Below are 461373 nucleotides of genomic sequence, written 5' to 3' on the forward strand. Positions count from 1 at the left end.
GGTATATTAAACAGTCGGCAGGTTACTGGACTCACTCCGAATACGAGTTATTCTTTTGCTGTACGTGCCAAAAACTCAAGTGGTTCCTTCACGGGGTACTCCAGTCCATCCACCAAATATACATTGGCCAATCCACCCGCTGCTGCGGCTGTGACACAATCAGGCAACTGTGTTACAGCTAGTTGGAATAATAATAGCAATCCTGCGGGCACCCAATACAAAACGGAAATACGCAGTCCAGGTGGGCAAGTCCTCGCAACGGGAACAACAACTTCCACACGTACAGCGTTTGCCCTGACTGGACTCGCGGACGGAAAATATGAAGTATTTGTGGCGGCACTGAATGGTGAAGGGATACAGACCCCGTTTATATCCGCTGGAGAGATGATTAAGGATACAACGGGTCCAACTGCTCCTTCCGTTACAGTCACTCCATCCACTTGGACCAAGGAAGATGTTCTGGTCACGGTTGAAGAAGGCAAGGATGCTTTGAGCGGAACTCAGAAGACTGAAGTTAAAGTCGGTCCGGCAGGAGAATGGCGTGAATATAGCGATCCGTTTACCGTAAACAGTGAAGGCAACACAACTGTTATGGCACGCAGTATTGATGCGTTTGGTAATACAGGACAGGAAACGGCTGTGACAGCCAGAGTAGATCGGACGGCACCAACGCCTCCCGTCATCTCGCTGAATCCGCCCGATTGGACAAAAGCGGCGGTAATCGTGACATTAACGGAGGGTACGGACGAAGCAAGTGGCATTGGTCTGACACAATATAAGCTGGGAAGTGAGGGAGAATGGATCGACTATAAGGCTCCTCTTACACTAAGTGAAGAAGGGATAACCGAGATTTACGCACGAAGTGTTGATCGGGCCGCCAATGTCAGTGCTTCCACTTCGGCAACAGCCAGAATCGACAAGACTGGGCCTGAGCAACCAACGATTACGTTAAGTGAAGAGGATTGGACGAATCAGGATGTAACTTTTGCAATAAACAGTGGTGAAGATGCAGGCAGTGGGCTTGCCAAGAGTCAATATCGACTTAACAAAGAAGGTCCCTGGATCGATTACACGGGCGAAGTGACGGTTACCGATGAGGGAGAAACGATCCTATATGCACGCTCACTTGACCGTGTAGGCAATATAAGCACATCCGCTCAGGCTACGGTTCGAATCGACACGACAGCTCCAACCGAGCCGGTGATTAGTATAAGTCCTTCTGGATGGAGTAAAGAACATGTAAAATTCACTATCGCTGGAAGTGTGGATGAACAAGCGATATCCTATGAATACAGCATGAATGATGCCCCGTATATGACAGGAAGTAGCGGTACAGTTAGTACAAACGGCGCTACCACCATTCGGGCCCGAGCAAGAGATACCGTTGGTAATGTGAGCAAGGAAGTGAGTCGAATCGCCTATGTGGATCAGATGGCTCCAACGATAACATTTGCCCCGAACGGACATGGCTGGACGGACATGGATATATCCACTACCATTCAGTATGCCGACGCCCACTCAGGCATTCAGGAACTGGAACGATTCTATCAAGTTACGAACAGTGCAGAATCACCGGAGCATTGGCTTGAAGCTCGCTCTGACCAGCATAAAATATCCATCGAATCGGAAGGTATATGGTACATCCATGCGAAAACCATGGACAGAGCAGGGAATACATATGAGACAACATCATCACCTTACCTTATTCAACGCAAGCCCCAGCAACCGACTCATGTGAAAACGACACAGATCGCTGAGACTTCAGCTGAACTTACAGTGGATTTGCCAACTGGGGAAAGGTATACCGATGGATATCAGTATGAGATAACGAACAAAACTACAGGGCAGTCATGGACACTCGATTTTCCTAACCACAGTATAATCGATCACTCCCTAAGCGGTGGTCAGGTCTATGAATATGAAGTTAGAGTGAGAAACCATACCGGAGTAAGTGATGCAGTAAGTGTTCAAGTATTAACTACCCCGGCAGCTCCCGGAACGTTGCACGTTCGAAAAGTAGATTCACAGCCCAATTTGGCCGAAATTCAATTTGATCCAGTACGAGGAGCAGATGCTTACCGCATTATTGCGACTACTTCAGACGGTGCAATCGTATTTGATCAGGCGGTATCTGATCCTGGCAGCCTTCCCTATGTCAGCAACCTCGTTCCAGGAACCATTCATAACATCTCGGTAACCGCAATGAATGAAACTGGCGCAGGTGGTAGCAATAGGACCGGATTTCTCACACTGCCGGCAATGCCCGGTGAGTTTATGGCCGTTCAAATTCAGGAGCATGATATTTCATTAACGTGGGAGACAGTAACTTCTGCAACGTATTATGGGCTTTCACGCGATGGAACAGCCATATATGAAGGAGAGCAGACGGAGTATATGGACTCGGGTCTGGATAGCGGAACGGAGTACAGCTATACGTTAATAGCCGGAAATGAGACAGGAACAGGACCGTTGGCAGGATTACCTTTGCTCAAGACTTTACCTGGGCAGGTGTCCGGCTTACAGGTATCAGATGCTTCCACAGGGAGCCTTCGTCTGAATTGGGAAGCAGTACGAGGAGCCGATCGTTATGAGTTATGGTTGAATGGAGAGAAGTCGGGAACGGTTCCTGCTGGAAACCAAGAATGGGTCTTTGCGGGACTGAGTTCAGGAACATCTTATCAACTGGATGTACAAGCAGTGAACGGAAGTGGTCAGGGGATGCGAAGTTCGGTATCAGGAACAACGTTACCAGAGAGCCCGTCGGGACTTCACGTTGTTCAAGTAACTGAACAGGGAGCAATCTTGAGCTGGGAACCTGTAGCTGGGGCAACGAAATATCGGGTGGTCATCGATGGACATAGCCATGAGATATCAGATACACAACTCGCAGTTCACCACCTGTCAAGCAGTCGTGAGTATACTTATGAAGTACAGGCGGGCAATGCTGCCGGGTACGGTGTATCCACCAGTAGTACAATTCTTACGCTACCTAGCAGGCCGGAAGGACTTAATGTCACATCGACTGGTGAGACAAGTATGGGACTTGCTTGGCAAGCTGTAGATACGGCGAATCTCTATATTGTGAAAATCAATGGAACAGAAATGGGTAGAACATCAGAACTGGCCTACATGCTTGAGGGATTGTTGCCAGGTACAGAGTACGCTTTGGAAGTTCAGGCTGTGAATGCTTCTGGATCAGGTGAAACAGCTCAGCTCATCCGATTGTCCAAACCTGTGTCGCCTGCCGAAGTACTTGTTGATTCAGGAGTACATCATGCAAAAGTTTCCTGGTCTGTCGTGAAAGGTGCCGCTGAATACGTGATTGAGCAGAATGGTAAGGAGATCTATAGAGGAATGGAGAATGAAGCAACGATTACAGGACTCAAGGATGGAACGTGGCATCGCTATCAACTATGGGCGGTCAACAGACAGGGAACTCGTTCTGAAGCGACGGATGTATCTCTGCTGACTTTGCCTGAGAAACCCGTTAAGATTGCGGTATATGATGTGGCAAAAAACAGCCTGGGTCTGGATTTCAGTAACACTGGTGTCCAAGGGGCAGATCATTATGTCATTGAAAGGGATGGAAGAGAGATCACTCAGATGGATTCAAGTGAAACCCATTTCGTAGACAAGGATCTGTTGCCAGGAACGAAATACACTTATGTGATTCGGGCAGTCAATACGAGTGGAACGAGTGCGCCGCTTACTTTCAGTGTAATGACTCAAACGTTGCCATTGGTTGCAGAAAGTATAACAGTGAAAGCCGGAACACATGTGGTGGATCTGGCTTGGGATGTTGTTCAGGGAGCAGCAGCATATGAGATTCGTAATCGGGTAACGGGAGATGTGCAGAGCGTGTCTGAACCGTCTGTACATCTCAATAGTATGCTGGATGGCACAGCGTATGAATTCGAACTTGTTGCGATTAATGAAGATGGGCATCGGTCAGAGTCTATTCAGATTCAAGTTTTAACGAAACCCATATCACCTCAGACGGCAGGCATAACACACATCACAGATAAGACTGCGGTATTGGACCTGACTGGAAGCTCAACACGGGGAGCAGAGCAATTCATCATTATGCGGGATGGTGTTGAAGTCGCTAAGGTTCCAGCAGATCAAGCTTCATTTGAAGATCTTGGACTGACACCAGGAGAGCATTACACGTATACCATCAAAACATCCAATGCAACGGGAGAGAGTGATTCCGGTTTCGAAGTTCACTTGCGAACGTTGCCTGCGATCATTCATGAACCTTTACATGCAAGCAAGATTGGGGAAAAAGAGGGATTGATCTCTTGGCCAAAGGTACAAGGTGCGGAGGGATATACCATACGTATCGGAGATCAGATGTTCACCACGATTGAAGAAGGGGATATCACAGAGGTGAGATTAACTCATCTGGAGAGTGCAACCCGATATGATCAGATACAGATTATTCCTTATAATACGGCTGGTTCAGGAAGTCCAATGATCGTGACTCCTTTTTACACCTTGCCTCATGTGGATTCACTGGAAATGAAGATATACCCCGAGACAGATCATGCGAAACTGGAATGGGACTTCCCTTATGGGAACGAAACTTTCGTTATATTACTGGATGGTACAGAAGTATACCGAGGCAAACAAAAAGAGTTTATTGTTGATCAACTGGATGCAGGCAAACAGTACTCGATTGAAATCTACACAGAGAATGATCAGGGAGATGCATCGGAGAAGCTGGCGTATTCCGTTCTGACCAAACCAGTAGCTCCTGTCAAAGTAGAGTTTAATTCAGCGAAGGATCACATTCGTCTTCTATTGGAACAGAGCCGGGTCGAAGGTGCCGAGTTGTTTATCATTGAGCGTGATGGTGTGGAGGTTGCTCGTGTTCCTGCAGACGAACTGTTCTATGACGACAAGGAACTCGAACCGGGCGTGAACTATATCTATATAGTGAAGACCATGAATGCCTCGGGCAGTAGTGATGGTGGTTATTACCTTCATGCCATGACTTTGCCCGGTAGTGCTGCTTCACTTCCTGTAGTAGAGGGGCGTTCCATGTATGGTGCAGACATCGCATGGGAACTGATTCCTGGTGCTGCGGGTTATCGAATCTATCGAAATGAAGAGCTTGTGGGAACAACAACGGAGACATCAATACATGTGTCTGAATTAATCAGTGCAGAGCGTTATACTGACTTTGCAATTGTTCCATTTAATGAGGCAGGGGAGGGTGAGGCGCTCCTGGTTCCGGAATTCGAGACGTTGCCTTCCGAGGATCTGACAGTTGCAGCCGTAGCGCAAGGCACAAGTACGATTAAGCTAACTTGGGAACTGGATTCAATGAATGAGGTGATTGTGATCACCCATAAAGATCGTGAGATCTACCGTGGCACGCAGCGCAGTCATGTATGGACAGGACTGAATGCCGAGCAGCATTATGAGGTGGAAGTATGGACGGAGAATTCAGCAGGTGAAAAAAGTGAAAGAAAACGGGCAGCAGCCATGACTTTTCCGTATCCACCATCCGCCTGGAGCGGTGGCGGTGCAACCCCGAGTCCAAACGGTACATCGGAACAAGCCGATGAGGTGAGTTCACAACCAGAACCGTCTGAGCAGCCTGATGTACCTGTGAAAAAAATTATCAAATTTATTGATATCAGCCAAACATTCAATAAAGATCAGATCACCTGGCTGGCGGAACAAAATATCATTCAAGGTGTAAGTGAAACTCGCTTCGAGCCACGCCGTCCGATCACGCGTGCAGAATTTACCGCATTAATCGTGCGTCTGATGGGTGTGGACACAACGGTTAATGAACAACATGGATTTCAGGATGTGAACGATGAGGATTGGTTTGCTCCTGAGATTAAGGCAGCCGTTCACCATGAGATGGTTCAAGGCATGGGGAATAGGAAATTCGCTCCACATGCGCTGGTGACACGGGAACAGGCATCCAAGATTATAGCTAATGTTGTCCGTAAAATCAGACCGGAACCGCTGACTTCCCCAAAAGCGTTTACCGACCAGACTGATGTATCTAATTGGGCCAAAGAAGAAGTGCAGGAACTTGCAGGTTTGTACATGATTACAGGATATGAAGACGGCAGCTTCCGTCCCATGCAGCACTTAAGTAGATCCGAAGCTGCAGCGCTGATCTTCCGTTTAAATAAGCTAATTCAAGTCATGGATGAGAAGCGTACAGATCAAGTGGAGAAAGCGTCAGCGTTCGATCGTCATATCTAGATTGAATTGATTCTTACATGTGTTACTGCAATCATCGGCAGTAACGACATTACCGCTTGATTGGTTTTTAATGTTATAATAGTTGCCAATATGATAAAAAAGGGTAATGAACAATGGTGATGAATAATGAATAATAAATTTATCCGGATATATGAAGATATTGCAGATCGTATTCGGACCGGAGAGATTGAGGCAGGGACGTTACTTCAATCGGAACTGGATCTATCGGAAAGTTATCAAACGTCTCGAGAGACTATTCGCAAAGCATTGAAAATGTTGTACGAAGAAGGTTACATTCAGAAGATTCAAGGCAAGGGCTCGATTGTACTGGACATACGCAAGATCGATTTTCCCATCTCAGGTCTGGTTAGTTTCAAGGAATTAGCCAAAAAAATGGGACATCGTGCTCAAACGTATGTGAAGGTTTTTGAGGAGCAACAGGTCGATCAGGCGTTGCACAAGAAGATTAACTTTGGTCTGAATGAACAGGTCTGGGAGATCAGACGTGTGCGCAAAGTGGATGGAGAGCAGGTCATACTGGACAAAGATTACATTAGCCAGCGGCTTGTTCCTGGGCTCAGCAAAGAGATCTGTAATGATTCCATCTATCAGTACATTGAGCAAGAGCTGGGGCTTTCGATTTCGTTTGCCAAAAAAGAGATTTTGGTGGAAGAACCCACCGCAGAGGACAGGGAACTACTTGACCTTGAAGGTTTCCACAATGTAGTTGTGGTGAGGAGCCAAGTCTACCTAGAGGATGCCAGTCAATTTCAGTATACGGAGTCGAGGCACCGACCGGACAAGTTCAGATTTGTGGATTTTGCACGTCGCAGATAAGTTAATCAAGATTGATCAGAGAGTACCTTTCACTGCATTATTCAGTGGATAGGTGCTCTCTTTGGTTATGGGGGAATCCGAAGATCGTCCATCAAGAACCGCTTAATGTCAATGTTCTTCCTGCATGTCGGAGCGTATGATCACAATATATACGAGGCCGAGGAGTGAGGGAATTGAATCACGTAACAGCGAAATCAAATGTTCGCATATGGGAAGAAACCAGAGATATTCCAACCTATGGTACAGGTAAACCGGACAAAAATCCGATGTTTCTTGAAAAGAGAATCTACCAGGGGAGTTCGGGTAAGGTGTACCCGCATCCCGTGATCGACAGCATTGAAGATGAGGCCAAAATGAAGTCGTATCGATTAGTTATTCTCGAAAATGAATATGTACGTATCGAGATGATGCCCGAACTGGGTGGACGGATCTATCGTGCGCTGGATCGGACCAACAACTACGATTTTGTATATTATAACCGGGTGATTAAACCTGCGCTCGTGGGTCTGGCAGGGCCATGGATTTCCGGAGGAATTGAATTCAACTGGCCACAGCATCATCGGCCCAACACGTTTGGTCCAGTCGATTATACATTTGGCAGTAATCAAGATGGAAGCGCTACCGTGTGGGTGGGTGAGATTGACCGCATGTATGGTACCAAAATGACCGCTGGCTTCACATTGCATCCCGGCAAAGCCTATCTTGAAATCCATGCCGAGGTATACAATCGCACCAGCGCACCTCAAACTTTTCTATGGTGGGCCAACCCGGCTGTAGCTGTCAACGATCATACGCAATCCGTGTTTCCACCTGATGTAACGGCTGTGCTGGACCATGGAAAACGGGACGTATCCCGCTTTCCCATCGCAACCGGCACCTATTACAAGATGGACTATTCCGAAGGTGTGGATATCTCGCGATACAAAAACATACCGGTTCCAACATCCTATATGGCGTATAAGTCGGATTATAATTTTGTAGGGGGTTATGACCATGGGATTCAGGCAGGTTTGTTGCATGTAGCCAATCATCATATTTCTCCGGGCAAGAAGCAATGGACCTGGGGGAACGGGGAATTCGGGCAAGCCTGGGATCGTCAGTTAACGGACGAGGATGGACCTTATATTGAATTAATGACCGGGATCTATACCGATAATCAACCTGATTTTACGTGGTTACAGCCCTATGAAGCGAAATCATTCTCGCAGTATTTTATGCCGTATAAAGGAATTGGTATGGTCAAAAATGCAACGATTGATGCAGCGGTTAATCTGGAAATGGACGAAACGACCGGAATGGTAACCGTGATGGTATATGCGACGTCGGTTTTTGAACAAGTGACCGTTGAAGTGATAGGACCAACCATGGTATATCTCCACGAGAGATGTAATATCTCACCTACGGAACTATATAAATCTTCATTCCCGTGGAGCGGACAAGATGAATGGCATCAGGTGAAGTTAAGTGTTCGAACTGCGGAAGGAAAAGTACTTGTAGCCTATCAACCTGAACGTTCTGAGATTCAGGAAGTTCCAGATCCGGCCACACCACTTCCGCTACCATCCGAGATTCGTACGAATGAACAACTATATCTGGCGGGTCTTCATTTGGAACAATATCGGCATGCCACGTATGAACCGGAACCTTATTATCTGGAAGGTTTGAAGCGTGATGCAACGGATATTCGTCTAAACATAGCGTATGGCACATTGCTGCTGCGTAGAGGGCTGTTTCAAGATGCAGAGAAGCATTTCAGACAGGCAGTACAATCGCTGACATGGAAAAATACGAATCCATATGATAGTGAAGCATTTTACCAACTCGGTCTAAGTTTGAAATTACAAGGGAAACAGGAAGAAGCCTACGCAGCCCTGTATAAAGCCGTATGGTCTGCACAGTATCAGGATACAGGTTATTACATGCTTGCTCAGATCGATACGGGGCAACATCGGTACATCGAAGCTTTGGATCACATCGAACGTTCGCTGATTCGTAACACCAGAAATTATAAGGCTCGACATCTGAAGGTGGCTTTGCTGCGTAGATTGGGTCAGCATGAAAGGGCCATCCAATATGCGTATGAAACGTTGGAACTGGACCCGGTTGAATTTGGAGCCGCACATGAATTAGTCCTGATTTACAGCGGAGCAACTGCACCTTCAGAGAGAGAACAAGCGGGGCAAACACGTGAGCATTTCCATCGTCTGATGCGAGAAGACGTTTATAATTATCTGAATCTAGCCGCAGATTACGCGGATTGTGAATTGTGGGAAGAAGCATTGACGGTACTCTCTTATGTTGAATCCGAAAATTCACAGCCGTATCCTATGGTTGGTTATGCTCAGGCCTACTTGTATCGTCAGCTGGGGGATGTGGAGCAGGCCCGGGAATGTCAAAAGCAGGGGAAAGCTGCTCCAACGGATTATTGTTTTCCCAATACGCTATTTGAATTCATGGTGCTTCAGGATGCATTGGCAGTGGATTCGAATGATGCGCGTGCTCACTATTACCTGGGAAATTGGTTATATGATCATAAACGCTACGAGGAAGCAATTACCCATTGGGAAACTTCACGCGAGGTGGATGCTGCATATTCGACTGTACATCGGAATCTGGGACTGGCTTATTATAACAAGCTGAATCGCCCCGATCTTGCACTGGCATCATTAGAGGAAGCTTTCCGGTTGGATTCACAGGATGCCCGAATCTTCTACGAGTTGGATCAATTGCACAAGAAGATAGGGTATTCCTGCGAGAATCGAGTCAAATTGCTGGAACAACATATGGAGTTGGTTCACCACCGTGATGATCTTTATATCGAGTGGGTGACGTTATTGAATATGCAAGGTAGTCATCAAGAAGCATGGAATGCCCTTCAGACCCGGCGGTTTCATCCATGGGAGGGTGGAGAAGGTAAGGTAACAGGACAATATGTTACGGCACTGACGGAACTGGCGAAGCGAAATCTGGAGAAACAACAACCTGAACTAGCAATGGAATTGTTGAAGAAGGCTTTGGTTTACCCGGAGAACTTAGGTGAAGGTAAATTGGAGGGAGCCGGAGACAACCCAGTTTACTTTTATCTTGGCTGTGCCTACCAGCAACTGAAGAGTAATCAGTCGGCAGAGGAAAGTTTCCACAAAGCATCCATCGGTTTGAATGAACCGGCAAGCGCGATGTTTTATAATGATCAACCGCCGGAATCCATCTATTATCAGGGTCTGGCCTGGCAGAAACTTGGCAATGTGAAGGAAGCAAACCGACGCTTTAACAAACTCATAGACTATGCGGAAAGACATATGCATGATCACATCCGAATGGATTATTTTGCGGTATCTCTGCCCGATTTCCTAGTGTTTGACGACGATCTCAATCAGCGAAATGAAGAACATTGCAGGTATATGCGGGCATTGGGTCTTCTGGGGCTGGGGCGGACAAGTGAAGCCAAACTTGAGTTGGAGCGGATATTGGAGAAAAACCCGAATCATCAAGGGGCAATCATCCATCGATAATTGATAATCGTTTCAACACATCCCATTTATATCGAAGGAGTTATATAATCCATGAATGATACTATAGCAGGTAGCCAGATTCGTTTCATATTGGATGCGGAAGATAAAGAGATTCGTACGGGTCGCATGACTGGCAGTGGCGGCGAAAGCCCACGAGGGGAATCGTATGATTTTACCAACTATTATATGACTCGTAATGCTAAACCCCATATTCCGGTGGTAGGTGAGTTTCATTTCTCCAGATTTGCTTACTTGCAGTGGGCAGAAGAATTATTGAAGATGAAGGCAGGCGGGGTGAGCATTGTCGCTTCCTATGTTTTCTGGAATTTTCACGAGGAGCAGGAAGGCGAATTTAATTGGTCAGGAAATCTGAATTTGCGGCACTTTGTGGATCTGTGTGGCAAACATGAGCTGCCTCTGATCGTACGAATTGGTCCATTCTGTCATGGGGAAGTGCGTAATGGTGGAATGCCGGATTGGTTATTCAGTTATCCATTCGAAGTCAGGTCGAACGATGAAGGATATCTGTATTACGCCAAGCGATTATACCGGGAGATTGCTCGTCAGCTCAACGGCTGCTTTTATCAGGAGGGTGGCCCTGTTATCGGGGTACAGTTGGAAAATGAGTATATGCACGCTGGCGCACCCATGGATGCATGGGGGTATACCCGCGAAAAATACATTACCTCCGGCCGGGATGGACGAGAACATCTGAAGATGCTTCGCCATATTGCCGAAGAAGTCGGTATGAAGCCGATGTTCTATACTGCCACGGCCTGGGGCAATGCTGCCGTGCCTGAAGAAGGAACGTTGCCGATGCTCGCGGGGTATGCGTACACACCATGGATTCCCAATCAGCCTCCAAGCCGGGAGTATTTGTTCCGGGATCTGCATATGAATCCTGTGGAAGAAGTGGATTATGACAGTCTGGAGTACCCCGCTGCGTACTGCGAGCTTGCTGGTGGCATGCAGGTCAGTTATCACGCTCGGCCGGTTGTTGATGCGGACAGTGTCGAGGCGATGACCATTGTGAAGCTGGCGAATGGCAGTAATCTAGTCGGATATTATATGTATCACGGGGGGACCAATCCGATAGGCAAAAATTCATATATGAACGAGCAGGCATTGCCGAAAATGACGTATGATTACCAATCGCCACTCGGGGAATTTGGACGTGTTGGTGAATCGTATGACCGCATTCGTACCTTGTCCATGTTCCTGGAAGCATACGGTGAGTTACTTGCACCAATGGGCTGTGTTGTACCGGATGGTCAACATGCGATAACACCGGAGAACACGATGGATATGCGTTGGTCTGTTCGCCAACAAGATGGCTCGGGATTCCTGTTCATGAATAATTATCAGGATCATGTGGCGATGCCTGATCGTGATATACAATTGGAGCTTCATACCAGCAAAGGGACTGTTTTATACCCAAGAGAAGGAACGATGCAGCTGAAATCCGGCATGGCAGCCATTCTGCCTTTCCATATGAATCTGAATGGAATGAAGATCATTAGTGCTACCGTTCAGCCACTGACCCGATTTATGGTAAATCAGGAGCTTACGGCTGTCTTTTATGCCCATGAAGGCATGATGCCTGAGTATGTTATTGATGCATCATCTGTTACAAATGTGGAGATGCCCGAAGGTACAATATCAGAGCAGGGGAATGAAGTTGTGATACATCCGATTGCCGGCAAGGACCATCATCTGGGGATTACAACATCGGACGGTACAGCCATACGTATCATTACATTAACCCGTGAAGAGGCATTACATGCCTACCGTTTCCGTGTGGGCGGAGAAGAAAGGCTTGTAATTAGCAGCAGTCATCTGTATGTACAGAATGAGATGCTCCTATGTACATCTGTGGAGCAACCAGAGATGGAAGTATCCTTTTATCCGGCTCCAGAGCATGTTTCAGCTTCGAAATATGCTGTGTCATCCCAGTCGAAGCAGGGAATATTCGGTACGTATACATTCCAAGTTCCGCCTTACGAGCCTGCTGTAGAGGTTGATTATCCGAAAGAGTATGTAGCAACACTGAGATTGGACACAGCGTGGCCGGAACAAGTAGATGACGTGTGGATTGAGATTGATTATGAAGGAGACGTTGCAACAGCACATATTCATCATCAGATGTTAACGGATCATATTCACTATGGACACAGCTGGATGCTTGGTTTGAAGCAATCCCGTCATTTGTTGGCTGATCACGCGCTTCGTCTGTCTATAACCCCAATTCGAAAAGGGACGACTGAGAGTTATGTGAATCAGGCTTATGTGGAGCGGTTTGAGGGCGTGGAGATTGGAAAGTTTAATGAAATTCGGGTGAGACCACAGTATCGGGTTGGTTTGGTATTGGCGGGTTTTAGGGAAGACGCTTAGTCAAATCAGGAGTTAAACAAGAGTTAACTTTCGTTAATAATACAGAGGGTTCTTTCTCCGAACGATTGTGAGGGGAAAGAGCCTTTTTTGCTGTGTTATTTAAAACAAAATGATTCCTAATCATGGAAAAAGATCTTGACTGGTAAGCGTTTTCAATTTATTATAACTTCATAACCTTAACGATAAAGTTTATTTAAACTAAATAATGTAACTATAGTAAAGTTACTGGTTGTTTATTTACTAACCAAAAAACTTCTATTACCAACGATTTTAGTTAACTTCTTGCCTAGAGCAGGGTTAATTGAAATAAAAAAACAAATACAGGAGGTTCCAAACAAATGGTTAATCTGAAAAAGTGTACAATCTTCACGGTTATTGCTGCTCTCATGTTCATGGTATTAGGGAGTGCAGCACCCAAAGCATCTGCTGCTACAGGATTTTATGTAAGCGGTAACAAGTTATACGATTCCACAGGCAAGGCTTTTGTCATGAGAGGTGTTAATCACGGACATTCCTGGTTCAAAAATGATTTGAATACCGCTATCCCTGCAATCGCCAAAACAGGTGCCAATACGGTACGCATTGTTCTTTCGAATGGTAGCCTGTACACCAAAGATGATCTGAACGCTGTTAAAAATATTATTAATGTGGTTAACCAAAATAAAATGATAGCTGTACTCGAGGTGCATGACGCCACAGGGAAAGATGACTATAATTCGTTGGATGCGGCAGTGAACTACTGGATTAGCATTAAGGAAGCTTTGATTGGCAAAGAAGATCGGGTCATCGTCAATATCGCCAATGAATGGTATGGAACGTGGAATGGAAGTGCGTGGGCTGATGGTTACAAAAAAGCCATTCCGAAACTCCGAAATGCGGGAATTAAAAATACGCTAATTGTGGATGCAGCCGGATGGGGACAGTTCCCTCAATCCATCGTTGATTATGGACAAAGTGTATTTGCAGCCGATTCTCAGAAAAATACCGTCTTCTCCATTCATATGTATGAGTATGCTGGCAAAGATGCTGCAACGGTCAAAGCCAATATGGAGAATGTGCTGAACAAAGGATTGGCTCTGATCATTGGTGAATTCGGGGGATATCACACAAACGGTGATGTGGACGAGTATGCCATCATGAGATATGGTCAGGAAAAAGGGGTAGGCTGGCTTGCCTGGTCTTGGTACGGAAACAGCTCCGGTCTGAACTATCTGGACATGGCCACAGGTCCGAACGGAAGCTTAACGAGCTTTGGCAACACCGTAGTTAATGATACCTATGGTATTAAAAACACTTCTCAAAAAGCGGGGATTTTCTAATCCGCCGTTGAAACAGGAACACTCTGACGGTTACGTCAGGGTGTTTTTTTAATAAAATAGTTCAATCTATAATGACTTTTGAATATTTCCGTTTGGTTTTAAAATATTTTGTTTTCAAAATAAAACAAAGATGTTAAACTCGGATTAGGAATAAAACAAACATTATCGGAGGGAAACAAATGGTACAGAGTTTATGGAATGCATCGCAGGCATCTGAGAAAACAACAGGACTTGAGCAGTTGGTTTACCGATCCAATCTGATTGGAACTGATCGCAGTGTATGTAACATCTACGGTGGCAATACATCTACCAAAACGACAGTGAAGGATTTTCGTGGTCGTGATGTAGAAGTAATGTATGTGAAGGGAAGCGGCTCTGATCTGGGTTCCATGGAAGCGAAACATTTTACCGGACTTGGGCTCGAAGACATTCGACCATTAATTGAACGTGAATCCATGTCGGATGAAGAGATGGTTGAATATCTGGGACATTGCATGATTGATGCCAAGCACCCACGTGCCTCTATCGAGACTCTGCTGCATGCGTTCCTTCCATATAAACATGTGGATCATACGCACCCGGATGCCATTATCAGCTTGTGCTGTGCGCATAACGGCAAGGAATTGGCGAGAGAGATCTACGGTGATCGATTTGTATGGGTGCCTTATGTACGTCCAGGATTTACGTTATCTAAAATGATTGCTGAAAGCGTATTCTCGAATCCCAATGCCGAACTCGTACTAATGGAAAAACACGGACTTGTCACTTGGGGAGAAACATCCGAGGAATGTTACGCTCAAACGATCAAGATTATCAATGAAGCGGAAGCATTCATCGAAGCACGGGTGAACGAAGAAAGTTTGTTTGGTGGTGTGAAACACCTGGCACTCGCCGCTGATGTTCGTCGTCAGATCGTATCTCGTGTAATGCCAACGATTCGTGGAGCGGTATCGGATAGCAAAAAAATGATCTTGTCCTTTGATGATCAAGAGGACGTACTTGCTTTTGTGGGCGGAGCAGATTCCCCGGAATTGTCTCAGGTGGGTGCAGCTTGCCCGGATCATCTGGTACATACCAAAGTGGTACCTTTGTTCATCGATTGGACACCGGATGCGGAAGATATTGAAGGTTTAAAAGCCAAGTTGGTAGAAGGTGTGGCTGCCTACAAAGAGCAGTATCAACAGTATTTTGAGAGCAACAAAAACGAAGGTGATGTCATGTTCGAAGCGGCACCACGCGTTATCCTCATTCCAGGTGTGGGCATGATCAATACTGGCAAGAGCTGGGCGCTTTCCCAAGTAAGCGGAGCGTTGTATCACAGAGCGATTGCCGTTATGCGTGGGGCTACTAGCTTGGGCCAATTCGTATCACTTAGTGCAAACGAGTCTTACAATGTGGAGTACTGGCCGCTGGAATTGTACAAATTGTCTTTGGCTCCAGCAGAAACCGAATTCTCCCGTAAAGTGGCGTTTATTACAGGCGGCGCAGGCGGGATCGGAAGTGAAACAGCACGCAGATTGGTATCTGAAGGCGCACATGTGGTGCTTGCTGATCTCAACCTGGAGGGCGCACAGAAGGTAGCACAGGAAATCAATGATCAGTACGGTGAGAATCGTGCTTATGCGCTGAAAATGGACGTCACCGATGAGGAAGCCGTTCAATCTGCTTATGCTGATGTTGCGGTGCAGTATGGCGGAGTGGATATCATCGTGAACAATGCCGGATTGGCGACATCCAGCCCATTTGACGAAACGTCCCTGAAAGAATGGAACCTGAATATGAATGTTCTGGGTACAGGGTATTTCCTCGTGGCTCGTGAAGCGTTCAAGCTGATGAAACAGCAGGGTATTGGGGGAAGCATGGTATTTATCGGGTCCAAGAACTCGGTGTATGCAGGTAAGAGTGCTTCTGCTTACAGTTCAGCGAAAGCGCTGGAAGCGCATCTGGCACGTTGTATTGCAGCAGAAGGTGGAGAGTATGGCATTCGTGTCAACACGATTCTTCCAGATGCCATTCTACAGGGTTCAGCGATCTGGAACGGTTCCTGGAGAAACGAACGTGCAGCGGCATATGGAATTGAACCGGATCAATTGGAAGAGTATTATCGTAAACGGACGACTTTGCTCGTGAATATCTATCCAAGAGATATTGCGGAAGGAATTGCATTCTTTGCTTCTTCGAAATCCGAAAAAACAACCGGTTGTATGATGACCATTGATGGCGGTGTACCGGCAGCATTTACACGTTAAAATAGGAGGGTTTTTGCGGATGGATAACCAAGTCAAGCAAGCGTATGAAGCAGCCAAGGCATTGTATGCCCAGCACGGAATTGATACGGACGAGGTACTGAACAAACTCGCGGAGATCAAAGTATCCGTACACTGCTGGCAAGGCGACGATGTCAAAGGTTTTCTGAACAAAGATGGAGAGCTAACAGGTGGCATTTCCGTTACAGGTCAGTATCTGGGGGCTGCGACAACCCCTGCAGAACTTCGTAACGATCTGGAGCAAGCTTTTGCTCTGATTCCTGGCAAACATAAGGTCAATCTACACGCGATCTACACGGATACAGACGAGCAGGTTGAACTGGATCAGATTGAGCCAAAGCATTATGAGAACTGGGTGAAATGGGCCAAAGAACAAGGACTTGGTCTGGATTTCAACCCAACATGTTTTTCCCATGAAAAATCAAGTGACGGGTTCACGCTCAGTCATCCAGACCCTGAAATTCGCAAGTTCTGGATTGATCACTGCAAGGCGTCCCGCCGGATTGGTGCTTATTTCGGGGAACAGCTTGGTCAGACTTGTGTAACCAATGTATGGGTACCGGACGGATTCAAGGATAATCCGGTTGATCGGTTGACACCACGCAAACGTCTCAAAGAATCGCTGGATGAAGTATTCGGCGAACCACTTAACCCGAAGCACAACCTGGACGCGGTAGAGAGTAAGCTGTTTGGTCTCGGTTCGGAAGCATATGTGGTGGGTTCTCATGAATTCTATATGGGTTACGGTTTGCAAAATGATACGTTAATCTGCCTGGATGCGGGTCATTTCCATCCAACAGAGGTTATTTCTAATAAACTGTCGTCCTTGTCTTTGTTTACAAGTGGCATTCTGCTTCACGTAAGCCGCCCGATGCGTTGGGATAGTGACCATGTGGTAATCATGGACGATGAGTTGCTGGAAATTGCCCGTGAACTGGTTCGACATGATCTGCTTGCGACCACACATATTGGACTGGATTTCTTTGATGCAAGCATTAACCGTGTAGCTGCATGGGTTGTGGGGACTCGCAACACCATCAAAGCTCTTCTGCGTGCGATGCTCGAACCAATGGATGCCTTGAAACAAGCCGAATTGGAAGGGGATTACACGTTGCGTCTTGCCTTAACGGAAGAGTTCAAATCCTATCCGTTTGGCGCGATCTGGGACTACTATTGTGCTCAGCAAGGCGTTCCAGTTCGTGAAAAGTGGATCACCGATATCAAAACCTATGAACAAGACGTATTACTACAGCGTGATAAATCATTGGTGTAACCGCATTTATTTTACGTATAAACCACTATGGAATGAAAATTCCATGGTGGTTTTTTGGCATAATCACGCTGAAATGCATAACTGAGGCGATTGCTTCCATACTAGGAATATAGATCCGTATCGTATACGATTGCCACGCAGAGGAGGAATAACAGAGTTGAATCTAGCCCACAACAAACTTTATATCGCTGCACTTGGCGGCGTGAATGAAATAGGAAAGAATATGTATTTTATCCAGTACCATCAGGACATCATCGTGATTGACTGTGGTTCGAAGTTTCCCGATGAGACATTGCCTGGTATTGATCTGATCATTCCGGATGTAACGTATCTGCTGGAGAACCTGGATAAAGTAAGGGGTCTTGTGGTTACTCACGGACATGAAGATCACATTGGTGGCATTCCCTATTTGTTGAAACAAATGAACATCCCGGTGTATGCATCCAGGCTCACTCGTGGGCTGATCGAACTTAAACTGAAAGAGCATGGGCTGATGCGCAAGGCCGACTTGCATACGATCGATGCTCATTCCAGCATTACGCTGGGAGGGATCGAGGTTTCCTTTTTTGCAACCAGTCATAGTATACCGGATTGTCTTGGTATCTTTTTTCAGACCCCAGCAGGCAATGTTGTGCATACCGGAGATTTCAAGTTTGATATGTCGCCTGTACATGGACCTTTCCCTGATCTGCACCGTATGGCCGAGATTGGCAAACAGGGTGTCCATATTTTGCTCTCCGAGAGTACCAATGCAGAAAGACCCGGATTTACACCTTCCGAGCGTGTTGTGGGAGACCACATTCTGGATGCCTTTATCCGTGCAAAACAAAAAGTATTCATCTCGACCTTTGCGTCGAATGTCAGCAGGGTACAGCAGATTGTGAATGCAGCATTCGAGACGGGCCGCAAACTGGCACTGTTGGGCAGAAGTATGGTGAATGTGGTATCGGTGGCCAGTGAATTGGGGTATTTGCAAGTTCCTGACGGATTGCTGATTGAAGCTATCGATTCGGATCAGTTTCCACCTGAACAAGTTGTTGTATTATGCACCGGTAGCCAGGGTGAAGCGATGGCAGCATTGTCACGTTTGGCATCCGGTAAACATCCTCACGTAAGAATTAACGCCGGGGACACGGTCATTATTGCTGCCGGAGCCATTCCGGGCAATGAACGAAATCTTGCACATGTAATTGATAACCTGTATGTTCTCGGAGCACGTGTGATATATGGTTCAAGTGGTGCTGCTGGGATGCATGTGTCCGGACACGGCAGTCAGGAAGAACTCAAATTGATGCTTACCCTGATGAAACCGGATTATCTGATTCCGATCCACGGTGAGTTTCGCATGTTGTATCAACACAGACTGCTTGCTGAATCCGTAGGTATAGAGCGTGATCATGTGTTTATAGTGAATAATGGGGATATGGTCCAGTACAAAGACGGCATTGCTTCGCTGGGTCCCAAAATTGCATCGGGAAATAGTCTCGTAGACGGTCTGATCATGGGTGATGTCGGCAATATTGTACTGCGTGATCGCAGGCAACTATCCTCCGATGGCATGCTGGTGATTGTGACTACACTGAGCAAAACGGAAAAACAGATGGTCACGTCACCCGAAATTATCTCCCGAGGGTTTGTATTTGTTAAGGATTCGGAAGAATTCATGCATGAGATCCATGAGCTGGTTCTAAACCGGATGGATGAGTTGACCGGGGCTGGGGTGAATCAGTGGAATGTGATCAAAAGAAAGCTGAAAGATGAGATTGGTCACTATATTTACGCTCAAACGAAGCGAAGACCTATGATCTTGCCAATTATTATTGAGGTCTGAGTCAGCAGGGATAGGGATTATCCTTGCCCTAATGATCTGTGCAAATGTCTATATGGAAGTTTAACAGCCTGATGAATGTCGGATCATACTTCGGTATGAACGTCACATTGCCATCGGGCTTTTGTTGTTTATTCGGAGTTGTACAACGTGATGTGTATTAAATGGAGTTGAATCAAATTCGCCATGGATTTGCGATTCGAAGTATAATAAAAGGTAAACTAGCTAATAGAAATAAGAGGAGTCTTTATGAATAAAACGATTTCTGATATCGCTCAGATGGCAGGTGTGGCAAAAAGCACGGTCTCTCGCTTCCTGAATGGCGGATCCGTTAGTGAGGATACACGCCAGAAGATTGAGCGTATTATCAAACAATACAACTATGTTCCCAATACATTTGCACAGAGTCTGAAGGCTAAGAAGACCAGTATCATAGGTACGGTTGTGCCACGTCTTGATTCGTTTGCAACATCACAGACATTGATCGGAATTGATGAAGAACTGCGGAGTAATCAGTATCAGATGCTTATCGCAAATACGAGTCAGGACATGCAACGGGAGATTGATGCCATCTATGATTTTGCACGACAGAAGGTATCGGGTATTATTCTACTGGCTGCTGAAGTGACCGAAGCACATCTGAAGGCCGTTGAGGATATACGGATTCCGGTGTTATTGGTAGGGCAGCAGCATGAGCAACTGCACAGTCTGGTTCACAATGATGATCAGGCAGGTTATGAGATGGGCAGATATGTCGTCGAACAGGGTCACCGCAAGATCGTATATATGGGGGTTAGCGAGAAGGATCGGGCGGTAGGAATCTATCGTAAACAAGGGTTCCAGCGAGCAATCGCCGAGTGTGGTGGATGTGAAGTGAAGTATTATGAGACAAGCTTTAAGATGTCTGAAGCCATCGTTACCGCTGAAGCCATACTGAAAGAGACCACACCAACGATCATCGTGGGGGCCACGGATAATATCGCACTGGGTGTGATGAAGATTGCATTCTCCAATAAAATCCGCATACCGCAAGATTTGTCTGTTACGGGATTTGGCGGATATGATATTACGGAGATGATTCATCCCACGCTGACGACGGTGAAATACCATTATTTACAGGCAGGGAAAGTAGCGGCGAATCACATTATTCGAATGGTCAAAGGCGAGTCGGTGGAGGAACGAACAACACTGGACGTAGAACTAATTCCTCGAGAAAGCGTTGACAAATTATAAAAACATCCTTTATGATAATTCCATCGAACCGGTTCCATTATGAATATCCAATACGGATATGCGAATACGGGCAGGCATTAGTGCCATATGGAATTATTTTTTTGCGTCGAATGGAACCGGTTCCTATATTTTGAATGGAGAACAGCTATGAAAATGACTAGAGAGCAACGCTACAGACGAATTGAGCAAGCAGAGCATGGAGAGATTGCGAAGCTTGAAGCACAGATATCCGTATGTCCTTGGAGACAAAGTTATCACATTCAGCCGATAACAGGTCTACTTAATGATCCTAACGGCTTTGCATATTATCAAGGCTATTATCATCTGTTCTATCAGTGGTTTCCACTTGGGACAGAACATGGCATGAAATACTGGTATCATACCCGCTCGAAGAATCTGGTGAACTGGGAAAATGTCGGGATTGGAATCGAACCGGGTGGCAGGTATGACTCACACGGAGCTTATTCCGGTAGCGCAATTGAAAAAGACGGCAAGCTGCACTTGCTATACACGGGCAATACCAGAGATGAGGATTGGGTCAGACATCCGTATCAATGCTTGGCAGTTATGGATGAAAGCGGTTCAGTAACCAAACTGAATGATCCCGTGATCTCGTCTGTGCCAGCCGGATACACGGAACACTTCAGAGATCCCAAGGTGTGGAAACAAGGAGACACGTATTATTGTGTAATTGGTGCGCAGAGAACAGATGAGACGGGATGTACAGTGCTGTATCGCTCCATTGATCTGAACAACTGGGAGTTTCTTGGTGAAATTCGCACGCAGTTAACCTCCTTTGGTTACATGTGGGAATGCCCGGATTATATGGAGATAGACGGGAAAGGTGTACTTGTCTTTTCCCCACAAGGCTTAGACGCTGCGGGAGATCATTATCAGAATATTTTTCAGTCCGGTTATCTGATCGGTGAGCCGCTCAATCTCCAGTCGAGAGAGTTCAATCATGGTGAATTTCAGGAGTTGGATCGTGGATTCGACTACTATGCTCCGCAGACGATGCAGGCTCCGGATGGAAGACGTATTCTGGTTGGATGGATGGGACTTCCCGATCTGGAATATCCAACAGACGATAGTGGCTGGGCTCATTGCCTGACTATTCCTCGGCAATTGTCACTGAGAGACGGCAAGTTAATTCAACAACCGGTTGCAGAGACGGTCCAATTACGTCAGCAGGATAAAGGTACACATATTCGCGCAACAATTGACAATGAGAGTCGATCTTTCACTGGTTTTAATGGGATTGCCTATGAACTGATATGTGAGATAGGCCATATAGAAGCAGAGGTTGTAGGCATCGAATTCCGGGCAAATGGAACTGAAAAAACGGTTCTTCTGTATGATCGGATTCAGCAGAAAGTTGTCTTGGATCGGACCATGTCTGGTACCGAGCTGGCAGAGCAGAATGGCGTTGTACGGCAGTGCACACTTACTGCGGAAGTGATTAAGTTCCATCTGTTCGTAGATTCGTCCTCGGTCGAGATCTTTGTGAACGATGGGGAAGAGGTCTTTACCAGCCGCATTTTCCCAAGCCGGGACAGCGTGGACATTCGTTTCTTTGCACGCGGAGGCAAAGCTGATTTTGAAGCAACTCAATGGAATTATTAAGTATTACGTGAGAGGAATGAGATAACATGTCGGAGAATCAACGGATTGCCCAAGAAGTCATTCATGCCATCGGGGGCAAAGAGAATATCGCATCATTTGCACATTGTGCAACTCGTCTTCGCATCATGGTGAAAGATAAAGAAAAGATTGATCAGAAAACGGTCGAGAATATTGAGAAGGTGAAAGGCGCCTTTTTCAACTCAGGTCAATATCAGATTATCTTTGGTACGGGAACAGTGAATCGAATCTTTGAAGAGGTTGAGAAGCTGGGCATCGAAGGAACGTCCAAGGAAGATGTGAAGAGTCAGGGGAAAAAAGAAGGAAATGCTTTTCAACGGGCTATCCGCACGTTTGGTGACGTATTTGTACCCATCATTCCCGTACTGGTAGCTACAGGACTGTTCATGGGATTGCGCGGATTACTTACCCAGAATGAAATTCTGGCGTTATTCGGTGCAACACCGGATGATATCTCGGCCAATTTCCTGTTGTTCACTCAAATCCTGACGGATACCGCATTTGCATTTCTACCTGCACTTGTAGCGTGGTCCGCATTCCGCGTATTTGGCGGAAGTCCAGTACTTGGTATCGTACTGGGGCTAATGCTGGTCAATCCCGCATTACCCAATGCTTACGCGGTGGCAGATGGATCAGCACAGCCGCTGCATATGTTCGGTTTTATACCTGTCGTGGGTTATCAAGGATCGGTTCTGCCAGCGTTCTTTGTAGGTTTGATTGGAGCCAAGTTTGAGAAGGTACTAAGAAGACGGGTGCCTGAGGCACTGGATTTAATTCTGACTCCTTTTATTACGTTAACGGTTATGATCACACTTGGACTATTCGCGATTGGTCCCGTATTCCATTCCCTAGAAGAGTGGGTGCTGCATGGAACAACTGCCGTATTGGATCTTCCGTTTGGCATCGCAGGTATTATCATTGGATTCTTCCATCAGATTATTGTTGTTACCGGTGTACATCACATCTTTAATTTCCTGGAGATTCAGCTACTGGAGAAAACGGGATTCAATCCGTTCAACGCCATCATTACCTGTGCCATGGCAGCACAAGGAGCGGCTTGTCTCGCAGTCGGTCTGAAGACCAAAAATATGAAACTCAAAGCACTCGCATTACCTTCTTCCTTGTCCGCATTTCTGGGCATTACGGAGCCAGCGATCTTCGGAGTTAACTTGCGTTATATGAAACCATTTATTATGGGACTTGTTGGTGGTGGTGTAGGTGGTTTCATCGCTTCCTTGTTCCATCTGCAGGGTACAGGCATGGCTGTAACGGTTATTCCTGGTACACTGCTCTATCTGAACAGCCAACTGCCGTTGTATATCTTGTCCAACGTAGTTGCCATGGCGATTGCATTTGCACTTACCTGGTTCTTCGGATATAAGGATCAACCGGTCGCAGAAGAATCGGTGAGCCATGAGAACAGTGGAGTAACATCAACTGAAGTTAAAGCAGAGGACTCTAATCCGCGTATTAATTCAGTTACCGATGCCGTTACAAGCAATCGTCCTAAGGTAGATTTTCTCGAAATCGCTTCGCCAATGAACGGTACCGTCGTTGCTCTGGAGCAGGTTCCTGACCCGGCGTTCTCGGAAAAACACATGGGTGAGGGCATTGCCATTGAGCCATCAGAAGGAAAAGTGTATGCACCGTTTGATGGTTTCATCGCACATGTCATGAACAAGAGTAAACATGCGGTGATTCTGGAGCATGAGACGGGTGTACAGATGCTGGTTCATATCGGAATTAATACGGTTGGACTAAAAGGGAACGGTTTTACCGCGCATGTGAATAGCGGAGATCGTGTAACTGCAGGTCAATTGTTGATTGAATTTGACATGGATGTCATTCAGTCTGCGGGTCTGCCTTTGATTACACCTGTGTTGGTCCCAAGTGGAAACGAAACGATAGCAACTGTTACAGCAACCTCAACAGGTCATGTTCAAGCCAATGGGGAAGCGGTGCTGGTAGTGAAATTTACTGAGCCACAATAGTGGCACGTTATAAGGGGAATGGGAGAGATGTATCTCTCCCATTCCCCTTTTTTGTGTACAATCGTATGAAATTAAAGAAACGGATCATCAATATTCTAATTAAACAAAGTGTTCTAGCACACAAGGTAACACCAGTGTACGATTATCCAATCGACGCCCTATGAAAAGCAAACGTTAATCGTGATCCTACAGGCCAGCGTGACGCTTCAGTCGCTCTGCAATCTGCATTAGATCTTCCGCGGATATCCCTGGCGCAAATTCTTCCGGCAGATCAGGTAGCTCAGGTACTGGCCCTCCATACCCCGGTAAGCCTGCAAAAGCCTCCAGTTTACCCCCATCGGTTGGGTGCGTCCCTTTCCAGATCTGAGCAATCCCCTGATAATCTTTGTCACTAAACGTGTACAGCCTGCGATGTTCTCCCTTCGCTTCCCACTTACGTGTCGTTTCAAAAGCTTTATTATCCAGTCGCGGAATAGGGAACATCTTCGTTACATCAACTCCCGTTGCAATTTCCAGTGCCTTGGCATACGCAAGAACATGCACACCGCCGCGAACAAGCAGATAACCTGTCATTTCTCGGGCTGTTTTGTTGTCCGTCATTTCGTAGACTCTCATTTTGTGGGTCCTGGCTCCGCATTCAAGAAAGAAATTATGCAACAGGTCAAAGATCAGATTGCCACTGCTCACGACATATGAACCATTCCAGGGTCTTCCCATGGAGTCATACGGGAGCGCTGTCTGAGCCGATTCGATGAAATGTGAAGTCATCCGTGCGTCTTTGCCTAAACGTAGCGGGGTAGAGTCCGGGGCGCCTGGTGAAGTGGAACCTTCAAGCATCAGGTTAATCGTATTGGCGACAAGTTCGACATGGCCGAATTCCTCCGCGGTAATACTTGCAACAATGTCATAAAAAGGACGCAGCTTGGATCTGCCTCTGAAATTAAATGACTGAAACATATAGTTATTTAATGTTGACATCTCCCCGAACTTTCCACCAAGCAACTCCTGAACTGCACTAGCTCCATTAGGATCCGGATTATTGGATATGGGTAGTTCGATGGCAAGACGGTCTACACGTTTAAACATGACATTTCCCCCTCAGTCCTAGTTACTGTAAAAGTATGAAGGGTTACTTGTACGTTATTCGGTCGTTGGTGAAACAAAAAAACGTTCTGCCAGAGCTTAAAGCTCTGAACAGAACGTTAGATGAGTTCTTATTTGGAAGTTACGCCAACAACGCTTGTTCCATTTTTCGTGATTTTGTACGTCAGCACATCTCCGTTCCAGAAATGGAACTTAAGCGTGACTTCGCCATCATTCGTTTCATTGAAGAAGTTAGGTTTCAGCTCAATCACATTACGTTCGTAATCTGGGCTAAATGTGTAGGAGAATTCTTTGAATGAAGTCCAGTTCTGTGGACCAGCGTTCTCTCCGTTTGCATATGTTGCTTCCATTGTTGCCAGTTGGTTCCCGTTAAACGTAGTCGGAATGACAAATGCACTGGTTGTACCTGTTGCATCGTTCAACTTAGGTGTGTCATATTTAATGATATTGAAGTTCCAGTCAGCACCTTCATTGAATCCAGCCGTGAGTGTGGCATTTACGCCCAAATCACCAGAGGTTGTCAATTTGGTTAACAGATTGGATTTTAACGTAAGTACATCTTTTTTGATCGTATAGTCTTTACCTCTGACAAGAGGGGTAGTGCCATTTTTCAACGAATTGAATTTGTTCCCATTCAGATTGAGTTTTACCTTCTTATCTTGAATGGCTTCATTTTGTTTAAGATATACGAGATCCGTTTCGGCTGTGGATGAGCGACCTGTCCAGCTGGCTTTCATGGTATCAAATAATTCCTGATCAGACCAAGTAAAGCTTGTGCGACCGAAGTGTTGACCGTTATCCCACAACATCGTTGTCATCTGTTTTTGACGCAGATATTGTCCAACAAATTCGAAGAATTTCAGTTTTTCGCCTTGCTCAATGACACCTGTGTGTTGATCAAAACCAAGCAAGCCATACTCACCGACGATAACCGGAATGCCTTTCGCTGTAAAAGCATTGTATACCCGATCAAATGTGTCGGTAACGTCCTTCTGTACTTCCTCGTTATACTTGGTGTAACCTGCGATGTTCACACTGAATGGCCAGAACCCGTAGTAGTGAACGGTTGCAATAATATTGGTGTCATTCAATTTCTGAATGGTCTTATTCAGTTCATCCAGATCAGGTTGAGCGGAAGAGGTATGCATCGTTGGAAGCACAAGTGGACGTGTCTCGTTGTTTCCACCCGAAGTTCTTACGATCTTGTGAAAAGAAGTATTCAATTCGTCCAGCATGCGATATCCAATCGCTGCATCTGTTGTGCCGCCTTCAGAGAAACGTGGTTCGTTAACACTTTCGAACATGAGTTTATCGGATGCATCTTTGAATTTGTCCGCAATCTGAGTCCAAGCAGAGTTATAACGTGCAAGCACGTTGTCATGGTCTTTCTCCATGTAACTGATCCAGCGCCAGGAATCATGGTGAAGATTGATCATGACGTAGAGATCCGCATCAAGGGCCCAGTTTACCACTTCTTGAACCCGATTCATGTAAGCGGAATCAATTGTGTAGTCGGGTGCGTCACCGATATGGGCTTCCCAGGTTACAGGAATACGGATACTGTTGTAGCCCTCATCTGCGATCGACTGAATTAGTTCCTTCGTAATGCGCGGGTTGCCCCAGGCAGTTTCATCTTCACCAACGGCGTCCAGAGAGTTACCCAGATTCCAGCCAGGCTCCATGGCGTTTACATAGGTCTGCATTTTGCTTGGAGCGGGTGATGCATTGGCCTGTTCGCTGTTGTCAGTTGCAGCTGAAGCCATAGCCGAGGAGAATAGAGATAGAATCATGGCAGTCACAAGCGTAAGAGAAAGGACTGATTTGCGGTTTTTTTTCATTAATATAGTCTCCTTCGAATAGAGAATGGTTAAACGTGAATAGCGGTTAAGCAGGGTGGAAATAGAGCTCAACGCAAACAAAAATTCACTTGTTTAATACTAGAATCACCACCGATTTATGTACTGAAAGCGTTTTCGTAATTTACTATATCATGATTTGATATTGGACAATACCTTCACAATTGGAATAAAAATCATGTAAAAATCAGTGATTTTGTCATATGAATAGATTGTGTAGTGAGCGTTTATTTCATTGGAAATGAAAATCATATGGTTGCTTTTGAATGATAATTAGATTTAAATACCCTGGGAGGGATCTAATATGAAGATGGATGCACATCAACATTTTTGGGAATACAACGTCGCCGAGTACGGATGGATTGGAGAAGAGATGAAAGTCATTCGTCAATCTTTTCTTCCAAAAGATCTTGAACCTTTATTGATCCAATCCGGACTGGATGGATGTATTGCGGTACAAGCCAGACAATCACTGACAGAAACCGAGTGGCTTCTGCAGCTGGCAGAACGGCATGAATGTATCAAAGGTGTTGTCGGATGGGTGGACCTTTGTTCGGATGAAGTTCGGAATCAGCTTGAACTGTTCGCGTCCAATCCGTATCTGAAGGGCGTACGTCATGTCATACAGGATGAACCTGATCTGAAGTATGTATTGAGAGAAGACTTTCAGCGCGGAATTTCATTGCTAAAGGAGTATGATTTGGCCTATGATCTGTTGGTATCCAAGGAGCAACTGCCTTATGCCGTTGAACTGGTTAAGGCGTTTCCTGAACAGCGATTTGTACTTGATCATCTAGCCAAACCCGACATAAAATCAGGTATACTCTCACCGTGGAAAGAAGCGCTTGAGTCATTGGCCGCACAACCTAATGCGTACTGTAAACTTTCAGGGATGGTGACGGAAGCAGACTGGGCAAATTGGACTCCAAAGGATTTTACAGCCTATCTGAATATCGCCATAGAAGCCTTTGGTGCGCAAAGGTTAATGTTCGGGTCGGACTGGCCCGTGAGCAACGTATCAGCTACGTATTCTGAAGTATACGGTCTTATTAATTCTCACATTAATGCCTTACCTATACTAGATCAACAGATGATTCTTGGCGGCACATGTGCTGCGTTCTATCAAATATCATAGCGGGCAATCCGAATCTAAACCGGTTTCAAGAAGTTGACAACTGTTCTGATTCTTGCTAAAGTTTTATCCAATCCGCATAATCATGATCTGGGAATGTTACCGATATGGGCATAACCTGAGCTGGCTTGTTTACACGTAATCGTGTACCCAGGCTGGTTCGGGTTTTTTCTATTTTGTCTTTTTAATGTTTCTTACGATTGGAGCGGGTAGCTGAATTACATATTTGGAAGGAGAATGATGATGACGAATTTTAAATTTCCTAAAGATTTTCTGTGGGGTGGAGCCATTGCTGCCAATCAGGCGGAGGGCGCGTATCTGGAAGATGGCAAAGGGCTGAGTATCGTTGACTTGCTGCCGACTGGAGAGAACCGTAGAAGTATTATGAAAGGTAATGTTCCGGCCTTTACGCCACTGGCTACCGAGTTCTATCCTTCGCACGAAGCAATCGATTTCTATCACCGTTACCATGAAGACATTGCTCTATTTGCAGAAATGGGATTCAAAGCACTGCGTGTCTCCATTGCCTGGGCACGGATTTTCCCGACAGGAGAAGATGCACAGCCAAATGAAGCCGGATTACAATTTTACGATAACCTGTTTGATGAATTGTTGAAAAACGGCATTGAACCTGTAGTTACATTAGCTCACTTCGATGTGCCTGTGCATCTGATCGAGAAGTACGGCAGCTGGAGAAGTCGTGAACTGGTAACTCTTTTCGAGACTTACGCTACAACGGTATTCACTCGGTACAAAGACAAGGTGAAATACTGGATGACATTTAATGAGATCAACATGCTGTTACATCTTCCGTTCCTTGGAGCGGGACTGGCGTTTAATGAAGGGGATAACATCAAGGAAATTCAATATCAGGCTGCTCACCACCAACTGGTTGCAAGTGCACTGGCAGTCAAGGCATGTCATGAGATTATTCCTGGTGCCATGATAGGGTGTATGCTCGCCGCAGGAAGCTTCTATCCGTATACCTGTAATCCGGAAGATGTGTTCCAGGGCATGGAAAAAGATAGAGAGTCCTATTTCTTCATCGATGTGCAGTCACGTGGGGAATATCCGGGTTACGCCAAACGTTTCTTCAAAGATCACGAGTTGAACATTGTTATGCAGCCGGGTGATGCGGAAATCTTGAAGAATCATACCGTAGATTATATCGGATTCAGCTATTATTCAAGTCGTACAACCAGCACCGATCCGGAAGTTATCAAAAATATGACCAGTGGTAATGTATTTGGCTCGGTAGCCAATCCATATCTGGCGAAGTCCGAGTGGGGCTGGACGATTGATCCTAAAGGATTCCGTATTACCGCCAATCAACTACATGATCGTTATCAGAAGCCGCTGTTTGTTGTTGAGAATGGATTTGGTGCCAATGACGAGGTTACACCGGAAGGTGAAGTGGATGATGCGTACCGGATTGACTACTTGAAACGACATGTAGCTGAAATGGGTGAGGCCATTCAGGATGGCGTTAACATCATTGGTTACACCAGCTGGGGACCTATTGATATTGTAAGTGCCTCCTCAGGTGAGATGAGAAAACGTTATGGCTACATTTACGTGGATCGTAATAATGAAGGTCAAGGTGAGCTGACACGACTGAAGAAGAAGAGTTTTGAGTGGTACAAAAATGTGATCGAATCTAACGGAACAAACCTGGGTGACGCGTAGTTTATATTTTTCTGAATTAAAATGGTCTTGTACGGCAATAAAACATCGGAAGTTTCATCTATATACATTGAACTAAACATTTACACAAAACGGAGAGGACAGAAAATAAGGGGATAACAGCGATCGGAAGGTTGTTCTGTCATCGGAGTAGCTAGTGTAAATATTATCTAGTTCAATTTATATAACCATGGGACTTCCGATTGTTCCTGCATTGAAAGCGTTGACATATAGTCAGGTTCGCGCTATACTTGACGCAATTATATCGTTTCTGGGATTGTTACTACTCGAAGTAGGCAAAACCTAAGCACCAAAAAAAGCAGACCACCATGTCTTGTTTATTTTGTGATGCTTCAGGTTTTTTTTGTATGCCCAAAAGACGATGTATAACTGCCAAGAGAGTGGAACGTGACGGGGGGATTGAAGTGAAAATAGCAAAGGTTATCAACAATAACGTCATTAGCATCTATCAGGCGGATGGAGCAGAGCTTGTGGTGATGGGACGTGGGATTGCCTTTAAGAAAAAGCCGGGGGATAAAGTAGACGAGACCCGCATCCAGAAAGTATTTGCATTGAAAAACAAACAAACTTCCGATAATTTCAAAATGCTACTGCGGGAAGTTCCGATGGAACTGATTGAAATTGTGGAAGAGATTATCACGTATGCGCGTGAGAATCTGGGCCGAAAGTTGAATGAGAACATCTATGTATCTCTTACGGATCATATTAACTTCGCCATCGAACGTTATCGGGAAGGCGTGGAGATCAAGAACGCATTAATGTGGGAGATCAAACAGTTGTACAAGTCCGAATTCGAACTGGGATTGAGGACGCTGGAACAGATCAACACCCGAATGAATATTGAGCTTCCACCCGATGAAGCCGCTTTTATTGCCCTTCATATTGTCAACGCAGAGATGAACGAAGAAGTTATTACAACGATGAATATTACGAAGTTTATCCAGCAGATTATTAATATAGCGAAATATCATTTCAAAATGGAATTTGATGAGGACTCTCTCAGTTATTTTCGCTTTATCACACATCTGAAGTTCTTCTCCCAGCGTGTGCTCAGTGGTACGCATTACGACAACAACTATGATCATTTCTATGACATGATTAAGGAGAAACATCCGGATGCCGCAGCGTGCACGGAGAAAATTGAGTTGTTTGTCAAAAAAGAGTACAACCATGAGCTGACCAATGAAGAAAAGTTGTATCTGACGGTTCATATCGAACGAGTGGTTAATCGATAATATTTAAATGTTGACAAAAATGGTTTTATTATAATAATATGTGATTAACAGGAATTGAATACGATTTAACTGGGATTGTTACTGGTTATGCAGGCAAAACCTAAGTCATGAGAAGGACAGGACCATTGTGTCCCCTTGCTCAAGGCTTAGGTTTTTTGCGTGCAAAAAAATCGGTAAAGGGCCTGTTTGAGAAAAAGTGGGGGTGCAGATCATGAGTCAAGAGAAACTGGCCAAAGAGATTGTAGAACTGGTTGGCGGTGAGAAAAATGTGGAATCGCTGGTTCATTGTGCAACACGATTACGGTTTGTATTGAAGGACGATGCCAAGGCAGACAAAGCCAAACTGGAGAAAACAGAAGGTATCATCGCAGTCAAAGAAAATGGAGGACAGTTCCAGGTGGTTGTTGGTAACAAGGTGCCTGAAGTCTATAGTGCCATTGGACAGATCAGTAACATTCTGGACGATTCGTCAGATAAAGAAAAACCTCGCAAAGCAGCCAAAGGGCTCGGGGGGATTATCGATATCATATCCAGCATCTTTGCACCACTTCTGGGTGTTATGGCGGGAGCCGGTATTCTAAAAGGGTTATTGTTGATTGCAAGCAATATTGGATGGCTGGAAACGACAGAAACAACATATACGATCCTGTATGCAGCAGCAGATAGTCTCTTCTATTTCCTGCCTCTCTTGTTAGCGGTTACAACAGCACGTAAATTCCAGGGGAATATGTTTGTTGCGATGACGATTGCAGGAGCACTGATCTATCCGTCCATCGTCACGTTGAAATCAGAGGGAACACCAACGGATTTCTTCGGTATCCCTGTCATTTTGATGAACTATTCATCTACAGTTATCCCTATCATTTTAGCTGTCATTGTCATGAGCAAGTTGGAGAAGTTCTTTAATAAAACACTTCACGATAGTGTGAAAAACTTTGTTACGCCATTGTTTTTGCTAGTGATTATGGTACCTCTGACATTGCTTGTATTTGGACCATTTGGCGTATACGTTGGTAATGGAATTGCAGCTGGACTGGTTGCCGCATTTGGATTCAGTCCATTGCTCGCAGGAGCCGTTATGGGTGCAAGCTGGCAGCTGCTCGTTATCTTCGGAATACACTGGGGTCTGATTCCGGTATTTATCAACAACGTTGCAGTGTATGGACAGGATGGTGTTAAACCCGCTGCGACAGCTTCGATCTTTGCTCAAACGGGTGCTGCTTTTGGGGTTATGCTGAAAACCAAGAACAAAAAACTGAAAACGCTGGCTGGATCATCCACGTTGACGGCTCTGTTCGGTATTACGGAACCGGCCATCTATGGGGTAACATTACCACTGAAACGTCCATTCATTGCAGGAGTAATCGGTGGTGCAGTTGGTGGAGCTATCATTGGTCAAGCAGGTACATTGGCATTTGCATCTGGCGCACCGGGACTACTGACTTTGCCAATCTTCTACGGACCAGGCGGACAAGGTTTTCCAGGATTGATTCTGGGTATCGTAGTATCGTTTGTTGTTTCGGCTGTACTGACGTACATCATGGGCTTCAAAGATCCGGTTGAAGAAGAAATAAAAACCGAATCTACGACATCCGCTCAGCAATCTGTTCGTGCAACGAATGCTTCGGACGAAAATGTATTTAGCCCAATCGAAGGAACGATTGTTGAATTGTCGGAAGTTCCAGATCCGGCCTTTGCATCGGGAGCAATGGGTAAAGGGATTGCGATTGAGCCAACTGTGGGGAGAGTTGTAGCGCCTTTTGATGGTACAGTTACCGTAGCATTCAAGAAAAAACATGCCTTGGCTGTAGTATCAGACACCGGTGCTGAGATATTAGTTCACGTGGGAGTTGATACCGTTAAATTGGACGGGCAGCATTTTGTCTCCCATATCAAGGAAGGCGATCGGGTCCAAGCGGGAGATCTGTTGCTTGAGTTCGATATTGCACAGATTAAGGCTGCTGGTTATCATACGGTAACGCCAATTATAGTAACCAACTCAGCCAACTACGAAGAAGTGATTCCACAGGCTACAGGTCAGGTTCATAGCCAGGAACTTCTATTGAAATTAAGTAGCGGAAATGACCAGGAACAAAAGTAGATTGATGTACTAATCCGAGGGTGTAGTGTTTTCATGGTTCCGTTGACATGGTGGAATTGGAAAATTATAATTAGATTTGTACATCTATTACATGATAATGAAAGGTGGATTATTGAACATGACACATGCGATGAGACTGCGCTTCCTTCCTTTGAATCGGTAATTGAATACGTTCAAAGGCTCTGACTATTGGTTCAGGGTAAACGGGATCAGTCTGTCATTTTCAATCATCTGACCTAAAAATAAGTGTTATACTCGCTTTCCCGTTTACGTTGAATCACAGGCCGTGGCCTGTGATTCTTTGTTTTTTCTTCTGATTATCTTAATCAGGTAAATAATTAGGTACAGGCGCTCAATACAGACTACTGGGGGGAACCGCTATGATGACGTTACTGTTCTATTGATACGAGCTGGCACGATAAGCTCGTATCGATAGAAGCGTGCTTCGCTATCGATACGAAATAAATCTTATTTCGGAGGTAGCGAATATGGAAAAGATATGTTTTGAATTAGAACAGGTTGAGATGACCTATATGGATAAAGTAATACTGAACATTGAGCGACTGGCTGTGCATCAACTGGATCGCATTGGTGTAGTGGGTGGTAATGGTCAGGGTAAAAGTACATTGTTGAAACTCATTGCGGGACAAATCCAGCCAACAGTCGGAAAGGTAAAACGTTTTGCAGAGTTTGGTTATTTGGAACAAGTGGAACCGCCCCAGTCTAACGAAAGTATCGAAGTTGACGGGGCTTTACTCAGTAAATTAGCGATACCTCAACACGATCAGCCATGGAGTGGTGGAGAACAGACCCGTCTAAAACTGGCTCAAATGTTCACTCATTATCATGAAGTACTGTTACTGGATGAACCAACGACACACCTGGATCAAGAGGGCATTACATTTTTGCTGGATGAATTGCGTTATTATTATGGGGCGCTTGTGCTGATCAGTCATGATCGTGCGGTTCTGGATGAACTGGTGACCACGATCTGGGAAATCCATCAAGGTGAGGTTCGCGTATATTCCGGCAACTATAGTGATTATCAGGCACAGAAGAGGCTGGAGCGTGAACAACAAAACCAGGCCCATGAGCAGTTTTCCAAGGAGAAAAGACGATTGGAGCTGGCCGCCCGTGAAAAAATGAAGAAAGCCGAGAAAATAACGCAGGCCGGAAGCATGTCCAAAAAAGAATCCAAGGCAAAAACAAACCGTATGGTTGAAACCAAATCCAAAGGCACCAGTCAAAAAGCGGTGCACCGCGCAGCCAAAGCGATTGAACAGCGGATGCAACAACTTCACGAGGTAAAAGCGGTGCAAGAGGATCGGCCTATGATCTTCCGTCAGCCAAAGACACTGGAGCTGCACAATCGATTTCCGATTATGGCAGATCGCCTTACACTTGAGGTGGATGGAAACATATTGTTGGAGGATGTAAGTTTTCAAATTCCATTAAAACAAAAAATAGCGATAACCGGAGCCAATGGCAGTGGGAAAAGCACATTGCTTAACCATGTTTTCCATGTGGGAGATCAGATCACAATGTCTCCAAAAGCAAAGCTCGGTTATTTTCAGCAAATGAGCTATCGTTTCACGACAAAAGAGACCGTATTACAATTCCTGAAAAATCGTTCGGAATATGAGGAATCAGAGCTCAGAAGTGCGTTGCATGCGATGCAGTTTACAGGTAATGACTTGCTGAAGAATGTTGGGACATTAAGCGGAGGAGAAGCGATTCGTCTTCAATTATGTCACTTGTTTCTTGGACAATATAACATTCTATTGTTGGATGAGCCGACGAATTTTCTTGATATGCATGCATTGGAAGCTTTGGAGCGTTTTATCAAGGCCTATGAAGGGACGATTCTGTATGTATCTCATGATCAGAGGTTTATTGAAAATACAGCGGATCAACAATTTCAGATTACGGAGCGTCAATTAATTCAGGTGAATATATAAGTTGAACTAAAGAATATTTACACTGGACACTCTTATAACAGAACAACCTTCGAGGAAGAGAAGTAACGAAAACCGCCAAAGTGATTTTGGCGGTTTCGTCGTTTTCAAAGATAGGCAGATCAGTTACCTTATGTAGCTTCTATTAAGAATCCGCCTTTATAACCGTGGAATGCATGTTACCTGTGAGACGTTGAGGTGGGAAAACCATTCGCACTGGCGCAATGATGATGGCAGCAAATACAGCTTTGATCAGATCCCCAATTATGTAAGGATAGAACCCTTGAATCATGGCCTCAGGTATGTCCATTTTGTAAGCATAGGCAAGCCAAGGGACCCCCGAGACATACACGAGCAGAGAACCAAATAGTTCAAATACAACAAAAGCGAGTATGATTCCTGTTACACCTTTGATGTTGATTCGTGCAAGCAACAATCCAATCAATAATGCGGAGAACGGCCACATCATCACATATCCTCCGGTAGGTCCAAGAAGTACTGCAAGTCCTCCGGTCCCGTGTAGCAAGGGAAATCCAAGAGCGGTGAGCAGAACAACCATCGTGACACTTAGAAAACCATAGAGTGGACCAAGTAATCCTCCGGCCAGCATGACAGCCAAAGTTTGTAATGTTATCGGTACTGGGGAGAAGCCAATGGGAATGCTTATGTAACCAAAAAGTACTAAAATTGCGGCCATAAGTGCGCTGAATACAATGCCTCGCAAAGATAATTTCATGTTTGAACAATCCTCTCCATTTTGGTAATATGATTGTTAACCAATTATATAAATGTGGTTGACGATTAGGATCGTACCACATAACAATAGAAAGGGAAAGGACTAATTTACGATGCAAGGCAACCTGCCTATAATTACATTAGAAGATGTTCGAGTGCATTATGCTTCCGAAGGTAGTCAGGTGAGAAAAGCACTGGATGGGGTCTCACTTACGCTACACCAAGGAGAATGGATTAGTATTGTGGGGGCGAATGGAAGTGGAAAAAGCACACTTGCTGGACTACTGATTGGATTCATTCCACTATCTGGAGGGGTACGGGATATCTCGGATGAACTTACCGTTCGGGGTGTACTGCAGCAACCGGATGCACAGGTACTAGGCGATACGATTGAAGAGGAGTTTCATTTTGCGCTGTCACCATTGATGGATTCTGTAGAAGAGCAATTGGAGCGCAGGCAGGATGCATTACATACTGTAGGACTTCAATATCCTTCGGAGAAGGCTGTCTCACAATTATCCGGTGGACAAAAACAACTGCTTAATATTGCTGTAGCGCTCGCAGCCAAACCGGATATATTGATTCTGGATGAGCCAACAGCCATGCTTGATCCAGGAGCAAGAGACCGTATCGAGGCCATCGTTCAGAAGATTACCCAGCGGGGGACAACGGTGATCTGGATTACACACCATCTGGAGGAAGCAACCCTGTGTGATCGAATCATTGCTATGGAGAGGGGACGTTGTGTGTACAGCGGGGAGCCGGAGTCCTTTTACTATGAAAAAGAGACGAATGAGAAGGCTATTCGGGAAAATGTACAGCTATCTCCCTGTGAACGGTTAGGGTTAGACCCTCCTTTTACTGTAAAAACTGCGTTATTGCTCAAGCAAAAAGGTATGATGCCAGAAGCCATGCCACTGCGACCTGAGCAACTGGCCAAGGAGGTCGCACGTTGGAGATCAAGCTAACCAATATACGTATAGAAGCATCGGAATCGGGCAAACGTGCACTGCTTGAAGATGTGAGTGTACAGTTGAACAGTGGGGAAATCACCTTGCTGCTGGGCTGCACCGGTTCAGGAAAAACGACTTTATTACAGACGTTGGCTGGTCTGAGACCGCCCGATGCAGGAAGTATCACATTGGATGGCACACCTTTCTGGAAAGAAGGAAAAGTGCCGCAGTCGATTTTATTGCAAATGGGACTATTGTTTCAATTTCCGGAACAACAACTGTTTGCCCGAAGTATTCAGCGTGAATTCTCATATTCTCTGCGTCCCTATCGTCTTTCAGAGAAACAGCAACAAGAGCAGATCACAAAAGCACTGAACCAATGGGACCCGCCAGTGTCCTCGGAGTTGGACCGGCGTTTTCATCTTGACAGGTCGCCATTTGCTCTAAGTGGGGGAGAGAAGCGCAGGCTTGGACTTGCTCTCGGAAGTGTGACCAACCCACACTGGCTTCTGCTGGATGAGCCAAGCGCCGGGTTGGAAGCGCAAAGTGTCGGGCTTTTGCTGGATGTACTGGAGCAACATCGTCTGGCAGGTGGTGGGGGTGTGGTAGCAACCCATGATCTGGATACATTTTTGCCTTGTGCGGATCGAGTATTGTTGTTGCAGGAAGGCCGCCTAATCGCTGATCTTACGCCGAGAGAACTTCACAAAAGACCTGAACTGCTGGAGCAAACAGGGATTGGACTGCCACCATCGATGAGACTGGCACAGCAGTTAAGAGAAGCGGGTCTTGAGCTGTCTTTGACCGCGATGACGCCAGAGGAGATGGCTGAAAGTATTGTTCAGTCCACGTCAGTTGAGGTGGGGATTCAGAACGGATCGAAAGAAGCATCAGGGACGGTAACGATGGAAGTCAAGAGCGATGTAATGAAGTATGAAAAAAAAGCACTGAAGCTGTCGTCCGTTGAAACTGAAGATGATCCAAAGCTTCTTCCGAACACCTTGACTCATTCAGGCGGATTATATGGCGTTATGGACCCGCGTCTGAAATGGATTTTGTATATTTTGCTGGTCACCGCAGCTATGCTTCAACAGCGATGGCTGGGATTGACTTTAACACTGGTGCCGGTAGTAGCAGCACTTGCCGTGCTCCCGCGTCAGACTTTGGCTGGATGTATGAAGTTAATGAAGCCATTATTATTCTTTTTCATCATCTCAACGGCGTTATCTGGGACAACCCTTTCAACAGAGGGAGGCGGTCTGCACTTTGGCTTTTCCCTGATGCAGGCGGAGGGCACTTTGCTGAATGTGTATCGTTTGTTTATCGTCACATTGGCAAGCCTTTGGTTTTCGTTGACGACACCTTATGGGCGAATGGTAGAAGGGCTTAACTGGGTACTCGGTATCGGTAAAAAGATCAGGTTGCCCGTAGCTTCGTTTGCTCTTGCTGTATCGTTAATCTTTCGGTTTATCCCGATGATCTGGAGTGAGTGGCAGCGATTCTCACTGATCGTGCGGGCACGTGGAAAGGCGGCTTTAAGACCAAATACCGTTCGAATTCGTGACCTGGGTCCGATGGTGATTCCCTTGTTAATGGCACTGTTCCAACGTGCAGAGGATATGACCATTGCGATGGAAATGCGTAAAGTTAGAGAGCACTCTACGCTCGAAGGACGTTCATCATTATTGGTATGGTCCAAACGTGATACCTGGATTAGCATGGCTGGCCTCATTGTTTTTGTACTTTTAATATGGATTCGCTAATTGTGATGGCGATGATTAACGTGATTAATCCGGTGATGAATAAGACGATGGATTAGAACCTTAAACGCAGTGTTTTCCAAAGATCATGCATAAATGCGTTTGTCCTCGCTCACAATAAGTGGACGTTGATCATCTGAAGTGGATCAGGAGGGATAAACGATGAAAGATAAGTTTTTGCGAGAAGAACGGCAAGAATATACCGATGTGTCTACGGTGGAGTCGCAGCGAAACGATATCACACTCGAAGAATTCCCGGAGGGCCCTTACGGTTCATCTTTACTATCCGAGTCTCTTGGGAAAAGTTCTCCGTGGCGGGTGGACCAGCGGTCTGCACATCGTTTTGATTATGAAAATCATGAGCTTCACGAGGGAGACGTAAGGGATTATCCAGGTCAGGATGTTTTTGACGAAACGGTTCCGGATAACGTGTCCAAGCCTCAATATACGGAAGAATCGTAAAGGGATTTTGATATAAATTAGAGCGTAGCCTCCGACAGGTTTTATCCTGTTCGGGGGTTATTTTCGTTCTGTTTAATGAAAACAAATCTCCTCTAATTCCACATTATGGGTTATTATATTCTATATAAAACAAGCTAAGGAGACGGTCCATGGAGCAAGACTATATTAAGTATGTGAGGTCATTTGTTGGTAATTCCAAAGTGATCATGGTGGTTTCAGGAGCAATCGTGTTCGATAAGGCTGGAAGAATTCTATTGCAGAAACGGTCGGATAATGGATTCTGGGGATTTCCCGGTGGTTTTATGGAGATGGGAGAAAGTGTCCAGGAGACAGCCAAGAGAGAAGTCTACGAAGAAACTGGTCTAATACTGAACTCCATGGATTTATTCTCGATATATTCTGGGCCCCAGTACGAAGAGGTTTATGGTAATGGAGATGAAGTTGCATTAGTGCAAGTGATGTTTAAAAGCAAAGATTTTTCTGGAGCTATAATAGAAAGTGAAGAATCCATAGAAACAAGATTTTTTGATATACATTCTATACCAGAACATTTCTTGTCTACGCATAAGCAAATTATAGAAGATCTGAAAAGCCATAAAGATGGATCTTAAAGTTGGAGATAAAATAATCTAGGGGGCGGCGAATTGAGAGATCGATTATAGTCAATATTTCTGGCAGGATGACAAGGTTAGATTGCGTGCTTTGCGTGAGAAAGATTGGGAAGATCATTATTATAACCTCTTTGATACACCCGCCCGTCGGTTATTAGAGTGTGCAGTAGAGTTGCCGCCAACCCATGTTGAAGCGAAGAGTTTCACGGAAAACTTCTCTGATTTTTCTTTAGCCAAAGGACGGATCATGTTTACAATTGTAAATATGGATGGTGAAAATGTCGGAGGTGTGAATCTGAACAGCATTGATGAAAGGAACGGTACCTTTAGCATTGGCATTCAAATTGACAGGGATCATCGAGGAAAAGGATACGGGACCAGAGCCGTACGAATCTTACTGAAGTATGCCTTCTTCGAGCGTAGGCTCAACAAATTCAATGATTCTGTACTCGAAGGAAATGAACCTTCTGCAGCCATGATGAGAAAACTTGGATGTATTCAGGAAGGTGTGCGTCGCCAGGTGATCTACACCGATGGAAAATACCAGGATATGATCCTCTTTGGATTAACCAAAGATGAGTTTATGGAAAAAGAGGGTCTTGTATGATTCTAGTATAAATAAGATCGCCAGAGAGCTCGAAATCTGCCAATGTTAGTTGGATAAATGATAATGTACTTTAAGCGGAAGGCGAGAGAGTATTCTAATGATATCAAATCTGAGGTGATCGTGTGGATAGAGCAATACCCGATCCGACATGGAAAAGGTTAGGTTTTGCTGAACAACCTGATTTTCATACTTCTGGTCTGGGTGTGGGGATTGTAATTATCGATTCAATTAAACAACATCATCTCGTAAATCACTTAAATACACGAATCAAATGTGTTGCCGTACATGAAAATATGACTGTCTCTGTGCGAGACATTTCATCTATAAACAGGGAGGAGGATAATCGGAAAGGTGAACATGGCCTTATGAGTGCACTGGCTTTAGCCCATGAACCTATTCTGTTAGAGGAACAAATTCACGTCGGGATTGCACCAGCAGCAACATTTATAGTTTTAGATCATGGCGCATTTACAACTGGAGAAGGAGAACGTCTGAAAAAAGGAATGGAATGGATTCTTGAACATGGGGTCGAATGGAATATTAAGATTATTTTAAGTACTGGTTGGCAGGCATTAGATCATGAAGTTTATCTTAAAAATACGAGTGAAAACTCAACGGTTAAAGCATTGGCGACAGCTGTGCAACAGGGCATTTTGGTTATTTGTTCGAATGGAAATACACGTTTAAATAACATCATGCCTCCAATACAATATCTAGCAGTAGGAGGCTACGTTGATCGTGGAAAGGCCGATCGTTCATTACACGTTCCTTTCCCTGATGAACCATATGGTAGAAATGGAGATGGCCACTTTAGGCCAGATATATTAGCGCCCAGACTACACCTTACAATCCCCTCTTATGAAACTGAAGATTCTGGTCAGCGCGTATCTTTTTATGGGGGCACCTCTGGATCGGCTACGCTTGTGGCTGGTGTTGCGGCCCATTTGTTCTCCCAATTTCCGAGTCTAAGTGCGGAGATGCTAAGACACTTGTTAGTCGAGCATGGAGAACCACTTGAGGGTAATGATAACCTGGCTCCTCGAATTAATGTTGAGAATACAATTCGTTATATGAACAGGGCAGATAAGCCAAGGTACATAACAAAAACTTTACCCATGATAAGTATAAAAAATCAAAATCTCTATAGCGCAATTCATTCAATCGATGATACCGAAAGAGCGCTCTCTTTAACAGTTTTAGTTGAGAGGGACGAATTATCACGTGAAGAGTTATGGAGTTTCACGAAAGATTCATCCGCTATTGTTCGTAAAATTGCAGTATCGACCCTCGGGGAACCGATGAACGAACAAGAGCGAAAGTTGTATTGGGTGCATTTAATGCATGAAACAGAAGGAGGAGTGCGTGGATGGTACATGCATGGATTATTGCAAAATGCTCCAAAGGAGGAAATACACAATTGGATAAAATGGTCAACAGATATTAACTGGTCGGTTCGATGGTGTGTTAGCGAATATTTAGCTCAATATCCAGAGTATTTTCCCCAACTTGAAAAAACCCAAGACCCTGACGCTATACATATCAAGGCATTGCCTTTAAGGGAATGGTACACGGCTCTATAATGATGTAATGTAAATTAAAATGTGGAGGCAACCTTATGAACCAACCCATACAAACTGATGAATTAATCATCGATTGCAAGGATATTTATTTACGTGAGTATCGACTCGAGGATTTGAAGAAACTGCAAGAAATTACGTGGCAACCTGAGGTGTATGAATTCTTACCGGGATGGAAGGCTACGATTGAAGATAGGAGCCTGTGGCTCACCGAATATGAAATTCCTGAGAATCAGCGTTTTAAACAAGCTGTGGTGGCGGGAGGAGACATCGGAGATTTATACTTACGTATGGCTATCGTACTCAAAGAAAATGATGAGTTTATAGGATGGTGTTGCTCAGGGATTAAGGACGAACTGCCAGCACCCAATCGGGAGATTATGTACGGTATTTCGAAACACTTCAGAAATCGTGGTTACACCACGCAGGCGCTCAAAGGAATGACGGAGTATTTGTTTGAACATACAAACGTGGAAGTGTTAAATGCCATCGCTTTGACTACCAATCCAGCATCTAATAAGGTGATACAGAAATGTAATTTTGAACGGGTCAGCTCGATCGAGATCGAGAATGAAAAGTATAACCATTACCACCTGCGTAAGCAACAAGGCCAATTTTAATAGAACGTAGTCCCATAGTGAAGGGCTATAAAATGAAAGTTTCGGATCAGGTTGGACAGTTATTGCTCTGGCTGTCTGATCTTTTTTGTATTTATTTTAAGAAGCTACTGAGGAAACCTTGTTAGGATACGTGCTCCCTTACATAAATGCAAAAGGTTAATTTATAGCATAAGGCTTATATTAATAATTTTCTCCTCGATAATAGCGCTCCAGTTTGTTATCCAAATGAACAAGCTGCGCTTTTTTCTGCTCTATATCATTCAGCAACTTTTGCTTTTGATCCTCAATCAGCTTGGTTCTTTCCTTCAGCGTGGAGGTTCCTTCGTTGACCTGATCATAATATTTTTTGATGTCTTCCACACTCATCCCGGTTTCGCGAAGGCATTTGATAAAAACCAGCCAGTTCAGATCATCCTCCAAATAAAGACGGTTATTCTGCTCATTTCGTGCAGCAGGTTTCAGCAGTCCCTTTCTTTCATAAAAGCGGATCGCTCCAATGGAGATCTCAACTTTTTTTGCTACTTCTCCAATCGTTAACATGTTAATCCCCCTTTTTATAAAAATAATTTGACCTACACTAAGTGTAGCATAGTAACTTATACATTGTTAAATATAAATCAAATTATGGAAAGAAGGATTCGCATGAAAAAGACTGTCTTTGTAACCGGAGCAAATAAAGGAATTGGATATGAAATCGTAAAGCAGTTGGGTGAAGCAGGTTGGAAAGTTATCCTCGGCGCACGTAGTGTTGAACGGGGTGAAAGAGCTGTTTCAGAATTAACTTCCAAGGGGTTAGATGTAGAATTTGTACAGATCGACATGTGCGACTTGAAGAGCATTGAGCAGGCAGCCGATACGATTCACAAGAGTTATCCTGCAATAAATCTTCTGATCAATAACGCGGGTATGCCGGGTGCTTTCTCTCATTCCTTTACGGATACAAAAGAGGAAGATCTACGGAACGCCTTTGAAGTGAACTTTTTCGGCACCTTCCGTTTGAATCAGCGATTGTTCCCGTTAATCAAAAATAATGAAGGCACAATCATTAATGTATCAACTGACATGGCTTCTCTGGACCATATGCAAAATGCGGAATTTACTTTAAATGCCTTCGACTATAATTCATCCAAAACGGCCAACAGTGCCATGACACTTTCGATGGCTTATGAAGTGAAAAACAGCAGGGCGCAAGTCTTTGCAGTAACGCCCGGATTCACATCAACAGATCTTAATGGCAATGCCGAAGGCGGTAAATCAAAAGAAGCCGGCGCTGCGATTATCGTGCACTATGCGACGGATGGTAAACGCCATAACGGGGAGTTCCTAGATGAAAATGGCGTGTACCCTTGGTAATCCAACGTTGCCAAAAGCAACGATAGAACGGGATGAATTTTAGCGTGTATCTTCAAACTCAAACTCATATTCAAATTTAGGCAAGCTATACGATGATGGATACCAAGGTCTCAAAAGTCTTGAGGTCCAAGATGGCTGATCCTGACGATTGGGTAGACAATTTTCTAACGAACCCAGGACGTCTTATTCGGCCTTTAGGTACGTTTCTTAAATTGTAAAGAACATCAGACACGCTATTTCCCGAAATCCCCTTAGAAAAACGCAGTAAACGGTTGTTTATTCTAATATAACGTGGCTCAGGTTCATTAGATCTCTGCGAACGCTCCAAATGCTTGAATAAGACGCCTCAGATTCGTTAGCCTGAAAGCCTGAACCCAATTGAGCTACTACTTTACACTCTATCAATCAGATACAAAAAGAATCCCCCATTCATTTCTTAACCGAAATGAGTGGGGGATTTCGTCATGCAATGAAAAGCCGGAATTAAAATGGAAGATGAGCATCGTTTGGAGAGCCTGCCTAGAGCTTGCGTAATGATCAAGTAGATCTTACGTATAGCCTACTTGCAGCCGACGCTCAGCCTAGACATCAGCCTTATACAACGGCATTAATATCATAAATTCAGTTCCCACGCCTACCTGACTTTGTACGGTAATATTCCCACCATGCGACTCCACAATCGAGCGGGTAATGGCGAGACCGAGACCTGCGCCACCTTGTTTGCGCGAACGAGAACTGCTTGTGCGGTAAAATCGCTCAAAGATATGGGGCAGATGTTCAGGTTCAATGCCTGTGCCGTTATCTTTCACTGATAATTCAGCCTTATGATACGTGGCATATAACGTTATGGAGATGGCTCCATGCTCAGGATCGGTATGCTGCACCGCGTTATGGAACAGATTCAGCACAACCTGCTTCACCTTGTAAGCGTCAGCCAGTACATATACTTCAGCCGTCAGATCAAGATGAATGGATCTTTGCTGAGCCATCATGGCGAGTTGTGGTTGCATTTCGAGCAACAGACTGTCTAGCTGAATGACCTCCCGCTCCTGCTTTGGAGCCTGATCCAGCTTGGTTAGTAACAGCAAATCTTCAACCAGCTTGTTAATTCGTACCGATTCGCCGTGCATGCTGTCCAGCGCTTTATACAATTGATCTTGATTGGTCGCTGCACCCCGCTGTAGAACTTCAATGAAGCCGTGAATGGAGGTGAGGGGGGTACGAAGCTCATGAGAAGCATCAGACAAGAAACGCTGCATCTGCTCTTTCGATTCCCGCTCCGCTTCAAACGAGTTCTCCAGCCTTTCAAGCATGCCATTGAAGGAAACTGCGAGCTGATCCACTTCCTCTTGTCCCTGAACGACGGGAAGTCGTTCTGCGAGGCTACCTGCATCGATCTGCTGTACTTTATTCACCATGTTGGACAGGGGAACCAGCGTCCGGCGTAATACCTTAGTGTATAGAATAAGACCGGCTACCATGGCCAACAGCGATAACATGAGGAAGATCAGAAGCTGTTTAATAATCAAATCTCTCAGTGGCTTCGTAGCTGTGCCCATCTGGACCATCGGTAAACCACGATTGCGTGGACCGGGTGAAGCAAATACAATCAATTGCTCATTCCCTTGGCTATCCGTGACGATCCGATAGGGAATGTGTTTTTGTTCTTTCAACTCATCTGTAATGTCCTGATATTCAACGGTTGCTAGTTGAGGGGCTTTCAGACCGTCTTCTCCAAAAATATCCTCGAACGTACCTTGGTTATCAAACAGGGCCAGTGAACGGTCAGGAATAAACAACACCCGATTACCAGACCCGTTTCCTGCCTGTCCACCGAAAGGATTGTTGGAAGAGCCGCTACGTGACTGGATTCCGAGCCAAACCGGAGGCATGGACATGAGCTGTTCTTCCATGGTTTTTGCCTGATTCCGGTAGAGAAAGCTTTCCATGATCCAGAATTGCAGGATACCGATTAACAATAACAGCCCGGCAAGCACGAACAGAGAACGTGAGAGCAATTGAGAACGTAATGAACGAGGCCATATCCAGTGGTGGAGACGTCTTATACGAAGTTTATTTTTCTTAGGCAGCGAGTTCATCAGAGATCCACCCTGTACCCGACACCCCGAAGCGTACGAATGAGTTTATGCTCTTTATCCCCGAGTTTGTCGCGCAAGGAACGAACGTAAACCTCCACAATATTTTCTTCCCCGCCAAAATCATACCCCCAAACCCGACTCAGAATGGTCGCTTTGCTAAGTACAATTCCATGATTAAGAACAATAAATTTTAACAGTTCGTATTCGGTAGGAGATAACTCCAAGACCTGATTCTGATAGGTTATTTCTTTACGCTGATCATCAATTCGGAAGGGACCGTGGGTGACGGCTCCTATTAATAAAGGAAATTGATTACGAAGTCTGGCCTGAATCCGGGCGAGCAGCTCGTCAAAGGCAAAGGGTTTGATCATGTAATCGTCAGCACCTAGCCAAAGGCCCTTAACCCGATTCTCGACTTCGTCCTTCGCTGTTAGCATAATTACGCCAACCTCGGCACCGGTCTTACGAAGACGCTCGACCACTTCGAATCCATCCATCTCTGGCATCATGACATCCAGAATAGCCATATGTGGCTTGAATTCAAGCGCCAACTCAAGCGCAGCCGCTCCATCGGGTGCGGTGCGCACATCAAAGCCCTCATTGCTTAATCCAAGCTCTAGAAATTGTAAAATATGTGGTTCATCATCAGCCAATAGTATTTTAATTCCGCTGCTAAGCTTCATAATTTGCCTTCTCTCCTTGCCCGTTTCATCTAGACTTCTCCCTCACTTCGGAGGGACTGTATGTAGTATTATCGCTTGCCAAACTGAAATTTAGCTGAAAGGATTGTGAATTATCCTCAGACAACATTCAGCGGGCACTCATCCCAGTTTTATTTTGGCATGTCACAATACTAGACATGAAGAACTTTGAAGGAGTGATCAACATTGAATAACACCAAAAGAAGGATGGATCTTGTCCTTCTGTCGATTGTATTACTGGCGGCATTTTTGAATGGGTACGGTATCTGGAATGATCAATATGCCAATTCCTATTATACGACTGCCGTTGGGAGTATGCTCAGCAACTTCCACAACTTTTTCTATGCTTCACTCGACTCGGCAGGCTCGGTCACTGTAGATAAACCACCCGTTGTCTTCTGGATTCAGACGGCCTTTGCCTATGTCTTTGGACTGCATGGATGGAGCGTTATTTTGCCTCAAGTATTAGCGGGAATCGGTTCGGTGCTCCTGATCTATTTCATGGTGAAACCTACATATGGTCTTGCAGCAGCACGAATTTCGGCACTTACATTGGCAACTGTGCCTGTCGTGGCGGCAGTCAGCCGGACCAACAATATTGACAGCATGTTGGTGTTTACACTACTGCTGGGTTCATGGTTTTTGTTCAAAGGCAGCAAACAAGGAAGTACTTGGCGCATTCTGGTTGCTTTTGGGTTAATAGGCGTAGCATTTAATATGAAAATGCTTCAAGCCTACATGATTCTCCCGGCATTTTACTTGTTTTATCTGCTTGCATTTCAGGCGAAATGGAGAAGGAAGATCATCCTGCTGATCGGCAGCACAGCGGTTCTGGCGGTGGTTTCCTTATCCTGGGCGGTCACTGTGGATTCTATACCCGAAGACGAGCGGCCTTATATCGGTAGCAGTGAAACAAACTCGGTCATGGAACTCGCCTTTGGATACAATGGTCTGGCTCGCCTAACGGGTCAGCAGAATACTGCAGGTAACGCAGGTATGCCAAATGGTATGGGACAGGGAGATAATCGTGGCAATCGAGGAGACTCGTCTTCAGGTCCTAATCAGACAGGCAGTGGTGTTCCTGGCGCTGGGCAAGATGTCAATGCACCGGATAACGATAACATGAATGGTTCGAATGGCAATTTCCCGAACAGGCAGATGCCAAATGATATGGAAATGCCAAACGGAAGAGATTTCGGCGGAGGCATGGGCGGAATGTTTGGTACGGGGGAGAAAGGTCCTCTACGTCTGTTCCAGACTGAACTGTCAGGCCAAGCTAGCTGGCTTCTGCCAGTTGTGCTGCTTGGATGCATTGCCATATTTGCAGGATTAAGACGGAGAAATATAACCAACAAGCACAAGGAAGCCTTGTTCTGGCTGACCTGGCTGCTTCCCGTTGCTGCCTTTTTCAGTGTAGCAGGTTTCTTCCATCAGTATTATCTGATTATGCTTGCACCTCCAATTGCGGCGCTGACTGGCGCAGGATTTGTAGCGATGTGGAAGTCATATCGTGATCGCAATGGCAGGCAGGCATGGTTGCTTCCGGTGTCCGTGTTGCTGACGACTCTGTTCGCCTGGTATATCATGCAGGTGTATAACGATACGATTGGTGCAGGCTGGTCCATTAGTGAATTGATCGCAGGCATTCTGGTCACGGTCATCCTAATCGTTATGCTTCATCGCACACATCAATGGAAACAGGGCTTCATTATCGCGGGATTCATGGTGATGCTGATTGGTCCAATCTACTGGGCATTCACCCCAATAACTTATGGTGGCAACAGCATGATTCCGGCAGCAGGACCTACTGGTTCCAATGGTATGTTTGGTGGAGCAGGAATGGGCATGCCGATGGGTAACGGTGCAGGAGACACAGAAATGCCTACAATGGGTGGCCGTGGCGGAATGGGCAACCGTAACGAAGAAGTGGATACAGCTACACTGAATTATCTGAAGGAGCACAATACAGGCGAAACGTATCTCTTCGCTACTACGGACTATAATCAGGCAGCACCTTATATCATCGATGAAAGAGCAGCGGTCATTACGCTTGGAGGTTTCTCCGGGTCAGACCCGGTGTACACAACGGAGGAACTGGAGCAACTCGTCAAGAGCGGGCAAGTGAAATACTTCATGGTTGGTGGCATGGGTGGCCGCGGAGGAAACTCAGATATTAGCGATTGGATTAAAGAGCACGGAACCGAGATTCCAACGTCAGAGTGGAAGACAGGTACGGACAGCGGAACTATGGATAACGGAGACACGGAGAATGAAGCTGGACTTGGATTTGGATTCGGATTTGGCGGACAGACGACTTTGTATGAAGTGAAATTGTAGACGAAATAAAAATCTCGAACGAAGTCCATTGGAAAAGGGAGGGGACAAACATGGCTCACGCGTACCGATACAGCATTATTATTCCCATGTATAACGAAGAAGCGGTGATCGAGGAGACTTATCGGCGTCTGAAGAAGGTCATGGGCAGCACAGGAGAGAGTTATGAACTGTTGTTTGTTAATGATGGCAGCGTGGATCGAAGTGCACAGATGATCCGTGATTACGCCCGTTGGGACGAGAGTGTGAAGCTGATAGATTTTGCCCGTAACTTCGGACATCAAATTGCGATAACAGCTGGTATGGATTATGCAGTGGGGGATGCGGTGGTTATTATTGATGCGGATCTGCAGGACCCTCCCGAACTGATACTGGATATGATCGCCAAATGGAAAGAGGGCTATGAAGTCATATATGCCCGTCGCACCAGACGAAGTGGGGAAACTCGCTTTAAGAAATGGTCGGCGAGTCTGTTCTATCGTGTACTTCGTGCTTCAACGGATACGGATATCCCGGTAGACACCGGAGATTTTCGCCTGATTGACCGCAAAGTATGTGATGAGATGAAACGTCTTCCGGAGAAAAACCGATTTGTGCGGGGGTTGGTCAGTTGGGTCGGATTTCGTCAGACTGCGATTGAATATGAACGTGATGAACGTCTGGCAGGTGAAACAAAATATCCGCTGAAACGCATGTTGAAACTAAGCCTGGACGGCATTACTTCATTTTCGTATAAACCGCTCAAGCTCGCAGGTTATGTAGGTGCGATCCTGTCGGTTGGTGGATTCATCTATATGTTAACGGTTATTATTTCGGCCATCTTTACGGATTCAACGATTAAGGGATGGCCATCCATTGTGAGTATCATGCTGATCTTTAACGGATTCATCCTGATCATGCTGGGCATTCTGGGCGAGTACGTGGGCCGCATCTATGATGAGACCAAGGCGCGTCCGCTATACATTGTGAGAGATGTGGTGCAGGCCGAGGGCCAGCAAGCAAAATCCCAATTGACAGTCCGAGTTGCTCATCATGACTAAGCGTCTGGTGACACTCTTCAAGTTCGGTATTGTGGGTGTTGCAAATACGACAGTGGATGCGGTGGTGTTTGCTTTACTTGCGGTGGTCGGTGTACCGGTTCTGATGGCTCAAGTAATCTCGTACAGCTGCGGTGTTGCGAACAGTTATTGGCTGAACGGCAGGTGGACTTTTCGAGATACGGCACGAGGAGGTGGCGATAGAGCGAAACTTATTCGTTTTCTAATCACTAATCTTATCGTTCTCGCGTTATCCGCTCTCATACTGATGACTTTGCAAGATATGCTGGGTTGGAGTCTCGTGATGAGTAAAATCCTGGCGACCTTGATGGGGATGGTTCTGAACTATATGGCCAGCAGATATTGGGTGTTTCGTATCGCTACTTAGCTGCCCACAGCGTGCAATATTGGTTATAAGAAGCAAATGAAAGGAGTCTATGATGATATGCGAATCAAAAAAGCAGTTATTCCGGCAGCGGGTCTCGGAACCCGTTTCCTGCCAGCGACCAAAGCACAGCCCAAAGAAATGTTACCGATTGTAGACAAACCGGCCATCCAATACATTGTTGAAGAAGCAGTGCAATCAGGAATTGAGAATATCCTCATTGTGACTGGACGCAACAAAAAATCCATAGAGGACCATTTTGATAAATCGGTTGAACTTGAACACTCTTTATATGCCAAGGGCAAACAGTCTTTACTGGAAGAGGTGCAGGCCATCAGCGAGATGGCAAATATTCATTTTATTCGTCAAAAGGAACCACTGGGTCTGGGGCATGCCATTGGGTGTGCACGGCAATTTGTAGGGGATGATGCCTTCGCTGTACTGCTGGGAGATGACATAATGGTGTCTGATCCGCCTGCACTTGCACAGATGGTTCATCTCTACGAAAAGACAGGCAACCAGATCATTGGTGTTCGTCAGGTAGACGCGGCAAATGTGAGCAAATATGGCATCATTGATTCGAATGGTGCAGAGGACCGGGTTCACCGGGTCACCAATCTGGTCGAAAAACCTTCCCTTGCAGAAGCGCCATCCCGAACAGCTGTAATGGGACGATACATTCTGAAACCTTCCATCTTTCCAATCCTGGATCAGATCGAGAGAGGGGCTGGAGGGGAATATCAGTTAACGGATGCCTTGAAAGAAGTAAGTCAGGTGGAGGAACTGTTGGCCCTTGAACTGGAGGGGCGTCGCTACGATATAGGCGATCAATTCGGATATATTCAGGCGATCTTGGAGATCGGACTGTTGCGCAAGGAATTACAGCCCATGCTGACACCCTATCTTCAGAAGCTTGCAACTCAGTGGGCATAGGAATTGATATGCAGCAGAGGTTTAGATCTGCTGTAGGACGGGTTCTCCTCCGTACCGTGGTTCTGTCATAGGCTCTAGTGTTGTACAATTATTCCAGTAACGCTACAATTAGCAAGAAGTTCAAGTTGCTCTTTGAGGAGTGAGGAATCATGAATGAATCTATCATCAGGGACCTTATTAAGTATATGGACGTGGAGGACAACGCCGCCATTCAGTACATTCAGACCGAGCATCGGATGAAACTGGGACTCTTTTGGGGAATACAGGAAGGCAGCCGGGTTCTGGAAATCGGTTGTGGTCAGGGAGATACAACGGCCGTGCTTGCACATCTGGTGGGGGAGCACGGGTACGTTCATGGTGTAGATATTGCACCAGAGGATTATGGTGCACCGCTGACCGTAGGCGAAGCGGCAGCCAAGCTGCGGAGATCTCCACTGGGTGATCGAATTCGAATGGATTATGATTTCGACATTCTAAGTGATCAGGCTCAATTCGCCGAGAATGAGTTTGATGTTATCGTACTTTCCCATTGTTCTTGGTACTTGAAATCGTTTGCCGAACTCGCTGAGATTCTTAGCAAGGTTAGGACGTGGGGACATCAGTTATGTTTTGCAGAATGGGATGCCCGAGTTACAGATGTGAGCCAGCTCTCACATTGGTTATCCGTTCTGATTCAGTCCCAGGTCGAATGTTACAAGGAGAACAGCTTCTCCAATGTGCGCACGCTCTTTACACCGGAGGACATCCAAGAGCTTGTCTCTGCGGCAGGCTGGACGATTAAGGAAGAGAATTCGATCCATTCTCCCGAGCTGCAGGACGGTCGTTGGGAAACCGAAATGACACTGGCAGAAGCGCCTGTGGAACTGAAACTGCTTCCGATCCCGGACAAAGTAAAGACACTTCTTCTTTCCGAACTGAAATTACTTAGGACACATCATGCCACGAGGCCTGGGAGCCCACTGGGAACGTATGCGATGGTTGCCAAAAAGCAGTAAAGAAATAGCTATTTGTAGTATGTTATAATAAAAATGTCTATCGACGTACTTTTCACAGAAGACAGACCGTTTAGCTGAAGTTTTTCTTGCGATAATTGAATAGTTCAGCTCCGCTGGAAACATATAAATTCCATGATCTAAAAAAATGTGTTTACTTCATCACAGTAATTTTGATATTATAATCGCAATATCAAATGCGACGAAGAGACGAGTAGATAAAAATCATTCTTTCAAAGAGAGCTCCGGCAGCTGAAAAGGAGTAAAGAACTTTTTATTGAATAAAGACTCAGAGCAGCACATCGGAACTTAGCATTTAAGGGATGGTGTGACAGGAGCTCCTGTTACAGAGCTAGAGTATGAACGGTCTACAGCTGGCAAGGTGGTTGTAAACCTTTACTTGAAGAGGCGGATATGGTGACATATTGGCGAATCTGGGTGGTACCACGAGAGTTCAATCTCGTCCCTGAGACTATTGTCTTGGGGATGGGATTTTTTGGTTTTTCCGGGGTGTGACTACACGCTTTGGAATTGTCTGAATAGTGTTAATTAGGAAGTCAATTTCATAATACGTTTTTAGTGAGTAAGGAAATTGATTTGAAGAGAAGAATCACTTAAACCGAAAGGAAATGATGATTGAATGTCAGCAAAATTGAAAGTTGGTATCGTCGGAGGAACAGGAATGGTGGGTCAGCGTTTTGTGGACCTGCTTGATCAACATCCATGGTTTGAAGTAACAGCTATTTCTGCAAGCGCCAATTCGGCAGGTAAAACATATGAAGAATCCGTACAAGGTAGATGGAAACTCGCAGTTCCTATTCCGGAAGCTGTGAAGAAAATCGTTGTTCAGGATGCTTCCCAGGTTGAGGCTTTTGCCAGCCAGGTTGATTTTATTTTCTGCGCGGTTGATATGAAAAAGAATGAAATTCAAGCGCTCGAAGAGGCTTACGCTAGAACAGGCACACCTGTCGTGTCCAACAACTCCGCTCACCGCTGGACAGCAGATGTACCAATGGTAATCCCTGAGATTAACCCGGGACATCTGGACGTGATTGAAGCTCAACGCAAACGTCTGGGCACAAAAACCGGATTCATTGCTGTAAAACCAAACTGCTCGATTCAGAGCTATGTGCCTGCACTGCACGCCTTGCGTGAGTTCAACCCGACTCAGGTTGTTGCTTCCACGTATCAAGCAATCTCCGGAGCAGGTAAAAACTTTACGGACTGGCCAGATATGCTTGATAATGTCATTCCATACATCGGTGGCGAAGAAGAGAAGAGTGAGCAGGAACCACTACGAATCTGGGGTAGCATCGAAAATAATGAGATCGTCAAAGCATCGGCTCCATTAATTACAACACAATGTATTCGTGTTCCAGTAACGGATGGACATCTGGCTACTGTGTTTGTAAACTTCGAGAAAAAACCAAGTAAAGATGAAATTTTGGAGCGTTGGTTGCAGTTCAAAGGTCGTCCGCAGGAACTGGCTCTGCCAAGTGCACCAAAACAGTTCATTACGTATTTTGAAGAAGAGAACAGACCACAGACAAAACTGGATCGTGACATCGAACGCGGAATGGGTGTCTCCACAGGCCGACTGCGCGAAGATTCACTCTATGATTACAAATTCGTTGGATTGTCCCACAACACGCTCCGCGGAGCGGCAGGTGGTGCGGTTCTGATCGCAGAACTGCTTAAAGCCGAAGGATATATTCAACCGAAATAAGCATAAAGGCATCATGAGCAACAGATTTCTGAACAGGATATTTCATGAAAAACCATCACTTGTTGATGGTTTTTTTGTATTGTGAACAGGGACCAGAAAATGGGCAGGAATAGATTAAAGAGATCCCAGCAGAGGGTTGTAGTGGCGAAAAACGCTGACAATGTTGTCGGCGTTTTTTACTCAGGCTCATTTAGATATACATAATGTAAGAAATAGCCTATATGTTTTGAACATACGTGAGCTATATCATGTGAAGTTTAAGATACTATGCTAGTTTGCTGCTTCATAGCAGCTGCTGGGCACTGAGCCGAAACCTCGGCTTCAGGAAGACTGCGACTTTTTAAACGGGATGCAGGACAACTCCCTTCTTCGTCACGCTTGGTTTCCCAATTGACCGGGTTGGTCATATCCGGGATGCGTTGCTCCAAAATGGCCTGATATTGACGTGCTTTCTCTTCCAAATGGGCTACGCGGCTCTTAGCCTCTTCAAGCTGAATCAGCGCCGCTTCCTTATACTCCATCATAAGTGCGAATCGCTGCGAAACGGTTGAATCACCTTCGAGGCAGAGATCGACGTATGTTTTAATATTTTCAATCGGTAAACCTGTCTGCTTGAGGCATTTGACGCCATGTAGCCAATTGATGGATTCTTCATCAAACACCCGAATATTATTTTTATTGCGTTGAATGCTCGGAACCAAGCCTTTATCCGTGTAAAAGCGAACAGCGTGCTCTGTGAGTCCCGTAAGCTGGGCAGCATCCTGGACAGTATACATATGTACTCCTCCTTCTAAAAAAATATTGGAGACCGCTTGACTTCGTGTAAGACGAAGGAGCTAGGGTTATTGTAACGCAAGTCGGCCGGAAGTGGAATCCTCGCTTTGTTGCTGAATTTCAGGAATACGTGACCACTTGCGATTCACAATTGAACCATAGGAGGAATTGAATATGCAAACGGTAACCTTGAACAATGGAGTGAAAATGCCGATTATTGGCTTTGGTGTCTACCAGGTTCCCGATGCTGATGAATGTGAGAACACGGTATATGAGGCGCTGAAGGCCGGTTACCGCCTAATTGATACCGCTGCCGGTTACCTAAACGAAGAAGCGGTTGGACGTGCAATTAAACGCAGTGGCATAGCGCGGGAAGAACTTTTCATCACGACAAAGCTTTGGATTCAGGATGCAGGATACGAAAGTGCCAAGCGGGGGTTTGCCAAATCGTTAAGTAAGCTGCAGCTCGATTATCTGGATATGTACCTTATTCACATGCCGTTTGGTGATTACTACGGCGCATGGCGTGCGATGGAAGAACTATACCGTGAGGGCAAGATCAGGGCTATCGGTGTCAGTAACTTCCTACCTGACCGCCTGATGGACCTCATCGTCCACAACGAAGTTGTGCCTGTCATCAATCAGATCGAAACGCATCCGTTTCAACAGCAGGTCAACAGCGCTGTTTTCATGAAAGAACAGGGGATACAGCACCAGTCATGGTCCCCGTTCGCCGAAGGTCGCAACAATTTGTTCAGCAACGAAGTCTTGGTTTCCATTGCCGAGAAACATAACAAATCCGTCGCCCAGGTTGTACTGCGCTGGCTTGTGCAGCGGGATGTTGTTGTTATTCCAAAATCAGTACGCAAAGAGCGGCTTATCGAGAACTTCGATATTTTCGACTTTGTACTAAGCCCGGAAGAGATTGCAACCATTTCCACACTGAATACCAAGGAAAGTCTATTCATGAAGATTGATAATCCTGAAGTTGCCAAGATGCTGGGCAATATGAAAGTGGATTTGTAGCCAAGAACTGATTGCTAGGTTTACGAAACGTAGCATTATCGTAGCACTTGAAGTAATAAAAGCAATCCAATGCAAAACGCCGACAATCATGTCGGCGTTTTTTTCATCCAATATTTTGTTAGGCCGCGGATGTCTTATCCGACTTATGCAGAAGCTGAGAGCGACGACCGAGCAGATAACCTGTCAGGGAAGCGAGCATCTGTTGGAATACCATGCCAAGCACGACCGGGACAGCAACAGGTGGCGGAAAATAAGAAACAGCCAGTACTGCACCTGCGCTGATATTACGCATCCCTCCATTAAACACCAGAGCGACCTGATCGGCCTCGTTCCAGCCCAGCAATCGAGCGATGAAGTAACTTAGCGCATAACCGAATGATGCCAGGAAAATGATGATGACCGCAAGACCAGCCAACTTCCAGTTGAAATCAGCCAAGTAGGGCGCAACGACAGATCCGTTAATCGCAACAACTGATGCCATGAACAATTTGGACAACGGATTCAACCTTGGTCCCCAGACCGGGACAATGGCGCCTTTGGTCCACTCATTCAGCAGCATACCGAGCAGGGATGGTACAACAATCATCCAGAACAGACTGCTCATCATGGCTGCTGTGTCCAGTGTGACACTGGTTCCGATTAACAGGGATAACACCCCGGGCACTACAAAAGGAGCAAGCATGGTATCAATCAGGATGATGGATAGCGTAAGTGCGATATTGCCCCGATAGATACTGACCCAGATGAAGCTGCTTATTCCTGTCGGAATCACGGCTGCCAGAACAAGGCCCGTTATGGTGTACGCATCTGTAGGGAAAACCAGATGACCCATACCAAGAGCAATTAGAGGCATCGCCAAATGCAAAATAAACAGACATACAAACAGGGGGAACGGCTTTTTCAGCACGTTCACAAAATCCCGTATCCCAAGACTGATACTTCCAGCGAACGTCATGAACGCAAAAAGCCAAGGGGATAAAAAGGTATAAGAAGAAAGAAAACTCCCGCATAACACGCCAATAATAATGCTGATTGGGGTAATCAGTGGCATGATGCGGTTCAAGCGTTGGTTCAAGGCTTGAAGCATAATCATGACATCCCTTTACCGTGTGATTTTACCATTATACATCTTAATAACGTTGGCTGCAGACCCATTTGCAAAGAAGCAGTCTGAACAGGTATCATGGACTTGGAACAAGGATTCCGATTAGGAGAAGGGGAGATGATCATGTTCATAAGAAAAAGAAAGCACACATTAATGATGACAGGCCTTATTGCATCAAGTATTCTGCTGATTTCGGCCTGTTCTGTCGTGGAACAAGCTAATCAAAGTTTAAATTATGTGAGTGGGGCTACTGATTATATAGAACAGGTATCAAACGCCGGAGCTGATCTGCAAGAGCTTGCATCGGGTGCGGTGAATAATCCGGAGATAACAACGCAGATTCAGGAGAAAATCGATCTGATCCAAGCAGAGGCAAGTGAATTTTCTCAGTTGACTGCTCCTGCAATAGGAGAGAGTATTCATGAAAATCTGGTCAGTTACAATACTCAATTAACAGAAGTTGTAGACAATTTCGAGAATACAATTGCAGAGCAAGGTTTTACGGCAGAGAATTGGGAGAAGACAGGCATTCCTGAACTGATCACCAATATCAATAATTTGAAAGATCCGCTTAGCGGACTTCAGGGTGAATAAAATTAATTTTCAATATGGAAGACAACACAGTTTGAAATTCTCATATTTTATAAGGGCGAGATATCGGAATGATTGAATTACCGTTATGCTCGCTTTTTTATTTTCCCAAAACTCATGCATATTTAATATCACAGGAGCTAGACTATATCATGTAAATAGGAGATGTATATGACATTTATCTCTTATTTATGTGAAGATGATCTATGGTTTGACAAGGTTGGGACAGAGGCGTATGATAAGTATATAAGTTAATAAAATATAGTTACTTACTATAAGTTTAGAACTACACCTAAAACTATTTTGCCAAAGGAGAGCTGAGTCATGACTCAACACAATGGAAAAGTAATCATTATTACAGGTGGAGCAAGTGGTATTGGTAAAGAGACAGCACTTCAACTTTCGGATCAAGGAGCGACTATTGTTGTCGCTGACTATAATGAAGACGGAGCGAAGAAGCTTGCGGCAGAGATTGAAGCAGCAGGAGGAACAGCGGGCGCATACAAAGTGGATGTATCCAAAGGGGACGAGATCAAGGCCCTGATCGACTGGACCGTAGAGCAATATGGTACGTTAAGCGGTATTTTCAATAACGCAGGTATTGGACTTGTGAAGCCATTTCTGGAGATGGACCCGGAATCCTATCACAGAGTCATTGATGTAGATCAGCACAGTGTATACTACGGTATGTATTATGGCGCGAAAAAAATGGTTGAATTGAACGTACAGGGTACCATTGTAAATACAGCTTCGATCTATGGAAGTGTTGCTGCAGTAGGCAGCTTCAACTACAACGCAGCCAAGGCTGCGGTTGTTATGATGTCCAAATCCGGTGCATTGGAACTAGCTGAGCATGGAATTCGTGTAGTTGGTGTAGCACCTGGCTTTATCGAAACACCGATTCTGGGTGATGACCAAGCCATGAAGGATGCGCTTGCTACTCAACATATGCGTGGAGAGCTCATTCAACCCGAGAAAGTAGCCAGTGTGGTTACATTCCTGTTCAGTGATGCAGCCAGTGCAGTTAATGGTACAACCGTAGCCGTAGATGATGGATTCCTCAGCTTCAAAACTAAATAAGTACCCTTTTATAATTAAGAGAACTCATCTCAAAAAACAGAAAAAAACGGTGCAGAACGATTTATTCGTTTTGCACCGTTTTTGTATTTTGTATTTTCATTATAAAGTAATCATGGCATATGAGATGGAAATAAGTTTGTCGAATCATCCCGAAATTTCAGAGATCGTGATACAATTAGCAAGGTTGTATCTTTTTATCATTTTGTGGTGTGTCATATACAATTCGAACTCCGAGAGAGCCATAACTCTCTTCTTTGTAATGACATTGAGAACAGGTTTTGGTCGAGCATAACGCATCGTTATGAACTTGTAATTTTTCGTTGCACTGTGGACATTTATTTTCAAAAAGAGTCTTCAACACGTTAAACATGCTTAATCACTCATTTCGGATTAATTTACTTGGTTTTTATTATAACGGATAATTTTCGCTGTGTATAGCACTTTTGAGTGATATCGAAATGAGATTTATATAGCACGAAAGGAAGCGCATAACCGATGGATCTTCTGCTTTTTGTCATCATGTTTATACTGGGTCTGGTCGGTTCATTCTTCTCCGGTTTGTTGGGTATTGGTGGGGCCATTATCAATTATCCGCTACTGTTATATGTTCCATCCTGGGTGGGATTGGAGCCGTTCTCAGCACATCAGGTATCGTCGATTAGTATGTTTCAAGTGTTTTTCGCTTCACTTGCTGGTGTGATTGCATTCCGCAGAAAAGTAAAAACGGGTAGAAGCGGTGGGGCGATCGTTCACCGAGGTTTGGTGCTATACATGGGCTCCAGCATTCTTGCTGGCAGTCTGATCGGCGGGTTCATATCCGGTCATCTGGACGGAAGGGTTATTAATCTGATCTATGGCATTCTGGCGATCATGGCGATTGTGCTTATGCTGATTCCCGGAAAGGGAAAGCTTGATACCTCAGCTCCACTGGTGTTTAACCGATGGATTGCAGCAGGCACTGCTTTTGCAGTAGGTATTGTATCAGGAATTGTTGGTGCGGGTGGTGCCTTTATCCTTATTCCGATCATGCTGACGATTCTCAACATCCCCGTACGAACAACGATTGCTTCTTCACTGGCGATTGTATTTATCTCCGCAATCGGCGGCGTTATAGGTAAAATTACGGGTGGAGACATTCCGATGGAACCCATTATCTATACGGTGATCGGCAGTCTGCTCGGGGCATCCCTTGGTTCACGGATTAGTTCAATGATCAATGTGAGGGTACTTCGATATGCATTAATCGTACTTATCGCCATCACAGCGGTCAAAGTCTGGTCTTCCATTCTGTAAAATCACGTATGTAGAAATGAACAATGACGATTTCGTAACCAAACGGTTGGATCGCCGTATAAAGATTATGAACATGAGCTGAAGCGTTGGATACACGATCAAATGAGTTCAGTTTTCGTCCATGGAGCACCTCATCTCCTTTCATGGATACATGTTTAACATTAATAGAATTTGAGGTATCCACCCTATGAATAACGTACTTACAGAACAGGCTGATGCAGGATATCGGCTAGCTGAGCAGAAAGCATCTCAGTATTTTACTTCTCTTAGGCAGCAACTTATGGATAATACGTATACGACAGCACTTACCCAAGATATTCATGTATGGCAAAAGAAACATATTCATCGTTTTGCCTGGCTTTCTCTTTTATCACCTAGCAAAAGAAAACCGGATCCTCGGGATGTTCATAGATATATCCACTGGCTGAATACGACAGGAAAGCTGGATGATTACCTGGATCGGAGTATCTCCTATATTTATATGCGAGATCTGGGGCAAGCCCTTGATTCTCCGGGTACGCAGGCCCGAATTCAGAACGTTGTCCAGAATACTAAAAAATACTTTATGGGCTCAGCTACTGGGCGAAAAGGACAGCCTGATTATATCAGTCTGGCTGCGTTGTACCGTTGGGGACAGAAGGAGCACATTGAAACAGCTGTCATCTGGGTGATGAACAAATTAAAGAATGTAGCATCCAACATCCCGAAGGAGCTGGATGCAGAGCAGGCGCAGCGGAAGCTCATCAAGATCATTCTTGGCGTGGTCCTTCATGTGGACGATGAGATGAATGAGCAGACGCTACCTGAAGAACGCGCCCGGAGATTTGATGCGGCGATCCGACTTGGTTATTCGTACGGTTTGACATATCCATTTGTGGATGATCTGCTGGATTCTCAAGCTTTGACAGTTCATGAAAAAGAACAATATTCCCTGATGATACGCGATGCACTTCTTACCGGGGTCGTCCCTGATCTGGGGGATTGGAAAGGCAGCAACCTTGAAGTAATTGAATATGTACATTCCGAGCTTCGGGAAGCATTTGAGTACATCAAGAACTACCAGCATCCAGAGAAACAGCGCACGTTTTTAGAACAATCCTATGTATTCTTTCAGTCTCAGGAGATCGATCGCAACAAGAAATTAGCCAATGCGAATTATAGCAATGAAGAATTGTACATTCCGATTATTATCAAATCCTCTTCTTCCCGATTAATCGTCCGGTCTGTTCTCAGTGCGCCAGTGGATGAAGGATTTGATCTACGGACGTTCTATTACGGAATATATAATCAGTTGGCTGATGATTTTGCCGATATGTTTGACGATATGGAAGAAGGGGCAGTAACTCCGTATACCTACTATTTGAAGTATCGAGATTTGCGTCCCGACTTGATTAATCCATATGAATTGTATTGGGCAGTCATCTCTCATCTAATCCATGATGTATATAACTCGGACGCCAAGACCCGCGAGGTCATACTGGATCGTGCCATTAACGGTCTGAAGCGTTGTAAAGAACGGTTGGGGCAACAAAAATATGATGAAGTGATGACGATCTTTGCCTCTGGGCAGCCTGAATTCAATCAACTGGTTCAACAGATGGTGCGAAAAGCAGATGACGTTGATTTCCTTGATAAATTGTTACGGGATCAGGTTGTGCTTCAATTGAAAAATGACAAACAGGAGAAAGAGGAGTTCAAACAGACCATTCGAACGGTTCGCGAACAGATTAATGTGGAGTTGCAGATTGCGAAGCCCGGTGGCCTTCATGAGATGAAAGAAACGCTGATCGATGCGGCCAATTACAGCTTGCAGGGAGACGGAAAAAGGCTACGTCCGATATTAACTTGGGTTATGGGCGTGCGCGAGTATGGTCTTCATGAATCATCCATCGTTCCGCTGCTAAGATCATTGGAGTACATGCATACCGCTTCCCTGATCTTTGATGATCTTCCTACGCAGGATAATGCTTCGACAAGACGTGGACGTTCCACGCTGCACCATGTACACAATAGTGCCACAGCAGAGCTTACGGGTCTGTTTCTCATTCAGAAGGCGATTGGAGAGCAATCCTCATTGGATCGTTTTGATGCGGCGACCGTGCTCAGACTCATTCAGTATTCGGCTGAAAAAGCAGAGGATATGTGTATGGGGCAGGCCATGGATCTGAACTCCAAAGGCAAGGCATTGACGCTGGAGCAGTTGAACATGATCTGTTTTTACAAAACAGGCATTGCCTTCGAAGCTGCCCTGGTCATGCCAGCGATACTTGCTCAAGTGAAGGAACCGGAGATGGCTGCGCTGAAAAAGTTCGCTTATCATGCAGGGATCGCCTTCCAGATCAAGGACGACTTGCTGGATTTCGAGGGAAATCACCTCATTCTTGGGAAACCTGCAGGTCAGGATGTGCGGAACAACAATTCAACCTTTGTGTCTATTCTGGGTGATGAAGGCGCGAAGAAAGCGATGTGGGAGCATTATTGTCTTGCTACAGATGCATTGAACGAGATGCCGAAACCTATTCCATTTTTGAGACATTTATTGGATTATCTTATTGGTCGCGAGCGCTAACCCATTTTTCTAATGATTCCGTGTTGCATATGACTCATAATGATATATAATGACAAAGTTCGGGATTCCATGTGGATGGATTCCGGGCCTTGTTTGGTTTAAAGACACAAATCTCTTAAAAAGATTTGTTTCAACGGTTGAAATTCTGGGTATTAAGCAGGTACTGTTGTTTTAAAACTGACTAATTTTTATAGAACATCTTATATCAGTAAAAATTTTAGATTTCGACAAAATTTACATGGAGTCTATGCCAAAAGGAGAACTTACAATGCAGGTTCAAAAGGTCGATCATCATGAATTGTTCGAGCAGATCTATAACCAAGCACCTATTGGGATTGCACTCGTTGCTCCAACAGGGCAATGGATGAAAGTGAACCCTGTTTTTTGCTGTATGCTAGGTTATACAAGTGATGAATTAATGGATCTCACGTATCAGGATATTACACATCCGGATGATTTCTCACAAGATATGATCTGTAGTTATGAGCTATTTGAAGGTAGATTAAAAGAAAATCAATACGAAAAACGTTACATTAATAAAAATGGTGACATCTTATGGTGTTCAATACATGTTTCCTTGGTTCGAAACGAAATTACGGATGAACCTCTTTACTTCATTTGCCATATTGTTGATATCACTGACCGCAAAATGTCTGAGCAAAAACTTCTGCATAGTGAAGAGATGTTTAAACTTATTACAGATCATGCTCAGGAGATCATCTATATTGCTGATCAGGAGGGCGTTTGTCGATTCTGCTCTCCCTCAGTCCAACATTTATTGGGTTATTCGCCAGAAGAAGTTATTGGTCAAAATAATGATGCATATTTCCACCCACAAGATCTGGAACAGATCTCACAGATGGACTTAACTAAAGGAAATCTGTTGAATATCAGGGTTCGTCATAAAGAGGGACATTATCTGTGGTTCGAGACCACATACAAGGTCTTTGGTGATGCTGAGCATGGACAGCAGATTCTTTCGATAGGACGAGATGTATCCGAACGAAAAAAACAAAAGGATATCAGTGCAGAGGCTGAACGTATTGCCTTAATTGGTAGTTGGGAATGGGATATGGTCTTAGACCGTATTACATTTTCAGATCAGATCTCTGAGATTTTTGAACTTGAACGCACCTGCAAACCATATCGTATAAGTGATGTTTTTGATGTTATGGATGCCGAAGATATAACCTCTTTACAAAAACATATTGCAGGGGTAAAGCAGGGTGAACCGCTCGATTTTGAATACAAACACATCAGCTCTGATGGAAATGAGAAGTATCTTCACTTACGTGGATTAATTACGCTTGATGAGCATGGTCAGCCAGTTCAGCTGAACGGAACACTACAGGATATCACTGAACGCAAACGCATCGAATTTAAATTGCAGGAATCAGTGGAGCGATACACTTCGCTTAAGAAATACAATCATGACGCCATTATCTCGTTTAACATGGATGGTAATATTATGAATGCGAATCCAGTGGCGGTGAAAATGACGGGCTGTCCTGTGGTTGAAATGATGGGTACAAGCATAAGCAGATTTATCGGAGCCAGTAATCTGGGTCTGATTCTGGGCAGTAACTATGAGATGGCTGAAAAGGAGATCAACGCTGTTCGGCACACGAATGGATCTGAGACAGAAGTCTTGGCTACGCTTGCTCCAATCATTATTAATACATCCAATGTCGGGTTTTACCTGATTGCGAAGGATATTACGGAGCAGAAAAAACTGCTGGTAGCCAAAGAGACAGCGGAGAGAATGAATAAGGCCAAAAGTGAATTTTTGGCGATGATGAGTCATGAAATCCGCACACCTATGAACGGTGTAATTGGGATGACGGATTTGCTTTTAGATACTCCTGGACTTAGTGGGGAACAAAAGGAATACATCGAAATCATCCAGAAGAGTGGAGATTCCTTGCTGGCCATCATTAATGATATTCTTGATTTTTCCAAAATCGAATCAGGCAAAACCGATCTGGTAGAAGATCCTTTTGATCTCGTAGAGATCGTGACCGAGACGGTGCAAATCGTAAAACCACTGGCTCGTGAAAAGAAGCTGGATGTTCGTATGTGCGTAGAAGATGTTATTCCAACTCCGGTGTATGGTGATGCTTATCGTCTTAAACAGGTACTTACCAATATCATCGGCAACGCGGTCAAATTCACTTCAGAAGGCGGCGTAGAAGTTAAAGTGGGAGTTAAGGAGCAGTGCGACAATAACGTGCAGCTTTATTTTCAGGTAAAAGATTCGGGCATTGGCATTCCGGCTGAGAGAAAACAACAGTTATTTGAACCTTTCTACCAACTGGAGAATTTTATGACCCGCAAACCTCAAGGTACCGGTCTTGGCCTTGCCATTAGCAAGAAACTGGTGGAGCTTATGCAGGGTGAGATCTGGATCGAGGAATCGGATGAACCGGGTACAATATTTATATTCACCGCCCAATTTAAATTAAATAACGGTGAAGAGAGCAACAGGTTGGATCAACAGCAGAAGAAGAGCAGAACATCAGCCTTACGGATTTTAATTGCAGAAGACAATGAGGTGAATCAACTCGTCCTTAGCAGAATCGTTGAGAAAAAAGGGCATTTCGTGGATCATGTGGCGGACGGTGTTGAGGCAGTCGAGGCGGTCAAACACACTTCATATGATATTGTCTTCATGGATGTGCATATGCCAAGGCTTAATGGATTCGAAGCGACAAAAGCGATTAAAAATGCTTTGCATCCCGAGAGTTGCCCATTCATTATTGCGGTAACTGCAAATGCCGTAAGAGGAGACATGGAAAACTGCTTGAAGGCAGGCATGGATGCGTATGTCAGCAAACCGATCAAAATTGAGTCCATTATGCAAGCATTGGAGAGCTATTACATCAAAAATAATCTCTGAGTATCCTAGAAATGGATTCATGAGCAAAAAAAGCTGCTAGCTTAAAATAGGCTAGCAGCTTTTTTTTGTTGTTCCATGATTTTGTCCTCCATCCTGCATCCCACAGATGCGACTAAGGACAAATCTCTAAGGATTTTTGATCCACAATTTGGAGATGTCCAGATAACCGAATTCTGCTACCTGCATGCCGAAGATGCTCTGATCCAGTTCAGCCTGCTTGTTCATGTGACAGCCATGCAAGATCCAGCAGTGATCACGTAACAAGGCTTCAGCTTCATCCAGGAGCGCAGTACGGTCTTCCCGATGGAACTTTGCGAAATGATCCAGTTTGTCATCCAGTAGAGACTGGTATGCAGGAGACATACACATATGAAAATGGTTGGACAGGTTTTTGAAAAAATGAATCATGCCGTACTGCCAATCTTCCTCCAGTATCTCTTCAGCGAGGATCAATTGCGCGTTCGTGGTCTCCTCTGAGTTGAAGTAATTCACAACGGCCTGCAAGCTGATGTTCAGACCGATGGACGCTGCACGACGTTGGAACCACTCCGCAACGTCTGCATCCTTATTATGCTTATACGATAATGTTACCGTCTCACCCTGGTACCCACAGTTATGCAGTAATTCACGAGCATGTTCAAGAGAAGCAACGGTCCAGTCTTGGGCTGCACTTCTCCAGGGAAGGAAGCTGCTGGCTGGTGTAATCCGATTCCCGCCCAGATCTCTGACAAGTGCGACCGAATCATAAACTATACGCAGGGCTTGCCGAAATAGGGGATGATGATGAATACCTTCTTTGTGAAAATTGAACAGCATATACTGACAACCCAGCGCCGGATAATTGATACTGTTCGTCTGATCACATCCTGTTGCCAGACTTAATCGATCTGTACCCGGTAGCTCATAATAGCGATCATTCGGACTCAGGTCAGGCACAAACCAGAAATGGACTTGATCCAGATGTGGCCGGATGCCGTAGTACGCATCAAAAGCGGTAAGCTCCAGCACATCTTCATTCAGCTCAGAGATCTGAAAAGGACCGGTACCTACCAATGTATTGGCTACATTGTAATCGTTGGGCAGGATTGTCATCCGAATACAACTGAACAGATGCAAGAAAAATCGATTAGGACGATGTAGAACAAACTTGATGCAGTAATCGCCAGCTACTTCCGCACGTTCAATATCCCGATATAACCAGATGGACGGACTTTGCACATCAATCAAGCGTTGCAACGTCGCTTGGACATCCCGGGACGTCATGACACGACCATTGTGGAAACGTACACCTTTTCGGAGATAAAAGGTCCATAAGCAATGGTCTTCGCTGCATTCCCACATGTGAGCCAGTGCTGGCAGGAATGATTCCGTCTTGGCATCATAAGTGATCAACGTATTACAGACCTGGCTTAATAGGTAGGTTTCAAATGCAGTATAAACAAAGGCTGGGTCCAAATCACCTAACTGGCGTGACCTCATGATGCGCAGGATATCCTGACCAGAGGCAGTTTCATCGTGGCCGTGAAATCCCATCTGTTGATGAAGGGAGAGCATGAGCTGTTCTCGCAATGTATCATCCATCTGAACGGTTCCGATGAGTTCAATGGCATCTTTCATTTTGCCTTTACCCAAAAGTTCGGTAAAACTCGCTTCCAACGCTTCATTCATGCTACGCAGCATTGTTAACTCCGAATGATGTCCACGACCACGCCCAGGCTGCCAATGGATAAAGCCTTGTTCCTCCAATTTTCTGAGAATGAATTTCACATTACGAGGGGTGCAGCACAAGGCAGCGGACAGGCTATCAATCGTTACCGCTACAGGTTCATGAAGTTTGAATGAAAGTTGTTCGGCCCCAGCAAGCCTTATAAAGTGTGTATGCAGGGTATCCATGGTCATGACTCCTCTATTAAAGGTGAAAAGTGTGATCATATGTTTACACTTTTCTTTCCCCCTTTTATCCTTACAATTACACATTAGTAGAGGTTGTTCAAAAAGTCCGCTTTTGAAGCATCTAGAAAGAATAGGAGAAGTTCGCATGAAGCAATATTTAAGGCAGATTCACCCCTTGGCATGGACGATCATTATCGGAACCATGTTTGGACGTCTTGTGACGTCCATGAGTATCCCGTTTCTATCCATCTATCTGACACGTGTGTTAGATGCTACACCGACCCAGACCGGTATTACTGTGGCCGTTAGCTCGCTGGCAGGTGTCATGGTCAGCTTTTATGGAGGTTATATTTCGGACCGGATCGGTCGCAAAATCGTGATGTTAATCTCGGTATTTAGCTGGGCAGGTGTGTTTTTTATCTTTTCAGCAGCAGAGCATCTATGGGTGTTCTTTGTTGCCAATACGTTAAACGGATTATGCCGCGCAGTATTTGAGCCCACCTCCAGAGCGCTGTTATCGGATATTACTTCTCCGGAGAACAAATTGCTGGTGTTCAACCTCAGATATGCTGCAGTTAATCTCGGTGTAGTCTTTGGGCCAATTATCGGATTTCAGCTGGGATCATCTGAATCAACGTTCCCATTTGTGATTTCCGGCTTGATATACATAGCCTATGGACTTGTATTATTTCTTCAATTCAAGCTACAGCATGCCAATCTGCCAGAGCGTCATCAGGCAACCGCACCACGTTTGCGTGAAGCACTCATAACCACCGGTCGCGACCGGGTGTTTCTGCCAGTATTAATCGGTACCACATTTTGTGTTCTGGGTTACGGGCACTTTAGTTCTACGTTGGCACAGTACTTGGCGAGGAGCCCGATCTTTGAAAATGGAAGTCAGATGTTCTCGTACATGCTTTCCCTGAATGCCGTGACGGTACTGATTATTCAGTATCCGCTTGTGCGAACCTTCCGAAACTTTCCACCGCTTGTTCCTCTGATTGTGGGTAACCTGCTGGTTGCAACCAGTCTGATGATGGTTGGAATCGCTGAAGGTGTACTCATGATGATGATGAGTGTCATACTATTTACTATTGGGGAAGTATTGTTGTTCACGATGATGGATATGCTCATCGACCGGATTGCAAAGCCGGAATGGAAAGGGACGTATTTCGGTACCATCGGCTTCAATAATATCGGTAGTGTCATTGCTCCTGTCATGGGAGGGTTGTTGCTAAGTCAATTTGGAGCGGAGAATGGGCTGGCCGTTTTTGTACCTATTGCGCTGACAACTGCACTGGGAGTACCTTTTCTTCTGATCGCACATAGACGTCTTGTTGTTAGAGAGAAGCAAGCCGAATCCACATCATTAAGTATGTAGCGGAAGTTGAAAATATTAATGATATGAATTAAATAACAATTCAGTTAAAATTATCTTGACGAATGTTAGTCCAGCGAATACAATAAACAACAAATATGTGAAACGGGTGGGATGATGATTATGTTTATGCCTATACAGATTTCGAATCGATAACTGAATACGCATGAGCATAGTGACATTAATCCAATTTTTTTGCAATGATCGCGTTGGGACAGTCATGTTTGTGCACCTCTGTCGTGGACGCTCATCATTATTGCGATGCAGAGGAGATACGGGAAATGCTTTGCATTTCATTCGATCTCTTTTGGCTACAAGCTGTAGATGAACATTAGTTCATCTATGGCTTTTTTGCATGCATTTCACCCAATTTGTTCACATGGGAAGGAGCGTTTGGAGCGTTATTTTATAAAAAACTAACTTGTTAAAAAGGAGAATGTACAATGGTCAACATATTTTCTACATATCAATTATGGGCGGGAAATCCCGATTTTAATGTCATTATGTATGACTCATCCTAGTGATCGCAAATTTGCTGTCGTTAAGATCATCAACAAATATGAATAGGCAAGAACAATTAAATAAACCGATAAAGAGGTGGGACCTGTGCCCAAAACAGAGAAACGCTCCATGTCATGGCTGCTGCGTTATCTAAAACCAGTCAAAGGACGGCTGGCCTTACTTTTAATCATGTTACTCACATCAACGGGGCTTCAGCTTTTGAATCCACAGATTATTAAACGATTTATTGATACAGCAGCAAGTGGTGGAGTCCTCACCAATCTTGTTCAGCTCGCAGGAATATTTCTGGTTGTTGCCGTGTTTAATCAACTCATCACGGTAGCGGTCAGTTATTTGGGGAACGACGTGGCCTGGCGGGCCACGAATCAACTGCGCGGAGATTTGCTGAAGCACTGTCTGCGTCTTGATATGCGTTTTCATAATGTGAAAACACCTGGAGAGATGATTGAACGTGTGGATGGTGACGTAACGAGTATCTCCAATTTTTTCGCAATGTTCATTGTGCAAGTGATCGGGAGTTTTGTGCTGCTGGCCGGAATTCTCGGATTCATGTTCAGTGTTAATGTGCCCATTGCTTTGGTGATGACCGTGTTCACATTATTATCGATCCTTTTCATGGTCTTTATCCGAAATCTAGGCGTGGACTCTTCCAAAAATGAACGTGCGGCAAGTGCCTCTCTGTTCGGATTAATTGAAGAACGCATTGCCGGGATTGAAGATGTGCAAGCAAATGGTCATGTGCCTTATGTGATGAACCGCTTTTACCGCACGATGCGCACGGTATTCCGTAAGGGGAGAAAAGCCTGGCTGCTACGGGTTATTCCGTGGAATACCACAGTAGTTCTGTTCGCACTGGCGGTCACTGCGGTGCTTTTGCTGGGTGTGCATTATTATATGGAAGGTCTAATTAGTATCGGAACATTATTTCTGATCTACCAATATACGCAGATGCTGAATGATCCGATTGAGATGCTTGGAGATCAGGTGCAGGAGTTCCAAAAAGCAAAATCAGGCATGCTGCGCTCCAGAGAGCTATTGTCCATGCATAGTGTGATTGAAGAGGGTACAGAGGAGCAATTGCCGGAAGGACCTCTTGGTCTGGAATTCAGTCAGGTACATTTCAGTTATAACCAGGATAAACCGGTATTGCAGGACATTACTTTTGCCATTAAACCTGGAGAACGTCTAGGAATCATCGGTCGCACAGGTAGCGGTAAATCGAGTCTTAGTCGTGTTCTTCTCCGGCTGTATAATCTGGATCGGGGTACGATTCGTGTAGGTGGAACGGATATCACAAAGCTTTCGTTACAAGCACTCTATCGCCGGGTGGGTATGGTGACACAGGATGTACAGTTGTTTGATGGCACGCTGCGTGACAATCTGACCCTGTTCAATGGGGATGTATCGGATCAGATGATCAAGGAAACGACGGATCGCCTTGGACTTAGCCAATGGATTAATTCACAACCAGAAGGACTTAATACGTATCTGGCTGCAGGTGGAGCTTCATTGTCGGCAGGGGAAGCGCAGTTATTTGCCTTAACCCGCGTATTCCTGACCGAACCGAGTCTGGTTATTCTGGATGAGCCGTCGTCACGTCTGGATGCTGCGACCGAAGGTATGCTGCAATCTGCAATTGACCAGTTAATGAAACAATCCACCGGAGTCATCATTGCTCACCGACTGGCTACACTGGAGAAAGTGGACCGGATTATGGTGCTAGGTGATGGGAAGGTACTGGAATTTGGAGCGAGAGAAGAACTTGCCAGTAACCCGGCATCTCACTATGCCAGACTGCTCATTACAGGCCGAGAGGAGGAATTGGCATGACTGTAGCAGGATTTATAGGCCGTTTGTTTCGATTCAGGCCTTTGCTGTTTATAATCAACGGATTGTTATGGTGTATATTTCACTCCTTACCGCTAGCCATTGGTATTGGAATGCAATGGTTTTTTGATCGCACAACAGCGGGTTCTACTGACTACATGTGGCTTGCTGTGCCGCTAATCTTTATTGCTTTGGTCCGAATGGCACGGGTGGGCACATTTTTTGTAGCCTTCTATGCATGGGTTACGTATCTATATCATGTTCAGGCGATTTTGCGAACCAACATGCTCGCAGCAATCATGCGCTGGCCGGGACGTAATCTTCCGGCTTCACCAGGGGAAGCGATGAGTCGCTTTCGGGATGATGTGGATGAAGTCGTCGAGTATGTGGAATCATGGGTAGACTTCTGGGGACGTCTTGTATTTGCTGTTGTGTCTATCGTCATTATGGCGAACATTAATTGGCAGATCACATTGGTTGCCGTGCTGCCGTTGGTGGTCGTTACCTTACTTAACAACCTGTCCGGAAATCGGGCTCGGAAATATGCACAGGTTAATCGAGAATCGACTGGGCGAATTACCAGTTTTATTGCGGAAACGTTTGGAGCAGTGCAAGCCCTGAAACTGGGTCAGGCCGAAGAGAATGTCTCTACACGTTTCAACCAGTTGAATGAAGATCGTCGCCAGGCTGCACTTCGAGACAATCTGTTCAAGCAGTGGATGAGATCGATGAATCAGCATGTTCTAAGTATCTGTACCGGATTGATTCTACTGATGTGTGCAGCTGAGATGAAAGCAGGGAACTTTACCGTAGGTGATTTTGCCTTATTCACCAGTTATTTGGCCAATATCGGATTTAGTATTTCACTGTTTGGTTATATGGTGTTTCAGCACAAAAGGCTCAAGGTATCCTATGATCGTATGCGTAAGCTATTCCGCCCAGGGGAAGAAGACCAGATCATGGATTCGAGGGAAATCTATCTGTATGAAGATCCGCCGGAACTTGTAAGTGAACAGAGGGACCCTAAGGAGAAGTTGCAATCTCTTGAGGTGAAAAAGCTGACATATCGATATCCGAATTCTGCAAATGGCATAGAAGAGATCAGTTTCCGTCTGAAACGCGGACAATTTCTTGTGATTACGGGACGGATTGGATCAGGTAAATCAACACTTGTACGCACACTTCTGGGATTGTTACCCAAACAAAAAGGGGACATTCACTGGAATGGAGCAGCTGTTGATCCAGCCACGTTCCTGATGCCGCCTAGAGCTGCGTATACCCCTCAAGTGCCAAGATTGTTCAGTGATACGTTGAAAGAAAATATCGTCCAGGGCAAACAGGGTAACACCGAGCAAGCCCTTGAAAAAGCCATTCGTCTGGCTGTGATGGAGAAGGATATCAAACATCTGGATCAGGGGCTTGAGACCCCGGTTGGTCCAAGAGGAGTCATGCTTTCAGGCGGGCAAATTCAGCGCGCGGCCACAGGACGCATGTTAATGACGGAGGCGGACCTGTTTATCTTTGATGACCTGTCGAGTGCACTGGATGTGGAGACAGAACAACAAGTATGGGAAGGGCTGTTCCAAGAGCCGGATGTCACCTGCATTGCAGTTTCTCACCGCAGGGCAGCACTTTCCAAAGCAGATCACATTATCGTGATGAAAGATGGACGCATTGAAGCCGAGGGAAGTTTGGTCGAATTGCTTGCCACCAATGAAGAGATGCAGCTGCTGTGGCAAGGGGAACAAACCCCCGCCAAAGTTGGATAGCTTTGAAAATTTAGAAAAGATAATAAAAAAACAAAAAAGCCTTACAGACGACTCCTTGAAAGAGGACAGTCTGTAAGGCTTTTTATCGTTATAACGAGTGGAAAGATGGAATATTTTTATCTCATCATCTGAGCAATCAAGGAATACGCAATGATGACCAGGAAGATAATAGTGATATGGTTAATGGAGAAGATAAACATCCGTTTGGACCATTTCTCTGTTTCTTTCTTGTCAAAGGTAGCCACACTGAGAATGAGCCAAGCCAAGCTAACCAGAAATGCCACAATAGCGACAAATGGACTCATCGGCCAGAATAAAAAGCTGGAGATCAGTAACAGTACCAGATACACATTTGTCTGAATGTATGTCCGTCTGATGCCTTTAACAACGGGTAGCATGGGAACACCAGCAGCTTTGTATTCGTCAAAACGACGAATCGCAATCCCGTAGAAGTGAGGCATTTGCCATAAGAGCATCGTAACGACCAATGCCCAGATCTCGAAATGACCCAGTTCCGGTGAAATGGCTGCCCAACCGATGAGTGGAGGCACAGCACCCGAAAGACTTCCCACTTCCGTGTTGTAGATCGTTGTACGTTTGGTCCACATCGTGTAAGGGAACACGTACAGCAACAGACCCAAAATACCAAATACAGCAGCGGATGGGGAAGCGATATACAACATGATGCCCCCGATGATCGTGATTGCAATACCGAGAATTAGACCCGACTTGGTATCTACGCGTCCCGTAACGGTAGGACGTTTCTTCGTACGTTCCATGATCGCATCAATATCACGATCATACAAGTTGTTAAACACCCCTGCAGCTCCAATAATGAGAGAAGATCCAATAAAGGAAAGGATGATTGGTACAATATTAGCTAAGATTGAAGCATCAAATACATATAAAGCCAAACTTAAACCCGCAAACATGGCGATCAGGTTGGACTTGATGATTCCGATTTTGATCGTATCGAAGAATACTTTCGGAATCGAGCTATACTCCAGGCTGATATTGGTCTGTGAACCATTGTTCAATGTTTTCAAGAACTCACTTCCTATATCTATACTTGTATATTATGTCGCTATTATACCATTCAATACACTATGTGATTTAATTAACGTTTTAGTATTTAAAATAATGTCATTTGATTGTGAACAATTTAAAAACAAGGTTGTTTTTAATTGTTAAATAATTATTTCTGTGTTACAGGAGAGAATCCAAAAATCCGGGTATAACAGTGATTAAAGTTTGTTCTGTCATTGTAGTGTAAGTGTAAATAATCTTTTATTCAACTCACACAGATTGGATTGAAGAACGTAGTTAAAGATATATGTTGCAAAATGGTTAGGTTTTGTTTATTGTAGATATAAGATATCTTTAATAGTCTTGTTTAAAATTTGTTCTTGTAAATCTCCGATATTACTTTCTTAAGAGAAAGCGGAGGTTATTTTTAAAACTTAATTAGAGATATTAAATGTCTGGAAAGGGTGTATAGTATGAGTAATATGAATCAACTCTTGGATGTACTTATTATTGGTGGAGGACCAGCGGGGCTTAATGCAGCCCTAGTACTTGGCAGGGCCCGCAAGAACGTTGTGGTCATTGATGATGAGACACCGCGTAACTGGGTTACAAGGGAGACTCATGGGTTTGTGACAAGAGATGGGGCAAGTCCACGTGAATTCCGGAAAGCTGCCAAAGAACAGATTGCAGCGTATCCCTCAGTTCAATTTGCATCCGATACGGCAACTGCGATAACAGGTAGCGATGGTGATTTTGTAGTTAAGACTACTCAGGGGGCAAGTTATCGCACGAAAAAGATTTTGTTTGCGGTAGGCAAGAAGGACCTTCCCTTGGAAATTAACGGATTAACAGAAGTTTACGGTAAAAGTGCGTTTGTGTGTCCATATTGTGATGGATGGGAGTTAAGAGACCAAGCGCTAGTCATCATCGTTAGTGGAGATAAGGCATTACATATGGCAAAAGTCATATCCGGCTGGACAGAACGTTATACGATCTGTACGAATGGATCAGATTCATTAACCGATGAGCAGCGTGAAGAACTGAAGCAGCATCATGTTACTGTATTCGATGCACCGATTCAATCCATTAACTCTGAAGAAGGAATGGTACATCAAGTTGTACTAAATGACGGTACAGCGATTCCATGCACAGGAGTTTTCTTCCAACCGAAACTGTTTACCGGATCAGAACTGCCAAAGGCCATCGGTTGTGAAATTACAGAATCAGGAACGGTTATCGTTGATGCTTCCGGCAAAACATCTGTAGCGGGTGTATACAGTGCTGGTGATGCAGCATCCGAGATGTATCAGGCAATCACGGCTGCGTCTCTGGGGGCATTGTCTGCGGTGAGCATTAATAATGAATTGAATTTCGAGAAGTGGGATGAGCCAAGTCATCATTAGAATACATTAAAAAGCGTCATAAAATCATAGCGTCATTGGTTCATACAGTAGGGGATTGCATATGCAATCCTCTATTTGTTGTTATTCAATTTAAACGTTGAACGGTTCAATTAAAAGTAATTCAGCCGGAAGAAAATTTGATATTAAATCAATTTTGATTTATTATATTATCAAATGATACAAAAAACTATCATTTATAAAATCATCAAAGGAGAGATCACTTATGAATGAAAGCGGAACAGCCATCACATGGCTAACGAATACCTTGCTCCACGGTGTACAGTTAAGAGGTGATCATCATGAGTGATGCAACTTATGTTCCACAGCCCAAAATGTATGGGCCACTTGGCAATCTGCCTTTGATAGATAAAGAGAAACCAACGCTGTCGCTAGGTGTCCTGGCTGAACAGCATGGACCAATATATCGACTTACGGTTCCCGGTTATTCCGGTTTAATCGTATCTGGACCAGATCTTGTCGCTGAGTTGTGCGATGTGTCCCGTTTTGACAAATATGTATACAATGAACTCGATAATGTACGTGCCTTTGGAGGCGATGGTTTATTTACAAGCAGAACATCGGAGCCCAATTGGAAAAAGGCCCATAACATTCTGCTTCCCACCTTCAGCAAACAGGCCATGAAAGGTTATCATCCGATGATGGTTGATATTGCCGAACAGTTGATCAATAAGTGGGCACGCCTCAATTCCAACGATACGATTGATGTTGCGGATGATATGACACGCCTTACGTTGGATACCATTGGACTATGTGGATTCAATTATCGGTTTAACAGTTTTTACAGACAGGACCACAGTCCTTTTATTGAAAGCATGGTTCGGGCATTAAATGAAGCTATGCAGAAGAGTTCCCGTTTGAAAATTCAGAATCTGCTTATGGTGAAAACCAAACGACAGTTCCAAGCGGATATTCAGACGATGTTCTCTCTGGTAGATCAGATTATAGAGGAACGTAAAGCGAGTTCAGCACCCGAAGAGGTCGACTTGCTCGCACGTATGTTGAATGGCAAAGATCCGGAGACTGGCGAAATGCTGGATGATGAGAACATCCGGTATCAGATTATTACGTTTCTCATTGCCGGACATGAAACCACGAGTGGTTTGTTATCTTTTGCTCTTTACTTTCTACTCAAAAATCCGGAATCGCTTCAAAAGGCGTATGACGAGGTGGATCAGATATTGGTCAGTGACTCACCACAGTACGAAGAAATTCTTCAGCTTTCTTATATTCGCATGATTCTTAGTGAATCGCTTCGTCTCTGGCCAACAGCCCCGGGATTTGATGTATATGCCAAAGAAGACACCGTCATAGGTGGCAAATATCCCTTGAAGAAAGGGGAAAGTTGCAGTATTCTCCTGCCCCAGCTACACCGTGACAGAGAGGCATGGGGAGAGGATGCAGAGCTTTTCCGTCCAGAGCGATTTGAAGATACGGCGAAAGTGCCTCATCATGCGTATAAACCTTTTGGTAATGGGGAGAGAGCATGTATCGGCATGCAGTTTGCTTTATATGAAGCAACACTTGTGCTTGGCATGGTCCTTAAACATTTTGAGTTGATCGATTATAGCAACTATGAGTTGGATGTTAAACAGACGCTGACATTGAAGCCGGGAGACTTCCGGATCCAGGTGAAAGCGCGTGAAGTGTCACAAAAGATGAATAAGTCTACCAGATCTGTGGAAGAGAAACCTGCTCCTGTTGTTCATAAAAATATAGCAATTGACAGCCAGAGGGGAGAAATCCTGGCCGTTGAAGCAGATGGTAAGCCTTCGCTCCTGGTGTTATATGGTTCCAATCTGGGAACGGCAGAAGGCATTGCCCGAGAGCTTGTGGAAAAAGGGCGTTCGTATGGAATCCCAAGTGAAGCAGCCACTCTGAATGAGTGTGTTGGCCGCATTCCCCGCCAAGGTGTCGTTCTTATCGTCACAGCTTCGTATAACGGTAAACCTCCGCAAAATGCTACGGCATTTGTAGACTGGTTAAAGGGAACAGAGTCAGAGAAAGCACGGGATGTAAACTATGCCGTTCTGGGCTGTGGAGATCGGAGTTGGTCCGGGACGTACCAGAGCATTCCTCGATTAATAGATGAGAGGCTTGAAGAATGGGGAGGTAAAAGACTGTTATCCCGCGGTGAAGCCGATGCCGGAGGTGACATGGAGAAACAAGTCGAGACGTGGCAGCATATGTTGTGGCCTCAGGTGTTGAGTGTCTTGGGGATTAGCGAGGAAGCAATCAAATCCTCGAAGCCAAGCGCCAGCAGACTTCAAATGGAGTTTGTCCGCGAGAAAACGGATATGCCTCTTGCACGAACTTATGATGCCAGCTATGCCACGGTTGTAGTCAATAAAGAGCTTCAGGCGCTGGGAAGTGGAAGAAGCACACGTCACATCGAAGTGTTACTGCCTGAAGGCATGAATTATAGAGAAGGCGACCATCTCGGCGTGTTGCCTAGCAATCCGAAGCAGAATGTGGATCGGATACTCAGTCGGTTCGGACTACGTGGGGATACTCCGATCCAATTAACTTCGGACGTCAGCCATCTTACACACCTACCACTGAACAGACCCGTCAAGATTCATGAGTTGCTCGCTTATTGTGTGGAATTGCAGACACCAGTCTCCAGAACACAGTTGCAGGAGTTGGCTAATCATACGATATGTCCACCTCATAAGCGTGAACTGGAAGGCATGTTGGATGAAAACAGCTACAGGGATGATATTCTTGCCAATCGAATCACCATGTTGGACCTGCTAGAAAGGTATGAGGCGTGTGAGTTGCCTTTCGAAAGGTTCCTTGAACTATTGCCTCCGCTTAAGCCCAGATATTATTCAATATCCAGCTCGCCAAGTCTGAATTCCGAGCAAGCAAGCATAACCGTATCGGTAGTAAGAGAGCCTGCATGGAGTGGCAAAGGCGAATACCAGGGAGTTGCTTCATCGTACCTCGCTGGTTGTTCATCCGGAGAAGATATTCTCATGTTTGTACGTACATCTGAATCCGAATTTCATCTGTCGGAAGAGGCTGATGTTCCGATGATCATGGTGGGACCAGGCACGGGGGTAGCACCATTCAGAGGTTTCCTCCAGGCGAGAGCTGTTATGAAACAGAGAGGTTTGTCTCTGAGTGAGGCGCATCTGTTCTTTGGGTGCAGGAATGATTCAGATTTCATATATCGTCAAGAGCTTGAACAATACGAAAGGCAAGGGATTGTTAAGCTGCACACTGCTTTTTCTCGTGCGGAGGGCAAGCCCAAAACGTATGTACAGCATCTAATGAAAGAGAATTCCGAACAGTTAATTCACATGCTGATGAACAAAGGAAAACTCTACGTATGCGGGGATGGAAGCCAGATGGCTCCTGCGGTAGAAGAGACTTTACAGCAAGCATATCAGGATGTGCAGGGAGCAACGGTGCAGCAAGCGAAGGACTGGCTCATTCAGCTTCAGGCCGAAGGACGCTACGTGCAAGACGTGTGGGCAGGTAATAAACGAACAGGTGAAACTCCTAAAGCTGTGCATGAGGAGGTACATTAAGACGGAGATGACTCCAATATCTACTAATATACAGTCCTTAATATACTCAAGCTAACAAACAGCCGCTTAATCTGGAGCTTTGTCTCCAAATTAGCGGCTGTTATCATGATCTGACCATGAGCCGTCGCTCGGTTCATTTTCTCACTCCTAAACTGTTAGCGTTTACATTAAAATTTGAAATAAAAATGATTGACAGTCCTTATCTGAACGAGTTTAATTATATAGACCGATTGTTATAATTATTTGAAGGAAGTGGCTTTCGTTGAGTGAAAAGTCTAATGCTAGAGAGTCTATTGTCAGCACAGCAGCGAGACTGTTTTTTTCACAAGGATATCATGCGACCGGTCTGAATCAGATCATCAAAGAGAGTAGTACGCCGAAAGGGTCGTTGTATCATTATTTCCCGCAAGGCAAGGAAGAGCTCGCGCACGAGTGTATTCAAAAAGCCAATGAACATATCTTGCAGACATTTGAGAAAACATTTGCAGCCCACGACAATACGGGGGATGCCATTCAGAGATTTATTCATGATTTGGCTCATGAAACAGAAGCAGCCGGGTTTACCGGATTTCTGCCATTCAGCTTCTGGGCAGCTGTGGAGACATCGTGTATTAGTCAGCAGTTGCGTATTGCTTGTCAGGGTGTATTTGCAGATTGGCAGGATGTCATTAAGAAACATCTGATTCTGGATGGCGTTGGTGAAGAGAAGGCGCGGGAGACGGCACTTCTGATCATTTCTTTGATGGAGGGAGCACTGATTATCAGCCTGACGAATCAGGATAAACAGCCTCTGCTGACGGCTGCTGAGTATTTGTCGGTTGTGACGAAGAACGCCAAACAGATTCAATAATTTATACCAAGAGACAGAGAAAAAGAAAGTTCGATACGTTTGAGGAGGATGGGATCGTGGAGGTTTCCATGAAGGCTGATTCTGCACAGAATCAACAAGAAACAAAGCAATACAAGGTATTTCCGATTTTGTTCGCGATGCTGCTGAGCGGCTTTATTGGTCTGTTTGGAGAAACGGCATTAAACGTGGCATTGACGCCACTTATGGCTCTACTGGAAGTAGGTCCTACAACGATTCAATGGTTAACTACAGGTTACTTGCTTGTGTTGGGAATCCTGGTACCGGTATCCGGTATGCTGTTGCAGTGGTTTACCACAAGACAGTTGTTTACAACATCTTTGATTTTCTCGATTGCAGGAACATTTGTTGCTGCACTTGCACCTAGCTTCGAAATTCTGTTGGTGGCACGGGTACTGCAGGCGATAGGTACAGCGCTATTGTTGCCACTGATGTTTAACACCATATTGGTTATTTTCCCGATTGAAAAACGTGGTGCTGCCATGGGATTGATTGGTTTGGTTATCATGTTTGCACCAGCAAGTGGTCCGAGTATCTCCGGTCTGATTCTGGCTAATCTGAGCTGGCATTGGATTTTCTGGATCTCCTTGCCGTTCTTCATTATCTCACTGGTATGCGGCTTGTTGTTCTTGCCGAATATTTCGAAATTGACCAAGCCCAAAATTGACGTACTGTCCATTATCCTTTCTACCCTTGGTTTTGGTGGTATCGTATACGGCTTCAGTAGTGCAGGGGGACATGGAGAAACTGGCGGAGGCTGGACGAGTCCGGTCGTTGTTGCCACTCTCGTTATTGGTGTGTTGTCCTTGCTGTTATTCAGTATCCGTCAGTTGAGAATGAAACAGCCAATGATGGATTTGCGAGCGTTCAAATATCCGATGTTTACGATTGGCTTGATCCTGATATTCATCTGTATGATGATGATGCTGTCATCCATGCTGATCCTGCCAATGTATCTGCAACAAGGTATGGCCGTTACAGCGTTAACTGCCGGACTGGTTCTATTGCCGGGTAGTCTGCTGAATGGTTTACTGTCTCCGGTCATGGGCCGACTGTTTGACAAGTTTGGTCCGAAGTGGCTTGTGATTATTGGTCTGGCTGTCGTAACGGTTGTACTCTTCATGTACACTGGAATTACACCTACAACAACACTGGCAAAAATCATTACGCTGCATGTGTTCATGATGGTCGGAATCTCCATGATTATGATGCCTGCACAAACGAATGGTCTGAACCAATTGCCACGTGAGTATTATCCTCACGGTACTGCCATCATGAATACGTTGCAACAGGTATCCGGAGCGATCGGTACGGCTGTTGCGGTAAGTATACTGAGCGCAGGACAATCCCGCTTTTTGAGCGGAGTAGCGAACCCGGAAAGTCCAGAAAATCAACTGGCAGGTTTCACGTCAGGTGTACAGAATGCGTTTGTATTCGCATTAGTTCTGTCGATTATCGGTCTGATTACTTCACTCTTTGTGAAACGGGTCAAAGTAGGATCAACGCCAGGACAACAAGGTCCTATGCATTAATCCATTAACTAACAATAATAATTAGATATTGTATAAGAGCGATGTATCCTTAACTTTAGGGAAGCATCGCTTTTTTACGTATTTATTCTATCTTTTTTGAAGTTGACGTGAAACGGGTTACAGCCTTTAGAGTAAAAATGTAGCCGGAATACGGTGGTTCAAAGAATGAATTTCAGAGCAAATACTTCATGTTCCGGCAAAATTGTATATGTTCATACTAATATAAAAGGGTAATATAGAATGTAATAGTACAATTTTTAACCAATTCGAAAACGGTTTATATTTTATTTTTAATCAAGGAGACTTCATTATGATCATCATCAATCCCATTGGTAATAACATTGAAAAGATGCTGTTGAACTACGAAAAAAACGGCCATCTCACTCTACAGGCTTCGCTTATCAGTAATCGCTCGGTTGTATATAGATTGCAAGACTATTGTCTTAAGGTATATGCTTCACGTGCAAGATTGGATGGGGAGATGGAAAGTGAGGCACTTAGGGCATTGCAGAGTAATCCTTATGCACCAAAATTGTATGCGTATTCACCAGGTGAGTACACCCTGACAGAGTGGATTGAAGCATTCAAACTGAAAGAGTACCGTGTAACCTATGGACACATTCCTCCCAACTTGATATACGATATGTTTACGACGGAACTTCAGCAGATTCATGCTGGATATTGGGACTGGGATGTCATCCGTTATGAGAATCTGCTCTGGACCAAGACAGGTGATGTGAAAAGAACGAACTTATGGTTGTGTGAGCCTGTGAACGCCAGACGTGAGAGCTTATATAACCAGGTCATTCGGAAAATTGATAACATCTACAATGGAGATCGTACCGAAATGGAGGGGATGGAACAGTACTTTTATCGTCACCAGTTGACTTCATTAGAGATCGAACAAGCTTTCAGCGATTTCAGGTCCCAACGGCCAAGACTGGCGATAGCACAATAAATCTCATACTTAAAACCCCAAAGATATTAGAGAATCTTTGGGGTTTCTTTTATGATATAACATAGCCTTACTTTAGCAGGGTGTACGTTACTTCTTCACCAGGGCCAATATCTCATCCGCAACGAGGTCAGGGCGATATTGATGGATGTAATGATCGGTATCTTTAATAGTTACCTGTTTAGGTTCATCTGACCAGGATTTGAATTCTACTTGTGATTTATCCCATTCGGGTTCACTTGCACCAAGGTAATCAGCCGTCAGTATGGTGAGTGGAAACGGTAAGGTTTGTTTGTGATCTACAACCACTTTGGCATTGGCAGCTATTTCACGTAATTCATCCAACGTGTTCACATTACCATAGTTGTGCAACAGCGCAGTTGTATCCAATTTTTTCAGATCATCGGGTACAAGTTTCAGTTCATTACGATTGGCATTGGAAGTTTCGACAACCATGTCAGATTGCATGGAGAGGCGGAATAGTCCGGTTTGGATACGTAATTTATTCGCAAAACCACCAATTGTGTCTGCCAAAGAGTCATCGTCATTCGAATAATATTCGGGGCTTCCGCCATCAATCATAACGATACCCTTGACGAGATCAGGGTATTTTTGTGCGAAACGGATGGTTTCCAGCGAGCCGAGTGAATGTCCAACCAATACATAAGGTGGCTTCTGTCCAGATACCTGCAACAACTCGTGTAATTCTTCAGCTACGGTATCGACATCACGTTTCTTATCGGTCTGATCGCTATATCCATAGCCAAATCGGTCATATACAGCGAATTTTGTGTTGGGAGCAAGCTTTTCATATAATGGATAATAATCTACATAGGGATTAGCGGTCCCCCAGCCAGAGGCGAGTACGACTGTTACATCGCCTTCTCCACCAGTATATAGATGCATATTGTCTCCATGGACTTCGTACAGCTTACCAGGGGGGACGAGTGTTTTGGCATCCTGCCTTAAACCCACTTGTTGGTAGATCACGCCAGTACCCAGAAGCAACAGAACTATCGCCAGGTCAAATATCAAAAACTTAACTAATCTTTTACGCCATTTCTTCATGTTCTCTCACATACTCTCCATGTATTTTCTCTATCATATATGCCCAATCTTATAGGAGAGAAAACAGAGTCTTAATTCTATCTTAATTGAGTTTCTTCGGTCATGGGGAATGGGCGTATTCTAGTGAAAATTGTATATCAACGGCCAATCAATTAATATATAGCTACGATATGAATAGTTCTCTTCCAAATATTGAACCTAGATTGATTATATAGAACAGAAGGTATGTATAATGACAAAATACGAAAATCAGCTCCCGACATCGGCAGGCATGAACTTCAAATCCCTGATCAGTATATTGAGAGATTCAATGCGTGGCAATGTAGAGCGGAGGCCAGCGGGCGTAATGCCTATGGAGATATGTGAACCCGCTGAAACCTTCAGTGCATCCGATAATCCACAGGTTACATGGTTCGGACATTCAGCTTTTTTGCTTGAAATTGAAGGGCACAGACTGCTCTTTGATCCGATGCTGGGCAATCGCCCATCCCCCGTGTCTTGGGTGGGTACCAAACGTTACAGCACCAATCTACCAATTCAACCGGAAGATTTTCCAGCGCTAGATGCAATCATTATATCGCATGACCATTATGATCATCTGGATTATAACTCCATCCGCAGATTGAAGGATAAAACCAAGCGATTTATCGTACCGCTTGGGGTACGTCGTCGTCTGATTCAACTGGGTGTGCCTTCGGAACAGATTACCGAGCATAACTGGTGGGATGAGTTATCATTCAAAGGTTTAACATTGGCTTGTACGCCAGCAAGACATTTCTCGGGCAGAGGATTATTCGACCGTAATTCTACCTTATGGTGTTCGTGGGTTATCGCTGGACAACATACGAAGGTGTTCTTTAGTGGGGATAGCGGATATGGTCCTCATTTTAAGGAGATTGGCAGTAAATATGGTCCATTTGACCTGACGTTGATGGAATGCGGGCAATATGACGAGCGTTGGTCCAATATTCACATGATGCCGGAAGAAACGGTGCAAGCGCATTTGGATGTAGGAGGTAAGTTGCTTATCCCGATTCATTGGGCCGCATTTACGCTGGCCTATCATGCCTGGAATGAACCGGTTGAACGAATCACGAAGGCTGCACATGCTTTGAACGTTAAGATTGCAACTCCCAAAATCGGCGAGAAGGTTGTGCTTCATACGGAGGATTATCCTACACATCCATGGTGGAGACCGGAATCAGGATAAAAAAATAAAAGCGTTCAGCTCATTGAATGAGTGGACGCTTTTTCTATTACACTTTACATCAGGATTGATAGTGCACTGTAAATTAACAACATACCCATGACGATATTAACAGGACGCTCGTATCTTAATAAAAAGCTCTGGAATAACATGCCACCAAACGCCCAGGTCATATTGGCACTAATACCAATGAAGGTGAGCAGCAAGGAAAATACAATTAATTGTACATGGGACTGCCCAAGAGGCAGAACAAAAACGGATATGGCAGTAAGTCCATACAGAATGACTTTGGGATTGATGAATTGCAGGGTGAACCCAAATAGAAATGAATAATGATTGACCTTGTTTTCTTGCGCATCTGCAGGTTTACTTCGCATGATTTTGAGCGCCAGATAGAGCATGTACACACATCCTAACACGTTTAAGACGGGTTTGATCCTAGGAATATATTGATGAAGAATAAGGTTGAAATAACTGGACAGAAACATAATTAGCAGGCAGCCGGCTGCGACTCCACTAATAAACGGAAGGGTCTTGCGGAACCCCTGATTTCTGGCATGCGTCATGGAAATGATGTTGTTGGGTCCGGGTGTAAATGAAGCGATGATTGCATAGGTCACTAAAGGTATAATGTTCATGGTTCCTCCACGTCTTCTTAGTTGTGTGATATAATGACCTCAAATGTACGTTATAGCGTACGGTCTTTATCATTGTACAATATGTACGTTATATAGCACAACAAAATTATGAAATGAGGAGGATGGATTTTTGAAAAACATTAATAGTATTCTTGCTCAGAACCTGAAACAGCTTAGGGAACAAAGAAAACTCAGTCTGGACAAGGTCGCCGAAATGTCTGGTATTAGCAAGACCATGCTTGGTCAGATTGAACGTGGTGAATCCAATCCATCCATTGCAACCGTATGGAAGATTGCTAATGGCCTGAAAACTTCCTTTACTGCTTTGATTCACGAGCCGAAGTCAGATACAACCGTTGTAACGGGGGATGATATTCAAGTATTGATGGAGGATGAGGGAAGGGTTCGGATTTATCCGCATTTTCCTTTTGAAGAAGGACGCCGCTTTGAAATGTACATGATGGAAATGGACCCTAAGTCTGAGTTGAATGCTGAACCGCATATCGAAGGTACGGAAGAATTTATTACGGTCTTTGAAGGGGAAGTTACGATTCGGGTAGGGACGGAGGAATATGCAGTGAACCAAGGGGAGTCAATCCGTTTCCGAGCAGACAGGCCCCATGCCTATATTAATCATGGAGCTTCGGCTATCAAGTTAAGCATGGTCATACATTATTCGAAGTGAAAATAAAGCAGCCTGATGTAACAAACTGCAACACCGCTGTTAGTCGTCTCTAACAGATGGGTGCAGTTTATTACGTTGGCTGCTTTATAGGTTTGTTCGCTATGGAGTCCAACGCCTATGATAGGACTCTAACTTATGGTTTTTCTTTGGCCTGACGCTGTATTTCCTTGGCTGTTAATGCTTTATCATACACTTTTACATTATCCAAGCTGCCTTTGTAGAACGGATCAGACGTATAACGACTCTTGCCTACATAAGCTTCCGTTACCTGCAGATCTTTCGGGTTAAAAGTAATCTCAGAGCTGCTTGCAACCGATGTACCATTCACATATAGAGTGCCCACATCACCCTGAAGGGTTACAGCGACATGAACCCACTCTTTGGAAGGCAGTGGTTTTGCTGCAATCAGGCTCTGATCCCGTCCCTCATTATGAATGGTAAATTGTAATGCCCCATTATGTTGGGAGGGAGTAAGGAACATATGTCTAGTCAAGCCATTTCCAAAGTCGAAAATACGCTGCCAGGACCCGCCACCGTCCCAATTGACCCAGGCGCTAAATGTGAAATCCGTTGTATCTGTAATGAGTCCAGGTAACTGAATGTAACTGTCTACCCCATTGAATGTAGCAGCCTGATTTTTGCCACTTGCAGCAGAACTGACCACGTTAAAGGCTTGTCCGTGATATCCATTTTTACTGGAATCCTGTGCGACTTTGGCAAGTTTTTTGTGTTCAAAAGTATACTCCCCGAGCAACGGGCTTACCGCTTGCTGTGGAATGATAACGTTAAACGTTTTGGAGTTTACCGCAGTTCCTTTACGAATCGTTGCGGTTAATTTCACTTTGGCATCACCCTTACCAGCGCGTGGTCGCTGCACTACACCTGTAGAGGATAGAGCCGAAGTGTTGGAGCTTTTCCACGTAATGTCTGCATCACTTGTTCCCTTGGTAGGCAGAGACAGATTGAAGAACACGTGATCCGTATTGCTAATGCTCAGGTCCTTTTTCACCGCATCTACAATGTCCTGATCACTCCGTTCAACACCTTGACTTCCCCAGATGGCAATTCCGGAGGATGAGAGCGCGCTAAAGGTCAGAACCGTACTTTGAGATTCCGAATTCCATTCATGTGTGAAAACGCCTTTGTACACAACGTTATTCGATGTGATCTGAACCTTGTTGTCTGCGCCAAGACTCCATGTTCCTGTCACGGCACCATGAATCTGCCCATCTGCCGTGAACTGAACGGTCTGGGATGGCTTGATGTCCGCCGTGATGTCCTTACCATGATTCACCCATTGGTACTGACCAGCGATCTCCTGAGTTGTCAGTTGCGTTGTATCTTCTCCCAAGGCCGCATAGCGATACGGAGAAACAACGGGCCAACCATCTGCATTCATATGCATCTCGTGTACGCGAACTTCATGTTCTTCGCCACGCTCTGGAAAGCGGGTATGGAAGATGAGAGATTGTTTGCCAGTCTCGGGATCAACATAAGCAGAGTTATGCCCTGGCGATACATAGCCGCTACCTAGGCCTGTGCCCGGATCACCGATCTGTCTCTCGAACAGGAAGTTCCCCATTAATTTGACTCCAAAAGGCTCAATAGAACGATCATCAAACAACGGTTTATCCTTGTCCGCTTTAACGTTGATCATATCGTTTCCTTCCGCATCGAGGAAAGGTCCATCCGGTGTTTGGGAGCGAGCAACACGAATGTTGTATCCTCCATCAGAACCTAGTCCACCGTAAGACAGGTACAGATAATAATAATCGGTTTCTGGACTGTAGAGCATATAAGGGGCTTCAATACGACTATGATTGCCTCCGGTCAGCTTTTTGCCATAACCTTGATTTGGCAGCGGTTTGCCTGTCGTTGCATCCATCTCCAAAATGAAAATCCCCCCTGAATACGAGCCATACACCATCCATAACTTGCCGTTTTTATCATAAAAGACATCTGGATCGACCACATTGGGATGAATCGTTGCATCGTAAATGGTACCATCCTCACTAATCTGATCCCACATGCCGGATTTCAACAGAATGCCTTGATCCTTATAAGGGCCTTCGATATTGTCTGCGACAGCAATGCCGAGCGCTGATCGCGGAGAGTCCCCTTTACAAGCATTGTAGTACATATAAAATTTGCCGTCCGCCAATTGAATGACATCTGCTGCCCATAACGTATCTGTCTGCGCCCATTCCAGCGCTTCAGCGAATTCCTTGGTTACATTGGGGACAACAGGATTGTTATCTGTAACGCCGGAGGCGACCAGATTCCAGTTCAAAAAGTCTTTGGACTTAGCTACTTGCAGGTGCGAACCAAAAATATAAAACGTATCATTCACCTTAATGACAGAAGGGTCATGAACAGAAACATTTTTAAATGTTGGAGCAGGATTAGCGATAGGTGTGGTGGAACTCTGCGAGTTACCCACGGTTGCCCCTGAACCATTTGCGAACACCGAGACCGGTGCCAAAGTTGTTGCAGTAAGTAAAGTGGTGCTTAGTACAGAAATGTTAAGTACGCGAACCCAATAACGTTTCATACGTTTCCCCTTTCCTATTTCCCGGAATGAAAAATCAACCGATACTTGGCAACACACGATAAAAGGTTCCGCAGACCTCCTTTGAGTATTTCATTATATCAAGCGCTTTCATTTGTTATATTATCAATTGATTTATATGTTTGTAAACCATAAATGTAATGTTTATAAGACTAAAATGAATAAATAAAGAGAGACGGGAAGAGCCAATAAAGGTCATTACATTCAAATAAACCAGTTGTCTTTCTCAAATTTAGGATTGAAATGGGGAGCGATGATGCGATATTATTACGTTTAAGAAATGTATTTAAATATTTATCAATCATTTTATATTAATACGAATCAAAAGCGTGAACCGACAATTCCCAACTACATAGGAGGTAAGAAGAACATGAGCACATATCGAAATCAATTAATTGCACAATACTCGTTTGAAGATACCGTTAAGATCGGGAAGGATAGCTCCGGTAAGGGACATGATGGTATAGCCAAAGGCGAGATCCCGCCTGTGATATCCGAGTTGAAAGGCAGAACGGCGGTGACTTTCAACGGGGGAGCGAATGGAACTTCTTATCTGCAATTACCCTCGAATCTGCTTCGTGATGTAAGCGATAACACGGGAATCACGATTGCCACATGGGTGTTTCTGGGCAAGGGGGCTAATGTGTGGGAACGCATTTTTGACTTTGGTAAAGGGGAGAAGGGGCCGTATTTGTTTCTGACACGTCAGCTCTTGGGAACGTTATATGCCGGCGATAATCTGGTTGTCCACCCAAGTGGAGGAGTTGCAAGTGGAGAATGGCTGCATATTGCGCTCTCCGTGGCAGGTAGCCAAGGGGGAACGTTGAGCAGTGCGGGTCCAATTGTGTATGTGAACGGGGAGAAGGCCGCAGACGGCTCGATCAGTCAGACGTCGAGCGGCAATTATGCCAAATTGCGCGAATGGTTTGATTCGTTCACCGATCCTGAGAATTATAGTCAGAATTATATTGGACGTTCCCAGTATGCAGCGGATGTGGACTTTGCAGGTTCGTTATCCGACTTTCGGATCTATGGGGCAGCGCTCACCATGGATGAAGTCATTGAAGTGATGTGTGAATCACTGACAGATGAAGCGATTGTGAAGCTTGCGGCGGACAAGTACTTGTCCTTCCCCAACCGAATCATCACCAAGAATGTATCATTACCCGCAGACTTGCTGGGTGGTAAAGTGTCTGTTGAATGGAGCTCCAGTGCTCCAGAAGTTCTGTCTGAGAACGGAGAGGTTCAGGTGATCACATCAGCACAAGAGGTTACGCTCCGTGCGCTTCTGAACAGAGGTGATCGTAAGCTGAGCCAAAGCTTTGACGTGTCTGTTGTGCCAGCCCATCTCCCGCCTTATACGGTCACCATCCATGGAGATCAGAAGGTGGCTGACATCAGTGAAGTCATGTATGGGCTTTTCTATGAGGATATTAACAACGCGGCAGATGGCGGAATCTATGCAGAGCTTGTTCAGAATCGATCATTTGAGTCTTTTGCATTTGATACATACTCGCATGACTCTGGAGAATGTGGCTGTTCGACAGGACGAAATCGTGAACCTTTGTTTGCCTGGTCAGGCGACACCGAGAAAATGCGCGTACAGCATACGGATGGACTAAACGTTCACTTTAACGTGGAAGACCCTGAAGTAAATGCTTATTATGTAACGGTTCAGGATGGGGCTACGATTCGGAATCGTGGATTCTCAGACTCCAACCAGCATTGTGCCATGTCCATCAAGCAGGGTGAATCATATGATTTTACCGTATGGGCAAAAGCAGAATCGGCAGGAACGATCACTGTTCAATTGCAGGATGGAAGTGACACTTCCATCAGTGATTCGGTAACGCTGCATGTTGAAGGCGGGAACACATGGAAGAAATACGGTTTGTCTCTGATCGGAACGGAGACTGTACTTGGTCAACTGGCACTTATGTTTGCAGGTGACATCTCCATCGATATGGTGTCCCTAGTCCCTCAGAATGTATGGGGAGCTGATCCGACAGAAGAGGGAATATCGGCTACGGCACATGCTAACTACACAGGTAACCCGAACTATCGATTGAGAAAAGATCTAATCCAGGCACTCGCAGATCTGCATCCGAAGTTCCTGCGTTTTCCGGGAGGATGTATCTCGGAGGGATCTTTTATCTGGGATAACGTATATGACTGGAAGGATTCTGTGGGTCCGGTTGAGCTCCGCAAAGAAAATTACAATGTCTGGGGTTACATGATGACGATGGGCCTCGGTTATATGGAGTACTTCCAACTGGCGGAAGATCTGAATGCCGCTCCGGTTCCAGTCATGGCTTGCGGTGTGTTGTGTCAGGCACGCTCGGATTATGCTCACCCTGCGGGTGGCGCTTTAAGGGATTATTATATCCGCAACTTTACAGATCTGATTGACTTTGCGCTCAGTACAGACTTTGAACACAACGAATGGGCGGCTGTACGAAGCCAGATGGGCCATCCTGAACCGTTTGATCTTCGTTATCTGGGCGTAGGCAATGAGAACTGGGGCACTGAATTTTTTGCCAACTTTGAAGTATTCAAACGTTCGATAGATGACTACATGAAACAGAACTATCCTGATCATGAGCTGCACATTATCTCGACGGTTGGTGCTCAGGCGGATGATGATGCGTACCAGGAAGGATGGAAATTCCTTAGTGGGAACCTCACCGGGTCAGCTCAGGTTGCTTTTGCAGATGGTGCTGAGGTGATTGAGGAGACCGTAACCTGGTATGAGAATCAGGACAATTACATGGACACCATTGCAGATGAGCACTACTACCGCTCCAATGAATATTTGCTGAATAACGCGGATCGGTACAACTACTATGACCGGGCCTATCTTGAAGACGGAAGTATCGATTGGAAAGAAACATCCAAAGTATTTGTGGGAGAATATGCTTCCACGGACAAAAACACGCTGGCAGGAGCGGTTGCAGAAGCTGCGATCATGACTGGATTTGAAAATAATGCAGACGTTGTTCGTTTGGCTGCCTATGCGCCATTGTTCAACAAAGTACTAACGGATGGTACTTACCGCTGGACGCCAGACTGCATCTGGTTTGATGATGAAACAGTATGGTATACACCGAATTATTATGTACAGCAGCTTTTTGCAAAATATGTAGGGGATCAGGTTCTTGAGACTTCATTCTCCACCTATAGCAAAGGCAAACCGTTGTATCTCATTCCTCGTGGCGGTATCGAAATTGCAACAGGTCATGCAGACATCGTGGTGAAACGAGTCACGGTGACGTCCAATGTGGATGGAACGATACTGCTAGATGAAGATTTCAGGGAACGTACAGAGCCTAGTGACGCATGGAGACAGATTCCTGGATCGGAAGGATATACGTTAACCGAAGGGAAAGGACTCATTTTGAAGGCACAATCAAGTGGATTGAATGGATTGTATCTGCTGAATGACGAATGGACCAACTACCAAGTTCACGTTGAGGCTGAAAGAATTTCAGGTGAAGATGGTTTTTACATCGGCGTGGGACTGACGGATATCTCGCCCGAGAACAAGGATGTCATTGAGTACGCAATCAGTTACGGGGGGAACGCAACAGGCGTAAAGGTGTACAAACAAGGGATTGAGGGTTATACACTGGGAGACTATTCATCCAGTTCGGCAGCAGGTAACCTGAGAGCGACCAACTATGAACCACTCGAGAATGGAACCGATTATACAATCACGGTTAACTATGGTGGGGATACAGGAAAAAATCTGGTTTGCTCCTATACAGACGGACGTAATACCAGCAAGGTTCTGGATTACAAGCTGGAAGCTTACAACCGGGAAGTATTCCACTCCGTTACGAAGGATGCACGGCATGTGTATGTGAAGCTGGTCAATGCAGATGGTGTGGATAAATCAACCCGGATTTGCCTTCAGGATCTGAAAGTTAATGCTTCAGCCAGACTGATCACGCTTACTGGAGAAGATCATTTGGTGCATATTCCGAATGTGAATCAGAAGCATGATGAGAAAGTGGCTCCCCAAGAACAGGAGATCACACTGTCCGATACATCGGTGGTGGTTAACTTAACGGCTCATTCAGTGAATGTATTAGTTATGGATATTCTAAATTAAATTCATATCGTGAACAAGAGACCGCGGATATCGCGGTTTTTTGGCGTTCCAGGGGAGAGGGTCAACAAAAGATACCCAAAGTAAATAGCCCACACTATTGCGGTGATCTGGCTGCTCCTATAATAAACGTTGAAGGAGGAGTCAGCTTATGCGTTCCAACTACAAACAATTTATCCGAAACGTTCCGCTTCATCTCATGATTCTGCCTGGACTGCTCATTATTATTGTATTCGGTTACATTCCGATGGCGGGGCTGTCTATTGCCTTTCAGAATTTCTCTCCCATTGCCGGATTCAAAAACATGAATTGGGTGGGTTTGGACAATTTCAGGTACCTGTTCGATCTGCCGGGGTTCTCGCAGGTTGTATGGAATACGGTATTTATATCAACGATGAAAATTGTGTCCGGCTTGGTGATTCCGGTACTTGTAGCCTTATTGCTCAACGAGGTTCGCAAGACAGGATTTAAACGAACAATTCAGACCGTGATCTATATGCCTCACTTTTTCTCCTGGGTTATTCTGGCGGGAATCATCGTAGATGTGTTATCTCCAAGCACCGGGATCGTTAATATGTTGTTGAAAGCCGTGGGCATTGACCCGATTCAATTCCTGGCCAGTAACGAGTGGTTCCCTTACATACTTGTCATTACAGACCAATGGAAAGAATTCGGATTCGGAACCATTATCTATCTGGCTGCCCTCACGAATATTGATAAATCTCTGTATGAGGCCTCTGTTATGGATGGTGCGGGAAGATGGAAACAGACATGGCATATCACACTTCCAGGCATTCGCCCGATCGTGATTTTGATGGTAACGCTTAGTCTGGGAAATGTACTTAACGGTGGCTTTGACCAAGTGTTCAACCTCTATAATCCATTGGTATATGAATCAGGAGATATCTTGGATACGATGATCTACCGGATCGGATTGCAGGATGCACAGTATTCCGTATCGACAGCACTGGGTCTGATCAAATCTGTCGTGTCTTTCATTTTTATCGGACTTGGTTATTTCTTGGCCTATCGGTTCGCGAATTATCGGATATTCTAGAAAGGAGGCAGAATCATGCACCACGCTTCAAGAGCCTATCGGTGGTTCCTAGGGTTTAACTACGTCATCCTGACGATTCTTGCCTTGTTATGCCTGTTCCCGATTGTGAATATATTAGCGATTTCATTTAGTTCGAGTGATGCGGTCAAAGCGGGCAGTGTCACATTCTGGCCTGTGGATTTCACATTGTCCTCCTATCAATACATTCTGGAAAATCAGCAATTCCTGAACTCATTCGGCACCAGCCTTCTTCGTGTAGTACTGGGGGTTACAACCAATCTGATCTTCACCATTCTCGTAGCTTATCCGCTCTCCAAAGAGGCTGCCAAATTCCGTTCAAGAACGTTCTATGCCTGGATATTCGTATTCACCATGTTATTCAGTGGAGGATTGATCCCTGGTTATCTGGTGGTTAAGGAAGCGGGGTTGCTGGATTCCATCTGGGCTCTGATTCTGCCGGGTGCCGTTCCGATCTTCAATGTACTTTTAATGCTTAATTTCTTCCGGGGATTACCGAAGGAACTTGAAGAAGCTTCCTGGATGGATGGGGCGGGACATTTTCGCACCCTATGCAGCATTTATCTTCCGATCTCTCTGCCAAGTATCGCGACCATTACGCTGTTCGCCATGGTGGGACACTGGAACGCCTGGTTTGATGGCATGATCTATATGAAGAGTCCGGAAGGTTATCCGCTGGCTACATATCTTCAGTCCATGTTACAGCATGTGACGATGATTCAGAGTGAGATGATGACGCTGGAGGATGCAACGCTCTTAAGTCAGGTATCGGATAGAACAACCCAAGCTTCCCAGATCTTTTTGTCCGTTATTCCGATCCTGCTTGTGTATCCGTTCCTGCAGCGGTATTTCGTTCATGGTCTTGTCGTTGGAAGTGTAAAGGGATAAGATCGATAGGAGGAAAACCGATCGATGGAAGGAGCCGATTTCGGGCTCCTTTTTTGCTATTGAGGAGAGAGCGTGAGGAGAGGAGGAGGGGAATATTGCGATTCATCCGGGGGAGATGGAGAGAGTCATCCATTGTTGTCAAACTGATGATTGCTTTTGTACTGGTCATTCTACCCTTGTATGGGATAAGCATTATGATTACGCAACTTAGCTCCAAACAAATGCAGACGGAGGTGGAGAAGGCACATGAGTCCAAATTGTACTTCTACCATAATCATCTGCAATTCGAATTGGAACGAATGAGTGCGCTGGTTACCGAATTTTCATTTGATGAAACCATGTCCACACTAAGTACACGAGCCGCGATTATGAGCAGGTATGAAGTCACGTCCAGTCTGAACAATATCCACAATAAGCTGGGTCAGATCATGGTGACAAGTCCCTACATTAGTGATGTGGTGTACTATGTTCCTGCTCTGCACAAACGGGTCAGTGCTGCGGACGGGATTCGGGACGTAGAGGATAACGAGTGGCAGAATCTGCTCGCCACGATGGGGAATCTAAATGGCGAATTATCACATTCCAATAACGATCTCTATTTTCTGAAAAGTAATCCATATAACATGAACCATGAGGAACCACCCAATTTCATATTAGGGATACGCTTGTCTGCTGAAGAACTGAAACATCGTTTGCAGCAGCTATCGGAAACGGGCGAAAGTGAGATTACACTGAGTTTTGGTGAACAGCAACATGTGGTGATTTCCTCATCCGAGCAGTCTGCACCGATGGAATCAATCCGATCCGTATTGCCTGAACCGTCCGAGTCCATGCAAGTTACGAAGTTTCAATCCGATCCATATCTCTATTATTCATTACATGATAAGGATCACTCGTTCACGCTGACAGCCACTATACCGCAAGATGTGCTGAGGGCACCGCTGGAACAATACAACGTATGGTTATGGATGGTCACCTTCATGTCGGTTGTGATTATTATTGTCTTCTCGTTTTCGATCTACAGATCGATTCACCAACCGTTAGCGGTACTCATTCGAGGATTCAGGATGGCAGAGCAGGGCCAGACAAGCGTACATATTCCTTCATCCAGAAGGGATGAATTCGGCTATTTGTACTCCCGGTTCAACCATATGATAGAGCGCTTACATATTTTGATCGATGAGAATTATGTTGCACGGATTCGAACAAGTGAAGCGGAACTTAAACATCTACAATCCCAGATTCAACCTCACTTTTTATACAACAGTCTGTTCAGCATCAAGCAGATGGCTGAGGTGGAGAATGTGGAGCTCATTCAGGAATTCACCGACTATCTGGGTCAATATTTCAAGTACATGTCTCGGGATTCTCATACAGAGGTATCGTTGGGGGCTGAAATTGACCATGCGCTTGTCTATGCATCCATTCAGAAAATCCGGTTTGGTTCGAGGATTCAGTTGGAATTGGAGGATCTGGATGCGAGGTACAAAATGATTTCGATTCCCAGAGTTATTATCCAGCCGATCGTGGAAAATGTGTTTGAGCATGCACTAGCCAAACGTAGCCAGGGAGGCATTCTACAACTTTCATACCAACAGGAGCAGGGTTACTTGTCCATTCGTATTGAGGATGATGGGGATCAGTTATCAGACAAAACCTTAAATTACCTGCAATTTGCCTTCGAGGAAACAGAACGGAAACATGGAAACGAAGAGATAACCGGGCTCATGAATGTGAATCAGCGATTAAGAATCAAATTCGGGGCTGCCTATGGTCTTACAGCGCAGCGAAGTGAGCTCGGTGGGTTGTGCATTATAGTGAAGATTCCATGGAAAGGGGAGTAGCGTTATGCAACGGATGCTTATTGTAGATGATGAACCCGTTATTTTGGATGGACTGTATGCTTTCTTTCAAAAGGCGAACTTTCAGGATATGGAGATTATTAAAGCATACTCTGCCTATGAAGCCATCGATTGGCTGAACTCGGTCAAGATTGATATTGTACTCAGTGATATCTGTATGCCTGGCATGGATGGCATGCAGTTGATTGAGCAGATTATGGACCGGTGGCCACGATGCAAAGTTCTCTTGCTGACAGGTCATAACGAATTCGATTATGCACATCAAGCCATTCGAAATCCGTGTGTTGTTGATTACCTGTTAAAGACAGAGGGCATGAATCATATTCGGGTTGCAGTAGAACGGGCATTAACACAGATCTCGGAAGAGAATGATTTTCGCTACCAAGCTGCCTGGTTTCGCAGTAAATTACCTAGAGCGCTGCCCCAGTTACAGCGTCAATTGCTGCTGGATGTGCTTAAGCGAACGGATAGACATGATATTGTTTCACTTCAAGAAGAGCTGGATGCTGTGCAGTTACCTTTCGAATCCGATCAACTCGTTATTCCTGTGATCATCCGGGTAGAGGAGTGGAACAACTATCAATCTCAGGCGGATCGCAGTCTCATCCGCTATGCCGTTGCCAATGTTGCGGAGGAGCTGCTGCAAGACAAGGCTAAGGTGAGGGCGATTGATCTGGACACTCAGGTCATCGCGTGTTTTATTCAATCGCAAGAGACATATCCGTCACACGTATCTGATACACAAGGGGAACGAGGGAGTCAGCTGGATAACTGCCTTCGTTTTGTCTATGGCACTTTGGAGTCTGTGCAGCAATCCTGTGCGGACTGCTTGAACCTGTCTGTATCCATCATGGTCAGCGAGCAGGCGGTAGAGTGGAGCAGGGTTAATCAGGCAATCGGGCAGTTACGCCTGTCGATTCATGAGAGTCCGGGGCTTGGGATGGAGAAGCTGCTGCGTGTAAATATCCAGGATGAATTGCCTTACACCCCTAGCATTATGAACCAACAGGGTGTTGTAACACTGCATCTGGATCAGATCAAACAGCGAATAACCGCTGGTGATCGGGAATGGATAGACTCCTTCCATAAATGGACCGAGGCGGCGAAGGAGGGACTTCCAGATCCATTCTTTCGCATGAAAACATATACGGGTGCAGCGAGTGTACTCATTGAAGTCCTGCATGAACTGGGGTTATATGAATCGGCAATGGAAGAAATATCGCTGTCTCGAATGTTACATTTTGATATTCATACCGCATGGACCGATCTGGTCATCTTTTATCAATCGGCATACGAATGGATGATTTCCAAACGAAGCGATGCCCGCATGAACGACCAATCACAGATTCTGATCACGATCCATCATTATATCAAGCACCATCTGGAGGATGACCTTTCACTCACACGGATCGCACAGGAAGTCTCGCTTAACCCTTCTTATCTGTCGCGTTGGTATAAACGGATTACCGGCAAAGGCATATCCGACTACATCCATGACCGCAGAGTGGAGCGAAGCAAAGAGTTGCTTCTGGGTTCTTCCTGCAAGATGCATGAAATATCGGCGAAAGTTGGATTTAGTGATCAGCATTATTTTTATCGTTTCTTCAAAAAAGCGACAGGCTGCACCCCTCAAGAGTATCGGGATCAGAAAAGTTAGATGATATCTCAAATGGTAAATCAAAGATACCAGATGTCAACGGGATACACTCGAAGTGATAGCGCTTTCTTTATAAAATGAAATTATACCTCACGGGAGGAGAAAAAAGGGGGATTCGCATGAATATATCATTCAAGAAGTTCTCATTATTAACATTAACCATGGTACTGGCCACTACACTTGCTGCCTGTTCATCCGGTGCGGGAAGTGCCGAAAAGGAAGCTGAGCCGAACACACAGCAGGATGCGGGAGGACCACTTACAAAATATGACCCACCCATTAAATTGACGTCCACCATGAATGAAACGGGGAAAGAATCGCTCGCCCAAGGAGATACACACGCCAATAACATCTGGACCAGAGGGTACAAGGATGAACTTGGTATTGATGTAACGTACGAATGGATTGTTCCAGATGCCAGTTATAACGATAAGATGAATGTCACGCTGGCGAGTGGTGATCTGCCGGATGTACTGAAAGTGAGTGCTGTTCAATTCGAACAACTGCATGAAGCGGGAATGTTGGAGGATCTGACCGAAGTATATGACAAGTATGCATCCGAACTGGTGAAGGAGTTCATGTCTGCTGAAGATGGAGCAGGTCTGAAGCCGGTAACGAAGGATGGCAAAATATACGCCATGGTGAGTTTCCCAGGCTCGCTGGATTCCTCAGATATGATCTGGATTCGTCAGGATTGGCTGAAAAAGGTTGGTCTTGAAGCGCCCAAATCCATGCAGGATGTCATCCAGATTGCGGAAGCCTTTACCTTCGAAGATCCAGACGGAAATGGCAAAGATGATACGTACGGCATTGCCCTGAACAAGGATTTACCTATAAACGCGTTCTTGCTCGGTTATCATGGTTATCTCGAAACCTGGATTAAGGATGATTCAGGTCAAGTCGTGAATGGGACGATCCAACCCGAAGTGAAAGAAGGATTACGTGAGCTTCAGACTCTGTATCAGAAGGGTGTGCTTGATCCCGAATTTGGCGTGAAGGATTTTGCTAAAATGATGGAGGATGTGAATGCGGGCAAATCAGGCATGTTTTTCCTGCCACAATGGGCACCTTTTCAGGTTAGCAGCATGATTAAAAAAGACAAGAACATCGACTGGATGGCTTACCCGGTTCAATCGATTGATGATCAACCAGCCAAAACACAGAATCATCTTAGTCTGGGCGGTATATTTGCCGTTCGTAAAGGATACGAGCATCCAGAAGCGTTGATTAAACTTCTTAATTTCCAGGCTGAAAAAATGTTCGGTGAGTCTGCCAAGGAAGAACGGGCTGCTTATTTGAATGGACTGACAGGTCTTGGTTTTCATAATGCAACGGTCTCCAACCTGCCAGCCAACAAAAATGTGAAGGCACAGGATGAAGTAGAGCAGGCGCTCAAAACAGGAGATACGTCCGGATTGGAACTTGAAGCGAAGCTGTTCTATGACGATATTATGGATTATAGGAATGGGAATCTCGACAAGTGGCATATGGAGCGTATCTTTGGCCCAGAGAGTTCACAAGGTGTGATTAAATATTATCGAGATAATGACCTCATTGTCATGAATGAATTCATCTATGCACCGACGAGAACAATGAATACGAAGCAAGCTACACTGGATAAACTGAGAGCCGAGACATTTCTGAAAATCATCTATGGTAACTTGTCGATTGACGAGTTTGATAACTTTGTAGCCAATTGGAAGAAACTTGGCGGGGATCAGATCACACAAGAAGTGAATGATACCATCGCAGCTAACCCATAAAAGGATTAATTGATATAATCCAAGAATGAAAAATGAAAAAATGGTGCGCTCTCTAGGGAGGCACCATTTTTTGATGCTGATCATTTGCGTTTCAATAACAGAACTCCGCTGATTTCTGACGTTTTGTAGCGGTATACCACTTTGAATCCAATATCATTGTCCAGCAAGCAGTTCAGTGCATTGATCAGCCGTGCACCTGGTACCAGTGTGAATGTACATGGAGACGTATTACCAATCACGCGTACACTTTGGATTCTGCGCGCAGAACCGGGAATGAGCGGATTTCTAGACCAGTAGATTAATACCAGATCCGGTTGTGGAACAGCATTGACACGAGCCATACTAATCATCTCTTTTCTATTAAAGGTTCTTAATAGTAGATGAAAAGTAGAGGAAAGGGTGTTAGACGGAAGACATGATGTTTAATAAATAGACTCTACTTATTCGTTGAGTGCTGTTTGGATGGCAACTTGTCCCCTGGCGTTCCCTTGCCGTTGTTTTTATTGTGACGCGCTTTTTCGGCATTTTCGTTAACTTTCTTCACAAAATCTTGAGTACTTTCCATTTAAAATTACAGCTCCTTCCACAAGCAAAATGTGTATTCCCGATTGTTAATATAACCACTGGAAAGTGATTTTATTTTGGTGACATCGCTAAATTTAATTCTGATTCCACATTCCTAGGTCAGTTGGGACATACTGGACATGGGAAGTTCATGCGTCTAAACTAGATAGACCAGACACACTAAGAAGGGATGCGCCGATCCAAACCATGTTGCAGAAATTCGGGTTTACACAATATGAAAGTCAGGTATACGAGGCTATATTCGCGCAGGATGAACCGCTTGATGCCACATCGATTGTAAATTACTCCAACGTTCCCAAAGCCAAAATTTATGAAGTACTTAATCGCCTGATCGACAAGGGAACGGTGCTGACAACGATGGATGGGAAGAAGAAACTATATATGGCTGTGGATCTTCAGTCCATCATTCATAAGATCAAGGCTGATTTTGAGAAAGATATTGAGGAATTGAAGAGTTACAAAATCAAACGTACATTTACAGATGAGCATATCTGGACGTTAAAAGATGAGTCGTCCATCGCATCAAATATCGAACAGCTTATCGAGGAAGCAGATTCATCAATTCTTTTTCTGGCCTGGAATGAGCGTATGGAGAAATATCGTGAACTGCTGGAGCAGAAGGAAAAGCAGGGCGTGTACGTTGAAGTGCTTGCCGTTGGGGGAATGGAGACATCCTTAAACCGGATATACTCGTTGATTCCATTGCTTGATGCGCCAGAACCTTCACAGCTGCTTATTGTGGATCATGCGTATTTGCTGTTTGCCGGTGTGGAGCATGATTCATGGCGAGCGATCAAGACGATGTCCAAACCGATTGTCAAAGCGATGACTGATTATTTCTACCATGATGTTGCCCTTACTCAGATTACCAAAAAATACGGTGACCAACTGTTACAGGATGCTGAAATCGAGAAACTGCTCACCAGGTTGATCTATTAAAATTAAAACTATTCTCTCGGAGGATAGTTTTTTTGTTATATCTTTGTTTGAAAACAATCATGAAAATAACTATTGAAACTTTCATTCTTATGGGTTACTATCGTAGTTGTAACTTTTTGAGGAGGATTCAAAAATGAATAAGAAAGTATATGTGCTCGCTATCGCAGCATTTGTGGTCGGAACCGTTGAACTGATCTTGGGCGGAATTCTGGACCTGATTGCTACGGATCTTCATCTTTCCCTGGCCAAAGCGGGGTATTTAATCTCTATTTTCTCACTTGTCTATGCGTTGTCTGCACCGATTTTATTAAATATGACGGCCAGATTCGAGCGTAAAAAGGTATATATGTGTACGCTGTTTGTTTTTCTGATCAGTAATCTGATCTCTGCATTTAGTTCCAGTTTTTATATGCTGATGGCGGGCAGAGCACTCGGAGCCGCCACGGGTTCACTTATTTTTGTGCTCTCCCTGACCCTTGCAGCACGTATTGTGGAACCACAATATAAAGGACGCGCCGTGGGGATTATTACCATGGGAGGCAGTGCATCACTTATCCTAGGTGTACCTCTTGGAATCTTTGTAGGTAACTTGGCAGGCTGGCGTGAGGTGTTTATGTTGATCGCTATTCTGACCGCAGTGGTTATGGTGGCCATCTGGATTGCGATGGACCGTGTGCAGCCTATTCCTGCAGTATCCCTGAAGAAACAGCTTACGGCTCTGTGGAATCCAAAAATGTTGGCAATCCATGCTACGACTTTGCTTGTGCTTGCGGGTCATTTGACTTTATATGCGTATTTCACGCCATTCTTGCAAGACACGCTGGGTGCCAGCGCAACGATGGTTACCTTTATCTATATGATGTTTGGGATCGCCGCTGTTGCAGGTGGAGGCATAGGTGGCATGTTATCCGATCGTCTGCATCCTGCTAAAGCCATTATCATTGTGCTGATTCCCTTTATCGTGAGTATGGCTGTCATTCCGTTCAGTGTGGGTTTGCCTTTGATCGCCTTCTTACTGTTGTTAAGCATCTGGAGTGCACTGAGTTGGACCGTTACGCCTGTGCAGAATAGTCTCATTATCAAAACTTCGCCGGAAACAGCCGAAACGCTAATCAGCACCAACTCAGGTATTGCCCATGCAGGTATTGCACTGGGTACCTATATCGGCGGCATGGTGATCGATCATTCATCGATTCTGAACACCGGATGGGTTGGTTCTGTTCTGATTCTGCTTGGTTTGGTGACTGCCATCTATGCCATTAGCGTTAAGGAAAAAACCGTTCAGGCGGTTGCTTAGAATAAAGAAATTAGACAAAAAGCTTGAACCTCTGCATTCCCATAGTCTAATGGGTGTAGAGGTTTTTTTTGCTGTTTCGCTAGAGTACGCGTCAGTAGAATAAACCATTTTCATATCGAGCAAAACTTGCTTTATTCATACTAATCTATATAATTAAAAGAGTTTTTAAAAGTATTATTTAATGTTGAATTACATGATGTGTAATGAGGGAGCGGTGATCATGACTACGAAGACGGAAAAACAAAAAATGCTGGATGGCGAGCTGTACATGGCTTCGGATCTTCAATTGTCTGAGGACAGAGAGTATGCAAGGAAAATGACGCGAATGTTCAATCAAACGACGGAAACGGATGGTGAGCTTCGCACCAAGTTATTGAAGGAATTGTTTGGATCGACAGGTGAACACCTGGGCATGGAACCTAATATTCATGTGGATTATGGATATAACATTCATGTAGGCAATCATTTTTATAGCAATTTTAACTGTACGATATTAGATGTGTGTGAAGTTCGTATTGGAGACCATTGCTTAATGGGGCCAGATGTACATATCTATACGGCTACTCATCCACTCCATCCGCATGAACGCAATACGGGTGCAGAATATGGCAAGCCAGTCACGATTGGCAATAATGTATGGATTGGTGGCAGAGCCGTTATTAACCCGGGGGTTACCATTGGAGACAACGTGGTCATTGCTTCCGGGTCTGTGGTTACAAAGGATGTTCCGGATAATATGATTGTGGGCGGTAATCCTGCTAGAATTATTAGAGAGATTGAGCTTTAACTTATTTTAGATAGAAGATGGGAAGTGCTTACGAAATGATGACTGAAAAAGAAAAATCTCAATTAGGGCTCTTGTATAACGCCAATTATGATCAAGAGTTAATTGAAGAGCGTTTACATGCCAAAGGACTTTGTTACGATTATAACCAGCTTCATCCAGCCAAGATCAATGAAAGAGAAGCGTTAATCAAGAAACTGCTGGGGAAAACGACGGATCGTTTCCTGATTGAACAGCCATTTGTATGTGATTACGGCTATAATATTGAAATTGGTGAGAACTTCTATAGCAATCATAATATTGTCATGCTGGATGGAGGCAAAATCAGTTTTGGAGATAACGTTTTTGTTGCTCCCAATTGCGGATTTTATACAGCAGGCCACCCTTATGATGTTGAGCAGCGCAATGAAGGTCTGGAGATCGTTGGACCCATCACGGTGGGCAATAATGTGTGGATCGGTGGCGGTGTGACAGTTCTTGCCGGTGTGACGATTGGAGATAATACGATCATCGGCGCAGGCAGCGTAGTGACCAAGAATATACCGTCTGGTGTGATTGCTGCGGGTAATCCTTGCAGGGTCATTCGCAAGATAACGGAAGAAGACAAAACAAAGTACAGCAGGGATGTAGTGAAGAACATCTAGTGAAGAATAGTGAACAACGTGATCGTAGCTAATGAGAATGCCCGATGTGTATCATCGGGTGTTTCTTTTTGAAAATAAAAATAAAATCCCCCAGACAGAAAACATGCCAAGGTATCGTATGACCGACCACTTTTCATCTGATATGTCTGAGGGATAGAAGAAGGTATCTGTTACATTTGCTTAAAGATCCTTAACGCTGCAAACTTTTCCCGTTACTGCTGATCACTTCTTTGTACCAATGGAAGGATTTCTTGCGATAACGTTCGAGTGTTCCTGATCCATCGTCATGACGATCCACATAGATATAGCCATAACGTTTTTTCAACTGGGCAGAAGACGCACTGACAACATCAATGCAACCCCATGAAGTATAACCCATAATTTCAACGCCATCTTCAATGGCTTCGCCAACCTGAACCAGATGATCATTCAGATACTGGATTCGGTAATCATCTTCAACTGTTTTCTCGCCGTCCGCATCCGTGATCAATTCATCAACAGCACCAAGACCATTCTCTACAATAAACAGTGGTTTTTGATAGCGGTCATAGAACATGTTAAGCACATAACGCAATCCTTGCGGGTCAATCTGCCATCCCCATTCACTTGCTGGCAGATAAGGGTTAGGTACACCCCCAAGCAGATTACCTTCACCTGCGATTTGTTTCTCCGGGTCTGCTGTCTGACAGATACTCATGTAATAACTGAAAGAAATGAAGTCTACCGTATTCAGCAACATTTCCTCGTCGCCAGCTTCCATCTGAATCTCAATTCCATTTTCACGGAAGTAACGTTTCATATAACCAGGGTAGCGACCTCTTACGTGTACATCACCGAAGAAATAGTTGCTATGCTCGAATTCCATGACTTTGATCATATCGTCTGGATTCGGTGTCAGCGGGTAGGTAGGCATACTGAGCATCATACAACCAATCTGTGCCGTAGGAATGATCTCATGACAGAGCTTCACAGCGGAAGCACTGGCTACAAACTCATGATGGATCGCTTGATAGAGATCTTGCTTGCTAAGCTTTTCCTTAGGAGTGTAGATACCACCGCTCATGAAGGGTGCTTCAAGAATCGAATTGATTTCGTTAAAGGTAAGCCAGTATTTCACTTTGTTTTTATAACGTTTAAATACGGCAGTTACATAACGCTCATAGAATCCAACCATTTTTCGGTTAACCCAGCCGTCGTATTCTTTGGACAAGTGAAGAGGTGTCTCATAGTGGGATAGCGTAACGAGTGGTTCGATCCCGTATTTGTGACACTCGTCAAACAGATCATCATAGAATTGAAGACCTTCTTCATTTGGTTCCAGCTCGTCCCCTTTTGGGAAAATCCGGGACCAGGCGATGGAAGTACGGAATACCTTGAAGCCCATCTCGGCAAACAGTTTCACATCTTCCTTGTAGCGATGATACAGATCGATACCGATCAGTTTCATGTTATCTTCAGTGGGTTCTTCCGTGATTGGCCCCATGATGCCTTTGGGAGCTACATCCTGAGTAGATAATCCTTTGCCGCCTTGATTGTATGCACCTTCAGCCTGGTTGGCTGCAATTGCACCACCCCACAGGAAATTTTCCGGGAATTGATAAGTATGATTACTCATGTGTATCGCTCCATTCATCAAATTGATATTAAGATGATTCATGTATGACATAAAAAAAGCTTAAACGTTGTAACGGGTTACACGTCAAGTTTTACTTTTGACCCCAATCTAAGGCATACTATTATTCTAAATAAGTTCAACTAAAATTTACACGAAAACGGAGAGGACAGAAATAACCAGAAGAAGCGAAGCGGTCGCCTTTATCCCCGGATTTTCCCGTTTAGATATGGGAATCAAAAAATCTGGGGATAACAGCGATCGGAAGGTTGTTCTGTCATCGAAGTGCCAGTGTAAATAACCTTAGTTGAACTTATATAGTTCGTTAGCAAGAAGGGAGTCTCCGATGTCCAAGTTTGATGAAATTATGAAGCGGTCCGGTTACTCAAAAGCGACAGTATCACGCGTGATTAATCATTCTCCGCATGTTAGTGATGAAGCAAGACAGATCATAACGGATATTATGAAACAGTTGAATTATATTCCCAACCGGAATGCGGTATCTTTATCTACAGGGCAAACAAAGCAGATTGGAATTGTGACCTCTACCACAGGTGAGATCATTCTTACATTCATGAATCAATTTATTGATACAGCAATGGATTTTGGGTTTCAGACGATTATCTATACATCCCGTGGAGATCCGGAGATTGAATTGCAGGCGTTCGAAGATCTGCGCAGTAAACGAGTAGATGGGCTAGTTATTATTGCTTGTGTTAATGATCCTCGGAAATTAAAGGCTTATATGGAGTATGGGCCCATTGTCTCCTGGCAGCGAATGGGGAATGACGAGATTCCGTCTGTTGCTATGGATCAGGCAGAGGGGTATAAGTTAGCTCTGGAGCATCTGGTTTCGAGAGGATACACCCGAATTGCAAATGTATTTGGAAGGGCTGAAAGTTTGAATACCCAGAGCCGCCGTGAAGCCTATGAATCTTTCATGAAGAGCAGAGGGTTGCATGTGTGGACTGAAGCATATCAATATTCCGTATTTAGCTCCTCCGATGGCGAAGAAGCGATGCGAAGAATGGCTGAGGGGCCAGAACTTCCACAGGCCGTATTGTGTTCAAATGATTATGCAGCCATCGGCATTCTTAGTGAAGCACGCAGACGGAAAACTCAGGTACCGGAACAACTCGCCATTGTGGGGTTTGATGATATCGAGCTTTCCCGTGTTCTTGGAATCACGACCATACACAATCCGATTGCGGAGCAAGCCACCCAGGCTTTCCATCAATTGTGGGCCGTATTGGGTAAAATGGAGTTGCAGACCGAACAGCTGACATACCAGCTGATTGAGCGTGAGACGACTTGAATCCATAAGACCTGATGTGGGAATCTGATTTTATGGATTCAATAATTATTCAAATTTGAAGCATCTTCAAATCGGAGTCATACGTTATACTGAATATGAGCTTCAGAACGACATATTTGTACAGAGATGTGGCGTGAGGTTTTTGTATCATGTTACAAGTTACATATTTCACAAACGATTAGCGGGAAAGGTGAGAATGGACTTTATGAAAACAGTGACAGGCCGATTCAGAATTGCGGGCATATGGGAGGGCGTATCCTTACTTCTATTGATTTTTATTGCTATGCCTCTGAAATATTTTGCAGATATCTCTTCCGCTGTAGCCGTAATGGGCATGATTCATGGTATTTTATTTCCTTTGTATCTTATTGCACTAGTGCATTTGGCTCTGGTCAAAAAGTGGAAGATAACACGCTGGTTAATGGGTGGACTCGCCGGTCTACTGCCGTTTGGTACTTTTGTATTCGAATCTTATCTTCGAAAGAGAGATTGGAAATAAAAATCAATAAGAATAAATGAAAGCAGGCGACTAATTCAGATGTTATCCGAATTGTCGCCTGTTACTTTCTGTACAAGTTCTACTTTACTGTACCTTGCTGACGATCGGACAATAAGCTGACTCCAATATCGCCTGAGGCAATCGACACAGGTGCATATGCTGAGAAGGAAGTAACAACTACCAGAGCAGTGAACAGAAATAAGAATGATTTTTTCATACCCTAACCTCTTTCATATGGGGATATATTCCATTTGATTCTAACGCATATAGGCTATACTTGAAAAGAAAAAGTTTAAATGAGCAAGCTATTGAATGACTGAAAGGGTTGAGTTGCTATGAAAGATATTCATGAGTTAACATCCATAGAAATGGTTGAAGAAGTTATTCAACAACATGAATTGGTTTTTTTGTATGTATCTCGTCCAGAGTGCAGTGTATGTCACGCTTTACTCCCCAAGATCAGGGCGTTGCTGGAATCTTATCCATCAATATACCTGGGTCACATTAATGCTAATGATGTGGAAGAGGTTGCGTCCAAGTTTCTTATTTTTACCGTTCCAACATTGATCATGCTTGTAGAGCAGAAGGAATATATTCGAGCGGATCGTTTTGTTCGCTTGGAACGTCTGGAAGAGCAGCTGCAACAGATTCACTCCATGTATATCCAAGATGAGGAATAGAAAGCTAAACCTTCATGAACGGCGGCTCATACATGAGCCGTTTTTTTGCGCCCGCAGTGGTATATAGCTATGAAAAAAGTACATGACGCCTGAACTCACAAATTAAAGTGTTGCCATGAAAACGGTTTTATGATAATTTAAACATTATAAAAACGTTTTTAGAGTAAAGGAACAAAACTTATGGCTAAGATAACGATTAAAGATGTAGCAAGGGAAGCGGGCGTATCCATATCGACGGTCTCCAACGCCTTGAATGGTGTGGATGTCTTGAACCCAGAGACGAAATCACATGTTCTTAAGGTGGCAGAGCGTTTAAATTATGTGCCCAATCTGAATGGCAAGCTGTTGAAGTCCGGTCAAACCAAAATGCTTGGTTTTTTCACTACAAGTGTATCGGGTCCGTATTTCTATAAACTGGTTGAATCAATGTCTCGTGAATGTGATCGTCTTGGGTATGGTTTGAATGTATTTGTGACCAAGGATAAACACGTTATTATGAGTAATATTCTGGGTCGGCGGGTGGATGGTGTCATTATCTACGAAGAGCTTCGGATTGATGAGCAAGATATTATCGCCATGGAGAAAGACAAGATCAAGGCGGTTTTTCTGGATCGGGTCTATCAGAGTGATACGATGGGAAGTGTCATTTTTGACTCGTATGTGGCTGCTTATGAAGCAACCAAGTATTTAATTGGGCTGGGGCACAAGAAAATTGCTTATATTTCGGGTGTGGACACGATGTTTGACAGTGTGCAGCGTAGAGACGGCTATTTGGCTGCCTTGCATGAATACCAGCTTCCAATCGATGAAGATTACATTATACAAGGGTATTTTGAGGAGGAGAGCACGTATAGTGCTATAAAATCTTTTCTTCATTTGCACCCCGGCAAGCGGCCTGATGCATTTCTTGCAGGGAATGACTTAAGTGCAATTGGCTGTATGCATGCGTTGAAGTCTGAGGGCTTTGAAGTGCCTCAAGATGTTAGTGTCGTGGGTTTCGATGATATTGATATCGCACAGTATTTTTCCCCACCACTCACAACGGTAAGAAATCAAATTGCAAGACAGGGTATCCTGGCCATCAATCAACTGGTGGGTATGATTAAGGAGAAAGAACAAGGGGCTGCACAGAAATTGGCGGGTGAGCTGGTGGTGAGAGGTTCAAGCCATGTGAAGATCGACCGGAAAGACTACCGTACATAAGTTGACTCAGCTTCTTCTCCGGTCTTTTTTTACACAAATAAAAGCAAAGGGGATTTTTATGTCGAAAAATAAAAACGTTTTTATAAACATGTATGCATGATGGAGGGGAGTAAAAAAACGTGGATAAATTAGCCGTAGAGACATCAACCGGTAAAAATGCGATCAGTCCCAATGGGAAGAAACCCATCGGACAACGGATTAAAGAATTCATAGTCGATTATCGGAGACAATGGGAGATTCAATCGATGATTATCCCGGGCATTATATTTATGATTATTTTCTGTTATATTCCGATTTACGGTTTGACAATTGCCTTCAAAAATTACACGGTCATTGATACGCTGGCTACCGCTCCTTGGGTAGGGCTAGATAATTTTAGAATCATTTTGTCAGATAAATACTTCTGGGATGCAGTCGTGAATACGTTGGGGATCAGTTTTTTGAAATTGGGTATAGGCTTCGTTATTCCCATTATTCTCGCGATCATGATCTATGAGTTAAACAGCGGACGCTTCAAGAAGTTTGTGCAAACGGTTTCATATTTACCTCACTTTTTGTCTTGGATCGTACTTGGGGGAATGCTGATCACCTGGTTTTCGACAACGGGCTTATTTAATCAGTTGTTACTTAGCCTGGGAGTGATCTCGCAACCGCAGAACATCTTGCTGGATGCAGGAAAGTATTGGTGGATTGCTACGTTATCGGATATTTGGAAAGAAGCAGGTTGGGGAACGATTCTGTATCTGGCGATCATGGCAAAGATTGATCCTACGTATTATGAAGCGGCCAAAATTGATGGTGCAAGCCGTCTTAGACAGATCTGGAATATCACATTGCCTAATATGAAATCAATCATAAGCTTAAATCTGATTTTAACTGTAAGCGGTTTATTAGGGTCGAATCTGGATCAGACCCTGGTTCTCATGAACTCCCAGAACCGCGACAAAGCGGAAGTCATCAATTCCTACGTGTATCGTATGGGGATGTCTCAGGGTGACTTTTCATATGCAACGGCCGTTGGCTTGGGTGTCTCCATCATCTCTGTCATTCTGCTCGTCACGGCAAACAAAATCACAAGCAAATTAAACGATAATCAATCTGTGTTGTAGAAGGAGGCATCCCGAGTGAATGGAAAGGTGGCAAAAGAAGATCTTGATAGTCGGATCTTTGATACCTTAAATATGATTTTGTTAATCATCTGTACGATCGTTATTCTGGTTCCGCTCTGGAATGTCATCATCTCTTCCTTTAGCTCAGGCAAAGCGTTGGCGGAAGGTGGGTTCATCTTCTGGTCACCGGAATTCTCGCTGGAGAATTACAGAGCTGTATTCAATGATCAGGGCATCTGGCAGGCCTTCTTCATATCGGTGTCCAAAACAACGATTGGCGTTGTTACACATGTGTTCTTTTGTGCCATGGTTGGTTACGGTCTGAGCAAAAAGTACATAAGAGGCCGTAAATTATACGTTGCCATGGGTGTTATTACAATGTTCTTCTCGGGCGGCATGATCCCGACATACCTGTTAATCAAATCACTTGGATTGTTAAACAGCTTCTGGGTATACATTATTCCGGCGTTGTTCAGCTTCTATGATGTCGTGATTCTGATGAATTTCTTCCGAAATGTCCCGGATTCGCTGGAAGAATCGGCCAAGATTGACGGCGCAGGCGATTGGCATATTTTCCTGAAAATCTTCATTCCACTCTCCATGCCTGCCATGGCTACGATTGCGCTATTTAATGGGGTGGGGCAATGGAACGACTTCATGACAACCAAGTTATACATTACCGATCAGTCACTGTATCCACTCCAGATGATGTTGTACGAGATTATCGTACAGTCACAGACCCAATCCATGCAAAATGTCGGGGGTTCAGCTGTTATTGAAACAACGACCAAAGGCGTGCAGTTAGCCACCATTGTCATTACAACACTCCCTATCGTGCTGATCTATCCCATCGTTCAGAGATACTTTATCTCGGGAATGATGCTCGGAGCAGTCAAGGAATAGGAGCAACAAATACCCCATTTTGAGGAGGAACAAAAATATGTTGAAGTTGAACAAGGCATCAGGCCAAAAAGGGATTAAATTGCTCGCAACACTGCTCACAGCCGTACTTATGATTACAGGTTGCAGTGGTGGATCGGGGGGCTCCAGTGAAGGAAACTGGGTATCCATTGAAGATCGTTATACGGTTTACCCGGAAAAGCCAGCTTGGCAATTGGATAAAAAGGAAGAGGCTACCGACCTGACATGGTACGTCAATGCGGACTGGTGGAACACTGATTTTGGCAAGGACATTGTTACCAAGAAAATCAAAGAGGATTTGAACATCAATATTAAATTCATCACAGGTGATGATACCAAGTTAAACACCTTTTTCGCCGGTGGAGATATGCCTGACTTGCTGACCGTATTTGACTCGAATTCTCCTGTGGTACAAAAAGCTGCAACCTGGGCTATGCCGCTGAACGATCTGGCGGAGAAATATGATCCTTACTTCAATAAAGTTGCGGCTGCCGATACGTTGAACTGGTTCCAGTTGGCAGACGGTAAAACGTATGGTTACCCGAACTATTCCAATACGCAAGAGGATTATGATAGCGGTAACATTCCTGCCAAAACGGCATTTATCATTCGTAAAGATGTGTACGAAGCTTTGGGTAGTCCGGTCATTGGAACGCCAGAAGAATTTCAGAGTGTGATGAAACGAATTAAGCAAGAGTTCCCTGCGCTGATCCCGTTTGGATTCAACTCCATTGGTGAAGGAACAGGTTCACTCGGGGATACGTTACAAGATTTCATCGGTGTTCCGTTGGAGACCGAATCAGGAGAATTCTATGATCGCAATCTGGATGAAGATTACCTCACGTGGTTGAAAACATTGAACACCGTGTACAGAGACGGCAATATCAGTGATGACAGTTTTGCCGATGATGGAACCGCTTTTGAAGAAAAAGTGAAGTCCGGTAAATATGCAACCATGCTGCTTGACGGTACACCTCAACAAGGAGGGAACCTGCAGATCTACATGAGTGCCAATCCAGGCAAAGAATATGTTGCTATCGATGGACCGCAGAGCACCAAAGGCAATGCACCAACATTGAATCAATCCGGAATAACCGGGTGGATGATCAATTTCATTTCCAAGGACTGTAAAGATCCGGCCAAGGCCATTCAGATATTCACATACTTGCTGAGTGAAGAAGGACAGACGCTTATGAATTACGGGATCGAAGGGGAAACCTACCAAACCAAAGCCGACGGTAGTGTAGAATTACTGCCAGCAGTGAAAGACATGCAACTGAATAACGCAGATCAATTCAAAAAGGATTATCGGATGGGCGAGTTTATGTTCTTCGGTCATGACCGCCACAAAGCACTCAGTGCAGATGCTTTTCCGGAAGCGATTAAACAGATGCAGGAGTGGGGCAAAGGCAAGCTGAAACCACACTTCATTCTGGAGAATATTAGCCCGGATCAAGGTACGCCTGAAGCTCGTGCGTTGTCAGCAATCAATACGAAGTGGAATACAACACTGGTCAGTATGGTACGTTCCAAGGATGATGCGTCGTATGACAATGCACTGGCTTCTTACAAGTCATTTTTAGGTGAGAACCGTTGGGAAGAGATTGTGAAGGTACGCAGTGAAAAGATGAAATTGAACAAAGAGAAATTAGGAATTCAATAATAGAAATACAAAGGAGAATCCTATGACTACATTTAAAATGTACAAATCTACGGGTGAAGAAGATTTATTCGTATCTCTATCCCAAGAGCAATTGAAACCACTGGATGCTGATAAGGAAACAACGACCATCCATCTGGATGATCAGCTAACGTATCAGGAGATGGACGGATTTGGTGCTTCTTTTACCGATTCTTCCGCCTATCTGATTAATCAAATCTTGAATGAGGAACAGCGGGATGAGGTCATGACCCGGCTGTTCCATCCAGAGAAAGGGATTGGGCTGTCAGTCATCCGTAATCCAATGGGGGCTTCGGACTATGCGAGAACGGTATATAGTTATAACGATATGCCCGAACAGCAGACGGACCCGGAATTAACCCAATTTAGTATTGCACATGATGAAGGGGACGTTATTCCTTTAACGCAAAAGGCGTTGGCATTGAACCCTGAACTGAAGCTATTTGCTTCACCATGGAGTGCACCGGGATGGATGAAAACGAGCGGATCAATGATCACCGGACAGCTGAAGGCTGAATGGTATTCCGTTTATGCTGAATATTTCGTGAAATACATTCAAGCATATGGCAAGCATGGATTACCGATCCATGCCATTACACCACAGAATGAGGCCCTCTATGAACCCGGGCACTATCCTGGTATGTTGATGCCAGCCGAGGCCCAAGCAGATTTTATCAAAAATCATCTCAAACCAGCCTTTGTGCAAAACGATATTCAAACCAAGATTCTCTGTTACGATCACAACTGGGATCAACCGGACTATCCCCTGACCGTACTTGAACAAGCGGGAGAGGAAGTGGATGGTGTAGCCTGGCATTGGTACGGGGGCGATGCTTCTGCTCAAACGAAGGTTTATGAAGCTTTTGCAGGTAAAGAAGTGCATTTCACTGAAGGTTCGGGTGGAGAGTGGATCCCGCCATTTGAGCAAGCCTTCTCAAATGTGATGCGAACGGGAATTCAGATTCTTCGCAATTACAGCAAGTCCTTTGTACTTTGGAATATGGCACTTGATGAGAACAACGGGCCAACCGTTCCGGGATTTGGCCGCAGTACGTGTCGTGGGATCGTACAGGTGAATCAGCAAACAAAGGAACTTACGTATACACTTGATTATTATGCTCTGGCTCATTTCAGTGCTGTGATCCGCCCGAAGGCTGTTCGGATCGAATCAACATCCAGTGGTGATGGAATTTGTTCTGTGGCTTTTAAAAATGCCGATGGTTCCGTAGCGTTAGTCCTCTTCAATGATGGGGAGAAAACGGGCAACATACAGGTTAAGCTGGGCCACGATGTATTGATGAAGTTCCAGCTGGAAAGCAAGAGTGTCTTGTCCGTATTGATCACAGATTTATAAAAGGATGGAGTTATAACCAGGCTTCATTAGAAAAGAAACCAAAAGAAGCGATATCCGGAGTGTACACGGATATCGCTTCTTTTGGTGAAACTCATCTGATTCAGGGTTATCTTATACGGGTTGAATGGCGAGATGGGGTGTCCCGCTACTTTCATCAACGAACAGTATATATTGATTGCCAGCAGTCCCTGTTAAGACCAGACCGGGTTGACCTGCAACACCAGGATTGTAATATCTGAGTTGTTGCAAAACGGGTAGGGAGAGTGGAAGAGTAGGTTGATTAAGTGCCATTAATTGTGTAGCGGCCTTAACGCTATCTCCAGCTTCAATCACTCCGCCTACACCCAAATGGTTGACAATCGAGGAGCTGGCGTTGATTTGAAGGCTGCCTGTTATGGTCTGACTGCCATTGACGTTTAGATCGACACCAACGGTTTGATTACCATTAACTTGCAGATCTTGGTTAATGGTCTGATTACCGGTGACAAGGATGCTATCAAAAGTTGGCAAAGATATCATCTCCTATATAGTATTCTTATATTCTATGAGGACAAGATCTGGAATGATCCGGGTGGCCACACATTATATAGCTGGGATAAAGCCCCTTTTGCAAAAAAAAGAGTTAGCGAAACACTATTTCGTGCATATTGTAGGCAGAGAATGTTTTCGCATGGAACAGGAGGGTTTGTTATCCGAAAGAAGTCAAGAACGCAGGTTAAGTCCGCGAAAAAGAAACGTTCAGTTCATGATACGAACCGTTTATTTCTGAGACAGATGAATGTGGTTCTGAACAGGAAACTCAAATCCATGCGTAAACATATGGAAGTACAGCATTTGGAACTGAATCAGCAATGGCTGAAAATGATGCAGGTGGGAAGCATACCCGCCCGAGAAGTGCCAAAAGTGATCTATAAGGAGTTAAATGTGCTTCTTATTACTCCTTGTAATGACCGAGAAATGTCATCACATTGTGTCCTGATCGAACAGAGTCTGAAACATCTCGTGAGAAATGTGAATGAGATTAAATATATCGAATCCGTGTCAGCCTGTTTGTCTTCCTATGATGTTGACCTGATTATGGTTATCGGAAGCGGAGAAAACTTGCCGGATGAGAATATTACAGCATTAAGGACATCCACCGTGAAAAAGGCCATCTGGTTGTCTGCCGATCAACAAGTGAACCAAAGCGAAACTATTCTACCGATTTTTGATCACGTGTTTACACAACAATCAACCCAAATAAGCGATGATCAGCATCATATGGGAAGCACTGGTAGTCATGAACTGTTCATGCCGCCTGATCCACATATATTCTGTCCGCAAGCTGTTCCCCCGGAGTACGAATCGGATGTTTATATCATCGGGGATGCAGAATCGGATGGCATCGTCACCGCTGTTGCCAAATCGGGTCTTTTGGATAACAAAAAGGTTCGGATAGATGGAAAGGGTTGGGCACAGATCGGGGATTTCAATCCTGTTCATACGAATGAAGCTCGTCAGATGTTATATAACGGAAGCAAACTGGTTATTCATCGTGGCGAATCAATCAAAAACGTGATGGAAATTGCCGCATGTGGGACGTTTCAACTCATAGGACCATCTGTGAATCAGAGCAACGGGATTGACCTTAGTAACTTTCAACAATACAACTCTTGTGAAGAACTCACTCAGAAGTTTGAACATTACTGGCAGAGTGTTGATGCAAGGAGACTGGCCGCTAGCCATGCTCTGGCATACATGAAATATAATCAATCCCATCTACAAAAAACATTGCGACTGCTGGATATCATTTTCATATAAATCATCCCAAAAATCACAGGAGCGTAGGCTGCATCATGTTGCTGCATTGGAGGAGTTCTGATTGAAGGTAATTGCTCTGCATCTGCCCCAATTTCACCGGATTGAGGAGAACGACCGATGGTGGGGGGACGGTTTTACCGAATGGACGAATGTAAAAAAAGCCGCGCCTTTATATTCGGGTCATCATCAGCCTAAACAGCCATTTCAGGGGAAATATTATGACCTTTCCGATCCAGATGTACGAAAGTGGCAAGCGGAAACGGCTAAACAGCATGGCATTTATGGATTTTGTTATTATCATTATTGGTTCAAAGGCAAGCGTTTGCTGGAAAAACCAGTGAATGAAATTTTGGATAGTGGGGAGCCTGATTTTCCTTTTTGCTTGTCCTGGGCCAATGAGACATGGACAAGAAAATGGGATGGGCAAGAATCCGATATTCTCATGGCCCAGAACTATGGGGATCGAGAGGATTGGGAAGAACATTTTAATTATCTGGTAAAAGTATTTAAGGACAAACGATATATTCGAGTGGAAGGTAAGCCATTATTTCTGATCTATCGACCAGCCAGTATTCCGCAATGTGAGGAAATGATTCAGTTTTGGCGTGAATTGGCTTTGAAACATGGCCTGAATGGGATTCATTTTGTGCAGACCATTGGTGGATTCCCTACATTTAATGGTCAGATCTTTGATGCGAGTATGGAATTTGAACCGCATTATACGTTTGCACATGGACATATGAATGGAATCTGGATCGAAATGAACATCAAGGGACAGCAGCATATTGCTGTGAATTACGACAAGGTATGGTCCTCCATTCTCGAACGAACACCACACCGTAACGGAGAAATTGTCTATCCAGGTGCTTTTGTCAATTGGGATAATACACCGCGGAGAGGTGTTGACGGACAGAGTACGCTCGGGGCCACCCCAGAGAAGTTTGGGCTATATCTATCCAGACAGATGGAACGAGCGAGGACGCTGTACAAAAGTCAGTATCTTTTTGTTAATGCCTGGAACGAGTGGGCGGAAGGTGCATATCTTGAGCCGGATCAAAACTATGGTTACGCTTATTTGAGAGAACTCAAGAAAGTAACTCAGCATGAATCGAATAGAAACAAGTCTATAGGAGGGAGTTCCGAATGAGGGAACTCTCTCTCTGCTATGATCTTATTTATAAACCATGTTTCGTTGTAAGTACCGTTTGTTGTTTGCGGTACTCCGTTGGAGTTAACCCTGTATGCTTTTTGAACTGTCTGGAGAAATAATACAAATCACTGAAACCGAGATGCTCGGCGATGGTGGTTATTGTGTTCGGGGTGCAGGCCAGCAACTCCTTGGCCTTATCGATTTTTTTGCCAGTAATATAGAGGATCGGAGGAACTCCGATCTGCTGCTTGAAGAATCGAATGAAATAATTTGGATGCATATAGGCGATCTGCGCCAGATCCTGAACCGAAATATTCTCTTCGATGTTGGAATCAATATAAGCCAGAATGGTGGACAGTTTCTCCATGACAGGCACGTTAATAAAAGAGATCTGATCCAGATCCAGATTCATTATATAGTGGGACAGTAGCTCGGTTAGTTTGCTCTTGGCCATCATATGGCCATAGACTTCATCGGATTTTGCATATGTAAGGATACTGCTGAAGATTGCTTGAATCAACTCAGGTTGATCTATCGTACAGATGTGTGGGAATTTCAGAATTTGGAACAAATTGATTCCCCCAACCTTTGCGTTAAAGTGACACCAATATTTGAGAAAAGGACGGTCATTAATGGCAGAGTAGGACTGTTGGATCCCCTCTGGCATTAAAATAAGCTGATTAGGCGCAGGATAATACTCCTCATCCCCAATTTTGAGCCAACCTTCACCTTCGCATATGAAATAAAACTTGCTGTAATCGGGCGTGTAATCCAGATCCCGCCAATCCGTATCGCACCGATTGTAATTGACCATGAATAATTCGACTTGGAGATTGGACAGGTAGTTCGTAAGCAAAGTTTGGTGATTCATACTTTTCATCTCCATACAAGGTTATTATTGTCCATCTAAAAGTTAGTGTTCTGCATGTCTATCTTTCGGCCGTAGCACTACAATACAACTACAGACAATAACAGAAGGGATGAGAACATCTCATGGACAAAAACGAATATTTGCAACATATTGAAGCAACGATTGAGAGCGGTAAATTCAAGGACAACTGGAGTTCGCTTAGCACCTTCCAAGTTCCAGAATGGTACCCAAAAGCGAAATTCGGCATATTCATTCACTGGGGGCTATATTCTGTACCGGCCTATGATAGCGAATGGTATTCGCGAAATATGTACATACAAGGCACCAAAGCTTATGAACATCACCTTGAGGTGTATGGACCTCATAAGGACTTTGGATATAAAGACTTCATTCCGATGTTTCGTGCAGAGAAGTTTGATGCAGACGAATGGGCAACGTTATTCAAACAGGCTGGAGCCAGATATGTTATGCCTGTGGCAGAGCACCATGATGGTTTTCAGATGTACAAAAGCTCTATCTCTCACTATAACACATATGAAATGGGGCCCAAACGGGATCTTCTGGGTGAGATGAAGGTTGCATACGAGAAGCAGGGGCTGACATTATGCGTGTCGTCTCACCGCGCCGAGCACTGGTTCTTCATGTCTCATGGGAAGGAGTTTGATTCAGATATTAAGGAACCTCTGGAGCGTGGGGATTTCTATTGGCCTGCCATGCCTGAACCCAAGGATCACTTCGACTTGTATGACTCACCTCCAACCGAGGAGTATCTGGAGGACTGGTTGATTCGCTGTTGTGAACTGGTCGATCAATACCAGCCAAAGGTCTTTTATTTTGATTGGTGGATTCAAACGGTTGCGTTCAAACCCTATCTTAAAAAATTTGCTGCCTATTATTATAACAAAGGCGAAGAATGGGGTGTGCCTGTAGCTATCAATTATAAACATGAGGCCTACATGTTTGGTAGTGCCGTTCCGGATGTGGAGCGGGGACAGTTCGCTGAGCTCAAGCCCTATTTTTGGCAAACGGATACAGCTGTCGCTAAAAACTCATGGTGTTATACGGAAAATAATAACTATAAAACGGCTGAAGAGATCATTCGGGATCTCGTCGATATTGTAAGCAAAAACGGAAATTTACTGCTGAACATTGGGCCCAAAGCAGACGGCAGCATACCGGAAGAAGATCGTGAGATTTTGCTGAGCATTGGCAAGTGGCTGGAAGTGAATGGGGAAGCGATCTATGACACGTCATTCTGGCGTACGTTTGGCGAGGGTCCGACAGAGGTGAAGGAAGGGCAATTCACGGATGGGGATACGAAGATATTTACGAGTGAAGATATAAGGTTTACGTTAAAAGAAAGCAGTCTGTATGCTACGGTTCTCGCCTATCCAGATAACGGGGTGGTGCAGATTAAATCCCTGAAGGAAAATTCTCATCATTTTCAAGGGGTCATTCAAGATATTCAGGTACTTGGTTACGAGGAACAACCGAAATGGGAGAGAACAGCGGACGCACTGATGATCACAACGACAACTGTGAAAAGTAATGCGCCTATTGTTTTCAAAATTAAATTGGACTAATCAACAAAGATAAAATAAATACTGTAAATATAAAAAGGGCGCTTCCAGGAGTACTGTACTCAGCGGATAGCGCTCTTTTGGTTGGGTTATACATAAGGCTGCCTTCCATGCAAAATCCTCTCCATGATAATGGAGGCTGCTCCAAGCTGAAAACGGTAATTCGGAAATTTACTTATATAATAATCACGAAATTCTTGCTTGTTAATATACTGATACCATCAAACCAGTGATGTTCGCCTGTAATGGAATGATTGAGACTCACTAAGGAGGATCTGCAAAAAAGATGAAACCAAAGAAACGCATCAGATATGGTTGGAGCGGATTTAAGAAAAAAAAAGCTGAGGACTGTGACCATCCCCAAGAGCAGCACAAAGAACACCATCACGAGCACCATCATAACCACCACAATCATCACCACAATAACCACCATCATAAGTGTTTTGACAAAGAAGCCGAATTCCTTCTCAAATTAATTGGTGAGTTGAAGGGAGCAATTGTACAGGTTTTTGCCAATCCCACGCCTCACAATGTTTCACTTCTGATTGAGGTACTGCGTAAATTACTGGCTCTGGTTCATTGCTCGGATTTGAAAAAGGGAACCAAGGCAGATCTCGAAGCGATCTTGGAGCTTACCATTGTATCTGCAGAGGCCGTTCCATTTTCTCCGATCAGTGTGGGAACCAATTTGCAGCAATTGCTGGATGTGCTCCTATCTGTCATTTTACAGGGGAATATCGATTCGGCTGAGAAAGATCAACTGGTCATTTTGATCCGGGCGACCGAATTGGCTATCACAACAGGGCTTAGAAACATAGGGAGTCAAGGTCCCGCAGGACCTGCAGGACCAGCGGGTCCTCAGGGCGTACCTGGTCCACGAGGCCCGGCTGGCGCTGCTGGTGCTCAGGGTGGTGTAGGTCCAGCTGGTACACCGGGAGCTGCTGGTGCCCAGGGACCAGCAGGTGCAACAGGTGTTACTGGAGCAACGGGTGCGGCAGGCCCAGCAGGTGGCGCAACAGGAGCCACAGGTGCAACGGGGAGTGCAGGAGCTGTTGGGGCAGCTGGCGTTACAGGAGCAACAGGTGATCCTGGCGTAGCAGGAGCCACCGGAGTCACCGGGGCAACGGGTGCAGCCGGAATTGCTGGGGTAACCGGGGCTACCGGCGCAACTGGGATTGCGGGAGTAACTGGCAGCACTGGTGTTACAGGAGCTACGGGTTCGGGCGCCATCATACCATTTGCTTCTGGCGGACCTGCCATATTAACAACGGTTCTTGGTGGACTGGTTGGAACGACAAGTCTTATCGGTTTTGGCAGCTCGGCAACAGGAGTCAGCATTCTGGGTGGCACGATTGATTTAACGGGAACGATTGTCGGACCACTCATTAACTTTGCGTTCTCTGTTCCACGAGATGGAGTTATAACTTCCATTGCTGCCTATTTTAGTACAACAGCAGCCTTGGCCTTGGTCGGTTCAACGGTGACCATCACTGCGCAATTATTCAGTTCACCTACTCCTGATAATGCATTTACTGCGGTTCCGGGGGCGGTCGTTACACTGGCACCTCCACTCACCGGTATTATTGCATTGGGTAGTATCTCCAATGGTATAACAACCGGATTGGCTATACCTGTGACTGCACAGACACGTCTTCTACTGGTGTTCTCGGCAACGGCAGCCGGACTTTCTCTTGTGAATACCGTTGTTGGTTATGCAAGTGGTGGCGTGAACATTACATGATGAGATATAAATTTTGATATGAACGACATGAGAGTTCTCATGTCGTTCTTTTTCTTGATTTGAAATTTTGATTATGAGGTCTTGGTTGTATAGAACTACTACAAACTATTATTCATCAAAAAAAATGCATGAATACGAAAAATAAGCTGAAATACGTAAGCGACATGAGACACATAAAAGCATTAAATAGACTTATTTTCTATAATTTTCAATAAAGTGCTTGTATATATCGAATAATGATTTTATACTATACCAATAAAATCCAATTAAATTCCTAATCGACTATTATATGTAATTAAAATGTTTAACTACTCACTCGAATCACGATCGAAAGTCATATCCACCACTCCTTAGCAAGCGTTCTGCTAACGCTCCAGATTACCCTTCCACATGAATGCTTACAGACATTCACTCTCATTGCATGATTCAAACACCCAAACTATTCACTCACATGGTTTAATCCGATTCATTCAATCTCCTAAACTTCCAAGTAAAAAATCATAGACTGATCTGTTATCTCTTCTGACTCATATTGTTCCCTAACCAGACCTGTAAAGGAGGTGAGGCTTTATGTGAAATCCAGGGTATCTATTTCGTACGCAATAAAGGTTATTTTACCGTTTCATTCTGCAGAGAAGGGCATATGTACCAGACTAAATTAAAAAACCGGGTAAAAGGAGTGGAAAAGTTTGATAAAGATTAATCGGTTACGCAAGCCCATCTCCATGGGGCTCTCGCTTCTCCTTGCATTTTCGATCATTCATCCGGTTTCAGCTGAAAACTCCACATCATCCAAATTGGATATGAAATCTGGACTTGCCAAAGTTACGGAATCCAAAGTAAACGCCAAGTTGACCAAAGAATTTGATGGTAGTGAATATGTGACCTATCTGGTGAAAATGAAGGAACAGGTAGATACAGCAGCAGTCTCCAAACAGGCCCTTGAAAAGGCGACCATCGCCAAACAAACGGCTTCAGCCACAAAGCTGTCCGTTCGTAATTCGGTCGTCAGCTCTCTGCGGGAAACGGCCTCGCGTACACAATATCCATTGGAAACTTATCTGGAAAAGGAAGTTGACCTGGGTAAGGTCAAAGAATATAAAAGCTATTTTATCGTCAATTCACTGGCAGTAACGAGTACCAAAGAAGTCATGGAACAGATTGCGCTGCTGCCTGAGGTGGAGAAGATTCTACCGAATGAGACGAGATACTTACAGAAAGCCGAAGTGAGTAAAGAACCGGCGAATGCGGCACCAGGCAAAGATGCTGTCCAAACGCCAGCTAAAGACTCTTCAGTCGGTGTCAAAGACAAAGACAAAGAGCCTGCTGCAAAGGACAAGCTTGCGACAGAGAACGTGGAATGGAACCTGGATTACATCAATGCGCCAGCCGTGTGGGATCGGGGCATCGATGGAACAGGGATTGTTGTTGCCAATCTGGACAGTGGTGTGGATTATACCCACCCGGCGCTCCGCAGCAAATGGCGGGGACTGGATGCCTCGGGCAATATCGTTGATCCCGAACTGAGCTGGTATGATCCGCACAGTAATGCTTCCCTCCCTGCGGACGAAGACGGACATGGTACGCACACGATGGGTACGATGGTTGGCTCCGAAGCAGATGGTACCAACCAGATCGGGGTTGCTCCCGGTGCAAAATGGATTGGTGTGCGGATATTCAATCCGGAAACAACAGATGCCATTATTCTCGATGGCGGACAATGGTTGATCGCTCCGGTGGATGCGGAAGGTAATCTGCATCCTGAACTTGCACCGGATGTCGTTAACAACTCGTGGGGCGGAGGCGCAGGATTGGATGAATGGTTCCGTCCTATGGTCCAAGCTTGGCGTGATGCGCAGATCTTTCCCGAGTTCTCCGCAGGTAATGTAAGACTGACGAATCCGGGTGGTCCCGGCTCTGTTGCGAACCCTGCGAATTACCCTGAAAGTTTTGCCACGGGAGCCACAGATATCAACGGAAATCTGGCTTCGTTCTCCCTGCTGGGCCCATCCCCGTATGGGGAGATCAAACCGGAAGTATCTGCCCCTGGTGTGAATATCCGTTCATCAGTTCCGGGCGGTGTATATGAGGGAGGCTGGAACGGAACGTCCATGGCAGGCCCGCATACAACTGCGCTTGCTGCACTGCTGCTTCAGGCCAATCATTCCCTTACAGTGGATCAGCTGGAGCAGATCATTACAGATACAGCCACGCCGAGAACAGATGGTCAGTATCCGACCTCTCCTAATAACGGCTACGGTCACGGCATTATTAATGCCCTTGATGCTGTGGGTTCTGTACTCGAAGGAATTGGCACTGTATCCGGCAGAGTGGTTACAGCCGGAGATGATCTGGAAGAGCCAGTACTGGCACATACCCCTGTCAATTCAGCCTTTACAGGCATTGATATACCATTAACCGCTCATGTGACAGATAACGTCGCGGTAGTCTCCGTCGAGGCTTTTGCCAAAACGACAGGTACCAACCAGTACGTCTATCTGCCGATGAATCGAATTGCTGGAGATAACAAAGATGGGACGTATACAGCGACAATCCCTGCTTTTCTTATTGAACCGCAAGGTGTGGAGTATTATATCCGAGTGAATGATTATGGCAACAACGGATTCGAAAGTCAGGTATATAAAGTGGCTGTGTCCAATGGTGTGAAGCCAGGATACCTTCAGGATTTTGAAGAAGATCAGCTGGGCTTCACGACTGGCGGAACCGGAAGTACCTGGGTATGGGGAGCACCAAGCAGTGGTCCTGGAAGTGCATACTCCGGTGACAAGGTGATTGCAACCAATCTGCAAGGAACTTATGTGGCGAATAGCAATGCATATCTGCTTGCGCCGCCTATTGATCTAACCGAGAGTCCAGAAGGGGCGTTATTATCCTTCAAGCACTGGTATGACCTGGAGAATAACATCGACTTCGGCAAGGTATACATCGCTTCCGAGGATAGCGATTATGTGTTCGAAGAGCTGTTAACCTTCACGGGTACAGGTGGCAATTGGAAGACACAATATGTGGATCTTCGCGAATACGCGGGACAGCAGGTGTTCATCAAGTTCAATCTGACGAGCGATAATTCATTGCAAAAGGCTGGCTGGTACATTGATGATTTCGCTGTAGAAGAACTGGATGAGATTGCTCCGGGCGCTCCTGCCGGATTGTCTGCGACAGCCGATATTCTTGGTAATGTAGCCTTGAGCTGGACGGGTCCGAGCGATGAGGATCTCGAATCCTATATCGTATATCGCTCCACAACCGCAGGTGCAGGTTATGAATCCATTGGAACTACAACAGGAACAACGTTTACAGATACGGCTACGGTGACAGATTCGACGTATTATTATACCGTTGCCGCACTTGATTATAGTGGCAATGAAAGCGACAAATCGAATGAGGTCTCCATTACCGTAGAGGTGCCTCAGGATATCTACATCGATCATTTCGATGGCAGTGATGATAACGGCTGGACTCATTCAGGAACCAAAGATGAGTGGGAACGCGGTATTCCGGTAACGGGACCTGCCAGCGCGGTTTCTCCACCGAATGTCTGGGCGACTGATCTCGACAATACGTACGAGAGTGGCTCCAACTATTCACTCGTATCTCCGGTCATTGATTTGACGGATGTGTCCGAAGGAACACTCACGTTTAATCATTGGTACGAGATTGAGAGTGGATACGACTACGGCTATGTGGAAGTCACCAAGGATGGTGGAACCACATGGTCAGAACTGGGCAAATTCTCACATAGTACAAACGGTAAACAATGGACACCGGTATTTTATGATCTGGATGCACTTACCGGTAATGAAGTTCAATTCCGATTCCGCCTGACCTCAGATAACAGTGTTGTGAAGACAGGCTGGTTCATTGATGATTTCCGTGTACTGGGAGTTGCTGCGGAGACGGTAACGGAGGATAGTGCGGTTGTGCTTAACAATGACAAACCGAAACCGTCCTATGATAATCCATGGTACAAAATTTCGCGGACAGACAAAGCGGAGTTTAACAAAACGAAACAGCAACAACCGGAAGTTGAAAAACCAGAAATAGGTTCGGTTAATCCACAAAGCCTGCCTGCAAGTGCAACGGTTACCGTACTGGAAACCGGACGTTCGGTGAAGACAGATCCAGCTACAGGCAAGTATAACTTCACACACGTAGCAGGTGATTACACGTTAAAAGCTGAAGCATATGGCTATTATCCTCAAACTCAACAGGTGACGATTACAGATGGCAATGGAGCCAAAGCCAACTTTAATCTGGAGGCAATCCCGCATGGACAGATTGAAGGTGTAGTAACGGATGAGCGGACAGGACAACCACTGGCTGACGCTTCCGTTCTCGTGGTCGAAGATGCCAATGTAGGTGAAGTTCGCACAGGTTCAGATGGCAGCTTCAATATTCAGGTATTGGAAGGAAGTTATACCCTGTCCATCCGGGCTGCTGATTATTACAGTAAAACCGTAACTATAACTGTACCTGGTAATGGGACAGCAGAGGCAAATATTGCCTTGAAACCATTCATCGGTTTCCCAGGGGAAATTGCTTATGATGATGGAACAGCAGAGAACGCACGAGCTTTTAACGCTGCGGATAACGCTTGGGCGGTTCGAATGACACCAGAGCTGGAGACCGCTCAACTGACAGGTGCATCGTTCCGATTCTGGAACACCGAATGGCCTGTACCTGGAGGTACAGCGTTCCAATATGCCGTCTATGATGCTTCGGGTGCGGGCGGAGCTCCGGGACGACAACTGGCTGGACCATTTGACGGTACTGCACTTCGTAACGATCAATGGACAACTGTTGAATTCCCGGAACCGGTCATTGTAACGGGTGATTTCTATATCGTGTATGTACAGAGTTTAGCTGGAACTAGCGCTCCGGGACTCGCTACCGATGAGGATGGTCCAAATGCAGGTCGAAGCTGGCAGCGAGTAGGTGGAGCGTGGAGCACTTCACCTGATGAAGAAGGTAACTACATGATTCGTGCAGTTGTGAGATATCCGGTAAATGCACCTGTGCTCACAGCACCTGCGAACACGTATACGAATCAATCAACCTTCACCGTGTCGGGAACGTCTCCGGCATCCGGCGCTCAGATCAAGTTTTACAACGGCAAAGATCTCGCTGGCACTACAACGGTGGCAAATGGGAAGTTCTCATACGGTGTGAAACTCCGTTCTGGGATTAATGCGATTACTGCCGAGGCAGTGGTGGACGGGAAAACGACCGACCGCTCACTCCCCGTCGTCATTATTCTGGATCAGACCAAACCGCAGTTGACCATTGTTACGCCAACTCAAGGAGATCGCATCAATGCGGAAGTTGTTCACGTAACGGGTAATGTCGTGGAACAATTCCTCGATAAGTTAACTGTTAACGGACAAACCGTACAAGTGGGCAAAGACAGAAGCTTCAGTCATCGCGTATTGGTTAACGAAGGCGAGAACACGATTACCATTACAGCAACCGATCTCGCTGGCAACAAAACAACGGTAACCCGCACCGTATACGTGGAAACGGCGTTGCCAGAACTTACGAATATTACGCCAGCTGAAGATGTTCGAATCACATCAGGAGAAAGTGTCACCGTATCTTTTGACAGTAAACCTGGTCTGCAAGCATCTTTCCGGATTCAGTTACCGCTGAATCTGAATGCCCAGGGGGCAGGAGAGGTTCCATTGGTGGAGACTGAACCTGGTCGTTACACAGGTACGTACACAACACCTTCATCCCTTGTTCTTGAGGGTGGAGTCATTGTGATTCGAGCTCAGGATGCAGCAGGCAACAAAGTAGAGGCTGAAGCAGCTGGACGATTGTTCGTCAGCGCAGCACAAGAACAATCCGTTCCAGAACCAGATTCGAGCCCTGAAGAGACTGAAACAGAGGTAGGTCCACCGTCCGCTGAGGGTCTGCAACCTTAATTATGCAAAGTATGACATGGATGATAACTACGTTTTGACCATCTAAGCAAGAAGCCGATAAGCCGAGGTATCAGGGCTTGTCGGTTTTTTGTTGTATCTCGATTTACATCTGACACCTAAGATTAATGAAAAATCCATTGGGATGCTTTTTCTTTTGCTCAATATGACGGCAGGTGAGTTGTCTCCTTTCTTCACATTAATGATATAACATGATATATTAGGATGTAGAACATGAGAAGTATGGGTATTTATGGAGGTGCTTGTATTGGGGAAAGACTCGGCATCCAAGCCGATGTATGAACAGATCTTTGAATCCTTGCGTGAACGGATACAGCTTCATCAATATCAAGTGGGTGAGCGTGTTCCTTCGGAGAAGGAATTATGTGATGAATTCGGAGTTAGCCGGATTACAACTAAAAAAGCACTTGAGATGCTGGCGAGTGAACAATTAATTGTTCGTCAACCGGGACGGGGTTCTTTTGTAGCCGACACAGCAGATGTGTTACAAGAAAGACCTAACAGACCTGCTCCGCGTGCTGCGATCAAAGATCCAGAAAAGAAGCTGCTCATTGGTCTGGTCATCACTAACTTCAGTGACATGTATGGTACAGAACTGTTATATGGCATGGAAGAAGCTTCGCGAGAGCATGATTGTTTTCTCGTACTTAGACGTTCCTTCGGGATTCCCGAGCAGGAGGAACAGAGTATTCAGGAACTGCTGGAACTGGGTGTGGATGGATTGATTATTTTCCCGGCACAGGGTGAATATTTCAGCGATGAGATTTTAAAACTGGTCGTTAATAAATTCCCGTTTGTCCTGATTGACCGGTACTTGAAAGGAATTCCGGCTTCATCTGTCAGTACGGATAATGTAGGCGCGGCGCGAGAAGGGATGAATTATTTGTTCGATCTCGGTCACCGACACATCGCTTTTCTGACGCAGCCTCCGGCGAACACTACACCCATTGAAGAACGAATTGAAGGCATTATTGAGGCTCACAATGATCAAGGAGTTCTGGTGAACAGGGAACTGTGGTTAGAATCTTTTCTTTCGACACTGCCAAGTGTGTTTGATCCTCAAGTCGAGGTCCGTGATGTGGAGACACTGGTGGAACATTTACAGAAATATCCCCAGATTACTGCACTCTTTGCTGCGGAGTATCATATTGCTTTACTTGCAGAACAGGCAGCGGATCGGCTTGGTCTGAGAATCCCGGAAGATATGTCCATCATTTGCTTTGACAGTCCAAACGCTGCCGAAGGAAGCCGTGTAACCCATATGAGACAAAGCCAGTTTGATATGGGAAAACAGGCATTCGAGATGGTGCTTCAAAGTATGCAGAACAACGAAATGACAGTGAACAGAGTTGTTTTACCTGCCCGATTGGTGAAGGGGAAGTCAACGAGTATGGTGAAACAAAAGGGTTAATTATAACAACTTAATATTCATTGTGTTCAATCAGGGGCTTCGTGTAAACGAGGCCTCTTTTTGGTGCGTATAAAATGGGGAGAATTGCTTTAAATGGTATATTATTTGGTGCCGTCAAATTAAAATAACATGCTAATATACAAATAAATATATTGACATAACATTATATTCGTTTTAGGATGATGAAAGCGGTTAACAAACTGGATTACATAAGGAGGACAACATGCTGACACTCAGAGATGATCAAGAAATTTCCCCCTCGATATACGACATGATTGATCGGGTTAACAAACGTATGCCAGATTATCCGGAACTCAACCAAATGTTTAAAAATTGTTTTACCAATACGATGGCAACCACAATTCAGCGCAAAGAAGATGGAACAACTTTTGTGATTACGGGAGATATCCCTGCCATGTGGTTACGTGATTCTGCCGCTCAGGTCAGACCTTATCTGCTTCTCGCTTCAGAGGATGAAGATATTGCCGACATGATCGCTGGACTGGTTGAACGTCAACTGAATTATATTCTCCTGGACCCTTATGCAAACGCTTTTAATGAGACGGAGAGTGGGAAAGGACATCAGGAAGACCTGACGCAAATGAATGATTGGATCTGGGAACGGAAGTATGAGATCGACTCATTGGCTTATCCGATTCAGCTCAGTTATCTCTTGTGGAAGAACACAGGAAGAACAACTCAATTCAATGATACGTTCCGTAAAGCAGCCCAGATCATCATGCAGTTATGGCAAGTGGAACAGCATCATGAGACGAAATCACCCTACACGTTCCAACGTCTGGATGCTCCCGAAACCGATACGCTCACCCGAGAGGGACGAGGTACTGAAACAGTTTACACAGGCATGACTTGGTCGGGATTCCGTCCCAGCGACGATCGTTGTGAATATGGTTATCTGATTCCATCCAATATGTTCGCTGTTGTGGCGCTTCGATATCTACAGGAAATTGCTAAAGCCGTGTTCGAGGATGAAACGCTGGCAGCGACTGCTCAGCAGTTGGAGGAACAGATCAACAAAGGTATTCAGGATTATGGCACCGTTGAACATCCGGAATATGGAACCATATATGCCTACGAAACGGATGGGAAAGGCAATCACAATCTGATGGATGATGCCAATGTGCCGAGTCTGCTGTCTTTACCTTATCTCGGATATGTCGAGGAGAAGGACGAGGTGTATCAGAATACACGCCGTTTCATTTTATCCACGCACAACCCGTATTTTTATGAGGGAGCAGCAGCAGCAGGAATCGGTAGTCCGCATACACCGGAAGGGTACATCTGGCATATCGCTTTATCGATGCAGGGGCTGACTACAGAGGATCGCAATGAAAAACTACGATTGCTCCAGCTCATCCATAAGACAGATGCGGATACTGGACTGACCCATGAAGGCTTTTCGGCTAACAATCCACATGAATATACACGTCCGTGGTTTTCATGGTCCAACATGCTTTTTAGTGAGCTAATTATGGATTATTGCGGATTCCGCGTACAGAAATAGATAGGAAAGCAAGAGAGAACCTGCGAGTACATCATAACGTTCGGAGTTCGTTGAATTCCGACAAGAGGAGAGCGAATCATGAGAAAAATATCATTGAAAATGCCGGTAGCAGCAGTTATGACATCCTTGCTCATTCTTACTACAGCCTGTTCGGGCGGAAGCTCAAGCACAGGCACAACCAGTGACGGCAAGAAGGAAGTAACTGTATCGTTCCGTTCTTCAGGATCTGAAGATACACTTACGAAGTTTTTCCAATCAGGTTTGGTGGATCAATTTGAGAAAGAAAATCCGGATATCAAAATCAACATTGCGCCTGTACTGGCAAGCGAGGGTGACTATACGTCCAAAATGGTTCTGCAAATGAAATCCCCGGATACGGCACCGGATGTCATTGCCGAAGATACATCCATCATCAAATCCGATGCTGCTGCGGGATATCTGGAGCCGCTGGATACACAGGTTCAGGGATGGTCCGATTGGGAAGAACACATCATCGACAACCTGAAGGCAGGGGTTACTGGCGAAGACGGCAAGGTGTACGGCGTTCCGGCTACCTCGGATACACGCGGAATCTGGTATAACAAGGAACTGTTTGAAAAGGCAGGACTTGAAGTTCCATTCAAACCTGCAAGCTGGGCAGAAGTACTCGAAGCAGCACGTACCATCAAGCAAAAACTGCCGGGTGTGACACCACTTAATATGATCGTGGGCAAAGCAAACGGTGAAGGTGTCACCATGCAAACACTGGAAATGTTGCTCTATGGTACGGCGGACACGCTGTATAACGACACCAGCAAGAAATGGGTCGTGAACAGCCCGGGGCTACTGGATTCCTTCAAATTCATAGATCAAGTTTTTAACACGGATAAAACAGGTCCAACCATGCAGGTTGCCCTGAATGGACAAGCTGGCAGTATTGCATTCCAGCAACAGTTCCCGCAAGACAAATTGGCGATGGCTGTAGATGGTAGCTGGGCAGGTTCGACATGGGCCGAGAACGGTGCTGCTCCAATCGCCAACGTTGAAGAGAAAATAGGCTTTGCACCATTCCCAACACAAAATGGGGAAGAACCTGGAGCAACTACGATGTCTGGAGGATGGGCTTGGTCTGTTCCTGCACAGGCGAAAAACAAGGAAGAGGCTTGGAAATTTATCGAGTTTCTGATGAATAAGGAAAATGCGACTGCACGCGTAGTAGCGGAAGGCAGCCTCAGCCCACGTAATGATTCCACGGAAGTTGAAGGTTATACGGATCGTCCATATACCAAAGAAGCACAGGAACTCTTGAATGTGGCTCACTTCCGTCCAGCGAACGATCAATATGCAGCGGTATCCGCACAATTGCAAAGCATTGTTGAGAGTATTGCCTCTGGCAAGCTGACGCCGGAAGAGGGAGTTACACAATTGAAGGACAACGTATCCCGTTCCCTTGGCGCGGACAGCATCGAAGAGAAATAAGGATATCGATATATTCGGAGGGGGAGGCACAATCTCCCCTTTTTCCGGTTCGAATGGAGAGTGACTTATGAAAAGGAAAGCACCAGGTTCATTTCTGTTTCTCATGCCTTCCGTACTGTTATTACTTGTGTTTTTCATTGTTCCCATCATTCTGACGATCTGTTTTGCCTTTACGAATATGGCTCTGACTGGGGCGGCAGCCAAGAGTTTGGAGTTTGTCGGATTCCAGAATTTCATTAATATGTTCCATGATCCGGACTTCCGGATTAGTGTCTGGCGCACGCTGGTCTTTCTCATCTTCTCCGCAGTGATTGGTCAGGTATTGCTTGGATTCATTCTGGCCCTTCTAATGAAGGAGAAAAATGTGACGTTCCGCCGGGTCATCGGCATCATCGTCATTGCCGGTTGGGTGACACCCGAGATTGTCGTGGCATTCTGTATGGTCGCCTTTTTCAGTGACAATGGTTCATTGAATCAGATCCTCGGCTGGTTTGGAGCGAATCCAGTCTCCTGGTTGTTCAGTTTCCCTATGGTGAGTGTCATTATCGCGAATATCTGGCACGGCACAGCCTTTTCGATGATGGTCTATCAGTCGGCACTGGATGATATCCCGAAGGAAGTTGAAGAAGCTGCGATTATTGACAGTGCCACCGGGTTCCAGATTGTCAGACACATTACGATTCCAATGGTAAAAGGGTCCATCGTGACCAACATGATGTTGGTTACCCTACAGACACTGGGCGTGTTCACGCTGATCTATACGATGACCGGTGGTGGCCCGGGTACTTCAACACAAACCTTGCCGATCTTCATGTATAACCAGGCCTTTGTGAACTATCAATTTGGATACGGCACAGCCATATCTCTGGTTCTGTTGTTCATCGGTATTATCGCCAGCCTGTTCTACATGCGATCCATGAAAGTGAAAGTGTAACCATGAAGGAGGTTCGATCCCTATGGTCAAACATGGGCTTCAACGCAAAATCCAGTACGGGATTCTAGTTTTTCTAGGGCTCTGTTTTTTATTGCCGCTGCTCTGGATCATTCTGGCTTCATTTGACCCGAACGCGCAACAGGGTATCAAAATGCCCAGTACCTGGACCATTCAAAATTTCAAGGATGTACTCGGGGATTCGAGCAATCTTCGTTCATTCGGTGTAGGCCTGATTCTGTCGGGAGGGCAAGCGATATTGGTTGTTCTGGTATCGGTTCTTGCTGCTTATCCATTATCCCGTTATGAAATGAGATTCAAAAAAAGCTTCTTGTTATCGATTCTGTTCATGACAGCTCTTCCGATTACTGCCGTGATGGTTCCGGTATTTCAGATGTTTCTGTTCTTCAAAATGCAAAATAGCATCATTGCCACGATGCTTTTCCTGACTGCATCCTCACTTCCTTACGGCATCTGGATGATGAAAAACTTCATGGATTCAGTACCAATCGATTTGGAAGAATCGGCATGGATTGACGGAGCGTCTGTGTGGAGTAGTTTGAGACGAATCGTGGCGCCATTGATGTTGCCGGGTATTGCAACAATAGCGATATTTACCTTTTCGGGAAGTTGGGGCAACTTCTTCGTGCCATACATCCTGCTCCAGACACCGGAGAAACTCCCGGCATCAGTCACGATTTATCAGTTCTTTGGCAGCCACGGTATGGTTGAATACGGCAGATTGGCTGCATTTTCACTACTTTATACAATGCCTTCGGTTGTGCTATATATTTTCTCCCAGCGTTACATGTCCAAGGGCTTCAGCATGGGCGGGGCAACCAAAGGTTAATGACAGGAGGTACGCTACATGACAACCAAAAAGACGGCACATCTCATCTCGCATACCCATTGGGACCGCGAATGGTATATGCCTTATGAACACCATCACGTATTGCTCATTGAGCTGATGGATAAACTGCTGGACACGCTTGATCAGGACCCGGAATATCGTTATTTCCATCTGGATGGGCAGACGATTATTCGTGAAGATTATTTGCAGGTTCGGCCCGAACAACAGGAGAGGCTCGACCGTTATATCCGCGAAGGACGCATCCATTTTGGTCCATGGTATGTGTTACAGGATGAGTTTCTGACCAGCAGCGAGGCCAACTTGCGTAATCTGCTCATCGGTCATCGTGATGCTCGACCTTTAGGTGTGATATCCAAGACGGGATACTTCCCAGACTCCTTCGGAAATATGGGACAGGCACCGCAGATTCTTCAACAGGCGGATATTCATAACGCGATCTTCGGGCGTGGGGTGAAGCCTACGGGATTCAATAATGCTGTGGTTGATGCAGACAGTTATGAATCTCCCTATTCGGAGATGAACTGGCGTTCGCCGGATGGTTCGGAAGTGCTCGGTATTTTGTTCGCGAATTGGTACTGCAATGGGATGGAAGTTCCGGTTGATTCGGAGAAAGCCCGAGCCTATTGGGATAAAAATCTGGCGGATGCCGAGAAGTTTGCCTCGACTCCACATCTGTTGTTCATGAATGGTTGTGATCATCAGCCGATCCAGACGGATCTGCCCGAGGCTTTACGTACGGCGGCTGCGTTGTATCCTGATGTAGAATTTATCCACTCCAATTTTGACGATTACATTGAGGCGGTTACGAAGGAAGTGCCTGAGCATCTGGCGACCATTGAGGGCGAGCTTCGCAGTCAGCATACGGATGGTTGGGGAACACTGGTGAATACGGCATCTGCCAGGGTTTATCTGAAACAGTTGAATCAGCAGGGGCAGATGTTGCTTGAAAAAGTAGCCGAACCACTCGCCGCCATGGCCCATATAGCTGGGGTAAAGGATTATCCGCACCATCTGTTGTCACATGCATGGAAGATGCTGATGCAGAACCACCCACATGATAGCATCTGCGGATGCAGTGTGGATGAGGTTCACCGTGAGATGGTGACCCGCTTTGCCAAGAGCAGACAGCTTGCAGAGAAATTGGTTTCCCAGAGCGCGCAGGCGATTGCTGAGTCCATTCGTGTGCAATCTGCTGAGGCTTGGGGAGAGGAAGCAGTGCTGTTCACTGTGTTTAACACGAGTGGATGGAATCGAAATGGAATCATTGAGATGGATCTGATTGTGGACAAAGCATTTTTTCCGGAAGGTCCTCACCCTCAAGCCCTTGCGCAAAAGTTGGAAGAGGATGCACTGCCAGTGTATCAGCTGGTCGATTCAGATGGACGCACGTATTCGGCAGAAATCAAGGATCTGGGTGCGCATTTTGGCTATGAACTTCCGAAGGATCGCTTCCGACAGCCTTATATGGCTCGTAAAGTAAGAGTGACTTTCCAAGCGGTGGATGTACCTTCTCTAGGTTATAAGACGTATGCTCTCATTCCAGTAGAGAAACAAGCAGAGATTGTTGAGATTGTTGAAGTGCCCGATACGAGTGAACTCATCCAGGTGCAGGGAATGATGATGGAGAACGGTCAATTACGGGTGACGGTTGAAGAGAATGGTACGGCAACAATTGAAGATAAGGTCTCCGGTGCTGTATACAGGGGATTGAATTCATATGAGAATACCGGTGATATCGGCAATGAATATGTCTACCGTCAACCCGAGGGAGAGACAACGCTGACCACGGAGCATCTGAAGGCAGACCTGCGGATTGTGGAGCAGTCTCCGTACCGGGCAGTTATGGAAAGTGTATTACGCTGGGATATTCCTGCTGGAGCAGATGAACTGTTCGAGCTGGAGAAGCGCCAAATGGTTCCTTTTACAGAACGGAAGGCACAGCGAGTCGAGAACACTGTTCCCCTGGTGATTACGACAACGTATACATTGGAAGCAGGCAGTAATATGGTCAAGGTAAAATCTGACTTTAACAATCAGGCCAAGGATCATCGACTGCGTGCATTATTTCCATCCGGACTGGTGACAGAGGAGCATTATGCAGATTCCATCTTTGAAATTGCCAAACGTTCCAATACACCGGCAAAGGAATGGGTGAATCCAAGTAATGCACAGCATCAGCAAGCGTTTGTACATGTGACCGACGGTGATCATGGCTTGATGATTGCAAACAAAGGGCTGAATGAATACGAGATTTTACAGCATGAAGAAGGCAGCACGATTGCGGTTACGCTACTGCGTTCCTCTTCGGAACTGGGTGACTGGGGTGTGTTTGAAACACCGGAAGCCCAATGTCTGGGACCTCAGAGCGTGGAATATGCAATCATTCCATTTGCGGGCGATGCCGCACAGTCAGGTGCATGTGCATCCGCATATGTGTATCCGATTCCGTGGACGACTGTACAGCTAGGGACACTTGCATATACATTTGAGCAAGAAGGTCATGCTGGAGTTGATGGGCAGAAGGTGGAACTACCTCTGTCGAAGCAATGGTTGGCGTGGAATTCGCAAGGTTCGACACTGGCATTCTCCACACTGAAGATCGCAGAGGAAACTGGAGATTTGATTGCTCGCTGGTATAATCTAAACTCCGAACCCGTTGAGTTGAACGTTCAGCCTGGAGTTGAATGTGCCTCCGTTTATGAGAGCGATGTGCTGGAACGGGTTAAAGACACGTTGCAGGGTCAAAGCCAGACGGTATCGGGGTACAAGATTGTTACACAAGGGTATACGTTACGGTGAGTTGATTTTTGAATATCATAATTATAGAAACCTCCTGGTCACGGTAGCGTGGACAGGAGGTTTTTGTTGTGTGCTCCGTTATATGCACCCAAACCAAAGCGTTATGCTGTGAAAATATCTAATAACATTCATGTCGTGATTTTATACATTTATTGTCGCGAGTTTCTATTAAAAATAGATTAAGTCTGTGATAACTTATAGATAAATGTCAGAATATTATATAGTATGGAGGTAAGACAACAGTGACTATTCGAATTGGAAAAATTAGCTTGTGGCATGTTCATGCATGGGATTACATCAAGCAGGCACAGGAACATGAGGATACAGTCATCGCCGCCGTTTGGGATGAAGATGCCAAGCGGGGGCAGGAAGCGGCTGAACGCTTAAACGTACCATTCTATGCTTCACTCGAAGATATGCTGGCCAAGGATGACATCGATGCCGTTATTGTAGATGCGCCAACCCGCATTCATGAAGAAGTGATCACCGCTGCTGCAAAAGCAGGTAAACACATCTTCACGGAGAAGGTTATTGCGTCGACACAGGCGGAATCCAACAGAATCCTCAATGAGGTAAAGGCAAACAAGGTCAAGATGGCAGTCTCCTTACCGCGTCTGAATGCAGGATATACGCTAACGATACAGGATGTGCTTAACCAAGGATTACTTGGTAAAATAACTTATGTAAGAGCGCGTTTATCGCATGATGGAGCGATTTCCAACTGGTTACCTGAACACTTCTATGATCTGAAGGACTGTCAGGGCGGTGCGCTGATTGATCTGGGTTGCCATCCAATGTATCTCGCCAAACTGTTTCTGGGTCAGGAAGTAACAGCGGTTAATGCGAACTTTGGATATATTACAGGCAAAGAAGTGGAAGATAATGCAGTTGCAACCTTGTTTACGGATTCTGGAGCAGTCGGTGTTGTTGAAGCCGGTTTTGTGAACAGCCATTCTCCGTTTACGATTGAGGTTCATGGTACGGAAGGTACAATTCTGTACGGAACACCCGAAGAAAAGTTATTGATTTGCACGAAAGCAGCACAGGGACAGTATCAAGAGTGGACTGAACTTCCTTTGGCAGACCAAAGAGAAAGCGCATTCAATCAATGGGTTGCACATATACAGAATGATACGGATGCAACTGAAAACGTGCAGATCGCTATGGAGTTGACCCGTTTGATGGAAGCAGCGAATCTCTCTGCCAAAGAAGGGCGCAGAGTTGCTCTCGATGAGTTGAAGGGTTAGGTTTTATTAAGGAGGTGTGCAATCTTGAGCCTGTATCCTTATGAGAAAATGCTTGAACGGCAGGATCTCCTGGAGAGACTGGATATTCTAATGGTTTGGGGACATTATGAGATTCGCGTGATGCGATTTCATCTGACTTCTTTTCCAGCGGGCCGAGTTGTGGATTTCCATAATCATGCAGAGTTTGAGTTTCATTTTATCCCAAGAGGTAAAGGCAAAGTTATTCTCGATGATCAGACACATGCGCTCTCGGAAGGTATGCTTTATTTGACTGGACCGGGTGTCGTTCATTATCAGGAGGCTGATGCCAAAGAGGACATGGATGAACTATGTCTTCATGTGGATATCGTTCACAAGCCAAGAGAACATGTCGATCCCTGGGAAGCAGCAGAATCCGAGGAAACGCTGGAAAAGCTAAGAACGCTTCCGCTTACTCCGGTGAATGATTATCATCGTGCAATGCATTGTTTTTTGGAAGCCTACGAGGCATGTGATCTAAAATTGTTAGGTTATTATACGTCGATCAAGCAACTGGTTATCAGCATATTACTCAAAACCGTGCGAGCATACGACACCGGGGGGAATCGACCGGAAGCCCCTGTGCGGGATATGTCGGTATATCGCTATGAGTATGCACTACAGTATATGGAGGCGAATCACCCTTCAGTGGTCACGCTGGAGCATGTAGCTGAGAAACTTCATATTAGCAGCAGACAATTGCAACGAATCTTCTACCAAGTACAGCCGGAGATGCCGTTCAGCCGTGTACTGGAGGATATTCGTCTGCGCGCCGTGTGCCGCAATCTGGAGGAAAGTAACGTATCCATTGAACAGATCGCACTTGCTTCAGGATTCAATAATGCCAACTATTTGCATGCTGTATTTCGCAAACGTCTGGGGATGACCCCGTCGGCTTTTCGTAAAATGAAACAACCAATACTTAAGTGAGGGTGAATATATATATGAGTAAAGTATATCGTATCGGAATTATTGGCTGTGGTGGAATCGCGAATGGTAAACATCTGCCGAGTCTGAGTAAACTGGATAATGTTGAACTGGTGGCTTTCTGTGATATCGTTCAGGAACGTGCGGATGAAGCCAAACAGAAATATGGCACTACTGAAGCCGAAGTCTACACGGATTATCAGGAATTGCTTAAGGATGAGTCTTTGGACATTGTGCATGTACTTACGCCGAATATTTCTCATGCCGAGATTTCTATTGCTGCCCTGGAAGCGGGGAAACATGTCATGTGTGAAAAGCCAATGGCGAAGACATCTGCTGAAGCACAGCTCATGCTGGAAGCGGCAGAACGTACCGGCAAAAAACTGACTATCGGATACAACAACCGTTTCAGAGAAGACAGTCAGTATTTGAAGAAGGTGTGCGAAGCAGGTGACCTGGGTAATATTTATTTTGCCAAAGCACATGCGATTAGACGTAGAGCAGTACCAACCTGGGGTGTTTTCCTGGATGAGGAGAAACAAGGTGGCGGCCCATTGATTGACATTGGTACGCACGCACTTGATCTGACGCTCTGGATGATGGATAACTATCAACCAAAAGTTGTGCTGGGTACGACCTATCATGAGCTTTCGCAACGTGAAAATGCGGCCAATGCCTGGGGCCTGTGGGACCCAAAACAATTCTCCGTAGAAGACTCGGCCTTTGGCATGATTGTGATGGAGAATGGGGCAACGATCATGCTGGAATCCAGTTGGGCACTGAACTCACTGGATGTGGATGAGGCGAAATGTAGCTTGAGCGGTAGCGAAGCGGGTGCGGACATGAAGAACGGACTGCGCATCAATGGTGAGAAATTCAGCCGTCTATACACCAATGAGATTGAACTGAGTGCAGGCGGGGTAGCTTTCTACGATGGTAAGAGCGAGAGCGCACCGGATGTTGAGATGAGAAAGTGGATTGAAGCGATTGAGAACGATCAGGAGCCGGTGGTCACACCGAAACAAGCACTCGTTGTATCTCAAATCCTGGAAGCACTCTATGAATCAGCTCGCACAGGCAAGGCAGTGTACTTGAATAATGGTAGCGAAGCATAGAAAAGGCTTAAAACAATAGATTACAAAACCCTTTGTCCTGTTATTTGGGGCAGAGGGTTTTTGGTGTTTTGGATGCTAGCTATTGGTCCATACCAGACTCTATTTCGGCACATATGATGAGAGAAAAATGAGCTGAAAAGAGGGTATGTCTTGACTAAACACAAAACGGGTCATGGTGTTTCCATTGTTGTATGTACCAATCGGCCGCAATTTTTTGATAACATCCTGCAAAATTACAATCGGCAGCGTTATAAAAGCAAAGAGCTGATCATTGTCCTGAATCATGACAGTATGAATCTGGCATTATACCAAAGCCGGGTTCGGAATCTTGCCAATGTTCATGTATATCAAGTTCCGGAGAGTATTTCCCTAGGACAAAGCCTGAACGCTGGCATGACAAGGGCACGCTTTTCGTTAATTGCCAAATTTGATGATGATGACTACTATTCGCCGTATTATTTAACAGAGCAGGTGAGAGAACTTAGACGGACCAAAAGTGATATTGTGGGTAAACATTCGTGCCTGGTCTATTTGGGCGCATCCAAGACATTGTTGGTCAGATCTCCTGCTGAAAAAAATAAACCGGTTGAATTTGTTCAAGGGGGCACTATTTTATTCAAAAGAGAGATCTTGAAAAAAGTCCGCTTCACGGACCGTTCAATAGGGGAAGATGTGACCTTCCTGAGACAATGCAGGAAAAGAGGATTCAAAGCGTACGCGACCTCTCCTTACAATTATGTCTATCACCGCAGACAGAACAAAAAGAGTCATACCTGGAGAGCGGATGACAGCTTTTACCTGAGGGGAAGCAAAAAACTTGCGGTTACAGAGGATTTTAGACCCTATGCTAATAAAAAGTTATAGAGAACAGAAATAACCTGAAGAAACGGAGCATTCGTCTAAAAGCTTTCTGAAAGAAAGTTACATCGAAAGCATACGTTATCCCGAGCGATCGGAAGGTTGTCCTGTAATCGTAGTGCCCGTATGTCGTCAAATAACGAAAACGAAGATGCATCTGCTGTGTGTAGATGCGTCTTTTTTGTGCCAAAATGCTTCAATTTGGAGGTGATAAGAAAAAAATATGAATTTACTTGAAAAAAAGTATTGCATATAAGTTTAGTCGGAATTATATTAATGGTATAAGGTCTAGACCATATACAGATCGGAGTGTTTAGATGTCCAGTACGTTTTCATTTCGTTTTGAGAAAGTATCTACCAAAAAGGTTAGTGAATTCATTAGGGAACAACTGGAAGAAGCCATTATTTTGAAAGAATTAATGAGTGAAGAACAGCTTCCAGCCGAGCGAGATCTGGCAGAGATTTTTAACGTAAGCCGGATTACCGTTCGTGAGGCACTCTCTTCACTGGAAGAGAAAGGCTTGATTGAGAAAAGGGTGGGTGCCAAAGGCGGAACATTTGTACTGCCTCTGACAGCCAATTCGCATAAACGGACCAGAGAAGAAATTAAACGGGATTGGTCACAGATGCTGAAGGTGTTCGAATATCGAACCATCATCGAGCCGGAGGGAGCTTTTCTCGCTGCTGAGCGGATCACCGCAGGCGAACTGGAGCTGCTTGAGGGTTACATGGAGCAAAGTATAGAGCCAGACTGCACAAGGGAATGGTTCAGGGCGCTGGATGTGAAATTTCATCTGACCATCGCCAAGGCTTCGGGGAATCCATACTGTGAGAGAGCCGTCAGACAGATTCGGACGAAAATTAATCCGGCTCTCGACCTGATGCCTTATGATGACCGGATACGTACCGTCAACCACGGTGTACATATGGAGATTCTTGAAGCATTGAAAGCCCATGATAGCATCAAGTCTAAGGAGACGATGAAAAGGCATATCGAATTCTCAGCGGATGCAATCTATGCCCGTTTGGTTTCTGAATCGGACAAAAATGAAGGGAATGACAGCAAATGAATCGTTCAGAACTAATACAGCTGGCTCAGCCACTACAAGCCCAGTTAAGTGCTTGGCGCAGAGATTTACATCAGCATCCGGAAATCGGCTATGAGGAGCATCGCACATCCGCTATCGTAGCTGAGCATCTGGAAAGCCTGGGGTTGGAAGTTACACGCAATGTCGGACAGACCGGGGTTACAGGCCTGCTTCGCGGAGAGACAGATGGACCAACCTTTGCCTTGCGCGCAGACATGGATGCTCTGCCAATCCAAGATCAGAAAGCGGTGGAATACCGCTCGCAAGTGGAAGGCAAAGCGCATCTGTGTGGACATGACGCTCACACCTCCATCCTGATGGGAGCCGCCCAACTGCTTACTGGTCTTGGAAGACCGAAATCAGGCAACATCAAATTTATTTTCCAGCCAGCCGAAGAGGGACTTGCAGGTGCAAGAGCCATGATCCAGGACGGTGTTCTGGAGAATCCAAAGGTTGATGCCATCGCAGGATTACACATGACACCTGGACAGAACACGGGAACCTTGGGTGTAAGTCAGGGCGTTGCTTTTGCATCAGCTGATCCCTTGATTATCAAGGTGTTTGGCAAGGGTGGGCACGCAGCTCGTCCGCATGAGGGTATTGATGCGATCGCGGTATCCGCTCAGGTCATCACCGCATTGCAAAATATCGTCAGTCGGATGGTTGATCCACTTGAACCGGCAGTAGTCACGATTGGCAAAATCACGGGAGGTTATATGGGAACAGCCATCGCCCCCGAAGTGGAGATGATCGGTACGGTTCGTACACTCTCACCTGCCATTCGTGAGCGGATGCCAGCTTTGATCGAGCAGGTTGTTAAAGGGGTCTGTGATTCTTTTGGAGCTGGATGCGAAGTTGTCTACGGCGATGGATACCCTGTTGTCGTGAATGATCTCGGCATGGTTGACCTGCTAACAGAGACTTGTGATCAGGTTAATGCGGAGAAGGGATGGACTTATATCAAACCTTCTACAGGGGGCGAGGATTTCGCTTTTTATTGTGAACAGGTTCCGGGTGTGTTTTTCAGACTAGGATCTGGGAATGATGAGGAACGTACTCGTTATCCACTTCACCATCCCATGTTTGATCTCGATGAGACAGCGATGCCTTATGGTGTGGGCATGTTGTCTGCAGTAGCACTTGAATTTTTGGCACGGAATACAACTTCTGAGGGGGAGCAATCACAATGAAAAAAAGACAATGGACAGGCTTGTGGATAACGTTACTGGCAGTCGTAATGGTACTCAGCGCTTGCGGAGGAAAATCGACAAGCACGAATGATGGTTCCGCATCAGAAGGAACGGGCAGTGGAAGCGCAAGTACAACACTGACCGTTGCTGCAGCAACAGATATTGAGAGTTTCGATCCGCACAACAACAACAACACCTCCAGTGAGGCGGTTCTGGTCAACGTTTTTGATTATCTGATCAAAAATGACAGTGAACAGAAAAAAGTTGCTGGACTTGCGACATCATGGGATCAGGTTGATGATACAACGTGGAGATTCAAGCTGCGTGAAGGTGTTACCTTCCACAATGGCGATCCATTCACTTCAGCAGATGTAAAATACACGCTGGAGCGCGTAGCCAAGGACGAGACACTGAAACAAAACAGTTATTTCAAAAATATCGTAGAAGTTAAAGTGGTGGATGACTATACCGTAGATATTATCACAGATGGTCCAGATCCGTTGCTCCTGAACCGTTTGTCCAAAATGGGAGCAGGCATTCTGCCAGCAAAATATATTGCGGATAAAGGATTCGATACTTTCCTGAAACAACCGGTAGGCACAGGCCCTTACAAGTTCAGTAAATGGACCAAAGATGATCGTGTGGAACTGGTGAAAAACGAGAACTACTTCGACGGTGAACCAAAATGGAATGAAGTGGTATTCCGCGTTATTCCTGAAGCCTCCACACGTGTATCCGAATTGCTTGCTGGTGGTGTGGATGTTGCGTCTTCCATTCCGTCCACTGACATTGCCCGGATCGAAGGCGAAGCAGATAAGAAGATTGTCAAAGCGCCAATCCAACGTGTGCTCCAGTTGATCTTCCGTCAGACAGAAGGCAGCATCACAGCTGATCCGAAAGTACGTGAAGCGATTGACCTGGCTATCGACAAACAAGGGATCGTGGACAGCATTGCCGGCGGAGCAGGTATCGTAACCCGCACATCCGTAACACCAGGCAACTTCGGTGCTGATCCTTCATTGTACAAAACATCACTTTATGATCAAGAAAAAGCCAAACAGTTGCTGCAAGAAGCTGGCTATGCGGAAGGTGAAGCCGAGATGACCATCTCCGTTTCCGCACAGTACAAAGAACAGGCTGAAGTTGTTGCAGCAATGCTGGAACAAGCCGGATTCAAAATCAATCTGGATGTCCTGGAAGCAAGTGCATTCAGTGAACGTTACAGCTCCAAATCATTCAAAGAAATCTTCATGATTGGTATTGGTAACTCCTTGTTCGATGCTTCGAATAACTACAATCGTTATATGTTGGAAGAAGCAAAAGACGAGTCGGATTACAACAACCCTGAAGTAGAGAAACTGCTTCAATCGGCATTGGTGAACATGGACCCTGCGTCTCGTGAGAAAGAGTATCAGCAAGTACAACAGATCTTCTCTGAAGAACGCCCAGCCGTATATCTGTACCAAATGGAAGGTGTCTACGGAACAAATGCTAAAGTGAACTTCGCGCCACGCAGTGACGAGATGTTCTATGCTGACGAGATTACACCTGTTGCACAGTAACATCGGGTATAACAACCGGTCATTGAAAAGATAGGCCGTGAACGGCAGGGACTGGATAACCATGTTCCTGCCGTTCTTTTTTAAAAGGGAGGTGAACAAGGAATGGGCAAATACGTACTTAAGTCACTACTGCAGATCATTCCGGTGCTGTTCATTGTTTCATTAATTGTGTTCATTTTGGTTCGAGTCACCGGTGATCCGGTTGCGCTAATGTTGCCTGAAACGGCTACCGCTGAAGATCGTGCTGTCTTGACGCAGGCACTTGGTTTGGACCAGCCTTTATATACGCAATACGTGAAGTTTCTGGGCAGTGCGATACAGGGAGACTTTGGTCAATCTTTTCGCTACAATCAGCCTGCGTTAGAGCTTGTGCTGGAGAGATTGCCTGCCAGCTTTGAACTGGCTGTAGCCGCCATGTTTTTTGCTGTACTTATGGCTGTGCCACTTGGAGTCATTTCAGCTGTCAAACGCAATACGTTTACCGATCTCATTATTTCAGGAATATCCGTCATTGGTAAGGCGATGCCAAACTTCTGGATGGGGATTATGCTTATCCTCTTGTTCTCCGTCATGCTGGGCGTATTGCCGGTATCTGGTCGCGGAGGATTGTCACATCTGATCTTGCCGGCCTTTACACTTGGTGTTGGACTGGCTGCGCAGATGACCCGACTGATTCGCTCCAGCATGCTGGAGATTCTCAACCAGGACTATATTCGAACAGCTCGCAGCAAGGGGCTTGGCCGGATGGTTGTCATTGTAAAACATGCATTTCGGAACGGATTGATTCCGGTCGTGACAATTATGAGTTTGCAGTTTACAAGTCTGATCGGGGGCACTTTGATTACGGAAACGGTATTCTCCTGGCCTGGACTGGGTCAGTTGCTGGTCGTTGCAGTCAACACACATGATATGGCGATTGTACAGGCAGCGGTGTTTGTCATTGCCTTTATCGTTGTAGTAATCAACATCTTGACGGATGTAGCTTACAGGCTACTTGATCCGCGCATCAAATACGACTAGAAGGAGGTGCAATCATATGACAGGCAGCAATGAAATGCCAATTCCGGGTACAGAACAGGAACAAGACAATGGGCGTGCACCAACCGGATTTCGTTATATCTGGCAACAACTGATCATCAGCAAGACCGGAATGTTTGGTGCTGTGCTTGTATTGTTGGTTGTGTTAATTGCCATAGGTGCACCTCTATTGACGAGTCATGATCCGGCAGCGGTGAATCCGCTGGGCCGACTTAAACCACCAGCATGGCTTGAGGGCGGAACGGCCGAATACTGGCTGGGTACCGATAATCTGGGTAGAGACATGTGGAGCCGCATTGTATATGGTGCCCGGGTTTCCTTAATCGTGGGTATGGGTGCCGTAATTGTGTCAGGAATCATTGGCGCCATTCTGGGGCTGGTATCCGGATTCTATGGGAAATGGGTGGATGCCGTAATCATGCGTGTAGGTGATGCATTCATGGCGATTCCGACCATTCTGTTCATGCTTGTTGTAATGGCAATTGTTGGCCCGGGTATTACAACGTTGATCTTTGTCATCGGGGTGACGAACTGGGTTCCATTCACTCGTGTGGTAAGAAGTGAGGTTCTTAGTATCAAAGAGCGTGATTTTGTTCATGCGGCCAGATCAATTGGCGCGAAGAATGGAAGATTGATTCTGAAACACATTCTGCCGAATATCCTTTCATCCTTTATCGTCATCTGCGGTATGAATGTCGGCACGACAATTATTATGGAAGCTTCACTCAGTTTCCTGGGTCTGGGTATCAAACCACCCGATGTATCCTGGGGAGGGATGCTCAGTGATGGGAGACAATACGTTGCAACAAGCTGGTGGGTCGCTACATTCCCGGGACTAGCCATTACATTTACCGTACTCGGTGTTATTTTCCTTGGAGATTGGCTGCGTGATGTGCTTGATCCACGTACGGAGACAACCCATAAATAAACGGAGAAGGGAGCCATCATTATGAATCAAAGACCAATTATGCCGGAGGATCTGAATCACTATCGTTGGATCAGTCAGCCAGTGATCAGTCCGAAGGGACAAGTGGCTTATGTGGAACAGACCATAGATCAGGATAAAAACGAATATAACACGCAAATTCGAGGGATTTCGCTCGATGGTGATGAAGATATTGCACTTTCGGATGGAACAAAAGATTCCTCACCTGCTTGGTCGCCGGATGGCACACAGCTCACATTCATTCGCTCAGAGGATGGGGGCAAAGGATTATGGACGCTCCATTCAGATCAAAAAGAGCCTGTCATGCTGATATCTCCCGCACGTAAAATTTCAAGTTATATCTGGTCACCGAACGGGCAGTACATTGCGTTTACCAGCAAAGTACAACCGGAGGACCAACAGAAGAAAGCAGACGTCCAACAGGAGTCTGTACCTGTACTGCGAGGTAAAGTCTTCGAGCGTACAACGCCGAAGGCGGAAGGGGCTGGCTGGTGGGATGGTCAATACAGCCAGTTGTTTGTATATGAGATCAAAAGCGGGGAAATCACGCAGGTGACTTCCGGGCTATGGAATATCAGCGCTCCGGCGTGGTCGCCAGATAGCAAGCAGCTTTCTTTCATTTCGAAGCAAGTAGAGGACGAGGAACTTGATGCGGATCTGCTTTACTTTACCGATGTATACAGCATTCGATTGGGAGAAAGTGATCTGTTCAAAGTGACGGATTCCAGTCTGGCGATAAGCCAATTCTCCTATTCGTCCGACGGGCAGCAGCTGATCCTGATCGCCAGTGATCGTGAGTATGGAAGCGGGAGCCACAACAGCTTATACGCTGTTCCCGTTCATCGAGGTATACCCAGGCCAATCGCACCTCAATTAGATATGCAGATTGGTAACGCGGCGCTTGGAGATATGAAGTCGGCAGGTGCGTCACCTTCTCCTATCTCGGATGCCCATCATCCAGAACGTGGTGTATATGTACTCGGAACAGATAACGGGAATGTGGACGTGTATCGCATTCAAGAAGATGGGAATTATCAATCTGTGACGGGCGCTGGTGAAAAGGATGTGTATCAGTATACCTTAACGCCAGATGGTTCGTCGCTGGTAATCGCTGCGTTGACTGCTGAACACCCTGGAGAGTTATATCGCGTGGATATCGACAGTGGTGAAATGTTCAGACTCACCCGGCGAAATGATGAATTTATGGCTGAATTGGCTGTAAATGTGCCAGTCCGTGTAGAGTTTAAGTCCTCTGATGGATGGCCGCTTCAAGGTTGGTTAGCCACACCGGCAATACGTGACACCAATGGGAAACTGCCACTGATTTTGCAGATTCATGGTGGACCCCACGCAATGTATACGGGAACATATAGTCATGAGATGCAGACACTTGTTGCGCAAGGTTACGCTGTGCTGTGGATCAATCCTCGCGGAAGTATTGGATACGGTCAGGAGTTTGCCAGAGCTTGCCGTGGTGACTTTGCCGGAGGGGATTACCGGGATCTGATGGAAGCTGTTGATTATGCCCTGGCTACATATGATTTCCTTGATGCATCACGTCTGGGTGTAGCGGGTGGCAGTTATGGCGGAGTGATGACTAACTGGATTGTAGCGCATACCCACCGTTTCAAGGCGGCTGTAACCCAGCGATGCATCTCCAACTGGTTGTCCATGTATGGAACGAGTGATATCGGAATTTCCTATGTTGAGGGAGTCATTGGTGGTAATCCGGCGGAAAACGCTGAATTCCTGTGGTCCCGTTCACCTCTTGCCCATGCACATCACATTGAGACGCCACTTCTAATCATGCACGGAGAGCAGGACTATCGGACACCGATTGCGCAAGCGGAGGAATTATATACTACGCTAAAACGATACGGCAAAAAGACCAAACTGATTCGTTATCCGGGCTCCAACCACAGTTTACTCAAAAGCGGTAAACCTTCATTACGTATCGATAGCTTCGAACAGGTGAATGCCTGGTTCAATCAGTACCTCGGGAATGAGGAGGGCGAGCAATGAGTCGAACTCAGCTGTCCATTCCTGTAGGGCTTCTTGTAGAAAATGTACTGACAAGTAGAGAATCAAAAGAAGTGATTATTGAATGGTTACAACGTCGAGACTATTCCCGTTTGTTGCCTCTGGTTAAGGAATCCGCGATGGATTTTGATGAAAGACTACAGACAGCAGCTGATATCGGAGACGATTGGGAAAGGGCGATACGTCAGGGTTATGAGTTCAAGTTTTTGCATATTAACGGGTTGAAACGATTGCTCGATTTCCGGTTTGATCGTAAGGTGGATCGGGATTACGTTCAAGATGAGTTGTCTCTGAAGCATATTGAACTGACCGCAGAAGAGATTGAATTGTTGCAAACGTTAATCGGTAGGCAGTGGATCGTACAAGCAGAAGAAACAGAGCAGGCAGAAGAAGGCAGAACAGATAGCGAGTTATCTTCCTGCATTCCTGTCCGTATTCAATTGAAATTCCCATAGTATGACTAGAAGAAACCGCGATGATCGCGGTTTTTTTGCTATGTACAGGTAGAAATGAGGACGGCTGAATTCAAAAGTTGAAATCGGACTCTGTATGATTTATATTTATATTAAATGATATTATTATCTATCAAAAATGCGCGTATAAAGAGGGGGACCTAGGATGTCCATTCAAAATGTTTTGGGAAAAATTCAAATATCGGATGATGTGATCTCCAAAATTGTCGGCAAGATTGCGAATACTACCAGTGAGATTTCCTCCATGTCGACAGGACTTGTAGAAGGCATCACCAAAAAGTGGAGCGGGAAAAGTCTGCAAAATGGCATAGCTATCCGCAAGGTAGAATCAAGACTGGAGATAAACGTAAAGGTTGTCGTTTGTTATGGAACCAAAGTGCATGAAGTCTGCAGGGAATTGCAAAACAATGTGAGATTACGTGTGGAACAGCTGACCGGATTAACTATTGATACGGTGAATGTGATCGTTGAGGGGTTATCATTCAACCAACCTGCTACCAAACTTTAATTCAATTTCAACTACCTAGAGGAGTGACAGCGATGAATAAGATTTCCATAACAAAAGCCAGTCCACAATCATTAGTCGGCGGGCAACTAAATCAGATGGCACTCGAATATATGGCCTATTCGCTTGCAGGTACCAAGGATAAAGGCATTATAGAAAAAACATTTAACAAGTTATGGCGTTCGAATCAGAACCGATTCAGTCACCAATATGCTTATGAAGCTAAAATGGGTAACCAAACGCTGGGCATGATCATGTGTTATCCGACCACTATAATGAACAAACTTGCTTTGCCAACGTTCTCCAAGCTGTTTGAACTTCGGAAATGGAGCCTGATTAAGTATAATCTCCAACACTGGAAAGAGTTCTACTCCATGGTTACATTAAAAGAAGCGGAGAACGACGAGTACCACATCGGAACATTGGCTACGTTGCCAGAAAGCAGAGGACTTGGTGTAGGAACACAGCTCATTCATTTTGCTGAGGAGCAAGCTATAACACAAGGTCTGTCCAAATCCTCACTTACGGTTAAAAAGGAAAACCTACTAGCTATTAAACTCTACGAGCGTTTGGGATACCAGAGAGTAGGGAAAATCAATAAACCTTCGTTATCCCTGTACAGGATGTCCAAAAAACTGGTGTAATGCTTTCTGATAGGAATAAAACAAGCAGCTAACTGGAGAGTTTCATATATAAGCCCACATTGGAACAGTTAAAAGTGTGAGCTGGAGGGGCGCTTTATGCGTTCCTTTTTTAGTTTTCAGATTTTACTCATAAAAAAAGTAACTTGACTTTTACGGGTGTTTAAGCAGGTACTTGACAGGGGTGTGGTATAGTATAAAAAGTTCTTTTAATGAAGAAAGACGGAGAAATATACAATGTGGGGTGTAACCAGTGTATCAATATAAGGATCAGGAATATGAAGCAGTACATTTTGAGGGACGTGACCTGCGCTATGGAGAACTCATAAGCTGTGTTTTCAAACAGTGTACATTTATGAACGCTTCTATGGAAGAAATTGAAACGAGTAACTGTCGTTTTATCGAGTGTGACTTCAAAGGGGCTTCCATGAATGGGTCGATTCATACGGAATCGGCTTTTGAAAACTGCACCTTCGGTGGTGCAAATCTCTTTGCTTCCAAATTCAGCTCCTGCAAGATGACAGGCTCAGACTTCTCTGGTGCGCAAATGGATGGCATTACCCTGAGTCACGGCGATTGGTCCTATACCAATCTGAGACATACACGTTTGGGGAAACAGGATCTGCGAGGAATTCGTTTCTTTGAGGCTGACTTTACGGACACGGATTTCACCAAAGCGGATTTGAGAGACAGTGATCTTACCCGAGTTGTATTAAGCAGAGCCAAGTTGCAAGGAGCCGATCTTAGAGGGGCTAACCTGGAAGGCATCGATCTGAAATCACTGGATATCAAAGGCGTACGTTTGGATCGCGAACAAGCCGTTCTGTTTGTACGCTCGTATGGTGCGAAAGTAGACTAAGTTGAGTTGAACATACACAGCATGAAGCCGCCCTTAAGGCGGTTTTTTTGACTTTGAGGTTTTCCGATTCAAAGAGAATAGGCAGGAAAAAGAGATCTAAACAAGAAGTAGTTAACATAAGTTTCAACTAAAAGGAGGTTATCATGACCGTCACATTAATTATTATTGTCGCTATTATTGTCTTTGGGCTTATAACAGGCACAATCACTACGATTATGGCATTTAAACTGCTACGTAACAATAAAGAGAAACATCACCTTCGCAAGAGCATTCTGATGGACGGAATTCACACAGAAGCAATAATTCATGATATTGTGCAGACATCATCCAGTAGGGATGGAAGGCCTGGCGTGCGATTGGATCTGACTGTAACCCAAGTTGACGGCCGCACCTTCCCAACAATTGTAGAGACTTATATTCCAATCACACATATTCCCCATTTTCAGAAAGGAAATGTCATTAACGTAAGATACATTGCGATGGGGAATGAACGAAAAGTTGAGGTAGAGGATGCCTATCTTCCGTGAGGTGCAGCAAGGTGGTAAGCTTCGGTTATCAGGCATATCAAAAACCATTACCTGAAACAACTCAGGTAATGGTTTTTGACGTTAATTTAATTGAGTTAATCCTCTTCTTTTGACATATTTCGTATATACCTCGCTTTGTTTCATGAAGTGAATTTCATTACATTTTAACGCTGTGCTTGTGGGTTCGTTTCAATCGCACAGCAACCCAACTCATAATCAGAGCAGCAATGAACAGAAATACGGTCACACCTGCAATGACAACAAAGAAGGATTGGTCAAATGCAGCAAAGGCGGCATTTTTGAGCGATTCAGCAGACGCAGCAGGCAAGCTTTCGGCAGCGATAAGTGCTTCATCCAGACTGTCCTTCGCATTGGCTGGCACACTAATCCCCGCAGGAATCTTCATAGCGAGTGTGTAGAAAAGGGTCGACATGCTTCCGATGATTGCAATACCGGATGCTCCGCCCAGCTCATAACCCACTTCCTCAATGGAAGCGGCCATGCCCGCTTTGTGTGGTGGGGCATAACTCATAATGGAATGTGATGCAGCGGTCATCCCTGATCCAAGACCTGCACCAAGCAGTGCCAAGCCGATAATCTGCCCAGTGAACCCAGCATTGAAATACATCAGATACGTCCCCATGCCAAGGGCAGCGATGAAGAGGGTGAAGCTTTTGATATATACAACATCCACACGGTGCATAATAGCCCCCGTAACAGGTCCGGCGATGAGTGCTGCAACAGGTATTGATACGGTGAATAGTCCAGCCTGAAGCGGTGACATGCCTTCCACCAGTTGAAGCCGCTGAGTGACCATATATTGCACACCCATTTGTGCAAACAAGCCAACCAGTGCGGTAATAAAGCCGGTACTGAATCTTGGGATTTTGAATAAGGACAGATCCAGCAGCGGATTGGGACTGTTATTCTGACGGCGAATAAAGATGATCAGGGACAGAACACCGATCACAGCAGCTATGATAGCGAGTGTCAGAGATCCTTCGCGTCTTGTGAATTCCTTAATGGAATAGATAATTCCGACCATGGCAATCATGATCTGAATGGAACTGGTGAAGTCCCACTTTTTCGATGCATCCCCTTGATGTTTAGGGATCATTTTTAAGGCGAATACAAAAGCGATAATGGCTATGGGCAGGTTAATCAGAAACACAGAACCCCACCAGAAGTGTTGATGAAGCAGTCCACCAACAATCGGTCCCAATCCAGCACCACCTGATGCAATGGAACCCCAGATGCCGATTGCCAGTGCGAGTTCTCGCTCATTCGTAAACGTAACTCTGATAATCGACAATGTCGCTGGCATCATCATGGATGCACCTACAGCAAGAAGAATTCTGCTCATGACTAGCATAGCCGGTACTGGAGAAAAGGCAGCAGCAAGAGAAGCAGCAGAAAAGACGACCAAGCCCAAGGTAAATATTTTTTTATGACCAAGACGGTCCCCGAGTGTTCCCATTGCAGGAAGAAGACCCGCCATGACAAGGGAGTAACCGTTCAGAATCCATAATTTCTCCGAAGCAGATGCACCGAGATCATGGGTCAAGCTGGGTAAGGCTGTGTACAGGATGGTCATATCCATCACAATGAGTAATAGTGCACTTGAGACAATAACAAGAATCATCCAGCGTTTGAATTTTGACATGTTTCCCTCCGACGATATGAATAACTTACAATTCAAAGACTAAACTATCGGGTAACCCTATAGTCAAACTTTTCTTTACACACTATAATGCATGTATATTGATAAAACTTAGACTACATATGTACATGGAGGGCCCTTAGATGGCTGGACATCACGCACAACACTTTACCACCAGTGAATTTGCCAAGATCTGCGGAGTGACCAAACATACCTTGTTTCATTATGACCAGATTGAGCTGTTAAAGCCTGAATATACCAATGCCAAGGGCTACCGCTATTATGGTATGCAACAAACGTATGTGCTGGATGTCATACATGTGCTGAAAAAGGCAGGAAGCTCACTCCAAGAGATTAAGTCGTTTATTCAAAATCAGAATACACCATTGTTAATTGAGCTGTTTGAACAGAAATTAAAGGCACTTGAGTTGGAGCAACAACGAATCAAACGTATGCAAAAGCTGCTAAGTGGTGCCATTGAAATGACGAAACAAGCCACGGATGCTTCTCCTGAAGGGCTGCATATCGAACAATGTGAGCTGGAGTATTTTATTACTGTTCAACTGGAGCAAGGGGATGGGGATAAGGAATTTTTCCGTAAGTTCATTGAATACAGGACCCATTGTGATGAACAGATGATTGATTATGAGTTTCCGGTATGGACGATCCTACGTCAGGAGCACTATGAGGCAGGAGAATACTATCCGGATTACTTTGGCAACAAAATAAAAGCTCCAATTTCAGGGGAAACGATATGGATTAAGCCAAAAGGGATGTATGCCGTCATGAATCATCGAGGTTCATACGAAAGCATGCCGGAGACGTATTCCCTCATGAAAGAGGAGATAGAAAAAGAGGGACTGCAAGTCTGTGGACATGTGTATGCACTGGACCTGCTCACTTATTTTGCAGAAAGTAATCCCGATGAGTACATCATCAAAATTTACGTAGAGGTGTGTAAGCCAGAAAACACAATGGTTTAACGGTACGGGGATGGAAGATGAGATCGAGGCTACACTGTCTTGACCCATATCGTATTCCATGTTAAGTTTTCTGTATTAAATTTTGAACTTTCAAAGGGGGATAGAGTCATGACTGAATTAGAGGTTGTGGATGTTTATGTGGACCTGTCAACAAACATGAACAGTGGCATGGTTCACAATATGACTAATCAGAATCCGACACTTTGTCCTCCTATGCATAGATCTACTTGGCGCTGAGTGGTTTATCGCCAGGTTTCTTTATTGTATAAGCGAATCTAAATTCTGATTATGTTCAAATATTAAAGTGAGGGAATCCATGCCATGTTCTATGGTGAAATCCCGTCAGTTTACTTTTATATTTCACATAAAAAGGATGATATGCATGTCTTTAATCAACGTTACCAACCTGACCTTTGCTTATGAAGGCAGTTACGATAATATATTTGAAAATGTCAGTTTTCAGTTGGACTCCGATTGGAAATTGGGTTTTACCGGAAGGAACGGCAGAGGCAAAACGACATTCCTCAATCTGTTGCTTGGCAAATATGAATACAGCGGACATATCTCTGCGAATGTTAGCTTTGAATACTTTCCTTTCCAGGTAGAAAATAAGGGAGCCATGACCGTTGATGTCATCGGCGAGATTCATCCTGAATATCTACACTGGCAAGTTGTGCGCGAGCTTAACCTGTTAAAAGTGTCAGAAGATGTGTTGTATCGGCCTTTTGATACGTTATCCAACGGAGAACAAACAAAGGTGATGCTGGCTGCTTTGTTCCTGAAGGATAATCGGTTTCTGCTCATAGATGAACCTACCAATCATCTTGATCTCCATGCAAGACAAATCGTCAGTAATTATCTTGGTAGCAAGAGTGGATTTATTTTGGTATCTCACGATCGATCCTTTCTGGATCACAGCGTGGACCATATCCTTTCCATCAATAAAAGTAACATCGAGATTCAGAAAGGCAATTTCTCCGCTTGGTGGGAAAATAAAATAAGGCAAGATCAGTTTGAACTTGCGAGTAATGAGAAATTAATAAAGGATATCAAGCGTTTATCCGATTCAGCCAAACGGACCGGTGGATGGTCGCATGAAGTTGAAAAAAGTAAAAATGGTACGAGAAATTCCGGTTCCAAGGTGGATAAAGGATATATTGGGCACAAGGCTGCCAAAATGATGAAACGTTCCAAAAATATCGAACAAAGGCAGCAATCTGCGATTCAAGAGAAATCCAAACTTCTCAAAAATATCGAGAGTGCAGAACGTCTACAGATTCATCAGCTGGATTTTCACAAGCAGGAACTTGTTGAATTGGAACATGTGTCGATATCATATGGCTCCAATACGGTGTGTAAGGATGTCAGTATCACGGTTGAACAAGGGGATCGTATTAACCTGTACGGTAAAAATGGATCTGGCAAATCAAGCATTCTTAAACTGATCTGTGGTGAAGATATCCCTTATACAGGTCTTTTCCGAAAGGATCATCAGCTTAAAATCTCGTATGTGTCGCAGGACATGTCCGATCTCGGAGGACATTTATCTGAGTATGCGGCCACACAGGGGATTGATGAAAGCCTGTTTAAATCGATACTTCGAAAGTTGGATTTTTCCAGACTGCAATTGGAGAAAGATATTTCAACGTTTAGCGCAGGTCAAAAAAAGAAAGTGCTCATTGCTAAAAGTCTTAGTGAAAAAGCTCATCTGCATATTTGGGATGAACCACTCAACTTTGTAGATGTCATTTCACGTATGCAGATCGAAGACTTATTGCTGGAATACTCGCCAACCCTGCTTTTTGTAGAGCATGATCGTGAATTTTGTGCAAATATTGCAACGAGAATCATGGAACTATAAGTACGTATGAGATAAAAGATGACCATGTTAAGAGCCGCCAAATGGCGGCTTTTAGTATTACTCGTGAGGAAGTATGCTATAATTTTATAATCTCATCCAATCATTTGATGGATGACTAGATCAATTGTAGACTAATTCGCCAAGAGGTGTAATACCAATGAAAAAGGAAATGACAACAATCAAACAAACCAGGCTCCATTCCATTTTGGACGAGGCCACCAAATTGCTGATTGAAAAACCGAATGCTTCTATGAATGAGATTGCAGAATCTGCAAAAATCGGGATTGCTACGTTACATCGATACGTGGAAAGCCGCGAACAGCTCATGGTATATCTCGGATTACGCGCGATAGAGGTGGTCAGTGAGACCATGAAAGAAATCCAACTGGATGAGGAGCACTGTGAAAAGTACATACCTGAGCTGATCGAGGCGCTGATTCCATTAGGCGACAAAATTTATTTTCTGGCTCATGACACCACCATTAACTATAATCCCGAGATTGAGGGAGCAGATCTGAAACTGAGAGAACCTGTACTACACGCGGTCGGTCTGTTACAACAGAAAGGTTATTTCCGCTCTGATCTTGATAAAACTTGGATTGTCGATGTGCTGTATTCCATCATGTTCCTGACGTGGCAGCAGGTTGTAAGTGGTCTTATCGCGAGAAAAGCAGCCCCCGCGCTTGTGGTGGATACGTTTTATCATGGATTTAAGCAGCGATAGCTCAAGGTTAATTCAGCGAGAATCAATAGATTTCCATCAAGCGAACACCCCAAAAAAAGTCGAATGTATCGTTAGATACACAGACTCTTTGAGGGTGTTTTTTTGCGTTCACAACAGCGTTTCTCAGTGCGCAAGCTGCAAAAACTTGATTTTCTCACATATTCAAATATTAACAGAGTTCAGAATTTAAGATTTTCAGTTTACAAAAAATGATATAAATTTCTAGTAGATTCAAATCATTACCAAATAAAGACAAAATATTCAAGTGAGGGGGCCGGACAGAAACACCAGCAATTGTGCAGTTCGAATCAGCTTATGTACTCATTCCATCAACCCAAATCAGGAGGGATTCCATGCTTTACACCATTATTGTGCCAGTCAACCAGGACTATAACATTTTGAACCTGTTCACAGATTCGCTACTCCGGACGGTAAGCCGATCCACTCAGATTATTTTCATCAACGATGGTTCCGGCTCAGCAGTCTTTCAACATCTGGATAAACTGAAGCAAGAAGTAAGAGAAGGTGTGACCATCGAGATTCTTCAGCATGATTTTCCACTCGGTTGCGCCGTCTCGATTAATAGCGCACTGAGCCTAGCCAAGGGAGAGTACATTTACTTCCTGGATTCTGACACCATTCTTCAACCGAACTGGCAACCGATGATGAAAGAGACACTGGATAGCGATATTACGATTGGCATGATTGGGGGCGTTCTGTTGTATCCGCAAACAGGAGGCGTGCAGCATTGCGGCATTGCTTTTGCGGACACCATCGGCCGACACCTGTTCCTGAACGCATCTCCTGATGATATCCCAAAAGAAACCTTCTCTGTTCAACTGGTGGTGTTTGCCATGTTTGGCATGAAGCGGGAGGTGTATGAGACCATCGGCAACCTCGATGAGAAATTCTTTAACGGATACGAGGACTTTGATTATCAGATGCGGGCACGAGCTGCCGGATACGATACGGTCATTAACCCGAATATTCAAGCATATCACTGGGAACGCAGCAGCGGCATTCACCGCAACTTCAACCGGAAGAACAATCTGGCACGCTTCTGGAAAAAGTGGGGCGGTCAAATCGAGGCTGATGTATGGCCATTCGTTTTCAGTCATCTGAAAGCACAGCTGGAAAGCCAAGAGGAATACCAGCATCTGCCGATTGTCGGGATTGACCTTGCCGAGGTTCGAAGTGATGCCGATACATTCTGGACCAAGCTGGAGGAAGCCGAATTTGCAAATGTAGCCGAAGTACGGGACTATTCAAACCGCTTTAATTCCAATGGGGCCATCTGGCTGCCACAGGTACTGGGCAAGGAACTGATTCATAGTGAGAACCGGTTACTGTTTTTGGTGGACAATTTCGCCCGTTTGCTGGAGAACCGCTACTGGATTGAGATGAGACATGCTCATCGAGCCAAGGATCTGATCATTGATCTGTATGGCAATGTGATCACGATGGATCGCATATACGATGGATGCTGGCCTGGAACCAAAGTTCGGTAATTCACTCACAACGAAAATAAACAGGGAGGTACTTAAGGTGAAAGAAAAAGAGAGCACGCTCGATCGTGCCGTACGATTTACCCGTAATCTGGAGTGGTTGGAACAAGTCGAAAAGGTAATTCCGAGCGGATGCAGCACTTTAGCCAAAGCACCTGAACGTTTATTTCCGGGCCATACACCCGTATGTTGTGCAGAGGCTTATAATTCCCGATTTACAGATATCGACGGGAATGAATGGCTGGATTGCGAAATGGCTATGGGTACTGCGCCATGGGGCCATGCCAGACATGAAGTCCAATTAACCGTCATTCACCAGTTGAAAAAAGGGACAAGCTTTTCTTTACCTGCCGACATCGAGCTTGAATGTGCCGAGTTGATTCTGGAGCGGTTCGAGGGTCGTTATCCATCGCTGCGCTTCACCAAGAGTGGTGCTGATGCGGTGAGTGGGGCCGTGCGTCTGGCCCGTGCCGCTAGTGGCAAAAGCAAGGTTATTGCAACAGCTTATCATGGGTGGCACGACTGGTCTGCCTACGGTTATTATGGTGGCCAGACGAAAGAACGTGGCATCCCGGTGGATATCGAGCGTTCAACGATCTGGATCAACAAACCTACTACGGAGCGAATTGAGGCTCAGATTACCTCATCTCCCGAGGATATCGCATGTATTGTTCTGTGCCCCAACGAGTGGAAAAAGGACGCGCTGGAGCAAGCCGTAAACCTATGTCGGTCTCTGGACATCATTATCATATTCGATGAGGTAACTTCCGGTATTCGAATGGGCAAGCAGGCTACAGCAGGAGAATATGACATCTGGCCTGATCTGCTCTGTATCTCTAAAGGTATGGCCAACGGTTTACCGCTCGCAGCGGTTATGGGGCCTGAGCACTTGATGTCTTTGTCAGGACAGGTCAGATTCAGTAATGCCCATTCCAGCGAAACGACAGCGCTCGCGGCAGCCATTGCCTGTGAACGATTAATGAAAAATGCGAAAGTATGGCCGACTTGGCGTGATCCGGCAACCCGGATCATGGATCGTCTGGAATCTGAACTTGTGTTACTCGGATTGACGGATCAATTGGAAGTGAGAGGGACGTATGCAAGCTTCTGCATTCAATCCTTGGCTGAAGATAACTTCCAAACCGATCCTTTCCGCGAGTTCATGGTGAAGAGAATGGCTCACTTCGGTATTTTCACCAAAGGATACTTTATTTTCTCTGATGCCCATACACGGGAAGAATTACTGTGGGTCGAGGAAGCGCTGTTGCAGATCCTGTCAGACTGGAAAGAGATTCAGAAGCAGGAACATCTTCATGCGATGCAACTTTCGAAAACGTTTGAAGCTTAATCCATAGATCATAATCGACAATCGACTAGGAGGAATTATTCAATGAAAGCACTCGTATATCAGGATCTCAAACAGGTGACTTACCAGGAGATTGAGGAGCCAACCATTCAAAAGCCAAACCAGGTGAAAATTAAAATCTATGGTTCCGGCATCTGCGGTACAGATCTGAATATTGTCAAAGGCAAAGTGCCAGCAAATAAAGGAACGATCATTGGTCATGAAGGTGTAGGCACAGTGGTTGAGGTGGGCGACGAAGTTCGTGGTTTCAAGATCGGTGATCGGGTATTGGTTGATCCCACGCAATCTTGCGGTACCTGCTCATACTGCCGTGAGGGTCTGTTCATCTACTGCGAGAATTTTGATGACTATCAAGTAGGGATGACGACACACGGAACCTTTGCTGAATATTTTGTTGGGGACGAAAAGTATATCTATGCCATCCCGGATTCCATGAGTTGGGAAACGGCCATGATGATCGAACCACTGGGATGTGTACTTCAGACGTTCATGAAAGCAGGGACTAAGCCAAGTGACTCTGTACTGGTCCTCGGTTCTGGAGCAATCGGTTCCCTGTGTCAGCTTGTTAGCAAACGATTGGCAAGGCTTACCGTAGGCACGGAAGTTGATCCATACCGCAAAGAGTTCGCTTCAGGGATCGCGGATCATGTGTTCTATCCTCAGGATCTGACACTGGATAAAGTATACGAGATCAATAATAACAAAAAGTTTGATATTGTAGTGGACGCGGTTGGTAATCAACTTCATGTAGGGTTCGAGCTGATTGCCAAAGGCGGCAAGATTATTCCTATGGGATATGACGACAGCTATGAGGTGACGTTCAAATCAACAGCCGTCATTAATGATGGCATTAGTATCATTGGCGCGGTGGCTAATCACTCGATGATCAGTACGGCACTGAAATTTGCCCAAAGTATCCCGGAACTTGAACAGATGGTGACAGCCAAGGAACTGCTGAGTGATTATGAACAGGCCTTTAATGGAACGATTGGTTATGACATGCATACTGGAGAGAAGTTGCCGATGAATTCGGTCAAAACAGCTCTTATCCTATAAGAGGTACTATAAGCATGTAGACATTAGCGGGTTTGCCGCTGCGAGAAGTTGGAATTTGCAGCGGTGAAAACCGCAGAAGGAAGGGATATCGATTGAAATTGCTTCAAGATTTGCCGAAGAATCCACGCTACTCCATTTTACTCGAACCGGTATGGGCCATTCCGGGCACGATCGTTCTATTCTACGCTCCTTTATATATGAAGGAAGCCGGACTTTCGGACATAGAAATCGGTTTAATCAATTCGGTGAATCTTTATTTTGCCTTTATCTTTCAATTGTTTGCGGGTTCCATTACGAATAAGCTGGGCCGAAAACGAACAACACTGATCTTTGATCTGCTTGCCTGGAGTGTTCCCATGTTCATCTGGGCCTTCTCCCAGAACTTCTGGCTGTTCCTGATCGCCTACTTACTGAACGCAACATCCAAGTTTGTAACGGTCGCCTTTAACTGTCTGATCATAGAGGATGTGGAGGAACACAAACGATCCAAGGTATTTGCTATTCTCAACATGATCATTACAGGGGCTGGGGTACTCACGCCAATTGCCGGGGTGGTCATTGCTGATTATGGTATTGTGCCTACACTCGCCACTATTTACTTTGTCGGGGGCATCCTCATGACCGCCATGTTCTTCATTCGTAACCGATACACGGATGAGACCGAGGTCGGCAAGGAACTTATGGGATTGCATAGTAAAACCCGCGTGCTTCAGAGCTTGGGTTCCAGTCTGCGCCTGTTCGGCAAAACGTTCTACAAACGGAGACTTTTTCCGATTATTCTGATCACGGTGTTATCCAATCTGATCTTGCAGCTGAATTTCTTCCAGGTCATTTTCTTCAAGGAACAGTTGAAGTTTGATGACCGTGTCATTTCGTTTATCCCAGTAGTGACTGCGGTAACCGTCATGCTGCTCTATCTGGTCATCATTCCGCGACTGAAACGGCGTTCGGAAGAAAAGTATGTTGGTTTTTCCATCGTGCTTAGCACGGCCGGAGCCATTCTGTTTCTGTTGATCCCTGTGGGGAATATAGGCATGTTGTTTCTCACGCTAATCGTGCTCGCTGCGGGGAACTTCATTTTGCAGACGTACCGGGATTCCCTGTTGATGAACCGATTGGGTACGCATGAGAAAGCCGATATGTTCTCGGCCGTGCAGACCGTCATGACGCTTACAGCCATTCCATCCGGTTACCTGACGGGCCTGCTCTATCATCACAATCCAACACTGTTATTCAGCGTCATTCTTGGTCTATATGTTGTACTCATGGTCATTATGTTTTTCCTGCCAGATCCACAAAAGCACTCCCAAGTGCTGGAACCTTACAAAAATATGTAGAAAAAGGGGTTTACTGTATCTGGAGCGAATATGTAGTACAGAAAAAAACTAGTAAATGCATGTTCAAAAAGAGCGGTTTTCAGTACCGAGAAGATGGGATGAAGCTAGAAATGGAGTAGCGGAGCGTAGATAGAGCTACGTGAGCAACGGACATTTCGGCTGAATGCCATATTCGATGCTGATGATGCCACTAGGCATCCTTCGTAATCAAAAGCGGACTTTTTGAACTACCTCTAGAACATATTTTAACTTGGGAGGCTGCTAAAAATGACTAACGTAATGACAACAGAAGCACGGAAGCAATGGAGTTGGATGAACGAGCCTGAAAGCTGGTCCTATACGGATCAGGGAGGTGTGCTGGTGGAAGCGAAGGCGGACACCGACTTTTTCCAGGACCCTGCGGGCAAGCATATTCGTGCAACTGCTCCTTTCTTGTCCATGCCTGTGCCTGGCGATTTCGAAATCACAACCCAATTAACCGTTGATATGAAAAATCAATATGATTCCGGATGCCTAATGGTGATGGCGGATGATCGTAACTGGTGCAAAATTTGTTTTGAGTATGATGGTAAAGCGCCTACCATCGTGTCGGTGGTGACACGTGATGGTTCATCCGATGATTGTAATTCGGTTGAAGTCTCCGTACCTAATCCCTATCTGCGTATACGCAAAGTAGAGGGCTGCATATCATTCTTTTATTCACCCGATGGGGAAGAGTGGAAACTAATTCGATATTTCGGCATGCCGATACAAGGGGAACTTCGAGCTGGATTAGTTGTTCAGTCGCCGACTGGAACGGGCTGTACGTGTCACTTTTTATCCGTGAACGTTACTCATCCGGACTTGACCGCACGTTTCTAATCCGCTCCCCTGGCCGATCACTGGAGGGAGAACAGGTTCATGGTAAAAGCATTTATATTTGATTTTGATGGACTCATTGTTGATACAGAGACACCTTGGTATTATGCGTTTCGCGATATTTATGAAGAGCACGGAGTGGAACTTGGTCTGGAGCTATGGTCGAAAAATGTGGGGACATCCTTTGAGGAATTTCATCCATTTCTGTATCTGGAGCAAGCGCTCCAAAAAAAGATAGATCATGATCATATCAAATTGCTCTCTGAACAAAAATACGAAGTCTATTTGGGACAGGCCGCCATTCTTCCAGGGGTGTATGAATTGCTTCAGTCTGCGAGGGAAAAGGGGATTCAGCTTGCGGTTGCTTCCAGCTCCACACGGGACTGGGTGCATGGTTACTTGCAGAAATTAGGCATTTTTGATTATTTCACAGTCGTTCATACATCCGAGGATGTGAAGCGAGTGAAACCGGACCCTGAACTGTACCTTCTTGCTCTCCAGAGTCTTGGGATCGAGGCTTCCGAAGCGATTGTGTTCGAAGACTCACCTAATGGCTTGAAGGCAGCCAATGCAGCAGGTATTCGGTGTATCATCGTACCTAACGAGGTAACGCGTGGTCTGGAATTCGCCATGCATGAACTGCGGTTATCCTCGCTGGCCGAGATTGATGTGGAGGCGCTCTAATCCAGATACTGCTTGCGTAGCTCGATAGGGGAGATCCCTTCGTATTTTTTGAACACTGATCCAAAGTAACTGGCACTGTTGAAACCAACGGCTTTGGCTATTTCATGAGCGGTCGTAGCGTTATTTTCGATGAGCATTTCCTTGGCTTTCAACAACCGATATCGCATCAGATATTCCAATGGAGTCATTTGAAATTCTTTTTTGAATATCCGATTGAGGTGCTGCTCGGTAACGTCCATCTGCTCAGCCAACAAGGGGAGAGAAATATCCTGATGATAATTTTGTTTGATAAAAGTAATGAGTTCATCCAATCTTAATCGGGCATCAGAACGTTCGTAAGCACTATAGCGTTCACCTTCAATGGTTAATCTGACCAAAAGCATGTACAGTAATGCGGATACGTGCCAGATCTGATCCTTGTGCCGGGACTGCAGCGCCAACGTAATTTCACGCAACAGGATATGAAGCATTCCATCCGGCTTGAAGGCGCGCAGCTCCCCGATCTGCAAGGTATGCAAGAACCGTGGCAACAAATAGCCATTGAAAGACAGACAATCAAATCGTAATGAATCACTCAGATTGTGGTAACGGTAGGTTACCTCCGGGAACAAAATGAGAGCGGTCCCTTTTTTGATCGAAAATTCATGATTCTTTGCTGCGATTCGCCCTGTTCCTCCGATGCACTGTACAATGCTGTAATCCCGTGAATGGTCGCTCCAATTCATCAATTCATCAACGGTCAACTGGTTTTGCCCTGTAATCATGAGCGGCATATCGGTATCCAGCGGATTCCCCATACTAGGTTTCGGCATCGTCGTGTTATTCCTCTTTTCGTTAAAGGATCATGTGCGTAAGTGGCGTGGTTACAGCGTTAAAAGAAACCTAGAAAGAATTATATTACATAAATGGAATAATTTTAATTGAATGACGGGCAATATATAAAACGTTTTCATATAAATGCTTCAACGATTATTAATTGGATGAATGAGTATGAACTGTAGTCTGATCAGCCTCTATTTATGGATCTAAAAGTACGCCCGCCTTGCCAACAGAATGCGAAACGGTATACGCTATAACGAATGAGTGATTAAGGGAAGGGATGCAAACATGAAGAAAGTCATCGTAGTCGGATCGGGTATTCTGGGGGCATCAACAGCCTATCAATTAGCCAAGCGGGGCGCAGAGGTAATCATCGTAGATCGAAAAGATATAGGACAGGCAACGGATGCAGCTGCCGGTATCATCTGTCCATGGCTGTCACAGCGACGTAATCAGGACTGGTATCGGCTTGCCAAGGCAGGTGCGCGGTTCTATCCGGGCATCATAGCGGAGCTTGAAGGCGAAGGAGAAACGGAAACCGGTTATGCTCAAGTGGGCGCGCTTAGTATTCATACGGATGTGGACAAAATCAATAAGATGGAAGAGCGGGCCCATCTTCGCAAAACAGATGCGCCGGAGATTGGCGACATTACACCTTTTGATGCCAAAGAAACCCGTGATCGTTTTCCTCTACTGGATGAACGTTTTCAATCGGTACATATCAGCGGTGCTGCACGTATAGATGGAAGGGCGCTGCGCGATGCCTTGATCCGGTCTGCACAACGAAATGGAGCGGAAGTGATCCATGGAGACGCCACGCTTCAATTCGAAGCAGATCGGGTCATTGGTGTGAGTGTTAATGATCAGAGTTTCCTGGCAGATGAAGTCGTTGTCTGTGCAGGTGCATGGGCCAACGAACTGCTGAAGCCACTCGGCATACACTTTAAAGTGCATTATCAAAAGGCACAAATTATGCATCTACATGTCACGGATGGGGAGGATACAGGCCGCTGGCCTGTGATCATGCCACCTTCTGATCAATATCTGCTGGCCTTTGATCAACAGAAGATTGTGATTGGTGCCACTCATGAAAATGATGTGGAGGGTTATGATACAAGAGTCACTGCAGGAGGCATGCAGGAAGTTTTGAATAAAGGTCTGGAACTGGCGCCGGGGCTAGCCAATAGCACATTCCAGGAGGTAAGAGTTGGGTTCCGTCCGTTCACACCTGGCTTTCTGCCAGTAATGGGGGCTGTTCCAGGCTGGCAAAGTCTGATTACTGCAAATGGACTTGGAGCCTCTGGATTGACCATGGGTCCTTTTATCGGGAGTCAACTGGCGAAACTAGCTCTCGGTATGGAGCTGGATATCGATATTGAGCCCTACACTGTTGGCAAAGCAATGGATGAAATTGAAAGAGGTGAGTCATGACATATTCACAACGTGTATCCGATGGAGCGAACTCGTCCGATATCGTATATCTGGAGCATCAGATCGGTACGACAAAAGAAAAACTGCGCATAGCTTTGGAGAAACAAGAAACATACAAAAGCGAATTGTCGGAATTGAAGTCATCACCAATCAGGAATGCATCGGAAGACAGTTCTGAAGAGCAAATCTTAATGGAGAAGGCTAGCCAAACGAAGAACTTGATTGAAATCCTGTCTGAACAACTGGAACAACTACAGGAAGCATTGGCGAAACTAGGCGATTGATTGGTTCGTATGGCTTATCTCTCTGAGACATCGACAGAAATAATATACGATACGTATAAAACGAAAACCCCTTATATTAAGGGGTTTTTCTGATTTAGTTCAAATGGTTTATATCAATAAATGAACGAGTGGTATAAAATGGAATCAGGTGCTGAACTGTCAATTCAGGTACCCATGTAACCAATCACGAAACTATGCTGAGAGGTGGATTCCAAATGTATAAAGAAGTGATACGTGTTGAGGACATCACGGGGTTTCAGTCCAGATCTGAAGAGTTTTTCCCACTTCACTGGTTTCGAAAAATGCTGTCCGAGCATCCAGTGTACTATCACGAAGATACAGACACCTGGAATGTGTTCAGATACGATGATGTGAAGCAGGTCCTTAGTAATCATGAGTATTTTTCAGCCGAAGGAACCCGTACAACGATTGCCGTTGGAGCAAAGAACAATGAAGGCACACCTCCAGACAAATTAAACATATCAAGTATCGATCCTCCCCGTCATCAAAAAAGTCGTTCGTTGTTATCGGCTGCTTTTACACCGCGTAGTCTGAAAAACTGGGAGCCACGAATTCGCAACATTGCAGAGCAGCTGGTAGCCGATATTGAGCCAAATACGACGATTGATATTGTTCAAGCGTTGGCCGCTCCGCTACCTTCGATGGTTATGGCCGATCTGCTTGGCATCCCTCTTACAGACAGCCATCGCTTCAAGAACTGGGTAGATATTCTGTTTCAACCCATCAATCCCAAGACGGCTGAGGAGAGTGAACTGAAAAAGCAAACTGCAGCTCAAGAGTATTATCAATTCCTGTATCCTATTGTGGTTCATAAACGGACTCATCCTGGTGAGGATATCATTACCGATCTGTTGAACGTGGATGTTGAGGGGGAGAAGTTCACGGAGGATGAGGTTGTTCGCACGACCATGCTTCTGCTTGGAGCCGGTATAGAGACAACGAGTCATATGGTTTCAAATACGTTCTATTCCTTCCTCTACGATGACCCGAGCTTGTATGGCCAACTCAGGCAGAACCCCGAATGGGTTCCGCTCGCAGTGGAAGAAATGCTTCGTTATAGGTTCCATAATGCCAAGCGGCATCGGACAGTAAAGCAAGATAATCAACTGCTCGGAGTGGATTTGAAAAAAGGAGATGTTGTCATCTCCTGGATGAGTGCAGCCAATATGGATGAGCAGATGTTTGAAGACCCCTTTGAGCTGAATATTCATCGTCGTAATAACAAAAGACATCTTACCTTTGGTAATGGCCCACACTTTTGTCTAGGGGCCCCGCTGGCAAGAATGGAACTAAGCATTGCCTTGACAGCATTTGTGGAGAAGATTGCTCGGATTGAACCGGTGGAGTCCTTTGATCTGGAGAATAATCTGGCCACTTCAGCTCCGGGACAGTCATTGACCCATCTGCCAGTGAAGATCGTTGCGGAGTGAGAAGGAAACATACGGGACACAACCTAAAAAGCGGCAGATCAGACGTAAACGTCTTGATCTGCCGCTTTGTTATGCAAGCAAGTATGAGGCTGGACAGCTTAATTTGAATTCATAGAAACTTTTTGTCTTACCACCTGTTTGATTTCTTCCTCTTTGGCTTGTTTGGTGCGTTTGATAAAGAAGGAAAGGACCAATCCCACAACAGCGATACCGATGATAACAACATAAGCATCATTGATACCCTGGATCATGGATTCTGTAGCAAGCTGTTTTTGACTGAGACCATTGGCTGCACCAGTCGCCATCATATCCTGTACGTGTGCCGTTGTACGGGAGGTCATGACACTTACGAGTAATGAAGTACCTACAGCGCCAGCCACTTGTCTGACGGTGTTGGAGATAGCTGTACCGTGTGCACCAAGTCTTGGTGGCAGTTCGTTAAGTCCCGCAGTCTGAATCGGCATCATGAGCAGAGCCATACCAATTCGGCGGCCGGTAGACATTAATACCAGGTATCCATAACTGGTTGAATCCGTTAAGTCGATGAAACCAATTGTGGTCACGATGGTGATCACCATCCCGATAACAGCGAGCCATTTCGCTCCAAAACGGTCAAATAATTTTCCAGCTACTGGCATCAGGAAGCCCATGACAAGTGCACCTGGCAGAAGCAATAATCCGGACTCCAGTGCAGTGTAACCACGTGCGTTCTGGAGATACAAGGGAAGCAACATCATGTCAGCATACATGATCATTGTAATCGCGATACTGATGACCGTGGTCAGGGAGAACATATTGTACTTGAAAGCCCGCAGATCAAGCAGCGGAGTTTCAGACACGAGCTGACGCCATGTAAACAGGGCAAGCGAAACGATTCCAGCCGCAATGCAGATAAGAACTTCTGCACTTGACCATCCCAGACTTCCTGCTCTGCTGAAACCATAGAGCAATGCGCCAAATCCGATCGTGGAGAGCACCACACTGATTGTGTCGAACTTTGTGTTGACCCGTTCGGATACATTCTTCAGGTATACAAACGCAAAAGCAATGACAATAAGAGTTAATGGAATCATGCCATAGAACATCGTTTGCCAAGAGTAGTTCTCGAGGATATAACCGGCAAGGGTAGGCCCGATTGCAGGGGCAAAAATGATGGCAAAACCAACCATACCCATTGCAGATCCTCGTTTTTCAGGAGCAAACAAGGTCAAAATAACGTGCATCAAGAGCGGCATGATAATGCCGGCACCCGCTGCTTGAATCATACGTCCTGTCAGCAATGTGCCAAAGTTATCTGCAAGAGCAGATACGATGGTACCAATCAGGAAAATAAACATGGAAGCTTGGAATAATTGCTTGGTTGAAAAGCGTTGCATGAAGTAAGCCGTAATGGGGATAAGCACCCCGTTCACCAGCATGTAACCTGTCGTTAACCATTGTGCTGTTGCGGCGGAGATGTTAAAATCACCCATCAGTTCCGGTGTAGCAACACTCATGATCGTTTGATTCAACGTTGCAAGGAAGGCTCCCAAAATCATGATAAACAGGATGGGGCCTTTCTTTACGGATAATTCTTCTTGAACTCTAGCCTGACTCAATCCTTTTCATCCTTTCAATCCACACGTGACTAAATTTACAACGTGTTGTATAGTTTACATTGTATTTATTGAATTATATACATATTCGGACAGATTACAATTTACGTTATGACGTGTTTTCGTCGTTTATTTTACAAATAAAATGAATTTGTTGTGTAAATCAAAAATAAACGACTGTTTGTTTAAAATTGTAATGTTTAAAATTTGATGGGAGGGATACACGTGAAAGACGAGAAGAAATCAGCCGTGGACCCAAGAATATTGCGAACACGTCAGTTAATTCGAGGTGCATTTGTTGAATTGCTGCAGGAAATGGATATTGAGAAGTTGTCAGTCAACAAAATTGCCGAACGAGCGACGATCAATCGGGTAACCTTCTACCTGCACTATCGTGATATTACGGATATGATGGAGAAGATGGCGGATGAGATGATTGAGAATATTGAACGAATCGTGGATGAATATGCCCCTCATTTTGAGAAACAAAGGACGGAAGAGGCTTGGCCTGTTCTGGTCAAGTTACTGGAGCATTTTGCAGAGAACGCCTCGTTCTATCAGGTGGTTCTTGCTACAAAGCGCACACCGATTTTTACCGAACGACTGCTCAAATTGTTAAGTACGCTGGTCAAAGCCAAAATTGATCGGGTAGAGATGGAAGATGAACTCGAAGAATCCGGCATTCACAAAGAAATCGCAATATGGTACGGTTCTTCGGCTCTGATTGGAACCATCGTTGCCTGGTTGCGTAATGATATGCCATATTCACCTCATTTCCTGGCGAAACAATTCTCGTTGATTCGCTCGTACTCTTATAATGACCTGATATAATCATGCTACAATTGCATCTAACGTTAATAGAGGAGGAATAATGTGATGAAATATAGTGCAGAACGTATCTATGTGAGATTTTGGAATGTGGATGATGCCTCATTGCTTCTGGATCTACAGGTTCGCAATCGTGCGGAAATCGAGAACATATCAGCAAGTGATCGGGACGAGTCTTTCTACAGCTTGGAAGGGCAAAGGTCACTCATTGAGAGCTGGAACAAGAAGAGAGAAGAAGGAAATCGCTATTCTTTTGGTATTTTTCTACATACAACGGATGAACTCGTCGGTGAAATTTCTTTGTTCGAGATAATACTGGATTCTACCCCAAAATGGATCGTTGGTTATGTGACGGATACTCTGCATCAAGGAAAAGGATATATGAGCGAAGCCCTGCAATGTGTACTGGAATTTGCCAAACATGAAACTGAAATTACTCGAATCGAAGCTGGCGCTGTACCTGATAATACAGGTTCCATCCGTGTCCTTCAAAAAGCAGGATTCAAGGAGAATGGGTCACAGCCTGTGCCAATCCAGGGAACGTTGAAAGAACATACGATGTTTGCTGTGGATATACTATAAGCAAGATGTTTTAATATTTACTATACAAGTTGGACTATATATTTAAACGTAACGGAGAGGACAGAAAAAACATATGGCTACTATACTCGTTGCAGACGACGATGCGAACATTCGTGAACTCGTCTGTCTATTTCTCAAAAACGATGGATTCACAACAGTGGAAGCTGCGGATGGTAAGGAAGCTCTCACTATATATGGCGAAACTCCAGTAGATCTGGTCGTCCTTGATATTATGATGCCTGTCATGGATGGTTGGGCACTGTGTAAAGAACTCCGAAGAGCCAATCCCGACCTCCCGTTACTCATGCTTACGGCGAGAGGAGAGACTTGGGAGAAGGTGAAAGGATTCGAACTGGGTACGGATGATTATTTGACCAAACCGTTTGATCCGTTAGAGCTGACCGCTCGTGTCCGAGCATTACTGAAACGATACAAAATCGGCTCCACACACACAATCCAGTTTGGCAACGTCATTCTGGACCGTCAGACGTATAAGGTGATGAGAGGTACAGAGTCGCTTACGTTACCACTTAAGGAGTTCGAATTGCTGTATAAGCTTGCTGGAACACCAGGACAAGTCTATACACGTGAGCAATTAATCGATCAGATATGGGGTATTGATTACGCGGGAGATGATCGAACAATAGACGTACATATTAAACGCCTACGCGAACGATTCGCGACAACACCTGATTTTCGGATTGAAACGGTGCGTGGGCTAGGGTACAGACTTGAGGTCTATGAATGATCAGATCCTTATATATTCGTGTTGTTCTGACCTTTCTGGTGTCAGTCATCACAGGCACGATTATTTCATTTTTTATGTCAACCTGGATGTTCGAAGATCAATTGAATGAAAATGCTCAAATTAACATACGCAATTTTGGCCAGGACGTTGTGCAGATTTATAAGACGCTACCTGCTGATGAAGCAGAATCATTCGTTAGTAGAATGAAACAACTTGATTCGTATCATATTCGAATTTATGATGCAAAGGGCAAGTTCCAGTCTTATGGGAAGCTTAACGAACATAAATCATCACCCGTATCGACGGATCAACTCAAGAAGGTGTTAAACGGAGGGGTTGTGCAGGACACACCTAAAGGTATCGCTACCGTTCTTTTGGGGCTACCGATCAAGACGGAAACGGGTACAAGAGCGATGTTTCTAGAAACACTCTCACCGCCCTCAGCCTCTTTTGTGGTCCAGTTTGGCTTGATTTTTGCAAGCTGTTCCTTGATTGTAGGAAGTTTGTTGATTGTGGTTGCTTCTGTATATCTGGTTAGACCGATCAAAAAATTGACCAAAGCGACCAAACGGATTGCAGCTGGAGACTTCAACGTCAAGTTGAACATTAAACAAACGACGGAGATTGGTACATTGGCCCGCAGCTTTGAAGAAATGATGCATGATCTTCAGCAGTTGGAGCAGATGCGCAGGGAATTCGTTACCAATGTTTCGCATGAGGTTCAGTCTCCGCTCACCTCGATATCCGGTTACGCTTCGGCACTGAAGCAAGTAAATCTCTCAGAACAAGAACGAAACCGTTACCTGGATATTATCATCTCAGAAGCAAAAAGAATGTCCAAAATGAGCGATAGCCTGCTGAAGCTGAGTTTGCTTGAATCGCAGTCACAGCAACTACGGCTCACCACCTTAAGCCTTGATGAACAGATCAGGCGGGTCATCGTGGCGCTTCAGCCGCAATGGTCTGGGCGCAACATTCATTTCGAGCTTGATTTGGAGAACGTGAAGGTAACGGCTGATCACGATCAGTTAAATCAGGTATGGACAAACATCATCGGAAATAGCATCAAGTTTTCCGATGATGGCGGTATGATTAAAGTCAGTATCGAAGAGGACTTCAAAAATGTGACTGTTCGAATATCCGACACGGGCATTGGAATTCCCCTGGAAGATCAGAAGCGTATATTCGACCGTTTTTTCAAGGCAGATCGTTCCCACAGCCGCAAATATGACGGGAGTGGTATGGGACTTGCTATCGTTAAACAGATCGTCTCCCTTCATCAGGGTGACATCCAAGTGGAAAGTGAACCTGGTCAAGGCACGACCTTTATGATTACGTTGCCCATCCATCCACCAACGGATAGTTAGGCTCACAGGTTAGGCCAATGAATAGAATATCCATCGGATTATCTAAACCAAATGTTCATGTCCTATGTAACATGCAAGCTTCCTTGTATGTTACATAGGACATTTTTTTTGCTTGTTCATACTCCGTTCATATTCCGGTCATGGGGAGTACATCTTTCTTGATTAGGATTTCTTAAGCAGCCTGCCAGGCCAATATACAGATGAGGATAGGAGCAGATGAATGTGAAACTACAAGCAGACAGAGGAGTCCAGAGTATAAGCAAAACCAAGAAAGTGTTAGGCATTTTGTTTAAAGTACTATGCGCAATCATTATAGCAATCTTACTTTTTGTAGCTATCGTATATACCGTCAATAAAATCAGCAGTTATTCGGAGCAAAAAAGAATGGAGCCGTATGGTCAACATGTATCCGTAGACGGAAAAAATATGAATGTGTTCATTCAAGGCGAAGGCGAGGAAACGATTGTGCTTCTGCCTGGTTTTGGAACAGCGGCACCAGCGCTTGATTTTAAACCTCTTATCTCCGAGTTATCTCCATATTATAAAGTTGTCGTTGTTGAGCCCTTTGGTTACGGATTGAGTGATCAGACCAAAAAGGAACGCAGCACAGCAAATATCGTCAGTGAAATTCATGAAGCGTTACAGCGTCTACATATTGATCGTTATATCCTCATGGGTCATTCCATTTCGGGGATCTATAGCCTGGATTACGTGAACAAGTATGCAGATGAAATAAGTGCATATGTTGGGCTGGATAGCAGTGTTCCAGCGATAAGTGAACAGAAGATTGATTCATCAGATACACAACCGATTAAATGGTTCCGCAACTTGGGTTTCGCCCGAGTGCAACTGAAACTGAGTGCTGACCCTTATGATGGACTGCCTTATGATGAGCAAACAAAAGAACAATTGAACATTCTGATACGCAAAAATATGTATAATACCACGCAATTAAATGAGGCAGAAAGTATGTATTCCAACTTTAAAGCATCTGAACAACTAACTTTCCCTGTTAATCTTCCGGTTCTTTTCTTTGTTCAAAAGAATCATCCGGCAGCAGACAATTGGGTTCCGGAACACGAGAAGTTAATAGAGAACTCTGTGCGTGGTGAAGTGGTGTTGCTGGAAGCAAATCATTATTTGTATCGTTCCCATGCCAAAGAAATTGCTGAAAAATTCAGGGGATTTATGACGCAGCAGTAAATATAAATGAATTGGCTTGTTCATATTCAGTTCATATTGACGTCACGGGGAGTACATTTTCATTGGATAAGATTTCATTAGCAGCAAAAAAGACAATCGAACTATCAGTTCAAGACAGGAGAAGATAACACTGACGACGCAGCCTGCGGAAAAGAAAACAAAGAATAGATCAAAGGCCAAAAAAGTGAGAAACATGATACTGAAAATAGTAGGAGCAATCGTAATCGCCATTATTCTATTTCTAGGTATTGTTTATATCACCAATGTGATCAGTAGTAATTCAGAGGCCAAGAAAATCGATTCCTATGGTCAGCATGTATCTGTAGATGGGAAAAATATGAATGTGCTCATTCAAGGCGAAGGCAAGGAAACGATTGTACTTCTGCCTGGTTTTGGAACAGCTGCACCAGCGCTTGATTTTAAGTTGCTCATTGACGAACTATCACCATATTACAAAGTTGTGGCTGTTGAGCCATTCGGTTATGGATTAAGTGATGCTACTGAAAAAGAACGAACCACAGAGAATATCGTAAGTGAAGTTCATGAAGCTCTGCAGCAACTCGATATTCATCAGTACATGCTCATGGGTCACTCCATTGCAGGCATTTATGGCATTGATTATGTGAACAAATATCCGGATGAGGTCACGGCATTTGTCGGAATTGATAGTAGTGTTTCAACCCAACCGGGTATGGATGCCAAATTACCTACTAAAACGTTCGCATTTCTTAAAAAATCAGGTCTCCAAAGATTGGTGGTCAAATTTAGTAGTGACCCCTATGCTGGACTCGCATTTGATGAACATACCGTAGAGCAGATGAACATGCTGTCGAATAAAAACTCGAACAGTTCCACGACTTTGAATGAAATGGACCATATTGCTTCCAATTTTAAAGGAGCCCAAGGATTAACCTTCCCTAAAAACCTTCCACTTCTTCTCTTTGTACAAGCGAATAATGAAGGTGTAGAAGGATGGATACCGCTGCATGAAGGGCAGATCAAAGATTCGGTACATGGAAAAGTAATCACAATGGATGGCGAACATTACTTGCACCATACGTTATTCAAAGAAATAGCAAAAGATGTTAGAGCATTCATGAACGAAGCGAAGTAAAAATTCTGTAAAAGTCCGTGATGAGAGAGAGGAATTCAATTGAGATTATTTGAGATACTGTTAGTTCTATCCTGTTTCGCGTTACTCATAGACCTACTATTTATTAAAAGAAGTGCAAAGAAAATAGGCTTGGGTTTGGGTATAGGAAGTAGCGTTATATTATTAGTTCAATTATTTGTTGAGGGATACAGATGGCAGTTGCTTGTGGTATATATCATGACGGCTCTATTCATAATCATCGTTTTATTCAGACATTCCGATAAGATGGCGAATCTTAAAATAGGGAAGTTCTTGAAATATAGTTTATCTTCCTTAATCGTCATTCTGCTTGTTGGTTCTACCGTCTTGTCTGTATACTTACCTGTTTTTAATCTGCCGAAGCTTGATGGTCCAGAGAAGGTGGGTACTCAAACATTTCATTTAACAGACCAGAACAGAGACGAAATCTTCACTGAAGATCAAAGCGATAAGAGAGAACTAATGGTTCAAGTTTGGTACCCAACTGAAAACAGCAATAATAACAAGCGTGACACGCTGTTTCCAAAAGATAAAGAAATGTTCAAAAAGTATATTCAGAGCTTCTCTAATTCTTTAAAACTGCCCGAATTTTTGCTCGACTACTTGAAGTATAGTCAAACCAACTCTTATGAAAATGTTGAAATAGTACCTTCTACAAGTCCTTATCCCGTGGTACTACTATCTCATGGTATGGGAACCAGTAGAGTTCTACATGTATCACAGGCCGAGAATCTGGCCAGTCATGGGTATATCGTGGTCACCATCGATCATACGTATAGCACCTTTGCTACTCTTTTTCCAGATGGCCGTGTAACGGATTATAAAAAAAGCACGACTACACTAGATGAACGTACAAAAACAGGGAGTACATGGACGAAAGATGTGGAGTTTGTAATCGATCAAATCGAAAAGCTGAATTCAGGTGCAATCGAAAGTCAGTTTAAAGGAAAAATCGATCTAGATCACATCGGCGCGATGGGGCATTCTTTTGGGGGGGCAACCGCGTTTAATGCAACGTATTTAGATCAGAGAATCAAGGCCGGAGTTAATATGGATGGGTCACTATATGAAGTGGAAAATAGAGATAATATAAACAAGCCGTTTATGTTCATCCGATCGGGAAGTTTTGAAGACTGGTTCGCCAACTTTGAAATAGATAGAAATTCGGATGATGAAGTAACTAAATCTCTTTCAGATGAGCTGCACATTATGAAAAATGTTATGAATCATGGGGGAAAAGTGATCTATGTAGAAGGAACCCAGCACTTCAATTTCACGGACCTTCAGTTCTATTCAGAGCTGGTTAAACTGTCCGGTATCACAGGAGATATCAATGGTAAAAGAGGATCAAACATCGTAAATCAATATGTACTCGATTTCTTTAACAAGCAACTGAAAGGAACGGGTGGAGATCTCATTCAGGGACCAAACGACTTGTATCCGGAGGTGAAATTTGTAGACCCAGAAGAAATCAAATAACCAAAATACTTAAAATTCAGGAGATGATGTGAATGGGACGACAAAAGGGAAAACGCACTTCAATCGCCGTGTTAACGCTGGCATTAACCATGTTAGCTCCAATGTCTGCAATGGCTGCGCCTACTACAAGTAGCAGTGATCATACGTATGAACCAACCAAGAAAACGGTGATGGAGAAAGCCAAGTTACTCACTGAGAAGCATGGAATCACAAGCCTGCAATATGCCCTTATCGATGGTGGCGAGATTGTGGTGTCCGGTCAGACGGGCAAAAACGATAAAAACAACAAGGTGCCTCTTACGCCGGATACGATCTATGGTATAGGATCAACGAGTAAAATGTTCCTCACCGCTTCTGTTATGAAGTTAGTTGACGAAGGCAAGGTGGATTTGGATCTGCCTGTTGTGAACTATATACCTGATTTTCAGATGAAAGATCATCGCTACAAACAAATCACACCACGCATGCTGTTGAATCATTCTTCCGGTCTGCTGGGAGGCACGGGCAGTAATGCCACATTGTACGGGGATAATGATACGTACTCACATGATACGTTTCTGGACCAATTGGCGAGTCAAAACCTGAAGGCAGATCCCGGTGCATTCTCCGTGTATAGTAACGATGGTTTTACGTTATCCGAGATTATGGTTGAACGTGTTAGCGGCATGAGTTTTACAGCTTTTATACACCAATATTTTACGGAACCTTTGGACATGAAACATACCAAAACACCACAGGATGTGGTTGACACGGCAGCAATGGCGGGAATCTATTCTCCTATGTATGAAGGTCAGCTTCCACAAGAGAATTATAATGTTATCGCTACTGGAGGCATTTATTCCACCGCTGAAGATCTTGCGAAGTTTTCACAAATTTTCACGGGAGAGGTCCAAGGCATTCTTACCGATAAGTCTGTAGAAGCCATGGCGCAAGAAGAGTACAAAAAAGGCATGTGGCCAGAGGATGGCGATACGTCTATATCTTACGGATTAGGGTGGGATAGTGTAAATCTGTACCCATTCAGTGAATATGGTATCAAGGCAGTAACAAAAGGTGGAGATACCATATCGTATCACTCATCATTAGTCGTACTGCCGGAATATAATCTGGCTGCAGCCGTTACCTCATCAGGTGGGACAAGTGCCAAAGATCAGTTCATTGCGAGTGAATTATTACTCAGCGCACTTGAGGAAAAGGGCATTATTACAGAACGGAAGCCGGAAAAATCGTTTGGTGTTCCAGTGAAGGCAGATATACCTAAAGAAATAGCCACGAATGCAGGTATATATGGCGGCAATAATTCAGTTAAGAAGATCGAAATGAATACGGCTGGACAAATGACTGTATCCACACCCGCAGCTCCAAGTGATCCAGCTCAAAAATACACCTATACAGCAGATGGTACTTTTGTTAACGATGAAGGCACGGAAAAGTTGAAATTTGTTAAGGAGAAGAATGGAAGGACTTATCTGTGGTATCGATCTTATATATCCTTACCAGGACTTGGACAATTGGCTTTCTCCGAATATAAAATGGAGAAGCTGGAAGCCAATGAATTATCCCAGGATATTACGGCCTCATGGGAGCAGCGTGAAGGTAAAAAATATTACCTTCTGAATGAGAAATATACATCAACGGTTTATCTCAATTCGGCACCAATTCTCCCTATTCATTTGGACAAAGAGACGCCTGGGTATGTATCCAATACTAAGATTATTGGAGCAAACGAAGCAGTCACGGAGCTGCAAATCCCTGGCCTGGCTGGACGTGATACAAAGGAGATTTACTTTGCTAAAAAGAACGGAGTAGAGTACATTACAGCCGTTGGTAGCATATACGCCAGTGAGGAAATGGTACAACCACTCTATTCGGGTAAACAATCTCTAGCAACGATTCAAGCAGATGGATATGCCAGATGGTTTTCGATACCAGCAACGGTGAAAGGGAAAGTCATGACGGTTAAAATGCCTGCAACTGGCGCCTTTGCCGTATATGATCAGAAGGGTATTTGTATTAATCACACCGTAGTCAGCGGTGTGAACGAGGTTGTTTTACCAGAGAACGGCCGCATTGTATTTGCAGGTGACGTGGATTCCACATTTGAAATTTCATTAAAATAGATGTTGTACCGTAGTTAGTTTTATGAAAGAAACTAAGAAAGCAGCCGATCAAAGTAATCGGCTGCTTTTGTTCAATTTAACTATAATTAGTTTGTCACTTCAGTTAGAATTCTTCACTCTTGCTTAACTGAAGAATTATTCTTTATTAGGAGAGTGGAAACGATGCCTACGATATTAGTTGCTGACGACGATGCGAACATTCGCAAACTTGTCTGTTTATTTTTGCGCAACGACGGATTTACAACCATCAACGCCGCAGACGGAAAGGAAGCCCTGGCTATCTATACCTCCACGCCAGTCGATTTGGTCATTCTTGATATTATGATGCCGGTCATGGACGGTTGGGCATTATGTGAGGAACTTCGAAGAGCCAATCCGGATCTTCCGTTACTAATGTTGACGGCAAGAAACGAGACCTGGGAGAAAGTACAAGCATTTCAGCTTGGTACAGATGACTATATGACGAAGCCATTCGATCCGCTTGAGTTGATGGCTCGCGTAAAGGCACTGTTGAAACGATACCGTATAGGTTTAACACAGACCATCCAGTTAGGCAACGTCATCCTGAACCGGCAGACTTATAAGGTCATGAGGGGTACAGAGTCGTTCACCTTGCCGCTTAAGGAGTTCGAATTATTGTATAAACTTGCTGGATTACCGGGACAAGTCTATACGCGGGAGCAAATAATCCAGCAAGTTTGGGGGATTAATTATACTGGCGATGATCGAACGATAGACGTGCATATTAAACGTCTACGTGAACGTTTTGCGGCTATCTCCGATTTTCGTATTGAAACGGTGCGCGGGCTTGGCTACCGGCTTGAGGTGCAGGAGTGATCGGTTCCTTGTATACACGCGTAGTCCTGACCTTTCTGGTCTCCGTGATCGGGGGCATAATCCTTTCTTTTCTTGCTACAACCTGGATATTTCAAGATAAATTAAACGAAAACTTACAAGGGTCCTTGCTTGACTTTGGCCAGGATATCGTCCGCATCTACGAGACATTGCCGTTACATGAAGCAGAAATGTTTATAAGTGAAATGAAACAACTCAATTCCTATCACATTCGAATCTATAAAGCAACGGATCAATTCCAATCCTACGGAGAACTTAAAGAACAACATCCTTTCCCGGTGACGACGGAACAAGTGAAGAAAGTGCTGGATGGGGAAAGGGTCCAATTCAATGGGATCGATACGTTCTTCTTGGGATTGCCGATAAAAACTGAAATGGGAAGCAAAGCAATGTTTGTAGAGCCCCTCACTTCCTCTTCCACCTCATTTCTCATCAAGTTTGTTGTAACTTTTATGATTTGTTCGTTAATAGCAGGAAGCCTATTGATACTAATTGCGGCTATGTTTCTGGTGAGACCGATCAAAAAGCTGACAGAAGCGACCCGGCTTATAGCTGCCGGAGATTTCAATGTCAAGCTTAATATTAAACAAAAGGGTGAGATAGGTACTCTGGCTCGTAGTTTCGAAGAAATGATGCACGATCTAAAGCAGCTTGAGCAGATGCGCAGGGAATTCGTAGCAAACGTGTCCCATGAAGTTCAGTCTCCGCTCACTTCCATTTCCGGTTTTGCTATAGCGCTCAAGCAGGTAGACCTCCCGGATGACGAAAGAAGCGATTATCTCGATATTATCATCACTGAAACTGCACGAATGTCCAAAATAAGTGATAGTCTGCTAAAGCTGAGTTTGCTTGAATCTCAATCATTGCAAATGCGGCTCGCCACGCTCAGTCTGGATGAACAGATCAGACAAGTAATCGTCGCTATTCAACCCCAATGGTCGGCCCGTAACATTCAGATCGATCTTGATTTGCAGCCCACCAAAATCACGGCCGATCATGACCAGTTAAATCAGGTGTGGATCAATATCTTCGGCAATGCCATCAAATTTTCCGAAGATGGTGCCCGAATTAACGTCACGATCAAACAGAATATCAAGAACGTGACGATCCGCATATCGGATTCGGGTATTGGGATTCTCCCGGAAGACCAAAAGCGTATATTTGACCGCTTCTTTAAAGCTGATCGTTCCCACAGTCAGAAATATGAAGGAAGCGGTATGGGACTAGCTATTGTAAAGCAGATCGTCTCGCTTCATCAAGGGGACATCCGGGTGGAGAGCGAATATGGACGAGGAACGACCTTCATAGTCATCTTGCCAATCACAACACCCACAGAGTGATTGGATTTCATGCCTTCTCAAAGCTATGACGCCCTGTATAACCTCCTTGCGTATGATGATGCAAACTTTTTTTGCCTGTTCATCCTCCGTTCATGCTGCAGTCATTAGGGGGACATCTTGGTTTGTTATATTGTCTTTAGCGCCCACGTTAAGGTGGCTTAACACAATGATGAAGACAGGAGTAGATGCAAGAATGAAACCAAGAGAGGTAACAAAACTGAAGATAAGTGTGAGGGCAGCAAAAAAGAGAAATACTATAGCTGCTGTGACTCTCATGCTGACGATACTTGCCCCAATGTCCGCAATGGCCGCACCGGCTCCCATGAACAACAGCAACCTTACGTATGAGACAACAAAGAAAGCCGTGATCGAAAAAGCCAAATTACTGACCGAGACATATGGTACGACGAGTCTGCAATATGCGCTCATCGATGGTGGAGAGATTGTGGTGTCCGGTCAAACGGGCAAGAACGATATAAACGACAAGGTACCTCTTACTTCGAACACCGTCTATGGCATTGGTTCAACCAGTAAAATGATGCTTACAGCCGCTGTAATGAAGCTGGTTGACGAAGGCAAGATTGATTTGGATGCGCCTGTTGTGAACTATATGCCTGACTTTACAATGAAAGATAACCGATACAAACAGATTACACCCCGTATGTTGCTGAATCATTCCTCTGGTCTTCTGGGTACCTCAACCAGCAATGCCACATTGTACGGAGATAATGACACGTATTCACATGATACGTTTCTGGAGCAATTGGCGAATCAAAACCTGAAAGCAGATCCCGGCGAATACTCAGTCTACAGCAACGATGGCTTTACGTTAGCCGAGATTCTGGTCGAAAGAGTGAGCGGCATCGGTTATACCGCATTTATACACAAGTATTTCACGGAGCCTTTGGATATGAAACATACCAAATCACCACAGGATGTGGTTAATCCGTCAGACATGGCGGCAATCTATTCCCCTTTTTATGAGGGACCACTTCCAAAAGAGAATTATAATATCATCGGTACTGGAGGTCTGTATTCCACCGCTGAAGATCTGGTCAAATTTTCAAGAATCTTCACGGGAGAAGTTGATGGTATTCTTTCCAGTAAGTCTGTCAAAGCTATGGCGCAAGAAGAGTATAAAAGAGGCATGTGGCCAGAGGATAGCGATACGCTGATGTCTTACGGGTTGGGGTGGGATAGTGTGAGCTTGTTCCCATTCAACGAATACGGCATTAAGGCCGTTATGAAAGGTGGAGATACTTTATCTTATCAGTCCTCATTAGTGGTACTTCCGGAATACAATATGGCTGCAGCCGTTATCTCTTCAGGCGGGTCAAGCTTAACCAATAATTTCATTGCGAATGAATTATTACTCAGTGCACTTGAGGAAAAGGACATCATTACAGAGCGGAAGCCAGAAAAATCATTTGGCGTACCTGTGAAGGCAAATATGCCTAAGGAAGTCTCCAAGTATGCAGGTATATATGGCGGCAATAATTCGGTTATGAAGATCAAAATAAATAAGGCTGGACAAATGACTGTATCTTCACTTACTGCTCCGAGTAATCCGGCTCAAGAATACACCTATACAGCAGATGGTACTTTTGTTAATAACGAAGGTACAGACAAGTTGAAATTCGTTGTGGAGAAAAATGGGAAAACCTACTTGTGGTCACGATCTTATATATCCGTTCCAGGACTCGGACAGCTGGCTTTCTCAGAATATAATGGGGAGAAGCTTGAAGCCAATAAATTATCCAAGGAGATTAACGCTGCATGGGCAAAGCGTGATGGTAAAAAATATTATCTGGTGAATGAGAAATACACATCAATGCTCTATCTTAATGCTACATCGATCCTGCCTATTCAGTTGAATAAAGAGAATCCGGGATATATGTCCAATAATAAGATTATTGGAGCCAACGAAGCAGCCAATCAATTGCAGATTCCGGGTACTGCCGGACGTGATACGATGGACATTCATTTCTCCAAAAAGAACGGAGGAGAGTATCTTACATTTTCAGGTTATGTATACGCTAGTGAGGAAATGGTGAAACCAATCTATTCGGGTAAACAATCTGCAACAACCATTCAAGCAGATGGATATGCCAAATGGTTTTCGGTACCAGCTACTGCGAAAGGAAAAGTCATGACAGTGAAGTTGCCTGCAAATGGAGCCTTTGCTGTCTATGACCAGACCGGAATTTGTATTAATCACAGCGTGGTCAGCGGTAAGAATAATGTTGTTTTACCAGAAAACGGCCGTATTGTATTTGCAGGTGAGGTTGGTTCCAAATTCGAAATTTCATTAAAAAAGTAAATGAACTCAACAGGAGAGAACCATCATGATGAAAAAAATATTAATCATTTTGCTCAAAATATTCGGAGCCATCGTTATCGCTTTTGCATTATTTATTGCCACTGTTTTTATTGTTAATGTATTTAGCAACAAATCGGAAGAAGGGAAAATAAAACCCTATGGTCAGTTTGTAGCAGTTGACGGGAAAAACATGAATGTGTTGATTCAAGGAAAAGGCAAAGAAACGGTGGTATTGCTTCCTGGATACGGAACACCTGCCCCAGCCCTTGATTTCAAACCGCTCATCGATGAGTTATCTCCATTTTACAAAGTTGTTGTCATTGAGCCTTTTGGTTATGGATTAAGTGATATTACTGAAAAAGAGCGTACCACTGAAAATATGGTTAGTGAAATTCATGAAGCGTTACAGCAACTTGGTATTCATAATTACACGCTCATGGCTCACTCCATTTCAGGGATATACGGCCTGGATTATGTGAACAAATATCCAAACGAAGTAAGTTCATTTGTCGGAATTGAGAGTAGTGTCCCAACGCAGGGAGGTAATGATGATCCATTTCCAACCGAAACGTACAAACTGCTTAAAAAATCAGGGTTCTACCGATTGTTAATGAAACTGGCCCCGGATCAACTGATTGCACCCGATGTTGATGATGAGACCAGAGAACAAATTAGAATACTTTCACTCAAAAATACGTTTAATCCGAACAACCTGAATGAAGGTGAGAACTTTGGTCCTAATTTCAAAGTAGCTGAGAACCTGTCCTTCCCCAAAGATCTTCCTGTGATTTTCTTTTTACAAGCAAATGATACGGAAACAGAAGGCTGGATACCCTTGCATGAAGAGCAAGTCAAAGATTCTGTGCATGGAAAAGTGATGACATTTGAGGGAGAACATTATTTGCATCACACCCGATCCAAAGAAATGGTTCAAGAATATAGAAAGTTTATGAGTGAGATAAAATAGTGTCGCCAACAAAAAAAGTCGCGAAATCGCGGCTTTTTTCTGTTAAGAAGATGGTGAATATACATACTTCGTTATCTATTGGAAAATTTAGGTTGACACTTCTTTTTGTCGCGTATACAATCGTATACATGAACACGTTGTATACATATGTATACACGTAATGGGAGTGGCGCAAATGAGAGATCGTCCTATCGAAGAGATGGATGGAAGCGTACGTCAAGGTGAGCGTCCGAGACGCGATATGAGTGACAATGAGCAACGTGGTGAACGTTCCAGACGTGGAAGAGGTCATGGTGAACATGAGGGAAAACGGGGCCGTGGTGCGCAGACATTCCGTCGCGGCCGAATTCTTGTATTTCTGGAACAAATGCAGAATCGGAGAACAACGCTTGTCCGACAACTTGGACAGGAGGAGTATGAACATATTCGCCCGGTGATCAGTGGGGAGTTAAAAGCTATTGATCAGGTCATCGACGAGTATATCCATCTTTTCGAGCTGCAAAATGAAGATGTAAACCCCAATAAGGATCTGGAGAGTGAGAGTGAATAAGTATGATTCGTCGTTTTTTTTCGTATTATCGTCCCTATAAAAAACTGTTTTTGATTGATTTTGGATGTGCTGTACTCGCAGGTCTTCTGGAGTTGGCTTTCCCCCTTGCCGTCAGCAAATTCATTAATGAATTGTTGCCAGGTCAGGATTGGCCTCTCATTATGCTTGCCTGTGTTGTGCTGTTATCCATCTATGCACTTAATACCGTATTGAACTATGTAGTTACATATTGGGGACATATGCTGGGCATTAACATTGAGACCAACATGCGTGAGAAGATGTTCGCTCACTTGCAGAAGCTGTCCTTCCGTTTCTTTGATAATCGTAAAACAGGTCACTTAATTGGTCATCTTACGAATGATCTGAATGATATCGGAGAGGTTGCTCACCATGGACCTGAAGATGTATTCATCGCAGTGATGACTCTGATCGGATCGTTCTGGCTGATGGCTAACATTAATCTGGAGCTTGCGCTGCTTACCTTTATCATTATCCCAATTATGGCTTGGGTCATTATCGTATTTGGTGGTCGGATGACAAAGACGTATCGGCGACTTTTCGGAGATGTCGGCAATTTCAATGCGCGTATTGAAGACAACGTCGGCGGTATGCGTGTTGTGCAATCGTTCGCCAACGAAGAACATGAGAAAGAACTTTTTGCAGTGGACAATCAGAATTTCCGTAAAACCAAACTGCTTGCCTACAAAACGATGGCGAAAAGTATCTCGGTCAGTTATATGATGATGCGACTGGTTACGGTGTTTGTCATGATCAGCGGGGCTTGGTTTTATATCGATGGCAGAATCAATATGGGGGACTTTATGGCCTTCCTGCTTCTGTCCAATATCTTCTTCCGCCCGATTGAGAAAATCAATGCCGTCATTGAAAGTTATCCAAAGGGCATTGCTGGTTTCAAGCGTTATCTGGAGATCATTGATACAGAACCTGAGATTGCGGATAGCAAAAACGCAGTTGAATTCGAAAGTGTGAAGGGTGATATTCGCTTTGAGAACGTCTCGTTTGGTTATGAATCCAGTCGGCGTATTCTAAGTGATATCAGTCTGTCTGTTCGACCAGGGGAAACCGTTGCTTTTGTTGGACCTTCGGGTGCAGGCAAAACGACAATCTGTAGCCTGTTGCCCCGATTCTATGAGGTAGAAGAGGGACGTATCACTGTAGATGGTGTGGACATTCGCGACGTTAAGCTTCAATCCTTGCGCAAACATATCGGAATCGTTCAGCAGGATGTATTTTTGTTCTCGGGTACCATTAAGGAGAATATTGCTTATGGTGATCTGAGTGCAACGGATGAACAAATCTGGGATGCAGCCCGTCGTGCCTCGTTGGAGGAACTGATTCTCACGTTGCCTGATGGCATGGATACTGTCATTGGCGAGCGTGGAGTCAAGCTATCCGGAGGACAGAAGCAACGGTTATCTATTGCTCGTATGTTCTTGAAAAATCCACCGATTCTTATTCTGGATGAGGCAACCTCTGCGCTGGATACGGAAACGGAAGCACTGATCCAACAATCACTCGCTGAATTGTCGGTGGGCAGAACAACACTTGTGATTGCACACAGACTGACAACTATCAAGAATGCAGATCGAATCATCGTAGTAAACACAGATGGTATCGCTGAGCAGGGCAACCATGAGGAATTGGTCGCCGCTGGAGGGATATACAGCCGTCTTCATCAGGTGCAATTTAGTCACTCTTAATCCATGTAAATTGAACAAAAAAATAATTACACTCGTCACTTCGATGACAGAACAACCTTGCCGCGCATATGCGCGGCTTTTTTTATTGATTGGATATTAAAAATGAAGTTATAAAATGCTATGTAAAATATAATGTTGACAACGTCCACTAACGTGATTATTATAATGTTGACAATGTCCACTAAAAAGGAGGGTTTGACATCAACTCTCAGTACATAAATCCAGATATACTGGCTGACATGCGACGTTTTAACCGTTTTTATACCAACATACTCGGTGTACTCGATAAGCATATTCTCGGAACAGGGTATTCGTTTGCAGAAGTACGAGTCATTATTGAGATTGGAATTCGGGGAGAGAGCATTGCGAATAATCTGGTAGATACACTGACCATTGATCGCAGTTACATGAGCCGAATTGTGAACAAGCTGTCCAAGGAAGGACTGCTGGTGAAAGTGGATTCTGCGGCCGACAGCCGGGTCAGTCTGATTCGTCTGACAGCCAAGGGTGAGGAACTGTATGCCCAATTGAATGACCGATCCGATCAACAGATCCTGAAGCTGATGCAAGAATTGAATGAAGAAGAGATTCAAGAGGTATACACCTCCATGATGAACATACAAGAGAAGTTGAACAAGAAGGCAGGAGAGACAACACGATGATACGATTTGAATGTGATTATAACGAGGGTGCGCATGAACGCATTTTACAAAGACTGATGGAAACCAATATGGAACAGACGAGCGGGTATGGCACGGATGGACACTGCGAACGGGCGAGAATGCTTATTCGTCAGGCTTGTGACAATGAGCAAGCTGATGTTCATTTCTTGGTTGGTGGTACACAGACAAATACAACGGTGATTGCCTCTATTTTGCGTCCATATCAAGGTGTGATTGCTGCGTCCTCGGGACACATTGCGGTTCATGAAACCGGAGCTATTGAAGCTACGGGACATAAGGTACTCACAGTTCCAAGCGAGGACGGAAAGATCACGCCTGAGCAGGTTAGAGCAGTCTACGATGCGCACATGAATGAGTCGTCGCCGGAACACTGTGTTCAACCAGGAATGGTCTACATATCTCAGCCAACCGAGAACGGAACGATGTACAGCAAGGCAGAACTGCAAGCATTGCATACAGTGAGCAGAGCATGTGGTCTTCCGTTTTTCGTGGATGGAGCACGTCTTGGATATGCACTCGCTTCACGCGCTTGCGATATGACACTTGCTGATCTTGCTCGCTTGTGTGATGTGTTTTACATCGGGGGAACCAAGATTGGCGCATTGATGGGAGAAGCGGTTGTTATCCTGAATGATGCACTGAAACCTGATTTTCGTTATATGATCAAACAAAAAGGTGGCCTGCTTGCCAAAGGCAGATTGCTAGGTATCCAATTCGAAACGTTGTTCGAAGATGGTCTGTACCTCGATATTTCTCGCCATGCCGTAGATATGGCCTTGAGAATTCATGACTCACTCGAACAGCAGGGGGTACGCTTCCTGTACGATTCACCAACCAACCAGCAGTTTCCGATTCTGCCTGATCGTTTGCTTGAGAAATTACGCAACGGTTATACGTTCACCTTCTGGGAAAAGGTTGACGATACACATAGTGCGGTGCGCTTCTGTACCAGCTGGGCAACGCAGCAGGAAAATGTGGATGCACTGACTCGTGACATCACTCAATTATTGCACGAAGAGATCCACGTGCCAGAACGGGTCGAAGCATTGGTCTAATCTTGTTCATTAATTAAGGAGAACAGCTCCGATTTCCTTTCATGAATACGAGTATTTTGAAAATTCCAAAAGATATTACGCAGAATTTTGATACTGAAAAAAGGACAACTCATTGTGGTTGTCCTTTTTTGGTTTGCCTTTTGTGTGATAGTTGTGAGATAGAGAGTGAATACTCGGTTACTCACTCAAGGCCATGTCATATTTCTCTTTCAGCCGTCGGATATCGGCTCTTGGCGGCGCACCGAACATGCGTGCATATTCGCGGCTAAATTGAGAAGCACTCTCGTAACCAACCCGGAACGCTACATCTGCCGCGTCAGCAGATTCGGCCATCAGAAGTCGCCGGGCTTCCTGTAATCTTAATTGTTTCTGGAATTGTAATGGGCTCATAGCTGTGATCTCTTTGAAGTGACGATGGAATGAAGAGACGCTCATGCTGGCGGTCTCAGCCAGATCTTCAATGCGAAATGGCCGTTCCCAATGATGAACGATGTACTCAATCGCTTCTCTGATCCGATAAGTGCTGCTACCGTCAACCGCAATCTGCGCCAGTTCTCCTCCGTAAGGTCCTTGAAGGAGGCGGAACAGGATTTCTTTAACGTACAACGGAGCCAGAAACGGTATCTCTCCCGGCGTATCCAGCAATCGAACAAGTCTGAGTACAGCATCCTGAATGGACGATTCCATCTGACCTACAAACATGGCTCGTCTGGCGTTTTCGTTGAATGTTACCTTGATATTACATTCGTTAAGTACTTCGAGAATTTGGTTCGGTGTGAATTCGAGCTTAAGACTTAAGTAGGGTGCATCTGCGGATGCCTTGATAATCTGCCCGATGACCGGGAGATTCATGGAAGCAATCAGATAATTGGAAGGTCCGTATTCATAACGCTCCTGTGCGAGCAATACTTCTTTCAACCCTTGAACAATTACACAAAATGAAGCTTTATATACTCTGTATGCCGGTTCACTAATCTTGGAATGGTGATAGACAAACAGGGAAGGAATCGCCGTTTCCATTGCACCGTTATGATTGGAATGGCGTTTGATCAGGTCACTCAATTCCTGTTTTGGTTGAAATATTTCTTCGGTCATATGTATCCTCCTCACGGATTTAACCTACTTACATTATAAAGCTTACCGTACAGAACCAAAAGAGGGACTGAGAGGATCAGGCAATCAATTAAGACGATTGATATACCGCTTGCAGCCCATGACTCGGCATACTAAGAGTATGATAACAGAGCCAAGCGATTAAAGTTTATCGAAAAGTTGGGTGAACAAAGTGATGAAGTGGTTATCAAACCATGTGAGGCAAATATTAATTGACAGGCTCGAATCGCAAATTAAGTATGAAGAAAATTCCGTACATCGAGAGATATACTTCACATGCTGGTTAGAGCTAGTTACCGAAGAGGTCGAGACAACATCAGTTTACAGAACAAATTCAAGGAGAGTTTGAAATATGGAATATGTGGGCTAACAAAATCTCAGTTGATCCGAATTCTTAATGTTAAAGTCGCCATTCGGCGGCTTTTTTTATAGTGATCTGATGAGTGAATTGACAGTTCCTTTATATTGAAGTTATTATAGATACATTAGATCCTTAATTGAGAAGGAGATTATAATCTATGAATAACGGACATTCATCCGGTCAAGCGAACGAATCATCGAGTGGTCATTCCGCTCCTTTTGTTACGTTACAGGGCACACCTATCTTATCATTGCTCCAGCCATCCCAAGGTGAACGTATTCTTGATGTGGGTTGTGGTAATGGGGATCTGACAGCGAAAATCGCAGCCGCAGGTGCGCTGACAAAAGGTATAGATTTTTCAAAAGAGACGATTAGGCAAGCTAAACAGAAATACCCTGATATGAATATTCAAGTAGCAAATGCTTGTCATTATCGGACAGAAGAACCGTTTGATGCGGTCTTCTCTCATGCCGTTCTGCATTGGATAAAGGATGCTCCAGCTGTAGTACAATCAATACAGTTAGCGCTCAAGACGGGCGGACGATTCGTGGCTGAGTTTGCTGCAAATGGCAACACGGCTATATTAATTACAGCGGTACAGGAAGAACTGGATGCCCGTGGATACAAATGGGAAGGACGGAATCCGTGGTATCACCCGACCATTGGCGAATATGCTAATCTTCTGGAGCAACACGGATTTCGAGTTAGTCTGGCTCAGCATGTGGATCAATTTACCCCGTTCAAGCCAGGTGCCAGAAAGTGGTTGACCAGCTTCGCGGAGTATTTATTCAGTGGTATCACAGCTGCGGAACAGGATGTTATTATGGAAGCAGTTGAGAAAAAAGTACAGCCACAACTGATGCGGGGTGGAAGGTGGTATCTGGACAGAAGCCGACTGCGAGTTGTAGCTATTAAGGAATAGGGGAATACAGGATGAAAATGGACAAACCCAAGATTCAGGAGCAGTTGCTCGAACCGGAAACGATTGCATTCCTGGAATCCAAAGTGGAGTACAAACACAAACTGATCGAGAACATTACATTGGATCAACAGGAAGCGAGTAAGGTTTCCTTTGAAAATGTTGTATTTAGACATGTGACCATCTCGGAGTCTACCTTGGAACAATTTGAATTCACCGATGTCAGGTTCGAACACTGCGACTTCTCCAATGTCAATCTCTCTGGTGCCTTCATGCACCGGATCGAATGGCATAACTGCAAGTTTGTCGGAACGGATTTTTCCAATAGCCGATTGCAAAATGTCAGTTTCCTTCATGGTCTAGGCGACTATAGCAATTTCCGTTTTGCCCATCTGAAACAGGTCTCCTTCTCGGAATGTACCTTGATTGGTGCGGACTTTGCCTATTTGGCACTGCAAAAAATGGAGTTCAGTCAATGTAACATCGACCAAGCTTCCTTAACAGGCACCAAACTGAAGGATTTGGATCTTAGCGATTGCGAATTTGACTCCTTGGTGCTGACGATGGAAGATCTCAACGGTTGTGTGATTTCACCACATCAAGCCGCCACATTTGTAGGATTAATGGGTTTGATTATCAAATAAATGGCGTGATCACATTTACGGGGTTGCCAAGATAGTGGAAGTGTGTATAATTGGAGACACATTAGAATAAAAACAGGTTTTCTAGGGTTCCGCGATGTATGTGTCGGTCTGGTCCGAGAGAAAACCCGCAACCTGTTGGTTGTGCCACGGAGGGATAAAAGCCTGGGAGATGAACTGCTACATGCAGTTTGTTTCCCGGGCTTTTTTTGTTTTTACGCTAATGAACCTTACGGGTTGTACAAAAAATGTAGTAGAGAAGGAGTGTTACAAGAATGAATAAAACGTGGATGTCGGTTGTGATTGCTGCTTTGTTTGAAGTGGGTTGGGTCATTGGATTGAAACATGCCAGTGGTCTGCTGGAATGGGGGTTTACGTTGGTTGCAATTATCATTAGTTTCTCCTTGATGATTGCAGCTTCGCGTACACTGCCTGTGGGAACCGTATATGCCGTATTTGTTGGCCTGGGTACCGCTGGCACGGTACTTGCAGAGATTGTTCTGTTTAATGCGACTGTTCAAACCGGAAAAATGGTACTCATTGGTGTACTTTTACTTGGCGTGATTGGTCTTAAAATGCTGAGCAAAGAGAAGAATAAGGAGGTGCAGCTATAATGAACTGGGTATTTCTTATCTTGGCAGGTATATTTGAGATGATCGGAGTGCTGATGATAAACAAGTTGCATAAAGACCGTAATCTCATTTCACTGGTTCTATTGGTAGGCGGGTTTGGTTTAAGCTTCCTGTTCCTGTCCATTGCAATGGAAACTCTTCCGATGGGGACAGCATATGCCGTTTGGACGGGAATCGGGGCCTCCGGTGGTGCCATTCTGGGCATGGTGTTTTATGGAGAACCTCGAAATGCCCTTCGAATTCTGTTTATCGCTATGGTGCTCGGATCGGCAGTTGGTCTTAAATTGGTGAGTTAAACAAAGTGATTTTAAAAAGATAATGTACAAATTACGTTTTTAATGGTATCCTTATACGTTACGTGTGAAATAAAAGATGCGTCATATTGATAGATGTGCGTAAATGAAGGAGACAACATGACATTTAAGGACTTAAATATTATCCCCTCTATTATGGAAGGGTTAAGCAAAGCAAACTATACTAATCCTACCCCTATACAGGAACAGGCCATACCAGCTGTATTAGCTGGCAGAGATCTGCTGGGATGTGCACAGACAGGAACAGGCAAGACGGCAGCATTTTCAGTGCCGATCATTCAATTATTAAGCGAAAGATCCAAAGGGCAAGGATCGAAGTCCGCACGAAATATTCGCTCATTAATTTTGACACCAACACGAGAACTGGCGATTCAGATCGCGGATAACATCAAGGTATATAGCCGGTATACGGACATTCGTTGTACGGCAATCGTTGGCGGCGTTTCGCAAAAAGTGCAAGAGCGTGCGTTGAATCAAGGTGCAGATATTATTATCGCGACACCTGGCAGATTGAACGATCTGATTAACCAGAAACGTATTGATCTGAAGATGGTTGAGATTCTCGTTCTGGATGAAGCAGACCGGATGTTGGACATGGGCTTCATTCATGACGTGAAAAGAATCATTGCCAAAATGCCTAACAAAAAGCAGACGCTGTTCTTCTCAGCTACGATGCCTCCTGAAATCACCAAAATGGTTAAAACCCTGCTGGTTGATCCAGTCAAAGTAGAAATCACACCGGTATCTTCAACGGTAGACCGCATTGAGCAGTCTATTTATTTGTTGGAGAACGGCAAGAAGCAACATATGTTGAACCAAATTTTGGAGGATAAATCCATCGTCACGGCATTGGTGTTCACACGCACGAAGCGCGGCGCTGACCGGGTTACACGTGATTTGGCCAAAGCGAATGTTACGGCACAGGCTATTCATGGCAACAAGTCTCAGAACGAGAGACAACGGGCACTGAACAACTTCAAGAGTGGTGCAACACGTGTATTAGTTGCGACGGATATCGCGGCAAGAGGAATTGACGTAGAGGAACTGTCACATGTCATTAACTTTAACCTGCCTAACATTCCGGAAACGTATGTTCACCGTATTGGACGTACAGGGCGAGCTGGCAAAAGCGGGATGGCAATTTCGTTCTGTGAGAAGGATGAACTTCCATTCCTGAAGGATATCGAGAAAGTAATCAAAAAGACGATTCCTGAAGTGAAAGGTCATCCGTATCCAATGACAGGTGTACCTGTGTTTGATAAAACCAGCAAAACATCAGGCAGTAAACCTTCGTTCAACAAATCGGCTGCAGGCAAACCGGCGAAGTCCAAAGCTAACCCGGCACGCAAGCCCAAATCCGAATGGTTTGCCAAGAGTGGTAAATCAAACAGTAGTCGTTCAAACGACGGTAGACCCAATAGCAGTAGATCAAACAGCAGTAGCAGTAAATCTAACCATGGCTCATTCAGCCGCAGCAGCAAAACTAGGAATGATAGAGCCAATTAAGATCTAAATAAATCCAGATAAAACCTTCTCCATTCATTTGGAGGAGGTTTTATTATATGCTTTTATGTGCAACGAGCTTATTTACATACGAACTTACATTCGGTATCATTATATCGTCCATTGGTGAAAGGGAGGTACTGACTTGAAGGATACGATGATTGAATACAGTTTGAAGAAGAAAGGTGCGACCAAGGATTATCCATTTGGGCCTGATCCAGTCGCGATGAAGGTTGCGGGTAAGATGTTTGCGCTTATTTTTGAAAACAAAGAGAACTGTCGCTTGAACTTAAAATGTGATCCCATTATTGCAGAGAACCTGAGAGAGCAGCATGAAGCGGTTCAACCGGGGTATCATATGAACAAAAAACACTGGAATACCATTACGCTGGATGGTTCATTGTCCGATGAAGATGTCTATGTCATGATCGATCACTCGTATGATATGGTTATTAAATCCCTTCCAAAAAGCGTTCGGGAATCTTTGGCCGAATGAGGAGAACGTATACCACTTTCTCTACACCTCATTCATCATGTTATTGACATTTAAGAGGTAGGTGAAAAGGCTAATGGTCTGCTTCTCTAACAGAATGAATATCCTATGAAAATGAAGACATATTTGAAGTCCATTTGGTTCCATTACCTTGGAAATAAACAAGATCGAACAGCCTTGTTTAATGTGGCTTCCCTTGTTATCAATGCTGTAACAGGGATAGGCAAGTTAATCCTGGGCATATATCTGCTTTCGGGATGGTTCATTACAAATGCTGTATATTATCTGATTCTGTGTGTGGCAAAAGGCCAAGTGCTCCATAAATATACAGTTACCAAGAGGATGGACTCTCCCGAAGAAAGATATAGATTGGAGCTTACGGTATATAAGCGCGGAGGTCTGTTCCTGTGTTTACTAGGCGTGTCCTATTCGATGGTCTGCCTGCGAATGTATCTAATCGGCGATGCCTTCATATATGAGGGTAACATCGTGTATATCGTAGCAACAGTCGCTTTTACCAAGATGGTTTTTGCCGTGTATGGTACCTGGGCTAACCGTCATCTCCATAACCCGATCATATCTACATTGAAAATGATTAACTTCACCGATGCGATGGTATCCATCGTGGTGACCCAAGCGACATTACTTACCATGCAAGGCTCACCTCTTGCATTAAAAACCAGTAGCTTGTTTGGCATGGGGTGCAGCGTTTTATTTTGTTTGATGGGGGTCTGGATGATGTTCCACAAAAAAAAGGAAACAGGCACGGATCCAAACCGATCTCCTGGCACTGAATGTTAACATTGAAGCATTAAGAGCAGCAGGAGAAGGTAATTTTGGTTGACGTTTCAGCATGTTGATCAATACATATCAAATGAATTGCACATGACGGAATAGACGAGTGTCATCTATACTTAAAGTGACAACGGAAGAAGGCGTATTGGCAATCAACTTAAGGAGTGATATCTATGGATCAACAACAACAATTGGCAATGGTACAACGTATGCGTCAAAATGTCGTCGGTACAGGTGCAGCTCTTCAACCCAGTTCCACGTATGCTGTCACAGTAAAAGAAGTCATGATTCCTACGACGAAAGGTGATACACGTGTACTTGTGTACACACCGGATAGGGACCATTCCGCGCCTCTGCCGGTCTTCTTTAATATGCATGGGGGTGGTTTCATCTTGGGACAAGCAGAGATGGATGATCCATGGTGTCGCTTGATCGCTGATCGATCTGATTGTGTGGTCGTTAATATCGATTACAGTCTTGCACCAGAGCACAAGTTCCCAACGGCGGTCCATGAATGTTACGACGTTGTACAGTGGGTCCACGCCAACCCGCAATCCTTCTCGGTTAACCCGTCTCTATTCGCTATTGGGGGACATAGCGCTGGTGGTAATCTTGCTGCAGCAGTGTGTTTACTGAATCAGCAACGAGGTAGCGAGCTGCCAATTGTTCTGCAAATTATGGATTATGCCGTGTTGGATGTGGCTACAGATCCGGCCGAGAAACCGAGTTTTGCAGAAGCCATTCCAGCCGATATCGCCAGAACGTTCAATGCCATGTACCTTGATACGCCAGAAGATGCGCAAGACCCGTTGGCTTCACCTGTGCTCGCAACATCAGTAGAGGGACTTCCGGAAGCATTGATTATTACCGCGGAGAAAGATTCACTGGCCCAAGAAGCAAGAACATATGCAGCAAGGCTGGAAGCAAGCGGTGTGAAGGTGACACTTAAGGAGTACGAGGGAGCCGCTCATGGATTTACGCATTCTGGGGATCTCCAGATGGCTGAGGATGCCTGGTACCGAATGAGTGACAAGATCAGAGAAGCATTTTCCAAATAACGTGTATCAGAATGACGCTTAGTAGGAATCTGGTTACCTTGAAGTCGCCTAATGGCGGCTTTTTTCGTTCATTGGTGTGACTGCTTCAATGGCTTGGCGAAACCAAGCTTCTGAGCTTGCGAATGTGTTAATAAACTAGATTAGGAGCCTTATTGAGATTATAACGAGATCGTTAAGGGTAAGAGTTGTTACATTAGAGGAAATAATGACCAATACCAGGAGGTTTATTATGAACCAATATAACAGTCCATCCGATATCGCGATTCTTGGCATGGGAACGGCTATACCTGCTCACCCCGTAGCACAGTCAGATATTGCAGAACTAATCGCTTCTTCTCTTCAGGATCGGCCAGATTTGGCCCGTTTTGCCAGACGAATATTCAAGTCCTGTGGTGTTGAAACACGATATACCGTGGAACCAAGCTATCTGGGTTCACTCGAAGAATGCCGTTATCTGCCCTCTGGTGAGCGATCAGACATCCCGACAACCGAAGAACGAATGAATACATACAAGCGAGAGGCGCTTCCGCTCGGGATTGAGGCGGCAGAGAAAGCCCTGGAGGATTCAGGCGTATCTCCAAAGAGCATCACACATATCATCACGGTCAGCTGCACAGGTCAATATCTGCCGGGTCTTGATGTTATGCTCATCCGTCATTTGGGTTTGTCTGCCCGAGTTAATCGACTGCCGCTAATCTTTCAGGGGTGTGCCGCAGGGCTGAAAGCCATTCAGATGGCACGAGATGTGGTGCAGGGAGCTCCCGGATCACAGGTCCTTGTGGTCTGTGTAGAGTTGTGCACCATTCATTTTCAGCCTGTACAAGATCGGGAAGCGCTGTTTGCAGCTTCATTCTTCGGAGACGCTGCTTCTTCTTGTGTAGTGGGCACACCAGAATCTCAGCACAAGAATGTTTTAAGTCTTGGAACGGGTTATTCTGTGCTTCTTCCGGATTCGACTGAAGATATGACCTGGGAGGTGGGGAATCTGGGGTATGACCTGTATCTATCCCCTCGTATTCCGAAGCTGTTAGGTGTTCATCTGGAAGAGGAACTGCGTCTCTTATTGCAAAGTGAACAGCTTCCTGAACTATGGGCCATTCATCCGGGAGGACGCGGGATTGTGGACTCTGTGCAGAATGTAATGAAGCTGCGAGACGAGCAAACGAAGTATAGCAGGGATGTCCTCAGAACGTATGGTAACTTATCTTCCAATACCATTCTGTTTGTACTGAACGCGATGCGTGAGGACATGAAGGCACAGGGTCAATCCTCCACAGATGGTGTAGCCATGGCATTTGGACCGGGACTCACCGCAGAGTTGATGAAATTCACTTATGTCCCCTCATTATCTTCAGTGATGGAGGAGCATGATCATGTCCTTTTTTAGAACATTGTCCATTCGCGCCAAGGAAGATGAACTGATGGATGACTTCTCTCTGGGAGGGGAGGAGCTGCGTGAAGCGCTTAGACATCTGAGACGTCTTAACAAAATATTTGCAGCACCTGGCCCAACTCTGGCTGGTGTAGAGAAGTTATGGAACTCTGTCGGCAGGCCGGATAAGCTGACTCTGCTGGATGTGGGGGCAGGTTCAGGAGATGTGAACCAGAAACTACTGCAATGGGCAGATCGTCAGGGTGTTCAGCTGGAAATTACGTTGGTTGATCTGACGGAAGAAGCGTGTGAGGAAGCGAGACAACTATTTCGTGACGAACCCCGAGTTCGGGTACAGCGTGCCGATCTTACACAACTGCCGGATGCTTCCGCAGATATCGTGACAGGCTCCCAGTTTGTTCATCATTTTGACGGAGATCAGCTGGTTGATATGGTTTCTCATATGCTGCGAGCATCCAGATACGGTGTCGTTATTAATGATATTCACCGCCACCCCGTATCCTATAAGGCGGTCTGGATTACTACACGTATGATCTCGCGCAATCGTTATATTCGTCATGATGGGCCTCTTTCCGTAGCCAAAGGTTTTACAGGAAGGGATTGGAAGGAACTTAAACAACGTCTCAATCATGATACGATGACCTATGAATGGAAGCCATTATTCCGTTACTCTGTTGTTATTCCCACGAAAGGCAGGTGAACTTACGTGTCGAAATCGATAGATGTGATTGTCATCGGAGCCGGAATTGCCGGCAGTACATGTGCAATGCAACTGGCAGGGAAAGGACATCGGACCCTTTTGCTGGATCGCCAGGAGTTCCCGCGGCACAAAACCTGCGGTGAGTTCATGTCACCCGAAACCAAGGAGATGTTAGAAGTTCTGGACATTCACCTTCTGGACCAGTCGAAGAAACCTAGCACGATGGATCATGCCAAAATCGTTATGCCTCAAGGCGGAGTGATCGAAGCACCGCTGCCGGGATTCGCATATGGCATAAGTCGATATGAGCTGGACCAGATTTTGCATCAGAAGGCGCTGGAGGCCGGAGCCCAGATTGTGACCAAAGCGACCATAACGAGCATTGAGCAGCTTGAGGATGCCAGTTATGAGGTTCAGGTGAGACAGGGAGATGAGCGGATCAGCTACAGAGCCAAAGCCGTTATCGGGGCACATGGGACCAAAAAGCCGCGCGGGATGGCTTCCGCACCTGATCTGCGGGACCAAACCGTATACGTTGGCGTTAAGTCCCACTTCAGCGGGATAGAGATTCCCGCACGGGTAGAGTTATATTTTTGCGAGGGTGGTTACGTGGGCATTTCTCCGATTGAGGATGGTATTGTGAATGTCGCCGCATTGTTGACACTGGATACCGTCCAGGGAAGTGGCAAATCTGTAAACGATATTTTACAGGCGGCATCCCTGACAAACGTGAGTTTGGCAGCCCGTTTAGCCGAAGGAAAACCTGTAGATGGAACGCAAGTGTCGATTGCGCCGCTGCATCTGTCCAACGTTCCTGAACCGTGGTCTCAATATCCGCATATTGGGGATGCCATGCTGATGATACCACCCTTATGTGGAGACGGAATGTCCATTGCTCTTCGCTCCTCACTCCTGTGTGCAAGGTGGACTGACAAGTACCTGCAAGGTGACATTGAACATGCCGATTGGCAGAGTAATTACACGCTGGAAGCAAGCCGTGAATTCACCCAATTGCTCAGACGCGCAAGAAGAATTCAAAAGCTGGCTTTTGCCAAAACCAATAAATTCTATCCTGGTCTGGCTCGGATGATCCCCGGTCTAGCCGCTTATGTAGTGAAGGCCACACGGTTATCCGAGATGAACACAGCGCGCTAACAGGATTTTGCTCAATACTTATGGGAAAGAGGTTGCTGACGGCGGCCTCTTTTTTGGCGTACAAACATTAATTTTGTGGAGACAGTTTGGAAATTCGGGAAATGCTCGTATAATAGAATCTAATGTAATGATAGAGAGTTAATTCAGATGAAATGTCGGGAGGCACTATTTAAGATGAACTATTCATTTTCCAATCGTATCGCAGCACTGCAACCATCCATTATTCGTGAGATTCTGAAGGCTTCTTCGGGCCAAAATGTGATTCCATTCTCTGCGGGAAATCCTGCTCCGGAAACCTTTCCGATTGAGGCGATTCGCACATTCACTCAATCCATTCTGGAGCACGACCCTGTCACAGCTCTGCAATATGGGATTACGGAAGGATATGTTCCCCTCAGGGAAGCATTGACTCAACATTTGAAGACAGGTTTTGATACCGGTAAACCATCCGATCAATTGTTCATTGTATCTGGAGCACAACAGGGGATTGAACTGGCCTGTAAAGTGTTCTGTAATGAAGGGGACACGATTATCTGTGAGAGCCCGAGCTTTATCGGTTCCCTGAACTCCTTCCGGGCATCCGGTGCAAAGCTTGCAGGTGTTCCGATGGAGATGGACGGTATGGATATCGAGAAGCTGGAACAGGCGCTGCAAACGGAGCCTAATGTGAAACTGATCTACGTGATCCCAAGTTTCCAGAATCCTACCGGTGTAACAACGAGTCTTGCAAAACGTAAGGCCATATACGAGCTGGCTAAGAAGTATGGCGTTATGATTTTGGAAGATAACCCGTACGGAGAACTTCGATTCAATGGAGACGATGTGCCAACCATCAAGTCTATGGATGATGAGGGTCTGGTCATCTATGTTGGATCATTCTCCAAAATTTTGTCGGCAGGACTGCGCGTTGGTTTTGTACAAGCGCCCCATGAAGTCGTGGAGAAGATGGTTGTTGCCAAACAGGGAGAAGACGTACATACGGCCATGCTTCCACAGATTCTGGCGTACAAGTTCATGACAGAGTATGATTACGCGGGGCACATTAACAGCATTCGTGAGGTCTATCGGAGAAAAGCAACATTGATGATGGACAAGCTGCAAGAGCATATGGGTGAGTCCATTACCTATACCCAACCGGATGGTGGACTGTTCCTCTGGTGTGATCTGCCAGCACATGTGCCAATGCTTGATTATGCCAAGACAGCGGCAGCTCAAGGGGTTGCGGTTGTACCGGGAAATGCATTCCTGGTGAACGAGCAAGACCCTTGTAATGCCATCAGACTTAATTTCTCAACCCCGTCAGACGAACAGATTGTCAAGGGTGTAGAGATTTTGGGGCAGGTATTGAAAGGGTATAACGCTTAAAAATGATTCAATGTGATATATTTACGAAAAGCCGCCAATTGGCGGCTTTTTTGGACTTTTTCTCGTCCTTAATTATCGATTAAAGCACTTAATTCTGCCTGAAATACCTTTTGATTCTTCTGATTGAAAGTACTCAGTAGCACCGTAACAATCCCATTTCCTTTTCGTCTGGGAGTCAGTCCAATGACTTCTGCAATGACATGAAGTTCATCATCCGGAAAGACCGGTTTCAGGAATTGAATGTTATTCATTCCGGTGCCCGCCACGACATGCTCTCCATAGACCCCGACCTCAATCCATAATTTAAAGGAGATATTCATCGTTTGCATGCCAGAAGCAATTAAACTGCCGAATCGGCCTTGTATGGCCTTTTCCTCATCCAAATGCATGTACTGTGGGTCATAGATTGTGGCAAACTCAATAATATCACGCTTGGATAATGCCAAAGATGTGGTTTCGTAGCGCTGACCTATTACATATTCACTAAATCTCATGAAGGCACCTCGGTTTCTTTAATATGTTTTTTCGTAGTTGATGTTTTGCTAAGAGACATGACTGGACTGACGTGTTAAAATGCTAGTGAACTATCCCGTGTGCATTGCTGTGTTACTGCCATAATGAACTAAACAGATGAAACTGTCTTTGAGGAGTATATATGATGACAACGATTAAAGATGTAGCCAAGATGGCTGGTGTAGCCAGTTCCACCGTATCTTGCGTACTCAACGATAAAGGGAATGTAAGTGAGCCGACAAGACTTCGAGTGCTTGAGGCAGCGAGTCAACTCAATTATGTTAGGCATGGTCCTGCATCGGAATTAAAACGAAATAGTACACAAACCATTGGTATTATTGTCCATGACATGTCCAGCCCGTATTTCTCGGATTTGGTGAACGGAATAGAAACCGTCGTTATGAGTCATGGATACGATATGATCGTATGTAGTTCGTTGGGTGGAGAGAAGTCGACAGCCCATCGTTACATTCGTGAACGAAGAATTGATGGAGCTATTGTTATTGCTCAGAATATTCAAGATCAGTTGCTGATTGAAGCATCTGAAGCAGGGTTTCCGATTGTTGTCATGGATCGGGATCTGGATGCTCAACATATTGTAAAGGTTTTGATGAGTGATACGCAAGGCGGATACTTGGCTACCCGTTATCTGATCGATAAAGGGCATCGGACAATAGCTTATATTAGTGGCCCGTCACAATCGGAATGTAATCTCCATCGTTATCAAGGTTATTTGAAAGCTTTGAAGGAGGCAGGCATCGAAGAGAACCCCGAATGGAAAATTGGCGGACAATACATGAAGCAAGATGGGTACGATGCAGCCAAGAAACTGCTTGAAGGTGAGTTGCCATCCGCTGTATTTTTTGCAAATGATGAGATGGCGATCGGCGGCTTGGAAGCCTTCAGGGAGCATGATATCTCAATACCTGAGCAGTTATCCGTAATTGGCTTTGACAATATACCTGCATCTCAGTACATGAATCCACCTCTAACCACATTTCGTCAGCCGAAGAGGGATGCAGGCCAGCTTGCAGGTCATGTTCTCTTCCAATTGTTGAACGGAGAGATCGTAGAGACGTTATATACACTGGACATCCAATGCGTGGAACGTGATTCTGTTCGGCTCCTCAACCTGAGTTGAGGAGTTTTTTTGCATTTTATAGAATTTTAAATACTTAAAAAGAAAGGAGAGTAGCCATTAATGCATAATATAAAGACGAGGAGTATTTTTTGTTGGAAATAAATGGAGGTTGATACGATGGGCGTACCCACTTTTTTGGAGACAGGCCATATGCAAGAAGGTTTTCCCATTCGGGTAATTCATACAGGAAATCAGTTCAATTATGCTGCACACTGGCATGACGAGGTTGAACTGGTTCTCGTCAATGGAAAGGGCGCCAGAATTGGCGTGAACGACCACGTGTGTGAGTTGGAAAAAGGGGATGTGCTGCTGATCAAACCAGGGGATGTGCACTGCTTTTTGCCGGGGACCGAACATTTGACCATTATTTTGTTCCGACTCGAATTGTTAACCGGGAGTTTCACGACCGAAGCCGAAATTCAGGATCTCGGACAACTTTTCAACAAAACAACAGTTATTCCCTCGAATACGGGAAGTCAGAGCAATCTGACTCAATATATAGATGACATCATTACCGAGAAGAAAAATCAGAAGCCGGGATACCGATGGTTAATGGTGTCCAGATTGTATGATCTCATCATACTTTTATTACGTACCAAAGTACCGGTTACCGATGAATCTTCATCTTCAGGATGGGCATGTACTTCTTCCAAAAAATTCGAATTCCTTGAATCGGTCTGTGAATACCTGGAGGAGCACTATGCTGAGCCCATTAAACTGGAACAGGTGGCAGAACATATTAAATTCAGCAAGTTCCATGTCTGCAAGCTGTTCAAAGAGATCAAGGGAGTAACACTGATGGAATACTTGAATCATTTTCGAATTATCAAGTCCGAGTGGGCCTTATTGTTCCGTCAGGATACGATTCTGGAGATTGCGATCGGACACGGATTTAACAATGTTAACTCCTATAATCGTCTTTTCAAAAAATATAATGACTGCACACCCTCCGAATTTCGTAAGAAACATCGTACGAATATCACAAAATATGGAGGGTAATGCACAATATTTGTGGAGAAAGCCCTCTCCAAAATCAATATACTCTAATAAATTGTAAGCGTTTCCTTTTTGAAGGAGGGGGCCTATGAAGAAGTGGTTTAAGCCAACTATTGTATTTGTATGTGCAGCGATGTTGTTAGCTGGTTGTCAGTTCAGTCCATCGAGTCAAACCAAGCAACAGGAGATTACCGTGTGGAGTTTTACGGATGAAGCAGGGTACGCCATCGAAAAATTCGAACAGAAATATCCTGACATCAAAGTGAACTTTGTCAACATCCCCGGTAATTTCTATATCACCAAGCTGAAATCTGCGCTACAGACAACCTCGAAGGCTCCAGATGTATTTATGATTGAAAATGCGAATATTCGAGAGCTGATTGACGTTCCATATCTGGAGAATCTATCAGCTTCGCCGTATAACGCCAATGAACTTATTCAGGAACAATATGCTTTTGTTCAGGCCAATGAACAGGACAGTGAGGGAAATGTCAGAGCGATAGGTTATCAAGGAACACCAGGGGGCATCTACTATCGTCGGGATCTGGCGAAGAAATATCTGGGCACCGATGATCCTGAGAAGGTGGGTTCACAGATCGATACATGGGAGAAGATCTTCGAGATTGGAGAGAAGGTACAGCAACTTAGCGGGAATAAAGTACATGCATTGGCGAATTGGAATGCTATATCGAATTCATATGATGGTATACCTTGGGTGAAGGACGGCAAACTTGTCATCGATCCAACGTACTTGGAAGTGCTCGATCTTGTACGTGAAGCACGTGAGCGGAATGTACTTGCCGAGTATGAAGATGGAAGTGCCGGTTACGCTGCATCCATGCAAAAAGGAGAGGTCATGTTCTATCCCGGGGCAACCTGGGGTTTGCAATATACGTTCAAGGCAAACGCTCCGGATACCGAAGGCATGTGGGGCTTAGCCCAGGGACCGTCAGCCTTTAGTTCAGGTGGAACCTATATCGCGATGTACAGTAAAAGTGAGAAAAAGGATTTGGCCTGGAAGTTTATTGAGTTCTATAATTTTGACCACGACTTTCTTTCCGAGTTAGCGAAAGAACAGGATTATTTCACCAGTAACATGGTTGTGAATGATGAACTTGCCCCGTCTCTCTCATCGACCTATTTGGGAGGACAGAAGCATTTCGAGTTTTTCTCGGAGGCCGCAAAACGGGTACCTGTATACGAACGCACCAAATATGATGCCACGATTAACAATGATATCTACAAGATTGTACTCCAGTTATATCTCAACAAGGACATTCAGACCAAGGAAGAAGTCGTAAAGCGAATCAAACGTGATGTCACCTTGAGATTTCCGGAGCTGGAAGTGGATTAGTAAGCAATTGAATATACACATCCGATGATAACTGGGGGGATAGAACATGTTTGCCAAAACGATTCGCAAGGACCATTACGGCTACTACTTCATTGCTCCGTTTTTTATTATTTTTACCACTTTTGGGCTGTATCCCATTTTATATTCGCTCTACATCAGTTTCACCAACTTTGATGGGATCACGACACCTGATTTTGTAGGGATCGGTAACTACGTTGCCGTATTACAAGATCCGTTGTTCTACAAAACCTTGTTTAATACGTTATTCATCTGGGGCGTATCTGTAGTTCCACAGCTCACAATCTCACTTGTGTTGGCTTTTATCCTGAATGATAAGTTGCTCAAAGGACGGGACTTTTTCAGAGCCGTATACTTTTTTCCCAACATCGTTACGGCGGCATCACTTGGATTGCTTGTCAGCTTGATTTTTGACTGGCAGTCTGGCGGACTGAATCATTTTTTGGTGCAGACCGGCATAATACAAGATCCAATTAACTGGAAAAATGATCCCTGGTTTATGCGTCTTATTGTATCATCCATTTTGTTTTTTCAATACTTCGGCTATTCCATGGTCATCTACCTTGCAGGTCTTCAGGGCATTGATCCTTCATTGCTGGAAGCTGCACAGATGGATGGCGCGAAAAAGAAACATATTTTCATCCATATTATCGTGCCGATGCTCCGTCCAATAATTCTGTTTCAGATGATTACATCCATTATTGGTGGCATCCAGATTTTCGATCAGCCATTTACACTAACCAACGGCAATGGCGGTCCTGACCGAGCAGCCATGACGAGCATTATGTATCTCTATAATGTAGCATTTCAGAGCACACGATTTGGTTACGGCGCTGCCATCGCATTTTGCCTGTTTATTATCATCATATTGTTGTCCGTTGCATCCTTCATCATGACCAAGCGGAAGAGCCGTTCATAGGGAGGGGAGTTCTTATGCAAACTGCAAAATCAGTTGAACAACCAAATGCGGCGATTCAGCAATATGCCAATACAAGGGGCCTGACGGCAGGCAAAATCATCATCTATCTGTTGCTGACAGGTCTTGCCGTGCTCTGCATTATTCCATTTTATCTGATGCTTATCTATTCCACACATAACAATGCAACGATTGCTTCGACGTTTACATTTCTCCCTGGGTCATTTTTGATTGATAACTATCTGAACATGGTATCCAAAATCAACATATGGCGTGGGTTTGCCAACAGCATATTTATTGCCGGAACATCGACCGTATTATCTCTGTATATTGGGGCCTTAACTGCGTATGGATTTGCCAAATTTAAATTCAAAGGTCGAAACGGGTTGTTCCTGTTTCTGTTAGCAACCATGATGGTACCGGGTCAACTGGCTTTGATTGGCGTATATCGACTATTCAGCATGATGGGACTTCTGGATAGTTATGCCGCAATTATTTTGCCGGCTGCGGCTAACGCATTTAATGTATTTTTTATCAAACAGTTCATGGAGAGCAGCATCCCGGATGAGATTATTGAATCTGCGCGGGTGGACAGTGCCGGTGAGTTCCGGACGTTCAATCAGATTGTACTGCCTATTCTGGGGCCGGCAATCGCCGCCCTTGGCATATTCACGTTTATCGGATCATGGAATAATTTCCTAACACCGCTGGTGCTGTTTTTCTCCCTGGATAAATATCCGCTTCCGGTATTGGTTGCGCTAGTGCAGGGGTACTATGGGATGGATTATGGGCTCTTGTATTTGGGTGTAGCGATCTCAATCCTGCCTATTATTATTGTATTCTCTGTATTTTCCAAACAGATTATTGGGAGTGTTGCTTTGGGTGCTGTGAAAGGATAGGGATAAATAAAAAAGGGAATTGCAAAGAGCAAGATCAACGGATTCATAGGAATGAATAGCGTTTTATATCATCAGAGTCGCTCATGAGGGCGGCTTTTTTGGCATTCTATATTTTGCGTATATATCCCATCTGATAAGTAAAGGATACCTTTAACTGAGAATATCTGGACGGAGCGTTTACGGAAAGGGGAGGCGTCATGGACACATCAGCGATAACACAACAGAACCTGCCATTAACCGGACAACTTGTTATTGATCAAGAAATGTTACGCTCCGTTTTTGCGGGTTGCTCGGACGTTGTATTTCATACATTCCAAACGGCGTGTCTTACATCAGCGTTATGCGTATATTGTGTTGGTGTATGCGATACGGAGCGGCTGGAGAGACAGGTACTAACCCCCATTCAGGAAATGGGGATCGAAGCTGCGCAAGTTCCCCTAGCTTCTGTTAAGCAAGTTGAAACGACTACTCAGGCAGTACAGGCCATATTTGAAGGAGAAGCTCTGTTACTGCTGGACGGTTCAATAGGCGGAACTACATACCCTCTATACCTAGCTGCAAATCGTTCAACGGAAGAACCGTTAGCTGAATCGACCGTGCGTGGTGCACGGGATGGGTTCACAGAATCGTTGACCATGAATATGTCTTTACTGCGCAAACGTCTCAAGACACCTGCATTGAAGATTCATACACGTAACATGGGAGAACGTACAAACACCAGTATTTCACTTGTATACATGGAGGGGATTATTGACCCCAAACTTGTTAAGGAAGTGCAGACACGACTTGCCGATTTAAAGCTCCAAGACGTACTGGAGAGTCAATACATTGAAGAAGGGATTATCGATGAGCGATATTCACCATTTCCACAGATGATTGCGACGGAGCGCCCGGATGTCGTTGTTTCCAACTTGCTGGAAGGTCGGTTTGCTATTCTCGTTGACGGAACGCCTTTTACCCTTATCGCACCAGTAACCATTTTTTCCATGTTACAATCTCCCGAAGATTATTATCAAAATGTGTTCATGAGTGTTTTTGTACGCTGGCTGCGATACATTTTTTTTGTTTTATCCATGCTGCTTCCATCAGCTTATGTAGCGATTACGACGTTTCATCAGGAGATGATTCCTACCGTATTACTTCTCAGTATTGCTCGGGCGAGAGAAGAGATCCCTTTTCCTGCCCTGGTGGAAGCACTCATTATGGAAATTGCCTTTGAAGCATTGCGTGAGGCTGGCGTCCGATTGCCCAAGCAGGTCGGATCAGCGGTCAGTATTGTGGGGGCCTTAATTATTGGGCAAGCGGCGACGAGTGCCGGAATTGTCTCAGCCCCCATGATTATCATTGTAGCGATTACCGGTATCGCTTCTTTCATGATCCCTCGCTATGCTGCCAGCATCGCGACCCGTCTACTACGTTTTCCCATGATGTTTCTTGCAGGAACGTTGGGACTCACGGGTGTCATGCTGGGAGTCATCTTGGTTGTCATTCATCTAAGCAGTCTTCGTTCATTTGGAACACCTTATCTCTCACCGGTAGCACCTACGATGGCTAAGGAACTTAAGGATGTATGGTGGCGTCCATCCCCAAGGAACAAACCACACTAGAACAATCTACATTCAAGCAAACAAGGGAGCGGGATTACATATGTTGACTGACAAAGGGAAAATATCGGTGACTCAATTGGCATTTATGGTCTTTCCCGCCATTCTCGCGACGGCTATCCTGTCTGTGCCTGGAATTACAATGCACTATGCAGGACATGACATGTGGATGACTCCGATTATAGGTTCAATCGTTGGATTGGCTGCTATTGGTATTTCCGTTGGACTTGATCGTCTGTACCCTGGAAAAACACTCATTCAATCCAGCGTATTGATTATTGGTCGGATTCCGGGCAAGTTATTCGGCCTGATATATATTGCTTTTTTGCCCCACCTGACGGGCTTGATTATTCGGGAATACGGTGAATTCATTGTCAATAATGCACTTCCGCGTACACCTTTGTTTGTTGTGATGGGTACGATGGTTGTTGTATGTGCGATTAATGTCAGACTCGGGATCGAAGTTGTCGGACGAACCGCCCAGGTGTTTGTTACCCTGCTGATCGTGCTGCTGGCTTTGATCTTTATATTGTTGATTGGTGAACTGAATCCTGCCGAGCTGTTTCCTTTTATGGAGAAGGGTCCAATTCCCATTATTACGGGGGCTGCTGCACCTGCTGCATGGTTTAGTGAATATATCGTGTTGGCTTTTCTGCTACCTTATGTGAATGAAAAAAAACGAATAACCCGGGTCATGCTGGGTTCCCTTGTATTTACAACAACTGCAATGACAGTTACCAATCTGTTTTGCCTGTTTTTAATTGGTGATTTGACGGATACATTTGTATTTCCGGTCATGATCGCAGCAAGATACATAACTATTGCGGACTTTCTGCAGCATATCGAATCCCTTATTATTGCCATCTGGATTTTCGGTATTTTCGTTAAAATTTCCGTTTTTTTATATATCTTTGCTACATCAACCGCGGAATGGTTTGGTTTGCGAGACTACAAACCTGTGGTTGGTCCACTTTCGTTCCTGTGCATGATATTTGCTTACTGGGTTGTGTCCGGTGGATCCGGTATTTCCAGTTTGGTTAGCGCTTCAGCCAACTTGTATACGATCAGCATTTTATTAATCCTTCCGGCTATGATCTACGGTGTCGCATGGCTGAAGAAAGGGTGGGCACATTTTCGGAAGAATCGAGCGAACACCTGATTGATGGGGGAGGAGCACTTGCGAATATATAGAGTACTACTAATGCCAATATTGTGTTGTGTGCTTTTAAGTGGATGCTGGGATCGCATCGAGATTAACGATTTGGCTATCGTGCTGGCTACAGGGATAGATTATGAAGATGGTGAAGTACATTTGACTTCACAGATTTTCATTCCGCGGAAGGCGAGTGCAGGAGATAGTAGTGGGAGTGGAGGCAGTCCAAGCGGGGTAACAATGATTCGAACAGCGGAAGGACGTACAATTGCAGAGGCATTGAATCGGTTACAACGTAAAGTTCCCCGGAATATGTTCTGGGGCCACTGCGAAGTCATAATCATCAGTGAGCAAGCCGGCAAACGCGGTATCCGCGAGTATATCGATTTCTTCCTGCGTTACCCTCAGTTCAGGGAGCATGCATATGTCTTTTCCAGCGAAAAGGCTGCGAAAGATATCCTTGCGTTACTTGATCCACTGGAGCGAAGTTCTGCTGAATCGCTACGTGAGATGGCCAATCTGAAGTTAGGTACACGTGTTACTGCGCTTGAACTGGCTAAATCTATTGAAGGTCCGAGCAGTTCAGCCATTTTGTCTCGCATGTTAATCTTACCCCCGGAGCCCGATCAGGATAAACTGACGACTACGCCATATGTGAAAGGTCTGAGTATGTATAAGAAGGATCGTTATGTCAAGACGGTCAAAGAACCACTAAGCGTAGGTGTATTACTACTTGCAAAAGAACTGAACAGCATTATCATGCCCGTTGAGTTTGAGCCGTTAAAGGGTTCTTTTTCGATAAGACTCATTGAAAATAAAACCTCCTTGAAGCCGCGAATTGTAAACAAACAGTGGAGTATGAAGGTCGACATCCAAACCAGGGGAGAAGTGGTGTTAAATACGACGGATGCCAATCTGACTGATCCTGCTGTATTAACTAAACTGGAAAAGGAATGGTCGGCTAAGCTCACATCTTTGGCTCATGATGCTTTAGTCATGTCCCAGAAAGAGTTGCGCTCCGATTTCTTCAAATTCGCAGTTGAATTCCGCAGATATTACCCGCATCAATGGAAGGCGCAGGAGAAGAACTGGGAAACCATCTATCCTGATATGGACGTGCAAGTCAACGTAGATGCACATGTAGTACGTACCGGAAAATCAACAGGACCACAGGGGATACCTAATGAGGACGAAAGTTGAACAGAATCGGCTCCTGTACAAGCCTGGAAGAGAGGTGATTGCATGAAACTAGGCTCAATCCTTGGAATATTGATGCTGGCGACTGCGATAGTGTATGGAGAGTGGAAGAGCAGCAAAGAGAAGCGAGCCAGAATAGTGAGCGCGGGATTTACTGCTGTGGCGGCAGTAATTGGGATCATTCTTCTCTTTCAGCCCCGTTTGCCTGGTCCTACCCAGTTTGTGAAGCTTATATTTGGAAGTGTGGATAAATTTATAAAATAAGATGATGGGAAAAAGAAGGACCAAGTCTCTGCGTACCAGAGGCGCGGTCCTTCTTTTATTTAAGTTGTAGCCAGTTAGAAAGTTTACTCTTTGATCACAGAAGCATTTACGGCATCTTCCATTTTCGTATTGTAGGAACGGAACAGACCCAGACGCCAGAACGCGGCTCCTTTGAGGTCATAACGTTTGGCGAGACCCAGCTTATCATCAACAGAGGACGGCGTTTCACTGCTTAGACTGATACCGAGCAGAAGTTTACTCTTTGGGACACCGGCCTGAATGGCTAATTGAATCGCCTGATCTACAAGACTATTTGGCTCAGGTACCTGAGATTTGGTGCCCACCGGATTATACTGATAGGCCATAATAATAAGATCATCTGCAATAGAGGCAAGTGTCTTATAATCATAACCTTTATAAGCACTATTTAGCGGCGGTACTGCCAGAGATAAAGCTGTGTCCTGGGGCAAGGAACTTTTTAATTGTTTCACGTAAGCATTGAGCAGCTTCTGTTGTTCTACCGCATCCAGTTTAAAGCCCAGTCCTTCAAAATCCAGAACAACTCCGCCAAAACCATGCTCCGTGACAGCAGCAGTTATACCTTCAATCGATTTCAGCCGCAGGCTCTTGTCGCTCAGAACTTTGGTCAGTTCTCCGTTTCCATCCAAGGCATACACCATGAGCTGTGGTTGGATCTGTTGATCTGCTGCATCAGCAACGATGGACTGCGGTGTAATATCACCCGCAGCAGCAGGGAGACGGTACTCATCCCCTTGGAGCGTGAACTGACCTTCACGATCAATGCGGCTCCAGCCAAAGGCTACGGAATTCATGGAAGTAATAAGGTCCTTTTCTTGAAAGGATTGCAATGCATAGAAGGCTCTCAGGTGCATCTCGCGTTGTGGGGAGACAAGGGAGACCGTCTTGGTTGCTTGATTCCAGCTTACTTGTACACCGAATTGGTTACTGAACGAACTTAGTGGAATAAGTACGCGGCCCTCCCGCTGAACGGGTGCAGCTGCGAGTGTAACTTTTTTTCCATTTACGGTCGCTGTGGTGCTGCCAACTTGTAATAGTACCTCGGTAGTTTGTCCTTTCACAGTGTTCGTTGCTTTTACAGTCTGTGATTTGCTGTTCCAGGTAATATCGATACCTAGGGCTTCCCCGACCGTCCGAAACGGAACGTAAGTGACACCTCTATCAATACGTGGAGCTGCATCAAATTTCAGGAGCACATCATCCAATTGAACTGAGATGGCCGGGGCAGCATAGGCTCCACCGATATTGGGGGTACTTCCAAGGATAGAGAGAGCAATTACAGTAACCGCAGCGATTTTTCCTGCTTTTTTAATAAGCATCGTTTGTGTCCTCCAACTCCGTACATAATAGTAGAATTATATTTTGAACAGAATCTAGTAATCTAACATATGTAGCATAACAAAATTTTCATATCGTTCCAATATAAGAGTCTGGAATATAGTCATACTGGCAGCAAGAATCGTAATATACTTTACTATATATTGCGGAAGGAGTGTGCTTTTTGCCAAACTCTACAGGCTTTATTTACAATCCAACCTCGGGTGAGACCCAATCCACTCAACTCATTGTGACGTGCATTAATGATTCCCTTAATGCTCCTGTCAGTATTGAGCTGGAAATTTTCAGATGGGACACCACTCAAACTGCGCGTATACCTATAGGTCATGATCTGTTTGAATTACTTCCTCAAGCGACCCGAACCTTAATCTATCCATTGATTAATGCTGCTTTTTACGAGGTGCAAAGCGATTATTTTAGTGCTACAAGTACGGTCATTCATGTATATGGTGTTAACTCTACAGGTCAGATCATCCAGCGTGTGCTTCAATCGGAGATGACATTAATTGATCGATTCACAAATATCCCTTAAAGGAATTGAGGTGAGCAGATGGTAGTTGTGAATATTACCGGGGCTTTGGCAGGCAGTCAATTTGAACCTTCAATTGCAGTTAATACGCTGAACCCGAATATCATGTGCGTGGTCGCTGTGGATACCAGTACCGGGCCAACATTGACTGGTTTCTATCGTTCCATTAATGGAGGCAGTACCTGGACCACCACTGTGCTTCCTCAACCGGCAGGGTATGCAGGAGCAGAGGCGCCTACGATAGACTATACGTTTCCGAATACCTTTATCGTTACCGTACATTTGTTTAACGGGATCAATGATGGAACGATTGCGAGTTATACTTCTTTTGATGATGGACTCACGTGGCAGCCACCGGTTATCGTCCAAGCGGGGTTCGGTACTATTGTTCATAATGATGAGCCTTTCATAGCTGTTGATCGTTCTCCAGGTAGCCCTTATCGAGGCCATGCATATGTCGGATATACTCCGCTTGCTACCGCAACTTCTGCTATATTTACGCAAAGATCGCTCACTCAGGGGTTAACCTGGGAGCCACCTGACCGACAGTCGAATCCGCGAGGAATTCATGACCGGGCAGCGTTGGCTGTTGGATTCTCAGGTCAAGTCTATGCGGGATATATCATTACGGGTCCTGCCAGTCCATCCGCGTTATTACGTATTTCGTACGATGGGGGCATTACCTATCAACCTCCTCTGGAAAGACAGGCAACGTTTATTTCATCCGTTGTACCTGCACCTTCGCCTTTACCTGTACCTAATTATGCTTTTCGAGTACAGACCAACTTAAGTTTGGGAGCGGATATATCAAATGGACCTAACAGTGGGACGTTATACGGGGTTTGGAATGATGCACGTGCCGGATATACCGATGTTTTACTCTGCGAATCTCCGGATGGCCTTTTATGGTCAGACCCCATCAGTATCACAGGCGCGCCACCGGGTACACAGAATTTTTTCCCGTCCATAACCGTATCACCTTTTGCAGGGACGATCAGGGTTATTTATTACTCCAATCGAATTGACGGATTCCTGCTGGACGTTTTTGTTGCGGAATCATTTAATGGAGGTGCGAGCTTCACTAATCGTCGCATCACAACTACATCTTTTAATCCAAACGGTAACTCTCCGATGCCCACAGTACTCATTGGAGACTATATTACTGCGGCTACAGTTAGTCCAGATAATCTGGCAGCTGTCTGGATGGCGACAACGCCGCCCACAGGCAAGCTGGATGTTTATTTTGGAAACTGATGCAATATAATTGGAACAACCCTGTACCTTTAATCTTATGAACAAACAGATTCAAGGTATAGGGTTGTTTGGGGTTTTCTTAATCCGAAACGACAAATCCGTCGAAACTCTCGGGGCCTACCCGAACCGTTCCGAGCAAGTTGGTACTGATAAATGCACTGTAGGTTAATTGTGGCACGATCGGAGTGTTAAAGTCACTGGCAGAGAAGACGATCACTTCAGGGATAAGCAGACCATTCAGACCATACGTGTAGTTGCCGGAGTAAACGATCGGATCCGTTGCAACTGTGCCTCTTACAATAATAATCCTCACTTGAAATAGGGCAAGTGGTAATTGTACCGTTATGGTTCCCTTGAGAGAGACTCTCAGGTTGGCTCCGGCTCCAGCCGTTTGCAGACCAATCTGGCCGAATAATTGAGGCGTGTTAATCACTGGAATCGGTATGGAAATAGAATTAAACAACGCAGCATTTTGCGATGATCTTGCATCCAGAAATTGTGTCAACGTATATACCTCCTATCTTTTTCAGATAGAATAATATATTCATCATTCAGATATTTGTATGGACGGTGGGTGCAGCGCTGGAAATATTAAAGACAAACTGACTGCCCATAGGACTGGACTCTTTAAGCCATACAATGCCACCCATTAATTCAGCGAGTTGTTTACAGATGGACAGGCCAAGCCCCGCTCCGCCATACTTTCCTGAATTACCATGAATCTGGGAGTAGGATTTGAACAACAGATCCTGACGATCCTGCGGGATGCCGATGCCCGTATCCTTTATTTCGTAGGATGCATGGAGAGTACCTTTGGTATCAGCAGATACCTCAGTAGAGATGCATACTTCCCCTTTCTCAGTGAATTTAAGCGCATTCCCAACGAGATTGATTAAAATCTGACGAACTTTGTGCTGATCACCCATAAGCATTAGGTGATCAGTAATATTATATTCTGCGTACAACCTAATTCCTTTTTTCTGTGCTTCAGAAGAGAATAATTGTAATACATGTTCAACTGTTTCAGTGACATTATAGGGTTTGATCTCGAGAGAGATCGCACCAGCTTCTGCTTTGGAGTAGTCCAGAATCTGATCCATCATCGACAGAAGGCTGGCGCCACTTGACTCAATGACATTAACATATAACGATTGATCCTCACTCAGCCTGGTAGATTGCAACAGATTGGCCATTGCAAGAACACCATTCATTGGCGTCCGGATTTCATGGCTGAGAACGGCCAGCAAATTTTTCTTTTCTTCAAGCACTTTTGCAGCGGTCTCTTCCGCCTGTTTTAACTGTTGCAGAGTTGTTTCCATCTCAAGAAGACTCGTGAAAAAGGAAGACAAGGAGAGAAGCAGATCCACGTCCTTTTGTTGATAGGAATAGAAATCCTGATCAAATGAGCAAAGGGAGCCGTAAATTTCTCCGTTCTCATTATGTATAGGCACACCAACAAATGAACATCCACCTACGAATTCGGTTGCGTCCATATGTCTGGTTAATGGATGTGTTAGATTATTATTGATTACTAACGGGCCTTGGGAATGTTCAGTCACAAGTGCACAGTATGACTCGGCGTTATCAACGACCAGCCCCTCACCCAGAATTAGTTTGTCACGATTATATACGTTCAGAACTTTGGTGGATAGATGATCCAACTGTGCAATACAGAACGTGTTTGCAGGAATTAACCTGCTTGCCGTGTCCATGACATTAGCAGCCGAATCATATAATTTATGTGAGACAATGGATAGTACATCAATGAATTCCGTTTTTAACATATTGATTTGACTCCTCCTGATTGTAGAAATTCGTTGTGCACTGTATTCAGTATATATGAATTTGAAGAATCGATCATGTATGGTTTTGACAGTGGAAGACGGAAATGAGAAAATATAATGCTGTGTAACATGTATATATTAATAAAGTTTTGGAGGCAAATCAATGAATCAGCGTTTTCGAATTACCCGATCCATGCAAGATAGTAATGCCGAACAATCCATCTCGCTGGAAGAGTGCAAACTCTACTTCGAATCCCAACCCGATTTTACCTATTCACCGGTTCTTAACATTGTAGGAGCTGAGAGTACCATGACCATCGAGGGGGACTTTTTTATGTGGGACCTTGAGGGTGCACAGATAGCTTTTCGCTTGTACATGGGGGATCTGTATGTAGCTATTTCGAACGAAGCTATTGTACCCAAAATGATTGAGATTGCAACGGATCTACGTGCAGATATCGTTGAAGGATAAGAAGTAGAGAACTAGAGTTTAATAAAATGTAATGATGTTAGTTGTAGTATACTTTAGACATCCCTGTAAAAATGAGACTAAAGATTCATTTATATTCCATATGTTAGATTGTAATATATGGAATATAAAACATTTTACAGGAGGGTAATGAAGTGAAAAAGACCAAATTAATACTTGTTGTATTCATGAGTATGATCCTTGCCTTATCAATAACTGGAATAGGATCGAGTTCAAAGGCTTCTGCAGCTACGGCACGTACACCCATTGTATTGGTACATGGATTGACCGGTTCAGATAGCAATTTTACAGCAATTGAGAGTTATTTGCGTAGCCAAGGGTGGACAAGAGACGAATTATTCGCGATTGACCTTCCTAGCAAACAAGGAAACCAGCTGTTGAACTCCGCAGCAATTAGTCGATTCGTAGATGATGTTCTACGCCAAACGGGTCATACAAAAGTCAATATTATAGCTCATAGCATGGGTGGAGCTAATAGTCTCTATTACATACTTAACCGTGGAGGCGCTTCCAAAGTAGATAAGTTAATTACCCTTGGCGGGGCTAATCGATTGACCACAACGACAGCTCCGAGTGGAATAAAGGTGACTTCGATCTATTCCACCAGTGACACGATTGTGTCCCCGGTACTTTCCCGTTTGAACGGGGCGAACAACGTTTCGGTTTCCCTCGTATCCCATATCGGTCTGCTGTTTAACTCGCGGGTGAATGCCCTGATCAAAACTGCGTTGAATGAGTAGCTGAACATACAAAATGTGCATTTTTTCATTGATACACAATGATTGACTTGAACACGACTGGCCATTTATGGGCAGTCGTGTTTTCGTATTACCCGGAAATGGCTCGCTGAGGTAAGATTCAAAAATAGGTACATCCATTCTATAATTAGAAATCAGAATAAAAATGGAACAAGTTAAAGGAGTCTGTATACATGCAACCTCAACCGAATGATCGGATTAAAGTTCATCCAGGCTTTTGGGCTGGATTACATCAATTAGGGATTGGTGCTGACGACATCGCTCGTACAGCACAACTATCTCTTGAGACAATAAATAAACCTGTAGTGACCCAATCTCAATACTTCGCAATCTGGCAGGCGTACTCTGATCTCATTGGGGACACTGCCGAAAGCATTATCAAACTTGCAACCGGATATGAAATATCGAAGTATCCTCCGCCTGTACTGGCGATGTACCATGCTCGTGATTATCGTGATGCGTTGAATCGAATGGTCCGTTACAAGCAAATGTGTCCTCCCGAAAGTTTACAGATTACCGAAGCAGGGGAGGAATGGTTCATTGAACTCGAATGGTTACATAAGGAGCAACAAGGTCCGCCATTACTGGTTGGTATTACGCTGGCATTTCTGATCGAACTTGGACGGAGGGGCACAGGACAACCTTTGACTGCAAAACGGGTTGAGTTCTCCCAACCGATGGGTGACGTAGCCACCCTTGAGGCTTACTTCGGCTGCCGAGTTGATACGAATTCTAACCATAATCGGCTGACGCTGGAACGGAAAGATCTGAGTCTTCCATTTCTATCGTATAACGAGGAGTTACTGGAGATTCTGACCCCGGCACTGGATCGGTCGCTCGACGAACAAGAGAGCAATCGTTCCGTTACTGAAGTGGTCAAATGGATTATGAAACGCAGCCTCACAGGAAAGCGCCCTGACATCCAGACGATCGCCAAAGAGCTTCGCATAAGTGATCGTACTTTGCAGCGGCGACTGACGGAGGAGAACACAAACTTCAAGCAATTATTAACCGAGGCCAGACGGGAGCAGGCTCGAGCGTACCTTGCAGATCCTTCACTTGATATCAAAGAAGTGGCATTTCTGGTTGGATATGAAGATCAGAATTCGTTCTATCGTGCTTTCAAGACTTGGGAAGGGGATACACCTTCAAATTGGCGTGTCAGGCAATAACTCTGGCGCAAGCTGCTAGTTACTAGACCCTTCAGACTGCGTAATATTATACCTATCCGGTGCATGAAGCTATTGGCAATGTCCAGAAGAAGCAGCCGGATAGTTGTAATCATGAAGGAGAAATGCAGGATGGATATGGGACTAAAAGAGAAAACAGCCTTAGTTACAGGATCGACAAAAGGGATCGGCAAAGCGATTGCTATAGAACTCGCTCGAGAAGGTGTTCATGTTCTGATTAATGGACGTAATGATGAAGAGGTGGAACAAACCGTTCGTGAAATCAAGTCCACTTTTCCGGAGACCTCTCCGCAAAAGGCTACCGCTGATCTTGTGGATCTGGCGCAACGCCAAGCTTTATTCGAGAAATTTCCTGAAGTTGATATATTAATCAATAACATGGGGATATATGAAATCATGAGTTATGAAGACATAAATGATGAAGTGTGGGAGAAATATTTCCGTACTAATGTACTTGCTGCCAATGGCTTGTCTCAATTTTATTTACCTAAAATGGTGAAGAACAATGACGGACGTATTATTTTCATTGCAAGTGAAGAAGCCCTTATGCCTTCAGGCCAGATGCCTCAGTATTGCATGACCAAGTCAATGCTGCTGTCATTATCCAAAAGTTTGTCCAAACTGACAGCAGGAACCGAGGTTACGATCAATACGGTCCTGCCAGGTCCAACACTGTCCGAAAACGTACAAGAAATCATTGAGGGCATATACCCTGATGAGACGTTGACTTTCGAGGAAAAAGAGAAAGACTTTATGAAGAGTAATCTGCCACAGTCCGAATTACAGCGATTCATCAAACCAAGTGAAATAGGCAGACTCGCTGCATTTGTATGCAGCCCATATGCTTCAGCCTTCAGAGGCTCTCCCATCCGAATGGACGGGGGCATGGTTCCCACCATATTTTAAAATTGTTCAGGATACAGGATATGTATCCGTAAGATGTCGCCAGCATTGGCGACTTTTTTATTTGTAAATGATCTATGCGAGGGGCGTCAATCGAGTTTATAATACAGGTATGATTTTCGAAAACGGTTTCTGTTCATTGGAAGCGATTACTTGTATCGATTATATGAATCTAAAAGGGGACACTATCATGATAGAAACAATAAATCTGGAAGGCATATGGAAACTCCAACTTGATGAACATAAGGTGGAACGTGGTCTGAATTTCTCAGACGTTATTACATTGCCAAATACTACATCTCATGCGGCCAAGGGCAAGAAAAACGAGAATGTGTTAATCGGTGCGCTGACGGATGAGTACTTATTTGAGGGTTATGCCTGGTTTTCACGAGAGATTGAAATTCCCGAACACTTGGCTGGCAAACGTTGCTTCTTGCATCTGGAACGAACACGAGTAACCACAGTTTGGATCGATGGGGTGGAATGCGGAACACAAAACAGTCTGAATACACCTCACCGTTACGAGATTGAGGCAGGGCTAACCGCTGGGACTCATACAATTACCATTCGAGTGGACAATACCAATTATCCAACCAAAGGTGGTCACCTTACATCCGAAGACACGCAGACGAATTGGAACGGCATCACCGGGAAGTTGGAACTTCAATTTTTCGAGCGTGTTTTCCTGGATAATGTTCAGGTCTATCCCGATCTTGCGACTCGATCTTTCGAGATCAAGGCAGCACTTGTCGGTGACCTGCAAGGAGTAAGAATCGTGGTATCAGCTGTTGCTGTCAGTGCAGATCCAGTTCATACGACGGAGGAACAAATTTTCGCCCCGGATTCGCAAGAGATCCAGCTGACGTACAAGATTGGCGAAGATGCCATGTTATGGAGTGATGATGAGCCTAACCTGTACGAACTTCACATTAAACTGCAAGATCAGGATGGCGAAGTGTTGGATTCCACCGAAGTATGGACGGGATTACGGGAGTTTCGGGCTACCGGAGACAAATTCACCATTAATGGTCGCAAAACGTTTCTTCGAGGCAAACATGACGGGCTGATCTTTCCGCTCACGGGATACGCGCCAACAGATGTGGATGAATGGGTTCGCATTCTCGCTATCTCCAAGTCCTACGGTATCAATCACTACCGTTTCCATACCTGTTGTCCTCCGGAGGCTGCTTTTATTGCAGCGGATCTGCTCGGCATCTACATGGAGCCTGAGCTTCCGTTCTGGGGAACCATTACGGATGAATCTTCGGATGGACATAATCAAGCCGAGCAGGATTACTTGATTAGCGAAGGATTTGCGATGCTGCGTGCTTTTGGTAATCATCCTTCGTTTGTCATGATGTCCATGGGGAATGAACTATGGGGAAGCAAGGACAGATTGAATTCGATCCTGAAGGCATACAAAGCATATGATCATCGTCATTTATACACCGAAGGTTCGAATAACTTTCAGTTTGTGCCGGACATTCTGGAGGAAAGTGAATTCTTCTGCGGGGTTCGTTTCTCCAAAGAGCGCCTGTTCAGAGGTTCATATGCGATGTGTGATGCTCCGCTCGGTCACGTGCAGACCGACCTGCCAAATACATTGAAAGATTACGATTCAAACATTGTACCTGAGCAAGGCAGCGATGCTGACCCTTCCGGTCAGACTGGGGACAAAGAGATTCAGATTCAGTATGGGACAGGTTCCAAAACAGTGCAGGCCAAAGCTGGAAGTGACCAACTTGTCTCACACGTACCAATCATCTCGCATGAAATTGGACAGTACGCCACGTTTCCTAATTTCGAGGAGATCAACAAGTGTACGGGTTCTCTCAAAGCCAAGAATTTCGAAGTGTTTCGAGAGCGTCTGAATGCCAAAGGGCTGGGACATCTGGCGGAAGCATACTTCAGAGCTTCTGGTAAACTCGCGGTCGCATGTTACAAGGAAGAACTGGAAGCTGCTTTTCGTTCGAAGCAACTAGCCGGGTTCCAGCTGCTGGATCTTCAGGATTTCAGTGGTCAGGGAACGGCGCTGGTGGGTGTACTGGACGCATTCATGGATTCCAAAGGCATGATTACACCTGAGGAGTGGAGAACGTTTTGTTCCGACGCTGTGTTGTTGGCGAGATTCCCCAAATATAATTATCAAGCGGGTGAATTGTTCGAAGCACGCATTGAACTAAGTTACTTCCGCAGACAGGCATTGGACGGACGTCATCTGAAGTGGGAAATTCAAAGCGAGCAGATCGAAGGAAGCGTCCTATTGGAAGGGAAAGCAGACCTGCCAGCGACCCATGGAGAACATTATGTGAATGTCGCGGATCTCAGCATTCGCATTCCTGAAGTCTCCAATATGACCAAAGTGGAGCTTAGACTGTCCATTCCGGGCACGGATATCCGTAAGTCTTACGACCTGTGGATCTACCCTAGTCAGGAGGAAGTGGACCTGAGCGGTTTGAATCTATTTACCGAACTCTCGGAACAGGCGTTGGCGCTGCTTGAGCAGGGAGAGGATATTATGCTTTTCCCAAATCCCGACCAGATTCAACATGCGATTCAAGGTTTCTATAGCACCGATTTCTGGTCTTACCCTATGTTCCGATCCATCTCGGAGAATATGAAAAGAGAAGTTCCTGTGGGCACAATGGGCTTGTTAATTCAACAGGATCATCCGGCCTTCGAACATTTTGTCACAGAGGAGCACTCAACTTATCCGTGGTGGAGCATCGTGTCCGAGTCGTCATCTATCATCTTGGATGAGTTGGATAAAGACTTGAATCCGATCGTGCAGACCATTGACAATTTTGAGCGAAACCACAAGCTCGGCCTGTTGATGGAGTGTCGGGTCCGGAAGGGGAGAGTGCTGATGGGAGCGCTGAATCTGGAGCGTCTGATGACTACATTGGAGGGCAGACAGTTGTTATACAGCTTCCGGCGTTATGTACAGAGTTCCGCTTACCAGCCAGTTGCACGTCTGGAAGTAGAGGAACTTCGCAAGTTGTTTAACTAAGATGTAGGGGAAGAAGTGTCAGGTCTCCCTTAATTATGCCAATGAGCCCCTTCCGCGAATGGAAGGGGCTATAAGACATGCAGATTGAATCGGTTCATTCGCCCATTAAGCGTTAGATGAACCTGCACTTTTTAGGATAACATTCCAATCTTCTTCTTCAAAAAGTATGTTGTCTTTATCCTCTGCTACTCCGATCCGGACCTCAAGGATCACCATCCTGGTTTCAGCCAGAATAGAAAAGAGACTCTCCTTGGTAATTGCGAACTGATTGCCCATACTCACTTGCATGACCTTTCCGTTGACAAGCACTTGCCCACTGCCTGCAAGCACGGTCCATGCTCTACACCCAGTTCTATGCCAGTTCAACCCGATATGTTTGCCCGGTAAAACCGTTATGTTTAATGTGGTTACAGTTGTATTCTCATCTTCTAACGAACCTTCAATGACACGATAACTGCCCCAGGTTGATTCACCATACATCGGTTTTAGTGGCAAGCTACCCAATTGCGCTTTAATTTCATTTGAATTATTTTTGTTGGCAATGAGAATGCCATCCGGACTTGCGGCAGCGATAATACCTGGCACGCCAATGACTTGGATGGGGTAGGGAAGCTCGTTAATAATATAGGAATCGGAGGAAGAACCCGAGATTCCACCGTGTCCGATTACATGGGTATCTAACTGTGCGCACAGCGTATCCCAGCTTCCGATATCCTGCCATACTCCCTTATAAGGCAGGACTACGGCCCGCTGTGCCTTTTCTGCAACATGCTTGTCAAAACTGCGTTCAGGCAACGCTTCATACAGGGACGACAATTGATCATAATGAACCGGCAGCCCCATTTTTTTAATATGGGATATCATAAACGCGACGGTGAATGCGTACACACCGCAGTTCCATAGTGCCCCACGTTGTAGCAGAGTCTCAGCAATGGTGGCTTCGGGTTTTTCTATAAATTGTGTTATGGGCGCATAAGCATTACGTTCTTCCCCACCCGGCATGATGTATCCATACTGTTCTGAAGCATGTGTAGGCCTTGTCCCAATTAAAGCGATATCGGCTTGAGAATGTTTCAATATATCCGGCAGTAATTGGAAGTTGCTGAAAAAATCTTCACCTGCGAACACATCAGCTGGCGCGATACAGATCACATCGTCATCTTTGGCCATTCGGAAGGATTGCAGATATAACGTCGCTAAGGCCGCCGCAGTAAAAGTGCCTCGTTTATAAGGTTCCCCAATGACTGGGATTTTGCCTTGAGTATGTCGTGCCGTAATATTAGCCTGATCCTGATGTGAAATAATGAGCGTTGAATCCGTTAGGGATGAACTGTCAAGCTGGCGGCATACTCTGCTGATCATGGATTCCCTACCTCCAGCGGGTGATGGAAGTATATCTATGAACAGCTTGGAGCGAAGCTCATTGGATAACGGCCAGAGCCTTTTGCCAGAGCCGCCGCACAGCAGTACGATATGCATGGGCTTCCTCCTTAAGCTCAGGGAGCTTTACTATAGATTTTCCGTTTATGAAAGGAAAGAGAACGATATTTAAGAGCCAGATTGCGGATTTGTTGCTCTTTTAACGAAGAAGCGTTCACATTCAGACTTTTATTCTTGGAACTTCTAAGGACCATGCTGCCTGGGTTTTTCGTATACATAAAATTGGCATACGTTTCATACTCGGAGAAACCAAACTGCTTTTTCTTATTGATATTGGAGATGATGGCTTTGTACCATGGCAGCTTATGAACCGCTTCAATTTTCTGTTTTAAGGCAGCGAGTTTCGATTTGTCGAACAGCATATAATGGGTGACAAAAGAGCGGGGGCGAGGAGCTTTCATGCCTAACAACTTGCGGTAGGTATTGAAATATTCCGGCTGGCTCCAGTCACGGCAGTAAAAGACTGTTTTGCCTTCTACAAGAAATGAATGAGGTTTAATCAGTACGGTATCTGCATCCATGACTAGAAAGTACTTTGCCTTCACAATGGAATCTCCGTTCATTTTGAGCAGCTGCTGATATAACCAGCCTGACCGATTCCATCGGGAGGACTGGTAGTGTATGTCGTTTTTGGTTATAGGCAGGACGGATCGCTCATTAACAAAAATGCAGTTTTTAAGGGAACAAAGTTTTCTGATCTTGGTGCTGACCGGAGAAACAATATATATGCTTCCAATGGGATGTTTTACATAACGGCGAATGTTATCGATGACGAGGGGAAGGGTAGCCAAATCTTTCTCGATCGCTGGTATAAGAACATCAATCTTAGGCGCATTATTCAACCGGATTCCAGGCTGGACGGACATCTACTCATCTCCTTGCACAAATCGTGATGACTCATTATATGGTATGTGTGCAAAAGTGTTTTGGTCAGGGCATGTGCAAATATACATTTTTACGAATAGGGGCTTTTGTTGAGGGTTCCTTTATCGGTATTACATATAATGCTTGCAGGATCTTGATCAAACAGCAGGCTTTGATGCGGTTGCTGAAGGGAGAGTTTACGACATGGGAGTTGATAAGTTGCAGCCGTTAAGAAGCAAGTGGTTAAAAACAAAATTGATCATTAATAATGAATTAATTAAACCGTTTATCCCCGACACACAGAAATATAACAAAACGAATCTGAAATCCATGATCAGCAAATATGGGATGGTCTATGTCAAACCCGAGAGAGGTACTTTCGGGATGGGTGTTATTAAGGCCGAGATGGAAAGTCATCAACATTTTGTCTATCAGATCGAGCAAAAACGCCTGACGTTTGACAGTTTTGAATCGTTTTATAACAGTCTGACTCGTCTGGTGAATAAAAGAAGTTATCTGATTCAGAGAGGAATCCATCTGCTTAAGCACAATAACAGACGTTTTGACATTCGAGTCATGATACAGCTAAGCCCGACCAAACATTGGGAAGCTACCGGAATCATCGGGCGACTGGGTCATCCAAAGAAAATCGTAACCAATTATCATAGTGGTGGTACACCGATGGATATTCACAAGCTGCTAAAATCACATGCATCCACAAAACGCAGGAATGAACTGGTTCAAGAGATGAATGAGCTTAGCCTGCGCATAGCTCGTCATATGAAAAAAAAGTACCCGCATCTTAAGCAAATCGGTGTAGATATCGGCCTTGACCATAGTCTGAAACCCTGGATTATTGAAGTAAATGTCAAACCTGACCCATATATATTCAATCAATTAAAGGACAAGACGATGTATCGCAAGGTAATACGATATTACCGTCATGCTGTGCCCAAAAAAACAAAATAACAGACCGGACTTTTCATAGGAATGGCTGGAGAAGGTTTCAAGCTCAAGAGTCGCCAATGTGGCGACTTTTTTTGTTGATCTGCGTTTTAGGGTCGGAATAATGCATTTCATCCCCATTCGACTCCGAAACCTATGCTAAAATAGTATATTCGAGAGTGAAATTCAGAGTCGATGTCGATGAAAGGCGGATGTTCCCCCATGTTCAATATTGCAATCTGTGATGATGAGGAGCAGCAACGAGAACGTGTGAAATCCATGCTGGTCTCCTTATCTCTAAAAACCAATTTTGATTTTCAAATTAGCCTATTCACATCTGGTGAACAACTGCTCTCACACTACAGAGAGGTTGGGGATACATTCAATATCCTCATCTTGGATGTGGAGATGGGCGGAATGAACGGGATTCAGACCGCTAAAGAGATCAGGAACATGAAGTTTCTGGATGTACAGATTATGTTTCTGACCAGTTACCCGGAATATATGGTGGAGAGCTTTGATGTCATCACCTTTCAATATCTGATCAAGCCAATCCAGCCGCAAGTTTTCGAGGAAAAGATGATTAAGCTGTGTCAATATTTTCAGGCATTGGACAAAAAGTATGTACTAATCAAATCAGACTATGATGAACTGCTGCTGAAATATGATGATATTCTCTGGATTGAGGTCGTCAAAAGTTTAACGATCAAGAACAAGTTGAATTTTGTGACACAGGAAAATGTACATGAGACCAAAGGCATTTTATCCAGTTATGCTACCGGTTTGAAAGACCATGGTTTCTTGCAGATTCATCGCTCGATTATCATCAACCTGATGCATGTTCAGAAGTTTTCCGGTACCCAAGTCGTCATGTTGAATGGAATGGAACTGCCCATAGGCCGATCCAAAGTCAAAGAAATCAAGGATGCCTACACCAAATACATGATCATGAGGATTCAATGATATGGGTACCTATATGATCTTTTCCATCATCTTTGTGACCTTACTTATGGCATTTCAGGCGAACTTTTATTTTGATTCTGTGTTGGGCAAGTCCAGGCGTAAGCCGCGCAGAGCGATCTATTTCATCGTATTTATCCTGCTTTGTTATTTTTATTTGGTTTCTTCCTTCTCGGACATCGTTTCTACTGCTGTTGCTCTGCTATTAATCTTCAGTCTGGCACAATCCTATGAAGTGGAGTTCAAAATCAAGCTTGTTTTTACCATCCTGTATGCGGTTCTGATTACGATGGCGAATACAATAGCCGTATATATTCTCGGAGTTTTGGAATCCACAGAATTCATTTCATGGGAACAGTTCAACGGAGAAAACCACTGGATTCTTTCCAAGGTAATGCTGGTTGGTTGCAGTATCATGTTTATTGTTATTCAAATTGTACGTTTAGTGGCTAAACGCAGAAGTTTTGCCGTGCATTATCGTTATTATTTGCTGTTTCTTATCGTACCCATTATTACGATCTATCAGATCAATGTGGCCTCCATATATAGTGAAAAAAACATATTCTACGTCTTTTCTGTACTAGGCTCGCTATTTCTCAACGTGTTCATTGTATATGTATTCGATAACATGGTGGAAAAGGTACAGCTTGCGCATGAAAATACCCAGTTACAGCGTCAGATGGACTACCAGGATGCCAACTATGAGAAAACCGTTCACAGTTTCAAAAACATTAAATCCATCATCCATGATATCAATCAGCAATTTCTGTATATTGATGAATGTATCCAGCGTAACGAACTGGCAGCGGCAGGTGACCATATCAAGTCAACATTAAATACCATTGAAGGTGCGTACCAGCGGGTGAACTCCGGTAATCTGGTCATTGATGCACTCGTTACAAATACCTTGGCTATGGGGCAGGCAAACGGGATCAAAATCGACACCAAAGTCCAGCTCCACTCGCAACATATCCAGATCGATCGATATGATCTGTGTGTGGTGCTTGGTAACATGCTTGATAACGCAATTGAGGCCTCCAAGAAAGTTAGACAGGCCGAGGATCGATACATCCTCATTGCCATTCACTCCACATCATCTACACTGGTCATCCAGATTATGAATCATGTGGAGCAACCGATCGTTGACTTGAAAAGTGACAAGCCCAATCCGGAGTACCATGGGATCGGTCTAACCAATATATCGCGAATGTGCGAGAAATATGGTGGACATATGAGTATTGAGCATCAGCATCGGAAATTTAACAACATGGTCGTGCTTCCGTTCCACACCGACAACCCCTGAACCTGCCGTTCAGGGGTTGTTTTTTTCCATTCAGGGTCCGTTTTCGTTTGATCAGTCTCTTCCCGGATATGATGAATTCATTCATAAGAACATTTGAGGGAGGACATATGATGAAGAAACTAATTAGTCTTTTATGTACAGCGGTGCTTGTAATTACACCGCTGGCAGATGTCAGAGCAGAGGCGAATAACAGCGGTACGATTGAGACACGGGCGGAGCAGATCGCCAAGGAGATGGTGCAAAACTACGGTGTCACCAGTGTGCAATATGCGATCATGGATGAAGGGGAATATATTTTATCAGATAGTGTCGGATTGCACGATAAGGCATCACAGAAGCCAATAGACAAGGATAGCATGTATGGCATAGGCTCGGTTAGCAAAATGGTTGTTACGGCAGCCGCCATGAAGCTGGTTGATTCCGGTAAAATAGATCTGGATGAGCCGCTTACTTCGTATATCAAAGACTTTAAAATGGCAGATGCGCGCTATACTCAAATCACACCGCGCATGTTGATGAATCATTCTTCCGGTCTTTACGGTACGCATTATGGAAACAGCATGTTGTTTGAAGATAATGACACCCGCAATCATGATGAGTTATTGCTCAAACTTCAGTCCGAAAAACTGAAATCCAAACCTGGCGCATACTCCGTCTACGCCAATGACGGTTTTCAATTGCTTGAAATTCTGGTTGAACGGGTGAGTGGATTAAGCTACAGCGAATATATCGCCAAGTTCATCAGCGAGCCGTTGAAGTTGGAATCAACGAAGACACCACTAGATTCCTTTGACAGAGCGCAATTATCCGAAACCTATTGGCCTACACTTGAGATGAAGATGCCTACCGAAAATGCAAACATTATCGGCACAGGCGGAGTGTACTCTACCGCAGAAGAATTGAGTCAATTCGGAGAGGTTTTAATGGGGAACAGACCGGATATTCTGTCCGAATCTGCTGTGAAGGCCATGCAATCTCATGAATATCGTAAGGGCATATGGGTATCTGATGAGCAAAATACGATCAATTATGGCTTGGGATGGGATTCGGTTGACCTTGCACCTTTCAGCGATTATGGGGTTACCGCGCTTGCCAAAGGCGGGGATACCATGTTGTACCATGCCGTGTTAATCACTATACCTGAACATGATATTTCAATGGCGGTTCTATCATCTGGCGGATCTTCCATCTACAATCAGATGTTTGCCAGCAAAGTGCTGCTGGAAGTTCTGGCGGATCAAGGCATCATTGACAAGGTTAAACCCGATCAGACCTTCTCGTCACCCGACAAAGTGAAGATGCCAACAGAATTAAGCGCGTACTCCGGTCTCTATGGTACGGTAGGAGAGACATTGGATATAACGATTAAGGATGGTGAGATGCAACTGCCTGCTTTGCTGGGTGGAATTATTCCAGAGCAGAAATATGTGTACACAGGCGACAAACATTTTACAAGTGCGGATGGCAGTGTAAAAGCTAGCTTTGTGAAGGAACGTAATGACAAGGTGTATGTTAAAGTTCAAGGCATGATATCGTTACCCGGCATAGGTCAAACGGTAATGAACACGTATGATTATCAAAAACTGGATCATAATGCGCTTGACGCAGCAACGAAAGAGAAATGGACAGCTCGTGACGGCTCGAAATATTACGCGTTGGATGAAAAAATAACATCGATCTTTTATCTGCTTCCATCGATGCTGATCAAGAACCTGTCTGTTGACGCCGAACATGGTTACGCCAATGGTACGCAAATCATGGATGCAAACAACGCAGAGAATATCGCCGAGATTCCTGTAATGAACGGAAGAGACGCGTTTGATCTGCAATTTTACACAAAGAATGGCGCCGAGATTTTGCTCCAGGATGGGCAGGAATACATTGCCGAGGATGCGATTACTCCAATCTTTGGTGGAAAAAAAGGAATTACGACTATTCCGGCAAACGGTCAAGCCCGGTGGTATGCGATCGACGCCCGATCGGGTAACAAATCCATCACGGTGGATTCTCCGAAGACCGGAGGTTATGCAGTGTATAATGATAAAGGGGAAATGGTTGACTTCTCTGTAGCAACCAATCAGGAATCGACGAAACTCCCGAAAAGTGGTTTTATCGTTTTTGGTGGGGACTCCGGTGATGTATTCCAGATCCAACTAAAGTAAAGTAGAAACTTCATTAATGAGTCACGTTCGCAACTTATCTCCGAAAAAATACAGTTATCAAGAAGTCGCCTGGTGGCGGCTTTTTTGATATTTCCTTTGAATAATTTAACAATCCGGTAACTATTTGGACCCATCACACGTTATGTTTATGTAGTTATATCTCAGGATTTTAATAACAGGAGGATTTACCATGGTCAATATACATAAACGTCAAATGAATAAGGAATGGAAAAGAAGAGCAGGAAGACCCATCATTGCAGGCATTACTGCCGGAATGCTGATGGTTCACGGCGTTATCGGCGTGTTGCCATCGCAGGCACATGCTGAAGCATCGGATGTATCCATCCGTAACTGGTATTCGTATCAACGAATCACTGTACCTGAACTGAAACCTTCTTGGACAGCAAAAGTAGATAACTATCTGAATATGAACGAGACGTATGTTGGAGTTAATGCCATCGCAGAAGAAGGCAAAGTATTCACGTTTGCTGGATCGAAGTTGATTGCACTTGATGCGACAACAGGTAAACGGCTGTGGACTTACGCCAAAGACCTGACTCCTTATATTACCTATCAAAGCGGGATTCTCTACGGACTGACCATTGATCACAAGCCATATGCCTTGAATGCGAAGACAGGCAAAGCAATATGGCAGTCAGGTACATCCACCTGGATTGATACGTATAACCGTACGGAAGCTCTGATTCCAACGGTGGATACCCTCTACGTGATTAAGGGGAGTACAACGTTTGCACTGGATATCCAGTCAGGCAAACTGCGCTGGGAAGCAGATGAACCATTAGGTGAAGGTAATGGTACTGAGTATCTGAGAGAATCTAATGGTGTGGTGTTGAGAACCTTTTTTGTCCAAGGGGCACTTACATCCTTACAGCTTAATGCATATGACAAGAAAACGGGCAAGAAGCTATGGGGTCATTTTGGTCAGGGGGAAGCTATTCAGATCAAAGACGGACTTGTATACTCAGCGGACTACTATTCTTCGATGTTGGAAAATGACGAGTCTTCACCAGAACGTAAATGGAAAGTGAATGTGTACAATCTGAAGACCGGTATGTTAAAAGGAAATCAGGAGTATAAGTGGACCATGCCGGGAGATCCACCGTATGTGAATGGGTATGGAGGGATATTTTCCAATAAAGACAAACTATACATTCTACAAGGGGATAAGATAGCGGAGTATTCGTTGACCTCAACCAAGCCAGGTCCCGCGCCACTTCGAACTTTTCAGCGCCCTTACGGCGAAAATATGGTATGGCTTGGCGTTACACAGGAAAGGTTGATCTACAAAAATGGAAACACGGGAGAACTTACAGGCATCAAGCTGGCTAATGGTCAAGAGGTTCAGTGGCATGGTGATGCCCCGGTTTCTCAGATTGATGTTTACGGTAAAGGAATGTATCGAGCGCAACGTAACGGCACCCTGCTTGCCCTCAACATGATGACGGGTCAGTCGGTCTTCCGCATCTCCACCGGTGGAGATCTGCACAACACGACGTTGAAGACAAACGGAATGATCATCATCCAAGCCGAAGGCAAACTTCTCGGCGTTAAGCTGCCAGCATCGCTGAAATAAGTGATTTAAGATGAAAAATATGTGAGAAGACTGGATTACGGCATAGCTGCCCATAATCCGGTCTTTTTTTATTTTTGCGCATAAAACACTGCAAAGTCCAAGTATTTGTACATGCAATCTGCCACGCGAAACCCCGCTTCCTCCAACCACACCAATTGATCCTCCAGCATGGCATTGATATCCACCTTGCGTCTTTCGATCGATGCCGAGGTGTCTGTATCAAGGGTTCTTCCCTGACCCTAGGGAAATACTGATTATGGATAAACTCATAGGTTGGACCTATGGATTCCGAGTCTCAGCCATGGGTAATAACATGTAAGCACTGAATATAGACAGGGAGGAATGAACCTGATGTTTCAACCACGTTCTATTATGATGAGTATCTCGTTAATCGTTATAGTTCTAACACTTGCAGCTTGCTCTGGTAGTAATGAACCTTTGCCTAGCCCTCAACCATCAATGCCAGTAGGTGAACCTGCTCCAGCACCTTCAACAGAAAATGAACAACCATCTGAAACAGATGGAACAGAAGAAGCAAATGAAACGGAGCGTCCACAGACCGCAAGTTTTGAAATGTTGACCGCAGATGGCAATCAATCACTAGAAGGGACCTTGCAACAAGGAGAAGGATTTTCCTTGTACGTATTCGAGAAATTCACATTTGATGCTGCTCAAGGCCGTCTGTCACTGACTAGTAACGCTGACTATTATGTGGATATTGAACCACTGCCTTCGGATTATAATCTGGCAGAACTGGAGACAGCGGGTAAAGAAGAATTAGAAAAAGCCGGTAAGGTATCCGATTATAGTGGAGAACTGGTAGAACACCCGCTTGGTCATGCCGAGCTCTATCTTCAGGCCTCAGGTGAAGAAGGCATTAGCGATTATATGGTCTGGAAATCAGAAGAAGAGGACGCATTTTTATTCCGTCTTCATAATCCAAAAGGAGAAGAGGCCTCTGATTTCGCCAGTCCGGTCCTTGTTTCGTTATCCACCGTTCAGGGTGATTCGTAACGTGGATGACTATAATCATTTCAACGAAAGTCGCCAACTGGCGGCTTTTTTACGTTTACAGATTGCACGGAGAAGTTGCAGGTGATGTATTCACTTCCATTTGACTTAGAGTACGCTCTAGGGTGTAGACTTTGAAGAAGTAGAAATATTACTAAGGAGATGAACAGAATGACACAGGAAAATAATACTAGAACTTTACAACATAAAATGGACTCTGGCCTCAACCATAATAGTACAGCTGAGGATGTATTGAGGGATCTGGACTTGTCCGGACAGCTTGCTATTGTAACGGGTGGATATTCCGGCCTGGGGTTGGAGACGACACGTGCGCTTGTTAATGCGGGAGCCCGTGTAGTGGTGACTGCACGTCGTCCAGCGGTTGCGAAGGAAGCACTTTCGGGTCTGGAAGGTGTTGAAATAGATGAATTGGACCTCGCTGATTTATCCAGCGTTCGTGCTTTTGCGGAGCGGTTTCTGGCGAGTGATCGGGACATTGACATGCTGATTCTTAATGCGGGCATCATGGCTTGCCCGGAGACGCGGGTTGGTCCTGGCTGGGAAGCTCAATTTGCAACAAATCATCTGGGCCACTTTGCCCTGACTAATCTGTTATGGCCAGCACTCACTAGTCAGGGGGGAGCACGTGTTGTTTCCTTGGCATCAGCGGGACATCATTTCTCATCGATTCGTTGGGATGACATCCAATTTGAACATGGCTATGAGAAATTCCCTGCCTATGGACAGTCCAAAACAGCAACGATTTTATTCAGCGTTGAGCTGGATCGTCGAGGTGCAGAGCACGGAGTACGGGCTTTCTCAGTTCATCCAGGCGGAATTATGACACCACTACAGCGTCATATGCCAAAAGAGGAAATGATTGCTCTGGGCTGGATTGATGAATCTGGACAAGTGGCCAATCCTGCGTTCAAAACACCTGAGCAGGGGGCAGCGACGCAGGTCTGGGCAGCAACCTCTCCTCAGCTTGAGGGAAAAGGCGGTGTCTACTGCGAGGATTGTGACATCAGTGAAATGGCTCCTGAGGATGGAGGTTTCTATGGGGTTAAAAAGTATGCCATCGACCCTGAGCAAGCTATTCGTTTATGGGAGCTATCAGCCAAGCTGACTCAAACAGACATAGAACTCTCATAATCATGTAATCGCGGCAACAGAGCAGTAGCTTGCTTCCATGCAGGAACTCACGGAAAAGTTCAAAATCTAAAGAGAATGTGATTAATTATAATGAAAACAACATAATTTCAAACAAAATCTCCTATTTAGCATATAATAAAGAAGGAGCATCTCATTTTCGCGATGGTGCAATCATTTCTTTATGAATTCAGGGAGAGAAAATCATGAATATTTTTGAGCATCAGATACCTTTGGAAAAAGTGAAATTCAATGAACCACTAAAAAATCACACGTTTATTAAAATAGGTGGCAACGCAGATATTCTCATCCATCCAACAACGATAGACGAAATCACTAAAATCGTGGAAATTGCCAACTTACATCAGTTACCTCTGACGGTCATTGGAAAAGGCTCAAACGTCATTATTAAAGACGGGGGCATCCGGGGAGTAACGATTTCTCTTAGCCACTTCGATCAAATTAAAGTGAATGAGGACAGCATGATTGCGCAAAGCGGCGTTGATATCATTGATGTATCCAGACTTGCTTTGGAGCATAGCTTGACCGGTTTGGAGTTTGCTTGTGGTATTCCCGGCAGCACGGGGGGCGCACTTTACATGAATGCGGGTGCTTATGGCGGTCAGATCGCCGATGTTGTTGAACGTGCGACTGTGATCACCAAAGACGGCGCAGTGTTGGAAATCCCGCGAGAAGAGATGAAGTTTGGTTATCGAAATAGTCTCTTCAAGATGGATCACTATATCATACTGGAGGCCGAATTCGGGCTCAAAAAAGGAAACAAGGAAGATATTGCAAGCAAAATGAAGGAATTAACGTTCCTGAGAGAATCCAAGCAGCCGCTTGAATTCCCCTCTTGTGGAAGTGTATTTAAACGACCCGAGGGACATTTTGCCGGTAAACTGATTCAGGATTGTAACTTGCAGGGCACTCGCATCGGAGGTGCTGAAATCTCCATGAAGCATGCAGGTTTTATCGTAAATGTGGATCACGCTACTGCCCAGGATTATATGGATCTGATCCAATTTATTCAGAAGAAAGTATATGATACGTTCCAAGTTGAATTGGAAACCGAAGTAATCTTTCTGGGAGAATAGCTTTGATGAATGACTTGAAAGGTCGCCAATGGCGGCCTTTTTTGATTGTCCGAATTATACTTAAACAAGAACTAATATGCTAATTATGGTAATATCAGAGTGATTGTATTTAATATTTCATCGTTATCATAAGGAGTGTACATGGAGATAATCAAGCGTAACAGGAGAATTTTGCTAATCACTGCAATGGTAATTTTACTATCGCCCCTGTCAATCTTGGCATATATGTATATGAATGAACGAGCTGGCGGGCTAGCCGATCAACGGATATCCAAAGTTTGGGGATTGAATGAACCTATACATATTCCTATAGCGAACAGTCCTCAAGGGGCCGTTCAAGAATTTAGAGGTGAATCTTATACCTCCCAATTCATTCATCAGGAGGCTGTGGACGGGGGCATGATTTTGTTTACACAAAAAAAGGGTCGGGAAAATAACAGTAATCTTCAGATGGAGTATACCCGCAAGAACATTTTCGGATGGAAATGGGTATGGGGTGGAGGATATTCCATTAATGAATCAGTTGAATCCAAGTTTGCGTTGAATTATATGAGCATACCGAAATTAGAAAAAGTCTCGGCCCCGTTACCGATGTTATTTGGTGACATCATAGACTCCACTATCAAACGTGTAACTGTTGAAATCAAGCAAAATGGAAAGCCCGAAACTTTCGATGCGAAGCTGGTTGAGGCAGGTGAGAACCAACAAATCTGGTATGCATTCCTGCCTTCATCAGCTACTCCTCCTTATACAATCAAAGCATATGATCAAAAGGAGAACCTCTTAATCAACAAAGACATTGAAGAGGCAGATGGCTTTGGCTCATTATTTATTGAATAATCTCAAATAGAACTCCAGTAAAAAAACAGCGGCATTCGAAGACTTTAGGTACGAGTCTAAGATTGCTGCTGTTTTACGGTTAGAGAATAAGTAGTTACCTGGACTTTGGATCATCTGCGGTTCGATTGGCCTTCACATATTTGAGCTGCGCAACGATGATGACACTGATGATGACCAGCAGGAACCACGAACTGATTTTGCTAAAGCTAACCAGTTGCCAGGCATCATGCTGATCAGGGTATTTCCAGGCATTGAAAAATGTAGCGATGTTCTCAGCAGTCCAAATGAAGAAACCAACGATGATAAAAGCAAGCGATAAGGGCATTCGATAGGTCGTTGCTCGTACCCGGTAAATAATCCAGGTTTTCCAGAAGACAATAAATACAAGCGCCGTCAGCCACCAGCGAAAATCGGGCATAAAATGATGAGTGAAAAAGTTAATATAGATGGCTGCTCCGAGCAGCATCGAAGGTGCAAAACCAGGCCATCCGGTCATGTCCATCCGCAGTCTTCGCCACACCTGACACATAAAACTGGCTACACTTGCATACATGAATCCACTATAAAGAGGGACACCCAGGATTTTGCTGTATGCTTGCTCAGGGTATGACCATGATCCCATCCATACTTTATAGATTTCTAGCACCAGGCCAATAATGTGAAATACACAGATGACCTTGATTTCATCTTTGGTTTCCAAGCCGCTTCGATACATTAGGTACTGCACAGCAAGCAATACGAGCAGAATGGCATCATATCGATGAAGGAAAGGAATAGGAATTACGCTGGACAGTGCCAGTGTTCCAAAGATCGCTACGGGAAATATGCAGCTCATGGCCTGATGATAGCCAAAATGAAGTAGTTGTATTAGAGATTTCAAGTCGAGTTAAACTCCTTTCCAAACATGTTGGAGCAAGATTCATTTAAAATTTAAGGTTCTTCATCACGGGCGTTTTTGCCTACACTTCATAATATAGATATGATCCATGAATAAAAAGAGAAAAAACCACGCAAATCTGTTCTTGTTTTCAAACTGGAATCATCATGAGAGGGCTCTATGTGAGGTCGACAGGGTCACTCCATGTATATTCTCTTGTGGTTATGTTAAAATGAAATTTGTACAATTACATTAGATAAGGAGGCCGCTATGCAACCGATTAAACCTCAAGACATTCAGCTCCGGATCAATAATCTTGCTGATCAGGACTTATACGTACATCTAGAACTTACGTCAGGTGCTTACGCACAACATATGGACAGTACAAAACATCCAGCATCGGCATTCATTACTAATGCGGCCATACGATATACGCAGGGGTCCATTTCAGGTACAGGTCCATACCGTGTTGGTCTGAAAACAACGCAGGGATGGCTTTACGCCGAAGGACTTACACATATTGATGAGCAGGAACAAGAAAGACTGATTCTCGCCGGTCACGACAGCCAGGGTAAACTAGTTGTGGCGTTACAATTAAGCCGAGAAATGTTCTGATGAAAGCGGAGGATTGAATAACCATGAATACTACACACAACGAGCATGAGCGCATCTTGGTGGTATATCCACATCCAGATGATGAAGCTTTCTCTGTATCGGGAACGTTAGCCAAATACATAGATGGCGGTGCCCATGTAACCTATGCTTGTCTAACACTTGGCGAGATGGGGCGCAATATGGGGATTCCTCCATTTGCCAACCGAGTGACGTTGCCTGGCATCCGTAAACAGGAACTCATCGAAGCTTCTGAAGCGATTGGTATTCAGGACTTGAGAATGCTGGGTTTCCACGATAAAATGCTGGAGTTCGAAGACCCACAGTTACTGGAAGATACCATCATGTCGCTACTAAAAGAGTTGAACCCTACGCTGGTCATTACGTTCTATCCGGGGTACAGTGTTCATCCCGATCATGATGCAACGGGAGCCGCTGTTATACGTACAATCACTAAACTTCCTGTGGATGAACGTCCGATTGTTCACTGCGTTGCGTTCGCTAATAATCAGGAACAGTACATTGGCAAACCGGATGTATTTGTTGACGTATCCGAATTTTTGGATCGAAAAATGGCGTCCATTCGTGCCCATCGTTCACAATTCCAGGCAGCAGAGCTTGTAGGAAATCGTGAGCTGAATAATGAAGAAATCAAGAAACGTTTTGGCAGAGAAACATTTTGGACCTATCCATTTGAATAATATATTACTTAGAAGTCGCCTATATGGCGGCTTTTTTTGATTTACATCACAATATCGACACAAAAATGGAGCGTCTATAGCCTAATTGAGCTATATGGAATAAATATCATTTTAAGTACACTATGATCAGGATTGTGATAACGCTTCATTTATTACGTTGCTTCAATGGATGAGGAACATGGAGAGTTGATTTTAAGTGGAATGGAGGGATGGTGTGTACAACCAACGTATATTTTGGATTAACGTAAGACCCGTTGAATACATTGCCATAGCAATAAGCAACTGTAACAAGAAGCCGGAATTGCGCGGTTTGAATTATGAGTAATCCTTGGGCAGGCTTGAGTGTATTCAACAGTTGTAAGAAGAGTCGGGTTACGGGTTTCATTTTTCTAATCGGAATGATGATGCTCCTGCTATCCCTTCCACACGGTGCAGTCATTGCCTCCTCCGGACATCGTGATCTCATTCCCCTTCAGCCTATGATTGACCGTTCTGCACCTGGAGAAGTCATTGAACTTGCATCAGGTCGTTATTCTGGACCCGTGACGATTGACAAAAACATCACCATTCAAGGTGATCCTACGGTCATAGTTGTTAATGCGAAAGCCACCTCTACGATAATGATTCGCTCGGATGGGGTGAAATTGAGCGGTTTTACAATTGAACATGATACGAATGAACAGACTGCAGCGATTCAGGTTGAAGGGAAAAACAGTGAAATCATGGATCTGCATATTCAGACCCAGGGGTATGGGATGATCATCCGGAATTCGAGTCAGGCAACGATTCAGCGGAACAACATTACGTGGGCCGGGTCTGATTCTGCTTCCAGTGGCCAGAAGGGCAATGGCATTGATCTGTACAACTCCCATGATAGCTTCATTGAAGCCAATGAGATCACCGGCATGAGGGATGGAATCTATCTGGAGAACAGTCGCAAGTCTACTGTGCAAAATAACAGGCTGTTACATACAAGGTACGGCATCCACTGTATGTACATTGACGGCTCTTCTGTCATGGACAATACCGGAGAGGAGAACATGACAGGTGCCATGATTATGGGCGTCAAGAATACGGTCATATCGGGCAATTCTTTTCGCAAACAGAGTACCAATGTTCACTCGCAAGGGATTCTATTGTATGACGTACATCAATCCTATGTTCACAACAATGTTGTGGAGGGTAATCGTGTCGGCATGAATATTGCAGAGTCATCGGGCAATGAGATCCATGACAATGCGGTGCTTCGGAATTTTGTTGGCATACAGCTTGTTCTGGCAGAAGCTAATGAGTTTACACGTAACCAATTGGTGTCTAATGTCATTGAAGCTTCGGCGCTGGATAGCCCGAATAATGTCCTGATGGAGAACTACTGGGACTCCTTTCAGGGGCTCGATCTGAATCGGGATGGGATCAGTGAAATATCCTATGCGATCAATCCTTTTTATGAGCAACTGGTCAGTCGAAATTCAGCGTATCAGCTCTTTTTCCAATCACCGGGTATGGTCTTTCTGAGTGAGTTGTTTACAGAAGGCAGAGAACAATGGACTACCGACAAATCGCCACGAATGAGCATGGATACGGAATCTGATCTGCACATGTCAGTAGAAAGTGCTACAGATTCCAATGTGGTGTGGTTGTTCGGGTTAATTCTGTTGGGTATGGCAACTTTTATAATCATCTATATGGGGGTATTACGAAAATGAACAAAAGTTTGAACAGAAGATGGACATTCCTCATGGTACTTATGTTTGGCATGGTGCTGTTAACCGCTTGCGGAACAAAATACGCGGCATTGCCGATCAATGAAGACGTGGATATCTGTGCGATCTGTAAAATGCAGGTGAAGGACGATGCATATGCAACACAGCTCACTACGAAAGACGGCCAAAATTACAAGTTCGATGATATCGGCTGCATGAACCAGTGGAAAACAGAAAATGGCACAGATAACATCGGCATGGACTATGTACGTGACTATAATGACAAGGAATGGATTGAATACAGCAAAGCCACGTATGTATACGACGCTTCATTGCGTACACCTATGGCCTATGGAATTCTTAACTTTAAGGACAAGCCCTCGGCTGAAGCTTTCATTGCAGAGCAAGGTGTAGGAACCATTATGACCGCTGAGGATCTTGCCTCCCATGACTGGAAACAGAACACAGAGAATATGGACATGATGGGTGAACATGGGCATGATGAGCACGGACATGGTGAAGAAGGAGACGGTAATGAGATGCATCAGGAAGGTGAGATGAAAGAAGAGTCAGGCCACTAAGTATGACAATAGAAAATGGTGATCAATGATGTCAGATATGATACAGATTGCAAGACGAGAAGTGAAAATGGGATTTCGCAATCCTTGGGCGTATTCGTTTCTGATCCTTTTTTGCACCTTTAGCTTAAGCTTGTTACTTCTGAATTCGCAGAATCTGGTTGAAGGATATTCGGGCACAACAGGTTCGATGTTGAATCTCATTCTTTACCTCTTACCATTAATGACGCTGTTCCTCGGTTCCTTCTCACTAACATCCGAAAAGGAAGACGGTAGCTGGCAACTGCTGTCCACGTATCCCATCGGCACGATGTCTTTTATTGTGGGGAAGTATCTTGGGCTGTCGATTGTTTTAATTACCATTGTTGCGTTTGGATACGGCCTGATGGGGGTCATTAGCGGAGTGATTGGGAATCCACTGGATGTCATGACATATCTTCTTTTTCTGGCATTCTCGTGTGGACTGGTGTTGTTATTCCTGACGTTGGCGCTATTTATCGGTTCGTTGTCGCGCAATCGGTGGCAGGCGTTAACCATATCCGTGACCGTATGGTTCTTCGCTGTCATTGGATGGCCGACGTTATTGCTCTCTGTGCTGGGACTGATGCCTTATCTATGGGTGAAACCACTGTTGGTTATGCTAACACTCATCAATCCGGCCGAGCTGGTGCGATTGTTTGTAGTCATCAAACTGGGAGGTGGCTCCATTCTTGGACCAGAATATTATCGATGGGTGGAGTGGGTGCAGCAACCAAATGGCAGTTGGATCTTCATCGGGATATGCCTATTCTGGATTGCTTTCTCTGTCCTGGCGGTATATGCGATCTGGGAGAGGGGGCGTTCTCATGGATAAAGTGGGACTCGAAGTGATGGGATTGTGCAAATCCATTAAAAAGCAACCAATTGTTGAGGATATCTCCTTTCGCATTACTTCAGGCCAAGTGCTTGCCCTCTGTGGAGGGAATGGTGCAGGAAAGAGCACGGTGCTGCGTATGATCGCAGGAATTCTTCGGCCTACCTCCGGTGAGGTTGCAGTGAACAATGTACGATGGTTGAAGGAGCGCAAGCGTTATTCAGAGCAGATTGGATATATGCCGGACGATTATCAATTTAATCAAGGACTGAGTGCGGAGGAAATGCTTCTGTTCTGGGCTTCTCTGAGGAAAGTTCCCAAGGAGAGAGTACAGGAAGTACTGACCATGGTAGGTTTGGAGGATCAAAAGAAAAACCGGGTTACGACCTTCTCCAAAGGCATGCGCCAACGTGTGTTATTCGCCCAGGCTGTGCTGTCGAAACCTCCACTGCTCATCATGGATGAGCCAACGAATGGACTGGACCCATTCTGGATGCAGGAATTAACTCAGCTGCTCAAGGGCATCAAACAGGAAGGCCACATGGTCGTGTTCTCGACCCATCAGCTGGAGATCGCAGACGACATTGCGGATCAGGTGATATTCATGAACCATGGACGTAATGTTGGAGAGGGCTCTACTCACGACTTTTGTGATCAATTCGGTTCGCTCCATGCAGCATTTCATCAAAGTCTTGGCTTAAAGTGAAGGTGAGTTTATTGCAGAAAAAGAGTTTTAAAAGCAGACGTACACTTACAATTTTGATTGGTGTGATCGCATTGTTAGCAGGTATATGGGCCATTTTCGAAAATGTATCGACACCCGAGTCTGGGCGTGGCAATACTATTCAAGCAGGTGCAAAAGCCCCTGAGTTCACAGCGGTTAATTCAGCAGGCGAACAGGTCAGCCTGTCCGATTATCGGGGCAAAGCCGTGATGATTAACTTTTGGGCTTCATGGTGCACACCTTGTGTACGGGAGATGCCGCTCGTTCACCAGATTGCTCAGGACTATCAGAATGACGTGGAAACCCTGTTTGTTAACGTGGGGGAATCGAAGGGCACGATTCGTGAGTTTATGGATAAGCAGGCGTTTGATTTTCCGGTGATCATAGACGTGACGGGCAACATATCAGGTATGTATCGGATTACAGGTTTGCCCGCAACAATGGTCATTGATAGGGATGGGGAGTTCCGTCACATACTGCTCGGTGAACTGACCGAAGATATACCATTGCAGCAATGGCTGGAAGAGAGTATCTAGTCGTAAGCGTTGGGTGGTGGTGAGAAAAGGGATAGGAACGCCAAAGATCGCCATGTTACAAGTGAAATGAATGTACGTTAAAAGTAACTACAAAAAGTAGCCATATAAAAAGCCGGACACCCATTTAACGAAGGGGTGTCCGGCTTTACTTTTGAAGTTATGCTGCTTCGCAGCCGATTACAATACAGCAGCTGAAGCGTGATTGTTACGAGCGATTCTGGTTGCGTCAACCATGTTACGCAGAGAAGCTACCGTTTCTTCTTGTCCACGGGTTTTTAATCCGCAGTCCGGGTTAATCCAGAACAGCTTCGGATCAAGAACACGCAGAGCGCGTTCAATCATGCTGCTCATTTCATCCACACTTGGAACCCGTGGACTATGGATATCATATACGCCAAGACCGATACCGAGCTCATACGTATTTTCTTCGAAGCTATGAATCAGTTCACCGTGACTACGGGATGTCTCAATGGAGATAACATCCGCATCCATAGCTTCAATGGAATCAATCATGTCATGGAATTCGCAATAGCACATATGCGTATGGATTTGAGTCGTTTCATGCACCGTGCACGTGGAGATACGGAACGCTTTGACAGCCCAAGCCAGGTAATCGGCTTGTTCATTTTCTTTCAGCGGAAGCCCTTCACGAACAGCCGGCTCGTCAACCTGGATCATACCAATGCCTGCCTGTTCAAGTGCCTCGACTTCCTGTCTCAACGCATACGCCAATTGATAGGCAATCTGCTCACGAGCAATGTCTTCGCGTACGAATGACCAGTTCATGATGGTAATCGGGCCAGTCAACATGCCTTTGACAGGACGCTCTGTCTGCGATTGAGCATATTTCGTTTCTTCCACCGTCATTTCACCCGTAAATGCAACATCACCGAAGATAATAGGTGGCTTCACGCAACGTGAACCATATGATTGTACCCATCCAAACTGTGTAAAGGCAAAGCCGGCCAGTTTCTCGCCAAAGAATTCAACCATGTCAGTACGCTCAAACTCACCATGTACCAATACGTCAATTCCGATCTCTTCCTGAATCTTAATCCAGATATCAATCTGCTCCCGGATGAAGGCAGCATACTGTTCGTTGTTCAACTCACCCTTGCGCCACAACTGACGTGCTTTTCTGACTTCAGCAGATTGAGGGAAACTACCAATCGTTGTTGTCGGGAAGAGTGGCAATTGCCATTTGGCCTGTTGAGCTTCATGACGCTCTGCAAAAGGACGGGAGCGCTCCGGCTGTTGAACACTGATGGAAGCAACGGCTTTCTGTACAGCGGTACGGTTCCGATCTTCGGATTGCTGAAGCGCCAGAAGAGGAAGCTCTGCTTCGTCTATTTTGGCAGTAATCTCTGCACTTGGTGAAGATAAGGCTGTAGTCAAAAGAACAATCTCATCCAGCTTTTCATCTGCAAATGCAAGTGCATTTTTCAGTTCAGATGAAAGTTTTGCCTCACGGTCTGTGGTTACTGGCACATGCAGCAGGCTGCAAGATGATTGCACGATGATACGTTCAGGCGTCACGAACTCAGTTAATTCATTCAGCAAATTCAGTTTTGTCTGAAGGGAAGCTTTCCAGATCCCACGTCCATCAATAATACCTGCACCGAGCACTTTGTCTGCCGGGAAACCGGATGTCCGAATAGATTGTGTGTTACCAGAGAGTCCGTGTACAAAATCAAGTCCTACACCTTGAACTGGCAGTGCAACAATGTCGTTGTAGTTTTCAACAGATTCAAAGTACGTTTGCAGCATGATATTCAGGCCTGGAACGGCTGCTGCAAATGTTTCATATATTTTATTCAGACGCTGTACGTCTTCATCGCTTAATTTGGTTACCAGAATAGGTTCGTCGACCTGCACCCACTGAACGCCTTCGCTCGCAAGTTCCTGAAGCAATTGAGTATAGAGTGGAAGCAAGCGGTCCAACCAAGCGTCTGTCTCGGATTTATCATAGCCTTTGGAGAGCTTCAGGAAGGTTAACGGTCCAACGATAACCGGCTTGCCTTCAATGCCGAGTTTTTCTTTTGCTTCACGATAAGCGAGAAGTGGTTTGTTCTCCGTCAGAGTTGGGGAAGCCCCGTCCAGTTCAGGTACAATGTAGTGATAGTTCGTGTTGAACCATTTTGTCATTTCACTTGCTGCGGCATCTTTTGTTCCTCGTGCAATGCCATAATATACGGACAATGGAACGGAACCACCATCATAAGCAAATCGTTTAGGGATAATGCCAAACATCACAGCCGTATCCAGGATATGATCATAATAGCTAAAGTCATTCACCGGAATGATGTCGATGCCTTTTGCTTGTTGCTTGCGCAAATGATCGATACGAATTTCCTGCAAACGTGCGTGGAATTCTGATTCCTCCAGCTTACCTGCCCAGAACGCTTCCAACGCTTTCTTCCATTCCCGATCAGCACCAATACGCGGATATCCCAATACACTACTTTTTGTCATCGTTTAAAACCCCTCTGCTTTTATGTTACACAAAATTTATCACAGATCCGGAGTTATAATGTAATTCCATTAAATTATACCTAGTTATAGCCTAGGGCTATATCAAAAGGTGCACGCTATATAAGTTGAACTAACGAGTATGTACACTTGCCACTCCGATGACAGAATAACCTTCCAACTCAGCTTAGGATAAATAATAGATAATAATATTTTGTATGCTTTTGCATTCACTCGGGATAATAAATAGTAAAAAGGTGGATGAGTATGGTAATTCAGAAACGTCTTTTTCACTTTATACTTGCAACAACATTAATGATAAATAGTGTTTCCCTACACACAGATGTTACATATGCAGATCCTGAGAGCGTACAGGAAGATGACTATAAGGCAATAGCGCTTACGATGCTCAACCCATACATTGCCCGTGAGATTATCAGCTATTATCAGGAAAATCATAAACCGGTCCCTAGCTACGGTCTATATGATATTCATGTATTGGAACTTAAAAGGCGCACACAAGGTGGTTATAACTTTCGAACAGTTCTGGAAGTCAGAACGTTCTACGGTCCACATAACCCGCCATATGGGAAAGAGATCATTACGTTTGAAATAGACACCGCTAATGTTACAATGGTTAACTATGTTCATACGAATGATTGAAAGGAAGGCGGTACGCATGAACCTGTATCATATCCAGTCGACCGTGCATGGAATCAACAGAGTAACATCATTTCTGGAAGACAATTATATTGGTATTGCTTGGTCAGGTACAGGGGATCTGGAGCAAACGCCCCCGGAGCTATGGAAGGAACTGTTGGTTCAACACTATCCCTTGGATGAAGCAGAATTGGCGAGCACACTCGCGACACTACATATGTTTGTTAACCTCATGCAGGATGGAGATTATGTATTAATTAGCGATGATGAATGGACGTATGTTGGGGATATCGGGGATTATTATTATGACGATTCCGCTGGCACAGAAAACGACTTGATCTGTCACCGTCGGGGAGTTACATGGTTGGGTCGTATTCCTCTCGCTGAGCTGAATGACAAAGTGCAGGCACTGCAAAATGATTCAGCCATCCTTGCGAAGTTTGAGTTTCCCATATCACAAGCACAGCTGGATCGAGGTCTTGCAGTCAGTATAACAGCCGAAGCAACCAACTCTCTCTCAACAGGAGTAGATGAAGCCACGATTCAGACAGCTCTCCAGGTGCTGAGAGAAGCGTTACACAGTGAAGAAGAAGAGTTGCGAATTCGTGCAGCTACAGCCATTTTGCAGTATGCCAAACAATAAATAAACCCATAACTATATAAATTGAACTAAACATTTACACAAAACGGAGAGGACAGAAAGAACCTGAAGAAGCGGAGCGTTCGCCTACAAGCTTTCTGCAAGAAAGTTACATCGGAAGGTTGTTCTGTCATCGGAGTGTCCAGTGTAAATATTCGTTAGTTCATTTTAACTAGCCCTGAGATCTGTTCATTTACATTCCTATGAGTTAGTCCTCCGTGATAACAAACCACAGATGTAATGTCGAGTTCGGTATATTTTTCAATGAGAACTGGGCTGTCTCTATATCCAGTGTAGTTGGTTCATGAATGCCTCCAAGCATGCCGTCTACGCTGTACATTGAATCTCCGGCGATGAGCGTCTTGCTGTCCATCAAATATAGACTGATATGACCTGGCGTATGACCAGGAGTATGAATAACGCGAATTCCACCGCAAAACGGCAGTTCCTGACCATCAGTAACCGTTTCATCTACTTTTCCCATTGGAGGATGCTCAAGGTGACTGTCTTTCAGAAGAGGGAGCTGCCCCTCAATATATGGCTTATCCAGCTCATGCGCATATATCTTGACTTGTGAGCCGCACTCCTGCAGAATCTCGGGAAGACACCCTATATGGTCCACATCCTGATGCGTCAAAATCACTGCTTTAAGTCGGCTGATTGGCACACCAATCTTTTCGAGTGCGATACGCAAATCGTCATATTGTCCAGGGAAACTGGTATCTATTAACACAACCATTTCTTCATCCCATATCAGCACAGGGTGAATTATATTCCCCTCAAAATCAAGCTGAAGCATCGTTATTCCCTTTGAAATTTCCATAATATCAGACCTCCGAGAGTTGAATTTCATATACATCGTTGCTCGTTATATTTCTTATGTAAACGAATAAAGACGGCAATAAGATACGTTCGGGTATTTATAGGGTGTACTTATAAAAATATTCAATGAATGGGGGAATTGACGCTTGCTGTTGGGAATGATAATTTAGATATATCATTTAAACCAATAAGTCCAATAAGATAAAGGGGGTATGTGGAATGACACATATCGTGCATGCAGCAGCTGAAGATATTCGGAGCGAGGATTCGCTACTATTGATCAAGGAACTGAGTGAAGAACTCGGTTTGTTATATGGCGGTGATGGAACTGCGGGATTTCAACTGTCAGACGTTGAGGTGCCCCGTGCGGCTTTTATCGTTGCCAGGATCGACGGGTATCCGGTTGGTTGCGGAGCACTTAGACCCCTTGATGATACATCTGTAGAAGTTAAACGCATGTATACACGCAATGGTTACCGCCGTAAGGGGATTGCCCAGGCTATATTGGCCGAGGCAGAGCGTCTTGCGAACGAACTTGGTTATACCAATCTGAAACTGCAAACAGGTCCCTTGCAACCAGAAGCTGCAGCGCTGTATGAGCGTGTAGGGTATTATCGAATTCCTGTTTTCAGTGGCAATTGGGACAGAGTGTTGGCCTATCAGAAAGATCTGGTACACGAAAAAGTATAATTCTACGAATCACAGCTTTTATTTGCTGAACGGACAGAGGAACACAAGATAAAAGTAAAAAAGTCGCCGATTGGCGACTTTTTGCATTTTAACATACTCCATTTACTCCAATTATCTCATCTGAAAATATAGACAAAAGCGTTCAATCCGTTGCGCTATTATTGATCGAAGGTTCTTGATGTTGGACACCCCATTCGCATAGTCCTTCCAAAACGGGCAATAACGTTTCAGCTTTGGCTGTCAGACGGTACTCGACTTTAGGAGGGACTTGGGGATACTCTTTCCGTTCGACCATACCATCTGCTTCTAATTCTTTGAGTTGTGAACTCAGCGTTTTATACGTGATAGCGCCGATCTGTCTTTTTAGTTCATTGAAACGGACAGGTGGGTTTTCTGCCAGAAGATACAAAATCACCATTTTCCATTTGCCACCAATGACAGACAACGTATATCCAAAAGGGGTATCTTGAATGTTTTTAACTTTACCGTGGTATTCAGCCATACTCATCATTTACACTATCCTTCCGGGTAGTACCTATCATAAAAGACCGTACTATTTATTTGTTTGGGCTCAGTTTATACTAACCTTACTTTGAAGTAAAGGAGATTTACGATGACTCAAAAAACAATACGTCTGCTTATGCCACAATGGCAAGGTGGAGATAATCCTAACTACTCTTTTGGAGCGGAGTTGCTTGCATGGCTCGCACCTGACAATAATCAACCTCTCATTCATGTTCCTGTTGAGGCTTATGATGGAACATCTCTGGTAAGCGAGAACGGGATAAAAGGCAGAACACAGCTACTTCAGCAATTGCATGCTGCCCAGCATATTATTCAAGCTCACCAGCCTGATCGCATTATCATGTTTGGAGGTGACTGTTTGGTTGAACAAGCCCCGTTTGCTTATTTAAATGAACGATATGGCGGAGAACTTGGTTTGATATGGATTGATGCACATGGTGATCTGGTTAGATACGAGGGCTATGAAAACGGTCATACTTTACCGCTCGGAAACCTTCTTGGGGAAGGCGATCCGGAGTTTGCCAAACATGTGAGTGTCCCCTTGAAGCCTGAACATGTCTTCATGGCCGGGTTGACAACCCCCACGGAACAGGAAACCGAAGTGATTCAAAGATTAGGTATCCGAACGGCTGGAACTGAAGAATTAGCCCGTGGCATGGATTCGATTAAGAAGTGGATTAAAGAGACTGGGTTCAAACACCTGGCAATTCATCTTGATCTGGATGTGCTTGATCCCAACATGTTCCGTTCATTGTTATTCGCCAAGCCAGGAGAACCTTATGAGTTTTCACCAGCGGGAACCATGCAAATACCTCACTTGCTTCATCTGATCAAAGAACTGTCTGAAGAAACAGATGTAGTTGGATTAGGAATAACTGAGCATATGCCGTGGGATGCCATTAACTTGAAGAATTTGCTTGGAGAAATACCTATCCTGAACCAGTGATATAGGTTATGAGTCGCCAGAATATATCAGAATACTGATATAAGGAGTCAAAATATAGGAAGATTACAGATAGAAATATCAATATTATTATATGGGTGGTTCGACGAGAATCAGAAATTAAACAAACTGAGGAGAGACACCCAGATGGTCACGTTATTGTTAATCATTATTTATCTCGCATTTATAGGGCTGGGATTACCTGATGCTTTACTTGGCAGTGCCTGGTCCGTTATGAAAAACGATATACATGCGACAACAGAAATGGCTGGTTACATATCGCTAATCATTTCATTTAGTACAGTAGTTTCAAGTCTGTCCGCCAGTCGATTGTTGCACCGGTTCGGAACGGGTAAAGTCACATTATTCAGTATCCTTTCAACAACGATCGCGCTGTTGGGATTCTCATTTTCTGAGAATTTTGTGTTTTTACTGATTCTGGCGATCCCTCTCGGCTTAGGTGCAGGTTCGGTGGATGCGGCACTAAGTAATTATGTAGCCTTGCATTTCAAGGCCAAGCATATGAACTGGTTGCATTGTTTCTGGGGAATTGGCGCAGTGACAGGCCCACTCGTTATGGCATATTGGCTGAATCAAGCAAACAACTGGCGTGCAGGATACGTTACTGTGGCGTTGATTTTGCTTGGGATCGTGGTGGTCTTATTATCAACTTTGTCTCTATGGAAGATTTTTGAGAAGGGAAGAGTAGAGGGTTCAGGCGATGAGAAGAAACGCGTAAGCAACCGTGAGGCCATACGTATCCCCGGCGTGAAAATGTCGATGATTGCGATGCTCTGTTACAACGGTTCCGAAACTGCTGCCGGTCTGTGGATGGCTTCTTTCTTCATTGTTAGCAAAGGAGTTTCTCCAGGTACTGCCGCAGCACTATCCTCTCTATTTTTCATTGGCATTATCTTGGGACGTGTAATCTCAGGTTTTCTTTCGACTCATGTAACCAGCAAAAATCTCATCAGATATGGTGGAATCGTCGGATGCTTCGGATTAGTAATCCTGGTTATGCCGATTCCTTACTGGATTGCCGCAGGGGCTTTATTTATCGTGGGATTGGGCGGAGCACCGATCTATCCGAGTATTGTTCATGCGACACCGGAACGCTTCGGTGAGAAGGCATCCCCAAGTGTAATTGGACTTGAAATGGCCAGTGCCTATACAGGTTCAACACTCATCCCGTTAGGTATGGGACTTATAGCCAGCCAATGGGGAATGTCAATGGTACCCCTGATCCTGCTGATTCTGTTCAGTGTCATGTACGCGGCAACAGAGCTGGTTAACAGAAGCAACAAGGCTACGCGTCTGACCGTCTAGCTCTTGCTATAGGTCATTAAGGTTCTGCCACTATACAACAAAGGAACAACCATCGCTGGTTGTTCCTTTTGGTGTGTGGACTATTTTTTATAAGAAGATCAGTAACAATGTACCTGCGGCAAAACAGTAATACGAAAAGTATTTCAGGTTGCCTTTGGCCATAATGCCCATAAACCATCTCATGGAGAAATACGTGACAAAGAGTGTCGTGATGAATGCGATTAGATAAGGGATAGCCAGTTGTGATCGATTCGGATCATTGGCAATGTCGGATACCCCCATGATAAGTCCGCCAATACTGATGGGAATGTACAGCATAAAGGAGAACTTCAAAGCTGTTTCCTGTTTCATGCCAACAGCGATGGACGCAATTACAGTTGCCCCTGAGCGGCTAATCCCCGGAATAAGAGCGACCGCCTGAGCCAGACCTACCAACAATGCATCTTTCGTAGACAGATCACCGTCTTGCTTGCGACCACGAAGATTACGAATAAGCCACAAGGCAACCCCGGTGATTAATAGCGCGATGGAAACGGTATATACGGATGAGAAGATTTCTTCAATCCGGTCCTTGAACAGGACTGCAACGACAGCAGCAGGGATCGTACCAATAATTATGTATAAGCAAAACATGAAGTCTGCTCGATATTCTTCTTTACGAGTACGCAGGTAACCTAATGCACCAATAATCAACTTTTTGATATCTTCCCGGAAAATAAAAATAATAGCGATAAGTGATGCTGTGTTTGTTAAAATCTCAAATGACAATCCATTCTGCTTGATGCCCATAAGTTTCTGGGCGATGATCAGATGACCGCTTGAGGAGACGGGGATTGGCTCCGTCGCACCTTGAACAATACCTAAAAACAAATACTTTAACCACAATATAATCTCTTCCATGTTGTCCTCCTTGATTACGTTTCATTGGCTTTTCAAAACTCTCTTTTTTAATAAAAAGTGAATGGTTTACTCTATTGATGATAGCTGTTTAACTTGGTGACTTGCAAGTTAGAGTTCATAGAGGGGGTGAAGTAAACATAGCTTGTCAAATCCTGCATAGCATGATATCGTTGATAACGATTATCAATATCAACGAAAAGGTGGGTTTATTTTGCGTAAACAGATAAAATCAATATGGATCATGATGGCACTTATCTTGCTGATTGTACTTAGTGCATGTGGTCAGTCTGCTACGACCAATAGTACAAACGGGGACAGCACGAATGCGGCTACGGAGACAGAAACCAAGACGGACTCGGATTCAGCTTCTTCCGCTGAATCAACGGCAACTGCCGAAGAGGAACTTGTTACATATCAATCGGATGCAGGCGAAGTACAGGTACCGAAGAATCCTAAGCGCATTATTGATTTGACATCATTTTCGACAGGCTACTTTGTTGCCTTGGATGCACCGGTAGTCGGCGCTTTATCAGGAGCGATGAACAACAAATATATCAAGGATCAACTTGCAGCAGCGGGCACCAGTGATCTGGGTCAAGAGCCTACACCAGAGAAACTAATCAGTTTAAAACCTGACTTATTTATCGTGTACACTGGAACAGAGGGCATCGACAAGCTGGAGCAGATTGCGCCTGTTGTACAGATTGCATATGGTAAGCGCAATTTCAAGGATCTAATGCTTGAAATGGGTAAGCTCACCAATAGAGAAGACGCAGCGAAAGCTTGGAATGCTAAATGGGAAGCGAAGATCAACGAACTGAAGCCCAAGGTTCAGGAAGCTGTAGGCGATCGTACCGTTTCCATACTGAATCCATACGCCAAAGGATTATTTGTATTTGGTCATAACTATGGTCGAGGTGGTGAAATTATTTACGGGGAGTTTGATCTCAAGGCACCAGCCAAGGCCCAAGCTGAAGCGATTGACAGCGGAACTGGATGGGCTTCAATCTCCATGGAACTATTACCGGAGTATGCGGGGGATATCATCTTCACCAGCCCGTGGTCGGGAGATACAACCGATCCCAAGATCGTATATGATAATACATTGTGGAAGAACTTGCCTGCGGTGAAGGCAAATTATGTGTTCCAGCTTGATCCGACTTCAGACTCGTACAACGATCCGTTAACGTTGGAAGGTCAGCTTCGATTTATTTCCGATAGCCTGCTTACCGCGAAGTAAGATTAGACTGCATAAATGGTAATACTGGAGCATTTCTAAACGTCGGTACAAGACGGGGAAATGCTCTTCTTATGAGCTTAGGATGTTATATACGTCGAACTTGGATGGGTTTTGACCAATGTAATTAAGCTTGATACAATAGGATAACAGCTGATGAAAATTAAATATCAAGTGGGGTGATCTAGATTGCAGCAAAAGAGTGAACGTTTGAATGTTTGGTTGGCTTTCTCTAACATTCATACCCATCTGAACGAGAAGCTGGAACAAGCTCTGCTTCAACAATATGACTTATCTTTGAAGGAATTTTATGTGTTAAACTTCATATATAATGCGGAGGGTAAGGAATTACGCCTACAGCAACTTCAAGAACTAGTAGGCTTGAGCCAAAGTGCTACTTCCAGGCTCGTCGTTAGGATGGAAGCCAAAGACTGTGGGGCTCTGGAAAGACATGCATGTGAAGATGACCGACGTGGCATTTACACTCGTATTACTGAGCTTGGAGAGAATAAATACAAGAGAGCACTTCAAACGTTTAATCAGGTCTTGCAAACTGAATTGGAACAGGATGGATTTGAGACTCGATTAGAGAACCTCACTAAAGAATTGTTCTAAGGCTAGGGGAAATATAGGGTAATGTAGTCATTTACCCTATAAGAAGACTTGACACTCATTAATATATCCGTTAAATTAAATGCATGCGCATGAATTTAATATGGGTGCGGTGATTTTGTATAAAGGAGGTATTGAACATGAAGGTCTTCGTTGTAGGATCAAATGGACAGATTGGTCAACAGCTTATTCATCTTTTGAAGAATAGTGAAGAACACATCGTTCTTGCCATGGTACGAAAACAAGAACAGGTAGATTCATTTGCAGCACAGGGTGTGGAAACGGTGCTTGCCGACTTGGAAGGTACGGTTGACTCACTTGTAGCTGCAGTAACGGGTTGTGATGCCATTGTATTTGCAGCTGGTTCTGGCGGTACAACGGGATATGATAAAACACTCCTGATTGATCTGGATGGTGCCGGGAAAACCATTGAAGCGGCTCAAAAAGCGGGTATTGATCGATTTATCATGGTGAGTGCGATCCAAGCCAATAATCGTGAGAACTGGCATGATAACATCCTTCCATATTATGCAGCGAAACACTATGCTGATAGATTGCTAGAGATCAGTGGATTAACATATACCATTATACGTCCAGGGATTCTAATGAATGAACCGGGAACAGGTAGAGTTACTGCTGCTGAGAATATTACAACTGGTAACATTGCTCGTGAAGATGTAGCTCATGTGATTTTGGCCAGTTTGAGTGAGAAGAATACCTACAAGCGTTCATTTGATCTAATCGCTGGTGAGGATACAATATCTGAGGCATTGAGTGGGCTTTGATCCAAAACAAAATTTTCGACGATATCTGATGAGTTAAGAGAGGGCTATACAATGATTATGTTGATGCTTTTGACCTTCATATTAGGTATCTTCATCGTTGTACGTCAATTTTGGCCAGTGCGCAATCTTGAATATATAGATTATCAAGTATTTCTCAGACAAGAGCGTGATTTTCGGCAGTATAAAGTGATTGATATTCGAGATGCGACGGATTATATGGCTAATCCTACTCCGGATACGATTAACATCTCATTGGGGCGTCTTGCTTTCACATGGGAAAAATACCTTCTTCGAGAAGATAACGTAATTATAATGTCACCTGGTATGCTTCAATCCAAAAAGGCTGTTCGTATTTTGCGAAAGCATGGATTTGAATGTATTTATGTAATGAAGTAAAAGATAAATGTGAGATCTAAATCATACGAGTTATTAATTGTAGGCATTAATTTGATGCTTGCGCATGCATTTTTATTATTCATGATTCATGATGAAAAGGGGAGTTTTATTTTGATGACAGATTTGTTTAGTCCATATTCTTTTAAAAGCCTGGAGCTTAATAACCGTGTTGTAATGGCTCCAATGTGCCAATATTCAGTTGAGCAAAAAGATGGTATTGCAACAGATTGGCATTATATGCACTACGTAAGTCGTGCCGTGGGAGGAACAGGTCTCATTATCATTGAAATGACAGATGTGGAGCCGGATGGCCGAATCTCAGATTATGATCTTGGGTTATGGTCAGATGAACAGATCCCGGCTCTGAAGCGGATCGTAGATGCGTGTCACAGTTATGGTGCCAAGGTTGGCATTCAGATTGCTCATGCGGGCCGCAAAGCAGAAGATGCTGAGGTTCCAGTTGCTCCATCCGCGATCGCCTTTGATGAGAATTCCAAGCAACCTCGAGCGCTTACAACGGACGAAGTAAAAGGAATGGTTGAAAAATTCCGGAGTGCTGTAGCTCGTGCTGTGAAAGCTGGTTTTGATGCGATTGAGCTTCATGGCGCACATGGATATCTGATTCATCAGTTCCATTCTCCACTAACAAACAAGCGAGAAGACGAATATGGTCAAGATTTAACTTTATTTGGCCGGGAGATCATTCAGGCTGCAAAGGCAGAGATGCCCGAAGATATGCCTTTGATGATGCGTATTTCGGCTAAGGAATACGTGGAAGGTGGCTATGGCATTAACGAAAGTTCCGAGTTTGCCAAGGCTTATAAAGAGGCAGGTGTTGACGTATTTGACATCTCATCTGGTGGCGAGGGACCTATTGGTGCATCGGGCAGACCAGGAACTCACGCAGCTTATCAAGTACCTCTCGCTAAAGCAATCAAAGAAGCTCTTGATGTGCCTGTGATTGCTGTTGGAAGGCTGGACGACCCGAAATTGGCAAATGCAGTCATCGGAAATGAAGAAGCTGATCTCGTTGCAGTCGGAAGAGGGTTGTTAAGAAATCCTTACTGGGCCTTGGAAGCTGCGTCTGCTTTGCGCAAGACAACGGACGTTCCAAAACAATATACGAATGGTTTTTAATGTATTAATAATTTAACGATTAAATGATCTTCATTAATACAGAAATAAGAAAGGACTCCTCTAATAAAACAGAAGGAGTCCTTTTTGAGGTTAAACTATACAAGGTAAAGGAACGATATTAGCCAGTAACCAGTCAAGAGATGGTAGTTGGCTCATCGCTTCCGCCTCTCAAGCGTTTAATATCTTCTCTGGGCGGAAATCCGAACATGCGAGAATATTCACGGCTGAATTGGGAAGGGCTCTCGTAACCTACCTGAAATGCTACATCTGCTGCATCGGTGGACTTGGATAATAACAAGCGGCGCGCTTCTTGCAGCCTAAGTTGTTTTTGAAACTGAATCGGACTCATGGCAGTCACTTCTTTAAAGTGTCTGTGCAGTGAGGCAGTACTCATATTTGCCAAATCCGCCAATTCCTCAACCCGAAAATTTTGCTCAGAATGATTCATAATATATTCAATAACGTCTCTGATTCGATAGGTATGGCTGCCCTCCATGGTAGCTTGTTCCAGGGCAGTCCCATGTGGACCTTTCAGAACTTTATAGAGAATTTCCTTTTTGAACAAAGGAGCGAGTAGTGGGATATCTTCCGAATGATCTTTCAACAAACGGGCTAACCTGACGACCGCATCCAGCAGAGACGACTCAGCTTGGCTGACAAACATCGCACGTCTCGTTGTTTTCCGCGGTCTTGCTGGGAAATCGGAATGGTTCAATACCTCCAGAATCTCACTGGATGTGAATTCAAGTTTCAGGGCCAGATAGGGAGCCTCAGACGAGGCTTGAATCACTTGTCCACTAACCGGCAAGTCAACGGTTGCCACGATATAACTTCCTGGACCATACCGGAAACGATCCTGTCCCAGCAGGACCTCTTTTTCACCCTGAACGATAATGCAAAAGGATGGTTCATTCACTCTAAATATAGGTTCAGTAACGACCGATTCACGGATTAGAAATAATGAAGGGATTACCGTAGGATGCACCCCGTCCTTGTCAGAAAAACGGTCAATGAGTGTGGCTAATTCGTTCTGTTGTTCATGTATTTGATCAGACATGCAAAGTTCTCCTTTTTCCTCACAACATAATAATCACATTCTATCGTATATTGACCGAAGGCGGTAGAAAACGGATAGGAATAGGCAAACATTTGATGTGAATGGATAAGACATTCTGATTGCTGGTTACATAATCACAAGTACACAGGTCATGATATACAACAAGTACAGAAGATATACACTTACGGTTCAGCTAATACATGATAAGATAAGAATGAAAAGGGTATCTGCATCTTTTATTTACTGATCGTTCCCGATGTGTTAGATTGATTTTGGGAGGGAAGTCGAATGGCTAGAAGTAAAGAGTTTGAAGTGAATGAAGTATTGGATAAAGCAATGAAGATCTTCTGGGAACAAGGTTACGAGAAAACGTCGATGAGTGACCTGGTTGAGCATATGGGAATTCATCGCAGAAGTATATATGATACATTTGACGACAAACATTCGCTGTTTTTGCAGGCAATGGATCGTTACAGAGGTAAGGTCAGCACCACATTACTTGCAGAAATCAAGGCATCCAAGACGGCAGTGGAAGCACTGCATAAAATCTTCGAAGTTATGATCAGTGAAGCAGAGGATACGCCATCGGGATGCTTGATCGTGAACTCCGCCGTAGAGCTTGGTACACGCGATCCGGACGTGGATACACGATCTCTTGATTCATTTAATGAAGCAGAGCAAATGTTTGAGCAAATCATTCAATGGGGGCAGCGGGAGGGAGAATTCTCTTCTGATCATGATGCGAAGGAAATGGCAGAGTACCTGCACAATATTTCTGTCGGCATCAGAGCCATGGCAAGAACCTCGACGGAAAAAGAAAAACTAAACCGTATTATCCATGTAACGATGAAACTTTTGGAAAAATGATGAGTAGAGACATACCCAAAAAAGTAGCTTGAAATCCGTTAGAGGACTTCAAGCTACTTTTTTGTGCGCTAATTTTAGAAAATAGAAAGTATGAACCATTAATTGGTGATGGCATTTTCCATCGGTTTAATTTTGTGAATCTCTTCGGTCCCAGCCTCCAAAGCTGTTTCGTAGTAGGAGCGTTTGTGCTCGATGACTTCCATGGTTCTTCTTAGTTCCTCCATTTGTGCTTCCACAATAGCTTTTCGCTCCGTAAACATGTCATATCTTTGCTTCAGCGAGGAGTCCCCCTCAGAGCACCATTCAATAAAGTCCTTAATGTCTTTAATAGGCATGCCGGTCAGCTTCAGACATTGGATGATCTTTAGAAAGTCAATGTCGGAGTCTTTGAACAAACGTGTTCCACTCGTGGTACGTTCCACAAAAGGCATGAGTCCTTCCTTGTCGTAGTAACGCAATGTATATACCGTAAGGTCTAATTTTTTGGCAACTTCACCGATTGAATAGGTCATTTTCATAAAATTCCTTTCTACTGGGGGTAGACTTCGAGTTAACTCTAGGATGATCCGAGTGAATTCTACCATGTTGGATTACTGGATGTCAAAGTACGTTGGAGATAAAAAAATAAGATAAACATTTGACCTAGAGTTAACTAGAGGGAGTAAGATTATTTTGAACTTTAAATTACTAGGAGGTTATCCCATTGATTATAGCTAAAGCCAGAGCCGTTGACGGACCAGACCAACAATTCAGAAGTGCTGAAATTAAACGACGTGATCTGGATACTAATGATGTATTAATTGAGATTAAATATGCTGGTATCTGCCATTCTGACATCCATACTGCCCACGGTGAATGGGGCCCTGTGAATTATCCACTTGTTCCTGGACACGAGATTGCCGGGATTGTAACCGATGTAGGAACAGGGGTCTCCAAATATAAAGTCGGTGATCGAGTAGGAGTCGGATGTATGGTTGACTCTTGTGGCGAGTGTGATAACTGCCGCAAAGGTGAAGAGCAATACTGTCTCAAAGGAAATATTCCTACTTACGCTGGTGTAGACAAATACGGTGAGCCTACGCAAGGTGGATATTCAACTCACATTGTTGTCGTAGAGGATTTCATCGTGCGCATCCCTGATAACATTGCACTTGATGCTGCTGCACCTTTGCTGTGTGCCGGTATTACGACGTATTCACCACTTCATCACTGGGGAGCTGGCCCAGGTAAGAAGGTTGCCGTTGTAGGTATGGGTGGTCTAGGTCATATGGCTGTCAAAATTGCACATGCGATGGGTGCGGAAGTAACGGTTCTCTCCCAATCCTTGAGCAAAAAAGAAGATGGACTACAATTTGGTGCAGATCACTACTTTGCCACCAGCGAGCCGGAAACATTCGAGAAACTTGCAGGCACATTTGATCTGATGATTAACACGGTAAGTGCGAATATTGACATTAACGCTTATTTCTCACTGCTCACACTGGATGGTACACTCGTGAACGTGGGTGCTCCTGCAGAGCCTTTAGCTGTTAACGTATTCTCACTCATCGGCCATCGCCGTTCATTCGCGGGTTCCATGATTGGTGGCATTCGTGAGACACAGGAAATGCTTGATTTCTGTGCAGAACATGATATTGCACCTAACATTGAGGTCATCTCCGCCGATCAGATTGACGAAGCATACAAACGTGTATTGGCTTCCGACGTGAAATATCGCTTTGTTATTGATATCAGCACTATGTAAGTGTGAACTGTGCAATAGTGATAGTTAAAGATAGAAAAAAAGCAGCTGCCGCCAAGGTCAGCTGCTTTTTGCTTTTCAGTTTGTTAATTGCTGATCATTCTACAACCCGTGCTTTTTTCGCAACGAACAGAAGATACCTGCGTCTAATAACTAGTGAAGTAAACATGAAAGGAGTGGAATGAGAAAGATGACAGTATCATTTTCACATCAGCCTGAAGGGTACGAATGTCCATTTTGTCGTATTTGGGGTATCGAGCGACCTGATCAGGGAACAAAACAAAGGGATATCATCTATCAGAATGAAATGGTAACGGCATTTATAGCGGGCAAATGGTGGCCAAACAATAAAGGACATGTTCTTATTGTTCCGAATCAACATTTCGAGAACATCTTTGAACTCCCTGCGGATTACGCTGTTGAAATTCACCGTGCGGCTCAGCTTACGGCATTTGCAATGAAAAGTACATATGGATGTGATGGGATTTCGACACGGCAACATAATGAACCTGCTGGCAATCAAGACGTCTGGCATTATCATCTCCATGTTTACCCTAGATACGTAAATGATCAACTTTATCTGACAAACGGTTCGCAGTCCGATCCAGATGAACGCGCTTTCTATGCGGATAAGTTGCGTTCTTGGATAAAGGAAAACATTTAAGGTCTAGAAGGAGATGAATTTGAGACCCTATGTTATATTTGATCAGAAGTAAGCTACATTAGGATATTCTTTGTAACGAAAAAATCATAAGATAAGAGAAGGGCTGTGCCAGTATTGAAAGGTAAGATATCTAAAAGGTTGATAGCAATTTTCGTAGTTTTCACATTGTATTTAGCCAGTACAAATCAGATGTACGCAGAATTCACCGAATTAAGCTTAGAGGAGCACGGAGGGCTACAGCAGGAATGGGTACATACTTTTCCTAAAGAAATTGATTATCTGAGCTTTGAACTAGGTTACACTCCACAAGACCATATTAATCGTCTTGCTCAGCTTGTTATGTTAAACCCCGCCACTGTGTCTGGTAATAACTTCAGCCTATATACGATAAATATTAAGACAGGGAAACTTGCCTGGACGTATGACATCAAAAATAAAGTGAAAAACTTTTATCCGTTGAATCATACATGGTTTTATAACGAGAGCGGTAATATATTTTATCAGTATTCTACAAATCACGGGAAAACGTTCAACATTCTTAGTTTGGATGCAAAAGGAAAGCGTTTATTCGAAAAGAAGGATTTAAGTTTCTCAAATATCTATCCGTATAAAAATGGAATTGTTCTGCAACAAACGGATAGTCTTAAAAATCAATCCCGTTTTATCACACTAAATTCCAAAGGAATAACGACAAGCGAGACTGTGTTAGGTTATAAAACTGAAGTACTGACTTCTGGTTATGTACTCCATTTTGTAGGTGAGAATAAAATCGAGGTTTTTAAAGATGTAACCTCTTTGAAAAAGCCGTTATTTACGATTAACTCCAAAAAGTTTGGTGGTTTCTACGTTGCGGGTTATCATCAACTAAATGGCGGTACACTAATTGTAGAATATGCAAGATCCAATTCATATGGTGGACAGAAATTAATGGCCTATGGAGTTAATGGTAAACTCAAATGGGACACCGTGCTTGATAGAAACATGAATATTTCTATGCATTCAACCGGAAGTAAACTATTAATTGATAACCAATCTGAACACATTATCACTTTATATGATCATAACTTCAAAAAGCTGTTTTCTCGTACGTATGAAGGAGAGCTTAATTTTAATGGTTTAATGAGATCCTATCGAAACGATAGCTATATTGAGTATACTAGTTTTGGGACCATTGATGAAAAATGGGAGAGAGGTATACCTTAATGAAAGATAATGGAGACATTATACTTAGTAAATACTTTGTTTTAGATGATGTGCATAAGAGTAACTTTGCATATGACTCGTCCGAAAATGTGGTCTATCGCACCGTGATTAGCGACCACCGATATAATCTGATTAAATACAAGGTAACTAAATAATAGTTGGAGTGCCGTTGATAACAACAATCAACGGCTTTTTATATTCTATGAAGGTTCAATATATTTGGAAGCAGGTTTGCAATCCAATCTTAAATTTCTTAAACTGTTGTATACAACGTAAAAAACGCCTATTAAAGAGAACTTTGTTGTTACAAATTCTTTTTGCATTAAAACAACCGATAAGGGTTTTTGAATTTGATATTCATGATAGAATGAGTTTGAATTGGACAATATAAGTAGTATATTTCATGATATAGGGGGGAACTAATGGAGACCTTTGCAGAATTTATAGCACGCATCGATAACCCGGAACACCAGGCACGAACGGAAGAAGTTTTGAACTGGGTCACTGAAAAATTCCCGAATTTAAAACAAAAAATAGCCTGGAATCAACCGATGTTTACCGACCATGAGACCTTTATTATTGGCTTTAGTGTATCCAAGCAACACTTGGCTGTTGCTCCCGAGAAGGCAGGAATTAATCGTTTTTCGGAAGAGATCACACAGGCGGGTTATGATCACACCAAAGAGTTGGTGCGGATGAAGTGGAAACAGGAGATTGATTTTTCGTTACTTGAGAGAATGATTGAGTTCAATATAGCGGATAAGGCAGAATGTTCAACATTCTGGCGTAAATAAATCGCGATATAAAAAGAAGACCCCCAACTTCCGGATACGGAAAGAGGAGGTCTTCTATATTTTAAGCAAAAGCGATTATTGAGCACCTACTACAGGGTGAGGTACATAGGGTTCTTCAAGGAATGAGACGTCTTCTGAGGTCAACTTAACAGAAAGAGCACCTACCGCATCTTCCAGATGCGATATTTTGGTGGCACCGATAATTGGTGCCGCTACAGTGTCTTTTTGCAGCAACCAGGCAAGTGCAATGTGTGTGCGAGGGACACCGTATTTTTCTGCAATGGATGCAACTCGTTCAACAACAAGCCGATCTGCATCACTTGTCGCATTGTACTTGGATTTCTGAATTTTGTCTGTCTCGGATCGAAGTGTTGATACGGACCAGTCACGGGTTAACCTGCCTGAAGCAAGAGGACTGTAGGGAGTCACACCAATCTTTTCTTCCTTGCATAAAGGCAACATTTCTCGTTCCTCTTCACGGTAGATGAGATTCAGGTGGTTTTGCATGGAGACAAACTTGGTCCAACCATTTTTCTCTGCTACATGTAATGCTTTTTGGAACTGCCATGCAAACATGGCCGAAGCGCCAATATATCTCACTTTACCGGACTTCACCACATCATGTAAGGCTTCCATGGTTTCTTCAATAGGCGTATTGTAGTCCCAACGATGAATGATATAGAGATCCACATAATCGGTTTCCAATCGTTTCAGGCTTTTATCAATCTCACTCAGGATGGCTTTTCTGGAAAGACCAGAACCGTTGGGTCCTTGATGCATTTGTCCGTGTACTTTGGTTGCAATGACAACCTCATCACGATTGGCATAATCCTTTAATGCCCGACCAAGGTATTCCTCGCTTGTACCCAGAGAGTATACATTCGCTGTATCGAAGAAATTAATGCCTAGATCCAGTGCTTTTTTGATCACGGGGCGAGAATTTTCTTCGTTCAGTACCCATTCATGAACCCATTTACTGGCATCCCCAAATCCCATACATCCCAGGCAAAATCGAGATACGTCCAAGCCTGTATTACCAAGTTTCGTATATTCCATGTTATGTTCAAATCCTTTCTAATGTTTATTATTGCCACCTGTATGGTGATCTATTTACACATTATTATGTCATAACGAATGGAACAACCTGTACCACATTTCTATCAAACTTTTGCCTAATCCTATCAGAATCTCTGAATTTGAATCAGTTGAGTCTATTGAGGTTCTCATATAAAAAGAAAAAGCCACTCGTTTCTCCAGTGGAGATTCAAAGGGCTTGTTCATAAAATATTATTTAATCATTGTTTGATGAATCCAATCACTTATTTGGGTTAATTTAAGATTGGCTTTGATGTTATCATCCAACTCTTGATACCGTGGAAGAAGATCTGTATGCCCATCAATCCATTGGTACAATCCTTTAAGACCTGCTGCTGTCTCACTTCCCAACAAAGGCTGAATCGCTGCTTCAAAATGGTCAAAAGGTAGAGACATGAAGCTGATCTTTTCACCTAATACAGCACTGAATTGTTCCGCTAATTGTTCACCTGTCAGGGCTTCTAATCCGGGTGCTGGGATAATGCTTCCTGCCAATTCCGAATGAGTCAAGGCATAATAGTGGAATTGAGCTGCATCGTTTAAGCTAATCCAGGAGATCGGCCTGTCTGCTGGTACCGGGTAGGCCAAAACGCCATTGTTCAGTATTCCGGGAATCAGGAAGTTTTCCAAGTATACAATGGGTTCCACAATGATATATGGAAGACCACTTTGCTGCAATTCATGGATAACTTCACGTTTCAATTCAATTCCTTTGGAATGGGTGATAGGGTCAGGAACATAGGTACCCGTGTTAACTACAATCAATTTAACGTTTGCCTGTATAGCAGCATCAATTGCATTTTTGGTATATTGTCTGATCTTATCCGAATTGAACTCCACCGGCAGGTTCAGGAAGACTTTACTTACACCTTCATGCGCCGTATGAAGCTGTTCCACATCTGATAGATCCCCGATGAAAGCTTCAATGTTTTGTTCCTTTAGTGTTTTGGCTGTTGCCTCATTTCGAGTAATCGTGCGAACCTCACAACCTTGTTGAACGAGTAATTGAGCGACAGCGCCGCCTTGGGAGCCCGATGCCCCATATACTAAAAATCGATCATTTTGTGTCATAGTGGTCAATAACTTCCTTTCAATATGTGATTGGAATGAATGAGTTAACACTCAGCAATGACCTCAGCATAACGGATTTAGAATAGGAGCGTAAGTACGCACATTAATGATATAGAGTATCCCTTAGGATACTATGGGAAGGCGTTTTACATATGTTTCGATCCCCAATCACCTAGCTGAAACAAGATCGAAGTCAGGCTTTGTCCTTTTTCTGTAAGGGAATATTCGACTTTAGGCGGAACTACAGGGTGGGTAACACGGTTTATCAAACCAGCTTCTTCAAGTTCTCGTAATTGCCTGGTTAATGTGCGATGCGTAATGGGGTCCAGCATTTTCTGTAATTCATTGAATCGAATTGTTGAATGGCGGATGAGCCGATTTATAATTAATAACTTCCATTTTCCACCAATCATATTGACTGCAAACTCAACAGGACAACGGTCCTCCACAGGTTCTATATTCATATTTATGTATCCCTCCCAAAAGCATCAACTCATGTTTCATGTTTCGTTCATTTTATCGAATTTATAAAGGGGTGTATAGCTTACAGCGCATTCAGGGTATGAACCATGCCCAGGACACAAAAAAAGATGCCCCTAGTGTAGCTCGAGGGACACCTTATATAATATAAATTATTGTTCAACTCAGACAGAACGAAAAAAAGCATTGAACGTGAAAAAAAGCCATGATATAATCTATAGCGCAATTGACATTTATATTGAATGTAAAGGATGAATCATTATTTCTCCTAATTTAATTTTACATCCGACATTCCGATTTGTCAATGCTCTTTTTTTTGGCCCTAATAAATGGAAAAGGGAGTGGACTCATTCATGGATAAAACAGTGGAATGGAAGTTGGAAGAGGAAAGACTAGTGCAGGTGAGGAACAAGCTTCAGGCACGACTCGACGAGTTAGAACCGAAGGTTGCCGGAATGCATGAACAGGTTGCCGAAATTCGTAAACGGTTCTGGGAAGAAGTGACGATTAATACCGGTTCGTACACGGATTTTGAAGATGCATTCTATACCATTAATCAGCAGTCGAGAGTGTTGGCGGAGAGGGAGCGCGGGCACAAGCTGTTAACACAACAATGGAAAAATACAAAGAGACTGCTTCCAACGCCGTATTTTGGCCGTTTCGACTATAAGGAAAAAGGCATGACATTGACTGAACAGATCTACATCGGCGTATCATCCTTCATGGATGAAGATGGTTTGAACTTTCTAATCTATGACTGGCGTACGCCAATTGCGAGTCTGTACTATGATCACTCTCCCGGGCCAGCAAGTTATGACACACCTTCAGGACGAATCGAAGGAAAGATGGAGCTCAAGCGTCAATTCCAGATTCAACATGGGCAACTTCATAGCATGTTTGATTCAACTGAGACGATTGGTGACGAATTGTTGCAGCAAGTGCTCGCCAAGGGTGCAGACTCACAAATGAAGAGTATTGTAGCAACTATCCAGAAGGAACAAAACGCCATCATCCGTGATGACCGAAGCCGAATGCTTATCGTTCAGGGGGCAGCTGGCAGTGGCAAGACGTCGGCTGCGTTACAGCGAGTCGCTTACTTACTATATAAACACCGCCAGACAGTTAAAGCAGATCAGATTGTACTTTTCTCGCCGAATCCGATGTTTACCAGTTATATCTCGACTGTGCTCCCGGAACTTGGGGAAGAGAATATGCAGCAGACGACTTTCCAGGAATATCTGAATTATTGGCTGGATTCCTCCATCCGACCAGAGGATGCCTTTGATCAGATTGAATATGTGCTGACAGCTCAGAATGATCCGGGATATGAAGCTCGTATGGAGGCGATCAAGTACAAAGCTTCCGAGACATTCCTGCAAGTGCTCCAAAACTACGGTAAGTGGTTAGGAAGAGAGGGGATGCGGTTTAACGGCATTCAATTTCGGGGACGTGAATTCATCAGTTCAGACCAAATCAAGACCCAATTTTACAGTTTGGATCAGAATCTTACCTTGTCCAACCGTATACTTCTTTTGCAGGAATGGTTGCTGAGAGAACTTGTTTCGCTGGAACGTCTGGAACGGGAAGCAGACTGGGTTCTGGAGGAGTTGAATTATCTGGACACGGATGAGTATGTGGAAGCTTTCCGCATGTTGCACAAAGAAAAGCCTGTATTCGATGTAGCGGAAAAATACGCAGCACGAGATAACGGTAATGACAGCGCAGTGCAAGATGAGGGTGCCTTTAACTTTGCAGTGCGAGAAGAGGAGTTGCTTCGTCAGAAACTGGTGAAAGACATGTTTAAACCTTTAAGAAAGAGTGTGCGGAAATTCCAGTTCGTGGATGTGAAAGGGATATACGAACAACTATTTGTAGATGAGACCGCTTATCGGGAACAAACGAATGGGGCAATCCCCCCACAGCACTGGCCTGAGATTTGTAAACAGACCAAGGCAATGATCCTTCAGAACAAGCTGTTCCATGAGGATGCTACTCCGTATTTATATGTAAAAGAGATGATCGAAGGCGTACGGACGAACACAGAGATTCGTTATGTCTTTGTTGATGAAGGTCAGGATTATTCGGCGTTTCAATACGAATATCTCAAGAAACTGTTTCCTCGTGCCCGCATGACGGTGCTGGGGGATTTCGGGCAGGCGATTTTTATGCAGGCTACGGATTTGGCAGCATCCAACTCGCCACTGGTTCACCTTTACGGAGCAGGCGAAACTACATTGATACGGCTCGTACGCAGTTATCGTTCAACCAAAGAGATTGTTGAATTCACGAGACAGATGTTACCAGGGGGAGAAGAGATTAGACCGTTTGAAAGGGGAGATCAGAAGCCTCTTTTAACAGGATTGAAGGACGAAAAGCTGCGTGGTGGGCAGATTCTCGCAGACATCGCCGCGCTTAAGGCGGAGGGGTTCGATTCCATCGCTGTGATTACGAAAACCGCGGCTGAAAGCCGTGACGCCTATGAAAGGTTGCAAAGTCAAGGCGGCGAAGGGTTGCAGCTCATAACAAAGGACACACAGATTTTCGAAAAAGGAATCATGGTTATTCCTGTGTATCTCGCCAAAGGCGTTGAGTTCGATGCTGTCCTGGTCTATGATGCTTCACCCGTTGCTTACAGCCAGGAATATGATCGCAAGCTTCTGTATACGGCCTGCACACGGGCCATGCACCGACTTCATCTATATACAGTGAGTGACTGGTCACCATTTGTGCAGGCGTTACCTGCGAATCTGTATGACATAAAATCATAATCCATATGTAAATCCGTTCTCAATGAAGGACCAAAGAAAGATGCTCGGAGCCTTATTTCAAAGGTTATCGGGCATCTTCTTTTTATAAAGACATGAATCATAAAAGTTATTCTTTACTGATCGTTCCTGATGTGATAGATTGTTATTAGAGATTATGAGAATGATCATTCCCATAACAACTCGAAAATGAATAAATTCTCAATGAGAGGGAGTAATAATAAATGAATATTTCCAAACAAGTTGCTATTGTAAGTGGGGCTAATCGAGGGTTGGGCAAGGAGCTTGCTCTTGAACTGCTGGCGAGGGGAACCAAAGTGTATGCTGGGGCACGAAACCCTGAATCCATTGATCTGCCCGGGGCTATTCCACTGCAACTCGATATTACGGATCCACAATCTGTCATGGCTGCAGCTGAGATAGCTAGTGATGTAACCCTTCTAATCAATAATGCCGGTTCCGCTACGGGTGCTTCTCTGCTCACGGGTGAGCTGAACGATATTCACTTGGAATTCAATACACATGTATTCGGTACGCTTTCAATGATTCGTGCGTTTGCACCGGTAATAGAGAAGAATGGGGGAGGTTCGATACTGAATATCCTGTCTGCTCTATCTTGGCTCAGCCTTGGTAATTCAGGAGCATATTCAGCTGCAAAGTCCGCTCAGTGGGGAATTACGAATGCATTACGTCTCGAATTAGCCCCTAAGAACGTTAGCGTTGCCGGATTGCACGTGGCGTTCATGGATACGGATATGACGGCAGGTATCGATGCACCAAAAACGAGCCCAACGGATATTGCCAAAATTGCAATAGATTCCATTGAAGCGGATCTCTACGAAATTATTGCTGATGATACTAGTCGGAATGTACAACAGGGTCTTGCTGGTGGTGTTGCTGCCCTTTACCCGCAATTGTTTCAAAAATAGAGAGGTGTAGATACATTTCTCGCTATAAATAAAACAACCCCCGCCAGATCTGGTGGGGGTTAAGTCTGTCATGAATTCTCTAATTCCATTCCTTCAAGAACGGTGAGAATATGAGGTTTAACCTTTAACTGCACCGGCAGTAAGGCCGCTGACAATATATTTTTGCCCGAATAGATACAGGATGAATACAGGCAGGGAAGTAAGCACGAGATTGGCGAAGATCAGGTTCCAGTCCCGGCTATATTTGCCGTAGAAATTGTAGATCGACAGTGGCATCGTCCATGTGGAACTGTCTGTCAGGAAGTACACCGGAATTGTAATGTCATTCCAGACGGACATGAACACCATGATGGCTACCGTTGCGTTAACGGGCAGGATGAGCGGTGTGACGATGCGGAAGAACACCCCGAACACACTTGCTCCTTCCAGAAATGCCACTTCGTCCAGCGCTCGTGGAATGGTTTTGATGAATCCACTATACAAGAATACACTGAAAGCTGTATTTAACGCGGCGTAGATCAGGATAACACTTGTGATGCTGCCGTAGAATCCCAATCCCTGTACAACCCGTATAGTCGTAATAATCGACATTGGCGCAATCAGTCCCATGAAGAAATACATGTAGATCGTGCCGGATAGTTTGGTTTCCCGACGTGCCAGAATGAATGCCGCTGCCGAAGAAGCGACGATATTAATGATGGAAGATACGCCAGTAATCAAAATGCTGTTGAAGAACGCTCGCGACAGACCACCTTCCTGGAAGACACGAACATAGTTCGAGAACTGCCATGTTTCCGGAAAACTCAGGGAGAAGCTAAGCACTTCGGCGCTGGTTTTGAAAGAACCAAAGATCAGAATGACAAGCGGCAACAGAACGATAAGAGAGGCCAGAATCAGGAAACCTTCCACGATATAGTTGCGGATGGCGAGTTTGCGTGTATAGCCCATGTTATTCCGTAACCTCCTTACGCCGCATGAAGATCAATAGTGGTATAGCGATAATGGTAACGACCACGAACAGAAGGGTGTTGACCGCCGTACCAAGTCCCCAGTTGCCTTCGCCGAAAGATCGCAGAATGATTGTACCTACCACCTGTGAAGCGTTACCCGGGCCACCACCGGTCATGACATATACTTCGGAGAATACTTTGAGTCCACCGATCAATGTCAGCATCAGGTTAATGTTAATCGCGGGCAGCAAGAGTGGTAGTGTGATTTTGAAAAAACTTCTCCACGAACTTGCGCCATCAATCTTTGCTGCTTCGTAATACTCTTGAGAAATGGACTGCAGGCCCGCCAGATAGATAGCCATCTGGAACCCTGCACTCTGCCAGATCGAGACGATGGCAATCGTCCAGATCACAATCGATGGGTTGGTAAGCCAAGCTTGGCTTAACGAATGTAATCCTACAGATTCCAACAAATTGTTGATTGTACCTTCGGTACGCAACATGGGAGTGAACAGAATGCTGATCACAAGGATGCTGAGAATGGAAGGGGAGTAGAAGATCGCGCGCAGCAGGTTCTTTGTTCTTAGTCGCATGTTAAGTCCTACGGCCAGCAATAGACCGATGACATTTTTGCCAACGACGGTGACGATTGCAAATATTGCCGTGTTTTTCAGCGCCAGAATAAGCGTTTTGTCTGAGAAAATTTTCTGGAAATTATCCCACCCGATGAACTTCAGCTCCAGCCGGTCCAGCCGCCAATCCGTGAACGAATAATAGAAAGCGGCGAGAGCAGGCACAACAAAAAAGATGGAGTAGATAATCAGTGCGGGAAATATCATGTAATACGAGTACAGATTTTTAGTCCTTTTCATGTCTCACACTCCGTTATAGCCAGGCAGCATAACGGTCGATCCTGTTATGCTGCCTTATATTTCACTCTTTAGAAACCTTCTACACCTTTATCCTGCATCAGCTGACTGAACTTCTCATCCCAGGATTTCAGTACTTCTTCCGGTGACAAACCACCCGCGAATTGATCCTGTAACAACCGATACAGTTCGCTGCGATCAACCAGCATGTATGCATCCGTTGTCAGCACAGTTTTCTTCGGCGTAATATAATTATCTACAATATCCTGTTTGTAAGCTGGCAGTTCCGGTGTCGTAACGTCACTGAAATTAGATACGTATCCTTTGGAATCGACGATCTGTTGTGCGACATCCTTGGAAGCGATATAGTCCAGGAACTTTTTGGCTTCATCCAGATGTTTGGATTTCTTCGGAATGAACAGTTGTCCGCCGAGTGGACTTGCACCCAGACTGGCATTGTCTGACGATGGAATCGGGAATACGCCCAGTTCCATATTTGGATCTTGCTCGGCCACGCCTTCAATTAACCAATCGCCCATAAACATCATGGCAACTTCCTTGTTCAGGAATTTACCTACGGCCATGTCATAGCTGTCGCTAAGCACATCCGTGTTGGTGTAACCTTTGGTGTAAATTTCATATTGTTGTTCCAGGAATGTTTTGAATTCCGGGATATCAGACCATTTTTTCTTATTGCTGTTCAATTCATCAAAAAAAGTCGGTTCATTTTTGGCTACAAAATCGGCAAAAGCTGCAGCAGGCCAGATGTTGGCAGCCCAGGCATCTTTGTAAGGCATGAATACAGGTGTAATGCCACTCGCTTTGATTTTTTCACAGATCGCCAGGAATTCTTCGTAGTTGGTTGGAATCGACAACCCGAGTTCTTCAAAGATTTGTTTGTTATAAACGACCCCTTGCATCCCCGTATCTTGGCTGACATGGAAGCTGTAGAGATGGCCACCAGAAGAGAGGACGTCTTTGTTCACAATTCTGCTCGCCCAAGGCTCGTTATCCAGAATCTCGAAGTTACGTTCAAGGTTCAGGTCCGTGACTGCGCTCGCCAGATTGTACTGAATAATGTCAGGCGTTTCATCTACAGCCAGTTTGGTTTGCAGTACAGTTGTTGTTTGTTCCGCCGGAATCAGCTGCAAATTGACACGAATGTTTGTTTGTTTTTCGAATGCATCGAGAATGTCCTGCTGGATAAAGGCAGAGTCCTGAGAACTTTTAGAGATTGCCAGCTCCAATGTGACTTTGCCACTCTTGCTGTCCCCGCCAGCAGCAGTGCCGGAATCCGTACCTCCTGATCCACAAGCCGTTAACGAGACAGATAATAAACTGGCCAGAATAATAGAAAACGCCTTTTTTCTTTTTATTGTTTTCAATGCAAATCCCCCTCTGAAACATGTAGTGAATCCGTTTACAAGTCCGATTATAGATTCTTTTCTCGCCCCGGTACATGTCTGTGCTTGAACGTTGATGTGTAAAATCCTGAACTTGAAATCGCTATCATTTCATGAAATACCGTGATAGAGTAGACATGAATATAAGGGATTTCACATCATGTCAGAACAGGAGGGCATCTCTGAGAATGGCAAAGCTCATACATAAAGCAACTCAATTCAGTTTGCAGACAAAGGTGTTTCTGACATTTCTGGCTCTGCTTTTGTTTGTGTTGGGCTGTTTTATCGTTTATGTGAATGTGATCGTAGTCCGCCCGCTCAAACTGAAAACAGAGCAGGATACGCTCGTTACAGCTACGAAGGTAAGAGAGCAGGTTGACCTTTACGTAGAACAGCAGAACCAAATGTCGCAGCGAATATTATCCAGCAAAAATATATTTGCAGCCATGGACAAGAGCTCCTCAGCGCATAGTAATTATGAAAGACTGAAACAGATTCGGATCATCAAAGACATCATGTTTCAGGCCATCGGGCCGAGCATGAATATCAAGGACATGTCCATCTACGACAATCACGGGGTTCTCCTGACATCATACCTTGGTTCGGGCAATCAACCCGCAATACTGAACACCATGATGGAGAGTAGTCAGGTCGGACGAGATTGGACGGAAAGTGGTTTTGTTCTGCTGCGTCAAGACGATACGATCTCCTTTGTTCGCACGATCAATGATCAGAACGGCAAGGTGTACGGTTATCTTAGCATCCAGATGGAACAGGCCTATATACAGAACCTAACGGAGGGAGTTACCGCTGGCGATGTCTATATTCTGAATGAACAAGGGGAGCAGATGACGGGCTCGGAAGCGGGTGCGACATTTACCAAATGGACAAAGCCTGCATCAGACGAGGGACTGGATGTGGACAAAAACGACAATTATATCACACATTCCACATCACCCAGTACAGGCTGGATCACGTATATCATAACGCCCAAAAAATCTGTTCTAGGCTCGATTCATTCGGTTCAGACGATGTCCATTCTGCTGATTACAGCACTGATGCTGGTTTCGTTTGTGTATATCTTCTTGTCGACACGTAACCTGCTGCTGCCTATCCGCAAGCTACGCGGTCAGATCTGGCGCATGAATTACAGCAATATGAATCTGAAAGTGGATGAAACGCCGAAGAATAACGATCTCTTATTGCTGAATGAAGCCTTTCAGGATCTGATGGAGAGGCTGCAGCAATCCATTGACCGGGAAAAATCGGCGCTTCATGAAGAAGTAAAGGCGCGTAATTCGGCGCTGCAAGCCCAGATTGCACCTCATTTTATTCATAATGTCTTATACCTGATCAGTATTGCCGCCCAAGAGGGGAAGACCAAAGTTGTATCGGATATGTGCAAACATCTTTCGGACAGTCTGCGTTATATTGTCTCTTCACCATACGCGCATGTGACTTTGGCTGAGGAGCTTCAACATACGAGACATTATCTGTCCCTTGTACAACAAAAGTACGAAGAGGATCTGGAGTGGGACATCTGTGCTGACGAGCTGGCGAACGATATCCGATTGCCGCGGTTGGTCATTCAGCCGTTTGTGGAAAACTGCATTGAACATGCCTTTGCCAACACCACGCCGCCTTGGCGTATCCAGATTACCGTGAAGCAATATAACGGATTATGGGCTTTGGAGATCAAAGATAACGGAGAGGGCTTTCCACCGGATAAGATCCAGGAGATTTTAGCCAATATTCAGGCATCGGGTTCCGGAATGAACCAGACTGCCGATCGTGCCACAGCCCTTGGTAACATGGGGATTATCAACAGTGTCAATCGACTCAAACTAATGTATAACAACCGGCTCTTTATTAATATATTTAACAATCATGCGGAAGAGCAACATGGAGCAACGATTCAAATCATCGGCTCACTGACGAAGGATTTTTACTAACTAGGAGGCATAGGCGATGTATAACGTTATGATCGTTGAGGATAGCAAACCGATATTACGTAATATTAAAATGCTCTTGGAAACGCTGAGCTTCCCGATTCGTGTAACGGCTACGGCAACAAATGGAGAGGAAGCCTTGGCGGCGATAAAGCAGTCACCGATTGATCTGCTGTTGACCGATATACGAATGCCGAAAATGGACGGACTGTCCCTGATTGAGCAAGCCAAAATTGCCAACCCGGATCTGAAGGTCATCTTGATTAGCGGTTACAGCGATTTTGAATACACAAGAAAAGCATTGAACCTGCAAGTGTTTGACTATTTGTTAAAACCCGTCGAGCGAGAGGCGCTTGAAGAAGTCATGGGTCGGGTAATTGACCAACTTGATCAACAGATGTCCAAGGAACTGCTGGATTTGCAGGAAATCATTCATCCCCAATGTGAGACTACGTCGAAACAGGGGGAGCATTTTCCGCCTTTATTCAGCCAGATGATGATCATTATGAGCAGACAGCCTTTTACCGCAGGGCATGAACGTTGGGTGCAGGTGGAACTTGAGGGTTTAGTGCAGGATTTTTTTGCATTCCATCCTTGTCGTGTTTACACCAGTCAAACTTCATATCAATTTATCGCTTTTGTCAACAAGAGTGCACTTGAGGTGTACTCTTCCGTACATGAATGTCTTGAATCGATGCGACGGCATTTGGTTGCGCATGACATCGATGCAATCATTGGAGGACAACTTCTATTCGCTGAGTCTGGTAATCTGCCGGAGCTCTATCACCGAATGTCGTCCATTTTGTCTGAGCAGCAACGGTTGAAACAAGGAATAGTGTTGGATACCGGGAATCCGGTGTCGATGGCCAGATCTGAGACAGGCTGTCTGGATCCGCTGCAGGAATCAGCTTTTGTACAGATGATACAGGCTCGGCAGAAAGAACGGTTTGCTCTTAAGTTATCCGAATTGCTGAATCGATGGGCAGAGGAAAATGTACATATGACCGAGGTGGATCGGTTTATTGGATTGATTGTAGACACGTTTGCTCATCTGTACGAGGAACAGGGGGCGGGCATGAGATTGGGTCTGGAGCTTCGGTCAAGACAATTCGCCCAGGCACAGTCCTATGCCGATTTTTGCCAGGAACTGGCGGAATGGACGGGACAGTGCTTCGATATGCTGCAATCCCACGTTCGAAAAAGCAAGGCGATCCTGTTCGAACAGATTGACGATTACGTAAAACTAAATAAATACTCTCAATTATCTATCAACGACATTGCCATGAAGTTTCACGTTAGCCCGTCGTACGTCAGCAGAGTGATCAAAAATGCAACACAAATTACGTTTGTCCAGTATTACACCCGGCTTCGCATTCAGGAGGCATGCAGACTGATGGAAAGTCAACCCGACATGAAGTTTAAGGAGGTTTCCGATGTACTGTCATTTAGCGACCAGCACTATTTCTCGAAGGTGTTCAAAGAGTATACGGGGCTAAGTCCTACGGATTATAAACAACAGATGTCTGGTATAAAGACCCAATCATAGTTAACAAACCCTTTTTATTTATGTTATAATACTAAACAAATACGGCTTGTTACTGAATTCATTCAGGCAATACCTATGTATATACATGCTCAAAGTTTCTTTGGGTGTGCATATATATGGGTTTTTTTGCGTTTACTGGCCGATTAGTTCTACCAAAAATGAATAAAGAGAGGAAGATTGAACTTGAAAAAGGAAAGTGAAAAAAGGTCATTTTGTAAGAAAGGAGGAGCCGTTTTACGATTAATGAGTACTCGACTCATTGCAGCTTTCCTTGCGGTACTTATTATCCCCACTGCACTTATCGGATATTTCTCGTATCATAGTGCCAAAGATCAAGTACAACAAAAAATGACAGAGCCCATCAATACCATATTAACGATGACCGGACAGCATATTAACAATCTGGTGGGGGAAAAAGCGGCATTATTGAGTTATATAGACAGTATGTATGGCTCCGACCCCAGTCAGGCGAACAATGAAGCACTACAAGTAGGAATCGACCAGTTAGCTGATACATACCCTGATATTCTTGCCATAACCGTAGGCAACGACCAAGGCAGTGTTATATCTTCTCCAGCAATAGAGGATGCAACATACGATCCACGCAGCACAGAATGGTATGCCAATGGTGAAAGTAACAATGGATCACTCTATTTTTCGAGTATTATGAATGATCCGGCATCCGGGAAGATTTATGTAGAGATTTCAAAAGCTCTTTCAGATGAACATGGTGTAGCAAGTATTAAACTTGATCTGGAGCCATTAGCAAAAGCGTTATCATATGTTGATGTAGGAGGCAATGGAAGTCTGATTGTAGTGGACTCCAATCGAACGATTGCAGCTTGGTCCGGTGCGATTGCAAAAGGTGGAGGAGGAGAGCTCGGCGGAGCACTCATCGAGGGAATTCCAGTCCATCCAAATACGGCTTCAAATTCCGATGAACCGATGGCATTTTCCCAATTTGTCAGAACGGATCTGGCGTATGATCTGGAGGTATATAACGGTGTTAATGCTTTGACGGGTTGGAATGTCATTGCTTTGATGGGCCATGAAGATTTTATCGCCGCAGCGAAACCCATTATGTTATCGAGTCTAACGGTCATTGTTATATCTGTATTGATTGCCGGTGTAATTATTTTCTTCATTCTGAGATCTTTTATCGTACCTATGCAAAAACTGCGAAAGGCCACCCGCAGCGTAAGCGAAGGGAATCTGTCCGAACGGGTTAATCTTAAAACCGAAAACGAATTTGGTATATTGGCAAATGATTTTGACCAAATGACCATCTCCCTTCAATCGGTGGTTGCTGAACTTCACCAGACTTCATCGTTGTTAAGTCACTCTTCCCAGATGATTCAGGAAAGTACAGAACAAACCACCCAATCGGTTCAACATGTGGCTGAAACCATGCAACAGACTGCGGAATCAGCTATCGTTGGGGCGGAGAATTCGGAACAAACCGCGAATGCCGTAGAAGAGATGGCGAGAGGCATCAGTACAATTGCAGAATCTGCGAGTGCGATTGTGGATTCGGCTGAAGAGACGGAGCGCGCTGTTGCTAATGGTGGGAAAACGATAAACCAGGTCGGAGAACAAATGGAACATATTCTCGGAGCTGTTGAAGAAACCTCGGCATTGATTAACGAGCTGTCCAGTCTATCCGCTGAAGCCAATCGAATGAATGAAGCGATTGCGGATATCTCTCGGCAAACCAATCTTCTATCACTGAATGCCTCTATTGAAGCATCAAGAGCAGGAGAACACGGAAAAGGTTTTGCTGTCGTTGCTGGTGAAGTGCGCACGTTATCGATGCAATCCAAACAAAGTGCGGACGAGATTGGCGCTACTATTGGTAAAATGCTTGATCTGATTGCCAAATCCACGTCTCTTATGAATGATAAAGTTCGTAATCAAGTTGGTGAAGGAATACGGATCAGCCAAGAGGCTTCAGTAACCATATCGAACATTGAACAGTATACAACACATATCGTGGATCAAATTCAGGATATTTCCGCTGTCTCAGAACAGTTGTCAGCCAGCACGGAAGAAGTGTCGGCTACAGTTGCCGCGATGAGTCATATCTCTAAAGTATCGGCTGATAGTGCTCAGACAACTTCAGCAGCAGCCCAAGAGCAAATGGCGGCGATGCAGGAGATATCCGCATCATCTGCTCAGCTATCCAAAACAGCTGAGAATATGCAAGAACTGGTTCGCCGGTTTAAGCTCTAGAGTAGAAGTAAGTAAATGTGTAAAGAAATATGTAAAGCAAAAGGCGCTCCCCCAATGGAGCGCCTTTTTGCATGTAGTAAGATTAGTAAGAATGTGACACCTCATCCCCGAACATATCCTTTTGATTCTTTTTTCGGAAACTTCGTGGTGATTCACCAACCGTTTTGGTAAATAAAATCGTAAAGTAATTGGGGTTATCGTAACCGACCAGTTTGGCAATTTCCCATATTTTTTTGTTGGTTGAGACTAATAATCGGGTGGCTTCACCCATTCTTCGTTGAATCAGGTAATGATAAGGAGAAGTGCCATAGTGATTTTTATACATATGAATTAAGTAATAAAAATCGATATGAAATTGATCTGCCAATTCTTTGAGTTTAATGTTCTGCCGATAGTTGGTATCCAAATAGTCTTTAATGCTCTCAGCAAGGGCATTGCTCCCAACGATCTCCCCACTAGGAAGCTGTTGACGGGACTGCCGATCGACGATCAGAAGTATTGCTTTCAGGACATGCTCAGAGATCGACTCGTATCCATGTTCCCGGATTGAAAATTCATTGAAGAGAGTCTGCATTAACGAATGGAGCTCATCGGAATATCGGTTGGCTCGAATGATCGGATTGTTAGAGGGAGGAATGACCCAATCCTCAAGGGTCTGGGTGCCTTCTGTAAAACGAAAGCCGCAATAAAAGGTGGATAACGGGAATTCAGGATTGGACTTCTCCTCGTGAAGAGTACCCTTGTTATATATGAGCATGTCCCCTTTCTGAGCCCAGTGTTTGGTACCGTCAATGGTGAATAATCCTTTGCCTTCAGTTACGTAGATAATCTCATGCAGATCGTCATGTTTATGCGTCGGAAAACTCCAATGGGGATTGTCGGCCAGTTTGCCTACATAAATAATGGTGCAATCTCGATTTGGATGCCGTTGGCCGGATTCGTGGTGTGTATTCATCTATGTCTTCCCTTCAGAATCAGTAATGAAAGTCTGTGTTGAAATGACAACATATATAATGTTTTGCAATAAAACCACAACAACCTTGATTGTCGCCATGGTATATCTGACAGTACAATTTCACTATCCAAAATGTACTATATATCGAAAGTGAAGGGATGGGAAAGCAGAAAATACATGAATTAATGATCGTAGACAGAATTGAAGCGCTTGCAACAATAGAAAGGATTAGTGAGTATTGATTTATGACTAGAAATAGAGAGAACCTACTTATTTTAACGCTTACACTTGTTAGCTTTGTACTGGGAACAACCGAGTATGTTATCGTGGGTGTGTTGAAGGAAATTGAAAGTTACATGAAAGTATCAATTGCTGCCGCGGGTATGCTTGTCTCCGGTTTTGCGATTGCATACGCAGTGGGTACACCATTTGCTGTGGCCTTCTTGGCCAAAATATCCAGAAGGAGTTCCATATTGATCGGATTTGCAATCGTGTTAGCATTAAATCTATTGACCGTGTTCTCAACAACGTTCTCTTCTCTGATGGCCATTCGCATCGTGTCGGCCGTTGCTTGTGGACTTACGATATCACTTTCGATCTCGATCGTAAGCGACGCAGTGAACCGGGAGCGAAGAGGGGAAGCTATCGCCTGGATTTTGGGCGGATTTTCAATCGCTAATGTGCTAGGTGTTCCGCTCGGTACATTTATCGGACAACATCTGAGCTGGTCCATGACGTTTGTTGTTACAGCATGCATAGGTGTTGTGCCGCTGGTATTCATGTTTCGTATTCTGCCACGCCAAACAACAACGATTGCAGGTTCGTTCAGTGATCAGATGTCTCTCTTTGTGAAGCCACGGATATTGCTGGCCTGTCTGATCCCTGTACTGGGAAACAGCTGTATTTTCGTCGTTTTTACTTACATTACACCACTCCTGAGTGAGACGATGGGTGTGCCAGTACAATGGATTAGTGCCATACTCCTGATCTATGGCGCCTGCAGCATCCTGAGTAACTGGATTGGTGCCAAAATAGCCAAGGGTGATTTCCTACCCAAGCTCAAGGGGCTTTTCGTAATCCAAGCGATCCTCTTCCTGGGCATGAGTTTTGCCGTTTCCAATCTGTGGATCGGCTTGGCATTCCTGTTCCTGATTGGATGTGTGTCATCCTCCATGAGCGCGGCATCCCAGTTATATTTGTTTGATGTGTCAGGATCGATCGCGCCGGGGTCCAAAGCATTTGCATCTACACTCCTGCCTGTGGCGGCCAATGTAGGTATAGCGCTAGGCTCTGGTGTCGGGGGAATTGCCGTCAATATGGGTGGTGTCCAGTGGGTGCCTCCAGTTGCTGTGATGCTTGCCTTGCTGGCTTTTGTCATAACCCTGATATGCCAGCGTTCCATCCAAGTGAATTCAGACGAAGCAACCACTGTAAAAGCAGCTTAGATGAGATGCTGTCTAGACTAAACGCATGAATGCGTATATATAGTATATGAACTACAAACAAAGTCGCTGTTATGCGGCTTTGTTTTTTTTTTAGTTTTCCAGCATTCCGGATGTAACGGGTTCGCAGATTGTAAAGGTAGGAAAATGCAATAATTCAGTGAATTTGTATATGAAGAGATCTGATAAAATGAATGAAAAGATAGGAGGGGAACCCATGAAAAAGCCGATGATCGGTGTTCTGCCTTTGTACGATATTGACAAAAAAAGTTACTGGATGCTTCCAGATTATATGAACGCCATAGAAGGAGCAGGTGGGATTCCAATTATGCTGCCTTTGACAACGGATACCGAGATCATAGCAACGCTGGCTAATCAGTTCGACGGGTTCCTGTTCACCGGGGGACATGATCTCAATCCTGAGCTGTATCATGAGCATGCAGAGGTTACCTGCGGAGAGTTGTGTATTGAACGCGATATGATGGAGTCGATATTATTACAAAAGGTAATTGAGCTTGATAAACCTGCCTTTGGCATATGCCGTGGACTACAACTATTTAACGTTATGTTGGGTGGAACGTTATATCAAGACATTCCGACTAGTCTTCAGCTTCATGTGAACAAGTTCGTTAATCATAAGCAAAGTCCGCCGTATACGAATCTTGTACATGATGTACATATTGAGGAAAATAATTTGCTTCGTGATATCTTGCAAACTGATACGATAAAAGTGAACAGCTACCACCATCAGGGAATCAAGATGTTATCGGATAAGTTAACTGCTGTGGCCGTCGCTGAAGATGGACTCGTTGAATCCGCGGTAATGCCGAACCGCTCGTTTGTTTTGGCTGTGCAGTGGCATCCAGAGTACAGCTACAAAGTAGATGACTACAGTTAGAAGTTATTTGCGGCGTTTGTTAATGCTGCTAAATCCCCACGCTATAGTACCCATATTGAAGACATAACCGCATAATATGAAAAAGAAAAAAGACCTCCTGTTTATAAAAACAGAGGAGGTCTTTGTATTGGTGAATGTAGTCGTAATAGTAATCATGGTATTACCATTACGATTGTTGTGGAATGATTATTTTAATCCAGACTTCGTGTTGGCATGCTCTTCAGCATTCAGGGAAGCAATCAGCTTCTCGCCTTCAACATCTAGGTTTGGCAGAATGCGATCCAGCCATTTTGGAAGTGCCCAAGCTTTGTCTCCGAAAATAGCCATGATGGCAGGGACCAAGCCCATACGGATGATGAAAGCATCAATCAGAATGCCTACCGCCAAAGTGAAACCAATCTGTTTGATCATGACATCGTCAGTGAATATAAATCCTGCAAATACAGAGACCATAATCACTGCTGCGGCAACAACCACGCGACTTACCTGATTGTACCCATGAACAACGGATTCGGTCCCGCGATGACCATGCACATAGGATTCCCGCATGGAGCTCACAAGGAAGACTTGATAGTCCATCGCCAGGCCATACAGGATACCTGTTACGATGATCGGCATAAAGCTCAGCAGCGGGCCACCGGTATCGAAACCAAAGAGCGAATGCAGCCAGCCCCATTGGAATACAGCAGTGGTGATCCCGAATGTAGCCAGGATACTAAGCAGGAAACCAATTGTTGCTTTGATGGGAACGATGATCGAACGGAATACGAGTAACAGAATGATCAGTGACAACAGGATAATAATGCCTACATAAATAGGGAACACCTGCGCCAGTTTGGCAGACATATCGATGTTAACAGCTGTGAGTCCAGTAACTCCGAGTTTCACATCATAGGTCTGTGCGATGCTGGAATCAGCCTCGCGTAGATCAGTGACCAGTGTTTTAGTGAGATTATCGTTAGGACCCGTTTTTGGAATGAGACTGAAAATAGCTAAATCTTCTGTCATACCAAGCGGTGTGACTTGTGCAACGTTATTCTGACCTTGAAGTTCCATCACCAGACCACCCAAGAGTTCCGGTGTAACTTTTGCGGAAGACTGATTAGGCTCTGCTACCAGAATAAGGGGTCCGTTGAATCCTTCTCCGAAACCTTCGGAGATGGCATCGTAGCTTTGTCTTGCAGTTGTATCCAGATTCGCTGAGGAAGCTCCGGGGATACCCATTTCCATTTTCGCGATAGGTGTCGCGGCAAAACCAAGAATGACGATGATGGCGATAATGGTAGCCCAACGATTTTTGATAACGAATTTTACCCATCTGTTCGCGACTCCGTGGTTAGTGGCTTTAGGATGTTTCGCGCTTTTCTCACGAGCTTTGGCGGAACAGATGCGTTCTCCTACCAATCCCAGTAAAGCCGGCAACAGGGTTAAAGCAACAAATACGTTGATGAGCACGGTGGCAGCTGCGACCAAAGCCATCGTAGACAAGAATGTGAGACCGATGACAAGCATACCGCACAGTGCAATAATGACGGTTAATCCGGCAAAAAATACTGCGCTGCCCGATGTACCAATGGCTCTGGCCGTTGCTTCTTTTGCGCTCAAGCCTTGATCAATGATCATTCGACGCTGGCGATTAACAATGAAGAGCGCATAATCGATTCCAACAGCCAATCCAACCATTAGAGCTAGAACGGAAGTGACACTAGGCATTTCAATGAATTTGGAGATGGAGAACGCACCACCAACTCCAATGGCAACACCGAGGAGTGCAGTGATCAGAGGCAGACCTGCTGCAACAACGGAGCCAAGGGTGATCAGCAATACAATGACAGCAATCACCAATCCGACAATCTCAGCCGAGCCGACCCCAATCGATACCGTTTTGAGCGTTTCGCCCGGCAGTACCTTAATATTGGTTCCTTGCTCTACCGTCATAACAGATTGAATAACGGAATCAAATACATCCTGTGTTATGGCAGACTGTTCAATTGTAAATTGGAACTGGAACAGTGCAATGCTGCCGTCCGAAGAGATCAGCATTCCAGGTACAGGAACACCATCTACCATCAAAGGTCCATAGGGAGGAGGCGTGGTTGTTGCGGATTGCGCCATATCAGTAGCCTGAGCATTCTGAGCCATCTCCGCCTGAGCACCCGAATTACCCGCTTCAGCTGCATAGTCCGCAGGGTTAATGACTTTGTCTAATCCGTAAACTTCATTTACACCTTTCATCATGGCGGCCAAACGTTCAGGCGTATCCAAACGCTCGTTGTCTGGAGCTTTGAAGACAACACTTCCTTGACCGCCGGAGGCGGCAGGCAGTTCTTTTGCCAATTGATCCAGAACCTTCTGTGACTCTGTGCCTTCAATCTTCATTTCGGAACTGATGTGAATACCATTGATGCTGATCATGGAGATGACAATTCCCAGAATTAAAACCCAGCCAATGATGAAATAGGCAGGTTTGCTAAAAGCGGTTTTCCCCACTCTGTATAATAATGTAGACATTTCTCTATTTTACACTCCTCTATGATGAATGTGGATGGTTGACATGTTCAAATCCTGCCCGTAAATGATTAAACGTGGTTTCCAAAAATTGATCGAATGTTAAAACACCGGGCTTGGTATCTTCAGTAATGACTTGTCCGGGCAGTAACACATTGAGTCTTCCATCAATTAATGGCAGTATTGTTCCATATAGTGCGTTGATCAAAAGATAAGTATAGATCTCGTCATACTTCCCGTTAGATAAGTCTAATAAGGTATCTTGTGCCTGCGTCTGCATCCGGTGCATGGCTCCAAGGTAATGCGGTTCAAGCACGGGATAGGTCTGGGATAGCGATAGTAGCTGATGAAGTCTTCCTATTAGTTCTGTTGTAAGCTGCATCTTGATCAGGTTATACAGTACGTCAAGCAAGGAGACGTTGTCGGGCAATTCGGTGAGCAACTCTTCGAGTTCCGTTGTATTCTGAACGGATATTGCGCCTCTGGCTACTGCCTCTTCCTTACATGTGAAGTAGTTTGCAAATGTTCTGCGGGAACAACCCACCTGATGCACGATATCTTCAACCGTAAAGCCATCAAGCCCATGTTCAAGGGTAAGTTCAAATGCAGCACTAGCAAGTGCTTTTTCAGTTGCTTCTTTCTTCAAATGTCGCAAGTTTCGTTTGATCATTATTCTCCGCTTATGCGTTCACCTCCAACACCAATGACTATGGTTTAATTCTTTTAAGAAGAGCACACTTACTTAATATGCACTTTGTGAGGTTTATCATAACAAACAAGTTGCCCATTGTGCAAATTTACTCATTGAGCAATTATTTTATATGACAGCTATACTGCGAATCAATGCTTCAACTCCTGAGGAATGAATGTTAAAATCAATAGAAAAACTTGGGGCGATAACGAGATATGAGTAGTCGTAAACAAAGTTTATTGGAAACAGCACTTGTACTATTTTTAGAGCACAGCTATGCAAATACAACAATCCAGATGATCTTGGATCAATCGGGTGTATCCAAAGGCACATTCTACAAATTCTTCAGTTCCAAAGAAGACTGTTTATATTCTATTATTGATCAGCGTATACAAGAGGATGTTTTCATTCGTAAAGAGCTTGAACAAAATCACTATACATCGGATTATGACCTGCTCGTAGATCAGATTGCGATTCCTATGTCTGTACCTAATAAAGAGCGAGTATGGGAATTATATTGGACGGGTTTTTATTCCGGGGAGATCAACTCAGCCAAACTGGCTACAGTTCACCTAAAATGGCTGTCCACACGCTTGATTCAGGTTTACGGGAACGATATTAGCTTATATGCCAACGAAGGGGCCATATTGTGCTACGGCATATTACATCAGATTGCCAACACATCAAGAAGTCTAAATACGCAAAAACCGGTATGGAGCGAAGTGGTTCCCAAAGTATTAACGTACATTGAAGTGATCCTAAGAACAATGCATCAGAGAAATGAACATATTTTCGACTTTCAGTCTCTCTATTTCCTGAATGCCGATGAGCGTAACCATGATATGGGTCTGGACATCGATAATATATTGATCGAATTTGATGAGTTCAACAACCGTGTACAAAAATCCAAGGAATCTGCATCATTCAAGCAACTTTCGAAGGGGCTTTTAGCGCTACTACAGGATCAAGACGATTTAAATATTCCTGTAATCGAAGTGGTGCTTCAAGCGTTTCACAAAGAGTACAAATCCAGTGCGTTTCAATCTGAAGCCAATAGACTGACCGAAGCCTGTTGGTGGTATTTGGAACTAGTGAAGCAACGTAATTAATATGGGGGTTGGCTCGTAGCCGACCTCTTTTTTTGCTTTTTTATGCCCGTATTTTTTATTAATATACTATTAGTATATTAATAAAATGTTGTTATAACAGTTGTTTTATGATGTTTAAACTATGATATTTGAAATTAAATATACGAGTAGTATATAATCGGAATGAACATATATTTCCATAGATTTGAATAACTTCACTTCGAAAGGAAGATTATTATGAATCATTCGAATAACCAGACATCAGAAAAAGCAGAATTTAATTTGTTTAGCGAAGAAAATAGTAAAGATCCATTTGCCATGTTTGCACAGATGCGTGCCAAAGGTTCCGTTGTCCCTATTCCTAATCCAATGGGTGGAGCAGGGCAAACCTGGATTGTAACTCGGATGGACGTTGCCATGGAAGTGCTGAAAGATCACTCTCGATTTACGGTAGATATGAACTCTATTGATAGTGGCAATGATATTCGAAAGAATCTCTCAGGTGAGCTTGGTTCATCGGAACCCCAGACCTTTTTTACCGGAAAGTCGATGCTCTTTGTTGATGAACCGGATCACCGAAGACTGCGTAGCCTGGTTTCCAAAGCGTTCACGCCAAGATATATGGAAAGCCTGCGTCCACGCGTCCAGGAAATTGCCGATGAGTTGATTGACCAATTCGAAGGAAAGGGAGAGATGGATCTTGTAAAAGACTATGCCTATCCTTTCCCAATAAACGTTATTTCCGAAATGTTGGGTATACCTCAGGAAGACCGACCTCAGATTCATGTATGGTCTGAAGCTATTGCAAAAGGTCTTGGTTTTGGTAAACAGGATCCTGCCGTAGCGCAGCACTTGCGATCATTCGCAGAGTACACCTCACAACTTGTGGCGAACAAACGAGTAGAACCTTCAGATGACCTCATCAGTCAATTGATTGCGATTGAGGAAGAGGGGGATCGACTGAATGAAGATGAATTAATATCCATGATCACGTTATTGATATTTGCCGGACATGAGACAACTTCCAATCTGATTGCAACTGGTTCTTATCTTCTTCTGACCCATCCCGAACAACTGGAACAACTGAAACAAGATCTGAATCTGGTTCCTTCTGCGGTAGAGGAGTTGCTGCGATTTAACGGACCCGCGACTTCCTCAGGTCCTCGTTATGCAACACAGGACACGGAGCTCGATGGACAATTGATTCAAAAGGGAGATGTTGTGATTCCCCTTCTGAAATCAGCGAATCGGGACGAGCAGCAGTTCACTGACCCCGAAGAGTTGGATATCGAACGCAAAATAAAACGGCATTTGGCCTTTGGACACGGCATTCATATGTGTCTTGGCGCTCCGCTTGCTCGTGTAGAAGGGGACGTGGCGTTTACTACGCTTTTACGTCGGCTACCGGATATTCAGCTCAGTATTCCTCAGGAAGAGATTCATTGGCACTCTGCTTTGTCATCACAGGGATTGGCAGCATTGCCCGTAAAATTTTAATAGATAAACTTAGTGTGACCCATTGGAGTATGACGAATTATCGTCATACTCTTTATTTGTATAGATGATAGAATGGAATGAACAAGAAACATATTAATGGATTGAACACTGCTTAATGTAAAAGATAAAGTGGGGTACATAATTTTTGTGGTGGAGGTAAACCTTATGAATAAAGATGAACAATTCATGCATAAAGCCATTGAGATTGCTCTGCAAGCTCGCAAAGAAGGAAACGAACCATTCGGCTCATGATCGATTAGCGGAAATTGCTGGCGGCAACATCATGATCTCGTGTGAAGAAGTATTCGACAAAAGTCCTCAAAAGCCTGAAGTAACAGGGAAATTACTTAACACAGAAGGCTTAAAAGTTTTCGAAGGATATCAATTTCATTCCAACGCGTAATCAGATCAAAAAATTAATTTTAAATTATTGCTTGATTTTTTTTTCGACGTCTGATAGTGTAAGACCTGTGATTTTGGGAAGTTAATTTATCAATATGAATTAGAGCTTTCCAGCAGATAATTTTGACCACTTCACCAGGAAGTTAAGGCCATACGGACAGCCGGGTCAAACGCCGATTGGCAACTTATGTTGCTTTATTGATTGAGTTCAAAGCTCAAATTTTATAAGTTGGTTACTTTACAACCAGTGCAATTGCACATCAACTTGTGAAACGGTCAATAAGAGTGGTAAAGGCGAATTATTTGCTATATAGACTCTGATCCAATATTGATATACATGAAGAAGCTTTCCGCCAAAGGAGTTCTTGTGAACTTTTTTGGTCATGGAGACTTCACGTCTTTTTTATGATGTATATCGATAAGCAAGTGTGATGATGCGCGATTGCGAGCATTTTTCACCTTGCTTTTTTTGTTGTCTTGTTGTCACCGTATTAAACCAATTTTAAAAAAAATACATATTGGGATAGGAGAATGTAAAATGGGAAAAGCACTAATCATCGGCGCCGGCGGCGTTGCTTCCGTGGCAGTACACAAATGCGTTCAAAACAGCGAAGTTTTTGAGGAAATCTGCATCGCGAGTCGTACAAAATCAAAATGTGATGAACTCAAAGCCAAGCTGGACGGCGGAAAAACAAAAATTACAACAGCACAAGTTGATGCTGACAATGTTGACGAACTGATCGCTCTGATCAACGAAGTTAAACCGGATATCGTTATGAACCTCGCTTTGCCGTATCAAGATCTGACAATCATGGATGCTTGTCTTGCAACTAAAACAAATTACATGGACACAGCGAACTATGAGCCACATGATACAGCGAAGTTTGAATACAGCTGGCAATGGGATTACAAAGAGCGTTTTGAACAAGCAGGCATCACTGCATTGCTCGGTAGTGGATTTGACCCAGGTGTGACTGGCGTATTCTCCGCTTATGCCCTGAAGCACTACTTTGACGAAATTGAGTATATCGACATTCTGGACTGCAATGGCGGCGACCACGGCTATCCGTTCGCAACCAACTTCAACCCTGAGATCAACATTCGCGAAGTATCTGCGAACGGAAAATATTGGGAAAATGGTGAATGGATCGAAACGAAGCCGATGGAAATCAAACGTGTCTACGACTTCAAAGAAGTTGGCGAGAAAGACATGTACCTGTTGTACCATGAGGAATTGGAATCTTTGGCAAAAAACATGCCAGGTCTGAAACGTATCCGTTTCTTCATGACATTTGGCCAAAGCTACCTGACTCACTTGAAAGCTCTTGAAAATGTAGGCATGACTTCAATCGAGCCTATTGAATATGAAGGTAAACAAATTATTCCACTGCAATTCCTGAAAGCAGTACTGCCTGATCCAGCATCCCTTGGACCACGTACTGTAGGTAAAACAAACATCGGTTGTATTTTCAAAGGTAAAAAAGACGGCAAAGACAAAACATATTATGTTTACAATATCTGTGATCACCAAGAGTGTTATAAAGAAGTGGGTTCCCAAGCGATCTCTTACACAACAGGCGTTCCAGCAATGATCGGTGCAGCAATGGTCATGACAGGCAAATGGAACAAACCAGGCGTATATAATGTAGAAGAGTTCAACCCAGATCCATTCATGGAAGAGTTGAACAAATGGGGCCTCCCATGGGTAGAAGACTTCAACCCGGTACTCGTTGATGAGCTGCCAGAAGAAGTTAAAGAATCGGAGCTTGTTCGCTAAAATGCGGTTCGAGCAATTACCGACACCATGTTTTGTTGTTGACGAGGCGCTTATTGAGAAAAACCTGAAAATCCTGAACGGTGTTATGCAGCGTACAGGTGCCAAAATCGTGCTGGCTCAAAAAGCATTCTCTATGACTGCGATGTATCCGCTGATTGGAGAATACCTGAGCGGTGCAACGGCAAGCGGTTTGTATGAAGCGCGTCTGGGCCATGAGGAAATGGGCAAAGAGAATCATGTCTTTGCTCCAGCATACCGCGCAGAAGAGATCGACGAGATTATCTCCATCTGCGACCACATTATTTTCAACTCATTTTCGCAGCTTGCAAAATTCAAGGATAAGGCGCTTCAAGCTGGCCGTAAGGTCGGCTTGCGCGTCAACCCTGAATGCTCTACCCAAGAAGGACATGAGATCTACGATCCGTGTTCTCCGGGTTCGCGTTTTGGCGCGAAACTGGAGGATTTCGATGCAGACCTGTTGGAAGGCGTCTCCGGACTGCACTTCCACACACTGTGTCAGCAAAACTCCGACGATCTGGAGACTACGCTGAATGCAGTGGTCGAGAAGTTCGGACAATGGTTGCCGCAGATGGAATGGATCAACTTCGGTGGTGGGCACCATATCACACGTGAAGATTATGATATTCCAAGACTGGAAGCATGCATCAAGCGTATGCAGAACGATTATGGCCTGGAAGTATATCTGGAGCCGGGAGAAGCTGTTGCGCTGAACGCGGGTTATCTGGTGACCTCTGTGCTGGACTTCCATAAAAACGGTATGGACATCGCTATTCTGGATACTTCAGCTACGTGTCATATGCCGGATGTGCTGGAAATGCCATATCGTCCGCCGCTGATCGGTTCGGGAGAAGTAGGCGAGAAAGCCCATCTGTATCGTCTTGGTGGACAAACCTGTCTGTCTGGTGACGTAATTGGGGACTATTCATTCGATCAGCCTTTGCAAGAAGGCGACCGTCTGGTATTCGAGGACATGGCGATTTACTCCATGGTGAAAACCAATACGTTCAACGGCATGCCGCTTCCAGCGATTGCAATCAAAAGAAAAGACGGCGATTGCGAAGTTGTTCGCGAATTCGGATATCAGGATTTCAAAATGAGGCTGGCATAATTACTTCATTATATAGTAAGTATTAATATAGAATTGAAAATAAATACAAAGAAGGGAACCTGGAGACAGGTTCCCTTTTTAACGTCCAATGAAGTTTAACGATTAGATTTAATGATGTTTATCAGTGAGGTTAGGTGAATGTTTACCGGTATTGAGCCGACTTAGCTTCGACTTCAGTTTTCGGGTTAATTTTTCGGTTTAGAGGCTGCTCGTGCAGCGTAGGGAAAAATCGGTTCTCTTAGTTCAAAATCATACGTCAACCCATCCACAATGCCGACTACACTTTCACTGTCATACAACTCTAGCAAAAATCCAGCCATTTGTTCCGCCGTATGGAACTTGGGAACTCTGCCTTCATATTCAAACTCATCTACATTAAAAGAATGTTTCGCAAATTCTGTCTCGGTTGCAGCCGGTGCGAGAACCTTGGCTTGCATCGCTGCGTTCTTACCTTTTAACTCTTGCGCAAGTCCTTCCGTAAAGGCACTTACATAGAACTTGGTTGCGCAGTAGGTTACTGCATCGGCTACAATCGTATATCCACCACCAGAGGAGATATTAATGATCTGTGTGCCATCAACATCTGCATAATCACGTACATACAGGGAAGAAAGAATCGTAAGAGCTTCTATATTTAGATGAAGCATCTGTTCAATCTTGGGCAGATGTTGTTCGCCCACGGAAGCAAAATTTCCGAATCCGGCGTTGTTAATCCACGTCTCAATGGAGTAAGCGTGAAGACTCTCATAGAATTCATGCACATTAGCGGCAATGGACAAATCCACTGTACGAATGACAACATCCAGAGCAGGATTGATTTCAGCTACTTTTGCTTTTAACTTGTCCAATTCATCGGTTCTGCGTGCTGCCAGAATTATATTTTTGTCACGAGCTGCAAAAGCTAAAGCCGCTTCATATCCAATGCCTGAACTGGCACCGGTAATCACTGTATATTTCATGGGAATTCCTCCTGGATCTGATTTCATTTTTTATTGTGATGTGACCACGAGTTGACTATACTGATTAGAGCTTACTCTAAGTCAAGCGGGAAAATGGAGGGGAGGTTAACCATGCATACCATTGGTGAAGTGGCAGAATTACTCCATATCAGTGCACATACGTTGCGTTATTATGAGAAGGAACAGATTGTAACTCCTCTCCGAGATGCCAGTGGAGACAGGCGATACAACGAGTCACACCTGAAGTGGCTGCAATTTGTGATCAAATTAAAAGAGACTCAAATGCCCATTGCTATTATTAAGAAGTATGCGTCCTTGTTTAAGGAAGGGGAGCATACGGCGGCGGATCGTTTGAAGCTGCTGGAGGAGCATAAAGAGTCGATTCAAAAACAGATGCACATACTTAACACAGCAGATGAGATGCTTGAGCGTAAAATTTCGTCGTATCGAACGCTCATCGGACAATGAACTAACACACACAAATGACGATCTATTGCCAAAACAGTGATTTTTATTATAGACTGTTTTTTATCGGTTGTTCATCAAGGGGGAAATGCAATGCATCAAAACAGAAAACAAAAGTCAAACAAGTTAAAGATTCTCTCCAAAGTATTATTGATTATCATTGGGGGATTTATAACGGCATATGGCCTCGAAGCCATATTGATCCCGAATAATGTCTCAGATGGTGGTGTCACAGGTCTGAGTATCGTAGGATCACAGCTGTTCGGATTACCACTGGGGATGCTCATCGGGATTATTAACATTCCATTTGTGTGGCTCGGGTACAAGCAAATCGGAAAAAGCTTTGCGTTATATTCGATCATCGGTATTGCTTCACTCGCAATCAGCACCAGTCTGATGCACCATATACCAACCATCATTGAAGGTGATACCTTGCTTGTTACGGTTGTCGGCGGGATTATCATCGGTTTTGGTATGGGACTTGCATTACGTAATGGTGGCGCATTGGATGGCATAGATATGCTGGCTGTACTCCTTTCGCGAAAAGTACCTTTTGGAACCAGTGATCTCATTCTGTTCCTCAACATGTTTGTATTTATTGTCGTTTCTACCGTGTTCGGTCTGCAAGGTGCGATCTTGTCAGGACTTGCGTATTTTATTGCTTCTAAAGTAATACATATTGTTGAAGAGGGCTTGAGCGGCTCCAAAACGTTTAAAATTATTACGAATCAACCTGAGATTATGGTTGAAACCATTCGGGACCGTTTAGGCCGTGGAGCAACGTATACCGAGGCTTACGGTGGCTACTCTAATGAGCAATTCAAGGAAATTACTTGTGTCATTAACCGGATGGAAGAGAGTAAAATTAAAGATATCATTCACGAAATTGACCCAACTGCTTTTGTAGTCGTATATGATGTTGCTGAAGTGAGAGGCGGCAATTTCAAAAAGAAAGATATTCACTAACATACAAAAACGCGCTGACAGGAGGAATACTCTTGCCAGCGCGTTTTTGTTTACCTTATGCATATAAAAAAAATCAAGCTTCCGTAAAAATTGTACTGAAGCTACTGTCAATACCTTCAATATATAATGGAACAGCATATACCTTTTCAATTCCAGATAAATCATGGTTTAAATTCATATCCTCTATAAGTAGAATGAACTTGCCATCAACCCGACCTTTCCCGAGCATAATTTGATGAAAAGCGATAGCTTCATCCACGTGAATCACAGAGCCTGAAGAGATCATATCCATCCCAACTGCTCGCAATGAATCAAAAACCATCAGGTAGCTTGCAGCATCCGCTGCAAACCCTGGGTTATGATCCCTATAACGAATAGGGTCAGATGATCGAAACTTTCCAAAACCTGTGCGTATGAGCAGTAGATCAGAGCCAGCGATCTGATGTTCATAGGGCTCCAGGTCAGCTTTGGTAATAAGTTCATCATCACCTTTGGGAATATCGAGGATTGTTGGATGAGTAAAGATAAAGTAGTCTATTGGAATCTCGCTTATTTTTAGACCTTGCGGATTGAAATGCCAAGGCCCGTCAATATGAGTTCCATTATGGTTGAGAGATGTGATAATAAATTGGTTATACAGATCTCCTTGATCTATGCTGGACTGCTGCTGAATCTCAACAGGAGGATTATCTTTATAAACGGGAGTATTTACACTAAGAGGATAGGACAAGACGATCCGCTTCATCTGTTGTTCTCTCCTTTATGTCACACAGGTTCTATATAATGTTTGGTGAATGTATGGACTCATATTATGAAAGGAATCGGTACTTCATGCATAAGTACAGCTCTCTTATGGAAAACTTCTGTAGTACGAATTAAATTGCATGACTTCAAGTATGTATGGGAGGTTAGCATAGTGACAAAACAGGACCCGCAAGAGCTTTTGAAGCAAAAACACGAGCTGGATGAGCAAAAGAGACAGTTCACTAATTTTTCGCGAAATATTTCCGGTCATGGTGAGGTTGAAGCTGGTCAAGAGTTCAGTGTTGACCGGGTACCAGATGATCAAAACCGTATGAAATCGGTTGAGAACAGACGCGGCGAAGTCTAGAACGTTACAACATAAGCCGATCCTTTCATGGATCGGCTTATTCGTGCGTAGCAATTTATCGAATAGGAAGATATATGTTGTAGTTGAGAATGATTATCGATAGAATGGAGAAAAGTGAAAATATCCGCTGATTTCGCTGATGTTTTGCTAACTTAATGGGTTGTGGAAGGTGAAGGAAGAGATGCACGTAGAAGAGCATGTGAAGTTATGGAATCTGGCCTCAATTAAAATATGGGAAGTGCGTCACGTCGTCGTGCGCGCTGGCGAACCCATCCATGCCTATCGATTTCCAATTAGCGGTTTTATATATACAGTTCGCGGCAATGCAACGATTACGCTGGATGACACGATGTACGCGATCGATCAGATGCAAGTCTTACATGGAGGCAAGGGGGTATGGATGAATATTTCCCTGAACGAGGATTCATTCGAATTTTATTTGATGTTTTATCGGGCTAATTTGTCGTTATCCAATACTCGTGAGAATCAAGCTCTGCTCAGGCAACATGTCCCGTTTCACGTGCAATATGCTTTCGCCCCAAGCTATCCCATTGACTTATATGATAAAGTCCAAAAAATAGAGCAACATTGGGAACGGACAGATGCGTTCTCGAAATTTCAGGTAAAGACGTTATTTTATCAATTTATTAATGAATTAATGAGGCAGTTAAGTGCACAAGGAATTGAGACTGCCAAGCCCGATCTGGTAGCTCAAGCCGTTCGTTATCTTCAAGAGAACTACATGTTGCCCGTTATGGTCGATCCGCTCGCAGAACTTCTGGATTGCAGTGCAGGGCATCTGTCGAGAACGTTCAAGAAAGAGACAGGCAGCAGTCTGATTACCTATTTAACTCGGATACGGATGTACAAAGCCAAGGAGCTGCTGTTGCACACAGATGCATCTCTTCAGAAGATTGCCGAGGCAATCGGCATTCCAGATGTGATCTATTTTAATCGTTTATTTAAAAAGCATTTTGGCCTTTCACCAGGTCGGTTCAAACAAAAATGTATCGCCCTGCCAACCGGTCAGAATAATGCTATTCAAGAATCAGAATTGTCCATTGTCAGTCCCATGCATCGCGGTTATGATCCTATTGATGATGATAATTATTATCAATACAAACCCAAAGGAGAATCACTTACATCTATGAGATCGAGAAAACCCGTTGCATTGCTTTTGATGCTCAGCCTTACATTATTAATATCAGCCTGTTCCCCTTCTCAGGGCAGTTCAGCAACAAGCAGTAATGGAACAAGCGGTAACAATGCTCCAACCACCGAAGATGCGCAATCCACCGAATCAGCAGTACAGGAGCGTGTTGTTAAGCATCCTTGGGGAGAAACTGTCATCAAAGGTGATCCTCAGCATATTATTTCGTTGTTCCCGGCTGCAACTGACTATTTGTTAGCACTCGGTATTGTACCCCAGGCAGCATCCAGTAATGAGGAGGGGAGTGATCAGTTTCCTACCTACCTGTCCGATCAACTACAAGGAAAAGAAAATCTGGGCTGGCAGGTTGATCCCAACTACGAAAGCATATTGGCGGCAGAGCCAGACCTGATTATCGGTCAGGATTTCATGAGTGATGCCTATGACAGCCTCAGCAAAATTGCGCCTACCTTGCTGGCAGAGAAGCTGCAGGACGAGCAAGGTATTATTCGTATGAAGACAAGCCTGTTACATATGGGAGATATGTTAGGGAAGACGGATCAGGCCAAACAGGTCATTGAAGAATACGAAAAGAAAGCTGCAGAAGCCCGTGAGAAAATCAAGCAATACATCGGAGACGAGACCGTGATGTTCCTGCGTTTATCCGATAAAGAAGTGCGTTATTACAGTAAAAGAAACTATGAGGTTCTGTACGACGATCTAGGCCTGACACCTCCTGTATCCATACCTGACCCGACAGATTCAATGAAAGTAATCTCCATGGAGTCGTTACCATCGATTAATCCCGATCATATTTTCCTGTTGTCATCAGACGAGAATGAAACGACAGAATTGCAAAAAACAGCAGTGTGGAAAAGCCTGAATGCTGTTAAAAACAACAATGTCTACATCGTTGACTACGGCTTGTGGTTCCAAGGTCCGGGAGGACCCATTGGACAGAGCAAGATTATCGACGAAGCGGTAAATTTCCTTACCCAATAAATAAGGAAACGAGACAGGAGGATTAATGCATATGGAAACGTCCGTCGTAGAGAAGCTCATTCGTGAACGAAGAACCATTCGTCAGTTCAATGGCAAACCGCTGGCCAAAGAAACGATCATGCACTTGCTGGAAGCGGCCGTGTGGGCACCTGTTCATTCCCGTAAAGAGCCATGGCGCTTCATATTATTTGTAGAAGAAGGTCGGAAGCAATTTGCTGATGCGGTGCTACATACGTTTTCCAAAGATGAGCGGGAGCGCTGGACAGAGAAGTTGCAAAAGGACTATTGCGAATCTATCCAAGCCCATCTGCTGGTTGTGATTGAGGCTGATCCGAGACAACGGGTATGGGAAGATGCTGTGGGGGCTAGTGCTGCCCTTATTCAAAATATTCAACTCCTGGCATGGGAGCAGGATATCGGCGTAGTGTGGAAGACAAATGAATATAATTTCGATCCTGATTTCTACTTCAAGACCGGTGTGAGACCAGGGGAGAGAATTGTTGGCACACTTCATCTGGGGTATTTTGATACAAACAAGGTTCCCAAACCTCGTCCTCGCACACCCGTAGAAGAATTGATGACCTTTGTCTCCACGGCAAGAGCAGAAGTACAGTAGTAGTGATACTTCATACGGTTCCGAGCTGTGAAACGAACTCATTGTAAGCCGCGAACATAGCGGCTTTTTTGCATAATTGAATATCGATGTTGATTGGATGTCAGACATTGAGGAGTTCAAACTGTTTCTGATTAACGTTATCTCACACTGCCTGCCAAATCATGAACGAAATGAAATACAAATTCGGCGGTCAATAAATGGATGGTTGAGGCCATATAGGTGGTAGTCAATCGTTGTAAAAGGTCGTATATTAATAATATGTCGATTGTGGGAGTGAACATGTACCACATCGCAAAATGATAAACGATTTTACATAGAAGGACGGGAAAAAATGGACTTTAAACCGCTTGCTTCATTTATTGACCGCATTACATCCTGGCGTGTACCGTGGGCAGAGGTGCTGGTGATGCATCGAAATGATACCGTTTTCCATTATCGTAATGGATACGCCAATCTGGAAGAGAAAACACCTATCGGTGATGGAGCGATCTTCAATCTATACTCCATGACCAAAATTATGACCTGCGTGGCAGGATTGCAACTGGTTGAGAGAGGTGAAATGCTGCTAAGCGACCCACTGTCTGATTATCTGCCAGAGTATGCTGAGATGACGGTAAAGAAAACGATGGCGAACGGCGAGATCCGGCTGGAAAAGGCGACAAAAGCCATTACAGTTCGTGATTTGTTCACCATGACCGCCGGGTTCTCGTATGACGTGGGTAGTCCAAGCATTCAAGAAGCTGTAAAAAGCACCGACGGAACATTGCCAACACGTGACTTCGCGAGAGCGCTTGCGAAAGAACCACTGCTGTTTGAACCAGGGACACACTGGAATTACAGCATGTGCCATGATGTGCTAGGAGCCTTGGTGGAAGTGGTAAGTGGCAAACGCTTTGGTACCTATCTGCGGGACGAAATTACCGGACCCCTTGGCATGAACGATACAGCGTTTAATCTGAACGATGAGCAGCAGACACGCCTGATTCCACAGTATGCTTATAATGATGAGCTTGAAAAGGCTGTACGTTTTGACGGCAATGGATTCCGTGTGGGTACGGAGCTGGAAAGCGGCGGTGCAGGGTTGCTATCAACCGTTAGCGATTATGCACGTTTTCTGAACGCGCTTACTGGGCATGGTACTAGTCCCGAAGGCGTGCGCATTCTGTCACAAGCTTCAGTGGAACTGATGCGAACGGACCACCTGAACGAGATGACTCGTGCTGATTATTCATGGGATCATATGTATGGATACGGCTATGGACTAGGTGTCCGTACACATATCTCCAAAGCAGGCAGTGGTTCGCTGAGCCCGCTTGGTGAATTTGGATGGAGTGGTGCTGCTGGTTGTATGGCTATTATTGATCCGGATTCAGAGCTTACAGTCATGTATGCACAGCACCTGCTTAACAGTCAGGAACCATACGTTCAACGACGCTTACGTAATGTGGTTTACTCCTGTCTATAAATCATATCGTATTCGAAGTTACTTGAAGAGCCGCTAAATAGCGGCTTTTTTATGTTATATGATTCGAAATCTATTAATTAGATTGTTATTTCTTTATTAGAAAGGGTATGTTATCATTCTTAGGAAATTAGTACTAGTAGGAGGATATGCTTATTTAACATGAACCTAAATTAATTACATAGTTTGATCAAGATTACACGCTAACAAGTACCTGTTTGAATGTTGAGATTGTGAACGATTCATAATTAGAAAAGAGCTGTTGGATTTTATTTTTTACTCAAAGGAGAGTCATCGATGACACCCTAAGCACCAATCAAAATGGGCTTCTCTGGCCTTACTTACCTTATTCGTCTACGTTCTGAGCGCATTGCTCCTTCTACCACCCAATGCTGCTGCCAAAGGAGAGCAAATCTCCGCCAAACAGCTCGAAAGTATGAGCCGGCTTTCATTTACGCTTCGTGATGCCAAGCAAACGGCTTACACCGTTTATATTTTCGCTTATGATGAACAGAAGAGAACGCTAACCGAAGAAAATGGTTGGACCAACAATAAAAAAGGCGACAAGAGTTATTCAGGAACGTATCGTGCAGCCTTGCTGAAAAAAGGTGCAGCATACGGAACTGTTCAGGCAGCAAAACTGGATCTGAGTACGATTATTTTGCCTCAAACCTGGAACTTTGTTGTGAAAAGCAAAGAGGCTAGTACACCAGACATGCTGATGATCACCGATGGGGAACTTCTAATTTCAATGAGGTGAAAACGTATATTGTTCGTTCCGGGGAATTGCGCCGTGTAACATATGTCGATAATAAGGGAAAAAAAATCGACGATTCCTACTCTGCAAGCAGAGATGATGGAATCCGTACTCTTTCAGGTGCTCGAGTGCAGTTCAAAAATTACAACAACCTTCAATTCGTCTATGGGGTTGATACGTTTAAGTTGAATGTGAATAAATTGGAAATGCGCTTGGAAGATACGCGCAACCTTCGTTCAGATGCTTGGCCGAACTCGGGTGTTGGCGATCGCGCTTACCTGAAAAGCCTGAAGGAAGCCGCTTTAAAGGGTGTATTGCCAGGCCGGACGGACATCAAGATTGGTATGACGCTTCAAGCAATGCAAAAAAAGTTGGGGAAACCCAATTCTCGTTCAAACGGGGAATGGGGAGCGTACTATTATTATTCTAAATTCGGCGTCGGGTTTGATTCATACATGCACGAGCTTAGCAAGAAATCACGTATTGCGGTTATCCAGCTTTACAATGAAAAGCAGTATCTCTCACCATGGAATGTGAAACGATGGATGGGAAAACCCACCTCGGAATATTATAATGAAGTTGTTGGTGGTTATGAGATGGAATATGAGCTGGGTAAGCACACTATAGTTTTTAATTATTTGGAAGAAGAAGACTTAATTGACTTTACGAATATATATTAAGGTATAACATCGTAAAGAAATGAAGCATAGCTTAATCACATTTACATGAAAAGCCGCTAATTAGCGGCTTTTTTTGTTATCCATGAAAGTGGGACGCGTAGTCTATTTCATTGGAGTGTTATTAGAGCTTTGCACAGAACGTACACGATTGACTAAATAAATGCCGACTGACACGAACAGTAATGCGACCAGATTTTTCAGTTCCAAGATCGTTTCCCCCAGAAATAACGCTGATAATAAAGCGCCAAACACAGGGATAAGGAAGTTGTAGACAGACACTCTTCCGACCTTGTTGTACTTGAGAAGCATATTCCATAGACAAAATGCGACAGATGACAGCAAAGCCAGGTAGATTAAGTTACTCGTGGATTCCAAGGTGAAATGGGTGACACGACCGCCGAGTGATAGACCTAACAGCGTAAGTACCAGTCCCCCGACGAATAAGCTGACACCTGTTATGATCAGAACATCGATCGTAGCCGTGAGACGTTTTGCGTAAAGGGCTGTAACGGAAAAAACAAGTGCCGCTATAATAACGAAGCCTTCGCCTGTGAATGAAAAGGAAAAAGCAAGCAGATCCGTATGGAAGTTTACGATGATTACACCAACGAATCCAAGCAAGCAACCAACGATTTTATTTCTGCTTAATTTGTCGTTTTTATAGATGAAATGGGCCAGAACAACACTGAAAAAGGTTGTAGTAGCGTTCATAATGGAGCCTTTGACACCTGTCGTATTGGCTACGCCAACGTAGAAAAACATATATTGCAAACCGGTTTGCAATATACCTAACATGATGAGGCCTGTCCACTGAGGCTTGGTTAATTGGAGCTTCTGTTTTCTAACGATACGAGACAGGAGCAAGAGCAGCATACCCGCCAGTGTAAACCGGTATCCTGCAAATACATACTTGGAAGCAATATCTTCCGGCATTATGTTAAATGCAATATATCCAAGTTTGATGGATGGGTACGCACTTCCCCATAACAAGCAACAAAGGCTTGCCACGAGCATGACAAAAATGGGATCACTAAATTTACTCGGTTTCTCAAGGGTATTTCTCTCTATCACTTTCGATCTTCTCCTCACATTTCATGTACATATGTATGTATGAATCTATTAACATCCTCACTGACCATATCACATATCGCTAATCTTTGTAATGATAATTAATAAACCGCTCCTCAGCTGATAAGAATATCAAGAAGGAACGGTTCATGAGGAGTCTATGTTATAGATTCCTTTCTAATAAAATCCCTATTTGTTCTGCGACAATATGAGGTTGCCGGGGTAATCCATTCGTGAAATAGGATTCCACGATACCCACGATTGCTGTACCAAAGAACGTGAGAATCACTTCTTTTGTTAGTCCTTTATTTTTCCCCTCCGTCACATTCACCTCATCTTCCAGTTCTTCAATGACAAGAGCCAGGAAGCGATTGCGGAAAAAAGGGGCTCCTTTACTCAGTAACATAGCCGAGAAAAATGAATAGTGAACTTCAAAATATTCGAACCAAAGTACATTGCTTTCTATAAAATCCAGATCGGATGCTTCTTTGCACAATCTTCGTAGTTCATCGATATGTTCTTCAATTAATTTATCCAGCAAGTCAAATTTGTCCGAATAGTGATGGTATATCGTTCTGCGGCCGACATTTGCATGATCAGAGATATCTTGCATCGTAATGGTATCAAAAGGTTTCTCATTCATGAGTTTGATAAAAGCGGATTTGATCGCTTCCTGAGACTTAAGTATTCTTCGATCTGTAATAGAAACGATAGTAATCACCATTCTTTCCAGAGAGTAATTGCACAAATGTTGTCTCCTTGCGCCATAAGGCACAGATCGGGTTCATTTGATCCTTGCAGAGGCAGTGCAATTATTCTATATTATACACGAATGTGCGATATCGCACGTATGTGTGTAATCATTTTTAGGTCAACATAGGAGCAGGACGCATTAATCAATAAGATCACATTGGAGGAAATAAAATGGTTAAACATGAAGAAGTTAAAGATGGAGTGATATTCCCGGTAGGAGAAAAAAACGAAGCATTTTCGCAATATTTCATAGGGCAAAGTTATCTCCAATCCTTGGTTGCTGATCCCAAAGTGAATGTGGGTGTTGGGAATGTAACGTTTGAACCGGGATGCAGAAATAACTGGCATATCCATCGCGGTGGATTTCAGCTGTTGTTAGTGACTGGTGGGGAAGGTTGGTATCAGGAAGAAGGAAAACCTGCTCAATTCCTAAAAGCCGGCGATGTTATTGTGACTCATGATGGTGTAAAACACTGGCATGGTGCCGCTAAAGATAGTTGGTTTGAACACATTGCGATCACTGCGGGTACACCGGAATGGTTGGAACCAGTGACAGATGAAGTTTACGGGAAGTTGTAAAATAAACGCTATGAATTGATTTATTCGAAAATGTTACTCCTAATTTGTTAAATTAAAGGCTATTTAAGTTCAGCGAGATTGCTGATTCTTATGTTGATCTGGGTGCCATCACTCTGAATTTTAATCGAGTGATGGCTCTTTACATCTATGAAGTATCAATCTCCCTGGCAGGAAGAAACCATGATATAGATGGATTCCAGTGCACTTTATGTATACTTGGAGAAATTTCCAGAATGAAAACGCTTGTCAAATTGAAAATAATATGATAATTTAATGTCTGTAACCGGTTACACATAGAGGAGAGCAACTTATGACAACAATTAAAGACGTAGCTCAACTGGCTGGCGTATCTGTTGCCACCGTATCCAGAGTCATTAATGATAGAGGTTATGTTCATGCGGACACACGCAAGAAAGTGGAAGATGCTGTGAAGGCGCTTAACTTTTCGCCAAATGAAGTGGCTCGCTCATTATATAAGCGTAAATCCAAACTGATTGGACTGTTGTTGCCGGATATTACGAACCCTTACTTCCCGCAGTTGGCCCGCGGCGTAGAGGACCGGATGCAGGAGCAGGATTACAGACTGATATTTGGAAATAGTGATGAGGATGAACGGAAGGAGCAGGATTACATCCAGACGTTTATCCAGAACAACGTGGTTGGTGTGATCTCTTCAACGAACTACCCTCATTCTTCAATATATGAAAAACTGAAGATTCCCGTGGTGTTTCTGGACAGAACTTCACTGGATCGTCCATCCGTGTATGCAGATGGCAGGGAAGGTGGAAGACTAGCGGCAAGGGAGATTATCAAACGCGGCAGTCGCCGGATCACAGTTATGCAGGGACCGTCACAGATCAGACCCGCTCAAGATCGTTTTGAAGGGGCGATTGAAATCATCCGTGATGCTGGGTTAGACTACCGGGTGATCCAGACGACCTCATTTTCAATTAACGAGGCAGGGGTATGGGCTGAAGAATTATTCAGAAAGTACGCGGACACAGACGGCGTCATTGCCAGCAATGACATCGCAGCCATGGCAGTACTGCATGAGGCATCACGGATTGGAAGAAAGGTTCCTGATGACGTACAAGTGATTGGTTTCGATGATATTCCGATGAGCAGCCTGTTATCGCCGGCATTGTCCACCATCCGTCAGCCAGCATACGAGATGGGAAGAGCAGCAGCGGGATTACTTATCCAGCTTGTGGAACAAGCTGCAGTAGAGAACAAAAACATACAGTTGCCCGTAAGTTTCATCGAACGGGGCACTACGAGAAAGGTGAGATCAGATGGCTAAAATATGTGTAATTGGAAGCAGTTCGATGGATCTGGTTGTTACTTCGTCAAGACGGCCGGGGGCGGGTGAAACCGTTCTTGGCGATAGCTTCAAAACGGTTCCAGGTGGCAAAGGAGCCAATCAGGCTGTTGCCGCTGCACGACTGGGTGCCGAGGTTGCGATGATCGGCCGGGTAGGCGACGATGCTTTTGGCAAAGATATTGTAGAGAACTTTAGAGCAAATGCTGTAAATACGCAAAATGTGAAACCGGTTACACATTTAGAAAGTGGTACGGCTCATATCATTCTGGCAGAAGGTGATAATAGTATCGTAGTGGTTGAAGCGGCGAATCGGGAAGTCACTCCTGCATATGTCGATGAAGCAGCTGAAGTGATCCGCGATGCAGATATCGTATTAATTCAGCAGGAAATTCCGGAGGAAACGGTTGTGCATGTGAGTGCATTGTGTGCAGAATTCGGAACACCGCTGCTGCTTAATCCCGCACCGGCGAGAACATTGCCGCAAGAAGTGATCGACAACGCTGCATATATCACGCCGAACGAGCATGAAGCCGAGATTTTATTTCAGGGTATGAGTCCGGCACAGGCATTACGTCAGTATCCTAACAAGTTGTTCATCACGGAGGGCAGTAAAGGTGTACGTTACTTTGATGGCACTGAGGAAATTCTAGTCCCAACTTATAAAGTTGAGGCTGTTGATACTACTGGGGCAGGAGATACGTTCAACGCCGCATTTGCAGTTGCTTTGGCTGAAGGAAAAGCGTTGCAAGAGAGTATACGCTTCGCCAATCGGGCTGCATCGTTGTCCGTCACCAAGTTCGGAGCGCAGGGCGGTATGCCAACGCGTGATGAAGTAGAGGAGAGCTTGTAATGAAAAGAAATGGCATGTTGAATAGTCACATTTCCAAGATTTTGTCTGATCTGGGCCATACAGACATGATTGCGATTGCGGATGCAGGTCTGCCAGTACCGGACGGGGTACTCAAAATTGATCTGGCACTCAAACTGGGAACACCAAGTTTTCGCGAAGTGGTGGAAGTGATCGCAGAAGATATGGTCATTGAGAAAGTCATTGTGGCTGAAGAGATTCGCAAAGGCAATCCCGTAGCCATTCAATTCATCACAGAGAAATTCGGGGTAGAAGCCATCGATGCTTCCGTTAGCCATGAACAATTCAAAGCATTAACTCGGCAGGTGAAAGCGGTCATCCGCACAGGTGAAGCCACACCCTATGCCAATTGCATTTTACAATCGGGAGTCCATTTCGGTTAAAAGGAGGTTGCGTAATGCACATTCAGATGCAAGACATTCATAAAGCGTTTGGAACGAATCAGGTGCTGAGCGGAGTGGATTTTGAACTAAAAGATGGTGAGGTTCATGCCCTGATGGGGGAGAATGGAGCCGGCAAATCCACGCTGATGAACATTCTGATTGGTCTTCATCAGCGTGATCAGGGAACCATCACCATAGACGGAGAAGAAAACTATTTTGCAAGTCCAAAGGAAGCCGAGAAACTGGGTATCACATTCATACATCAGGAGCTGAACGTATGGCCTGAAATGACGGTGCTGGATAATCTCTTTATCGGTAAGGAACTGACATCATCCATCGGGTTGCTTAATACAAGACAAATGAAAGCGCTCGCCAAAGAACAGTTCGCTAAACTTTCTGTAGACATACCACTGGAACGTCCTGCGGGAGAGTGCTCTGTCGGGCAGCAACAGATGATCGAGATTGCCAAAGCGCTAATGACTGATGCCAAGGTCATCATTATGGACGAGCCAACAGCAGCACTTACGGAGCGCGAGATCCAGAAGTTGTTTGGTGTAATCAGCTCGCTGAAGAAGGAAGGCGTATCCATCGTGTATATTTCTCACCGAATGGAGGAGATATTCACGATCTGTGACCGGATTACCATCATGCGTGACGGAAGAACGGTGGACACGCAAGCTATTCCGCAGACAAGCTTTGATGAAGTGGTGCGGAAAATGGTAGGTCGTGAACTTACCGAGCGTTATCCCGTCCGGAATCCTTCTTATGGTGAAGTTGTCCTCGAAGTAAGGAATGCAAGCAGCAAAGGTCTATTCGAGAATATTAACTTCACCGTGAGAGCGGGGGAAATACTCGGTTTCTCAGGACTCATGGGTTCTGGACGAACAGAGATCATGAGAACCATCTTTGGTCTGGATACGTTGGATAGCGGTGAAATCTTCATCCGCGGCAAAAAAGCAAACATTCGTAAACCGGCAGATGCAGTGAAACATGGAATCGGATTTATTACAGAAGACCGCAAGGATGAAGGGCTGGTATTAGACTTCTCTATTCGCGAGAATATGGCGTTGCCAAATCTGTTCAGTTTTTCAAGCAAAGGTTTCATCTCAACTTCGAAAGAACAAGACTTCGTAGATACACTAATCAAACGTCTTCAGATCAAAACTCAATCCTCCGAGACGGCGGCAAGGAATCTATCCGGGGGTAACCAGCAGAAGGTGGTTATCGCGAAATGGGTTGGTATCGGACCAAGCGTGCTTATCCTGGATGAACCTACCCGCGGAGTGGATGTCGGGGCGAAGCGCGAAATCTATGAATTGATGAATGAACTGACTGACCGCGGCGTTGCAATCATCATGGTATCGTCGGAGCTACCTGAAGTGCTTGGCATGAGTGACCGGATCGCGGTTGTGCATGAGGGACACATCAGTGGCGAGGTTGCAAGGGAAGTAGCAACACAAGAACACATTATGACATTGGCCACAGGGGGACAGTGATATGACAACAATGCAGGAAAACAAAACGGCTAAAAGCGGATTCCGTTTCTCAAACGTGATACAAAAATTGGGACCGTTGCTTGGCTTAATCATTCTTATTCTCATCGTATCGGTGTTGAATCCAAGTTTCTTGGAACCGCTTAATATACTGAATTTATTGCGTCAAGTCTCGATTAATGCGCTGATTGCCTTTGGTATGACGTTTGTTATCCTGACGGGTGGAATTGATCTGTCGGTCGGCTCAATCTTGGCTTTATCCAGTGCTTTTGTAGCAAATATGATGTTGTCTGGCCTCGATCCGATCTTGTCCATCATTATCGGTGTAGCACTCGGTGGTGTCATGGGTATGGTGAACGGACTGATGATTACCAAAGGTAAAATGGCTCCGTTTATCGCTACATTGGCAACCATGACGATATTCAGAGGACTGACGTTGGTGTACACGAATGGTAATCCAATTACAGGACTCGGGGATAACCTGTTGTTCCAACTGTTTGGCCGCGGTTACCTGCTGGGCATTCCGGTACCTGCAATCACGATGCTGATTACCTTCATGATTCTGTGGATTGTTTTGCATAAAACGGCTTTTGGCCGCAAAACGTACGCCATCGGCGGTAATGAGAAAGCCTCCATTATCTCGGGTATCAAAGTTAATCGCGTGAAAATTATGATCTACTCCCTGACAGGTATGCTCGCTGCTCTGGCAGGTGCAATTCTGACATCGCGTTTGAATTCAGCGCAACCAACGGCAGGTACATCCTACGAGCTGGATGCAATCGCAGCAGTTGTATTGGGTGGTACAAGCCTTGCTGGAGGACGCGGACGCATCGTTGGTACACTGATCGGTGTTCTGATTATCGGCGTGTTGAATAATGGATTGAACTTGCTTGAAGTAAACTCATTTTATCAAATGGTTGTAAAAGGTATCGTCATTGCCATTGCCGTCCTGCTGGACCGCAAGAAAACAGCATAAGGAGAGAAGCGAATATGAAAAAGTGGACTGTAACACTCATAAGTATGCTGATGATCATCGTTCTGGCCGGGTGCTCTCTGGAGCCACCGGAATGGGCGAAACCTAACCCAAACAAAAGTAATGGACAGAAGAAAATAGGTTTGTCGATATCTACACTAAACAATCCATTCTTTGTATCACTGAAGGACGGGGTAATGGCTGAAGCCAAAAAACAGGGAATACAGGTCATCGTGGTGGATGCGCAGAACGATTCGGCAAAACAAACCAATGATGTTGATGATCTCATTCAGCAAGGCGTTAGTGCACTGCTAATTAACCCTGCGGACTCTGCAGCGATCTCCACAGCGGTTCAATCCGCTAATAGTGTGGGCATTCCTGTGATCACGCTGGATCGCTCCGCAGATAAAGGCGAAGTGGCGGCACTAGTGGCATCTGATAACGTTAAAGGTGGACGCATGGCAGCTGAATATTTTGTGGAACAACTGGGTGAGGGAGCAAAAGTCATTGAACTTGAGGGTGTACCTGGCGCTTCCGCAACAAGAGAACGGGGTAAAGGTTTCCATGAAGTGGCCGACAAGCAACTTGATGTGGTTTCTAAACAATCTGCTGATTTCGATCGGTCCAAAGGATTAAATGTCATGGAGAACTTGCTACAAGGTAATCCTGACGTACAAGCAGTATTTGCCCATAACGATGAGATGGCACTTGGTGCGATTGAAGCGATTCAAAGCTCAGGTAAAGACATTCCGGTCATCGGATTCGATGGCAATGATGATGCAATCAAATCCATTCAGGATGGTAAATTGACAGCAACAGTCGCTCAGCAGCCTATACTGATTGGCCAACTGGCGCTGCAAGCAGCTCTGGATGTGCTCAGTGGCAAGCAGGTGGAGTCATCGATTCCCGCTGAATTGAAGCTGGTAACCAAGGAAAATGTGAACGAGTAAATCATCATAAAACATGTATCTTCTTGGACATGAACATAGAACTAAACCAAGCCGCTAATTTAGCGGCTTTTTTCATTTTGGAAGAAGCGTGCGGGCATCACATCAATCAGATTATTGACTTTTAAAAGCGTATTAAAGGAACACCAATTGAATTAATGTCCTATTTGTCGTTTTGGACTGTTCCAAAAGATCATTTTTGGATATGTATATCCAATCCATGCGTTGCTATACTAGCATGACGTTCTACACAGTCTTCACAATACATAAGGAGGAGCTAATCTCATTGATTCATTCCTGTTTGGAATAGAAAGAAGGTGGCTGACATGAAACATCTAGTAGAAGAAAATCTTCAAGCTGTAAGACAGCAAATGGCATTGGCCTGCCAGGCTTCAGGTCGCAACATAGAGGACATCAAGTTGTTGCTCGCGACCAAAACGGTACCGCTAGAGAAATTACAAATAGCTATTCAAGCAGGTGAGGTCCTGTTTGGAGAAAACAAAGCTCAAGAACTCCGAGACAAATTCCCACTCATGGAACAAAGCAAGCAGGTGGAATGGCATTTTATCGGACATCTGCAAACAAATAAAGTAAAGGACGTAGTTAAATATGTTACTCTCATCCATTCCGTAGATCGTCTGAAACTGGGTCAAGCGTTACATAACCAGCTTCTCAAAGAGAATAAGACCTTAGACATTCTTGTGCAAATTAATACGTCCTACGAAGAAAGTAAATTTGGTGCCTCTCCAGAAACAGCCGTTGAGCTTGTAGAACAGGTGTCTCAATTCGAGACATTAAACGTGAAAGGTCTAATGACCATTGGAAAACTGAATGCGACAAACGAAGAAACACGACATTGTTTTCGATTGTTAAACCAGATCCGTACACAGATTAAAGAGAAAAATATTCCACGCGTAGAAATGGATATTTTATCGATGGGTATGTCTGGTGACTTCCAAGTCGCCATTGAAGAAGGAGCTACAATGATACGTGTAGGGACAAGTGTATTTGGTCAACGCTATTTACCGGACGAGTATTACTGGAATGAAAACACACGCATCGATGATTAAGTGAGAGGTAGTGTTAAATATGAAGACAGCATCCCCTTCGTTACGTGGCCGTGATTTGATATCGCCGGTGATCGCCGCTTTAATATCCGTAATTGTTAATTACGGGGGTACGTTTATCCTTGTTTTTCAAGCTGCAAAAGTCGCTGGTTTAAGCCCGGAAATGACCGCTTCCTGGATTTGGTCCATCTCGATTGGGGTAGGAGTAACAGGAATTTGGCTCAGTTATCGATATAAGGAACCGATTATTACAGCCTGGTCTACACCGGGTGTGGCGTTTCTCGTTTCAGCATTAGCGCTAACCCCTTATCCAGAAGCTATTGGCGCTTACATGATTTCAGCAGTCGGATTTATTATTTTAGGTTTGTCAGGCATGTTTGAACGTTTCGTTCGACTTATTCCCCCAGGCATCGCCTCCGGATTGTTAGCAGGTATTTTGCTACAGTTTGGTATTTCGGCCTTTGGAGGGGCGAAGGTAGATCCTTTGCTTGTGATTGTACTGTTTGCAGGCTATATCGTGCTAAGAAGGTTTACTTCCCGTTACGCCATTGTTGGCATATTGGCAATCGGTTTGATTTATTTGATATGCATGGGGAAAACAGACTTCAGTACAATCCAATTGGCTGTAGCATCGCCTGTATTTGTTGTTCCAGCGTTTTCGTTAAACGCCTTACTTGGCGTTGCGCTACCGCTGTTCATTATTACCTTGACAGGGCAGTATATGCCCGGAATGCTTGTTCTGCGTAATGATGGATTCAAGACAAGTGCCAATCCTATTTTAGCTGTAACAGGTTTGGGTTCGCTTCTTGCAGCCCCATTCGGATCACATGCTTTTAATGTGGCAGCTATTACAGCAGCGATTTGTACAGGAAAGGATGCACATGAGGATTCAACCAAACGTTATATTGCAGGTATTGCTTGTGGTGTTTTTTATATTTTTGTCGGCATTTTTGGCGTAACATTGGCTGCTCTGTTTTTGATTCTTCCTGCTACCTTTATTGCAACATTAGCGGGATTAGCCTTACTTGGAACGATCGGTGGCAGTCTTGCCAATGCATTAACGGACCCTAAGGGACGTGAAACTGCATTGATTACGTTTTTGGCGACAGCAGCGAATGTGACTTTGCTTGGTGTGGGTGGTGCATTTTGGGGACTGTTTGCAGGAATGATGGCACATCTACTGATGAATAGTAAATTTCCCAAAAAACAACTTGGAACGAATAAATAACCGTAATATGGAGAGGAAGATGTTCATGAAACATTTGGAGAAGCAAGATAAAGTAATAGGAATGGCTGTCCAGCAAGAGCTTGGAAGGCAGCGGGATAAGATAGAACTGATTGCATCAGAGAATTTTGTAAGTCAAGCTGTGATGGAAGCAACAGGTTCGGTATTGACCAATAAATATGCGGAGGGGTATCCGGGCAGAAGATATTATGGCGGGTGTGAGCATGTGGATACAGTCGAAGAGATAGCAAATAGCCGCCTTAAAGCACTTTTTGGCGCTGAACATGCGAATGTGCAGCCTCACTCCGGTTCTCAGGCCAACATGGCAGTATATTTTGCCTCGGTTGAGATTGGGGACACAATACTTGGCATGAATCTATCCCAGGGTGGTCATCTAACCCACGGAAGTACTGTTAATTTTTCAGGTAGGTTTTACAATTTTGTTTCATATGGTGTCGATGCACAGACGGGCCGCATTGACTTTGACGAAGTACGTAAACTTGCTTATAAGTATCGTCCACGCATGATTGTTGCAGGTGGAAGTGCATACCCGCGGACCATTGAGTTTGAATTATTTGCCCAGATTGCCGCCGAAGTGGGAGCTCTTTTCTTTGTAGATATGGCGCATATAGCAGGAATTGTTGCGGCAGGTTTACATCCTAACCCGGTACCACATGCCCATTTTGTTTCAACCACCACACACAAGACCTTACGAGGACCACGAGGGGGAGCCATTTTGTGCCGGGAGTCCTGGGCAAAGGCGATAGACAAAGCTGTATTCCCGGGGACTCAGGGCGGGCCATTCATGCACGTTATCGCGGGGAAAGCGGTGGCATTAGGCGAGGCATTGCAAACCGAGTTCACAACATATATTGAAGGTGTTCTGAATAACGCCAACGTATTGGCAGAAACTTTAATGAATGAAGGACTTACCCTTGTATCGGGAGGAACAGATAATCATATCGTGTTGGTTGACTTACGAACTATGGGCCTTACAGGCAAAGAAGCCGAAGCTTTACTGGATGAAGTAGGGATTACGGCGAATAAAAATGCAATTCCTCACGATACGGAAAGTCCTTTGGTTACAAGCGGTATTCGTTTTGGAACTCCGGCTATGACTTCAAGAGGGCTTGGAGCCAGGGAAATGAAAGAAATTGCTCAGCTGATAGGGCTTGCTTTTAAAAATCCAAAGAACTCGGATGTGAAAAATCAAATATTAGGTAGTGTCCGTGAAATCACTTCGCAATTTCCTCTATATGAAGGGCTTAAATAGCTCAACAGCAGACACAAATAGAGCCTGCAATTGTTCCTAATGGATAACAATTGCAGGCTCGTAATGTGCTTGTTTATATTGAAACTTAAGACAGCCCTAGTAGGCTATACCTACACGAGACTGTACATACTCATCAGACATTAATTGCTGATAAGCAAACTCCGCAGTATCGATTACAGATATAGAAGTTCCACCGTCAGGCAAATAGTCGCGCTCAACCCGGTACTTACCAAGAGATTCTCCATCAAATAAGTAGGTAGGACACACGATGGTCCATTCTAACTCTGAAGCCTTCAGAATGTTGTACATCTCCAGATGCTCTTCAGCTGCTCGCGTGGACTTACGTTTGGACTCAGGGGATTGAAAACGAAGCAAGCCAGGATCCGTTCGACTTTCCAATATTCCTGCGGTACCAATGGTAATGATTCTTTTGATACGCTCCTGAGCCATAGCCTCAACAATATGTCCCATGGATTGCGATAATGTAGTCGTTCCATCGGTACTTAAGGAACTAACAACGAGATCCACACCCTGTATGGCGTGATGAATATCCTCTTTGACTAAAGCGTTTCCTTGATGTAGAACGAAATTGTCATCGTTGATTTGTACCTTTTCCGGGCTTCTAACCAGTGCAGTTACATGATGATTGGAACGTAGGGCATTGGAGACGAAATGACTTCCAACCCGTCCGGTGGCTCCTAACACTAAAATTTTCATTACAAAAAACATCCTTTCGAATCCGATTGCAGAGCATGTTCTCCATCATAATACAATCTTTGCAAGCCGATGTATGCCTTCCTCAATCTGCTCCTCATCCACTTTCGCAAAACCTAATATCCATCCTTTTCGATGACTCTCCAAGCAATATCTACTAAGCGGATACACGCGTACACCTTGATCAAGAGCAGCATTTGTCACCGCTTCTTCGTCAAATGACGTTTCAGATTCTAGAAGCATATGTAATCCCGTTTCCACACCACTTAATGTAAATCGTGAGCCTAACCCAGAAGCAACAATGGCTTTGGTCATGACTTCGTGTCTGCGTCGATATATGTTCCGAACTCTTCTCATATGGCGCATAAAATGACCACGCTCAATAAAATGAGTTAGCGTTAATTGTTCCATAATCGGCAGATGACGATAGGTTAATTCATGAACTTGGGTAAGGCGATCGATGGCTATTTTGGGGCCGATGATAGCGGATAGTCGAATGCCAGGTGCAACCATTTTGGAAAAACTCATCATATAAAGCGTATTCTGAGGTTGCTGACTAAATATAGTTGGAAGTGGATCTCCACGGTACCTAAATTCGCTATCGTAGTCATCCTCAACAATCCAATATCGATGATGAGCTGCCAAGTGCATCAATTGTTGCCTGCGTGGCTCCGACATAATAACACCAACGGCGCATTGATGAGAAGGTGTGACAAATACGAGTTTTGTCTGTGGGTGAATATGATCTACACATAATCCATACTCATCAACCGGAACGGGATCGACTTGCATCCGGCGGTATTTCATCGCCATCCAAGCGGCAGGGAAGCCGGGATCTTCAACCGAAACTCTGTCTCCCTCACTTAAGAGAGCCTGGGCAATTAAATCAATGCTATGTTGTGCACCTGAGGTTAACAAGATTTGATCAACATCGATATGAATGCCTCGTTCAAGTGACAAATAACGTTGAATCTGCTCTCTTAACGCCAATAACCCTCTGGCATCGCCATAAGCCCAAAGATCCAGATTGGGTTCAGTAGAAGCTTGTAAAAAGGATTGCCTCCAGGCTTTTGTGAAACTTTCATCCAGATAAGGCTCGTGGGGATTAAAATCAATTTCTATTTTGCGATTGTCTCTATTGCCAAACCAACTATGCAGATGACCAATCGATTCGTTTAGTGTAGGCAGATCGGGCGGAATAGGCCCTTGCATCGTGATGCCTTCTGATGAGCGAGGTGCATATGTCCAATCACTAACTCTTGTCCCGGCTCGTCGGGAGGTTACCGTATACCCTCGACTGAATAATTCCTCGTACACAATCTGTATGGTTGAGCGTGAAACACCAATTAATTGAGCAAGTTCGCGTGAGGGGAGCAGCAATTCGCCTGGTTGCCATTTCCCGGTTGTGATATTATGAATCGCTTGATCCAAAAGTTGCTGCCAGATCGGGCGTTGGTCATTCCGATTAACTTTTAGCATTGCTTCAACTCCATTACTCATGGTGAATTATGGATTGCATTTATTTATGTGCTTAGCCATCTTACTGGCACTCCATTGATTGATATACCATTATAGCAAAAGTTTAATTTGCAAACAAAACAAAGCTGAACTAAAGCGATTTTTACCGTGTGTCCAACCTATTTTGGTCGGTCCTGCTTGGTTCATACTCGATTCATATTCAAGCCACAGACAGTTCATCTTCTTCGGTTACACTACGGGAGTACGAACACAGAGATTCCTAATCCATAGACTAGACAGGAGAAGATGAGATTGACACGAAAGAAACGAACGTCTATCGCCGCCATAACTTTGGTGTTTGCAATGATGTCCCCAATGTCGGCCATGGCCACACCCGCTACCAGTAACGGTAGTAGCTCTACGTATGATCTAACTAAAAAGGCAGTAAGTGCAAAGGCCAAGGTACTCACTGAATCATACGCTACGACAAGTGTGCAATACGCACTGATGGATGAGGGCGAGATTGTGATCTCCGGTCAGGCGGGCAAAAATGACCTGATAAACAACATCCCGCTTTCTTCAGATACCATGTATGGCATTGGTTCAACCAGCAAAATGATGCTCACAACCGCCGTAATGAAGCTAGTGGACCAGGGCAAGATCGATCTTGATGATCCTGTCGAGAAGTATATTCCGGACTTTAAAATGAAAGACAAGCGTTACCAACAGATTACACCACGCATGTTACTGAATCATTCATCCGGACTTCTCGGAACGTCAAGTAACAGTGCAATACTGTTTGGAGATAATGATACCCATGCACATGATACGTTATTGGAACAATTGGCGACGCAACATCTGAAGGCCGATCCTGGCGCATACTCGGTGTATAGTAATGACGGTTTTACATTAGCTGAAATTTTGGTTGAGCGGGTCAGTGGCATGGACTTCACAACTTTCATGCACCGGTACATAACCGAGCCTCTTGGTATGGAGCATACCAAAACACCGCAGGATATTGTAGAGCTTAGCAAGATGGCAGCAACATATGCCCCTTCGGATGAGGAGCAACTTCCATTAGAGACTACAAATATGATTGCCTCGGGAGGCATCTATTCCACCGCTGAAGATCTGGTTCAGTTCTCGAAAATCTTTACAGGTGAGGTTGAAGGTGTTCTTTCGGAGGAATCCGTAGAGGCCATGGAGCAAGAAGAATACAAGAGAGGCATGTGGCCAGAAGAAGGCGATTCTTCTATTGGTTACGGCCTGGGCTGGGACAGCGTGAACCTGTTTCCTTTTAATGATTACGGCATCCAGGCAGTAAGCAAAGGTGGCAATACAATAACCTATCATTCCTCATTGATTGTACTTCCGGAGTATAATATGGCTGCTGCCGTAACCTCTTCGGGTGGTCATAGTTCAACGGATCAATTGCTGGCAACTGAGCTGTTGCTTAGTGCGCTTGAGGAGAAGAATATCATTCCAGAGCGTAAACCGGAGAAGTCACATGATGCACCGGTGAAAACAACCATGCCGAAGGAACTTACACAGCACACAGGCATGTACGCGGGTGGGGCAAACATGTTAATGAAGATGGACGTAAAAGATGATGGGCAATTAACGCTATCTAATCTGTCGACTCCTAACAGTCCTGATCAGACCTATACGTACACCCCTGATGGCTCATTTGTTAATGATGCGGCTACGGAAAAGCTGAAGTTCGTTCAGGAAGTCAACGGGAACACATATTTGTGGTCTCGCTCGTATCAGTCTGTTCCTGGGCTTGGGCAAGTTGCTTCTTCTGAATATAAGGCAGAAAAGCTTGAAACCAATGAATTATCGGAAGAAGTAAAGGCCGCATGGCAGAAACGGGAAGGCAAAGCCTACGTGTTGGTCAATGAAAAATACACATCAACACTGTACAACGCAGCAATGCCGATGATTCCCATTCATACTGTTAATGAGCTACCTGGTTATGTCTACACGAATAAAATCGTTGGAGCTAACCAAGCTGTGAACCAATTGCAAATTCCTGGATTGGCGGGCCGTGACACGATGGAGTTTAATTTCTATGAGGAAAATGGCGTGGAATATGTTACAGCTGGAGGCAACGTTTATGCTGCTCAAGACATCATCAAACCGATCTATGCGGGAAAACAATCGAAGACAACGATTCAGGCAAATGGTCATGCCACATGGTATTCGATTCCTGCATCAGCTGCAGGTAAAGAAATGACGGTCAAGATGTCTGCAAACAGCGCATTTGCTGTATATAACCAAGCTGGCATAGGCATTAATCATACAGTGGTCAGTGGACAAAACGAAATTGTATTGCCTGAGAACGGAACTATTGTATTCGCGGGTGAAGCTGGTTCGAAGTTCGAGATTGTATTGACAACCAGAGCAAATTAATAGATTATAAAAAACTGTACAATAAAAAGTCGCGGAAATCGCGGCTTTTTTGAGTTTTAAATTTTAAATAATACGTTTTAAAGTAAATGTACCTTTTTTCAGATTCACAATGTAATATTGGGTTTCGCGAAGCTTACCTAAAGGGTAAGTATTAAAAGGACTTTTACTGGTTGGAAAAAAATGATGGAGGAAAATGTTGCAAGTGGAAAGGCAAAGCATTGATTGTTAATATACAGTAAATAATAACAATCAAATGGGCAGAAGATCGACAAAAAGCATAACCGTAATACCGATTCCAAAGAAAATAATGATTATTCGGACAATACCGAGACGGGGAGGACACATGAAAACAACGAAGATCTCATTTTTTATACTTTCACTGATGCTGCTCCTGGTGAGCGGTCTATCAGGATGGGTAGGGAACGCTGCCGCAGCGTCCGATTCCGGTAAAACCTATGTTATCGGAACTGATGTCACATTTGCTCCATTCGAATATGAAGATGAGAATGGTGATTTTGTTGGTATCGACATGGATTTGCTGGATGCCATCGCCAAAGATCAAAATTTCAAGTATCAAATCAAATCCCTGGGATTTAACGCGGCTGTACAGGCACTTGAGGCGAATCAAGTCGATGGTGTGATCGCAGGGATGAGTATTACGGATGAGCGAAAAGCGAAATTTGATTTTTCAGAGCCATATTATGATTCAGGCGTTGTTATGGGGATTAGTTCCAATAATGATACCATTAAAAGTTACGAAGATCTTCGTGGTAAAAAGGTCGCTGTAAAAACGGGAACAGAAGGGTACAGCTTTGCTGAGTCCATCGCCTCAAAATATGGCTTTACCGTTGTCCCATTCGATGAATCATATCAAATGTATGATGATGTAAAGACCGGTAATTCGGTGGCCTGTTTTGAAGATGAACCCGTTCTAAGGTATGGGGTAAAGCAGAATAATGGTTTAAAAATCGTTACCGCCAAAGAAGACGGGGCTTCCTACGGATTTGCGGTAAGTAAGGGTAAAAATCAGGAACTTCTGGAGATGTTCAATGCTGGTCTTGTGAATATCAAAGCAAACGGTGAGTACAAGCGCATTATCGAAGAATATGTTGGAGAGAATTCCCAAGTCGCAAATCTGGGGCGTTGGGAGTTAATACAGAAATCTCTTCCTGCACTTTTTAAAGGTCTGGGAAAAACACTTTTATACACGATTGTGTCCCTGTTCTTCGCGTTTATCATCGGTCTGATTTTCGGATTCATGAAGGTGGGACAGAACAAATTCCTTCGAGTTGTTGCCACCGTATTTGTGGATATCTTCCGCGGTATTCCGCTGATTGTCCTGGCATTCTTTATCTATTTCGGGATTCCACAGGCGATGGGCTTCACGATGCCATTGTTCCTGGCGGCTATTCTGACACTTAGTCTGAATGCAGGGGCGTACGTAACCGAGATTATCCGAGGCGGGATTCAATCGATTGATCGTGGTCAGATGGAAGCTGCCCGTTCATTGGGCATTCCTTATCGCAAAGCGATGATAAAGATCGTTATTCCACAGGCAGTGCGGGTTATGATTCCGTCCTTCATTAACCAGATGGTTATCACGTTGAAGGATACGTCAATCTTATCCGTTATTGGTCTCGTAGAGTTGACACAATCGGGTAAAATTGTTATTGCAAGAACGTTCTCCTCTTTTGACATTTGGTTAACGGTTGCGGTTATGTACCTGATTGTCATCATCACATTGACCAAAATTGCTGATTATCTGGAGGTGAAGATTCGTCGTGGCTAAAATAAAAGTTGAAGGTTTGAAGAAAAGTTTCGGCTCGAATCAGGTCCTCAAGGGAATTGATGTGGCGGTCAACGAAGGAGAAGTTGTCTGTGTCATCGGGCCTTCCGGTTCGGGAAAAAGTACCTTCTTGCGCTGCATTAACCAATTAGATGTGATTACGGCAGGCCGGGTTATTGTGGATGATCAGGATCTGAATGACCCTAAAACCAACCTGAACAAAGCTCGCGAAAATATTGGAATGGTATTTCAACATTTTAACTTGTTCCCTCATTTTAGTGTGCTTAAAAACATCATGTTTGCGCCCAGAGAACTCGGGATATTAAATGCACAGCAGGCTCGTGATACAGCACTCAAATTACTTGAGCGTGTGGGTCTGTCTGATAAAGCAGAGAGCTTCCCAACACAACTGTCAGGTGGACAAAAACAACGTGTAGCTATCGCTCGTGCGCTTGCTATGAATCCGGATGTTATGTTATTTGATGAACCGACGTCGGCGCTTGACCCTGAGATGGTAGGAGAAGTCCTCGGTGTTATGAAGGACCTCGCGAGCGAAGGCATGACGATGATGATTGTTACCCATGAGATGGGTTTTGCTCGTGAAGTAGCTGATCGTGTGATCTTCATGGACGGTGGTTATATTGTCGAGCAGGGCACTCCTGAAGAGATATTTGGAAATCCGAAGAATGAACGGACGATCAGCTTTTTGGAAAAGGTACTCTAGCACTGAATCGAGAATGAATACATTGAAAGTCGCTATTTTAGCGGCTTTTTTTGTTATATTTATGAGGTGATTTAATAGAAAGACCGAACAAACTAAGCCAAGAAAGTGAGGTCTATACTCTATGGAAAACGTGTCACAAGAAGATCAACTGCAATCCATTAAAGCCTTTCAATCAACCATCCGCAAATCGGAAAATGCCTTAGTGAATATGACTCAGAAAAGGAATAATACAACATTGTTAAAGAAACGTCTCCAAGCTTTATACATCGGCCTAGCACTGTTGGAAAAGGTATGGAATCAGAAATCTCATCCCTACACGGAGGAAGATATCGCAGAAGCTCGTCTTGTCTTGATGGGATTGTTCCCATCTCTAGAGAGCATGTATGCCAATTCCAAAGAAGGTAGCCCACAAAAGACTCTTCTAGAAAGAAGGATTAAAGCATTTCATCTGGCCGTTCAAGCCATGGATACATACTGATGAAATGAGAGAGAGGTCTGTCTAATGAACGACAGACCTCTCTTTTTCTTTTGCAAGCTTAGGAAAACCGATAGAGACGCACACCGTGCACAGGTACAGTAGTAACTAAGGAATTCTCTGTTAATTGAGCTGCTTCTTGGCTCCACAATTCGGTACCTTCAGTAATGCCGGACAGTCCGACCTCATCAATGGACAGATCCACAGGTAGAGCATTCTCGCCAATGTTGAACACAGCGACGTACGAGGAACCATCCGTATGCTGGGCAGTCCACACAATAAGATCTTCTTTGCGTAAGGCTTCTCTGGCTCCGTAACTCTCGCGATGCATTCGTAGAACCTCACGATTAGTTAGCAGGGATAGTGTCCAGTCATCGTTATCTCGCAGTTCACCACCAAAGATGAGCGGGGAACGGAAGATGCTCCACAGTGACATCATCGTCAACTGCTCGTCAGGTGTGAACCGAGTCCAGCGATCTGCTCCACCACCGTCTACAGAACGGATACCGATATGACCCAAAGGCAACATATCACAGTCTGGCCAGCAGCCTGCTTTGGGAACGCTCTGCCACGTCCGGCAGCGGTCGAACATATCCAATAACAGTGGCCAGAGGTCCCAGAAGTCGTCCGTGACACGCCACATGTTGGCATGATCAGCCAAGAATTCTGAGTATTCTACTGGAGCAGGGCCAGGAGAGAGACTTAGTACCATGGGCCGACCGGAGCGCTCAATCGCTTTGGATATCATTTCGATCTCAGGTTGATGGGTGTCATAGAGCCTTGAAGCAGCAATATCGTCAACCTTCACCAAGTCAACGCCCCATTGTGCATACAGTTCAAAAAGCGAATCGTAGTAGGCTTGTGCGCCTTCTTTTGAGCTATCAACACCATACATATCCGTATTCCAGGGACAGATGGAGTTCGGATGAGCAATATCGCGCGCAGTGGCGGTTGTTCCCAGGATCGGAGTCCCAGCATGTGCAGCTTGACGTGGGATACCGCGCATGATGTGAATGCCGAATTGCAGCCCCAGACTATGAACGTAGTCGGCTAATGGCTTGAATCCCTGTCCACCTGCAGCGGAGGGAAACCGATTCTCGGCAGGCATAAGCCGCGAATATTCATCCATGATGAGTGGAACGAACGGACGATATTGTGAAGAATTGGCCAAAGGCTCGTACCATTGAATGTCGACCGTAATATAGCTCCAGCCGAAGTCTTTAAGATGTTCTGCCATGTACTCGGCGTTGCCACGAATTTCGTCTTCCGTAACGGCTGCGCCGTAACAATCCCAGCTGTTCCAGCCAAGCGGTGGAGTTGATGCTGCAAGTGTATGATTCATGGGAATGCTCCTTTATGGATTAATTATTGCTCTCGCTCAATTCATCATAATAAAGGATTTTATTAATATCTACAGTAATGTTGAGTGTCGAATAGCAAAATATTGCGGTTAATCGAAGAACAATTTACGGTACACAAGGCTTTCTCCGCCACTACGAAATTCACCTGGCGTAACGCCTGTTATGCTGCGAAAGGCTTTGATAAAATAACTTCCGCTGGAATACCCGACTTGCTCGGCGATGACTTCAATGCTAAGAGAAGTTCCGCGCAGCAGTTCCATTGCTTTCTCGGTACGTACACGGGTTAGATAAGCACCAGGCGTCAAGCCCGTACTGGAGGAAAAGCGACGTATAAAGTGATATTTGGAAAGGGAAACATGCTCCGCTAGGTGATCGATACTGATCATCTTGGAGTAGTTGTTTTCTATGTATTCAACGGCTATTTGAATGTTTTCAGACCAATTCTCCCTGTTGCGCAATGTTGTTTTCTGTAATCGAGTCAATTCTGTCATGAACTGATATACGCTGGATGATGCGATCAGAGGATCAGTGATTCTGCCTGCCGCCGCATCAGTCACGATCATCCGCAACAGTCGGATGGGTGTACAATCAGCGGGAAGATAGGGAACTTCTCCCGCTTCACGAAGAAATTTTCTCCAATGGGGCAGAATAAGAGTGGGCTTGAACAGCAGGAACAGAAACTCCCAAGGCTCTTTTGATGCTGAATGGTAGTAATAGCGATGTGGCCCTGGAATTTCTGCCAAAAAAGCTTGTCCTGCGGTAACATGATGAATGCGATTATTCGACTCAAATACACCTTCACCCGAGACTGTATATTGGAATAACAGGAGAGGCCCGTCCGAACGTTCGAGTCCATCCCAATGATAAGAAGGATCGGTTATTGAATCACATCCAGCCGCATATAGTACACACAATTGGAGCTCCTTGTCTTCCGCGAATCGAAACCCATAGGTTCCTCTAGGGATATTCATGTCAGCTCTCCTTGTTGCCCTGAATTTTTACTGTGCTCCGCGAATGAAAATATCTACTAGCTTTTGGCCCAATGAAAGATTGGAACCATATTTATGCAGGTTATCTTCCCGATTTCCCATTAACATCAATGTCGAGAAGGTCTCTGCCAGGAAAAATGGATCGTCCGTTCGTAGTCTGTTTTCATCCATTGCCCGTTGGAAATGGGAGGCTAACACTTCATGAATCTGATGCTCCGCGTTGCGTATATCCTGAATTTGAGCTGGTTCAAGAAAAGGCTCAGCTTCTCTGAGCATGGTTTCAATCTCCGCATGTGGATTTCCCAGTCTGGCCTCTGCCAGACGCACAAGCCCCGACTCCAGATTCTCGGCTTGATCAAGGATATGCGAGGTTAACCGGCTCACATTCTGTAACATCGTTGTAAAGGCAACCTTAAAAAGCTCGGGTTTGCTGGTGAAATGATAATAAATGGTTGGTTTTGACACGCTACATGTTTTGCCAATTTGCTGAAGCGTGACTGTTTCGTAGCCATACTCCATGAATAACTGTGAAGCGGTTTGAATAATGGTTTGCTGAATTGAGATATCGTCGTTGCCATGTTTGGGTCTTCCAGGCAATCGTTTAGGTGATTTTTCTGTCATTGGACTTCCCTCCATGAATATTTTATGACAAATAACGATAGTAAGCAAAATCATCTTGTAATTATACTTACCGGTAAGTATAATTATGAAGAGTTAAAAAAGGCATATCATTATCCTCATACTAAGGTGGTTTTAAGGTTGAAAACAGCACAACGTACTAACAAATGGAAGAAAATAATTATGTGGACCATCTTGTCCATTGTTATCATCGTGGCCGGCGTTTACGTATATCTCAATTCGGTTACGTATAGTCCGACTGAGCGAGCTGAAACGGCGATGACAAGTGATGCTCAGGTTATTGTCGCCAAGATTAAGGACGGTTACCGATTTGAACCGGTGGGTACAGAGATAACCAAACCGAATATTATTTTTTATCCAGGTGGTCTGGTTGAACCTGAAAGTTATTCTCCACTTGCCAGAGAAATGGCAGAACAGGGTCACCGCGTATATATCGCGAACATGCCAATAAACTTGGCGATTTTCGGTCAAAACAAGGCTGATTCCTTTATCGAGGAACATCCTGACGAAGCGTTTGTTATTGGTGGCCATTCTTTGGGAGGGTCATTTGCCTCACGGTATGCTGCGGAGCACAATGAGAAGTTGGAAGGTGTCTTTTTCTTGGCTTCTTATGCAGATGAAGGGGGGAGCGTAAAGAATACGGACTTGTCTATCTTACAGATTACAGGCTCGGATGACGGAGTGCTTAACAGGGAAGACTGGGAGAACTCCAAAGCAAATCTTCCGGAAGACACGACATATGTGAGTATTGAGGGTGGAAATCACGGTCAATTTGGCTCATACGGCATGCAAAAAGGAGATAATCAACCTGCAATTACAGAAGAAAAGCAGTTGGAAGAGGTTGTTGTAGCACTGGAGAACTGGATGGATACATTACATTAAATTAAACTATTAAATGAAATGAATGTGTTGAATGGTAATGATCGTCGTACGATTAAAGTCGCTATTTTAGCGGCTTTTTTTGTTGTAGAATAAAAATAATGCTTCAATGGAGCAAGGCAACAGCTATAATTGATTGAATTTCAACTCCATAATAGGCTTACAGAATTGCTTTAATTACCACAAATCGTTAACATTAGAAGCATTGTCATCGAAATAGCACCAAAACGGAAGACAGCAAGAGCAAGAACATCAAAAGGAGAAAAGATTATGTTTTTCAGAAAATTTGCTTACACGTTAGTGATCATCCTCGCTGCATTATTGTTCTCAGGTTGTACGTCAGAGTCTTTGCGTGATCTTGGATCACCTCAAGTTTCGGAGGATATGGGATTTGATGAGGTTGCCGACTATATCTCGGAGCACAATGAACTCCCGCCAAATTATATTACCAAGAAAGAGGCAAGAGATCTGGGATGGGAACCAAGCGAAGGTAACCTGCGAGAAGTTGCTCCAGGCAAAAGCATCGGCGGCGACGTGTTCAGGAACCGGGAAGGATTACTCCCCAACAAAAAAGGCCGGATCTGGTACGAAGCCGATATAAATTACTCAGGAGGACGGCGCGGAAGCGACCGAATTCTATACTCGAATGACGGTCTAATCTACCAGACGACAGATCATTATAAGTCATTTGAACAGTTAAAATAAACGGAGGAAATGATATGAGCATCATTCAGATTAACGGAAACGACTTTCACAGCAAGGAAGAGCTTCATCAAATTTTGCAGAACCAGCTTGAGTTAGACGAGAGCTATGGAGGCAATTTGGACGCACTATGGGATGTCTTAACTGGGGCTGTAAGCATGCCGCTTACTGTTCAATGGATTGGTTTTGAGAAAAGCAAAGAGATTCTTGGAGATTACGCTGACCAACTAATGGAATTGTTGCGGGAAGTTGAAGGGGAGATCCAAGGATTTACGTTGGAATTATATTATTGAAAATTAGCCTTGGCTTTATGAGGCGATGGGCAACCATCGCTTTTTTGGTCTTTACATTTTTACTGAGACTCATGTCTAGATCATGCTATTTTCATGGCTTAATAATCAAGGTTGGGGTGATTAGACTTCCTTATACTTTAAACATGGAATAGGGTAGGCAGGGTTGTAGTCGTTTACTAACGGTTGAATATGTAAGCGTATACTATCTCAAAGTGAACCATCGTAATGTCTGGATTGGTTATTACGACTAACATCATTTAGGGGGCAGAAAAATAATGAGAGCCGTATCAAAAGTGCTAGGAGCATGTCTCGTAACAAGTGTTGTGTTAATTTCCGCCGGTTGCGGAAATGCTGGAGAGAATTCCGAATCAAATACGAGTGACCCCAACAGCCCGATCACATTTACCTTCTTCGGCGCAGATGCAAGTCCCAACTGGAACAAAATGCAGGATGCGGTAGGGAAGAAAATTACGGAAGAAACCGGTGTAAGCATTGATGCTGAATTCGATATTTCGAGCGGAGGCGGAAACGACCGTATTTCCTTGATGGCTGCAAGCGGTGATTATCCGGATTTGATTTTCCCCAAAGGTAACTTGACCAGACTCGTTGATGCCGGGGCAATGATTGATCTGACGGATCTAATCGAAGAACACGCCCCCAACTTGAAAAAGATCTACGGTGAGCACTTCAATCGGTTGAAATACAGTAATGACGATCCTTCAATCTATTGGATTCCAACGAATGGTGCAATCGATCAGGTCAGCTTTGATGCGACGAATGGTACCGCCATTCAACATCGTGTAGTCAAGGAACTTGGGTATCCTGAGATCAAAACCTTAAACGATTTCGAAAAAGTGCTACGTGAATATTACGAGAAACATCCGACCACAGATGATGGCCAACCCACAATTCCGCTGACGCTTAGTGCAGATGGATGGCGGCGAATGATCACGGTTACTGATCCCGCTGTCATGTCTACTGGAGGACCTGGAGATGGTGAATATTTCATCAATCCGGACACCTACGAAGCCGTTCTGCATTACAAACGTCCCGAGGAGAAGGAATATTTCCGGTGGTTGAACAAGATGTACAATGAAGGCTTGCTGGATAAGGACAGTTTTGTTCAGAAGGATGACCAGTATAAGTCCAAAATCGCCAGTGGTCGCGTGTTATCCTTGCTTGATCCAAGCTGGGGATTCAGTGATGCGGAAAATGCTTTGAAAAGTGCAGGGAAAGACGACATGACCTACGGATTCTATCCGGTCACGCTAGATGACAACTTTCAGCGTAAAGATTTCCAGAATATTGGCTTTGACGGTTATGGCATTGGCATAACTGTCGATTGTGAAGATCCTGTCCGGGCTATTAAATTTTTGGACTGGATGTCTTCTGAAGAAGGGCAAGTATTGAGAAACTGGGGCGTTGAAGGCGAGCAATATAACGTGGAAGACGGTGTTCGCACCATCCCAGCCGATGTACAGGAACGTAAAAACAAAGACAATAACACATTCACCAAAGAAACCGGAGTAGGCTTGTATTACATTTTTGGTGCTCACTACGGGGATGGCGTCAAAGATTCAACGGATAACTACTATACAACGAATTATCCTGAACAGATTCAGCAAAGTTATTCCGATGAGGAAAAAGAAGCTTTGAAAGGCTATGGCATCACCACATGGAAGGACTTGTTCCCTTCCGAAAAGGAGTTTCCGGTGAAAGAGTGGGGTGCTGCTTACAATATGCCGATTCCTTCGGATAGCGGGGATTATAACGTTGTGTATCAGAAAACGCAGGATATTATTCAGAAACGGATCGCCGAAGCGATTACATCCTCTCCGAGTGCCTTTGAAGACATATACGACAATATGATTACCGAACTTGATAATGCAGGTGCAGTAGCCATGGAACAGCAGTATACGGAGTGGATTAAAGATCGCGTTCGATTGTGGACGGGTAAAGAGATCAATTAACTTGCGGATATAATCAAAGTAATGCACTGTTTGCAGATCCGAAGTATATCAAGAACTTAAAAAACATCGAGCCATGCAGGATGGCTTGATGTTTTTTAGTTTACATTGAATGAGCTTGTCATTATTTTGGCAAAGCTTCCATTGCATCACGTCTTTGTTTGATATATCTACCGGGGGAGATGCCAACCATTTTGGTAAAACTGCGAATAAAATTGGCATAGTCACTAAAGCCCGATTGAAAGCATGCATCCGTAATACTCATTCCTTCTGACAGGTGGAATTTGGCCCGTTCAATACGACGACCCAAAATGTAGGAACGGATGGTCAATCCAGTATGCTTTTTGAACTGGCGGCTGATATAAGTACTGTTCATGTAGAACACTTCGGCAAGTTTGCGAAGGGTAATGTCTTGATTCAGATGTGTTTCAATATAATCCATGGTTTCACGAACCAGTTCAGGCATAATGTCATTAGGAACAAAGGAATTGTTATGAAACCAGACGTTAATCATGACCAACAATTGGGCTACGGCTGCATTTATTTTGATATCGGTGCCGTAAGCATCGGAAGCAAGCAATCCTTCCAGTTCGTTTGTACATTGCAGCATCTGTTTCAAGTTATCGTCGTCTAAATGTACGATGTTGCCTGTTCCTTTGGGGCGATGGTCAAAACATGACGATAGATTGGTTGATGGTGTGGAAAGCTGAAATAGATATGTTTTTTTGAGATTGATTGTAATTCGCTCATAATCAGATTCATCCAGAATAAAGGCTCGGTGCATCTCCTCGGGTGACATCACAAGCAGATCGCCAGGCTGTACATGATAACATCGATTTTCTACATAAAAGTGAACGTTGCCACGAAGAAACAGGTAGATCTCGTATGCATTATGGCGATGATAGATCGTTTCCAGCTTATACGTCGTTACGCTGTGCAGATATAAGAGCTCAGGCTGGATGGGATCATAAAAACACTCAGAGGATCCACTCATGAAGTACCTCCCGTCATTTCACGCAATAAATAGAGCGGTTAACGCAATGAAATTGTACTCAGCTTACCTTAAAATGTAATCATCCTATCATGATACCTTTTGTATTGCAAACGCTTTCTCGTAAAAAGACACAACTAAAAACGATTATAGGGGGATTCTTTTGATGAATCATCATTCTACACCACAAGCTGGTGAGCAAAAGCAAGACCAAGCTGCCAATCTGGAGCGTATTCCAGGGGAGATTGGAAAGCTTCGTCCCAACGGTAACCCTTTGGTGGCCCACAAATTTGGAGCCGATCCCTATGCTTTAGTATTTAACAATCGAGTCTACTTATATATGACTAGTGATAAGCTGGAATATGATAAGGACGGTCTTCCTCAGAAAAACAGCTACAGTTCAATCAACCGGATTACGGTCATTTCTTCGGATGACTTAATCAACTGGACCGATCATGGAGAGATCAGAGTGGCTGGTCCTCAAGGCGCAGCAACATGGGCTTCGCAATCCTGGGCCCCGGCAGCTGCTCATCGAATCTTGGATGGAGAGGACTGTTTCTTTCTTTATTTCGCCAACAATGCCAGTGGAATAGGTGTACTGTCTGCACCCACACCTGTAGGTCCATGGATAGACCCTATAGGAAAAGCACTTATTACAAGAGAGACTCCGGGAGTGGAGGAAGTAACCTGGCTATTCGATCCGGCTGTCATTGTAGATGATGATCATCAGGCCTACATATATTTCGGTGGTGGTATTCCACAGGGGAAAGCAGAAAGACCGGATACGGCAAGAGTTATGCGATTGGGAGACGATATGATCAGCGTTGTTGGCAAAGCGAAGGTTATTCAGGCGCCTTATATGTTTGAAGATTCAGGGATACATAAATATAATAATAGTTACTACTTTACGTATTGTTCCAATTTTATTGAGGGTGATCGGCCAGATGACAGCCCACCACCTGGTGAGATTGCATATATGACCAGTGTTCAGCCAATGGGGCCATGGACATATCAGGGTACGCTACTCCAGAATCCAGGACACTTTTTTGATATTGGCGGCAACAATCACCATGCTATATTTCAACTATCGGATCAATGGTACATTGCCTATCATGCCCAGACATTATGCCAAGCCATGGATATTCCCGAAGGTTACCGTTCAACACATCTGAATCGAGTCGAACATGATGAGGCCACGGGTAAGATCAAGAAGGTACATGCCGATTATCAGGGCGTAGATCAAATCAAATGCTTCGATCCTTATGGGCGGGTAAGCGGTTCAACGATTGGATGGAGTAGCGGAGTATCAACAGAGCAATATCTTGACTCTGGTGAGATGTCTGCATCAGATTCGAATATGATCTCCGCTAAACTGCATAATGACAGCTGGATAGCTATATCCAAGGTGGACTTTGAAAGTGAAGGACCCACAACCTTCACAGCCACGATTGCGAATCAAGGAACCGAAGGTACGTTGGAACTTCGACTTGATCGTGGAGACGGACTGTTAATTGGAGAAATCATTGTTCCGCCTGCGAACGAATCCCTTCACTGGATGGAACTAACAACTAATGTTACGGGTGCGAAAGGTGTGCAAGACTTGTATATTAAGCTTAAAAGTTCAACAGACAGCTCAACCATCCTTTTAAGAGAATGGAAGTTTAACAGACAAAATGAGGTGTAATTGAAGCATGTATCCGAATCCGATTATTTGGGCCGATTACCCGGATCTTGACGTTATTCGTGTAGAAGACACATATTATATGGTCAGTACAACCATGCATATGATGCCGGGATGTGTCATCCTGCGTTCATATGACCTGATCCATTGGGAAGTAGCCACATATGTATACGACACATTGGACGATACACCTGCCCAACGGCTGGTGGATGGTCATCACGTTTATAGTAAAGGCATGTGGGCTGCATCGCTCCGCTATCATCAAGGAATGTTCTATGTGATCTTTGTTGCGAATGATACCCGTAAGACATACTTGTATACGTCGACCTCCATCTCGGGAGTGTGGAAGAAGCAGATCGTGGAAGGGTTTTACCATGATTGCTCCTTATTTTTTGACGATGATGAACGAGCCTATCTCGTGTACGGTAATACCGAGATCTATCTGACCGAATTAAGCTCTGATCTGTCCGGGCCCAAACCTGGTGGAGTGCATCGCTTGATTGTAAAAGACGAGCAGCCTCATCACCTTGGTTATGAAGGAGCACATTTTTACAAGATCAATGGTAAATATATTGTGTTCCTGATTCATATAACAAAAGCTTCCGGACGGAGAACACAGGCGTTTTATATGGCAGACTCTCTGGAAGATATCTTCACTGGTGGAGAAGTATTCAATGACGATATGGATTATTTCAATTCAGGTGTTGCTCAGGGCGGTATCGTGGATACGCCGGATGGAGACTGGTATGCAATGCTGTTTCAGGATCATGGGGCTGTTGGCCGGGTTCCTGTGTTGGTTCCGCTACACTTTGATCAAGGTATACCGGTCTTTGCAAACAAAGCGCCGAAACAGATTGATATCCCGAGCACGAGACCAGAGCACCGTTATAACCCGTTAGTGGGTAGCGACAGTTTCAATTATGAACCCGAGGAAGATGGAAGCATCCGCCTCCGTGATTTTTGGCAATGGAATCATACACCTAATCATGAACTTTGGTCCGTTACAGAGAAATCGGGGGTGTATCGTGTTCGAACGGGACAGATCAGCCCAAATCTGACGTTTGCGGTCAACACACTAACCCAGCGTTCAATGGGGCCCGCTTGCGAAGCAATAGTTACGCTTGACGGCAGTCGGCTGAATGATGGGGATTATGCCGGGTTGTGCTTTCTGATCGGTTCGTACGGTATGATCGCTCTTACGAAGCAGGATAACAAGTTTTACTTGGTCATGCATGCCAGAGATAGTGAGGATTCCACCATATTTGGCAATCTGATCGACCAGAAGCCAGCCACTGAACATGAACGTATCCCGGTATCAGATCCAGTAGTTAAACTAAAAGCATTCGGAAATTTTGAGAACAATCTGGATGAGTGCTCTTTTGCCTATTTCGATGGAACTGAATGGAGAGATATAGGGATTGTACACAAAATGATATATAAACTGGATCATTTTATGGGTTGTCGAACGGGGTTGTTTGTATATTCAACTGAAATAGCTGGAGGAACAGCTGACTTTTCGAATTTTGAATATCGCGTGATTAATCCTGATGAGAAACAATGAAAATACGTAAAAGCCGCCCAACGGCGGCTTTTCGTATTCAATGAGTACAAGTTGTTGTACAATGATATGGATTAAAGTTGACAGAGAGAAGAGAGTTGTTCAAACCGAACTGGGGGCATGTCGTCATGTATAAGAGATGTCTGGACATAACAAGATGGACCTTCATTCTGTTCCTTGCTGTATCCATACCAGCAGGTCATACCGAAGGTAATACCAAACAACATCATCCGCAGCAAGATGGGCAGCAGATTCAACTTCCCGCTACGTTTGAGAGGTATTCTCCTCCCATCGTGGTCTCTTTTGTCAGGGAAACGGGAGATGACCTTGAGCGCATGATTAGTCAGTTACCTGGTGAGACGATACTGGATAATCGCTGGACTCGTTTGTATGAGAAAGAGCTAGGTATTCAAATTCACTATGACTGGACTGCTAATGGAGATGTATACAATCAGAAGTTGGGTGTATCCCTCGCTGCAGGACGTTTTCCAGATGTGGTGAAAGTTAATCCATATCAACTTAGACAACTGAGCAATGCTGGAATGATCGAAGATTTAACCCATGTGTACCAAGAGTATGCTTCCCCACTTACAAAGAGTATATTGGAGGCGGAGGGAAGAGGCGCATTTGATGCGGCAACCATTGATGGCAAACTCATGGCTATTCCCGAATCATCTTCCTCCATTGAGACAGCGCAGTACCTGTGGATTAGAAGCGATTGGTTGGAGCAACTGGGGCTACGGCCGCCTGAAACGATGGAAGAGCTTCTCCAGGTTTCGAAAGCGTTTACAGAGAAGGACCCCGACGGGAACGGAGAGCATGATACGTACGGACTTGCGCTAACGAACCATCTATGGGATCCAGTTATGGGAGCTGCAGGGTTCATGTCCGGCTATGGTGCCTACCCTAATATATGGGTTGAAGATGCAGAAGGAAACCTCACTTATGGAGGTATACAGCCTGAAGTTCGGGAGGCTCTGAAAGTACTGCAAACGTTGTATCGTGAAGGCCAACTTGATCCGGATTTTGGTTATAAAAGTGGAAACAAGGCGTTTCGTCTAGTTCAAGATGGAAAAATAGGGATGCTTTACGGCGAACAGTGGACATCCTTTATGCTTCAGAGCACCCGTGATAAAGAAACAGATATAGATGTAGAATGGCAGGCATATCCCATTGTTGCCAAGTCGGACCGGAGCCTGTTCGTACCGCTACGTTCCAACACTGGGCAATACTTTGCTGTAAAAAAGGGGTTCTCTAATCCGGAAGTTGTTGTAAAGCTCATGAATCTGCATCTGGACATCAACTGGGGGGATCAGGCACAGTATGAAACATACTACAATGACGACTCCCGAGCTGTGTGGATGCTTTCACCGGTAACTCCTTTTCCCGGTAATAAAAATATAGATGCATACAAACAAATTCGGGATGCCAGAAGTACAGGAGACTTCTCGGCTCTGCAGAATGAAGCTCTCGCCATTCACAAACGCATTGTGGCCTATGAATTGGAAGATGTAGAGAGCGGCTGGGGTTGGAAACAAACCTATGGGCCTTCGGGTGCTTTTAGCATTGCAGCTTCTTACGAGAAGAACGGCCAACTTCTCTATGATCAATTCACGGGCGGAATTACGGACACGATGGTTGATCGACAAATTATTCTTCGGGATCTTCAGCTTGAAGCCTATATGAACATTATTCTAGGCAGGTCGATAGATGAGTTTGATCAATTCGTTGAGAACTGGCGCAAGCTGGGGGGAGATCAGATCACATCGGAGGTTAACGCGTGGTTTCGCGCCAGCAAGCCAAAGGAGCGCTAATGTTCACTTTATTCTTACAAGGAACCCACTCAGCCTTTGGCATTGGAGGTGAATGCATTGATCAAGATCCCTGCTAAATCATGGTTTAACAGTATATTTGCGCGATTAATAATCACCTATCTGGTATTTGTACTCCCCCTTATTCTTCTTGGCGTGTATCTGTATCATTGGAGTTATGACAATGCAAGCCAGGAAATATCGTTGTCAACGGAGAGACGGTTGAACCAATATGTTGTGGAATTGAACAGAGAGATAGAATGGATGGAATTACAGCAGTTTGATATCGTTGAGGATCGAAAACTCAATCGTCTGGCCATTCTCTGGGACATGATGGATCAGGTTGAGCGGCGTGATACATTAAATTACCTGACTGAACGGCTCGCTTCATTCAAGAATAGCACTGCTTATATCAAAAACGTTCATGTACATATCCCTTCTGTTGGCAAGAGTATATCCGCGATCCAAGGCATCGATGATTTCGATAAAAGTTCATATCTATATTTCAGTTCAGGCATGCAAGGAAAAGGTACACGTTTCACGGTGAAAGAGGACGCCTTGAACTTAAGTGCCGTCAGGCTGACAGGCACGAGAGGAGAACCCCCGCTTTTTGTCATTCAGGTGGAGTTGGATACATACCATTTTCAGAATGAACTCACACGGCTTAATTTGTACCCGGAGAGTTCAACGTTTCTGATTGAGGACAAAACGGGGCATGCCATCACAGATAAACATCAAGCTAGTGTTATTCTCGCGAATTACCGTGAGCACAGTGTAAAGGGTACACTTGATGGCTTTCGGATGAAGGTGGGGGACACCATGTACCATGTTAGTCAGTTGCATATGGACTCCCTGGGTTTATCCGTAGCTACATATCTACCCGAGGCAATTGTTACCAAGCCACTTAGCAAGTTCTATCATTGGGCTTGGCTGTTTGCAATTACATCATTTGTTGCCATCACGGCGTATCTCTATTCAAGTTACAAGTTGATTCATATCCCGTTGCTGTTGTTGGTGAAAAGATTCAAAAAAATGGAGGGAGGCATGCTCGATGTCCCCATTGCGCATAACCGAAAGGATGAATTTGGCTTCCTCTACACCCGTTTCAATCTAATGATTGAAAATCTTCAATCCCTTATCGATCGAGATTTTAAGAAAACATTGATGATGCAGCGGGCCGAGTTGAAACAGCTTCAATCGCAGATTAATCCTCATTTTCTGTACAATAGCTTCTTTATTCTGAATTCACTGGCAAGGACAGGAGAAACCGAACGTATTGAGCAATTCACGAACATGCTTGGAGAGTATTTCAGGTTCATTACGCGAAATGAAACAGACCATGTGAAGTTGAAAGTGGAAGTTGAGCATTCACGAATCTATACAGAGATTCAACAATTACGATTCTCCAGACGAATCAAAGTTGATTTTGGGCCACTACCTGCTGAGATGGAACATATTAAAGTTCCCAGACTCATTATTCAACCTATTATTGAGAATGCCTACGAACACAGCCTTGAAAAGAATACGGACTCCGGTCTTCTAATTATTGGGTTTAATATGGAAGGTTCATATGCCGAGATCACCGTAGAGGATAATGGAAATGAGTTGGAAGAGCAACACATTCAAACTCTTCAACATCGTTTGCATAAGGACGGAGGTACAGACGAAATGACCGCGTTAATAAATATTCATCGACGTTTGGTCCTGACGTATGGAGAAGGAAGTGGCCTTTTCCTATCCAGAAGTGAACTGCAAGGGTTAAAAGTCACAATTCGAATCCAGTGGAAAGAGGGGGAAAACGAATGTATCGACTTTTGATTGTAGATGACGAGGAGATTATTACGGATAGTCTCTATGAAACGTTCGCCAGACATATACCCGAACAGCTTGATGTATGTAAGGCCTACTCTGCAACAGAAGCATTGTCCTGGATGCAACGGTCGAGAATTGACATTGTTCTAACGGACATCCGCATGCCGGGCATGAGTGGGTTGGAACTGACAGAGCGGATTCAAGCCAGTTGGCCGAATTGTCGCGTCATTTTTCTGACAGGACATAGCGATTTTGATTATGCATATCAAGCTTTTCAGATGGCTAATGTGCGTTACTTGCTCAAAACGGAAGGTTATGACAAGGTGATGTCTGTTGTAGAAGATGTGATGGAAGAGATCCGGCAAAGTCACAGCATGGTTGAGTTGTTGGAACATTCTCATAAAGTCAATTCGCAGCTTGCACTGATACAGCAAAAAGAGTATTTACGGAAGTTACTTCAAGACTGTACGGCGGTTATAGATTCTACTATGGATATGCAGGACGAATTATCCAAACGAGATATAAGATTACAGAACAACTCACCTATTTATCTCATACTGGGTCGATTCAATAATTTTCCAGAAAAAGGTTCGGACCTCACACAAGTCCAGGAATCTGTGCGCATTATCGGCTCTTCTCTGATGAATGAGCGTACAGTGTGCGCAAGTGTAACGGACCATTATGGGGATACGATCTGGCTGCTTCAGCCGAAGCAGGAGGAAGAGATGACAAATGATAAACTTGTGCGATTTCTAGAAGGTACACTGGAACTGGTACAGGAAGCATGCATGGTATCACTCGGCGTATCCATTGCTTTTTCATTAAGTAGTCGCAGCTGCAATTGGTCCGAGTTAACCAAACAATATGAACGTCTGAGATTACTCCAGTGGATGAAAATTGGGGATGGTGTATCCATGGTACTCACGGATCATCGCAATGATCTCTCATCTGATGTACCCAAAGAATCCATGCGGATCTCAAACCGGATCGAGATTATGTCAGGATATTTGGAAACGGGACGAATTCAGCCATTTTACGATATATTTGAGGAGCTTGCAGGAGAACTGCTGCAACAGGAAATTACGATGGAACGTGCCATGGAGACATACTACAATCTGGCATTATTATTGCATTCAACGATCAATCGTTGGGGTCTTCAACAGAAAATCCCGGATCAACGAAGCTTGCTGCACTTAGGGGAGTATACCTGCATGAAGGATGCAGTACAATTTCTATATCGTGCTGCTGATGAATTAGTCCGCTACAAAAGATCAAATGAACAGGAACGCGCTAACGTTGTCATTCATTCCTTATGCAGTTACGTCAAGGAGAACCTGGAGAAAGATCTCTCTCTGGTGAGACTGGCAGAACTCCATCATTTTAATCCATCCTATCTGTCGCGATTCTTTAAGCAGGAAATGGGAATAAACGTGTCAGAGTTCATTGACGACTGCCGAATACGGAAAGCCAAAGAATTGCTTCAGAACACAAATCTTATGGTGCGTGAGGTCGCACTTCAAGTGGGGTACGAGGCTGCCCATTCATTTACCCGACTTTTTAAGAAAATAACGGGAATGACTCCCCAAGAATACCGGGAATCCCTTTTGGTACGTTAACGGTAAATACTCTGGAATTGACCAAACCCAAACAACCACAAAAAAACGCAGGAAGTAGAATACATCCTGCGTTTTTTTGTGGTTATTATCTAATTGATAAACAAACCGATTCGGCGATCCACCTTTAGGCCGTGTGGATTTTTTGTCTTCTATAAGCATTGGGACTCGATCCGGCATACGCTTTGAACTTTTTATAGAACCAATCAATATCCTTATAACCTACCTCAATAGCAATCTCATATATTCGCAGATTTGTGGAAGACAACAACTGCTGTGCCTTTTCCATACGTTGCTGGAGCATATAATCATTGAAAGACATCTTCTCTTCCAGCTTGAACTTCTGTCCAAGGTACGCACAGTTAAAATGAAGCATGTCAGAGATCTTCTTCAGCGTGATTTCATCACTCAGATGATCCCGTACATAGGCCTTAACGATACGAATAACATGACTGGAGTGCATGGGTTTACCGTTCATTTGAACGGGTGTTTTGAAGAACGACGACGTTTTGTGTGCCGGGTCGGTTTCAAGGTGGGATCTAAGTCCATGCAGACTGTTAAGTAAAGAAGAAGGACTAACAGGATACGGGAGATAATCATTTACCTGATACGTCAGGGCTTTGCGTACAAACCTGAAGTGATCTCTTCCACCCATCAGGAGGATAGGTATCTGACTTTTTTTTCGAATGTCATTGCATAACCAGAGCCCCGCGGTATCAAACCTCTCTGTATGTACCATAACAAGGGAAAAGTCTCGTTCTGACAATGCGGTCAAAGCCTCGGCCGATGAGAACACACAATTTGCGATAGTATATTGAGCTTTGCTCCGTAGCAACATCTGTTGCAACTCTCCGCACAAACGACGGCTGAAATCCACAAGTAAAATATCATACATGAAGCAATACCTCACCTTCTGCTGAATTGTAATGCGCTAGATTAACTAAAATTTGACTTAATTTCATTATGGTAATAAAAGAAAGCGCATACAATGTGCATATTTTTGTAGACAGTGCATTTCTTTACCAATTAAAACCTATAATGCACTTTGCTCGTGCAAAATTACGCAAATCTATATTCAGCCCGGGTAAACATCTGTATTTCGGCAGGTTGTTTGCGCTTTCATTTGAACGATACACTGTGATAGCAAACGACAATCAGGGGGGAAGACGATGAGAAAACACAAGTTCATGCTACTGAGCCTGGTATTTGCGGTCTTGTTGGTAATTGCTGCATGCAGTTCTGCACCTACCGCTCAACCCGAGCCGGAAAAGACAACACCACAGGAGGAACAAAAACCCGCGGAAACCGAGTCAAAGAATGAAAACTCCACGCCAGAAATGGACTTTGACATGGGGGGCAGAACGATCAAGGTTGTTGCTTGGTGGGACATGGAAATACAGGGGAACAACCCGGACAACATTCAACGCCTTGAGAATCTCGAAGCGCTGAAGAAAAAACACAACTTTAATATTGAATATGTTTCCATCGATTTTGGTGAATATCAGGAAAAAGTAGTTGCTTCCCTGATGGCCGGTGAACCGCTTGGCGATCTGGTGAGACTGGGCAAAAACTATGCCATTCCGGCATTGACCAAACAGGATCTGTTATGGCCGGTGGATGATTATATTAAAAACGACAAGGTATTCAACCAGAAAACAACCAAGGAATACATGCAGTATGAAGGCAAAGGTTACGGCTTTACCGAGGACCAGTCCTCGTTTATCAACGGAATTTTCTATAATCGCACACTCATGCAAGAGCTCGGCTTGAAGCCACTTCAGGAGTATGTGGATGCCGATGAATGGAACTGGGATACGTTCATCAGTGTTGCCAAGCAAGCGAACAAGGATCGAAACAATGATGGCAAGCTAGACACTTGGGGACTCGCTCAAACGGGCTTGCTGGAACCGATTCTGTATTCCAACGAGGCTTCTCTGACCAAAGAGGATAAGCAGAACCTGGAAGATCCAAAAACGAAAGAAGCGTTGAACTTCCTGTCCAAACTGGCTACCGAGAAGGTCGGTAGAGCTTCTGAGGGCGGCGATTGGACAGAGCCATCCACGTTCTTCCGTCAAGGCAACACCTTGATGTATTCAGGTGCCATGTACGAAGTTGAAGGTATTATGACGGATATGCAGGACTACGATATTGGTTTTGTACCGTTTCCAAAAGGTCCAAGTGCAACAGCGTATCACTCCGGTGAGTCACGTTACCAAGCTATAACGATTCCAAAAGCGGTAGAGAATCCGGAACAACTGATGTACATCTGGGAGAAAATTAATGAGATCGAATCGATCTATGAGTATCCAGGACAATCCACACTGGAGACACATCTGACCGATGAAGCAGATATCAACAACGCCAGAGAGGTTGCGGAAGGTATGTTGGTTCTCGACCATAACACATTCCCGTCCTTGCCGTTCTGGGATTTTGACGGGGAACTCAAAGAAGGGGTATCCGTATCTACGCTGATCGAGAAATACAAGGCTCCTTTCCAGGCTGCGATTGATGAGGTTTACAAATAAGTATCACGTTACACGGGCAGAACGCACCAGTGAAGGTGCGGTCTGTCCGGGTTAGTCAATCGTTCAGTTCTCTCAACGCTTACAGGAAAGGGGATACATTCAAACATGCGGTCACGTAAGAAAAAGGGACTAATCCTGGTGCTTGTCCTGGCCTTGGTGCTCTCCATATGGACACTATATCCATCGCGGGATCGTAATCCGGGAACGGTACATGCGCTTGAGGACTTTGAGGCGGTATCGGGAACCGAGGATTCATTCAGTTATGAGCATTATCTGACTGCTCATGACAATACGGCCAAACCGGATGAAATTGTACGCATCGAAGGCGAATCTTATGTTCAGGCAGAGGATGGGGAATTTGAGGTTGTGCAAGGGTACGCCGGATTAGACGGAAATGCCGTAATTACGCCGGAAACTGGAACCATTCGCTGGGATGTTCCCGTTCAAGTGAGCGGTTTGTACAACATTCGCATTCACTATTATCCCGTAGAAGGCAAAAGCTCCGGGATCGAACGCAGGCTTGAGCTTAATGGTAAGGTCCCGTTCAGAGGGGCCGATATTCTTCTGTTTGACAGGGTATGGGGGAATCGCGAGGATAACGTCCGGCAGGACGATCGTGGCAACGAGCTTAGACCAAGACAAGTGGAGCAGCCCGAATGGCAACTGACTTCCTTCAAGGACAGCGCAGGGTACTTCGAGGAACCGTTTCAGTTTTATTTTGAAAAAGGCAGTCAGAAGTTATCGCTCACTTCATTAAGAGAAAGCATGGCGATCGATTATATCGAGCTGTACCAAGAAAGCGAAGTTCCTTCCTATGCAGAGCTGGAGCAAACCTATGCCTCACTCGGCTTGAAACAATCGGCTCCTGTCATGCTGAAAGTTCAGGGGGAGGAAGCTGTTAGCAAATCATCTCCTACACTGGCACCAATCTCGGACCGATCAAGTCCTTCACTCGAGCCTTATAATGTATCGAAAATTCGGATGAACGCCATCGGGGGCATTAACTGGAAACTGCCGGGCGAATGGATTGAATGGGAAATTGACGTGCCTGAAGACGGACTGTATCAACTGGCGCTTAAGGTGAAACAGGATCAATTGCGTGGCATCTATGCCACCCGCAGTCTGACGATTAACGGCGAAGTTCCGTTTAAGGAAATGAAACGCATTCGATTTAACTACAGCCCGGCCTGGCAAACTCAGGTCTTGGGTTCGGGAGAAGATCAGCCATATCAGTTTCATCTGGAAAAAGGGAAACATCGAATCCGAATGACGGTTACACTTGGCGACATCGCTCCGCTGCTTCGGACCGTGGAATCCAGCGTGCTGGAACTGAATGAGATGTATCGCAAAATATTAATGATCACTTCCAACAGTCCGGACCCACTGCGGGATTACCAGCTGGAACGGCGTATTCCAGAGATGACGGAGGTGTTTGAACGACAAGCTGACACCTTGCGCTCCGTTGCAGATTACCTGGAAAAGGCCACGGGTGAGCAAAGTGACAAAGTGGCCGTACTGCACGCTATGGTATTGCAGCTTGAAGATATGGCGGCCAGACCAGAGACGGTTCCCAAACGGCTGGATACGTTCAAAATTAACGTAGGTGGTCTCGGCACATGGATTCTATCGGTACGTGAACAGCCGATTACGTTGGATTACCTTGTCGTATCTCCGCCGGGTGAATCGTTGCCCAAAGCGGAAGCGAGCACCGTCCAGCAGGTGAAGCACGAACTGGGCGCATATGTTGCCTCGTATACCGAAGATTACGACAGCATTGGTAACGTGGAACAAAAGAAGGATGCCATCACCGTATGGATCACAACCGGACGAGATCAGGCCCAAGTACTGAAAGGCATGATCGACGATTCGTTTACCCCGGATACGGATGTATCTGTGCAGTTACGTCTCGTTCCGCCGAATATTTTGTTGCCCGCAACACTCTCGGGAGAAGGACCGGATGTTGCCATGCAGATGGGCGAAGACATTCCGGTGAACTATGCGATGAGGAATGCAACAGCGGATCTGAGCCAGTTCCCCGATTTCGAGGAAATTTCGGGCAGGTTCCGTGAAAGCGGATTGACGCCTTACCGCTACAACGACGGGGTATATGCCCTTCCGGAGCAACAGCATTTTCCAATGCTCTTTTACCGCAAAGATATTCTGAATGAATTGGGCCTCGAACCGCCGAAAACGTGGCAAGACGTATATAACGCCATCGCCGTGCTGCAGAAGCATAACATGGAGTTTTATCTGCCGATAGAGGATACGCTGAACAATGCCAACCTGGTTCCGAATTCAACCTTTGCGATGTTGTTATATCAGAATGACGGAACGTTCTACACCGAAGACCAGAAGAAAAGTGCACTGGATTCGGAGATTTCAATGGACGCGTTCAAACGCTGGACGCAATTTTATACCAATTACAAGTTTCCGCTCAAAGCCGATTTTCCGAACCGGTTCCGTACAGGAGAAATGCCGATCGGGATTGCTGATTACACCACGTATAACATGCTGACGGTTATGGCTCCGGAAATCCGCAATCTCTGGGACTTTACGATTGTTCCGGGTACACAGCTTCCGGATGGGTCCATACGGCATGAAGTGGCCAGCGCTACGAGCGCGGTGATGATGCTCGAAAATGCCGACAACAAGGAAGCGGCGTGGAAGTTCATGAAGTGGTGGACTGATGATCAGACCCAGATTGAATACGGGAGAGAAATGGAAGGTCTTATGGGAGCGGCTGCCCGTTACCCAACGGCCAATATCGAAGCCTTGAAGCAATTGCCTTGGCCTGTGAAGGATTATCAAAATCTCGAGAAACAATGGGAATGGGTACAGGGAATCCCGCAGCTTCCTGGAGGTTATTTCACGGGACGACATCTGGACAACGCCTTCCGTAAGGTGGTCAATGCAAATGAAAATCCGCGTGAAGCCTTATCAGACTATGTATTGTACATTGATGATGAAATTGAGTTGAAACGCAAGGAATTTAATCTGAAATAGAGGAAAGGGAGGGTAACGGTTGCAAGCTAAAACTACCAAGACAGCCGCCGCTCCTGCCGTCCATACCCGCCAGGTCGGCTGGTGGTCCCTATTGAAGCGGGATCTGTATCTCAGCAGGCATTATTATGTATTGATGGCACCGTTTATGCTGATTTTTTTCATGTTTACTGTCATTCCGGTCGGCATTTCACTTGGGCTCAGCTTTTTTCACTTCAATATGCTGGAGCTGCCGCGATTTGTCGGCTGGCAGAACTATTCCCGGCTTTTCCTGAACGATGACGTATTTCTGATCGCGCTCAAAAACACGCTGCTTTTTGCCGTAATTACAGGCCCTCTCAGTTATATAGCCTGCTTTTTGTTTGCGTGGATCATCAATGAGCTGTCTCCTAAAATTCGGGCGGTGATGACGCTGGTTTTCTATGCCCCATCCATATCGGGCAACGTCTTTTTCATCTGGCTGATCATCTTCTCGGGTGACAGCTACGGGTATATGAACGGATTCCTGATGCGCCTTGGCGTCGTACTGGAACCGATCCAATGGCTCGCAGACGAGAAGTATGTACTGGCAATCGTCATTATTGTACAGCTGTGGCTGAGCCTGGGAACCAGCTTCCTGGCCTTTATTGCAGGACTGCAAACCATTGATCGTTCTCTGGTTGAAGCAGGAACCGTAGACGGGATCAAAAATCGCTGGCAGGAGCTCTGGTACATCACCTTGCCTTCGATGAGACCGCAGCTGATGTTTGGTGCGGTAATGCAGATTACCGCTTCCTTCGCCGTAGCTGAGATCTCCATCGCACTGGCAGGTTTCCCGAGCGTAAACTATGCGGCACACACAGTTGTCACACATCTGATGGACTTCGGAACCATTCGTTTCGAGATGGGCTATGCCTCGGCCATCGCAACGGTTCTGTTTGCCCTGATGCTGGGTACAAACGTTTTCACGCAAAAAATGCTTAGAAAGATAGGTGAATGACGATGACCAGCAAAGTACGTGCCGTGTTTGGCATGCCAAAAAGGCTTAATCGGTCATTTACCGTCAGCCTGATGTTATTTGCATTGCTGGGCGTGTTCGGCTCCTTTATGGTGCTTCCGCTCATCTATGCTGTCAACAATGCATTCAAGCCGCTGGATGAGCTGTTTATTTTCCCGCCGCGCTTCTGGGTGAACAATCCGACAACGGAGAATTTTGCCGATCTGATCAACCTAATGGGCAATTCGTGGGTGCCGTTATCCCGCTATATTGCCAACACATTGCTCATTACGATACTTGGCACAGCCGGGCATATCCTGCTTGCATCTGCAGCGGCTTATCCGCTGGCGAAATATCGTTTTCCGGGTTCCAAAGTGTTGTTCACCATTGTCATTCTGTCCCTGATGTTCTCGCCGCATGTTACGGCGATTCCGAACTACATGGTCATGTCCTGGCTTGGCTGGATTAACACTCATGCGTCCATTATTGTGCCATCACTTGCGTTCTCGCTGGGACTTTTCCTGATGAAACAGTTCATGGAGCAGATTCCCGATGCTTTGCTGGAGGCAGCCAAAATCGACGGAGCCAATGAATACCGGATATTCTGGAGCATTGTGATGCCTAATGTGAAGCCGGCATGGCTCACGCTCATGATCCTGCAGTTTCCAGCGTTATGGGGAACGGATGGCGGGAGTTTCATTTACAGTGAAAATCTCAAAACGCTGCATTATGCGCTCAGTCAGATTGTGCAGGGAGGGATTGCAAGAGCTGGTGTAGGTGCGGCTGTTGCTTTGCTGCTGATGATCGTACCGATCACTCTGTTTATCATCTCTCAGAGCAGTGTTATGCAGACGATGGCCACTTCGGGCATGAAAGAGTAGAAAGGAGGCAGCGAGGTGCGGAGAAGCACATGGAAAAAACGTAAATCGATCATCATGGGCATGATCTGCCTCCTGTTGTTCGTTCAAGAGGCGCCCTACGTGAATGCAGACGGTAAAACGGATGCGTATCATTATTCCTTCTGGGGTGACGCAGTTCCTTCACCGGCGGCATATGAGGCAACAACCATTATCACCGGCAAGAAGCTGAACACAACTCCTATGAAAGAGCCAAGTGACATGCATGTTACCTCCAATCAGCACGTCTTTGTGCTCGATTCGGGCAATGGCCGCATCATTGAGATGGATCGCAACTTCAAGCTGGTACGGACGATTGATTCATTTGAGCAGGAAGGCAAGGAAGATCATTTTAAAAATCCACAGGGATTGTACGTCACGGAAAAAGGCCATCTGCTGGTCGCTGATTCGGATAATCACCGGGTGGTGCATCTGGATGAACAGGGGAAGCTGGTCAAGATCGTGTCTGAACCAAAATCGGATCTGTTAAAAGCAGACTTCCAGTTTAAACCGATGCGGATTGTTATGGACAAAGGGGAGCGTATCTACGTCATGGCCGAAGGCGTATTTGATGGATTCATGGAGTTCAGCGCCGATGGTACGTTCTCTTCCTTCATTGGAGCGAACAGAGTTCAGGTGGACCCGGTGGAGTATCTTTGGAAACGGTTTGCAACACGGGAGCAGCGGAGCCAGATGGTGATGTTCACTCCAACGGAATTTACCAATCTGGATATGGATGAAGAGGGCTTCATCTACGCCACTAGCGGGGATCGCGGCAAAGATCCGGTCAAGAAGCTGAATGCCCAGGGTACAGACATTTTGCGCAGAGAAGGCTATCAGACTCCGCAGGGTGATTTGCTGTATACCCAAGAAGCAGGGCCATCCCGCCTGATTGATGTGGATGTGGGTGACAGTGACATGTATTCCGTACTGGATTCCAGCAAGGGCCGAATCTTTACCTACAATGGAGACGGATATCTGCTCCATATTTATGGGGGCATCGGGAACCGGCTGGGCCAGTTTAATACACCTGTTGCCCTGGAACGTGCGGGAGACCGGATGTTAGTTCTGGATAAAGCGCTGGGTGAAATCACCGTCTTTCAAACAACTGAATACGGACGTACACTCCACGAAGCGGTGCGCAGCTACTATAACGGTGATGAAGATCAATCTTCGGTGCTGTTTGCCCAAGCTGCCGAGATGAACGCTAACTTGGAATATGCGTATGCGGGAATTGGCAAAGCATTGCTTCGTCAGAAGGAATACGCCGAGTCTGCGAAATATTTCAAGCGCAGCATGGAGCCCAAAGGGTATTCCAAAGCTTTTCTTTTGTACCGCAAAGAGCTGATGCGTGAGCATTTTTCATGGATGATGTCCGGTATATTCCTGGCTGTCGCTGCGATTGTCACCGTCATCATCGTTCGCAGGCAGAAAAGGAGGACTACGAATGCAGGCATCAAGTAAGCAACTATACCAGTACCCGCTGCATCTGATTTTTCATCCGTTTGACGGATACTGGGAATTGAAGTATGAACGGAACCAGAGAAACTCACTGCTGATTGCTTTCATGATCCTGGTGCTTCTGGTCATCACCAAAATTTTGCATGCCCAGTACAGCGGTTTTCTCATTAATCTCAGTAATCCAAAGTACCTGAACAGTCTGCTCGAAATGTTATATGTCATTATACCGGTACTGTTTTGGTGTGTGGCTAACTGGTCGTTAACCACATTGATGGACGGGGAAGGCAAGTTCTCCGAGATTTTCATGTCAACGTGCTTTGCACTGGTACCGTTGTTACTCATTCATTTTCCATGGATCTGGCTGAGTCTTGTGATCTCTGCGCAGGAAACTGCCTTTTATTATTTCTCCAATGCACTTGCCATTGCGTGGACGGTATATCTGTTATTTGTAGGGAATATGACGGTTCATCAGTACACACCAGCCAAAACGGTGCTCACGATGTTGCTGACACTTGTGGCGATGGCGTTTATGGCATTTCTGTGCCTGTTATTCTTCAGTCTTGTACAGCAGATTGTATCGTTTGTCGTAACCATCTATCAGGAATTAGTGCTTCGGGGCTAAGGGAGGAGGAATTTGTTATGAATTATACCGTAGCCAAAAAAATAACAGGAATGCTGCTCGCGGGCAGTCTGCTTCTGGGCGGTTGTCAATTCTCGCCAACACCGCTCGCTCACGAGACAGTGACTGCCGCTGATCAGACGGACTTTCCCTCCCTGCCTCCCGGAGAGAAACTGAAATCATCGTTCAGCGATGTCCGCCTTCCCGGCATGGTAGGTATTGCGCAGAATGCTGCGCTGCAGTTGTTCATTAACGAAGAGACTGCCGAGATTGCAGTGATTCACACGCAGAGCGGGCAGATCTGGCGCAGCAATCCTGCAGATCGTGAGCAGGATGGGGTTGCTGCCGGGATAAACAAAGACCTTTTGTCATCACAAACGAAGCTCAGCTTCTTCAACAGCCTCGGACAGAGCAGCACCGTAAATTCCTTCACGGATAGTGTTGCACACAAGCAGATAAGCTACGAGGTGCTGCCAAGCGGCGTGCGGGTCCACTACCAGTTTGGAAGCACTGAGCGATCCATAGAAGACTTGCCGATGAAGATCAGCAAGGAGCGATTCGAACAAAGGCTGCTTGCACAGCTAGACAAGGCCGGGCAACGGGCCTTGAAGGTCGGCTATGCGGAAGACAAGGATGAAGGCGCTTACGTCCGGATTGATAAGGCGATGCAAGGATTGCAATTGTCCCGGGCCTTGAAGGCTTTTGACACAGCCGGTTACACATCGGAGGATCTGGCTCAGGATCATGCCGAGTTTGGCATTGAAGAGGAACGAAGTGGACCACGGCTGTTTATGCTTACGATGGAATATGAGCTGGATGGAGAGGATCTGCTTGTACGTGTTCCGTCCTCAGGCATTCATTTTCCGGAGGAATATCCGATCAACAGCATATCTGTAATGGATTATTTCGGGGCCGGGGGTTCAGAAGAAGAGGGCTCCATACTGGTGCCGGACGGTTCTGGAGCGCTGATCCATTTTAACAATGGCAAGCTGCAGTATCCTGCCTACCAACAAGATATATACGGACCGGATATGACCATGAAACTACGGGAAGCAAGTTCGAATGAAGCCAGAGCCAGGTTGCCGGTATTTGGACTGATTCGGAAAGAGGGAGCTTTCCTGGGCATTATTGAACAAGGGGATGCCGTTGCAGTTGTGAATGCCGATATCAGCGGCAAACTGAACAGCTACAACAACGTATATCCCAGCTTCTATGTGGTGAACAAGAGCGATGTGACGCTTCAGGCAAGTGATATGGTTCGTACACTTCCGAAATTCCAGAAGAAACCGACCGCGTCTGATTTCGTCGTTCGATATGCTTTTGTGGGGGCGGATAAGGCCTCGTACTCAGGGCTTGCATCGCTCTATCGGGATTATCTGATGCAAAACGGCGGACTTCCCGAGTTGAACGCCAGCAAGGAGCAGAGTAACGTTCCCTTTTATCTGCAACTGTTCGGTGGCATGACAACAAGACAGCATATGCTGGGCATACCGTATGATTCAACGGAGGCTGTGACCACGTTTGATGAAGCCAAAAAAATTCTCTCCGCCTTGACGGAGAAGAAGGTATCCAATATTCAGGTGCGCTATGCAGGATGGCTTAACGGCGGGCTTCATCATCGACTGCCGGATTCCATCCAAGTAGACGGCGCGGTAGGCGGGAAAAAGGGATTGCGGGATTTCAGCGCATACACACAAGAAGCGGGCATCGGTTTCTATCCCGATATCGCTCTGCTGAATGTGCAATCCAAAAAAGGGTTTAAACCGTCCAAAGAAGCTTCACGCACATTAACTCAGGAACCGGCGGTCTTGTATCCGATGAACCAGGCCATCCAGCGGCGGGACCGGGATCGTTCACCATCCTATGTGCTTTCGCCCAACATGCTCGAGGACGTGACGGCAGACATGTTAGATGAGCTGAGGTCCCTTCAAAAGGATGGACTGTCACTAAGCCTGAATGATCTGGCAGCTCAGTTAAACAGCGATATGAATCCGAAAAAGCTAGTGGACCGAACACAAGCGCTTGGCTCCGTGAAGAAGGTACTTGAACAGATCGGGCAGCAGGCTGGCTCGCTTGTTGCTGAAGGCGGGAACGCTTATGCCCTGCCGTATGTAACTGGTCTGACAGATGCGCCGATGACCAGCAGTCGTTTCAAGCTGGAGGATGAAGAGATTCCGTTCTATCAGCTCGTTGTACACGGCAGCATCGGTTATACGGGGACGCCATACAATCTCTCCACATATACCAATGCAAGGCAATATGTGCTGAAGCTGATTGAATATGGAGCCAGCCCTTACTTTGCATGGTTCAATGCGCCAAACCATGTTGTGAAAGAAACGGATTATGATGATCTCTACGCGGCGAATTATGAACAATGGATCGATCTGGCTGCCGAGATCTACAACGAGGTGAACCAGGTGAACCAGCCGTTTGCCGGACGTTCCATGATATCTCATGAATCCCTGGAGGAGGGTGTCTTCCGGACAACATATGAAGGTGGCGGGTTCGTAATCGTCAATTATAACGACTTCCCTGTAGAAGTTGACAACGATACAGTGGAAGCCCAAAGCTATGTGACTGGTGGTGAGCAGCTCTGAAGACGCTCCTGAAATGGAAATGGGGAAGTCGTACGTATGCTCAGCAGAAAGCCATGTGGGGCGTAATCTACGTGCTTCCCTGGCTCATTGGTTTTGTGTTGTTTTTCTTCATTCCGCTGTTAGCCTCTCTGCGATACAGCATGAGTACAATTCAGGCTAACGCGGAAGGCATAGCAATTCAGTTCAACGGTGTTGCCAATTACATTCAGGCGCTGACCGTCAATACAAGCTTTAACCGTGCGTTAATTGAGGCGATCACAGACGTGCTCATCAACGTACCGCTTATCGTTATATTCAGTCTGTTCCTTGCCGTCATCCTGAATCAGAAGTTCAGGGGCCGGGCTGTAGCGCGGTCGATCTTTTTCCTGCCCGTTATTCTGGCATCGGGAGTGATTATGACACTGGAGAGCACCAGCCTGATTGAAGCGGTTAATCAGAGCAGCACAGGTGGAAGCTCACTCGGGACATTTGAACTCGAAAATCTGATGGTTAACGCCGGAGTGAGCGATTGGATCGTTACGTATCTGAGCAGCGCCGTAGATCGGATCTATCAGATCGTCAGTCAATCCGGTGTACAGATTTTGATCTTTTTGGCAGGGATCCAGACGATTTCCCCTCAACTGTATGAGGCTTCGAAGATGGAAGGGGCAACGGGTTATGAAGCCTTTTGGAAAATTACGTTCCCAATGGTCAGCCCGCTTATTTTTGTCAATGCGATCTATACAATCATTGATTCGTTTGCCAATAACGCCATGACGGAACTGATCCGGGATACCGGCTTCGTCAAATTTGACTTTGGATTAAGTTCTGCCATGGCATGGGTTTACTTTCTGGCCATTGCCATCATTCTGGTTATCGTAAACATCATTTTCTCGAAGCGAGTCTTCTATCAAGATTAGAAAGGAGGGTGTCCCACGTGACAACATCACGATTATTATCGCTGGAGCATTGGAAAGGCTGGCTGTGGGCCATGATCCGATTCGTTCTGATTACCGGGCTTTCCTTCGTTATCCTGTTTCCCATATTTCAGAAGGTTTCCACATCCATCAAAGCTAAAGGTGATCTGTATTCGGCAGTGGTGGTGTGGATTCCACAGAACTTCTCCATCGACAATTTCAAAGAGGCGATACGCGTAATGGATTACTGGGCAACGCTGTTTAATACGTTTGCCCTGTCTGCAACGACTACACTGCTGACTACAGCATCCTGTGCACTTGCAGGATACGGATTCGCCAGACTGAAATTCAGGGGAAGCAACTGGCTGTTTGCTGGTGTAATTCTAACGATTCTTGTACCGCCAACGACCATTCTCATTCCGGTATACCTGAATCTGAAAAGCTTTGACCTGATGGGGCTTATGACGCTTATAGCCGGCAAACCTGTTAATTTGCTTAATACCTATTGGCCGTTTATTCTGACGGCAATTACGGCCAATTCACTTAAAGCCGGTTTGTACATCTTTATCTTCCGGCAATTCTTCAGAGGTATTCCGAAGGAAGTGGAGGAGGCGGCCTATGTGGACGGCGCGGGCATCGGACGAACATTTTCAAGAATCATGCTGCCCAATGCCATTCCGTCCATGGTAACAGTCATGCTGTTTTCCTTCGTATGGCAGTGGAACGACAGCTTTTATACGACGACTTATCTGACTTCAAGTAAAGTCATGTCGACTCAGTTATCGTCCCTTCCGTATAATCTGGCCCAGCAGGTTACTGACGGTGCAGCTTCCCAAGCCGATCCGTTCTATCTGAGTATGATCCAGGATACAGGAATTCTTCTTGCCATTCTGCCTTTGATCATCATCTATTTGTTTGTGCAACGATATTTCGTAGAGAGTGTAGAGCGTACGGGAATCGTCGGTTAAGTTAAGTTCTTCTGTACATTTGGAGTGGGATCAGACTGGAAGAGGGAGGAGGAACTTCATGCAACATTCCATCTGTGAAAAGGGGGCATGTAACGATCTCATGAACGTCTGCTTACAGCAGAACCGCGATCCTTCCCTGCGCAGGATCCCCCTGATGGTGTGGAACGGGCTGCGGGAGCGGGCGCCGACCTGAGCGATCTGTTTGATGAGAGATACTCTGACGGAGCATACTCGCGTTATTGCAAGGCAATATATCAGATCAGGAGGAATTAAAGTGAAGAAGTTCATGACATCTTGTAAACTTGTACTCATTCTGGCTTTATTGATCACAATTGCTCCATGGGGAGGCAGCCGTGCCGAAGCATGGGTGGGCATGCCGATGGGCAAGCTGCACGTAAACGGCAAAAACCTGGTGAACAGCAACAACCAGCCTGTGCTACTGAACGGTTGGCATCAACCCTCAGGTGCCTACTGGACATATCAGGACAGCAATTATTATCTCAATCTGCACGGCAATAACCGTCATGCAGCTACACTGGCATATCTGAAAGACATTACCGATACTTTTGCTGACACCAGCGCGAAGTACGGAAGCAATCATGGCTGGAATATGAATCAGGTACGTCTGTTCATCGATCGTCAGGACATGGGAGATGTGGCTGCTGGTACATATAACTTTGCCGGTGTGCAGACCGTTACGCAAAATGTAATTATTCCGTATATTCAATATGCCAAAACAAAAGGTGTCTATGTTGTCCTGGGACTGGACTTCACATTGAAAGATGATCAGGCAACAACACCTGCCAACCTGCAAAAATTCAACGAAATCTGGGGTTATCTCGCTTCACGCCCGGAGATCAAAAGTGCAGACAACGTTCACTTCGAACTGATCAACGAACCGGTGAAATCCTATGCCAATGGACATTGGGGTGGATACAACGGGGAAAATGACTTTGTGGATCACTGGAATGACTTGCGTAATTTCCAAAATTCCATGATTTCAACAATTCGCAGCAAAGGTGCGGACAACGTCATCTGGGCGGCAGGTCTGGGATACAACCAATTTTACAGCTTGACGGCAAGCCATCCATTGACTGATCCGCTCAATAACTATGGATATGCGGTTCACTGGTACCCTGGTTATGGCGCATATGACAACTTCTCTATCCTGCAAGACCAGTGGAATACCAACGTGAAGGCAGCTGCTGACAAATATCCGATTAATATTACCGAGGTAACCTGGTTCAAAAACAAACCTGGCGATTCGGCCTATTGGAACTTGTTTAATGGTAGCAATGAAGGTTTTGGCACCAATACCAAAACGATTTTCAACGCATCAGGCAATGTCAGCATTGCAGCTCATATGAACGGATTCATTCTAAGTGAAGGACCACGAAGCTCCTTTGCCGACCCAACGGCTGGACTGAAATGGGATGGAGATGCTTCACGGAGTGCCATGGGACGATTCCTGTTCAACTGGTACCATGAACGTGCCCAGACTTATCCGGGCAGTGGACAAGGTGGCGGACCGACAACGGGTCTTGTATCCGGTGCAACTTATAAAATCGTAGCCCGGCATTCCAACAAAGTTGTTGATGTTCCTGGTGGTCAAAATGAAAATAATCTTCAGCTCCAGCAGTGGAGTGATCTGGGCGGTAACCCTCAGAAGTGGGTTCTGACCTCGATCGGCAGCGGCAACTATACACTGACAAGTGTGAACTCACCGGACAAAGTCATCGATATTCGCAACGGTACCCTCACCAATGGGGAAGCGGTTCAACTCATGAGCAATCTGAACACAACCGCTCAGCATTTTAAGGTCAACGATCTTGGTAACGGGTACTGGAGTATCATCAACGTGAACAGCAATAAAGCGATTGAAGTGGCAAACGCTTCCACTTCGGATGGAGCCTTGCTGCAGCAGAACACCTACACAGGTGCTACAAACCAACAATGGAAATTTGTTGCCGTTAGCAATTAATAAGCACAACATTAAACAAAAACCTCCCCAAGTCATTCCATGTCTTGGGGAGGTTTTTTGCGTTTATTTTTGATACTTTGTGATGGATGTCATGCGAAGGTAAAATACAACTATATTTGTGCGCTAACCCGCAGACCAACAATTATTTTCATGCAAGCATTGTACGCTACAGTATGTAAATGTACCATAAGGAAGAAGTTGTACCTTCACCAGGAAGAAATGCCCGGTGTATCATTGAACAGCTACCTTAACACAGAGAAATGTAAGCGCTCGATAAAAAAAGGGAGGGTACATATGCAGCTCCTATGGTCCAAATTTTCACCCGTGTTCCGCCGATTCCTCATTTCGTATCTTGTCATTCTGATGATTCCTCAAATTGCGGGATATGCCTCTTACCGAGCTTCTATTGAAGCGGCCCGTTCCAGTTCCATTGAAAACAGCTTGAAGTCGCTGAGTCTCGGGAAAGAGATCATTGAGCGTAACCTTCTTCAAGTTGAAGCCTTTACCAGGCAGCTTGCCGTCAATCCCGATTTGCAAAATTTAATTGCTGGCCCAAAGCCGCATGATCTCTACAATGTCTACGGTATGAACCGTATGCAGCGGAGCCTCTCCATGTACAGCAGTACCAATGATTACTTGTCCCATTTCTTCATTCACATACCAAACTACAATGCCATCATCACACCAAGAACTGTGTATTATCGTCCAGAGCATTATTATGCTGCCAATCAGCTGGACGGTATGTCGTTTGAACAATGGCATGACCAAATTCTCAAACAACCACACTTTAATGAAATCATACCGCTTCGAAACTATAAACGTGAAATACTCGGCACTGTGCTTGCAGACGTTCCCGCCATTACGTTTCTGCAATCTCTGCCTTTGAACAGCTTCAACAAACCGCAAGCGACGATTGGTGTCATGATTGATCAGGATCAGATGGCCAGCCTTACTCAAAATATTGTGGATCAATATGGCGGCTGGACTCTCGTCACTGATGCGGAAGGGCAGATCATTTTCTCCCATGGCATTGAACAAGCCGAAGCCGAGCAAATGGCACAGAGTCGCCAGAGAGAAGATAACGCTGCGGAAACGGAGCTGAACGTGCAGAATGTACAGCCTGGAAGTGATGGTCGGCTGCTGATATCGATGCAGTCCAGTCAAAATGGATGGAATTACATGGCAGGGATTCCGGAGAAAGCACTCATGACAAAAGCGGACCAAATCAAACAAGTCACGCTGGTCTTTACTTTGGCAACCATTGCCTTGGGACTGTTATTCGGGCTGGTTCTCGCCTATCGGAATAGTGCACCCGTATACAGATTGTTGGCCTCTTTTCGGGAACAAGTCACCGATTCCCCAGGCAGACGGGGCAATGAATATGATTTTTTGGCAAGCCATATTAACAATCTCATTGCTAATAACGACTCACTTAAAAACGCCATGAATGAGCAGATTCCGTTATTGAGAGACGGTTTTATCAAACGTTTGTTAACGGGAGAAGTCTATACCTCACTTGAGTTGGAGGTTATCTCATCCCAGGCGCACATTTCTCTTCATAGCAGCAAGGGCTTGGCAGGCTTAGTGAAGGTAAACGGATATGCCAATCCGGACAGTGAAGAAACGATCCATGAACTGGGTGTCGCAAGGCTGCTCATCAAACAGGTACTTACAGAGTGGAATGCGCAGCTGCTGATCACGGATTGGGGAACAGACCAGATCGCTTTTGCCTGTCCATTGGATGAGAACCAACTGAATGAAACTATAGGGAGATGTGAAAAAGAGCTGAACACCTTGATGGAAGTGATCTACCGGGAGCATCGGATATCCACAACAATTGGCACAGGTGCAGCTTACGAGGTCTGGAATGATGCAGGGCGTTCCTTTGACGAAGCCAAACAAGCTCTGGATTATGCCATTCATATGGGAACAGATCATCTGGTGAGATTTGAAGATACGATGAAGGAAAATGAAATGTTCTATTATCCGATTGAGTCTGAACAGCGCCTGCTGAACACAATCAAAGTCGGTGAGCCTGAAGAGGCGATACGCATTCTGGAGCAATTGTTTCTTCGTAATTTAGAGGAGCGGGAACTGTCCTACGAGATGACACAGCAGTTCATCATGGAGCTGAAGGGGACTTTTCTGAAGCTGGACGAACCAAAATTCAAGTTGGATGCCTCCCTGCTGGAGGAATATAAAACCCGGGTGACATCCATTCAGATGACAGAAACGATTACTTCGCTGCGGGCAAAATTCAAACGGTTAACGGAAGACATCTGCGGTGATTTCCAGAGAAGAAGAGCAGGAGCACATGCGGATACTGTAAGCGAAATGATTTGTTTTATCCAACAACATTATGGGGATGCAAACTTGACGATCTATCGGATTGCCGAGCACATGAGCAAGTCCGAGAAGTTTATATCCCAACTGTTCAAAGAACATACGGGAGAGAATCTTTCCGATTATGTAGAACGGGTACGCATTGATGCTGCCTCGAACTTGTTGCACTCCACTGGTCAGACCATTGACGAGATAGCGGAGGCCACCGGGTATAACAGTGCACATTCATTCCGCCGAGCTTTCAAGCGGGTACGCGGCATTTCTCCGAGTGTATTTCGGAAAATGGACGTTCATAGCGGTTAATGTAGGCTGTTTCTCGGGAACTATATTCGCTTTTTGTACTTTCTCAGCGTAACTGTACCTTTACGCATCCCCAGCGCAATCTTATGATTACTCAAAAAGTAAGCGCTACCAAGTTGAGCTGAAGTTCAGCACGATTTGGAGCCAAGAATGGGGGGATGATTCTGAGAACCACAATGACCAGTGAATCAAAGTCCGTGAAGAAACCAAGTAAAGCGTTTGCCTTGAAGCAAGCATTATCCAGAAGCTGGAGGCGACATTGGCAGCTATATCTGCTGATCCTGCCACCGATTGCTTACTTTATTATTTTCAAGTATGTACCCATGGTGAATGCGGTCCTGGCATTTAAAGATTACAACGTCATCAAGGGGATCTGGGGCAGTCCGTGGGCCGGAACCAAGTATTTCGAATTACTTTTTAAAAATCCGGCGTTTGTCATGCTGATCAAGAACACACTCTACATTTCGTTTTACAGCCTAATCGTTGGTTTCCCGATTCCTATATTACTGGCGCTCGCGCTGAACGAAATCAAAAACATACGATTCAAAAAAACAGTACAAATGGTGACATATGCTCCATATTTCATCTCTACTGTTGTTATGGTCTCCATCATTATGCTCTTTCTGTCTCCTAGGCTGGGTATTGTCAACACGATTGCAGGTGCCCTTGGTTTCGAAGCGGTGAATTTTCTCGGTGAGCCCGGACTGTTTCGATCCATCTACGTATTCTCCGATGTGTGGCAGGGAATGGGGTACTCGGCTGTGATATATCTGGCTGCTCTGGCAGGTGTTGATCCATCCCTGTATGAAGCCGCCAAAGTGGACGGAGCCAACCGAATACAGAAAATCATCAATGTTGATCTGCCTGGACTACTTCCGGCAGCCGTCATCATTCTGATTCTGAGTGTAGGGAATATCATGGCAGTTGGGTTCGAAAAAATATATTTGCTGCAAAATCCGCTCAACCTGTCTGCTTCGGAGATTATCTCCACGTATGTCTATAAAATAGGATTGCTGAATGCCAATTATAGCTTTGCTACTGCGGTTGGCCTGTTCAACTCGGTGATTAACCTGATTCTGCTATTAATCGTAAACGCGGTCGCCAAGCGACTGTCCAATACAAGCTTATGGTAACGGGAGCGAAAGGAGGAGAATCAACCCATGCCTAACACACAGACAAATGCAGGTCGTTCGCGGATCAAGAGCAGCAGCACGATTCGTGAATCCTGGGGAGACCGCGTATTTATAACGGTTGTTTACTTCATGTTGACAGTGGTGCTGATTGCCGTGCTGTATCCCTTGATATATATTGTGAGTTCTTCGCTCAGCAGCCCTGCTGCCGTCTCCTCGGGAAAAGTCTGGTTGTGGCCCATTGACCTGACGTTTGACGGTTACAAGTCTGTATTGCGGAATGATCAAGTCCTTACCGGGTATGCCAATTCCCTTTTTTATACAGCCTGCGGCACCTTCATCAGCGTGGCACTGACCATTATGATTGCTTATCCATTATCCAAAAAAACGTTTGTTGGCCGCAGCTCGTTAATGATGTTTATTACCTTCACCATGTTGTTCTCAGGCGGCTTGATCCCTACCTATCTGGTGGTCAAAACCATGGGACTGATTGATACCCGCTGGGCGTTGCTGATTCCCAATGCCGTCTGGGTATGGCAAGTCATCATTGCCCGCACCTTTTTTCAGAATTCGATACCGGAAGAATTGTCCGAAGCAGCAGACATCGATGGCTGCAGTGACATCCGGTTTATCGTCAGTATTATCCTGCCACTCGCCAAACCGATTATCGCCGTGTTGTCACTTATGTACGCTGTCGGTCAGTGGAATGCATACTTTGACGCCCTCATCTATCTGAAATCACAGTCGCTCTATCCGCTACAGCTGATATTACGCAGCATTCTTATTCTGAACAGCAGTACGGGGAGCATGGATGCATCGGAAATGATCAAACAGCAGCAGATGGCTGAACTCATGAAGTACTCGTTAATTGTGATGGCCAGCTTGCCGGTGCTAATCATCTATCCTTTTGTTCAACGGTATTTCGTGCAAGGTATGCTGATTGGCTCAGTTAAAGGATAAGTTCATTTTTTCTATTATTCATGAAGGAGAGGATTATATTGAAAAAAGCGGGATTCATCATTCTTGCCTGTATGCTGTTTACCTCGTTGGTACTTGCCGGATGTTCAAGCTCTGATAAGGGGAACGGGGAAGGCAGCGATCCGTCAGGCAAGACGGCCATTAATGTGTTTGCTCACCAGGGTTCGGATACCAACCTGTCCACTAACAAATTCACGAAGAAAATGGAAGAGAAGTTTGATATTCAGTTCAACTGGACTACGGTTCCATTCGACGGTGCAGCGGAGAAAAGACAGATTTCACTGGCTTCCGGTGATTATCCGGACTTGTATCTGCTCATCCCTTGGGTAGATCGTTTCTCCCAGACAGACTTGTTGAAGTTTGGTCAGCAGGGGGTTATTTTGCCACTGAATGATCTGATTAAGGAGCATGCTCCCAATATTAAAAAAGTACTTGAGAGCAATGACTATTATCGGGCCATGAACACTGCTCCTGACGGAAATATCTATGGTCTGACGGGTCTGAATGAATGTTTTCACTGTTCATATCCAAACAAGATGTGGGTCAACACCAAATGGATGGAACAACTGGGCCTGACCGAACCCACGACGACAGAAGAATTTAAGGAAATGCTTCGGGCATTTAAAACGAAAGACCCGAACGGGAACGGTAAAGCCGACGAAGTACCGCTAAGCGGTTCGACTGAAAATTTCGGTGTGCACATTATTCCGTACTTGATGAACGGTTTTATCTATGACGACGATCGGAATTATCTCATTGTCAATCAGGGGAAAGTGGAGACCGTAGTGAACAAACCGGAGTGGAAAGAAGGGCTTGCCTATATTAAATCCCTGTACGATGAAGGGTTGATTGATCCAGGGGCATTTACCCAAAACGTCGGGGCCTTCAAAAAAATTGGAGATAACGCTGATGCACAGCTTCTCGGTGCGGGAGCAGCGATGCATCCATCATTATTCGTAACCACTGCCGAAGGTTCTCCTTACGGGAATGATTATAATCCCATCCCTCCATTGAAGGGACCCCATGCTGCTTATGCTACGTACAACTATCCGATTGATCCCGGAGCGTCTTTTGTACTGACAAACAAAGCCAGTGAGGAAACACAGATCGCGGCCATAAAGCTGCTGGATTATCTCTATACCCAGGAAGGAACCATGGCATCATATCTGGGAGAAGAGGGCGTAAGCTGGCGCAAACCACAAGAAGGAGAAGTGGCGCTCAATGATCAGATTGAGCCGTTATATAAAGCCATTCCGCTTCCTTCTGGAGAAGAACCTCGTAATGACAGTTGGGCTGCATTAAGTCAGTACAATCATTATCAGGCATATCGGGACTCCGAAGTACAGGGGACAGACATCTATGCCAATGATGGTGGTGAGCGACGTCTCTATGAGGCGACATTGTTAATGGAGGGCAAGGAACCAAAAGAGATTTTCCCTCATTGGGCATTGTGGGTAGATCCGTCCCAAGCTGATGAAGCCAGCATGATGCAGACCAATCTCAAGGATTACATCGATCAGAACGCCCTGCAATTTATTACTGGCGCCAAAAGTCTGGATAAGGATTGGGATGAATATGTGAAAGGCCTGGAGGGATTGAACATTAATCGATATCTGGAGATTATGCAGTCTTCCTATGATACTTCTTCTGTCTCCAAATAATTAAAGTATCTGGATCATACAGAGCGGGAAAAGTTACTGCCTGTATTTGCACAACCAAACGCGTTCCCGGTTCGCAGTCAACATATGCGAGCCGGGAACGTTTTTTATTGATATAGATTAAATCGTAATATCATTGCATCCTTCTTAAAATTCAGTGATTGGACCTGTCCTGCAAGCCAAACTTTCACAGGGCAGGTTCAACGGCTCGTGCACATTCCCTTAGTTTAGTACATGCGATATCTTCCGCTTAGAGCGAGCATGCTGAAAAAATACAGGCAATTGTCGTAATAACGTCGCTCTCCCTGACGCAGAGGTGTGTTCCAGAACTTGTGAACGAATGTGTCAGCATGTGGACCGTCCGCAGCCAGTGAAGCCATGGCATTGGTAGCCAGCAAACCTACAGGATGCAGTGAAGGTTCGTCGAAAGGTTCACCTTCTATTGTATAGCGACGATAATCGGACATTTCAATATCACTGAAGAAGTATTGAATGCGATTGGATTGTTCGATCTGCCAGTGATCCTTGCGGAACCATTCCCAGTCCAGCGCTATATTCGCAGCAACACGGTAAGCGTCACTGTAAAAATGTCTGAAATCACCATGCGGCTGTATTGGAGCCGGAGAGCCATCATAGTTCGCATATTCAGGTGATAGTCCGGTTACTGGATGGCAGGCTGTATGAAGGTAGGCCCGACTAGCGGTCGCCGCTTCTTTCCAGAAGCTCTGATCTTCTTCATCCGCATATTTCGCAAATAGTTCATAAAAATGAGGCAGATGGTAGGATGGGTCGCTAAACGGTGTTTCTGGTATGAATTTGATCAGTTTTGTTTCCGGGTCCCACATGGGATCGCCTTCGCCTTCTTCGCCCTGATGTATACATGCACGAAGGATCTTACGGGCTTGTGCCTTGTAATCATAAGGTTCAGCGCCATCGCCCCAGCGGTTGGAGGCAAAAAAAAGCGCCATGGCAAAAAACTCCTCACCATCAGGAGCAGGACCTTGCGAGAGTCGGGTTCCGTCAGGCTTGCAATGCCAGGCAAAATAATCTTTATAACGTCCCGCTTTATGTTGCATAAACGTGTGTGAGAAATTCCAGAGTCGATCAAATTCTTCCTTTTTGTCCATCTGAACAGCCATCATCATGCCATAGGACATGCCCTCGGAGCGAACATCGAGATTACCAGTGTCCAGCAAATAACCTTTGTCCACACCCATGGGGTAATATATTCGAGTATTGTCATCGCCATAAAACAGCTCGTTCCATGTTTCTTCCAATCTGTTCGTGATCTCATTCTCATCGTAGCCTAGCTTCAAGAACAGATTTGTATATGTACCCGTATCCCACGCGCCTTGACCCGTGATATTCATGAGTATCCTCCTTCATCAATGCGGTTTTTCAAAATTATAACATGGAAATAGTATACAAATTAAAGCGTTTACATGAAAAATTATAGGTGTTCTGATCTGCTTGTCATTGTACTCAAATTAAAATGATATATTGGTTAAAATCCTATACTTTGTCAGGTTGTTGTAAAATTATGTAAGGGATACACTTTGGGAGAAGGATCACATCTGATCTAATAATACAAGCTGTGATTCTTTAAAAGTTGTTTGAGGATGGTCAGAATCTAACCGGAAGGATGTGATGATGATTTATGCTCCAGGATTCAGGAGATGCAGGTGAAAACACGGAATTCACTGCACCGCGCGATCCAGTTGGAGTGACAGCGTCGGCAGTCAAGCCCGCAATTGATTTTGAGTCACCTAGATATCGCGACATGATTGGCCGATCTCTTCTGAACAAAGGAAATAATGTCAGATTAAAACGAGCCATTGAGAAGGCAAAAAACGGCGAACCTGTCGTTATCGCTTATATTGGAGGCTCCATTACCCATGGTGCTGGTGCAGTACCTATTCATCTCCAAAGTTACGCTTATCGGTCTTATGAGTCGTTCAAGTTTATGTTTGCGCTTTCAAAAGATAGTCCGATTCATCTGATTAAAGCAGGTGTGGGTGGAACTCCTTCAGAACTGGGGATTGTACGTTATGATCGTGATGTGCTGAGGGGAGGTGCCGTTCAGCCGGATATTGTCATAATCGAATTCGCAGTCAATGACGCAGATGATGAAACCCAAGGTAAATGTTACGAGAGTCTGGTACTCAAAGCACTTACTGCCGATAACAAGCCAGCGGTCATCTTGTTATTCAGTGTATTCGAAAATGACTGGAATCTACAGGATCGTCTCGCTCCGGTAGGCTGGCATTATGATCTGCCAATGGTAAGTGTGAAAGATGCTGTCGTAGAACAGTTCAACAAGACAAAAGGTGAAGGCAATGTTATTTCCAAAAAGCAATTTTTCCATGATATATATCATCCAACTAACATAGGGCATCGAATTATGGCCGATTGTTTGGAATATTTGTTCGACGTGACGAATCGTTCTGAGTGGGATGAGAAAGATCATGATATTGAAAAAGCTCCGCTAATTGGAAATGAATTTGTTAATGTGAAGCTGTTGGATCGGAAAAACGGCAATCATATTGCCCGAATCGATGCAGGCTCTTTTTGTAAAACGGACACGGATCTGCAGATGGCTGAGATGGATGCTCATGACTATGGTACACCTCAGTTCCCCAACAACTGGATGCGTACAGGAGAGGGAAAAGAGGATCAGAGTAGCTTTCGGATAAGTTTGCAGTGCAAACGCCTCATTCTGATCTTCAAGGATTCTGGTAACGATGAATTCGGAACTGCACATATCAAGGTAGATGGGGTATTTGTCCAAAAAGTCGATCCGCGTCAAGTGAACTGGACCCATTGCCATGCCACACTTCTGCTTAACGAAGAGCATGTGGGGGAGCACTCCATCGAGATCGAAATGGCGGAAGGCCATGAACATAAATGCTTCACTATTCTGGGTTTTGGCTATGTGGATTAACTGAAGACTGATAGTCACTCATATGTTCGGAGGAAAAGAGAATGGAACTGATCTCACCAGCAGTAACGGGATATGACCAGTATCGGGAGAATATACCACGTGGAGTCATGGAGACGGTAGAGTATCCTTCCACCACGGTTGGCAATTCCCGTAAAGCGATGGTGTACACCCCACCAGAATTTTCTTCGACAACGATGTATCCTGTACTTTTTCTTTTGCATGGTATTGGCGGAGACGAAACCGAATGGCATACTCATGGTTCTCCGCAAATTATTCTCGATAATCTGTACAACGATAATATGCTTGAACCGATGGTTATTGTTTTCCCCAACGGTCGCGCAATGTCGAATGATCGAGCCGTAGGAGACCTGTTTGAACCTGAGAAAATCAAAGCATTTAAACGGTTCGATTCCGATCTGCTCAACGATTTGATACCTTACATGGAGTCGAACTACCCTTTGCATAAAAGCCGGGATAAAAGGGCGATTGCTGGTTTATCCATGGGTGGAGGTCAATCCTTAAATATCGGATTAAGTAATCTAGACCATTTTGCATGGATCGGTGCTTTCTCCGCAGCCCCAAACACCAGAAGTCCGGAGCTACTTGTCCCTGATCTTTCGAAAGCGCCTTCATTACTCTCGCTGTTATGGATCTCTTGCGGTGAACAGGACAATCTTATAGAGATTAGTCTTGGGGTTCACCAATATCTGGCGCAACACGGAGTACCTCACATTTGGCATGAGGAAAGTGGAGGACATGATTGGCCCGTGTGGAAGAACGATCTGTATCTGTTTTCGCAACGTCTTTTCAAGTGAATTTGCTGAAGAACATTCATATCGGATTGTAGCATCAACCAAATCTATTAAAATATCAGGAGGTATAATCTATGTTTAAATTTAGCAAAAAATTGTTAACCGTTGTTCTCGCATCTGCCATGAGTTTTGGTGTCTTCGCAGCCACATCGAGCGCAGCAACAGATTATTGGCAAAATTGGACAGATGGTGGAGGAACGGTCAACGCCGTGAATGGATCGGGCGGGAATTACAGCGTGAATTGGCAAAATACCGGGAACTTTGTTGTCGGGAAAGGGTGGACATACGGTACGCCTAATCGAGTGGTCAATTATAATGCCGGCGTATTCTCTCCTTCAGGTAACGGCTATCTCACCTTCTATGGTTGGACTAGAAACGCTCTAATTGAATATTACGTGGTGGATAGCTGGGGAACGTATCGTCCTACCGGAACGTATAAGGGCTCGATGACTAGTGATGGCGGCACATATGACATCTATACAACGATGAGATACAATGCACCTTCCATTGATGGTACTCAGACTTTCCCTCAGTATTGGAGTGTTAGACAGACCAAGAAACCAATCGGAGTCAATTCTACCATCACGTTCAGTAATCATGTGAATGCATGGGCGAGCAAAGGGATGTACTTAGGCAACAGCTGGTCCTATCAGGTGATGGCAACCGAAGGTTATCAAAGTAGCGGAAGCGCAAACGTGACGGTTTGGTAAAAATGATGTGATGCAGTTCAACTTCTGCACCTGCATTTGAAATTCAATTTTCCGGTAGCGTTGAGTAACGTTATTCTCCAGACTAACAGACCTCGACGTTGCCGGATTTAAGCTAGTAAAGGAGAATAATTGAATGAAGAAGCTGGTATGGTTAACTTTAATCGCTATAGTTGTTAGTCTAAGTGCTTGTTCAGCAAGTAATACGAAATTAAGCGATGACTTGGTATTCGTCGAAGGAGGAGCCTTCAAGAGCAGTAAGCCGAGTCAGATCGATAGGAATGAAACGCTGGATTCCTTCTATATTGGCAAATACGAAGTAACTCAAAAAGAATGGATGGAGGTTATGGGGGAAAACCCTTCTGGCTTCAAGGGAGATGACCAGCCTGTTGAAATGGTCAGTTGGTATGACGCAGTGGAATACTGTAATCAAAAAAGTATAAAAGAAAACCTGAAACCTTATTACAATATAGATAAAGACAACCAGGACACGAATAATCACAATGAAAATGACACTATAAAATGGAATGTAACGATCAACGAGGACGCCAACGGTTACCGTTTACCCACAGAGGCAGAATGGGAATACGCTGCAAGCGGAGGTCAAAAGAGCTTAAATTACACATACAGCGGAAGTAATAATCCTGATGAAGTTGCTTGGTACTGGGTAAATGCCGGCGAGAACATTCTGACGGGTGACTGGAGCTGGCCCGCTATTGAGAGCAATCGTAATCAAACCAAAAAAGTCGGAACTCAGAAGGCGAATGAGTTAGGAATCTATGATATGTCTGGGAATGTGAGAGAATGGTGCTGGGACTGGTACAGCGATTCGGAGAGTCCAAATCAAACTTGGCGAGTTGTGAAAGGCGGAGGCTGGATCGGCGGTGTCAATAACAATGAAATATCATTTCGAGGCAAATTTGATGCAAATGGTTTTGGTCCCGATCAAGGATTCCGTATTGTACGTGGAGAATGAAAAATCTTTCTACTGACAATAGATTACTTCTGAGCTAAACCTATACTTTGTCGGGTGAAAACCTATAGTTTAACAGGTTGTTGTACAAAAATGTAAGCGTTACACTTGAATTGTTAACCCGGCGCTTCGCTACAATCGGAGCGTTCTTATAGTACGGTCCGATGGAACCATGTTCTATGTTATTGATAAATGACGATGAGACTGGTAGAAATTTTGTTCTCCAAAGTTGTGCGAGCAGACAACAATCCTGCTGTTGTTCTGCTGTTTAGCGTTTTCAGAACAACTGGAATCTACCTATTGATATAGATAAAATACATGCAGCTGATCAAGGATAAAAGTGAGGTGAGCTAATGTACAAGGTCATTGTCGCGGACGATGAGCCGTTTATGCTAGAAGGATGGAGAACGATGATTGACTGGCGAGCTTGTGGATATGAACTCTGCGGAACGGCAACGGATGGGGAGGAAGCACTTGCTCTATTCAACTCGGTTGAACCGGATCTTGTCGTCACTGATATTCAAATGCCTGTTATGGATGGTCTTGGTTTGATTCACACCTTGCGAGAAGATCTCGCCTATACCTCTAAAATTGTTATCGTTACAGGATACTCCGATTTTAATTACGCGAAGCAAGCCATACGGTATCAGGTCGATCAGTACGTGCTTAAACCTCTTGTTCCCGAGGAGATTCATCAAATCCTTATGGAAATGATTGAACCTCTGGACAAACGCAGAAATGAGCAAAAACAGCAAAATGGAGTCACGGTTACAGATGAAACCTATGAAGATCATTTTAATGAATATCGAATAAACGAAGAATATGATTTAGAGCAAATGATGAATATCTCCAAAGAGATCTTGGCGTTGATTGAAGCAGAAAACACGTATTCTATCGATATTGCAGTGAGTGCACTGTTAGAGAAAAGTGAGAAAGCAGAGGTTTCATTGGAATGGATACATCATGTCATTCGATATATCCACGGGGAGCTGCTACGAAAATATGGAAAAAGAGAGGGTTGCAGAGAAATACTATGTGAAAAAGAATGGCATGAGGCTGCGAGTTGGTCTTCCGGCACATTGCAAGACCTGTGTGTTCGACTATCCAAGCAACTTTCCCAGTCTGAATTGAACCAAAAGACGGGTACGGGAGGGCTGGTTGCAGAAGCAGTGAATGAATTGAAGCAACACTATCGAAGTAAAATTAAATTACAAGATGTAGCTAATCGTATTCACGTGAATTCTGCCTACCTGGGTCAACAGTTCAAGCGGGAGATGGGGGTCAGTTTCAGTGACTATGTGCACCAGCTTCGTGTTGAGGAGGCCCGTAAACTCCTGCGACGTACCAATATGAAGATCACTGACATTGCATTCAGGCTAGGATATCATGATGCTGAATATTTCACCCAAAAGTTCAGAGCGCATACAGGGGAGCTTCCGTCAGTCTATAAAAACAAAAACCAAGGGTGATTATATGCGTCATAAATTCTGGATGTTCAGTAAGGTTAATGATATTCCTCTCCGATCCAAATTTCTGCTTATTTATGTACTTAGTATTCTCCTTCCTGTAATAACGATTAATATCTTCTTTTATGAACGAACCTCTGCGGATATCAAGATTAGAGAACAGGAAAATCTGCGTAAATCCATCGACAGGGCTGCGGGGGAACTGCTAGGCATGATTGATGAGAGCGTTGCCCTGAGCCGGATTATTGCAGCAGACGATTCGCTCTATGAGGCACTGGATCGGACCTATCACTCCCCCGTGGATTATTACAACGTCTACCATGCATTCCTGCGAGATAAATTAACACGGTACATGTCAGCGAATATTCTGGAGGTGCGTATCTATACGGATAACGATACCATTCAGACGGGTAGTCATTATATCGTGATGAAAGACAAGAATGTACTCCCTGGATTGAAACAGCTGAAATCCACCAGTGGAGGCATTCTTGTCGTTGATTATATTGAGCCATCCGGATTTAACGCGGGAAGAAGAATCAGTGTGATTGGCAAAATGGATACCTATACTTCCTATGCCAATTACAACAAGTATTCCAAGATTGATCTGGAACTTAGCCGGGTGTATAGCATTTTAAATCGTGAATCAGACAGTCTTCAGCTGCGTCTGGTGGACAGTAACAATCGAACTGTCGTTTCAAGTGGGGAATTCAGCGAAACCGACTTATCCCCCCTTGATAATGAATCAATGCTCAAGGAATCTGGAGATTCTGCTTACACGCTCGAAAAATCGTTGGGGAATCTAGCCTATCTAAAGGGTTGGAAATTGATTGGAGTTGCCGATACGCGTCACCTTGACCACCTGCTGCAAGAAGCCTTTAAGTCAATTCTGGGGTTACTCGCATTAAGTATCGTGGTCCCCTCTGTATTGATCTACATTATTTTGCGTTCCTACCACTATCGGATTCGCAAGTTGTCCAGACATATGGAGAAGGTTCGTAACGAACGATTCGATCTGATTGAAATTCACGAAGGCCGCGACGAAATTGGCGGGCTTATTCGTACATTTAACATCATGATTGGTAAAATTCATACGCTGATTAATGACGTATATAAACTGGAAATCCGTCAAAAAGATCTGGAGCTGGATCAAGTGAGGACTGAATTGTCCATGCTCCAGAGTCAGATGAATCCCCATTTTTTATTTAACACATTGAATGCCTTGCTGGTCGTTAGTACGAAGAATGGATATACGGAAGTAATTGAGATTATTAAAAGTCTGTCCAAACTGATGCGACAGTTGCTCAGTCATTCTGACAATCTGATTCCTTTGCAAGAAGAGCTGCAATTTACGAATCTTTATCTCCAGATTGAGAAGTTTCGCTTTGGAGAGCTGTTTGATTACACCTTCGAGGTTGATCCTGATGCAGCTTCGTTGCTTATTCCCCGCATGAGTATTCAACCGCTCGTCGAAAATGCCTGCAAACACGGCTTGCAGGCGCGAAAAAATGGAAGAGAGATTAAGATAACGGCGAGTCGAAACGCTTCTGAACTGGTTATTCAGGTGAACGATAATGGAATCGGTATGGATGCAGGGAGACTAACCGAGCTCCTGCGAGATATTCGTTCTGAAAGACCCAGGAACGGCGAGCATGTAGGACTCCGCAATGTCTACCGCAGGTTGGAACTCTTTTATGAAGGAAATGCGATATTTGATCTAAGCAGTGTACCTGGAAAGGAAACTATTGCAGGGTACCGTATACCGATCTCCAAGCTGGAACAGAGGAAATAGGAGGTAAACTCTCATGTATAAAGTACTGTTAGTCGATGATGAACCTTATGCCATTGAAGGGTTACAGCTTCTGATCAATTGGGAAAAGTATGGTTTCGAAATCAGAGGCGTGTGCGCCAACGGTGAGGAAGCCATTCGGATGATGGAACAAGATCGACCTGATCTCGTGGTGACAGACATTCGTATGCCTGTGATGAATGGGCTGGAACTTGTAGAAGAAGCAAGGCGATTGGAACATGAGTCTGTGCTGTTTGTCATCACGAGTGGATACAGTGACTTTAATTATGCCAGACAAGCTATTCGATTAGGTGTCTCCAACTATTTAACCAAACCGGTTGACAGTACAGAAGCAGAGGATATGTTGGTCCGTCTCCGTATGCAATTGCAGGAGCGTGAAAACCAGGAGCGTATAAGGAAACATGCAAACGAGCAAAGGATCAAAGCGTTTTTGTCTGCACTGATTAAGGATAAGCAAAATATATCGGAGGAGGAGATGTCAGAGATCCTTCCTCGTTTAAACAAGTCCCATTGGGCATACCTGCGGATAGCCTTTCAGGGAGATATTCAGGAAGTCTGTTCAGTAGCCGAACAAACGGCTGAAGAAACAACTTGCTGTTATGTGATAGACAGAACAAGAGACTCATTGGGACTTGTATGGGGGGAGGAAGCGAATGATAGAAATGAGACATTTGAAGCAATTAAAGCTTTTACACAGCGTTTGATGAACAATATGCAACATAACGGCTGCGAAGAAATTCATATCGCGGTTGGATTAACAGTCAACAAACTGGAGCATTTATCTGAATCCTTCCGCTCCGCTCAGGAAGTTGGGCGTTATTTATTTTTTAACCAAGAGCGTCTTTTGTTTGCCGAAGATATTCAGCTGGAGAATTGGCAGTTTGATCCGGAAACGCTGTCAGAGGTGGACCATATTTGCGATTTACTTGAAAACGGTTCTGTGGAGGAACTCTCGTCTGCGATTCGGAGTGCTTTTGAACTGTTTGTACAGATGAAGGCTGCGCCAGAGATTGTACATATTTTCTCTACCCATATTATATTCCGCGGATTGTCCCTGTGTAGAGAATTAGGAGGAGAACCTAATGCTCTAATGAACGAATTGGCGAGCGGAATTCTAGAGAAGGGCCATCGAAATATAGAAGAGGTTGCTAACAATCTGGAACATTTCTGTTTGCAATGCAAGTCAGCACTGGCGATTTTCCGGGAGAGGCAAATGGGTGGCATCCAGGCGACGGTTGCTGAATATGTGCAGATGCATTACAGGGAGACATTTACGATCCAGGAGCTCGCAGAACAATTCTACGTGAATCCTGTCCATTTAGGGCAATCCTTTTTGCGAAAGTATGGTAAGGGTGTAATCGAGGTAGTACATGATTTAAGAATGGAAGAAGCGAAGCGTCTGCTCCAGCAGACGAATCAAACATCCAGTGCGATTGCGGAGCAAGTAGGGTACCGCAGTTACCAGCATTTTCTCAGACACTTCGAAAAACGAACAGCCATGAAACCAGTAGAATACAGGCAAAAGTATGCGAATTGATCCATGAAAAAGAAGAACCCCTCCTGAATAAGACCTACAATTACAGGGGGGTAGACCTTAAATGTATATATTTTGTAACCGCATACATTTCTTCATACTAAAAACAGTAAGACATACCACTTCCAAGGAGGGCAAGTACATGGGGGGACTTAAGAAAAAGAAGCTTTGGGGTTCCGTATCACTCGTTCTGGCTTTGAGTTTGGCACTGGCAGGATGCAGCGGTGACAATGAGAAAGCGACTACAAAGGATGGGAAAGAGGTACTGAACATTTCGGCCTTTATCGGAACGCCAAATCAGGCGCCAGCTAAAGATAACCGAATCTACAAGAAGATTCAGGATGAACTCGGCGTTAATCTTGAGATGGAGTTTCTAGTAGGTGATCTTCAACAGAAGTTGGGCGTTATGATTGCCGGGGGCGATTTCCCGGATCTGATCACAGCAGACACCAAGTTGGTCTCAGCGGGTGCGGTTATTCCGCTTGAAGATCTCATTGAAGAGCATGCACCTAATCTGAAGAAACATTTCGGTAAAGACTGGAACCGGATGAAAGATTCCAGTGACGGACATATTTACTGGTTGCCTAACTATGGAGTGTATACAGGAGAGTTCATTAGTAACTATTATTCTGGTCCTGCATTCTGGATCCAAAAGTCCATACTGAAGGATGCCGGGTACCCAACTCCTAAAACGTTGGATGATTTCACAAAGTTGGTCCGTGATTATGCAGCCAAGAATCCAACTATTGATGGTCAACCAACGATTGGTTTCACTACATTGGCTTCAGACTGGCGGACGTTCCCTTTGCTTAACCCACCTGAACATCTTACGGGTCACCCCAATGACGGGGGCGTAGTCGTAGATGATAGTGGAGTCGCAACCGTGTTTGCCGACAAAGATATCTCCAAACGGTATTATAAGGAACTAAACAATCTGTACAACGAGGGATTGCTGGATAAAGAAGCCTTTGTTCAGAACTACGATCAATATCTGGCCAAAATTTCTTCGGGACGTGTGCTTAGTATGTTCGATCAGCACTGGAATTTCCAAGCCGGCGAAGACCCACTCGTAGCACAGGGGAAAATTGGCCAGACATACGTAGGCTTCCCGCTTGTCTATGATACAAGTATCACAGATCATTATCTGGATCGTCCGGTCATTAACTTGAACAATGGTTTTGGTATCAGTAAAGATGCCGAAGACCCTGTCGCACTCATCAAATTCCTCGATAAGCTTATGGACGAGAAGTACCAGAAGCTCTTGTCATGGGGTGAAGAGGGTGTAGACTATCAAGTGAATGAAGAGGGAAGATTCTATCGTACACCAGAGCAACGGACAGAGCAGGATGATCCAGCATGGAGATTGGTTAACAAAGCTGAAGGTTTCTACGCTGCTGCACCGAAGCTCGAAGGAACATTTGAAGATGGCAATGCAATTGGAGCGATCAACCAACCTGAGGAATTCTATGACAACCTCAAACCGGAAGATAAAGAACTTCTGGATGCATACGGCTTCAAAACGTGGAGTGACTTCTTCTCTCCTGCACCAGAAAATCCAGTGTACTATCCAGCATGGCAGGTCGATCTGAAAGAAGGCTCTGATGCTGCGGTAGCGAACAAACAAATGACAGACACTTCATTGAAATTCTTGCCTAAAGCAATCATGTCAAAACCAAATGAGTTCGATAACATTTGGACTGAATACGTAGACGCTTACAAGAAGATCGATGTTAAATCCTATGAAGATCGGATTAATGAACAACTGAAATGGAGAATCGAGAACTGGTCTGTTAAATAAAAAAATGCGGCAATGATTCTCTCGGAAGGTATCAACCAAAGGATTACTCAGGCGAGTGCCTTCCGGGGACATCATGCTTAAAGTCGCTGCAAGCCAATAGGAGGAGTGAAAGATGGCGAACACGCCTGGAGCCATACCAGAGCAAACCACCCGTACAGTCGTTCCCAAAGCACCACTGTTAAAACGATTGCGCGGACAAAGACAACTCATGTTCATGTCATTGCCCATCGTTGCGTACATTCTCGTATTCTCGTATTATCCCATTTGGGGCTGGGTTATGGCCTTTCAGAATTACAGTCCTGCGAAGAGTTTCACGCAGCAGGAATGGGTCGGGCTCAAACACTTTAAGTTTTTGTTAACAGATGATGCATTTCTTAACGTGCTTCGTAATACCATTGCGATGAGCGTCATCAATATGGTGCTCGGATTTGCGACAGCAATTATATTTGCCATTTTACTTAATGAGATCAAACATAAGTTATATAAACGAACCATTCAAACAATATCGTATTTACCTCACTTTCTCTCATGGATTATTGTGACAGGTATCGTAGCAAGTTCACTATCTGTAGATGGTGGTATTGTGAATGTGGTACTCATGAAGCTGCATATCATTCAAGAACCTATCATGTGGCTTAGCGTTCCGGAATACTTCTGGGGCATTGTAGGCGCATCCCATGTATGGAAAGAAGTTGGCTGGAATGCCATTATTTATTTGGCGGCCATCACGTCTATCGATCCTTCCCTCTATGAAGCGGCAGAGATTGATGGTGCGAACCGATATAAGAAAATGCTGTATGTGACCTTACCCGGAATCAAATCCATTGTTATCATTTTGCTGATCATGAATATGGGCTGGATTTTGGAAGCTGGATTCGAGGTTCAGTATCTGTTAGGTAATGGTGTGGTTGTCGACTGGTCACAGACGATAGATATATTTGTCCTGAAGTACGGACTACAGATCGGGAATTATTCTTTGGCTACTGCGGCAGGTATCTTCAAAACAGTAGTTAGTATCACGCTGATCTTTGCGGCGAATTCAATTTCCAAACGGCTCGGGGAAGACCGATTAATATAAGGGGGACTAGAGATGGGAATCAATAAATCTCGGCTTGAACCGATTGTCTTCCATACGTTAAATGGTATACTGATGATCGCAATCGCGATTGTTACCCTGTATCCGTTTGTGAATACACTCGCCGTATCATTCAATGCCGGTAATGACACCATCCGGGGTGGGATTTATCTGTGGCCTCGGGTATGGACAGATCAAAACTACAGAGCAGTATTTGCAGGAGGGACCATCTTCAGCGCCTTTGGTATATCTGTGGCGAGAACGGTTTTGGGGACAGTTTTAAGTCTATTCTTAACCTCCATGCTGGCTTACACACTAAGCCGAAAAGATTATATATTACGAAAGCCCATTACCATTACAGTTGTTCTTACGATGTATTTTAGTGCAGGTCTTATTCCAACTTACTTCCTAATGAAAGATTTGCATTTGTTAAACAACTTCCTGGTGTACATTATTCCTGGGCTGATCAGTGCCTTTAATATGATTGTTATTCGAACCTATATCCAGACACTACCCGAGGGATTGATCGAATCCGCCAAAATCGATGGTGCTGGAGATTTCAGAACATTCATTTCCATTATTCTACCGCTGTGCCAACCGGTTCTTGCTACTGTTGCACTATTCATTGCAGTCGGTCAATGGAATTCTTGGTTTGATACGTTTCTGTATGCATCTTCCAAACAAAACCTAAGCACGCTGCAATATGAGTTGATGAAACTATTATCATCTTCTATGAATTCCAACAGCAGTGCAGCCGTTGCCAATGGTGCAGATCTTGGTGCTGCGCGTAACATGGTCACACCTGTATCTATTCGGGCAGCGATTACGATTGTTGCGGCATTACCCATCTTAGTCGTATATCCATTTTTGCAGAAGTATTTCGTTCATGGCTTGCAGCTTGGAGGGGTAAAAGAGTAAACTTAATGCAGTTCCAGATAACCGATCAAAAACGGTCACTAGGTGACCGTTTTTTTATGTTTTTTTAAACGGCGGGCCGTAGTATGTCAATTGCACACGAATCTAACTTATTCAATAATGTTGTTGACAATTAAATTAAAGTTACTATAATTTATATTTACTTGATTCACCAGTCAGTCTCTTTTCAGGGTGCCACTGCGCGCGAAAGCCCTATATCAAGAACTGTCCACAGCGCCTGACCATCCCGAGCCCTTACCACTTTATCAAGGAGACTGAAGAGAAAATGAAAGTATTAATCGTGGAAGACTCCATTTTTGTACAGAAATTGCTTACAAAGCTGATTGTTGATCATATTCCAGAATGCGAGATTCAGGTTGCCAATAATGGAGAGCAAGGATACAACCTATTCAAGGAATTTCAACCTGATTTTATAACCACCGACCTGCTAATGCCTGGTTTGAACGGACAAGAAATGCTTCGAATGATTCGAGAAACGGATAGCAATGTCAAAATTATTATCTTATCCGCAGATATTCAGAAGACAACTAGGGATGAAGTTGAAATGTTAGGCATTTCTGGTTTTTTGAATAAACCGTTAACCGCAGAGAAGGCAACTACCATGATTCAACTGATTCAGGCGGCCTATCATGCTGAATGATTTACAGAAGGATTTGCTTACTGAACTAGTGAACGTTTACGTGGGACAAGCGGCTAACATGTTGTCAGAGATTGTAGACAAGCGTATCGTTTTGAATATTCCGGAAGTGGAACTAATCTCCATATCCGATGTTGATCCTGGAGATCGAAGATACAACATTTTCTTTAGTGAAGGTCACCTGTTTAGGTCATCCTTACAGTTTGGATACGAATTTCAGGGAAAAGCATTTCTGATGTTTCCTGTTGAGCAGGCTAAAGTATTGGCAAACATCTGTCTTGGAGAACTGGGTGAGAGCGTTATACCGAACGATCCGAACCTGATGGATACGGATTTGGACGTTTTGAAGGAAGTTAGCAATGTCCTGCTTAACGCCATTATTGGAGAATTCGGTAATTTCCTCGAGATCAAACTGGAATACGTCCTGCCTGATATTGAACTGATCTATGTCACCAATTCCGATCAACAAATATTGCTTCAGAATGAAGTCTATGTCTTGGTGTTACATACCTCGTTTTTACTTGCCGATACGGATGTGACAGGTATCATTGTCATAGCATTAAGTATGAATTCCATATCGAGCCTGCTGGCCAAAATGGACGCTTTGTTGGAGGCGGACAATGGATAATCTTATTTCACAAGCTTTGAACAAAGCCCATATGGGAATAATGATCGTGGACAGGCATTTAAAAATTGTTGTGTGGAATGCCTGGTTGGAGCGCTTTACGGGCAAGAATGTAGAAGAGGTAGTAGGCTTGAATCTGCTTGAGGTCTGCCCACGGTTTAAGTCGAACATGTATTTAAATATTTTGCAAAATGCGCTGTATCATGGACAGAGCAGATTTTGCTCAAGCGCGTTACATAAGGCATTCATTCTTCCTAATGAAGGAGAGGATGAACAATTATTCAGACAAAATATGCATGTTGAACCGCTCTATCATGAAGATCGGAGTTATGCCCTTATTCAGATTACTGACATGACTAACACCAATACCAGGGTATATAAACTTAAAAATCTGATCAAAGAGCTGGAGACGGAGTACGCCAAAATCAAGATCTCCGAGAAAATCAGCAAGCATTTGTCTTTGCATGATCCACTTACCGGTCTGCCTAATCGTCTTGCTTATAATGACCGTCTTGCCTGGGCCATCAGTAATGCCAAAAGAAACCATAACAAACTAGCCGTCATGTTTGTGGATGCTGATGGGTTTAAACAAGTGAATGATACATATGGACACCATGTTGGCGATCAAGTGTTGCTGGAAATGGCAAAGCGATTAAGTGAAACAATTCCAAGTGCGGACACTGTAGCTCGGCTTGGCGGGGACGAATTCATCATTTTAAGCCATCTGAAAGATGATCACGATGCTGAAGTCATCGCCAAAAGATTGGAAGCTGCATTCAGTACCCATTTCAAAATTGCCGGAAACTATATCAACCTTTCGATGAGTATTGGTATCAGCCTATTTCCCAAGCATGGACAGGAGCCTTCCGAACTTCTGAGACATGCGGATGGAGCCATGTACAAGATTAAAAAGAATGGCAAGAATGGTTACGGAATTTATGAGCCTGAAAATGTTTAAGAAATCTAAAAATGTCATTTAATAAAGTTGCTATAATAGCAACTTTATTTGTCTATACAATTAACATAAGAAAAAATATGTTTTTTCTATGAATAATATTTTTTACATATGAAGATGAGAAAATAATTATTGAGTAAAGTAGTAATAAATCAGCCAGTGATACTTATAAAGGAGTGCACATATTGAATGTAATAGATGGATCGATAATCGTACTTTTGCTGTTCAGTTTCTATATTCTATTACTGTACGGAATGCCGATTATCTTAATTATAGTGGGGTATCTCATATTTAAAGGATACAAGAAGCGCAGGGGTGTGAAGACGAACGATAAGTCGGTGGCTCCTGATGGTCAGCAAGCTAATATTAAACCATAGATTAATGTTGATACCACGATATTGAGCGGGACCAGAGTAAGGCCCGATGGAGAGCCGCTATATTAGCGGCTTTTTTGGATTTTATTAAATAAGAAGAAGTCTGAAAGAGGCGATAGTCAACACAACAATAGGGATCACAAAACCTAATGTCACATTCAACAAGATAGAATTAATCACTCCCTTGTGGATGGTTTCACTATTGTTGACTGAAATACATCTTATAAATATGTCTTTGATGTTAAGGCAAGAAAACTAGCGAATCTATTTCAAAAAAACTGGAATAGTGCTATGATATAAAAGGAAAATAAATCTAAATATTACAATAAATTTAATATATTTACAGAGAGGGATTAAAGATTGAAACTATAATCCAAATATTTTTTATTATGAGGAGGATAAACTATGAATAAGAGAAAAACGAAGAAAGTTAGTACGGTAATGATTTGTATTCTATCGTTATTTTTGGCATCTTCAACAGTCCTGGCTAATACTGCATCTTCACCGTATAGTACACCCAAAATTAAGGGACACACGTACACTTTCACATCTGAAGTATGGACTCGGAATTTTACTACAGGTACGACTGCTGAAGCCGTTGCATCAGTGAAGGCTTCAGCAAGTGTTCCAAATGGATATATGGGAGCTATGGCTAGATTGTACACATCTGGCGGAAGCTTAAAAGCTTCAAGTTCCATGACATATAATACGTCGAAAACCTCTAGTTTTTTTGTCTACTCTCCAAGAATAACGACTAAAACGACGTATTATGCTCAGAACGTTGGTGAATTCTATAATGGGAATGGATACACTCGGTATACTGGATACAAATCGCCACACTTAAAGTTATCGAACGTAAATTCATCAAATGTTTTATTTGAAAACAACACTGAAACATCGGAAACGATTCACGAATTATTGCTTCAAACTAAATATGATGTCAATTCACAGGGCCATACCTATGGATCAGCATTATCTGAACCAATCATTGGGGTTGAACCCGATTTGATTGCTGCAATTGGCACCAATGGAATCGAGGGTTATCTAAAAGCTGAAGATCTTACACCTAAAATCACTACCATCGAAGAAGCCTTGGCACAAACACAAGTGAATGGTACTGTTCGAACGATTCATTTGTATGATGTAGAAGGAGACAATATTATTGGAGAATTTGATGTAGTTACTGATTATAAAGTAGAATAGAAATTTTTCAGAGTAAAAAAGCCGCTAAATTGCGGCTTTTTTGGGTTAAGCTATCCATTTCAATTAAGTTGCTTAGCCGTATTCTTTTCCAAAGTCCTCCATCTTTTCAAGGATCGGTAGTAACTTCATTCCCTTGTCTGTTAACGAATACTCAACTCGCGGAGGAACTTCCGGATATACAACACGTTGAATAACACCATCATTCTCCAACTCTTTAAGCTGCTTTGTGAGGGAGCCTTGAGACAAATCTCCAAGGAATTTTTTGATATCCGTATATCGACGTGTTTCGTCTTTCAGGTACCATAAGATAAAATATTTCCAACGCCCAGAAAGGACATTCTGAGTAAAAGCTATGGCGTACATGTCACTTTTTCCATCTATAAACTCTTGTTCAAATCCTTCGTTGCAAACTCTCATTCATATCACTCCTGATCCAAAGGTACAAAAAGATGTACTATGTTCATTTAAATTGCCCTCTTTGCTAATAAAACAAATACACCTATGATGGTGTCAACACCAAAACAATTTTAGTTTACCTAAAGTGTGAAAGAATAATTAATGTTATCTCGATTGAATAGTTAGCAAGCTAAATAAATATATCATAGAAATGAGTGACTGATAAGGGCTGGAGACAAACCGATATTCGATCATACTGTAAATTTTAACAAGGGAGATGTTTAACAATGAGTAAAAAAATTCGTACAGGTATCATAGGGGCATCCATTAATAACGGGTGGGCGAGTGGTACACATATTCCAGCTATTCAGCATTTGGATGAGTTCGAGCTTACAGCGGTTGGGACAAGTAATATGGTGAGTGCAAAGAAAAGCGCAGAAGCTTTCTATGCAGATCACGGCTTTGATAATATGGAGGAGTTGGCTCAGCATCCTGATGTGGATATGGTTGTTGTCAGTATTAACGTCAAGGAACATTATAATGCAGTCAAAGCCATCGCTCCTGCGGGCAAACCAATCTATTGTGAATGGCCACTGGGGTCGAATACAGAGGAAGCCTTGGAAATGCAGGAATGGATAGCGTCCGCACAACTGCCAAATGCGATTGGATTACAGGCTAGGCAAGCCCCGGCCGTTCAATATGTAAAAGATTTATTGGCAGAAGGTTATGTGGGTAAAGTGTTATCTGCCAACCTGAAGATCTCCATTGATGGCATGGGTGGCGTTGGTGACAAGTCGAGTGCGTACTTGTATGACCGGAAAGTTGGAGGGAACTTGCTGACCATTGTAGGGGGCCATAATCTGGATGCCTTCACTTACATGCTTGGGGACTTTACAGAATTGTCTGCCACCACAGCTCAACAGTTTTCAGAAGTTGAATTGGTAGATATTCAGAAAGTCATCAAGAAAACAACGGATGATCAGATCATGATTACAGGGAAATTGGCTAATGGGGCAGCAGCCAGTGTTCATATTCAAGGTGGAGTCAAACATCAGACAGGACTCACACTTGAAATTTTCGGAGACAACGGCACGATTGTGCTGAGCGCCCCGGCATCCATTCAATTCGGATCACACCAATTACGCGGTGCAGGATCTACGGACAACGAGCTTTGTGAACTACCCATTCCCGATGCCTATTACTCGGCTCCACATTCTTTATATAACGACTCCGGAATTGTTCTGAACATGGCTCAGGCTTATCGTAAGTTTGCCAAAGATATTCAAGAAGGTACTACCTTAGCACCTAATTTCGCGGATGCGGTGAAACTTCATCTGTTACTGGATGCCGTCGAGAAATCAGCCCAGACCGGTGAACGCCAATATCTATAACCCTCACTCAACGGAACAAAATCTGATTCATCCATATACTTAGCATGCTAAATATATTAGCGCTATAGTAAGGGCACACATATCTGTGTCTTTCCAGAACGAAGGAGAAAATCGTTATGAAAAAAAGAAGTGAAATGCAACTGGCTTTACAGATGGTTTCGGGTTATGGAGCCGAATTTAGCGCCTGGAGAATGCCTGGCACGGATCCTGCAGCTTACACCAATATGGATAGTTATGTAGAACGGGCTAAATTAGCTGAACAAGGAAAATTTCAAATGATTTTCATCGCTGACACTCCAGGATTATCCAATAATTTAGGCCCACAGACACCTATGTTCCCTATGGACCCCATGTTGGCACTGATGGCAGTAGCAAGAGAGACACAACACATCGGGCTTGTTGCTACCCTCTCTACAACATTTAATTATCCCTACAACATTGCACGTCAGTTCAAAGCACTGGATGTTATCAGTCATGGACGTGTGGGATGGAATGCAGTTACCACATCCGATCCCCTAGCGGCTGCTAATTTCGGTGCCCGGGTTGAAAATCGCCAAGAACGCTATGACAAGGCACATGAAAGCATACAAATTGTTCAGGCCTTGTGGGGGAGTTGGGAATCAGACGCTTGGACGTTAGATGTAGAAGGAGGGGAATTTGCTGATATGGACAAAATCCAGCCTATCAACCTTCAGGGTCAATATTATGCATCTCGTGGTCCTTTGCCCATTCCGCCCTCTGAGCAAGGGCAGCCAGTGATTTTCCAGGCAGGGGGAGGAGGTGAAGGATTAGAATTAGCTGGGAAATATGCTTCGGGAGTGTACGCCAATCCTTATGATATTACGTCTGCCCGTGAACACAGACAAGCCATAAGGCAAAGTGCTGCCCGTTTCGGTCGAAACCCCGATGATATCAAAATGTTTGCAGGTTTTATGTTTTCTCTGGCTTCAACGGAGGAAGAAGCTCTGGATCGTCGGAAACAGCTTATGAGTTTTAATCCCCAGGAAATCCCTAGCAGGGTAAGTTACCTCGGCTCCATGGTTGGTTTACCCGTATCGGTAAACTCAGTAGATATAGATCAACCTTTAGCGGCAGACTTGTTGAAAAATGCATATGCCAACCCCATGGACCCACGTTCTCCGAGAGCCTTAAAGTTATTAAAAGAAGGACTCTCCGTAAGAGATGTTCTCGCTCACGGGGTCATCAACTATCATCCGGTTGTTGCAGGCACCCCGACACAGGTTGCTGACTTCTTGGAAGAATGGTTTTTGGCTGAAGCATGTGACGGATTCTCAGTCGTGCCCGATGTATCTTTTGATGGCGTTGCAGATTTTGTGAATCAGGTAGTACCTATCTTGCAGGAACGCGGTTTGTTCCATAAGGAATACGAAGGAAAAACACTACGCGAGAATATGGGCGTTCCTTACGAATACGGATTGCAGGAACATGGAATCAACGAATAAAGGAGAGCTTTTTAATGAATAACACACTCGAATTGCTTCATAACCATACATCGTTTCGTTCTTACACATCTCAACCCCTAACTGAGGAACAAATAGATGCAATATTTCAGGCAGCAAATCAAACTTCATCGTTCAGTCTTCTGCAGGCGGTATCCATTATACGCATCACAGATCCAGTACTTCGAAAAAAACTCAGACATCTGTGTGTCGATCAACCCTATATTGAAGAAGCGGCCGAATTCTGGATCTTCTGTGCAGATTTCAACCGAAATCATGAAATCGCTCCGGATGTGGATATTGAATATATTGAATTTCTGTTGATTGGTTCTTTCGATGCTGGCCTGATGGCACAAAATGCGTTAACCGCGGCTGAATCGCTGGGACTTGGCGGAGTGTTCATTGGTGCGGTCAGAGCTAATATTAGCGAACTATCTGACGTATTGAATTTACCTAGATATGTTATCCCTCTGGTGGGGTTATGTATCGGTAATCCAGCTGGAGATAAGCCGGAACTGAAACCTCGACTCCCTCAATCCATGGTATTGCTTGATAATCAATACCAACCAATGGATCAAGAGAAATTAGCAATCTATGATGAGACCATGCTGAAGTATTATGAAAATCGTCCGACGAGAGCCCCTTTCACCGTAAAAAAAGTAAAAGGATGGAGTGACCATATCCAGGATCACCTCGAGAGAAGTATTCAACCGCAAATGATGACCTATTTGAACAAACAAGGTTTTGCCAAAAAATAAGGACTAAACCAATCTTTCGGGTGAAACTTGGATAGGAAAAGGCCCTTAAAGACGACACAAAGGTGAATTGACACCTGTATATCTCCATGATACATTTAGTCTGCTAAATATAATTCGGATGTAGGGAGGGATCGTTCATGACAGATACAGTAGATTGTGAAATTCGACAGTCTTTAGACCGAATTTCCTCCCAAATGCGACGAAATTATAGTGAATCTCTTCGGGAACTTAATCTCTATGTAGGACAAGATAATCTGTTGTACCGGCTGTGGTTGGGTGATGGGGTAACACAGATGCAACTAAGTGAACATATGAAATGCGAACCACCAACGGTTACAAACATGGTCAAATCACTGGAGCAGAACGGATTTATATATCGCAAGCGTGATGTACAGGATGCAAGGATCATGCGTATCTTTCTAACCGATAAGGGCAAAGAATTAGAAAAACCGGTTGAGCATAAATGGAGAGAGCAACAAGAGAAACTACTTCAATCCATTTCTTCGGAAGATCGGCTGATATTGAGGCAATTCATGCAACAAATGGAGCGAAATATTTTATAACTTATGCCAACATTCACGTAAGCTAAATAAATGAACGAAACAGAGCCGCTATAATAGCGGCTTTTTTTATTGCCAATAGCTATACTTTCTTGCCCAGAACAAAGAATTTGTACTGTCAGTTTCGGAATTCACGATTACACCTCTAATGTTGGGATAAGATTGTGATAATTCAAGTTAATTTTGTTCATTTAGATGCTTAAGAGATTACAGTACACTGAAAGAACATACAAACGGAACACACTAAACATGAAAATATGAGGAATTATAATTCGTTGGAGGTTTTAACGTGAAGACCAAAAATATCTGGTTTAATCAACCTGCTGGAACATGGGAAGAGGCATTGCCTATCGGAAATGGAACTCTTGGAGGCATGATTTTTGGGAAAACACAGATCGAGAGAATTCAGCTTAATGAAGATAGTCTGTGGTATGGTGGGCCGATGCAGCGGAATAATCCTCAAGCACTTGAATCTTTATCTCAGATCAGAAGCCTGATTTTTGACGGTAAGATTAGGGAAGCAGAAGAACTCGCAGCAGATACTCTGGTAGGTGTTCCTGACGGGCAAAGGCATTATGAGCCATTAGGGGACTTCTATATCGCTATGGATCACAGTGAACATGAACCAAATGGATATCAAAGACATCTCGATCTGGAACAAGGCAAGGTAAACGTGCATTATACCGCAGATCAATCCATTTACAGCCGTGATTATTTTGCTAGCTACCCGGATCAAGTGCTCGTTGTTCATCTCAAATCTAGCGTGCCTGGAAAGTTATCATTCTCCACTGTTTTTGGCAGGGGAGCTGTTCTGGAATCAACATCCTATTCCGATATTCTTAAGCATCCTGTTGGTTTCCAATCCTATCTGGACCGGATCGAGAAGCGTGGAACGAATGACTTGATCATCCGGGGAAGAAGTGGGGGAGAAGAAGGAATCCGATTTTGTTGTGCGATTCGCCTTATATCTGAAGGAGGGCAGGTTCATTATTCAAGCGGTCAGCTTTCTCTGAAGAATGGTGATTCAGCGACTATTCTAATCACGGCTTGCACGGATTTCCGAGTACCTAAGGAACAACTTGAAGCGGAGTGCCTCCGAAGAATTGAGGCCGCTTCAACAAAGCCATATAGCGAACTGCTCGCCGATCATGTCTCGGACTATCAATCCTTATTCGAAAAGATGGATATCCATCTCGAAGATGAAAATAAAGATGTTGTATATTCCGAACTTCCAATCGATCAGCGCCTTGAGCGGCTTAGAGCTGGCAAGCATGATCCGGAACTGATGAGTCTATACTTTCAATTTGGTCGTTATCTGCTTATCTCAAGCAGTCGTCCAGGTTCTTTACCGGCAAACCTTCAAGGGATATGGAATAAAGACATGCTTCCTGTATGGGATAGCAAATATACGATTAATATTAATACACAGATGAACTACTGGCCTGCAGAAAGCTGCAATCTGTCTGAATGTCACGTTCCATTGTTTGATTTTATAGATCGACTGCAAGTCCGGGGAAAGGAAACCGCTAGAACCATGTATGGATGCAAGGGGTTCGTTGCTCATCACAATTCGGATATCTGGGCAGACGCTGCTCCGCAGGATGTATGCATGACATCGACGTTTTGGACTATGGGAGGAGCATGGCTTTCATTACATCTATGGGACCACTATGAATACAATAAGGATGTTGAATTTCTCAAAAAAGTTTACTCCACGATGAAAGATGCGGCTATCTTTATTCTGGATTATCTAATAGAGGATCCTTCCGGCAATTGGGTGATATGTCCTTCGTCCTCACCGGAAAATCGCTATATATTAGATAATGGAGAGTCGGGGGCTTTATGTTTTGGTGCTTCAATGGACAATCAGATTATTAGAGAACTCTTCACGCGTTGCATTGAAAGTACCCGAATATTGCAAGAAGATCAGGAATTTGGAGAAGTACTCCGCAGTGCTTTAACCAAAATACCGGAGACCTCCATTGGCAAACATGGCCAGATCCAAGAATGGAGTAACGATTATGATGAATTGGAACCGGGTCACAGACATATTTCCCATTTATTCGCTTTGCATCCTGGAACGCAAATTACGTTGCAATCAACGCCTGACCTGGCCAAGGCAGCTCGTGTAACACTCGACAGAAGACTGGAACACGGTGGTGGACACACAGGATGGAGCAGGGCGTGGATTCTCAACATGTGGGCACGATTAGAGGAGTCGGAACTTGCACACGATAACATCGTGGAACTTCTACGTTCCTCCACGTTACCCAATCTGTTTTGTGACCATCCTCCATTTCAAATTGATGGGAACTTTGGAGGTACTGCAGGGATAGCAGAGATGCTTCTCCAGAGTCATAACGAAGTAATCAGATTGTTACCTGCTTTACCAGCAGCGTGGCCAAAAGGATATATTCGTGGTATTCGGGCTCGTGGCGGATTTGAAATAGATCTGGAATGGGAAAATGGTAATCTGTTAAATGCCAGAATTCGCTCTATTGCAGAATCAAGAGTAACCGTATCCTATCTGGACCAAAAGATAGAATTAAACTTTCCTGGCCCCAATTCAATAATTGAACTAAGAGGATACGACTGGAATAATCAATAAGAATTTACCGATTACCTGAGCGAATACCGGCTGACAAAACTGCCGGTATTCGCTCTTTTTTTTGCTGAGATAAGATATAGGCAAGAGTTGGCGTGTTTTACTCAACACAATGTTTAAAGAAGACTTCCATATTTAACAAATTTACCAGGTGAAGTGCCGACCAGCTTGTTGAAGCTGCGAATAAAATTGGCATAATCTCCAAAACCGGATTGATAACAGGCCTCTGTAATACTTAAACCTTCGATTAAATAAGATTTCGACAGCTCTATACGGCGACTAAGAATGTATGCTCGAATCGTTAGTCCGGTATGCTTTTTGAATTGTCGACTAATATAGCTGCTATTCGTGAACATAGCCTCTGACAATTGTTCGAGGGTCAGTTGCCTCGTCAGATTACATTCAATGTAATCCATCGTGTTTCGAACTAGTTCAGGCATAATATCCGTTGCAACAAAATCCGTATTTTGAAAAGTTAGATTCGTTAGAAGGAGTAACTGAGTAATCAAAATATTCCCCAGAATATCCGCTCCATAGTCACTTGATGAGAGACACTGTTCAAGCTCGCCAGCTAATTGCAGCACTCGATGAAGCTCGTCCTCTTCAAGATGTACGATATTACCCTTACCCTTGGGACGGTAGTCGAAACATGCGGATAAGTTGGTGCTTGACGTAGACAAGCGGTTCAGATATGACTTTTTCAGATTTATGGTAATTCTCTCATATTCGTTTTTGTCCAAGGCAAAGGAACGGTGCATCTCCTCCGGGCTAAGAACGAGCAGATCGCCACGTTGCAAATGGTAACAACGGTTCTCAATATAGAAATTCACATTGCCACGAAGAAATAAGTAGAGTTCATATGCATTATGTCGATGATAAAACGTTCCCATATAATACGTGGTGGTGCGATGAAGGTACAACAGCTCATTCTGGATTGGATCAAACAGGTATTCTGAAGTCTCATTCATATCAGATATATGACCTCCTTGTCGTTTCGCGCAATAAATATAGCCGTTTGTGCAATGAAATTGCAGACGTGAACCTATAAAATGTAACCATCCTAGCATGATGGATACATAATTGCAAGCGTTTCCACTCAGGTGTGCACAACGCGATTGGAGGAAAAGATGGATCTGATTTTCACGGCTAGAAGTAAAGTGCAGGACACCGTAGAATACACGGCACTGGACAAGCATGCTCTCAAAGCTAGCGTAAAAGTAATAAGCGGAAACGGCAGTGCAGAAGCTCCATGGCAAGCCGACATTCAGATTTACAACGAGGGACAGAATGCCTGGGCAGGGGTTATTCATGTGGAAATGCCGTTGGACAAACAGAATCCGAGGTTTTTTTTACCTGCATTTATGTATGGCCGCAACCGGGGCGAAGCACCCCAGAATGTCCCAAATGAGTTCCCTAGACTAAGGGAGGGCAGTCCTTCTCGCCCTTCATCACCCTGGTGGATGGTCCGAAGCGATCGTCTGTCTCATCCGGCTGCACTTATCTATGATGAAGGTCGGATTGTTGGTCTAAGCGCAAGTCCCTACTGGATCAATACGGGAAACCAGAAGCAGCAATGGTATCCAGGAATGGAAGGAACGTTCGTGCAATATGGGGGATTCACATGTTCTATTGAAAAGGGTACGGTCGGATATACGCTGGGATATGAGAATGCTCCGTTGTTATTTATCAAATCCAGGACTTGTCCATGAGCGAGCTGCCCTTGGAGAAAATTGTTTTGAACTTGCGGCAGGTGAATCAGTTGGGCTCACTCTTGAACTATATAACTACGAGTCTGAATCAGAACTGGGTATCAATCCTGCACTGGAAACAATCTATAGGAGGTATCACGAAAAACCAAGAGAAGGAAGTGACATTCAGACAACGGTAACGGATTTGTCCAATGCCATCTATGAATATGCCTGGCTTCCGGAGGATCGTCATTATTCAACATTTGTATATGAAGATGCTGCTGAAACTGATGGCTACCGATACAACAAAATTATCTCAATCAGTTGGACAAATGGTATGACCATCGCTGCACCAATGCTTATGGCCGCACTGCGCCTGAATAATGAGCCCATGCGACAGCAGGCGTTATCCTGTATTACCAATATTATCGAGAATGCCATGAATCCCGAATCGGGACTTCCGTATGACGCTTATCAGGATGGGATCTGGAGTGTTAAAGGCTGGTGGTTCGACGGCATGCGTACCCCAGGACATTCCTCTTACCTTGTAGCTCAAGCGATGTTCTACATTCTGAAAAGCTACGATTATGAGAAGCGCATTCGATATGTGAGACACGATGATTGGCTTGCTTACGTCAAACAAATACTTGATCGTCTGGAGTGCACGAAAAATACGGATGGAGAATATCCCACCATTTTGTCAGAGCGGACCGGAGCAGGTCTTGAATATGATGCTTTTAGTGGAGTCTGGTGTCTTGCTGCCAAGGCATATTACAGTTGGTTAACCCATGATGAATCTTCTCTGGATGAGCTCAGACGCAGTGAAGCCCACTATTACAATACCTATGTGCAACATATGGAATGTTACGGCGCTCCGCTGGATGCGGACAAAGCTGTTGATTCGGAAGGTATTCTGGCTTACATCAAAGCTGTTCGGTTTCTGCACGCGTTGACCGGTGACGAGCTGCATCTAGATCACATGAGAGATGCAATCAGCTATGAATTCAGCTTCAAATTTTGTTACAACTCACCTATTAAGATTCCGCCACTCAGTACATTAGGCTGGTCCAGTTCCGGGGGAAGTGTTACTTCTGTAGCTAATCCGCATATTCACCCCATGTCCAGCAATCTAGTGGACGAGCTGTTGTATTATGTTGGACAGCGGGACGAGAATTATGTTCGTCAACGTATGATGGATACCATCGAGTGGGGTTGTCAGACCTATAATCGTTATGATCAAGAATTCGGCTATGGCAAAAAAGGATGGATGTCTGAACGCTTCTGTCATTCGGAAGGACTGGTCACTGAAAAATATGCGGATGGTACACTAGCCAGCACCTGGTTTTGCCTGATGCCATGGGCCAGTGGATCGATCATTGAAGGCCTCGTTGGCGACTATTGGGATTATGCGCGACCTGAATGAATTTATTATGCAATAACTAAAACAGTCACCATATTAGATGCCGCCGATAGGGAGACATGCTACCGGCGGTTTATTTTCGTTGGAGGAAAGGGGACACACGGATGTTAAAAGTATTACTGGTAGATGACGAGATGTATGTACGAAAGGGGCTGTATGAACTCATAAATTGGATGGATCTTAATATGGAGATTATCGGAGAGGCAGAGAACGGTGTAGAGGCATTAAATCTGATTGAATGCCTGCAACCAGACGTGATTATAACAGATATCCGTATGCCAATCCTGGATGGACTGGAACTGATACGTGCCGTAGAGAAAATGCCACATCTCGAACCTGTGTTCATTATCATCAGTGGTTATCATGACTTCAAATATGCACAACAGGCAATCAGGTACGGTGTTCATGACTATATCCTGAAGCCTATTGATGATGAAGAACTGACGGCGACGTTGCAGAAGTCAGCTAATCTGATTTGCAATAAAAGAAAACATATTCTTTTGGCTGAGGGACAGGCCAGTAACATCATGCTGGAGGATGTGATCAAAGGCCATGTACAGAAGGAAGATGAACATCGATATGCCGAGATGCTTGGGATCAATCGTAACTCCAGTCTGCTCATAACTTTGATTGAACTTCAGACCGGATTAGATGCAATTAAATTTACGATTGAACAGCTACGTGAAGCAGTACATTCTCTGGAGAGTAATGTATGCAAAATGTTCATCAGTGAGCAACAACGCGGCATGTTTACTTTATTACTGTTGTGGCCTGATCATCATCAAGCGGGCTCGGCATTACAGGATAAACTGCATAATATTCATATAACACTGAGCAAAAGGTTTAACCTGGATATCGGTCTTTACGCAGGAACACTTGCCAAAGAGATTGGTGATGTCACACAATCCCTTATGGCGGCTGAAGAAGCAGCCAAGCATAAGTATGCTGAAACTGGAGGTATCGTACGTTATACGGAGATCAAGGACAAACCGCTGTTTGTTTTCAATGTATATCAAGACGAGGTGGATCAATTAATTCTGAGCCTGGAAGAGGGGAATAGGTCAGCTTATCACAAGATTGTAGAAGAGAAATTCAAATTGTTTCATATGAATCGATTTTCTCCTCAAGCTGTATCGGGTTCTCTTTTGCGTTATATAACGGGTATTCTTGCTGTAGTCCACGAAATGGGTGGTAATGATGAAGGGTTGCAGCAGCTAAAGGAGCTGGCACAACAAAATCATGAAGGTTGGAATTTACGACTATTGAAGAATGCATTTCTCATCGCGTTGGAGGAAGCCGAGGATTATGTCTCTCATTTACGAATGGAGCGATCCAAAGGGGATATCAGCAAGATCAAACGATATATTGATACAAATTATACCGAGAACATCAATCTCAAAAGCATTGCTGCGCTCTTCTATATGAATCCCGTTTATCTAGGGCGGTTATTCCGCAAAAGTTACAATCAATATTTCAATGACTATCTGCTGAACCTGCGGATTCAAGAGGCGAAGAAGTTACTACGCCAGACGGATCTGAGAATGTACGAGGTTGCTGCACGTGTAGGATTTCAGAATGCGGATTATTTTGTAACCCAGTTTGAGAAATTGGTTAAGTTATCGCCTACAGAGTATCGCAATCTCCTTATGGGAAATGAGCAGCGAGGTGCACAATGCCAAGATGGAACCTGAATTACATGAAGCTTCGAGATAAGCTACTGCTTATGTATGTCTTATCTGTGTTTATTCCCATCGTTGTCACCAATGTGGTGTTCTATAATGTCACATCCGCCAATATTCGCAGTCAGAAAACTCGTGATGCCGGCATGGCACTGAACAATCTGAAGAACGACCTGCGGGTAACCATTGATCAGGGCGTCGGCCTCTCTTATTCGTTATATACTGACCCTGTATTCAATGACACCATCTCCCGTTCATTTCAAAGTCATTTTGAGTATATTGACGCTTATAATTCCTATCTAAAAGGGCAATTCTCCGGTCAAATGAATCAGGGAATTCGCTGGTATCAAGTGTATACCGATAATTCTACCATTTTATCTTCCGGTTATATTGATCGTTTAACTGACGTGGTCCGAAGCTCTAACTGGTACGTTCAATTTCAGGCATACACCGCCCCTTATCCGGCACTGATCTCATCGGATCAGATGTTAAGTCTGGTTCAACGGCTCGACAATCTGGACACAGGGGGGAGAGAGCAGTTACTTAAAATTGACCTGAACATGGATATGATCAAGCAGTATTTTCACAACAGCGGATTTGATGGAAAAGTGTATCTTCTTGATCCGGGAGGACACATACAATTTTCAAATGATTCTACAGCCGAAGCTCAGATAGGGAAACGTTACAGCGAGATACAGTTTCCGAACAAAATGATTCCCTTTGAACTTACGTATACAGGCATCAACTATCTGGAAGGGTGGTCCCTGCAAGGGGTCATGGATGAAGAAATTGTGTTGAAGGAGGTGCGGAAGTCCCGTTCCTTCGTCGTTTGGCTGGCTTGCATTAATTTTGTTCTGCCAACTATTATCATCGCAACTATGTCCAGAACCATCCATGTCAGGCTGGTACGTATTCTGAAACATATGAAAAAAGTAAAAACACAGAATTTCCAGACGATTCCGCCTGAAGATGCAAGAGATGAAATAGGTCAACTCACGATGGAATTTAATCGAATGACCGAGACGATCCATAACCTGATTCATGAGGTATATCTCGCCGACATCCAAAAGAAAGACCTGGAGTTAAAGCAGCAGCAAGCGCAGCTTCATGCACTTCATAGTCAGATCAACCCTCATTTTTTGTTTAATACCCTTGAGTCGGTACGTATGCGGAGCCTCATCAAAGGTGAGAAAGAGACTGCCAAAATCGTGCATAACATGGCCAAGATGTTTCGCAAGTCGATTAGTTGGAATCAGAATGATGTGACAGTGAAGGAAGAATTGGAACTCATCGAGAGTTTTTTGCAAATTCAGAAATACCGCTTTGGAGAAAAACTCCAATACAATATTGAGGCAGATCCTGCGGTACTGATGTACCGAATCCCCAAGATGGTTATCCTTCCCTTTGTTGAGAATGCAAGTATTCATGGAATTGAGTCATCTCCGGGTGTAGGCATCATTCAACTCTTCGTTTCAATGGAAAATGACCTGCTCCATATCAGACTAACGGATAACGGTATAGGGATGTCACAAGCAAAATTGGAAGAGTTGTTAAGTTACTTGGATCAAAACACCGATATGGGAGAGCATGTTGGCATGAAAAATGCGTATAGTCGCTTAAAACTTTGTTATAAAAATCACTTTACATTCGACATCCAGACATGGGAAGGAGAAGGTACGCGTATCCAAATTAAGCTTCCATTTGATCCATCAGCCATGCCAGGCGACTAAATACGAGGGATATACTTTTCAAAGTAGGAGGTACACTTTCATGGGTAACTTTGAAAGCGCTATCTTGATATATTGAGAAGGCTTAAAGACACAAATAATACTTTAAGGGGGCATTTGCTACATGTTTAGAAAAAAAAACATTATAACAGGTCTGGCCATTTTACTGGCTGTAACCCTGGCAGGTTGTAATAAAGCCAGCCCGGAAGCCTCTTATCCTGACAGTAATGACAACACTCCGGTCACCTTTAAATATTTCACGTTTGGCGGTGGCAAGAAGGACATTCTGGCAAGCAGCACGACCATTGGCAAGAAGCTACAGGAGCAAACAGGCGTTGACTGGAAGATGGAATATCTGGTGGGCGACGGTGCAACCAAGGCAGGTGTAATGATTGCGAGTGGGGATTACCCCGACATCATCGACTCCAGTGGTGAAATGGCCAAATTGATGGATGCAGGCTCTTTTATCCCGCTGGATGAACTGATCGATCAATACGGGCCTAACATCAAGCGGGTATACGGGTCTTATATGGACAAATTCAGACAGGAGGATGGAAAAATATACTTCTTGCCATACACTGCCAACATCGGTTATGTGTCAGAGCCTAATTTTCAGACCGGCTTTTATATTCAGCGTGCTGTGTTAAAAGAGTTTAACTATCCCAAGATCAAAACGCTGGACGAATATTTTGACTTGATTGAGCAATACAAGCAAAAGCATCCGCAGATCGATGGAAAAGAAACCATCGGCTTCGCCACACTTGCTGGTGAATCGGGCAGCTTTTTCACCCTGCTAAATCCGGCTATGCATCTGGCAGGTTATCCAAACGATGGCAGTGTGATGGTGGATATGCAGAGTCATGAAGCCAAACTGGTAGCCGGATCTGATTATCAGAAACAATGGATTCAGAAGCTGAACGAGGTTAACGCACAGGGGATGTTTGATCCAGAATCCTTCACAATGAACCAGGATCAGTATCTCGCCAAGTTGACGTCCGGTCGGGTGCTGGGATATTTCAGTTACTCCTGGCAAGTTGGAGATGCAACGAACAACCTCAAGAAGGCTGGTATTGACGATAAACGATACGTATCTCTCCCGATCGTATTTGATGACAGTGTCAAAGACCAGTATGTGGACCCGCCAGGTTTTGTGAACAACTACGGTGTGGGAATTACCGTAAATGCTAAAGATTCCGTGCGAATTATTAAATATTTTGATAATTTGCTCAAGGAAGAAAACCAGATTCTGGTTCAATGGGGTGTTGAGAACGAGACGTATAGTGTGAATGATGAGGGTCGCTTTTACTTTGAAAATGATGACCAACGCAAGGCACATGAAGATCCAGAATTAAGTCGTAAATTCGGCTTTGACTATTTTAATTACAGCTGGCCTCGTTACGGGAATAACTCCGTGCTGGAGGATGGCAACGCCTATGGACCGGGCAACCAACCAGAAGTGGCTACCTTTAGTTACACGGACGGTGACAAGCTGTTGTTAGAGAAATATGGTGTGGAGACATTCACAGAACTATTCAGCACACCGGATGAGCGTCCTTGGTCTCCTGCTTGGTCTATTGCACTGGAGCAGGGCTCTCCTGAACAGATTTTTATCACCAAGGCAGAAGACCTCCAGAAGAAATATTTACCCAAAATGATTATGGATTCGCCTTCCACTTTCGAGAACACATGGAATGAATATATGAGTCAATTGAATCAACTCGACAAGAAAACATACGAAGCTACGATAACACAGGCAGTTAAGGATCGTGTAGCTGGCAAATGGTGAGTGTAATCCATAAGAGAAAACACGGAACGGGGGAATATTCACATGTTAAAACCAAAATTTAGAACAGCGGGTTTAGCTGTATTACTAACAGCTTTGCTGGCTGGGTGCAGTCAGAACAGTTCGTCATCAGCGCCTTCAGCCACAGGTGATGATGAGAACAGTCCAGTCACGTTCTCGTATTACATGTTCTCTCCAGGCAAGAAGGATGTTCTGGCAAGCGAAACAACCATCGGTAAAGCGTTGCAAGAGCAGACGGGTGTGGACTGGAAGATGGAATATCTGGTAGGTGATAGTGCTACAAAAGCCGGTGTCATGATTGCCAGTGGAGACTATCCTGATGTCATTAGCTCCAGTGGTGAGATGTCCAAGTTACTGGATGCCGGTGCCTATATTCCGCTGGATGATCTGATTGAGGAATACGGTCCTAATATCAAAAGGGTGTATGGACCATATTTCGATAAAATGAAAAATGCCGAAGATGGAAAAATCTATGCCCTGCCTTATACGGCTAATCAGGGTGAGTATTCAGGTAGCCCAAATGTGGGCGGAGGAGCTTTCTGGATTCAACGATCTGTGCTCAAAGAGTTTGATTATCCCAAGATCACTACACTGGATGAATATTTTGATCTAATTCAGGATTATAAGGAAAAACATCCAACTGTCGACGGTGCAGAGACGATCGGATTTGTGTCACTTGCGGGTGTGGCCAATAACTTCTTCACCTTGCAAAATCCAGCGATGCATCTCGCCGGTTATCCGAACGATGGCAGTGTCATGGTCGACATGACAACCCATGAAGCAAAAGTCGTCGCGGGAACAGATGCTCAGAAAAAATGGATTCAGAAGTTAAATGAAATCAATGCTCAAGGCATGCTTGATCCGGAATCCTTTACGATGAACAAAGACCAGTACTTGGCCAAGCTGACTTCGGGTCGTGTGTTAGGATACTTCAATTATGGCTGGCAGATTGGGGATGCATCGAAAAACTTGCTCTCTGCAGGCATTGATGAGAAGCGCTACGCTCCACTTCCGATTGTGTTTGATGAAGGAATCAAGGATCAGTATGTGGATCCTCCCGGCTTTGTCAACAACTATGCAACAGGTATCTCGGTGAATGCCAAAGACCCTGTTCGTATCATCAAATATTTTGATAATTTGCTGAAGGAAGAGAATCAGGTTCTGGTGCAATGGGGAATCAAGGATGAGACGTACAGTGTGGATGAAAAGGGCCGATTCTATTATGCAAATGAAGATCAACGCAAGGCTCATGATGATCTGGAGCTCAGCCGTAAATTCGGGTTCACCTACTTTGGGACAGACTGGCCGAAATATGGCGGTGAATCTACACTAACCGATGGTAACGCTTATAGCCCTGGCAACCAGCCGGAAGTGGCCGCTGCATCTTACACCGAGGGAGATAAGAAATTCCTTGAAGCCTACGGTATCCAAACCTTTAGTGAATTGTTTAACAAACCGGAGGAGCGGCCTTGGTTCCCGGCATGGTCCATCGCATTGGAGCAAGGATCACCTGAACAGATCTTCACGACCAAATCGGATGATTTGCAACGTAAATACTTGCCGGAGATGATCTTGGGAGCGCCATCGAATTTTGATAAATTGTGGGATGCCTACATGGCTGAATTGAACAAATTGGACAAAGCTGGTTATGAAGCGACCATTACCAAAGTTGTGAAGGATCGTGTTGCAGGAAAATGGTAATACGAACACTTTAAGTGCGTGTTCAATAAGACCGGTTTTCAGTACCAAGAAGATGGGATGAAGCTAGAAATGGAGTAGCGGAGCGTAGGGAAAACTACGTGAGCAACGGACATTTCGGCTGAATTCCATATTCGATGCTGATGATGCCGCAAGGCGTCTTTCGTAATCAAAAGCGGACTTTTTGAACAACCTCTTTAAAACAAACTGTTACATGCGCAGGAGAAGACGAAAGAGCATAAACTCCAGCTTCTCCTCGCATGAATAACAGCACAGGAAAGGAGCAGGTTCACCGTGGAGAAACCTAATGTCTCCCTTAACTCGATGCCTCCGGCCTCGAGTCCGAAGGGAACCAGAGCACACTCGTTCTTTAAGCGACTTGTGCAGCAACGAACGCTTGCCTGGATGTGTATTCCTTTTGTCATCTGGGCTTTTATCTTCAAGTACCTGCCGTTATGGGGATGGACCATGGCTTTTCAGAATTTCAAACCGGCAAGGTCCTTCTCGGATCAGCAATGGGTAGGTTGGCAACATTTTAGTACGTTATTTGAAGACAATACCTTCTACCGGGTGCTGCGAAATACACTCGTTATGAGTTCCATTAAACTGGTGTTGGGATTTGTGACAGCAATTACGCTGGCTCTCTTGTTGAATGAGCTGAAAAATGTCATATTTAAACGTTTTGTGCAAACCGTCAGTTATCTGCCTCACTTTATCTCGTGGGTTGTTGCTTCCAGCATTGTATTAACAGTCCTGTCACCAGACGGAATTATCAATCTGCTGCTGATGAAGCTTCACCTGATTGACAGTCCGGTACTATGGATGGGGAAAGGAGAATACTTCTGGGGTATTCTGGGGGCAACTGAGGTCTGGAAAGATGTCGGTTGGAACACCATTATCTATCTGGCAGCAATTACGGCAATTGATCCGGCGCAATATGAGGCTGCCGAGATTGATGGAGCCAGTCGCTTCAAACGGATGTTATATATCACCCTGCCTGGCTTGAAACCGGTTATTGTGATCTTGTTGATCATGAACATGGGAAGTATTCTTGAATCCGGATTCGAACCGCAATATCTGCTGGGTAACGGGATGAATATGGACTATTCGGAGAATCTGGACATCTTTGTACTGAAATATGGATTAGGGATGGGGAACTTTTCCTTAGGTACAGCAGCTGGCATATTCAAAACGGTGGTCAGCTTCATCTTCCTTTTCTCAGCGAACTATATAGCGAAAAAAATGGGAGAGAGCAGACTATTCTAAAAGGAGGCCTATGCCATGCGAAAAGGAAACACATCCCGCTTGCGGAATAGCAGCACCGGGGATCGAGCGTTTGACACCTTTAACATCATCTTCATGGTATGTCTGATGATTGTGACGATCTATCCCTTTGTTAATATGATTGCCGTATCTTTCAATAATGCAAACGATGCCATTCGGGGTGGAATATATCTATGGCCTCGTGTATGGACACTGGACAACTACAAATACATTTTTGGCGAATCCGATATTTATCACGCAACTCTGATCTCGGCGCTGCGTACGATCATTGGAACCGTGGTGTCCGTCTTCTGTACAGCCATGCTCGCGTATACGGTTAGTCGTCAGGAATTTGTGCTTCGCAAGTTTGTTACGATGTTTTTTGTATTCACCATGTATTTCAGCGGGGGGTTGATCCCCGGTTATCTGCTGATTCGAGACCTTGGATTGATCGGTTCCTTCTGGGTATATATCATTCCGGGTGTAATCGGTGTCTTCAATATGATCGTCATCCGTTCATTTATTGAGGGTCTTCCTGAAGGCATTCTGGAGTCAGCCCGTATTGACGGGGCAGGGGAGTTCACGACATTTATCCGCGTTGTCCTGCCGCTAACGATTCCCGCAATGGCAACCGTATCACTCTTTGTAGCTGTGGGACAATGGAATTCCTGGTTCGATGTATTCCTGTACAACTCTTCCAATAAAGAATTAAGCACATTGCAATATGAGTTGATGAAGATTCTGCAAACTTCGACAACCTCAGCGACTTCATCAGCAAGTGATGCTTATCAGTCTGCCGAAAGCAATGCAACGGCGGTCACACCAACCTCGATTCGAGCGACCATGACCATTATTGCAAGTGTTCCTATTCTGATGGTGTATCCGTTCTTACAGAAATACTTTGTCCAGGGTATGACGATTGGTGGCGTGAAGGGATAGTCATGACCTGAATATAATTTCATTGAACTTATGAAAACGCAACAAACTATACCGTAGTAACGTCTATTCATCCATAGAATACAACAGGAGTGAAACAAATGCATGTAAAATGGATGACGATTATTGGTGCCGTTGTTGGCTCTATGCTTATAGGGGTGGGAACGGCAGCTGCGGAAGAAACGTTTGTTGATCTAAAGTATTCAAAGTGGGCAGAGGATGGCATCACGTATATGGCGAAACGGGGAACAGTAGCCGGATACGGCAATGGGATCTTCAAGCCAGAGGCACTTGTGACAAGGGCACAAGCTGTCACTTTTATGGTGCGCGAGCTCTATTCAGATCAGCTTCAAAGAGCAGTGGAAGGCACAACTTATTCCGATGTTCCAACTACACATCCTTTCCATCGAGAAATCATGATAGCTGCTAAAAATGGACTTGCAAGTGGTTTTCCTAACGGAACTTTCCGTCCGGATGCACCACTTAGCCGCGCAGAGACTGCGGCCTTCCTTACACGGGCATATGCACTCGTGGAAGGTAAGAACGCCGCAAAATGGACAGACACGGACAGGCATTGGGCAGCAGCACCCATTCTTATTATGAGTTCAAACGGCTTGGTCGGCGGTTATTCAGATACCACCTTCCGTCCAAATCAAGCTGTCACGCGCGCTGAATATGCCGTATTTATGGCGAGAGTAATTCGCTTCGAACGTGAAGCGGCCATTCGGACACAAGATTGGGATAAACTGATATCCTATATGACGGTAAGCGAGCAAGTTGGTCAGATGCTTATGCCCGACATTAGGGAATGGAATGGTAAAGCGACAACGACCGTTAATGAGGGGCTGAAACGCAGTATCCGAGATCAGGACTTGGGCGGACTTATTCTTTTTGACAAAAATATTGTAGACGTGACGCAGCTTACAACGTTCACACATGATATACAAAGAGAAGCAGGTGACATTCCTCTATTTCTTAGTATCGACCAAGAAGGAGGCGTTATTAAGCGAATACCAGGAGGTACGAACCTTCCCGGTCAGATGGCGCTTGGCGCAACTGGAGATGCAACACTAGCCGAAGCAGCTGGTCAGCTGACAGGGGAGGAGCTGAAGGCACTGGGACTGCAGATTAATTTTGGGCCAGTGCTGGACATCAACAGCAATCCAGATAACCCCATCATTGGTATACGGTCGTTTGGCTCGGATGCGGATTTGGTGACACGGCTTGGTCTGGCAACAATAAAAGGGCTACAGCAATCAGGGGTGATGGCGGCAGTTAAGCATTTTCCGGGACATGGAGATACAACGGTAGATTCCCATCTTGGTATGCCTGTGCTTGCCCATAACCGAGAACGGCTTGATGCGGTAGAATTAAAACCGTTTCGGGCTGCAATCAAAAATGATGTAGAGATGATTATGACCGCGCATATTGCTTTCCCTGCCATTGACAACGAACATGTTACTTCCCTCAAAGACGGAGAACCTGTGCCGATTCCTGCCACCTTATCGAAAAAGGTACTGACAGGACTTCTTCGAGGAGAGTTGGAATACAAAGGTCTCATCGTGTCGGATGCCTTTACCATGAATGCAATTGCGGAGCATTTTGGGGAGAATCAATCGGTGGAACGCGCCGTTTCCGCAGGTGTTGATATCATCCTTATGCCAAAAGATTCAGCAGCGGCCCATCAAACGCTGGTAAACGCGGTGAACAATGGAACGATCAAGGATGAAACCATACATGCATCTGTGAAACGAATCTTGGAGATGAAAGCGAAATATGGTTTATTTGAACGCAGTCAAACTCTTGCGCAAAAGCTAACTCAGCTTAACGGTATCATCGGATCGAAGGCGCACCGAGCAGTGGAGCAGACAATCGCAGAGCGAGCGGTCACTGTACTCAGCAGTCGCGAAGGTGTGCTTCCTGATCCAATTCAGCAAGGCGACCGGGTTGTTATTGTCGCAGCCGAGCAGGAACAGGCGAAACAGCTTGAGAAACAACTGTTGCAAGCCGCTAATAACCTGTCGTTAAAGACTGAAATATCACTTGTTGGACAAGGCAACATGAATGAAACGCTCCAGGCGATTGGCAAAGCCAATTATGTCATTCTAGCTTCTTACCAATTCCGCAATGTGGCCAGCCAGTTCGGGTGGAGTGATTATCAAACCTTGATTAATGCGATGAACAAGAGTAATCAGCGATACACGCTGTTCTCACTCGGTAACCCATACGAGATGATCTATTTGCAGAACGTGCGCTCAGGGCTTGCTGTGTATGGAAAGCAGGAACCAAATACGTCTGCCGGGATCAAAGTATTGCTTGGTCAACTGAAAGCTGGAGGACAGTTACCCGTACTAACGGATTAACGCTTAATTAATGAAGAAAAAAACGGATTCCAGCATACGGAATCCGTTTTTTATTTCAAACTTTTGTTTTATCGATCCATGTACCATGCCATCACTCGGGTATTTCTTCGCTACAAACAAAATGAAGCAGCATCTTCACAAATTGCTCCGTCATCCGCATATCCAATGAATTATCATGAGCACCACGAATAGTTACCATGCGCTGGAGCATGCCCATCATCGTTGTGAAGATAAACTGAGCCAGATCCAGCGGAGGAGATGGATTCTTAATACTGCCGTCAACAACGCCTTGTGATAAAGCGTCCATCAGGAAATGATTTTCTTTCCCGTTCTGGTTGAACTTATCATACTCTTCTCTTAATTCAGGGCTAAAATCATACATCTCATAGTTGATATCAAACAATTGAATAAACCGGATGTAGTCTGGATGATTCTCGGCATAAACAACCCATGCATTCAACATAACCGTGAGTTGTTCCCGCCCGTTTAAGTCCTTCGTTGAAGCACGGCTAACCTCATCCGTTAAATGTTCGATCAGTTGCATCTGAATGGCTAGAAGAAGTTCATCCATTGACTGGAAATGTTTATAAAAGGTCACTCTACTAAGTTCAGCTTTCGTACATACATCCTTAATCTTCACCTGGAGCAATCCATATTTCAAAAAAAGCTCCTTACCTGCTGCAATCAAATCATCACGATGTTTATTTCCCAATTGTTGATGCCAGTTTTCATTCACTTGTATACAATTGTCCTTTCTTCGAACGAAATGCGTTCAAGGTCAGTCCGAGAGAAGCGAGTAGCATAATTGCACCAAAAATATACGGGAAGTTTATGTTTTTGTCAAACAATAGTCCTGCGATCAGCGGCCCAATCACCGTGCCGAGACTGGAAAATGTAGTATTCAGACCCGATGCATAACCTTGCCGATCTCCTGCATTTTTGGATATTAACGTGCTGACCGAAGGTCGTAAAAACGAATTAAAGGCAAAGAATAACGCAGAAGCGAACAACAGAAACACAAGGTTGACCTTAATTAACATTAACAATAAAGCTATGGGTGTGATTATTAAGGAGAGACGGATCAACTTAACTTCACCTATTCTCTGTACGAACCAATCCAAAAGCCAGATCTGCACAACGATACCGATAATCGCGCCCAAAGTAATAATGATGGAGATTGTTGCAGCGTCGAACCCGTATTTTTGCTCTGCGAAAAGCGCGAATACTGTCTCATAACTCATGAGACCAAAGGTCATGACAAGCAACACAATCAAGTATTTGAAATAGGGGACTTTAAAAGAACTCCAGATTTTCTTGCCCAAGTGATCTCCTTTTTGAAGACGGATGGAGACCGTTCTTTTCTCGGGGGGAAGTGTCTCAGGCAATAGCAGCGTCATCAGGGCCGCAATCAGTCCCAGACCCGCTGCGAAGAAATAGGGCATGCGAATGCCCATCTCGGCGATGAGACCGCCCAGACCAGGTCCGAGAACCATCCCCAAATTCATAGCTGCGCCGAAATAGCCCATACCTTTTGCACGTGTCTCTGGCGTTGTAATATCGGCGACATATGCGAGGTTGGCAGGAACCATTAAACCGAGACTTATTCCACCGATAAACCGTGCGACATAGAGGAACGGCAATGACGTCGATAGCGCAAATATGATATCTGAAATGACAGACAGAAACATACCCGCAATGATCAACTTTTTGCGTCCAAATCGATCAGACAGTTGTCCCCCGAGAGGGGAAAAGAAGAATTGAGCCGCACCGAAGGCTGCAACTAAAAATCCTGCTACTGTGCCTCCCGCATGAAAAAGCTTCAAATACTCCGGCAATATGGGGATAAGCATCCCTTGCCCCAATAAAGCAATAAACAGATTTAACATCAGAATGAACAGTGGAAAGCGAACTGATTTTGGTAATGTACTCATGTACGTCATTAACCCCTTCATTTACAACTTGTTAACCTTTACATTGTGTAAACCATTTTAAATGATTTAAAGGAAATATGTAAATCTTTTTTTTAGTGAGTAGAGTTATAATTGAATTCATATGGAGGTGGGAACACGTGAAATTAGAGGAATTGTTTACGGTACATGTGAACATTGAGAAATCATTTGATTTACAGAATAGCGAAGATGATTCGGTTGTCATGATTACTTTTACAGGCAGCGTAACCGGAAAGTACTTTGAGGGAATTGTGCTGGGTGGAGGAGTGGATACGCAGATCATCGGGAAGAATGGTGACCCGCATACGCTATCGGCCAGATACATGCTCCAAGGAACCGACAACTCAGGGCATTCCTGCAAAATTTATATCGAAAATAACGGAAATATTGATAAAACGCTGAAAACTGCTTTATTTCGTACTTCTCCCAAAATGATTACAGACAGCAAAGCCTTATCCTTCTTGAACCGTGAGGCACTTATTGGAGAAGGTCATCCGACGGAGTCAGGGATAGATATAAAAATATATAGAAAACCGCTGTAATGCGGGGCAAATAGCAATTATCTTTTTATTGTATGGCAGAGAAGATAGCTTTGTATAATGAAAAGTCAGAGTCGCTAAGGAGCGGCTCTTTTTGTCGTATGAGACTTTACGTCAATATTTATATGTACTCTTTTACAATTAATTAACATAGGATGGATACGGCGCAGACACTTCTCACCTATAGTATGATGAGCGAAAATAAACCAATATCAGGCGGAATAAGGAGAAAACTATTCATTATGATGATCAGAAAAATCGGAATTTCAGTAGCATCACTCGCCATCTTAACGTCTGTAAGTGTGTTTGACGTATATGGCGCAGGCTCCAAACGCATGATCGAAGTTTCTGAACAATCGGCTAATGTTGTTGTAAACGGTCAAAGGGTGGAAGGCGAATCATTTCTCTACAATGGGGTTACTTATGTACCTGCAAGAGCGATTGGTGAAGCCTTGGGGCAAGAGGTAGACTGGGATAACAACACCCAATCGGTGTTTGTTGGACAAAAAATGAGCGATCAGCAGGGGTACCGCGGTACCAAAACGCCATATCCTTTTAAGGAAACAAGTTATACAAAAGCTCCTAGTGGATATGAACCCATATTTATTAACTACATAGGGAGACATGGTTCCAGACATCTTTCCAGTTCCAAGTACGACAAGACGTTATTTGAACTGCTCGACATCGCTGAAAAGGACGGGCAGATCACTAATCTGGGCAAAGAGCTGAAGAAGGAAATTGGCAATCTGATGAAGGTTGAAAAAGATCATTATGGATTGTTATCCACTACGGGTGGAGAAGAACTGAAAGGAATAGGGGCCAGAGTTGGGCAGAATTTCAAAGAACTCTTTACATCGGATAAAAAAGTGATTGCACAAGCAACCTTCAAAGATCGAACGCCGCAGAGCAGAGATCAGTTTATTGACGGGTTAAAGGAAAGCTTGGGAGATAACAAGGTAGACATTCTGGCTTCAGCTTTTGAAGAAGGGAAAGACCCCTATCTACGGCCCTACGACTTGGCTACGAAGTATAACGAGTACGCAGAAGATGGAGACTGGGTTAAGTTATACGAGGATTATGTCACACAGAACACTGGAACGCGTTATGCAAAAGAGGTCCTTCTGCAATTTTTCTCTGAAGGCTTCTATCAACGGCTGAACGCTGGAGAGTTTGAACTGAAAGATGAGAAGGGAAAAGTGAAGCTCAGCAACCCAACCGAGGCTGCTTCTAATCTATATGAACTCTACATCATTTCTTCGAATATAAAAGGAGAAGGTGACTTCGAATTCGGGCGGTATTTCACGGCTAATCAGTTAAAATGGTACGAGAGCATTGACAATATCAACGATTTTTATGAAAAAGGTCCATCTTTAACGTCAACGGATTTGCCGCAGAATATCATTGCACCTCTGGTCAAAGAATTGATCGTGTCTACCGACCAGTCCATTCAGCAAAAAGACACGGCTGGTATATTTCGTTTTGCTCACGCAGAAACCATCATTCCACTATCTTCATTCCTGGATATCGCCGGAGCTAATGTGAGTATCGACAAACCGCAGGACGTGACCCAAAACTGGAATGGCTCGGTTATCTCACCGATGGGAGCAAATATCCAATGGATTCTGTATTCCAATGGTAAGGATGTTCTCGTGAAAATGCTTAGAAATGAAGAAGAGATCGCGTTCCCAATTGAAACAAAGACCTATCCGTACTATAAATGGGAAGATGTTAAGACATATTACCAAAACAAACTGCAGAAGGTTGGCGTAAGCTTGGACAGCAGTTTGGAAGACAACATTGAGCTTTTACAGAAGAATTTCTAATTGGTGAAACGATATGCATTTAATATGAAAATAAAGACGAAGATGAAGAAAGCAACTCCTAAACGGGGTTGCTTTCTTTTTTTATTTGGAACGAAAAGAATGAACGCAAAAAAATCCTAAAACAAAATGTGACCAAATGCCGTCCGTAAGAGTGTTAGAGGTATAAAGGAGGGCATACCAACCATGCAGCGATCAGTGCCCCAGCTGGGCGATCATGTGATGAAAGTCTATGAGACATACGCGGATACGCTGTTCCGGATTGCCATGGTGCACCTCGGCAGACGAGAAGACGCGGAGGAAGCCACTCAAGATACCTTCATCAAACTAATAGAAAAAGCCCCTACGTTCAACGATGCGGAGCATCAAAAAGCATGGTTGATTCGGGTCATCACCAATCATTGCAAATCCTTATTAGGCAGAGGCTGGCGCAAACGGGAGGTCAAGCTGGAGGGAGTCGATCCTCTTACAACAGACAACCCTGAAGATCACGCGCTGATCGAACTTGTGCTGTCACTGCCCGTCAAGTATAGATCGGTGGTTCATCTGTATTATTACGAAGATTATCCGATCCGAGAAATCAGCGAGATCCTGGAGATTAGCGAATCAGCAGTGAAAATGAGATTGAAACGAGGAAGACAGCTGTTAAAACTGGAGCTGGAAGGAGAGGAACTGTAATGAACGAAGAACAATTCAAACAAAACTACAAGAAAGCGGTGGATCATATGAAAACAAACGAGCAAATGAAAAAACGGGTAGAGCAATCCTTAAACACGCAACATCAGGGACCAAAACGTCAACGTAAACCACTATACATTGCAGCAAGTGTTGTTATCGCTGCCAGCATTGGATTGGCTGCGCCAAGTGTATGGCAACAATTCAATGGACCAGCCGCACCAACACCACAGGTGGCAGCGGTGACTCCAGGCGCATCGTTTGATCCGATCGTGATTCCGAAGATGGAGTTGCCGAGTTCACAGGGCAAAGGCGCGATGGCTGATATGATGCAACTGGTTGTATATGGAGGAAGCGTATATACACAGTCCCCAACATTGCTTGAAGGCGCAAATGCACTCAACCTGCGGGGGGATAAACTGGGTACCACCACTGGCGGCATTGATGAGCTGAGCGGCCAAGATAAATATACGGAGCTTGCTTCCAACATTGGCGAAGCTGACATCTATGCTGTTAATGGCTACGACAAGGATTTCCGCATCATGTCTTACACCGAGATCGATGGTCAGGTGTATGCTCAGTTATTCGACAAGAACAACGGGATCACTATTGGTACTGGTGCCGACCTGATCGGCAAGCTTCATCTCGAAGGCAACATCGCCTCGGCGCAATGGGAGACGTTTAATAGCTGGAACAATGGATTGCAGCAGCTTCAACCGTTAGCAACGGATGAAGCACTGGACAGCTTTATCTCATCGCTAAATGCTGCCAAACCGATCGCAACGAGCCCGGAGCTGGAAGAGAACCTCTACGGCAAGGAAGATCGCAAGATCATCTATCTCACGCTGGAAGACAAAACGCAGGTCCCACTGGTTCTGTTTGGTGAAGAAGGTCTGGTTCGTTATGGTAATGTTCCGGCATTCCTGGAAGTGGAGAAAGGCGCGTTCCAATCATTCTGGGACAGCTTGGGCGAGTAAGGCGAAGACAGTAACATGGCTGCACCAAGAAGAGCGAACAGGGCACGCAAGTGCTTTGTTCGCTTTTTTCATCAACAAACAATCATTTGATAGGATTAGGCAATAAAATGATATGAATAGGATATGGATTCTTTCCTCTTTCAATGTAAAATGGGTACACCTAGTTTTAACTAAAAAGAAACAGGAGGTTAGATGAATATGAATCGAATCGAAAAGAGCCAGGAAACATATAAAAGGCTATTCGGCGAGGGAGTTCCAGCGGCATATGCTACAGATCCTGAATTTCAGGACATATTAAGTCGCTTCATATTTGGTGAAATTTTTGATCAAGGTACCCTTGATGATGAGCAACGTGAGCTTATTACTTTGGTCGTACTGGCTACTAATCAAACGTTGCCACAGCTCAAAGCACATACTCGTGCAGCGCTAAATGTTGGGTTGACACCAACGGAGATCCAAGAAGCAATCTATCAATGCGCACCATATTTGGGATTCCCCAAAACCTTAAATGCCATATCGGAAATGAATGAAGTGTTCAAAGAGCGAAATATTGCACTGCCTCTTGAAAGTCAAAAACGGGTTGAAGAAGATAATCGCTTTGACAAAGGACTTGGTATTCAAAAAGAGATTTTTGGCGATATTATTGAGAAAAACCGGGAAAATGCCCCGTCAAATCAGAAGCATATCCAAGACTATCTTTCAGCATTTTGCTTTGGTGACTTCTATACCCGCGGAGGTCTGGATCTGAAAACACGAGAACTTCTTACTCTTTGTATACTAAGTGCACTCGGAGGTGCGGATAGTCAAGTCAAAGCACACGTTCAGGGTAACATCAATGTTGGCAATAATAAAGAAACCATGATCACCGCTCTAACACACTGTCTTCCCTACATGGGATTTCCTAGAACACTAAATGCTTTAGCCTGCGTTAATGAAATCATTCCAGAGAAATAATCTTCTTTATTTGAAACAACAGACAGTTGATTATCCCAATCAACTGTCTTCTTCTGGTTAACAGGAAGGTATAGTAAAGAAATGAATGATCAGGAGACACTTAAATGAACGTAAACCAGGAGGAATTATGGAGTTAAGAGTACTTCGATATTTTTTGACAGTAGCTCGAGTAGAAAATATCACACATGCTGCAACGATCTTACATGTGACACAGCCAACGTTAAGCAGACAGTTGGCTGATCTGGAAAAAAATTTAGAAACTCAATTGTTTATACGCGGGAAAAGTAAAATAACACTTACAGATGCAGGCATGCTTCTACGTCAAAGAGCAGAAGAAATTCTCACACTTGCGGATAAAACAGAGAAAGAGTTTAAAGATCAGAACAACCTGGTTGGAGGAACCATATCGATCGGGAGTGTTGAATCATTAACATCCAATGTTATTTTACAATTATTAAAAGACTTCAATATGGAGTATCCGCAGGTTAAATATCACATCTATAGTGGAACGGGGGATGATATAAAGGAACGAATCGATAAAGGTCTGCTCGATGTGGGCATTTTGTTAGAGCCCATTCACATTGAGAAATACGATTTCATCAGACTGCCCCAGAAGGAGCGCTGGGGAGTCCTTATGAAGACCTCATCACCTCTTGCACAAAAAGAATATGTCACTTCAACCGATTTAGCCGGAGTGCCTCTGCTCATATCCAGCCGATCTGTCGTACAGAATGAGATTGCAAGCTGGTTTGCCGATGAGTATGCACATTTAAACTTTGTTGCGACCTATAATTTAATATCTAACATACTTAACCTCGTAGAGGAGGGGTTAGGGACGGCCATCTGTATTGAGGGTGCGCTTGCAATGAAGCAGTCTGACACATTATGCTTCAGACCTTTTCAACCGGAACTTCAGTTTCCAACAGTGATTGTCTGGAAAAAACATAAGGTATTCAGTCAAACGGAGGTACGTTTTTTGGAACATATCAGGCATGCCTTTCAGGCATAATAAAGTATGAATTATAGGTATTGGCTATAGCTGTTTATCAGATGATATTTTAAAGGTGTAATGAATGCAGCCTTTATGTATTTCAGATAAATAGCTTTTTTTATTGCAAAAAGAAGTTATTTAGAGCGCTTTTGGTCTCATTCATTTAGATGGCAACAACAAGAGGGGGCATTATTGGATGAGCAAGAAATACGAGAAGTTGGCTCAAGATATTGTAGAGAAAGTGGGCGGTAGTGAGAATGTATCCACTCTGACTCACTGTATGACTAGGCTTAGATTTGCACTGAATGATACTAATAAAGCAGATCAAAAAGCGCTTAAATCGTTTGATGGTGTTATTGATGCGCTTGAGAGCGGCGGACAATTTCAAGTCGTCATCGGCACACATGTTGAAGACGTTTACAAAGAAGTGATCAAGCATCTTCAACCTAACGCGAGTTCATCGGGTGAACCAACTGATGTTAAGAAAGTTAGTATTTTGGGGAAATTAATCGATTTCGTCTCGGGGACATTTAGTCCGATTGTCCCCGCTATAGCTGGGGCTGGTATGATCAAGGCATTACTCGCTCTACTTATTTTGTTCAACTGGATTTCAAAAGATTCCCAAACCTACTATGTCGTAAGTCTTATGTCAGATGCTATTTTCTACTTTTTACCATTCTTGTTGGCGTTTTCAGCTGCAAACAAACTAAAATGCAGTCCCGTCTTAGCACTCGTTTTAGCCGGTGTTTTACTCCATCCCAACTTGACGCAATTGCGTTTGGATGGGACTGACGTAAGTGTTTTTGGAATCCCGCTAACTCTTGTATCTTATAGTTCTTCTGTAGTTCCAATTCTCTTAATAGTTTGGTCACAATCATATATTGAATCGTTGTTTAAAAGGATCATTCCGAATGCAGTGAAAGTTATTTTTGTTCCCATGTGCACTATTTTAGTAACGGGAATTCTGGCCTTAACCGTGTTGGGACCACTGGGGTCATTTTTCGGAACGTATTTAGCGATGGGCTTTGACTTCTTGGCCGCACATGGTAGCTGGCTGGTTATTTTCCTGGTTGCAACCTTCTGGCCAATACTGGTTATGTTTGGGCTGCACCATAATATTGTGCCTCTATCCATTGCTCAAATCACCACATCAGGTTATGAGAATATCCTCGGTCCTGGGGCGATGATCAATTGTATAGGTCAAGGTGTTGCGGCATTAGTTGTAGGGATGAGAACCAAGGATAAAGCATTAAAACAAATTTCAGCTTCCAGTGGGATCACCGCGTTGATGGGAATCACGGAACCAGCTCTTTACGGCGTAAACTTACCGAAGAGATACCCACTTGTCGCGGGTATGATTGGAGCTGCCAGTGGGGGACTATTTGCAGGGCTAATGGATGTTTCTCGTTACGCAACAGGCGCTTCAGGAATCCCGGCGATTCCGCTGTACATTGGTGAAAATATCTGGAATCTATATAACATTTTGATCGCACTTGTTATAACAACTGTCGTAACTGCTGTACTTACCTATTTGCTCAGTTTGAAATATGAAAAAGATGCACCTTCACAGAACACTGTTTCAAATGCAAACGAAGTGAGTGGGGTTGCGGATGAAGTCATTACAATTAAAGATTCTGTTATTGCAACTCCACTTAAAGGTCAGCTTATTCAACTTCAGGATGTACAAGATGCAGCGTTTGCCTCAGAGGCAATGGGTAAAGGAATTGCTATTGAACCTAGCGAGGGGAAAGTTATTGCTCCATTTGATGGCATGATTGTATCTCTATTTCCTAAGAAACATGCTATTGGACTATTATCCGATGAAGGAGTCGAAATTCTTATTCATGTCGGGTTAAATACGGTAAAGCTGAACGGAAAATATTTTGAAGCGTTCGTTGAAGAAGGTCAGAGAATTACAAAAGGACAGACCTTGCTGACATTTGATCTGGACAAAATCAGACAAGAAGGATATGTCACTCAAACGCCCGTTATTGTAACCAATTCGTATAGTTACTCGGATGTGATCGCAGAGACTAGTCCCAAAAATATTGATTTTAACAATACATTGTTGGTTGTCAAAGCTTAACAAAACTACAGGTTAGGAGTGTGTTTTAATGACTTTAAGAAAAGACTTTTTGTGGGGTGGGGCAGTTGCTGCTAACCAATGTGAAGGTGGATATGCAGAAGGCAACAAGGGACTATCCACAGTTGATGTAATCCCGGCAGGGAAAGATCGTGTTCCTGTCATGCGAGGACAGTTAAAAATGTTGGAGTGTGATCAAGAACATTTTTATCCGAGTCATGAGGCTATTGATTTTTATCATCGGTATAAAGAAGACATTGCTTTATTTGCAGAGATGGGCTTTACGTGTTTCCGTTTATCTTTGGCATGGACTCGGATCTACCCTAATGGAGATGACGAGTTACCCAACGAAGAGGGTTTGAAATTCTATGAAAATGTATTTGACGAATGTTTGAAGTATGGCATTGAGCCGTTAGTCACCATTACCCATTTTGATGTCCCTATTCATTTGGTGAAAACCATTGGATCGTGGAGAAGTCGAAAAATGGTGGATTATTATGAGAGACTGTGTGAAACGATCTTCACCCGTTATAAAGATAAAGTGAAGTATTGGCTTACCTTTAATGAAATTAACATGCTGTTGCATCTACCTTTTGGCAGCTCAGGCCTAGTGTTTGAAGAAGGTGAGAATGAGGATGCTGTGAAGTATCAGGCGGCTCATCATCAATTGATCGCAAGTGCAAAAGCAACTGAAATTGCGCGTAGAATTAACCCGGAAATTAAGATTGGCTGTATGTTAGCAGGTGCCAACACTTACCCGTATACATGTGCACCAGATGATGTCTGGAAAGCCATGACAAGAGATCGCGAGCACTACTTCTTCGTCGATGTACAATCCCGAGGAGAATACCCAAACTATGCCAAGAAAATGTTAGAACGAATGAATATTCATTTAGCCATGGAAGACGGGGACGAGGAATGTTTGAAAAATAATACGGTTGATTTCGTTTCGTTCAGTTATTATGGTTCACGATTAACCAGTGCAGATCCGGAAGTAAACACACAAACGGCAGCTAACCTGTTTCCAACACTGCGCAATCCTCATTTGAAAACGAGTGAATGGGGATGGCAAATCGATCCTGAAGGTCTAAGAATTACAATGAACTCCTTGTATGACCGATATCAAAAGCCACTATTCATCGTTGAAAATGGCTTAGGAGCGATAGATACTCCTGATGAGACGGGATATATTGCGGATGATTATAGAATCGAGTATTTGCGTCAACACATCCAAGCTTTCATAACAGCAGTGGAAGAAGATGGCGTAGAGTTGTTGGGTTACACGTCCTGGGGTTGCATTGATCTAGTAAGCTCAAGTTCTGGAGAGATGAGTAAACGATACGGTTTCATACATGTCGACAAAGATGACGCTGGAAATGGTACGTTGAAACGCAGCAAGAAAAAATCCTTTGAATGGTTCAAAAAAGTTATTCAAAGTAACGGCAAAGAACTCTAATCGACTGAGCAGTAACGTATGAAGTCATCGACTTATGCGTTACTGCTTTATCCCTTTATCGCAGCATCAAGGCTAACTATCGGCCATATGGAGCAAATACAAACATTAGGAGTTGGTTTTTTATAATATCCATGGAGAAGCTTAAAACATATTCGTTATTGTCCGTTGCGTTATTAATTTCTTCAGGTCCAGTGATTGCCGCTAACATTCCTGCGATAGCCAATGATTTTCCAGAGATATCGGTAACACATGTAGGATTATTAACGACCATACCTTCATTATTTGTCATTCTTGGTGTGTTAATTGCTAATCGACTTGAACTTCTTATTGGGAAGAAAGCAACTATACTAACTGGATTAGGACTTGTTCTCATTGCGGGAGTATTCCCTGCATTGTATCATGACCTTTTTTCGTTGCTGTTCATTTCTCGCTGTTTGTTTGGGTTAGGTATAGGTTTATTTAACCGGCTCATCATTCAGATGATCAGTGATATGTATCATAAGAATCCAGCTAAACAAGCAACCGTAATTGGCTTAGAAAGTGCCTTTGAGGGATTAGGAGGCATTTGTCTAACACTACTCGTTGGTCAACTATTGAAAATGGGCTGGCACACATCATTTTATGTCTACGCCCTGGCACTTCCTATTTTCATTGCATTCCTGATTTTCGTTCCTTCTGATAAAAAAGAGCTTAATAGAAGAGAAGAGGTCACCACGAATCCAAGCCACACAAATAATAAAAAAGCCCTTCAAGTCATGATTGGCTATGGTCTCTTATTATTTGTGATTGTAGCTATTTTCATCAATTATAATTTACAGATTACTCCTTTGATTTTGGAAAAAAATATCGGAACTGCGACAAACGGAAGCAACATGATTGCATTTATAGGTTTGGGAGCTTTTGTTGCCGGCTTTTCTTTTGGGAAAGTATACAAAACACTCGGTAACTATATCGTTCCATTATCGATTCTGTTACTTGGAAGCTCGATGTTCGTTACGACAATCTCGCAAAGTATCATTCTTACTACCGTTTGTTCAATGATCATCGGGTTTTCATTCCGCTGTATAATGCCCTATTTATTGCATACTTTTGCACAACAAATCGCCAAAATGGCAAAGTTGGGTACCACCATTGTTCTGATCGCGTATAACTTGGGAGCCACACTTTCACCGTATGAAGGAAGGTTAATTACGCAATTATTACAACTAGATACAGTGCAATCATTAGTCTCAAGTAATGCAATAATCCTATTATGGATTTCAGCAGTTAGTTTGGGAGTAGTAACCCTTCATCGCAAAAAGAAGAATATTCAACAAACATAGAAAACAGGGAACTTCTTGATATGGAGTTCCCTTGTTTTAGAGTAAGTTGTATGAACCGTTTAATTAGAATTTTTGTAATACACCAAGTGATCAGTCCATTCATTATTTTCGTGTATAAACCCTTTACGTAGACATTCAAATTCCATACCAACACTCTCTGCCAGTTTCATGGAAGGGGTGTTATCCACATTAATATGAGCTTCTATGCGGTGGAATTTCAGATGTTCGAATGCAATATGAAGTGCTTCATTCACTGCTTCTTTCCCATAACCTTTTCGCCAATACTGATTATGGATCGTGTATCCGAAACTTCCCCATTGAAAATGATCCCTTGCCAAGGTAGCAATATCAATCATACCCAGATGTGTACCATCTTGCTTTCTAAATACTCCAAAAACATAAACCGCATCTGTACGCGCTAACTCCTGGTGTCGATCTACCAGATCATGAAACCAATCCAGTGTACATTCACTCATATCCATTTTCCCTTTATCATGGCGGTGTTGGGAGGGATGGCGGTTTTCAAACTCATATAACCAATTTTCATAGTCGTCTTTCTGTAATGGTCGGATGACTAGCCGTTCTGTCTCTGAAGTATGATCAAATTTTTCTGGTTTTAATATCAAAATGACATCTCCTTTGGATTGAATTTATGCTCATGGCATAGCACTGAAGTAGTCCATAACCACGCTGCGAAACTCTAAAGCGGCTTTGGAAATATACCTGTTTTTGTGCGAAAGTAGAGCGATTTCCCGAACGAGCTGGTGTTCCTCTACCTGAAGATATCTAATGCGCTCATGCGGGTTTCTGGCTGTGCTAGGTATAAACGCGAGACCGATCTCTGCCTCCACAAGGGCTGTTAATCTTGCAGGCTCATCACCTTCATACACATACTTTGGTAGGAAACCAGCGGATTGACATACGGAATCCACCATATCCCGAACCCCATACCCTTGCTTCACCCCAACAAACCGCTCGTCCTTAAGCTCGGTTAATTGAATGCTGCTTCGGTCTGCATATCGATGAGCCATAGGAACAGCGACTACAATCGGGTCGTCATATAGTATCTGACATTCGATATCGTCACCTTGAATCGGAGGGGAGGAGAGACAAAAGTCCACCTCGCCCCGATGTAGAAGTCTGGACATGTTTTCTAACGAAACCATTTGCACATGGAACTGAATATCCGGCTTGTTTTTCCGGAATTCCCGCAGTATGCCGGGCAATGTGCTCGCCGTAGTCACTGCCAATTGCAGTGTACCCTGATTCGGGTTGGAGAGGTCAGCGATTTCCCGCTTTCCTTGTTCCAATTCAAATAAGGCTTTTTCAGTTCGCTGAAGAAATGTTCTTCCAAAGTCGTTTAATCGCAGCTTTCTCCCGATTCGATCAAATAAAGGGACTCCCAAGTCGTCCTCTAATCGTTGTATCGTTTTGCTCAGGGAGGATTGCGTGACATGCAGCTTTCCCGCAGCTTCCGTAACATGTTCGCATCGGGCCACCGTCAGGAAATATTTTAGTTGAAGAAGCTCCATTTGCACCATTCCTTCATTCCTTCTAGTTCATCAAATCATAACATATAATGCGTTGGAATAAATGAATACGTTCAAGTAAGATAACAGCAGAAGAGAGAGAGGTGCACCAATGAACGTTCGAAATAAAGGATTGATGTTAGCTGTTGGACTCGGAATTATGTTGAATCCGTTGAATTCCTCCATGATTTCGGTGGCAATCTCCAGGCTACAACAAGTGTATCAACTTAATTTTACAGCCGTTTCGTGGATTATTTTATCATTTTACATTGCCAGTGCTGTCGCTCAACCCGTCATGGGCAAGTGTAGTGATTTGTTTGGCCGCAGGAAGATATTCCTCATGGGTCTTGTTATTGTTTTTGTATCGTCCATGCTAGCTCCGTGGTCTCCCAGTTTTTCGTGGCTCATCGTATTCCGGATCGTTCAATCGATTGGCACAAGCATGATGGTGGCCGTTGGAATGGCGATTGTCAGAATGAACGTGACTGAAAAAGAAGCCTCCGCCTTGTCCACCTTGGCTATATTCCTTTCTGGAGCGGCTGCAATTGGACCTTTTATTGGTGGAGTATTGATTCATTGGTGGGACTGGCACAGCATATTCTTCGTTAATATTCCGTTTGTCTTGGCAAGTTTTTGGTTCGCCTGGAAAACAATCCCGAAGGACGAGCAATCCCTGTCTATCTCTGGTCACATGTCCATTCGGCAATGGCTTACGTTAATTGACGCACCAGGTATCCTGATGTTTACGGTAGCTTTGGTGACTCTGCTCATCGGTTTACTTTCAGTAAATTCCACAGGAGATATTTCAACATGGCATCTGCTGACAGGGGGGATCGGGTTAATCGCACTCGTCATGTTCTTCCGACATGAATTAAAAGCAGCCACGCCTTTTATCCCTCTGCGAACGTTTGCCTCATATCCGGAGATGACTTGGGTGAATGTGCAATACATGCTGGTGAACATCCTGTTTTACGCACTTTTTTTTGGAGTTCCTACGTATTTGAAGCAGGTACGTCATCTCAACGAAGTTCATACAGGAATGAGCATGCTAGCTTTGGGGTTATGTTCAGTCATTATTGCTCCGATCGCAGGGCGCTGGATTGACAGATCAGGATCACGGCCAGCTCTGATCGTATCTGCTTCTTTAATGACATTTGGCTCTATATTAATCGTTGTTATGAATGAAACTTCTCCAATCTTCATAATCATTGTTGCCTTAGCTTTATTTGGCATAAGTAACGGCCTAAACGCGGTCGGTATGCAAGCAGCACTGTTCAAAAGCACACCCAAAGAAATGATTGGAGTCGCATCGGGTATTTTTAATACATCACGCTACCTGGGGACCATTTTATCGTCGTTATTGATTGGGATTGTCATGGGAGATACATTTAATGTGACAGGATTTCAGATGCTTGGAATCATCCTTACGGTATTAGCTGCATCACTGATCATCATGAGCGTACGTAACGAGGCAGGTGTGGCGAGTCCGGAGCAAGTAAGCAAGTGAAATAGAGAATCTGCCGTGCAATAACACGTTTACACCCAATGAATCAATAGCTCCATTGGGTGTATTTTTTGTTTTTCACCAAGTTGTCAGAAAGAGTTGATCCTTTCTTGAACGTTTAGGGTAGAAGCCGTGTCTTTGATTGAATTAGGTAAAAATAAAGATATAATAATTTTGATTAATAGGCTTGGTTAGTACTTTAAGTGCATTAATATCAGATTTTAATAGGCATCCAATGCTTGTTATTATCGGGGGCCTACAGGAGTAAACGCATTATAGGTGTGGCAAGATATCGTCATACCTAACTTTGTGAAATTTTTCGCAACTCTGCATTGAGCTTGGCCAAATCTGATATTGAATGTTTCTAAATTGAACAGAGTTTGAAAGGAGGCAACACAAAGAATGGCTATTGATACGGTTTTATGGAGCAGGCTAGTGACTGGTTTGACGCTCGGGTTCCACGTGATTTTTGCAACGCTTGGTGTCGGCGTACCTTTAATGATTGCTATTGCAGAGTTCATCGGCATTCGGAAGAAGGATCACCATTACATACTTATGGCAAAGAGGTGGTCCAGAGGATTTGTCATTTCTGTCGCGGTTGGTGTCGTGACAGGCACAGCGATCTCACTACAGTTGGCCTTGGTATGGCCGAATTTTATGAAACTTGCCGGGAATGTCATTGCACTGCCACTATTTATGGAAGTATTTGCATTCTTTTTTGAAGCAATATTTCTGGGCATTTATCTGTACACGTGGGATCGGTTCAAAAATCCGTATATCCACTGGTTGCTGACTATTCCGATTGTCGCCGGGGCAGGCATGTCTGCTGTTTTTATTACAACAGTGAACGGATTCATGAACCAGCCTGAAGGTTTTGTCATGGAAGCAGGTCAATTCATGGCAGTGAACCCCGTGCAAGCGATGCTGAATACAGCGACGTTCTCCAAAGTGTTCCATGTATTAAGCTCGGCTTATCTGACAGGAGCTGCTCTGTTAGCAGGAATAGCAGCCTTTGCGATGCTGAGAAAAGGAGTGTCGGCCTACCACAAAAAAGGTTTGAATCTCATGATGGCCGTTGTGCTGGTATTCAGTTTGTTAAATTCTTTAGCTGGAGATGTGTCTGCCAAGTTTTTGGCTGAGCATCAGCCGGAGAAGCTCGCAGCTGCCGAGTGGCATTTCGAGACGGAAAGCGGCGCGGATTTGATTTTTTTGGGATGGCTGAATGCAGAACATGAAATTATAGGCGCTCTTCATTTGCCGAAACTGCTCAGTTTCCTTGCCTTTGGAGACTTTAACGCCGAGGTAACCGGGCTGAACGAATTTCCACCAGATGAACACCCGCCCTTACTTGTGCATTATTTGTTTGATCTAATGGCTGGTATTGGATTCGCTCTGCTTGCTATATCAAGTCTGTACTTCCTGTTTGTATTCTGGAAGAAACGTAATCAGTTTAACAAGTGGATGCTTCGTATGGTTGCACTGAGTGCACCGCTTGCTTTTCTGGCTGTTGAGATGGGTTGGTTCTATGCAGAGATCGGGCGGCAGCCATGGATCATCCGAGGTTATATGCGGGTAGAAGAGGCCGCTACTTCTTCACCGAGTGTGAGAATTTTATTTTTCGTCTTCTTGCTTCTCTACATCCTGCTAGGCGTTATGTGTGTCGTCGTACTGAGACGGTTGTTCAATAACAATCCTGCTGAACTCGAGATGGAGAAATGGTTGAAGGAGAAGCATGATCAATCAGCCGAGAAAGGGGGCCAGGCATAATGAGTTATGAATTAATTGGTATTTCGGTACTCTGGCTGTTCTTGTACGGCTATCTTATTGTAGCTTCCATTGATTTTGGAGCAGGTTTCTTCGCCTTTTACGCACGCTTGACGAAGCAGGATCATCTGATTAATCGTCTGATCTCCCGTTATCTATCACCTGTCTGGGAGATCACCAATGTATTTTTTGTCTTTTTCTATATTGGTATCGTCGGATTTTTCCCGGACACGGCCTATTATTATGGCTCCGCGCTGCTTGTTCCAGGAAGTATTGCCGTCATTCTACTTGCCATTCGTGGGTCGTTCTATGCTTTCGAAAATTATGGTTCCAAAAAAAGTATCGTGTATTTGTTCTTATACGGAGCTACGGGTCTACTTATTCCAGCGTCATTGTCAGTGGCACTGACCCTGTCTGAAGGTGGCTTTATTTTGAAGCAGGGAGATACCGTTTCCCTGGATTACTGGGCGCTATTTACGAATCCATTATCGTGGAGCATCGTTGGACTGGCGATCGTGTCCGTATTGTTCATTAGCGGATCATTTCTCACATTTTACGCTTCTCGCGCAGAGGACCATTCGGCATTGAAGCTGATGCGGAACTATGCTTTGTTCTGGAGCACACCGACCATTATTCTCGCGCTGACTGCATTTATATATTTGGGTCAACACAATGAGCGTCATTTTCAAAATATGATGGATTTATGGTGGCTGCTGGCGCTTTCCGTTGCGTTTTTCATGATTGCCATGTGGCTGTTATATAACGGACGCCGTTATGGTTTAGCTTTTATATGCATCATGCTGCAATTTCTCACAGCCTTTTTTGCTTACGGGATTGGGCAATATCCTTACATTCTCGATCCATACATTACCATTCAGAGTAGCGCCACATCACCTGCAATGGGCTTTGCACTCGTCGTTGTGTTTATCGGTGGTCTGTGCTTGTTAATTCCTTCTCTAATCCTGGTCTTCAAACTGTTCCTGTTTGATGCGGATTATGTGAAAGGGAAAAAATAAAGGAGGAGCGTTTAATGAAGAGGAGAGCCAAATCCAATCTGATCTCGCAGCAAATGTCTTTACAACGAAAAAACAGACTTCTCCTTGCGATCATTTCGCTGGCCCTTGGTGTAGCTATTATAAGCCAGGCCACCTTGGTGGCTGAAGCAGTCCAGCGAATCTTTGTAGAGAAAGCTTCCTTTTCATCAGTGGTCCTGTTGCTTGTCCTATTACTGGTTATTATGGCTGTACGCTCACTGTTGTCGTATGGTAATGGGAAAGTGGGCTTGCATATGGCAGCACGCGCCAAGACAAATATGCGAGCATCTGTGTTGCAGAACCTGACCCGCGCTTCCATGCCTTCAACCCTGAGTGGACAGACGGGAGGAAAGGTCAGTGTTGCTTTGGATGCTGTGGATGAGGCCGACAGTTATTTCAGTCAGTACATGCCGCGTATGATGGAAGCTGCGATGATCCCGATTCTGATTCTGGTTGTTACGTTTACGCAGCACTCTAACACAGGCTGGATTATGTTGTTTACGGCACCGTTTATCCCGCTGTTCATGATCTTGGTTGGGCTCAAGACAAAGAACAAATCAGAAGAAAAATACGCGCAACTGGCTGAGTTTTCCGGTACATTTCTGGATTCGCTTCAAGGGCTGGTTACGTTGAAAATATTCGGACGGGCTAAACGTCAACAGCAGGAGATTGAACGCAGCAGTCTGGGGTATCGTGATGCCACCATGGGCATTTTGAAGATTGCATTTACAAATACGTTTATGCTGGAATCGATCGTGATGTTAAGCATTGGTATTGTCGCGCTTGAACTGGCTATTCAATTACTGGTTTTCAAATCGATGAGCTTCCACACGGCCTTTCTCGTGTTGTTACTCGTCCCTGAGTTTTACAGTCTGTTGAAGAATACAGGAACGGCTTTCCACAGCGGGCGAACCAGTATGGGGGCCATTCGCAAGGTGGAACAGATGCTCGCGGACACTAGTGTCAAGAGCACACAAACGAAGCCTGAAGAAGGACCGGATCAAAGCGAATTAACCGATGTCGATGCAATTGCAAAGACGGAAGAGCTTCGTACAGCTCGTGCCGAGTTGATAACAATGCCACCAACCATTGAACTGAACGATGTCCGATTCCAGTACACACCTGATTCCTTTGGACTTGAGACAGGACAGATCTCGATTGGACCGGGAGAACAGATTGCTATTGTAGGCAAAAGTGGCTCAGGTAAAACCACGCTGCTTCATCTCATTGCCGGTTTACTGAAACCAGATTCGGGAGCGGTTCTGGTTAACGGAAGCCAGCTTTCGCAACAGGATGAGGCTGCATGGTTTGAACGTGTTAGCTATATTACACAGCATCCGTATATTTTTGCAGGTACATTTGCCGAAAATATAGCGATTGGCGCGGGTCGGAACGTCTCCAGAGCTGAAATTGAGCAGGCGGCAGAGGAAGCAGGGCTTGCTGGCGTTGTTGCACAATTGGAGCAGGGCTTGGATACGTTTGTTGGTGAAGGTGGCCGGGGATTATCTGGTGGGGAAAAGCAAAGACTTGCCTTAGCACGTGCTTTTCTGAAGCGACCAGCTATCATTTTGTTCGATGAACCCACCGTAGGACTCGATCTGCACACCGAGCGGATACTGCAACAATCCATTACGTCATTAGCCAAAACGGCAACGATGATTACGGTGGCACACCGTTTATATACAATTCAACATGCGGACAACATTTTGTTTATGGATAGTGGGGTATTGGTGGATTCAGGACATCATAACGAACTTCTTGCACGCTTGCCGCAGTATGCCGAGATGGTTGATGTACAACGGAAAGGAGGGTTAGCATGAATGAGCTGACGATTCTGTCAAAAGCGATGATTCAGGAGCGCAAGGATATCTTGCTTTCGATATTGGGCGGATTTATCGCCGGCATAGCAGGGGTAGCTCTCTTTTCCGCGAGTGGGTATATGATATCGCAAACGGTATTTGCGCCACCGCTGTACACCTTAATTGTACTCACTTCCATGGTCAAACTGCTGGGTTTCCTTCGAGCGGCGAGCCGCTACGGAGAACGATTGTATTCCCACAGGGCAACATTCTCCATGTTGAGCCGCTTGCGGACGTCCTTTTTTGCCAAACTGATCCCGGTAACGCCAGGTATATTGAACAAAAACCGAAGCGGGGATCTGCTTGCGCGGATCGTGGGTGATGTGGAAAGCTTGCAAAATTACTTTTTGCGGGTCGCGTATCCACCCATCATGGTCGTTATGGTGTTTTTGGCTACCATGCTGTTCACTTCGGCCTTTTCGATCTGGATTGCGTGTTTGTTATTACTAGGTATGCTGATTACGGCATTTGTTGTACCAGGTATTGTCTTGTTAGGTCAGCGAAAAATACACGGACGTGTCCGCCAGCAACGGGCCTTGCTATCCACGGAAGTAACCGAAGTGTTGTATGGTTTCAGGGATCTGAAAGTATACGGCCAATTGGAACAGCGTGAGCAACAGCTTCAGCAGGCTTCTGCTGCATTAGCAACGGAACAGAGGCAAGCCGCTTCGCAATTGCTGCGCGGGCAATCCATGCACGTTTTTGTGACGTATCTTGTTACATGGGGAGTGCTGGCACTGAGCGCCTTTTTAATTGTGAATGGAGCGTTTGCCGGTGTATTCCTCGCCATGTTGATCCTGGCCACGCAGACCGTGTTCGAAGAAGCTGCCGCAATGGCTATATTACCTTTGTATAAGCAGGACAGTGAACACGCCGCTCAGCGACTGGCGGAAACGGTGCCAACCTCCGATGTGCATCCTGTACAGCCAAGCGGTGAATTGTCAGCCGATCAGGCGGTTTCGATTGACCTATCCGTTGTTAACTTCCAATATGAAGGGGAATGGAGACCGGCGCTGAGGGAGCTATCTCTGCAACTTGCAGCAGGCTCCAAAACAGCGATTGTCGGGCCGAGCGGGTCAGGCAAGTCAACGATTATTGATTTGTTACTCAAGTTGCGCGCACCAACGTCTGGCGATATACGATTAAACAATGTTTCGGTGAAGGAACTGAATGAAGAGAGCATTTGGCAAGGGACGAATGTAGTGTTGCAGCAAAGCCACTTCTTCCGGGGAACCATCCGGGACAACCTGTTGCTGAATGGAGAAGAACATTCGGATGAACAACTGTTGGCTGTGCTGGATAAAGTCCAACTGCCGAATAAGTTGTTGACCGACATGGTGTATGAAAAAGGGGAAAACCTGTCGGATGGCGAGAAGCAGCGGTTGGCTCTCGCACGGGCCATGCTGCGCAAAGGACGGTTATGGCTTCTGGACGAACCAACTTCTTCACTGGATTACGTCACAGAGCAACGTGTATTGCAGCATCTTCTGGCACAGGCATCCGAAGATACACTTCTCCTGATCTGCCATCGGCTGACGGGATTGGAAGAGATGGATCGGATTGTGGTCATGGACCAAGGCAAGATTGTAGAATCGGGTTCTTTCTCCGAGCTGATGGAGCAAAAAGGCTATTTTTATGAAATGAAACAAATTGAACGACAAATGATTGGAGACGCCGGGGCGTGAAAGGAATTTCAGTCTACTCAAGGTGTCGATAGTACTTTCATAAAAGACTAAAGAACGTTACTGATGTTATCATCAATTAGTCGTTCTTTAGTCTTTTTGTCTTTCTATTGAGAAGACTTGTTAAGCGGCAATGTTAATTTACCTTCACATAACCGCAGATGATTCAGCCGTTTTATTTTTCTTCGCAAGCGGTTTTTTCCTTAGTGTCCTATCATACAGATATGGTTTTCCGTGATATTCCCGTGCATGCTTTTGTTTCTGCTTTTTATGTATATCAACCTTGATCTCCAGATTGGCAACGTTATTCTGGAATTCAGAAGCAACTCGTTTGCACCATTTCAATCCACTTTCTTCAGATGCACTGAAATGAACACGTAATAGATATCCGTTCACCGTTAATTCAAACTTGTATAAATTCATGATATGTATCCTTTCCATACGGGCATGTTATTCTACACCAATTACGATAATCTAATTATAACAGGAACGTATGTTCTGTAAAAGTGTTATTTATGATACCCGCAATTCAATAAGGTTCGCTAGTCATCTTTGCAACAGTTCGTTTAATGGTAAAATATCTAAAAATGGTTCATGTTGGGGGATACGCATGTATAAACTGATGATCGTAGATGATGAATTGCTCATGCGGGTTGGAATTCGTTCCATGCTGAATTGGGAAGAGTACAATTTCTATGTTGTTGGTGAGGCGGGAAATGGAAAAGAGGCATTAAGCCTTGCGCTTGAAGTGATGCCTGATCTAATTATTACAGATATCAAGATGCCGATTATGGATGGACTGCAGCTTATACAAGAGGCCTCCTGCGTACTGAAAACCTGTAAGTATGTCATCCTGAGTAATTTTGACGAATTTCATTATGTGAAAGAGGCGCTAAAACTTGGCGCTTCAGATTACTTGATTAAAAGTGAGATCACCGAATCCTCCCTTATTGACCTCCTGAGCACGGTTGGACAGAAACTTCAAAGTGAACATGTTCACACAACCAACACACCCTCTATAACACAGGACTATTCCAAGAGCCTAAGATATCTAAAGGATAGTTTCTTCCAAGATATTGTAAGCGGATTCATTAGTGAGGAGGATATCGTCACCAAAGCGGAAGAACTGCATTTTCGTATACGTTCAGACCAGCTGGTTGTCATGAAGTTCATCGTGAACTATTACGAGGATGCAAAGCGGAAATATGTTGAGAAGGGGGAAAAGCTGCTCCGATTTTCGATTCTTAATATTATGGAAGAGATCATTCCATCGAAGTGGGAGAAAGAGATTTTTGTTGAAAGTTCCTCTGAATATTGGGTGATCGTCAATGTACTTCCTGAGAGCCAATCTGTACACGCCGACTTAAATAAACTATGTAATAAATTGCTGTCTTCGATCAAGGATTTTATGAATCTATCGCTCACGGCTGGGGTAAGTAGAATGACTTCCGGTTTCCTTCACATCAGGAGGGCCTGCCAAGAGGCAGAAACGGCTCTACAACAGAGTTTCTTCACAGGAAGCAACCAGGTGTTGTATTACGATGATATGGTTCAATCCCCAGATCGACATGAAGTTAAGGGGGCTTTAAGCCCGCAACAAGAACGAGATTTGTTGAAGTTATGGGTAAGCAAAGACAACAAAAAGGCGGAAGAGTTCCTTGAAGGAATCCGATCCAATCTGGAACAGCTACGAGCGGATGAGAATAGCATTCGCAAGCAATATATCATGGTAATGGAAACGATACATTCCCATCTATCCCGAGCTACGGAAAGAGGTGCACCTTCTTTAACAGAGAAATCGCCCTACGAAATCGTTCTGAAGGGGGAGTATTGGGAGGATATCCACCAAGATATGCTTGCTCATATTGCGTATTACTTCCAAACTGATTCCCAAATCAAACAGGAAAGCACTTACACCGATCTCGCCACCGAATTGATCGACAAGTATTATGCGGAAGATATCTCACTGCAAAGTATCGCTAGCCAAATTAGTGTGAATCCGTCGTATCTCAGCCGTGTGTTCAAACAGGAACGAGGAGAGAACTTTATCACGTACTTGACCCGAGTTCGAATTGAACATGCCAAGGCGTATCTATTGAGCAGAGGAATGAGAGTGTATGAAATCGCAGAAAAGGTGGGTTACCATAATTACACGTACTTCAGTAAGATTTTCAAAAAATCGGTAGGTGTCACTCCTGAGGAATATCGAGAATTACAGCAGGGATGAATGTAATCGGTGAATAGAGGTGCAGCATATGAAGCATGTTCGGCCCTTCCGAATCAAGTACAAAATTATGGTGATCTGTATGACGGTCATTATCCTTCCGGTATTGGTGATGACAATCAACTCGTATTACTCCTCAGAGCGGTTGTTGACACAGAACTATACAACGTTGCTAAACGATCTGGCCAAACAGACGAATATTCGCATTGACGAGTTCCTCAAGGAGATTGAGAAAATTTCGCTGCTCGCCAGCAATGGCCTTAGTGACAATCTGTCTGCGACTCATGAAGGGAGTTTTCCGATCCAGGATTTCCTGCGAGAGGGTGATGAACAACATGAGATTGCCGCATACAATATTCTGATGAATTATATCATGATGAAAGATCGCGTATTCTCCATCTACCTCTACAATATGAACGGGGGGCAAGACCTTTTTGTCAGTCCACATCAACCCATTGATCCAAACTTCAAAGTAGCAAACGAATTGTGGTTTAAAAAGTTCATGCATGATAAGGATCGAACCATTACCCTCACAACACGAATTGATGAGCAATTGGAGAATAAAATACTGGCAGTGTCACACGCTCGCAAAATTCATGATGTGACTAGTGGAAAACTGCTTGGCGTGATTGTTGTCAGCATTGATATCAAATTCATTGAAATCGTCAACCGCAACTTGCAGGAAGGACTGCGCTCCAGATTCATGATCGTTGATGAGAATGATAAGATCGTATATAACGTGAACGAACGATTAATCGGGACACTGTTTCGAGATAACGTTCGTCCGCCTGAATCACTAAATGTCGTGGTGACCAGTCCCCTTAGTCAGCAAAAATGGACAACTTACTTATATATGCCTTTGGATGAGCTGACTGCTGATGGCAAAATATTGGGTCGTAATCTGGTGACGCTTGCCATTGTCATTGTTCTTTTTGCTGCCGTCATATCCATCTTTTTATCTCATGTCATCACAACTCCCATTAAAAAACTGCTACGGAATATTGCTCTAGTCGAGAAAGGTCAGTTTGAACAAGTTGAACCTATTGGATCAAAAGACGAGATTGGACATTTATCCATTCGATTTAACAGAATGTCTCATGAATTGAAGCGGTTGGTCGAACGGATGCAGCAGGAAGAAATAGAGAAAGCCAAGGCCGAGATGCGTGCGCTCCATGACCAGATCAAGCCTCATTTTCTGTATAACACCCTTGGGTCGGTTAAATGGATTGCCTCGATGCAGCAGGCAGACAAAATCGTGGAAATGACCGATGCACTAATCTCGATGCTTCGCTATGCAACAAAATCTGATGGAACCCTCGTAACCATTCGTGAGGAACTTGATAATATAACGAATTACGTAACGATCCAGAATGTCAGGTATTACGATTGTATTCAGATGAGATACGAGATTGAGGATAGATTGCTAAATTATCGCATGCCCAAAATGATCCTGCAGCCGATTGTGGAGAATGCGATTTTTCATGGTCTGGCCGAACTGGAAGAAGACGGAATCATCACCATTCGGATTCAATCACAGCTGGACGAAGTTGTGATCGAGGTCTGCGATAATGGTGTGGGTATGGATCATCATACGATGCAGAATCTATTGGAAGAAAAGTCCGGTGCAAGTACGGGAACGAATGGGATTGGATTGCATAATGTGCAGCGGCGGATTCAACTTCATTTTGGTAAACCTTATGGAATTCAGGTGGAGAGTAAAATAGGTGAAGGTACCATTTTCTCCATTCTGCTGCCTGCCATCCTAGAACCCAAATAATCATACAAGCTTTCATTTATGCATCTCATAATGCGGTACAGCGATCATAAAAAATAAGTTTAGATATAAACAAAGGGCTCGCAGTATGAACTGCAAGCCCTTTTGTTCACCCTTTGACGCTACCTAGCACCAAACCTTTGGTGAAATATTTCTGTAAAAACGGATACACAAGTAAAATCGGAATGGCACCCAAGAACATCTGAGCGGCGCGCCCCGTTCTGGCGTTCATCATGGACAACAGCTGCGTGTAATCTGACCCAGATTTTAACATGATTTGCTCAAAACTTTGCAGAAGGGTCTGGAGGTAGCTTTGTAATGGATAATTGGCTGGATTGTTCATATAGATAATGCCATCGAACCACGAATTCCAGTGGGCAACGATACTGAACAAACCAACCGTAGCGAGAGCGGGCTTGAGAAGTGGGAGTAGAATACGAAGCAATACCTGTACAGGCCCAGCACCATCGATAATGGCTGATTCTTCAATCTCCTCGGGCAGCCCCCGAATGAAATTCATGAGGATAATCATACTGAATACGGGGAGGGCCCCAGGCAGGATCAGAGACCAGATGGAATCGATTAGTCCCATTTTGACGACCACGAGATAGGTTGGAATTAGTCCTCCGCTGAATAACATGGTTATTATGAAAAATCCCATATAGATATTACGCCCCATTAATTTTTGTTTGGATTTGGAGAGGGGATAAGCCGTGAGTACGATCAGAACCAGATTCACCACCGTTCCGATAACGGTTCGTTGAATGGCTACCCAGAGAGAGGAGAAAAATGATCCTCCAGTTAATGCAAATTCATAGGCTTTTGTCGTAAATTCCACAGGCCAGAACGTAACACTCCCCGCAGATACAGCCGCGCTGCTGCTGAATGAAACAGCCAGCAGGTTGATAAACGGCAGAATACATAGGAGAGAGATTAGAAGTAATATGGTGTAGTTTATGATAAGAAATACACGTCTGCTCATACTTTTATCATAGATCATAATGTAAGTTCCTCCTTCTTAGAAGATACGATAGCCAGCCACTCTGTAAGCCAGGATGTACGATACAGCAACGAGAACACTGGAAATGATCGATTTGAATAACCCGACAGCGGTACCAATTGAATACTGTGCTTGTTGAATTCCTAAACGGTAGACATAGGTATCAATAATATCACCCGTCTGATAGACAACAGGGGAGTAGAGATTATAGATTTGGTCAAAGCCAGCATTGAGTACGTTTCCAAGTGAAAGTACGGTCATTAAAACAATGGTTGGCATGAGTAGAGGCAACGTAATGTAGATGGTTTGTTTCCACCGTTTCGCTCCGTCGATCACCGCGGCCTCGTAAAGTCCCGGGTCAATGCTAGTTAAGGCTGCTAAATAAACAACTGTGCCAAAGCCGAAACCCTTCCATATATCACTGACAATCATCGTCCAAGGAAAAATTGAGGGTGTGCCAAGAAAGGAGATCGGTGCAATACCAAATACACTTAGAAATGTATTGATAATGCCGTCGGAGCTAAGGATATCCAGCATGATGCCGGCCATAATGACCCAAGAGAGGAAGTTCGGAATGTAGACAAGGGTTTGAAATGTACGTTTGATTCCACTGTGCAATACCTCGTTAAGCAGTAATGCGAAAATTACGGGTACGATTATACCACCGATAATCTTAAAGACAGACATGTACAATGTATTCCAGATCGTTCTTACGAAGTTCGGCTGATTAAATATGTGGGTAAAATTATCCCATCCTACCCATGGCGAGTTGAATCCGAGGCCCGGATTGTACTTCTGAAACGCAATAATAAGTCCGTAGAAAGGGATGTAACAAAAGATGAAGACCAAGACCAGGCTTGGGATCAACATGAGATGGTAAGGACTCTGCTGCTTCCATTTTCTCAACATTCATATTCCTCCGTTCATCGTACGCCAAATGTAATCGCTATCAAATAAAGGGGAGGGATGACCCTCATCCCCTCTTTGTGACAAACGAGATTATTTCTTCCCGTAGGCTTCATTAACTGCCTGAGTTGCGTTATCGCCCCCGGCTGCACGCCAATTCTGGACAATAACATCGAAATAATCGATACTTTCGCTACCCATAATGATCTTGGTGAAACCTTCGGTCAGGATATCATCCAAGGTTGTGCCGTAGCTTGAAAGTATTTCTGGCGTAACACCCCATAAGGCCGTCTTTGTATAGTTCTCGCTGTCCAGTACTTTCTTGGCAAGACCATACGCATTCTTTGGAGCCCCTTGTTGCAAATAATCACCAACTGCTCCTGGGGTTGCATTCTCCATGAATTCAACACTGTTGTTATATTTTTGCCACATACCCGAAGTTGTGAGCCCACTGGTATCCTTGGATTGAAGGGCAGCTGATACCGCCTCAAATTGCTCGTAATCGGAATTCGGATTAAGTACACGGAACGCTCCAACCACATGGGCAATATCGTTGTCCAGCAAGGCGGATAACGTTTCTGTGGATTCCTTGCCATTGCCTTCATCCACAATATAAGCGTAGTCGTTCAAAATTTTGATCACTTCTTCAGGGCTCTTAAATCCCTTTTTCATAACGATATAATTGTTGTTGGCGAAGAAAATGGATTGTTTGGCTTCTTTTCCATCAACGGTAGGGATGATATAAGGGTAGAAGATAGCGTCCTTACCCAGATTGGATACTGTGTCGACACCCGGATTATAACCCCACCATTGGTAATAAGGTTGCATTCCCACTTTGCCGGCTACGATATCCGCGTTCATCGCATTAAAGTCTTTGATTGCAAATTCCGGATCAATGATGCCTCGCTTGTACCATTCTGACCACTCAGCCAGCGCATTTTTCATCTCAGGCTGCACGGAGCCGTACACGAGTTTTCCAGTGCTATCCTCCATCCACATATCCGGATGCGCATTCCATGCAATGGCCAGCAGGTTGAGGTAATCCAACGATTGGTCTACCGCTATACCATAACCACCGTGCTTTTCCATGAATTTTAGTGCGATATTTTTGATGTCTTCCACAGATTTTGGATCTTGGACTCCCAATTCTTCTTTCCAGTCGTTCCGGATCCAGATGAAGTCTGGTTGTTCAATTAATCCCCAGTGCATCTGTGGTATCCCGTACAGCTTACCGTCCTTCTTTCCAGACTCATAACTGTCCGCATCTGCTTCCATGTAACCTTTGAGGCGATCTGAAGCGTGTTGATCAAATACCTCAGAAAGGTCCATGACCATATCTGCTTCGACTAACTGTCTCAGTTGTGATGGATTAACTCTGAATACGTCAGGAAGATCGTTCGATGCGATAGCCAAATTGAGTTTTGTATCGTACTCATCGCTGACCCAGTCTGTTTTGACATCAATATTAAACTTCTCTTTGTATCGCTTAATCCATACATTGTTGGTGATATCGTCGCCCTTTGGATATTTTGCAGAAGTGTATTCTGATGTTACGGTATGAATGGTTGTCGTTCCAGCCTCGTTGGAATCCGTGTCCGTCGTTGAACCTTTATCAGCACCGCTTCCGTTGCTACAGGCTGCGAGTAATAAGGTTGACATGCACACAGACAAGACTAAGGCTTTTGTTCTCTTGTTCATTTCTTTTCCCCCTTATCAGTCATATTTCAATAACTCTTTCTTGAAAATATTCTAAACGAGAAAGGGGGAACGGGATATAAAGGTTATTGACGAGAACTGGTATCTTTTTTTACTTTTGAGTTGTAGCGGAGAAAAGAATAATGAGCTTTGTGCACTTTTTTTACTTTGTACTCCTTCTTTTTTTACTCATGACTCCAAAAATTGCTTTAGATGACGATCGATAACGAGTGAATCCTCTTCGTTTGCTCCGATTCCAAAGCAGTGTCCCCACTTGGACTCTATAGGTTGATACACCGCGTTTGGCATATGCTGAGCATCATACGAACTGTCTTCTGGCGTGAAAAACAAGTCACTTGATCCTGGCATAACGAGTGCAGGAGCAGTGATCTTGCTTAACGCCTGTTCGAAGTTGCCATCATCTACGGGATTATCGCTAATGTCTCCATAGATTCCTGTACGCAACATGGTAATCAAATCGTTAGCATCGAAGGGAAGAAATACCTGATCCCAGTAATCTTCTACATAAGATTTCAAGGAGTCGTAACCCTCAGATTGATACAATTTCTCCAAATAGTACGCCTGCGAGAACCCCCATGGAGCATAAGCTCTTCCCATCGCTGCGAGACCGGCAACCGGAGGGCGTTCATATCTACCATTTTTATAATTCGAATCTGCCTGTAACGCCGCGATCATTGCTTCGAATACCAACTGTGTATGGGGTCTGCTCTTAGCTGTTCCGCCAAAGGGGGCAATACGTTCGACCATCTCAGGATAACTAGTTCCCCATTGATAAACTTGCATGGCTCCTAGAGACCAGCCCACAACAAGTTTGATTTTGGAGATACCGAATTTTTGAGTGATGAGTTGATGTTGGGCACGCACATTGTCATACATGGAGATGAGGGGAAAGTTGTCCTTATCATATGGGGCAGGGGTATTACTTGGAGAAGACGATAATCCGTTACCCAACATATTGGGCACAATGATAAAATAACGACTGGGGTCCAGTGCTTTGTCCGTTCCAATTAACCATTCATTATCTGTGTGAATTCCAGCAAACCATGTTGGGACAACAATAACATTGTCCTTTGCCGCGTTTAAGTTTCCATAGGTCTTGTAAGCGATAAAGGCTTGAGGGAGCTGTTTTCCCGATTGAAGTAATGTATCTCCAAGGTTATATGTTTCATAATCGTTCATAGATTGATTCTCCTTATAAAATAGTAATAACTTGATTTCACTCTACAATACGTCTATTATCAATTCAACGAAACGTTATCGAACATATCATTCATTTATTTTGAACTTAGGAGGTGCCTGACTCATGGAAATACGCCAGCTAAAAACCTTTTGGACACTTGCATCGACCTGCAGCTTTAGTCAAACTGCTGAATTATTGAGCTATGTACCCTCTACCATAACCATGCAAATCAAATCGCTGGAAGAAGAGCTTGGTGTAAAATTGCTGGATCGATTAGGCAAAAAGGTCGTGTTAACGGATGCTGGCCAACAGTTTCTACCATATGCCACTAAGATATTAAACGATGTAGAGGAAGCAAAGTGCATATCCAGTCAGCACGGAGAATTGGCGGGGACGGTTGTGATTGGAGCAGACGAAGTGCTGTGTGCATATCTTCTTCCAGCCTTGTTCAAACGCTTTCGAGCGGACTATCCTGGTGTGCGGTTATTGTTCCGCCCCTTGTCTGGGCAAGAGCTTAAATCAAGTTTGAGAGAAGGGCATGCCGATGTCGTTTTTGTATTGGATGAGCCTATTGCTTCCAAAGACCTTCATTCAGAGTTTTTAAAGGATGAGACCTTTCAAATGGTGGTTTCTCCCGATCATATGTTAGCATCGCGTTCCGCGTTAGTTATCGATGACTTCCACAAACAGCATTTTTTGCTGACCGAAAAGAACTGTTCGTATCGCACTTATTTTGACCAATCCATAACGAAGAAAGGTGCGGATGCTCTGACAGAGCTGGAGTTTCATAGTGTAGAAGCTATTAAACAATGTGTTACGGCTGGTCTAGGGATCGCTTTATTACCTGAAATGGCTTTGAAGAAAGAGTTGAGCGAAGGGGAAGTGGTTGCTCTGCCGTGGGATTTATCAGATGTATCCTTTTCTGCGCAAATGCTCTGGCATCGGGAAAAATGGATCTCTCCGTCCATGGCTGCTTTCATGGAGGTCGCCAAGAGTGAGTTGATTTGATTGTTCAGAATTTGTTTAGATGTATGTGTTAAAATATTTTTCATGGAGATCGTGATGTTAAATGGAATCAACCTTCAGCAACATGATACAGATATATATGGGGGATTAGCAATGGAGAGAAAGATTAGAAATTCTGCAAAAGCATTGATCATTAAAGACGGGAGAATGCTTGCAATGAAGCAGGATGATAATGATGAAGTCATCTACATCCTGCCTGGTGGGAGCCAGAATGCAGGTGAAACCCTGACGGATGCTGTGAAGCGTGAAGTTGCGGAAGAAATCGGAATAGATGTAGAACCGTTATCACTGGAATTTGTCATTGAAGGGGTATACGGTGAAGCTCTTCATCGTGTAGATTTTGTTTTTTTATGCGAGTACATAGGTTTGATGGACCAAGATAGTTCTATTCTGGCAAGTGACGAAAATCAGGTGGAATATGAATGGCTTGAAATTAAAAATATAAACGAACTACCTTTATTTCCTTCAAAATTACGAAAGCAGATCATTAGATTGGTTGAGGGAGAAAAAACGGTTATGTATTTAGGAAATGAGGAAGATGACGACCTGAATAGTTAGATGTGTCCACGTCGTAAACAAGCGGCCGTCTTGTATTTATAAAGGAAAGGCTATTTCAAAGGACATGATGGTCCAGTGAAATAGCCTTTTTGCCGTTGAACAAAGTGTACAGAGCGATTCAAAAATGAACATCTATGATAAGGGGTTAAATTAGGCCAGGTGTTATAGTTCTTGTTGCTTCACACCTGCTTTCATATTTTTCTGACCCCACATTACCATGGATTCAATTAAAGGAACCAATTCCTTGCCTGATTCTGTGAGCGAATACTCCACTCTCGGTGGCACCTCGTTATATTGCTCCCGATGCACGATGCCGGAATGAATCAAATCCTTCAAACAGTTCGTTAACATCGTTCCGGTAATGCCAGGCAGTCTTCTTTTTAATTCATTGTAACGTATACAGTCATTTTCACTGAGGATTGCCAGGATCGGAAGATTCCACTTGCCTCCAATGACCTGAAATGCATAAGTCGCTGGACATAACTGATCAAAATTAAACTCGTATTTCACTTGATACCCTCCAATAGTATACTTTTTGATACTAAGTCAGAAAAAGAATCGTACTTGTTCAGAAGATTGTAGACATTATAATCAAACTAACACAAGAAAATCAATTCATAAGAAAATATAAAGGCGGGATAAACGTGAGTAACGAATCAATGATGTGTGATCTGGAAACAGGCGTATGTGGTGTGAATGAGGAAGAGGGGATGCAAGAAATCAATCTGAATCACGTTGAGAAAAGGATAACTCTTTATTACGCAACAGATCCGATCTGCTCTCACTGCTGGGCGCTTGAGCCTGTGCTTCATCGGTTTGTTGAGGAATACGGCCATTATTTTACGCTGCAAATCAAAATGGGTGGGCTACTGGCTAACTGGAATGGTTTCTCGGATGGCGCTAACGGGATTCAGAAACCTTCGGACGTTGCAGAGCATTGGAAGGAAGTGGGTGAGCATTCACGCATGCCCATCGACGGTTCCTTATGGCACGATAATCCAATACTTTCTTCCTATCCGCCATCTCGCGTATTTAAGGTCATTCAGAGTACGCACCCTGGTAAAGAGCAGGACTTCTTAAGACGTGCGCGTGAAGCTGTGTTTGCATTTAATCGAAATATTGGAGAAGATGATGTGCTGACGGATATCGTTAATCAACTGGGCTTGAATGGTAAAGAAGTGGTTGAGGCGGCTGCACAGCAATCTACACAAGAGTTATTAGAGGAAGACTTTGAGAGTGTCGCTAGTTTGGGAGTTAGAGGTTTCCCATCAATTATCATTGTGAATGAAGAGAACCAGGGTATGAAAATTGTCGGAGCGCGTTCTCTTGAAACATATGTGCAAGCACTTCAGCAGGTGCTTGGTGGTGATCTGAAACCAAAACAAATAAACTCGTTGGAGCAGAAAATCAATGAGGGACACCTTCTTTTTTCTAAAGAAATGGAGGTCTTGTACAATATCGAAAAGAGTGATATTGAATCATATGTGAAATCTGAATTGGTAGAGCACACATATCGTATGGGTCATATTTTGAATGAGATGTATATTGAGCATATCTGAGGCAGGAGCCATGTCAGAATCTTCCTGCTTTCGGCACACGGATGTGTTATTCGCACAGGCAAGTCGTCCACCCATTGCGTAGACTGAAGTAGATCAAGTCAAGTGAGGTGAATTCCATGGCTAAAACCAATGAAATACACGTCCGGGTGAAACGGCTCAAGGATCGCCCAGTCTGCGTGACTCTTCATAATGGCGAGACGTACGTCGGGTACATCTCTGGCGTTAACAGCGAAGGCGTAGTGCTTACCGGGGGCGGAAAGCTTACACAGGCCGCAATCACAGCACCCTCATCTGAAGGCAGTGCTCGCAAAACAAAACCTAAAGCAGGGGCTACGAGAAAAACAGCATCCTCTCGAAACCGTAAACGGGTGAACAGCACACGTAAGTCGCAAGTACGATCCCGGTCGATGTCTCGCTCAGCGTCTAGGCAAGCCCAGGTATCATCTTTCATGCCTATGCTAGGCTCATTGTTAGGTGGCTTTGGCGGTGCAGGCTCGATTGGAGGTATGTTAGGCGGGGGTATGCGGTTGTTTGGCATGATCCAGCGGTTTACACCTGTGGTCAAAATGGGGTATGGCATGATTAAGCAGATTCAGCCATTTATGGGGGCAGTTCAAGGGTTGATGACTCCAGCAAGCCAGGCAGCTCAGGCTGAAACCGAAGGTGAAGAGGAAGCACAACAAGGATAATACTTGATATGAAAATCGTGAAATAGAACACAATCTTCGTTGCATTTGGGAAGGAAGCATTGCTAGTGTGTTGGGTGATTTGATCTCTTTCTGATCTGTTCTGTTCCTTATCTTCTTCTCTGTTCTGTTTCAGCTTCTTCGCTAGATGCTTCACTGCAAGCTGCTCTCCGTATGCCAAACGGAGGGTGGCTTATTTGTTTATGCTGTATATGAGGTTCTAATCAGCTCGATTTCGCATGCTTGCTCAGTGCTAACGAACCTCAGAAACCGTATTCGAGTCAATATCAAGCCATTAAAATTCTAACGAATATGACAAAACCCTATTTGCTGCAAAATGTAGGAGATAGTATGAAAAAGGGGGCTGATTCTGCAACATAGCTTCTCCTGTGTTCGTTAGAATTAAAATTCGCCCGAAACGGGTTAAATAAGACTCCCTGTGTTCGTTAAATTCGTTCGTTGCGAGGAATAAAAAATGAGGTTTCAAATACGCGCCACACTTCTAACTTTGGAACTATGTAGTTGGGCCGTTTGCCATCATACAGCAAAAAGCACCGCGCGCAGGGAGCTACACGCGGTGCGAAAAACAATGCTGATGTTGCAGAGTAGGAGAAAACTCTATCCCGCTCTTATTAAGCCTGTTTGGTTTTGAGGCGAATCACGTTCCATGATGCTTTGTTCAAGACTGCTTGCACTTTACCTTGGTCAACCGTTGTATATCCGCCGTTGTGAGGAACAACGTTACGTGGGTTTTCTTTAGTATTGGTTGCTTTCAAGTCGTTGTTCTCCAATACGATATGCTCCACAAATGTGGTTTCTCCGAAGGAACGCAGATCCACATTCAGTTCCAACTTCTCATCCAGATGTCTGTTCACCGCAAAGATTGTGATCGTGCCGTTTTCTTCATCATGCACACTGATTGCTTCGAGATAAGGCACATCTGTAAAGTCTTTGGAATCATATTTAGGTGAAGTTGTGATGGATCGCAACACCGTACCACGACCGAAGTTGGATGCATGCATGAATGGGAAATACGTCGTCTGGAACCAGATTGCTCCGTTATTTTCCGTCATGATTGGTGCAATGGTGTTAATCAACTGAGCAAGGCAAGCCATTTTTACACGGTCGGCGTGCTTGAGTATGGTAATCAGATAACAGCCCACAGCCAGTGCATCTTCATGTGTATACACATCTTCAAACTCTGGAGGCGCAATCTGCCACCGTTCTTCCATACGGCTTGTGCCGATGGATTTCCAGACATTCCATTCATCCAGAGACAGCATTAATTTCTTTTTGCTGCGTTTCTTGGCTTGTACAAAATCACAGATTGAAGCCACACTATCAATAAATTGATCGAGATCCAGCGATGTCGCCAGGAAGTCATACGTGTTGTCTTTGTTATTGTTGTAATACTGATGTAGGGACAAGTAGTCCACATTTTCATAGGTGAGATCCAGCACGGTTGCTTCCCAATCTGCAAATGTACTCATGTCACGGCTGGAACTGCCGCATGCCACAAGCTCGATATCCGGATCAACCCATTTCATCGCTTTGGCTGTCTCATTGGCAATACGGCCATATTCATATGCAGTCATTGCACCAATCTGCCAAGGGCCGTCCATTTCGTTGCCTAGACACCAGGTTTTGAATTTATGCGGGTCCTTGTAACCGTGAGAGATACGCAGATCACTCCAGTATGTGCCAGATGGGTGGTTGCAGTATTCGATCAGGTTTCTGGCCGCATCAATGCCGCGAGTACCCAGATTTACAGCCATCATCACTTCGGTTCCAACCAGTTTGGCCCAATCTGCAAATTCGTTTGTTCCTACCGCATTCGTTTCAATCGTCCACCAAGCGAGTTCAAGTCTGCGTTTACGCTCCGCTACCGGACCAACGCCGTCCTCCCAATTGTAACCGGATACGAAATTGCCGCCCGGATAACGAACGATGGGTACATTCAAAGCCTTGATCGCTTCAATAGCGTCCTGACGGAAACCTTGAGCATCTGCGGTGGGATGACCTGGATCATATATGCCGCCGTATACGGCCCGTCCCAGATGTTCTATAAATGAACCATAGACACGCGGATCTACTTCAGCAATCTGAAAGTCTTTATCGATAAGCATTTTGGATGTAAGCATGGTATGTACCTCCATTGGATGAATTCATATTTTTAAAAGAATTAACAGTGGTATTGAATTCGTTTAAAAGCAAAATCAAATCATTGATTTGTTATCTAATATGTATCATAATGCTTATATATTGAGCAAGTTCATTTTTATGAGTTCGCTAAATAACGAATCCTGAAATTGAAATAGATCGATTTTACTCAAAAAGGAAGTGGACATCATGATGCTTGGGACAGATGCAGCTTCATTGCTAATTTACGAGGCACTGGCAAGTGAAGCCCGTTTAAACATTGTGCGCCTGCTGCTACAAAACAGGGAAATGCATATCAATGCGCTTGCCCAAGAGCTTTTTCTGAGCAAAGCTATTGTAAGTACACATGTCAGCAAGCTGCAAAAAGCAGGAATTGTCGGTAGCCGAATGAAACGGGAGAACGGTGGAACCTATAAATACTGTTTTATCGTACGAGAATTCATGACTATTAACCTGTCACCAGAGCCTGTTGATGCTCCTTACCATGAAATATCCATACCGGTAGGTCAGTATACAGATTATGAAGCGTGGCCGACCTGCGGGATTGCGACAACTACGCAGATGATTGGACAGTATGACACACCGGCGTGCTTTATGGACCCGGATCGGGTGAACGCAGGAATCCTTTGGATGGCACGAGGTTTTCTTGAATATAAGATTCCCAATTATCTGAATACAGAACAGCATCTCCAGGAAATTGAAATTTCACTCGAACTCAGTTCGGAAGCACCCCAAGTTAATGAAAACTGGCCTTCTGACATCCGTTTTTCCCTTAATGGTCATCACCTCGGAACTTGGACAAGCCCAGGGGATTTTGGAGATCGGAAGGGCAAACATACACCGCTATGGTGGAAATTGGACGTCAACCAGTATGGTGTACTGAAGGTGCTGCGTATTAACGGAGATGGGACGTTTATGGATAGCCAGCGCATCTCAGATGTGCGTATCCATGATCTGGAGCTGGATTCATCCACTTACTGGACGTTTGGATTAAGACCGGAAGAAGGGGTGCCCGGTCGAGGCGGACTTACGTTGTTCGGGAAAGGGTTCGGCAACTACGATCAGGACATTTTGATAAGGTACTATTACGAGGCTGCTGAGTTATAAATTTGGCTAGTAAAATGTGGAATATTAGGATAAGATGTAACCATCTGAACAAAAAGGAGCGTTTTTAAATGTCTAACAAGGTGATTTTGCTTTAGGTTCACAGAAGGATATTTGCATTACAGAGATTCCTTTTGTGGACATTGCACTGCGGGAAACCGTCCAAACAATGTTTACTGGAGGAGATTATTATTAATTTTAACGAAGCTGTTAACATCAGCAATACACATGTACTGACGCTGGTACCCGAGTTGTTTCATCTGGAGGGTTACAATATTCAGCTTATTCCGCCTCATGAGGGTGGACGTAATGTCGTTTACACTTGCGAGCAAGAGGGGCGTGAATCGCTAATTCTACGGGTGTCTTTTTTGCCTGACAGAAAGCGGGAAGATTACATTGCCGAACTGGAGTATGTCCGGTATCTGTTTGAGCACGGTGCAAGTGTCTCGAATGTAGTCAGCTCGAAAAAGGGCCATCTGTTAGAAGAGATCACTTATGGTGAGCATACGTTCTTTATCTGTATGTTTGTGAAGGCCAAGGGAAAGTTGCTGGTAGAGAACCATTATCAGTACCGGGAAGGCGTTCCACTTACCGAATACTATTATAATAGCGGTAAAGTTCTGGGCAGAATGCATCAACTATCGAAAGGGTACACTCCCGTCCATCGCCGGCATCATTTGATTGACAATTACAGCGGTGAATATATCGATAACCTGGTACCTGAATCATTTCCTCTGCTTAAGGAGAAGATGGTTGAGCTTCTTAATACCTTAGACGGTTTGGATACAAACCAAGAGACATTCGGCATGATCCATTTTGATTATAACGATGGGAATTACTCAATCGATTTTGATACCGGTCAGATCACCGTGTATGATTTTGATAATTCATGCTTCGGTTGGTATATGTATGATCTGGCAGATCTATGGACACATGGCGTCGGCTGGATTCAAATTGAGCCGAATGCGGATAAACGCAAACAGTTCATGGATGACTATTTCCAAACCGCCCTCGCTGGATATACTTCCGAAACCAAGATCGAAGATTCGATGCTGGAGAAGCTGCCTTTATTTATTCAAGTCACTCTCTTGGAGAATATTCTAGGTCAATTTGAGGAAATGCAGCGTGCTGGCGAAGAACCGGAAGCTAACGAAGAACTGTTGTATCTCATTAAATGTCTGGAAGAGGATATACCGTATAAAGGATTTTTCCATGAGATGTATTCCACTGAAGCTCCTTTTGAGTATGAGGGACGCTGAAGGGACCTGTACGTAAACTAAACCCTGAATAACCAAGGATTCATCAAGTGGGGAGGCAGCCGGATCGACCGGTTGCCTCTTTGTTTGTCTGCGGTATGTTATTCAAATTTGGAAGGGGGCACGTTGTAGAATTTTTTGAATGCTTTGGAGAACGTAAAGGGATCGGGATAACCCAGAAATTCGGCAATTTGCTGGATCGTATATTTTTTCTCGTACAGATAGTCTCTGGCCCGGTTCATTTTGATCTGATTGATATACTGCCCCGGTGTAATACCGAGAATTTTTTTGAACAAAGAAATAAAATATTTCTCAGAGACGCCAGCAATATCTGCAAGTTCGTTAACTCGGATGGTACGATGCAGATTTGCATCCACGTATGGGAAGACATTCTGCAGAACCTCCAGACTTCCTTCGATCTTCCTCGGTTTTCGGTCTTTCAGAAACTCACCGTGATACAGCCCTTGCCTATGTAATTCCAAAATTTTGGCGATGACGAGAAGCAGAGAGGCTTTCAAGTAAAGTGGACTGGCAGAAGCACCGCTACTCTGCTTGAATCTTTGATAGGACGAGGTGAATAGCGTTGATTCCTCTTGAATCAGATTGCCAGGTACGATGCCGGGAAGTTGAAACTCGCTGAGAATCCGCTTCTGCTCAGCGATGCTGAAATCAAAGTGCATGTATACGAATCGGCACAACTCTCCGGTCGTGGAAGCCGTGTAGGGCATATCCGGATAAAAAAACACGACGTCACCCGGGTTCGCCATATGCTCGATTCCATCGATGGTAATCTTGAGGGAGCCTGCTGTAATGAACCATAGATCATAATCGGAATGAGACTTGTGCTCCGTCCAATTGCTGTCATGCGTTTGTTCCAAATAAGAGCTCATGCGAAGTGTGATATACTCCGAAAGTTCGTCGATTATACTCATATTTACAGTTCCTGTGTGCATCTAATCCAACCGAATCCTCTCCACTTTATGACATCCTTAATTTTTCACTATCATAACAAAGGATTTATCTCTTGTTAACTACCGTACGATATGACATGTATTGAAAACTATCACACATTCCGATTCCAGCTCACTCACCTATAATGAACTTATATCGTTACAAGGAGGGGTTATTGATGAATGCTACAAGTACACAGCATCCAAAGGTAGTTGTTATTGGGGCGGGCAGCCTATTTTTTGGTCGGCAGTCCATTTGGCAGATGGTACACTCCCCATATTTGAATCAGGGAACGCTGGCTTTGGTGGATACGGACGAGGAACGGCTCTCGAAAATGGTGAAATTAGCGAAAATGGTCGCCAAGGAGAACAACGTATCCCTAAAGATTGAGGGTTCAGTGGACCGAAGACAGGTACTACCGGGAGCCGACTTCGTTGTGCTCAGCTTTGCGGAAGAATCGGTGAAATATCGGGGCATTGACTGCCAGGTTTCTCTAAAGTATGGAATTCGTATGTGTTCCGGCGATACGATTGGCCCTGGCGGAATCTTTCGCGCGATGCGGGAACTGCCGGTTATCATGGAATGCGCCAAAGACATCGAGGAGCTGTGTCCGGATGCGTGGGTGATCAATTATATTAACCCGTCTACCGTTCATGGCATTGCTTTACATCGATATGCACCGAAGCTTAAATCGTTTGCGCTGTGCGATAGTCATCATATGCCGCATAAGAAAGCCTATTATGCCGTAAGAGCTGGAATCATTGGAGACAATAGCCAGTTCACTGAAGAGATCAACCAAAAATTCGATTTTCGTATCGCAGGTGTTAATCATTTCACTTGGCTGCTCAAAGCCGAGTATGAAGGAAAAAATGTGATGTCCACAATTGCAGAAGCCATGCGCAAGCTGGCAGGTGATGAGAATAACGGCGGTGATCGCGGCGCAAAAGCTCTGTATAACGATGCGATTACCTATGAACTATATGATATTTTCGGAATCATTCCTACTTGTACGGCGCATACGAAGGAATACGTTCGGTATTGGCAGGGTCTTGGCAAAACTGCAGATACCATTCCTCCATTATCGATCTGGGAGACAGAGGACAGATATGAGCGTCATGACGAAATGTGGAAGCAGGTGGATGACTTCCTTGCGGGGAACATTCCGATTGCCGATTATATGAGCACCTTCGGACCAGATCATGCGACAGATATCATCGAAAATATGGTGGGGAACTTGGGCAAAAAGTTCTTCATCAATACGCTCAATCAAGGTGCGGTAACCAATATGAATAACGATTCGTTCCTGGAACTACTATGCGATGTAGATATGGATGGGGCGAAACCACTCCATGTAGGCGAGATGCCGCGTGGGATAAGAGGGATGCAAGAACTTGTACTGGATACGCATGAGCTTACGGTTGAAGCTGTGCTGGAACAGAGCTACGAGAAGCTGAGAAGGGCGATGCTCACCGACCCGCTCGTGAGTTCCATCAGTGACGCGGACAAGATCATCCATGAATTGTTGGAGCTGGAGCGTAAGATGATTCCGGACATTTGGTATAAGGACAGACTGCAGTATAACTAAGAACGATAACGATCAAAGACCACGTCGGTTCCTTCCATGGGACTAACGTGGTCTTTGTTTTTATCTTTTGTCATGTATCAAGAAATCCTACTCCACTTTAAACAAGCTAGCATGGTCTTCATAGTACGAAGTAATAAAATCACGAAATTCTCGAACAATAGGAGATAACCATTTTTGTTTGACCCAGGATAGGCTAATGGGATATATGGCTGAATCATCAGCAATTTTTACATAACGTAACCCCAGTGCTCTACATACGGAGATCGGAATTAATGCAACACCTTGATTAAGGCTGATAATTTCAAGCAGGGTATGAGAATCGACCTCAAATGCATGATTGGGGAGGAAACCTGCTTTTTCACAGAGCATAGTTGTAAAGCGGCTGTACTCCTTATTATCGGCAAGGGAAATAAAGGGCTCATTTGCAACAACACTTAATGAAATGCTTGTTTCTCCGCCGTATGCATGATCCGTGGGCACAACAAGAACAATGTCCTCCTCAACAAGAACAACACTCTCAATCTCCTCATCCTGAATCGGATGCCCCGTAATGCCCAGATGCATATCATTTTTCTTCAAACCTGTAATAATTTCACTGCGGGTCCCAATACCCTGATGAAGCTTGGTTTCAGGGGAACCGTTGATATAGTCACTAATGAGACCTGTGAGGAACCGAGTATTCGTAATCGAGATCCTGATTGTATTGGATATTTGCTGTTCCTCCGCTTTAATCTCCATCTCTGCATTTTCAATTTCAATAAAAATCCGGTTTACATGCTTTAATAAAATCTCACCTGAGGAATTCAATTGAATGTTTCTTCCTCTCCTGTGGAATAAGGGGGTACCCAGTTCATCCTCAAGTCTTTTAATCGTTAAGCTTAGGGAAGGTTGAGCAATATTCAATTGGGCAGCTGCCTTGGAGATATGTTCAGTATAGGCAACGGTCTGAAAGTATTTGAGCTGAAGCAATTCCATTTATCTGCACTCCTTATTTATTCTGATAAATATATATAGTACTTATTATGTATTATATTAAATTTAAATATTGATGTAGAATTTTTTTATGAGATACAGATCAAATTTTAAATAACAAAAACCTGACTATATAAGTTGAACTAATCATTTACACAATAACGGAGAGGACAGAAAAAACCTGAAAAAGCGAAGCGTTCGCCTAAAAGCTTTCTGAAAGAAAGCTGCATCGGAAGCATAAGCTATCACCGGATTTTCCTCTTTAGAAGGGGAATCGAAAAATCTGGGGATAACAGCAATTGTAAGGTTGTTCTGTCATCGTAGTGTCAGTGTAAATAAACTTTAATTCAACTTATATAGAACCAGAACATAAGGTAGGTGTCTTTGATGAAAATCGATGTGAATAACATAGCTAAAAATCTGAATACACCCCTAACAGCTCCGGCATATCCAATGCCACCGTACAAATTCGTGAATCGTGAATACTTGAATATTATTTACCGGACCGATGAAAAAGCGTTGCGGGCAGCCGTACCAGAGCCTCTGGAAATTACTGAACCTTTGGTTAAATTCGAAGTGATGTGGATGCCAGATGTTTCTGGACTGGGTGCATATACAGAAGCTGGACAAGTCATTCCTGTGCAATTCAATGGGGAGGAAGGCGATTATGTGCATTCGATGTACGTAGACAATTTCCCCGCGATTGCGAGTGGTCGAGAGCTCACGGCCTATCCGAAAAAGCTGGGCGCACCCAAGTTGTATACCGATTCGGATACACTTGTTGGCACACTAGATTATGGATCGTTGCGTGTAGCCACGGCAACGATGGGCTATAAACATGTGGAGATGGATAAAGAGTTCGCCAAACGTGAAATATGCCGACCTAATTTTATGATTAAGATTGTTACAGACTATAGCGGGAATTTAAGAATATGTGATCTGATCCGTTCTCAAATTACGGACATCGAAGTGAAGGAAGCTTGGACAGGACCTGCCCGACTTCAACTGTTCGAACATGCGTTGGCTCCTCTTGCAGATCTGCCTGTGTTGGAAGTGGTGTCCGCTTCTCATATCCTTACCAACCTAACCTTAAACGCTGCACAACCTGTATATAACTACCTGGAAGAGAAATAAGGAGGAAAAATAAAATGAGAATTGCAATTGTAGGCGCGGGATCTTTGGGAACCATCGTAGGTGCATACCTTGCGGATGGTGGACTGGACGTTGAGTTAATTGATGCATATCAAGAACATGTAGATGCTTTAAATCAAACCGGTGCTAAAGTGACGGGTACCACAGAGTTTCAGGCAAAAGTAAAAGCCATTACTCCTGATCAGAAATCAGGACAATATGACCTCGTGTTACTTTTAACCAAGCAACTCTACAACGATTCCATCCTTCAGGAATTAATTCCATTCTTGAATGAAGACAGTATGGTGTGTTCCTTGCAGAACGGGATTCCCGAAGAAAAAGTGGCGTCCATCGTGGGTGAAAAACGTGTTATTGCTGGCTCCGTTGAATTCGGCGCTACGTTCATTGAACCAGGTGTATCAAGTCTGACTACCGAGTACACTCAATTTAAGCAGTACGCTTTTCAGATTGGCGAATTAAATGGTGAAATCACCGAACGAATTCAGCGCGTGAAATCGGTGTTGGATCTTGTGGGTGGAACTCATATTTCCGATAACCTGGTTGGAACCAAATGGTCCAAATTGTTGATTAACAATGCATTCAGTGGTTTGTCCGCTGCATTGAATGGGGAATACGGAGACATTATCGATCATGAAGCCGGCATTGTGAGTGCAGCTCATATTGCGGACGAGACGATTAAAGTTGCTCGCGCCAATGGGGTTACCTTGGTTAAAATGAATGGATTCGACATCTCTTCACTCGAAGTGAACAGCGAAGAAGAAATCCCTGAACGGGTGAAAACATTACGTTACGTGATGGAGCCCTCCAGACTGCTCAAAGCAAGCATGCTTCAAGATCTGGAGAAGAACCGCAAAACGGAAATTGATTACATTAACGGAGTTGTTTCAAGCAGGGCAGAAGGTACGGGAATTGTGACACCTTATAATGATTTAGTTGTAAAACTGGTCAAATCTGCTGAAGAAACTCAAACCGTTCCTGATTTTGACACGAACATAAAAGCTTTTGAAGAACTATTAAGTGCACAATAATAAATTCAATTATTTCAACTGAAAGTCGCTAATATAGCGGCTTTTTTGTTGTATCAGTAAATCTAGTCAGGCTTGATTTTGCGACAGATAGAGTATTCTTCGTGATTTTTGTTCCCTAATATTATACAAAAAGAGGAATTAAATTTGATATAATATAGACTTGCTGGTTATTTTTCTATTAGAAGGAGATTAATTATGAGGTACTCTTGGTGGGAATTCGGGTTTTATTTGGTTGTATTGATGTTTGTCTTGTTTATGCAAATAAACGAATATCCTCTATTTCTGATTGTGGGGGTTGTAGTCGTTACCATTCTTATCGCATTTATTAAGCATGTTTTTTATCCTTTAGTATTTGATAAGCGTATAGATCGGTTAGAGTCCTTTTTATCCAAGCAGCAAAATACACCTGGGACATACATTATTTACGTTCTTGCAAACAGACTTGATGATGAGGTAGAACTAGTTATGGAGCAGATTATGCAGAAATATAAGCGAAGAACAACACAAGCACAGTTCAAGGCAGCTTACGGATTATATCGCAAGGATATGTTTGCCATTCGGCAAGCTGTACCTCATATCGGCTTATCGGACTACCGTACATATTACGAAACCATTCTACTCTTGGAAGACGGGAAAAGTGAAGATGCGCGTGAAAGACTTCAATCCATTAAAAAACAGTGGATGCGATCAACATTGCTCGCGGGTATTGAACTCAAAGCAGAAAACCGTGATATCGCTATTCAGCACGCGCATGAAGCACTTAACTCTTCCAGAGGTGTTAATCGTTATGTTTTATATAAGGAATATGAAAGAGTATTACCAGAAATTGTTGGACACATATCGTAAACTCGACATTATTATTTGCTTGTTCCAGCCACTGGTTAAGGAGGAATGATCAAAAAAATGCTTGCTGTATAAGGAATTAATAACCGTTGGATAATAATGACATTGACAACTAAAGGTTTTTCCAAAATAATAGAATGTAATTGAATACTGGTACCTTTAATTCAGTCCAGAGAGGCTGGCAAGGGCAGCGGATTTCATAATCACGCGAGAATCAGGGCTTATTCCGTCATGGGATGCTCTGTGTCTTCGCGCGGATTATGATGCAAAAAGAGGCTACTTGTCAGTGTATAACTTGACGAGTAGCCTCTTTTTTCTGCTTTTTTTGGTATCAGATACACTTTACGTTGGGGGTATTCTGATGAGCAAACAAGATCAAGAGTTTTCATGGCAAGCTGTGCCGAAATCGCAAAGAAACCACTTTTGGAAGACGTTAGCCGTCATGCTCGGTTTCACATTTTTCTCAGCAAGCATGCTGGCAGGAGGCACATTGGGAGTAAGCTTGACGTTCATGGAGTTCATTGGCATCGTGCTTGCGGGTAATCTGGTGCTCGGTATCTACACAGGGGCACTGGCACATATCGCTGCCAAAACGGGCCTGTCGACACATTTGCTCGCTAAATATGCGTTCGGTGCAAAAGGGTCGTATCTGCCTTCATTCCTGCTAGGCTTCACACAAGTCGGATGGTTCGGAGTAGGCGTAGCCATGTTCGCGATTCCAGTCGCCAAAGCCATGGATTGGAACGTGTACCTGCTAATTATCGTGTTCGGACTTGCCATGACGGCATCAGCCATCTTTGGTATGAAGTCACTCGTCATTCTCGGATATATCGCGGTTCCTGCGATTGCCATTCTCGGTGGGTACTCCATGTTCGAAGGTGCAGGTTCGCTGGGTGGTCTGCAAGGGTTGCTTGATTACATGCCGACTCAATCGCTTACCGCGGCGGCAGCATTAACGATCTGTATCGGATCATTCATAAGCGGCGGAACGCTGACACCCGATTTTGCCCGGTTTTCCCGGACATCAAAACAGGCAGTTACCGCAACAGTGATTGCATTCTTCCTGGGTAACTCACTCATGTTTCTGTTTGGTGCAGTTGGTGCAATGGCCTATAACTTGGCCGATATCTCGGAGGTCATGTTCCTGCAAGGATTGATCATCCCGGCAATCATCGTTCTGGGCCTGAATATCTGGACAACCAACGATAATGCACTGTACGCTTCGGGTCTTGGTTTTGCGAACATCACCAAAATCTCAAAGAAATTCTTCGTTGTCGTAAACGGTATCGTGGGTACCGTATTCGCCATGTGGATGTACAACAACTTCGTCAGCTTCCTAAACGTACTGGGGGCGGCGGTACCATCGATCGGGGCTATTATTATCGCAGATTACTTCATTGTGAAACGTAGAAACTATAAGCCATTTGCCGACATGTCATTCAAAAATGTAAACTGGGTAGCGATGGTGGCTTGGGCCATCGGCGTGGCATTCGCTCAACTGGCTCCTGGCGTAACACCATTGAACGCACTGCTTGGTACAGCAGTGGCCTATATCGTCTTGATGCTGATTGTTCCTGCCAAAGAAACCAAAGAAATGGGGAAAATAAATGATTATACAGAACGCAAAATTGCGGGGTAAAGAAGGACTATGGAATATCGTTGTGAAGAACGGAAAGTTTGAACGAATTACACAATCACTGGAAGTGACCGAGAATGAAGAGATCCTGGATGTCAACGGATCGCTTGTGCTGCCACCGTTTATTGAGCCGCATATTCATCTCGATACAACGCTCACTGCAGGCGAGCCGGAATGGAATCTAAGCGGAACGCTGTTCGAAGGCATCCAACGCTGGTCAGAGCGCAAGGCTTTCTTGACACATGAAGATGTCAAAACACGGTCCAAAACGGCACTGAAATGGCAATTGGCACAAGGTATCCAGCATGTACGAACTCATGTGGACGTTACCGATCCAAGCTTGATTGCTGTTAAAGCGATGCTTGAAGTAAAAGAAGAAATGGCTCCATATATGGACATTCAGCTTGTTGCTTTCCCACAGGAAGGCATTCACTCTTATCCAAACGGGGCAGAATTGCTGGAAGAGTCACTGAAAATGGGCGTTGACGTGGTCGGCGGCATTCCACACTTCGAATTCACACGGGAATACGGCGTTGATTCAATGAAAGTTGCGTTTGATTTGGCCGAAAAATACGACCGTCTGATCGACATCCATTGTGATGAAATCGATGACGAGCAATCCCGTTTTGTTGAAGTTGTTGCCAAGGAAGCTTACGAACGTGGACTGGGTTCACGCACGACGGCAAGTCATACAACGGCGATGGGGTCATATAATGACGCTTATACGTACAAATTGTTCCGTTTGCTGAAGATGGCTGATCTGAACTTTGTCTCCAATCCGCTGGTTAACATTCACCTGCAAGGACGCTTCGACACGTATCCAAAGAGAAGAGGGCTGACGCGTGTCAAAGAGTTGCAGGAAGCAGGTCTAAATGTGTGCTTTGGTCACGATGACATCTTCGATCCATGGTATCCGCTCGGTACAGGCAACATGCTGCAAGTACTGCACATGGGGATTCATGCTTCGCAGTTGCTTGGTTACGACCAGATCGTGAATTCGATCGACCTCATTACGAAAAACAGCGCAAGAACGTTACACATTGAGGATGTATACGGTATTGAAGAAGGTAAACCTGCTAACTTCATCGTACTTGAAGCAGAGAACGAATATGAGGCTGTTCGCAAACAAGCCGGCGTACTTTATTCCTACAGAGGCGGCCGTAAAATTGCGGAATCGAAGCCGCGGGAAACATCCATCATTTTTGAAGGCGGTACAGAAAAGGTTACTTTTAATAAATAATGAAGAAAATATACTCCCATTAAAGTCGCTATTTTAGCGGCTTTTTTTCTTTTTTTACTGTCTACATACAATAAGAACCAAACATTCAGCTTGCCTTAAGTGCTTCACTAGAAGCCTGCTTCCCGCCTTTTTTACGAACAAAACTAATGATTAGCAGTAGCAGTGGTAACAAGCCAAATAAAAAAATGGACATATTGCCAAGAAAATCACCCAAAGCTAACGTTTCCTCCAGGTTTTTAGGCAAGTAAGCAATTACATACAAGACTGGCAACATCGCGAATTGTATGCTCGTAATATTTTTGAGACGAAACAAATCTCGGATCCCGATTGCCGCAAAATAGTGTTTAAAAGCATAGGTTGCAAAAATCTGCATCAGCCAAAACACAATGAACAGGGATTCATATCGCTCAAAAAGAAACCCCTCAATTTCAAAACTTCGAACCATGTCGAACGTTGGCCACATTCGTGTTTGAATTCCTGGCAAAGATAAGTTTCCTACAACGGTAACAATCGTGACCAAATATATGATCGTACAACTAAGTATGCTGTATATAGCAGCTTTATTGCTTGCTTTCACGTCCACCATGTAAGCTGTGATGATGAGTAAAACTTCATATCCAGAATAGGAGAGACACGAAGGTTTAAGACCTTTCAACACAGGCATGAATCCATCGCCCAGGAGTGGTCTGAGGTTATTAATTTCAAACATCTTGCTGCTTAAAAGAAAAACCAGCGCTAACAACACAAGCGTAACGGGCAACACGATTGAAAAGACCCGGATGATGACCTTAAGACCACCCGTTAACATATAAATACCAATCCACAGACTGACCATAATGGTGACCCAAGTAGGCGTGCGCTCAAGGATGTACATACTTGTAATTTCGGCCATGACTCTAACTTCGAATGAACAAAGAACAACAAAATATACGATAATTAAAAGTCCCAATAGATAAGCAATCCACTGACCTGTGATTTCGGGTATGAATTCGAATACCGTTTTACCGGGGAATCTACGACACAACGTTACAAGGAGGATGCTGATTGTGGTTACAATTAATCCTGATAAAATGACAGAAATCCATACATCTGGTGTCCCTACTGCTTTACTAATTGTGCGAGGGAGTGTTAGAATTCCAGCTCCGAGTATTGAATTGATAACTACAATAATTACCTCGGAGGTATTAATATTAGATGTTGATTGCTTCATTTGGCCTTCGCTCCAAACCGGAGAATATATTTCTAGGTAGTATCGCCCAACGCAGTTGTTTTATGTAAAATAAGTTGGACTGATATAATGTAGAGATATCCAATAATGAATTGAAGATGAGGATGCAGGTTATGCCAAAGAACGATAATATGTTAGCCATTCTATGGATGCTGAATTCAGGCACCAAAGTAACTGCAAAACAGATGTCCGAAAAGTTAGAAATCAATATAAGAACCGTATATCGATATATTGATACATTATGTGCCAGTGGAGTACCGATCATTTCCGATACGGGTCACAACGGCGGGTATAGCTTGCTGAATCAGCATATCAAAGCACCTCTGTTATTTGATATTGATGAAAAAAAGGCACTTCTCCAAGCTGCTGTGTTTGCAAAAGAAGCTGGATACCCTTTGAGTGAGGCATTGGACAATGCAACATCCAAATTGAAAATGTATACAAATCAGGATCAGGAAAACACACTTCGCCGTCATTTAGCCGGGTTTAACGTTATCAATCGCATGGGAGATCCATCCGTTCAGCCGATCTTGGCGGAATTGGAGCAAGCCGTGGCTAATGATTGCTCTGTCGAAATTGATTATCGCAGAAGCCGTGAAGAACAACCCAAGAATAGAATAATAGACCCGTATGGAATGGTTTACTGGAATAATAAATGGTATACCATTGCGTTTTGCCACTTGAGAAATGAATTCCGCAGTTTTCGGGCAGATCGTATTCTGCGAATCAAGCTTACTCCGCTCCGCTTTAAGCGTTCGGAAGCCTTTTCAGCCCGTGAATTTTTTCTGCAAAATTTATTACCTGATGTAGGGGGCAAAGAGGGGTTAATCTCCTTGGTTATCGAAGGCCGATCAGAGGCATTGGATGACTTGGGGCTGCACTGGTTTATGGGACATTATCTGAAAGAGCGGACTTCTAATCAAGCCATCTTTTTATTTGATGAAAAATCAATTGATACATACGTCCCCTATTTTCTCCTATCCTATGGGAAGTCCATTCAAGTCATCGAACCACAGCGTTTGAAGGACAGACTTGTTGCTGTTGTATCCGAGTTAATGGAATACTATCAACTTTAACAACTTCACTGACAGCATTTGAACTCATCGGATTTTGATCAGGGAACTTGATAAAGAACTAGATAAAAAAGTTGCGAAGCTTTGCTGCTTTGGATATGATTATCTAATGTGCAATCAAAGATAACACTTATGTAATCAATTAATGATAAAAGATAGTGAGGTAAGAAAAAATGATCGCAAGAACAGAAGAAGATTTTAATGGCTTGAAGGAAATTGGCAAAATTGTAGCTTCTATTCGAGATGAATTGGTTCAAAGAACCATCCCAGGCATAACGACTAAAGAACTTGATGATTTGGCAGGAGAGCTTTTTGAGAAAGCTGGCGCAGTTTCTGCTCCAAAAAGTGAATATAATTTCCCGGGATTTACTTGTATTAGTGTTAATGAAGAAGTGGCACATGGTATTCCGGGAGATCGGGTTATTCAAGAAGGGGACATCGTCAATATTGATGTGTCGGGCTCCAAGAACAGTTATTTTGCAGATACGGGACTCTCGTTTGTCGTAGGCGAAGGTGCAGAAGTGTTAACGAAAATATGCGACGTTGTTAAATTGGCATTTGAAGCAGGTCTAAAAAAAGCAAAACCGGGCTCCAAAAAAAGCGGGATCGGAAAAGCCGTATTCCAAACTGCTAGACAGCATGAATTAACGGTTATCAAAAACCTTACAGGACATGGTGTTGGACGTGGAATACACGAAGCACCTGACCACATCTATAATTATAATGATCCATCGGATGATGAATTGTTAAAAGAAGGTATGGTTATCGCATTCGAGCCATTTATTTCAACTTCAGAAGAAGAAGTAGTCCAAACTGGAGATGGCTGGACCTTTGTTACTAAAAACAGCTATGTAGCTCAAATAGAACATACCATTATCCTTACTAAAAATGGTCCGATTATTGTCACTCTTTAAGGTGTTCAAACTGAAAGTCGCTAAATTTAGCGACTTTTTTTGTTTTTGTTTTATTGATACGTCAAATTAAATCAAAATATAAACGTTCGCTTATTAATTTATGTTGAAATTATGGAAGGATTTAACGTATATTTAGATCTGATCTTTATGTTATAGACAGAGGTGATTGATTGAGCACATCAACAAAGCGCGTTCAAGTCATTGATGGACTGCGTGGATTCAGTTTGGTCGGCATTGTGCTGGCGAATATGCTGGCTTTCCAATATGGAATGTATGGCCAGAGCAAACCCCAACTGTTCGGGATTGGCGGAGCAGATCAGGCTTTCCTCTCATTCCTGCTGATCACTGTGGTGGGAAGTTTTATGCCGATTTTTGCATTTATGTTTGGCTTTGGAATGGTTAAGCTCTCGGAAAGCCTAAAATCACGAGATTTACGACCAAAGTGTCATCTGGCACGCCGTTTTCTACTACTGTTTGGAATCGGATTACTGCACATCATCTATCTGTGGGAAGGGGATATCCTTACATTTTATGGTGTACTCGGTTTCTTCTTGCTCATGTTCCTTAATCGGAAGCCCAAAACGCTGCTCATATGGGCGGTACTGCTACTCATGGGAGCGGGCATACTTGGTCTCCCGGCATCTAATCCGATGAACCCGCTGGCGATTGAGTCCATTCATATGGAGAACTACATCATTCAAAGTCAGGATGTATACGGCAACGGCACATACGCGGAAATCAGGAATTTCAGTAATAACGGCGATCCATTCGGCGGGGATTTGGAGCTGTCATTTGCCCTGATAGCCCTGATGTTAGCACCACTCATGACGGTGCCGATGTTCCTGCTCGGCATGCACGCTGCCAGAATAGGCACGTTTAGCGATCCCCAAACGATGCGAGCTATATATCTTCGCCGGGCATCATTATTGATTCCGGTAGGTCTGATACTCAAAGCATATGGTGTATTGGCGCCACAATTGGGTGCGGAAGGTTGGCTCGGAATCGGAATCGGGGGGACGCTTGGAGGAGCGTTGCTTGCACTCGGATACATATACGCATTCGCGCTGTTGTATGCTGGAAACCGCCGTTTCAGCCTGATGGGCAGGTTCGAGGCGGTCGGCCGTCTCTCGTTGACGAATTATCTGATGCAGAGCGTAATCTGTACAACAATTTTCTATGGATATGGCCTGGGACTGTTTGGAAGTGCTGGCGTGTTTATCGGAGCAATTATTGCATTTGCAGTCTACGGCATTCAATTGTGGCTCAGTCCGCTATATCTTAAGAAATTTAGCAATGGACCTGTCGAGTATATCCTACGGATTTGGACTTATCTGTCCTGGAAAGGGCAGCCAAGAAAGAAGAAAAGATCAAATTTAACTACGAATGAAAACGCGCCTGGTGTCCAGTAAGCATAAAGTGTTATCGTGAAACGCAAAAAGAAGCTCGTTCCACCAAAAGAAAGGGCTTCTTTATGCCGTAACGATCATCTTCCTAATGTTTCCTGTTATAATTAGTAATTATTTATAGTTTCAACATATCAACCCTAATACATAAGCTAACTAATATAGTGCGGGCAGTGGTAAGGTAATGCGAAATGAAAGATGAAGCATATACATTCAACTGTTTCCACTCAAGCTTGAAAGGATCATTATTGTGCTAAAAATAATTAATTTTCTTCTTTTCTTGCTGATCATTTGGGTAGTCATCTTTTATCCTTTTCGTTTTGCTTGGTTTGAAGGTTTGAAACAGATTCCTGCAGATCTTCATGTTATTTATTTACTTTTCTTGTTCTTTGGGTATCTGATCTGTTCATCGGCTATGGGACTTATGGTTGGCAAGATGTTTTTTAAACGAAAAGAACAGTGATTAATCTAAAGTATTTTAAAAAGAGAACGCACTCCTTTGGACTGTTCAGAAAATTGGAACACGTAATCCCTTTTTAGTCGTACCGATGAATTCTTTCTTTAGCAGATAGACAACGAATTGAAAATATGAAAGAAGTGAATCTTTATTATAGTGAAGTGATGTATTATTTAGATGATCCTGTACAACTTGTAGGCAAAACAGTCACCAGTGCATGCAAACGAAAACTAGAGAGTACTTAGTTAATGAACTCGTAAAATAAAACAGGCTATTAAAGGAGAGGAAAGTTTGAAAGTTAAAGAGTTGGAAGAGTATATCCGGTCAGAGTTAATGAAAGTTGATGGTGACGAGCTTGCCTTTATACAGTTAACTGGTAAGGAGGAAAGATTGATTAGGGACAAAACCGCCTATGCAATGTATAGAGATGGAATGGTGGTTAAACGAGAGCATAAATACATAGATATCGTGACATTCCAAGATGACAATTACTCTGACTTAATAGAATTCAGTTTATTTTATACGTGGGATTTGCTCCAAGAAAAAATGTATATGAACAAGAATGGTATTTTTGCCAAGCTCACCAAAGACAAAACAAAACTAGCTAATTTCCCGATTGCGGTTAATAAATTTATGGTACTCTGCATCTTACATCCTCGAAGAGACAAAGAGCTAGAGCTTTTCGAGAAGGAAAATCTGTTCTCTTACCCACAGTTTTTTGATAAATTTTTGATGAATAAATATGATGAAATACCTTTAATTGGTTTTAACAGAATTAAAAACGATTTCTATCACAATATCCTGGATGAAGCAATTAGCCATTTCAAAATGGAATTTGGAGTGTATCGAGCAACGCAGCTAAACATGTATTTTTGGATTATTCCTATAATAAAGTGACATGAGCTCATGGTAGTAACTCCTCAAGAAAACAAAAAAACACTCCCATGAAATTAGTTTAAGAACTATAACGTCAAACTTCACACCTTTATTTCTTAATGAGTGTAACTTCCTTTCGTTGAGAAATGGCTACACATGATTCATAATTGCTTTCTTGATAATACATACAAAGTGGAAAGGGCCAAAGTAACCGTTTACTATCGAACCTAAACGTAAGATGAAACAATCAAGTATGCTCAGAACAGAAAAAAAATATAACACAGCAAGGATAGTAAACTGTCTCAAATTTTCATAATAAGGACCTTTACTATACTCTGATATATGAAAGGAAATGTGCTATTGGAACAGAATGACTATAAAGAAACTAAATCAACATTTATGTTCAATACTAGTTTTAGAGAATACCTTTCCCAATTTTTCGAGCAAGTGGCTGACAATTTTGCTAAAGTTCTTAAGGAATTTTCTTCTAAAACAGATTGGATTTTAGATCCTGAAATATTTGTGCATACGAAGGTATTGAACAGTGTAATGACGCACCTTGGTAATAACGATATTTACAATGCACAAAAAGTCTACAGGCGATATATGTTTAACCATTATACTGTAGAGAAAATTCTTGAGATTGAAAAAGTATGGATTGCTAACCCTACATTAAATAATCGAATCAATATTCTTAAACAGGTTTTAGAAGCCCACAACGGAGGAAAGTATTTTTTATCTGTACCGGTCCTTCTCACTCAAATTGAAGGATATGTTTATGATTCTTTTAAATTTAGGGAACACCTTAAGCAGAAAGCTCTAATTAACCTCATGAAGGATAAGGAAAATTTTCTTATCTATGCTGAATCAATTAGTGACTATTGTGAGAATATGATTTACACTTCTTTTAGTCCAGGAAATCCAATCGAATCTAAAATCAGTAGACATGCTATCTTACACGGTTTCGATCTTAACTACGGAACAAAAGAGATTTCTCTAAAACTGATCATCTTAATGAATGTAATGCAGTACTTAATCCCGATGACAATACAGATTGAAGATTAAAATGGTTTATAGGTTTATCTATCCCCTACTAAGAACCGCTTTTTTTGAATTCAATAATCACAGTCACTCTATAACCGAGAAAGTCATGAAGCATGTTTGTATTATGTATTAGGATGAAACTATCCTGCTAAAACATAGAACCAGCTGTGAACATATACTGACGAAATACTCTATCGAATATGTTAGTACTAGCGTTGATCTAAAAGATGAAGATGTTCCAATTTTGTATTTGTCTATTGAGGACATAACAGAAGCGTTAACAACTTAAAAAGATGGACTGAGGTTATTTGAGCAGATTTCCTCATAATGGAGCTGTGGTAAATAGCAATCCATCGATACAATAGAAGAGGGAAGCAACCATTGCCCGGCTGTGCATCGTCTTGACGCCGCGCATCTATATTGCCTGGCGTTAGAAAAGGCATCCACTGGTTCACGACTAGATGGGGTCGCAGATGAAGGAGTACCATTTTGCGACATCGCGAGTGCTATTGGTGAGCAGCTGAACGTACCTTTAGTCAGTATTTCACGCGAAGAGGCAGATGCCCATTTTGGCTTTCTCAGAACACTCGCAGCGCTCGATATCCTTAGATCAAGCGTTGTAACTCAGGAACTTATGGGATGGCGGCCAGTGCAACCTTTACTGATTCTGATCTTAAACAGTCTAATTACTTCAACAATTGATTGGAATTTTCACACCTTTTAAAAAAATAAAAACCATTAAAAGTCGCTATTCAAGCGGCTTTTTGTCTTAGCCATGTAAGTTTCCTATCTCAGGAGTTGAGGGAAAAAACTTATTCCGATGGTCGATTAGATAATTATGCATATTGAATTCGTAACTTGTGTATTTAAATAAAAATCAAATTATCTATATATAAGCCTGCAGATGTTAGGCGATGCCTCCAACTTTGGCAACCCGGATCCCACGTTGTTCTTTGCATCGATCGCTCGTGAAATGAAACGGATCGGACTTGTTACGACGATCTCTACCACGTCTAATCCTCCGTATGTTGTAGCCAGACAACTCCTGTCTTTACACTGGCTAAATAATGGACGTGCAGGCTAGAATATTCGTCACTTTCTATTGTAGGGGCATTGCTCTGGCTAATACGATTAGGTGAGGAGTATGAAAATGAATCCCAATATACAAAGAAAAATTGAGTACTTGGAGAATATTGAGAGGTTTCCAGCAAAGGAGTTATTTGAGTTTATACAGCTTAATAAAGAGGAGGAACTATTAGACCTTGGGGCTGGCACAGGTTATATAAGCTTTGCTTTTGCTAATTACGTGAAAAGAGTAGTTGCATTGGGTTAAGATGCTGATATTTTACAGTATTTAGAATTAAAAGATAAGGAGCAGGGGTTGCCAACATTGAAACCACTGCCGCAAATTTTAAAGAGATGCCACTCGCGAACGAAAGATTAGAAAAGGGCGTTGCTTCCATATCGTTACACGAAGTTCAACCTCTTTCGTCCGTACTGCTTGAAATCCATAGCGTATTAAAAGACAAAGGGATCTTTGTGTGCATTGAATTAGAGGAGTCAGAGATGCCTACTGGTCCAAGAGTTTCACCCGAGAAAATGGGAAATTGTAAAGGCAGGTTTCTCAGTTATTAATACGATCCATTCACCGACGCAAGTTGCTAACCAACCCGTCTATATCATCATTGCACAGAAGGATTAATAAGAAAAATACACCCGTACGTATTTAGAATGTATTAAAATTCCGTATTTACATCCGGCTTTATAATCAAATTTGATGAGCACCGTGATTGGATTACTGAAAACTTCCATGGGAATTTACAATTGTAGCTGATAAATAAACGGAAAGTGCTATCCAGAGAAAAACCACTCCTTTGCCGGAGTGGCTTCTTTGGATCATACGGAATAAGTGAATTAGTAGACAGTTATATAACCTGAAAATAGTTCGATTACCGACAGGTAATCCATCTCCAATCGTTAGACTACCGCCGACATTAGATAATCGCCTTGCTTCACTTCCTGTTCGGTAGTTTTTAACATGTCCAAGTAGTTGGCGGAGTTGGTAACGATGACTGAGGTGGCAGTGATGTAACCGGCTGTCCGGATTTGCTCCGCGTCAAACTCTACAAGCAGTTGCCCGCAAGAAACCCGATCGCCCTCTTTAACTTTTTTCTCAAAAAACTGTCCTTTTAGCTTTACCGTATTCACTCCAATATGGATCAGAAGCTCCATGCCACTGTCCGTGGTCAGACCGAGCGCATGACCGGTAGGGAATACGGTGGTTACGACACCATTGATTGGCGATACCAAAATTCCATCAGTGGGTTCAATGACAAGCCCCTGTCCCATGGCACCTGAAGAGAAGGCGGGATCAGGCAAATCTTCAAGTAGCTGAACACTGCCTTTCAGCGGACTCACAATGATTTCCTTGTTTAACCGAGATTCACTTGGCTCAATCGCTTGTTTTTCCTGTCCAGAAGTTTCAATCTGCGGCTCCTCAACAGTAGCCTCAAGATCCTTGAATCCAAGCAGCAACGTGAGTAGAAAAGCCAGGACAAAAGATACGGAAACACCGATCACAACCGAGGCGAACCCCGTTGTTACGTAAGTAGGAAAAGCGAGCAGGCTGGGAAGTGAGTAAGCGACTGCCCGACCACCCCCGACTCCGATAATTGCGCCCCCGATCGCTGCGGAAATACATGCGTAAATGAACGGTTTTTTCAATCGTAAAGTAACTCCGTAAATGCCTGGTTCCGTAATTCCGAAAATCGCAGTAATCGTAGCAGATCCGGAAAGGGTTTTAAGCTGTGAATTGCGGGTTTTCAGCATAACGGCGAGCAAAGCACCGGCTTGAGCCAGCACGGCTGCGGTCAACATCGGCCGCATTAAGTCATAGCCTATTGTCGCCAGATTATTAAGTGTAATTGGAAGAAAAGCCCAATGAAGTCCAAAGATAACAATGACCTGCCAGAAACCACCAGTGACTGCTCCTGCCAACATTGGGCTGAATTGCATGAGTGAGGTAAAACCGCTAGCTAACCCCTGACTAACACTGTTGCCGATCGGTCCAAAAGCAAGAATGGTAAGCGGGACGACAATTAGAAGCGACAGCATCGGCACAAGAATATTGCGGATAGACTGGTGAATAATCGAGTTGAACCATTTTTCTATATGAGATTGAACCCACACCGCCAGAAGGATTGGAAACACGGTGGAAGTGTACATCACAAGCACAATGGGGATGCCTAAGAAATCATAAGTTTGACCGCTATTAAACGCAGCGGAAATGGTCGGAAAGACCAGGGCTCCTGCAATAGCCAAGGATACGTTCATATTAGCTTTGAATTTCCTTGCGGCAGTAACTGCCAAAAATATGGGCAAAAAGGTGAATACACTGCTTGATGCCGCGTTTAAAATTAGATAAGTTCCTGAGGTGTCATCTAGCCAGCCGAGCGCCACAGACAAAACAACCAGACCTTTGAGCAATCCAGCTCCAGCTAGCGCACTGAGCAGCGGGGAAAAAACACTGGAAATAAGATCTACGGTTTTTCCGAATATTCCTGTTTTTTCTGCATTCTCTTTAGTATCCGTTTTGCTACCGCCATCTTGAAGGTTGGTGTGCTCCATGATTCCTTCATAAACTTTGGACACGTTATTGCCGATGACGACTTGAAATTGACCGCCGCTTTTCACAACGGTGATGACTCCAGCTATATTTTTCAACGCCTGTTCATTCGCTTTTGTATGATCTTTCAGGGTGAATCTAAGCCTGGTTGCACAGTGATATACATCATTCACATTAGATTCACCGCCAACAAGTTCAATAACACGTATGGACAGTTCTTTGTCTTTATTACTCATAGCATATTGCCTCCTTCATGATGGGTAATTGATCTCAGGTTGTGAGCTGTTCGTTCCTGATGTGCCGGCTTACATCGTTTCACTTCCAAAAAGCAGCAAAACCTGAACTCGTGGCAAAATAAAAAGAAAAATCATTTTGCCATCAGTCCAGGTTTTGCCTGCTTTACCAGTCACAATCCTTTATCTAATGTGTTGTATATGAAGTTTTAGCTTGAAAGAAATAGGGCTATAAAGTGCTTCGTTCAGTAAGCCGCTGGATATGAATGGTTAAGTAAACGAATTCATCTTTGTTTAAGGACTGTACATACGTTTTTTCTAAGTACTCGTTGATCTTGCAAGTGCAAGAAAAGGCTCTGACATAAGTCTTTTTCACCTGCTGATATAAAAAATCTTCGCCACTTTGGTGAATCTCGTGGCGCAATAAGCGCATGGCGAAATATTGAAGGTGTGTTAAGAAACGCGAATAATTTAAGCTCGCTTCATCAAGAACAGTGCCGTAATGGTACGTGACGATTTTCAAAATCTCGTTGACAATTTCAGTCATCTTTATCGTCAATTTCATTTCAGTGCCGTCAAGTCGGGCATTGACGACATGTAAGGCGATAAACCCAGCCTCATCTTCCCCGAGCGAAACTCCAATCATGTCGCTGATTAACTGCAGAGCATCCAATCCGATACTGAATTCCGTTTTATAGAAACGTTTAATTTCGAACAGCATGGCATTTTTAATCTCCATACCTTTGTTCTTACGTTGGATAGCAAAACTAATATGGTCGGTTAACGACAGATAAATATTGTCGCTGAGTTCAGTACCAAGGACATGGTTGGCGTGTTTTACGATTTCGTTCACAACTTCGAAATGAACGGCGGGTAATTCATGAATCAGTTCAGCCATTTTTACAGCAAAGGCATGCTCGGCTAAATGGAAGATTTTATCGATCTTGTGTTCATCGACCTCATCACCTGCACTCTTTTGGAAGGAGATGCCTTTACCCATAACGATGACTTCCTTCCCCTTTGTATTGCGGGTCAGCAGAAGGTTATTGTTTAATACTTTTTCAATAATCATGTGCATCGGCTCCTTGTTTTCTGCAATATGCATAAAAAAAACCTAAGATAGTTCAAACGCCGCCAATTGGTTAACGGCATTCAAACTTTCTTAGGTATTGCCCGAATCAACGGTCACAATCCTTATTTGAGGTAACTATAGCACAAGTAATAAAGCGGTTTCAAGTTACAAATTAATCCCATTTAATTCCACTAAAAAAGTTCTTGACATGTAATGCATTACACAAGATAGAGTCCAAATTGAGAACACAATAGAACAAGGAGGACTTCAAAATGAAAAAGGGATTAAAAATTGTGACGATTGGCGGCGGATCGAGTTACACCCCAGAATTGATCGAAGGTTTTATCAAACGGCATCATGAACTTCCAATACGTGAATTGTGGCTTGTGGATATCGAAGCAGGAAGAGAGAAACTTGAAATTGTAGGAGCCATGGCTAAACGGATGATAAAAGCGGCGGGAATCGACTGTGATATTCACTTGACGCTTAATCGAAGAGAAGCGTTGGCCGATGCCGATTTTGTCACCACCCAATTCCGGGTAGGTCTTTTGGATGCTCGCATTAAGGACGAAACGATTCCGATTAGCCATGGGATGATTGGTCAGGAAACCAACGGAGCAGGTGGGATGTTCAAAGCATTCCGTACCATTCCGGTTGTTCTTGGAATTGTTGAGGACATGAAGGAACTTTGCCCAGATGCTTGGTTAATCAATTTCACGAACCCTGCGGGAATGGTAACGGAAGCTGTGCTCCAATATGGTAAATGGGAGAAGGTCATTGGTTTGTGCAATGTTCCGATTATTTCCTCCAAGAATGAAGCTGCTGTTCTGGAAAAAAATGAAGAGGAACTGTTCTTCAAATTTGCCGGTATTAATCACCTTCACTGGCACAAAATTTATGACCGAGATGGTAAAGAGCTAACTAAACAGGCCATCGAAAAGCTCTACGGTCCTGATGCCGAGCCAGAAAAAATGGTAGAAAATATAAAAAGCATGCGTTTCTTGTATGAGCAAATTCTCCAACTGGGTATGCTGCCTTGTCCTTATCACCGGTACTATTACATGACCGACAGCATGCTTGAAGAGGAAGTAGAAGCGGTCAATGGCGAAGGAACTCGCGGGCAGGTTGTGAAACGCCTGGAGGAAAGTTTGTTTGAACTTTATAAAGATCCTAACCTGAATTACAAGCCTAAGGAATTGGAAAAACGCGGAGGAGCTTATTACAGCGACGCAGCTTGTGAAGTTATTAATTCTGTATATAACAACAAGGGAACGCATATGGTAGTCAACACACAGAACCGCGGAGCAATTAGCGATCTACCATATAACAGTGCCATCGAAGTTACAAGTATCATTACAGCCCATGGTGCAGAGCCTGTTCACTTTGGCGCATTCCCGTCCGCACAAAAAGGGCTATTGCAGGTGATGAAGGCAATGGAGGAACTGACGATCGAAGCAGCGGTCACAGGAGATTATGCAACCGCTCTACAAGCATTCACACTTAATCCGCTCGTTACCAGCGGTGACATTGCTAAGGTAGTTTTAGATGAAATGTTGGAAGCGCATAAAGAACATCTTCCGCAATTTCACAAATAATTTATTTAGAGATTGAAGTCATTCAGGCCTGTCCCTCATATAGGGACAGGCCTGAATGTTGTTCGTTCATGAAGTTTAACGGGATGGAAGAGAAAAGAACTCATGATCTCAAATGGACTCTTTTCTTCTTTTAAAAGGATGGATGTTGTTTTATGTAGATTTTCGTTCAATCAGTCTAAACTGAAGAGGATGAAGATTGGATGCCGAATTTTCCAGCATACTCATAATAATATTAAAGGCATTCTCTGCTTGTTTATCCACGGGGTAATGGATCGTTGTCAGATCCAGCAGGTGAGCGCTGTCTGTATTATCAAATCCCATGATTCCCACATCATCCGGAACCGAAAACCCCGAGCGTTGAATCTCCGTTAAAATACCTGCTGCTACCTCATCAGTCGAACAGGAAATGGCATCCGGCTTGTCCGTTTGTTCTATCCACCATCGCGCTATTTCCTCACCATCATGAATGGTGACTTTATTATGAAATTGCGGAAAGCCAGTGTTCTTCAACCCATGCTTCTGTACAAAATCCTCATAAGCTCTTATTCGCTCCAAGGTATTCTGTCCTTTGGACGAATACACGTTCAGAATTTTACGATAACCTCTGGCATACAGATATTCGAGACCCAGCGTATAACCTTGATATTGGTCCATAAATACGGACGGTATGGTGTCGCTGGTAAGACGCTGCCATGTTACAATTGGCCCATATTTCGTATAGGATTCGATGATATCCCACTCAATCGTCCGTACCAGACAAAGAAGGGCATCCACCTGTTTACTGCGTAACATTTCAAGCGCTACAAGCTCCTTATCACGATCTCCGTCTGTCATAAAAAGCATAATGTTGAATCCGTATTTTTGGGATATCATGTGAAATGAACGGACAAGTGACATCAAAAGGGGATTGTAAGTAACACCCATAACACCGATGACTTTTGTCGTTCCATTTTTTAAGGATTTTGCATTTGAATTAGGGACATAATCCAATTGCTCAATGATGTTCAAGACTTTTTCTCTTGTTAAATCGCTTACATAAGGATGTCGATTAATTACCCTTGAAACGGTTGCTGTAGAAACGCCTGCAAGACGTGCAATCTCTTGAATATTTGCCATCTGATCCACCTCATCATTAAGGATAGCACGATTTTAATTGTTTACAAGGTAGAGGCCATCATCTCGATTTGTGACCAGGTAATGGCATGTTAGATGTTGAGAACAAAAACTTAAATCCTCACAAAGTGACACGTGTTTTTCATATACCTTCTACGTTGGTTGACAAACCGAAACCACGTTTGTTAGAAGCTCACCTTTAACAAACGTGGTCGAGAGGGCAGCTAGATAAGACGCTAAGAGCTTGAGTTTGTCCTTTCCGCCAGTTTAGTAATCAACTCGATATCTTGTTCGGTTAATTGTTCAAAAAAATGTTTGCGTATTGCCTTGGAGAGGTAGGGACGGGCATCATCTAACATTGATTTTCCAGAAGAAGTGATACTGACTTGTACTCCACGATCGTTGTCTAATGGTTTCTTCATCACGAGTCCACGTTTTTCCATACGCTTCAGATGATGAGATAATCGACTTTTATCCCAGTCCATAGAGTCGGCTAATTCCTGTTGGCGAAGGCTACCATCCCCAAAAAGGACTAATCGGTCCAATACTCCAAAATCACCCTCTGACAATCCTGAGTGATCGGCCATATCTTTGACGATACGACCGAAGATGGCCTGAAAGGAACCTTTCCACATATGCCATATTCGCATTTCTTCTTCGTTAAGTTCATTTTTATCCATAGGAGCATAATAACATGGTTGACGCGTCAACTTCAATGTGCTAAATTTGATCCAAGGTTGACGCGTCAACTTAGTTCATATGGACCCACCAATCACAAAAAAAGGAGATTATAACTATGCAAGATAAACCTGTCGCTCTGGTCACCGGGGCTAATAAAGGTATCGGCCTTCAAATTGCGAAGGATCTCACGAAACAAGGATTCACCGTGCTCGTTGGATCTCGCAGCCTCGAGAATGGAGAAACTGCCTCAAAAAGCATCGGTTCAGATTCACACGCTCTCCAGCTCGACGTTACAGATGAAAACTCCATCGCTGCTGCTGCAGAACGTATTCGGGACGAATTTGGCCGTCTCGATGTACTCGTGAACAATGCGGGGATCTCGCACGCAGGCAGATCGGGTGAACCATTTCCGAACGGTGGCGCAGCGAGTGGTCTTTTGACCGTTGCTTCGCTTGAAGATATTCGTACAGTTTATGAGACTAATGTTTTTGGAGTTATTGCTGTTACGCAGGCGATGTTGCCACTTTTGCGGGAGGCCCCGGCAGCACGTATCGTCAACATAGGCAGTACTGGCGGCTCCCTTAGCTGGAACTCTATTCCCGAAAACTCGCATCGTGCGATGTTTGGTGCCTATTCGGCATCAAAATCAGCTGTTCATGCGGTGACACTTGCCTTTGCATTTGCGCTTGAATCAACAAACATCAAGGTCAATGCGGCATGTCCAGGCTTCACATCCACTGCGCTTAATAATTTTGCTGGTACTCGTAGTGTTGAACAAGGGGCTAGTGAAGCGGTCCGGCTGGCGATGATTGGAGCGGATGGCCCAACAGGAACATTCTCAGATGAGGATGGACCCATTGCTTGGTGATCATAGTTATACAATGAGGGTGAGTAACTTAAGGAGGATTTCATGATGCGTGTTTTCGTCACAGGAGCAACAGGCTACATCGGTTCCGCTGTCACCAGCGAACTTATTGAAAGGGGGCATCAGGTCATCGGTCTCGTGCGTTCAGACAGTAGTGCTGCGAAACTAAAAGAGTCCGGGGCCGAAGTACACCGCGGTGACATCAACGATCTTGACAGCCTCCGTAGTGGTGCAGCTGCTGCGGATGGCGTCATTCATCTGGCATTCCATCACGACTTCTCGAACTTCGCTGGAGCACTCACAACAGATCTGCATGCCGTAG

General features: G+C 44.4%; 376 protein-coding genes, 2 pseudogenes, 1 riboswitch and 1 other annotated feature (2 of these 380 running past the window's edge). Of the genes and pseudogenes, 301 read left to right on the forward strand and 77 right to left on the reverse strand.

Translation table 11 applies throughout. From position 1 onward, the window contains the following. The 11 genes from EL84_RS19515 to EL84_RS19565 all read left to right on the forward strand — a co-directional run. Window positions 1-6231, forward strand: the 3' portion of a protein-coding gene (locus EL84_RS19515) for a fibronectin type III domain-containing protein (protein ID WP_047842757.1). 1272 nt of this gene lie to the left of the window's left edge; 6231 of the gene's 7503 nt are visible here — the last part of the coding sequence; the start codon falls outside the window, past its left edge; its stop codon occupies window positions 6229-6231. Between the two features lie 126 nt (window positions 6232-6357). Continuing rightward, the gene (gene treR, locus EL84_RS19520) at window positions 6358-7068 is read left to right on the forward strand and encodes a trehalose operon repressor (protein ID WP_047842758.1); all 711 of its coding nucleotides are present in this window, start codon (window positions 6358-6360) and stop codon (window positions 7066-7068) included. Between the two features lie 173 nt (window positions 7069-7241). Continuing rightward, entirely contained in the window at window positions 7242-10580 is a 3339-nt protein-coding gene (locus EL84_RS19525; RefSeq protein WP_047842759.1) for a DUF5107 domain-containing protein, read from the forward strand. Between the two features lie 51 nt (window positions 10581-10631). After that, complete coding sequence (locus EL84_RS19530) at window positions 10632-12971, forward strand: beta-galactosidase (protein WP_047842760.1); 2340 nt, start codon at window positions 10632-10634, stop codon at window positions 12969-12971. A 386-nt stretch (window positions 12972-13357) separates the two neighbouring features. Then, window positions 13358-14290, forward strand: a complete 933-nt coding sequence (locus EL84_RS19535; protein ID WP_370739085.1) for a glycoside hydrolase family 5 protein — start codon at window positions 13358-13360, stop codon at window positions 14288-14290. Between the two features lie 179 nt (window positions 14291-14469). Next, entirely contained in the window at window positions 14470-16539 is a 2070-nt protein-coding gene (locus tag EL84_RS19540) for a bifunctional rhamnulose-1-phosphate aldolase/short-chain dehydrogenase (protein WP_047842761.1), read from the forward strand. A gap of 19 nt (window positions 16540-16558) precedes the next feature. Then, window positions 16559-17830 carry an L-rhamnose isomerase gene (rhaA, locus tag EL84_RS19545; protein WP_047842762.1) on the forward strand — a complete coding sequence of 424 codons (1272 nt, stop codon included), beginning with the start codon at window positions 16559-16561 and terminating at the stop codon, window positions 17828-17830. A 157-nt stretch (window positions 17831-17987) separates the two neighbouring features. Then, entirely contained in the window at window positions 17988-19661 is a 1674-nt protein-coding gene (locus EL84_RS19550; protein ID WP_047842763.1) for a ribonuclease J, read from the forward strand. A gap of 246 nt (window positions 19662-19907) precedes the next feature. Then, window positions 19908-20891, forward strand: a complete 984-nt coding sequence (locus EL84_RS19555) for a LacI family DNA-binding transcriptional regulator (protein WP_047842764.1) — start codon at window positions 19908-19910, stop codon at window positions 20889-20891. A gap of 147 nt (window positions 20892-21038) precedes the next feature. After that, the gene (locus tag EL84_RS19560; protein WP_047842765.1) at window positions 21039-22514 is read left to right on the forward strand and encodes a glycoside hydrolase family 32 protein; all 1476 of its coding nucleotides are present in this window, start codon (window positions 21039-21041) and stop codon (window positions 22512-22514) included. Between the two features lie 26 nt (window positions 22515-22540). Continuing rightward, window positions 22541-24523, forward strand: coding sequence for a sucrose-specific PTS transporter subunit IIBC (locus tag EL84_RS19565; RefSeq protein ID WP_047842766.1), 1983 nt, complete (start codon window positions 22541-22543; stop codon window positions 24521-24523). A 186-nt stretch (window positions 24524-24709) separates the two neighbouring features. Here the strand turns inward: EL84_RS19565 and EL84_RS19570 are convergent, their stop codons facing one another. Together EL84_RS19570 and EL84_RS19575 are read right to left on the reverse strand one after the other, a co-directional pair. Further along, the gene (locus EL84_RS19570; RefSeq protein ID WP_047842767.1) at window positions 24710-25609 is read right to left on the reverse strand and encodes a manganese catalase family protein; all 900 of its coding nucleotides are present in this window, start codon (window positions 25607-25609) and stop codon (window positions 24710-24712) included. A 128-nt stretch (window positions 25610-25737) separates the two neighbouring features. After that, complete coding sequence (locus EL84_RS19575; protein ID WP_047842768.1) at window positions 25738-27465, reverse strand: cellulase family glycosylhydrolase; 1728 nt, start codon at window positions 27463-27465, stop codon at window positions 25738-25740. Between the two features lie 322 nt (window positions 27466-27787). Here EL84_RS19575 and EL84_RS19580 point away from each other — a divergent pair, with 322 nt between their 5' ends. The 5 genes from EL84_RS19580 (at window position 27788) to EL84_RS19600 (ending at window position 35613) form a co-directional block, all read left to right on the forward strand. Further along, window positions 27788-28618 carry an amidohydrolase family protein gene (locus EL84_RS19580; protein ID WP_047842769.1) on the forward strand — a complete coding sequence of 277 codons (831 nt, stop codon included), beginning with the start codon at window positions 27788-27790 and terminating at the stop codon, window positions 28616-28618. Window positions 28619-28858: 240 nt separating this feature from the next. Beyond that, window positions 28859-30301, forward strand: coding sequence for a 6-phospho-beta-glucosidase (locus EL84_RS19585; RefSeq protein WP_047842770.1), 1443 nt, complete (start codon window positions 28859-28861; stop codon window positions 30299-30301). Between the two features lie 422 nt (window positions 30302-30723). Next, the gene (gene licT, locus EL84_RS19590) at window positions 30724-31554 is read left to right on the forward strand and encodes a BglG family transcription antiterminator LicT (RefSeq protein ID WP_047842771.1); all 831 of its coding nucleotides are present in this window, start codon (window positions 30724-30726) and stop codon (window positions 31552-31554) included. A gap of 211 nt (window positions 31555-31765) precedes the next feature. After that, the gene (locus EL84_RS19595; protein WP_047842772.1) at window positions 31766-33655 is read left to right on the forward strand and encodes a beta-glucoside-specific PTS transporter subunit IIABC; all 1890 of its coding nucleotides are present in this window, start codon (window positions 31766-31768) and stop codon (window positions 33653-33655) included. A 488-nt stretch (window positions 33656-34143) separates the two neighbouring features. Then, window positions 34144-35613 (forward strand): Msr family ABC-F type ribosomal protection protein, encoded by a 1470-nt coding sequence (locus EL84_RS19600; RefSeq protein WP_047842773.1) that lies wholly within the window; start codon window positions 34144-34146, stop codon window positions 35611-35613. A gap of 142 nt (window positions 35614-35755) precedes the next feature. Here EL84_RS19600 and EL84_RS19605 read toward each other — a convergent pair whose 3' ends face one another. Then, the gene (locus EL84_RS19605; protein WP_047842774.1) at window positions 35756-36346 is read right to left on the reverse strand and encodes a biotin transporter BioY; all 591 of its coding nucleotides are present in this window, start codon (window positions 36344-36346) and stop codon (window positions 35756-35758) included. Between the two features lie 112 nt (window positions 36347-36458). Between EL84_RS19605 and EL84_RS19610 the strand changes: the two genes are divergently transcribed. The 7 genes from EL84_RS19610 to EL84_RS19640 all read left to right on the forward strand — a co-directional run bounded on the left by EL84_RS19610 (window position 36459) and on the right by EL84_RS19640 (window position 42935). Next, window positions 36459-37313, forward strand: a complete 855-nt coding sequence (locus EL84_RS19610) for an ATP-binding cassette domain-containing protein (RefSeq protein WP_053061540.1) — start codon at window positions 36459-36461, stop codon at window positions 37311-37313. Continuing rightward, on the forward strand, window positions 37298-39061 hold the full coding sequence (locus EL84_RS30900; RefSeq protein ID WP_053061541.1) for an ATP-binding cassette domain-containing protein: 1764 nt from the start codon (window positions 37298-37300) through the stop codon (window positions 39059-39061). Before EL84_RS19610 ends, EL84_RS30900 begins: the two co-directional genes overlap by 16 nt. A gap of 159 nt (window positions 39062-39220) precedes the next feature. Beyond that, window positions 39221-39520, forward strand: coding sequence for a hypothetical protein (locus EL84_RS19620; protein WP_036608432.1), 300 nt, complete (start codon window positions 39221-39223; stop codon window positions 39518-39520). Window positions 39521-39669: 149 nt separating this feature from the next. After that, window positions 39670-40131 (forward strand): NUDIX hydrolase, encoded by a 462-nt coding sequence (locus EL84_RS19625; protein WP_047842775.1) that lies wholly within the window; start codon window positions 39670-39672, stop codon window positions 40129-40131. An 82-nt stretch (window positions 40132-40213) separates the two neighbouring features. Continuing rightward, window positions 40214-40738 (forward strand): GNAT family N-acetyltransferase, encoded by a 525-nt coding sequence (locus tag EL84_RS19630; RefSeq protein WP_235431554.1) that lies wholly within the window; start codon window positions 40214-40216, stop codon window positions 40736-40738. 122 nt (window positions 40739-40860) lie between these two features. Continuing rightward, window positions 40861-42318: a S8 family serine peptidase gene (locus EL84_RS19635; RefSeq protein WP_047842777.1), complete on the forward strand. Its 1458-nt coding sequence runs from the start codon at window positions 40861-40863 to the stop codon at window positions 42316-42318. A 35-nt stretch (window positions 42319-42353) separates the two neighbouring features. Then, a complete protein-coding gene (locus EL84_RS19640; RefSeq protein ID WP_047842778.1) occupies window positions 42354-42935 on the forward strand; it encodes a GNAT family N-acetyltransferase in 582 nt (193 codons plus the stop codon). 180 nt (window positions 42936-43115) lie between these two features. On the opposite strand, the gene EL84_RS19645 is transcribed toward EL84_RS19640, so the two are convergent. Next, window positions 43116-43475 carry a MerR family transcriptional regulator gene (locus EL84_RS19645; protein ID WP_047842779.1) on the reverse strand — a complete coding sequence of 120 codons (360 nt, stop codon included), beginning with the start codon at window positions 43473-43475 and terminating at the stop codon, window positions 43116-43118. 102 nt (window positions 43476-43577) lie between these two features. Here EL84_RS19645 and EL84_RS19650 point away from each other — a divergent pair, with 102 nt between their 5' ends. Continuing rightward, a complete protein-coding gene (locus tag EL84_RS19650; RefSeq protein WP_047842780.1) occupies window positions 43578-44288 on the forward strand; it encodes an SDR family NAD(P)-dependent oxidoreductase in 711 nt (236 codons plus the stop codon). Between the two features lie 581 nt (window positions 44289-44869). Here the strand turns inward: EL84_RS19650 and EL84_RS19655 are convergent. Then, window positions 44870-46387, reverse strand: a complete 1518-nt coding sequence (locus tag EL84_RS19655; RefSeq protein ID WP_047842781.1) for a sensor histidine kinase — start codon at window positions 46385-46387, stop codon at window positions 44870-44872. Next, on the reverse strand, window positions 46387-47070 hold the full coding sequence (locus EL84_RS19660) for a response regulator transcription factor (protein ID WP_036670730.1): 684 nt from the start codon (window positions 47068-47070) through the stop codon (window positions 46387-46389). Before EL84_RS19660 ends, EL84_RS19655 begins: the two co-directional genes overlap by 1 nt. 225 nt (window positions 47071-47295) lie before the next feature. On the opposite strand from EL84_RS19660, the gene EL84_RS19665 reads away from it, so the two are divergent. From EL84_RS19665 to asd, 6 genes are all read left to right on the forward strand, one after another. Continuing rightward, complete coding sequence (locus EL84_RS19665; RefSeq protein ID WP_047844293.1) at window positions 47296-49425, forward strand: ArnT family glycosyltransferase; 2130 nt, start codon at window positions 47296-47298, stop codon at window positions 49423-49425. Window positions 49426-49475: 50 nt separating this feature from the next. Further along, on the forward strand, window positions 49476-50462 hold the full coding sequence (locus EL84_RS19670; RefSeq protein ID WP_036670731.1) for a glycosyltransferase family 2 protein: 987 nt from the start codon (window positions 49476-49478) through the stop codon (window positions 50460-50462). After that, window positions 50455-50847: a GtrA family protein gene (locus tag EL84_RS19675; protein ID WP_036670733.1), complete on the forward strand. Its 393-nt coding sequence runs from the start codon at window positions 50455-50457 to the stop codon at window positions 50845-50847. The genes EL84_RS19670 and EL84_RS19675 overlap by 8 nt, the downstream gene beginning before the upstream one ends. Window positions 50848-50904: 57 nt before the next feature. Next, the gene (galU, locus tag EL84_RS19680) at window positions 50905-51777 is read left to right on the forward strand and encodes a UTP--glucose-1-phosphate uridylyltransferase GalU (protein ID WP_047842782.1); all 873 of its coding nucleotides are present in this window, start codon (window positions 50905-50907) and stop codon (window positions 51775-51777) included. 149 nt (window positions 51778-51926) lie between these two features. Continuing rightward, entirely contained in the window at window positions 51927-52772 is an 846-nt protein-coding gene (locus tag EL84_RS19685; RefSeq protein ID WP_047842783.1) for a class I SAM-dependent methyltransferase, read from the forward strand. Between the two features lie 190 nt (window positions 52773-52962). Continuing rightward, window positions 52963-53240 (forward strand) — a binding site (T-box leader). A 169-nt stretch (window positions 53241-53409) separates the two neighbouring features. Continuing rightward, window positions 53410-54495, forward strand: coding sequence for an aspartate-semialdehyde dehydrogenase (gene asd / locus EL84_RS19690; RefSeq protein ID WP_017688716.1), 1086 nt, complete (start codon window positions 53410-53412; stop codon window positions 54493-54495). 257 nt (window positions 54496-54752) lie between these two features. Here the strand turns inward: asd and EL84_RS19695 are convergent, their stop codons facing one another. Beyond that, window positions 54753-55271, reverse strand: coding sequence for a MerR family transcriptional regulator (locus EL84_RS19695; RefSeq protein WP_047842784.1), 519 nt, complete (start codon window positions 55269-55271; stop codon window positions 54753-54755). Between the two features lie 172 nt (window positions 55272-55443). Here EL84_RS19695 and EL84_RS19700 point away from each other — a divergent pair, with 172 nt between their 5' ends. Further along, window positions 55444-56295 carry an aldo/keto reductase gene (locus EL84_RS19700; protein WP_047842785.1) on the forward strand — a complete coding sequence of 284 codons (852 nt, stop codon included), beginning with the start codon at window positions 55444-55446 and terminating at the stop codon, window positions 56293-56295. A gap of 118 nt (window positions 56296-56413) precedes the next feature. On the opposite strand, the gene EL84_RS19705 is transcribed toward EL84_RS19700, so the two are convergent. Next, window positions 56414-57382, reverse strand: a complete 969-nt coding sequence (locus EL84_RS19705) for a bile acid:sodium symporter family protein (protein ID WP_047842786.1) — start codon at window positions 57380-57382, stop codon at window positions 56414-56416. Window positions 57383-57523: 141 nt separating this feature from the next. Here EL84_RS19705 and EL84_RS19710 point away from each other — a divergent pair, with 141 nt between their 5' ends. The 5 genes from EL84_RS19710 (at window position 57524) to EL84_RS19730 (ending at window position 65829) form a co-directional block, all read left to right on the forward strand. Beyond that, entirely contained in the window at window positions 57524-57994 is a 471-nt protein-coding gene (locus EL84_RS19710) for a DUF6376 family protein (RefSeq protein ID WP_127545763.1), read from the forward strand. Between the two features lie 321 nt (window positions 57995-58315). After that, on the forward strand, window positions 58316-59071 hold the full coding sequence (locus EL84_RS19715) for an SDR family NAD(P)-dependent oxidoreductase (RefSeq protein ID WP_047842788.1): 756 nt from the start codon (window positions 58316-58318) through the stop codon (window positions 59069-59071). 495 nt (window positions 59072-59566) lie between these two features. Next, on the forward strand, window positions 59567-60364 hold the full coding sequence (locus tag EL84_RS19720) for a sulfite exporter TauE/SafE family protein (protein ID WP_047842789.1): 798 nt from the start codon (window positions 59567-59569) through the stop codon (window positions 60362-60364). A gap of 187 nt (window positions 60365-60551) precedes the next feature. Next, window positions 60552-62933: a polyprenyl synthetase family protein gene (locus tag EL84_RS19725; RefSeq protein ID WP_047842790.1), complete on the forward strand. Its 2382-nt coding sequence runs from the start codon at window positions 60552-60554 to the stop codon at window positions 62931-62933. 268 nt (window positions 62934-63201) lie between these two features. After that, the gene (locus tag EL84_RS19730) at window positions 63202-65829 is read left to right on the forward strand and encodes a PAS domain S-box protein (RefSeq protein WP_047842791.1); all 2628 of its coding nucleotides are present in this window, start codon (window positions 63202-63204) and stop codon (window positions 65827-65829) included. A gap of 126 nt (window positions 65830-65955) precedes the next feature. On the opposite strand, the gene EL84_RS19735 is transcribed toward EL84_RS19730, so the two are convergent. Next, window positions 65956-67722 carry an ABC transporter substrate-binding protein gene (locus tag EL84_RS19735; protein WP_053061543.1) on the reverse strand — a complete coding sequence of 589 codons (1767 nt, stop codon included), beginning with the start codon at window positions 67720-67722 and terminating at the stop codon, window positions 65956-65958. Window positions 67723-67867: 145 nt separating this feature from the next. Between EL84_RS19735 and EL84_RS19740 the strand changes: the two genes are divergently transcribed. The 3 genes from EL84_RS19740 to EL84_RS19750 all read left to right on the forward strand — a co-directional run bounded on the left by EL84_RS19740 (window position 67868) and on the right by EL84_RS19750 (window position 73218). Then, window positions 67868-69103, forward strand: a complete 1236-nt coding sequence (locus EL84_RS19740) for an MDR family MFS transporter (RefSeq protein WP_047842792.1) — start codon at window positions 67868-67870, stop codon at window positions 69101-69103. A 603-nt stretch (window positions 69104-69706) separates the two neighbouring features. Further along, window positions 69707-71452 carry an ABC transporter ATP-binding protein gene (locus tag EL84_RS19745; protein ID WP_047842793.1) on the forward strand — a complete coding sequence of 582 codons (1746 nt, stop codon included), beginning with the start codon at window positions 69707-69709 and terminating at the stop codon, window positions 71450-71452. Then, on the forward strand, window positions 71449-73218 hold the full coding sequence (locus EL84_RS19750; protein ID WP_047842794.1) for an ABC transporter ATP-binding protein: 1770 nt from the start codon (window positions 71449-71451) through the stop codon (window positions 73216-73218). The genes EL84_RS19745 and EL84_RS19750 overlap by 4 nt, the downstream gene beginning before the upstream one ends. Before the next feature lie 116 nt (window positions 73219-73334). On the opposite strand, the gene cyoE is transcribed toward EL84_RS19750, so the two are convergent. Beyond that, on the reverse strand, window positions 73335-74264 hold the full coding sequence (gene cyoE / locus EL84_RS19755; RefSeq protein WP_036608378.1) for a heme o synthase: 930 nt from the start codon (window positions 74262-74264) through the stop codon (window positions 73335-73337). Window positions 74265-74726: 462 nt separating this feature from the next. On the opposite strand from cyoE, the gene EL84_RS19760 reads away from it, so the two are divergent. The 5 genes from EL84_RS19760 to EL84_RS19780 all read left to right on the forward strand — a co-directional run bounded on the left by EL84_RS19760 (window position 74727) and on the right by EL84_RS19780 (window position 82559). Continuing rightward, the gene (locus EL84_RS19760; RefSeq protein WP_047844295.1) at window positions 74727-75647 is read left to right on the forward strand and encodes an NAD(P)/FAD-dependent oxidoreductase; all 921 of its coding nucleotides are present in this window, start codon (window positions 74727-74729) and stop codon (window positions 75645-75647) included. 299 nt (window positions 75648-75946) lie between these two features. Continuing rightward, complete coding sequence (locus EL84_RS19765; RefSeq protein ID WP_047842795.1) at window positions 75947-79201, forward strand: bifunctional cytochrome P450/NADPH--P450 reductase; 3255 nt, start codon at window positions 75947-75949, stop codon at window positions 79199-79201. A 262-nt stretch (window positions 79202-79463) separates the two neighbouring features. Continuing rightward, entirely contained in the window at window positions 79464-80051 is a 588-nt protein-coding gene (locus EL84_RS19770) for a TetR/AcrR family transcriptional regulator (protein ID WP_047842796.1), read from the forward strand. A gap of 68 nt (window positions 80052-80119) precedes the next feature. Continuing rightward, window positions 80120-81601 carry a DHA2 family efflux MFS transporter permease subunit gene (locus EL84_RS19775; RefSeq protein ID WP_047844296.1) on the forward strand — a complete coding sequence of 494 codons (1482 nt, stop codon included), beginning with the start codon at window positions 80120-80122 and terminating at the stop codon, window positions 81599-81601. A 310-nt stretch (window positions 81602-81911) separates the two neighbouring features. Then, entirely contained in the window at window positions 81912-82559 is a 648-nt protein-coding gene (locus tag EL84_RS19780; protein ID WP_047842797.1) for a hypothetical protein, read from the forward strand. 87 nt (window positions 82560-82646) lie between these two features. Here the strand turns inward: EL84_RS19780 and EL84_RS19785 are convergent, their stop codons facing one another. Continuing rightward, window positions 82647-83624, reverse strand: coding sequence for an alpha/beta fold hydrolase (locus EL84_RS19785; RefSeq protein ID WP_047842798.1), 978 nt, complete (start codon window positions 83622-83624; stop codon window positions 82647-82649). A 232-nt stretch (window positions 83625-83856) separates the two neighbouring features. Here EL84_RS19785 and EL84_RS19790 point away from each other — a divergent pair, with 232 nt between their 5' ends. Continuing rightward, complete coding sequence (locus tag EL84_RS19790) at window positions 83857-84834, forward strand: MBL fold metallo-hydrolase (protein ID WP_047842799.1); 978 nt, start codon at window positions 83857-83859, stop codon at window positions 84832-84834. Window positions 84835-84887: 53 nt separating this feature from the next. Here EL84_RS19790 and EL84_RS19795 read toward each other — a convergent pair whose 3' ends face one another. Then, entirely contained in the window at window positions 84888-85469 is a 582-nt protein-coding gene (locus EL84_RS19795) for a LysE family transporter (RefSeq protein WP_047842800.1), read from the reverse strand. A 130-nt stretch (window positions 85470-85599) separates the two neighbouring features. Here EL84_RS19795 and EL84_RS19800 point away from each other — a divergent pair, with 130 nt between their 5' ends. Continuing rightward, a complete protein-coding gene (locus EL84_RS19800; protein ID WP_047842801.1) occupies window positions 85600-86154 on the forward strand; it encodes a helix-turn-helix domain-containing protein in 555 nt (184 codons plus the stop codon). 133 nt (window positions 86155-86287) lie between these two features. On the opposite strand, the gene EL84_RS19805 is transcribed toward EL84_RS19800, so the two are convergent. After that, complete coding sequence (locus EL84_RS19805) at window positions 86288-88705, reverse strand: family 43 glycosylhydrolase (protein WP_047842802.1); 2418 nt, start codon at window positions 88703-88705, stop codon at window positions 86288-86290. A gap of 388 nt (window positions 88706-89093) precedes the next feature. Between EL84_RS19805 and EL84_RS19810 the strand changes: the two genes are divergently transcribed. The 6 genes from EL84_RS19810 to EL84_RS19835 all read left to right on the forward strand — a co-directional run bounded on the left by EL84_RS19810 (window position 89094) and on the right by EL84_RS19835 (window position 100076). Then, window positions 89094-92834 (forward strand): alpha-L-arabinofuranosidase C-terminal domain-containing protein, encoded by a 3741-nt coding sequence (locus EL84_RS19810; protein WP_047842803.1) that lies wholly within the window; start codon window positions 89094-89096, stop codon window positions 92832-92834. Window positions 92835-92982: 148 nt separating this feature from the next. Further along, on the forward strand, window positions 92983-93888 hold the full coding sequence (locus tag EL84_RS19815) for an ABC transporter permease (protein WP_047842804.1): 906 nt from the start codon (window positions 92983-92985) through the stop codon (window positions 93886-93888). A 15-nt stretch (window positions 93889-93903) separates the two neighbouring features. After that, on the forward strand, window positions 93904-94794 hold the full coding sequence (locus EL84_RS19820; protein WP_047842805.1) for a carbohydrate ABC transporter permease: 891 nt from the start codon (window positions 93904-93906) through the stop codon (window positions 94792-94794). 95 nt (window positions 94795-94889) lie between these two features. Next, window positions 94890-96638, forward strand: a complete 1749-nt coding sequence (locus tag EL84_RS19825) for a sensor histidine kinase (RefSeq protein ID WP_235431555.1) — start codon at window positions 94890-94892, stop codon at window positions 96636-96638. 4 nt (window positions 96639-96642) lie between these two features. Beyond that, window positions 96643-98313 carry a response regulator gene (locus tag EL84_RS19830; RefSeq protein ID WP_047842806.1) on the forward strand — a complete coding sequence of 557 codons (1671 nt, stop codon included), beginning with the start codon at window positions 96643-96645 and terminating at the stop codon, window positions 98311-98313. A gap of 119 nt (window positions 98314-98432) precedes the next feature. Further along, window positions 98433-100076, forward strand: coding sequence for an extracellular solute-binding protein (locus EL84_RS19835; protein WP_047842807.1), 1644 nt, complete (start codon window positions 98433-98435; stop codon window positions 100074-100076). An 80-nt stretch (window positions 100077-100156) separates the two neighbouring features. Here the strand turns inward: EL84_RS19835 and EL84_RS19840 are convergent, their stop codons facing one another. Together EL84_RS19840 and EL84_RS31395 are read right to left on the reverse strand one after the other, a co-directional pair. After that, window positions 100157-100417, reverse strand: a complete 261-nt coding sequence (locus tag EL84_RS19840) for a hypothetical protein (RefSeq protein WP_047842808.1) — start codon at window positions 100415-100417, stop codon at window positions 100157-100159. 95 nt (window positions 100418-100512) lie between these two features. Then, a complete protein-coding gene (locus tag EL84_RS31395) occupies window positions 100513-100641 on the reverse strand; it encodes a DUF4023 family protein (RefSeq protein WP_047842809.1) in 129 nt (42 codons plus the stop codon). 206 nt (window positions 100642-100847) lie between these two features. On the opposite strand from EL84_RS31395, the gene EL84_RS19850 reads away from it, so the two are divergent. The 4 genes from EL84_RS19850 to EL84_RS19865 all read left to right on the forward strand — a co-directional run bounded on the left by EL84_RS19850 (window position 100848) and on the right by EL84_RS19865 (window position 104325). Next, complete coding sequence (locus tag EL84_RS19850; RefSeq protein ID WP_036670754.1) at window positions 100848-101600, forward strand: TrmB family transcriptional regulator; 753 nt, start codon at window positions 100848-100850, stop codon at window positions 101598-101600. A gap of 133 nt (window positions 101601-101733) precedes the next feature. Continuing rightward, window positions 101734-102897: an MFS transporter gene (locus EL84_RS19855; protein WP_047842810.1), complete on the forward strand. Its 1164-nt coding sequence runs from the start codon at window positions 101734-101736 to the stop codon at window positions 102895-102897. Window positions 102898-103117: 220 nt separating this feature from the next. After that, window positions 103118-103684, forward strand: coding sequence for a sugar O-acetyltransferase (locus EL84_RS19860; RefSeq protein ID WP_047842811.1), 567 nt, complete (start codon window positions 103118-103120; stop codon window positions 103682-103684). Window positions 103685-103722: 38 nt separating this feature from the next. Continuing rightward, entirely contained in the window at window positions 103723-104325 is a 603-nt protein-coding gene (locus EL84_RS19865) for a sugar O-acetyltransferase (protein ID WP_152683042.1), read from the forward strand. A 190-nt stretch (window positions 104326-104515) separates the two neighbouring features. On the opposite strand, the gene EL84_RS19870 is transcribed toward EL84_RS19865, so the two are convergent. Then, window positions 104516-105940 carry a glycoside hydrolase family 1 protein gene (locus EL84_RS19870; RefSeq protein ID WP_047842812.1) on the reverse strand — a complete coding sequence of 475 codons (1425 nt, stop codon included), beginning with the start codon at window positions 105938-105940 and terminating at the stop codon, window positions 104516-104518. A gap of 343 nt (window positions 105941-106283) precedes the next feature. On the opposite strand from EL84_RS19870, the gene EL84_RS19875 reads away from it, so the two are divergent. Both EL84_RS19875 and EL84_RS19880 read left to right on the forward strand, forming a co-directional pair. Continuing rightward, window positions 106284-107252: a LacI family DNA-binding transcriptional regulator gene (locus tag EL84_RS19875; protein WP_047842813.1), complete on the forward strand. Its 969-nt coding sequence runs from the start codon at window positions 106284-106286 to the stop codon at window positions 107250-107252. A gap of 205 nt (window positions 107253-107457) precedes the next feature. Continuing rightward, on the forward strand, window positions 107458-107751 hold the full coding sequence (locus EL84_RS19880; protein ID WP_036608336.1) for a DUF3817 domain-containing protein: 294 nt from the start codon (window positions 107458-107460) through the stop codon (window positions 107749-107751). 79 nt (window positions 107752-107830) lie between these two features. Here the strand turns inward: EL84_RS19880 and EL84_RS32040 are convergent, their stop codons facing one another. Next, on the reverse strand, window positions 107831-107968 hold the full coding sequence (locus EL84_RS32040) for a hypothetical protein (protein WP_161799438.1): 138 nt from the start codon (window positions 107966-107968) through the stop codon (window positions 107831-107833). A 118-nt stretch (window positions 107969-108086) separates the two neighbouring features. Between EL84_RS32040 and EL84_RS19885 the strand changes: the two genes are divergently transcribed. From EL84_RS19885 to EL84_RS19910, 6 genes are all read left to right on the forward strand, one after another. Further along, a complete protein-coding gene (locus EL84_RS19885; protein ID WP_047842814.1) occupies window positions 108087-108431 on the forward strand; it encodes a thioredoxin family protein in 345 nt (114 codons plus the stop codon). A gap of 180 nt (window positions 108432-108611) precedes the next feature. Then, complete coding sequence (locus EL84_RS19890; protein ID WP_017688676.1) at window positions 108612-109634, forward strand: LacI family DNA-binding transcriptional regulator; 1023 nt, start codon at window positions 108612-108614, stop codon at window positions 109632-109634. Window positions 109635-109753: 119 nt separating this feature from the next. Then, window positions 109754-110743: an ABC transporter permease gene (locus EL84_RS19895; protein ID WP_200868492.1), complete on the forward strand. Its 990-nt coding sequence runs from the start codon at window positions 109754-109756 to the stop codon at window positions 110741-110743. 15 nt (window positions 110744-110758) lie between these two features. Beyond that, window positions 110759-111646 carry a carbohydrate ABC transporter permease gene (locus EL84_RS19900; protein WP_017688674.1) on the forward strand — a complete coding sequence of 296 codons (888 nt, stop codon included), beginning with the start codon at window positions 110759-110761 and terminating at the stop codon, window positions 111644-111646. Between the two features lie 37 nt (window positions 111647-111683). Continuing rightward, a complete protein-coding gene (locus EL84_RS19905) occupies window positions 111684-113327 on the forward strand; it encodes a sugar ABC transporter substrate-binding protein (RefSeq protein WP_047842815.1) in 1644 nt (547 codons plus the stop codon). A gap of 22 nt (window positions 113328-113349) precedes the next feature. Then, on the forward strand, window positions 113350-114699 hold the full coding sequence (locus EL84_RS19910; protein ID WP_047842816.1) for a glycoside hydrolase family 30 protein: 1350 nt from the start codon (window positions 113350-113352) through the stop codon (window positions 114697-114699). Between the two features lie 111 nt (window positions 114700-114810). Here EL84_RS19910 and EL84_RS19915 read toward each other — a convergent pair whose 3' ends face one another. Further along, the gene (locus tag EL84_RS19915) at window positions 114811-115218 is read right to left on the reverse strand and encodes a hypothetical protein (protein WP_235200735.1); all 408 of its coding nucleotides are present in this window, start codon (window positions 115216-115218) and stop codon (window positions 114811-114813) included. Window positions 115219-115506: 288 nt separating this feature from the next. On the opposite strand from EL84_RS19915, the gene EL84_RS19920 reads away from it, so the two are divergent. Together EL84_RS19920 and EL84_RS19925 are read left to right on the forward strand one after the other, a co-directional pair. After that, window positions 115507-116499: a hypothetical protein gene (locus tag EL84_RS19920; RefSeq protein ID WP_152683043.1), complete on the forward strand. Its 993-nt coding sequence runs from the start codon at window positions 115507-115509 to the stop codon at window positions 116497-116499. 61 nt (window positions 116500-116560) lie between these two features. After that, complete coding sequence (locus EL84_RS19925; RefSeq protein WP_047842818.1) at window positions 116561-117646, forward strand: glycoside hydrolase family 99-like domain-containing protein; 1086 nt, start codon at window positions 116561-116563, stop codon at window positions 117644-117646. A gap of 28 nt (window positions 117647-117674) precedes the next feature. On the opposite strand, the gene EL84_RS19930 is transcribed toward EL84_RS19925, so the two are convergent. After that, on the reverse strand, window positions 117675-118520 hold the full coding sequence (locus EL84_RS19930) for an AraC family transcriptional regulator (RefSeq protein WP_047842819.1): 846 nt from the start codon (window positions 118518-118520) through the stop codon (window positions 117675-117677). 122 nt (window positions 118521-118642) lie between these two features. Here EL84_RS19930 and EL84_RS19935 point away from each other — a divergent pair, with 122 nt between their 5' ends. The 24 genes from EL84_RS19935 (at window position 118643) to EL84_RS20050 (ending at window position 151830) form a co-directional block, all read left to right on the forward strand. Further along, window positions 118643-120103 carry an alpha-L-fucosidase gene (locus EL84_RS19935; RefSeq protein ID WP_047842820.1) on the forward strand — a complete coding sequence of 487 codons (1461 nt, stop codon included), beginning with the start codon at window positions 118643-118645 and terminating at the stop codon, window positions 120101-120103. Window positions 120104-120386: 283 nt separating this feature from the next. Then, on the forward strand, window positions 120387-121841 hold the full coding sequence (locus EL84_RS19940; protein ID WP_047842821.1) for an exosporium glycoprotein BclB-related protein: 1455 nt from the start codon (window positions 120387-120389) through the stop codon (window positions 121839-121841). 689 nt (window positions 121842-122530) lie between these two features. Further along, window positions 122531-127783: a S8 family peptidase gene (locus tag EL84_RS19945; RefSeq protein ID WP_047842822.1), complete on the forward strand. Its 5253-nt coding sequence runs from the start codon at window positions 122531-122533 to the stop codon at window positions 127781-127783. A gap of 256 nt (window positions 127784-128039) precedes the next feature. Then, a complete protein-coding gene (locus EL84_RS19950; RefSeq protein WP_321163460.1) occupies window positions 128040-129212 on the forward strand; it encodes a GntR family transcriptional regulator in 1173 nt (390 codons plus the stop codon). Between the two features lie 223 nt (window positions 129213-129435). Continuing rightward, window positions 129436-130737: a glycoside hydrolase family 125 protein gene (locus tag EL84_RS19955; protein WP_047842824.1), complete on the forward strand. Its 1302-nt coding sequence runs from the start codon at window positions 129436-129438 to the stop codon at window positions 130735-130737. A 78-nt stretch (window positions 130738-130815) separates the two neighbouring features. Further along, window positions 130816-132195 carry an extracellular solute-binding protein gene (locus EL84_RS19960; protein WP_047842825.1) on the forward strand — a complete coding sequence of 460 codons (1380 nt, stop codon included), beginning with the start codon at window positions 130816-130818 and terminating at the stop codon, window positions 132193-132195. A gap of 67 nt (window positions 132196-132262) precedes the next feature. Further along, complete coding sequence (locus tag EL84_RS19965) at window positions 132263-133129, forward strand: carbohydrate ABC transporter permease (protein WP_036608294.1); 867 nt, start codon at window positions 132263-132265, stop codon at window positions 133127-133129. A gap of 22 nt (window positions 133130-133151) precedes the next feature. Beyond that, window positions 133152-133976, forward strand: coding sequence for a carbohydrate ABC transporter permease (locus EL84_RS19970; RefSeq protein WP_036608291.1), 825 nt, complete (start codon window positions 133152-133154; stop codon window positions 133974-133976). A gap of 18 nt (window positions 133977-133994) precedes the next feature. Beyond that, the gene (locus EL84_RS19975) at window positions 133995-136796 is read left to right on the forward strand and encodes an alpha-mannosidase (protein ID WP_047842826.1); all 2802 of its coding nucleotides are present in this window, start codon (window positions 133995-133997) and stop codon (window positions 136794-136796) included. A 242-nt stretch (window positions 136797-137038) separates the two neighbouring features. Continuing rightward, window positions 137039-138043 carry a Gfo/Idh/MocA family protein gene (locus tag EL84_RS19980; RefSeq protein ID WP_047842827.1) on the forward strand — a complete coding sequence of 335 codons (1005 nt, stop codon included), beginning with the start codon at window positions 137039-137041 and terminating at the stop codon, window positions 138041-138043. A 24-nt stretch (window positions 138044-138067) separates the two neighbouring features. Further along, window positions 138068-138991, forward strand: a complete 924-nt coding sequence (locus EL84_RS19985; RefSeq protein WP_235431556.1) for a helix-turn-helix domain-containing protein — start codon at window positions 138068-138070, stop codon at window positions 138989-138991. A gap of 14 nt (window positions 138992-139005) precedes the next feature. Then, window positions 139006-140103, forward strand: a complete 1098-nt coding sequence (locus EL84_RS19990) for a Gfo/Idh/MocA family protein (protein ID WP_047842829.1) — start codon at window positions 139006-139008, stop codon at window positions 140101-140103. Window positions 140104-140253: 150 nt separating this feature from the next. Next, window positions 140254-140967: a glycosyltransferase gene (locus tag EL84_RS19995; protein ID WP_047842830.1), complete on the forward strand. Its 714-nt coding sequence runs from the start codon at window positions 140254-140256 to the stop codon at window positions 140965-140967. 311 nt (window positions 140968-141278) lie between these two features. After that, window positions 141279-142031 (forward strand): FadR/GntR family transcriptional regulator, encoded by a 753-nt coding sequence (locus EL84_RS20000; RefSeq protein WP_047842831.1) that lies wholly within the window; start codon window positions 141279-141281, stop codon window positions 142029-142031. Continuing rightward, entirely contained in the window at window positions 142028-143239 is a 1212-nt protein-coding gene (locus EL84_RS20005; protein WP_047842832.1) for a M20 metallopeptidase family protein, read from the forward strand. The genes EL84_RS20000 and EL84_RS20005 overlap by 4 nt, the downstream gene beginning before the upstream one ends. Then, window positions 143236-144801: an ABC transporter substrate-binding protein gene (locus EL84_RS20010; protein WP_047842833.1), complete on the forward strand. Its 1566-nt coding sequence runs from the start codon at window positions 143236-143238 to the stop codon at window positions 144799-144801. Before EL84_RS20005 ends, EL84_RS20010 begins: the two co-directional genes overlap by 4 nt. A gap of 102 nt (window positions 144802-144903) precedes the next feature. Then, window positions 144904-145821, forward strand: a complete 918-nt coding sequence (locus tag EL84_RS20015; RefSeq protein WP_017688654.1) for an ABC transporter permease — start codon at window positions 144904-144906, stop codon at window positions 145819-145821. A 16-nt stretch (window positions 145822-145837) separates the two neighbouring features. Then, window positions 145838-146767: an ABC transporter permease gene (locus tag EL84_RS20020; RefSeq protein WP_152683044.1), complete on the forward strand. Its 930-nt coding sequence runs from the start codon at window positions 145838-145840 to the stop codon at window positions 146765-146767. Window positions 146768-146788: 21 nt separating this feature from the next. Further along, window positions 146789-148807 (forward strand): alpha/beta hydrolase family protein, encoded by a 2019-nt coding sequence (locus tag EL84_RS20025; RefSeq protein ID WP_047842834.1) that lies wholly within the window; start codon window positions 146789-146791, stop codon window positions 148805-148807. Continuing rightward, window positions 148804-149280: a hypothetical protein gene (locus EL84_RS20030; RefSeq protein ID WP_047842835.1), complete on the forward strand. Its 477-nt coding sequence runs from the start codon at window positions 148804-148806 to the stop codon at window positions 149278-149280. Before EL84_RS20025 ends, EL84_RS20030 begins: the two co-directional genes overlap by 4 nt. Before the next feature lie 163 nt (window positions 149281-149443). Next, the gene (locus EL84_RS20035; RefSeq protein WP_047842836.1) at window positions 149444-149806 is read left to right on the forward strand and encodes an Asp23/Gls24 family envelope stress response protein; all 363 of its coding nucleotides are present in this window, start codon (window positions 149444-149446) and stop codon (window positions 149804-149806) included. A gap of 32 nt (window positions 149807-149838) precedes the next feature. Further along, entirely contained in the window at window positions 149839-150447 is a 609-nt protein-coding gene (locus EL84_RS20040) for a GNAT family N-acetyltransferase (protein WP_047842837.1), read from the forward strand. Window positions 150448-150697: 250 nt separating this feature from the next. After that, window positions 150698-151303 (forward strand): pentapeptide repeat-containing protein, encoded by a 606-nt coding sequence (locus tag EL84_RS20045; RefSeq protein WP_047842838.1) that lies wholly within the window; start codon window positions 150698-150700, stop codon window positions 151301-151303. 143 nt (window positions 151304-151446) lie between these two features. Further along, the gene (locus EL84_RS20050) at window positions 151447-151830 is read left to right on the forward strand and encodes a hypothetical protein (protein ID WP_047842839.1); all 384 of its coding nucleotides are present in this window, start codon (window positions 151447-151449) and stop codon (window positions 151828-151830) included. A 157-nt stretch (window positions 151831-151987) separates the two neighbouring features. Here the strand turns inward: EL84_RS20050 and EL84_RS20055 are convergent, their stop codons facing one another. Further along, window positions 151988-153493, reverse strand: a complete 1506-nt coding sequence (locus EL84_RS20055) for an MFS transporter (RefSeq protein WP_047842840.1) — start codon at window positions 153491-153493, stop codon at window positions 151988-151990. A gap of 140 nt (window positions 153494-153633) precedes the next feature. Between EL84_RS20055 and EL84_RS20060 the strand changes: the two genes are divergently transcribed. The 9 genes from EL84_RS20060 to EL84_RS20100 all read left to right on the forward strand — a co-directional run bounded on the left by EL84_RS20060 (window position 153634) and on the right by EL84_RS20100 (window position 163864). Beyond that, the gene (locus EL84_RS20060) at window positions 153634-154473 is read left to right on the forward strand and encodes a MerR family transcriptional regulator (RefSeq protein ID WP_047842841.1); all 840 of its coding nucleotides are present in this window, start codon (window positions 153634-153636) and stop codon (window positions 154471-154473) included. A 382-nt stretch (window positions 154474-154855) separates the two neighbouring features. Then, entirely contained in the window at window positions 154856-156334 is a 1479-nt protein-coding gene (gene abc-f / locus EL84_RS20065; protein ID WP_047842842.1) for a ribosomal protection-like ABC-F family protein, read from the forward strand. Between the two features lie 157 nt (window positions 156335-156491). Further along, complete coding sequence (locus EL84_RS20070; RefSeq protein ID WP_047842843.1) at window positions 156492-157058, forward strand: TetR/AcrR family transcriptional regulator; 567 nt, start codon at window positions 156492-156494, stop codon at window positions 157056-157058. Between the two features lie 353 nt (window positions 157059-157411). Continuing rightward, window positions 157412-158566 carry a glycosyltransferase family 2 protein gene (locus EL84_RS20075; protein ID WP_047842844.1) on the forward strand — a complete coding sequence of 385 codons (1155 nt, stop codon included), beginning with the start codon at window positions 157412-157414 and terminating at the stop codon, window positions 158564-158566. 37 nt (window positions 158567-158603) lie between these two features. After that, a complete protein-coding gene (locus EL84_RS20080; protein WP_047842845.1) occupies window positions 158604-159911 on the forward strand; it encodes an aminotransferase class III-fold pyridoxal phosphate-dependent enzyme in 1308 nt (435 codons plus the stop codon). A gap of 42 nt (window positions 159912-159953) precedes the next feature. Continuing rightward, window positions 159954-160985, forward strand: a complete 1032-nt coding sequence (locus tag EL84_RS20085) for a zinc-dependent alcohol dehydrogenase (protein ID WP_017688645.1) — start codon at window positions 159954-159956, stop codon at window positions 160983-160985. Between the two features lie 92 nt (window positions 160986-161077). Next, complete coding sequence (locus EL84_RS20090) at window positions 161078-162322, forward strand: MFS transporter (protein ID WP_053061544.1); 1245 nt, start codon at window positions 161078-161080, stop codon at window positions 162320-162322. 267 nt (window positions 162323-162589) lie between these two features. Further along, the gene (locus EL84_RS20095; protein WP_047842846.1) at window positions 162590-163183 is read left to right on the forward strand and encodes a DUF1349 domain-containing protein; all 594 of its coding nucleotides are present in this window, start codon (window positions 162590-162592) and stop codon (window positions 163181-163183) included. Between the two features lie 39 nt (window positions 163184-163222). Continuing rightward, a complete protein-coding gene (locus tag EL84_RS20100; RefSeq protein WP_047842847.1) occupies window positions 163223-163864 on the forward strand; it encodes an HAD family hydrolase in 642 nt (213 codons plus the stop codon). Here the strand turns inward: EL84_RS20100 and EL84_RS30905 are convergent. Further along, window positions 163861-164676: an AraC family transcriptional regulator gene (locus tag EL84_RS30905; protein WP_051447072.1), complete on the reverse strand. Its 816-nt coding sequence runs from the start codon at window positions 164674-164676 to the stop codon at window positions 163861-163863. The genes EL84_RS20100 and EL84_RS30905 overlap by 4 nt on opposite strands. Window positions 164677-164971: 295 nt before the next feature. On the opposite strand from EL84_RS30905, the gene EL84_RS20110 reads away from it, so the two are divergent. The 3 genes from EL84_RS20110 (at window position 164972) to EL84_RS20120 (ending at window position 167849) form a co-directional block, all read left to right on the forward strand. After that, window positions 164972-166114 (forward strand): NAD(P)/FAD-dependent oxidoreductase, encoded by a 1143-nt coding sequence (locus EL84_RS20110; protein WP_047842848.1) that lies wholly within the window; start codon window positions 164972-164974, stop codon window positions 166112-166114. Then, entirely contained in the window at window positions 166111-166398 is a 288-nt protein-coding gene (locus EL84_RS20115) for a hypothetical protein (RefSeq protein ID WP_047842849.1), read from the forward strand. Before EL84_RS20110 ends, EL84_RS20115 begins: the two co-directional genes overlap by 4 nt. Window positions 166399-166613: 215 nt before the next feature. Continuing rightward, on the forward strand, window positions 166614-167849 hold the full coding sequence (locus tag EL84_RS20120; RefSeq protein ID WP_047842850.1) for a cytochrome P450: 1236 nt from the start codon (window positions 166614-166616) through the stop codon (window positions 167847-167849). A 98-nt stretch (window positions 167850-167947) separates the two neighbouring features. Here the strand turns inward: EL84_RS20120 and EL84_RS20125 are convergent, their stop codons facing one another. Continuing rightward, on the reverse strand, window positions 167948-169387 hold the full coding sequence (locus EL84_RS20125; RefSeq protein ID WP_047844300.1) for a DHA2 family efflux MFS transporter permease subunit: 1440 nt from the start codon (window positions 169385-169387) through the stop codon (window positions 167948-167950). Between the two features lie 282 nt (window positions 169388-169669). Here EL84_RS20125 and EL84_RS20130 point away from each other — a divergent pair, with 282 nt between their 5' ends. The 16 genes from EL84_RS20130 to EL84_RS20205 all read left to right on the forward strand — a co-directional run bounded on the left by EL84_RS20130 (window position 169670) and on the right by EL84_RS20205 (window position 188394). After that, window positions 169670-170275, forward strand: a complete 606-nt coding sequence (locus EL84_RS20130) for a TetR/AcrR family transcriptional regulator (RefSeq protein WP_047842851.1) — start codon at window positions 169670-169672, stop codon at window positions 170273-170275. Window positions 170276-170320: 45 nt separating this feature from the next. After that, window positions 170321-170854 (forward strand): GNAT family N-acetyltransferase, encoded by a 534-nt coding sequence (locus tag EL84_RS20135; RefSeq protein ID WP_047842852.1) that lies wholly within the window; start codon window positions 170321-170323, stop codon window positions 170852-170854. Window positions 170855-170927: 73 nt separating this feature from the next. Beyond that, the gene (locus tag EL84_RS20140; RefSeq protein ID WP_017688634.1) at window positions 170928-171602 is read left to right on the forward strand and encodes a response regulator transcription factor; all 675 of its coding nucleotides are present in this window, start codon (window positions 170928-170930) and stop codon (window positions 171600-171602) included. Beyond that, window positions 171599-172969, forward strand: a complete 1371-nt coding sequence (locus tag EL84_RS20145; RefSeq protein ID WP_047842853.1) for a sensor histidine kinase — start codon at window positions 171599-171601, stop codon at window positions 172967-172969. The genes EL84_RS20140 and EL84_RS20145 overlap by 4 nt, the downstream gene beginning before the upstream one ends. 216 nt (window positions 172970-173185) lie before the next feature. Further along, entirely contained in the window at window positions 173186-174172 is a 987-nt protein-coding gene (locus EL84_RS20150) for an alpha/beta hydrolase (RefSeq protein WP_047842854.1), read from the forward strand. 193 nt (window positions 174173-174365) lie between these two features. Next, the gene (locus tag EL84_RS20155) at window positions 174366-175286 is read left to right on the forward strand and encodes an alpha/beta fold hydrolase (protein WP_047842855.1); all 921 of its coding nucleotides are present in this window, start codon (window positions 174366-174368) and stop codon (window positions 175284-175286) included. A gap of 39 nt (window positions 175287-175325) precedes the next feature. Beyond that, window positions 175326-176783, forward strand: a complete 1458-nt coding sequence (locus EL84_RS20160; RefSeq protein ID WP_047842856.1) for an alpha/beta hydrolase family protein — start codon at window positions 175326-175328, stop codon at window positions 176781-176783. A 32-nt stretch (window positions 176784-176815) separates the two neighbouring features. Further along, the gene (locus EL84_RS20165) at window positions 176816-178903 is read left to right on the forward strand and encodes a serine hydrolase domain-containing protein (protein WP_047842857.1); all 2088 of its coding nucleotides are present in this window, start codon (window positions 176816-176818) and stop codon (window positions 178901-178903) included. 162 nt (window positions 178904-179065) lie between these two features. Then, window positions 179066-179740 (forward strand): response regulator transcription factor, encoded by a 675-nt coding sequence (locus EL84_RS20170; RefSeq protein WP_047842858.1) that lies wholly within the window; start codon window positions 179066-179068, stop codon window positions 179738-179740. Further along, window positions 179737-181098 carry a sensor histidine kinase gene (locus EL84_RS20175; RefSeq protein WP_047842859.1) on the forward strand — a complete coding sequence of 454 codons (1362 nt, stop codon included), beginning with the start codon at window positions 179737-179739 and terminating at the stop codon, window positions 181096-181098. The genes EL84_RS20170 and EL84_RS20175 overlap by 4 nt, the downstream gene beginning before the upstream one ends. 193 nt (window positions 181099-181291) lie before the next feature. Beyond that, window positions 181292-183418: a serine hydrolase domain-containing protein gene (locus tag EL84_RS20180; RefSeq protein WP_047844301.1), complete on the forward strand. Its 2127-nt coding sequence runs from the start codon at window positions 181292-181294 to the stop codon at window positions 183416-183418. A gap of 25 nt (window positions 183419-183443) precedes the next feature. Further along, complete coding sequence (locus tag EL84_RS20185) at window positions 183444-184385, forward strand: alpha/beta hydrolase (protein ID WP_047842860.1); 942 nt, start codon at window positions 183444-183446, stop codon at window positions 184383-184385. 175 nt (window positions 184386-184560) lie between these two features. After that, window positions 184561-184935, forward strand: a complete 375-nt coding sequence (locus tag EL84_RS20190; protein ID WP_235200730.1) for a hypothetical protein — start codon at window positions 184561-184563, stop codon at window positions 184933-184935. Window positions 184936-184937: 2 nt separating this feature from the next. After that, a complete protein-coding gene (locus tag EL84_RS20195; protein WP_047842861.1) occupies window positions 184938-186656 on the forward strand; it encodes an ABC transporter ATP-binding protein in 1719 nt (572 codons plus the stop codon). 239 nt (window positions 186657-186895) lie between these two features. Continuing rightward, a complete protein-coding gene (locus tag EL84_RS20200) occupies window positions 186896-187318 on the forward strand; it encodes a MarR family winged helix-turn-helix transcriptional regulator (RefSeq protein ID WP_036670809.1) in 423 nt (140 codons plus the stop codon). Next, entirely contained in the window at window positions 187315-188394 is a 1080-nt protein-coding gene (locus EL84_RS20205) for a threonine aldolase family protein (protein WP_047842862.1), read from the forward strand. Before EL84_RS20200 ends, EL84_RS20205 begins: the two co-directional genes overlap by 4 nt. A gap of 177 nt (window positions 188395-188571) precedes the next feature. On the opposite strand, the gene EL84_RS20210 is transcribed toward EL84_RS20205, so the two are convergent. After that, complete coding sequence (locus EL84_RS20210) at window positions 188572-189489, reverse strand: AraC family transcriptional regulator (protein ID WP_047842863.1); 918 nt, start codon at window positions 189487-189489, stop codon at window positions 188572-188574. Between the two features lie 536 nt (window positions 189490-190025). Between EL84_RS20210 and EL84_RS20215 the strand changes: the two genes are divergently transcribed. The 12 genes from EL84_RS20215 (at window position 190026) to EL84_RS20270 (ending at window position 200836) form a co-directional block, all read left to right on the forward strand. Next, window positions 190026-190790: a class I SAM-dependent methyltransferase gene (locus EL84_RS20215; protein ID WP_047842864.1), complete on the forward strand. Its 765-nt coding sequence runs from the start codon at window positions 190026-190028 to the stop codon at window positions 190788-190790. A gap of 11 nt (window positions 190791-190801) precedes the next feature. After that, window positions 190802-191431, forward strand: a complete 630-nt coding sequence (locus EL84_RS20220) for a pentapeptide repeat-containing protein (protein WP_047842865.1) — start codon at window positions 190802-190804, stop codon at window positions 191429-191431. A gap of 70 nt (window positions 191432-191501) precedes the next feature. Next, a riboswitch (guanidine-I (ykkC/yxkD leader) is annotated at window positions 191502-191602 on the forward strand. Window positions 191603-191703: 101 nt separating this feature from the next. Then, window positions 191704-192042, forward strand: a complete 339-nt coding sequence (locus EL84_RS20225) for a DMT family transporter (RefSeq protein WP_036608190.1) — start codon at window positions 191704-191706, stop codon at window positions 192040-192042. Continuing rightward, the gene (locus EL84_RS20230) at window positions 192042-192356 is read left to right on the forward strand and encodes a DMT family transporter (protein ID WP_036670814.1); all 315 of its coding nucleotides are present in this window, start codon (window positions 192042-192044) and stop codon (window positions 192354-192356) included. Before EL84_RS20225 ends, EL84_RS20230 begins: the two co-directional genes overlap by 1 nt. Before the next feature lie 117 nt (window positions 192357-192473). Next, window positions 192474-193880, forward strand: coding sequence for a DEAD/DEAH box helicase (locus EL84_RS20235; RefSeq protein WP_047842866.1), 1407 nt, complete (start codon window positions 192474-192476; stop codon window positions 193878-193880). A 142-nt stretch (window positions 193881-194022) separates the two neighbouring features. Beyond that, window positions 194023-194373 carry an MmcQ/YjbR family DNA-binding protein gene (locus tag EL84_RS20240; protein WP_047842867.1) on the forward strand — a complete coding sequence of 117 codons (351 nt, stop codon included), beginning with the start codon at window positions 194023-194025 and terminating at the stop codon, window positions 194371-194373. A gap of 105 nt (window positions 194374-194478) precedes the next feature. Beyond that, entirely contained in the window at window positions 194479-195171 is a 693-nt protein-coding gene (locus EL84_RS30910) for a hypothetical protein (RefSeq protein ID WP_053061545.1), read from the forward strand. A gap of 167 nt (window positions 195172-195338) precedes the next feature. Next, window positions 195339-196223, forward strand: a complete 885-nt coding sequence (locus tag EL84_RS20250) for an alpha/beta hydrolase (protein ID WP_047842868.1) — start codon at window positions 195339-195341, stop codon at window positions 196221-196223. Between the two features lie 229 nt (window positions 196224-196452). Next, window positions 196453-197610 carry a type III polyketide synthase gene (locus EL84_RS20255; protein WP_047842869.1) on the forward strand — a complete coding sequence of 386 codons (1158 nt, stop codon included), beginning with the start codon at window positions 196453-196455 and terminating at the stop codon, window positions 197608-197610. Then, entirely contained in the window at window positions 197597-198316 is a 720-nt protein-coding gene (locus EL84_RS20260) for a methyltransferase domain-containing protein (protein WP_047842870.1), read from the forward strand. Before EL84_RS20255 ends, EL84_RS20260 begins: the two co-directional genes overlap by 14 nt. Before the next feature lie 6 nt (window positions 198317-198322). Further along, complete coding sequence (locus tag EL84_RS20265) at window positions 198323-199471, forward strand: NAD(P)/FAD-dependent oxidoreductase (RefSeq protein ID WP_047842871.1); 1149 nt, start codon at window positions 198323-198325, stop codon at window positions 199469-199471. Window positions 199472-199645: 174 nt separating this feature from the next. Next, window positions 199646-200836: a PLP-dependent aminotransferase family protein gene (locus EL84_RS20270; protein WP_047842872.1), complete on the forward strand. Its 1191-nt coding sequence runs from the start codon at window positions 199646-199648 to the stop codon at window positions 200834-200836. Window positions 200837-200904: 68 nt separating this feature from the next. On the opposite strand, the gene EL84_RS20275 is transcribed toward EL84_RS20270, so the two are convergent. Then, complete coding sequence (locus tag EL84_RS20275; RefSeq protein WP_047842873.1) at window positions 200905-201330, reverse strand: MaoC family dehydratase; 426 nt, start codon at window positions 201328-201330, stop codon at window positions 200905-200907. Between the two features lie 161 nt (window positions 201331-201491). Between EL84_RS20275 and EL84_RS20280 the strand changes: the two genes are divergently transcribed. The 9 genes from EL84_RS20280 to EL84_RS20320 all read left to right on the forward strand — a co-directional run bounded on the left by EL84_RS20280 (window position 201492) and on the right by EL84_RS20320 (window position 210891). Further along, on the forward strand, window positions 201492-202490 hold the full coding sequence (locus EL84_RS20280; RefSeq protein WP_321163448.1) for a LacI family DNA-binding transcriptional regulator: 999 nt from the start codon (window positions 201492-201494) through the stop codon (window positions 202488-202490). 117 nt (window positions 202491-202607) lie between these two features. Next, window positions 202608-203489 carry a helix-turn-helix domain-containing protein gene (locus tag EL84_RS20285; protein WP_047842874.1) on the forward strand — a complete coding sequence of 294 codons (882 nt, stop codon included), beginning with the start codon at window positions 202608-202610 and terminating at the stop codon, window positions 203487-203489. A gap of 85 nt (window positions 203490-203574) precedes the next feature. Beyond that, the gene (locus EL84_RS20290; protein WP_047842875.1) at window positions 203575-204840 is read left to right on the forward strand and encodes an ABC transporter substrate-binding protein; all 1266 of its coding nucleotides are present in this window, start codon (window positions 203575-203577) and stop codon (window positions 204838-204840) included. 46 nt (window positions 204841-204886) lie between these two features. Next, window positions 204887-205777, forward strand: a complete 891-nt coding sequence (locus EL84_RS20295; protein WP_036608160.1) for a carbohydrate ABC transporter permease — start codon at window positions 204887-204889, stop codon at window positions 205775-205777. A gap of 14 nt (window positions 205778-205791) precedes the next feature. Beyond that, window positions 205792-206673, forward strand: a complete 882-nt coding sequence (locus EL84_RS20300; RefSeq protein ID WP_082219076.1) for a carbohydrate ABC transporter permease — start codon at window positions 205792-205794, stop codon at window positions 206671-206673. Between the two features lie 197 nt (window positions 206674-206870). After that, window positions 206871-208280, forward strand: coding sequence for a spore germination protein (locus EL84_RS20305; RefSeq protein ID WP_047842876.1), 1410 nt, complete (start codon window positions 206871-206873; stop codon window positions 208278-208280). 40 nt (window positions 208281-208320) lie between these two features. Beyond that, on the forward strand, window positions 208321-209436 hold the full coding sequence (locus EL84_RS20310) for a GerAB/ArcD/ProY family transporter (protein WP_047842877.1): 1116 nt from the start codon (window positions 208321-208323) through the stop codon (window positions 209434-209436). Window positions 209437-209454: 18 nt separating this feature from the next. Next, a complete protein-coding gene (locus tag EL84_RS20315) occupies window positions 209455-210630 on the forward strand; it encodes a Ger(x)C family spore germination protein (RefSeq protein ID WP_161799439.1) in 1176 nt (391 codons plus the stop codon). 42 nt (window positions 210631-210672) lie between these two features. Continuing rightward, a complete protein-coding gene (locus EL84_RS20320) occupies window positions 210673-210891 on the forward strand; it encodes a hypothetical protein (protein WP_036608149.1) in 219 nt (72 codons plus the stop codon). A gap of 83 nt (window positions 210892-210974) precedes the next feature. Here EL84_RS20320 and EL84_RS20325 read toward each other — a convergent pair whose 3' ends face one another. Beyond that, window positions 210975-212249 carry a stalk domain-containing protein gene (locus EL84_RS20325; protein ID WP_047842878.1) on the reverse strand — a complete coding sequence of 425 codons (1275 nt, stop codon included), beginning with the start codon at window positions 212247-212249 and terminating at the stop codon, window positions 210975-210977. 182 nt (window positions 212250-212431) lie between these two features. Between EL84_RS20325 and EL84_RS20330 the strand changes: the two genes are divergently transcribed. Then, a complete protein-coding gene (locus EL84_RS20330; protein ID WP_047842879.1) occupies window positions 212432-212800 on the forward strand; it encodes a hypothetical protein in 369 nt (122 codons plus the stop codon). Between the two features lie 18 nt (window positions 212801-212818). Beyond that, on the forward strand, window positions 212819-214051 hold the full coding sequence (locus tag EL84_RS20335) for a sialidase family protein (RefSeq protein ID WP_047842880.1): 1233 nt from the start codon (window positions 212819-212821) through the stop codon (window positions 214049-214051). A gap of 79 nt (window positions 214052-214130) precedes the next feature. Here EL84_RS20335 and EL84_RS20340 read toward each other — a convergent pair whose 3' ends face one another. Both EL84_RS20340 and EL84_RS20345 read right to left on the reverse strand, forming a co-directional pair. Beyond that, the gene (locus EL84_RS20340; RefSeq protein ID WP_047842881.1) at window positions 214131-214556 is read right to left on the reverse strand and encodes a hypothetical protein; all 426 of its coding nucleotides are present in this window, start codon (window positions 214554-214556) and stop codon (window positions 214131-214133) included. Between the two features lie 46 nt (window positions 214557-214602). After that, a complete protein-coding gene (locus EL84_RS20345) occupies window positions 214603-215835 on the reverse strand; it encodes a GAF domain-containing sensor histidine kinase (RefSeq protein ID WP_047842882.1) in 1233 nt (410 codons plus the stop codon). A 163-nt stretch (window positions 215836-215998) separates the two neighbouring features. On the opposite strand from EL84_RS20345, the gene EL84_RS20350 reads away from it, so the two are divergent. The 5 genes from EL84_RS20350 (at window position 215999) to EL84_RS20370 (ending at window position 222186) form a co-directional block, all read left to right on the forward strand. Then, window positions 215999-216307, forward strand: a complete 309-nt coding sequence (locus EL84_RS20350) for a hypothetical protein (protein ID WP_036608134.1) — start codon at window positions 215999-216001, stop codon at window positions 216305-216307. Window positions 216308-216492: 185 nt separating this feature from the next. Then, the gene (locus EL84_RS20355) at window positions 216493-217065 is read left to right on the forward strand and encodes an esterase/lipase family protein (RefSeq protein ID WP_051449755.1); all 573 of its coding nucleotides are present in this window, start codon (window positions 216493-216495) and stop codon (window positions 217063-217065) included. A gap of 191 nt (window positions 217066-217256) precedes the next feature. Further along, window positions 217257-218255, forward strand: coding sequence for an AraC family transcriptional regulator (locus EL84_RS20360; RefSeq protein WP_047842883.1), 999 nt, complete (start codon window positions 217257-217259; stop codon window positions 218253-218255). A gap of 129 nt (window positions 218256-218384) precedes the next feature. After that, window positions 218385-219179 (forward strand): SDR family NAD(P)-dependent oxidoreductase, encoded by a 795-nt coding sequence (locus EL84_RS20365; RefSeq protein WP_047842884.1) that lies wholly within the window; start codon window positions 218385-218387, stop codon window positions 219177-219179. Window positions 219180-219366: 187 nt separating this feature from the next. Then, the gene (locus EL84_RS20370) at window positions 219367-222186 is read left to right on the forward strand and encodes a glycoside hydrolase family 2 TIM barrel-domain containing protein (RefSeq protein WP_047842885.1); all 2820 of its coding nucleotides are present in this window, start codon (window positions 219367-219369) and stop codon (window positions 222184-222186) included. 105 nt (window positions 222187-222291) lie between these two features. On the opposite strand, the gene EL84_RS20375 is transcribed toward EL84_RS20370, so the two are convergent. Both EL84_RS20375 and EL84_RS20380 read right to left on the reverse strand, forming a co-directional pair. Then, window positions 222292-223665: a sugar phosphate nucleotidyltransferase gene (locus EL84_RS20375; RefSeq protein ID WP_047842886.1), complete on the reverse strand. Its 1374-nt coding sequence runs from the start codon at window positions 223663-223665 to the stop codon at window positions 222292-222294. A gap of 17 nt (window positions 223666-223682) precedes the next feature. Beyond that, window positions 223683-224492, reverse strand: a complete 810-nt coding sequence (locus tag EL84_RS20380; protein ID WP_047842887.1) for a DUF6492 family protein — start codon at window positions 224490-224492, stop codon at window positions 223683-223685. Window positions 224493-224694: 202 nt separating this feature from the next. On the opposite strand from EL84_RS20380, the gene EL84_RS20385 reads away from it, so the two are divergent. From EL84_RS20385 to EL84_RS20425, 9 genes are all read left to right on the forward strand, one after another. Continuing rightward, a complete protein-coding gene (locus tag EL84_RS20385; protein WP_047842888.1) occupies window positions 224695-225459 on the forward strand; it encodes a YheC/YheD family protein in 765 nt (254 codons plus the stop codon). Window positions 225460-225657: 198 nt separating this feature from the next. Then, a complete protein-coding gene (locus tag EL84_RS20390; RefSeq protein WP_047842889.1) occupies window positions 225658-226398 on the forward strand; it encodes a LytR/AlgR family response regulator transcription factor in 741 nt (246 codons plus the stop codon). Between the two features lies 1 nt (window position 226399). Beyond that, window positions 226400-227698 carry a GHKL domain-containing protein gene (locus tag EL84_RS20395; RefSeq protein ID WP_047842890.1) on the forward strand — a complete coding sequence of 433 codons (1299 nt, stop codon included), beginning with the start codon at window positions 226400-226402 and terminating at the stop codon, window positions 227696-227698. A 110-nt stretch (window positions 227699-227808) separates the two neighbouring features. After that, window positions 227809-229860: a serine hydrolase domain-containing protein gene (locus EL84_RS20400; RefSeq protein WP_047842891.1), complete on the forward strand. Its 2052-nt coding sequence runs from the start codon at window positions 227809-227811 to the stop codon at window positions 229858-229860. A gap of 190 nt (window positions 229861-230050) precedes the next feature. Then, a complete protein-coding gene (locus EL84_RS20405; RefSeq protein ID WP_047842892.1) occupies window positions 230051-231454 on the forward strand; it encodes a PQQ-binding-like beta-propeller repeat protein in 1404 nt (467 codons plus the stop codon). 351 nt (window positions 231455-231805) lie between these two features. Beyond that, window positions 231806-232468, forward strand: coding sequence for a hypothetical protein (locus EL84_RS20410; RefSeq protein WP_047842893.1), 663 nt, complete (start codon window positions 231806-231808; stop codon window positions 232466-232468). Between the two features lie 168 nt (window positions 232469-232636). Beyond that, window positions 232637-233617, forward strand: a complete 981-nt coding sequence (locus EL84_RS20415) for an SDR family NAD(P)-dependent oxidoreductase (protein ID WP_047842894.1) — start codon at window positions 232637-232639, stop codon at window positions 233615-233617. A 185-nt stretch (window positions 233618-233802) separates the two neighbouring features. Continuing rightward, on the forward strand, window positions 233803-234711 hold the full coding sequence (gene murB, locus EL84_RS20420) for a UDP-N-acetylmuramate dehydrogenase (RefSeq protein ID WP_370511408.1): 909 nt from the start codon (window positions 233803-233805) through the stop codon (window positions 234709-234711). Window positions 234712-234852: 141 nt separating this feature from the next. Then, window positions 234853-235551, forward strand: a complete 699-nt coding sequence (locus EL84_RS20425) for a hypothetical protein (RefSeq protein ID WP_047842896.1) — start codon at window positions 234853-234855, stop codon at window positions 235549-235551. Window positions 235552-235645: 94 nt separating this feature from the next. Here EL84_RS20425 and EL84_RS20430 read toward each other — a convergent pair whose 3' ends face one another. After that, window positions 235646-236431, reverse strand: coding sequence for a DUF817 domain-containing protein (locus EL84_RS20430; RefSeq protein WP_036608089.1), 786 nt, complete (start codon window positions 236429-236431; stop codon window positions 235646-235648). A gap of 267 nt (window positions 236432-236698) precedes the next feature. On the opposite strand from EL84_RS20430, the gene EL84_RS20435 reads away from it, so the two are divergent. The 7 genes from EL84_RS20435 to EL84_RS20465 all read left to right on the forward strand — a co-directional run bounded on the left by EL84_RS20435 (window position 236699) and on the right by EL84_RS20465 (window position 242135). Beyond that, window positions 236699-237043, forward strand: coding sequence for a YojF family protein (locus EL84_RS20435; RefSeq protein ID WP_017688572.1), 345 nt, complete (start codon window positions 236699-236701; stop codon window positions 237041-237043). Window positions 237044-237066: 23 nt separating this feature from the next. After that, entirely contained in the window at window positions 237067-237741 is a 675-nt protein-coding gene (gene bshB2 / locus EL84_RS20440) for a bacillithiol biosynthesis deacetylase BshB2 (RefSeq protein ID WP_036670850.1), read from the forward strand. A 317-nt stretch (window positions 237742-238058) separates the two neighbouring features. Next, window positions 238059-239447, forward strand: coding sequence for a nitrous oxide reductase family maturation protein NosD (locus EL84_RS20445; protein ID WP_235431558.1), 1389 nt, complete (start codon window positions 238059-238061; stop codon window positions 239445-239447). Beyond that, on the forward strand, window positions 239444-240025 hold the full coding sequence (locus tag EL84_RS20450) for a nitrous oxide reductase accessory protein NosL (protein WP_051447067.1): 582 nt from the start codon (window positions 239444-239446) through the stop codon (window positions 240023-240025). Before EL84_RS20445 ends, EL84_RS20450 begins: the two co-directional genes overlap by 4 nt. Before the next feature lie 28 nt (window positions 240026-240053). Beyond that, complete coding sequence (locus EL84_RS20455) at window positions 240054-240875, forward strand: ABC transporter permease (protein ID WP_036670851.1); 822 nt, start codon at window positions 240054-240056, stop codon at window positions 240873-240875. Then, entirely contained in the window at window positions 240868-241581 is a 714-nt protein-coding gene (locus EL84_RS20460) for an ABC transporter ATP-binding protein (RefSeq protein ID WP_036670852.1), read from the forward strand. The genes EL84_RS20455 and EL84_RS20460 overlap by 8 nt, the downstream gene beginning before the upstream one ends. A 2-nt stretch (window positions 241582-241583) precedes the next feature. Further along, the gene (locus EL84_RS20465; protein ID WP_235193812.1) at window positions 241584-242135 is read left to right on the forward strand and encodes a TlpA family protein disulfide reductase; all 552 of its coding nucleotides are present in this window, start codon (window positions 241584-241586) and stop codon (window positions 242133-242135) included. Between the two features lie 177 nt (window positions 242136-242312). On the opposite strand, the gene metE is transcribed toward EL84_RS20465, so the two are convergent. Next, window positions 242313-244607 carry a 5-methyltetrahydropteroyltriglutamate--homocysteine S-methyltransferase gene (metE, locus tag EL84_RS20470; RefSeq protein WP_047842897.1) on the reverse strand — a complete coding sequence of 765 codons (2295 nt, stop codon included), beginning with the start codon at window positions 244605-244607 and terminating at the stop codon, window positions 242313-242315. 264 nt (window positions 244608-244871) lie between these two features. On the opposite strand from metE, the gene EL84_RS30915 reads away from it, so the two are divergent. Continuing rightward, window positions 244872-245267 carry a DUF3888 domain-containing protein gene (locus tag EL84_RS30915; RefSeq protein WP_053061549.1) on the forward strand — a complete coding sequence of 132 codons (396 nt, stop codon included), beginning with the start codon at window positions 244872-244874 and terminating at the stop codon, window positions 245265-245267. A gap of 16 nt (window positions 245268-245283) precedes the next feature. Next, window positions 245284-245907, forward strand: coding sequence for a hypothetical protein (locus tag EL84_RS20480; protein ID WP_047842898.1), 624 nt, complete (start codon window positions 245284-245286; stop codon window positions 245905-245907). A 155-nt stretch (window positions 245908-246062) separates the two neighbouring features. On the opposite strand, the pseudogene EL84_RS20485 reads toward EL84_RS20480, so the two are convergent. Next, window positions 246063-246727: pseudogene (locus EL84_RS20485) on the reverse strand (MBL fold metallo-hydrolase). Between the two features lie 218 nt (window positions 246728-246945). Between EL84_RS20485 and EL84_RS20490 the strand changes: the two are divergent. Continuing rightward, window positions 246946-247416 (forward strand): GNAT family N-acetyltransferase, encoded by a 471-nt coding sequence (locus tag EL84_RS20490; RefSeq protein WP_047842899.1) that lies wholly within the window; start codon window positions 246946-246948, stop codon window positions 247414-247416. A 142-nt stretch (window positions 247417-247558) separates the two neighbouring features. On the opposite strand, the gene EL84_RS20495 is transcribed toward EL84_RS20490, so the two are convergent. Beyond that, window positions 247559-247924 carry a winged helix-turn-helix transcriptional regulator gene (locus EL84_RS20495; protein ID WP_036608870.1) on the reverse strand — a complete coding sequence of 122 codons (366 nt, stop codon included), beginning with the start codon at window positions 247922-247924 and terminating at the stop codon, window positions 247559-247561. Window positions 247925-248029: 105 nt separating this feature from the next. Here EL84_RS20495 and EL84_RS20500 point away from each other — a divergent pair, with 105 nt between their 5' ends. Together EL84_RS20500 and EL84_RS20505 are read left to right on the forward strand one after the other, a co-directional pair. After that, on the forward strand, window positions 248030-248887 hold the full coding sequence (locus EL84_RS20500; protein ID WP_047842900.1) for an arginase family protein: 858 nt from the start codon (window positions 248030-248032) through the stop codon (window positions 248885-248887). Window positions 248888-249031: 144 nt separating this feature from the next. Continuing rightward, window positions 249032-250210 (forward strand): MFS transporter, encoded by a 1179-nt coding sequence (locus EL84_RS20505; protein ID WP_047842901.1) that lies wholly within the window; start codon window positions 249032-249034, stop codon window positions 250208-250210. 87 nt (window positions 250211-250297) lie between these two features. Here the strand turns inward: EL84_RS20505 and EL84_RS20510 are convergent, their stop codons facing one another. Next, the gene (locus EL84_RS20510; protein WP_036608062.1) at window positions 250298-251110 is read right to left on the reverse strand and encodes an undecaprenyl-diphosphate phosphatase; all 813 of its coding nucleotides are present in this window, start codon (window positions 251108-251110) and stop codon (window positions 250298-250300) included. A gap of 211 nt (window positions 251111-251321) precedes the next feature. Between EL84_RS20510 and EL84_RS20515 the strand changes: the two genes are divergently transcribed. The 5 genes from EL84_RS20515 to EL84_RS20535 all read left to right on the forward strand — a co-directional run bounded on the left by EL84_RS20515 (window position 251322) and on the right by EL84_RS20535 (window position 255277). Next, on the forward strand, window positions 251322-252350 hold the full coding sequence (locus tag EL84_RS20515; RefSeq protein WP_053061550.1) for an ABC transporter substrate-binding protein: 1029 nt from the start codon (window positions 251322-251324) through the stop codon (window positions 252348-252350). A gap of 186 nt (window positions 252351-252536) precedes the next feature. Next, on the forward strand, window positions 252537-252962 hold the full coding sequence (locus EL84_RS20520; RefSeq protein WP_036608058.1) for a MarR family winged helix-turn-helix transcriptional regulator: 426 nt from the start codon (window positions 252537-252539) through the stop codon (window positions 252960-252962). Between the two features lie 137 nt (window positions 252963-253099). Then, window positions 253100-253744, forward strand: coding sequence for an SDR family oxidoreductase (locus EL84_RS20525; RefSeq protein WP_047842902.1), 645 nt, complete (start codon window positions 253100-253102; stop codon window positions 253742-253744). A 51-nt stretch (window positions 253745-253795) separates the two neighbouring features. Then, window positions 253796-254140, forward strand: coding sequence for a rhodanese-like domain-containing protein (locus tag EL84_RS20530; protein WP_047842903.1), 345 nt, complete (start codon window positions 253796-253798; stop codon window positions 254138-254140). A 114-nt stretch (window positions 254141-254254) separates the two neighbouring features. Continuing rightward, window positions 254255-255277: an NADH:flavin oxidoreductase/NADH oxidase gene (locus EL84_RS20535; protein ID WP_047842904.1), complete on the forward strand. Its 1023-nt coding sequence runs from the start codon at window positions 254255-254257 to the stop codon at window positions 255275-255277. A 133-nt stretch (window positions 255278-255410) separates the two neighbouring features. Here EL84_RS20535 and EL84_RS20540 read toward each other — a convergent pair whose 3' ends face one another. Next, window positions 255411-256334 (reverse strand): AraC family transcriptional regulator, encoded by a 924-nt coding sequence (locus tag EL84_RS20540; RefSeq protein ID WP_036670867.1) that lies wholly within the window; start codon window positions 256332-256334, stop codon window positions 255411-255413. A 288-nt stretch (window positions 256335-256622) separates the two neighbouring features. Here EL84_RS20540 and EL84_RS20545 point away from each other — a divergent pair, with 288 nt between their 5' ends. Next, the gene (locus EL84_RS20545; protein ID WP_047842905.1) at window positions 256623-257201 is read left to right on the forward strand and encodes a TetR/AcrR family transcriptional regulator; all 579 of its coding nucleotides are present in this window, start codon (window positions 256623-256625) and stop codon (window positions 257199-257201) included. Window positions 257202-257299: 98 nt separating this feature from the next. Here the strand turns inward: EL84_RS20545 and EL84_RS20550 are convergent, their stop codons facing one another. After that, complete coding sequence (locus EL84_RS20550; protein WP_017688550.1) at window positions 257300-257713, reverse strand: MerR family transcriptional regulator; 414 nt, start codon at window positions 257711-257713, stop codon at window positions 257300-257302. 191 nt (window positions 257714-257904) lie between these two features. On the opposite strand from EL84_RS20550, the gene EL84_RS20555 reads away from it, so the two are divergent. The 5 genes from EL84_RS20555 (at window position 257905) to EL84_RS20570 (ending at window position 261603) form a co-directional block, all read left to right on the forward strand. Continuing rightward, complete coding sequence (locus tag EL84_RS20555) at window positions 257905-258945, forward strand: NAD(P)-dependent alcohol dehydrogenase (RefSeq protein WP_047842906.1); 1041 nt, start codon at window positions 257905-257907, stop codon at window positions 258943-258945. Between the two features lie 187 nt (window positions 258946-259132). Further along, window positions 259133-259606 (forward strand): HIT family protein, encoded by a 474-nt coding sequence (locus EL84_RS20560; RefSeq protein ID WP_047842907.1) that lies wholly within the window; start codon window positions 259133-259135, stop codon window positions 259604-259606. A gap of 105 nt (window positions 259607-259711) precedes the next feature. Next, window positions 259712-260809, forward strand: coding sequence for a hypothetical protein (locus tag EL84_RS20565; RefSeq protein ID WP_152683046.1), 1098 nt, complete (start codon window positions 259712-259714; stop codon window positions 260807-260809). Next, window positions 260809-260964 carry a hypothetical protein gene (locus EL84_RS32045; RefSeq protein ID WP_161799440.1) on the forward strand — a complete coding sequence of 52 codons (156 nt, stop codon included), beginning with the start codon at window positions 260809-260811 and terminating at the stop codon, window positions 260962-260964. The genes EL84_RS20565 and EL84_RS32045 overlap by 1 nt, the downstream gene beginning before the upstream one ends. A 267-nt stretch (window positions 260965-261231) precedes the next feature. After that, complete coding sequence (locus EL84_RS20570; RefSeq protein ID WP_047842909.1) at window positions 261232-261603, forward strand: iron chaperone; 372 nt, start codon at window positions 261232-261234, stop codon at window positions 261601-261603. 75 nt (window positions 261604-261678) lie between these two features. Here the strand turns inward: EL84_RS20570 and EL84_RS20575 are convergent, their stop codons facing one another. The 3 genes from EL84_RS20575 to EL84_RS20585 all read right to left on the reverse strand — a co-directional run bounded on the left by EL84_RS20575 (window position 261679) and on the right by EL84_RS20585 (window position 264233). After that, entirely contained in the window at window positions 261679-262659 is a 981-nt protein-coding gene (locus EL84_RS20575; RefSeq protein WP_036608033.1) for an aldo/keto reductase, read from the reverse strand. 231 nt (window positions 262660-262890) lie between these two features. Then, entirely contained in the window at window positions 262891-263769 is an 879-nt protein-coding gene (locus EL84_RS20580) for an SDR family oxidoreductase (protein ID WP_047842910.1), read from the reverse strand. Window positions 263770-263915: 146 nt separating this feature from the next. Beyond that, the gene (locus tag EL84_RS20585; RefSeq protein ID WP_017688544.1) at window positions 263916-264233 is read right to left on the reverse strand and encodes a winged helix-turn-helix transcriptional regulator; all 318 of its coding nucleotides are present in this window, start codon (window positions 264231-264233) and stop codon (window positions 263916-263918) included. A 369-nt stretch (window positions 264234-264602) separates the two neighbouring features. On the opposite strand from EL84_RS20585, the gene helD reads away from it, so the two are divergent. Continuing rightward, the gene (gene helD, locus EL84_RS20590; protein WP_047842911.1) at window positions 264603-267017 is read left to right on the forward strand and encodes an RNA polymerase recycling motor HelD; all 2415 of its coding nucleotides are present in this window, start codon (window positions 264603-264605) and stop codon (window positions 267015-267017) included. A 221-nt stretch (window positions 267018-267238) separates the two neighbouring features. After that, window positions 267239-267943, forward strand: coding sequence for an SDR family oxidoreductase (locus tag EL84_RS20595; RefSeq protein WP_047842912.1), 705 nt, complete (start codon window positions 267239-267241; stop codon window positions 267941-267943). 117 nt (window positions 267944-268060) lie between these two features. Here EL84_RS20595 and EL84_RS20600 read toward each other — a convergent pair whose 3' ends face one another. From EL84_RS20600 to EL84_RS20610, 3 genes are all read right to left on the reverse strand, one after another. Continuing rightward, complete coding sequence (locus EL84_RS20600; protein ID WP_017688542.1) at window positions 268061-268891, reverse strand: carbohydrate ABC transporter permease; 831 nt, start codon at window positions 268889-268891, stop codon at window positions 268061-268063. Window position 268892: 1 nt separating this feature from the next. Next, on the reverse strand, window positions 268893-269765 hold the full coding sequence (locus EL84_RS20605) for a carbohydrate ABC transporter permease (RefSeq protein WP_036670879.1): 873 nt from the start codon (window positions 269763-269765) through the stop codon (window positions 268893-268895). 68 nt (window positions 269766-269833) lie between these two features. Continuing rightward, on the reverse strand, window positions 269834-271147 hold the full coding sequence (locus EL84_RS20610; RefSeq protein WP_047842913.1) for an ABC transporter substrate-binding protein: 1314 nt from the start codon (window positions 271145-271147) through the stop codon (window positions 269834-269836). A 206-nt stretch (window positions 271148-271353) separates the two neighbouring features. On the opposite strand from EL84_RS20610, the gene EL84_RS20615 reads away from it, so the two are divergent. The 3 genes from EL84_RS20615 (at window position 271354) to EL84_RS20625 (ending at window position 276889) form a co-directional block, all read left to right on the forward strand. Beyond that, window positions 271354-273117 carry a sensor histidine kinase gene (locus tag EL84_RS20615; protein WP_047842914.1) on the forward strand — a complete coding sequence of 588 codons (1764 nt, stop codon included), beginning with the start codon at window positions 271354-271356 and terminating at the stop codon, window positions 273115-273117. A 16-nt stretch (window positions 273118-273133) separates the two neighbouring features. Beyond that, a complete protein-coding gene (locus EL84_RS20620; RefSeq protein ID WP_047842915.1) occupies window positions 273134-274660 on the forward strand; it encodes a response regulator in 1527 nt (508 codons plus the stop codon). A 243-nt stretch (window positions 274661-274903) separates the two neighbouring features. Then, entirely contained in the window at window positions 274904-276889 is a 1986-nt protein-coding gene (locus EL84_RS20625; RefSeq protein WP_047842916.1) for a methyl-accepting chemotaxis protein, read from the forward strand. Between the two features lie 82 nt (window positions 276890-276971). On the opposite strand, the gene EL84_RS20630 is transcribed toward EL84_RS20625, so the two are convergent. Then, window positions 276972-277844 (reverse strand): AraC family transcriptional regulator, encoded by an 873-nt coding sequence (locus EL84_RS20630; RefSeq protein ID WP_047842917.1) that lies wholly within the window; start codon window positions 277842-277844, stop codon window positions 276972-276974. Between the two features lie 245 nt (window positions 277845-278089). On the opposite strand from EL84_RS20630, the gene EL84_RS20635 reads away from it, so the two are divergent. Beyond that, complete coding sequence (locus tag EL84_RS20635) at window positions 278090-279289, forward strand: MFS transporter (protein ID WP_047842918.1); 1200 nt, start codon at window positions 278090-278092, stop codon at window positions 279287-279289. A 214-nt stretch (window positions 279290-279503) separates the two neighbouring features. Then, the gene (locus EL84_RS20640; protein WP_047842919.1) at window positions 279504-280184 is read left to right on the forward strand and encodes a gamma-glutamyl-gamma-aminobutyrate hydrolase family protein; all 681 of its coding nucleotides are present in this window, start codon (window positions 279504-279506) and stop codon (window positions 280182-280184) included. A 186-nt stretch (window positions 280185-280370) separates the two neighbouring features. Here the strand turns inward: EL84_RS20640 and EL84_RS20645 are convergent, their stop codons facing one another. Both EL84_RS20645 and EL84_RS20650 read right to left on the reverse strand, forming a co-directional pair. Further along, window positions 280371-282695 (reverse strand): MMPL family transporter, encoded by a 2325-nt coding sequence (locus EL84_RS20645; RefSeq protein ID WP_047842920.1) that lies wholly within the window; start codon window positions 282693-282695, stop codon window positions 280371-280373. Between the two features lie 19 nt (window positions 282696-282714). Then, the gene (locus EL84_RS20650) at window positions 282715-283362 is read right to left on the reverse strand and encodes a TetR/AcrR family transcriptional regulator (RefSeq protein ID WP_047842921.1); all 648 of its coding nucleotides are present in this window, start codon (window positions 283360-283362) and stop codon (window positions 282715-282717) included. A gap of 236 nt (window positions 283363-283598) precedes the next feature. On the opposite strand from EL84_RS20650, the gene EL84_RS20655 reads away from it, so the two are divergent. The 4 genes from EL84_RS20655 to nspC all read left to right on the forward strand — a co-directional run bounded on the left by EL84_RS20655 (window position 283599) and on the right by nspC (window position 289276). After that, entirely contained in the window at window positions 283599-284492 is an 894-nt protein-coding gene (locus tag EL84_RS20655) for a TetR/AcrR family transcriptional regulator (RefSeq protein ID WP_047842922.1), read from the forward strand. Window positions 284493-284708: 216 nt separating this feature from the next. Next, the gene (locus tag EL84_RS20660; RefSeq protein ID WP_047842923.1) at window positions 284709-285968 is read left to right on the forward strand and encodes a cytochrome P450 family protein; all 1260 of its coding nucleotides are present in this window, start codon (window positions 284709-284711) and stop codon (window positions 285966-285968) included. A 940-nt stretch (window positions 285969-286908) separates the two neighbouring features. Then, on the forward strand, window positions 286909-288147 hold the full coding sequence (locus EL84_RS20665; protein ID WP_036616010.1) for a saccharopine dehydrogenase family protein: 1239 nt from the start codon (window positions 286909-286911) through the stop codon (window positions 288145-288147). A 1-nt stretch (window position 288148) separates the two neighbouring features. Next, a complete protein-coding gene (gene nspC / locus EL84_RS20670; RefSeq protein ID WP_036616008.1) occupies window positions 288149-289276 on the forward strand; it encodes a carboxynorspermidine decarboxylase in 1128 nt (375 codons plus the stop codon). Window positions 289277-289461: 185 nt separating this feature from the next. Here nspC and EL84_RS20675 read toward each other — a convergent pair whose 3' ends face one another. Continuing rightward, entirely contained in the window at window positions 289462-290235 is a 774-nt protein-coding gene (locus EL84_RS20675; RefSeq protein WP_047842924.1) for an SDR family NAD(P)-dependent oxidoreductase, read from the reverse strand. Window positions 290236-290346: 111 nt separating this feature from the next. On the opposite strand from EL84_RS20675, the gene EL84_RS20680 reads away from it, so the two are divergent. Both EL84_RS20680 and EL84_RS20685 read left to right on the forward strand, forming a co-directional pair. Next, complete coding sequence (locus EL84_RS20680) at window positions 290347-290703, forward strand: MerR family transcriptional regulator (RefSeq protein WP_047842925.1); 357 nt, start codon at window positions 290347-290349, stop codon at window positions 290701-290703. A 90-nt stretch (window positions 290704-290793) separates the two neighbouring features. Then, the gene (locus tag EL84_RS20685; protein ID WP_017688526.1) at window positions 290794-291666 is read left to right on the forward strand and encodes a YitT family protein; all 873 of its coding nucleotides are present in this window, start codon (window positions 290794-290796) and stop codon (window positions 291664-291666) included. A 73-nt stretch (window positions 291667-291739) separates the two neighbouring features. On the opposite strand, the gene EL84_RS20690 is transcribed toward EL84_RS20685, so the two are convergent. Then, entirely contained in the window at window positions 291740-292411 is a 672-nt protein-coding gene (locus tag EL84_RS20690) for a cyclase family protein (RefSeq protein WP_047842926.1), read from the reverse strand. A 171-nt stretch (window positions 292412-292582) separates the two neighbouring features. Between EL84_RS20690 and EL84_RS20695 the strand changes: the two genes are divergently transcribed. The 6 genes from EL84_RS20695 to EL84_RS20720 all read left to right on the forward strand — a co-directional run bounded on the left by EL84_RS20695 (window position 292583) and on the right by EL84_RS20720 (window position 298444). Then, on the forward strand, window positions 292583-292777 hold the full coding sequence (locus tag EL84_RS20695) for a hypothetical protein (protein ID WP_017688524.1): 195 nt from the start codon (window positions 292583-292585) through the stop codon (window positions 292775-292777). A gap of 181 nt (window positions 292778-292958) precedes the next feature. Then, window positions 292959-294929, forward strand: a complete 1971-nt coding sequence (locus EL84_RS20700; protein WP_047842927.1) for an AraC family transcriptional regulator — start codon at window positions 292959-292961, stop codon at window positions 294927-294929. Window positions 294930-294960: 31 nt separating this feature from the next. After that, window positions 294961-295545: a nitroreductase gene (locus EL84_RS20705; RefSeq protein WP_047842928.1), complete on the forward strand. Its 585-nt coding sequence runs from the start codon at window positions 294961-294963 to the stop codon at window positions 295543-295545. Between the two features lie 331 nt (window positions 295546-295876). After that, the gene (locus tag EL84_RS20710; RefSeq protein WP_047842929.1) at window positions 295877-297010 is read left to right on the forward strand and encodes a serine hydrolase domain-containing protein; all 1134 of its coding nucleotides are present in this window, start codon (window positions 295877-295879) and stop codon (window positions 297008-297010) included. 433 nt (window positions 297011-297443) lie between these two features. Beyond that, window positions 297444-297767 (forward strand): hypothetical protein, encoded by a 324-nt coding sequence (locus tag EL84_RS20715; protein ID WP_047842930.1) that lies wholly within the window; start codon window positions 297444-297446, stop codon window positions 297765-297767. A 26-nt stretch (window positions 297768-297793) separates the two neighbouring features. Beyond that, window positions 297794-298444, forward strand: a complete 651-nt coding sequence (locus EL84_RS20720) for a DUF4309 domain-containing protein (RefSeq protein WP_161799441.1) — start codon at window positions 297794-297796, stop codon at window positions 298442-298444. A gap of 102 nt (window positions 298445-298546) precedes the next feature. Here EL84_RS20720 and EL84_RS20725 read toward each other — a convergent pair whose 3' ends face one another. Both EL84_RS20725 and EL84_RS20730 read right to left on the reverse strand, forming a co-directional pair. Next, entirely contained in the window at window positions 298547-299515 is a 969-nt protein-coding gene (locus EL84_RS20725) for a DMT family transporter (RefSeq protein ID WP_152683047.1), read from the reverse strand. 160 nt (window positions 299516-299675) lie between these two features. After that, the gene (locus tag EL84_RS20730; RefSeq protein ID WP_047842932.1) at window positions 299676-300236 is read right to left on the reverse strand and encodes a TetR/AcrR family transcriptional regulator; all 561 of its coding nucleotides are present in this window, start codon (window positions 300234-300236) and stop codon (window positions 299676-299678) included. Window positions 300237-300436: 200 nt separating this feature from the next. Between EL84_RS20730 and EL84_RS20735 the strand changes: the two genes are divergently transcribed. The 10 genes from EL84_RS20735 to glyA all read left to right on the forward strand — a co-directional run bounded on the left by EL84_RS20735 (window position 300437) and on the right by glyA (window position 310394). Next, complete coding sequence (locus EL84_RS20735; protein ID WP_047842933.1) at window positions 300437-300844, forward strand: cupin domain-containing protein; 408 nt, start codon at window positions 300437-300439, stop codon at window positions 300842-300844. Between the two features lie 310 nt (window positions 300845-301154). Continuing rightward, window positions 301155-302144, forward strand: coding sequence for a LacI family DNA-binding transcriptional regulator (locus EL84_RS20740; protein WP_047842934.1), 990 nt, complete (start codon window positions 301155-301157; stop codon window positions 302142-302144). Continuing rightward, on the forward strand, window positions 302137-303015 hold the full coding sequence (gene rbsK / locus EL84_RS20745) for a ribokinase (protein ID WP_047842935.1): 879 nt from the start codon (window positions 302137-302139) through the stop codon (window positions 303013-303015). The genes EL84_RS20740 and rbsK overlap by 8 nt, the downstream gene beginning before the upstream one ends. Then, entirely contained in the window at window positions 303015-303416 is a 402-nt protein-coding gene (rbsD, locus tag EL84_RS20750; RefSeq protein ID WP_047842936.1) for a D-ribose pyranase, read from the forward strand. The genes rbsK and rbsD overlap by 1 nt, the downstream gene beginning before the upstream one ends. 14 nt (window positions 303417-303430) lie before the next feature. Further along, window positions 303431-304912 carry a sugar ABC transporter ATP-binding protein gene (locus EL84_RS20755; protein WP_047842937.1) on the forward strand — a complete coding sequence of 494 codons (1482 nt, stop codon included), beginning with the start codon at window positions 303431-303433 and terminating at the stop codon, window positions 304910-304912. Between the two features lie 10 nt (window positions 304913-304922). Next, window positions 304923-305885, forward strand: a complete 963-nt coding sequence (locus tag EL84_RS20760; protein WP_370511443.1) for an ABC transporter permease subunit — start codon at window positions 304923-304925, stop codon at window positions 305883-305885. Window positions 305886-305899: 14 nt separating this feature from the next. Then, entirely contained in the window at window positions 305900-306832 is a 933-nt protein-coding gene (gene rbsB / locus EL84_RS20765) for a ribose ABC transporter substrate-binding protein RbsB (RefSeq protein WP_036615972.1), read from the forward strand. A 323-nt stretch (window positions 306833-307155) separates the two neighbouring features. Next, window positions 307156-307899, forward strand: coding sequence for a YggS family pyridoxal phosphate-dependent enzyme (locus EL84_RS20770; RefSeq protein WP_047842938.1), 744 nt, complete (start codon window positions 307156-307158; stop codon window positions 307897-307899). 19 nt (window positions 307900-307918) lie between these two features. Next, window positions 307919-309124: a benzoate/H(+) symporter BenE family transporter gene (locus tag EL84_RS20775; RefSeq protein WP_047842939.1), complete on the forward strand. Its 1206-nt coding sequence runs from the start codon at window positions 307919-307921 to the stop codon at window positions 309122-309124. Window positions 309125-309149: 25 nt separating this feature from the next. Then, window positions 309150-310394, forward strand: coding sequence for a serine hydroxymethyltransferase (gene glyA, locus EL84_RS20780; protein WP_047842940.1), 1245 nt, complete (start codon window positions 309150-309152; stop codon window positions 310392-310394). Window positions 310395-310490: 96 nt separating this feature from the next. Here glyA and EL84_RS20785 read toward each other — a convergent pair whose 3' ends face one another. Both EL84_RS20785 and EL84_RS20790 read right to left on the reverse strand, forming a co-directional pair. Then, complete coding sequence (locus tag EL84_RS20785; protein WP_047842941.1) at window positions 310491-311111, reverse strand: NAD(P)-dependent oxidoreductase; 621 nt, start codon at window positions 311109-311111, stop codon at window positions 310491-310493. A gap of 45 nt (window positions 311112-311156) precedes the next feature. Then, on the reverse strand, window positions 311157-312587 hold the full coding sequence (locus tag EL84_RS20790) for a PLP-dependent aminotransferase family protein (RefSeq protein WP_047842942.1): 1431 nt from the start codon (window positions 312585-312587) through the stop codon (window positions 311157-311159). A gap of 285 nt (window positions 312588-312872) precedes the next feature. Here EL84_RS20790 and EL84_RS20795 point away from each other — a divergent pair, with 285 nt between their 5' ends. From EL84_RS20795 to EL84_RS20810, 4 genes are all read left to right on the forward strand, one after another. Then, window positions 312873-314978 (forward strand): serine hydrolase domain-containing protein, encoded by a 2106-nt coding sequence (locus tag EL84_RS20795; protein WP_047842943.1) that lies wholly within the window; start codon window positions 312873-312875, stop codon window positions 314976-314978. A gap of 343 nt (window positions 314979-315321) precedes the next feature. Next, complete coding sequence (locus EL84_RS20800; RefSeq protein WP_047842944.1) at window positions 315322-316767, forward strand: amino acid ABC transporter substrate-binding protein/permease; 1446 nt, start codon at window positions 315322-315324, stop codon at window positions 316765-316767. Next, entirely contained in the window at window positions 316760-317488 is a 729-nt protein-coding gene (locus EL84_RS20805; RefSeq protein ID WP_036615952.1) for an amino acid ABC transporter ATP-binding protein, read from the forward strand. Before EL84_RS20800 ends, EL84_RS20805 begins: the two co-directional genes overlap by 8 nt. Window positions 317489-317609: 121 nt before the next feature. Continuing rightward, a complete protein-coding gene (locus tag EL84_RS20810; protein ID WP_047842945.1) occupies window positions 317610-317966 on the forward strand; it encodes a hypothetical protein in 357 nt (118 codons plus the stop codon). A 58-nt stretch (window positions 317967-318024) separates the two neighbouring features. Here EL84_RS20810 and EL84_RS20815 read toward each other — a convergent pair whose 3' ends face one another. From EL84_RS20815 to EL84_RS20825, 3 genes are all read right to left on the reverse strand, one after another. Then, entirely contained in the window at window positions 318025-319305 is a 1281-nt protein-coding gene (locus EL84_RS20815; protein ID WP_047842946.1) for a glycoside hydrolase family 27 protein, read from the reverse strand. Window positions 319306-319413: 108 nt separating this feature from the next. Beyond that, window positions 319414-320295, reverse strand: coding sequence for an AraC family transcriptional regulator (locus tag EL84_RS20820; RefSeq protein ID WP_047842947.1), 882 nt, complete (start codon window positions 320293-320295; stop codon window positions 319414-319416). A gap of 27 nt (window positions 320296-320322) precedes the next feature. Then, window positions 320323-320934 carry a TetR/AcrR family transcriptional regulator gene (locus EL84_RS20825; RefSeq protein ID WP_036615941.1) on the reverse strand — a complete coding sequence of 204 codons (612 nt, stop codon included), beginning with the start codon at window positions 320932-320934 and terminating at the stop codon, window positions 320323-320325. A gap of 138 nt (window positions 320935-321072) precedes the next feature. Here EL84_RS20825 and EL84_RS20830 point away from each other — a divergent pair, with 138 nt between their 5' ends. The 4 genes from EL84_RS20830 (at window position 321073) to EL84_RS20845 (ending at window position 324796) form a co-directional block, all read left to right on the forward strand. Continuing rightward, a complete protein-coding gene (locus EL84_RS20830; protein WP_082219081.1) occupies window positions 321073-321834 on the forward strand; it encodes an alpha/beta hydrolase in 762 nt (253 codons plus the stop codon). A 267-nt stretch (window positions 321835-322101) separates the two neighbouring features. Continuing rightward, complete coding sequence (locus tag EL84_RS20835) at window positions 322102-322536, forward strand: ribonuclease domain-containing protein (RefSeq protein ID WP_036615937.1); 435 nt, start codon at window positions 322102-322104, stop codon at window positions 322534-322536. A 14-nt stretch (window positions 322537-322550) separates the two neighbouring features. Beyond that, window positions 322551-322826 (forward strand): barstar family protein, encoded by a 276-nt coding sequence (locus EL84_RS20840; protein WP_047842948.1) that lies wholly within the window; start codon window positions 322551-322553, stop codon window positions 322824-322826. Between the two features lie 275 nt (window positions 322827-323101). Next, window positions 323102-324796, forward strand: coding sequence for an ABC transporter substrate-binding protein (locus tag EL84_RS20845; RefSeq protein ID WP_047842949.1), 1695 nt, complete (start codon window positions 323102-323104; stop codon window positions 324794-324796). A 121-nt stretch (window positions 324797-324917) separates the two neighbouring features. On the opposite strand, the gene EL84_RS20850 is transcribed toward EL84_RS20845, so the two are convergent. Continuing rightward, on the reverse strand, window positions 324918-325787 hold the full coding sequence (locus tag EL84_RS20850) for an AraC family transcriptional regulator (protein ID WP_047842950.1): 870 nt from the start codon (window positions 325785-325787) through the stop codon (window positions 324918-324920). Window positions 325788-325950: 163 nt separating this feature from the next. Between EL84_RS20850 and EL84_RS20855 the strand changes: the two genes are divergently transcribed. The 5 genes from EL84_RS20855 to EL84_RS20875 all read left to right on the forward strand — a co-directional run bounded on the left by EL84_RS20855 (window position 325951) and on the right by EL84_RS20875 (window position 334262). Further along, entirely contained in the window at window positions 325951-327468 is a 1518-nt protein-coding gene (locus EL84_RS20855; protein WP_047842951.1) for a glycoside hydrolase family 43 protein, read from the forward strand. A 7-nt stretch (window positions 327469-327475) separates the two neighbouring features. Beyond that, on the forward strand, window positions 327476-329026 hold the full coding sequence (locus EL84_RS20860) for a glycoside hydrolase 43 family protein (RefSeq protein WP_047842952.1): 1551 nt from the start codon (window positions 327476-327478) through the stop codon (window positions 329024-329026). Between the two features lie 125 nt (window positions 329027-329151). Beyond that, on the forward strand, window positions 329152-330837 hold the full coding sequence (locus EL84_RS20865) for an extracellular solute-binding protein (RefSeq protein WP_082219082.1): 1686 nt from the start codon (window positions 329152-329154) through the stop codon (window positions 330835-330837). A gap of 48 nt (window positions 330838-330885) precedes the next feature. Next, window positions 330886-332652, forward strand: a complete 1767-nt coding sequence (locus EL84_RS20870) for a sensor histidine kinase (RefSeq protein ID WP_321163461.1) — start codon at window positions 330886-330888, stop codon at window positions 332650-332652. Next, window positions 332637-334262, forward strand: a complete 1626-nt coding sequence (locus EL84_RS20875) for a response regulator (protein ID WP_047842954.1) — start codon at window positions 332637-332639, stop codon at window positions 334260-334262. The genes EL84_RS20870 and EL84_RS20875 overlap by 16 nt, the downstream gene beginning before the upstream one ends. 124 nt (window positions 334263-334386) lie before the next feature. On the opposite strand, the gene EL84_RS20880 is transcribed toward EL84_RS20875, so the two are convergent. Beyond that, window positions 334387-335154 carry a helix-turn-helix domain-containing protein gene (locus EL84_RS20880; protein WP_047842955.1) on the reverse strand — a complete coding sequence of 256 codons (768 nt, stop codon included), beginning with the start codon at window positions 335152-335154 and terminating at the stop codon, window positions 334387-334389. 274 nt (window positions 335155-335428) lie between these two features. Between EL84_RS20880 and EL84_RS20885 the strand changes: the two genes are divergently transcribed. From EL84_RS20885 to EL84_RS20950, 14 genes are all read left to right on the forward strand, one after another. Further along, on the forward strand, window positions 335429-336784 hold the full coding sequence (locus tag EL84_RS20885) for an extracellular solute-binding protein (RefSeq protein WP_047842956.1): 1356 nt from the start codon (window positions 335429-335431) through the stop codon (window positions 336782-336784). A 105-nt stretch (window positions 336785-336889) separates the two neighbouring features. Continuing rightward, window positions 336890-339787: an extracellular solute-binding protein gene (locus EL84_RS20890; protein WP_047842957.1), complete on the forward strand. Its 2898-nt coding sequence runs from the start codon at window positions 336890-336892 to the stop codon at window positions 339785-339787. Window positions 339788-339806: 19 nt separating this feature from the next. Then, a complete protein-coding gene (locus tag EL84_RS20895; RefSeq protein WP_036615906.1) occupies window positions 339807-340763 on the forward strand; it encodes a carbohydrate ABC transporter permease in 957 nt (318 codons plus the stop codon). Window positions 340764-340765: 2 nt separating this feature from the next. Continuing rightward, entirely contained in the window at window positions 340766-341641 is an 876-nt protein-coding gene (locus EL84_RS20900; RefSeq protein ID WP_026081082.1) for a carbohydrate ABC transporter permease, read from the forward strand. Window positions 341642-341656: 15 nt separating this feature from the next. Continuing rightward, on the forward strand, window positions 341657-343120 hold the full coding sequence (locus EL84_RS20905; RefSeq protein WP_053061551.1) for an NHL repeat-containing protein: 1464 nt from the start codon (window positions 341657-341659) through the stop codon (window positions 343118-343120). After that, a complete protein-coding gene (locus EL84_RS20910; protein ID WP_036615901.1) occupies window positions 343104-343739 on the forward strand; it encodes a YIP1 family protein in 636 nt (211 codons plus the stop codon). The genes EL84_RS20905 and EL84_RS20910 overlap by 17 nt, the downstream gene beginning before the upstream one ends. 17 nt (window positions 343740-343756) lie before the next feature. Further along, window positions 343757-346333 (forward strand): DUF5696 domain-containing protein, encoded by a 2577-nt coding sequence (locus EL84_RS20915; RefSeq protein WP_047842958.1) that lies wholly within the window; start codon window positions 343757-343759, stop codon window positions 346331-346333. Between the two features lie 53 nt (window positions 346334-346386). After that, window positions 346387-347232: a carbohydrate ABC transporter permease gene (locus tag EL84_RS20920; protein WP_082219083.1), complete on the forward strand. Its 846-nt coding sequence runs from the start codon at window positions 346387-346389 to the stop codon at window positions 347230-347232. A gap of 17 nt (window positions 347233-347249) precedes the next feature. After that, on the forward strand, window positions 347250-348197 hold the full coding sequence (locus EL84_RS20925) for a carbohydrate ABC transporter permease (RefSeq protein WP_036615897.1): 948 nt from the start codon (window positions 347250-347252) through the stop codon (window positions 348195-348197). Window positions 348198-348471: 274 nt separating this feature from the next. Beyond that, entirely contained in the window at window positions 348472-350178 is a 1707-nt protein-coding gene (locus tag EL84_RS20930) for an RICIN domain-containing protein (RefSeq protein ID WP_047842959.1), read from the forward strand. A gap of 294 nt (window positions 350179-350472) precedes the next feature. Beyond that, on the forward strand, window positions 350473-352824 hold the full coding sequence (locus EL84_RS20935) for a helix-turn-helix domain-containing protein (RefSeq protein WP_047842960.1): 2352 nt from the start codon (window positions 350473-350475) through the stop codon (window positions 352822-352824). 275 nt (window positions 352825-353099) lie between these two features. Then, window positions 353100-353954 (forward strand): ABC transporter permease, encoded by an 855-nt coding sequence (locus EL84_RS20940; protein WP_036671100.1) that lies wholly within the window; start codon window positions 353100-353102, stop codon window positions 353952-353954. 27 nt (window positions 353955-353981) lie between these two features. After that, complete coding sequence (locus EL84_RS20945; protein ID WP_047842961.1) at window positions 353982-354911, forward strand: carbohydrate ABC transporter permease; 930 nt, start codon at window positions 353982-353984, stop codon at window positions 354909-354911. 20 nt (window positions 354912-354931) lie between these two features. After that, window positions 354932-356590 (forward strand): ABC transporter substrate-binding protein, encoded by a 1659-nt coding sequence (locus tag EL84_RS20950; RefSeq protein ID WP_152683048.1) that lies wholly within the window; start codon window positions 354932-354934, stop codon window positions 356588-356590. Window positions 356591-356814: 224 nt separating this feature from the next. On the opposite strand, the gene EL84_RS20955 is transcribed toward EL84_RS20950, so the two are convergent. Further along, window positions 356815-357957: a glycosyl hydrolase family 8 gene (locus tag EL84_RS20955; RefSeq protein ID WP_047842963.1), complete on the reverse strand. Its 1143-nt coding sequence runs from the start codon at window positions 357955-357957 to the stop codon at window positions 356815-356817. A 287-nt stretch (window positions 357958-358244) separates the two neighbouring features. Here EL84_RS20955 and EL84_RS20960 point away from each other — a divergent pair, with 287 nt between their 5' ends. The 14 genes from EL84_RS20960 (at window position 358245) to EL84_RS21030 (ending at window position 374430) form a co-directional block, all read left to right on the forward strand. Beyond that, window positions 358245-359528: an SGNH/GDSL hydrolase family protein gene (locus tag EL84_RS20960; protein WP_047842964.1), complete on the forward strand. Its 1284-nt coding sequence runs from the start codon at window positions 358245-358247 to the stop codon at window positions 359526-359528. A gap of 41 nt (window positions 359529-359569) precedes the next feature. Further along, window positions 359570-360343 (forward strand): alpha/beta hydrolase, encoded by a 774-nt coding sequence (locus EL84_RS20965; RefSeq protein ID WP_047842965.1) that lies wholly within the window; start codon window positions 359570-359572, stop codon window positions 360341-360343. Window positions 360344-360414: 71 nt separating this feature from the next. Next, window positions 360415-361050 carry a glycoside hydrolase family 11 protein gene (locus EL84_RS20970; RefSeq protein ID WP_047842966.1) on the forward strand — a complete coding sequence of 212 codons (636 nt, stop codon included), beginning with the start codon at window positions 360415-360417 and terminating at the stop codon, window positions 361048-361050. 133 nt (window positions 361051-361183) lie between these two features. Beyond that, a complete protein-coding gene (locus tag EL84_RS20975) occupies window positions 361184-362023 on the forward strand; it encodes a formylglycine-generating enzyme family protein (RefSeq protein WP_047842967.1) in 840 nt (279 codons plus the stop codon). Between the two features lie 350 nt (window positions 362024-362373). Beyond that, complete coding sequence (locus EL84_RS20980; RefSeq protein ID WP_047842968.1) at window positions 362374-363489, forward strand: helix-turn-helix domain-containing protein; 1116 nt, start codon at window positions 362374-362376, stop codon at window positions 363487-363489. A 4-nt stretch (window positions 363490-363493) separates the two neighbouring features. Next, a complete protein-coding gene (locus tag EL84_RS20985) occupies window positions 363494-365275 on the forward strand; it encodes a sensor histidine kinase (protein ID WP_047842969.1) in 1782 nt (593 codons plus the stop codon). Window positions 365276-365288: 13 nt separating this feature from the next. Next, window positions 365289-366830, forward strand: coding sequence for a response regulator (locus EL84_RS20990; protein ID WP_047842970.1), 1542 nt, complete (start codon window positions 365289-365291; stop codon window positions 366828-366830). 139 nt (window positions 366831-366969) lie between these two features. After that, complete coding sequence (locus EL84_RS20995; RefSeq protein ID WP_047842971.1) at window positions 366970-368625, forward strand: extracellular solute-binding protein; 1656 nt, start codon at window positions 366970-366972, stop codon at window positions 368623-368625. Window positions 368626-368737: 112 nt separating this feature from the next. Beyond that, window positions 368738-369703 carry an ABC transporter permease gene (locus EL84_RS21000; protein ID WP_017688458.1) on the forward strand — a complete coding sequence of 322 codons (966 nt, stop codon included), beginning with the start codon at window positions 368738-368740 and terminating at the stop codon, window positions 369701-369703. A gap of 12 nt (window positions 369704-369715) precedes the next feature. Next, window positions 369716-370618 (forward strand): carbohydrate ABC transporter permease, encoded by a 903-nt coding sequence (locus EL84_RS21005; protein WP_017688457.1) that lies wholly within the window; start codon window positions 369716-369718, stop codon window positions 370616-370618. 283 nt (window positions 370619-370901) lie between these two features. Next, complete coding sequence (locus EL84_RS21010) at window positions 370902-371276, forward strand: response regulator transcription factor (RefSeq protein WP_047842972.1); 375 nt, start codon at window positions 370902-370904, stop codon at window positions 371274-371276. Further along, complete coding sequence (locus EL84_RS21015) at window positions 371266-371901, forward strand: hypothetical protein (protein ID WP_017688455.1); 636 nt, start codon at window positions 371266-371268, stop codon at window positions 371899-371901. Before EL84_RS21010 ends, EL84_RS21015 begins: the two co-directional genes overlap by 11 nt. After that, window positions 371894-372856 carry a sensor domain-containing diguanylate cyclase gene (locus EL84_RS21020; RefSeq protein ID WP_047842973.1) on the forward strand — a complete coding sequence of 321 codons (963 nt, stop codon included), beginning with the start codon at window positions 371894-371896 and terminating at the stop codon, window positions 372854-372856. The genes EL84_RS21015 and EL84_RS21020 overlap by 8 nt, the downstream gene beginning before the upstream one ends. 776 nt (window positions 372857-373632) lie before the next feature. Beyond that, the gene (locus tag EL84_RS21030; RefSeq protein WP_047842974.1) at window positions 373633-374430 is read left to right on the forward strand and encodes a hypothetical protein; all 798 of its coding nucleotides are present in this window, start codon (window positions 373633-373635) and stop codon (window positions 374428-374430) included. A 72-nt stretch (window positions 374431-374502) separates the two neighbouring features. Here EL84_RS21030 and EL84_RS21035 read toward each other — a convergent pair whose 3' ends face one another. Beyond that, complete coding sequence (locus EL84_RS21035) at window positions 374503-374847, reverse strand: winged helix-turn-helix transcriptional regulator (RefSeq protein ID WP_047842975.1); 345 nt, start codon at window positions 374845-374847, stop codon at window positions 374503-374505. A 266-nt stretch (window positions 374848-375113) separates the two neighbouring features. Between EL84_RS21035 and EL84_RS21040 the strand changes: the two genes are divergently transcribed. From EL84_RS21040 to EL84_RS21060, 5 genes are all read left to right on the forward strand, one after another. Further along, a complete protein-coding gene (locus tag EL84_RS21040) occupies window positions 375114-376217 on the forward strand; it encodes a Gfo/Idh/MocA family protein (protein WP_047842976.1) in 1104 nt (367 codons plus the stop codon). A 116-nt stretch (window positions 376218-376333) separates the two neighbouring features. Next, entirely contained in the window at window positions 376334-377680 is a 1347-nt protein-coding gene (locus tag EL84_RS21045) for an NtaA/DmoA family FMN-dependent monooxygenase (protein ID WP_047842977.1), read from the forward strand. Between the two features lie 14 nt (window positions 377681-377694). Beyond that, window positions 377695-378435 carry an oxygen-insensitive NADPH nitroreductase gene (nfsA, locus tag EL84_RS21050; protein WP_047842978.1) on the forward strand — a complete coding sequence of 247 codons (741 nt, stop codon included), beginning with the start codon at window positions 377695-377697 and terminating at the stop codon, window positions 378433-378435. A gap of 137 nt (window positions 378436-378572) precedes the next feature. Beyond that, window positions 378573-378998 (forward strand): MarR family winged helix-turn-helix transcriptional regulator, encoded by a 426-nt coding sequence (locus tag EL84_RS21055; RefSeq protein WP_036671145.1) that lies wholly within the window; start codon window positions 378573-378575, stop codon window positions 378996-378998. A 286-nt stretch (window positions 378999-379284) separates the two neighbouring features. Beyond that, a complete protein-coding gene (locus EL84_RS21060; RefSeq protein ID WP_047842979.1) occupies window positions 379285-381603 on the forward strand; it encodes a glycosyl hydrolase family 95 catalytic domain-containing protein in 2319 nt (772 codons plus the stop codon). A gap of 113 nt (window positions 381604-381716) precedes the next feature. Here the strand turns inward: EL84_RS21060 and EL84_RS21065 are convergent, their stop codons facing one another. After that, a complete protein-coding gene (locus EL84_RS21065; RefSeq protein WP_047842980.1) occupies window positions 381717-382568 on the reverse strand; it encodes an AraC family transcriptional regulator in 852 nt (283 codons plus the stop codon). Between the two features lie 159 nt (window positions 382569-382727). Between EL84_RS21065 and EL84_RS32580 the strand changes: the two genes are divergently transcribed. The 9 genes from EL84_RS32580 to EL84_RS21105 all read left to right on the forward strand — a co-directional run bounded on the left by EL84_RS32580 (window position 382728) and on the right by EL84_RS21105 (window position 396178). Then, window positions 382728-383309, forward strand: coding sequence for a hypothetical protein (locus EL84_RS32580; protein ID WP_235431560.1), 582 nt, complete (start codon window positions 382728-382730; stop codon window positions 383307-383309). Continuing rightward, window positions 383263-384711: a hypothetical protein gene (locus tag EL84_RS21070; RefSeq protein ID WP_235431561.1), complete on the forward strand. Its 1449-nt coding sequence runs from the start codon at window positions 383263-383265 to the stop codon at window positions 384709-384711. The genes EL84_RS32580 and EL84_RS21070 overlap by 47 nt, the downstream gene beginning before the upstream one ends. A 101-nt stretch (window positions 384712-384812) precedes the next feature. Then, complete coding sequence (locus EL84_RS21075) at window positions 384813-386399, forward strand: response regulator (protein WP_047842981.1); 1587 nt, start codon at window positions 384813-384815, stop codon at window positions 386397-386399. Further along, the gene (locus tag EL84_RS21080) at window positions 386381-388117 is read left to right on the forward strand and encodes a sensor histidine kinase (RefSeq protein ID WP_047842982.1); all 1737 of its coding nucleotides are present in this window, start codon (window positions 386381-386383) and stop codon (window positions 388115-388117) included. Before EL84_RS21075 ends, EL84_RS21080 begins: the two co-directional genes overlap by 19 nt. A 121-nt stretch (window positions 388118-388238) precedes the next feature. After that, window positions 388239-389900: an ABC transporter substrate-binding protein gene (locus EL84_RS21085; protein WP_047842983.1), complete on the forward strand. Its 1662-nt coding sequence runs from the start codon at window positions 388239-388241 to the stop codon at window positions 389898-389900. A gap of 42 nt (window positions 389901-389942) precedes the next feature. Beyond that, window positions 389943-391619 (forward strand): ABC transporter substrate-binding protein, encoded by a 1677-nt coding sequence (locus EL84_RS21090; protein ID WP_036671156.1) that lies wholly within the window; start codon window positions 389943-389945, stop codon window positions 391617-391619. A 321-nt stretch (window positions 391620-391940) separates the two neighbouring features. Next, a complete protein-coding gene (locus tag EL84_RS21095; protein ID WP_047844314.1) occupies window positions 391941-392882 on the forward strand; it encodes an ABC transporter permease in 942 nt (313 codons plus the stop codon). Window positions 392883-392897: 15 nt separating this feature from the next. Then, window positions 392898-393818: a carbohydrate ABC transporter permease gene (locus EL84_RS21100; protein ID WP_036615816.1), complete on the forward strand. Its 921-nt coding sequence runs from the start codon at window positions 392898-392900 to the stop codon at window positions 393816-393818. Between the two features lie 98 nt (window positions 393819-393916). Then, window positions 393917-396178 carry a glycoside hydrolase family 3 N-terminal domain-containing protein gene (locus tag EL84_RS21105; protein WP_053061552.1) on the forward strand — a complete coding sequence of 754 codons (2262 nt, stop codon included), beginning with the start codon at window positions 393917-393919 and terminating at the stop codon, window positions 396176-396178. A gap of 91 nt (window positions 396179-396269) precedes the next feature. On the opposite strand, the gene EL84_RS21110 is transcribed toward EL84_RS21105, so the two are convergent. Both EL84_RS21110 and EL84_RS21115 read right to left on the reverse strand, forming a co-directional pair. Next, window positions 396270-396914, reverse strand: coding sequence for a TetR/AcrR family transcriptional regulator (locus EL84_RS21110; protein ID WP_036615814.1), 645 nt, complete (start codon window positions 396912-396914; stop codon window positions 396270-396272). Further along, on the reverse strand, window positions 396907-398109 hold the full coding sequence (locus EL84_RS21115) for an MFS transporter (protein ID WP_036671164.1): 1203 nt from the start codon (window positions 398107-398109) through the stop codon (window positions 396907-396909). The genes EL84_RS21110 and EL84_RS21115 overlap by 8 nt, the downstream gene beginning before the upstream one ends. 137 nt (window positions 398110-398246) lie before the next feature. On the opposite strand from EL84_RS21115, the gene EL84_RS21120 reads away from it, so the two are divergent. The 9 genes from EL84_RS21120 to EL84_RS21160 all read left to right on the forward strand — a co-directional run bounded on the left by EL84_RS21120 (window position 398247) and on the right by EL84_RS21160 (window position 408944). Further along, complete coding sequence (locus EL84_RS21120) at window positions 398247-398669, forward strand: DUF3237 domain-containing protein (RefSeq protein WP_047842984.1); 423 nt, start codon at window positions 398247-398249, stop codon at window positions 398667-398669. 239 nt (window positions 398670-398908) lie between these two features. Further along, complete coding sequence (locus EL84_RS21125; protein WP_053061553.1) at window positions 398909-400489, forward strand: histidine-type phosphatase; 1581 nt, start codon at window positions 398909-398911, stop codon at window positions 400487-400489. 183 nt (window positions 400490-400672) lie between these two features. Continuing rightward, on the forward strand, window positions 400673-401164 hold the full coding sequence (locus tag EL84_RS21130) for an RNA polymerase sigma factor (protein WP_036615805.1): 492 nt from the start codon (window positions 400673-400675) through the stop codon (window positions 401162-401164). Next, window positions 401164-402138, forward strand: a complete 975-nt coding sequence (locus tag EL84_RS21135) for a hypothetical protein (RefSeq protein ID WP_047842985.1) — start codon at window positions 401164-401166, stop codon at window positions 402136-402138. The genes EL84_RS21130 and EL84_RS21135 overlap by 1 nt, the downstream gene beginning before the upstream one ends. Window positions 402139-402336: 198 nt before the next feature. Then, window positions 402337-403092: a carboxymuconolactone decarboxylase family protein gene (locus tag EL84_RS21140; RefSeq protein ID WP_047842986.1), complete on the forward strand. Its 756-nt coding sequence runs from the start codon at window positions 402337-402339 to the stop codon at window positions 403090-403092. A gap of 127 nt (window positions 403093-403219) precedes the next feature. Continuing rightward, window positions 403220-404101: a LysR family transcriptional regulator gene (locus EL84_RS21145; RefSeq protein ID WP_036615799.1), complete on the forward strand. Its 882-nt coding sequence runs from the start codon at window positions 403220-403222 to the stop codon at window positions 404099-404101. 178 nt (window positions 404102-404279) lie between these two features. Continuing rightward, on the forward strand, window positions 404280-406169 hold the full coding sequence (locus EL84_RS21150; RefSeq protein ID WP_047842987.1) for a beta-glucoside-specific PTS transporter subunit IIABC: 1890 nt from the start codon (window positions 404280-404282) through the stop codon (window positions 406167-406169). 28 nt (window positions 406170-406197) lie between these two features. Next, the gene (locus EL84_RS21155; protein WP_036671179.1) at window positions 406198-407622 is read left to right on the forward strand and encodes a 6-phospho-beta-glucosidase; all 1425 of its coding nucleotides are present in this window, start codon (window positions 406198-406200) and stop codon (window positions 407620-407622) included. 131 nt (window positions 407623-407753) lie between these two features. After that, window positions 407754-408944: an MFS transporter gene (locus EL84_RS21160; protein WP_047842988.1), complete on the forward strand. Its 1191-nt coding sequence runs from the start codon at window positions 407754-407756 to the stop codon at window positions 408942-408944. Window positions 408945-409003: 59 nt separating this feature from the next. On the opposite strand, the gene EL84_RS21165 is transcribed toward EL84_RS21160, so the two are convergent. Further along, a complete protein-coding gene (locus EL84_RS21165) occupies window positions 409004-409570 on the reverse strand; it encodes a GNAT family N-acetyltransferase (RefSeq protein ID WP_047842989.1) in 567 nt (188 codons plus the stop codon). Between the two features lie 30 nt (window positions 409571-409600). Further along, entirely contained in the window at window positions 409601-410476 is an 876-nt protein-coding gene (locus EL84_RS21170) for a LysR family transcriptional regulator (protein WP_047844317.1), read from the reverse strand. A gap of 109 nt (window positions 410477-410585) precedes the next feature. On the opposite strand from EL84_RS21170, the gene EL84_RS21175 reads away from it, so the two are divergent. From EL84_RS21175 to cydC, 5 genes are all read left to right on the forward strand, one after another. Beyond that, on the forward strand, window positions 410586-411980 hold the full coding sequence (locus EL84_RS21175) for an MFS transporter (protein WP_047842990.1): 1395 nt from the start codon (window positions 410586-410588) through the stop codon (window positions 411978-411980). 399 nt (window positions 411981-412379) lie between these two features. Continuing rightward, window positions 412380-413744: a cytochrome ubiquinol oxidase subunit I gene (locus EL84_RS21180; RefSeq protein ID WP_047842991.1), complete on the forward strand. Its 1365-nt coding sequence runs from the start codon at window positions 412380-412382 to the stop codon at window positions 413742-413744. Next, a complete protein-coding gene (locus EL84_RS21185) occupies window positions 413744-414757 on the forward strand; it encodes a cytochrome d ubiquinol oxidase subunit II (RefSeq protein WP_179086461.1) in 1014 nt (337 codons plus the stop codon). The genes EL84_RS21180 and EL84_RS21185 overlap by 1 nt, the downstream gene beginning before the upstream one ends. A 14-nt stretch (window positions 414758-414771) precedes the next feature. Beyond that, a complete protein-coding gene (cydD, locus tag EL84_RS21190; RefSeq protein WP_047842992.1) occupies window positions 414772-416595 on the forward strand; it encodes a thiol reductant ABC exporter subunit CydD in 1824 nt (607 codons plus the stop codon). Further along, the gene (gene cydC, locus EL84_RS21195; protein ID WP_047842993.1) at window positions 416592-418319 is read left to right on the forward strand and encodes a thiol reductant ABC exporter subunit CydC; all 1728 of its coding nucleotides are present in this window, start codon (window positions 416592-416594) and stop codon (window positions 418317-418319) included. The genes cydD and cydC overlap by 4 nt, the downstream gene beginning before the upstream one ends. A gap of 144 nt (window positions 418320-418463) precedes the next feature. Here the strand turns inward: cydC and EL84_RS21200 are convergent, their stop codons facing one another. After that, on the reverse strand, window positions 418464-418739 hold the full coding sequence (locus EL84_RS21200; protein ID WP_047842994.1) for a hypothetical protein: 276 nt from the start codon (window positions 418737-418739) through the stop codon (window positions 418464-418466). Between the two features lie 187 nt (window positions 418740-418926). Here EL84_RS21200 and EL84_RS21205 point away from each other — a divergent pair, with 187 nt between their 5' ends. After that, window positions 418927-420543: a helix-turn-helix domain-containing protein gene (locus tag EL84_RS21205; protein ID WP_047842995.1), complete on the forward strand. Its 1617-nt coding sequence runs from the start codon at window positions 418927-418929 to the stop codon at window positions 420541-420543. Between the two features lie 28 nt (window positions 420544-420571). Further along, window positions 420572-422317, forward strand: coding sequence for a sensor histidine kinase (locus EL84_RS21210; RefSeq protein ID WP_047842996.1), 1746 nt, complete (start codon window positions 420572-420574; stop codon window positions 422315-422317). A 106-nt stretch (window positions 422318-422423) separates the two neighbouring features. Here EL84_RS21210 and EL84_RS21215 read toward each other — a convergent pair whose 3' ends face one another. The 4 genes from EL84_RS21215 to EL84_RS21230 all read right to left on the reverse strand — a co-directional run bounded on the left by EL84_RS21215 (window position 422424) and on the right by EL84_RS21230 (window position 427115). Beyond that, window positions 422424-423314: a carbohydrate ABC transporter permease gene (locus EL84_RS21215; RefSeq protein WP_047842997.1), complete on the reverse strand. Its 891-nt coding sequence runs from the start codon at window positions 423312-423314 to the stop codon at window positions 422424-422426. An 18-nt stretch (window positions 423315-423332) separates the two neighbouring features. Beyond that, window positions 423333-424223, reverse strand: a complete 891-nt coding sequence (locus EL84_RS21220) for an ABC transporter permease (RefSeq protein ID WP_036615758.1) — start codon at window positions 424221-424223, stop codon at window positions 423333-423335. 90 nt (window positions 424224-424313) lie between these two features. Then, on the reverse strand, window positions 424314-425918 hold the full coding sequence (locus EL84_RS21225; RefSeq protein WP_047842998.1) for an extracellular solute-binding protein: 1605 nt from the start codon (window positions 425916-425918) through the stop codon (window positions 424314-424316). Between the two features lie 186 nt (window positions 425919-426104). After that, on the reverse strand, window positions 426105-427115 hold the full coding sequence (locus EL84_RS21230; RefSeq protein WP_047842999.1) for an alpha/beta fold hydrolase: 1011 nt from the start codon (window positions 427113-427115) through the stop codon (window positions 426105-426107). A gap of 124 nt (window positions 427116-427239) precedes the next feature. Here EL84_RS21230 and EL84_RS21235 point away from each other — a divergent pair, with 124 nt between their 5' ends. Both EL84_RS21235 and EL84_RS21240 read left to right on the forward strand, forming a co-directional pair. Beyond that, entirely contained in the window at window positions 427240-428124 is an 885-nt protein-coding gene (locus tag EL84_RS21235) for a LysR family transcriptional regulator (RefSeq protein ID WP_047843000.1), read from the forward strand. Between the two features lie 54 nt (window positions 428125-428178). Continuing rightward, complete coding sequence (locus EL84_RS21240) at window positions 428179-428700, forward strand: NUDIX domain-containing protein (protein ID WP_235431562.1); 522 nt, start codon at window positions 428179-428181, stop codon at window positions 428698-428700. 162 nt (window positions 428701-428862) lie between these two features. On the opposite strand, the gene EL84_RS21245 is transcribed toward EL84_RS21240, so the two are convergent. Then, the gene (locus tag EL84_RS21245) at window positions 428863-429210 is read right to left on the reverse strand and encodes a winged helix-turn-helix transcriptional regulator (protein WP_047843001.1); all 348 of its coding nucleotides are present in this window, start codon (window positions 429208-429210) and stop codon (window positions 428863-428865) included. 134 nt (window positions 429211-429344) lie between these two features. On the opposite strand from EL84_RS21245, the gene EL84_RS21250 reads away from it, so the two are divergent. Further along, window positions 429345-430259 carry a DsbA family protein gene (locus tag EL84_RS21250; protein ID WP_047843002.1) on the forward strand — a complete coding sequence of 305 codons (915 nt, stop codon included), beginning with the start codon at window positions 429345-429347 and terminating at the stop codon, window positions 430257-430259. Between the two features lie 116 nt (window positions 430260-430375). Then, entirely contained in the window at window positions 430376-430948 is a 573-nt protein-coding gene (locus EL84_RS21255) for a hypothetical protein (RefSeq protein WP_047843003.1), read from the forward strand. Between the two features lie 629 nt (window positions 430949-431577). Here EL84_RS21255 and EL84_RS21260 read toward each other — a convergent pair. Next, on the reverse strand, window positions 431578-433086 hold the full coding sequence (locus EL84_RS21260) for an alpha-N-arabinofuranosidase (RefSeq protein ID WP_047843004.1): 1509 nt from the start codon (window positions 433084-433086) through the stop codon (window positions 431578-431580). A 208-nt stretch (window positions 433087-433294) separates the two neighbouring features. On the opposite strand from EL84_RS21260, the gene EL84_RS21265 reads away from it, so the two are divergent. Together EL84_RS21265 and EL84_RS21270 are read left to right on the forward strand one after the other, a co-directional pair. After that, the gene (locus tag EL84_RS21265; protein WP_047843005.1) at window positions 433295-434212 is read left to right on the forward strand and encodes an ArsR/SmtB family transcription factor; all 918 of its coding nucleotides are present in this window, start codon (window positions 433295-433297) and stop codon (window positions 434210-434212) included. Between the two features lie 131 nt (window positions 434213-434343). Further along, complete coding sequence (locus EL84_RS21270) at window positions 434344-435468, forward strand: phosphotransferase enzyme family protein (protein ID WP_235431563.1); 1125 nt, start codon at window positions 434344-434346, stop codon at window positions 435466-435468. Window positions 435469-435566: 98 nt separating this feature from the next. On the opposite strand, the gene EL84_RS21275 is transcribed toward EL84_RS21270, so the two are convergent. Then, window positions 435567-436418, reverse strand: coding sequence for an AraC family transcriptional regulator (locus EL84_RS21275; protein WP_047843006.1), 852 nt, complete (start codon window positions 436416-436418; stop codon window positions 435567-435569). Window positions 436419-436594: 176 nt separating this feature from the next. Between EL84_RS21275 and EL84_RS21280 the strand changes: the two genes are divergently transcribed. Next, entirely contained in the window at window positions 436595-438001 is a 1407-nt protein-coding gene (locus tag EL84_RS21280; protein WP_047843007.1) for a glycoside hydrolase family 4, read from the forward strand. 87 nt (window positions 438002-438088) lie between these two features. On the opposite strand, the gene EL84_RS21285 is transcribed toward EL84_RS21280, so the two are convergent. Then, complete coding sequence (locus EL84_RS21285; RefSeq protein ID WP_036615729.1) at window positions 438089-438976, reverse strand: LysR family transcriptional regulator; 888 nt, start codon at window positions 438974-438976, stop codon at window positions 438089-438091. Between the two features lie 384 nt (window positions 438977-439360). On the opposite strand from EL84_RS21285, the gene EL84_RS21290 reads away from it, so the two are divergent. From EL84_RS21290 to EL84_RS21310, 5 genes are all read left to right on the forward strand, one after another. After that, on the forward strand, window positions 439361-440107 hold the full coding sequence (locus tag EL84_RS21290; protein ID WP_082219088.1) for an acetoacetate decarboxylase: 747 nt from the start codon (window positions 439361-439363) through the stop codon (window positions 440105-440107). A 14-nt stretch (window positions 440108-440121) separates the two neighbouring features. Next, window positions 440122-441153: a ketopantoate reductase family protein gene (locus EL84_RS21295; RefSeq protein WP_047843009.1), complete on the forward strand. Its 1032-nt coding sequence runs from the start codon at window positions 440122-440124 to the stop codon at window positions 441151-441153. Between the two features lie 195 nt (window positions 441154-441348). Next, complete coding sequence (locus EL84_RS21300) at window positions 441349-441999, forward strand: hypothetical protein (RefSeq protein WP_047843010.1); 651 nt, start codon at window positions 441349-441351, stop codon at window positions 441997-441999. 358 nt (window positions 442000-442357) lie between these two features. Further along, window positions 442358-443635: a cytosine permease gene (codB, locus tag EL84_RS21305; protein WP_047843011.1), complete on the forward strand. Its 1278-nt coding sequence runs from the start codon at window positions 442358-442360 to the stop codon at window positions 443633-443635. Further along, a complete protein-coding gene (locus tag EL84_RS21310) occupies window positions 443604-444872 on the forward strand; it encodes a cytosine deaminase (RefSeq protein ID WP_047843012.1) in 1269 nt (422 codons plus the stop codon). Before codB ends, EL84_RS21310 begins: the two co-directional genes overlap by 32 nt. An 85-nt stretch (window positions 444873-444957) precedes the next feature. Here the strand turns inward: EL84_RS21310 and EL84_RS21315 are convergent, their stop codons facing one another. Continuing rightward, a complete protein-coding gene (locus EL84_RS21315; protein ID WP_036615711.1) occupies window positions 444958-446082 on the reverse strand; it encodes a GerAB/ArcD/ProY family transporter in 1125 nt (374 codons plus the stop codon). 131 nt (window positions 446083-446213) lie between these two features. Between EL84_RS21315 and EL84_RS21320 the strand changes: the two genes are divergently transcribed. The 8 genes and pseudogenes from EL84_RS21320 (at window position 446214) to EL84_RS33125 (ending at window position 453502) form a co-directional block, all read left to right on the forward strand. After that, complete coding sequence (locus EL84_RS21320) at window positions 446214-447176, forward strand: helix-turn-helix transcriptional regulator (protein WP_047843013.1); 963 nt, start codon at window positions 446214-446216, stop codon at window positions 447174-447176. Between the two features lie 170 nt (window positions 447177-447346). Continuing rightward, window positions 447347-448087, forward strand: a complete 741-nt coding sequence (gene map, locus EL84_RS21325; RefSeq protein WP_036615705.1) for a type I methionyl aminopeptidase — start codon at window positions 447347-447349, stop codon at window positions 448085-448087. 170 nt (window positions 448088-448257) lie between these two features. Beyond that, entirely contained in the window at window positions 448258-449496 is a 1239-nt protein-coding gene (locus EL84_RS21330) for a DUF418 domain-containing protein (RefSeq protein WP_047843014.1), read from the forward strand. A 742-nt stretch (window positions 449497-450238) separates the two neighbouring features. Beyond that, window positions 450239-450844 carry a hypothetical protein gene (locus EL84_RS21340; RefSeq protein WP_047843015.1) on the forward strand — a complete coding sequence of 202 codons (606 nt, stop codon included), beginning with the start codon at window positions 450239-450241 and terminating at the stop codon, window positions 450842-450844. Between the two features lie 339 nt (window positions 450845-451183). Then, a complete protein-coding gene (locus EL84_RS21345; RefSeq protein WP_047843016.1) occupies window positions 451184-451888 on the forward strand; it encodes a hypothetical protein in 705 nt (234 codons plus the stop codon). 853 nt (window positions 451889-452741) lie between these two features. Continuing rightward, window positions 452742-452948: pseudogene (locus tag EL84_RS31410) on the forward strand (LLM class flavin-dependent oxidoreductase); the annotation flags it as partial. Window positions 452949-453017: 69 nt separating this feature from the next. Further along, window positions 453018-453200, forward strand: a complete 183-nt coding sequence (locus tag EL84_RS30920; protein ID WP_053061555.1) for a hypothetical protein — start codon at window positions 453018-453020, stop codon at window positions 453198-453200. An 86-nt stretch (window positions 453201-453286) separates the two neighbouring features. Continuing rightward, on the forward strand, window positions 453287-453502 hold the full coding sequence (locus EL84_RS33125; RefSeq protein ID WP_354437416.1) for a hypothetical protein: 216 nt from the start codon (window positions 453287-453289) through the stop codon (window positions 453500-453502). A gap of 342 nt (window positions 453503-453844) precedes the next feature. Here the strand turns inward: EL84_RS33125 and EL84_RS21360 are convergent, their stop codons facing one another. Then, window positions 453845-455728: a beta-glucoside-specific PTS transporter subunit IIABC gene (locus tag EL84_RS21360; RefSeq protein WP_047843017.1), complete on the reverse strand. Its 1884-nt coding sequence runs from the start codon at window positions 455726-455728 to the stop codon at window positions 453845-453847. 226 nt (window positions 455729-455954) lie between these two features. After that, complete coding sequence (gene licT / locus EL84_RS21365; RefSeq protein ID WP_047843018.1) at window positions 455955-456797, reverse strand: BglG family transcription antiterminator LicT; 843 nt, start codon at window positions 456795-456797, stop codon at window positions 455955-455957. Between the two features lie 272 nt (window positions 456798-457069). On the opposite strand from licT (EL84_RS21365), the gene EL84_RS21370 reads away from it, so the two are divergent. After that, window positions 457070-458392 carry a 6-phospho-beta-glucosidase gene (locus tag EL84_RS21370; protein ID WP_047843019.1) on the forward strand — a complete coding sequence of 441 codons (1323 nt, stop codon included), beginning with the start codon at window positions 457070-457072 and terminating at the stop codon, window positions 458390-458392. Between the two features lie 150 nt (window positions 458393-458542). Here the strand turns inward: EL84_RS21370 and EL84_RS21375 are convergent, their stop codons facing one another. Together EL84_RS21375 and EL84_RS21380 are read right to left on the reverse strand one after the other, a co-directional pair. Further along, complete coding sequence (locus EL84_RS21375; RefSeq protein ID WP_047843020.1) at window positions 458543-459508, reverse strand: LacI family DNA-binding transcriptional regulator; 966 nt, start codon at window positions 459506-459508, stop codon at window positions 458543-458545. A 233-nt stretch (window positions 459509-459741) separates the two neighbouring features. Further along, complete coding sequence (locus tag EL84_RS21380; protein ID WP_047843021.1) at window positions 459742-460185, reverse strand: MarR family winged helix-turn-helix transcriptional regulator; 444 nt, start codon at window positions 460183-460185, stop codon at window positions 459742-459744. 116 nt (window positions 460186-460301) lie between these two features. Between EL84_RS21380 and EL84_RS21385 the strand changes: the two genes are divergently transcribed. Together EL84_RS21385 and EL84_RS21390 are read left to right on the forward strand one after the other, a co-directional pair. Beyond that, complete coding sequence (locus tag EL84_RS21385) at window positions 460302-461054, forward strand: SDR family NAD(P)-dependent oxidoreductase (protein ID WP_036615677.1); 753 nt, start codon at window positions 460302-460304, stop codon at window positions 461052-461054. Window positions 461055-461099: 45 nt separating this feature from the next. Continuing rightward, window positions 461100-461373, forward strand: the 5' portion of a protein-coding gene (locus EL84_RS21390; RefSeq protein ID WP_047843022.1) for an SDR family oxidoreductase. The gene runs 557 nt beyond the window's last position; the window shows 274 of its 831 coding nt (coding positions 1-274); it begins with the start codon at window positions 461100-461102; its stop codon lies off the right edge, out of view.

It is taken from the genome of Paenibacillus sp. VT-400, from assembly GCF_001029205.1.
GTDB lineage: Bacteria > Bacillota > Bacilli > Paenibacillales > Paenibacillaceae > Paenibacillus > Paenibacillus amylolyticus.

Bases quoted from the DNA above. Each gene is read 5' to 3' on its own strand.
- treR (WP_047842758.1), top strand. From the start codon at position 6,358: ATGAATAATAAATTTATCCGGATATATGAAGATATTGCAGATCGTATT.
- EL84_RS19530 (WP_047842760.1), top strand. From the start codon at position 10,632: ATGAATGATACTATAGCAGGTAGCCAGATTCGTTTCATATTGGATGCG.
- EL84_RS19535 (WP_370739085.1), top strand. From the start codon at position 13,358: ATGTTCATGGTATTAGGGAGTGCAGCACCCAAAGCATCTGCTGCTACA.
- EL84_RS19540 (WP_047842761.1), top strand. From the start codon at position 14,470: ATGGTACAGAGTTTATGGAATGCATCGCAGGCATCTGAGAAAACAACA.
- rhaA (WP_047842762.1), top strand. From the start codon at position 16,559: ATGGATAACCAAGTCAAGCAAGCGTATGAAGCAGCCAAGGCATTGTAT.
- EL84_RS19555 (WP_047842764.1), top strand. From the start codon at position 19,908: ATGAATAAAACGATTTCTGATATCGCTCAGATGGCAGGTGTGGCAAAA.
- EL84_RS19560 (WP_047842765.1), top strand. From the start codon at position 21,039: ATGAAAATGACTAGAGAGCAACGCTACAGACGAATTGAGCAAGCAGAG.
- EL84_RS19565 (WP_047842766.1), top strand. From the start codon at position 22,541: ATGTCGGAGAATCAACGGATTGCCCAAGAAGTCATTCATGCCATCGGG.
- EL84_RS19570 (WP_047842767.1), bottom strand. From the start codon at position 25,609: ATGTTTAAACGTGTAGACCGTCTTGCCATCGAACTACCCATATCCAAT.
- EL84_RS19575 (WP_047842768.1), bottom strand. From the start codon at position 27,465: ATGAAAAAAAACCGCAAATCAGTCCTTTCTCTTACGCTTGTGACTGCC.
- EL84_RS19580 (WP_047842769.1), top strand. From the start codon at position 27,788: ATGAAGATGGATGCACATCAACATTTTTGGGAATACAACGTCGCCGAG.
- EL84_RS19585 (WP_047842770.1), top strand. From the start codon at position 28,859: ATGACGAATTTTAAATTTCCTAAAGATTTTCTGTGGGGTGGAGCCATT.
- EL84_RS19595 (WP_047842772.1), top strand. From the start codon at position 31,766: ATGAGTCAAGAGAAACTGGCCAAAGAGATTGTAGAACTGGTTGGCGGT.
- EL84_RS19600 (WP_047842773.1), top strand. From the start codon at position 34,144: ATGGAAAAGATATGTTTTGAATTAGAACAGGTTGAGATGACCTATATG.
- EL84_RS19605 (WP_047842774.1), bottom strand. From the start codon at position 36,346: ATGAAATTATCTTTGCGAGGCATTGTATTCAGCGCACTTATGGCCGCA.
- EL84_RS19610 (WP_053061540.1), top strand. From the start codon at position 36,459: ATGCAAGGCAACCTGCCTATAATTACATTAGAAGATGTTCGAGTGCAT.
- EL84_RS19620 (WP_036608432.1), top strand. From the start codon at position 39,221: ATGAAAGATAAGTTTTTGCGAGAAGAACGGCAAGAATATACCGATGTG.
- EL84_RS19625 (WP_047842775.1), top strand. From the start codon at position 39,670: ATGGAGCAAGACTATATTAAGTATGTGAGGTCATTTGTTGGTAATTCC.
- EL84_RS19640 (WP_047842778.1), top strand. From the start codon at position 42,354: ATGAACCAACCCATACAAACTGATGAATTAATCATCGATTGCAAGGAT.
- EL84_RS19645 (WP_047842779.1), bottom strand. From the start codon at position 43,475: ATGTTAACGATTGGAGAAGTAGCAAAAAAAGTTGAGATCTCCATTGGA.
- EL84_RS19650 (WP_047842780.1), top strand. From the start codon at position 43,578: ATGAAAAAGACTGTCTTTGTAACCGGAGCAAATAAAGGAATTGGATAT.
- EL84_RS19655 (WP_047842781.1), bottom strand. From the start codon at position 46,387: ATGAACTCGCTGCCTAAGAAAAATAAACTTCGTATAAGACGTCTCCAC.
- EL84_RS19660 (WP_036670730.1), bottom strand. From the start codon at position 47,070: ATGAAGCTTAGCAGCGGAATTAAAATACTATTGGCTGATGATGAACCA.
- EL84_RS19665 (WP_047844293.1), top strand. From the start codon at position 47,296: ATGGATCTTGTCCTTCTGTCGATTGTATTACTGGCGGCATTTTTGAAT.
- EL84_RS19670 (WP_036670731.1), top strand. From the start codon at position 49,476: ATGGCTCACGCGTACCGATACAGCATTATTATTCCCATGTATAACGAA.
- EL84_RS19675 (WP_036670733.1), top strand. From the start codon at position 50,455: ATGACTAAGCGTCTGGTGACACTCTTCAAGTTCGGTATTGTGGGTGTT.
- galU (WP_047842782.1), top strand. From the start codon at position 50,905: ATGCGAATCAAAAAAGCAGTTATTCCGGCAGCGGGTCTCGGAACCCGT.
- EL84_RS19685 (WP_047842783.1), top strand. From the start codon at position 51,927: ATGAATGAATCTATCATCAGGGACCTTATTAAGTATATGGACGTGGAG.
- asd (WP_017688716.1), top strand. From the start codon at position 53,410: ATGTCAGCAAAATTGAAAGTTGGTATCGTCGGAGGAACAGGAATGGTG.
- EL84_RS19695 (WP_047842784.1), bottom strand. From the start codon at position 55,271: ATGTATACTGTCCAGGATGCTGCCCAGCTTACGGGACTCACAGAGCAC.
- EL84_RS19700 (WP_047842785.1), top strand. From the start codon at position 55,444: ATGCAAACGGTAACCTTGAACAATGGAGTGAAAATGCCGATTATTGGC.
- EL84_RS19705 (WP_047842786.1), bottom strand. From the start codon at position 57,382: ATGCTTCAAGCCTTGAACCAACGCTTGAACCGCATCATGCCACTGATT.
- EL84_RS19710 (WP_127545763.1), top strand. From the start codon at position 57,524: ATGTTCATAAGAAAAAGAAAGCACACATTAATGATGACAGGCCTTATT.
- EL84_RS19715 (WP_047842788.1), top strand. From the start codon at position 58,316: ATGACTCAACACAATGGAAAAGTAATCATTATTACAGGTGGAGCAAGT.
- EL84_RS19720 (WP_047842789.1), top strand. From the start codon at position 59,567: ATGGATCTTCTGCTTTTTGTCATCATGTTTATACTGGGTCTGGTCGGT.
- EL84_RS19725 (WP_047842790.1), top strand. From the start codon at position 60,552: ATGAATAACGTACTTACAGAACAGGCTGATGCAGGATATCGGCTAGCT.
- EL84_RS19730 (WP_047842791.1), top strand. From the start codon at position 63,202: ATGCAGGTTCAAAAGGTCGATCATCATGAATTGTTCGAGCAGATCTAT.
- EL84_RS19735 (WP_053061543.1), bottom strand. From the start codon at position 67,722: ATGGATACCCTGCATACACACTTTATAAGGCTTGCTGGGGCCGAACAA.
- EL84_RS19740 (WP_047842792.1), top strand. From the start codon at position 67,868: ATGAAGCAATATTTAAGGCAGATTCACCCCTTGGCATGGACGATCATT.
- EL84_RS19750 (WP_047842794.1), top strand. From the start codon at position 71,449: ATGACTGTAGCAGGATTTATAGGCCGTTTGTTTCGATTCAGGCCTTTG.
- EL84_RS19760 (WP_047844295.1), top strand. From the start codon at position 74,727: ATGAATCAACTCTTGGATGTACTTATTATTGGTGGAGGACCAGCGGGG.
- EL84_RS19765 (WP_047842795.1), top strand. From the start codon at position 75,947: ATGAGTGATGCAACTTATGTTCCACAGCCCAAAATGTATGGGCCACTT.
- EL84_RS19775 (WP_047844296.1), top strand. From the start codon at position 80,120: ATGAAGGCTGATTCTGCACAGAATCAACAAGAAACAAAGCAATACAAG.
- EL84_RS19780 (WP_047842797.1), top strand. From the start codon at position 81,912: ATGATCATCATCAATCCCATTGGTAATAACATTGAAAAGATGCTGTTG.
- EL84_RS19785 (WP_047842798.1), bottom strand. From the start codon at position 83,624: ATGAAGAAATGGCGTAAAAGATTAGTTAAGTTTTTGATATTTGACCTG.
- EL84_RS19790 (WP_047842799.1), top strand. From the start codon at position 83,857: ATGACAAAATACGAAAATCAGCTCCCGACATCGGCAGGCATGAACTTC.
- EL84_RS19795 (WP_047842800.1), bottom strand. From the start codon at position 85,469: ATGAACATTATACCTTTAGTGACCTATGCAATCATCGCTTCATTTACA.
- EL84_RS19805 (WP_047842802.1), bottom strand. From the start codon at position 88,705: ATGAAACGTTATTGGGTTCGCGTACTTAACATTTCTGTACTAAGCACC.
- EL84_RS19810 (WP_047842803.1), top strand. From the start codon at position 89,094: ATGAGCACATATCGAAATCAATTAATTGCACAATACTCGTTTGAAGAT.
- EL84_RS19815 (WP_047842804.1), top strand. From the start codon at position 92,983: ATGCGTTCCAACTACAAACAATTTATCCGAAACGTTCCGCTTCATCTC.
- EL84_RS19820 (WP_047842805.1), top strand. From the start codon at position 93,904: ATGCACCACGCTTCAAGAGCCTATCGGTGGTTCCTAGGGTTTAACTAC.
- EL84_RS19830 (WP_047842806.1), top strand. From the start codon at position 96,643: ATGCAACGGATGCTTATTGTAGATGATGAACCCGTTATTTTGGATGGA.
- EL84_RS19835 (WP_047842807.1), top strand. From the start codon at position 98,433: ATGAATATATCATTCAAGAAGTTCTCATTATTAACATTAACCATGGTA.
- EL84_RS19840 (WP_047842808.1), bottom strand. From the start codon at position 100,417: ATGGCTCGTGTCAATGCTGTTCCACAACCGGATCTGGTATTAATCTAC.
- EL84_RS31395 (WP_047842809.1), bottom strand. From the start codon at position 100,641: ATGGAAAGTACTCAAGATTTTGTGAAGAAAGTTAACGAAAATGCCGAA.
- EL84_RS19850 (WP_036670754.1), top strand. From the start codon at position 100,848: ATGTTGCAGAAATTCGGGTTTACACAATATGAAAGTCAGGTATACGAG.
- EL84_RS19855 (WP_047842810.1), top strand. From the start codon at position 101,734: ATGAATAAGAAAGTATATGTGCTCGCTATCGCAGCATTTGTGGTCGGA.
- EL84_RS19860 (WP_047842811.1), top strand. From the start codon at position 103,118: ATGACTACGAAGACGGAAAAACAAAAAATGCTGGATGGCGAGCTGTAC.
- EL84_RS19865 (WP_152683042.1), top strand. From the start codon at position 103,723: ATGACTGAAAAAGAAAAATCTCAATTAGGGCTCTTGTATAACGCCAAT.
- EL84_RS19870 (WP_047842812.1), bottom strand. From the start codon at position 105,940: ATGAGTAATCATACTTATCAATTCCCGGAAAATTTCCTGTGGGGTGGT.
- EL84_RS19875 (WP_047842813.1), top strand. From the start codon at position 106,284: ATGTCCAAGTTTGATGAAATTATGAAGCGGTCCGGTTACTCAAAAGCG.
- EL84_RS19880 (WP_036608336.1), top strand. From the start codon at position 107,458: ATGAAAACAGTGACAGGCCGATTCAGAATTGCGGGCATATGGGAGGGC.
- EL84_RS32040 (WP_161799438.1), bottom strand. From the start codon at position 107,968: ATGAAAAAATCATTCTTATTTCTGTTCACTGCTCTGGTAGTTGTTACT.
- EL84_RS19885 (WP_047842814.1), top strand. From the start codon at position 108,087: ATGAAAGATATTCATGAGTTAACATCCATAGAAATGGTTGAAGAAGTT.
- EL84_RS19890 (WP_017688676.1), top strand. From the start codon at position 108,612: ATGGCTAAGATAACGATTAAAGATGTAGCAAGGGAAGCGGGCGTATCC.
- EL84_RS19905 (WP_047842815.1), top strand. From the start codon at position 111,684: ATGTTGAAGTTGAACAAGGCATCAGGCCAAAAAGGGATTAAATTGCTC.
- EL84_RS19910 (WP_047842816.1), top strand. From the start codon at position 113,350: ATGACTACATTTAAAATGTACAAATCTACGGGTGAAGAAGATTTATTC.
- EL84_RS19915 (WP_235200735.1), bottom strand. From the start codon at position 115,218: ATGATATCTTTGCCAACTTTTGATAGCATCCTTGTCACCGGTAATCAG.
- EL84_RS19920 (WP_152683043.1), top strand. From the start codon at position 115,507: ATGCGTAAACATATGGAAGTACAGCATTTGGAACTGAATCAGCAATGG.
- EL84_RS19930 (WP_047842819.1), bottom strand. From the start codon at position 118,520: ATGAATCACCAAACTTTGCTTACGAACTACCTGTCCAATCTCCAAGTC.
- EL84_RS19935 (WP_047842820.1), top strand. From the start codon at position 118,643: ATGGACAAAAACGAATATTTGCAACATATTGAAGCAACGATTGAGAGC.
- EL84_RS19940 (WP_047842821.1), top strand. From the start codon at position 120,387: ATGAAACCAAAGAAACGCATCAGATATGGTTGGAGCGGATTTAAGAAA.
- EL84_RS19955 (WP_047842824.1), top strand. From the start codon at position 129,436: ATGCTGACACTCAGAGATGATCAAGAAATTTCCCCCTCGATATACGAC.
- EL84_RS19960 (WP_047842825.1), top strand. From the start codon at position 130,816: ATGAGAAAAATATCATTGAAAATGCCGGTAGCAGCAGTTATGACATCC.
- EL84_RS19965 (WP_036608294.1), top strand. From the start codon at position 132,263: ATGAAAAGGAAAGCACCAGGTTCATTTCTGTTTCTCATGCCTTCCGTA.
- EL84_RS19970 (WP_036608291.1), top strand. From the start codon at position 133,152: ATGGTCAAACATGGGCTTCAACGCAAAATCCAGTACGGGATTCTAGTT.
- EL84_RS19975 (WP_047842826.1), top strand. From the start codon at position 133,995: ATGACAACCAAAAAGACGGCACATCTCATCTCGCATACCCATTGGGAC.
- EL84_RS19990 (WP_047842829.1), top strand. From the start codon at position 139,006: ATGAGTAAAGTATATCGTATCGGAATTATTGGCTGTGGTGGAATCGCG.
- EL84_RS20000 (WP_047842831.1), top strand. From the start codon at position 141,279: ATGTCCAGTACGTTTTCATTTCGTTTTGAGAAAGTATCTACCAAAAAG.
- EL84_RS20005 (WP_047842832.1), top strand. From the start codon at position 142,028: ATGAATCGTTCAGAACTAATACAGCTGGCTCAGCCACTACAAGCCCAG.
- EL84_RS20010 (WP_047842833.1), top strand. From the start codon at position 143,236: ATGAAAAAAAGACAATGGACAGGCTTGTGGATAACGTTACTGGCAGTC.
- EL84_RS20015 (WP_017688654.1), top strand. From the start codon at position 144,904: ATGGGCAAATACGTACTTAAGTCACTACTGCAGATCATTCCGGTGCTG.
- EL84_RS20020 (WP_152683044.1), top strand. From the start codon at position 145,838: ATGACAGGCAGCAATGAAATGCCAATTCCGGGTACAGAACAGGAACAA.
- EL84_RS20025 (WP_047842834.1), top strand. From the start codon at position 146,789: ATGAATCAAAGACCAATTATGCCGGAGGATCTGAATCACTATCGTTGG.
- EL84_RS20030 (WP_047842835.1), top strand. From the start codon at position 148,804: ATGAGTCGAACTCAGCTGTCCATTCCTGTAGGGCTTCTTGTAGAAAAT.
- EL84_RS20035 (WP_047842836.1), top strand. From the start codon at position 149,444: ATGTCCATTCAAAATGTTTTGGGAAAAATTCAAATATCGGATGATGTG.
- EL84_RS20040 (WP_047842837.1), top strand. From the start codon at position 149,839: ATGAATAAGATTTCCATAACAAAAGCCAGTCCACAATCATTAGTCGGC.
- EL84_RS20050 (WP_047842839.1), top strand. From the start codon at position 151,447: ATGACCGTCACATTAATTATTATTGTCGCTATTATTGTCTTTGGGCTT.
- EL84_RS20055 (WP_047842840.1), bottom strand. From the start codon at position 153,493: ATGTCAAAATTCAAACGCTGGATGATTCTTGTTATTGTCTCAAGTGCA.
- EL84_RS20060 (WP_047842841.1), top strand. From the start codon at position 153,634: ATGGCTGGACATCACGCACAACACTTTACCACCAGTGAATTTGCCAAG.
- abc-f (WP_047842842.1), top strand. From the start codon at position 154,856: ATGTCTTTAATCAACGTTACCAACCTGACCTTTGCTTATGAAGGCAGT.
- EL84_RS20070 (WP_047842843.1), top strand. From the start codon at position 156,492: ATGAAAAAGGAAATGACAACAATCAAACAAACCAGGCTCCATTCCATT.
- EL84_RS20075 (WP_047842844.1), top strand. From the start codon at position 157,412: ATGCTTTACACCATTATTGTGCCAGTCAACCAGGACTATAACATTTTG.
- EL84_RS20085 (WP_017688645.1), top strand. From the start codon at position 159,954: ATGAAAGCACTCGTATATCAGGATCTCAAACAGGTGACTTACCAGGAG.
- EL84_RS20095 (WP_047842846.1), top strand. From the start codon at position 162,590: ATGACTAACGTAATGACAACAGAAGCACGGAAGCAATGGAGTTGGATG.
- EL84_RS20100 (WP_047842847.1), top strand. From the start codon at position 163,223: ATGGTAAAAGCATTTATATTTGATTTTGATGGACTCATTGTTGATACA.
- EL84_RS30905 (WP_051447072.1), bottom strand. From the start codon at position 164,676: ATGCCGAAACCTAGTATGGGGAATCCGCTGGATACCGATATGCCGCTC.
- EL84_RS20110 (WP_047842848.1), top strand. From the start codon at position 164,972: ATGAAGAAAGTCATCGTAGTCGGATCGGGTATTCTGGGGGCATCAACA.
- EL84_RS20115 (WP_047842849.1), top strand. From the start codon at position 166,111: ATGACATATTCACAACGTGTATCCGATGGAGCGAACTCGTCCGATATC.
- EL84_RS20120 (WP_047842850.1), top strand. From the start codon at position 166,614: ATGTATAAAGAAGTGATACGTGTTGAGGACATCACGGGGTTTCAGTCC.
- EL84_RS20125 (WP_047844300.1), bottom strand. From the start codon at position 169,387: ATGATTTTGGGAGCCTTCCTTGCAACGTTGAATCAAACGATCATGAGT.
- EL84_RS20135 (WP_047842852.1), top strand. From the start codon at position 170,321: ATGAAATATAGTGCAGAACGTATCTATGTGAGATTTTGGAATGTGGAT.
- EL84_RS20140 (WP_017688634.1), top strand. From the start codon at position 170,928: ATGGCTACTATACTCGTTGCAGACGACGATGCGAACATTCGTGAACTC.
- EL84_RS20145 (WP_047842853.1), top strand. From the start codon at position 171,599: ATGATCAGATCCTTATATATTCGTGTTGTTCTGACCTTTCTGGTGTCA.
- EL84_RS20150 (WP_047842854.1), top strand. From the start codon at position 173,186: ATGAATGTGAAACTACAAGCAGACAGAGGAGTCCAGAGTATAAGCAAA.
- EL84_RS20155 (WP_047842855.1), top strand. From the start codon at position 174,366: ATGATACTGAAAATAGTAGGAGCAATCGTAATCGCCATTATTCTATTT.
- EL84_RS20165 (WP_047842857.1), top strand. From the start codon at position 176,816: ATGGGACGACAAAAGGGAAAACGCACTTCAATCGCCGTGTTAACGCTG.
- EL84_RS20170 (WP_047842858.1), top strand. From the start codon at position 179,066: ATGCCTACGATATTAGTTGCTGACGACGATGCGAACATTCGCAAACTT.
- EL84_RS20180 (WP_047844301.1), top strand. From the start codon at position 181,292: ATGAAACCAAGAGAGGTAACAAAACTGAAGATAAGTGTGAGGGCAGCA.
- EL84_RS20185 (WP_047842860.1), top strand. From the start codon at position 183,444: ATGATGAAAAAAATATTAATCATTTTGCTCAAAATATTCGGAGCCATC.
- EL84_RS20190 (WP_235200730.1), top strand. From the start codon at position 184,561: ATGAGAGATCGTCCTATCGAAGAGATGGATGGAAGCGTACGTCAAGGT.
- EL84_RS20195 (WP_047842861.1), top strand. From the start codon at position 184,938: ATGATTCGTCGTTTTTTTTCGTATTATCGTCCCTATAAAAAACTGTTT.
- EL84_RS20200 (WP_036670809.1), top strand. From the start codon at position 186,896: ATGCGACGTTTTAACCGTTTTTATACCAACATACTCGGTGTACTCGAT.
- EL84_RS20205 (WP_047842862.1), top strand. From the start codon at position 187,315: ATGATACGATTTGAATGTGATTATAACGAGGGTGCGCATGAACGCATT.
- EL84_RS20210 (WP_047842863.1), bottom strand. From the start codon at position 189,489: ATGACCGAAGAAATATTTCAACCAAAACAGGAATTGAGTGACCTGATC.
- EL84_RS20215 (WP_047842864.1), top strand. From the start codon at position 190,026: ATGAATAACGGACATTCATCCGGTCAAGCGAACGAATCATCGAGTGGT.
- EL84_RS20220 (WP_047842865.1), top strand. From the start codon at position 190,802: ATGAAAATGGACAAACCCAAGATTCAGGAGCAGTTGCTCGAACCGGAA.
- EL84_RS20225 (WP_036608190.1), top strand. From the start codon at position 191,704: ATGAATAAAACGTGGATGTCGGTTGTGATTGCTGCTTTGTTTGAAGTG.
- EL84_RS20230 (WP_036670814.1), top strand. From the start codon at position 192,042: ATGAACTGGGTATTTCTTATCTTGGCAGGTATATTTGAGATGATCGGA.
- EL84_RS20235 (WP_047842866.1), top strand. From the start codon at position 192,474: ATGACATTTAAGGACTTAAATATTATCCCCTCTATTATGGAAGGGTTA.
- EL84_RS30910 (WP_053061545.1), top strand. From the start codon at position 194,479: ATGAAAATGAAGACATATTTGAAGTCCATTTGGTTCCATTACCTTGGA.
- EL84_RS20250 (WP_047842868.1), top strand. From the start codon at position 195,339: ATGGATCAACAACAACAATTGGCAATGGTACAACGTATGCGTCAAAAT.
- EL84_RS20255 (WP_047842869.1), top strand. From the start codon at position 196,453: ATGAACCAATATAACAGTCCATCCGATATCGCGATTCTTGGCATGGGA.
- EL84_RS20260 (WP_047842870.1), top strand. From the start codon at position 197,597: ATGTCCTTTTTTAGAACATTGTCCATTCGCGCCAAGGAAGATGAACTG.
- EL84_RS20270 (WP_047842872.1), top strand. From the start codon at position 199,646: ATGAACTATTCATTTTCCAATCGTATCGCAGCACTGCAACCATCCATT.
- EL84_RS20275 (WP_047842873.1), bottom strand. From the start codon at position 201,330: ATGAGATTTAGTGAATATGTAATAGGTCAGCGCTACGAAACCACATCT.
- EL84_RS20280 (WP_321163448.1), top strand. From the start codon at position 201,492: ATGATGACAACGATTAAAGATGTAGCCAAGATGGCTGGTGTAGCCAGT.
- EL84_RS20285 (WP_047842874.1), top strand. From the start codon at position 202,608: ATGGGCGTACCCACTTTTTTGGAGACAGGCCATATGCAAGAAGGTTTT.
- EL84_RS20290 (WP_047842875.1), top strand. From the start codon at position 203,575: ATGAAGAAGTGGTTTAAGCCAACTATTGTATTTGTATGTGCAGCGATG.
- EL84_RS20295 (WP_036608160.1), top strand. From the start codon at position 204,887: ATGTTTGCCAAAACGATTCGCAAGGACCATTACGGCTACTACTTCATT.
- EL84_RS20300 (WP_082219076.1), top strand. From the start codon at position 205,792: ATGCAAACTGCAAAATCAGTTGAACAACCAAATGCGGCGATTCAGCAA.
- EL84_RS20305 (WP_047842876.1), top strand. From the start codon at position 206,871: ATGGACACATCAGCGATAACACAACAGAACCTGCCATTAACCGGACAA.
- EL84_RS20310 (WP_047842877.1), top strand. From the start codon at position 208,321: ATGTTGACTGACAAAGGGAAAATATCGGTGACTCAATTGGCATTTATG.
- EL84_RS20320 (WP_036608149.1), top strand. From the start codon at position 210,673: ATGAAACTAGGCTCAATCCTTGGAATATTGATGCTGGCGACTGCGATA.
- EL84_RS20325 (WP_047842878.1), bottom strand. From the start codon at position 212,249: ATGCTTATTAAAAAAGCAGGAAAAATCGCTGCGGTTACTGTAATTGCT.
- EL84_RS20335 (WP_047842880.1), top strand. From the start codon at position 212,819: ATGGTAGTTGTGAATATTACCGGGGCTTTGGCAGGCAGTCAATTTGAA.
- EL84_RS20345 (WP_047842882.1), bottom strand. From the start codon at position 215,835: ATGTTAAAAACGGAATTCATTGATGTACTATCCATTGTCTCACATAAA.
- EL84_RS20350 (WP_036608134.1), top strand. From the start codon at position 215,999: ATGAATCAGCGTTTTCGAATTACCCGATCCATGCAAGATAGTAATGCC.
- EL84_RS20355 (WP_051449755.1), top strand. From the start codon at position 216,493: ATGAGTATGATCCTTGCCTTATCAATAACTGGAATAGGATCGAGTTCA.
- EL84_RS20360 (WP_047842883.1), top strand. From the start codon at position 217,257: ATGCAACCTCAACCGAATGATCGGATTAAAGTTCATCCAGGCTTTTGG.
- EL84_RS20365 (WP_047842884.1), top strand. From the start codon at position 218,385: ATGGATATGGGACTAAAAGAGAAAACAGCCTTAGTTACAGGATCGACA.
- EL84_RS20370 (WP_047842885.1), top strand. From the start codon at position 219,367: ATGATAGAAACAATAAATCTGGAAGGCATATGGAAACTCCAACTTGAT.
- EL84_RS20375 (WP_047842886.1), bottom strand. From the start codon at position 223,665: ATGCATATCGTACTGCTGTGCGGCGGCTCTGGCAAAAGGCTCTGGCCG.
- EL84_RS20380 (WP_047842887.1), bottom strand. From the start codon at position 224,492: ATGTCCGTCCAGCCTGGAATCCGGTTGAATAATGCGCCTAAGATTGAT.
- EL84_RS20385 (WP_047842888.1), top strand. From the start codon at position 224,695: ATGGGAGTTGATAAGTTGCAGCCGTTAAGAAGCAAGTGGTTAAAAACA.
- EL84_RS20390 (WP_047842889.1), top strand. From the start codon at position 225,658: ATGTTCAATATTGCAATCTGTGATGATGAGGAGCAGCAACGAGAACGT.
- EL84_RS20395 (WP_047842890.1), top strand. From the start codon at position 226,400: ATGGGTACCTATATGATCTTTTCCATCATCTTTGTGACCTTACTTATG.
- EL84_RS20400 (WP_047842891.1), top strand. From the start codon at position 227,809: ATGAAGAAACTAATTAGTCTTTTATGTACAGCGGTGCTTGTAATTACA.
- EL84_RS20405 (WP_047842892.1), top strand. From the start codon at position 230,051: ATGGTCAATATACATAAACGTCAAATGAATAAGGAATGGAAAAGAAGA.
- EL84_RS20410 (WP_047842893.1), top strand. From the start codon at position 231,806: ATGTTTCAACCACGTTCTATTATGATGAGTATCTCGTTAATCGTTATA.
- EL84_RS20415 (WP_047842894.1), top strand. From the start codon at position 232,637: ATGACACAGGAAAATAATACTAGAACTTTACAACATAAAATGGACTCT.
- EL84_RS20425 (WP_047842896.1), top strand. From the start codon at position 234,853: ATGGAGATAATCAAGCGTAACAGGAGAATTTTGCTAATCACTGCAATG.
- EL84_RS20435 (WP_017688572.1), top strand. From the start codon at position 236,699: ATGCAACCGATTAAACCTCAAGACATTCAGCTCCGGATCAATAATCTT.
- bshB2 (WP_036670850.1), top strand. From the start codon at position 237,067: ATGAATACTACACACAACGAGCATGAGCGCATCTTGGTGGTATATCCA.
- EL84_RS20445 (WP_235431558.1), top strand. From the start codon at position 238,059: ATGAGTAATCCTTGGGCAGGCTTGAGTGTATTCAACAGTTGTAAGAAG.
- EL84_RS20450 (WP_051447067.1), top strand. From the start codon at position 239,444: ATGAACAAAAGTTTGAACAGAAGATGGACATTCCTCATGGTACTTATG.
- EL84_RS20455 (WP_036670851.1), top strand. From the start codon at position 240,054: ATGTCAGATATGATACAGATTGCAAGACGAGAAGTGAAAATGGGATTT.
- EL84_RS20460 (WP_036670852.1), top strand. From the start codon at position 240,868: ATGGATAAAGTGGGACTCGAAGTGATGGGATTGTGCAAATCCATTAAA.
- metE (WP_047842897.1), bottom strand. From the start codon at position 244,607: ATGACAAAAAGTAGTGTATTGGGATATCCGCGTATTGGTGCTGATCGG.
- EL84_RS30915 (WP_053061549.1), top strand. From the start codon at position 244,872: ATGGTAATTCAGAAACGTCTTTTTCACTTTATACTTGCAACAACATTA.
- EL84_RS20480 (WP_047842898.1), top strand. From the start codon at position 245,284: ATGAACCTGTATCATATCCAGTCGACCGTGCATGGAATCAACAGAGTA.
- EL84_RS20490 (WP_047842899.1), top strand. From the start codon at position 246,946: ATGACACATATCGTGCATGCAGCAGCTGAAGATATTCGGAGCGAGGAT.
- EL84_RS20495 (WP_036608870.1), bottom strand. From the start codon at position 247,924: ATGAGTATGGCTGAATACCACGGTAAAGTTAAAAACATTCAAGATACC.
- EL84_RS20500 (WP_047842900.1), top strand. From the start codon at position 248,030: ATGACTCAAAAAACAATACGTCTGCTTATGCCACAATGGCAAGGTGGA.
- EL84_RS20505 (WP_047842901.1), top strand. From the start codon at position 249,032: ATGGTCACGTTATTGTTAATCATTATTTATCTCGCATTTATAGGGCTG.
- EL84_RS20510 (WP_036608062.1), bottom strand. From the start codon at position 251,110: ATGGAAGAGATTATATTGTGGTTAAAGTATTTGTTTTTAGGTATTGTT.
- EL84_RS20525 (WP_047842902.1), top strand. From the start codon at position 253,100: ATGAAGGTCTTCGTTGTAGGATCAAATGGACAGATTGGTCAACAGCTT.
- EL84_RS20530 (WP_047842903.1), top strand. From the start codon at position 253,796: ATGATTATGTTGATGCTTTTGACCTTCATATTAGGTATCTTCATCGTT.
- EL84_RS20535 (WP_047842904.1), top strand. From the start codon at position 254,255: ATGACAGATTTGTTTAGTCCATATTCTTTTAAAAGCCTGGAGCTTAAT.
- EL84_RS20540 (WP_036670867.1), bottom strand. From the start codon at position 256,334: ATGTCTGATCAAATACATGAACAACAGAACGAATTAGCCACACTCATT.
- EL84_RS20545 (WP_047842905.1), top strand. From the start codon at position 256,623: ATGGCTAGAAGTAAAGAGTTTGAAGTGAATGAAGTATTGGATAAAGCA.
- EL84_RS20550 (WP_017688550.1), bottom strand. From the start codon at position 257,713: ATGACCTATTCAATCGGTGAAGTTGCCAAAAAATTAGACCTTACGGTA.
- EL84_RS20560 (WP_047842907.1), top strand. From the start codon at position 259,133: ATGACAGTATCATTTTCACATCAGCCTGAAGGGTACGAATGTCCATTT.
- EL84_RS32045 (WP_161799440.1), top strand. From the start codon at position 260,809: ATGAAAGATAATGGAGACATTATACTTAGTAAATACTTTGTTTTAGAT.
- EL84_RS20570 (WP_047842909.1), top strand. From the start codon at position 261,232: ATGGAGACCTTTGCAGAATTTATAGCACGCATCGATAACCCGGAACAC.
- EL84_RS20575 (WP_036608033.1), bottom strand. From the start codon at position 262,659: ATGGAATATACGAAACTTGGTAATACAGGCTTGGACGTATCTCGATTT.
- EL84_RS20580 (WP_047842910.1), bottom strand. From the start codon at position 263,769: ATGACACAAAATGATCGATTTTTAGTATATGGGGCATCGGGCTCCCAA.
- EL84_RS20585 (WP_017688544.1), bottom strand. From the start codon at position 264,233: ATGAATATAGAACCTGTGGAGGACCGTTGTCCTGTTGAGTTTGCAGTC.
- helD (WP_047842911.1), top strand. From the start codon at position 264,603: ATGGATAAAACAGTGGAATGGAAGTTGGAAGAGGAAAGACTAGTGCAG.
- EL84_RS20595 (WP_047842912.1), top strand. From the start codon at position 267,239: ATGAATATTTCCAAACAAGTTGCTATTGTAAGTGGGGCTAATCGAGGG.
- EL84_RS20600 (WP_017688542.1), bottom strand. From the start codon at position 268,891: ATGGGCTATACACGCAAACTCGCCATCCGCAACTATATCGTGGAAGGT.
- EL84_RS20605 (WP_036670879.1), bottom strand. From the start codon at position 269,765: ATGAAAAGGACTAAAAATCTGTACTCGTATTACATGATATTTCCCGCA.
- EL84_RS20615 (WP_047842914.1), top strand. From the start codon at position 271,354: ATGGCAAAGCTCATACATAAAGCAACTCAATTCAGTTTGCAGACAAAG.
- EL84_RS20620 (WP_047842915.1), top strand. From the start codon at position 273,134: ATGTATAACGTTATGATCGTTGAGGATAGCAAACCGATATTACGTAAT.
- EL84_RS20625 (WP_047842916.1), top strand. From the start codon at position 274,904: ATGAGTACTCGACTCATTGCAGCTTTCCTTGCGGTACTTATTATCCCC.
- EL84_RS20630 (WP_047842917.1), bottom strand. From the start codon at position 277,844: ATGAATACACACCACGAATCCGGCCAACGGCATCCAAATCGAGATTGC.
- EL84_RS20635 (WP_047842918.1), top strand. From the start codon at position 278,090: ATGACTAGAAATAGAGAGAACCTACTTATTTTAACGCTTACACTTGTT.
- EL84_RS20640 (WP_047842919.1), top strand. From the start codon at position 279,504: ATGAAAAAGCCGATGATCGGTGTTCTGCCTTTGTACGATATTGACAAA.
- EL84_RS20645 (WP_047842920.1), bottom strand. From the start codon at position 282,695: ATGTCTACATTATTATACAGAGTGGGGAAAACCGCTTTTAGCAAACCT.
- EL84_RS20650 (WP_047842921.1), bottom strand. From the start codon at position 283,362: ATGATCAAACGAAACTTGCGACATTTGAAGAAAGAAGCAACTGAAAAA.
- EL84_RS20655 (WP_047842922.1), top strand. From the start codon at position 283,599: ATGAGTAGTCGTAAACAAAGTTTATTGGAAACAGCACTTGTACTATTT.
- EL84_RS20660 (WP_047842923.1), top strand. From the start codon at position 284,709: ATGAATCATTCGAATAACCAGACATCAGAAAAAGCAGAATTTAATTTG.
- EL84_RS20665 (WP_036616010.1), top strand. From the start codon at position 286,909: ATGGGAAAAGCACTAATCATCGGCGCCGGCGGCGTTGCTTCCGTGGCA.
- nspC (WP_036616008.1), top strand. From the start codon at position 288,149: ATGCGGTTCGAGCAATTACCGACACCATGTTTTGTTGTTGACGAGGCG.
- EL84_RS20675 (WP_047842924.1), bottom strand. From the start codon at position 290,235: ATGAAATATACAGTGATTACCGGTGCCAGTTCAGGCATTGGATATGAA.
- EL84_RS20680 (WP_047842925.1), top strand. From the start codon at position 290,347: ATGCATACCATTGGTGAAGTGGCAGAATTACTCCATATCAGTGCACAT.
- EL84_RS20685 (WP_017688526.1), top strand. From the start codon at position 290,794: ATGCATCAAAACAGAAAACAAAAGTCAAACAAGTTAAAGATTCTCTCC.
- EL84_RS20690 (WP_047842926.1), bottom strand. From the start codon at position 292,411: ATGAAGCGGATCGTCTTGTCCTATCCTCTTAGTGTAAATACTCCCGTT.
- EL84_RS20700 (WP_047842927.1), top strand. From the start codon at position 292,959: ATGCACGTAGAAGAGCATGTGAAGTTATGGAATCTGGCCTCAATTAAA.
- EL84_RS20705 (WP_047842928.1), top strand. From the start codon at position 294,961: ATGGAAACGTCCGTCGTAGAGAAGCTCATTCGTGAACGAAGAACCATT.
- EL84_RS20710 (WP_047842929.1), top strand. From the start codon at position 295,877: ATGGACTTTAAACCGCTTGCTTCATTTATTGACCGCATTACATCCTGG.
- EL84_RS20715 (WP_047842930.1), top strand. From the start codon at position 297,444: ATGAGCCGGCTTTCATTTACGCTTCGTGATGCCAAGCAAACGGCTTAC.
- EL84_RS20730 (WP_047842932.1), bottom strand. From the start codon at position 300,236: ATGGTGATTACTATCGTTTCTATTACAGATCGAAGAATACTTAAGTCT.
- EL84_RS20735 (WP_047842933.1), top strand. From the start codon at position 300,437: ATGGTTAAACATGAAGAAGTTAAAGATGGAGTGATATTCCCGGTAGGA.
- EL84_RS20740 (WP_047842934.1), top strand. From the start codon at position 301,155: ATGACAACAATTAAAGACGTAGCTCAACTGGCTGGCGTATCTGTTGCC.
- rbsK (WP_047842935.1), top strand. From the start codon at position 302,137: ATGGCTAAAATATGTGTAATTGGAAGCAGTTCGATGGATCTGGTTGTT.
- rbsD (WP_047842936.1), top strand. From the start codon at position 303,015: ATGAAAAGAAATGGCATGTTGAATAGTCACATTTCCAAGATTTTGTCT.
- EL84_RS20755 (WP_047842937.1), top strand. From the start codon at position 303,431: ATGCACATTCAGATGCAAGACATTCATAAAGCGTTTGGAACGAATCAG.
- EL84_RS20760 (WP_370511443.1), top strand. From the start codon at position 304,923: ATGCAGGAAAACAAAACGGCTAAAAGCGGATTCCGTTTCTCAAACGTG.
- rbsB (WP_036615972.1), top strand. From the start codon at position 305,900: ATGAAAAAGTGGACTGTAACACTCATAAGTATGCTGATGATCATCGTT.
- EL84_RS20770 (WP_047842938.1), top strand. From the start codon at position 307,156: ATGAAACATCTAGTAGAAGAAAATCTTCAAGCTGTAAGACAGCAAATG.
- EL84_RS20775 (WP_047842939.1), top strand. From the start codon at position 307,919: ATGAAGACAGCATCCCCTTCGTTACGTGGCCGTGATTTGATATCGCCG.
- glyA (WP_047842940.1), top strand. From the start codon at position 309,150: ATGAAACATTTGGAGAAGCAAGATAAAGTAATAGGAATGGCTGTCCAG.
- EL84_RS20785 (WP_047842941.1), bottom strand. From the start codon at position 311,111: ATGAAAATTTTAGTGTTAGGAGCCACCGGACGGGTTGGAAGTCATTTC.
- EL84_RS20790 (WP_047842942.1), bottom strand. From the start codon at position 312,587: ATGCTAAAAGTTAATCGGAATGACCAACGCCCGATCTGGCAGCAACTT.
- EL84_RS20795 (WP_047842943.1), top strand. From the start codon at position 312,873: ATGAGATTGACACGAAAGAAACGAACGTCTATCGCCGCCATAACTTTG.
- EL84_RS20800 (WP_047842944.1), top strand. From the start codon at position 315,322: ATGAAAACAACGAAGATCTCATTTTTTATACTTTCACTGATGCTGCTC.
- EL84_RS20810 (WP_047842945.1), top strand. From the start codon at position 317,610: ATGGAAAACGTGTCACAAGAAGATCAACTGCAATCCATTAAAGCCTTT.
- EL84_RS20815 (WP_047842946.1), bottom strand. From the start codon at position 319,305: ATGAATCATACACTTGCAGCATCAACTCCACCGCTTGGCTGGAACAGC.
- EL84_RS20820 (WP_047842947.1), bottom strand. From the start codon at position 320,295: ATGAATATCCCTAGAGGAACCTATGGGTTTCGATTCGCGGAAGACAAG.
- EL84_RS20825 (WP_036615941.1), bottom strand. From the start codon at position 320,934: ATGACAGAAAAATCACCTAAACGATTGCCTGGAAGACCCAAACATGGC.
- EL84_RS20835 (WP_036615937.1), top strand. From the start codon at position 322,102: ATGTTTTTCAGAAAATTTGCTTACACGTTAGTGATCATCCTCGCTGCA.
- EL84_RS20840 (WP_047842948.1), top strand. From the start codon at position 322,551: ATGAGCATCATTCAGATTAACGGAAACGACTTTCACAGCAAGGAAGAG.
- EL84_RS20845 (WP_047842949.1), top strand. From the start codon at position 323,102: ATGAGAGCCGTATCAAAAGTGCTAGGAGCATGTCTCGTAACAAGTGTT.
- EL84_RS20850 (WP_047842950.1), bottom strand. From the start codon at position 325,787: ATGAGTGGATCCTCTGAGTGTTTTTATGATCCCATCCAGCCTGAGCTC.
- EL84_RS20855 (WP_047842951.1), top strand. From the start codon at position 325,951: ATGAATCATCATTCTACACCACAAGCTGGTGAGCAAAAGCAAGACCAA.
- EL84_RS20860 (WP_047842952.1), top strand. From the start codon at position 327,476: ATGTATCCGAATCCGATTATTTGGGCCGATTACCCGGATCTTGACGTT.
- EL84_RS20865 (WP_082219082.1), top strand. From the start codon at position 329,152: ATGTATAAGAGATGTCTGGACATAACAAGATGGACCTTCATTCTGTTC.
- EL84_RS20875 (WP_047842954.1), top strand. From the start codon at position 332,637: ATGTATCGACTTTTGATTGTAGATGACGAGGAGATTATTACGGATAGT.
- EL84_RS20880 (WP_047842955.1), bottom strand. From the start codon at position 335,154: ATGTATGATATTTTACTTGTGGATTTCAGCCGTCGTTTGTGCGGAGAG.
- EL84_RS20885 (WP_047842956.1), top strand. From the start codon at position 335,429: ATGAGAAAACACAAGTTCATGCTACTGAGCCTGGTATTTGCGGTCTTG.
- EL84_RS20890 (WP_047842957.1), top strand. From the start codon at position 336,890: ATGCGGTCACGTAAGAAAAAGGGACTAATCCTGGTGCTTGTCCTGGCC.
- EL84_RS20900 (WP_026081082.1), top strand. From the start codon at position 340,766: ATGACCAGCAAAGTACGTGCCGTGTTTGGCATGCCAAAAAGGCTTAAT.
- EL84_RS20910 (WP_036615901.1), top strand. From the start codon at position 343,104: ATGCAGGCATCAAGTAAGCAACTATACCAGTACCCGCTGCATCTGATT.
- EL84_RS20915 (WP_047842958.1), top strand. From the start codon at position 343,757: ATGAATTATACCGTAGCCAAAAAAATAACAGGAATGCTGCTCGCGGGC.
- EL84_RS20920 (WP_082219083.1), top strand. From the start codon at position 346,387: ATGTGGGGCGTAATCTACGTGCTTCCCTGGCTCATTGGTTTTGTGTTG.
- EL84_RS20935 (WP_047842960.1), top strand. From the start codon at position 350,473: ATGCAGCTCCTATGGTCCAAATTTTCACCCGTGTTCCGCCGATTCCTC.
- EL84_RS20945 (WP_047842961.1), top strand. From the start codon at position 353,982: ATGCCTAACACACAGACAAATGCAGGTCGTTCGCGGATCAAGAGCAGC.
- EL84_RS20950 (WP_152683048.1), top strand. From the start codon at position 354,932: ATGAAGGAGAGGATTATATTGAAAAAAGCGGGATTCATCATTCTTGCC.
- EL84_RS20955 (WP_047842963.1), bottom strand. From the start codon at position 357,957: ATGAATATCACGGGTCAAGGCGCGTGGGATACGGGTACATATACAAAT.
- EL84_RS20960 (WP_047842964.1), top strand. From the start codon at position 358,245: ATGCTCCAGGATTCAGGAGATGCAGGTGAAAACACGGAATTCACTGCA.
- EL84_RS20965 (WP_047842965.1), top strand. From the start codon at position 359,570: ATGGAACTGATCTCACCAGCAGTAACGGGATATGACCAGTATCGGGAG.
- EL84_RS20970 (WP_047842966.1), top strand. From the start codon at position 360,415: ATGTTTAAATTTAGCAAAAAATTGTTAACCGTTGTTCTCGCATCTGCC.
- EL84_RS20975 (WP_047842967.1), top strand. From the start codon at position 361,184: ATGAAGAAGCTGGTATGGTTAACTTTAATCGCTATAGTTGTTAGTCTA.
- EL84_RS20980 (WP_047842968.1), top strand. From the start codon at position 362,374: ATGTACAAGGTCATTGTCGCGGACGATGAGCCGTTTATGCTAGAAGGA.
- EL84_RS20985 (WP_047842969.1), top strand. From the start codon at position 363,494: ATGCGTCATAAATTCTGGATGTTCAGTAAGGTTAATGATATTCCTCTC.
- EL84_RS20990 (WP_047842970.1), top strand. From the start codon at position 365,289: ATGTATAAAGTACTGTTAGTCGATGATGAACCTTATGCCATTGAAGGG.
- EL84_RS20995 (WP_047842971.1), top strand. From the start codon at position 366,970: ATGGGGGGACTTAAGAAAAAGAAGCTTTGGGGTTCCGTATCACTCGTT.
- EL84_RS21000 (WP_017688458.1), top strand. From the start codon at position 368,738: ATGGCGAACACGCCTGGAGCCATACCAGAGCAAACCACCCGTACAGTC.
- EL84_RS21005 (WP_017688457.1), top strand. From the start codon at position 369,716: ATGGGAATCAATAAATCTCGGCTTGAACCGATTGTCTTCCATACGTTA.
- EL84_RS21010 (WP_047842972.1), top strand. From the start codon at position 370,902: ATGAAAGTATTAATCGTGGAAGACTCCATTTTTGTACAGAAATTGCTT.
- EL84_RS21015 (WP_017688455.1), top strand. From the start codon at position 371,266: ATGCTGAATGATTTACAGAAGGATTTGCTTACTGAACTAGTGAACGTT.
- EL84_RS21020 (WP_047842973.1), top strand. From the start codon at position 371,894: ATGGATAATCTTATTTCACAAGCTTTGAACAAAGCCCATATGGGAATA.
- EL84_RS21030 (WP_047842974.1), top strand. From the start codon at position 373,633: ATGAATAAGAGAAAAACGAAGAAAGTTAGTACGGTAATGATTTGTATT.
- EL84_RS21035 (WP_047842975.1), bottom strand. From the start codon at position 374,847: ATGAGAGTTTGCAACGAAGGATTTGAACAAGAGTTTATAGATGGAAAA.
- EL84_RS21040 (WP_047842976.1), top strand. From the start codon at position 375,114: ATGAGTAAAAAAATTCGTACAGGTATCATAGGGGCATCCATTAATAAC.
- EL84_RS21045 (WP_047842977.1), top strand. From the start codon at position 376,334: ATGAAAAAAAGAAGTGAAATGCAACTGGCTTTACAGATGGTTTCGGGT.
- nfsA (WP_047842978.1), top strand. From the start codon at position 377,695: ATGAATAACACACTCGAATTGCTTCATAACCATACATCGTTTCGTTCT.
- EL84_RS21055 (WP_036671145.1), top strand. From the start codon at position 378,573: ATGACAGATACAGTAGATTGTGAAATTCGACAGTCTTTAGACCGAATT.
- EL84_RS21065 (WP_047842980.1), bottom strand. From the start codon at position 382,568: ATGAATGAGACTTCAGAATACCTGTTTGATCCAATCCAGAATGAGCTG.
- EL84_RS32580 (WP_235431560.1), top strand. From the start codon at position 382,728: ATGGATCTGATTTTCACGGCTAGAAGTAAAGTGCAGGACACCGTAGAA.
- EL84_RS21070 (WP_235431561.1), top strand. From the start codon at position 383,263: ATGAGAATGCTCCGTTGTTATTTATCAAATCCAGGACTTGTCCATGAG.
- EL84_RS21075 (WP_047842981.1), top strand. From the start codon at position 384,813: ATGTTAAAAGTATTACTGGTAGATGACGAGATGTATGTACGAAAGGGG.
- EL84_RS21080 (WP_047842982.1), top strand. From the start codon at position 386,381: ATGCCAAGATGGAACCTGAATTACATGAAGCTTCGAGATAAGCTACTG.
- EL84_RS21085 (WP_047842983.1), top strand. From the start codon at position 388,239: ATGTTTAGAAAAAAAAACATTATAACAGGTCTGGCCATTTTACTGGCT.
- EL84_RS21090 (WP_036671156.1), top strand. From the start codon at position 389,943: ATGTTAAAACCAAAATTTAGAACAGCGGGTTTAGCTGTATTACTAACA.
- EL84_RS21095 (WP_047844314.1), top strand. From the start codon at position 391,941: ATGCCTCCGGCCTCGAGTCCGAAGGGAACCAGAGCACACTCGTTCTTT.
- EL84_RS21100 (WP_036615816.1), top strand. From the start codon at position 392,898: ATGCGAAAAGGAAACACATCCCGCTTGCGGAATAGCAGCACCGGGGAT.
- EL84_RS21105 (WP_053061552.1), top strand. From the start codon at position 393,917: ATGCATGTAAAATGGATGACGATTATTGGTGCCGTTGTTGGCTCTATG.
- EL84_RS21115 (WP_036671164.1), bottom strand. From the start codon at position 398,109: ATGAGTACATTACCAAAATCAGTTCGCTTTCCACTGTTCATTCTGATG.
- EL84_RS21125 (WP_053061553.1), top strand. From the start codon at position 398,909: ATGATGATCAGAAAAATCGGAATTTCAGTAGCATCACTCGCCATCTTA.
- EL84_RS21130 (WP_036615805.1), top strand. From the start codon at position 400,673: ATGCAGCGATCAGTGCCCCAGCTGGGCGATCATGTGATGAAAGTCTAT.
- EL84_RS21135 (WP_047842985.1), top strand. From the start codon at position 401,164: ATGAACGAAGAACAATTCAAACAAAACTACAAGAAAGCGGTGGATCAT.
- EL84_RS21140 (WP_047842986.1), top strand. From the start codon at position 402,337: ATGAATCGAATCGAAAAGAGCCAGGAAACATATAAAAGGCTATTCGGC.
- EL84_RS21145 (WP_036615799.1), top strand. From the start codon at position 403,220: ATGGAGTTAAGAGTACTTCGATATTTTTTGACAGTAGCTCGAGTAGAA.
- EL84_RS21150 (WP_047842987.1), top strand. From the start codon at position 404,280: ATGAGCAAGAAATACGAGAAGTTGGCTCAAGATATTGTAGAGAAAGTG.
- EL84_RS21155 (WP_036671179.1), top strand. From the start codon at position 406,198: ATGACTTTAAGAAAAGACTTTTTGTGGGGTGGGGCAGTTGCTGCTAAC.
- EL84_RS21160 (WP_047842988.1), top strand. From the start codon at position 407,754: ATGGAGAAGCTTAAAACATATTCGTTATTGTCCGTTGCGTTATTAATT.
- EL84_RS21170 (WP_047844317.1), bottom strand. From the start codon at position 410,476: ATGGAGCTTCTTCAACTAAAATATTTCCTGACGGTGGCCCGATGCGAA.
- EL84_RS21175 (WP_047842990.1), top strand. From the start codon at position 410,586: ATGAACGTTCGAAATAAAGGATTGATGTTAGCTGTTGGACTCGGAATT.
- EL84_RS21180 (WP_047842991.1), top strand. From the start codon at position 412,380: ATGGCTATTGATACGGTTTTATGGAGCAGGCTAGTGACTGGTTTGACG.
- EL84_RS21185 (WP_179086461.1), top strand. From the start codon at position 413,744: ATGAGTTATGAATTAATTGGTATTTCGGTACTCTGGCTGTTCTTGTAC.
- cydD (WP_047842992.1), top strand. From the start codon at position 414,772: ATGAAGAGGAGAGCCAAATCCAATCTGATCTCGCAGCAAATGTCTTTA.
- cydC (WP_047842993.1), top strand. From the start codon at position 416,592: ATGAATGAGCTGACGATTCTGTCAAAAGCGATGATTCAGGAGCGCAAG.
- EL84_RS21200 (WP_047842994.1), bottom strand. From the start codon at position 418,739: ATGAATTTATACAAGTTTGAATTAACGGTGAACGGATATCTATTACGT.
- EL84_RS21205 (WP_047842995.1), top strand. From the start codon at position 418,927: ATGTATAAACTGATGATCGTAGATGATGAATTGCTCATGCGGGTTGGA.
- EL84_RS21210 (WP_047842996.1), top strand. From the start codon at position 420,572: ATGAAGCATGTTCGGCCCTTCCGAATCAAGTACAAAATTATGGTGATC.
- EL84_RS21215 (WP_047842997.1), bottom strand. From the start codon at position 423,314: ATGATCTATGATAAAAGTATGAGCAGACGTGTATTTCTTATCATAAAC.
- EL84_RS21220 (WP_036615758.1), bottom strand. From the start codon at position 424,223: ATGTTGAGAAAATGGAAGCAGCAGAGTCCTTACCATCTCATGTTGATC.
- EL84_RS21225 (WP_047842998.1), bottom strand. From the start codon at position 425,918: ATGAACAAGAGAACAAAAGCCTTAGTCTTGTCTGTGTGCATGTCAACC.
- EL84_RS21230 (WP_047842999.1), bottom strand. From the start codon at position 427,115: ATGAACGATTATGAAACATATAACCTTGGAGATACATTACTTCAATCG.
- EL84_RS21235 (WP_047843000.1), top strand. From the start codon at position 427,240: ATGGAAATACGCCAGCTAAAAACCTTTTGGACACTTGCATCGACCTGC.
- EL84_RS21240 (WP_235431562.1), top strand. From the start codon at position 428,179: ATGTTAAATGGAATCAACCTTCAGCAACATGATACAGATATATATGGG.
- EL84_RS21255 (WP_047843003.1), top strand. From the start codon at position 430,376: ATGGCTAAAACCAATGAAATACACGTCCGGGTGAAACGGCTCAAGGAT.
- EL84_RS21260 (WP_047843004.1), bottom strand. From the start codon at position 433,086: ATGCTTACATCCAAAATGCTTATCGATAAAGACTTTCAGATTGCTGAA.
- EL84_RS21265 (WP_047843005.1), top strand. From the start codon at position 433,295: ATGATGCTTGGGACAGATGCAGCTTCATTGCTAATTTACGAGGCACTG.
- EL84_RS21275 (WP_047843006.1), bottom strand. From the start codon at position 436,418: ATGCACACAGGAACTGTAAATATGAGTATAATCGACGAACTTTCGGAG.
- EL84_RS21280 (WP_047843007.1), top strand. From the start codon at position 436,595: ATGAATGCTACAAGTACACAGCATCCAAAGGTAGTTGTTATTGGGGCG.
- EL84_RS21285 (WP_036615729.1), bottom strand. From the start codon at position 438,976: ATGGAATTGCTTCAGCTCAAATACTTTCAGACCGTTGCCTATACTGAA.
- EL84_RS21290 (WP_082219088.1), top strand. From the start codon at position 439,361: ATGAAAATCGATGTGAATAACATAGCTAAAAATCTGAATACACCCCTA.
- EL84_RS21295 (WP_047843009.1), top strand. From the start codon at position 440,122: ATGAGAATTGCAATTGTAGGCGCGGGATCTTTGGGAACCATCGTAGGT.
- EL84_RS21300 (WP_047843010.1), top strand. From the start codon at position 441,349: ATGAGGTACTCTTGGTGGGAATTCGGGTTTTATTTGGTTGTATTGATG.
- codB (WP_047843011.1), top strand. From the start codon at position 442,358: ATGAGCAAACAAGATCAAGAGTTTTCATGGCAAGCTGTGCCGAAATCG.
- EL84_RS21310 (WP_047843012.1), top strand. From the start codon at position 443,604: ATGATTATACAGAACGCAAAATTGCGGGGTAAAGAAGGACTATGGAAT.
- EL84_RS21315 (WP_036615711.1), bottom strand. From the start codon at position 446,082: ATGAAGCAATCAACATCTAATATTAATACCTCCGAGGTAATTATTGTA.
- EL84_RS21320 (WP_047843013.1), top strand. From the start codon at position 446,214: ATGCCAAAGAACGATAATATGTTAGCCATTCTATGGATGCTGAATTCA.
- map (WP_036615705.1), top strand. From the start codon at position 447,347: ATGATCGCAAGAACAGAAGAAGATTTTAATGGCTTGAAGGAAATTGGC.
- EL84_RS30920 (WP_053061555.1), top strand. From the start codon at position 453,018: ATGAATCCCAATATACAAAGAAAAATTGAGTACTTGGAGAATATTGAG.
- EL84_RS33125 (WP_354437416.1), top strand. From the start codon at position 453,287: ATGCCACTCGCGAACGAAAGATTAGAAAAGGGCGTTGCTTCCATATCG.
- EL84_RS21360 (WP_047843017.1), bottom strand. From the start codon at position 455,728: ATGAGTAATAAAGACAAAGAACTGTCCATACGTGTTATTGAACTTGTT.
- licT (WP_047843018.1), bottom strand. From the start codon at position 456,797: ATGATTATTGAAAAAGTATTAAACAATAACCTTCTGCTGACCCGCAAT.
- EL84_RS21370 (WP_047843019.1), top strand. From the start codon at position 457,070: ATGAAAAAGGGATTAAAAATTGTGACGATTGGCGGCGGATCGAGTTAC.
- EL84_RS21375 (WP_047843020.1), bottom strand. From the start codon at position 459,508: ATGGCAAATATTCAAGAGATTGCACGTCTTGCAGGCGTTTCTACAGCA.
- EL84_RS21380 (WP_047843021.1), bottom strand. From the start codon at position 460,185: ATGGATAAAAATGAACTTAACGAAGAAGAAATGCGAATATGGCATATG.
- EL84_RS21385 (WP_036615677.1), top strand. From the start codon at position 460,302: ATGCAAGATAAACCTGTCGCTCTGGTCACCGGGGCTAATAAAGGTATC.